The sequence below is a fragment of the Gracilibacillus lacisalsi DSM 19029 genome (assembly GCF_000377765.1).
Classification (GTDB): Bacteria; Bacillota; Bacilli; order Bacillales; family Amphibacillaceae; genus Gracilibacillus; species Gracilibacillus lacisalsi.
The window spans coordinates 1-326944 of the sequence record NZ_KB898666.1 but is presented as its reverse complement, the minus strand read 5'-3'; the positions used below and the strand labels follow the sequence as shown (position 1 = coordinate 326944).

General features: G+C 36.8%; 304 protein-coding genes, 20 tRNA genes, 2 rRNA genes, 2 pseudogenes and 4 riboswitches. Of the genes and pseudogenes, 239 read left to right on the top strand and 89 right to left on the bottom strand.

Annotation, left to right across the window (positions count from 1 at the left end; all coding sequences use genetic code 11):
- From rrf to glmS, 16 genes are all read left to right on the top strand, one after another.
- Positions 1 to 109: ribosomal RNA gene (gene rrf / locus D569_RS0110160) — 5S ribosomal RNA — on the top strand; the annotation flags it as partial.
- Between the two features lie 42 nt (positions 110 to 151).
- Positions 152 to 226: transfer RNA gene (locus D569_RS0110155), tRNA-Asn, on the top strand.
- A 3-nt stretch (positions 227 to 229) separates the two neighbouring features.
- Positions 230 to 302, top strand: a tRNA-Thr gene (locus D569_RS0110150).
- Between the two features lie 28 nt (positions 303 to 330).
- Positions 331 to 405: transfer RNA gene (locus tag D569_RS0110145), tRNA-Glu, on the top strand.
- Between the two features lie 3 nt (positions 406 to 408).
- A tRNA-Val gene (locus tag D569_RS0110140) sits at positions 409 to 484 on the top strand.
- A 6-nt stretch (positions 485 to 490) separates the two neighbouring features.
- A tRNA-Thr gene (locus D569_RS0110135) sits at positions 491 to 566 on the top strand.
- Positions 567 to 590: 24 nt separating this feature from the next.
- Positions 591 to 676: transfer RNA gene (locus D569_RS0110130), tRNA-Tyr, on the top strand.
- A 58-nt stretch (positions 677 to 734) separates the two neighbouring features.
- A tRNA-Gln gene (locus D569_RS0110125) sits at positions 735 to 809 on the top strand.
- Positions 810 to 844: 35 nt separating this feature from the next.
- Positions 845 to 920, top strand: a tRNA-Lys gene (locus D569_RS0110120).
- 7 nt (positions 921 to 927) lie between these two features.
- Positions 928 to 1003: transfer RNA gene (locus D569_RS0110115), tRNA-Ala, on the top strand.
- 343 nt (positions 1004 to 1346) lie between these two features.
- Positions 1347 to 1913: an RNA polymerase sigma factor SigW gene (gene sigW, locus D569_RS0110110; protein ID WP_018932305.1), complete on the top strand. Its 567-nt coding sequence runs from the start codon at positions 1347 to 1349 to the stop codon at positions 1911 to 1913.
- A 14-nt stretch (positions 1914 to 1927) separates the two neighbouring features.
- Entirely contained in the window at positions 1928 to 2536 is a 609-nt protein-coding gene (locus tag D569_RS0110105; protein WP_018932304.1) for an anti-sigma factor family protein, read from the top strand.
- Between the two features lie 210 nt (positions 2537 to 2746).
- Complete coding sequence (gene cdaA / locus D569_RS0110100; protein WP_018932303.1) at positions 2747 to 3568, top strand: diadenylate cyclase CdaA; 822 nt, start codon at positions 2747 to 2749, stop codon at positions 3566 to 3568.
- Positions 3561 to 4820: a CdaR family protein gene (locus D569_RS0110095; RefSeq protein WP_018932302.1), complete on the top strand. Its 1260-nt coding sequence runs from the start codon at positions 3561 to 3563 to the stop codon at positions 4818 to 4820. The genes cdaA and D569_RS0110095 overlap by 8 nt, the downstream gene beginning before the upstream one ends.
- Positions 4821 to 4874: 54 nt before the next feature.
- Positions 4875 to 6224 carry a phosphoglucosamine mutase gene (glmM, locus tag D569_RS0110090; RefSeq protein WP_018932301.1) on the top strand — a complete coding sequence of 450 codons (1350 nt, stop codon included), beginning with the start codon at positions 4875 to 4877 and terminating at the stop codon, positions 6222 to 6224.
- A gap of 789 nt (positions 6225 to 7013) precedes the next feature.
- Positions 7014 to 8816, top strand: a complete 1803-nt coding sequence (glmS, locus tag D569_RS0110080; RefSeq protein ID WP_018932299.1) for a glutamine--fructose-6-phosphate transaminase (isomerizing) — start codon at positions 7014 to 7016, stop codon at positions 8814 to 8816.
- Positions 8817 to 9218: 402 nt separating this feature from the next.
- Here glmS and D569_RS0110075 read toward each other — a convergent pair whose 3' ends face one another.
- The gene (locus tag D569_RS0110075; protein ID WP_018932298.1) at positions 9219 to 12923 is read right to left on the bottom strand and encodes a YobI family P-loop NTPase; all 3705 of its coding nucleotides are present in this window, start codon (positions 12921 to 12923) and stop codon (positions 9219 to 9221) included.
- 715 nt (positions 12924 to 13638) lie between these two features.
- A complete protein-coding gene (locus tag D569_RS0110065) occupies positions 13639 to 14256 on the bottom strand; it encodes a class I SAM-dependent methyltransferase (protein WP_018932296.1) in 618 nt (205 codons plus the stop codon).
- A gap of 111 nt (positions 14257 to 14367) precedes the next feature.
- Here D569_RS0110065 and helD point away from each other — a divergent pair, with 111 nt between their 5' ends.
- A complete protein-coding gene (gene helD / locus D569_RS0110060) occupies positions 14368 to 16659 on the top strand; it encodes an RNA polymerase recycling motor HelD (RefSeq protein ID WP_018932295.1) in 2292 nt (763 codons plus the stop codon).
- A gap of 29 nt (positions 16660 to 16688) precedes the next feature.
- On the opposite strand, the gene D569_RS0110055 is transcribed toward helD, so the two are convergent.
- From D569_RS0110055 to D569_RS22775, 5 genes are all read right to left on the bottom strand, one after another.
- Positions 16689 to 17105: a universal stress protein gene (locus D569_RS0110055; RefSeq protein ID WP_018932294.1), complete on the bottom strand. Its 417-nt coding sequence runs from the start codon at positions 17103 to 17105 to the stop codon at positions 16689 to 16691.
- Between the two features lie 21 nt (positions 17106 to 17126).
- On the bottom strand, positions 17127 to 18590 hold the full coding sequence (locus D569_RS0110050) for a SulP family inorganic anion transporter (protein WP_018932293.1): 1464 nt from the start codon (positions 18588 to 18590) through the stop codon (positions 17127 to 17129).
- A gap of 293 nt (positions 18591 to 18883) precedes the next feature.
- On the bottom strand, positions 18884 to 20152 hold the full coding sequence (locus D569_RS0110045) for an MFS transporter (RefSeq protein WP_018932292.1): 1269 nt from the start codon (positions 20150 to 20152) through the stop codon (positions 18884 to 18886).
- A gap of 291 nt (positions 20153 to 20443) precedes the next feature.
- Complete coding sequence (locus tag D569_RS0110040) at positions 20444 to 22297, bottom strand: TnsD family Tn7-like transposition protein (protein ID WP_083939029.1); 1854 nt, start codon at positions 22295 to 22297, stop codon at positions 20444 to 20446.
- A gap of 75 nt (positions 22298 to 22372) precedes the next feature.
- On the bottom strand, positions 22373 to 22570 hold the full coding sequence (locus tag D569_RS22775; RefSeq protein ID WP_018932290.1) for a helix-turn-helix domain-containing protein: 198 nt from the start codon (positions 22568 to 22570) through the stop codon (positions 22373 to 22375).
- 162 nt (positions 22571 to 22732) lie between these two features.
- Here D569_RS22775 and D569_RS0110030 point away from each other — a divergent pair, with 162 nt between their 5' ends.
- The 11 genes and pseudogenes from D569_RS0110030 to D569_RS0109970 all read left to right on the top strand — a co-directional run bounded on the left by D569_RS0110030 (position 22733) and on the right by D569_RS0109970 (position 35515).
- Entirely contained in the window at positions 22733 to 23578 is an 846-nt protein-coding gene (locus D569_RS0110030) for a heteromeric transposase endonuclease subunit TnsA (protein ID WP_018932289.1), read from the top strand.
- The gene (locus D569_RS0110025) at positions 23562 to 25697 is read left to right on the top strand and encodes a DDE-type integrase/transposase/recombinase (RefSeq protein WP_018932288.1); all 2136 of its coding nucleotides are present in this window, start codon (positions 23562 to 23564) and stop codon (positions 25695 to 25697) included. The genes D569_RS0110030 and D569_RS0110025 overlap by 17 nt, the downstream gene beginning before the upstream one ends.
- Positions 25687 to 27330, top strand: a complete 1644-nt coding sequence (locus D569_RS0110020) for an ATP-binding protein (RefSeq protein WP_018932287.1) — start codon at positions 25687 to 25689, stop codon at positions 27328 to 27330. Before D569_RS0110025 ends, D569_RS0110020 begins: the two co-directional genes overlap by 11 nt.
- An 18-nt stretch (positions 27331 to 27348) precedes the next feature.
- Entirely contained in the window at positions 27349 to 29022 is a 1674-nt protein-coding gene (locus D569_RS0110015; protein ID WP_018932286.1) for a TnsD family Tn7-like transposition protein, read from the top strand.
- Positions 29023 to 29106: 84 nt separating this feature from the next.
- On the top strand, positions 29107 to 30729 hold the full coding sequence (locus D569_RS24735) for a hypothetical protein (protein ID WP_018932285.1): 1623 nt from the start codon (positions 29107 to 29109) through the stop codon (positions 30727 to 30729).
- A 990-nt stretch (positions 30730 to 31719) separates the two neighbouring features.
- Positions 31720 to 32274 (top strand): DUF3231 family protein, encoded by a 555-nt coding sequence (locus D569_RS0110000; RefSeq protein ID WP_018932283.1) that lies wholly within the window; start codon positions 31720 to 31722, stop codon positions 32272 to 32274.
- Positions 32275 to 32601: 327 nt separating this feature from the next.
- Positions 32602 to 32829 carry an MmyB family transcriptional regulator gene (locus tag D569_RS25130; RefSeq protein WP_169336440.1) on the top strand — a complete coding sequence of 76 codons (228 nt, stop codon included), beginning with the start codon at positions 32602 to 32604 and terminating at the stop codon, positions 32827 to 32829.
- A 788-nt stretch (positions 32830 to 33617) separates the two neighbouring features.
- Complete coding sequence (locus D569_RS0109995; RefSeq protein WP_018932282.1) at positions 33618 to 33938, top strand: ArsR/SmtB family transcription factor; 321 nt, start codon at positions 33618 to 33620, stop codon at positions 33936 to 33938.
- A gap of 118 nt (positions 33939 to 34056) precedes the next feature.
- Positions 34057 to 34650, top strand: a complete 594-nt coding sequence (locus D569_RS0109985; protein WP_018932280.1) for a YdeI/OmpD-associated family protein — start codon at positions 34057 to 34059, stop codon at positions 34648 to 34650.
- An 82-nt stretch (positions 34651 to 34732) separates the two neighbouring features.
- Positions 34733 to 35098, top strand: a pseudogene (locus D569_RS25025) (SRPBCC family protein); the annotation flags it as partial.
- Between the two features lie 48 nt (positions 35099 to 35146).
- On the top strand, positions 35147 to 35515 hold the full coding sequence (locus tag D569_RS0109970; RefSeq protein ID WP_026287286.1) for an iron chaperone: 369 nt from the start codon (positions 35147 to 35149) through the stop codon (positions 35513 to 35515).
- Between the two features lie 133 nt (positions 35516 to 35648).
- Here D569_RS0109970 and D569_RS0109965 read toward each other — a convergent pair whose 3' ends face one another.
- Positions 35649 to 36725 (bottom strand): glycoside hydrolase family 11 protein, encoded by a 1077-nt coding sequence (locus D569_RS0109965; RefSeq protein WP_018932277.1) that lies wholly within the window; start codon positions 36723 to 36725, stop codon positions 35649 to 35651.
- A 328-nt stretch (positions 36726 to 37053) separates the two neighbouring features.
- On the opposite strand from D569_RS0109965, the gene D569_RS0109960 reads away from it, so the two are divergent.
- The 6 genes from D569_RS0109960 to D569_RS0109935 all read left to right on the top strand — a co-directional run bounded on the left by D569_RS0109960 (position 37054) and on the right by D569_RS0109935 (position 42753).
- Positions 37054 to 37722, top strand: coding sequence for a response regulator transcription factor (locus tag D569_RS0109960; protein WP_018932276.1), 669 nt, complete (start codon positions 37054 to 37056; stop codon positions 37720 to 37722).
- Positions 37719 to 39089 carry a sensor histidine kinase gene (locus tag D569_RS0109955; RefSeq protein WP_018932275.1) on the top strand — a complete coding sequence of 457 codons (1371 nt, stop codon included), beginning with the start codon at positions 37719 to 37721 and terminating at the stop codon, positions 39087 to 39089. Before D569_RS0109960 ends, D569_RS0109955 begins: the two co-directional genes overlap by 4 nt.
- A 129-nt stretch (positions 39090 to 39218) precedes the next feature.
- Positions 39219 to 40130 carry an ABC transporter ATP-binding protein gene (locus tag D569_RS0109950; RefSeq protein ID WP_018932274.1) on the top strand — a complete coding sequence of 304 codons (912 nt, stop codon included), beginning with the start codon at positions 39219 to 39221 and terminating at the stop codon, positions 40128 to 40130.
- Positions 40127 to 40837 (top strand): ABC transporter permease, encoded by a 711-nt coding sequence (locus D569_RS0109945; RefSeq protein ID WP_018932273.1) that lies wholly within the window; start codon positions 40127 to 40129, stop codon positions 40835 to 40837. Before D569_RS0109950 ends, D569_RS0109945 begins: the two co-directional genes overlap by 4 nt.
- The gene (locus D569_RS0109940; RefSeq protein WP_018932272.1) at positions 40838 to 41569 is read left to right on the top strand and encodes an ABC transporter permease; all 732 of its coding nucleotides are present in this window, start codon (positions 40838 to 40840) and stop codon (positions 41567 to 41569) included.
- Positions 41570 to 41799: 230 nt separating this feature from the next.
- A complete protein-coding gene (locus D569_RS0109935) occupies positions 41800 to 42753 on the top strand; it encodes a GGDEF domain-containing protein (RefSeq protein WP_018932271.1) in 954 nt (317 codons plus the stop codon).
- Between the two features lie 114 nt (positions 42754 to 42867).
- On the opposite strand, the gene D569_RS0109930 is transcribed toward D569_RS0109935, so the two are convergent.
- Positions 42868 to 43599, bottom strand: a complete 732-nt coding sequence (locus D569_RS0109930) for a GTP pyrophosphokinase (RefSeq protein WP_018932270.1) — start codon at positions 43597 to 43599, stop codon at positions 42868 to 42870.
- Positions 43600 to 43930: 331 nt separating this feature from the next.
- Between D569_RS0109930 and D569_RS0109925 the strand changes: the two genes are divergently transcribed.
- The 11 genes from D569_RS0109925 (at position 43931) to D569_RS0109875 (ending at position 54049) form a co-directional block, all read left to right on the top strand.
- Positions 43931 to 44734 (top strand): peptidoglycan-binding protein, encoded by an 804-nt coding sequence (locus tag D569_RS0109925; RefSeq protein WP_018932269.1) that lies wholly within the window; start codon positions 43931 to 43933, stop codon positions 44732 to 44734.
- A gap of 131 nt (positions 44735 to 44865) precedes the next feature.
- Complete coding sequence (locus D569_RS25020; RefSeq protein WP_018932268.1) at positions 44866 to 44997, top strand: hypothetical protein; 132 nt, start codon at positions 44866 to 44868, stop codon at positions 44995 to 44997.
- Between the two features lie 258 nt (positions 44998 to 45255).
- Positions 45256 to 46365: an N-acetylmuramoyl-L-alanine amidase family protein gene (locus D569_RS0109915; protein ID WP_018932267.1), complete on the top strand. Its 1110-nt coding sequence runs from the start codon at positions 45256 to 45258 to the stop codon at positions 46363 to 46365.
- A 156-nt stretch (positions 46366 to 46521) separates the two neighbouring features.
- Positions 46522 to 47487 carry an ABC transporter substrate-binding protein gene (locus tag D569_RS0109910; protein ID WP_018932266.1) on the top strand — a complete coding sequence of 322 codons (966 nt, stop codon included), beginning with the start codon at positions 46522 to 46524 and terminating at the stop codon, positions 47485 to 47487.
- 11 nt (positions 47488 to 47498) lie between these two features.
- Positions 47499 to 48308, top strand: a complete 810-nt coding sequence (locus D569_RS0109905; RefSeq protein ID WP_018932265.1) for an ABC transporter ATP-binding protein — start codon at positions 47499 to 47501, stop codon at positions 48306 to 48308.
- A gap of 65 nt (positions 48309 to 48373) precedes the next feature.
- Positions 48374 to 49408, top strand: a complete 1035-nt coding sequence (locus D569_RS0109900) for a FecCD family ABC transporter permease (protein ID WP_051084515.1) — start codon at positions 48374 to 48376, stop codon at positions 49406 to 49408.
- Positions 49405 to 50442: a FecCD family ABC transporter permease gene (locus tag D569_RS0109895; RefSeq protein WP_018932263.1), complete on the top strand. Its 1038-nt coding sequence runs from the start codon at positions 49405 to 49407 to the stop codon at positions 50440 to 50442. The genes D569_RS0109900 and D569_RS0109895 overlap by 4 nt, the downstream gene beginning before the upstream one ends.
- A 22-nt stretch (positions 50443 to 50464) precedes the next feature.
- Entirely contained in the window at positions 50465 to 51502 is a 1038-nt protein-coding gene (locus D569_RS0109890) for an NAD(P)/FAD-dependent oxidoreductase (protein WP_018932262.1), read from the top strand.
- Between the two features lie 34 nt (positions 51503 to 51536).
- On the top strand, positions 51537 to 52460 hold the full coding sequence (locus D569_RS0109885) for an iron-hydroxamate ABC transporter substrate-binding protein (protein WP_018932261.1): 924 nt from the start codon (positions 51537 to 51539) through the stop codon (positions 52458 to 52460).
- 238 nt (positions 52461 to 52698) lie between these two features.
- Positions 52699 to 52968, top strand: a complete 270-nt coding sequence (gene rpsN, locus D569_RS0109880) for a 30S ribosomal protein S14 (protein WP_018932260.1) — start codon at positions 52699 to 52701, stop codon at positions 52966 to 52968.
- Positions 52969 to 53083: 115 nt separating this feature from the next.
- Positions 53084 to 54049 (top strand): CobW family GTP-binding protein, encoded by a 966-nt coding sequence (locus tag D569_RS0109875; protein WP_018932259.1) that lies wholly within the window; start codon positions 53084 to 53086, stop codon positions 54047 to 54049.
- Between the two features lie 323 nt (positions 54050 to 54372).
- On the opposite strand, the gene D569_RS0109865 is transcribed toward D569_RS0109875, so the two are convergent.
- Complete coding sequence (locus D569_RS0109865) at positions 54373 to 54684, bottom strand: CHY zinc finger protein (RefSeq protein ID WP_018932257.1); 312 nt, start codon at positions 54682 to 54684, stop codon at positions 54373 to 54375.
- Between the two features lie 286 nt (positions 54685 to 54970).
- Positions 54971 to 55726, bottom strand: coding sequence for an SDR family oxidoreductase (locus D569_RS0109860; protein WP_018932256.1), 756 nt, complete (start codon positions 55724 to 55726; stop codon positions 54971 to 54973).
- 386 nt (positions 55727 to 56112) lie between these two features.
- On the opposite strand from D569_RS0109860, the gene D569_RS23620 reads away from it, so the two are divergent.
- Genes D569_RS23620 through D569_RS0109840 form a run of 5 tightly spaced genes read left to right on the top strand, consistent with a single transcriptional unit; the run spans position 56113 to position 58002 of the window.
- Entirely contained in the window at positions 56113 to 56322 is a 210-nt protein-coding gene (locus D569_RS23620; protein ID WP_018932255.1) for a sigma factor, read from the top strand.
- Positions 56319 to 56477: a hypothetical protein gene (locus D569_RS24355; RefSeq protein ID WP_018932254.1), complete on the top strand. Its 159-nt coding sequence runs from the start codon at positions 56319 to 56321 to the stop codon at positions 56475 to 56477. Before D569_RS23620 ends, D569_RS24355 begins: the two co-directional genes overlap by 4 nt.
- Positions 56470 to 56610, top strand: a complete 141-nt coding sequence (locus D569_RS25125) for a sigma factor-like helix-turn-helix DNA-binding protein (protein ID WP_169336439.1) — start codon at positions 56470 to 56472, stop codon at positions 56608 to 56610. The genes D569_RS24355 and D569_RS25125 overlap by 8 nt, the downstream gene beginning before the upstream one ends.
- Positions 56603 to 57697, top strand: a complete 1095-nt coding sequence (locus D569_RS22760) for an anti-sigma factor (protein ID WP_018932253.1) — start codon at positions 56603 to 56605, stop codon at positions 57695 to 57697. The genes D569_RS25125 and D569_RS22760 overlap by 8 nt, the downstream gene beginning before the upstream one ends.
- Complete coding sequence (locus D569_RS0109840) at positions 57685 to 58002, top strand: hypothetical protein (RefSeq protein ID WP_018932252.1); 318 nt, start codon at positions 57685 to 57687, stop codon at positions 58000 to 58002. Before D569_RS22760 ends, D569_RS0109840 begins: the two co-directional genes overlap by 13 nt.
- A gap of 70 nt (positions 58003 to 58072) precedes the next feature.
- Here the strand turns inward: D569_RS0109840 and D569_RS0109835 are convergent, their stop codons facing one another.
- Complete coding sequence (locus tag D569_RS0109835; RefSeq protein ID WP_018932251.1) at positions 58073 to 59224, bottom strand: oligogalacturonate lyase family protein; 1152 nt, start codon at positions 59222 to 59224, stop codon at positions 58073 to 58075.
- 313 nt (positions 59225 to 59537) lie between these two features.
- On the opposite strand from D569_RS0109835, the gene D569_RS0109830 reads away from it, so the two are divergent.
- The 3 genes and pseudogenes from D569_RS0109830 (at position 59538) to D569_RS0109825 (ending at position 60821) form a co-directional block, all read left to right on the top strand.
- Positions 59538 to 60179: a pyridoxamine 5'-phosphate oxidase family protein gene (locus D569_RS0109830; protein WP_018932250.1), complete on the top strand. Its 642-nt coding sequence runs from the start codon at positions 59538 to 59540 to the stop codon at positions 60177 to 60179.
- Positions 60180 to 60182: 3 nt separating this feature from the next.
- Positions 60183 to 60312, top strand: a pseudogene (locus D569_RS24830) (phosphotransferase); the annotation flags it as partial.
- Positions 60313 to 60371: 59 nt separating this feature from the next.
- Positions 60372 to 60821, top strand: coding sequence for a DUF3995 domain-containing protein (locus tag D569_RS0109825; RefSeq protein WP_018932249.1), 450 nt, complete (start codon positions 60372 to 60374; stop codon positions 60819 to 60821).
- 53 nt (positions 60822 to 60874) lie between these two features.
- Here the strand turns inward: D569_RS0109825 and D569_RS0109820 are convergent, their stop codons facing one another.
- Together D569_RS0109820 and D569_RS0109815 are read right to left on the bottom strand one after the other, a co-directional pair.
- Positions 60875 to 61432, bottom strand: a complete 558-nt coding sequence (locus D569_RS0109820) for a DEAD/DEAH box helicase family protein (RefSeq protein WP_018932248.1) — start codon at positions 61430 to 61432, stop codon at positions 60875 to 60877.
- Between the two features lie 19 nt (positions 61433 to 61451).
- Complete coding sequence (locus D569_RS0109815) at positions 61452 to 62072, bottom strand: NUDIX hydrolase (RefSeq protein WP_018932247.1); 621 nt, start codon at positions 62070 to 62072, stop codon at positions 61452 to 61454.
- Positions 62073 to 62221: 149 nt separating this feature from the next.
- Between D569_RS0109815 and D569_RS0109810 the strand changes: the two genes are divergently transcribed.
- Both D569_RS0109810 and D569_RS0109805 read left to right on the top strand, forming a co-directional pair.
- Positions 62222 to 62692 (top strand): DinB family protein, encoded by a 471-nt coding sequence (locus D569_RS0109810; RefSeq protein ID WP_018932246.1) that lies wholly within the window; start codon positions 62222 to 62224, stop codon positions 62690 to 62692.
- Positions 62693 to 62999: 307 nt separating this feature from the next.
- Entirely contained in the window at positions 63000 to 64091 is a 1092-nt protein-coding gene (locus tag D569_RS0109805; RefSeq protein WP_018932245.1) for a C40 family peptidase, read from the top strand.
- Positions 64092 to 64332: 241 nt separating this feature from the next.
- On the opposite strand, the gene D569_RS0109800 is transcribed toward D569_RS0109805, so the two are convergent.
- Positions 64333 to 64926 carry a TetR/AcrR family transcriptional regulator gene (locus D569_RS0109800; RefSeq protein WP_018932244.1) on the bottom strand — a complete coding sequence of 198 codons (594 nt, stop codon included), beginning with the start codon at positions 64924 to 64926 and terminating at the stop codon, positions 64333 to 64335.
- Between the two features lie 18 nt (positions 64927 to 64944).
- Entirely contained in the window at positions 64945 to 65406 is a 462-nt protein-coding gene (locus D569_RS0109795; protein WP_018932243.1) for a hypothetical protein, read from the bottom strand.
- A gap of 412 nt (positions 65407 to 65818) precedes the next feature.
- Between D569_RS0109795 and D569_RS0109790 the strand changes: the two genes are divergently transcribed.
- The 16 genes from D569_RS0109790 to D569_RS0109710 all read left to right on the top strand — a co-directional run bounded on the left by D569_RS0109790 (position 65819) and on the right by D569_RS0109710 (position 79139).
- Entirely contained in the window at positions 65819 to 66280 is a 462-nt protein-coding gene (locus D569_RS0109790; protein WP_018932242.1) for a hypothetical protein, read from the top strand.
- Positions 66281 to 66389: 109 nt separating this feature from the next.
- A complete protein-coding gene (locus D569_RS0109785; RefSeq protein WP_018932241.1) occupies positions 66390 to 66977 on the top strand; it encodes an LOG family protein in 588 nt (195 codons plus the stop codon).
- 75 nt (positions 66978 to 67052) lie between these two features.
- Positions 67053 to 67910 carry an aminoglycoside 6-adenylyltransferase gene (locus tag D569_RS0109780; RefSeq protein ID WP_018932240.1) on the top strand — a complete coding sequence of 286 codons (858 nt, stop codon included), beginning with the start codon at positions 67053 to 67055 and terminating at the stop codon, positions 67908 to 67910.
- Between the two features lie 6 nt (positions 67911 to 67916).
- On the top strand, positions 67917 to 68687 hold the full coding sequence (locus tag D569_RS0109775; RefSeq protein WP_018932239.1) for a GNAT family N-acetyltransferase: 771 nt from the start codon (positions 67917 to 67919) through the stop codon (positions 68685 to 68687).
- 10 nt (positions 68688 to 68697) lie between these two features.
- The gene (locus D569_RS0109770; RefSeq protein WP_018932238.1) at positions 68698 to 69018 is read left to right on the top strand and encodes a hypothetical protein; all 321 of its coding nucleotides are present in this window, start codon (positions 68698 to 68700) and stop codon (positions 69016 to 69018) included.
- Between the two features lie 30 nt (positions 69019 to 69048).
- The gene (locus D569_RS0109765; RefSeq protein ID WP_018932237.1) at positions 69049 to 69933 is read left to right on the top strand and encodes a glycerophosphodiester phosphodiesterase; all 885 of its coding nucleotides are present in this window, start codon (positions 69049 to 69051) and stop codon (positions 69931 to 69933) included.
- A gap of 175 nt (positions 69934 to 70108) precedes the next feature.
- Positions 70109 to 70582 carry a DinB family protein gene (locus D569_RS0109760; protein ID WP_018932236.1) on the top strand — a complete coding sequence of 158 codons (474 nt, stop codon included), beginning with the start codon at positions 70109 to 70111 and terminating at the stop codon, positions 70580 to 70582.
- Between the two features lie 17 nt (positions 70583 to 70599).
- Positions 70600 to 71151 carry an alpha/beta fold hydrolase gene (locus tag D569_RS0109755; RefSeq protein WP_018932235.1) on the top strand — a complete coding sequence of 184 codons (552 nt, stop codon included), beginning with the start codon at positions 70600 to 70602 and terminating at the stop codon, positions 71149 to 71151.
- A 35-nt stretch (positions 71152 to 71186) separates the two neighbouring features.
- Positions 71187 to 71795: a dihydrofolate reductase family protein gene (locus D569_RS0109750; RefSeq protein WP_018932234.1), complete on the top strand. Its 609-nt coding sequence runs from the start codon at positions 71187 to 71189 to the stop codon at positions 71793 to 71795.
- A 319-nt stretch (positions 71796 to 72114) separates the two neighbouring features.
- Positions 72115 to 72738, top strand: a complete 624-nt coding sequence (locus D569_RS0109745; protein ID WP_018932233.1) for a hypothetical protein — start codon at positions 72115 to 72117, stop codon at positions 72736 to 72738.
- A 142-nt stretch (positions 72739 to 72880) separates the two neighbouring features.
- Positions 72881 to 73519 carry a hypothetical protein gene (locus tag D569_RS0109740; RefSeq protein WP_026287283.1) on the top strand — a complete coding sequence of 213 codons (639 nt, stop codon included), beginning with the start codon at positions 72881 to 72883 and terminating at the stop codon, positions 73517 to 73519.
- A gap of 127 nt (positions 73520 to 73646) precedes the next feature.
- Positions 73647 to 74150, top strand: coding sequence for a PadR family transcriptional regulator (locus D569_RS0109730; RefSeq protein ID WP_018932230.1), 504 nt, complete (start codon positions 73647 to 73649; stop codon positions 74148 to 74150).
- Positions 74151 to 74405: 255 nt separating this feature from the next.
- On the top strand, positions 74406 to 75392 hold the full coding sequence (locus D569_RS0109725; protein WP_018932229.1) for a LacI family DNA-binding transcriptional regulator: 987 nt from the start codon (positions 74406 to 74408) through the stop codon (positions 75390 to 75392).
- A 148-nt stretch (positions 75393 to 75540) separates the two neighbouring features.
- A complete protein-coding gene (locus D569_RS0109720) occupies positions 75541 to 76875 on the top strand; it encodes an ABC transporter substrate-binding protein (RefSeq protein WP_018932228.1) in 1335 nt (444 codons plus the stop codon).
- 113 nt (positions 76876 to 76988) lie between these two features.
- The gene (locus tag D569_RS0109715; RefSeq protein ID WP_018932227.1) at positions 76989 to 78302 is read left to right on the top strand and encodes a carbohydrate ABC transporter permease; all 1314 of its coding nucleotides are present in this window, start codon (positions 76989 to 76991) and stop codon (positions 78300 to 78302) included.
- A 15-nt stretch (positions 78303 to 78317) separates the two neighbouring features.
- Entirely contained in the window at positions 78318 to 79139 is an 822-nt protein-coding gene (locus D569_RS0109710) for a carbohydrate ABC transporter permease (protein WP_018932226.1), read from the top strand.
- 16 nt (positions 79140 to 79155) lie between these two features.
- Here D569_RS0109710 and D569_RS0109705 read toward each other — a convergent pair whose 3' ends face one another.
- Positions 79156 to 80598, bottom strand: coding sequence for an amidase (locus D569_RS0109705; protein ID WP_018932225.1), 1443 nt, complete (start codon positions 80596 to 80598; stop codon positions 79156 to 79158).
- 113 nt (positions 80599 to 80711) lie between these two features.
- Between D569_RS0109705 and D569_RS0109700 the strand changes: the two genes are divergently transcribed.
- The 4 genes from D569_RS0109700 (at position 80712) to D569_RS0109685 (ending at position 83155) form a co-directional block, all read left to right on the top strand.
- Positions 80712 to 81143: a VOC family protein gene (locus tag D569_RS0109700; protein WP_018932224.1), complete on the top strand. Its 432-nt coding sequence runs from the start codon at positions 80712 to 80714 to the stop codon at positions 81141 to 81143.
- Positions 81143 to 81925, top strand: coding sequence for a DNA alkylation repair protein (locus D569_RS0109695; protein WP_018932223.1), 783 nt, complete (start codon positions 81143 to 81145; stop codon positions 81923 to 81925). Before D569_RS0109700 ends, D569_RS0109695 begins: the two co-directional genes overlap by 1 nt.
- A gap of 13 nt (positions 81926 to 81938) precedes the next feature.
- Entirely contained in the window at positions 81939 to 82523 is a 585-nt protein-coding gene (locus D569_RS0109690; protein WP_018932222.1) for a TetR/AcrR family transcriptional regulator, read from the top strand.
- 83 nt (positions 82524 to 82606) lie between these two features.
- Complete coding sequence (locus D569_RS0109685; RefSeq protein WP_018932221.1) at positions 82607 to 83155, top strand: DUF7010 family protein; 549 nt, start codon at positions 82607 to 82609, stop codon at positions 83153 to 83155.
- Between the two features lie 43 nt (positions 83156 to 83198).
- Here D569_RS0109685 and D569_RS0109680 read toward each other — a convergent pair whose 3' ends face one another.
- From D569_RS0109680 to D569_RS0109665, 4 genes are all read right to left on the bottom strand, one after another.
- Positions 83199 to 86396, bottom strand: a complete 3198-nt coding sequence (locus D569_RS0109680; protein WP_018932220.1) for a DEAD/DEAH box helicase — start codon at positions 86394 to 86396, stop codon at positions 83199 to 83201.
- A gap of 254 nt (positions 86397 to 86650) precedes the next feature.
- Positions 86651 to 87061: a VOC family protein gene (locus tag D569_RS0109675; protein WP_018932219.1), complete on the bottom strand. Its 411-nt coding sequence runs from the start codon at positions 87059 to 87061 to the stop codon at positions 86651 to 86653.
- A gap of 42 nt (positions 87062 to 87103) precedes the next feature.
- Positions 87104 to 88615: an osmoprotectant update ABC transporter permease/substrate-binding subunit OpuFB gene (gene opuFB, locus D569_RS0109670; protein WP_018932218.1), complete on the bottom strand. Its 1512-nt coding sequence runs from the start codon at positions 88613 to 88615 to the stop codon at positions 87104 to 87106.
- Complete coding sequence (locus tag D569_RS0109665; RefSeq protein WP_018932217.1) at positions 88608 to 89561, bottom strand: ABC transporter ATP-binding protein; 954 nt, start codon at positions 89559 to 89561, stop codon at positions 88608 to 88610. Before D569_RS0109665 ends, opuFB begins: the two co-directional genes overlap by 8 nt.
- A gap of 486 nt (positions 89562 to 90047) precedes the next feature.
- Here D569_RS0109665 and D569_RS0109660 point away from each other — a divergent pair, with 486 nt between their 5' ends.
- The 5 genes from D569_RS0109660 to D569_RS0109640 all read left to right on the top strand — a co-directional run bounded on the left by D569_RS0109660 (position 90048) and on the right by D569_RS0109640 (position 94784).
- Positions 90048 to 90527 (top strand): DinB family protein, encoded by a 480-nt coding sequence (locus D569_RS0109660; protein WP_018932216.1) that lies wholly within the window; start codon positions 90048 to 90050, stop codon positions 90525 to 90527.
- Positions 90528 to 90684: 157 nt separating this feature from the next.
- Positions 90685 to 91878, top strand: a complete 1194-nt coding sequence (locus D569_RS0109655) for an MFS transporter (protein ID WP_018932215.1) — start codon at positions 90685 to 90687, stop codon at positions 91876 to 91878.
- Positions 91879 to 91996: 118 nt separating this feature from the next.
- Positions 91997 to 92542 carry an NfeD family membrane protein gene (locus D569_RS0109650; RefSeq protein WP_083939023.1) on the top strand — a complete coding sequence of 182 codons (546 nt, stop codon included), beginning with the start codon at positions 91997 to 91999 and terminating at the stop codon, positions 92540 to 92542.
- A gap of 14 nt (positions 92543 to 92556) precedes the next feature.
- Entirely contained in the window at positions 92557 to 94008 is a 1452-nt protein-coding gene (locus D569_RS0109645) for a flotillin lipid rafts scaffold protein FloT (RefSeq protein ID WP_018932213.1), read from the top strand.
- A 329-nt stretch (positions 94009 to 94337) separates the two neighbouring features.
- Entirely contained in the window at positions 94338 to 94784 is a 447-nt protein-coding gene (locus D569_RS0109640; protein WP_018932212.1) for a DUF1801 domain-containing protein, read from the top strand.
- Here the strand turns inward: D569_RS0109640 and D569_RS0109635 are convergent.
- Positions 94781 to 95731: a sodium:calcium antiporter gene (locus tag D569_RS0109635; protein ID WP_018932211.1), complete on the bottom strand. Its 951-nt coding sequence runs from the start codon at positions 95729 to 95731 to the stop codon at positions 94781 to 94783. The two genes, D569_RS0109640 and D569_RS0109635, sit on opposite strands and share 4 nt — an antisense overlap.
- 144 nt (positions 95732 to 95875) lie before the next feature.
- Here D569_RS0109635 and D569_RS0109630 point away from each other — a divergent pair, with 144 nt between their 5' ends.
- Positions 95876 to 96370 (top strand): metal-dependent hydrolase, encoded by a 495-nt coding sequence (locus tag D569_RS0109630; protein ID WP_018932210.1) that lies wholly within the window; start codon positions 95876 to 95878, stop codon positions 96368 to 96370.
- On the opposite strand, the gene D569_RS0109625 is transcribed toward D569_RS0109630, so the two are convergent.
- Complete coding sequence (locus D569_RS0109625) at positions 96342 to 97061, bottom strand: MurR/RpiR family transcriptional regulator (protein WP_018932209.1); 720 nt, start codon at positions 97059 to 97061, stop codon at positions 96342 to 96344. The two genes, D569_RS0109630 and D569_RS0109625, sit on opposite strands and share 29 nt — an antisense overlap.
- A gap of 191 nt (positions 97062 to 97252) precedes the next feature.
- Between D569_RS0109625 and D569_RS0109620 the strand changes: the two genes are divergently transcribed.
- Positions 97253 to 98695, top strand: coding sequence for a glycoside hydrolase family 1 protein (locus D569_RS0109620; RefSeq protein ID WP_018932208.1), 1443 nt, complete (start codon positions 97253 to 97255; stop codon positions 98693 to 98695).
- A gap of 275 nt (positions 98696 to 98970) precedes the next feature.
- On the opposite strand, the gene D569_RS0109615 is transcribed toward D569_RS0109620, so the two are convergent.
- Entirely contained in the window at positions 98971 to 99357 is a 387-nt protein-coding gene (locus D569_RS0109615; protein WP_018932207.1) for an ACT domain-containing protein, read from the bottom strand.
- 128 nt (positions 99358 to 99485) lie between these two features.
- On the opposite strand from D569_RS0109615, the gene D569_RS0109610 reads away from it, so the two are divergent.
- Together D569_RS0109610 and D569_RS0109605 are read left to right on the top strand one after the other, a co-directional pair.
- Complete coding sequence (locus D569_RS0109610) at positions 99486 to 99830, top strand: DUF4260 domain-containing protein (protein ID WP_018932206.1); 345 nt, start codon at positions 99486 to 99488, stop codon at positions 99828 to 99830.
- 68 nt (positions 99831 to 99898) lie between these two features.
- Positions 99899 to 100717: a polysaccharide deacetylase family protein gene (locus tag D569_RS0109605; protein ID WP_018932205.1), complete on the top strand. Its 819-nt coding sequence runs from the start codon at positions 99899 to 99901 to the stop codon at positions 100715 to 100717.
- Positions 100718 to 101000: 283 nt separating this feature from the next.
- Here D569_RS0109605 and D569_RS0109595 read toward each other — a convergent pair whose 3' ends face one another.
- Together D569_RS0109595 and D569_RS0109590 are read right to left on the bottom strand one after the other, a co-directional pair.
- Positions 101001 to 101456, bottom strand: coding sequence for a DUF2188 domain-containing protein (locus tag D569_RS0109595; protein WP_018932203.1), 456 nt, complete (start codon positions 101454 to 101456; stop codon positions 101001 to 101003).
- A gap of 24 nt (positions 101457 to 101480) precedes the next feature.
- Positions 101481 to 101807: a four-helix bundle copper-binding protein gene (locus tag D569_RS0109590; RefSeq protein ID WP_018932202.1), complete on the bottom strand. Its 327-nt coding sequence runs from the start codon at positions 101805 to 101807 to the stop codon at positions 101481 to 101483.
- A gap of 145 nt (positions 101808 to 101952) precedes the next feature.
- Between D569_RS0109590 and D569_RS0109585 the strand changes: the two genes are divergently transcribed.
- Genes D569_RS0109585 through D569_RS0109575 form a run of 3 tightly spaced genes read left to right on the top strand, consistent with a single transcriptional unit; the run spans position 101953 to position 105857 of the window.
- The gene (locus tag D569_RS0109585) at positions 101953 to 102924 is read left to right on the top strand and encodes a sugar-binding protein (RefSeq protein ID WP_018932201.1); all 972 of its coding nucleotides are present in this window, start codon (positions 101953 to 101955) and stop codon (positions 102922 to 102924) included.
- Complete coding sequence (locus D569_RS0109580) at positions 102917 to 104326, top strand: sensor histidine kinase (protein WP_018932200.1); 1410 nt, start codon at positions 102917 to 102919, stop codon at positions 104324 to 104326. The genes D569_RS0109585 and D569_RS0109580 overlap by 8 nt, the downstream gene beginning before the upstream one ends.
- A gap of 4 nt (positions 104327 to 104330) precedes the next feature.
- Complete coding sequence (locus D569_RS0109575) at positions 104331 to 105857, top strand: response regulator transcription factor (protein WP_018932199.1); 1527 nt, start codon at positions 104331 to 104333, stop codon at positions 105855 to 105857.
- A 91-nt stretch (positions 105858 to 105948) separates the two neighbouring features.
- Here the strand turns inward: D569_RS0109575 and D569_RS0109570 are convergent, their stop codons facing one another.
- The gene (locus tag D569_RS0109570; RefSeq protein WP_018932198.1) at positions 105949 to 106830 is read right to left on the bottom strand and encodes a helix-turn-helix transcriptional regulator; all 882 of its coding nucleotides are present in this window, start codon (positions 106828 to 106830) and stop codon (positions 105949 to 105951) included.
- A gap of 137 nt (positions 106831 to 106967) precedes the next feature.
- On the opposite strand from D569_RS0109570, the gene D569_RS0109565 reads away from it, so the two are divergent.
- From D569_RS0109565 to D569_RS22755, 11 genes are all read left to right on the top strand, one after another.
- On the top strand, positions 106968 to 107981 hold the full coding sequence (locus tag D569_RS0109565) for a zinc-binding alcohol dehydrogenase family protein (RefSeq protein ID WP_018932197.1): 1014 nt from the start codon (positions 106968 to 106970) through the stop codon (positions 107979 to 107981).
- A 58-nt stretch (positions 107982 to 108039) separates the two neighbouring features.
- Positions 108040 to 108873 carry an amidohydrolase family protein gene (locus tag D569_RS0109560; RefSeq protein ID WP_018932196.1) on the top strand — a complete coding sequence of 278 codons (834 nt, stop codon included), beginning with the start codon at positions 108040 to 108042 and terminating at the stop codon, positions 108871 to 108873.
- A 15-nt stretch (positions 108874 to 108888) separates the two neighbouring features.
- The gene (locus D569_RS0109555) at positions 108889 to 109824 is read left to right on the top strand and encodes an aldo/keto reductase (RefSeq protein WP_018932195.1); all 936 of its coding nucleotides are present in this window, start codon (positions 108889 to 108891) and stop codon (positions 109822 to 109824) included.
- A gap of 238 nt (positions 109825 to 110062) precedes the next feature.
- On the top strand, positions 110063 to 112312 hold the full coding sequence (locus D569_RS0109550; RefSeq protein WP_018932194.1) for a glycoside hydrolase family 95 protein: 2250 nt from the start codon (positions 110063 to 110065) through the stop codon (positions 112310 to 112312).
- 49 nt (positions 112313 to 112361) lie between these two features.
- Positions 112362 to 113780 (top strand): family 43 glycosylhydrolase, encoded by a 1419-nt coding sequence (locus tag D569_RS0109545; protein WP_018932193.1) that lies wholly within the window; start codon positions 112362 to 112364, stop codon positions 113778 to 113780.
- 101 nt (positions 113781 to 113881) lie between these two features.
- Complete coding sequence (locus D569_RS0109540; protein ID WP_026287279.1) at positions 113882 to 116308, top strand: glycoside hydrolase family 31 protein; 2427 nt, start codon at positions 113882 to 113884, stop codon at positions 116306 to 116308.
- 358 nt (positions 116309 to 116666) lie between these two features.
- A complete protein-coding gene (locus D569_RS0109535; RefSeq protein WP_018932191.1) occupies positions 116667 to 118946 on the top strand; it encodes a helix-turn-helix domain-containing protein in 2280 nt (759 codons plus the stop codon).
- An 834-nt stretch (positions 118947 to 119780) separates the two neighbouring features.
- Positions 119781 to 120734, top strand: a complete 954-nt coding sequence (locus D569_RS0109530; protein WP_018932190.1) for an ABC transporter permease — start codon at positions 119781 to 119783, stop codon at positions 120732 to 120734.
- 16 nt (positions 120735 to 120750) lie between these two features.
- Entirely contained in the window at positions 120751 to 121650 is a 900-nt protein-coding gene (locus tag D569_RS0109525; protein WP_018932189.1) for a carbohydrate ABC transporter permease, read from the top strand.
- Between the two features lie 90 nt (positions 121651 to 121740).
- The gene (locus D569_RS0109520; RefSeq protein ID WP_018932188.1) at positions 121741 to 123363 is read left to right on the top strand and encodes an extracellular solute-binding protein; all 1623 of its coding nucleotides are present in this window, start codon (positions 121741 to 121743) and stop codon (positions 123361 to 123363) included.
- Between the two features lie 314 nt (positions 123364 to 123677).
- Entirely contained in the window at positions 123678 to 125081 is a 1404-nt protein-coding gene (locus tag D569_RS22755) for a sugar porter family MFS transporter (RefSeq protein ID WP_018932187.1), read from the top strand.
- Positions 125082 to 125140: 59 nt separating this feature from the next.
- Here D569_RS22755 and D569_RS0109510 read toward each other — a convergent pair whose 3' ends face one another.
- Entirely contained in the window at positions 125141 to 125938 is a 798-nt protein-coding gene (locus D569_RS0109510; protein WP_018932186.1) for a cytochrome c oxidase assembly protein, read from the bottom strand.
- A complete protein-coding gene (locus D569_RS0109505; protein ID WP_018932185.1) occupies positions 125931 to 126383 on the bottom strand; it encodes a DUF2243 domain-containing protein in 453 nt (150 codons plus the stop codon). The genes D569_RS0109510 and D569_RS0109505 overlap by 8 nt, the downstream gene beginning before the upstream one ends.
- Before the next feature lie 183 nt (positions 126384 to 126566).
- Between D569_RS0109505 and D569_RS0109500 the strand changes: the two genes are divergently transcribed.
- The 6 genes from D569_RS0109500 to D569_RS0109475 all read left to right on the top strand — a co-directional run bounded on the left by D569_RS0109500 (position 126567) and on the right by D569_RS0109475 (position 130264).
- Positions 126567 to 127049: a small multi-drug export protein gene (locus D569_RS0109500; RefSeq protein ID WP_018932184.1), complete on the top strand. Its 483-nt coding sequence runs from the start codon at positions 126567 to 126569 to the stop codon at positions 127047 to 127049.
- An 18-nt stretch (positions 127050 to 127067) separates the two neighbouring features.
- Positions 127068 to 127844, top strand: coding sequence for a hypothetical protein (locus D569_RS0109495; RefSeq protein WP_018932183.1), 777 nt, complete (start codon positions 127068 to 127070; stop codon positions 127842 to 127844).
- A 17-nt stretch (positions 127845 to 127861) separates the two neighbouring features.
- Complete coding sequence (locus D569_RS0109490) at positions 127862 to 128263, top strand: GntR family transcriptional regulator (RefSeq protein ID WP_018932182.1); 402 nt, start codon at positions 127862 to 127864, stop codon at positions 128261 to 128263.
- The gene (locus D569_RS0109485; RefSeq protein WP_018932181.1) at positions 128260 to 129135 is read left to right on the top strand and encodes an ABC transporter ATP-binding protein; all 876 of its coding nucleotides are present in this window, start codon (positions 128260 to 128262) and stop codon (positions 129133 to 129135) included. Before D569_RS0109490 ends, D569_RS0109485 begins: the two co-directional genes overlap by 4 nt.
- 130 nt (positions 129136 to 129265) lie before the next feature.
- A complete protein-coding gene (locus tag D569_RS0109480; RefSeq protein ID WP_018932180.1) occupies positions 129266 to 129592 on the top strand; it encodes a PadR family transcriptional regulator in 327 nt (108 codons plus the stop codon).
- Positions 129593 to 130264 (top strand): DUF1129 family protein, encoded by a 672-nt coding sequence (locus D569_RS0109475; protein WP_018932179.1) that lies wholly within the window; start codon positions 129593 to 129595, stop codon positions 130262 to 130264. It abuts the gene before it with no gap.
- Between the two features lie 68 nt (positions 130265 to 130332).
- Here D569_RS0109475 and D569_RS0109470 read toward each other — a convergent pair whose 3' ends face one another.
- The 4 genes from D569_RS0109470 to D569_RS0109455 form a co-directional block, all read right to left on the bottom strand.
- Positions 130333 to 131148 (bottom strand): CAP domain-containing protein, encoded by an 816-nt coding sequence (locus D569_RS0109470; protein WP_018932178.1) that lies wholly within the window; start codon positions 131146 to 131148, stop codon positions 130333 to 130335.
- Between the two features lie 415 nt (positions 131149 to 131563).
- A complete protein-coding gene (locus D569_RS25015; RefSeq protein WP_018932177.1) occupies positions 131564 to 131689 on the bottom strand; it encodes a hypothetical protein in 126 nt (41 codons plus the stop codon).
- Between the two features lie 114 nt (positions 131690 to 131803).
- A complete protein-coding gene (locus tag D569_RS0109460) occupies positions 131804 to 132976 on the bottom strand; it encodes a TraB/GumN family protein (protein WP_018932176.1) in 1173 nt (390 codons plus the stop codon).
- Between the two features lie 144 nt (positions 132977 to 133120).
- Entirely contained in the window at positions 133121 to 134005 is an 885-nt protein-coding gene (locus D569_RS0109455) for a TIGR01777 family oxidoreductase (protein WP_018932175.1), read from the bottom strand.
- A 251-nt stretch (positions 134006 to 134256) separates the two neighbouring features.
- Between D569_RS0109455 and D569_RS0109450 the strand changes: the two genes are divergently transcribed.
- The 21 genes from D569_RS0109450 (at position 134257) to D569_RS0109345 (ending at position 162830) form a co-directional block, all read left to right on the top strand.
- Entirely contained in the window at positions 134257 to 135714 is a 1458-nt protein-coding gene (locus tag D569_RS0109450; protein WP_018932174.1) for a nicotinate phosphoribosyltransferase, read from the top strand.
- A gap of 18 nt (positions 135715 to 135732) precedes the next feature.
- The gene (nadE, locus tag D569_RS0109445; RefSeq protein ID WP_018932173.1) at positions 135733 to 136563 is read left to right on the top strand and encodes an ammonia-dependent NAD(+) synthetase; all 831 of its coding nucleotides are present in this window, start codon (positions 135733 to 135735) and stop codon (positions 136561 to 136563) included.
- A gap of 318 nt (positions 136564 to 136881) precedes the next feature.
- Complete coding sequence (locus tag D569_RS0109440) at positions 136882 to 137868, top strand: ring-cleaving dioxygenase (RefSeq protein WP_018932172.1); 987 nt, start codon at positions 136882 to 136884, stop codon at positions 137866 to 137868.
- Between the two features lie 181 nt (positions 137869 to 138049).
- Positions 138050 to 139150 carry a PhnD/SsuA/transferrin family substrate-binding protein gene (locus tag D569_RS0109435; protein WP_018932171.1) on the top strand — a complete coding sequence of 367 codons (1101 nt, stop codon included), beginning with the start codon at positions 138050 to 138052 and terminating at the stop codon, positions 139148 to 139150.
- Between the two features lie 86 nt (positions 139151 to 139236).
- A complete protein-coding gene (gene phnC / locus D569_RS0109430) occupies positions 139237 to 140019 on the top strand; it encodes a phosphonate ABC transporter ATP-binding protein (protein ID WP_018932170.1) in 783 nt (260 codons plus the stop codon).
- Positions 140012 to 140827, top strand: a complete 816-nt coding sequence (phnE, locus tag D569_RS0109425; protein ID WP_018932169.1) for a phosphonate ABC transporter, permease protein PhnE — start codon at positions 140012 to 140014, stop codon at positions 140825 to 140827. The genes phnC and phnE (D569_RS0109425) overlap by 8 nt, the downstream gene beginning before the upstream one ends.
- 15 nt (positions 140828 to 140842) lie before the next feature.
- Entirely contained in the window at positions 140843 to 141649 is an 807-nt protein-coding gene (phnE, locus tag D569_RS0109420) for a phosphonate ABC transporter, permease protein PhnE (RefSeq protein ID WP_026287277.1), read from the top strand.
- Positions 141650 to 141790: 141 nt separating this feature from the next.
- Positions 141791 to 142615, top strand: a complete 825-nt coding sequence (locus tag D569_RS0109415; protein ID WP_018932167.1) for a putative RNA methyltransferase — start codon at positions 141791 to 141793, stop codon at positions 142613 to 142615.
- 170 nt (positions 142616 to 142785) lie between these two features.
- Positions 142786 to 143784 (top strand): substrate-binding domain-containing protein, encoded by a 999-nt coding sequence (locus D569_RS0109410; protein ID WP_018932166.1) that lies wholly within the window; start codon positions 142786 to 142788, stop codon positions 143782 to 143784.
- 18 nt (positions 143785 to 143802) lie between these two features.
- Positions 143803 to 145611: a cache domain-containing sensor histidine kinase gene (locus tag D569_RS0109405; protein WP_018932165.1), complete on the top strand. Its 1809-nt coding sequence runs from the start codon at positions 143803 to 143805 to the stop codon at positions 145609 to 145611.
- Between the two features lie 5 nt (positions 145612 to 145616).
- Positions 145617 to 146807: a response regulator gene (locus D569_RS0109400; protein WP_026287276.1), complete on the top strand. Its 1191-nt coding sequence runs from the start codon at positions 145617 to 145619 to the stop codon at positions 146805 to 146807.
- 215 nt (positions 146808 to 147022) lie between these two features.
- Positions 147023 to 148126: a multiple monosaccharide ABC transporter substrate-binding protein gene (chvE, locus tag D569_RS0109395; RefSeq protein WP_018932163.1), complete on the top strand. Its 1104-nt coding sequence runs from the start codon at positions 147023 to 147025 to the stop codon at positions 148124 to 148126.
- An 84-nt stretch (positions 148127 to 148210) separates the two neighbouring features.
- Positions 148211 to 149761 (top strand): multiple monosaccharide ABC transporter ATP-binding protein, encoded by a 1551-nt coding sequence (gene mmsA, locus D569_RS0109390; protein ID WP_018932162.1) that lies wholly within the window; start codon positions 148211 to 148213, stop codon positions 149759 to 149761.
- Positions 149745 to 150905, top strand: coding sequence for a multiple monosaccharide ABC transporter permease (gene mmsB / locus D569_RS0109385; RefSeq protein WP_018932161.1), 1161 nt, complete (start codon positions 149745 to 149747; stop codon positions 150903 to 150905). Before mmsA ends, mmsB begins: the two co-directional genes overlap by 17 nt.
- 935 nt (positions 150906 to 151840) lie before the next feature.
- A complete protein-coding gene (locus tag D569_RS0109375; RefSeq protein ID WP_018932159.1) occupies positions 151841 to 152806 on the top strand; it encodes an ABC transporter permease in 966 nt (321 codons plus the stop codon).
- Entirely contained in the window at positions 152807 to 153676 is an 870-nt protein-coding gene (locus D569_RS0109370) for a carbohydrate ABC transporter permease (RefSeq protein ID WP_018932158.1), read from the top strand.
- Between the two features lie 28 nt (positions 153677 to 153704).
- A complete protein-coding gene (locus tag D569_RS0109365) occupies positions 153705 to 155252 on the top strand; it encodes an extracellular solute-binding protein (RefSeq protein ID WP_018932157.1) in 1548 nt (515 codons plus the stop codon).
- Positions 155253 to 155444: 192 nt separating this feature from the next.
- Positions 155445 to 157625 (top strand): AraC family transcriptional regulator, encoded by a 2181-nt coding sequence (locus tag D569_RS0109360; RefSeq protein ID WP_018932156.1) that lies wholly within the window; start codon positions 155445 to 155447, stop codon positions 157623 to 157625.
- Positions 157626 to 157653: 28 nt separating this feature from the next.
- On the top strand, positions 157654 to 159708 hold the full coding sequence (locus D569_RS0109355) for a hypothetical protein (RefSeq protein ID WP_018932155.1): 2055 nt from the start codon (positions 157654 to 157656) through the stop codon (positions 159706 to 159708).
- Positions 159709 to 159733: 25 nt separating this feature from the next.
- Complete coding sequence (locus tag D569_RS22750; RefSeq protein WP_018932154.1) at positions 159734 to 162127, top strand: glycosyl hydrolase family 95 catalytic domain-containing protein; 2394 nt, start codon at positions 159734 to 159736, stop codon at positions 162125 to 162127.
- A 13-nt stretch (positions 162128 to 162140) separates the two neighbouring features.
- Complete coding sequence (locus D569_RS0109345; RefSeq protein ID WP_018932153.1) at positions 162141 to 162830, top strand: DUF624 domain-containing protein; 690 nt, start codon at positions 162141 to 162143, stop codon at positions 162828 to 162830.
- Positions 162831 to 162837: 7 nt separating this feature from the next.
- On the opposite strand, the gene D569_RS0109340 is transcribed toward D569_RS0109345, so the two are convergent.
- Entirely contained in the window at positions 162838 to 164409 is a 1572-nt protein-coding gene (locus D569_RS0109340; protein WP_033404850.1) for a Vga family ABC-F type ribosomal protection protein, read from the bottom strand.
- A 378-nt stretch (positions 164410 to 164787) separates the two neighbouring features.
- Between D569_RS0109340 and D569_RS0109335 the strand changes: the two genes are divergently transcribed.
- Positions 164788 to 165234, top strand: coding sequence for a hypothetical protein (locus tag D569_RS0109335; RefSeq protein ID WP_018932151.1), 447 nt, complete (start codon positions 164788 to 164790; stop codon positions 165232 to 165234).
- A 28-nt stretch (positions 165235 to 165262) separates the two neighbouring features.
- Here the strand turns inward: D569_RS0109335 and D569_RS0109330 are convergent, their stop codons facing one another.
- Entirely contained in the window at positions 165263 to 165892 is a 630-nt protein-coding gene (locus tag D569_RS0109330) for a helix-turn-helix transcriptional regulator (protein ID WP_018932150.1), read from the bottom strand.
- 179 nt (positions 165893 to 166071) lie between these two features.
- Here D569_RS0109330 and D569_RS0109325 point away from each other — a divergent pair, with 179 nt between their 5' ends.
- Entirely contained in the window at positions 166072 to 166692 is a 621-nt protein-coding gene (locus D569_RS0109325; RefSeq protein ID WP_018932149.1) for a superoxide dismutase, read from the top strand.
- A gap of 76 nt (positions 166693 to 166768) precedes the next feature.
- A complete protein-coding gene (locus D569_RS0109320) occupies positions 166769 to 167005 on the top strand; it encodes a ferredoxin family protein (RefSeq protein WP_018932148.1) in 237 nt (78 codons plus the stop codon).
- Between the two features lie 75 nt (positions 167006 to 167080).
- Here the strand turns inward: D569_RS0109320 and D569_RS0109315 are convergent, their stop codons facing one another.
- The 4 genes from D569_RS0109315 to D569_RS0109300 form a co-directional block, all read right to left on the bottom strand.
- Positions 167081 to 167719 carry an NAD(P)-dependent oxidoreductase gene (locus D569_RS0109315; RefSeq protein ID WP_018932147.1) on the bottom strand — a complete coding sequence of 213 codons (639 nt, stop codon included), beginning with the start codon at positions 167717 to 167719 and terminating at the stop codon, positions 167081 to 167083.
- A gap of 74 nt (positions 167720 to 167793) precedes the next feature.
- Positions 167794 to 168207 carry an Rrf2 family transcriptional regulator gene (locus D569_RS0109310; RefSeq protein ID WP_018932146.1) on the bottom strand — a complete coding sequence of 138 codons (414 nt, stop codon included), beginning with the start codon at positions 168205 to 168207 and terminating at the stop codon, positions 167794 to 167796.
- Positions 168208 to 168301: 94 nt separating this feature from the next.
- Positions 168302 to 169450 (bottom strand): anti-sigma factor, encoded by a 1149-nt coding sequence (locus D569_RS0109305; protein ID WP_018932145.1) that lies wholly within the window; start codon positions 169448 to 169450, stop codon positions 168302 to 168304.
- Positions 169443 to 169934, bottom strand: a complete 492-nt coding sequence (locus D569_RS0109300) for an RNA polymerase sigma factor (RefSeq protein WP_018932144.1) — start codon at positions 169932 to 169934, stop codon at positions 169443 to 169445. Before D569_RS0109300 ends, D569_RS0109305 begins: the two co-directional genes overlap by 8 nt.
- Before the next feature lie 146 nt (positions 169935 to 170080).
- Here D569_RS0109300 and D569_RS0109295 point away from each other — a divergent pair, with 146 nt between their 5' ends.
- Together D569_RS0109295 and D569_RS0109290 are read left to right on the top strand one after the other, a co-directional pair.
- Positions 170081 to 170647: an RNA polymerase sigma factor gene (locus D569_RS0109295; RefSeq protein ID WP_018932143.1), complete on the top strand. Its 567-nt coding sequence runs from the start codon at positions 170081 to 170083 to the stop codon at positions 170645 to 170647.
- A gap of 2 nt (positions 170648 to 170649) precedes the next feature.
- A complete protein-coding gene (locus tag D569_RS0109290; protein WP_018932142.1) occupies positions 170650 to 171411 on the top strand; it encodes a DUF4367 domain-containing protein in 762 nt (253 codons plus the stop codon).
- A gap of 140 nt (positions 171412 to 171551) precedes the next feature.
- Here the strand turns inward: D569_RS0109290 and D569_RS0109285 are convergent, their stop codons facing one another.
- Positions 171552 to 172007, bottom strand: coding sequence for a DUF6147 family protein (locus D569_RS0109285; RefSeq protein ID WP_018932141.1), 456 nt, complete (start codon positions 172005 to 172007; stop codon positions 171552 to 171554).
- Positions 172008 to 172095: 88 nt separating this feature from the next.
- Positions 172096 to 173682 (bottom strand): PucR family transcriptional regulator, encoded by a 1587-nt coding sequence (locus tag D569_RS0109280; RefSeq protein WP_018932140.1) that lies wholly within the window; start codon positions 173680 to 173682, stop codon positions 172096 to 172098.
- A 280-nt stretch (positions 173683 to 173962) separates the two neighbouring features.
- Between D569_RS0109280 and D569_RS0109275 the strand changes: the two genes are divergently transcribed.
- Both D569_RS0109275 and D569_RS0109270 read left to right on the top strand, forming a co-directional pair.
- Positions 173963 to 175141 carry an amidase gene (locus D569_RS0109275; protein WP_018932139.1) on the top strand — a complete coding sequence of 393 codons (1179 nt, stop codon included), beginning with the start codon at positions 173963 to 173965 and terminating at the stop codon, positions 175139 to 175141.
- 131 nt (positions 175142 to 175272) lie between these two features.
- Entirely contained in the window at positions 175273 to 175722 is a 450-nt protein-coding gene (locus tag D569_RS0109270) for an Lrp/AsnC family transcriptional regulator (protein WP_018932138.1), read from the top strand.
- 32 nt (positions 175723 to 175754) lie between these two features.
- Here D569_RS0109270 and D569_RS0109265 read toward each other — a convergent pair whose 3' ends face one another.
- Both D569_RS0109265 and D569_RS0109260 read right to left on the bottom strand, forming a co-directional pair.
- Positions 175755 to 176285: a chromate transporter gene (locus tag D569_RS0109265; protein ID WP_018932137.1), complete on the bottom strand. Its 531-nt coding sequence runs from the start codon at positions 176283 to 176285 to the stop codon at positions 175755 to 175757.
- A gap of 6 nt (positions 176286 to 176291) precedes the next feature.
- On the bottom strand, positions 176292 to 176840 hold the full coding sequence (locus D569_RS0109260; protein ID WP_018932136.1) for a chromate transporter: 549 nt from the start codon (positions 176838 to 176840) through the stop codon (positions 176292 to 176294).
- A 142-nt stretch (positions 176841 to 176982) separates the two neighbouring features.
- Between D569_RS0109260 and ggt the strand changes: the two genes are divergently transcribed.
- On the top strand, positions 176983 to 178614 hold the full coding sequence (gene ggt / locus D569_RS0109255) for a gamma-glutamyltransferase (RefSeq protein WP_018932135.1): 1632 nt from the start codon (positions 176983 to 176985) through the stop codon (positions 178612 to 178614).
- Positions 178615 to 178672: 58 nt separating this feature from the next.
- On the opposite strand, the gene D569_RS0109250 is transcribed toward ggt, so the two are convergent.
- The gene (locus D569_RS0109250) at positions 178673 to 179071 is read right to left on the bottom strand and encodes a potassium channel family protein (RefSeq protein ID WP_018932134.1); all 399 of its coding nucleotides are present in this window, start codon (positions 179069 to 179071) and stop codon (positions 178673 to 178675) included.
- Positions 179072 to 179639: 568 nt separating this feature from the next.
- Here D569_RS0109250 and yfkAB point away from each other — a divergent pair.
- A complete protein-coding gene (gene yfkAB / locus D569_RS0109245; protein WP_018932133.1) occupies positions 179640 to 180773 on the top strand; it encodes a radical SAM/CxCxxxxC motif protein YfkAB in 1134 nt (377 codons plus the stop codon).
- Positions 180774 to 180815: 42 nt separating this feature from the next.
- On the opposite strand, the gene D569_RS0109240 is transcribed toward yfkAB, so the two are convergent.
- The 4 genes from D569_RS0109240 to D569_RS0109225 all read right to left on the bottom strand — a co-directional run bounded on the left by D569_RS0109240 (position 180816) and on the right by D569_RS0109225 (position 184613).
- Positions 180816 to 181439 carry a YesL family protein gene (locus D569_RS0109240; RefSeq protein ID WP_018932132.1) on the bottom strand — a complete coding sequence of 208 codons (624 nt, stop codon included), beginning with the start codon at positions 181437 to 181439 and terminating at the stop codon, positions 180816 to 180818.
- A 15-nt stretch (positions 181440 to 181454) separates the two neighbouring features.
- A complete protein-coding gene (locus D569_RS0109235; RefSeq protein ID WP_018932131.1) occupies positions 181455 to 182291 on the bottom strand; it encodes a carbohydrate ABC transporter permease in 837 nt (278 codons plus the stop codon).
- A gap of 16 nt (positions 182292 to 182307) precedes the next feature.
- Positions 182308 to 183237 carry a carbohydrate ABC transporter permease gene (locus tag D569_RS0109230; RefSeq protein ID WP_018932130.1) on the bottom strand — a complete coding sequence of 310 codons (930 nt, stop codon included), beginning with the start codon at positions 183235 to 183237 and terminating at the stop codon, positions 182308 to 182310.
- A gap of 80 nt (positions 183238 to 183317) precedes the next feature.
- The gene (locus D569_RS0109225; protein ID WP_018932129.1) at positions 183318 to 184613 is read right to left on the bottom strand and encodes an ABC transporter substrate-binding protein; all 1296 of its coding nucleotides are present in this window, start codon (positions 184611 to 184613) and stop codon (positions 183318 to 183320) included.
- A gap of 491 nt (positions 184614 to 185104) precedes the next feature.
- Between D569_RS0109225 and desA the strand changes: the two genes are divergently transcribed.
- The 4 genes from desA to D569_RS0109205 all read left to right on the top strand — a co-directional run bounded on the left by desA (position 185105) and on the right by D569_RS0109205 (position 189657).
- Positions 185105 to 186157, top strand: coding sequence for a Delta(5) desaturase DesA (gene desA, locus D569_RS0109220; RefSeq protein WP_018932128.1), 1053 nt, complete (start codon positions 185105 to 185107; stop codon positions 186155 to 186157).
- A 181-nt stretch (positions 186158 to 186338) separates the two neighbouring features.
- Positions 186339 to 187472, top strand: a complete 1134-nt coding sequence (locus tag D569_RS0109215; RefSeq protein WP_018932127.1) for a sensor histidine kinase — start codon at positions 186339 to 186341, stop codon at positions 187470 to 187472.
- Complete coding sequence (locus D569_RS0109210) at positions 187469 to 188068, top strand: response regulator transcription factor (protein WP_018932126.1); 600 nt, start codon at positions 187469 to 187471, stop codon at positions 188066 to 188068. Before D569_RS0109215 ends, D569_RS0109210 begins: the two co-directional genes overlap by 4 nt.
- Positions 188069 to 188253: 185 nt before the next feature.
- Positions 188254 to 189657 (top strand): MDR family MFS transporter, encoded by a 1404-nt coding sequence (locus D569_RS0109205; protein WP_018932125.1) that lies wholly within the window; start codon positions 188254 to 188256, stop codon positions 189655 to 189657.
- A gap of 501 nt (positions 189658 to 190158) precedes the next feature.
- Here the strand turns inward: D569_RS0109205 and D569_RS0109200 are convergent.
- Positions 190159 to 190983, bottom strand: coding sequence for an MBL fold metallo-hydrolase (locus tag D569_RS0109200; RefSeq protein ID WP_018932124.1), 825 nt, complete (start codon positions 190981 to 190983; stop codon positions 190159 to 190161).
- 170 nt (positions 190984 to 191153) lie between these two features.
- A riboswitch (SAM riboswitch) is annotated at positions 191154 to 191259 on the top strand.
- 330 nt (positions 191260 to 191589) lie between these two features.
- On the opposite strand from D569_RS0109200, the gene D569_RS0109195 reads away from it, so the two are divergent.
- The 3 genes from D569_RS0109195 to D569_RS0109185 all read left to right on the top strand — a co-directional run bounded on the left by D569_RS0109195 (position 191590) and on the right by D569_RS0109185 (position 195052).
- Positions 191590 to 192195, top strand: coding sequence for a YpjP family protein (locus D569_RS0109195; RefSeq protein ID WP_018932123.1), 606 nt, complete (start codon positions 191590 to 191592; stop codon positions 192193 to 192195).
- Positions 192196 to 192370: 175 nt separating this feature from the next.
- Positions 192371 to 193276, top strand: a complete 906-nt coding sequence (metA, locus tag D569_RS0109190; RefSeq protein ID WP_018932122.1) for a homoserine O-acetyltransferase MetA — start codon at positions 192371 to 192373, stop codon at positions 193274 to 193276.
- 588 nt (positions 193277 to 193864) lie between these two features.
- Entirely contained in the window at positions 193865 to 195052 is a 1188-nt protein-coding gene (locus D569_RS0109185; RefSeq protein WP_018932121.1) for a hypothetical protein, read from the top strand.
- A gap of 34 nt (positions 195053 to 195086) precedes the next feature.
- Here the strand turns inward: D569_RS0109185 and D569_RS0109180 are convergent, their stop codons facing one another.
- Positions 195087 to 195455, bottom strand: a complete 369-nt coding sequence (locus tag D569_RS0109180; protein WP_018932120.1) for a carboxymuconolactone decarboxylase family protein — start codon at positions 195453 to 195455, stop codon at positions 195087 to 195089.
- 112 nt (positions 195456 to 195567) lie between these two features.
- Between D569_RS0109180 and D569_RS0109175 the strand changes: the two genes are divergently transcribed.
- From D569_RS0109175 to D569_RS0109120, 11 genes are all read left to right on the top strand, one after another.
- Positions 195568 to 195780 carry a CDGSH iron-sulfur domain-containing protein gene (locus D569_RS0109175; protein ID WP_018932119.1) on the top strand — a complete coding sequence of 71 codons (213 nt, stop codon included), beginning with the start codon at positions 195568 to 195570 and terminating at the stop codon, positions 195778 to 195780.
- Positions 195781 to 195908: 128 nt separating this feature from the next.
- A complete protein-coding gene (locus D569_RS24625; RefSeq protein ID WP_018932118.1) occupies positions 195909 to 196064 on the top strand; it encodes a hypothetical protein in 156 nt (51 codons plus the stop codon).
- Positions 196065 to 196178: 114 nt separating this feature from the next.
- Positions 196179 to 198107, top strand: coding sequence for a BglG family transcription antiterminator (locus D569_RS0109165; protein ID WP_018932117.1), 1929 nt, complete (start codon positions 196179 to 196181; stop codon positions 198105 to 198107).
- A gap of 483 nt (positions 198108 to 198590) precedes the next feature.
- The gene (locus D569_RS0109160; protein WP_018932116.1) at positions 198591 to 200516 is read left to right on the top strand and encodes a fructose-specific PTS transporter subunit EIIC; all 1926 of its coding nucleotides are present in this window, start codon (positions 198591 to 198593) and stop codon (positions 200514 to 200516) included.
- Positions 200517 to 201006: 490 nt separating this feature from the next.
- The gene (locus tag D569_RS0109150; RefSeq protein ID WP_018932114.1) at positions 201007 to 202272 is read left to right on the top strand and encodes an ammonium transporter; all 1266 of its coding nucleotides are present in this window, start codon (positions 201007 to 201009) and stop codon (positions 202270 to 202272) included.
- A 35-nt stretch (positions 202273 to 202307) separates the two neighbouring features.
- Entirely contained in the window at positions 202308 to 203270 is a 963-nt protein-coding gene (locus tag D569_RS0109145) for a DUF294 nucleotidyltransferase-like domain-containing protein (RefSeq protein ID WP_018932113.1), read from the top strand.
- Entirely contained in the window at positions 203264 to 203992 is a 729-nt protein-coding gene (locus tag D569_RS0109140; RefSeq protein ID WP_018932112.1) for an exonuclease domain-containing protein, read from the top strand. The genes D569_RS0109145 and D569_RS0109140 overlap by 7 nt, the downstream gene beginning before the upstream one ends.
- Before the next feature lie 23 nt (positions 203993 to 204015).
- Positions 204016 to 204255, top strand: coding sequence for a MerR family transcriptional regulator (locus D569_RS22745; protein WP_018932111.1), 240 nt, complete (start codon positions 204016 to 204018; stop codon positions 204253 to 204255).
- A 507-nt stretch (positions 204256 to 204762) separates the two neighbouring features.
- On the top strand, positions 204763 to 205086 hold the full coding sequence (locus D569_RS0109130) for a PadR family transcriptional regulator (protein ID WP_018932110.1): 324 nt from the start codon (positions 204763 to 204765) through the stop codon (positions 205084 to 205086).
- Positions 205079 to 205636 (top strand): HAAS signaling domain-containing protein, encoded by a 558-nt coding sequence (locus D569_RS0109125; RefSeq protein ID WP_018932109.1) that lies wholly within the window; start codon positions 205079 to 205081, stop codon positions 205634 to 205636. The genes D569_RS0109130 and D569_RS0109125 overlap by 8 nt, the downstream gene beginning before the upstream one ends.
- Positions 205633 to 206433 (top strand): DUF4097 family beta strand repeat-containing protein, encoded by an 801-nt coding sequence (locus tag D569_RS0109120; protein ID WP_018932108.1) that lies wholly within the window; start codon positions 205633 to 205635, stop codon positions 206431 to 206433. Before D569_RS0109125 ends, D569_RS0109120 begins: the two co-directional genes overlap by 4 nt.
- A gap of 184 nt (positions 206434 to 206617) precedes the next feature.
- Here the strand turns inward: D569_RS0109120 and D569_RS0109115 are convergent, their stop codons facing one another.
- Positions 206618 to 207400: a TIGR00266 family protein gene (locus D569_RS0109115; protein WP_018932107.1), complete on the bottom strand. Its 783-nt coding sequence runs from the start codon at positions 207398 to 207400 to the stop codon at positions 206618 to 206620.
- A 308-nt stretch (positions 207401 to 207708) separates the two neighbouring features.
- On the opposite strand from D569_RS0109115, the gene D569_RS24345 reads away from it, so the two are divergent.
- Positions 207709 to 207873 (top strand): hypothetical protein, encoded by a 165-nt coding sequence (locus D569_RS24345; protein WP_018932106.1) that lies wholly within the window; start codon positions 207709 to 207711, stop codon positions 207871 to 207873.
- A gap of 225 nt (positions 207874 to 208098) precedes the next feature.
- Entirely contained in the window at positions 208099 to 209622 is a 1524-nt protein-coding gene (locus tag D569_RS0109105) for an AbgT family transporter (RefSeq protein ID WP_018932105.1), read from the top strand.
- Positions 209623 to 210226: 604 nt separating this feature from the next.
- Here the strand turns inward: D569_RS0109105 and D569_RS0109100 are convergent.
- Positions 210227 to 211024 carry an RDD family protein gene (locus D569_RS0109100; RefSeq protein ID WP_018932104.1) on the bottom strand — a complete coding sequence of 266 codons (798 nt, stop codon included), beginning with the start codon at positions 211022 to 211024 and terminating at the stop codon, positions 210227 to 210229.
- A gap of 110 nt (positions 211025 to 211134) precedes the next feature.
- On the opposite strand from D569_RS0109100, the gene D569_RS0109095 reads away from it, so the two are divergent.
- A complete protein-coding gene (locus D569_RS0109095) occupies positions 211135 to 212103 on the top strand; it encodes a stage II sporulation protein M (RefSeq protein WP_018932103.1) in 969 nt (322 codons plus the stop codon).
- On the opposite strand, the gene D569_RS0109090 is transcribed toward D569_RS0109095, so the two are convergent.
- The 8 genes from D569_RS0109090 to pepT all read right to left on the bottom strand — a co-directional run bounded on the left by D569_RS0109090 (position 212083) and on the right by pepT (position 220805).
- Entirely contained in the window at positions 212083 to 213438 is a 1356-nt protein-coding gene (locus tag D569_RS0109090; RefSeq protein WP_245548496.1) for a DUF58 domain-containing protein, read from the bottom strand. The two genes, D569_RS0109095 and D569_RS0109090, sit on opposite strands and share 21 nt — an antisense overlap.
- Complete coding sequence (locus tag D569_RS0109085) at positions 213392 to 214321, bottom strand: AAA family ATPase (protein WP_018932101.1); 930 nt, start codon at positions 214319 to 214321, stop codon at positions 213392 to 213394. Before D569_RS0109085 ends, D569_RS0109090 begins: the two co-directional genes overlap by 47 nt.
- Positions 214322 to 214323: 2 nt before the next feature.
- Entirely contained in the window at positions 214324 to 215436 is a 1113-nt protein-coding gene (locus tag D569_RS22740) for a DUF4350 domain-containing protein (protein ID WP_018932100.1), read from the bottom strand.
- Entirely contained in the window at positions 215436 to 216095 is a 660-nt protein-coding gene (locus D569_RS23615) for a DUF4129 domain-containing protein (RefSeq protein WP_018932099.1), read from the bottom strand. The genes D569_RS22740 and D569_RS23615 overlap by 1 nt, the downstream gene beginning before the upstream one ends.
- 12 nt (positions 216096 to 216107) lie before the next feature.
- Positions 216108 to 217016 carry a hypothetical protein gene (locus D569_RS0109070; protein WP_018932098.1) on the bottom strand — a complete coding sequence of 303 codons (909 nt, stop codon included), beginning with the start codon at positions 217014 to 217016 and terminating at the stop codon, positions 216108 to 216110.
- Positions 217017 to 217144: 128 nt separating this feature from the next.
- The gene (locus D569_RS0109065; protein WP_018932097.1) at positions 217145 to 218632 is read right to left on the bottom strand and encodes an MDR family MFS transporter; all 1488 of its coding nucleotides are present in this window, start codon (positions 218630 to 218632) and stop codon (positions 217145 to 217147) included.
- Positions 218633 to 219448, bottom strand: coding sequence for a TetR/AcrR family transcriptional regulator (locus D569_RS0109060; protein WP_018932096.1), 816 nt, complete (start codon positions 219446 to 219448; stop codon positions 218633 to 218635). It abuts the gene before it with no gap.
- Between the two features lie 124 nt (positions 219449 to 219572).
- Positions 219573 to 220805 carry a peptidase T gene (gene pepT / locus D569_RS0109055; RefSeq protein WP_018932095.1) on the bottom strand — a complete coding sequence of 411 codons (1233 nt, stop codon included), beginning with the start codon at positions 220803 to 220805 and terminating at the stop codon, positions 219573 to 219575.
- A 143-nt stretch (positions 220806 to 220948) separates the two neighbouring features.
- On the opposite strand from pepT, the gene fni reads away from it, so the two are divergent.
- Together fni and D569_RS0109045 are read left to right on the top strand one after the other, a co-directional pair.
- The gene (gene fni / locus D569_RS0109050) at positions 220949 to 221977 is read left to right on the top strand and encodes a type 2 isopentenyl-diphosphate Delta-isomerase (RefSeq protein WP_018932094.1); all 1029 of its coding nucleotides are present in this window, start codon (positions 220949 to 220951) and stop codon (positions 221975 to 221977) included.
- Positions 221978 to 221989: 12 nt separating this feature from the next.
- Positions 221990 to 222973: an NAD(P)/FAD-dependent oxidoreductase gene (locus tag D569_RS0109045; protein ID WP_018932093.1), complete on the top strand. Its 984-nt coding sequence runs from the start codon at positions 221990 to 221992 to the stop codon at positions 222971 to 222973.
- A 10-nt stretch (positions 222974 to 222983) separates the two neighbouring features.
- Here D569_RS0109045 and D569_RS0109040 read toward each other — a convergent pair whose 3' ends face one another.
- Positions 222984 to 223511 (bottom strand): M15 family metallopeptidase, encoded by a 528-nt coding sequence (locus D569_RS0109040; protein ID WP_018932092.1) that lies wholly within the window; start codon positions 223509 to 223511, stop codon positions 222984 to 222986.
- 169 nt (positions 223512 to 223680) lie between these two features.
- Between D569_RS0109040 and ilvD the strand changes: the two genes are divergently transcribed.
- The 5 genes from ilvD (at position 223681) to D569_RS0109010 (ending at position 230186) form a co-directional block, all read left to right on the top strand.
- Entirely contained in the window at positions 223681 to 225372 is a 1692-nt protein-coding gene (gene ilvD / locus D569_RS0109035; RefSeq protein WP_018932091.1) for a dihydroxy-acid dehydratase, read from the top strand.
- Positions 225373 to 225884: 512 nt separating this feature from the next.
- Positions 225885 to 226964 (top strand): ABC transporter substrate-binding protein, encoded by a 1080-nt coding sequence (locus tag D569_RS0109025; protein ID WP_018932089.1) that lies wholly within the window; start codon positions 225885 to 225887, stop codon positions 226962 to 226964.
- A gap of 99 nt (positions 226965 to 227063) precedes the next feature.
- A complete protein-coding gene (locus D569_RS0109020) occupies positions 227064 to 228053 on the top strand; it encodes an ABC transporter permease (RefSeq protein WP_033404842.1) in 990 nt (329 codons plus the stop codon).
- Positions 228046 to 228840, top strand: a complete 795-nt coding sequence (locus D569_RS0109015) for an ABC transporter ATP-binding protein (protein WP_018932087.1) — start codon at positions 228046 to 228048, stop codon at positions 228838 to 228840. Before D569_RS0109020 ends, D569_RS0109015 begins: the two co-directional genes overlap by 8 nt.
- A 158-nt stretch (positions 228841 to 228998) precedes the next feature.
- Positions 228999 to 230186 carry an aminotransferase-like domain-containing protein gene (locus tag D569_RS0109010; RefSeq protein WP_018932086.1) on the top strand — a complete coding sequence of 396 codons (1188 nt, stop codon included), beginning with the start codon at positions 228999 to 229001 and terminating at the stop codon, positions 230184 to 230186.
- Between the two features lie 99 nt (positions 230187 to 230285).
- Here D569_RS0109010 and D569_RS0109005 read toward each other — a convergent pair whose 3' ends face one another.
- The 4 genes from D569_RS0109005 to ectA form a co-directional block, all read right to left on the bottom strand.
- The gene (locus D569_RS0109005; RefSeq protein ID WP_018932085.1) at positions 230286 to 230714 is read right to left on the bottom strand and encodes a YueI family protein; all 429 of its coding nucleotides are present in this window, start codon (positions 230712 to 230714) and stop codon (positions 230286 to 230288) included.
- A 140-nt stretch (positions 230715 to 230854) separates the two neighbouring features.
- Positions 230855 to 231241, bottom strand: a complete 387-nt coding sequence (locus D569_RS0109000; protein WP_018932084.1) for an ectoine synthase — start codon at positions 231239 to 231241, stop codon at positions 230855 to 230857.
- Between the two features lie 47 nt (positions 231242 to 231288).
- Positions 231289 to 232557 (bottom strand): diaminobutyrate--2-oxoglutarate transaminase, encoded by a 1269-nt coding sequence (gene ectB, locus D569_RS0108995; protein WP_018932083.1) that lies wholly within the window; start codon positions 232555 to 232557, stop codon positions 231289 to 231291.
- An 83-nt stretch (positions 232558 to 232640) separates the two neighbouring features.
- The gene (gene ectA / locus D569_RS0108990; protein ID WP_083939019.1) at positions 232641 to 233153 is read right to left on the bottom strand and encodes a diaminobutyrate acetyltransferase; all 513 of its coding nucleotides are present in this window, start codon (positions 233151 to 233153) and stop codon (positions 232641 to 232643) included.
- An 869-nt stretch (positions 233154 to 234022) separates the two neighbouring features.
- Here ectA and D569_RS0108985 point away from each other — a divergent pair.
- The 5 genes from D569_RS0108985 to D569_RS0108965 all read left to right on the top strand — a co-directional run bounded on the left by D569_RS0108985 (position 234023) and on the right by D569_RS0108965 (position 241584).
- Complete coding sequence (locus tag D569_RS0108985) at positions 234023 to 235705, top strand: PucR family transcriptional regulator (protein ID WP_018932081.1); 1683 nt, start codon at positions 234023 to 234025, stop codon at positions 235703 to 235705.
- An 868-nt stretch (positions 235706 to 236573) separates the two neighbouring features.
- Positions 236574 to 237782, top strand: coding sequence for a M24 family metallopeptidase (locus tag D569_RS0108980; protein ID WP_018932080.1), 1209 nt, complete (start codon positions 236574 to 236576; stop codon positions 237780 to 237782).
- 43 nt (positions 237783 to 237825) lie between these two features.
- Entirely contained in the window at positions 237826 to 239025 is a 1200-nt protein-coding gene (locus D569_RS0108975; protein WP_018932079.1) for a cystathionine gamma-synthase family protein, read from the top strand.
- 51 nt (positions 239026 to 239076) lie between these two features.
- On the top strand, positions 239077 to 240132 hold the full coding sequence (locus tag D569_RS0108970) for a homoserine dehydrogenase (RefSeq protein WP_018932078.1): 1056 nt from the start codon (positions 239077 to 239079) through the stop codon (positions 240130 to 240132).
- Positions 240133 to 240147: 15 nt separating this feature from the next.
- Positions 240148 to 241584, top strand: coding sequence for an aldehyde dehydrogenase family protein (locus tag D569_RS0108965; RefSeq protein WP_018932077.1), 1437 nt, complete (start codon positions 240148 to 240150; stop codon positions 241582 to 241584).
- Between the two features lie 60 nt (positions 241585 to 241644).
- On the opposite strand, the gene D569_RS0108960 is transcribed toward D569_RS0108965, so the two are convergent.
- The gene (locus D569_RS0108960; protein ID WP_018932076.1) at positions 241645 to 243114 is read right to left on the bottom strand and encodes a catalase; all 1470 of its coding nucleotides are present in this window, start codon (positions 243112 to 243114) and stop codon (positions 241645 to 241647) included.
- A 444-nt stretch (positions 243115 to 243558) separates the two neighbouring features.
- Here D569_RS0108960 and D569_RS0108955 point away from each other — a divergent pair, with 444 nt between their 5' ends.
- The 4 genes from D569_RS0108955 to D569_RS0108940 all read left to right on the top strand — a co-directional run bounded on the left by D569_RS0108955 (position 243559) and on the right by D569_RS0108940 (position 246800).
- Positions 243559 to 244335: an ABC transporter ATP-binding protein gene (locus tag D569_RS0108955; RefSeq protein ID WP_018932075.1), complete on the top strand. Its 777-nt coding sequence runs from the start codon at positions 243559 to 243561 to the stop codon at positions 244333 to 244335.
- A gap of 20 nt (positions 244336 to 244355) precedes the next feature.
- Positions 244356 to 245288, top strand: coding sequence for a bile acid:sodium symporter family protein (locus D569_RS0108950; RefSeq protein ID WP_018932074.1), 933 nt, complete (start codon positions 244356 to 244358; stop codon positions 245286 to 245288).
- 77 nt (positions 245289 to 245365) lie between these two features.
- Complete coding sequence (locus tag D569_RS0108945) at positions 245366 to 245746, top strand: DUF4870 domain-containing protein (RefSeq protein ID WP_018932073.1); 381 nt, start codon at positions 245366 to 245368, stop codon at positions 245744 to 245746.
- A 706-nt stretch (positions 245747 to 246452) separates the two neighbouring features.
- Positions 246453 to 246800: a DUF1360 domain-containing protein gene (locus D569_RS0108940; RefSeq protein ID WP_018932072.1), complete on the top strand. Its 348-nt coding sequence runs from the start codon at positions 246453 to 246455 to the stop codon at positions 246798 to 246800.
- A 274-nt stretch (positions 246801 to 247074) separates the two neighbouring features.
- On the opposite strand, the gene adhE is transcribed toward D569_RS0108940, so the two are convergent.
- Complete coding sequence (adhE, locus tag D569_RS0108935; RefSeq protein WP_018932071.1) at positions 247075 to 249672, bottom strand: bifunctional acetaldehyde-CoA/alcohol dehydrogenase; 2598 nt, start codon at positions 249670 to 249672, stop codon at positions 247075 to 247077.
- A gap of 44 nt (positions 249673 to 249716) precedes the next feature.
- Complete coding sequence (locus tag D569_RS0108930) at positions 249717 to 249965, bottom strand: hypothetical protein (protein WP_018932070.1); 249 nt, start codon at positions 249963 to 249965, stop codon at positions 249717 to 249719.
- A 161-nt stretch (positions 249966 to 250126) separates the two neighbouring features.
- Here D569_RS0108930 and ytzI point away from each other — a divergent pair, with 161 nt between their 5' ends.
- Positions 250127 to 250324, top strand: a complete 198-nt coding sequence (ytzI, locus tag D569_RS0108925; RefSeq protein WP_018932069.1) for a YtzI protein — start codon at positions 250127 to 250129, stop codon at positions 250322 to 250324.
- A gap of 308 nt (positions 250325 to 250632) precedes the next feature.
- Here the strand turns inward: ytzI and D569_RS0108920 are convergent, their stop codons facing one another.
- Complete coding sequence (locus tag D569_RS0108920) at positions 250633 to 251799, bottom strand: iron-containing alcohol dehydrogenase (RefSeq protein WP_018932068.1); 1167 nt, start codon at positions 251797 to 251799, stop codon at positions 250633 to 250635.
- Between the two features lie 222 nt (positions 251800 to 252021).
- Here D569_RS0108920 and pflB point away from each other — a divergent pair, with 222 nt between their 5' ends.
- From pflB to D569_RS0108905, 3 genes are all read left to right on the top strand, one after another.
- Positions 252022 to 254283 (top strand): formate C-acetyltransferase, encoded by a 2262-nt coding sequence (gene pflB, locus D569_RS0108915; RefSeq protein ID WP_018932067.1) that lies wholly within the window; start codon positions 252022 to 252024, stop codon positions 254281 to 254283.
- 27 nt (positions 254284 to 254310) lie between these two features.
- Positions 254311 to 255069, top strand: a complete 759-nt coding sequence (gene pflA, locus D569_RS22730) for a pyruvate formate-lyase-activating protein (protein WP_033404838.1) — start codon at positions 254311 to 254313, stop codon at positions 255067 to 255069.
- A gap of 98 nt (positions 255070 to 255167) precedes the next feature.
- Positions 255168 to 255587: an organic hydroperoxide resistance protein gene (locus tag D569_RS0108905; RefSeq protein WP_018932065.1), complete on the top strand. Its 420-nt coding sequence runs from the start codon at positions 255168 to 255170 to the stop codon at positions 255585 to 255587.
- A gap of 259 nt (positions 255588 to 255846) precedes the next feature.
- Here the strand turns inward: D569_RS0108905 and D569_RS0108895 are convergent, their stop codons facing one another.
- Positions 255847 to 256164: a hypothetical protein gene (locus tag D569_RS0108895; RefSeq protein WP_018932063.1), complete on the bottom strand. Its 318-nt coding sequence runs from the start codon at positions 256162 to 256164 to the stop codon at positions 255847 to 255849.
- 138 nt (positions 256165 to 256302) lie between these two features.
- Positions 256303 to 257496, bottom strand: a complete 1194-nt coding sequence (locus D569_RS0108890) for a CynX/NimT family MFS transporter (RefSeq protein ID WP_018932062.1) — start codon at positions 257494 to 257496, stop codon at positions 256303 to 256305.
- 200 nt (positions 257497 to 257696) lie between these two features.
- Here D569_RS0108890 and lepB point away from each other — a divergent pair, with 200 nt between their 5' ends.
- The 11 genes from lepB (at position 257697) to D569_RS0108835 (ending at position 266042) form a co-directional block, all read left to right on the top strand.
- Positions 257697 to 258245: a signal peptidase I gene (gene lepB / locus D569_RS0108885; RefSeq protein WP_018932061.1), complete on the top strand. Its 549-nt coding sequence runs from the start codon at positions 257697 to 257699 to the stop codon at positions 258243 to 258245.
- A 60-nt stretch (positions 258246 to 258305) separates the two neighbouring features.
- Positions 258306 to 258413, top strand: a riboswitch (TPP riboswitch).
- Between the two features lie 107 nt (positions 258414 to 258520).
- Positions 258521 to 259219: a thiaminase II gene (gene tenA / locus D569_RS0108880; protein ID WP_018932060.1), complete on the top strand. Its 699-nt coding sequence runs from the start codon at positions 258521 to 258523 to the stop codon at positions 259217 to 259219.
- Positions 259212 to 260036, top strand: coding sequence for a bifunctional hydroxymethylpyrimidine kinase/phosphomethylpyrimidine kinase (thiD, locus tag D569_RS0108875; RefSeq protein WP_018932059.1), 825 nt, complete (start codon positions 259212 to 259214; stop codon positions 260034 to 260036). The genes tenA and thiD (D569_RS0108875) overlap by 8 nt, the downstream gene beginning before the upstream one ends.
- Positions 260033 to 260818 (top strand): hydroxyethylthiazole kinase, encoded by a 786-nt coding sequence (gene thiM, locus D569_RS0108870; protein ID WP_018932058.1) that lies wholly within the window; start codon positions 260033 to 260035, stop codon positions 260816 to 260818. Before thiD (D569_RS0108875) ends, thiM begins: the two co-directional genes overlap by 4 nt.
- Positions 260819 to 261472 (top strand): thiamine phosphate synthase, encoded by a 654-nt coding sequence (gene thiE, locus D569_RS0108865; RefSeq protein WP_018932057.1) that lies wholly within the window; start codon positions 260819 to 260821, stop codon positions 261470 to 261472.
- A gap of 61 nt (positions 261473 to 261533) precedes the next feature.
- Positions 261534 to 262058 (top strand): type 1 glutamine amidotransferase domain-containing protein, encoded by a 525-nt coding sequence (locus D569_RS0108860; RefSeq protein ID WP_018932056.1) that lies wholly within the window; start codon positions 261534 to 261536, stop codon positions 262056 to 262058.
- A 104-nt stretch (positions 262059 to 262162) separates the two neighbouring features.
- A complete protein-coding gene (locus D569_RS0108855; RefSeq protein ID WP_018932055.1) occupies positions 262163 to 262639 on the top strand; it encodes a DUF456 domain-containing protein in 477 nt (158 codons plus the stop codon).
- 36 nt (positions 262640 to 262675) lie between these two features.
- Positions 262676 to 263464 carry a bifunctional hydroxymethylpyrimidine kinase/phosphomethylpyrimidine kinase gene (gene thiD / locus D569_RS0108850; protein ID WP_018932054.1) on the top strand — a complete coding sequence of 263 codons (789 nt, stop codon included), beginning with the start codon at positions 262676 to 262678 and terminating at the stop codon, positions 263462 to 263464.
- A 265-nt stretch (positions 263465 to 263729) separates the two neighbouring features.
- Positions 263730 to 264647, top strand: coding sequence for an ABC transporter ATP-binding protein (locus tag D569_RS0108845; RefSeq protein ID WP_018932053.1), 918 nt, complete (start codon positions 263730 to 263732; stop codon positions 264645 to 264647).
- A complete protein-coding gene (locus D569_RS0108840; protein WP_018932052.1) occupies positions 264640 to 265587 on the top strand; it encodes an ABC transporter permease in 948 nt (315 codons plus the stop codon). Before D569_RS0108845 ends, D569_RS0108840 begins: the two co-directional genes overlap by 8 nt.
- A 23-nt stretch (positions 265588 to 265610) precedes the next feature.
- Positions 265611 to 266042, top strand: coding sequence for a DUF4064 domain-containing protein (locus tag D569_RS0108835; protein ID WP_018932051.1), 432 nt, complete (start codon positions 265611 to 265613; stop codon positions 266040 to 266042).
- 294 nt (positions 266043 to 266336) lie between these two features.
- On the opposite strand, the gene D569_RS0108830 is transcribed toward D569_RS0108835, so the two are convergent.
- Positions 266337 to 267257 (bottom strand): DUF4349 domain-containing protein, encoded by a 921-nt coding sequence (locus tag D569_RS0108830; protein WP_018932050.1) that lies wholly within the window; start codon positions 267255 to 267257, stop codon positions 266337 to 266339.
- Positions 267258 to 267660: 403 nt separating this feature from the next.
- Here D569_RS0108830 and D569_RS0108825 point away from each other — a divergent pair, with 403 nt between their 5' ends.
- The 5 genes from D569_RS0108825 (at position 267661) to argF (ending at position 276315) form a co-directional block, all read left to right on the top strand.
- Positions 267661 to 268920: an argininosuccinate synthase gene (locus D569_RS0108825; RefSeq protein WP_018932049.1), complete on the top strand. Its 1260-nt coding sequence runs from the start codon at positions 267661 to 267663 to the stop codon at positions 268918 to 268920.
- On the top strand, positions 268917 to 270341 hold the full coding sequence (gene argH, locus D569_RS0108820) for an argininosuccinate lyase (protein ID WP_018932048.1): 1425 nt from the start codon (positions 268917 to 268919) through the stop codon (positions 270339 to 270341). Before D569_RS0108825 ends, argH begins: the two co-directional genes overlap by 4 nt.
- 718 nt (positions 270342 to 271059) lie before the next feature.
- Positions 271060 to 272154 (top strand): carbamoyl phosphate synthase small subunit, encoded by a 1095-nt coding sequence (locus D569_RS0108815; protein WP_018932047.1) that lies wholly within the window; start codon positions 271060 to 271062, stop codon positions 272152 to 272154.
- Positions 272147 to 275383 carry a carbamoyl-phosphate synthase (glutamine-hydrolyzing) large subunit gene (gene carB / locus D569_RS0108810; protein ID WP_018932046.1) on the top strand — a complete coding sequence of 1079 codons (3237 nt, stop codon included), beginning with the start codon at positions 272147 to 272149 and terminating at the stop codon, positions 275381 to 275383. Before D569_RS0108815 ends, carB begins: the two co-directional genes overlap by 8 nt.
- The gene (gene argF, locus D569_RS0108805; RefSeq protein WP_018932045.1) at positions 275380 to 276315 is read left to right on the top strand and encodes an ornithine carbamoyltransferase; all 936 of its coding nucleotides are present in this window, start codon (positions 275380 to 275382) and stop codon (positions 276313 to 276315) included. Before carB ends, argF begins: the two co-directional genes overlap by 4 nt.
- 52 nt (positions 276316 to 276367) lie before the next feature.
- On the opposite strand, the gene D569_RS0108800 is transcribed toward argF, so the two are convergent.
- The 3 genes from D569_RS0108800 to D569_RS0108790 are packed head-to-tail and all read right to left on the bottom strand — an operon-like array spanning position 276368 to position 278469.
- Positions 276368 to 277246, bottom strand: coding sequence for a glycine betaine ABC transporter substrate-binding protein (locus D569_RS0108800; protein ID WP_018932044.1), 879 nt, complete (start codon positions 277244 to 277246; stop codon positions 276368 to 276370).
- 16 nt (positions 277247 to 277262) lie between these two features.
- Positions 277263 to 277919: a cysteine hydrolase family protein gene (locus D569_RS0108795; protein WP_018932043.1), complete on the bottom strand. Its 657-nt coding sequence runs from the start codon at positions 277917 to 277919 to the stop codon at positions 277263 to 277265.
- 1 nt (position 277920) lies between these two features.
- Positions 277921 to 278469, bottom strand: a complete 549-nt coding sequence (locus tag D569_RS0108790; protein ID WP_018932042.1) for a GbsR/MarR family transcriptional regulator — start codon at positions 278467 to 278469, stop codon at positions 277921 to 277923.
- A 198-nt stretch (positions 278470 to 278667) separates the two neighbouring features.
- Here D569_RS0108790 and murB point away from each other — a divergent pair, with 198 nt between their 5' ends.
- A complete protein-coding gene (gene murB, locus D569_RS0108785) occupies positions 278668 to 279570 on the top strand; it encodes a UDP-N-acetylmuramate dehydrogenase (protein WP_018932041.1) in 903 nt (300 codons plus the stop codon).
- Positions 279571 to 279858: 288 nt separating this feature from the next.
- Here murB and D569_RS0108780 read toward each other — a convergent pair whose 3' ends face one another.
- Together D569_RS0108780 and D569_RS0108775 are read right to left on the bottom strand one after the other, a co-directional pair.
- Positions 279859 to 280764: a nuclease-related domain-containing protein gene (locus D569_RS0108780; protein ID WP_018932040.1), complete on the bottom strand. Its 906-nt coding sequence runs from the start codon at positions 280762 to 280764 to the stop codon at positions 279859 to 279861.
- A 19-nt stretch (positions 280765 to 280783) separates the two neighbouring features.
- The gene (locus D569_RS0108775; RefSeq protein WP_018932039.1) at positions 280784 to 280969 is read right to left on the bottom strand and encodes a PspC domain-containing protein; all 186 of its coding nucleotides are present in this window, start codon (positions 280967 to 280969) and stop codon (positions 280784 to 280786) included.
- Positions 280970 to 281085: 116 nt separating this feature from the next.
- A riboswitch (FMN riboswitch) is annotated at positions 281086 to 281239 on the top strand.
- Between the two features lie 158 nt (positions 281240 to 281397).
- Here D569_RS0108775 and ribD point away from each other — a divergent pair.
- The 4 genes from ribD to ribH are packed head-to-tail and all read left to right on the top strand — an operon-like array spanning position 281398 to position 284820.
- Entirely contained in the window at positions 281398 to 282486 is a 1089-nt protein-coding gene (gene ribD / locus D569_RS0108770; protein ID WP_018932038.1) for a bifunctional diaminohydroxyphosphoribosylaminopyrimidine deaminase/5-amino-6-(5-phosphoribosylamino)uracil reductase RibD, read from the top strand.
- Positions 282486 to 283118 carry a riboflavin synthase gene (gene ribE, locus D569_RS0108765; protein WP_018932037.1) on the top strand — a complete coding sequence of 211 codons (633 nt, stop codon included), beginning with the start codon at positions 282486 to 282488 and terminating at the stop codon, positions 283116 to 283118. The genes ribD and ribE overlap by 1 nt, the downstream gene beginning before the upstream one ends.
- A gap of 12 nt (positions 283119 to 283130) precedes the next feature.
- Positions 283131 to 284351 (top strand): bifunctional 3,4-dihydroxy-2-butanone-4-phosphate synthase/GTP cyclohydrolase II, encoded by a 1221-nt coding sequence (locus D569_RS0108760; protein WP_018932036.1) that lies wholly within the window; start codon positions 283131 to 283133, stop codon positions 284349 to 284351.
- 1 nt (position 284352) lies between these two features.
- Entirely contained in the window at positions 284353 to 284820 is a 468-nt protein-coding gene (ribH, locus tag D569_RS0108755; protein ID WP_018932035.1) for a 6,7-dimethyl-8-ribityllumazine synthase, read from the top strand.
- Positions 284821 to 284868: 48 nt separating this feature from the next.
- On the opposite strand, the gene amt is transcribed toward ribH, so the two are convergent.
- The 5 genes from amt to D569_RS0108730 all read right to left on the bottom strand — a co-directional run bounded on the left by amt (position 284869) and on the right by D569_RS0108730 (position 290947).
- Entirely contained in the window at positions 284869 to 287148 is a 2280-nt protein-coding gene (amt, locus tag D569_RS22725) for an ammonium transporter (RefSeq protein ID WP_018932034.1), read from the bottom strand.
- Positions 287149 to 287385: 237 nt separating this feature from the next.
- Positions 287386 to 287865, bottom strand: a complete 480-nt coding sequence (locus D569_RS0108745) for a glutathione peroxidase (protein WP_018932033.1) — start codon at positions 287863 to 287865, stop codon at positions 287386 to 287388.
- A 118-nt stretch (positions 287866 to 287983) separates the two neighbouring features.
- On the bottom strand, positions 287984 to 288964 hold the full coding sequence (trhO, locus tag D569_RS0108740) for an oxygen-dependent tRNA uridine(34) hydroxylase TrhO (RefSeq protein ID WP_018932032.1): 981 nt from the start codon (positions 288962 to 288964) through the stop codon (positions 287984 to 287986).
- A gap of 162 nt (positions 288965 to 289126) precedes the next feature.
- Positions 289127 to 289783 (bottom strand): potassium channel family protein, encoded by a 657-nt coding sequence (locus D569_RS0108735; RefSeq protein WP_018932031.1) that lies wholly within the window; start codon positions 289781 to 289783, stop codon positions 289127 to 289129.
- Between the two features lie 64 nt (positions 289784 to 289847).
- Positions 289848 to 290006, bottom strand: a riboswitch (cyclic di-AMP (ydaO/yuaA leader).
- A gap of 68 nt (positions 290007 to 290074) precedes the next feature.
- A complete protein-coding gene (locus D569_RS0108730; protein ID WP_018932030.1) occupies positions 290075 to 290947 on the bottom strand; it encodes an NAD(P)-dependent oxidoreductase in 873 nt (290 codons plus the stop codon).
- Positions 290948 to 291052: 105 nt separating this feature from the next.
- On the opposite strand from D569_RS0108730, the gene D569_RS22720 reads away from it, so the two are divergent.
- Positions 291053 to 291397 carry a TraR/DksA C4-type zinc finger protein gene (locus D569_RS22720; RefSeq protein ID WP_018932029.1) on the top strand — a complete coding sequence of 115 codons (345 nt, stop codon included), beginning with the start codon at positions 291053 to 291055 and terminating at the stop codon, positions 291395 to 291397.
- A 42-nt stretch (positions 291398 to 291439) separates the two neighbouring features.
- Here D569_RS22720 and D569_RS0108720 read toward each other — a convergent pair whose 3' ends face one another.
- Positions 291440 to 292672 carry a S1C family serine protease gene (locus D569_RS0108720; protein WP_018932028.1) on the bottom strand — a complete coding sequence of 411 codons (1233 nt, stop codon included), beginning with the start codon at positions 292670 to 292672 and terminating at the stop codon, positions 291440 to 291442.
- A gap of 195 nt (positions 292673 to 292867) precedes the next feature.
- Between D569_RS0108720 and D569_RS0108715 the strand changes: the two genes are divergently transcribed.
- The 4 genes from D569_RS0108715 to D569_RS0108700 all read left to right on the top strand — a co-directional run bounded on the left by D569_RS0108715 (position 292868) and on the right by D569_RS0108700 (position 297456).
- Positions 292868 to 293560 (top strand): response regulator transcription factor, encoded by a 693-nt coding sequence (locus D569_RS0108715; RefSeq protein WP_018932027.1) that lies wholly within the window; start codon positions 292868 to 292870, stop codon positions 293558 to 293560.
- Positions 293557 to 294915: a sensor histidine kinase gene (locus D569_RS0108710; RefSeq protein WP_018932026.1), complete on the top strand. Its 1359-nt coding sequence runs from the start codon at positions 293557 to 293559 to the stop codon at positions 294913 to 294915. The genes D569_RS0108715 and D569_RS0108710 overlap by 4 nt, the downstream gene beginning before the upstream one ends.
- A gap of 217 nt (positions 294916 to 295132) precedes the next feature.
- Positions 295133 to 296959, top strand: a complete 1827-nt coding sequence (gene typA, locus D569_RS0108705) for a translational GTPase TypA (RefSeq protein ID WP_018932025.1) — start codon at positions 295133 to 295135, stop codon at positions 296957 to 296959.
- Between the two features lie 218 nt (positions 296960 to 297177).
- Entirely contained in the window at positions 297178 to 297456 is a 279-nt protein-coding gene (locus D569_RS0108700; protein ID WP_018932024.1) for a YkvA family protein, read from the top strand.
- 4 nt (positions 297457 to 297460) lie between these two features.
- On the opposite strand, the gene D569_RS0108695 is transcribed toward D569_RS0108700, so the two are convergent.
- Both D569_RS0108695 and D569_RS0108690 read right to left on the bottom strand, forming a co-directional pair.
- Positions 297461 to 298801, bottom strand: coding sequence for an ABC transporter permease (locus D569_RS0108695; RefSeq protein WP_018932023.1), 1341 nt, complete (start codon positions 298799 to 298801; stop codon positions 297461 to 297463).
- Positions 298798 to 299490 carry an ABC transporter ATP-binding protein gene (locus D569_RS0108690; RefSeq protein WP_018932022.1) on the bottom strand — a complete coding sequence of 231 codons (693 nt, stop codon included), beginning with the start codon at positions 299488 to 299490 and terminating at the stop codon, positions 298798 to 298800. The genes D569_RS0108695 and D569_RS0108690 overlap by 4 nt, the downstream gene beginning before the upstream one ends.
- Before the next feature lie 129 nt (positions 299491 to 299619).
- Here D569_RS0108690 and D569_RS0108685 point away from each other — a divergent pair, with 129 nt between their 5' ends.
- The 9 genes from D569_RS0108685 to D569_RS0108645 all read left to right on the top strand — a co-directional run bounded on the left by D569_RS0108685 (position 299620) and on the right by D569_RS0108645 (position 306860).
- Positions 299620 to 300765, top strand: coding sequence for a CapA family protein (locus D569_RS0108685; protein ID WP_018932021.1), 1146 nt, complete (start codon positions 299620 to 299622; stop codon positions 300763 to 300765).
- A gap of 12 nt (positions 300766 to 300777) precedes the next feature.
- Entirely contained in the window at positions 300778 to 301590 is an 813-nt protein-coding gene (locus D569_RS0108680) for a DUF368 domain-containing protein (protein WP_018932020.1), read from the top strand.
- 73 nt (positions 301591 to 301663) lie between these two features.
- Positions 301664 to 301984 (top strand): thioredoxin family protein, encoded by a 321-nt coding sequence (locus tag D569_RS0108675; protein WP_018932019.1) that lies wholly within the window; start codon positions 301664 to 301666, stop codon positions 301982 to 301984.
- 648 nt (positions 301985 to 302632) lie between these two features.
- The gene (locus D569_RS0108670; protein ID WP_018932018.1) at positions 302633 to 303319 is read left to right on the top strand and encodes an ABC transporter ATP-binding protein; all 687 of its coding nucleotides are present in this window, start codon (positions 302633 to 302635) and stop codon (positions 303317 to 303319) included.
- Positions 303316 to 304737, top strand: a complete 1422-nt coding sequence (locus tag D569_RS0108665) for a hypothetical protein (protein ID WP_018932017.1) — start codon at positions 303316 to 303318, stop codon at positions 304735 to 304737. Before D569_RS0108670 ends, D569_RS0108665 begins: the two co-directional genes overlap by 4 nt.
- Before the next feature lie 58 nt (positions 304738 to 304795).
- On the top strand, positions 304796 to 305269 hold the full coding sequence (locus D569_RS0108660; RefSeq protein ID WP_018932016.1) for a MarR family winged helix-turn-helix transcriptional regulator: 474 nt from the start codon (positions 304796 to 304798) through the stop codon (positions 305267 to 305269).
- A 75-nt stretch (positions 305270 to 305344) separates the two neighbouring features.
- Positions 305345 to 305581: a glutaredoxin family protein gene (locus tag D569_RS22715; RefSeq protein ID WP_018932015.1), complete on the top strand. Its 237-nt coding sequence runs from the start codon at positions 305345 to 305347 to the stop codon at positions 305579 to 305581.
- Between the two features lie 63 nt (positions 305582 to 305644).
- Positions 305645 to 305983 (top strand): YppG family protein, encoded by a 339-nt coding sequence (locus D569_RS0108650; RefSeq protein WP_018932014.1) that lies wholly within the window; start codon positions 305645 to 305647, stop codon positions 305981 to 305983.
- A gap of 181 nt (positions 305984 to 306164) precedes the next feature.
- Positions 306165 to 306860 carry an alpha/beta hydrolase gene (locus D569_RS0108645; protein WP_018932013.1) on the top strand — a complete coding sequence of 232 codons (696 nt, stop codon included), beginning with the start codon at positions 306165 to 306167 and terminating at the stop codon, positions 306858 to 306860.
- A 98-nt stretch (positions 306861 to 306958) separates the two neighbouring features.
- On the opposite strand, the gene D569_RS0108640 is transcribed toward D569_RS0108645, so the two are convergent.
- Positions 306959 to 307864 (bottom strand): DMT family transporter, encoded by a 906-nt coding sequence (locus tag D569_RS0108640; protein WP_018932012.1) that lies wholly within the window; start codon positions 307862 to 307864, stop codon positions 306959 to 306961.
- Between the two features lie 435 nt (positions 307865 to 308299).
- Here D569_RS0108640 and cshA point away from each other — a divergent pair, with 435 nt between their 5' ends.
- Positions 308300 to 309751, top strand: a complete 1452-nt coding sequence (gene cshA / locus D569_RS0108635; RefSeq protein WP_018932011.1) for a degradosome RNA helicase CshA — start codon at positions 308300 to 308302, stop codon at positions 309749 to 309751.
- A 231-nt stretch (positions 309752 to 309982) separates the two neighbouring features.
- Here the strand turns inward: cshA and D569_RS0108630 are convergent, their stop codons facing one another.
- Together D569_RS0108630 and D569_RS0108625 are read right to left on the bottom strand one after the other, a co-directional pair.
- Complete coding sequence (locus tag D569_RS0108630; RefSeq protein ID WP_018932010.1) at positions 309983 to 310426, bottom strand: hypothetical protein; 444 nt, start codon at positions 310424 to 310426, stop codon at positions 309983 to 309985.
- Positions 310427 to 310444: 18 nt separating this feature from the next.
- Complete coding sequence (locus D569_RS0108625) at positions 310445 to 311203, bottom strand: rhomboid family intramembrane serine protease (RefSeq protein WP_018932009.1); 759 nt, start codon at positions 311201 to 311203, stop codon at positions 310445 to 310447.
- Positions 311204 to 311333: 130 nt separating this feature from the next.
- Between D569_RS0108625 and acpS the strand changes: the two genes are divergently transcribed.
- From acpS to D569_RS0108550, 15 genes are all read left to right on the top strand, one after another.
- Entirely contained in the window at positions 311334 to 311702 is a 369-nt protein-coding gene (gene acpS / locus D569_RS0108620) for a holo-ACP synthase (RefSeq protein WP_018932008.1), read from the top strand.
- Positions 311703 to 311747: 45 nt separating this feature from the next.
- Entirely contained in the window at positions 311748 to 313259 is a 1512-nt protein-coding gene (locus D569_RS0108615; protein ID WP_018932007.1) for a bifunctional ADP-dependent NAD(P)H-hydrate dehydratase/NAD(P)H-hydrate epimerase, read from the top strand.
- 55 nt (positions 313260 to 313314) lie between these two features.
- Complete coding sequence (locus tag D569_RS0108610) at positions 313315 to 314334, top strand: LolA family protein (RefSeq protein ID WP_018932006.1); 1020 nt, start codon at positions 313315 to 313317, stop codon at positions 314332 to 314334.
- 660 nt (positions 314335 to 314994) lie between these two features.
- Positions 314995 to 316113, top strand: a complete 1119-nt coding sequence (alr, locus tag D569_RS0108605) for an alanine racemase (RefSeq protein WP_018932005.1) — start codon at positions 314995 to 314997, stop codon at positions 316111 to 316113.
- Between the two features lie 173 nt (positions 316114 to 316286).
- On the top strand, positions 316287 to 316568 hold the full coding sequence (locus tag D569_RS0108600; protein ID WP_018932004.1) for a CopG family ribbon-helix-helix protein: 282 nt from the start codon (positions 316287 to 316289) through the stop codon (positions 316566 to 316568).
- A 3-nt stretch (positions 316569 to 316571) separates the two neighbouring features.
- Complete coding sequence (locus D569_RS0108595) at positions 316572 to 316922, top strand: type II toxin-antitoxin system PemK/MazF family toxin (RefSeq protein ID WP_026287269.1); 351 nt, start codon at positions 316572 to 316574, stop codon at positions 316920 to 316922.
- A 168-nt stretch (positions 316923 to 317090) separates the two neighbouring features.
- A complete protein-coding gene (locus D569_RS0108590) occupies positions 317091 to 317957 on the top strand; it encodes an RsbT co-antagonist protein RsbRA (protein WP_018932002.1) in 867 nt (288 codons plus the stop codon).
- Positions 317958 to 317970: 13 nt separating this feature from the next.
- Complete coding sequence (locus D569_RS0108585) at positions 317971 to 318327, top strand: STAS domain-containing protein (RefSeq protein WP_018932001.1); 357 nt, start codon at positions 317971 to 317973, stop codon at positions 318325 to 318327.
- 2 nt (positions 318328 to 318329) lie between these two features.
- Positions 318330 to 318731 (top strand): anti-sigma regulatory factor, encoded by a 402-nt coding sequence (locus D569_RS0108580; RefSeq protein WP_018932000.1) that lies wholly within the window; start codon positions 318330 to 318332, stop codon positions 318729 to 318731.
- Between the two features lie 105 nt (positions 318732 to 318836).
- Positions 318837 to 319841 carry a PP2C family protein-serine/threonine phosphatase gene (locus tag D569_RS0108575; protein WP_018931999.1) on the top strand — a complete coding sequence of 335 codons (1005 nt, stop codon included), beginning with the start codon at positions 318837 to 318839 and terminating at the stop codon, positions 319839 to 319841.
- A gap of 133 nt (positions 319842 to 319974) precedes the next feature.
- Entirely contained in the window at positions 319975 to 320304 is a 330-nt protein-coding gene (locus tag D569_RS0108570) for an STAS domain-containing protein (RefSeq protein WP_018931998.1), read from the top strand.
- Between the two features lies 1 nt (position 320305).
- On the top strand, positions 320306 to 320782 hold the full coding sequence (gene rsbW, locus D569_RS0108565) for an anti-sigma B factor RsbW (RefSeq protein WP_018931997.1): 477 nt from the start codon (positions 320306 to 320308) through the stop codon (positions 320780 to 320782).
- Positions 320754 to 321545 carry an RNA polymerase sigma factor SigB gene (sigB, locus tag D569_RS0108560; RefSeq protein ID WP_018931996.1) on the top strand — a complete coding sequence of 264 codons (792 nt, stop codon included), beginning with the start codon at positions 320754 to 320756 and terminating at the stop codon, positions 321543 to 321545. The genes rsbW and sigB overlap by 29 nt, the downstream gene beginning before the upstream one ends.
- Positions 321545 to 322150, top strand: a complete 606-nt coding sequence (locus tag D569_RS0108555) for a SpoIIE family protein phosphatase (RefSeq protein WP_018931995.1) — start codon at positions 321545 to 321547, stop codon at positions 322148 to 322150. The genes sigB and D569_RS0108555 overlap by 1 nt, the downstream gene beginning before the upstream one ends.
- A 165-nt stretch (positions 322151 to 322315) precedes the next feature.
- On the top strand, positions 322316 to 324481 hold the full coding sequence (locus tag D569_RS0108550) for a Tex family protein (RefSeq protein ID WP_018931994.1): 2166 nt from the start codon (positions 322316 to 322318) through the stop codon (positions 324479 to 324481).
- Between the two features lie 73 nt (positions 324482 to 324554).
- On the opposite strand, the gene cmpA is transcribed toward D569_RS0108550, so the two are convergent.
- Complete coding sequence (gene cmpA / locus D569_RS23970) at positions 324555 to 324677, bottom strand: cortex morphogenetic protein CmpA (protein WP_018931993.1); 123 nt, start codon at positions 324675 to 324677, stop codon at positions 324555 to 324557.
- A 65-nt stretch (positions 324678 to 324742) separates the two neighbouring features.
- Between cmpA and D569_RS0108540 the strand changes: the two genes are divergently transcribed.
- The 13 genes from D569_RS0108540 to D569_RS0108480 form a co-directional block, all read left to right on the top strand.
- A complete protein-coding gene (locus tag D569_RS0108540) occupies positions 324743 to 325204 on the top strand; it encodes a SprT family protein (RefSeq protein ID WP_018931992.1) in 462 nt (153 codons plus the stop codon).
- A 180-nt stretch (positions 325205 to 325384) separates the two neighbouring features.
- Positions 325385 to 325459: transfer RNA gene (locus D569_RS0108535), tRNA-Asn, on the top strand.
- A gap of 1 nt (position 325460) precedes the next feature.
- A tRNA-Ser gene (locus D569_RS0108530) sits at positions 325461 to 325551 on the top strand.
- A gap of 18 nt (positions 325552 to 325569) precedes the next feature.
- Positions 325570 to 325641 (top strand) — tRNA-Glu (locus D569_RS0108525).
- 25 nt (positions 325642 to 325666) lie between these two features.
- A tRNA-Asp gene (locus D569_RS0108520) sits at positions 325667 to 325743 on the top strand.
- A 3-nt stretch (positions 325744 to 325746) separates the two neighbouring features.
- Positions 325747 to 325821: transfer RNA gene (locus tag D569_RS0108515), tRNA-Gln, on the top strand.
- Between the two features lie 208 nt (positions 325822 to 326029).
- Positions 326030 to 326105 (top strand) — tRNA-Lys (locus D569_RS0108510).
- A gap of 28 nt (positions 326106 to 326133) precedes the next feature.
- Positions 326134 to 326217: transfer RNA gene (locus tag D569_RS0108505), tRNA-Leu, on the top strand.
- A 71-nt stretch (positions 326218 to 326288) separates the two neighbouring features.
- Positions 326289 to 326365, top strand: a tRNA-Arg gene (locus D569_RS0108500).
- A gap of 4 nt (positions 326366 to 326369) precedes the next feature.
- A tRNA-Pro gene (locus tag D569_RS0108495) sits at positions 326370 to 326446 on the top strand.
- Between the two features lie 46 nt (positions 326447 to 326492).
- Positions 326493 to 326566: transfer RNA gene (locus D569_RS0108490), tRNA-Gly, on the top strand.
- 8 nt (positions 326567 to 326574) lie between these two features.
- Positions 326575 to 326651: transfer RNA gene (locus D569_RS0108485), tRNA-Ile, on the top strand.
- Positions 326652 to 326743: 92 nt separating this feature from the next.
- Positions 326744 to 326944: ribosomal RNA gene (locus D569_RS0108480) — 16S ribosomal RNA — on the top strand; the annotation flags it as partial.

The window sequence follows — 326944 nt, the reverse complement described above, 5'->3', positions numbered from 1 at the left end:
CGATAGCGGAGAGGTCACACCTGTTCCCATGCCGAACACAGTAGTTAAGCTCTCCAGCGCCCATGGTAGTTGGGGCTCACGCCCCTGCAAGAGTAGGACGTTGCCAGGCTGAATAAAAAAACAGCTTTGAGAAGCATCAGTTGCGAAACATTCCACAGTAGCTCAGTGGTAGAGCAATCGGCTGTTAACCGATCGGTCGTAGGTTCGAATCCTACCTGTGGAGCCATTTGCTTCCATAGCTCAGTCGGTAGAGCACTTCCATGGTAAGGAAGGGGTCGCCGGTTCAAGTCCGGCTGGAAGCTCTGCTATTTTTGTGAGACTTAAAGTATTGGCCCGTTGGTCAAGTGGTTAAGACACCGCCCTTTCACGGCGGTAACACGGGTTCGAATCCCGTACGGGTCACCATTTGGAGGATTAGCTCAGCTGGGAGAGCACTTGCCTTACAAGCAAGGGGTCGCAGGTTCGAGCCCTGCATCCTCCACCATTTTGAGCCGGTCTAGCTCAATTGGTAGAGCAACTGACTTGTAATCAGTAGGTTGGGGGTTCAAGTCCTCTGGCCGGCACCAGCTAATTTCATAATATTTATGCTTGGAGGGATAGCGAAGTTGGCCAAACGCGGCGGACTGTAAATCCGCTCCCATCGGGTTCGTAGGTTCGAGTCCTACTCCCTCCACCATTGTATAAAATTTTCCTAAGTGTATATACTATTCTTTGTACACTTCATTTTATATTGTTGGGCTATAGCCAAGCGGTAAGGCAACGGTTTTTGGTACCGTCATGCGCTGGTTCGAATCCAGCTAGCCCAGCCATTTTTATGTGCAAAAAAATAAAGACAAACTCATTAGAGCCATTAGCTCAGTTGGTAGAGCATCTGACTTTTAATCAGAGGGTCGGAGGTTCGAATCCTCCATGGCTCACCAGTTTGATGGGGCCTTAGCTCAGCTGGGAGAGCGCCTGCTTTGCACGCAGGAGGTCAGCGGTTCGATCCCGCTAGGCTCCACCATCTAAAAGTATATGATTACTACAAAGCGGTTTTCCTAAAAGGTGGATACGGCTTTTTTTGTATGATAAAAAATATAAAATCGCGATCTGTCTAACTCCGAATGCTTAACAGCTAGCAAACTTCCCTTACCTCCGTAACAAAAGAAGACTTGCTGATAGACATACGTATACCTCGAGAAGACTTCTCTACATTTTTTGTGAAAAATTGTCATATATCAACAAAAATGCAACTTTTCTTGATATAATAGTGAAATAAAAAAGGATAAAAAAAATTAAAATAAATGAAACTTTTCTTTGGGGTACCTCGTAATTAAAGTAACCGCCAATGTAGCGGAGGTAATTAGATGATTGAAGAAAAAATAAAGCACAATATTAAGTTAGTAAAAAAGGGAGACCAATCAGCATTTGAAGACATTGTTGCGTATTATCAAAATAAAGTCTTTGCCATTTGTTTTCGGATGATTGGAAATAAGCAAGAAGCAGAAGATATTGCGCAGGAAGCATTTATTCGAGCATATCTTAATATCCAATCATTTGATGAAAACCGGAAATTCTCAACATGGCTGTATCGGATTGCGACAAATTTAACCATCGATAGAATCCGCAAGAAAAAGCCAGACTATTATCTTGATGCTGAAATAAAAGGAACAGATGGATTAAATTTATATGCACAATTACCGGCTGAACAAGCTCTTCCAGAAGAAGAAGTAGAGAGTTTAGAAATGCAAAGTTATATCCAAAATGAAATAATGCAACTCCCTGCGAAATATCGGAGTATAATCGCTTTACGTTTTTTAGATGAGCTATCTCTTAAGGAAATTAGTGAAATATTAGAAATACCTGTGGGGACAGTCAAGACGAGAATCCACAGAGGTAGAGAAGCTCTTAGAAAAAGGCTTCGCCATGTTTAAGGGGTGTGAGTGAAATGAAATGTAATAAAGAAATAGTTGAATTGATGCATCAGTATTTAGATGGCGATATAACGAGAGATGCCGAACAGCGGTTACGCTCCCATTTACAATCATGTGAAGCTTGTCAAAAACATTTTCAAGAATTAAAAAGAACAGTAGCATTAGTGACAGCAAATATAGAATTAAAGCCATCTAAAGACTTTACTAGTAATGTAATGGCCGGGTTACCAAAAGAGAAGAAGCGTATGACAGCAAAAAGGTGGATGAAGCTACATCCCATGTTAACAGCAGCTGCTATCTTCTTTATTTTAATGTTTAGTGGAATTTTCTCTGCATGGAATCAAGACCAGCAATTAAGCTACCCTAAAGGGCAGAATTTAATTGTAGAAAATGATACAGTTATCGTCCCAGAAGATGTGGTAATTGAAGATGACCTTGAAATTAAAAATGCTAGTGTGAAAGTAGAAGGAGAAGTTCAAGGCGATCTTATCCTCATTAATGGAGAAAACTTATCAGCTTCTGCAGGAAAAATAGCAGGAGAAATAAAAGAAGTAGATCAAGTATTTAATTGGATGTGGTATAAACTAAAAGACCTTGTTGAAAGTGTTTTTAGTTTAGATTAATAACAAAAGGTATAAGCGCGGATTGTTCGTTTGGCGGGGAAGAAAGGACAGTGATTCTTATTTGATGTATAAGAGTTACTGTCTTTACCTGTATGAGCAAATAGAAAATATTACATTTAATTAAGGGTTATAAAAATGATATGTTATAATAAACAATAACTACAATAGAGATAAGGAAGAGGATTCAGATGGACATAAGGTTGTGTTTGCATGCTTAATGGTGACTTGAACTTACTAGACATTGTCAAAATCATCGCAGATATTGCCATCGTTTGGTATGTTTTATATAAATTATTGATGCTTATTCGTGGTACAAAGGCAATCCAATTATTAAAAGGTATCTTCGTGGTTATTATCATTTATCTTGCTAGTGTTTTATTCGATCTAAGCACAGTTCGAATGATCATCTGGCAAGTGATTATGTGGGGGCCATTAGGGATTATTATTTTGTTTCAGCCAGAATTAAGGAGAGCATTAGAGCAATTAGGAAGAGGAAGCTTTTTTTCGCGTAATACAACTTCCGAGGAGGAAGAGCTTAACCAATCGATAGAAGCAATTGTTGCTTCTTGTAAATACATGGCCAAACGGCGCATTGGAGCTTTGATTACGATTGAACGTGATACAGCTATGGGTGACTATGTATCAACTGGTATTCCGATTAATGGGAATTTAACGAACCAATTGTTAACGAATATATTTATTCCAAATACGCCATTACACGACGGTGCAGTTATCATTAGTCGAGATGAAATTGTGGCCGCTGCTTGTTATTTACCATTGTCCGAAAGTCCTTTTATTTCCAAAGAGTTAGGTACACGCCATAGAGCAGCACTAGGTATTAGTGAAGTAACAGATGCAATTACCATTATTGTATCGGAGGAAACGGGTAACATATCATGTACCAAAAATGGCGAGTTACACCGTAATCTGACTGCAGAACAATTAGCAGAGATCCTCGAATCCGAGTTAGTGAAAAAATTTAAAACTTCAACGACAAAGGCATGGAATTGGAGGGGTAAAAGAAATGAATAAGTGGTTGGAAAAACCATGGGTCATAAGAGTTGTTGCCTTGATACTTTCTGTCTTGCTTTTTGTTGTCGTTGCATTTGATGAGAATGTTTATGATAATGATGATGGTTTTGAACTGCCTTTTGGTAATACAAACGAAACGCAGACATTGGAAGATGTCCCTGTTCAAACCATGATTGATCAAGACAAATATGTAGTAAGTGGAGTGCCTGAAACCGTAAAAGTTTCCTTACAGGGATCGGTTAGTTTAGTAACATCCACCTCCTTACAGCGTAATTTCGATGTGTTTGTCGACCTTGAAGATCAAGGAACAGGTACACATATCGTCCCACTCGAATATTCTGGTATTGCAGATGGACTCAATGTTTATGTTGAACCACAAGAAGTAGAAGTAACAATAGAAGAAAGAGCGAGTCAAGAATTCAATGTTACGATAGATACCGTGAATAGAGATAGAGTGGAAGCGGGATATGAAGTTGCCAATGTCTATGCTGATCCAGAGCAAGTAACCGTTACTAGTTCGAAAAGCATTGTAGATAAAATAGCGATAGTGAAAGCTTTTGTTGATGTCAGTGGCTTCAGTGAATCACAAACTATCGATAATGTTCCTGTAAAAGTTTATGATAATCAAGGGAATGAATTAAATGTAAGGATTGATCCACCAACTGTTGATGTTTCTGTAGATATGAAGAATCCGAATAAGAATGTGCCAATATCCATCGAAACGGAAGGAGAACTACCAGAAGATGTTCAAGTAACCTCGATGGAATTAGAAACAGAAGAAGTGCAAGTATTTGCTGCAGAAAGCTATTTAGAGCAATTAGAGGAGATAACCACAGAACCTCTAGATTTAAGCGAGATTTCGGAAAGTGGCACAATCGAAGTGCCTTTATCCATACCTTCAGATGTTAGAAAGGTAAGTAGTGAGACAGTCAATGTTAATGTAGAAGTAGAAACAATAGAAGAAGAAACATTAGAAGATGTCACGATCGAATACGAAGATGAAGTAGACGAGCTTTCCGTATCATTTACTGAGCCAGATACCAATAGTATGAACATCACCATGAGAGGCTTTCCATCTGAGCTATCAGAAGTAGCAGAAGAAGATCTTCAATTAACAATTGATATTGAAGATCTTGCTCCTGGTGAGCATCAGCTACCGGTTGAACTCATTACACCTGAAGATATATCGGAAGAGATAGAATTTGAATTGGAATATGAGCAAGTAACAGTAGACATCGAACAAGAAGAATAATACATAATGGCCGAAAATATGAGGATAAGTTATGTAAAAGGAGAGATTTTGAAAATGGGTAAATATTTTGGAACGGATGGTGTCCGTGGCGTTGCCAATAAAGATCTAACACCTGAATTAGCGTTCAAGCTTGGCCGATATGGCGGATATGTATTAACAAAAGAAGCTAATAAACCGAAAGTACTTATAGGTCGTGACACTCGTATTTCAGGAAATATGCTAGAAGGAGCATTAGTTGCTGGTCTGCTTTCGATTGGTGCTGAGGTAATGCGACTTGGAGTTATTTCTACACCAGGTGTTGCTTACTTGGCAAAAGTAATGAATGCTCAAGCAGGTGTCATGATCTCTGCTTCCCATAATCCAGTTGAGGATAATGGCATCAAATTTTTTGGCTCTGATGGTTTTAAATTGTCTGATGAACAAGAGGCAGAAATTGAAGACTTATTAGATATGGATACTGATGACTTGCCAAGACCAGTTGGAGAAGAAGTTGGTCAGGTGAATGATTACCTTGAAGGTGGACAGAAATACATTCAATATTTAAAAGAAACAATCGATAATGAATTTGATGGTTTACATATTGCGATAGACTGTGCACATGGTGCAACATCAGGACTGGCATCACATCTTTTTGCTGACTTAGAAGCAGACATTTCAACCATTGGCTGTTCCCCTAATGGATTAAATATTAATGACGGAGTCGGCTCTACTCATCCAGAGAAGCTACAAGGACTAGTGGTAGAGAAGAGTGCGGATATCGGTATTGCCTTTGATGGTGACGGAGACCGTTTAATTGCTGTTGACGAAAAAGGAAATATTATAGATGGCGATCAAATCATGTTTATTATCGGAAAATACTTAAATCAGCAAGGAATGTTGCGTCATTCCACTGTTGTGTCTACGGTAATGAGTAATATCGGTTTTTACAAAGCATTAGAAGCGAACGAAATGAAAAGTAATAAGACAGCCGTCGGGGACCGCTATGTAATGGAAGAAATGCGTAAAGGTGGCTATAATCTTGGTGGAGAACAATCTGGTCATATCATTTTCTTAGATTATACGACTACCGGAGATGGAATGTTATCTGCATTACAGCTTATCAATGTCATGCAAGAGACAGGTAAGCCGTTATCTGAACTAGCTGGTGAAATGGAAAAATTCCCACAGGTACTAAAGAATGTTCGTGTAGTGAAGAAGAATGAAGTAATGACAAATCCAACCGTACTTGATGCTATTGATAAAGTTGAGTCAAAGATGGGTGATCAAGGTCGTGTGTTAGTACGTCCTTCCGGAACGGAGCCGTTAGTACGTGTGATGGTGGAAGCACCAACATTAGAAGACTGTAATCATTACGTTGATGAAGTTGTAGAAGTAATCCAACAAGTAATGGGAATGGAAGAGTAAAGATAATGAGTAGAAGCTATGGCAAATCCATAGCTTCTTTTTTAGTGTAAGAAGCAGAGAATCACAATAAACGAGGACCATTTCGCAATAAAGAAGCAGAGAATCACAATAAACGAGGACCATTTCGCAATAAAGAAGCAGAGAATCGCAATAAACGAGGACCATTTCGCAATAAAGAAGCAATGATTCGCAATAAACAAGTTCTATTTTCACAATAAACAGCAGCATAATCAAAAGCTATCTTTTGAAAAGAGGTAGGTAAGCATACATCAGACTACCACAGACTAACTTGTTACGCGGAAAAGCTCTCATCTAATTGTAAAATTCCCCTGTTAATTTTGAAGCCGCTATGTTTCTAAGCGGCTGCTCTGCGCTTTTCTTATCACTAATCTTATAAAATCTGCATAGAATTGTAGTAGATCTTTTTACAATATTGATTGCTTAAAAAGATCTTTTCAAGTAAAATAAAAGAGTCGTTTTCTTTAGCGACGTAGTCAAGAATGGAAAGGAGCATAGAAACAGAAATTTAAATAAAAGCGCCTGGGCTATGACGTACGGTAAACTCATAGCTGACGAGGAGGAGGTTTATCGAGCATGATCGGCGGATGCCTCCCGGTTGCACATCTCAACCGATATGTTTTTGTTCGAAAGCAGGAAGGCAACTTCTTGTACAAGAATAAGAACAAGATGAACGTATACAAACACGAGAAAGGGGCAGATAGACGCCCCTTGTAACTATCGATTCAATGGTCGTTTGTCTGCCCCTTATTATAAGGAGGAGACAACGCTATGTGCGGTATTGTAGGTTTTATTGGAGCAAATGATGCAAAGGAAGTTTTATTAACAGGATTAGAGAAATTAGAGTATCGTGGATATGATTCTGCAGGTATTGCTTTATTAAATGATAATGGTGTAAGTGTAACAAAAGTTAAGGGAAGAATTGCAACGTTACGTGACAAGGTAGACGAAGATGTGATGGCAACAATGGGGATCGGACACACTCGTTGGGCAACACATGGTGAGCCAAGTGAAGATAACGCGCACCCTCACCAAAGTGGATCTGGCCGTTTCACATTAGTTCATAATGGAGTAATCGAGAATTACAATGAGATTCGCGGTGAGTATTTAGTTGGAGTTTCATTAAAAAGTGAAACAGATACAGAAATCGTCGTACAGTTAATTGAACAGCTTGCTAATGAAGCGAATGATGTATTAGGTGGCTTCCGTAAAGCTTTATCTGTTCTAAAAGGATCTTATGCCATTGCTTTAATTGATAATCAAAATCCTGATCTTATTTACGTTGCCAAAAACAAAAGTCCATTACTTGTCGGCTTAGGGAACGGTTTTAATGTCGTAGCAAGTGATGCGATGGCAACCTTAAAAGAAACGAATCGTTATGTGGAAATTGAAGATAAAGAAGTAGTATTGGTTCAACGTGATCGTGTCGAAATACAGAAGTTAGATGGAACAGTTGTGGAGCGTGAAGCATATGTAGCTGAAATCGATGCTTCTGATACGGAAAAAGGAACCTATCCACACTTTATGTTAAAAGAAATTGATGAACAACCATTTGTTATCCGTAAAATTATTCAAGAGTATCAAGACAAGAACGATACCATTAAATTAGATAATGATATCCGTAAAGCGATGCAGAAAGCGGATCGTATCTATATTATTGCAGCAGGAACAAGTTATCATGCTGGATTAGTTGGTAAACAATTTATTGAACGATTGGCTAATATCCCTGTCGAAGTGCATATTGCAAGTGAATTCTCTTATAATATGCCATTGTTATCTGAAAATCCATTATTTATTTTCATTTCACAAAGTGGGGAAACAGCAGATAGCCGTTCCGTTTTAGTACAAACAAAAGCTTTAGGGCACCCGGCATTGACGCTTACTAATGTGCCTGGTTCAACCCTTTCTCGTGAAGCAGATTATACCTTGCATTTACATGCAGGACCTGAAATTGCAGTAGCATCAACGAAAGCATATACAGCTCAAATTGCTGTATTAGCGATTCTGGCGGTAGATAGTGCCAGAGCAAAAGGGATTAATCTATCGTTTGATCCACTACAAGAACTAGCTATTGTATCAAGTGCGATGGAAACATTAACGGATCAAAAAGAAGAGTTCGAACGTATTGCAAAAGACATGTTTGAAACAACAAGAAATGCCTTCTTTATTGGCCGTGGCATGGATTATTTCGTTGTTCAAGAAGCGGCATTGAAGTTAAAAGAAATCTCATATATTCAAGCAGAAGGCTTCGCTGGTGGAGAATTGAAGCATGGTACGATTGCTTTAATTGAAGATGGAACACCAGTTATCGCTATTTCAACACAAGAAAATGTTAATCTATCCATTCGCGGTAACGTACAGGAAGTAGCAGCACGTGGGGCTAATACTTGTGTTGTCAGTATGAAAGGCTTTGAAAATGATAGTGACCAATTTGTTTTACCACAAGTCCATGAACTACTAACACCGTTAGTAAGTGTGATTCCAATGCAGTTACTTGCATATTACGCAGCACTTCACCGTGATTGTGATGTTGATAAGCCGAGAAATTTAGCGAAGTCTGTGACGGTTGAGTAATTAGACGCGATTTTTACTATTGTGTGTGTGTTTAAAAGTAAGTATTGAGCTTTTAAAAGTAAGTTGTTATCTTTTAAAAGTTAGTACTGATCTTTTAAAAATAGTCCTTCGCTAAGATATTGCTTAATCTTAGCGAAGAGTTTTGCTAATATGCATGTTAATTTATTCTACAATAACAAATTCAAAAGAATCGAGATGTGTTCTAATCTCGATTCTTATTTATTATTGTTTTTTATAATTTTTGATACGAGGTTGGTTGTTGCTTTAGAATGATGTTTGATTTAATTGATAAACGAACAAAAAATAGCGTGTTATGGAAAAATGATTGGACCTTTTCAAATAAAACGTCTCGATTGCTGAAGAACATAAAGAAGTAGTATAGAACTTTAGGATGATTTAAAATTATGTTTGTTTTCTTCTGCCTCTTGCTCTATAGAAATTAGAATCGTGATTATCTGTATCAAAGCTAGAAATCCAACCTTTAGTTTCTAATACTTCTAGAATCATTTTGTTTCTACTTGTCTTTTTAAACTTTGGCCATCTTCCCGAAAATACATTTAAAAAGTCTTGCATATCTAAAATTGAAAAGCTTTTTATTGCTTGCACTTGACTAAATTTATGAAGTTGTAATATCAATAATTGGATTTTGTCCTGCTTTTCAATCTCATCCGCCTTTAATAGTTCCACAAATAAATTAAATGATAAGTCCCTTTCTTCCGCTACTACTTCGTCTATATTTTCAATGCATTTGGTGATAATCAATTCTTTTAACCTTTTAATTTCATGGTCATACTCACTCATTAAATAAGGGATATCATTAGTGTCAAAGTTATACTTGAGAACTTGATATCTAATATTTGCTGAAAATGTTTTATTCTTAATAGATATTGATTCAGAGGTGTACTTCAATAATTTTAGTTTGTAGTAATCCTTAATTTCCATATCCAGCAAACTTTCTAGTTCATCGAATGAAAAATTGTCTTTATTAATAACCTGTGAAGTGTAGCGTTTTATATTACTAGATATAAAATTCAATAAATGTTTAGGGTAATGTTCTCTCATAAACCGGAGATTCACATCATTCATATACACAACTTTACATTTAATTAAAATTTCCATTTTGTTAGACGAGATATTTCTAAAAGAAAACTGTTTATATATTCTGTTCAGACTCATTAATAATGCTTCGTATTTAATTTCAGACAATTCTTCACATAAAACTATATCCTTATAAAAATTAGATGCCAATTCCTTACTAAAATCCTTTGATATTACATTATAATCAAATTTTAAATCTTCTAACCCACTATTAATAAAATCTATGAGATGGGAATCCATTTTTTTCACAGCATAATAATTAATGACATTGATTTCTGAATACAACACATTATGAGGTAATAACTCTTGCCAAATATCTTCATCAACTATGTCAACCAAATTTGCTATTACTGTTTCAAGATATTTAATATAAGTCATTCTTTGTTCATGAGTAATATTAGGACTATTTATAATTTCAAGCGCTGCTTCTTCTTCATCAGTTATTAACCCTTCACAGGAATTAAGTACTATCTCAATATACCGCTGAAAATTATTTCTTACGTAATTAGCTAAGGGCTCCTTAGTTTTTGAAATCACAAGGGTGAAATTTTTATGCTTGTAATTGTGGGTATTTGAGATTCTGTATATTTTCTCCAAAATAAGCTCGATATTTCTTATGTTCAACCTATATAGGTCCGATTTGTAAACCTCTGTGAACAGAATATTATTTGCATTATCATAATTGACTTGTTTAAACTTTACATTTAATAAAGAAAATTTTTCAATAAGCAGTTCTATACTTGGATTTTTAATATTTAAGAATTCACTATTACTAGATATATACGAGGTTAAGCAATTATCCACATTCAGTTCCAATAAATCTTTATTAGGAGAATAGTATAAAGTATCAGTAGCATATTCTTGCTTTTGATTATCAGAAAAGTGAGAATCCTTTAAAATATCTACAAAGATTCGTGGCCAATAGTGATTTATTGCTTTAATAAATGCTGATCTATCTTTATCAATAATCCAAAACTGTAATACAAACTCAAATCTTTTATTTTCTTTTAACTGGTTAATAAATCTGAATAAATTCTTATGGTTCGAGTTAATTAGGTGTGATAATAGATCAAAATTAAGAGTCTCCTCTTGATCAAAATCAACATCCCTTAGGCGAGAAACTACAAGGGCTGGATTCTTTAAAGCGTAAGAGTATTCTTTTGCATCTTCATCCGCTACACTTCGTAAAAATATCTTATCTATTCTACTAAGACTATTCTCGTAGAAATAAGTCATATAGTCTGGGTAAGTTTCATCAATATATCCATGTCTAATTAAATATTTGATTAAAGGGAAATACGGACTTAATTTTACATCTTCGTACGTGAATTCTTCACCCATTTCATTTGTATAGTTAGTCCTAAAAATGCTCTCTTTGTTTGTTCTCGTAATTATTTCATGTAACTTCTTATTTTCAAGAATGGCTCTTTCCTGTTTTAACTCCAATATTTCTTTATTAGTTTTTTCAATTCCTTCTGCTGATTTATTCTCAACAGCTTGTTTTCGTTTATTATAATCGTCGTTATTTGATAACTTATTATATTCATTATTAAAATCAAATTGAACCCATCTAGAATTTACTATATGTTCAACATTATTAGGATTTTCTTTCATAGCTTTTATAAAGGATAATCTATTTGGAAATTGGTTTTCCCTTTTCCTATTTACAGATAGAATAGGATTTAAGGGAAAATATAAAGCATCTAATTCGTCAATATGAGTACATAATTCATTTTCTGCTTTTTCAATTTGCATCTCCTTTTCCTGGATTTTTTTGTCAATTGTCTTTATCTCGTCTAGAATAAAATTAGTTTTGTTTATGAAAAGTGTGTGTACAAATCCCCTACCAAGTTGCAATTCACTAAAATCCCTAGGAAAAATATTTTTAAATGAAATGATAGCTAATAATTTATTACTATTTAACTCTGTCGATTGGATACGTTCATAGTAGATTAAATATTCATTATATATGTTTTTTAGTAAACGCATATCGTCTATATAAAGAGATAGTCCCTGCAAGAATTTTTTATCAAATTTTTCTAAAATTCCGCCTTGTTTAAAAAGATCTATAAACTGATCATATGAATTTGAACCATCAACTATGGGTACAATTGGAATTATAAAATCAAAAAATTTAGTTCTATCTTTGGATATAAATACATCATCACGGAGTAAGTAGATAAATCGAATCACTTTGGGTGACTTATTATTAACCAACTGATTTATTTCCCTTAGTTTTTCAAATATCTCATTACTGTTAAATCTATCCATATCTTCAAACACGATTACATCTGCTTGGCAATTTTCAAAGAGATATAGTACCTCATTGAGGTATTTATCGAAATAAGATTCATCTGTCTCTGAAAAAATTTCAATCTCATTGCCCTGTACTTTTAATTTATTAAGAATCAACTTGTTATATTGCAACATCTTAATCAATTCATATATTGCGTATATTAATAAAGCAATGCAAATGATTCCACCAACAATAATCGAGTAATCCTTCGTTGTAAATGCAAATACCGTTTTTACCCAAGAGTTAGAATTCTGCACAAAATTACTCCAAGTATTAAAACCTATTATGAAATTGATCAATACAATAAATAATGATATAAATAACGTAGCAAGCAACATTTTATAAGTCGGCATTCTTCTTTTAACTTTAAAATGAGTATTAGGGATGGACTTAGGTTTAATTTGATGAATGAGTTGATTAAGAATTTTACCCTCTAATGTTGAGTTATTGTAAATGTTATCATTCGATGCTTTTTTCTTTTCATCTGTTGTTGATTCAAAATGAGCTAGTGAAATGTTTAAAAATCGTTTATTCGGTTGGTTACCTTTGTACGTTTCTAAAACACTACTTTTTCCTGCACTATACGGACCAGTTATGGCTACATTCTTTAAGTCATCTTCTTGAAATACATAATTCAACGCATCCTCATAAAGTTTCAAATCAACATTGTTTATCGGAGTAAGCTTTTGAAAAATATATTTGGTTGATGTCATAGAAATTATCTCCTTTGTTTTTATTGCAATCACAATAAAGATTTATATAAATAAAGCTTATAATAATTTCGACAAAAATCTAGAATTTTTTCCAGAATAGATATATTAAGATGCAACATAGAATTTAAACTTCTTACATTTACCATTTACCTTCTGATAGCTAAGCAGATTGTTTTAACGAATTTTACATTTAAAGGAAAATGTCCAGAACCAGCTAAAGAGTTTTCTTCCACAATCTGGCCCTTTAATGGAACAACTTTAAACCACTCAATAGTTTTTTAGTCCACCTATTATTCAGATATTCTTTTTAGCCATAAAAACACCCCTTGAGACCAAAAAAAGGGGGCAGAACATCGTAACTTATATATTTATTTCGAATCCATATACTCACTTCTCTATTCCTCTAATGAAGTTCTTCTCTCTCCTTTAAAATCAAGGACATTGTCAACATCGCTCTTTTTACCAAAAATGCACTGAGTAGAAGTAATACATATGAATTGAAATTTTAGAATAGAAATATTTTAAATCATTTTTCACAGATTAACGTAACTTTGTATGATCGAAGTTACAATAGATAACTCTTCTACACTTTTAATTTTCTTTGGGAAGATTAAAAATAGAAGTAGCAAAAATATATTAATAAAGAAGATAATGAGAAAGAACTTTGATTTTATCATAGAATAACCTCTTATTTAAAATTAAATTTTCCCGTTATTTATTTTCTTGCGACTACAATTCCTAATGGATGGTGTTTTTGCACTGACGTAGAAAATGTTTCAATAAGTGGTCCATTTTGATAATAAAATTCTGTTTTTGAATAATTTTTGAATAATTCGAAAAATTCCTGAGGTGTTAGTTGGTGTACGTGAAAAGGTGACCCACACGGCTTACCTCTACCTTTTCCAAATGGAGTTGATAGTATCAACGTTCCATTTGGTTTCAATAATTGAAAGACATTAGCTAAGAATTGTTGCTCATCTTTTACGTGTTCAATTGTTTCGAAACTCAAGATTACATCAAATTGCCCTAATTTTTCTGATAACTTAGGATCTGTGACATCCTCTACTAAATACTTAGATAATGGATGATAATATCTACCTCTTGCATACTTAATTACTTCTGGATCAATATCAATACCAACAATTTCAGATACTTTCTTTTTACACTTTTTTGCTATGATATGTGTCCCATAGCCTGTACCAGTTGCAAAGTCTAAAACCCTTCCATGAACATATGGGACAGAGAAATGATACCTAGCAAGATGTTCAATTAATAACTCATTCGTAATGGCCATTTGATCCGGTATAACCCTTTCTCCTGTATCTTTTAACATTTAATCACCGCTTATTTGAAATTCCACCTTATCATATCACAATATGAATTTATTTTGTAATTACTCAATTATTTCGCTAAGATAGATATGAATGAAAGGAGAAAAGTGAAAATGGTAAAAGCAATCAAACATATCGATTATAAAGAAGAACTATATCATCTTAACTATACAAAAGATTATATGCAATCCGTATTAGATATAGCTTATTCCAGTCAGAATCAATTTCAAGAAAACATTAAAGATGCCTACATAAACCTGGATTATTTAGATAGTAGTTTAAGTTATATTAATATCCTTACAAATAGTCGACTTCTTGATATGATCCAAGGGGATTTAGAACAATTAAACAAAATGAAAAACGCTCCTTATTTTGGCCGCATTGACTTCCATCCAGATCATTCTAATCATAATGAAATCTATTATATCGGTAAGTTTTCTTTGTATAGGAAAGATAATCAAGAACCAATTATTGTTGATTGGCGATCACCTGTTGCAAACCTTTATTACGACGGCAGATTAGGCGAGGTTACTTATCATGCTGAAGAAGGAGAACGAACAGGAGTAATATCCTTAAAAAGGCAATATCAGATTGAAAATGGTAATTTAGAAGAAATCAATGATATTGATGTAACGTCTCGAGATGAATTATTGCAACAATCTCTATCAAAGAAATCGGACAAAAGATTGAATGATATTGTAGCTACTATACAAGAAGAACAAAATAGTGTAATTCGCCAAGATCTTCAAAAACCAATGATCGTACAAGGGGTTGCAGGAAGTGGAAAGACGACGATTGCTTTACACAGGCTTTCCTATTTTCTTTATCATTACCAAGATAAAATGTCACCTGATAAAGTGATGATCCTAGCACCGAACAAAATGTTTATCGACTACATCGCACAATCATTACCAGAATTAGGTGTAGATAAAATCAGGCAAAGTACATTTGTAGAATATGTTCAAGAATGTATCGGTACACAAATTCCAATAATAAACCCTAACAATAAATTAAAAGAACTGATAGAAAACCAAGATCGAAACCGTGAAAAAACAGAAAATATCTCAAAAATAAAAGGTTCCGTTGAATTTGAAAAATTAATCAAGAATTACTTAAAAGAAATAATTCGAAAGTATGTGCCTAAAGAAGATTTATATATAAGTAAATATAAATTTTTTTCTTATAAGAAAATTCAAAAGCTTTTTCTAAAAGATTACTGTTATCTAACAATCGATCAAAGAAAAGAAAAAATATCACAACTTCTAAAAAAAGAATTTAAGAAGAAAAAAGACGATTTGCTCAGTAAAATTGAGGAAAAATTCGAAGAAAAGTTTGAAAAGATACAATTTAAATATAAAGACGGAGAACAAAGAAGAAGTAAGACAGTTGCATTATTAAATAATAAAGAAAAAGTAATAAAAGAAATAAAAAGTGAAACCTTACGTAATGTCAATAAATATATGAATAAATTCCCTAAGAAGAATGCGACTGAGTACTATAAAAATTTGCTATGTAATGAAAAATTACTAAAAAAATATGCAGAGGAAATATTAAATCCTGAAGAAATAAGTTTACTATTTAATCAATCACAATTAACAATAAATAAAGGTGAATTTGAAATAGAAGATCTTGCTGCTATTCTGTTTATCCAAGCGAAACTTTTTGGTGTGAAGGACGAGCTAAAAATGAAGTATATTGTAATTGATGAAGCACAAGATTATAGTTTATTTCAATTCAGAGCATTAAGTGTTGCCAATCAGACCAAACTATTTACCATTTTAGGTGATTTAGCACAAGGTATTCATCAATATCGTGGTATTGATAACTGGAAAGATATTCAAAGTGACTTATTAACGAAATCGAATTATATCACTTTACAAAAAAGTTATCGAACGACAATAGAAATTATGGAACTTGCAAATGAAATTCTAAAAAATCAATCCGCCAAATTGCCTTTAGCTGAACCTGTTGTAAGACATGGATTAAAGCCAACACTAATCATCGAAAAAACCAAATCAATACTATTGAATAAACTAGAAAATTTGGTGAATCAATTGGTAGACGAAACACATTCGTTGATTGCTATGATAACTAAAAATGACAAAGAAGCGGAAGAACTATATCGGTTTTTCAAACAGAAGACCGATTCATCTATACAACTATTAACGGAGACGGATGCGATCAAAGAAAAAATCACCATTGTTCCAGCATCGTTAGCAAAAGGGTTAGAATTTGATGTGGTTATCTTAGTTAATATGGAGAGTAAATATCATTATAATGATTTAGAATCAAAATTATTATATGTTGCGATGACTAGAGCAATGCATCAGCTATATTTAATTGGAAATGATATCTCTGCATTTCAGTTAGAAGCGATTGACCCAAAGTATTATAGTGACAAATAAAAAAAGCTAGCATGACTGCTAGCTTTAAATTACTTGACAACCAAAACCGGACATTCTACCCGTTTGAGAATTTTGTGACTCACACTTCCTAGGATCATGGTTTGTAATTTGTTTAATCCTCTACTTCCTACAACCACAAGGTCATATTGATTGTCATTAGCAAATTCAACAATGCTAGGACCGGGTTCACCATGTAGAAAATGAGTTTCACACGAAATACCTGCTTCCTTAATTTTCGTTCTTATAGGTTTAAACTTTTCTTCTCTTTCTTTTTTTACTTCATATTTATCTATTCCATGAAGTACATCTGACTTTGACGTATTTCCATCTACTACATAGACAATATCTATCGATCCATTTTTAACTTGAGCGATTTCTATTGCATGAGACGCTGCTCGAATCGAGTGTTCTGATCCATCTGTTGCAAGTAATATCTTTTTATACAAGCCCCTTCACCTCTTCTGCCATTAATGACCCGACGCTTTAGATAGACCACCTATTTTTCTTTTTAGTAATCTACTTTCTGCGTTCAATCCTATATATTTAACCTTAACATGATTTTGCTCAAATTTCATCTCTATTTTATCTAATGCTCCAATTGCCGAGTCATCCCAGAGGTGAGCGTTTGTAAGATCAATTTCCACTTGCTTGATAGGTTCATTAAAGTTAAATTTTTCAACTAAATCATTCACTGAAGCGAAGAAAATTTGCCCATGCACTTTATAAATTTTCTTACTGTTATCTACAGATGAAATGTGAGTCACTTTAACTTTGGATATTTTTGCTGCAAAGAAAATAGCACTTAGTAAGACACCTAATAAGACACCTTTCGATAAGTCATGTGTTACTACTACGGTAATTACGGTTGCTATCATTACAATAGCATCTGTTCTAGGAATTTTATGAATGTTTCGTAAAGATGACCAATCGAATGTACTAATGGCAACCATAATCATTACACCGGCTAATGCTGCCATAGGAATTTGAACAACAATTCCTCCTAATGCAATAATTAAAAACATGAGAAAAACACCTGCAACTAATGAAGACAATCTACCATTCCCGCCTGATTTAACATTGATTACGGATTGTCCTATCATTGCACAACCAGCCATCCCGCCAAAGAAACCCGTTACGATATTAGCAATCCCTTGTCCACGACTCTCTTTATTTTTATTACTTTCTGTATCTGTCATGTCATCAACAATATTTGCTGTTAACAATGATTCTAGCAAACCAACAATTGCTAATGCCAATGAGTATGGGAAAATAATCGCTAATGTTTCGAAAGATAGTGGTATATTAGGAATCATAAAGATAGGTAATTGGGAAGAAATATTCCCTAAGTCTCCTACTGTACGAATGCCTAACCCTGCAAATACCGCTATTACAGTTACGACAACAATAGCAACTAATGTGGAGGGAATTGCTTTTGTGATTCGTGGAAAAATATAAATAATCGCTAATGTTAAAGCTACCATACTATACATGATCCAGCTTTCACCTTCAAAATGTTGAAGTTGTGAAGTGAAAATCATAATAGCAAGTGCGTTAACAAATCCAACCATCACTGAACGAGGAACAAATTTTATAATACTTGCTAACTTAAAAACCCCGAAAAGAACTTGTATGATACCGGTCAAAATAGTGGCAGCCAATAAATATTCCAATCCATGATCTGCAACTAATGTGATCATCAATAATGCCATAGCCCCTGTTGCACCTGAAATCATCCCGGGTCTCCCACCAATAAACGCGATAACAACGGCAATACAAAAGGAAGCGTAGAGTCCAACCATTGGATCAACACCTGCAATAATGGAAAACGCAATTGCTTCTGGAATTAACGCTAAAGCTACAACAATTCCAGCTAAAACGTCACCTCGTACGTTCCCAAACCATTCATATTTAATTTTTTTTGCTATGTTCATGAAGCACCTCTTTCATATTATTTTTGCTTCTCTGAGCGTTTCAGAGAAAATTCCGCCGTGAACATCATGAACTATATCACAATTCACAAAATCGTCAAAATACCATGGAAACGCGAACAATAATTGTTTTCATTAATTTGCGCAATTATACTTTAAAATACTATAAAATATCACAAACTATTAAATTGAAAATATTTTTTAATATTTTCATAAAGAATAGTTTTTTATCCATTATATGGTGTGGATATATTAAAGAAATGACTACATGCATACCATTGCATGTAGTCATTTCTTTATTCATTAGTTTTAATCGGTTTTTTCGCTAAAAGAGAACTTATGATACCTATCATCGGAAATATCAGTGTTAGTAGTATAACTAAATTATAGCTCCCAAATAAATCAAATCCTATACCAAATGGTAATGGACCTAATGAAGAACCAATAACCCCTATAGTTGCACCGACTCCATTAATACTTCCGATATGTTTTCTACCAAAGTAATTAGGCCAAATAACTCCAATAGCGATACGTTCTAAGCCGCCTGCTACCCCCCATAAGAAACCAAATAATATCGCCAAGAAGAAAGTATCTGTAATGAATAACAATAAAAGGACAAAGAATTCTATAATAAAGACTACAAGTAGTACTAAATTTGTTTTTACCTTATCCAATATTACACCTGAAATTAACGAAATAGGTATCCCTATAAGTGCCATTAAACTTAATACTAACGCTGCAACTTCAAGAGAAAGTCCATTCGTTCTAAAAATGGAAGTAATATGAAAAGTAATGCCAGTATTGACCATAGCCGGAATACCGACACAAATTAATATCGCCCAAAAAGCTCTAGTTTTCATTGCTTCCTTCAATGTCCAATCTTCTTCTGCTTCACGAATCGGCGTAACTAGTCTGCTTCCATTTTTATTTTCTTCCGCTTCTTTCTCCCCATCAGGTTGCAAACCAATAGATTCTGGATGATTCTTCACTCCAAAAAATGCAATTGGAACAAACACAAATAATAGAACGAATCCCCAAAATTGCCATGCAATTTGCCAGTTCCAAGTTTGTATTAACCAAGTGTTGATAATCGGAAATAACATTGCGCCTGCAAACCCAAAAAGGGCTTTTATACTGAAGGCTCTTCCTCTCTTTTTAATAAACCATTGTGCTACTAAGGTATTTGGAATTAAAGTCATGCTTCCTTGCCCTAGTAAACGTACCAAGAAAAACCCTAATGCAAGCATCCAAATACTAGACACAAAACTGTTATAAAAGCATGCAAATGAGAATAATGTTCCAACTATTACCATCATAGCTCTAGGGCCAAAACGATCGATAAATCGTCCAACTAAAATCATTAATAAACCTGCAACCAAGGTTGCAACAGAATATACTCCAGAAACTAGGGATCTAGACCATCCAAAATCGTTTATATACTCATCTATAAATTGTGAATTAGAAAATGTTTGTCCTGGACCAGAGAAAAAAACTCCTAAACCACCAATTATTAATACTAACCAACCATAATAGAAATTATTAAAAAATTTTAATCTATATAACATACGTATCCCCTTATTTTCAGAAATGTTTTGTGAAGAAGATGAAGTAGTTTTTTGAAGGTATTAGAGGAATATTAACAGTTAATTACTATACCACTTTTATAATACATTGCAAACGTACTAAATTAGTGTGAAATTATTCCTTTAGGAAGAAACACGAATATACATAAATTCATCGGTATTAATTTTAGTTTTTAAGAAATTAAAGTTACTTCAATATCTTTATATAGTAAAATAATTTCGCATAAAAGGCTAACATAAATTATGTATAGTTTTGTGCTTTTTTTAGATACATTAGTTGGATGTTTTCAGTCTTTCAATTGTGTCATGTAGTTTAGAATGTAAATCGATTCTATTTGGGAGTCCAGCAAACCTTTTTAGTTCCCACATTTTAATAACTTCCTGTTGATCTTTTAATTCATTAAACGCCCAGACTACTCTTCTTATCTGGAATTCTTCTACCGATTCCGTTACTTCAGCTAAGATGAAGTTGGTAATAGGTAATTTCTCTAAATGTCGTTCTAACAAAGCTTGCTTTCTAATTAATTTTCCGATTTTGTTCCTGGTAACCCTTAAAGGCTTAGAATGATTAAGTATTTGTATAACTTTTGGGATGATGATTTTTGCAATTTCTTCATCTCTATGTGACCAGTTGATTTTATTAGATGGAGGATTCAATTCTATCAATTTTGGAGAATGATTGTTTAACCATTCTTTGTCATTTCTATATAACCACATAAATAATTTTGGATTTAATTTCCTGAGATTAGTTTTGCTAAGTGTTGGGTTTTTATGTTGAAGAAAGAGCCATTCTCTCCGGTACTTAATTATAGAGATAGTGTTACCTGAAACAGATTCAGATTTTATTGAATGACTTCTTTTCTTTTTTGAATATTTAATGACAGTTTTTGTATCTACATTTAATTGTCGAGCTATTTTTCTTAAACTATACTCTTTTTTGCTTACAAGTACTTCAAGCTTTGACATCCAAACTCCCCCAAATTGTTTTATCCTACTAATACAATATCTGTTTTCGGAATTTGGATCAGGCCCTCTTCTTGTATAAATAAATCCACATTGGCAAGTGAAGGTGCCGATAGGTTTTTGTGTTTTTGAACAATGCGTGATAATTACGTTGTTAATGATATCTTTTTTGTAATGGTTAGCTGCTATATTTAAGCATGGAAAGGGGCCTTCTCCAAAGGCATTCTCTATTGGCTTCGTAGTCGTTAGGCTTTCTATAGATGTCCCTACAAAGTTCATAAAAAGTAGATGTCTTGTGGGATGGAAGACCTTCCTATGTTTTCTTGTAATAGATTTCAACCAATTTGATTCACTTTCTAACTGAATTGCAGACTGCAACAGTTCTAAAGTGTCTTCGTTGAAAAAGTGTGAAAATCTAGAAAACAGTAGTTGTTGTCTTACGTTACCTTTTGGACTTAATAATCCTTGCCTATTTAAAAGAACCTTATAATACTTCTGAATTTCTTCTGGGTCAAATTGAAAATTCCCATCAATTAATAATTGACTTTCCTTTGCCATCGTAAATAAGATTTCAAATGTTTCATGGTTAATGTTGCTAATAATTCTTCTACTATTATAGTCGGTACACAACAAGGGTCTATATTCATGTTTATTAAATCCTCTAAAAGGAATAGATGTTTCGAGTAAAATCTCACCATGATGCGGGCATACTAAACAACTAGGAAGTTGATGAATTGTATGTAGAAATGGTTCGCCGTATGAAGAAATATCTTCATTCTTGCAGACATGACAATATCGAAAATTTTTTATATCATTCACTGTACTAGCCATATGGCCAGTTAACATATGTAAAGCATGATTCGTTCCTTCCAACATACATCTCATCACCTTTTCTCTTATTTGTGAAGTGGAAAATGTTGTATAGTAATTATAAAATGTGTGTTTGAGAACCCATTCTTGTGGTGGTGAAGGACAAAAATGTCTACATTGATCATAAAGGTATAATAACCTGCAAGGTAAATCGGGAGTCGAGATATGAGAGGTAGATCCAAATAAGTCAAAAGTTGTTTGTTTAAAACTGAGATTCCCTGAATGAACGTGGTATCTCGCAAACCAGCTATATAATAATTCACCAGGATACAATGTAGGCAAGTATGTAATCATTTTATCCACCTTCTTTATTTTTCCCTAAAAAAATTATCTCCATAAAAAGCTGGAGATAATCCTTTCTATAGAAATTTATTTACCTTTTAATAGCCAATCCGTACTAATCCGGAATTGTTTACTTACTGCAATTACTGTATCGATTGATGGTTTTGATCTTCCTTTTTCAATATCACTTAAAGTACCTTGTGAAACACCAATCATATGTGAAAAATCTGTTTGTTTGAGATTATTTTTTAGCCGAAGTTCTTTAAATCTTGCTCCTATAGTCACGTGTATTCTCCCTCTCGTATTTAATGTTAATCTCTAACTTGAATTAATATCCGTATAACGATATAATCATGGCAAGTTAAAAGCCCAAGATATATTTTATCCATTTTCATTATATTAGCAAGTGTAAAAATGCTTCACAAAATAATATTAAAAGGTGAAAATATGGGAAAAAGAAAATATGGTTGGACGGAAAATAAAATAGCTAAGTACATTAAAGAAGGCAGAGGTAGTGGAGAGTTAGGCAGTTATAAACCATGGTTAACTATACATGATGTGCCTAGCCGTGGGAATAGCAGTAGAATTAAAGGTTGGAAAACCGGTAGAAACCACCACTTCTTTTCGAATATTGAAAGAAATTATTTTTATTTACTGGAGTGGAGTGAGGCTGTTTTAGATGTAAGAGAACAGTTCCCTTTAAATAGGACGAAAACATTAGAGATCGCGGAAAATAAGGGAATAAAGCATATAAAGGATAATAAGAACAATACTTTTATCCCAGTGACAACAGATGTTGTTATTACTATTAGAAGAAACAATCAAGTACAATCGGAAGCAATTTCTATTAAACCATCGGAACATCTAGAAGATAATGATGTATTAGACAAGTTGGAAATAGAGCGTGAATATTGGAAGCAACAAGAAATAAATTGGTTGATAGTAACAGAGAGAGATCTACCATCTAATTTGACTAGGAACATTCAATGGATACACCCATTTCGTATTATAGAAAAAGAACAAGTAGAACTAGCCAATACCTTTTTAAAATATCTAAACGATACATATAATAAGAATCAAATTGTTTCTATTTTTGATTTAATTACAGCATTTGAGGAAGATTATATACTCAATGCCGGAACAGGCGTGAATTATTTTAGATACTTATTAGCAAATAAAGTTGTCTCAATAAATATGAATGAAAAGCTTGATTTGCGAAAACGGACAATACATGATCTTTCTATTAACCATCAAAAAGAAGGGATCGATTATTTCAATGCTAGTAGTAAATGATGTAATTCAAAACGTTCACACTGAAGAGACTTTCCGAATTTTATGGTTGGATAGGCAATTGAAGTTGGGTTATATTATTGATACTCAAGTAGAGAAAGCTCTTCCTATCAAACTTAAACTAAATGAGGTTGAAGATGACTTAGCAAATGGGGACTCTATCTACATTGAAGACAACCTTTTGTCTAATCGATTAGTAAAGTATGATATAAAAGAACAGGACGTTCAATTTAGGAATAGAGCATGGGAATCAATTAAGGATATTGTACATAAAGAACCGGATATTTATCTTAGACAAAGACGTGGAAAATTAATCCGAGAAGTAGTTGCTCAAAAGAATGTTTCTGCCAATACTATTATGAAGTATTTACGCAAATATTGGCAACGTGGAATGGTAGTTGATAGTCTTTTGCCTGACTATGTAAACTGTGGAAATTATGGTGATTATCAATTTAAACGTAAAGCTGGTCGTCCTAGAAAAAAAGGTGGGGGAATTAATGTTTCAGAAGAGTTGAAAGAAATCTTTAAAATATGTATCAATAAATATTATTTGTCTAGAACAAAACCTTCTTTGCAATTTGCTTATGACATGATGATCAAAGATTATTTTAAGAAGGGATATGTGTATACAGAAAACAAGAGAAAATTAGTTTTGCAAGATGAAGAAAATATTCCAAGTTATTATCAATTTTATTATTGGTTTCAGAAGCTATACCAATTAGATGTAGTGGTAAAAAAGCGTGAAGGAGAAACCGCGTTTGAAAGGAACTATAGAAAATTATTAGGATCAACAGAACATGACGCACTCGGTCCAGGTTCACTATATCAAATTGATGCAACACCTGCTGATATTTTCTTGTTAAACAGATTTAATACAAACTGGATGGTGGGAAAACCAACACTTTATTTTGTCATAGATGTTTTTAGTAGGATGATTACAGGATTTTATATCAGTTTAAATAATCCTTCATGGATAAGCATGGCAACGGCTTTACAAAATGCATTTAGTGATAAAGGAGAATATTGTAATAGACTTGGAATCAGTTTTGCTGAAGGTGATTGGCCAGTAATAGGGCTTCCTAATGCAATTATTGGTGATAGAGGAGAATTAGAAAGTAAATTTGCGGATTCTTTAGTGGAAGGATTAGGTATAGAAATTCATAATAACCCCCCATATCGCCCTGATTGGAAAGGAATTGTGGAACAATTATTTCATTCTTCGCATGACCTATTGCGACCGCTACTACCAGGATATATACATAAAGATTCAGGTAAAAGGGGTTCCATAGATTTTAGACATAAAGCAACGCTAACACTAGATGATTATGTAAAAGTGATTGTTTATTTTATACTTTACTATAATCACAATCATTATATGTCAGATTATAATAGGAATGTTGATATGATTGAAGATAATGTCCGACCAATTCCAATAGAGTTATGGAATTGGGGTATAAAAATAAATGGTGGGCTTCAGAAAGCAAACAAAAACTTAGTGGACTTTCATTTACTACCAACGGATATGGCTACTGTAACAGCTCAGGGGATTCGGTATAAAATAATGTTATATTCATGTGATATCGCTATTGAAGAAGATTGGTTTGTAAAGGCTAGAAAAAAGAAGTGGAAAATGAAATTTTCCTATGATCCAAGGAATATGGATGTCATTTATTTACATGTAAAAGGAACTGAATCACCATATAAAATGTGTACCCTTCTACCCCACCAAGAAAAGTTTCTAAATAAGTCTCTTAATGAAATAGATCAATTAATGGATCACGAAGCGGAAACAAAAGATAGCTTAAAACACAATAAATTAACGAACAAACTGAATCTTTATACACAAGTAGAGGAAATAGTGAAGGAAGCCGAAACTAGAAAGAAAGCAGAACATGATTCGAACATAAGTAAAAGTAATAAAATTTCTCAATTAAAAACCAAAAGATCAAAAGAGCAGAATGAAAGGTATTTAGATGAAAAAATCGAATTGAAAAATACCAGTAAACATGTTGAATTCCCAAAAAATGAATTAGATCCAATTAATAAGAACAGCATACATAATCAATCATATTCAATAATGGACCTTTTCTCTAAACAAAGGATGAAGAAAAATGAAGAATGATGAAACTTCAGTTCAACTTCCTAACGGTAAACAAGTACCCTATGCCATTTATACGCCTCAAGAAATTCTGGACTTTAAAAATAATCCATTAATTGAGGCTTTACCCCCCATTTTATCATTCGAAGAATCCTATGAACAGTTAAGCTATCTACCTGAATACAATTCAAAAGAACGAAATTTATCGATCCATCATCGATACCATGCATTATTAAGGTTATCACGATTTTATCAGCCCACCAACAAAACAATTGAATTAGAACTTAAATTTTCTCGTTTTTTACGATATGGGTATGTTAATAGAAATCCAAATGATAAGCAGCATACGCTTGTATTGAATGAGTTAAAAGATAGACTAATTAATAAATATGATCTGGGTTTATCGCCAGATATTAGAACTACTTCATCGAGCTTTACGCTAATGGGGTTCTCTGGAATTGGGAAAACTTCTGCAGTAGAAAGAGTCTTATCTTTGTATCCACAAGTTGTTGTGCATAAATATCCATTAAGTTTATTTCAGATCACATGGTTAAAACTTAACTCTCCACATGATGGATCAATAAAAACATTATGCATGGACTTCTTTTTGAAAATTGATCAATTAATCGGAACTAACTATTTTGAAAAGTATGGAAATAAGAGAAATTCGAATAGTTCCATGGTTGTAAGGATGGGACAAGTTGCAAGGTTACATTGTATAGGTGCTTTAGTTATAGATGAAATTCAACATTTATTAGTGCATAAAAAAAGTGAATCTGATGAAGTAATGAATTTTTTTGTAACGATGATAAACGAGATAGGAATTCCAATTATGTTGATAGGGACAATGAAAGCAAAAACCATTTTACAAAAAGATTTTCGACAGGCTCGTAGAAGTAGTGGTCATGGAGATATGGTATGGGAACAAATGAAAAATGATGATAATTGGAAAGTGCTTATGACTGCTATGTGGGATTATCAATGGACTAAAGAAAACACTACATTAAATGAAGAATGGATGAATTTCTTATATAAGGAAAGTCAGGGAATAACAGATATTGCAGTTAAGTTATACTTCCTTGGTCAATCTTATGCGATTGAAGCTGGTATTGAGGAATTAACTTTTGATGTGATTCGTTATGTTAAAAAAGAACATTTGAAACTTATCATTCCGTTTTTAAAAGCACTGGAGTCGGGTAAAAAAGAGGAAATTGCAAAATATGAAGACATAACACCATTAGATTTAGAAGAATTCTTGTCTTCGAGAATGCCAGCGATAGATATGCGGGAAAAAATACAAATGGAAAAAGAAATACAAGCTAAAAAAAGAGCAAAAAAAGAAATCTCCATATTAGAAAAAGTTATTATGACGCTTCTCTCTTTAGACATTGAAGAAGAACTAGCCGAGAAAGCTGCAAAGGTAGTTATTCAACAGAATTCTAATATTAATGCAAAGAATGCGGTTTTCATAGCAATGAAAAAAATTGATGAATGGGAAGAACAAAAACAAAAGAAAGTTATGAAATTAGATAAGAGTGCGTCGACAAATAAATTACATGACATAGTGGAAAAAGGTAGAAAAAAACAACTTTCAGCTAGAGATTCGCTAATTGGAGCAGGAATTATAAAATCTGTTACAGATGATTTAATTTTATAATATTTAGGGGATGATTTAATGCTTAGTAATTTTCCTAAACCCTATCCTGGGGAATTATTCTACAGTGTTCTCTCTAGGTACTTTGCTCAATCATTAGAAACTAATGAGATGAATTTTTTGTATGATTTATTTAATACAAGAATGAGTACGCTTGGAAAATCCATTCCTTATAATTTAAAAAAGATACTTAACGAACTGGACATATTCTATTATTTATCATTGCCAGAGGTAATTAAGAAACACACTTTATTTTATTATTATAGTAATTTTCACCCTCGTTTTGAAGTAGAAAATACTTATTCAAAATTATTGTTCGGAGAAAAAAAACATAACAAAGTATTTTCTAAAGGAATGGATTTAGTAAATCGCACAGATTATTTTAAATTCTGTCCAGAGTGTATGGAAGAGGATTATGAAATGTATGGAGAGACCTATTGGAGATCTCTATTTCAAATTCCTACGGTTTTCGTCTGCCCGAAGCATAAAATCCTACTAGCTGAGAGTTCAGTATTATTAACGACGAAAGCCCTTATTGTTGCAACTGAATATAATTGTATCCGATCTTCATCTCAACATAACAAAGTAACTAAGAAGTCATTATTTTATTTGTTATTACTTGCGCAAGAAAGTAAAAAATTATCAAATGAAAATTATGATTTATATCATAAAAGTAGATTAAATATAATCATTTTATTAAAAGACATGGGACTATTAGATCGTTATGGTTCGATTAAAAAGCTGGAATTAGTAGATCGGTTTATCAGTTTTTACGGTTTAAACTTCTTACAAGTCATTGGTTTTAATCCAACCCAATTTGCTAACGAGTTATATGAGAATGTTCATCTAAACTATTTGCATTATATGGAACGCTTGCTCTTAATTATTTTTCTAGTAGGTAATATTAAGGAATTTGTGAACATGCCATTAGATAGTTTAAAACATATATCTACATGTGAAAATCATTATTGTTCGGAAAAACCACTGTTAAAGTTTTATATGTTGTCAGAGTATGGACTTAGAAGAAGGAATATTGGTACGATTTCTTATCATTGTAAATGTGGATTGCAGTTTGACGGAATTTTTGGGGATGATGATGTGATGTTGCAAGGATCAAAATATAGTTATTACAATGACAAGTTGTTGCAGTATTTATATAAACATATATATCAAAATAACATATCAATAAAATCAATAGCACAAAAGCTACAAATTGAAATTATTACTGTTGAATTTTCTCTCCACCAAAAAGTATATGGTATTATTGAAAAAACGAACGAAAGGGATTATCAATTTTATAGGGAGAAGTGGATTCAATTGATCCATAATAACCCTAAGAAACATTATTTAGAGTTAAAATATACGGCATTACCTACATATACATGGCTCTATAGAAATGATATTGAATGGCTTAAAAATACAATTTTAAATTTGGAAAATAACAAACTTGATATAAAGTTTATTCGGAAAAGGGATGCCATGTTTAAAGAATATTTGAGAAAAAAATTTTGGAGGCTATTGATTAACCAGTATAAGGGGAAAGAGATATCTTTTAGAATGAAATCTCAGTTTGCATATTTAGATTATATGAAATCTGAACTTCGTTATTACTCAAGTACAATAGAATATATAGGTAAATTTCGGAAGATACGTAAGAAATACCATTCAGAAGAAATACAAATACCTTATATGTAATTTATAGTTTAAGAGTCGGTAGAAAATTTAAAAGTGTGATAAAATTATTTATAAATTTTAAATTTAAAGTTTAGGGGGAAGATGATGCCTCGTAATGTAACTCAGTATGATCTTCTAATATCTTGTCCTTCAGATGTTATAGAGGAACTAGAAATTATAAAAGAGACAGTTAATGATTTTAATCGTATGTATGGTTCAGCTAATAATATTTCAATAGTCTCAAAACATTGGTCGAAGGATTCCTATCCGCAATCTGGAGAAAAACCGCAAAATTTATTGAACAAACAATTTGTTCTAGATTGTGATGCAGCAGTTGCGGTGTTTTGGACTAGGTTTGGAACCCCTACTGATAATTATGGGTCTGGGACTGAAGAAGAGATTGAAGAGTTAATAAACAGTGGTAAGCAAGTTTTTCTTTATTTTAGTGATCGCCAAATCAACCCTAGCAATTTTGATCCAGAACAACATAATAAAATACTGGATTTTAGAAAGCGATACGAGGATAAAGGTATTTATGCAACATATTCAGATTTGACAGAATTCAAGAAGTTCTTTCTTAATCATCTATCTCTACATTTTGTAAACATACTTACTGAAAGTAACGGAAAAACTTTTTCTAACAACAGTGAACTTTTCATTAAAGGTGTTAGGCAAGGGAAAATTTCTGAAAATCCAATACTTTATAAAACTGATTATATACATTCAAAGTTTATGGTAAATCTAGAAACGGATATTAACCAGATATTTAAACAAATAAATGAAATTGATCTTCATAACCAGAAATTTACTGAAATAAAGTCAAAGTTTCCTGTATCAAATAAAAAAACAGATGAGGTCACAGAATCGAGAGCCAAACTAGAATCAATTCGATCAGATCTACAAAATCAATTCAAAAATAGTTCAGAAATATTTACTAGTAAAAAGGTTTTTTTACAAGAAGAACTGGTAAATGAAATAAATACATATGCTGAAGAATTTAATATTCATATAAATGATGAAATGTTTTTTGATTTAGGAGAACTTAAAAAACAAGAGTCATTTCTTGGTGGTCTGCCATTTGGTACAGGTCCTTCGTATAATTTAATTGGGTCTGATGATGAAAAAGAAAAATTTTCATTGCTAAAAGAAGTATATTCTAAAATAAAAGAGTATAGACAATGGGATTATTATTTTTCTGAACTCGATTCATTGTACTATCTAGATTTATGTTTAACCAATTCAGGAAATAGTTATGATGAAGATGTAGATATAAAGTTGTTTGTAGAAGGTGGGTATTTAAGTATAGGAAGACAAGTACCATTACCAGATGATAATATCCTAGAACATGCAACTCAAATATTAGAAATATTTTTCAAACCCAAAAAGTCTCTTGCTGTAAAGGAATATGATGATTTGTCAACAGGACCTGAACATGTTACTCCACCAGACGTTTCCTTATACAATTTTAATCAATCATATGAAGAAAAGATACAATCAGATAAGGAAGATTATTGGAACTTGATTGATGATATATTTTGTTATGATTCTTTTCAAGAAGAAGGTTATGACGTCATTTGTTACAAGCAATCATATATAAAACAGAAAACAAATGTGTACTTTCCATCAATAGTCATATTTAGAGGTGTTCCTAAGGAAATACGTTATGAAATATCTTCTAAATATTACCCCGAAATTATTGAAGGGAAATTGACACCTATTCTAAAATAGCGGGAAGAATAGAAAGGGCCTAGAAGAAAATCTAAGCCCTTTTACATTTTAAATTTCATAATAAAATTAAATTAAGCTGCTCTTTAGCGCACAACTTACTTTTAAATTTTTTTAGAGCAAGTGGCCTAATTCAGCGCATAACTTACTTTTGAAATGTGAATTTTTACCATCGAGAAAATGAGGGTTTGATGAAGGTTTTAGCGCATAACTTACTTTTAAAAATACATGTGTTGTCACCCACAATTAATCTTTTTCCAGAAGTCTTAATCTCTTTCCGTGAATGGGAGAGGAAAGAGCATTTGAGAGAGACTTTTGAAGAAGGTTTGAGACAAAAATGAAGTGATAATGTAATGGTTCAGCATCGGATAAAACTTGATATATAAAGGTTTAGAGCAGAAGTTAAGGGTATCCTTTTTCTTCTGTTCTTTTTTCTATCTTCATTCAGTTTTTTCTCTGTTAAGGAAAAACAAAGTTACCGTTCGACAAATTTCGCATCTAGTGAATTGGGTCAAAATCGGCTGTTTTACGGAAAGACATTAATTTTGCACCATATTCTGTAAAAGTAGGTTGGAGTTAGGTGTGGTATGGGATTGAGGGAGGGAAAGAGATTAATCGGGGGACACCTTTTCTGTTACTTCGAAAGAACTAAGTGCAAAATACAAGAAAATAACGACACCTACCGTTATTGTAGTTAGTGAAAATGACCCATTCGGTACAATTGTACAAGCGGAGCGATTGAAGAACGATTTTCCTCATGCTATATAAGCTCATCCCAAATATTACACATGATTCCCGAACTTCATCCTTAAATGAATACAGAAAATATAAACAAGGTCTCTAACATGAATAAAAAACTATATAATTGCTTCAATTAATGGGTGGCGATTGTCCAAAAAGAATAGTCGCATCTTGTACTAAAGCGTAGGATATTTTAATAAATAATACATACCTTCTTATTTCTTGAGAAAATTAGATTAAGGAGGTGAAAAAATGCCTAACCCATTTGAGACTGTCTGGAATGTGCTAAAAACTTCAATTGACAATACGAACGAACCAAAATCTCCTCTTCATGTAATAGAAGTTGGGGATATTTGGAAGTATTTAACTTTGGTTGAAGAATTTATTCGTTATGAAGAAATTGGTTTAAATACCACTTCAGATGATGAAGTAATGGAATTACTTAATGATGTGATTAAAACATGTAAATCACACGTAAAAAGGTTGAATGAATTTATGAAAAAAGAAGGAATACCTTTACCAGATGTCGTGTCCGCTAAACCGAATTCTAATCCAGAAGCGATACCTTTAGGTGTAAAGTTATCAGATGATGAAATCACAAATGGTATTGCTTTTAAGCTAGTTACCTGTTTGAAAACATGTGCAAAAGGCCAAGCTGACGCTATTCGTAATGATGTTGGAATGATGTGGATCCAATTTTATTCCGAGTGGGTAATGCTTGGTACAACGCTAAAAACTTTAATGCGTAAACGAGGTTGGATTAAGGTTCCACCTTATTATTATCCGCCTGGTGCTCCAACACAATAAGTATATATAGATTTTTTTGAAAAAGTCTATTATTTATCGATCTTTTTTTAACTAAACTAATCTTTTTCCTGCATTGCAGTGGGAAGAGAGGTGGGAGAGAGAAATGAAATTGAATTGAATAGTTAACGAAAAAGCTGTGTGTATCAATGTTTTGAATAGAAGACCATGAGATTAAAGAGTTTCTTTTTTCTTTCGGTCTTTTTTCTGTATGAAAAAACTTAATTTTCGATTCATATATGATTAAAAAGTTTTCATACTTTACTTTCTAAAAACTGTAGGTACAATGAAACATTTTCTCTGCCAATTGAAAAACAATATGATGATTCATTGCAAGCCATGGTAGACAAGTTGCCATTTCCATCCTTCATTACTGATCAGCGGTCTAAGGTTATTTTTTGGAATCAAGAGACGGAAAGGATAATTTTTCCATTTCCCTCTTGTTCCCCCGAAGACCGGTATCTTCTGCAACTTCTTTTCTTAGAATCAGGTGTTCGGGATCGTATTCAAAACTGGAGCGAATTTTCTACCTACTCAGTAGCAGTCCTGGCGGGGTAATTATGATCGTTACCCAGAGGACCCAATTCTTAATCAACTTCTTATCAATCTAAAACGGCAAAGCAAGATGTTTCAAAACTTATGGGACCAGCACAGCATATAACAGAAGAAGGTTAGTTTCATTTCGATAAATGACGAACAAAGTCATACCAATCATTTCCGCATTCATTCTGCTTCCAATGTAGATGGAAACGAAGATCTTCATTGGTGTATGTATGTTCCTGTCTCTTGATTTCATTTTTACAGCAATTTAAGCGTTTCCTTCGATAATGGCAATTTAATGAAATAGGAAAAGATCTTTTGAGTAATCTAGAATGTAATAAACTATAAAAAACTTGTCTATATGATAATACATTTTTCATCTGATGGCGTATGGAATTTGACCAGCTCCACAGTTACCTGGCCGTCTGGCATACCTAACAATACAACTGGCAGAGATAATGGTGAGAGAAAAATGAGTAGGAATCGACAAAGTTCAACTGGAATTTACACTGAAATTAACGGAATAAAAGCAGGTAAAAACTCTATATATCGATGAAGAGCATGAGAGAAAAGCACCTTTTTCTTATGCTCTTTTTTATTTATCTTTCGAGTATTTTTCGTCTCTTAAAACCGGATCAAGATCAGGTGTCTTTTGGGCATTATAAAAAGAAGAGTAAGAGATAGATTAAAGTAAAAAATAGACACGTATTGTTTAATAAGTAAACATAGAGAAACAATTGACATGACACTATTTGGTGTCGTACAATAAAACGACACCATTTGGTAACGTATTAGGAGGTAACGTTTTGAAAAAAACAGATGAAAAACGTGATGTTTTTGTAGCCATTGCTGATCCAACAAGGCGTAAAATAATACGTTTATTGGCAGATTCAGATGAGTTACCATTACATGAATTAACTCCTCATTTTCAAATGGGGCGTACCGCGGTATCGAAACATTTGATGATTCTGAGAGAAGCAAATTTAGTAACAAACCGTAAAGCAGGCAGGGAAACAAAGTATCGACTGAATGCCGAACCTTTACAAGAGGTAAAAGATTGGCTGTCCTTTTATGAAAAGTTCTGGAATGAACGAGCAGCAATGCTCAAAGATATTTTAGAGGATTAATAGATGTTAAACGTTAGTATGAAAGTTCAATCCAAAAAGTGCAGCATGCATCAACAGATTCGGAAAAAGAAAATGGCTTTTATTGTACACAACAGATTCTTTAAGAGGGGTGTTCTTTATGGAAGGTAGTAACCTGAATCCTCAGGTTGATGAATACATAGGTAAATCCAAAAAGTGGAAAGAAGAATATGAGATATTAAGAAAAATAATACTGGAATGTGATATGAAAGAAGAAATAAAGTGGAACAAACCGTGTTATACGTTTGAGAAAAGTAATGTAGTGATCATACAAGGGTTTAAAGATTACTGTGCACTTATGTTTTTTAAAGGTGTTTTGTTAAATGATTCTCAAGGTATTCTTGTCAAACCTGGTGAAAACTCACACGCACAACGACAGCTTCGATTCACCAACACTCAAGATATTCATGCAATGGAATCTACGTTAAAAGCATATCTTCAGAAAGCGATTGAAGTGGAGAAAGCAGGCTTGGAAGTAAATTCTGTAAAAAAGACCGAATTGACAGTTCCTGAAGAATTACAAAAGAAGTTTGATGAAATGCCTGCATTGAAAAATGTATTTGAATCATTGACACCAGGAAGACAAAGAGCTTATATACTGTACTTTTCTAAAGCAAAAAAATCTCAAACACGAGTGGCGAGGATTGAAAAATATATAGAGAAAATTCTTGATGGAAAAGGGTTAAATGATTAGTGATTATCCCTATGCCGTTGATCAATTTAATGAACAAAAAATAATGGAATTGTTAAATAAAATATTAGAGGAGGAAGAATGAATGGCAGATTTATCGTTAGATTTTCAATTTGAAAGCCCCATTAACAAAGTTTGGAAAGCATTAACTAATTCCGATACACTTGCACAATGGGTGATGGAAAATAACTTTAAACCAATCGTGGGACATAAGTGTCAATTTTGGAATAAAGAAATTGATTTAGTAGTGGATTGTGAAGTGTTAGTTGTAGATGAACCGTATACTTTATCTTATACATGGGTAGGTGGACCAATTGATACGATCGTAACGTGGACATTAACTAAAGACGGTGAAACAACACATTTACATCTTGACCACACTGGATTTGAAGCAAAAGGACAAGCATATAACGGTGCAAGATATGGTTGGGCATATAAAGTAGAAGAACTTCAAAAAGTGTTAGGAGAAAAAACTTCATATGATAAAGAAAGTCATAACATAGGGGCTTTCAGTGAATTTTTACAAGAAATAGATCATGAAGCACACAGGGGAAGAACGGAACAAATATTCAACTGGATTACTGATAAATATCCACAACTAGAAACAGAAATCAAGTGGAATCAACCGATGTTTACGGATCACGGTACCTTTATCATTGGATTTAGTGTATCAAAAAAACATTTAGCAGTTGCCCCTGAACATGTGGCGCTTCAACATGTGGAAGCAGACATTAAACAAGCTGGTTATGATTATACAAAAGAGATTATTCGTATCCCGTGGAATCGTGAAGTAGATTATGAACTATTGGCAAAAATCATTGATTTTAATATTTGGGACAAAGCAAATTGTGCGACATTTTGGCGATAATTTTTGCTACTAGATGTTTTACAAAGAGTCATGCTTCTTTGATCTTTGATTAAGGATTAATATTCCATTTTAATTGAGAAAACCCCAGCGAAGAAAGTTATCACTGGGGTCTCGAATTTCTACTACTATGCTTTTAGTGTATCTCTAAATAATCAATATAAGCATCCCACGTATCGTCATCAGATGTTACAACGAGCTCAATCTCTTGATTTCCAGTTCCATGGCTGACATTATCTATTGTATAGACAGCTGGATAGCTTCCACCAAAGTAGAACGTACCCTTTGTCTCTCCACCTATTTTTAAATCGACTCTGGCCATGTTGGAATTATTGGAGGCACCACGGAGTGAGAAACTATGGGTTCCGTTGGCAAAATACTGTGTATATTTTACTGAATCATTGTTGGCATATAAAGCAACTCCGTTGAATGGTGAACTAATATTTCCGGTATACTGACCGCTTTTCGTCATATCTTCCGCTTCCACTCTTGTAGGGCTGCCATCTCCGCCATCACCACCAGAGTTTCCACCGATAGTAAGCGTATTACTATACACATCAGCATAACCACTACTTTGATAGCCTTCTACCGTCAGCGCAACTTCATACATGTTACCCATTTGCATTCCTAAGTTTTCCCATGCTTTAAAGTGTTCGCTAACAGATATCGTTCCACTTGTACGTTTCGATCTCCTAACACTCCAATATTGCTGGAATGTTGCCGTCCCTATAATCGAAGGCTGGTTAGTACGAGTAGTTTCATAGATATCATAGGTGCCACCGTCAACGGTAACGGTACCTTTGGCCGTACCTCCTGGTGGACGCCAGTCGCCCCAGCTATCGACAATGTAATATTCGACAAGCGGGTCAACCGTCCATCCATAGACCGTTAAATATGAATTGCCGTTTGGCTGATAGTCGGCTCCATAGTTTATCGAAATATTTCCGATTTCCTGGTGTGTCTGCGTTTCATCGAATTTCTTGCCTTTACGGAATAATATGTTATTAACATTATTCCACTCGGCACTGAAGGTACCACCACTATTGAGTGTCATACTTCCAGACCCACCACTGTCTTTCCAGAATTCATAATCGTAGCCATCATGGGTGCCAGTTTCATTGCTAGTGACCGCCGCATTTACATTTACTGCAGGAATCGTAAGTGCAAAACCAACCAACATGACGAAAAGAAGCTTCATACTCTTTCGTTTCATCGAATTCCTCCTTTTTTGTTAGAATGCAATTAGTCTTAACGATGATGCTGTGCAGCCCTCAAGCAGGCTACATGCTTCTTAAACAACACCTCTCTTTCTCTATTTTTGTAAGCGTTTTCTTTGTTGCATCTTGATAGTACCAAAATTTTCAAATTGTTTTAACCATAAAAACTATATAGAAAAGTTAGGAAATTAAAGATTCTCATACTTGTAACCAAATTCTATGAATGTTTGCCAAGAATCTAGTGACTTTCGTAAGGAGAGGTTCATGATTCTTTCCTATTCAATTACTAAAATATGTTAAAGTAAAATAGGAAGGGGGAGAACAATGTTCCGAGTTTTGTACATAGAGGATGAGTCAGAAATAGGTAGCTGGGTTTCAGATGTTTTACGAGAAAAAGGATATGAAGTCATATGGCTTACTTCCGGTGATAAATTGAATCAATATTTGTCGACGGTCGATATTGCGATTTTAGATATTATGTTACCAGGTTTAGATGGGTTTTCGATTGGAAAACGATTAAAACGAGAAAATGCAGATTTACCTGTCATTATGCTGTCTGCACGAACAGCGGTTGAAGATAAACTGGAAGGTTTGAGTTTTGCTGATGATTATGTAACGAAACCATTCCATCCTGAAGAATTGGTTGCACGAATAGAGGTAATGCTTAGAAGATTTCAAAAAAATCATGAAGTATTGCACATGCAGCATTTAGAAGTTTATCCAAAGGAAATGAGAATTATAGATAAGCATAAGAATGAGGAGATTCAATTAACAGGAAAGCAATTTTATTTGTTTCAATATTTTCTTCAACACGCTAATCAAATTTTAACAAAAGAACAACTCTATGAAGGCATATGGGGCGAGTCCTATATGGAAGGGGATAAAACGTTAATGGTTCATATTCGCTATTTACGGGAGAAGCTAGAAGTTAATCCCGCTAAACCGACGATTATCGAAACGATTCGTGGTATAGGGTATCGGGTGAGAGCATGAAAAAATTTTTTCGATCTTTATTGGCTAAATATATGCTTATTATTGTGTTGGCACTTTCCATTGTTCAAATTGCTTATCTGTTAATCGCTATATTAATAACAGGAGTGGCAGATAATATCGAAAGTAGTTACACATCAGATGAAATGGATTATGAACAAATTGAGGAAGATTGGCACAAAGATGCGAATAGGTTAAAAACAGAAGCGGACATTTCAAGAAATTTTGATAAGTGGAAGGATCAATACCCTGATGCATCGATGTTTTGGGTTGATCAAGGTGGAACATTGCGTGTTGCAACAGAAGAACGAAATGATCTACCAACGGAATGGACATCTTCTTTTACTGCAAAATTTATAAAAGATCGATATGGAGAAAATCCCTTTACCGTGATTGCTTTTGTTGGAGAAGATGACACGGACGGCTTTGTTGTGTTTGAAATTAATCGAGATGTTTTTCAAAAGCCCATACAAATGGCATTTAATCAATATGGTAGTTGGCTATTAATCGGAACTCTTTTTCTAGTAATCTTTTTTATCTTTATTTCTTTCCTATTCTTCCGCGGGATTCGCAAACGCTTATTACAGTTACAAGAAGCGATGGAAATCCGAGATGTTGACGAATTGCCGATTCAAATCGATGTCAAGAAACAAGATGAAATAGGACAATTAGAACAAACCTTTAATCAAATGGTGCACGAATTAAGAAAGAGTAGGGTACGTGAACAAGAGGAGGAGCAATTAAGACGTGAACTGATTGCTAATTTATCTCATGATCTAAGAACTCCTCTTACCAAAATAAATGCACAGACATATAAAATTGCGAAACAGAATGTGTCAGATGATGCTAAACAAGCGATTCATGCCTTGGAAGCATCTGTTGAAGATATTGATAAATTAATCGAGAATTTGATGTCTTATACACTACTGATGGCGAGTAAGTATAAATTGGATAGACAAGAGGTGGATATTGTCCGCTTTGCCCGAGAGAGAATAGCGACATGGTATCCAGTGTTTGAGAAGGAAGGATTCGAAATAAATGTGGAACTAGAGCCACTGCATGATAGTGTGTGGCATGTCGATCCCATTTGGCTAGGGCGTGTCATAGATAATCTATTACAGAATGTTTTACGTCATGCGAATAATGGACGATATGTAGAATTGAAAACAGCATCAATAAATAGCTATGATGCAATCGTTGTACGAGACCGAGGCAGTGGAATGAAAGACAGCTCTAATCAAAAAGGGGCAGGAATTGGTTTATCAATTGTTGACATGATGGTCAAAGGGATGCAACTAGATTGGGAGATTCAATCTAGTCATGACGGAACGACCATTCAAATTAAGAAAAATATAAAGGATGAAAAATAACATGTGAAGAGGTGATCGCTAAATGAAAAGGGATCACCTCTTTTTTCTGCCCAATTTAAACAAAATTTAAACTTCAGCTATACTTCCCTTTAACCTTCATTCGTTAAGATAGTTGGTGAGGTGATTAGAATGGAATATATTATTCAAACAAACAATCTATCAAAGAAATTTGGAAAAGAACTTGCGGTTAATGGAGTAGATATTCAAATTCCTAAAGGAGAGATATATGGCTTTCTGGGACCAAATGGTGCGGGTAAATCAACAACGATCCGAATACTGCTAGGTTTGATGAAACCAACTTTTGGTAACATCGCAATATTCGGAAAAGATTTGAAGAGCGAGCGCATCAATATTTTAAAAAAAGTAGGATCATTAGTAGAAAATCCTTCCTATTATCCGCATTTGACTGCGAAAGAAAACTTAGAAGCCATTAGAAAAATAGTTGGCGTTCCGAAAACGAGGATTGATGAAGTTTTAAAAACTGTTCGTTTGCAGGATGCGGCAAATAAGAAAGTAAAAGGTTTTTCATTAGGAATGAAGCAACGGTTAGGTATTGCATCAGCCCTATTAAATAAACCAGAACTGTTAATTTTAGATGAACCTACAAATGGATTAGATCCTTCTGGGATTATCGAAATCCGAGAATTAATTAAGAGTTTACCAGAGAAATATGGTATGACTATATTAATCTCTAGTCATCTTCTGTCAGAGATTGACCAAATTGCGACAACAGTAGGGATTATTACAAAAGGAAAAATGATTTTTCAAGATTCCATCGAAGAACTGCGTATGTTTGCACAACAGCATATTAAATTGAAAGTAAGTCAGCATGAACGAGCATGGCGAGCGCTTTTAGCCAATGGAATGAAAGCAGAGTTAGAGGATGGGCATATTCTTTTATCAGATCAAACCGATCAGCATGTAGCAGAAGCAGTTCAATTGCTCGTGCAACAAGGCATTTCCATATATCGTGTAGAAGAGGACAAAAAGTCGTTAGAAGATATCTTCCTACAAATGACGAAGGAGGAGCTTGCTGGATGATGATGCGGTTGTTAAAGGTAGATATGTTGAAAATGAAGCGAAAAGGTATGTGGTTTTTAACGATATTGGGTCCTGTCGGTGTGATTGCTTTACAGATGGTCAACTATGGTGTTAGAAAAGAGTATTTACTGGAGCAAAGTAACGATTATTGGGGATATTATCTAAAAAATATTAGTGCCTTTACACCACTTGCCATTGTATTAGGAATTGTGATACTCACTTCGTTTATGGCGAGTATTGAAAATGAGACAAATGCTTGGAAACAGCTAGTGGCATTACCGATCTCCAAAATGTCTGTGTATTTGTCGAAATTTACCGCTCTTTCGATTATGCTTTTTCTTTCATCTTGTTTACTAATGATTTTCACACTAGGATTTGGATTGTTCTTAGATTTTAATCAGGAGATTCCCTTTTTAGAAGTATCCCAATATAGTTTCTTCCCATTTTTTGCAGCATTACCAGTGCTAGCATTACAGTTATGGATTGCTACTGTCAGCAAAAATCAGGGAATTCCCATTACGGTAGGTGTAGTCGGTGTCATTTTTGCTTACTCCGCTTTCACTTTACCAGACTGGATGATTTGGAAATGGCCTTCATTAATGAACGAATGGGATGATCCGACTATCAATGTATGGTTAGGACTAGGTGTCGGAAGTTTGTTATATATTATCGGCATGTTTGATTTTAAAAGAAGGGATGTGAAATAAATGTTAGCCATTTTACAATCAGAATGGTTTAAATTGCGCAAATCAAAAATTACCTTGCTTTTATTTGTTGGTCCACTTATTGGTCTGTTTATTGGATTGACAGGGAACTCACTAAATGTTGGAGAACAAATGAATCAATGGTATGCTCCTTTATTTATGATGAATTTCACCTATGCGATCTTGTTTTTACCTTTAATAACAGGTGTTTTAGCGAGTGTTATCTGTCGTTATGAGCATCAAGAAGGTGGTTGGAAACAATTATTAGCCTTACCTGTGACAAGAGGAAAAGTTTTTCTAACAAAATATCTGCTGCTTATTTTATTAGTACTGTTTATTCAAATACTCTACTTAGGAGCCATTTATGCAGTAGGGACGATCAAAGGTTTTACAGACCCATTTCCATTAACAATCGTTTGGAAGAGTATTATAGGAGGCTGGGTAGCGACAATGCCATTAGTTGCATTACAGTTATGGCTATCGATCTTATTCAAGAGTTTTGCCGCGCCATTTGCTGTGAATGTCATTTTTACTTTGCCTACGATTTTAGTGGTGAATTCAGAACGGTTTGGCCCCTATTATCCATGGGCACAACCATTTTCGATGATGTATGTTGGGGGAAGTACTGATGATGTATTTTTCATTCCGTGGGATCAACTATTGACCGTAGTGGGAGGAGGTTTTCTTGTCTTTTTCCTTTGTGGATATATTTATTTTCAGAGAAAACCAATTTAATCATCAAATACAGTTATCAAAAGATATCTGCTGTTTGCTTTTGTTTGAAGTTATGATAAAAATTTACAAAAACATTACAACAAGGTAAAATACCTAGTGCTCACAAAGGATAACACATTCATCAAGTCTAAAAATCACTTATATAGGTCTTTCGGTTCATCTGTATATCCGTTATGATGGTAGTATAATATATTGTCATAATATGCGCTAAGCATTGTGAGGGTATCAAGATGAGAATTAATATAGGTGATATTGTTGAACACTCTATAGCCGTTCAAGCAACGATAAATAATAGTGAAATTGATCAGCTTTTTAAGGATAATTATCGAACACATGGGATTATCATTATAGAAAATAAGCAACCACTAGGTATGGTTACTCGAACAGATTTCTACCAAAAACTCGGTTCCATGTATGGCTACAATTTGTATATTAACAGACCTGTATCCCTTTTGATGAAAGAAGAAATTCTCTGTTTCGATTACCAAACGTCGATCACAGAAGTCAGTGAAAAAGCAATGGATCGTAGTGCAAATGCATTATATGATGACATTGTCGTCACGAAAGAAGGTCAATTATTCGGAAGTGTTTCGATTCGATCATTATTAATGACCCTTGCTAGTGTCCAGTCTCAAATTGCTTCATCATTGAATCCTCTTACTAAACTGCCAGGTAATCGAATGATCAATGATCACCTGAAAGAATTATTATCACATGAAAAATTCGCAGTGCTTTACGTAGATTTAGATCAGTTCAAAGCTTATAATGACATCTACGGCTTTTCAGCGGGTGACAAAGTGATTCAGGAGACAGCATCCATTTTACAAGCAAATGCTGTCAAGAATAATGGATTTGTCGGACATGTTGGTGGTGATGACTTTGTTGTCTTGCTTTATAGTTGGAATTTCGAAATTATTTGTGAACAGATTATTGCTAATTTCGATCAATCTATCCTATCCTTTTATAAGGAAGAACATCGCGAACAGGACTATGTAAAAACTGAAAATCGAAAAGGAGAAATAGAGGAAATTCCACTCGTATCTATTTCCATTGCAGTGGTCACCAACCGATTTCGACCATTTGATTCTGTTGATGGGATTGTTAATTATGCTGCAAAAATAAAAAAAGAATGTAAAACACATCGATGTAGTTGTTTTATATCTAATCAATTCGTTACATGTTAGCCTGTGCTATGATTGGTGGAATAATGTAGGGATGGAAGAGTACACAATTATTAAGTTTGAAAACTCAAAATGAGAGGCTGCTATCATTCTTTATAAAGCAGCCCTCTCTATATATTAGGATTTATTCTGGTTATCAGCTAACAATGATAGAAATTCAGGAGGAAGGATTACCGGCTTTTCCTCATTGCCATTAAGGTGGTCGGCTTCTTTAAGTTGATTTACTTCCTTATGAATTCTCTCCATTCGTTCATCTAGCTCATTTGCCGAAATTGCAGCATCTCTTAAATCATCCCGTAATGCCTTCGGAATAGATTTATTATACTTATAGTAGATTTTATGCTCCAAACTAGCCCAGAAATCCATTGCGATCGTTCTAATTTGAATTTCGGCATACACATTTTCTACCCAGTCTGACATAAAAATCGGTATTTGTACTATTAAGTGAAGACTTTTGTATCCATTTGGTTTTGGATTTTGTATATAGTCTTTTTTTTCTATTAAGGTAATATCTTTTTGTTCTGTAAGCATATCTGCTACTCGATAAATATCACTTACAAATGAACAATTGATTCTAATTCCAGCAATATCACGGATGTTCTCCTGAATGACTGGAAGATTTAAAGCCAGCTTTTTCTTTTGCACCTTTTTAAATATACTTTCGGGTGATTTAACGCGTGTTTTCACATGTTCAATTGGATTGTAATCATGAATATGTTGAAATTCCTGCTGCAATATACTTATTTTTGTATTAACTTCTTCTACAGCAAACTTATAGGCCATCATAAATCGAACCATTTCTGTTTTCCAATGCATGATATTTTTCATTTCTATTGAAGTATGTTCCATGTTGGTTGTGAAATCTCCCTTCTGATTCAACAACTTACCTATATCCATTATCATAAAGTCAGGAACCCAAGTCAAAGAAAAGAATGAGGAAAAACTGTGAAAAAACGATGGAGTTGGGTAATGATAACGAACGAAAGTAAGCTGAACCAGCAAAAATAGGTGGGGATATAGTAGAGATATACTTATCTTTTAGGCAGACCTTATAGGATGCATTATTACAAAATAATGGATGATACAGGGTCTAACGTTGTGAATCTATCTTTTACACACAAGAAATCCTTGTTCTTCTCGAATTCTCTTATGAAAGAGAAAAAACGGGGAGGATTTTTTTATGATAAAAAGATGTAGAAACCTATTTATTGTTATGGTTGCTAGTTTCCTTATGATGATCTTAGCACCAACCATTACAGAGGCTGCGATTGGGGATCGCATACTAGTTAATGGATCAGCAGGATCGGATGTAGCTGAATTACAAGATTACTTGATGACGAAAGGAGTATTCCCGTATCATACCTCAACAGGATATTACGGTAATATTACAGAAGAAGCCGTCAAGGATTTTCAGCGGAAACGCAACTTAAAAGTTGATGGAATTGCTGGTCCTGAAACAAACCATGCGGTACAAATTTTGCGAAATGGTGATATCGGTAAACAAGTTATCCACATTCAATACCAGTTGAAGGAAGCAGGTCATTACCATTCAAAAATTGATGGGATTTATGGCTCTGGTACAGTGAGTGCAGTGAAGAGTTTTCAAAAACAACAAGGTTTGGCCGTAGACGGAATTGCAGGACCAAATACAAGGTCGGCACTAGATAGTTTGAGTAAGCGTGGTTCAGCTGCCGGAAAATCATTGACAGTGGAAAGTACAGCATATACGGCAGATTGTGACGGTTGTTCAGGTGTGACAAAGATGGGACTCGATTTAAAGAAATATTCTGATGCGAAAGTGATCGCTGTTGATCCTAGTGTTATTCCACTTGGATCCATTGTTGAAGTGGAAGGATACGGAGTTGCCATTGCAGCGGATATTGGTGGTGGAATAAATGGTAATGCTATTGATGTGTTCATTCCAAATCAAGACGATGCACTCCAATGGGGACGTAAAAATGTACGTGTTGAAATAATCGAATAAAACATATAAACTGGCCTTTTCATTTTCTTGGAGACAGCTATATTTATTAATCCAGCTTGTAAAAAAAACTATGGTTTAGGATTTTTATCTTATTAATTCATACCTAATCCATTTCTTTAGCTGGTACTAACATGACCGTGCAGTTAATAGAGAACTTAAATAATCTAGTAGAGCACGAAATTGATGAGACATATTACTATATTCCAGATGAAGAAAAGGTACAAGAACTTTCCAAGGAATTGAATGAGCAGTTGGAAGAATAGTTGATTATTAGATTTTTAGAGATGTTGTGGAGTAAGATTCAAAGGAGAAATAAGAGTACTAGCTCTTATATCTCCTTTTTCTTAGCAGTCTACTTGCAATTCAATTCTAGTAAAATTATCCTCCTTCACCTCGAAATTGCTAGGTAGATATATTCTATTTTTGCTAGAGAAGCATAGAAGTATATGATTCAGGGTAATCTACCATATGAAGAAGAGGAATTTATAGCAACTTTCCTATAGGGAAAAAGGAGGATTTCAATGAATCATAGACTAATTTCTCGACTTGTCTTTATTTTTTTGTTATCGTGTCTTTCCTTTTTTTTATTACAACCTGTTGCGGCTAGTAGTTCAGAAACCTATGAAGTTAGTTCATCGATTCTCAATGTTCGAAGTGAGCCTTCTTCTAACAGTGAAATAGTCGCACAACTCGTTAAAGGGGACGAGCTAGTAGTTTTTCAGGAAAAGTTCGGATGGGTTCAAACTTACTTTGATGGTGAAGAAGTGTGGGTAGCTAAACATCATCTGATTCAACAGTCTTCTACTAGTTCAGAAGTGTCTACAACCGAAACAAGTAACACGCCCAAAAAGGTTACTGTTACATCCGAAAGCATTTTTGTCCGTAGAGGACCGGGTACTAACTATGAATCGATTGGATCGGCAGTATATGGAGATAATTTTGAAGTGACGGATCAGGCAGATGAATGGTATCAAATTAGGTTGAATGGTTCAGAGACAGGCTGGATAGCTTCTTGGTTAACGGAACAAACAACAGAAGCAGCTCAGACGTCGCAAGCTTCATCAACTAATAACACGGTTTCCTCTAACTCCAAGAGTTTAGAAGGGTATAATATTGTAGTAGACCCAGGACATGGTGGAACAGATCCCGGCGCAATAGGATTCAATGGAGTACAAGAAAAAGATGTTGTGTTACCGACATCTACAAAAGTTATTGATCATTTGCGTGATGCCGGAGCTAATGTCATTGTCACTAGGTCAGGAGATTATTATGTTTATTTAGAGGATCGTGCGCGAATTAGTAATAGCTATTATACGGATGCTTATATTAGCCTTCATTATGATGCGTCCTTTGATATATCAGCAAATGGGATCACTACCTATTTTGCTGATATGGCAGATAAGGATTTGGGTGATTCTATACAGTCAGCCATGATATCTCAAGTTGACCTTCAGGACCGAGGGGTAAGACAAGCAAACTATAAAGTGCTTATGAATACATCAGCTCCTTCAGTTTTACTTGAGTTAGGCTTTGTATCCAATCCTCATAATCTGTCTGTGGTACAAACAGCAAATTTTCAGAACGATATAGCACAAGGAATTACCAATGGATTAATCCATTATTTTGAATAAGTAAGGGAAAGCGAGCTGAATATTTATTCAGCTCGCTTTCATCATGTTATAGATAATTAATTTTAATCTAGGGTTGTATTTAACAAGGGATTAGTATATACTCTTTAATTGATAATGATTATCAATATTGATTAAAACGAGTTTGGAGGAGAAACGGTGAATAAATGGAATGATTATAGTCTCGCAATGTTGTGTTTGTTGCTTATGGTTTTACTAAGTGCATGTAGCTCGAATCAAGCAAACTCAGCTATCAATGAAGAAGATAGCAAGGATGGCAGTGTCAGGTATTACGAGAGTGAAAAAGGAAACGTGGAGATACCACTCGAACCTTCAAGAGTAGTTGTTGCAGTCAGGGATTATGTTGGCGATGTATTAGCTGCAGGAGTTAAACCTGTAGGAGTATCGGAAACAATGGTCATGGATGCACCTTATTATCAGGATCGGTTAGATGGGGTAGAGAGTGTCGGAGAGGATACAGCAATTTCGTTAGAAAAAATCACCAGTTTAAATCCAGATTTGATTATTACATATGCAGAAGATTCATACGAACAATTGTCCAAAATCGCTCCAACGGTCTTACTTCCATACGGAAAGCTTGATTATGAAGAACGCCTACTTGAAATCGGCAACATATTAAATAAGGAGCAGGAAGCAGAACAACGATTAGAACAGTTTCAGGAAAAAGTGAAGGAGAAGAAAGAACAGCTTTCCAAGATTTTAGACCAAGATGCGAAGGTAGCGATCATTGAAGTTACAGATAAAGATTTATACTTATTCGGTAAAACATACGGACGTGGAGGAGAAGTTTTATATAACCAATTAGGGTTAGCACAACCACAAAAGGTAGAAGAATTAACAGAAGCTGAGGGTTGGGCAAGTATTTCTCAAGAAACAATACCAGAGTATTTAGGTGAAGCGGATTATATTTTGATGGGTGTGCGAGAGCAGGGATCAGACAGAAAAGCAGAGGTCCAATCTAGCAAACTATGGACGGAATTACCTGCTGTTAAAGAAGGAAAGGTTTATGAGTATGACCTGGAGTCGTTCTATTTCCAAGATGTTATTGCACTGGACTATCAATTAGATTTACTGGTGGATTTCTTTCAATCTAGTGAAAAGTGAGGAGATATTACATGGATGCCTTAGAAGTCAACAAAATCAGTGTAGGTTATTCCAATGACTTAATTATTAAAGATTTAAGTGTTTCGATGCCTAAACACAAGATCACTACTATTGTCGGACCTAATGGATGTGGTAAATCTACATTGTTAAAGACCATTGTACGTGTGTTGCAAGCAAAAGAGGGAGCTGTTTTCCTTGAGGGTAAAGCGATCCACACATTAGATACGAAGGAGGTTGCCAAACGAATGGCGGTTTTACCCCAAACAGCACAAGCGCCTAGTGGACTAACCGTATTTGAACTGGTGTCTTATGGACGTTTTCCTCATCGTAAGCGGATGGGAAGATTATCCAAACATGATTATGAATATATTCATTGGGCACTGGATGTAACCGGTTTGAATGATTTACGAGACCAACCAGCTAATGCTTTATCTGGAGGACAGAGACAAAGAGTGTGGATTGCAATGGCATTGGCGCAAGGGACAGATATTCTGGTGCTTGATGAACCCACTACCTATTTAGACTTAGCGCATCAATTAGATATTTTATTATTATTACAGCGTTTAAACAAAGAAGAAGGTCGTACCATTATTATGGTTCTCCATGACTTGAATCACGCATCACGTTTTTCTGATTATATGATAGCGATGCGCGATGGAGCAATTGTAACAGAAGGAATACCAAATGAAGTGATGACTTGCGATTACTTAAGAAGAGTTTTTCAGATTGATGCAGAACTAATCTCATGTCCGCACAGTGCCAACCCGGTCTGTTTATCCTATCAGCTATGTGAACATAGTGCTGGTTGTAAAGTTAGATAGTATTAATTATTTCTCTGGGTGTGAAAGAAAGGAATTATTAATAGATGGAATGGTCAAAGGAACAAATGGACGAAAAAGAACAATTACAGAAAGTGAAAGATACGGCTCGTCCGACAGTTGGAATATTAATCCTAACTACTGGAACGGTGTTACTCATGTTTTCACTAGCACTGTCGATATCGCTAGGAGCGGCAGATATTGACTTTAATACAGTTTGGGGGACGATATTTCATTTCAACCCTAATTCAGTGGATCATCAAATTATTTGGGAGCTGAGAATACCTCGGGTTATTGGAGCAGCAATTGTTGGCAGTTGTTTTGCAGTGTCTGGTGCATTGATGCAAGGAATGACACGAAATCCATTAGCTGACTCTGGTTTGCTTGGTTTAAATGCGGGAGCCGCTTTTATGTTGGCTTTATGCTTTGCTTTTTTTCCGGGCTTATCCTATTCCTACGTCATCGTATTCTCCTTTTTAGGAGCCGCATTAGGAGCGGGAATTGTCTATGGTGTTGGTTCTTTGTCGGAAAATGGGTTAACACCCATTCGCTTAGTATTAGCAGGAGCCGCTGTTAGCGCCTTGTTAGGTGCATTAAGCGAAGGAATAGCACTCTATTTCGAAATTGGCCAGGATTTAGCTTTCTGGTATGCCGGGGGTGTATCAGGTACGACCTGGGGGCAATTAAAAGTAGTAACACCATGGTTATGTATAGCGCTACTAGGGGCAATTGCTTTATCACGGTCGATTACGATCCTTAGTCTAGGAGAAGAAGTGGCAATTGGTCTTGGTGAGAGAATGGGTCGAGTCAAGTTATTAAGTGCCGTTATTATTTTAGTTTTAGCAGGAGCGGCTGTTTCAGTAGTTGGGGCTGTTAGCTTTGTTGGATTGATTGTACCTCACCTCGCTCGTCGTTTAGTAGGGCATGATTACCGCTGGATTATTCCTGCATCAGCAATGTTAGGAGCACTACTGGTTGTATTGGCTGATTTAACAGCAAGAATCATCAATCCTCCTTATGAAACACCAATTGGTGCCTTAATCGCACTTTTAGGTGTACCTTTCTTCTTGTATTTAGCGAGAAAAGGGGGAGGAAACGTATGACGAACAAACAATGGAAAACAACGAGTCAACTAAAAAAAGAAAGACAGGTAAAATTAACTGCTTTGCTCCTTTTTATCCTGATCAGTGTCTGTTTCTTTATTAGTTTAAATACGGGTCATATCCGATTATCACCTCAAGAAACACTTATCACTCTATTCGGTCAAGGTACAGAACAGCAATCGTTAATCTTATTTGATTTTCGCTTACCGCGTATGGTTATCGCTATTTTAGTAGGCATGGGTTTGGCGGTATCCGGGGCGGTATTACAAGGGATTGTTCGCAATCCATTAGCGGAACCTGGCATCATCGGAATTAATGCAGGAGCAGGACTAGCAGTGATGCTATTCATTTCCTTTTTTGCAACTGTATCAGACGCACCGGTTTTTGTGATGCCGATCATCGCGTTTATTGGCGCTGGAGGAGCGGCACTAATCATTTACATCTTGTCCTATAAACGTCATGAAGGAATTTCTCCGATTCGTCTTGTGCTTACCGGTATCGCGATTGCGGCCGGGATTGATGCATTAATGATTGTCTTGACATTAAGACTCGATCCGGAGAACTATCAATTTTTAGCGACATGGATAGCAGGTAGTATCTGGGGTTCGAATTGGAAATTTGTCCTTGCATTATTGCCGTGGTTACTTGTATTTCTTCCATTCATCTATTCTAAATCTTCTGTTCTTAATATCCTAACGCTTGGCGATGAAACAGCGATCGGTTTAGGTGCACATATGGAGAAGGAGAGGCGGATCCTGTTAATATTAGCAGTTATTGTCGCTGCAGCTTGTGTTTCAGTAAGTGGTGGTATCGGTTTTGTTGGTTTAATAGCCCCCCATCTTACGCGAGGGTTAGTTGGGGATAAACACGAATATATTATTCCGATTTCGGCAATGGTGGGTGGCTTATTGCTGCTTGTTGCGGATACGTTAGGGCGATGGATGATGCAGCCATCCGAAATTCCAGCAGGTATTATTGTCGCCGTAATTGGAGCTCCATATTTCTTATACTTGTTGGCAAAAACGAAAGATTAAAAAAAGAGAGGTGCTATTGGTAATGGAAGATAATAAAGAGTTATATGACGTGACGATTATTGGTGGAGGCCCGGCTGGATTATTTGCCGCTTTTTATGCAGGATTACGTGAAATGAAGGTGAAGGTGATTGAAGCACAAGATAGATTAGGAGGAAAAGTTCATGTTTATCCCCAAAAAATGATTTGGGATGTCGGCGGTATGACACCTGTAACAGGTTCGAAGTTAATCGAGCAAATGATAGAACAAGGACTTACCTTTGATCCGACAGTTGAACTTGAACAGACTATAGCAAAAATGAACAAACTAGATTCTCAAATATTTGAATTAGAAACCGACCAACAAAAGAAACACTATTCCAAAACAGTGATAATGGCAGTTGGTGGAGGAATTATCGATCCAATCAAACTCGATGTTGATCATGCATCAACTTTTGAAGATAGTAACTTGTTTTATAGTGTACAGTCCCTTCAAGATTTTAAGGATAAAACCATTTTGATATCAGGTGGTGGGCCATCGGCTGTAGACTGGGCTAATGAATTAGCTCCGATAGCAAAGAAAGTTCTACTAATCTATCGAGGTGACCAATTGAAGGGACATGAGGCCGACGTTTCAAAATTAACGAAAAACAACGTTGAGTATCGGACCCATACAGAAATGACCGCACTACTAGGTGATGATAAGATTAGGGAAGTGACATTACTTCATAATCAAACAAAACAGACGGAAATTCTTTCAGTAGATGCAGTTCTTGTCAATCATGGCTATCATCGCAACCATCAATTGATGAACGAAAGTGGCCTTCAAATGGATTTGAAAGACAATTATTTTATTAAAGGCAATGTGCTGGGAGAATCGAATATTCCAGGTTTATATGGCGCTGGAGATATCCTCTCACATGATGGTAAGCTGCACCTTATTGCTGGCGCTTTCCAAGATGCTGCAAATGCTGTGAATGGTGCGAAGCGTTACCTAGATCCCGAAGCACAAAAAGTAGCACTTGTGTCTTCTCATAATGACCGCTTCAAAGAAAAAAATAAACAATATCTATATGTGAAGTAAATAATAATATCTTTTAATAGAAAGGAACATGAAAATGAAACACATTTTCTTTATAATTATCGTAATCTCTAGTATTTTCGTAATCAGTGCTTGTGGTAGTGAATCAAGTGATCAAGCGCAATCATCTACAACAAATGGAGAATCTTCAGATACGGTTACATACGAATCAGAGACAGGACCAGTCGAAATCCCTGCTGATCCACAGCGAATCGTTGCAGTAACAAATGCTCCTAATGTACATGCGCTGGACGGTAAGCTAGTTGGTGTTGATCAATGGACAAAATCCAACCCACTTTTTGCAGACGACCTAGAAGATGTCGCTACTGTTTCTGAAAATGAGCCAGAAACTATTATGGCACAAGAACCAGACCTCATCATTGCTGGATCTCACATGGAAAACCTTGAAGAATTGAAGAAAATTGCTCCAACTGTCATATATACATGGGGAAAACTTGATTATTTATCCCAGCAAGTAGAAATAGGAAAGTTGTTGAATAAAGAGGAAGAGGCACAAGAGTGGGTAGATGATTTCAAACAGCGTACAGCAAAGATTGGTGAAGAGATTAAAGCCGACTATGGTGAAGAAGTCACGGTAACAGTGTTTGAAGTGGATGCGAAAAATTTCTATGTCTTTGGTGATAATTGGGCACGAGGTACAGAAACCTTATATCAAGCTATGGATCTCAATATGCCAGAAAAAGTAAGGGAAGATGCATTGGAAGAAGGATACCACACATTGTCATTAGAAGCTCTACCAGAATACGCGGGTGATTTTATCGTCGTTAGTAAAAAAACGTCCGAGGATAACGAATTTATGGAAAGCGATACATGGAATAATATTCCGGCCGTTCAGAATAATCGAGTAATCGAAATCGACCAAGACGCGTCCACCTATAGTGATCCTATCACACTTGAATATTTAACAGATATTTTTGAAGAAGCTTTTCTAGAAGAGTAAGGCCAACAGAAACTGGATCTGCAATAAATGAGAGACTTATTGCAGATCCAGTTTTCTTATAGAAGATAGATAGGGAAACACTCCGGACTTCCTGAACGTCACAAAGCATAAATCGTAATCATTACTATTTACATTTTTTATATAATGTACTATAATGCAAAAGAAGACGTAATCATTACGATCTAAATTGATTTTGATATAGAGAATAAATGCTAATTATCGAAAGGGGTAAGCTGAAATGGCTAAAAAGTCTAAAATTGCAAAAGAGAAAAAACGCCAGAAATTGGTTGAACAATATGCAGCCTTGAGAAGAGAGTTAAAAGAGAAGGGTGATTATGAAGCACTTCGTAAATTGCCACGAGACTCTTCTCCAACCCGCTTAAAAAGTCGTTGCGAAGTTACTGGCAGACCAAGAGGTTACATGCGCAAATTTAACATGTCACGTATTGCCTTTAGAGATTATGCTCATAAAGGACAAATACCAGGCGTGAAAAAATCTAGTTGGTAAGAATAAAGGTTTCGTAACATGAAGAATTAGAATGTAACAGGGGCATCTAAAGTGTGTCCCTGTCTTATTTTTAATACAAACTGTCTTAATACATAGCAAGAGGAGGGAAAGCTCATTGTCAAAAGAACAAACCATTCCGGTAACCATATTGACTGGTTTTTTAGGTGCAGGGAAAACAACATTGCTCAATAACTTATTAAAGGACATGCAAGAGCAACAGGTTGCTGTTATCATCAATGAATTTGGTGACACATCCATTGATAGTCAATTGGTAGTATCGACGAAGGAACAAATTATTGAAATAAACAGTGGTTGTATTTGTTGTAATGTACGAGGGGATTTAATCAATATACTAAATAGTTTGATGGAACAAGATGAGGAAATTGATCGTGTTGTCATTGAAACAACAGGTATGGCTAATCCGGGTCCAGTGATTCAAACCTTTCTAATGGATGAACAAACCGCAATATCATTCGAAATAGATAGTGTCATTACGCTGGTTGATGCTAAACATATTTGGCAACATCTAAAAGAAGAAGAAGCAGGGCAACAAATTGCTTTTGCTGATGTATTACTATTAAATAAAATGGATTTGATCACAGAAGATGAGAAGGAAAAACTAGAACAACAGCTGATTAATATGAATCCACATGCAAAACGAATTTACACGACATATGGAAATGTAGACATACAATATTTAATAGGGAAAAAATCTTTTGAGCTAAGTAATATATTGAAAATGAACCCCAATATATTAGTAGAAACACACCACCATCATCATAATGATCAAGTCAGATCTTTTGTTTTTCGAGACGAACGTCCACTTGATTTAGACAAAGTGAATAAATGGTTCGCCTATTTAGTTCAGTTTAAAGGAGAAAACTTATATCGTTATAAAGGGGTGCTCCATATAAAGCAACTTGAGAAAAGAGTTGTTTTTCAAGGTGTACATATGTTATTTGCAGGTACAGAAGGCTTTAATTGGGCGACTAATGAAAAGCGGCAAAGTGAGATAGTATTTATTGGGAAGAATCTCGACTATCAGGAATTAGAGAGAGGTTTCCGATATTGTCTTGCTTAATTTTTTGCGTTGTAAATCGCAATTATTACTATTTAAGAGGTGATAATGATGAGCAGTAAAGTATATGACGTGATTGTTGTAGGAGCTGGTCCTTCCGGAATTGGTGTCGCCTCCATTTCGAAAAATTCGAAATGGAGGCTTTGACTAGGCGCTGAAGGATTATCTCTCGTAAGCGCCGCCCCTTATCGGGGTTCGGTCTATTGTAACCGTAGACGTTACGCCGTCTGCAGTTTTTATTATGCTATGCCTTTTCTAGTTATAGTATACCCGATTCGGATTTTTTACAACTAGCTTAATCATGAAGCATATTGAATATTAGTATTTCACATTTCAAAGTATTTACTGTAATGATTCGCACAATTGGGATTAAATGATGCATTACATTTACAACACTTTTGATTATGGATATATTCGTTTATTGTTAATTGATGAAAGCAATTACCACAAAGTATTGCTTTTTCGTCAAACTCCCCTTTTGCCCATATCTGTCGCTCATGGTCAGTGCTTTCATCATGGCATTTATAACAAGGATAATAGCTATTACAGCATTTAAACTTGATCGATACAATATCATTTTCCCCATGATAATGTTTACACCTTCCTGCAGCGTCAACAGGGAATCCAAGTATCTCCATCCTCACACCTCTTTTATGGCTTCTTTGTAGACTAAACAAATATTCTCATATTTTATTACTCGATGCAAAAAAGTGTTGCTTAGAACTGTCCAAGCAACACCTATTAACTTAAACAAACAAGGGTAGTGGATCCTTAAAGGAATTATTCTCTTTTTCTTCTTCGGTTACTAAACACGCATTCAATGAATTCATAAGCTTTTTGTCTTATTGAATTTAATGAAGCAATGAGAACATTATGGCTATATCAATGAGTGATCTACAACCGTTCATCGATATAGCTGTTCCATTAATCTCTAATAAACCCACCTTCAGAATTTATAACCTGTCCCGTTATCCATGCAGCTTCATCACTTGCAAGAAATCCAATGATACGTGACACATCTTCTGGTTTACCAATTCGTCCCATGGGAAACTTGGGTAAAAGTGAATTTCTTATTTCATCTGTCATCCAAGTTGAATCAGTTGGTCCTGGATTAACAGCATTAACCGTTATTCCTAGTGGTGCAAGTTCCTGTGACAACGACCTGGTAAAGCTGGAAATGGCGCCTTTAGTTGCTGCATAGGCTAATTCACCTGTCATAGGTCCAAGATCTTGGCCAGAAGTCATATTAATGATTCGTCCAGCATCTAATTTTGATTTTTCAAACAGACGAGCAAATTGGACACAAAGGAGAAAAGTTGATCGCATATTGACTACATAATGGTCATCAAGCGTTTTGGCATCTAATTGTACATAACCGTCCCTTGTTGAATGGGCCGCATTGTTTACCAATATCGATGGTAAACCAAGCTTAGCGGTAATTGTATCAAGTATTTCAATAGCTGCATTTGCATGAGATAAGTCTATTTCCAAACTTTCGCAACGCACATCCATTTCTCTGACCTCTTCTTGAAATGTTTTCTTCCAATCGGCATTTGTTTTCCAGTACGTAAAGAAAATATCGATACCTTCAGCAGCCAGCTTACGGCAGATAGCTGTACCGATATCTCTGTCGTTGCTAGCTCCTGTAATTAATGCAATTTTATTTGGACAATGATTCATTTTATATACCCCCGATTAATAGGACACTTGATAAAGGGGTAATAGAGATGTATCTTCTCATATAACAAAAGCAGACCCACATGGGATCTGCCTAGTCAATGGATATTTATACCTCCATACCACGCATCCCTGTAATGATAATTATTCAAACAAATAGACATACTTATCCCTTTAACGTTCTAGGTCAGTAGCTATTTATTCTGATAAATTATGCATTACAGAATTGGACACATGTAGAAGAATTCCCCTTTCGATACATCTCTATCTTTATCTTATATATGTTCAGGTAAAAAAACAATACAAATTCCATAGTATCAGAGAAAAAATGAAAAAAGTGCAACTTTAAAGCTTTAATATCCGTTTGTTTAGTGAAGGGGGGAGAAGAATTGGATATTCAACAACTATATAAATTATATATCCATGATGTCTATAGATATCTTCTCTCCCTTTGTAAGGAAAAGAGTCTAGCAGAGGATTTAACACAAGATACTTTTATGAAAGCATATCAAGCGCTAGATAGCAGTCCACCAAAGGCTCTTAAATACTGGCTAATAAAAATAGCTTACCATACCTTTATGACTATAAGAGGCGAATGAGAAAAATGGATTATCAACCACCAGATTATTTTATAACTTTTTCATCCGACAGTACTGTAGAAACGGAATGGCAAAAAAATGCCGATAAAGAGGAATTGTATTGGAAGCTAGAGCAATTAAAGCCGATACAGAAAAAAAGCGATAGTATTGTGTGACTTACAAGGATTTTCTTATAAAGAAGCAGCTTCAATTCTAGCTATAAAAGAAAATACATTAAAAACCCATATTTTTAGAGGAAGAGGGAAACTTAGACAGCTCTATAGGAAAGGGAGTGTCGAGAATGAGTGATGAATGGAAGAATAAATTACAAAAATATTATGAAGGAAATCTCACAGAGGAAGAAGCGGAAGAAGTCGAAAGAGATCTAGAAAAATTAAATGCCTATCAGGAAGTTATCTCAGAGGAATTAGATGCTGAAGCTGATTATCAGCCTGATGAGCTACCACCTGAAAAAGTGAATCAGATTCTTAAGAATAGCATGCGAAATGCAACGTTATCCTTAGCGGCATACGTCATTATGATTCTTTTGCTAATTTATCCGATCCTCACACTAGTTAGTTATATTTACTATGCATGGAATCAAAAGGGAGAAGACCTTATCCAAGTTCCGATTCAAACCGTTTATATAACAGAACCAAACGTCAGTTTAGAAGAAATGGATATCGAGAGAACGTTTGGGTTATTTACATTTGAAGTTACAATGGATTTATATAAAAGGGTAGGAAAAAGTGATATCAAACAAGGTGATTGGGAAGTAACTTATCAATATGATGATGCCGAATTCCCTCAGAGAAATTATATATCAGAAAATCCGCCAGAAGATATTCCTTATTATGATACGAAAAAACTCTATCATCCAGAAGCAGCCATAACCAATCGAGATATGGCTGCATGGAATAGATTAGAAAGGCTCCCGGAAGGAACAGTTGCTGAAGTATATGTATCATTGAGTGAGTTAATCCAACCTGAAAATGCCAAGGAAGTCACAGAAGGTGTTGATGTGGAATGGAGATGGTATGCTATTGACACTGGTTTAGAGGCATCAGGAAAAAGTCTTGATGGAGGCTATTTAGCTCCAATTGGCTATCCTGCCCAGCCGGATCCGGATGCATGGTCTCCATACAATGGCAGAGAGCCAAATGATGAACAATTTATGGAGAGTCTTGTGTTTCTTAAAGAATATGAAGAACAGGCAACTAACATTGCACATGCAAAATGGTTAGATCTAGATTATCGTATTGATTATATCGAAAAACATGGGCTGAATGCCTATGGAGGAGTCATTACGGGTCCTGCTAAAGAAATTTTACACTTAAGAGACAACGAATCCATTCGTACGATATCGATTGGGGAGGTTCGGTTATGGAATTGGTAAAACGAAGTAACAGCAAAAAACCAAAGCTAAGAGAGACAAGGTTAAGTATATTCTCGTTTATTTGTGCCTTATTAACCTTAGCCTATTTTAATATGATGTTAATGACGTCCATTGGTTTACCGTTGTTTTCTAATGTATTTCTGTTGATTGTTCCCGTGCTAGGGATTATTTCTGGACTATTGAGTTTTACAAGATTAAAGTATAAAAAGACATTTGCTTGGTGGTCGCTCGGCTTATTTCTATTTATCTTCGTAAGTGTGGTAGTGGTTGGCTTCATTGAATTTGCTACTTATACGAAGCCATAAATTGCTTGAATCCAAAAAAATAACAAGCATTCATTTTGGAAAATTCTTTTCAAAATGAATGCTATGTTAGTTAATGATTATTTGCATCAAAATCTGGTAAACTTTCAAAACACTCCGGCAAATCAATTAAATACAGATTCCCGTAGCCATTTTTATCACTAGTAAACAACAATTTCGTGCCATCTGGGTTAAATTGTGGATGGGCATGTACCTTTTGCACATGGAAGCTACAACGATGTTCACATAATATTTTTGGATTGGAAAACGTACCATCAACCTGTTCCCAGACAATTAACTTATCGAGCGGTGATCTACCATCTATTACAACCTTCGAAAATCCGTGAGAATGTGCATGCCAATTACGGAATGAAAACTCTACCTCTTCCATATCTGTATTGCGATAGTGAATTTTTCCGAAAAAGGCAGTTCCGTTTTCCCTGAATCCATGATACCCGATATGTTCCCCATCTGGATACCAGTATTCATGCCCAACCATCTCACGAGCTTCCTTTCTTTCACGAATCTTCCATACTTCTTTTGTTTCCAAATTAAGTCCCCATATCCGATGGTCGACAAGGTGCCACGGACCTTCATGACAGAATGTGATCAGGTTATGATGGGTGGGTGAAGTATTGATATGTGTGATGAAGTTATGATCATCAAATACTATGGTAGACTCCCCATCTTCAATCTTTATTTGAATAATTTGCGAGTAAGGCTTTGCCTCCATTAATTCACGATGACCTACATAGCCATTTTTTAAATCAATTGGAAATTTGTTTTTAAAATCTTCATGTTGACATGTAATAATATATTTCCCATCTGCAGTACAGTTAATATTACCTCCAACTAGTGCTGGATCTCCTTCATGAATCACCCTTTCTTTCAAGGTGATTAAATCAATTTCGATAATTTGATGTTCTTTTCTGAAGAAAGCGAATTGTCCATTTGGATGTAAGCAAGCGGGTAAACTACCATATGTCGTATCGTGATCGGTCAATTGTACAATCTCTCCAGTGGATACATTCACGCTAAATAAATTGGTTTTATTCTCTCGATCCGAGCAAAACAATATCTTCTTACCATTATCGTACCAACCATTTTCTGTAAAATAGAGGTGATGACTGTGACCAGTATAATCTGTTAATTGTGTAATGGTTACTCCAGAAAAGCGATCTTTATATCTTTTCCATTCTGCTGGCCATACGGTACTTTTGGACATAGAATTCCAACCCTTTCTTTTTTTAGAAATTTACTCACCTAAATGTAATCGTATTCATTTCATGGTTTAAAAAGAAGTCTTAGTCATAATTTCATTTTAAGCTATCCTTTCATTTTACTCAAAGGATTTAGTGAATAAGGTTCGAAATATAGGTAACTTCACATTTTGCTCCAATTATTGGTATTATATAGAAAAGAGGTAAGGTAATTAGAAATAACTTCCTGTATCCGATTATTAAAATCGAATGCAATCACATTTGTGGTACAGAAAAAATAGTAAGGAATGTAAACATATTAAATGTAGAGGTGTATACATGAATAACGAAGACTATGAATTTGAGCGTGTAATTGAAACAGAAGAGCAACTTGAGTCTATTATCGGTCAACCGAGTGAATTAGTAAATAATAAAGTAATTTCGATTCTTGATCAGAACTGTTCAAAGTTCATAGCTAACTCTCCGTTTTTGGTTATATCTAGTTCTGATGAATCTGGTTTTTGTGATGTATCTCCAAGAGGTGACCAAACAGGCTTTGTTGAAGTGTTAAGTGAAAAGAAGTTAATAATCCCTGAAAGACCTGGAAATAAAAGAATGGATACCATGCGTAATATTTTATCGAACCCAAGGGTGGGTCTTATCTTTTTCATACCGGGATTAGGGGAGACACTTAGAGTGAATGGAAAAGCGACGTTAGTAACTGACGAGGATTTGCTAGAGAAGATGGCGGTAAGGGGGAAAAAACCTCTTGTTGGAATCGGAGTAGAAGTGGAAGAGTGTTATATTCATTGCGCAAAAGCATTTAAACGATCAGGCTTATGGAATCCCGATTCCTGGCTGGATAAAGACTTATTGCCATCTGCCGCTAAAATGATATATGAACATGCGAAACTGCCTGGGACAAGTGTAGAATCTATTCAAGCTAGGTTAGCAAAAAGTTACGCACAGAAGTTGTATTGATCAAGAATGGCATTATGTCATACGGATCTTCATTATTGGAATCTAATGGCATTCCAGGACAAATTAATTAATAGACTGGGAAGGACTAAAACTAGCCCCAGTCGAAGCAGATTTAATGTTTTTGATCGATAAGGTCCATTAGGATATGAATCAATTTACTAAATTATCCAAAACAGAAAGGAGTTCCTTCTATTGAAAAGGAATTTTGGGTTAATATCTCTGGGAATCGTCTGGACAGTTCTTTTTGCTGGTATCAGCTTTTATTGGGCAATGGGTGGTTTGAAGGGGGTTCGATCGTTGGGAGGATCTATTTATGAGATGTCGTTAAACCCTGAACCTTCGTTTATTGTAATAGTATGGCTAACCGGCGTAATTAAACTACTTGGATTGATTTTATTGTTGATGCTGCTGATCAAGTGGAATAATCATACAATAATCAAAACCCTTTACTACATGACAAAGATTGTTGGAATAGCCTTATTTCTCTATGGCTTACTTAATTTTAGCACGATTATATTAAGCGCGATCCATGTACTAGATTTTGATCTAGATTCATATGCGACTTTCTGGAGATTAGTATTTTGGGAACCATTCTGGATGCTTGGAGGAATTTTTTATTTTTTCTCTGTCAGAAAATCATAATTCTTCTTTTCACTCAATCAGTAGGTTGTGAGAGTCATGCTGTTAAGGTCTTGCTATAAATTAAACTTCTTTTTTATTATACCTGCAACATCTTTAGCATTTAATTCCGTATTATTGATCCTAAGGTAATGTTGCTGTTTAATTTCTCCTGGCTCAGAATTCAACCGGTAGGCGTCTAAAGAACTTATTAACTCTTCTTCAGATTGCTTAGTATTTCTTTTCGTTGGCTTTTGTTCGAGTCTATTAGGGGTTTTATTACGTATTATCCTCTGATCCAGATCAGCTTCCAACTCAACGAAGTATATTTCAGCATCTTCAGATTCGAATATCTTACAAATGTCAGCCACAAATTCCCAATCCTCATCTTCATTAAAAGCCCATACATATGTGAAGATCATGCCATAGTTATCGCTTATCGCAAAGGATTTCATGATTTCCTCACGAAACAAGGTGGATAATCTCCACATCTCTGGTTCGAATCCGAAAAAAGGCTCTAGCAAATCAATTGTCATATGGTTATGTAGTAGTTTTAATTCAGTTATTTTCGTTAGTTCCTGTCCAACTGTCATTTTTCCAACTGCTTGTGGGCCGAAAATTAAGACAAATTTCATTTTTCCTCCTCGATTATCTCTAAGTATTATTTATATCAGTAATCCGTTTCACAACTTGATGGAAATATGCTTTTCGATGGGGAACAATATCTTTTAAACTTATCTTTCTGTTAACGATGGTTCTGTCGCCGAATTCATTTATTTCCCAACCATCTACTCTAATTTCCTTTTTCTGATCAAAGCACAAATTATAGAAATCATGAAACCTTGCTTTCACAATCCCAGCAACCTCTTCTTGTTGCAAGTTAAACTGATCGGTTTCTTTTACACGGTATAGAAAGACATTTGCCCATTCTCTGTCCAAAAAGCTATTTGTTTCAATGGGATCTTCGATAACGCCTAATGATAGTAAATGATTCCAATCTACATCAATCCCAAGTTCTTCTTTTATTTCTCTAATACCATCTGCAACAGTTTCCGTTGATAATAAATGGCCAGCGGCAGTTATGTCAAAAAGGTTAGGGAAATCTTTCTTATCATTGCTACGTTTTTGCAAATAAATATAATCTATGCCATCATGGTTATCAACGAACCAGCATTGAAAGGTTTCATGCCAGTATCCGTGCTTATGCACTTCATCCCTATTTGCTACACCTATTTCATTGTGATGCTCATTATAGATTGTCAATTCTTCACTCATATATCTAATCCACCCATAATATATTTTGTCTGTATATGTTAGTATAGCATAAAACACACTAAACATTACCATTAAATGGTTATTGCGCCTGTTTGTTGGACGAACTAACATTTGATCATATGCGTAAAATAAACATAGGAGTGAGTAAAATGAACACAAAGGAACTTATCTTGAACCAATTTGAAGCTAGTTATAACAGAGATACTTGGTTTGTATCATTGAAGACTGCGGTAGAGGGGATTGGTTCTTATCAAGCCTCATACAAAAGCGAAAATTCTACCCATTCGATAATGGAGATTGTGCATCACTTATACTTTTATAATTTACTAGAATTAAATCGCTTTAAGGGAATAGCTGATCATGTAAGTATCAAAGATAATAAGACAACATTTAATAATGCAGAAGAAATGAGTTGGGAACAACTATTAAACAAATTATTTAACACAATGAAAGAGTGGCTAGATGAAATAAAACGATGTGACGAGGAATATATAGAAAGGTATGTAGAAAGTCTTACTTACATAAACTTACACAATGCCTATCACATTGGACAAATTTTGCAAATTCGCAAAAGTTATGGAATGTGGGATGAGAATAAAGGGGTTAACTACACTGTATGATGATTAATAGATAGAATTATTTCAGAGTGTTGCCACATACTTAAGGAATTACATGAGTCTTTATGCTTATTTCTAGTTTTCTCCTATTTTTCGGGAAAGTTTAACAATTTTTTTAATAATTTCTCTATTTATCTATCAATTTTTTCTAAAAAAAGATATAATATCCTCAAGTAGATTTAAAATAAAGTCACGTGTGTTAGTATAAAAGTCATACTATACGTTTTGATTAAATGAATATAAGTGTGTTTTAATCGAACTTTATTTTAAATCAACGCCACAATTTATAGAAAATAGGAGGATATGGAAATTGGCAAATAAAAAAGTGGTTATGTCGGTTACCTTAGGTGCAGCGATTGCAGCAGCAATGGTAGGTGCAGATGAAGCAGAGGCTGCATCCTATAAAGTCAAAAGCGGGGATTCATTATGGAAGATAGCGCAAAAATATGATACCAATGTTCAATCATTAATCGACATCAATAAGCTCACTTCAGATGTCATTTATCCGAATCAAGTTCTACAAACTAACAAAAAATCTTCCAGTAGTAATACAAGTAGTAGTACAAAAAATAAAGACAATCAGAGTAGTCAAACAGAACAATCGAATTCTACTAAGAAGTATACCGTGAAAAGCGGAGACACGCTAAGTGCGATTGCATCCAAACATAATATTTCACTTAATGATCTAATGAAATGGAATGATTTAGATACTACATTAATTTACCCTGGAAATGTTTTTGTTGTTTCAGAGCCTGCTAATACAAGTAGCAGTTCTAAAAACAATAACACTTCCACTTCTAAGTCGAAACCTAAAGAAGAAAGTGTAGGCTCTGCTACAGGGTACGTTGTAAAATCTGGTGACACGCTCTCTCATATTGGAGCAAAGCACAGTGTGACGGTTGCTAATTTGAAGAAGTGGAATCATTTAAGTTCAGATAGAATCTATATCGGACAAAAATTAAACATCGGAGAAGCCAAAAGTAGTAACTCTTCTTCCCAGAATAATAGTTCTAATGACAAGTCAACAGCTGATGTAGAGTACAATGTCGATAAGCTTATTGAAGTAGCAACAAGTTTGGAAGGCACTGGTTATGCATGGGGTGGAGCAACGCCAAGTGGATTTGATTGTAGTGGGTACATATATTATGTTTATAAAGAAGCTGGTATGGATATTCGTCGCCTTTCCAGTTCTGGATACTATGATCGTTCCTACTATGTAAACAACCCTAAAGTAGGAGACTTAGTATTCTTTGAAGGAACTTATAAATCTGGTATTTCTCATATGGGAATCTATTTAGGAGATAACAAGTTTATTCATGCAAGTTCCAAGGGAGTTGTTGTTACTAGTCTAGATAATTCTTATTGGAAGAAGCACTTTGCAAGCTTTAAACGATTCTATTAAAAAAGAATGGCAACAAGTTTAGTTCTTCATGAATGAACTAACATAGGTGAAATTTAATGATTAAGGCTAAACGATTAGATATTGAAGCGGCTGTTACCATTATATGGGGACAGCCGCTTTGTATGCATTAAGTTAATTTCGTTTGGAGGTAAGGAGTACTTGCAGAGGTTAATGTTAAAAGAGTGGGCAAGTAACCAAAAAACGTCATATAGTGTGACTTTTTTCTTGAGAAAATGTTTAATTATTTGACCATCTTCGTCACCATGGTTATTAATTCATTTTTATATGTCTCCAAGTTAAAGTCTTCTTGATTCATAAGCATGCTTTCGGCAATAGCTCCCTGAATGATGATAGAGACATTTTTTGTATCAAAAGTACTAAATTCTTTCGTTTCTTTACCATATTGTAATATTGTTTGTAATAGTACATATAATGGATCTTCTTCATCCTCTGCAACTTTGTAGTAAGGTATATTGTCCGGTGTGCGAGCATTAAAGATAATTTCAATTAATGCTACATTGTGAGCATGATGAGTACCTTGATAAGCCAAAGAGGCATCTATAAAAGTAATAAGTTGATCATATGCAGATTTGCGCTCAGCAACTTTTTCTTTAATAAAGTCATATTGATTTGTTAATAAATAGACAAGTGTATGGTTTAACACATCTTCTTTATCAGAGAAATGATAAGAGATCAGTCCTGTACTAACCTTTGCTTTTTTGGCTATTTTGGCCAAGCTGATCTTCTTATAACCAATTTCGTCTAATGCTTCAATGGTTGCTTTGATGATTTGCTCTCTTCTCGCTTGTGTAATAAAAGACGGTTGCTTTTCCATTCTCTTTCCTCCTGCATATTACTTTTTCGATTTTTTTAGTTGATCGATAATCCACAAAACGCCAATAATAAAAAGTACGCCTAATATGATTATATCGAATTTACTTGGATAATTCTCGATAAACATTCTAATCGGTTCGGGCACACTCCCTTGAAAAATGGACTGCAGAACTATTCGGATCACTCTTAAAATAAGCAAGAAAAGCTGGAGCAATAAGAGTATGGGAATCAAAGTTAATCCACCAATGAACAATTTCCATGCTTCCTCTTTATTAAATACGAATGTGACAGCAGAAAAGAGTAACACCGTACCAATGATAGAAAATATAATGATTCGCAGCCAATGTACAAGTTCTAAATCTCCTTGTGTGTAACGATAGAAAACATAGGAAAAAGCTAATAACGACAGCACGATACTTATAAAGGGCAGCAGACGTTGAAGCCAACCAGGGAGACTTTTATATGCTTCTACATGATCCATAAAACCACTCCTTTTTTTTGATTAATCAATATTTATTTTGATCATACAATCAAATTTTATCATTACTATAAATAACTTACAAGAGAACGGATCAGAAAAAACAGAGGACAACCCCTTTTTTTTCCGTGTGCTACAGCTATACCTGAGTTAAATTAAGTTCTCCAAATATCGATTGCATATAAGTAGTTGTATCTATTATACCTACTTCCCTTTTTTTCCATAGGAGTAGTTTGTGTTAAGATCAAGATAGGACTAATAAGAAGTGAAAGACATAAAACTGTAACATTAATTTAATATGGATAAATGAAACCTTACATGTAGTGAAATCGTCTCCTTTAATATAGAAAAATAAAGATAAGGACAAGAAAATGTCTTATTTGTATATACATTCACAGGAAGGAGCAATTCAACATTGAAGAAGGTATCTTTTATACTAATCATTCTTTTTGGCCTATTATGTGCTTGTTCTACTGAGGAAAAAACGGTTCAAATAGACAATAAGGATTTTGCCGATACATTATATGTGCAGAAGGTGGAAAATAATTTTACCTCAGATAAACTAGCGAAGATGATAGAAGATTCGGAGAAGATCAAACAAGTGTTATCGAAGGTGGAAGGACTAGAAGCAGAAAAAATTGATAATGATGAGCTAATCAGGATACTAGAAAATCATGATAGTTACTATATGTTTGGCTTTTTTGAAGGTGATAGTACAAATATTCAAAAAGAAGATTACGGGTTTCAGATTTTGGAGGATGGAACAATTCTATTCAACTATGATCAAGTCGACAATTCTGATCATCCGCTTGTCACTGTGGACACACATAAAGATATTTTAGAGGATATGAAAGAAATGCTTGAAATAACTTTCTGATTTTAAGTGGAATGTTGTAATTGCTCTTTCTCTATTAGGCATAAGTAGGAATATAGATTAATATAGTAATATATGAAGTAATCAATAATGAATGAGTGAGGTAATAGTAATGAAAAGATTAGCAGTTTATTGTGGATCCAGTACGGGAACTGACCCGATTTATGTAGAAGAGGCAAAGAAGTTAGGACAACTATTAGTAGCGAACGGTATTGATCTGGTATACGGCGGTTCAAATGTTGGTTGTATGGGAGCTGTTGCCGATGGTGTTTTAGAAAATGGCGGTAATGTGATCGGTGTCATTCCAGAAAAGTTAAAAAATGTGGAGATCGCCCATGAAAAACTGACTGAACTACATGTAGTGCAAACGATGCATGAGCGAAAAGCGATGATGGCAGATTATGCGGACGGATTTATTGCATTACCAGGTGGAACAGGAACGTTAGAAGAATGGTTTGAAGTATTTACATGGGCTCAAATCGGTTACCATAAGAAACCATGTGCATTGCTTAACATCAATAATTACTATGATCCAATTATGACGCTTTTTGATCATATGATAGAGCAAGGATTTGTGAAACCTGCATATAAAGAACTGATTTTAATAGAAAATGAATCCAAAAAATTAATCAATCGAATGTTGAAATATGAGGGAACTTATATACATAAATGGGGAGCGGAACCAACAGAGAAAAGATAATGGAAATATCCCTATGCCAAACAGTAATAACTGAGCGAGACCTAAATGATACAGGAAGATGGTAGGTGGATGAGTTTGGTTAATTTGACATACAATATTATAACGGAGAGATTTCAATCATTTGCTGAAAGAGAGCAAAATATCCGAGCAGCAATAATAGTTGGTTCAAGAGCAAGGCAAGAAAAGCCAGCTGATCAATATGCAGATCTGGATCTCGTTATATTTGCGGAAAACCCCAATTCATTACTCCATCATACCAAATGGTTAGCTCAGATAGGTAAGTATTATCTTACCTTCCTTGAACAAACAGCAGTTGGTGGAGGGATAGAAAGAAGAGTTTTATTTGATGGTGGACTGGATGTCGACTTTGCTTGCTTTCCTATATCAGCAATTGCAGAGATGGAATCTCACCATCAAGTCTTAAGTGTTCTTTCCAAAGGAACAAAAGTACTACTAGATAAGGAGCATATCATACCACGCCTGAAAAACAATAATATAAAGCCAAATAATTCAGAAATGCCAGAAGAGGAAATAGAAAATATGTTGCACGATTTCTGGTATCACGCCGTTCTAGCTGCTAAAAAACTACGTAGAGTTGAGTTGTTAGAAGGGAAATCTATCGTTGATAGTTATATGAAAGACCTGTTGATATCTTTCATTCGAATACAGGCAAAATTAAAGAATGGCAATGAGTATAACACATGGCACGGATTTCGTTTTTTTGAAGAATGGGCTGATACTAAATTTGTGTCTCCATTCAAGCAAATCTATGCACATTACGATGAAGAAGATGTTTGGAAAGCACTTAAAAATACCATGAATCTGTTTCATGAAGTCTCTATAGAGGTTTTTCACTTCAAGGATCTTCCTTATCCTCATGAAAATATTCGATACGTAACCCATTTAGTGGATTCGTATTCTCAAGGGAGATAACAATAAATGAGTAGTCATATAGATATTCGAAAAATCGAAGAGCTATCCATGAATGCTTTTCCCTCACTGCAAACGCAACTTTTGGATGGATGGGTATTACGTTTTTCCAATGGCTATGCCAAAAGAACAAACTCTATTAATCCGTTATATCATTCACAAGAAGATATTAACCGAAAGATAGAGAGATGTGAAAAAGTATACCAAAGGAAAGGATTAAAAGTTATCTATAAACTAACAACTCACGTTTTCCCTGAAGAATTAGACAACATTCTAGAACGAAAAGGGTATGGCCTTGTTGGAGAAACGAGTGTTCAATTATTATCCCTAGACGAAAAAGAGACATCTTTCTCGAACAAGGCTAGTATTGATAATCAATTAAATGATAAATGGTTTTCAGAGTTTTGTGAATTAAACCATATAAAAGTTGCGGACCAGCATACCCTAAAACAGATGTTATACCATATTAATGCTGATGTTTGTTATGTTCGTTTGACTAACGAAAAGGAAGAAACGCTCGCATGTGGAATGGGTGTGTTAGAAGACGGGTGGATAGGGTTATATGATATTGTTACGAGTGAAATGCATAGAAACAAAGGCTATGGTATAGAACTCGTTTCTTCGATTCTAAGTTGGGGAAAGAAACACGGTGCAGACAAGGCTTACCTGCAAGTGATGTTACATAATACACCAGCTTTAAAGCTATACGAAAAGCTAGGCTTTACAGAAGCGTATCAATATTGGTATAGAATAAAAAGGAACGTTAATACACGACGGTGAGGTGAAGCACTTGTATACTATCCTCGCATATTCCTCCTTAACTGTAGCACTTATATTAGTGGTTTTAGCTATTAGCGGGAAACGTTATTATTACTGGATATCTGCAATTGGTATTTATATTTTTAGTTTCTTGGCGGGATTTTCTATAGGGCAGCTGACGGTGGGATTAACGTTTATACCACTCGTATTGGCTGTTGGTTATACGTTCGGTTGGATCAAAAATAAAGCTCAAATTTTAATAGTTTCAAGTATAGGTGTCCTCATAGGAATTATCATGGTATTTTGTGTGGATGATAAATGGGTGTTTTTACCTTTCTGGATCTTTAGTTAGAATCATTTTTAGAGTAGTGAAGGTGATGTTGTGAAGACAACTTGGAAATGGAGCTTCATCGTACTTTTTGTTGTGATAGTGACAATTGGAGGAACATATTTATGGAAGGCTGAGGAAAAGGTGGGGAATGTTAATAGTGTATCACCCGTTTCTTTATCTTCTGACAAAATTTTAAATATAGCCCATCGTGGAGCATCCGGCTATGCACCAGAACACACATTAATTGCTTATCAGTCTGCTCAACAGATGAATGCAGACTATTTAGAGATTGACATACATAAGACAGCTGATGGAGAGTTAGTTGCGCTTCATGATGAGGATGTTTCCCGTACGACAAATGGAAGTGGTTTAGTTGAAGATATGTCTCTTACTGAACTGAAAAAATTGGATGCTGGTACTTGGTTCAATATTGCTTATCCTGAAAAAGCAGACAATTATTATGTTGGAATAGAAGTGCCCACTTTAGAAGAGATTTTCGATACTTTCGGTTTACATAGCAATTATTATATCGAAATAAAAGACCCAGATCCTGTGATGACTGACAAATTTCTTAGCATGTTAGAGGACTACCACCTAATCGAAGAAAATAAAGTCATCATTCAATCCTTTAGTGCAGAGACATTGGAACAAATTCATGCAAAATATGAGTCAATTCCGCTTATTCAACTGTTGTATAAAGATGAAGCAAAGTCCGCTAATTACAATCAGATTCGACAATATGCATCAGGAGTAGGTGTTTCCTATCAACAGCTAGATCAAGAGCTGGTTCAAAAGATTCATCATGAAGATTTACACGTTCATACTTATACAGTCAATACGGAAGAAGATATGGTACAAATGATAAGGTGGGGAGTTGACGGCATTTTTACAGATTATCCTGATCGGTTGGCAGAAGTACTTTCAAATAATAGTTAATAAGACTAACTTTGTAAATCGCTAATGACCTCCGTTCACATATGAAAAGTGAACGGAGTTTTTTACTTATGAAATGGAGCCGAACCCTAGCAAATAATAAGAAATATGTTGTGTTATTCTTTGGTATACTCTCATTAATGTTTGATTGAATACTAAACCAAGGAGGAGAAAGCACATGACAATATTTGATCAATATAAGTTGACGAGGGGGTTGTTTATTGATTCCATCTCACCTATTGCGAAGAATTTGATTGATCTGCAACCACCTGGATTTCGTAATACGATTCATTGGCAGATCGGCCATGTATTAGTCATAGCAGAAGAAATTGCTAATTTCCCGCATCGAAGTAAGAGTAGCTTACCAGCTAATTATAAGAGATTGTTTGGTAGAGGTACCAAACCTAATGATTGGCCTCAAAATGTACCAAGCATCGAACAATTAATAGTCGATTTACAAGATCAAGTAAATCGAATTGGGAATATGTCATCTGAACAGGTGCAAGAACGTTTAACAGAACCATTTGATGGGATCGACCGTTTTGAAGAGTTTGCTAGTCTTGGATTATTCCATGAGGCGATGCATTTGGGTCAGATTCTTGCAATGCAGCGAATATTGGAGCAAGATCATTCGGATTATCATGATCTATAGTGCTGGAGGTGTAATAGGTGAAAAAGCAAATACTTTTTGTTCATAGTGCAGGGCCACAGGGTCCTCAGCAAGGAAGCAGTGATCTAATCGAATATTTACAAGTTCAACTTGGTGATACTTATCATTTGATATCTCCTAAGATGCCTAATCCAGAAAATCCTGAGTATGCCAGATGGAAAGCAGCATTAACAAACATATTCGCTAACTTGGACAATGAAGTAATACTGATTGGACATTCGCTGGGTGGGGCGGTTTTATTAAAATATCTTTCGGAAATGGATGTAAAGCCTGTTGTTTCTAGTTTGTTCTTAATTGCATCACCATATTGGGGAAAAGAGGAGGACTGGCAGGCTGAGGAGTTTACCCTAACAGAGAATTTTACATCAAACCTTCCAAACATATCCAGCATATATTTGTATCATGGCACGGATGATCAGGTAGTGCCGGTTACGCACATCCATCACTACAGAAACAAAATTCCTCAAGCTATTACTAGAGTATTGGAAAGAGAAGATCATTACTTTTCTAATGGCATACGTGATCTCGTAACAGATATAAGGGTCTCTTAGTTAGTTCTAGCACCTATTTAGAAAGGAGAAATGGAATGGGTAAAGTAATTCTAGATATTTCTATGTCACTTGATGGTTTTATCGCAGGTGTGAATGATAACCAAAAACAGCCGCTAGGAGAAGGAGGGGAATTGATTCAAAACTGGTTGTTCAGTGGTGATCAATCCAGTCGTTACAATGATTTTTTTAAGCTTTCTGCCACAAACAAGGAATTTTTGGATGGTTCAGTTCCCATGACAGGTGCAATGATTGTAGGAAGGAGAACGTTTGATATTGTTAATGGTTGGGGTGGCAGTCACCCGATTCAGGGTGTTCCTATTTTTATTGTGACACACGAAGCTCCGGAAAGTTATGTGGAAGATAAGACAAGCTTTACCTTTGTCACAAGCGGAGTTGAAGATGCTATTGTACAAGCGAAAGAAGCTGCGAACGGTAAAAATGTCAGTATTGGAACAGCAAGTATTGCTCAGCAATGTATAAAAGCCGGTATTCTTGATGAAATGCATCTGCATGTAGCGCCAATCCTAATGGGAAAAGGTATTCGTTTGTTCGATCAAATTGGCACAGAACAAATAAAGTTAGAATCTCAAGAAGTCACAGATGGTTCAAATGTTACACACTTGAAATATAAGCTGTTGTATTAGAATCTTGTTTTTTTACGGACAGTTTAGAGTCCATATGCAAAATTATGTCCGTAAAAACAGATCTTATGGACAGTATGAGGGAAATGTGAGAAATTTTGTCCATAAGAATGCGTCTTACAGACAGTTTAAAGTAAATAAGTCAAAATGTGTCCATAAGATTGATTCTTATGGACACAAAAAAATAAAAATCTGAAATCGTGTCCGTAAGAACTCCAATACTCCATCGCTTTAAAAAAACTTCCGAATAATGCTTGGAAATAATCAAGGACTATTAGTAAAAGGAGTATCATAATCGATTAGAAGGTTGGGTTGGAAAACTATGAATCTTAATAGAAAAGCTAAACTAGTAGTTTTACACGCGCACCATAGTAACATTGAATATACAGAGTCGGCACTGAAAAGTACCAACGTAGAACAAATTCACCATGTTGATCCAGGCCTTATTGATGCGATTAAAAATAAATCAACGCAACAGATTGAAAAGAGAGTACAGACACAACTAGAATGGTTGGCATCTGCTGAGCCAGACGCTATTTTAATCACATGTACCAATTATAGTCTATACATAAAGGAAACTAAGATAAATGATACTCCCATACTGAAAATAGATGAATTATTTCTCAAGTCTCTCATTGATTATCCAACTGCAACTTTATATTTTACCAATCCTGCTACGGTGGAAGGTACTATTAATCGACTTGAACAGCAACCAAACGTAAAAGCTGATTTCCAGGTGGAGGTCATTGATCATGCTTTTGAGCTACTAATGTCCAATAAGCAAGACGCATATAGTGAAGTGATTATTGACTATATCGAAAATAATCCACCTCAAGGGCAGATAGTATTTCCTCAGCTTTCCATGCACCAGGCAGCCACACACTTAAAAAATAAAGGGTTTAGCGTTATGACACCGGTTGACGCCTTGAAAGAGATAGAAATATAAAGGAGTTAAAAAATTGCCGAAAGAGTACATGTAGTACTTTTTCGGCTTTTTTACAATCGGACATAAAAACCGATTGACTTTATATACTGAATAAGTATATACTCGATATATATTTACTCAGTATATAAAAAGGGTGGGAAAATTGAATTTTATTGTCCAATACCAATGGGAAATCTTTATTGTCGCTGAAATACTATCACTTGCCTGCTTATTGTTATTTGGTGGGGTGCGTTATCTGTTTGGTAGGAGGAAACATAGCTTATTGTTCTTATTTTTGTTCCTCTTCTTACTCATTCTAGAGGCTGGATTAGCCTTCTTGATCTATAACAAAACAGGTGAAATCTCCACATTTCAAATAGTTATTACTATATTTGTTATTTACGCCTGTACGTTTGGTATTAACGATTTTAAAAAACTTGATCGCTGGATGCGAATAAAAATAGGAAAGTGGAGAGGTGTTGATTTACTAACAGAAAAAGATAAGACGATTATGAAAAAGCAACAAGATCCAAAGTATATTGCGAAAATAAATCGATATAGTGCAATAGCTCATTTGTTAATATTTGTTATCGTACAAACCGGCTTCTGGCTATATGGATTGGGGGATTTCGTCCATTTCAGCGAATATATTACCGATTTTTCCTGGATTGGAACGGAGGACTTAGAGAAAACGCCATATCCAAATGAGACACTCTATCGTATTTCGATGTTATGGGGGTTAATATTTATCGTTGATTTTATCTGGTCGATGTCTTACACGATTTTTCCAGCGAAAGGATGAAAAAGTTTGATTAAAACAATAGGTTTAACAAAGGGTTTTAAGGCAGGAAAAGAGATGGTTTCCGAGCAGAACAGCATCACATATACCAGTGAAAGAAGCGATAAACTATGAATAAGCGGGGATTACCATGTCAGTAAAACATTCTATGCTTGCATTATTATATGAAAAACCAAGACACGGCTATGAATTGAAAACAGGCTTTGAAGAACTTGTTCAAGGAATGTGGCCACTCAATGCTGGCCAAGTATATACGACTCTTGATCGGTTGGAGCGTGATGCTTTAGTAGAGTCTCCGGGAAACGATCAAAAGGATCGTAAGCTTTATACGATAACACAAGCAGGTAAAGAAGAACTGTGGAATTGGTTAGAAAAACCGGTTGGACGGTCATTGTTAAAAGACGAATTTTATTTTAAGTTTCTCTGTGCTGATCATGTAACATACGATGAGAAACAAAAAATGATCAAGAAACAAAAAGAAACGATGATAAAGGATGTCCTTCATTTAACCCATTTAAAAAAACAAATGACGCAATCAGGAAATGATACGATGAAAATGCTTATCGAAGGAGCATTACTGCATTTAGAAGCGGATATAAAATGGCTTGATATCCTTGCTGGGGACCAAAAATAAAATGGATGTTGCCAGATTTGAACCGAGAATGTATGAAAACTCATCTCGGTTCTTTATTTTAATGTCCTTTGTCCATCCTACTTGTTAAAAAATGTTGTATAACAGGTAGAGTTTGACTTTATATTTCCCTATATTATAATGTTATCAAATATGTAATGGATTACATTTTGATAGATAATCAAGGTCCGTATATGGTGAATTCTTCATTTTTAATTTATATGGTGCCCTTCATGATGTTAGAAAGGAGGTAGTATTGTGCCTACTATACAAGACGTGGCAAAAAAAGCTGGTGTTTCAGTTGCGACCGTTTCACGGGTTTTGAATACCCCGTCTGCGGTGACAGAAAAAACGAGACAAAAAGTTCAGGATGCAATGCAGGAATTAGATTATGCCCCTAGCATTTTAGGTCGAAATCTCAGGAATTCTGAAAGTAGAATGTTGCTTGTTTTGATACCGAAGATATCAAACCCTTTCTATTTGCGAATAGTTGAAGGAATAGAAGAGACTGCACTAGATCACGGGTATAATATATTAGTCTGTCAAACCCATTCTAAAACGGAAAGAGAAAGTGTCTATTTTGATCTATTAAAAAATCGGTTAGCAGATGGTGCTATAACTATGGATCCTACGATAGATAAGGATAAACTCGTACAGCTAGCTAGACAATTTCCGATTGTACAATGTAGTGAGTATGATAAAGATAAAAGTTTATCTTATATTACGATTGATAGTGAGTTGGCAGCATACCAGATGACAAAATTCCTCTTAAAACAAGGACATAAGCGAATTGTCCTAATCAATAGTGATGAAAAATTTCTTTACGCTCGTGAACGAAAGAAAGGCTTCCATAGAGCATTAAAAGAATTTGATATAGAATTTGAGGATGATTGGATTTATAAAACAAATGATGTGACGTTTGAAGCAGGTCAACAGGCGATGAGGTCACTGTTGAGTCATAAGACAGGAAAGTTTACCGCAGTTTTTGCTGTATCCGATGTATTAGCTATCGGTGCGTTAAAGGAATTAAATACGCAAGGGGTCCACGTTCCCGATGAGATGGCGATCGTTGGTTTCGATAAAATTGACTTTACCAATATGACATTCCCAAGATTAACAACGGTTGCGCAACCAATGTATAAAATGGGAAGTATAGCAGTAGATATGTTAATAAAGAAAATTCGAGGCGAGGAAATAGAAGATGTCATATTAGACCATGAATTAATTATAAGAGAATCTACCTAAAGGGTTATGAGTATCTTTTTCCACCGATTAAATTAAGATAATTTATTTATGTAAGTCATTGACTTGTATATACAGTTCATATAAAATCAAAAATGTAATCGATTTCAATTATAAATGGAATCGAAATTCTACATTAGGGGGTTCTGTTATGGAACAGGTGAAGAGGTTTTTGTTAGTAGGTATTATCTTAGTATTGGCTATATTTGTTACAGCATGTAATGGTGACAATACATCTGAAACAAATAATACAGAAGGTACATCTGATGAAGAAACAAACAGTGAAGAAAATGAAAGCGCTTCAGAAGATGAGGAAGTTACCATCGTTTATGCACGTGGTGTAGATACGACAGGAGCGATTGACTTAGTAATTGAAGCTTTCGAAGAGAAACATCCCCATATTAACGTAGAACTAAGAGAAATGCCGGCAGATACAGGGCAATCACATGATCAATATGTAACCATGTTCAGTTCACAAAGTGCTGAAGTGGATGTATTTGATGCAGATGTTATCTGGCCAGCAGAATTTGCACAAGCAAACTATGCATTAGAATTAGATCGTTTCATTGAAAGAGATAGCATTGATATGGATGCCTATTTCCCAGGTACTGTTCAAGCAGCAAACTTTAATGGCAAGCAATGGGCAATGCCAAAATTCACAGATGCTGGTATGCTTTACTATCGTACTGATATTGTAGAGGAAGCACCCGAAACTTGGGATGAATTGATAGAGCAGGCGAATGAGTTACAGGGAGAAGAAGATACAGAATTTGGCTACTTAATGCAAGCAGCACAATATGAAGGGTTAGTATGTAACTATATTGAATTTATTGCATCCTATGGTGGCCAAGTTATTGATGATGACAATAATGTAGTTGTAAACAGTCCTGAGACGGTTAAAGGGCTAGAAAAATTAACGGAAGTTGTTAATTCAGATTTCGTTCCTGACAATATTTTAAACTTTATGGAAACAGAAACAGAGAACGCTTGGATTGCTGGGGATGCAGTATTTGCTCGTAACTGGCCATATTTACAAGCATCATCCAATGACGAGGATCGTTCCTCTATTGTTGGTAATGTTGATATTGCACCTCTTCCAGCAGGTGACGAAGGTCATGCAGCCACTTTAGGAGGCTGGATGGGTATGATTAACCGTTATTCAGAACATCCAGAAGAAGCTTGGGAATTCTTAAAGTTTATGACTGGTGAGGAAGGGCAGAAAATTATTGCTGTCCATGGGGGGCGCGCACCAACTTTGGAAGCGCTTTATGACGATCCGGAAGTACAAGAAGCGGGCCCGTTATTTGCAAATCCTGAATTTGTGAATGTTTTACAATCTGCGGTTCCACGTCCTGTTTCGCCAATTTACCCAGAGATTTCAGATATCATGCAAATTGAAATATCTAAAGTATTAACTGGAGATCAATCAGCAGAGGAAGCTGCAGAAAATATGCAAACCAAAATTGAGGAAGCAATGGGAGACTAATTTGTATCAATTGGAACTAAAAAAAGCAAGATGGGCATATGTAACTCATCTTGCTTTTTCTTTCAAGTACATCTTTCGAAAGGTGTATTTGATAGAAGGGGAGGGAAGGTAAAGTGAAAAAATTTCAACTTAACGAAAAGCAGCTAGGTTATGCGATGATTTTACCATCGTTACTACTTGTTATCGTTGTCACTTTATGGCCGGTTGCACAGTCCTTTTATAACAGTCTATTTGATTACCGCTTAAATGACCCAACAAGGTCACAAAAAATGTTAAACGCTAATATTGATTTAGAGCGGTATGTTGACAATTACTTTTATATCGAGGGTCAGCTTAGTGATCTAGAAGGTAATGCAGAAGGAGATCAATTAGAAGTAGTTCAACAAGCAAGGGAAACAATTGAAGGTTATCATCAGGAATTAACAACTGATGGAGAAATTAATGCAAAGATTGAACAAATAGATGAAATGTTGATGAACTTTGAGCCTATATCAGACGCTGAGCTCAAATATACCGAGGTAGACAATGATTTTGCTTCAGATTATCGGAGTGCTCTCGAGAATATATCAGCGGAGTTCCAATCAATAGCGGAAGCTACTGACAATGAACAGTTAGCACAAAGCTTCGAACAAACTGGGTCATTGCTTGCAGGGACAAGTGACAACATTTTAGAATCGAATTTTATTGGTTTTGCGAATTATATTAAATATTTCCAAGACCAACGTATGTGGCAATCTTTATGGAACACGTTTTATTTTACTGTTGTCTCTGTTGGATTTGAACTTGTCTTAGGTTTAGCAATTGCCTTACTGATTAACCGTGCTTTTAAGGGAAGGGGAATCGTGCGAGCTTCCGTATTAATCCCATGGGCAATACCGACAGCGGTTGCCGCCATGATGTGGGGGTTCTTATATGATGGTCAAACAGGGATTGTTGCCCACTATTTTGAGAAATTAAACATGATACCGAGTGCTTCATGGCTATTAAGCACTTCTGATGGTGGTATGTTTGCCATTATATTTGCGGATGTTTGGAAAACAACACCATATATGGCGTTATTATTACTTGCTGGGTTGCAAACGATTCCAAATGCCTTGTATGAAGCTAGTAATGTCGATGGTGCAAATAAATGGCAACAATTCTTTAAGATTACACTGCCCTTACTAAAATCAGCAATTTTAGTTGCTTTGTTGTTTAGAACATTAGATGCGTTTCGAGTTTTTGACTTAATTTATGTGTTAACTGGTGGTGGACCTGCGAATGCTACAGAATCGATATCTGTTTATGCATATATCACCTTGTTCTCACAACAGAATTTTGGAGCGGGTTCCGTGCTATCTGTTATTGTATTCCTATGTGTAGCATTAATTAGCTTTATCTATGTCCGGTTAATTGGTTCCGATTTATTCGCAGGACGTACGAAATAGAAGGGGGTACGAAAGATGAGTAAACGAGCCGGTATTGGATTTTATATATTTTTAGCCATTTTTGTTTTTTTAGTGATGTTTCCATTTATATGGGTGTTTTTAACTTCGATCAAACCTGTAGGTGAAATTTTCACTTCATTCAGTTGGTTTACCAAAAGTCCGACACTATCTTCTTATGAAGCTGCATTGACGAATCGACCGTTATTGCGTTATATGTTAAACAGTTTTGTAGTTTCTAGTTTAACTACTGTATTAGCAGTCGGTTGTGCAGCGTTTGCAGCATATGCTGTTACAAGGTTGCCAATTAAAGGGAAAGGGATATTTTTAGGAGTTGTACTTGCAGCGTCAATGTTTCCGCAGATTGCGATTATATCACCCATTTTTAATTTGGTGACGGATTTAGGATTACGCAACAGCTATATCGGATTAGTCATCCCTTATATTACCATCAGTTTACCGTTATCGATCTGGGTACTTTCTACTTTTTTTCACAAGATTCCGTTCGAATTAGAAGAATCTGCAAAATTAGATGGTGCCAGTCCATTTCAAACGTTTCGTAAAATTATCTTTCCTTTAGCGACACCAGGTATATTTACGACAGCGATCTTAGTTTTTATTGCCGCTTGGAATGAGTATCTATTTGCCTTAACCATTAATAGTGATGATATATGGAGAACTGTTCCAGTAGGAATATCCATGTATCAAAGTGAATTTTCTATTCCATGGGGCGATATTTCTGCAGCAACGGTTATCGTAACGGTACCGATCGTTATCTTAGTACTACTATTCCAAAAGCGGATCGTATCTGGTTTAACTTCTGGATCTGTTAAGGAGTAAAAGTTAGGGGAGGTGGTCACCTCCCTCCTAATACGTTATCACTAATATTTTGATAGTTGTGAAACCATGGTTTTTCTTGTTCAATCTGGGAAGCAAGCTGGAGCAATAACTGATCTTCACCAAGTCTGCCAAAGAAGTGCGTGCCAACGGGTAGTCCATCATTTGTCCAATGGGTTGGGACACTCATTGCTGGTTGTCCTGTTGCATTGGCGATTGGCATAAATGGGTTGTAGTCTAACATGTTATCCATCATTTGTTGAAATCCATCTTTTGCTGGATCTGTATCTTTTCCAAGTTTTGTTGGCAATTGATTCATAGTCGGCGTCATCCATACATCTACGTCTTGGAAAAAAGCTAAGATTTTTTGGGCTTCCTTTTGGATGTATACTCGGGATTCCTCATATTCTAACGCTGATAAGTCTTGGCCATATTTTAAAATGTCATAGGTTAAAGGTTCTAGGTTTTGGTAAGAAGGTTCATGGCCGACCATTAATCCAGTATGCTTAATAATAGTAGACCCACTCCCCATCCAAATTTTAATAAAATGTTTGGCTAGTTCTGGGAAATCGATTACTGGCATTTCCTCGACTACTTCATGCCCCAACTCCTTCATAAGTTGTACGGTGTTCTCCATGTTTTTTCTAGTTTCCATATCAAAATCAATCGTCTCATCTGTTTGATATTGAACAGCAATCTTCAGTTTTCTTGGTGTATCATGGACATGTTCTAAAAAGTTGCCCTGTGGAGCAAAAGCTGGATATAGTTGATGATCTCCAGCACCATTTAGAATATCTAATAATGCTGCGCTATCTCTAACAGAACGAGTAAGAGCGTGATTGATAGAAAAATGATTCATATAAGCAGGATAAGGCATTCTTCCGCGACTTGGCTTAAAACCAAACAATCCACAGGCAGAAGCAGGAATTCGAATCGATCCACCACCATCATTAGCATGTGCAAAAGGAATTAATCCAGCTGCAACAGCTGCTGCAGAACCACCGCTTGATCCTCCAGGTGAGCGCTCTAAATCCCACGGGTTTTTGGTTGCTCCAAATAATAGAGGTTCTGTCGTAGGTAGAAAACCCAATTCAGGTGTATTTGTTTTTCCTAGAAAAATAAGTCCAGCATGTTCAAAACGATCAACGTTCACATCATTGTCTGGAGCGATAAAATCCTTTAACATTCGCGATCCGCTAGTTTGTCTAATTCCTTTTACCGCATTTAAATCTTTTATTAAAAAAGGAAGTCCTTTAACCTTACCTTTCGTTGTTGTCATTTTTTTTGCTTGCTCCCGTCCTAGCTCAAAACTTTTTGTGACTACCGCATTCAAAGTTGGATTATATGTTTCAATTCGATCGATATAAAAATCAGTTAATTCTAGGACAGATAATTCATTTTGATCGAGCAACGTCTTTTGCCCTAAGGCATCGAGTTGAAGCAAATCAGTAAAAGCATTCATACATCCATCATTCTCCTTTATCACTAACAATTATAAACAGTATAACATATTATTTAACATACGTACTGTTTGTATGTTAAAATAAATTCAAAATTAAAAGAGGAGTGAGAATCATGAAATTAAGCAGTTTTTATCCGGTGTTGATGACAGAAAAGGTAAAGGAAACAGGGGGATTTTATCAAAATTTTTTTGGTTTCTCTGTCGTGTTTGAAGCTGATTGGTACATGAGTTTGAAACAGGAGGAGACGGGTGCTGAATTGGCAATCCTTCAAGCTAGCCATGAAACAGTCCCATCTTCGTTTGGTAAGTCCGTACAAGGTTTGATCCTTAATTTTGAGGTGGTCGATGTGGATCAAGTGTATCAGAAACTGATCAAAGAACATCGACTTCCTTTACACCTTACATTACGTGATGAGGCATTTGGGCAAAGACATTTTATTACAAGTGATCCAAATGGTGTTTTAATTGATGTGATCACTGTCATTCCACTTGATGAATCGTTTCAAGATCAATATAGAGAAGAAGTATGGAAGGATGAAGTGTAATGGGCAATTATGTCCCTTTAAAATATTACTTTGATCGGGAATTGGCCCTTCGTTTAACGGAATTAATTCACCCGTTTTATCTTGGCTTTGACCAAAATGCCTTTATAGAGTTAGTAACCAAAGAGGTAGCGAATAAAGAGTTGAAAGATAGAGTGGAGGTATTCGCGGATGCGTTGAAACAAAATCTCCCATCAGACTATCCGCAAGCTATAGCTATCTTACTAAAGATTATTGGACCAGAAAATAAAACAGAAAAAGGAATGTTTACCAACGGATATTTCTTAATGCCGGTAGCCTATTTTGTTGAAAAGTATGGGCTGGAGTATTTTGATCATTCCTTCCATGCGATGTATGAAATAACAAAACGACATACAGCTGAATATGCGATCCGTCCATATCTAATAGCAGATATCAATTCTTCTATGACCTATCTACAAGATTGGATAACAGATCCGAACCCACATGTGAGGCGGTTAGTGAGTGAAGGAACACGTCCAAGACTGCCATGGGCTAAAAAGATACCGCCACTGAAGAATGATCTTGAAAACAATTTATCTTTGCTTGAAAGCTTGCTTCATGATACTTCTCCTTATGTGCAAAAATCAGTAGCCAATCATCTGAATGATTTAACGAAGGAATCTCCGGAACAAGTTTTAGTATGGTTGGATCAGCTGATGAAAGCCAATCATCATGTGAATCGAAAAATAATTAAAAATGGGTTGAGAACTCTGATAAAATTAGAACATGAGCATGCGCTAGAGTTATTGCGAAAAGTAGAGTAAGGAGCGGAACAGCATGAGAAGAACCAAATTAGAAACGGAACAGACGATAGACAACTTGATCAAAATTGCCCGATATCACTTTACAGAGTATGGCTATGCAAAAGCAGCGTTGGAAGAGATAGTTAAAGAAGCGAATTTAACTCGAGGGGCACTATACCACCATTTTCAAAATAAAAAAGGACTTTTTCTTGCTGTTTTTGAAACTGTTCAAAAGGAAGTTGGGGAACATGTAGAAGCAGAAGCGGCAAGAGCTAATGACAGCTGGGGGCAGCTAATCCGTGGTTGTCGAGCTTTTTTGGAAGGGGCAGTGCAATCCCACAATCAACGCATCCTTTTGATAGATGGACCGGCCGTTTTAGGCTGGGATATGTTTCGGAAAATGGACGAAAAATACTCGATGAGTTCTTTGAAAGAACAATTACAGTTGATGCAGGAACAAGGATTACTAAAGCCGGTTTCGATTGAGGCGATGACACATTGCTTATCAGGAGCAATGAATGAAGCGGTGTTATGGATAGCTAATCGACTGGATCAAAAAGAGGTAATAGAAGAAGCAATGGTTGTTCTGAAGCATTTGCTGGAAGGATTAAGGGAGTGAGACTTCTTTACGTGTTAGAATAATGATAATCAACGAGATTTTTATACACCACGTTTAAGTCTAAAATGGTGGAGGTTAGTAAATTGAATATACTTGAATTGAAGCAAGATGCTTCTGTTAAAGGGAAAAATGGGATTGCTTTTATTATTGCGGCAACGATTATCTGGTCTGCTATAACGATTGTTTACTTGTTAGCGCTACCGCTGGAGACGAAGAATGTGATCTTATTATTTCTGCCTGCCTGTCTTTTTCCGCTTGCACTTGCTGTTTCTGCTTTGATCAAAGCGGATTGGAAGTTAGCTGATAATCCATTAGGAATGCTTGGATTGTTTTTGAACCTTGCGCAACTTATCTATTTTCCGATGATTATCTGGGCATTTATCCAAAGTCCTGAACAAATGGTAGTCTTTTTTGCAATTATAACAGGTGCACACTTTTTCCCTTATGGCTGGTTTTATGAAGCCAAGCCTTATTATATCTTTGCTCCTATTATTTCGGTTTCAATTATGGTAGCAGGCTGGACGATACAAGTAAATCATTTATGGATCATATCGCTTATGATGGTCATTTTTCTTAGTATTCTAGCTCTCTTATTATATGGGGACTATCAACGAAAGGTGAAAAGTAACTAGAATGGAGAGGGACAAACACTATGTCCCCTCAACCCTATTCTCGCTACAATGACAATATTTCACGAATATCTTCTTCCGTTAATGTGGAAGATGCTTTTTCCTTCGAATCAATGATCTCTTCTATAAGGGATCTTTTTTGTTCTTGCAAATCATTCATTTTCTCTTCGATTGTGCCACGGGCAACAAGCTTGATGACCTGTACGGCACTCGTTTGACCGATACGATGGGCACGGTCAGCCGCTTGTTCTTCCACAGCAGGGTTCCACCAAGTGTCATATAAAATGACCGTATCAGCACCAGTCAGATTAAGACCTGTTCCGCCTGCTTTCATTGAAATGAGAAACAAATCGCATTCACCAGCATTGAACTGATTACATCGTTCAACACGTTCTTCTGACGGAGTTTGTCCATCCAAATACAAAAAGGACTTTCCCTGAATGGCTAGATCTCTACCTATCAATTCAAGCATTTTCGTGAACTGTGAGAAAATCAATACTCTTCTTCCAGCTAGCCTGGATTCCTCTAGAATCTGTTTTAGCTGTTCAAATTTAGCAGAACTCCCTTTGTACCCATCTACAAACAAGGCAGGATGACAACAGATTTGTCGTAACCGTGTCAGGCCAGCAAGGATTTTGATCCGATTTTTCCGTAATGTGTCTTTGTCTAGATGCTTTAATGTATCGTGACGAAGCTTTGCCAAATAGGCGGCATAAAGCTTTTTTTGATCTGGTAGCAGTTCAACAGATTCCCTTGATTCGATTTTTTCTGGCAGCTCGGAGAGGACATCTTCTTTTACCCTGCGAAGTAAAAAGGGTCTGCTCCTCCGAGCAATCTGTGTTCTCGTGAGATTACTATACTCCTTCAATCCTTGAAATAGTTCTGGAAAGACGACATGGAAAATCGACCATAGTTCCTCCTGATTATTCTCTACCGGTGTACCAGTTAGGGCGAAACGATTATCAGCCTGTATCTTCTTTACTGCCTGTGCTGTTTGTGTAACGGGGTTTTTAAAGGCTTGTGCCTCATCAAAGAAGACAGTGTGAAAGGTTTGTTTCTTATACCAGTCTATATCCATTCGTAACAACTGATAGGAAGTAATGACAACGTCCATTTCCAATGCACTTGTTTGTCTCTTGGCCCGCTTCGTTCTATTTCCATCAACAATAGCCACTTGAATGTCTGGTGCGAATTTCCTGATCTCACTTTGCCAGTTATACACTAAGGAAGATGGACAAACAATCAGAGTAGGGAGTTTCTTCTTACGGATAGTAGGAAGCTCAGACAAAATAAATGTGATACTTTGTAATGTTTTGCCAAGTCCCATATCATCTGCAAGAATTCCACCAAATCCGTGACTAGCAAGTGTCTTTAGCCATTTGTAGCCGAGTGTCTGATAATCTCGTAATATTGGCTCTAAACTATTTGGCAATGTAAATGACTGATTATCAGGATTTTCGATATTGTGCAGGAACTGCCGAAACGATTGTTCAAATGTGAACACCTGATCATCAGTGGAGTCTAGTAGCTGCATTCCCTTAATGACTGGTACATGTAGTCCACTTACCAAGTCGTCTTTGTCCTGACTTGGAGCAGCACTCCTTAAAAAACGTTGCAGCTCTTCAAACTCTCTTGTTTCCAATGACAATAAGGATCCGTCCCGCAAACGATAGTACTTTTGCTTTTCCTCCAAAGCCGATAATATGTCGCGTATCTCTTGGTCAGGGATGCCATCCATTTCAAATTTGAATTCCAACCAGTTGGTTCGTTCCTTTTGGATCTTTACTTTAATCTTTGGTCGCGGATTCTCTTTGAATATCCTGTTTCGCACAGCAGTTGTAGCATATACTTGTGCTATTTTTTGTATCTTCGGGAGCATATGGTATAAAAAGTCATATTCTAGAGCTTCGTTATGCAAGAAGTATCCACTATCTGTCTTGGCGAACTGACTGTCATCCATCATTTGCAGTATGGCATTTTCCTTTTCCTCATCTCTTATCAAAATCGATGCTGTTTCGATTTGTTCATCATCCAATGGATTGATCAAAATATTTCCATAATGAAACTCCACCCCAGCAAGCAGTCGATTTCTCACTCGATCCAAGTATAACTTTGTAATTAAAGGATTCTGCTTCAGTTGATTGGTGACAGCACCATGTAAGTGGACTTGACCTAATCTTTTCAATATAGGTAGTCCTTTTTCTATGAAAAATTCTGTTTGTTTTGGCGGAATCCGGATTTGATTGGTTTTAGAAGTATCTAGTATCTGAATAAGTTCAGAAAGGTAGTGAAAATCCTCCGCCTTTATCTGTATGAAATGGTCATCAAACAGTAGCGCTTGATAAGCATTTAACATAACGAGCTGATCTCGTCCTTTAACGGTGAGTAGAGAATCTTGATTGTCAGTTTTAGTAAAGGAAATCGATAATGGCAAGGTGACATGATCAGAAAAGTAGAGTTTGTCTATCCTTTTCTCCCCATTTGCTAACTTTACAACTGGTGCTTTAGTGAGTAAGGGCACAAGTCGTTGCCAGGGAGATGGTGGAATAACTAATAGCTGATCTATGTTATATGCAAATTTATCTATTAACCGATCATAACCATATGCTGTTTCGTCATTCATCACTTGAATCAGTTGTTGGATAATGTCGTCTGTATCAGTTGAAAAACAATGCAATTCTGGATTGTAAGTGAATGAACTAGTTAGCTGATAGTTACCGTGTTCTTTCACCTGCTTCAGAAAGGCGCGGATATTGGTAACTTTAGTAGTACCAACTTCAATTTCTATTCCAAACAGGAATTGTCCCTGATTATTGGTAATAAGTTTGCATGTGAAAGCTAATGGAAGTACTTGGCGGCTTTCAAATCGTGGCTGTTGGGCACTAGGACGGACTCGGCGATTTTCTAATAGAGTCATTAGTCCTTCTGAAATTTCTGAACTAGACGAAGAGCGTGATTCTCTTGGTGAATGTTCAGATATCGCCAGTAAAACAGCCGCTACATGCTGACAGTCATTTTTGACAGAAGCTAATGTAGGACAGCTACATGTTGTACTTATACGGCCACTTTCATCCTGTTCAACTGTGACATGGAAATTTTCTTTTCCGGCTACGATTGCCTCGCAACGATGAGCAGTGAAAGTCTCAAGATATACTTTATTCGAACGATAAAAGGAAAGTCCTTTTTTGAAGGAAATTTTACCACTGGCCTCTTCAATTTTTTTGTGACTCCATTTTATATTCATATGATGCGTTCTCGCCTTCTATCAAGACACATGTCATGTCCATTTAGTATTTGTTCAATATTTTAATCACTGTGCTAACCGTCTGTAAAAACCTTCACTTCAAGTTTCAAGTCTAAGTGGGGGATAACAGACGCTAACATCCACTATTAATCAGTGGAGATCAAAACCCCCACTGATCATAGTCTCACTTTATCATTATTCTAGTAACGAACGGAACATAAATGTTGGGACTAGGAGATATGTAATATCCTTGTTTAAGGATAATCACAATATTCGATAATAGTTCCTTCTGTATCAGCAGGGTTTAAGTAAATTAATCGTCTGCCGTGTTTGTTGACTCGTCTAGTGTGCTCCATCACGCGAATGTCTTCTTTCTTTAAATTCTCAATTGCTATATCTAAGTTATCCACGCGATATGCGATATGGTGAACACCTTTTCCTTTCTGCTTAATGAAACGAGCAATAGGAGAGGTTGTATTATTGGTTGGCATCAATAATTCTGTACGAGCACCCTCGATATCGATGATCGCAATTTCACTCTCAACACCAGTGGCTTCACTACGATAGCGATCAACCAATTCTCCACCTAAGACATGTATATAAAAATCGATACTGCCTTCCAGATCTCTAACTGCAATCCCAATGTGATCTAATACTTTTTTCATAACAATCACCTTTCACAACTATTTCCACCAATTGTAACATGATTATAACCCTTCTTCTTCTAAGTAAGATTTTGCTACTTCATATGCACTCTTTCCTTCGACGGCTACTTGGTAGTTCATTTCACGCATTTGATCATCGGTAATTTTCCCCGCGAGTTGGTTAAGTATTTCCTCTAGTTCAGGATAACGATCCAGTGTTTCTTGTCTTAGTAGTGGTGCCCCTTGATAAGGTGGAAAAAGCCCTTTGTCATCCTCCAACACTTGTAATTGGTATCTCCTTAATTCACTGTCCGTAGAATAAGCATCAATTAGATTGACATCACCTTCTTCGATCGCTGCATATCGAAGTTGAGGTTCCATCGTGGTAACGTTAGGGAAGTTTATTCCATAGAGTTCCTGAATTCCTAAATAGCCATCTTCTCGATCAGAGAACTCGAGCGTAAACCCTGCCTGCACCTCATTTTCTAGTCCTTGCAAATCAGAAATAGTCTCTAAATGATGTTGTTCGGCAAATTCCTCTGGTACTGCTAATGTGTATGTATTGTTATATTGCATAGGCTGTAAGAATTTTAGGTCATCCTTTTCTAATAATCCATCACGTGCTTGATGATATACCTCTTCTGCATCATTACTTGAGGCTGTCTCATTTAAAAATTGCGATAATGCTGTTCCCGTAAATTCCGGATAAATATCAATGCTTCCTGATTGCAATGCGTCAAACAAAAAGGAAGTCTTGCCTAGTCCGGGTTCTAATTCCACCTGCAGATCTGTTTCTTCTTTAATTAATATTTTGTATATATTAATTAATATTTCCGGTTCAGCCCCTAGCTTTCCACCAATGACAATGGTATCTTGATTATTTTTCATTACATTCGGCACAATGATAAATAGTAAAGAGATGATGATAATTAGAATGATCGTCACGATGGATTGTTTGAAAGAAAATTTCTCCATCTTCCTTAATAAAAAGTCAAAAACAATGGCTAAAAGTGCAGCAGGTATTGCACCTAAGATAATAAGTGATGTGTTATTGCGATCGATTCCTAGCAAAATGATATCTCCTAAACCACCTGCTCCTATTAAAGCAGCAAGTGTCGCTGTACCGACGATTAAGACCATGGCTGTTCTGATCCCAGCCATAATGACTGGCATTGCGAGGGGGAGTTCTACTTTCATCAGTCTTTTTGATGGATTCATTCCCATTGCTGTTGCAGCTTCGATTAAGGAACTATCTACTTCTTTAATACCTGTATACGTGTTGCGCAAGATTGGTAACAACGCATAAATGATTAATGCGATGATTGCCGGTACTTTGCCGATTCCGAATAAAGGGATGAAAAGGCCTAGTAAAGCTAAGGAAGGTATGGTTTGTAAAACGGCGGTAGTTCCAATGATAGCTTCTGCAATTTTTTCCTTTTTGGTCAAGTAGATACCGATAGGAATTGAAATGAATACAGCGAACAATAAGGCAATGAACGAGATTTGGATATGTTCCAATAATGCTTGCCATAATTGGCCTTGTCTACTTTGAAACACGTCATAGAAATCAGACATATTCTCCCCGCCCTTCTTTTAAAGAGGAGGATAAGTATTGTACCAATGTTTGTCGATTTACTTGTCCAACTGTTTTCCCCTTTGATGTAACGTAAATGGTTTCTTCCTTGGATAACATATCTAAAACTTCTTCAAGGGAAGCGGAGGCGTCAATTGTCATAGCCGGTTTTCCATCACTTGCAGGTTGCATCATATCGTTTAAATGAAAAGTGGAACTAATGCTGTTAGTAGAACCTATAAAGTCACGGACAAAATCATTGACAGGATTAGTCAGGATTTCTTTTGGACTACCAAGCTGCACGATTTTCCCTTCTTTCATGATGCAGATTCTGTCTGCAAGCTTAAGTGCTTCTTGGATATCATGGGTAACAAATACAATCGTTTTATTGATTTTTTGTTGTAAATCGATGATATCTTCTTGCAATTTTTCTCTGCTGATTGGATCTAATGCACTAAATGGTTCATCCATTAGGATAATATCTGGATCTGCCGCTAAGGCGCGAATAACTCCCACTCGCTGTTGCTCGCCACCTGAAAGTTCATGTGGCTGACGGTCGCGATATGTATCAGGGTCAAGGCCGACCATTTGTAATAATTCATTTGTACGTTTTTTAACGTCATCCCTGTCCCATTTTTTCATTTCTGGAACAATTGCAATATTTTCTTCGATGGTCATGTGTGGAAAAAGTGCAATTTGCTGCAAAACATAACCAATATTCCACCTTAGTTCATGGATGTTGTAATCACTGATTCTTTTATTATCAATTAAAATGGTTCCAGTGGAAAGTGGAATAAGACGATTCATCATTTTAAGCGTAGTGGTTTTTCCACAGCCGCTCGGTCCAATCAGTACAAAAAATTCCCCTTTCTCAATAGAGAAGCTCATGTTGTCTACAGCAGTCGTACCATCAGTAAATTGCTTGGTAACATTTTCAAATGTGATCATACGAATAAAACCCCTTCATTATGCTTTGTAATAATAGTATTTTGCTCTTTATTTGGATAGATGCGAAACTAATATGCTTTCTTGACTAACATTGATTCACCGAACCCTCATAACAGAAACGTTTGTTCTCCATTATATCATAATCATCATTTTGGGGTGAAATATTTCAAAAATGGCAATGGTCCGATAATGAAGGTGGCACATGCCGTCCCCTGTTCGAAGGCGATAAAATAAAAGCTGCTATTAATGAAAAGTATGCGAAACTCTAATAGAAAGAGAACAACATTAGCCAGTGTGTAATGTTGATGTGGATATTTCGGCATATATCCTATAGAATGGGGTTGAATATAATTCTTGTTTTTCTATATATTGTAAGGTGACTGGCTTTTTGGTAGATTGCTATGCTTCCTGGATACTTTGCACGGCTGTTACGGTGAAGGACAAAACCGTTACATCATAAAAAACGTAAGAAAGGTGATGAATTGGATGGATGAGCTTTTGAAACAGTTGCAATTTGCAAGAAAAAGTACCATTGATTATGTTAAACAGTTGGAAGAAAGACGGTTAGAGGTCATGCCTAAAGGATTTAATAATCATATTAAATGGAACTTGGGTCATCTCTATGTTGCTTTTGAAAACATTGTTTTTCGATTGACTGGCGAAAATGCGAAGTTTCCGATAAATTTCCCAGAATTATTTAGCCCTGGTACTTCACCAAAACAATGGACAATGGAAGCACCGGAAACAACAGAGTTAATTACTTTATTGGAGGGTCAGTTGGAAAGGCTTGCTTCATTGCAAGCAAAAAGTTTAGATGAGGCTATTCCGGAAGTGTATACCACTTCAACAGGTGCAAAATTTTTAACGGTTGGAGATTGTGTAAGCTTTATCATTTATCATGAGGGTATGCATTTTGGAATCATTAAAAGCATGAATCAAGTTTTACAAGAAGGCGAATCGAACTAGTTAAATAATAGAGTTCGCGTGATATCTCCACGTGAACTCTTTGTTCTAAGTAAAGAAAGGCTTCGATTCAACAAGGGAGGGTGAAGATTTGTTGAATAAACCAAAATAATCGACAAAACCAACTAGGATGAACAAATCTGTTACTTTGGGGGATACTATGAAGCGGTTACTATGGATTGCTTGCTTTACCTATTTGTTAATAGGACTAACACATATTATTATAGGTTCTTTGCTAACGGAAATTTTGGACTATTATAACCGGAATTATACAGATGGTGGTATTTTAATAGCCTGTCAATCAGTTGGTTTTCTGGCAGGGGTTATTTGCTCGTCTTATATATCAAAATTTTTAGGCCGAAGACGTGCTGTCATATTCGCGATTCTATCGATTGGACTGGCACAAATGGCATTCGTATCACTAATACCATGGACATGGTGGTTGATCATCGCTGTATTTTGTGGGTTAGGATTTGGGATTATCGAGCCATTGGTAGGATCGCTTATTATTGATGCGATTAAAGATAAACCAGCAGTGGCGTTTAGTAGATTAGAAGTTTTCTTTGGGATAGGCTCATTGATTATGCCGATTATATCCGGTTGGTTAGCGTCGACAGAGTTATGGCGTTATTCCTTTTTAGTGTTGGGTTTGTATGCGCTTATTATTTGTGTGATATGGATGAAGGTTTCCTTTGGGTCACTGGATGATAAGTTGATGACAAAATCGATCGAGCAAGAAGAAGATAAGCAGACAGAATCAACGACATTTTTAGGAGGGAAATATCTCCTGTTTATTGGATTTATTCTGTTTTTCCTTATTTATGTCGGAACAGAAGTCAGTATTATGAACTTTCTACCCTCTATTCTTATAAGTAAATTAAACACAGAAACTTTTGCGGCAACGCTAGCCGTCACAATCTTTTGGGGAGCGATGGTTGCAGGACGATTGGGAGCTGGTTACTTAGCAGAAAAAATGAACTATGCTCGGTATTTAATGGTTTGTTGTTTAGGAACAGTCGTTTTTGTTGCGAGTCTAGGTTTTATTTCCAGCTTGTGGCTAGGCTATGTCTTCATTGTCTTGCTCGGGTTAATGATGGCTGGGATATTTGGCATTGCCCTTGTATATGCTAACCAAATGCTTCAGGGAAGTACCGAACGAAATACTAGTATATTGATAGCAGCTGGGGGAGTTGGAGGCATTGTTCTTCCACTGGTAACAGGTAGTATTATGGATCAATTTCCAACAATGATCGTTTCGTTAGTACTTGCAGGGTTATCTCTTTTTATGTTTGCTTTTATTACGTTTACTAAAGGTCAACGATCTGAACAAGCTAGTGAACAGCTTGAAGTTTAAAATCAATAAGAAGTTATATCTGATAAAAAGTAATAAAGCTACATAACTATGTTGTTATTTACTTTTGTGCGAAAAATTGGGAACTTTTTTCCTTTTGATTCGTATATATTAATAAGAAATATCATCAGGAGGTGTACATATTGGAGTACTAGATATTTATTGGTGGATACTATGGGGGAGTTTGGCAGTTGCGATTCTTTCTTTGTTATTAGGTAATGTTTTGGATGGAATCTTAGATAGTGTATTTGATAGTTTAGGAGACTTTTTCAATCCATTACTAGTCTTTGGTACTTTATCTGTTATTGGAGGAGCAGGTGTTTTACTGACTAAATATTCTTCTTTAAACGATATTTATGTCTTACTTATTAGTATATTAATAGGAATAGGAGCATATATACTTATTTACTATTTCCTTGTGATTCCGATGTCGAATGCTGAGTCCTCTACTTCTATATCCATTCATGATCTAGAAGGGAAAGTTGGTGAGGTAATTACTACCATTCCTGCTCAAGGTATGGGAGAAGTATTCATTTCCTCTACAAGCGGTAGTCGCAATGAAACTGCCAAAAGCTTTGACCAAACGATTATTAAGCAAGGACAACAAGTTGTTGTTGTAAAGGTTGAAGATCAGATTTTATATGTTTCAGAACTAGATGAACTTTAATTAGGAGGCTAAGTATGGACTTTTTGATTGTTATAGGTGTCGTCGTTGCAGTTATCCTAGCATTTGCGATTCTATTTGCAGCTCGCTATAAAACAGTAGGCGCAGATGATGCTATGATCGTGACAGGTAGTTTTTTAGGGAGCAAGAACGTACACAGAACAGATGATGGAGGAGGCATTAAGATCGTCCGTGGTGGCGGTGCCTTTATCTTGCCGGTTTTCCAGCAGAAAGAAAACATTAGCTTACGTTCTCATAGTTTAGATATCTCTACACCGAATGTTTACACCGAGAATGGTGTACCAGTAATGGCGGATGGAACTGCGATTATCAAAGTGCAAAGTACCACAGAAGGAATTGCAACAGCAGGGGAGCAATTCCTAGGGAAAGACGATTCCGAACTTCGCAAAGAAGCGCAAGAAGTATTGGAAGGTCATTTGCGAGCAATTTTAGGAACGATGACTGTAGAGGAAATCTACAAAAACCGAGAACGTTTTGCACAAGAGGTACAAACGCAAGCGGCTGTTGATTTAAAGAAAATGGGGCTGCAAATTGTATCGTTCACCATTAAAGATGTGCAAGACGAAAATGGTTATTTGGAAGCACTAGGAAAGCCGCGTATTGCGGAAGTAAAAAGAGACGCCCAAATTGCTGAAGCAAATGCAATGAGAGATGCTCGTATTCAAAAAGCTTCAGCAGAACGCGAAAGTCAAAGTGCAGAGCTATTAAGTGAAACGCAAATTGCCGAATCCACAAAAGAGAAAGAACTCAAAGTAGCAGCTTATAAGCGTGATCAAGACACGGCTAAAGCAGAAGCGGATATGGCTTATAAATTACAAGGAGCAAAATCAGAACAACAAGTTAAACAAGAAGAAATGCAAATCCAATTGGTTGAGAAAAATAAACAAATTGAAATTGACGAAAAAGAAGTACTTCGTAAGCAACGTCAATATGAAGCGGAAATCTCCAAAAAGGCAGAGGCAGAGCGTTATGCGGCTGAACAAAAAGCAGAAGCAGACAAAGTTGCTCGCGTAAAAAATGCCGAAGCAGAAGCTGAACAAATACGCCTGGACGGGGAAGCCGAAGCAGATGCTATCCGTCAAAAAGGTTTAGCAGAGGCAGAAGCGAAAGAAAAAATTGCCGAAGCAATGGAGAAATATGGCGAGGCAGCGATCCTCGAAATGATTATCAACATGCTTCCTGAATTTGCTGGTAAAATTGCTGAACCTGTTCGTTCTATTGACAAGGTAACAGTTGTTGATAATGGAAAAGGCGATGGCGACGGTGCAACGCGAATGAGTAATTATGTAACTAAATTAATGAGCCAATTACCAGAAACATTAAAAGATGTATCTGGTGTTGACTTAAAAGGGATGTTAGATAATGTCGCATCCACTAACGAATCCAAAATCAAGGATAGTTTAGCTAAATCAAAAACAGAAAGTCCAGAAGTAACGAACGGAGAATAAACAAAAAGGGTAGGTTTAAGCCTATCCTTTTATTTATGGAAAGAAAGTATATAACCATCGATATCACAACTTTTACAGATGGAGTTGCCATTTTGAAAGCTAGCTAGTGTAAGTCAACCCGCTACGGCTGACCGTTTCGCTTTCCAAGGGGCATGCTCTTCAGCTAACTTTTGCAGGAGTATATACTCCTGCAAAAGTGGATCTTCAGATCATGCTAATCCCTTAGGAGTCGAAACGGTCGGCCTTCGCTATGTTTTTTCTACAACGAATAATAGAAGAAGCATATTGGGTCTGTGCTATAATAGAAAGAAAAATGAGGAGGAGTATTGATGTCGGAAACTATCATTCAAACATATTTAGAAGATAAAGAAGAAAAATGGCACGAACCGTTTACTAGACTTTATCATGTGATTGATGAGAATATTCCAGATGGTTTTGCACTTGAAATGCAATATGGCATGCCTTCATTCGTTGTTCCGTTGGCAACATTTCCTAAAGGATACCATGTCCAGGAAGGTACACCACTCCCTTTTATAAGTATTGCAGCACAAAAGAAACATCTGGCTGTCTATCATATGGGCATCTATGCTGATGAGGAATTGCTTGACTGGTTTCACCAGGAATATCCTAATCACATGTCTACTAAATTAAATATGGGTAAAAGCTGTATTCGATTTACAAATCCTAAAAAAGTTCCTTTCGAGTTGCTTGGTGAACTATCCACCAAAATAACAGTGGATGAATGGATCGAGATGTATAAAAGTAGGACAGATTAAAACATGATGTAGGTAGCGATAAAATATAGAACAATAGTTGTTAATGATGGTAATGCATAGATGATTACATTTTTGACTATTGGTCGCTGTAATGCATAGATAGTTAAGAAGATCATCATCAGTCCAAGTAAAGCTGTCATTACATTTGATAGGCTTGTCATATTTAAAATCGCACCTTTCTGATGGAAGATGTCTGTAATCACCAGTAGTTGCAGATTATATAGGTTACTACCTAAAATAGCACCAATAGCAAGAGAGTATTTAGCCATCTGAAATGCTGCAAGTACAGTGACTAATTCAGGTAAAGAGGTTGCCGCAGCAATTAAGAAGCTTCCGACAAAACTGGAGTTCATTCCTGTTTGATCAGCAATTTCGTCGCCGGAAATAGTTAAAGTACTACCAGCAAGAAAGACGGTAATCGCAGCTAAGATAAAACGAATGACTCCTTGTTTTAATGTTAAATCAGATGTTACTTCAATATCTTCTTCCTCATGATCGAGTTTCTTCACAACAAATAAATAAAGAATAATCAGTAGATACATCTCGAAACCAATATGAAAAAAGCTAGGAGAGTTGTCCCAAAGAATGGCAATGACTAATAAGGCGGTCATTACAAATCCGGCTTTTGCAACCGGGAGATGTGTGCTTTGTTCTACTCTATTAAATACTCGTTTTTTTCGGTAAATAAGATCAAATACCATTAAAATCAAAATGTTAAACACATTGCTACCTAACATATTTCCAACGGCAATATCGGGATTGTCAATATAGACTGCAGTTAAACTAGTTGTTAATTCAGGCAAACTTGTTGCTCCACCAATTAGAAAGGTCCCTATCATGGCCCCACTTAATGTTGATTTTTGATTAATGACGTCTCCATATTTATTTAATTGAATGGCAGCGAAAATTACTATGATAGCTGCCAGAAAAAATACAATGAATGTCATGACTATCCTCCCTAAAATGATTAAACTACTAAAGATTTTAAACGAATAGCGAACATATATTCTTGATAGAACAGAATCGATATGGTATGATAAATGCCTTCATTACATAATTTTATCCGCAACACGAAAAGGAGATATAATATTATGACAGGAAAAACACATATTATGGGTGGGATCGCAGCAACTACTGTGATGGCCACTTTTACAGATTATGATCCTGCATGGTTTATATTTGCAGGAGCTATAGGGGGATTAATACCAGACATATGTCATGGAGGAAGTAAAATTGGCCGAAAATTTCCACTCCTGTCTAAATTGATTAATACGTTATTTGGTCATCGTACTTTTACGCATAGTCTATTATTTTTACTGTTAGTTGGATTTGTATTATCACTAATAACTAGTAATAGATCATTCATTATAGGTGTCATTATTGGAATGATCAGCCACTTCCTATTAGATTCTATGACAAAGCAAGGAATAAAATTACTTTATCCAGTAAACATTACTGTAAGATTTCCATTCACAACAAAAACCGGTGGTACAGTAGAAACTCTTGTGTTATTAGGGCTGACTTTGCTGACTATTTACTTTGGAAAAGACATTGTCCTTATGGCTTCTTTATTCTCCGTGCCATAGATTCCAAAATATAAACAACAGGCACTTGTGTGGTGACATTGGAATCTTGGAACCATTCTTCTGTAACATAATACGCAAGGTTTACATCTGATATCTTTGCTATTGTAGATAATTTATGATTCGTTATGCTAATAATCTGACTGCCTTCCTGTTTGAGCTGATTAACTTGAGTTACGGTAAAAGGGTTTTCTCCCGACACCGAGAGTACAATGGTTACACTGTTATAGCGAAATTTAGCATGAATCGGATAATGAGGATCTTTGATATAGACTGAAAATTTCCCCATGCTAGAAAAATATCTAGCTCCATATTCTGCTAGAATACCGGAGCTGCCGATCCCGGTGAAAATCACACTGTCAGCTTTTGTTATTAATTTGGCTGCTTTATCCATCTGTTTCTCTAGATCACCGGTTAGTGTCCGTTCGAAGAATTCTGTAATGGAATGCTGAGAACTTTTAATAACTGTCCGTTTATTTTCTTCTAAGTGCATTTTTAGTTTCACCTTAAACTCAGAAAAGCCATCACAATGTATTTTACGACAGAAGCGTAAAATCGTTGCTGTTGATACATGTGTTTCATCCGCTAATTCACGAATTCTCATATAAGCTACTTTTTCACTGTTTTTGGATATATAGTTATACAACGTTAATTCCAATTCATTAAAGGAAGCAATTATTTCATGGGTAAACATGGAGGTAGAATCCCTTCTTCATAAATAGTCTTTCCCTTATTTTAGCATAATCATAGAAAGTGTTACAGGTTGTTACATTAGTGAAACATGTCACGAAAGTTGTTATATACAACAGAAAGATGGAATCATATTTACCTTGCTTATAATCCAAACTATAATGCAAATAGAATTGGATAACAGGAGGTTACGTCATGCCAACAAAAACGTATCAATTCCCAGAAAGTTTTCTGTGGGGTGGAGCTACTGCAGCTAACCAAATTGAAGGTGGCTTTCATGAAGGAAATAAAGGCTTAAATATAGCAGATGTTTTACCAGGTGGAAAAGGCCGGCTAAATATTTTAAAAGAACCTGGTTTTAACTTTGAAGTAAATACGGAGAAATATACGTATCCGAATCATGAGGCTATTGATTTTTACCATCGTTACAAGGAAGATATTGCGCTGTTTGCAGAAATGGGCTTTAAAGTATTTCGAATGTCAATCGCTTGGACAAGAATTTTTCCTAACGGTGATGAGACAGTACCGAACGAGGAAGGACTAGCCTTTTATGATCGGGTGTTTGATGAACTGCATAAACACAATATTGAACCGGTCGTGACTATATCTCATTATGAAATGCCGGTTAATTTAGTCAAGAATTATGGTGGTTGGCGAAGTCGAGAAGTGGTGACTTTCTTTGAGCGTTATGCCAAAACGATTTTGGAGCGTTATCAAAACAAAGTGAAATACTGGATGACATTTAACGAGATTAACAGTGGACTCATCATGCCAATTATGGGGCTTGGTTTCTCGATCCAAAAGGAAGAGGATAAATATACGCCAACATTCCAAGCATTTCACCACCAGTTTGTTGCAAGCAGTTTAGCGGTAAAAGCTTGTCATGAGATAATACCAGACGCCCAAATTGGTTGCATGATTTTATATGCACCAGTTTATCCATATGATGCTAATCCGGAAAATGTTATGCATGCGCTAGAGGAAGAGCGTCTGTTTAACTATTATTGTGCAGATGTGCAAGTCCGTGGTGAATACCCTGCGTTTATGACTCGCTACTTCAAAGAACATAATATCGAGCTAGATATCAAAGAAGGCGATTTAGAACTAATGAAAGAACATACCGTTGATTATATTGGTTTCAGCTACTATATGTCCCGTACAGAAAAGAAACAAAAAACGGGTGAAGAACAAGCGGATGGTAATATTATGTCTGGTGTAAGAAATCCTTTCTTAAAAGCAAGTGACTGGGGTTGGGAGATCGACCCAACTGGTTTGAGAATCGCTTTAAATCAATTATATGATCGTTATCGTGTACCACTTTTTGTCGTTGAAAACGGACTTGGTGCAAAAGACGTAGTAGAAGAAGACGGCTCTATCCGTGATGATCACCGCATTGAATATTTGCGTGATCACATTGTCGCTATGGGAGAAGCAATAGAGGATGGTGTTGATTTAATGGGCTATACCGCTTGGGGTTGCATTGATTTAGTGAGTGCATCTACGGGTGAAATGTCTAAGCGTTATGGTTTTATTTATGTAGACAAAGATGATGAAGGAAAAGGAACGCTAGAGCGAAGTAGAAAGAAATCATTCTACTGGTATCAAAATGTGATTAATACTAACGGGAAAGAGTTATAAAAAAATATAGCTTGTTAAGAAGAAGGGGCTAGCACCTCTTCTTCTTTTTGGTTAGCTCGCAAAGTATAAAGTGCATACATTTATCGGTTTCAAGCAACTAGCCGAATTCATAAATCGTTATTACCAGCAATACCTCTCATTCTATTGGATGGATTTCCCGGTAATGATATTTTTACCGGGAAAACTTATCATTTTTCTAGACAGGTTTCCCGGTTATATATGCATGGGTTATATATTTTTACCATTAATAGACAAGCCATGCTTTTATCAATCAATTAATTACTCACGTGATGTCCAGCCTCAGTTAGCACTGCTGTTGCCTTTTCCAGCTTTTCTTCCTTTATTAAAATATAATCTGTATTGAACGTAGATAGAGCAAAAATGCTAATGTCGTGATTAGCAAGAGTGGTCGCTATGTTGGCTAATATACCTGTAAGCGCAAAATCAAGCACTCCCTCAATTTTTAAACAACGCCATCCATCTTCACGATCGATAACGATACTCTCATCAAACGTTATGTTACTATTACAAACGATTGAACATTCCTCTTTCGTATAGGAGACGGAAACGAGCTCATCAGTTTGCATTAGGTGAGTTGGAATGCTTTCTTGTGGTGCTAATTTAATAACAGAATACTGATTGTGTAATAGCGAAAAGTTCATTTGTTTTCCCCTTTTGTTTAGAAAATAGTGACCTAGTACTATTATAAGGCAAAATTAACTTAATTTTAATCATTCTTAATCATGATTTGTAGTAGAATGGTTGTAAGATAAAAAGAAGGCGGTGTCCTGTGAATAAATTATTGTTACATTTAGAAGGAACGGCAGTTTTTGCATTAAGTCTTTATGCATATTTTTATTTCTCATTTGGCTGGATATTGCTGATACTATTGTTATTAGCTCCAGATCTCGCGATGCTTGGATATCTAATTAATAACAAGATCGGTTCCGTTATTTATAACCTTTTTCATACGTATATTCTTTCGCTTGCTGGTGTATTTATCGGATTCCTTTTTCATGATTTGTTATTGGCGATCAGTTTAATCTGGACAGCACATATTGGGATGGATCGAATGGTGGGCTATGGATTAAAGTATTCTAGTAGTTTTAAAGATACGCATTTCGATCGGGTCTAAATAGCAGATCTTTAGGTTAACATACGTTACAATAGAAATGGAAGCGGTTTAAAAAGGAGATGACTCAAATGCCAAAAGTGGTGATGACTTTTCCAAAAGGGAAATTCAAAGTATTAACGATGAGCTATGATGATGGGAAAGCGGCGGATAGACGTTTAGTCGATATCTTTAATCTTTATGGGCTTAAAGGGTCTTTTCACTTGAATTCGGGCTTACTAGGAGAAGGAGACAGAATACCAGCAGAAGAAATAGTGTCCTTATATCAGGGACATGAAGTTTCAGCACATACAGTCACACACCCTACTATTGAACGTTCTCCGAAAGAACAGCTAATAGAAGAAATACTGGAAGATCGAAAAAAGCTGGAAGACCTAGCAGGTTACCCGGTAAGAGGGCTATCCTATCCGAATGGTTCTTATAACTCTTTCATAAAAGAAGTATTGCCCTATTTAGGGATTGAATATGCAAGAACAGTAAATAGTACAGGCAACTTCAATATGCCAGATGATTTTCTCGAATGGAATCCGACGTGTCATCATAACCAAAATCTTTTACAACTGGCGAAAGAGTTTGTTTCCTTACATAAAAAACAATATTTATATATGTTTTATGTGTGGGGACATAGCTATGAATTTGATCAGGATGATAATTGGGAGTTAATCGAACAGTTCTCCGAATTTATTGGAGGTAAAGAAGATATCTGGTATGCAACCAATATGGAAATTATTGATTATATCATGGCTTTTAGGAGATTGCATTTCTCAGCAAATAGCCAGTTTGTCTACAACCCATCAGCTCAATCGGTTTGGTTAATCGTTGATGAACGGATTGTAGAAGTACCTGGTGGTAAACAAGTGGGATTGATAAAGGAAGAGAGCTGGCAATAATAAGTCCGCTAGTTACGACTATTCAAGTTCATTCATTATTAACTATCAAGGAAAAGGCTGACCAAAGTGTGTGAGATATCTCTGGTCAGCCTTCTTCTATTAATTATTATCATTTTCGCTATTTTTCTGATTGCCTTTTGCATATTTTCCTTGGCGGCCATATTCTTTGTTGGTTTTATTTGTTCTTTCTTCACCGCTTTTTCCTTGGTTGTTGGCCATGAATGATCCACCCCTTTCTCTAAGTTGTATTAATCTGATACCCGATACTAAAACGATTAAACTATTATTCTGAGAAAGTTACTTTTTCTTGAATGGAACCGTCTTTTTTATGGATTATAGCAGCGGTTCCTTTATTAGCGGCAATCTCCTTTGCTCTCTCGATAGCTTCCTGTTTATTGTCGAAAACATAAGAAGCTTGTTTGGCGTCTTGTACTTTTACAGCCCAGCCATTTTCATGCGGAATGACGTGCTCGCCTTTTTCCAATAGTTCAGGTCTACTATTTTGTGCATCTTGATCACGACTTCGAAGCTCTTCGTCACTCATTTGTTTCGCTTGTTGAATCTCTTTATCAGACGCGTTTTCATACCATTCCTTTGCCTGTTCGGTTGCAATCGGAATAGCCTGTCCTTCCTTATATCCTTCATCGATCATTGCGTTGGCGATATCAATCGCTTTTTTCCTGATGGGAGTTTCTAAGTTTTTCAATGAACTTGGATAATCGCTTGTATCCCAAGGCATAGTATCACTCCTCTCAATGGTAGGTTAGGAAACTTCTCTACAAGCTTTTGCACAATGGAAGCAAGCATCCGCACATCTTTGGCAATGATCGTGATGATGTCTGTTGCATTCCTCTCCACATGTTTGACAAATTTCTGCACAAACAGCAGCTAATTGCTTAATAAACGGGGAATTTCTTGTGATAGCTCCCTCTAAATAGCTACAAATCTCAGCACATTCACGATCAAGTTGAATGCATTTCGTCATCATGTCGACATTTTCTTGTTTTAAGCACGCATTAAAACAATGGTTACATTTCGTCATGCAAATGTGTAAAGTATCGAGTAGTTTTTGGTACTTTTGATCAATCATGAATCTAACCTCCAATCGTAGTATGGTGCTTACATAATGTACGATTCCCATATTTAGGACGACTAAACTTAGATGTAGTTGGTTTTCGTTTCAGATTTGGTGTGCTATTATAATTCGTATCATCATTGGAACACAGGAGGGTGACATGAGAAATAGTAAGTTAATGAATATTATCCTTATTTCATGCTTTGTGATAGCGGTAAGCTTTTCGATATACTTTTATATACAATCTAAAGCATTCCAATCCAAGATTACGGATGCGACTTCGAAAGAACAGGTGCCAACCTATCATTTTGCTCTAATTGGAGAAGAAATGGATCATGATTACTGGCGATTAGTTGGTGAAGGGGCAAAAGATATGGAGGAAAAATATGATGTGTTTATCGAGTATGAGGGGCCGAGACGTTCCAATCCAGAAGAACAACTGAAGCTTCTCGACATTGCGATGAAATCAAAAGTGGACGGCATTATCGTACAAGCGTTGAATGATGAATTTTTACCAGTTATTAATCAAGCAGTGGATCAGGGGATTCCAGTTATAACGATTGATACTGATGCACCGGAAAGTAAACGGTCGACTTATTTCGGAACGGATAATTATGAAGCTGGAAAACTAGCTGGTAAGGCATTGCTTGAAGACACGGGTGGTGAAGCTACTGTAGGGATCATCACAGGTAGTTTTGAAAACGCTCATCATCAATTACGTGTCGAAGGATTTAGACATGTTGTCGAACAAGAGCCAGGTATTGATATTGTTGCGGTTGAAGAGTCAAATATTACGAGAGTAGTTGCGGAAGAGAAGACGCATAATATGTTAAGTGATTATCCTGATATTACCGCGTTATATGGAACAAGTGCATTAGATGGGATTGGTATGGTTGCTGCTGCTGAATCGTTGGGAGTAGAAGATTCTCTATATATGATTGCCTTCGATGTATTACCAGCGAATATTGCACTCTTGGAAGAGGGAAAAGTGGATGTATTAATTGGGCAAAAACCATATGAAATGGGAAATCGCAGTGTGGAGTTAATGCTGGACTTGATGAATAATCAAGAAGTACAGGATGTTTACCATACGAATGCATCTGTAGTTAGAAAAGAGGATATAGATGATTAGGATTAGAACAAAACTACTCATATACTTCGCTGCTATTCTGATATTAGTGATTATTTTATTTTTCATTCGTGAACAAAGTGCGCAAAGAATTGTTGAATTACATGATGAACGTTCTGATCATTACTTTTTATTAAATGAAATAACCAATATTACAGATCAGACCTATCAATCACTGCAAATCTATGTCCATGAGCCAACAGATGAAAACCTCCAATATTATGAGGAGGATAAACAACAATTAAACGAATTACAAGAGCGGTTTGAGATAGCTGCTGAAGAAAGTATAGATAAGAAAAACTATATCCATTTATTAACAAGCTTTTTAGAATTAACCGATTTAACTGCAGAAGGTGTAGCACAAGATGATATTGAGCAATATTCCTATTATTTGAATGAAGCAGATAATAGTGCAACTTATATTCATGAGAAAACCTTAGAATTAATTAATTCAGAACTGACTGTTTATCAAAATTTAATAGAACTGGAAGACCAGCGGGTTCAATATTCGAAAAATATGGGGAATGCTATTTTTATTTCAGTGATCATCCTTAGTATTTTGTTTGCCTTATGGTTCTCTAATGGCATTACAAGGGCGATTGAACGCCTAACTGGTGCTGCCAAGGAAATTTCGCAGGGAAATTATACAGTAGAAGATGTCGTTGTGCCACAAAAGGATGAACTAAAAATTTTAACAGAAACGTTTAATCAAATGAAATGGAATATCGTCGAGGCGATTCGGGAAATGAAGGAAAAAGCCCGGATGTCTCAATTGTTAAAGGAAATGGAATTGAAGAGCTTGCAGAATCAAATTAATCCTCATTTTCTATTTAATACATTAAATACGATTTCCAAAACATCGTATATTGAGGGAGCAGAACGAACCAGTGATTTAATCTCGTCTGTTTCGGCGTTGTTACGTTATAACATCGGTAGTTTAGATAGAGAAACCCATTTGAAAGATGAAGTAGAGATCGTGAAGGAATACTTTTTCATACAAAAAACGAGGTTCGGTGACAGGGTGACATTCGATCAAGCTATCGAGGAAGAATGTTTACAAACCCCAATACCTTGCCTGACGTTACAGCCTATTATTGAGAATGCCTTCATGCATGGTATTGAGGAAATGGCAGATGGTGCAGAAATAACCCTTGCCATTTATCAAAAGGAAGAAAAAGTCTGGATTGAAATAACCGATAACGGAGTAGGGATGAATCAGGAAACGATTGGTCGTTTATTAACAGCAGATGAAAACACGGAAACGAATAGAAAAGGTCATTCAACAGGTATTGGCATGCGCAATGTAATCGATCGCCTCAAGTTATTTGATAAAGAAAGTGAAGTGTCTATTCAATCAGAGGTTGGTAAAGGAACCAAAGTAACCATTAAGTTACGAAAGGAGTGACAAAATGATAAAAGTAATGCTTGTAGATGATGAGGCAATTGAACGAGAAGGAATCCGGATGATTTTAGAACGAAACAGATCAAATGCTGAAATCATTGCAGAAGCAAAAAACGGCAAAGAAGCAGTTGAGCTTGCCACAACACATCGACCTGATATTATTTTTATGGACATTAAAATGCCAGAATTTGATGGTTTGGTAGCCATTGAACAAATTCTTCAGACAATACCGGAAACAAAATGTATCATGGTATCTGCATTTGATACGTTTCAATATGCTAAACGATCGATGAAATTTGGCATAAAAGAATACCTGTTAAAGCCGAGTAAAGTATCAGAAGTATTAGAAGCTTTCGATCGGATGGTTGCGGAGCTATCTGAAAAAAATGAGCTAAATGAACGATTAGAACAAGCAAGTGCATTGGTAGAGATGGAATTTATCTTAACGTTAATGATGGATCATGTCCATGAGTTCAACGCCGAAGATTGGACGAAATGGCTAGATGTCGAGAATACAAAAGGCTTTGCCGCGGTATTTTCTTTTCAGTCAGAGATGCTTAGACCTGACCGTGAACAGAAAAGCAACTGGTATCGCACATTAAAAGACGGATTAGCAAGGTTACCTTATGATGTTTTTGTAGGACCGCTGACAGGTTATCAAGTTCCAGTTTTCGTAAAGTATGGTGATTATCGAATGGATCAGTTTGCCAGAGATGTCATACAGGATATACAGCGTGAATTACGTGACTGTCAGCTCTGTGTTGGGGTAGGAGCAGTAATTACTGATTTACAGGACTTTTCCAGGTCCTATCAAGAAGCACTATATGCTTTAGAGCAAGTGCAAACCCACTCTGGCGCTAAATATCAAGTCTATACAGACCAAATGGCTGAAAAAAGAAAAGAACGGATCCATTTTGAGGAAGAGAAAGACTTACTAGAAGCCATTAAAAAAGGAGATACTCAGCAGGGAACGTTGTTATTTGACCGCTATTTCCAATCGGTACAACAGAATGCAAGTTATCAGGTCCAAATCATCCAAAAGACAATCGAAAACTTTTTTATTATCTTAACAAGAATGATGAAAGAGCTAGGTCTGGATCAGAATATCCAAATGAGCTTTGATCAGTTTGAAACAGGGACACAGATCAGGGAAGCTGCTAAGGTTCACTTGAAAAGAGTAATGATGCAGATAAGTGAATGGCGTTCAACTGGAGTTCAAGGTCTGTTGATGCAGGCAAAGGAATATATTGAAGCCCATTATCAAAGAAATATAACATTGGAAGAAGTAGCTGAGACAGTGGGGTTAAGCTCTTATTACTTCAGTAAATTGTTTAAAGAGCATTTTCAAATTACTTTTGTTGAGTATGTGACACAAACCAGGCTGACAAAGGCAAAAGACTTATTATTAGATGAGCGAGTATCATTAAAAGAAATTGCTTTAACGGTTGGATATAAGGATCCTAATTATTTTAGTCGAGTATTTAAGAAAGAGACCGGACTGAGCCCGAGTGAATATCGTAAGCAATATTCTTAACAGCGGTCGGAGGATAGCTTTTTTCTGAGAACATAATCTTTAGCGGGGTCGTAGGTTCGAGTTCAATCGGAAAAAAACATGATACCTTATCTTATTCATCGGTCGATTTCAACATGTATTTTTTGTTTTTTCGATAACTTGAAGGAGTAGTCCCTATATATTTTTTGAAAGTTCGATAAAAATGCGGTGTACTGTCAAACCCACTTAGCTCAGCAATATGAGAAACAGGATAGTCAGTTTTCCACAATAGCTCTTTAGCTTTATAGGTTCTTTTTTTGTTTACATACACAGTAATTCCAATACCAGTTACTTCTTTAAAAACTCTACTGAAATGAGCTGGGCTAACATGTGCTTTCTCAGCTAATAAGCTTAAGGATATATTACCTTGCAGGTTACGGTCAATAAACGCAAAAATTTCGTTCATCCAAAAGCGATTAAGGTTTTCTTCCCTAAATGTTTTATCTATTTGCTTTATGCTTAAACGAGATAAATAGAGTAATATTTGATGGGTAATTAAAATAGCAGCATGAATAGAACCCATTTGTTTTTCCCGTAATTCCTTTTCTATATCATTGAGAAATTGTTCAAAAATCTCTTGTTCCTCTTCTGAAAGAAATATTTTATAGTGTTTGTGTTTCTTAATCTTTTCAACAATAAATGTATATGAAAAGTTTTCATCAATCGGTATTGTTTGAATTAATGCAGGGCTAAAAAAAACGACAGATGAAGTAACTAAATCATCTTGATTGGGTACAGCATGATGAATAGTGTCGTTAGGGACAAAGAATACATCCCCTTGATTCATGTCATAAAGCGTGTTGTTAATAAAAAATGTTCCTGTACCTTTGTGAACATAAATAATCTCATGAAAATCATGCATATGGGTTGGTAATTCATTTTGGGGTTCCTTACTTCCTTTATAAACAAAAGAAAAAGGAAATAAGGAATCAGCATTTTTTTTAAGGGTTTTCATAAATATCACCTATTAGTAGGTTATATCAAAAAACAGTATAAATAAAGCAATAAAAGCAATTTTTATTTCAATTTATTTTTGTTAATCTATTTATACAGTATATTTATTTCAGGAAGAACACTATAGGAGGCATATAATTGAAGGCTATAGTCTGTGAAGAACCTAGAGTATTTAAGCTGATTAATCAGGAGAGACCACAATTAGAAAAGGATACTGCTCTTGTTAACATAAAACGAATAGGAGTATGTGGGACAGATTTGCATGCGTTTACAGGAAATCAACCTTTTTTTGAGTATCCCCGAATATTAGGGCATGAGCTTGCAGGGGTTATTGAATCCATAGGAAATAATCCTTATGGCTTAAAGCAAGGTGATCAAGTTTCCGTTATCCCGTATATGGAATGTGGAAAATGTATTGCCTGTAAACAAGGGTTAACAAATTGTTGTACACATATGCGAGTCATGGGGGTCCACTTTGATGGGGGTATGACTGAACAAATCTCTGTTCCCTGTGATCATCTAATTAAAACAAATGCATTAACGTTGGATCAAAGTGCTATCTTAGAGCCATTAAGTATTGGAGCCCATGCGGTGAGGCGGTCTAATTTGCAAAAAGATGACGTTACTCTTGTGATTGGTGCAGGACCGATTGGGTTAGGAGTTATGCAGGCTGCTAAGCAAAAGGGTGCTAAAGTAATTGCGATGGATATGAACGACGAACGATTAGCTTTTTCGAAACAGTGGGCAAATTTAGACTATTCTATAAATGTATTAAACGGACCAGTTGAGCAACTTATGAACATTACGAATGGAGATATGCCAAACATTGTTTATGATGCAACTGGAAACAGTAAATCCATGATGGATGCTTTTCGATATCCAGCAAATGGAGGGAAATTAGTATATGTAGGGTTAGTTAAATCGGATATTACTTTTTCTGATCCATTATTCCATTCTAAGGAACTAACATTAATGGCGAGTAGAAATGCTACTAAAGAAGATTTTAATTTTGTGATGGAATCTATTGAAAGTGGTTTCATTGATGAAAAGAGTTTTATCACGCACCGCTCGACATTTGATGATCTTCCGAATAAATTTAAAAATTGGTTAAAACCAGAGAGTGGTGTTGTGAAAGGGATGATTGAGATATAATCATCCATTAAGCATTTTGAAATTCATTTAATTGAAAAAGAGCTAAGGTGGTGAAGAGATGCGAATTGATGCACATCAGCATTATTGGAAGATAAGCAGAGATGATTATGGTTGGATTACTCCCGATATTCCTACACTATATCGTGATTTTCTCGAAAAGGATTTAGTTGAACATCTAAAGAAGTCAGGAATAGACAAAACAATTATTGTGCAAGCCGCTCCGACGATTGAGGAAACTGAATTTATTCTCTCCCTAAGTGACCAGGCAACATCGGTAATTGGTGTAGTTGGCTGGATTGATATTGACCATCCCTCCTATAAGGAGCAACTAGAGACTTTTCGAAAACATCCTAAGTTTGTTGGAATTCGCCTTATGATTCAAGATATGCCCGATGAGAATATCATTTTAAGTGATAAATTCTTGGATGCCTTCTCATATTTTGAAAAGATAGATCTCCCGGTAGATTTTTTAGTTACTTCTAATCAACTTCCAGCCGTCTGTGAATTATTAAAGCATGTGAAGGTAAGAGGAGTGATCGATCATATTGCTAAACCGGATATTGAAAAGGGGAAGTTAGAACCCTGGAAAACACAAATGGCTGAAATCGCCAGTTACTCAAATATTTATTGTAAACTATCTGGAATGGTTACCGAAGCAAATCATGATAACTGGAATACTAAGGATATGGTACCTTATGTGCATCATATTGTAGAGGTATTTGGAAATCATCGCATTATGTATGGTAGTGATTGGCCTGTCTGTTTATTAGCAGCTGGCTATAATCAGGTTTACCGATTATTGAATGACGCTCTCCCTCAAGAAGTTACCAAAGTGGATAAGGAATTGATTTTTGGTCAAAACGCAATCGATTTTTACAAATTAAATCGTTAAAGAGGAGGAATCAAGTTGAAATATAGGAAACTAGGACAAACCGGATTAGATGTTTCAGTACTTAGCTATGGAGCATCATCATTAGGGTCTGTTTTTAGGGAAATCAATGAAACGGAAGGCATTAAAACTGTACATGCAGCCATTGATCAAGGTATAAATTTAATTGACGTTTCACCATATTATGGTTTAACAAAAGCCGAAACGGTTTTAGGCAAGGCATTAGCTAATATTCCTCGTGACAAATATATCCTTTCTACAAAGGCTGGCAGATTTGGTGTAGATGATTTTGACTTCTCTAAGAAGACAATTGCTAAAAGTTTAGATGAGAGTTTACAAAGGCTAGGGACGGATTATGTAGATATCTTATATTTACATGATATAGAGTTTGGTTCATATGACCAAGTAATTGAGGAAGGTATTCCTGCTTTAGAAGAATTAAAAAAACAAGGAAAAATTCGTTTTCTGGGTGTATCTGGTTTGCCGCTTATTATTTTTGAAAAAGTACTAAAGAGGATAGATTTAGATGTTATTCTTTCCTATTGTCATTATTCTCTAAATGATACTTCTCTTCTATCGCTACTACCTTTATTAGAAAAAAGACAGGTAGGATTAGTAAATGCTTCGCCATTGTCTATGGGCTTGTTAAATTCGCGTGACGTTGCTAACTGGCATCCAGCCGATAAGGAAATACAGAAGTTATGCTTGAAAGCAGCCGAGTATTGTGAATCACATGGATACGATCTTGCTAAATTAGCGATTCAGTATTCAACTAGGAATGAATCGATTCCGACCACATTAGTCAGCACAGCAAGTGTAAAAAACATCACGAAAAATATAAAATGGACGGAAGAACCAATAGATGAGGATGTTTTAGCGGGAGTTCTAGATATTCTTCAACCTATTCATAATAAGACCTGGCAAAGTGGTAATGCAGAGTGGAATGAAAGGTAATAGGTATTTTAATAGTTTTACAATTTGCCTCCTTATTTTAGAAAGTGTGTAAGCATGTTTGCCAAATTTAACTTGACGGTGAGATGCAATAAAATTGAACCTTTTTCCGTATCATCAGGCGATGGGGAAAAGCGTCATCAAAAATTCAGTGGATTATATGATTATTGCATTCCCTTCTTGGCAACAAACACAAGATATTCAAAAGATTTTACCTATAAATGTGGAAAGGAGATGCCTCATGCTGAAAGCAAACAAACGAATTTGGTATAAACAACCAGCAAAAGAATGGAACGAAGCTTTACCAGTAGGAAATGGACGATTAGGTGGAATGATTTTTGGTGGTATTCATCAGGAACGAGTGCAATTAAATGAGGATTCTGTTTGGTACGGGGGACCAAGAGATCGAAATAATCCAGATGCACTAGCGCACTTACCTCAAATTAGAAAGTTATTAGCTGATGGAAGATTAAAAGAAGCAGAGGATTTGGCAGCACTGACTTTTACAGGAACACCAGAAACACAACGCCATTATGAACCGCTAGGTGATCTTTTAATAAATATAGAACACAAGGAAACAGCGACATCTAATTACTCTAGAGAGTTAGATTTGGATAATGCGGTTACGAAGGTGCAATATACTATAGGCGATGTCACGTTTAACCGCGAAACATTCACGAGCTATCCAGACCAAGTGATGGTGATTCGTTTCACAGCCTCTGAATTAAACTCCATCTCTTTTCGAACTCTGCTCGATCGTGGAAACGCAAGAAACTACGATGAACTTGGACCAATATCAGATAATTCGTTGATCATGAGAGGAGAAACGGGTGGTAAGGGTGGTATTGTATTCCGCAGTGCAATAAAGGCAACAGCAGAAAATGGTTCAGTCAAAACGCTTGGAAATCATTTAATTGTTGAAAATGCAGATGCGGTAACATTGATTCTCTCAGCTGCTACATCATACCGTTATGAGGATCCTGAGCAGCAATGTTTAAAAACGATTGAGAAAGCCTCAGCAAAGACCTATCAAGAGTTACTGCAAAATCATATAGAAGATTATCAGAAATTATTTAATAGAGTAACGTTGAATTTAGGTGACGATAACGGAGAGAATTCTGATTTGGCGACTGATCAACGTTTAGAGTTAGTGAAAGAAGGTAAAGAGGATTTATCATTAATCAGTACGTACTTTCAATTTGGACGTTATTTACTCATTTCTTCTAGTCGAGCTAATTCGCTACCAGCTACATTGCAGGGAATTTGGAATGAGAAAATGCTGCCTCCTTGGGATAGTAAATTTACTATCAATATCAATGCTCAGATGAATTACTGGCCAGCAGAGATCTGTAATTTATCTGAATGCCATGAGGCACTTTTTAAACATATAGAAAAAATAAAGAAAAATGGCAAAAATACTGCGAAAAGCATGTATGGATGTCGGGGCTTTACAGCCCATCATAATACTGATATATGGGGAGATACTGCACCACAAGACATCTATATGCCAGCGACGATTTGGCCAATGGGTGCGGCATGGTTATGTTTACACTTGTGGGAGCATTTTGAATTTACACGTAATGAGGAATTTTTGGAAAACTCATATGATACTTTAAAAGAAGCAGCTTTATTTTTTGTTGATTTTTTAGTCGAAAATGAAGACGGCCTGTTAATAACAACTCCATCTGTTTCACCAGAGAATACGTACATTTTACCAAATGGTGAAAAAGGAACATTGTGTGAAGGACCGTCAATGGATAGCCAAATTATATTTGCTCTTTTTACAAGCTGTATAGAAGCTAGTGAAATTTTAGAGGTGGATCAAGCGTTTCGACATCAATTACTTGAATTAAGAGAGAAATTACCAAAACCGAAAATTGGTAAACATGGTCAAATTCAAGAATGGCTAGAAGATTATGATGAAGAAGAACCAGGTCACCGTCATATTTCACACTTGTTTGCCTTATACCCAGGAAAACAAATATCACCAAGCACTACACCGAACCTAGTTAAAGCAGCAAAAGTAACACTAGAAAGGAGGCTACAGTCTGGTGGAGGCCATACTGGATGGAGTCGTGCCTGGATTATTAACATGTGGGCTCGTTTAGAAGAGGGGGAACTGGCTTATCAGCATATTCTTGAATTGCTTAAGTCTTCTACTCTACCAAACTTATTTGATAATCATCCACCGTTCCAAATCGATGGGAATTTTGGCGGCACAGCAGGTATCGCAGAATTGTTGGTTCAAAGTCATACCGGTAAGTTACACCTACTGCCAGCCTTACCTAATGAATGGACAACAGGGAAAGTCAGTGGTCTAAAAGCAAGAGGTGGGTTCGAAGTTGACTTATCTTGGGATAAGGGTGAATTAAAAGAAGCTGTTATTCATTCCCTGGAAGGAGAAAAATGTGTCGTCTTATTGAATAATCAAAGAACAGAGTTTGAAACAACGGCAGGCCACACCTATCCGATAGTATTCAACAAAGAATAATAATGAATTAAAGGGTTACCTAAAAAATAGATAGAAAAGGGGAATTAAGATGCAGACACTGAAAAAGCAAGCAGTAAATCCATATCTACCATCGTGGGAGTATATACCAGATGCAGAACCATATGTTTTCAATGATAGAGTCTATATTTATGGATCACATGACCGTTTTAATGGGCATGCTTATTGTTTAAATGATTATGTATGTTGGTCCGCACCCGTAAATGACTTAGCAGACTGGCGTTATGAAGGAGTAATATACAAAAAAACCGACGATCCGTTGAATAAGGAAGCAAATATGTGCCTTTACGCTCCAGATGTTACGGTAGGTCCCGACGGACGGTATTATTTGTACTATGTACTGGATAAAGTCCCTGTAGTATCTGTGGCAGTATGTGATACTCCTGCTGGGAAATATGAATTTTATGGTTATGTTCAGGATAAAGATGGCGGTCGTTTAGGAGAAAGAGATGGGGACGAGCCGCAATTTGATCCTGGTGTTTTGACTGAAGGAGATAAAACATATCTTTACACTGGCTTTTGTGCTATTGGTGATACATCAAGAAGTGGTACGATGGCGACAGTATTGGAAGCAGACATGCTCACCATTATGGAAGAGACGGTAACCATTACACCGAGTGAACCATTTAGTAAAGGGAGTAGCTTTGAAGGTCATGAGTTTTTTGAGGCGCCTTCCATGAGGAAGATAGGAGATACTTATTATCTAATCTATTCTTCTATTGTCATGCATGAGCTGTGTTACGCCACTAGCAAACATCCAACAAAAGGTTTTGAATACGGAGGAGTTATTGTAAGTAATAACGACATGCATATTGATTCTTATAAACCTGCGACCAAGCCTATGTACTATGGAGGGAATAATCATGGCAGCATAATTGAGATCGAGAATAAGTGGTATATTTTTTATCATCGTCATACCAATGGCTCCAATTTCAGTCGTCAAGGATGTATCGAACCAATCAAAATTCTAGCAGATGGTACGATTCCTCAGGTAGAGATGACATCATGTGGTGCTAATGACAAGTCGCTTATAGGACGTGGAGAGTATCCTGCATACATAGCATGCAATCTCTTTTGCGATGACGAGGCAATGTATACAGGTGATCTTTGGATGGACACTCAATTTCCTAAAATTACACAGGATGGAAAAGATGGAGATGAAGAAATAGGGTATATTGCCAATATGACTGAGTCTGCAACAGCTGGCTTTAAATACTTTGACTGCCAGGGTATAACAAAGGTGAAAGTCAAAGTGAGAGGATATTGTAATGGTGCTTTTGAAATAAAAACTTCTTGGGATGGACCTGCATTAGCAACATTGCCGGTTAAGTTTACCAATGTATGGACAGAATATTCATCTGACATCGAGATTCCCGATGGCATTCAAGCATTGTATGTTACCTACACAGGAAATGGTCGGGCTAATCTAGCCTCCTTTACGTTGGAATAAACATTATCCGTATTTTCTTAGCAAAATGAACGTGAAACAATAAAGAATTCTATAACAAGAAAAATAAATAGTATATTAAATCACAAAGGCAGGTAAACTTAGTGGAAGTAGAAAGATATATGCAAGAGAAAGATCATTTGCTCCTTGAAGTCAGTTCGGGTTTAATGAAAATAATTCCCTACACGGAGTCTATCGTTCGTATACGTTATACGCTAGAGAACCAATTCAGTAAAAAGAAAAGCCTCTTTGTGGAGCCAAATACTCAAAAAGACGTGGAGTTCATGGTAGAGGAAAAAGATAGTAGTATTATATTCTCCACAAGGAAGGTACGCATTCATATAAATAAAACAACCGCAGCCTTTACTTATATGGATGCTTCTGGAAATGTTTTAACAAAGGAGCCGAATCGGGGTGGTAAAACACTGGTGCCAACCGAAGTCCATAAACCTATTTATGATGCTAATACAAAGATAGAAAATTCGCAAAATGCAGATGGCGCTCGTGCTAAAGCGGTTGCCACCAAACATGTGGTAGATCGAATCGCTTATCACACCAAACTTGAATTCGAATGGGCCATTGGTGAAGCACTTTATGGATTAGGTTCACATGAAGAAGGGGTGCTCAACCTAAGGGGAACCCATCAATACTTGTATCAGCAAAATATGAAAGCTGTTGTACCTGTATTGGTCTCCACAAATGGATATGGAGTCATCGTCGACAGTTATTCGACGATGACATTCCATGATGACATACATGGTTCCTATATTTGGACAGATGTGGATAGTGACATGGATTATTATTTCGTTTATGGGCCCGAATTTGATCAGATTGTAAAAAGCTATCGGTATCTAACGGGCAAAGCACCTCTTTTACCAAAATGGGCATTTGGTTATGTACAATCGAAGGAACGGTATAAAACGCAACAGGAGTTAATATCGATCATCAAGGAATATCGGAAACGAGGGATTCCTCTAGATATGATAGTGCTGGATTGGCGATCCTGGACTGGAGATCTTTGGGGTCAAAAATCCTTCGATCCAGAACGATTTCCAAATCCAACCGAAATGATGGAGGAAATTCACAAGCTAAATGCTAAATTAATGGTCTCCATTTGGCCGATTATGAATAATGAAGGTCCAAACCATGTGGAAATGAAACAAAAAGGTTATTTGCTGGGGAACCAGGCAAACTATGATGCGTTCAATGAAGAAGCACGTGATCTGTATTGGAAGCAAGCAAATGAAGGAATATTTTCACATGGTACAGATGCCTGGTGGTGTGATTGTACAGAACCATTTGAAGCGGATTGGGTTGGAGAAGTTAAACCTGAGCCGGAAGAACGCTTTTTCATCAATACTCAAGAAGCTAAAAAATATATAGATCCGGGATATATTAATGCTTATTCGCTTCTTCATTCTAAAGGACTGTATGAAAATCAACGACAGACCACTGAAAGTAAGCGTGTAGTTAATTTGACACGATCCTCCTATGCTGGACAACAAAAGTACAGTGCCATTACCTGGTCTGGAGACATTTCTGCTAATTGGGAGAAGATGCGTAATCAAATTGCAGATGGCTTAAATATGTGTGTCACTGGTATACCTTACTGGACATTGGACATTGGTGCTTTTTTTGTAGCGAACCGAGAGCAGTGGTTTTGGAATGGTGACTACCAAGAGGGATGTGAAGATTTAGGCTATCGTGAGCTGTATGTTCGATGGTTGCAATATGGGGTATTTTTACCGATGTTCCGCTCTCATGGTGCAGATACGCCAAGGGAGGTATGGCGATTTGGTGAACCGGGTACGCCATTCTACGATACGTTGGTAAAATATATTAAACTCAGGTATCGTCTCATGCCTTATATTTATTCAGTTGGTGGTTGGGTCACGCACGAAGATTATACAATGATGCGTGCATTAGCTTTTGATTTTAGAAATGATCCGAACACTTATGATGTAAAAGACCAATATATGTTCGGCCCATCATTTCTAGTTAACCCTGTAACAGATCCGATGTATTATGAAAGTGGTTCTGTAGAATTGAAATGGGTCCCTAAAAAGCGATCGGTCTATCTCCCGGCTGGTACTGATTGGTATAATTTTTGGACAAAACAACGCTTCCCGGGTGGTCAAACCATTGAAGCAGATGCTGATCTTGAAACCATGCCACTGTATGTACGAGCTGGGTCTATAGTTCCAATTGGACCTGCTATTCAGTATACTTCTGAGGAAATGAACGCCCCTTTAGAAATACACATATATAAAGGGGGAGATGGAAGCTTTTTGTTGTATGATGATGAGGGAGATACTTACAATTATGAAAAAGGAGACTATGCTACGATACCGCTTCATTGGTACGATCAAAACAATCGTCTAGTAATACAGGATCGCCAAGGCACTTTTTCGGGTATGAAAACTTCGGTGGAATTCGTAATAACGATTATTGATGGCGATGATACCAAAAAGAGAGAACTTTGTACAAAAAGAGAAAAATATAATGGAGAACAACTAACCATTCAATTCTAGTAGTTGTAAGGAACTAAATAAATATCAATCGATAAATTTCAATTGTAACGATATCAAGGCAATTGAAATTTATCGTTTAGTCTAATAATTGTAACTTCTTGAAAATCCATTTTCTTACCCATTTATTGAAAGCGCTTCCTTGTTTTGATTATATTTACAAATTTAGTTGAAACTTCTTATACCAAACTTAAACAACTATTCTTATAATATAATAGTGAGCTGAATAAAAATATAAAATATTTTACTGTAGCTATAAAAAATAAATTCTAATAAAAATAAATTAATGAAAACGGTTATTTAATAAAATATACAAAGTCCATGTCTTTCCTAATTTTAATTTCTTTGAGGAGGTACCATAATGGAACGTCTCGCATCCTCCAAAATTTTCAGAAGGTTTTTAATTTCTTACCTTATCATTTTAATTATTCCGATGGTGACTGGTTTTATATCCTATCAAGTTTCTATAGATACAGCTGAAAAATACTCCATTATTAATAGTAAACAGGTCTTAAAGCAAAGTAAAAAGATACTCGAACAAAACTTAGATGAAGTGGATCGCTTTGTTTTACAGTTGTCGTTAGACAGGGATTTAAATAGTATACTTAATAAAAATGCTTCTGAGAAAAACAATATTGTTTCTCTTCTCAGACAATTGGATAATAAAATTTCTCCATATGCTACTACGAATGAATTTGTAGAGAATTTCTATATTCATTCAAAAAATTCTGATTTAATTATTATACCAGGGTCTGTTTATTATCGGCCTTATCATTTTTATAAAAAAAACTATTATGCAGATATGAGTCTGTCCGATTGGGAAGAAATGATACTGAATAATAAGAGACAAATTATTCCTAGTAAACCCTATATGCAAGGTGAGACATCTACCAATGTTATTACGTATATTCAGCCCTTACCAATGAATGATGTGTCAAATCATAAAGGTTCCATTATTATTCCCGTAGAAAATCAAAGGCTAAATAATTTGATTAAAGAGGTAGAGAAACAGTTTAATGGTTGGGCATTTATTTTAGATGAAAATCATCAACTCATCACTTCTAATGGCATTGATAAGACAGAAATTGATTCACTTAAAGAAAAAGTTATAAATAAGGAAGGTCCCTTATATGTGGATAACCAGACATTATTGATAACGGAGAAATCAGAAAAAAATGATTGGTTATATGTCGCCGGTATTCCGCAAAAAACGTTAATCCAAGAAGCAGCTCCAATTAAGTATATTACTTGGACAGTCACGGGTATTACTTTTGTTATTGGTCTAGTTATAGCACTATTTTTTGCTTATAGAAATAGTCGTCCAATCAACAATGTAATCAAAACATTAAAAGAATATGCAGAGCCAGATTCTAAAAATGATTATGATTTTTTACATGGCAATATATCAAAATTAATTTCTACGAATACAGATTTGCAAATGCAATTAACAGAGCAAAAACCGCTGATCAAGGATGCTTTTCTTAAACAGTTGTTATCTGGTGAGATTACAGAAAGAACTACTAATCTCCATGAATTTGCTAAACAAGCAAATGTAAACTTGTCTAGTAGTCATGGTTATGTTGCCATAATAAAAGTAGAAGGCTATGAAGATATGTCAAGCAGTGAAATTTATCAGGAGTTAAATGCAATCCGCATTGTAATCCAACAGGAATCAATGAAAATATGTGATAAGTTTTATGTAACAAATATCCATTCGGATAAATTAGTATATATTTTTTTGGAACAGGAGGTAGGAAAAGTATTTAAGGAAAAAATAGAAAATATGTTCACATCTTTGCAGAGTTTGTTACAAGAGGAGTATCGAGTTTTATTAAAGATCGGTCTTGGTCACCCATTTCATTCGTTATCTGGTATAAGTCGATCGTATAATGAGGCAAAACAAGCAATAGATTTCGCGGATTTTTCTGATGATAAGAAAGGAATGTACTGGTACGATAATGTAATGAAGGAGACAGCGGTCTTTCATTATCCATTGGAATATGAATTTCGGCTTTTAAAAAGCTTGAAGGAAGGAGAACTTATAGAAGCTGAAGAAATTATTCATGAACTTTTAGATGAAAATAATGAAAAGAGAAGTTTATCGGTTGATATGCGTGAACAATTTATTTATGAATTAAAAGGAACGTTTTATAAAGCATTAGATCAATATATTTTTCGTAATGATAACACGGGTGAAGTAATAAGACGAAAGTTGAGAGCCATAACGATTGAACAAGGTATGGATGAAATTGAAATAAGATTACTAGAAGTTCTTCAATTATACTGTGCCTTTGTTGCTAAAAATCGGAAAGAAACCAACCACTCGATTGTAAGAACGATTAAAGATTATATATTACAACATTATTCTAATGCGGAATTAACGATTTATATGATCGCTGAGCATCTTTCCCGGCCTGAAAAATACATCTCACAAATATTTAAAGAAGAAACGGGAGAATATCTATATGAATATTTAGAAAAAGTAAGAATGGAAGAAGCGATGACACTGCTGACTAATTCATCGAAAACAATCAATGATATTGCAGAAATGGTAGGTTATAATAGTGCTCATTCATTTAGAAGAGCTTTTAAACGTATTCATAATATGACACCTAATCAATTTAGAAAAACAATTGAATAAATAAAGCGAAAGAGGCTTGGACAAAAGAATTTTATAATAAGAAAAATCCAAACGATTCGAATAGACTTTTGAATCGTTTGGATTTCTATGCGTATTAGGAAGATACTACGCAATAAACTTTGTGTTAATTTTGAAATGAGTATTGTGTTTACATATCGCTCCGTCCGATTGCTTCGCTTTCCGCGGGGACGGCCTCCGCTATAAGACATGTTCTACAATGCTTGTGACAGTTAGTATTTGAACTGTTACTCCAATCAACGAATTTTTCAAATGATAGAAATACCAATCAGCTTCCTCGTGCTAGCGTTGTAGAATATCAAATTAGCGAAAGCGTCCACTTCCACTTCTACGGGATGTTTTTATCCGAAGATCCACTTTGGTAAGTGATCTTTACTTATCAAAGTTAGCTGAGGAGAAAAACCCGTGGAAAGGGAAGCGGACAAGCCGTAGCGATTGGTAAGCATTGTTATTAACTCAAAATTACTACGTAGTATCCTGTTATTGCGTAACAATACATATAGCCGTTCGTGTTTGAAGTTAAGAAAAATGGTTATGTCCCAGTATCTTTTTCTTTAGGGCTCTTTATTTCATAATTATACAGGATAGATGGCTATTGAAAATAATCCTACTTGAACAGTAGTATGTAGCGCGTTTTTTAGTAGTTTCGCGCCGTATGTACCCCGCGTCTGAATATGTACTATTTAGTTAAAATGCTAAATAATCGGCATTGTACCCTTTAAATTCAGTTGTCTGTTTGCTGGTTTATAAAATCATGATAAATTCTTTGTAAGCGTTTCCTATTTAGAAAATTTTTCAGAAGGGGGTAAAGCTGAAATGGATCAATCACTTGATCAATCTAAAGAAATAAAGAAAGTAACACAATGGCATCTCGCTAAAAGAAGTTTTCAGAGGCATTGGCAATTATATATTCTTATGATATTGCCCGTGTTGTATTTCATTATTTTTAAATACGTACCTATGTTGGGAGCAGTTATTGCATTTAAAGATTATAATGTAGTCCAAGGTATCATAGAGAGTCCTTGGGTAGGATGGAAGCATTTTGAGAATTTTTTTAACAACCCGGTTGCGTGGGATCTGATAAAAAACACATTGTTTCTAAGTCTTTATCAGTTAGCAGTAACCTTTCCACTTCCAATACTATTGGCATTAGCCTTGAATGAAATAAGAGATGGTATTTTTAAACGATCTGTACAAATGTTTACATATGCACCGTACTTTATCTCTACAGTCGTTATTGTTTCGATGATTATCTTGATACTCTCACCAAGAAGTGGAATAGTAAATACATTATTGGAAGCTATAGGACTTGACGCAGTAAATTTTCTTGGTCAAGCGAGCATGTTTCGAGACATCTTTGTTTGGTCCGATGCATGGCAAATTACCGGATATTCAGCTATTATCTATTTGGCTGCGCTTGCCGGGGTAGATAAACAGCAATATGAGGCAGCTAAAATTGACGGAGCTACCAGGTTGCAAAAAATTTGGAATGTGGATATACCGGCAATTATGCCAACTATCGTAATCATTTTAATTTTAAGTGTAGGTAATTTAATGGCGATAGGATTTGAAAAAGTATATTTATTACAAAATCCTTTAAATCTGGGAACTTCAGAGATTTTACAAACTTATGTTTACAAAATGGGTATTATCAATGCTGATTTTAGTTTTGCTACAGCTGTAGGATTGTTTAACTCCATTATTAATTTAATTTTATTGATTATCGTCAATGCAATTGCAAAGAAAGTTTCAGGTAATGGATTATGGTAGAAAGGAGTAGAACACTATGAGCAGTAAAAATGGAACAATTAAAGAATCCTCTAATGATCGAGTATTTTTAACGTTAATTTATATTTTTCTAAGTATATTAATGATCGTAATACTCTATCCACTGGTTTATATTGTGAGCGCTTCAATTAGTAGTCCGGAAGCTGTAACTTCTGGGCAGGTCTGGTTATGGCCAGTCGATTTTTCACTAGAGGGATATATTGAAGTTTTTAATAATTCAGATGTTATTAGAGGGTTTCGAAATTCTATACTTTATACGATTGGTTATACATTAATTGCGGTGTTCTTAACAGTAATTTTTGCTTATCCACTTTCTAGAAAAAACTTTTACGGAAAGACCTTCTTTATGATCTTTATATTAATTACAATGCTTTTTTATGGTGGATTAATTCCAGAATATTTAGTTGTCCAGCAATTAGGGATGTTAGATACTCCGTGGGCAATTCTTATACCGAAGGCGATGGCAGTTTGGCAAATTATTATTGCAAGAACCTTTTTCTATACAAGTATCCCAGAAGAGTTAGTGGAAGCAAGTGAAATGGATGGTTGTAGTAGTATACGGTTCCTATGGCACGTAGTATTACCTTTATCGAAGCCGATTATAGCAGTACTGGCTCTAATGTATGCTGTATTTCAATGGAACAGTTATTTTGATGCGATGATCTTTTTAAGAACAGAAGAACTATTCCCTTTACAGCTAGAATTAAGGGAAATATTGATCACCCAATCTGAATCTGGAGCCAATCAAGACATTGCTGAGCAACAAAAAAGACAGCAATTGGCAAATTTAATGCAGTACTCATTAATTGTTGTCTCAAGTATTCCAGTCTTGATTATTTATCCTTTTGCACAGAAGTACTTCGTTAAAGGGATGTTACTCGGTTCAGTTAAAGGATGATAAGCAGTTTAGTTATTTAAGGAGGTGGTGAAAGAGTAGGTTTTTTGTTTTAATATTATTTTTTATCTAACTATAAGGGAGGAAATTAGAATGAAATGGAAGGGCTATCATACTTGGTTAATTTTTCTATCACTAATGTTAGTGTTAGTGGCTTGTAATTCTGATGAGGAAACAAGTGAGGAAGAAAATTCTGATGGTGCAACGAACATGTCGGTATTTATTGCGGAAAATGGTGAGCAAGAGTTGGAAACAAACTCATTTACAAAATTTGCTGAAGAAGAATTTGATATCAAATTTGATCTTCAAAAAACGGGTTATGATTCTACAGCAGCAAAGGAGAAAAGACAAATTTCTTTAGCAAGTGGGGATTATCCGGAAGTTTTCTTTTTAGTGGATTGGGTAGATAAATTTTCACCTAGTGAAGTTTTAAAATATGGAGAACAAGGTGCTTTGATTCCTCTAAATGATCTAATAGAAGAGCACGCACCAAATATATCTAAAGTGTTAGAAGAACGTGAAGATTTTAGAAAAATTGCAACTTCACCAGATGGAAATATTTATAGTATGCCTGGTTTAGAAGAGTGTTTTCATTGTACTTGGCCAAATAAATTGTGGTTAAACACAGAGTGGCTAAATGAATTAGGTTTAGAAGCACCTAAAACACATGAAGAATTAATAGAAGTATTAACAGCATTTAAAGAACAAGATCCTAATGGAAATGGTGAGCAGGATGAAATTCCTCTAAGTGGTTCTGCAGCATCGCCTAATCACTCAGTAATTCCTATATTGATGAATGGCTTTATATATGATGATGCACAAACTAGATTATTAGTAAATGATGGAGAAGTTAGTTTTGCCGCAAATAAACCTGAGTGGAAAGAAGGACTAGAATATATTCGCTCATTATATGAAGAAGGATTGATTGACCCAGGAGCTTTCACTCAAAACCGGGATGCTTTTATTCAGTTAGGTAATAATGCTGATGCTCTCATTTTAGGTGCTGCCGCCGCTCAGCATCCATGGGAGTTTATCGATAATGAGAATCACCCTGCCTTTGATGCAATTGAACCATTGCAAGGTCCAAACCATCAATATGCAACATATAATTATCCAGTGACAAATGGTGGCACTTTTGCGATTACTAATAAAGCGAGTGAAGAGGTTCAGATTAAAGCTATTAAACTATTAGATTATATGTTTACTATCGATGGCATGATTCGTGCCCACATCGGGGTAGAGGGAGAAGATTGGGTTCAACCTGAAGAAGGCGATGTAGCAATCAATGAAGAACTTGAACCGAACTTAAAGTTGTTGCACCCTGAGGAACCAACAAACAATAATTGGTCAGCGGCAGCTCAATATTATCAACCAGGAGAATTCCGTGACGGTCAAGTACAAGCAGAAGATATCTATACAGATGAAGGATTTGAAAGACGCCTTCAAGAAGCAACTTATTTATATGAAGGCAAAGAACCAGAAGAGAAATTCCCATTTTGGGCAGCATGGTATCCTGAAGAAGTGCAAGACGAATACTCAACTTTAGAAACAAATATTTTGGATAATGTTGAGCAAAGCGCTGTTCGATTTATTACAGGAGAATTAAGTTTAGAAGATGACTGGGATGAGTATGTAGCAGGTTTAGAATCTCTCGGTGTCGATAGATATGTTGAAATTAATCAAGACGCATATGATAATTATTCAAATGAAGATTAAATAGTGAAGAAGCTGGCTTAGTTGTCAGCTTCTACTTGTATAAAACAGATTCCGAATCTTCTATGGATATTTATTTTATTGGTGTGAAGAGAAATGGATTTACCATCAGCCTAAATTTCCACCCCGTATAACAAAATAATCTAGCAAATGACAAAAAAGTGAAGATGATGACGCTCCCATGAAAGTGTATACATGATAAATTAAAAATATCTTAAAGTTATAAACCTTTATTCCACAATGAAAGCGGATCAAAAAAGGTTCTAACTTAGCTAAAAAGAAAACGATATCAAATTTATCATAATGGGGGATTTATCATGGAAAAGAAACATTCACTTTGGTATGTTATTTTAATTGCAGCATCTGCTGGTATGGCAGGTCTTTTATACGGTTTTGATACCGCTGTTATTTCCGGTGCAATCGGATATTTGCAGGAAATATATAATTTAAGTCCAGCGATGGAAGGTTGGGTTATCTCATGTGTCATGGTTGGTGGTGTCACAGGGGTTGCATTGTCCGGATTTTTAAGTGACCGTTGGGGACGTAAGAAGTTATTGATGATGTCTGCTATCTTTTTCATCATCTCAGCATTAGGTTCAGCTTTTGCGATAGATGTAACAACATTAGTTCTAGCTCGAATTTTAGGTGGTCTTGGAATCGGTTTCGCATCCGCTTTATCGGTTACCTACATCAGTGAATGTGCTCCACCAGCAATTCGTGGACGATTAGGCTCATTGTATCAGTTATTCACGATCTTCGGTATTTGTGCCACATTCTACATTAATTACTTTGTAGCAAATAGTGGTACACATGAATGGGGATTAGAACTAGGCTGGCGCTGGATGTTAGGATATGGAACAATTCCAGGAATTATTTTCTTATTCCTATTATTCTTTATTCCAGAGAGTCCAAGATATCTTATTCAAAAAGGAAAAGACAAAGAAGCATTTCATATTTTAAAACGAATTAATGGTGATGAAGTTGCCAAGAAAGAAGCAAAAGAGATCAAAGCTTCCATTGAAGTGGAACAAAGCAGTTCTGTAAAAGAACTTGTAAAACCTGGATTAAGAATGGCAATGGGTGTCGGTATTTTCCTTGCACTATTTAACCAGGTAATCGGTATGAATGCAGTAACTTACTATGGTCCGGATATTTTCCGTAGTGTCGGTTTTGAAAACAATACAGAGTTTTTAGCGACAAGCATTATTGGTAGTGTGCAAGTTGTCTTTACAATACTAGCGATCTTTTTAATAGATAAGCTTGGCAGAAAGAAATTGATGGCAATTGGCTCTAGTTTAATGGCAATTTTCATGCTCTTAATTGGAAGTGTCTTCTACTTTGAACCAGCAAGTTCAGGCGTCTTATTAATTATCTTAATTGCAGGTTTCACCGCATCCTTCTGTGTGTCGATGGGACCTATTCCGTGGATTATGATTCCAGAAATTTTCCCGAATCATTTACGTGCAAAAGCAGTAGGGATCGCAACCATCTTCTTATGGGGAGCAAACTGGGCAATTGGTCAATTTACACCAGTACTCATTAACAACATGGGTAGTTCGTTCACTTTCTGGATGTTCGCTATTATCAACGTTATCTGCTTCATCTTTGTGATGACAATCGTTCCAGAAACAAAGAACAAAACACTAGAAGAAATTGGTCAACTATGGAAATCCAAAAAACAAGTAGAGAAAGAAGAAAAAGTACAAGAAGAAATGGCGTAGTTTACAAAAAACAGCAAGCTGACTCGAGGTTAACACATACCTTTAGTCGGCTTGCTTTATTATGTATGTAGATCTCCCACCTTTGCAGATATACGTGGGCGGGTTTCTTTATACCATTGCCAACAAAGGATAATCATGATCATCATATCGACTAGATCTCCTCCGTAATACATAATTATACTTCCTATTTCTCCTTCATGGATGGATACCGTAACGGGAGGGTTTGCATAAAGATATTTAGCTAGTATACCATGACCCGCTAAAGCGAGTACTATCATAATAGAACGATAGAGATAACTCTTACGGTGTGGGGTCGGTTCAATATAGATCATCGACAAGGTAAATAGGTAACCGGCTAAAAATATGTGAAGATGGATGATTACATTCCATATTAAGCTCTCATGCATTGCTGCATATAGGTTGGTGGTATATAAAAGCCATAATCCACCAATATTAAGAATTGAAGCAATCGCAGGATCAGAGATGAATCGAATAAACCTACTTTTTAACCAATCAGTTAGCAGCTTGGCATGTTGAATAGATAGTGCTCGGAGAATCAGTGTCATCGGTGCTGCTAGAACCATCAGTAAAGGAGCAAACATTCCAAGGAATAAGTGGGTCAGCATGTGAGCGGAAAAATCGACATGAGAACGTTCAGCTAATGGACCGACAACTGCAATCATGGCAAAACTAATACCAATCATCCAATATAATGTCCGATAGATCGGCCAGGGTCTTTGTTTTTTGTGAGATATGATGATTGCTAGAAAGTAAATAATCAGCCCAGTTATAAAAGGCAAAAGTAAAATGAATGGTGAAAGGATACTAACGATTTCATGCTGGTTATGTTCATGCATGTTTATCACCTCTTTTTTTTATCATGAATAGACCAACTACTATCATGAGAAGGGCAATAATGTTCCAAACTAGATCATAAATGATCACGTTGTCTACATATCTAATTTGATGGATGCGCATCAGTTTGTGCTGGATAATCCCGTCATATAATTGAAATGCCCCACCACCTAATAAAACGCCACCCCACCATTTACTAATCATTAATTCCTTACGCCGGCGCAAATCTGCAAACCAAAATAAGCTAGCGATGGTTGCAAACCAGCTAAAAGCATGGAATAAACCGTCAGATATTAAGCCGATTTTCGTTGTGGATTTATCATAAAAGTGATGCCAGTTTAATAGCTGGTGAAAGATTGTTTCATCTATAAAGGCAACGAGGCCAAGTCCAAACAAGATGCCGGACCATAAATTGCGTTTGAAATAGTTAGTATTGTTTTTAATCATAGAAAGTCCCCTTAAGTAATCGTAATTTTATTACTTGGATACTAGTTTATCCTAAATGAATAGAAAATAATCAGAAGGATACCTGACACGTAAATTCATAAGTTAAAAATGGCCTTGACTAAAAATCAAAATTGTTATACTGTATATATTAATATAAACACTATAACAATTTGAGGTGAAAAAATGGAATTCATGGAATTGATTTGGGCGTATATTTTGGTTTTCTTATTGGCAGCGATACCTTTTGTGGAAGCTGTTTATCTTACACCGATAGCGGTAGTGGCAGGACTATCACCTGTTCCAACCTTTATATTGGCTGTATTAGGGAATCTTTTAACTGTTTATGTTGTTATTTTATTTATTAACAAAATAAAACAGTGGCGTAAGAAGAAGAATCAACAATCTAATAAAAAAGCTACGAAAGCTGAAAACATTTGGAAAAAGTATGGACTTCCAGGTTTAACCCTAATTGGTCCATTCTTGATTGGCAGTCATCTTAGTGCGTTTTTAAGTTTAGTTTTTGGAGGAACCAAGAGACAAGTAACAGTATGGATGACAATAAGTATTGTTGGTTGGAGTTTATTATTAGGGATACTAGCAGCATTAGGGTTTGAATTTATGAATGTGGAGAATCCATTTATCGAAAGATTTTTCGAAGAGCAATAAGTGAAAGGTGGATATAAGATGTGGAAAAATTCTTGGTGGATAGCGAAAAGAGAATTAAAGATGCAAATTCCTGGAATTATTTTGACTTTGCTGTTCACGATTTTTATCGGAATAATTATTACACCAACTTTTTACTTAAATATCATTAATTTATTTGAAGATGCGGGTATATATGGTAGTCGGCTAGTTTTTGAAGGTCATACTGTTTATATTGATAGTATTCTTATTGATGCAATTTTCCTTGGGTTTACCCCATGTTTGTCAGCACTTTTTATGTGGGGACCATATGTAAGTCTTCGAGCGATTAAAGAAGATCCATTTGGAAAAAGATTGGCCGTTTATCGTTCCTTACCTGTATCCACGGAGGTACTAACGCTAAGCCGAATATTATTTATGCTCGTTATATTTGTACTGTTTTCGGCAGCGTTCTATTTAACGATAACGATTAGTGTGCCAAATTCGATTTTCATTCACCTTGAGTATCATCAATTCCTAGCTTTCGTTTTATTTTGGATTGGTTATGCATTAGTAATAGGTAGTTTAAATCCGTATATTGAATCTGGTACAAATGGAAAAGTGTTATACATTTATTCATTTATCATGATGGTTTGTTTAATTCTTGTTTTATTTCTTGTCCATCAAGTCTGGAATACGAGTATTGTAAATACGACCATTTTACTTCTGACAAGAGCACCTGTAATTCCTGTGATTGTTTCCCTTACCTGTGGTATATTGGGAGTTATCACAATGGCGAAGTTATTAAATAAAAGACTCTCGGAAAGAGATTATCTGTAGATGGAAGGTGAGTGTGAATGAAGCTACCAATCGTAGTATCAGATGATAGTAAAGAACCTATTTACTATCAAATTGAACTACAAATTAAAAGGCTAATTGTTAGTGGGCAACTGCAGGCAGGTGCGGCACTACCTTCCATTCGGGCTTTATCACATGACTTATCTTGTAGTGTTATTACAACCAGAAGAGCATATCAAGATCTTGAGAACAAAGGATTTATCGAAACATTGCAAGGGAAAGGAACTTTTGTAAAGGCGTTGGGGTCGAATACCCAGGATCAAATAAAAGAAGAGATTGTCTATTCCATATTGAAGAAAGCGATCGAAGAAAGTAAATGGATGGGCTATTCACTCACACAGCTAAGAGGAATATGTGATAAAGTAATTGATGAACTTGAGAGAGGAGATGATCGTTCATGAACCTTGCAGTTGAGATTCAATCATTAGTAAAAACATATAATAATTTTAAACTGGGCCCACTTGATCTAAAAGTGGAGAAAGGTATGGTTATTGGATTACTAGGATCGAATGGATCAGGGAAAAGTACGTTATTACAGACGATCATGAAATTAAGAAACCCCGACAATGGGAGTATTCAAGTACTAGGAATGGATATAAATCAACATGAAGTTCAAGTGAAAGAGCGGATTGGATTTGCAGGCGGGGGATTATATGAGGCGTTTAAACAATTAACGATTGACGGACTGGCTGAACTTGTTGGACATTGGTATCGTAATTGGGATCAGCAATATTATACTTTGTTGACTGAACGGTATAATATTAATCGGAAAGAGAAATTCGCTCATTGTTCCATGGGGACAAAGAAAAAAGTGGAATTTGTTTTAGCAATGGCGCATCATCCCGAGCTTTTAATATTAGATGAACCAACAGCTAGTGTAGATTTGATATCCCAACAACGAATGCGCGAAGATTTATCACAGTTTATGGAGGATGGTGACCACACCATTGTCATGGCTACTCATTTGCAGGAGGAAGTCAAGCAATTGTGCGATTATATTTGTTTGTTAGATAATGGCGAGATCAAAGATATGTTTGAAAAGGATGAGCTCCAAAATCGCTGGGCAAGACTATGGTTATCCGATTTGCCGGATCATTTCAAAGATGACATTAGGGTATGGCAAATAGAAGAGAGCCCAACTCAAATTGTAACCAACCAACTTGTAGAATTAGAAAAAGAATTGCAACAACAGCAAATAGAGATTAACCAAGTTAAACGTCTAGAATTACATGAGATCTTGGAATATATTTTACAACCTTCATCAAACTCCTGAGATACTTTTCAGGAGTTTTTTCTTGCTAAAGAAACGGAAGGTATATATAATATAACTATATTGTATAACAAGATACCGAATCTTGTTCTTTTTTAACTTGAGTAACTTGCAATACAAGGTAGGTGATGAGATGGCAATCAGAAGTCAATTATTGAAAGGGATATTAGAAGGGTGTATTTTGGCTATTATTTCCAAGGAGACCGTTTATGGATATGAATTGGCCATGAAATTGCAAGACCAGGGTTTAGATGTTAGTGAAGGTTCCATTTATCCCATATTACTACGGCTGCAAAAAGAAAAGCTCATTCAAGGAGAAATGAGAAAATCACCTAGTGGGCCCAATCGTAAGTATTACACATTGACAGACGCAGGAGAAGAGTCATTAGAGACTTTTCGAAAAAATTGGGAATATCTAAAAAAACCAGTTGATCAATTATTAGACGAGGAGGATGTGTAAATGCAAAGCTTAATTGCAGAGAATAATGAAAAAAGAAAGCTGCTGAACAAAGAAAATAAGAAAATATATGAAGATATGCTGATGTATGTTCGTCTGTCTTATAAGAAGTCAGAAGCTGAAACGGAAGAGGTATTAATGGAACTGCTGGATCATTTGTTAATATTACAACATGAAGGGAAAGATGCTTCTGAGTTGTTTGGTACAGATCCAAAACAGTATGCAGATGAAATAGTTGGTGAATTGCCACAAGTCATTACGAAGAAAGTAATCATGCTCTTTTTTATGGGGGTGTTTTATTTTCTAGGTGTAGCAACATTTGTTAATGGTTTAGTTAGTTCAATTCTTTCTTATGGATTTGGCCAATTGGAATCGAATGAAACGTATTATATCGGAACCTTGTCTGTTAATACGCTATTATCATTAGGGATTGCATTTCTTGTCGTTTGTGGTGTTATCCGATATATTAGTTGGACTTGTTTTAAAAATGTATCAAAGGTCTTTGAACTCTTGGTTACGGGAATAGTCTTTGGGACTTTGCCATTTTGTATTTTTCTGGCATTGTTCTACTTTATGCCATCTTTTGGACCGTCCATAACAATCGAGTTATACTGGCTCATCCTAATCGGTATTTGCTTCTATCTGTTAGGGAATGTGTTTAAGAGAAAAGCTTAAATAGAAGAACACCTAGAGAAATACATATTCTCTAGGTGTTTGCAGATTCGGGAAAAGATCCCCGTTACTTATTTACCAATAAATTGTTGTGTCCAATGATTCCCTTGTTCTACATGTCCAACTCCGATATGAGTGAAGTTTTCATTTAAGATGTTTGCTCTGTGGCCTTCACTATTCATCCAAGCATTTACTACTTCTTCTGGTGTTTGCTGACCCTTAGCAATATTCTCACCAGCAGTGCGGTAATCGATACCTGCTTGTTGGATCATATCAAAAGGAGATCCGTAAGTCGGACTGTTATGGCTGAAGTAACCATTTGTAGCCATGTCTTCTGATTTTTGTTTAGCTACTTTGCTTAACTCAGCATCGATTTCCAATGCAGGTAATCCTTGTTTTTGACGCTCTTCATTTGTTAATGCAACAACTTCTTGTTCAAATTCGCTAATATCAGCATTTTGATTATTTTCTGTTATTTGTTCTTGCTCTTCTGTATTTTCTTGAGCATTATCTTCTTTTGCAGGTATTTCTTGTTGTGTTTCTTCTTCCTCAACCGGTACTTCTACTGGTGCTTCATTTTCGTTATTATTTTCTGGTTGTTCTTTTTCTGGTTTCTCTTCAGCAGGTGTTTGCTCTTTTTCTGGTTGTTCCACTTCTTTTTGATTCTCGTTTTGCTCTGGTTGTTTTTCTACTTCAACATCGGCATTACCGAAGCATTTCTCTATTAACTCTTGTATAGTAGATTCAGAGAATTTCTCTGTTGAAACATATTGAAAATTATTACTTTGCACATGTTGCTTAGCATACAATGTTGAATTAGATGAAAAACCTGCTGTCATTACTAGCGCTCCAATTAGTAGAAGCGTCATTGATAGTTTCTTTATCATAAAGTGATCCACTCCTTGTCTTTGTTTTACGATTACATCATAGCATGGAATTTTTGTAATATTTACGGATTATTTTACCATTAGTTAGAAGCGATACAGGAATTAGTTGATCAAGCCGTTTTATTAAAAAGGCATCAGGAAAAAAATAGCTTAAATAGAAAAATATAATCGAAAAATGCTGTTGACAAGTTTGGGGAACACGAATATTATGACATATTGTTACCGATTCATTGCATATATGACAAACTTCGCAAAAATAGAACAAGCGGCCGTTAAGAATATGGAGCGGCATTATAAAAGCTGGAAATTGTGAATAATATTCATTTACATATCATACATATTTCTTGTATAATGAAAGTAGAATATGGAGTGAGTGCGAGGAATAATCCTCACACTCGTGTGGCTTTTACTCGGATCATCGCTTGGCAGAGCGGTGATCCTTTTTCTTATGCCTTTTAAAGTTCATGATCGCCGTTACTAAATTGATACAAGCAACCATGATACCAACAGCTAACCCAATAATAGTTAGCACCACTTCCATATTCCACACCCCCTTTCTATGTAGAGGGTTGTCTATAGTATACCACAAAATCGAACATGCGTTCTAGTGATAACGAAAAAAATTGGACTTTTCGTAAAGAAAAGTCCTTTTTACCTATAAATTATTAATAAATAATCGAACAATATCTGTCCCTGCAATAATGGTTCCTAGTGTACTACCAAGGTTGGCGAAAACTATAATCAGCAATATTCTAGTAACTTTATTGTTCCAAAATCCTTTTACTGTGTGAACATCATCTGCTAAAGCTTCAAAGTCGGATACATGAGGCTTTTTCACTAGTGCTTGTACAAACCCTGCAAACCAACCGGCAGCTATTAAGGGATTGAGAGATGTAATCGGCGCAGCAATTAGTGCGGTTAAAATCGATAAAGGATGACCGAACGCCAAAGCTACACCTAATGCGGAAAAGCCTCCGTTCCAAATTAACCAACTGACTACTTGCTGCCAACCTGCTACAGGATTGGACCAAAAGGTATATGCGATTAACGCAATAATAATTAAGGGAATGGACCATCCAATAATCTTCGGTACATTCGACTTTGGAGGTAATTGCCTTAATTTTTTTAGGTCGTGGTCTTTTTGAATTTCCTTTGTAATTCCTGGAACATGGGCAGCGCCTAAAACTGCCACGATTTTCTCACCAGGTGCTTTTTTTATTTTCTGTGCTAAATATTGGTCTCGTTCATCAATTAATGGTTTTTTAAGGCGTGGAAAAGCTTCCGAAAACTCACGTAACACACTATCAATGGAGTCTTGTGTTTTCATTTTTTCCAGTTCTTCTTCCGAGATTGATTCTTTAGAGAAAACGCCAGCTAATACTTGTGTCAAAAGCATCATTTTCCCCTTCAGACCAATACTTCGCCAAATTCGCGCGAAGGTGATTTGGATATTTCGATCCGCTAACACTAGTTCTGCACCTATTTCATCGGCTGATTCGATTCCTTGAATCATCTCTTGTCCAGGATTAATACCAAATTGTTTCGCCATCCGTTTTTGAAAAGAGGATATAGCTAGATTCATCAGCAATAAAGTAGCTTTTTTTTCTTTTATTACTTGGAATATATCCATGTTACGCCAGTTACTGCCTTTGACGATGGATTGATAACGCTGTTTATCCAATTCGACACAGATGGAATCAGGCTGTTCCTGTTCAATTACTTGTTTAACCTGCTCTGCGCTTTGCTTTGATACGTGAGCAGTTCCAATTAATATGTATTCTTTTCCGTCTAATTCAATTCTCGTAATATTTTCATTATGATCCGTCATGCACGATTCCTACCTTTTAGAGTGAGACTTCCCTTAGTAGGGGATTGCCCCCAACAAGGGTTAGCGAAACTAAACGACTATTTCTAGTATAGCGGATTATCAGCAAAAAACATACTAACAATGCTGATATTTCAAAAATAACCTTTATAGTATGTCTGCTAATGTTTGTTCAATTGTTGGAAAACGGAAGGTATAACCGGCATCTAGTAATCTTTTGGGTATAACCCATCTGCTTTTTAAGATTAATTCCGTTTCTGTTCGTAGAAAAAACGAACCTAATTCTAACAAAGGAGTTGGTGCTGGTAAACCAACAGGTCGGTTCAACTGCTCCCGTAATACCTTCATTAAATGATGGTTTGGAATCGGATTAGGAGATGAGCAATTAAATACTCCTTCCAATTCTTCATGCTTGTTCAAAAATACAATAATTTGAAATAGGTCTTCAACATGAATCCAACTGAACATTTGCTTACCATTTCCTTGAATGCCACCGAGGCCAAATTTCACTAAGTTTTTATAAGGTGTAATAACACCGCCATCAGGGCCTAATACAATCGCGATTCTTAATGCTACCTGCCGTGTTTGGGGTGTGTTGCACCGGAAAAAAGTATTTTCCCATTTGGTTGCAACATCAACAGAGAAACCTGTTCCGATTTCACCATCTATTTCTGTCATCGGCCGATCTTCTGCATGCCGATAAATCGTAGCCGTACTAGCATTGACCCAAAGTCTCGGAGGGTTTTCACAAGCTGCTACGGCATCTCCTAACAATTTCGTAGTACCTGTTCGAGATTGAAGAATATCTTTTTTGTTCTGTTCATGATAACGGCAATTTACGGATTTTCCTGCTAAATTGATAACCATTTCAGCATTTTCTAAAGCATCAACCATGCTCTCATGATCATTCCATGTAATGGCAGGCGCTTTCCTTGCAATTAGGATAACTTTATATCCGAGTACTTCAAACTTCTGTTGGAAATACTGGCCGATAAACCCTGTTCCACCTGCAAGTACTACTTTACTTGTCATCCAACTCCTCCTATGTACTCATTTTCACCATCATACCAAATTGGTCAGTATTGTAAAATTCTTCTGACAACTGTTCATCGATTTGTTATAATTAACAGTTAAATAGGTTCTTTAATAAGTATTCTTTTTTACATAAGTGTATGGAAGGGTTAAACTATAGGTAAAGAAAATGATGACAACTATTGCATATAAGAGTGAAAGACTGAACATACTTGGGAAGCAAGAGTAACAGAATTTGGAGGAGAACAACAATGACGTATGAAGACGATAGTTTGATGCTACACACTGACCTGTATCAAGTCAATATGGCAGAAACTTATTGGCGTGATGGCAAAGCAAATCAAAAAGCCGTATTTGAATTGTATTTTCGCAAACTTCCTTTTGATAATGGCTATGCTGTTTTTGCCGGATTAGAACGTGTATTAGATTTTATTGAGAATTTTGGTTTTACGGAAAGTGATTTAACCTACTTAAAAGAAATTGGTGGATATGAAGAGGATTTTCTTGATTATTTACGAAATATGAAGTTTTCAGGTACGATACGGTCGATGAAAGAAGGGGAGATTGTCTTTGCCAATGAACCATTAATGCGAATCGAAGCACCTTTAGCAGAGGCGCAATTAATAGAAACTCCTTTGCTTAACATTGTGAATTACCAAACATTGATCGCAACAAAAGCTGCCCGGATTAAACATGTGGTAGGCGACAGTACCGTAATGGAATTTGGAACAAGACGTGCTCATGAGATGGATGCTGCAATTTGGGGAACAAGAGCTGCGTATATCGGTGGTTTTTCTGCTACAAGTAATGTCCGAGCTGGAAAGCTGTTCGGGATACCGATTGCCGGAACCCATGCTCATTCAATGGTGCAGGCTTATCGAGATGATTATACTGCCTTCAAAAAATATGCCAGCACACATAAAAACTGTGTCTTTCTCGTTGATACTTATGATACATTACGGTCTGGCGTCCCGAATGCCATTCGTGTTGCGAAAGAATTTGGTGATCAAATAAATTTCCAAGGTATTCGTTTAGATAGTGGGGATATGGCCTATTTATCAAAGAAAGCGAGAAAAATGTTAGATGATGCAGGATTTCCTGATGCTCAAATTATTGCATCCAACGATTTAGATGAATACACGATACTAAACCTGCAGGCGCAAGGAGCACAAATCGATATTTATGGTATTGGTACGAAGTTGATTACAGCTTATGATCAAGCAGCATTAGGTGGCGTATATAAATTAGTAGCTATTGAAGAAGATGGTGAAATGATTGATACGATTAAGATTTCTGCTAACCCGGAAAAAGTCACAACGCCAGGAAGTAAGAAGGTCTACCGGATCATTAATAATGAAAATCGCCATTCAGAAGGAGACTATATCGCATTAGAGCATGAGAATCCACAAGCAGAAGAGCGTTTGAAAATGTTCCATCCAGTGCATACCTATATTAGTAAGTTTGTAACTAATTTTACAGCTGTGGATCTACATGAGGATGTTGTTGTTGATGGCAACATTAACTATCAAAGCCCATCCTTAGAGGAAATCCAGCATTACACAGCTAGCAATATGAAACTTTTATGGGAAGAGTACAAACGAACAATGAAGCCGGAGGAGTATCCAGTTGATTTAAGTGAAGCATGTTGGGAGAATAAAATGAACTTGATACGCGATATTAAGGCAAAAGTAAAGCAGAAGGTTGAATAACGGAAAGGGGACATATATATGCATTCTTTACAAAAAGAAATTATTGAAACTTTAAAAGTGCAACCGGAGATCGATCCACAAGAGGAATTTCGTCGTAGTGTCGACTTTGTCAAAGGGTATTTAACAAAACATTCTTTTCTGAAAAGTGCTGTATTAGGGATCTCTGGTGGTCAAGACTCAACATTAACAGGATACATCTGCCAAACAGCCATTAATGAATTGAATGAAGAGCTAGGTGAAGAAAAATATGAATTTATCGCAGTCCGACTACCATACGGAGAGCAAGCTGATGAAGACGATTGTCTCGTTGCCCTTGATTTTATTAAGCCTAGTCGAACGGTCCGTGTGAATATCAAGGCGGCAGTTGATGCCAGTGAAGCAGCAGTTGAGAAGGAAATCGGCGATATTAGTGAGTTTGTCAAAGGAAATACCAAAGCACGTGAACGTATGAAGGTGCAATATGATATTGCGGCTGCATGTAATGGTGTTGTCGTTGGTACAGATCATGCTGCAGAAGCAGTTACTGGTTTCTTTACGAAATATGGTGATGGAGCAGCAGATATTTTGCCATTATATCGCTTAAATAAGCGCCAAGGAAAAGCAATTCTTAAAATGCTCGGATGTCCAGAGCGTCTATATGAGAAAACGCCTACTGCAGATTTAGAAACGGACCGTCCGCAATTACCGGATGAAGAAGCTTTAGGTGTGACGTACGACGCAATAGATGACTATTTAGAAGGAAAACAAGTGTCAGAAAAAGATGCAGAAACAATTGAAAACTGGTACCTGAAAACACGTCATAAACGGGAGGAACCTGTTACAGTATTTGATGATTGGTGGAAAAGCTAAACAGTGAATCTCTTCCAGAGCGGGAGAAGTGGACATCTGTTCCGTTATTTGTGACAAAACAGCAATTTTGAGGGGGTTCGCGGACATTTATTCCGCTATTTGGCAATATTGGCTGTAAATTCATTGCTTTTTGCCTAAATAGCGGAACAGATGTCCGAAGGCACTCCTCAAATACGTATTTCACCCAAATTAACGGAATAAATGTCCGCTCCATAGCTAAAGCTAACTGTGAAGTATTTTTAATTGATTTTCCCAATCCTCTCTGTTATATTTATCTCGAATTCGAAATAACATTCCCTAATTATAGGAGATGATAATATGAACAGCTTGAAAGGTATTCATCACGTAACAGCTATTACAAGCAGTGCAGAAGAGAATTATAAGTTTTTCACGTATGTATTAGGTATGAGATTAGTCAAAAAAACGGTTAACCAGGATGACATCCAAACTTATCACTTGTTTTTCGCAGATGATAAAGGTAGTCCAGGAACAGATATGACTTTCTTTGACTTTCCTGGTATCCCAAAAGGTTCTCATGGTACAAATGAAATCTATCGTACTGCTTTTCGCGTTCCTTCAGATGCTGCCCTTGATTACTGGGTAAAACGATTTGATAAGCTAGAGGTAAAACATGATGGCATTAAAGAACAATTCGGTAAAAAAGTAATTAATTTTGTTGATTTTGATGATCAGCAATACCAGTTAATTTCAGACGAAAATAATGAAGGAGTTGCATCTGGTACTCCATGGCAAGATGGCCCTATTCCATTAGAGTATGCGATCACTGGCTTAGGTCCGATTTTTGTTCGTATTCAAGATTATAAATATTTCAAGCAAGTCATGGAAAAAGTATTAATGTTTTCTGAAATGGATCAGGAAGGTTCTTCTCACTTATTTGAAGTGGGTGAAGGCGGAAATGGAGCACAAGTGATTGTGGAAGAGAATGTTGTCTTACCTATGGCGCGTCAAGGTTATGGAACCGTACATCATGCTGCATTCCGGATTGATGATCTTGAAACATTGCATGAATGGGATGAGCATTACCGCCGATTTGGTTTTCAAACTTCCGGATATGTCGATCGTTTCTTCTTTAAATCATTATATGCCAGGGTCGCACCACAGATATTATTCGAATTAGCTACTGATGGTCCTGGTTTTATGGGAGATGAACCATATGAAACATTAGGTGAAAAGCTATCTTTACCACCATTTTTAGAAGATAAACGGGAAGAAATTGAAGGAATGGTGCGCCACATTGATACGGTAAGAAGTACGAAACAAATAAAAAAAGAATATATGGAATGAAATCTGGCCAAGTACTCGTACTTGGTCTTTTTACATGGGAAAACGTCATTATTCTATTATATTTCCCCTTTTTTAGGGAAATTCATCATATTTTTACAATAATTTATTACTTGCTTAATATTCGTCATTTATTATTAAGAATGTAGATGTTTATTTTTTTAAAATTATTAGGGGGATATAAATGAAAAAAATATGGCTTTTCTTAGTGATGGCATTATTAGCTGCAATCCTAATGGCTTGTGGTGATTCAGAAGAAGGCTCTACAGACGGAGCAACAGAGACAGATAATGATGTGGAAGAAAATAGTGCGGAGGCAAGTGAAGATACCGAGGAAGAAGCAACCCAATCAATCGATACATTGTCCATTGGCTTTGTACCTTCACGTGATCCAGAGGAAATTGTAACAGCGACAGAACCTTTGAAAGATTTATTAAAAGAAGAAATGGCAACTTTGGGTTATGAAATAGGAGAAGTGGATATTACTGTTGGTACTAATTATGAAGCGGTAGGGGAAGCTCTTTCTGCAGGTACAACTGATATCGGTCTTATTCCTGGTGGTACATATGTGCTGTATGACGATGGAGCTGAAGTTATTTTGACCGCAACTCGCGCAGGATTGAATAATGACTCAGATGATGCAAGCGACTGGAATGAAAATAAACCAACAGAAGATAGTGATGAGCAAGTAACTTACTATCGTGCTTTGATGATTGCTGGTCCTTCTGAAAAAGGTCAGGAATTAGCGGACAAAGTAAACAACGGGGAAGAGCTTACAGCGGAAGATATGGAAAGTGCTAACTGGGCAGTGATGTCATCATCATCTCCAGCGGGTTATATTTATCCATCTTTATGGTTGAAAGATAACTTCGATCTTACAATTGCAGATCTACCAAATAAAGCAAAAGTAGATTCCTATGGTAGTGCTTTTGCAAGACTAGTTGAAGGACAAATTGATGTAATGGTAACATATGCAGATGCTAGACGAGACAATGAAGAAGCATGGCAATCAGAATTTAATAGAGAAGCAACAATTTGGGATGAAACAAATGTCATTGGTGTAACTTCTGGTATTTACAATGACACAATCAGTGTAAGTAAAAATTCCGACAAAATGGATGACGACTTAAAATCTGTAATTCAACAAGCGTTTATGAATATTGCGGAAACAGAAGAAGGAAAAGAAGTCATCTCTATTTACAACCATGAAGGTTATCAAGAAGCAAAAGATTCAGATTATGACAAAGAACGCGAAGCACAAGAAATGGTGCAGTCACTAGATTAATGTTCTACCTTTTTTAAATAATATTGAAGGAAAAATGAGGACATCATTCTTTGGTGTTCTCATTTTTCACAAGGAAGGCGATAGATATGATTGAATTTACGAATGTTGATAAAGTATATCCTAATAAAGTGAAAGCATTAGAAAATATTAATCTAAAGATCGAAAAAGGAGAATTTGTGGCGGTCATCGGTTTATCTGGTGCAGGTAAGTCTACGCTGATTCGATGTATTAATAGAATGCACGATATCACGAGTGGATCGCTTGTCGTGGATGGCACTAACGTCGGGAAATTAAAAGGAAAAGAAATTCGCAATTTCCGCAAGAAGATTGGTATGATCTTTCAATCTTTCAATTTAATTACACGTACTACTGTAATCAAAAATGTATTAGTTTCTTTTGTACCCCAGCTATCTTTTTGGCGAAAAATGACTGGGATATTTAGTAAAGAGCATAAACTACAAGCATTGACTGCCTTAGATCAGGTTGGCATTTTAGAGAAGGCCTATATTCGTGTTGATCAGTTGTCCGGGGGACAGCAGCAACGGGTGGCATTAGCAAGAACGTTGGCACAAAATCCAACCATCCTACTTGCTGATGAACCGATTGCATCATTAGATCCGGTTACATCTAAACAAGTAATGGATGATTTCAAGCGTATTAATCAAGAGATGGACATGACCGTACTTTTGAATATTCACCATGTAGAAGTGGCACTCGAATATGCAGATCGAATTATCGGTGTAAGGGAAGGACAAATTGTTTACGATGGTTCTGCTAATGAGGTAACAGATGAAGTATTAGACTATATTTATAAAGGTAAGATAGGCGAAGTGAAACAGGAAATGTATAAGGAAGGTGCCTATGTTTGATAAGATTTTTCCACCCAAGCAAGTAGTATTACCTAATGGTAAGACTGTTTCGGAAAAAAGATCACGTACTCCTTTGATTTTTGTTACGGTTCTCATTGCAGTCTATTTATCGATAAGGTTTACTAACTTTGAGTTTAGTTTATTAGCAAAACGAGGTCATGAGTTTTTCGCTATTATAAATGAAATGATTCCTCCTAAGTGGGAATACCTTCCTCATCTATGGCAGCCTTTATTGGATACTATTATGATGTCTATTCTTGGTTCTGTGTTAGGTTCACTTGTTGCTGTACCTATCGCTTATCTAGCAGCCTCCAATATTGTCAAGAACAAGGTAATCGTTATGGTTGCACGAATATTTTTAAGTATATTAAGGACAATGCCTACTTTAGTCTCTGCTTTAATTGCAACATTCATTTTCGGTTTAGGAACATTAGCTGGTACGATTGCTATTTTTCTATTTACGTTAGCATATGTAGGGAAGCTATTGTATGAGCAAATTGAGAATGCTAGTATGGGTGCTTTTGAGGCGATGGAATCGATCGGAATTACGAGAATACAAGCATTTCGTTATGCGATTTTTCCTCAAGTATTGCCTAACTACTTATCCACTTCCTTGTTTTGTTTTGAAGGAAATGTACGTTATGCGGCAATTTTAGGCTATGTAGGTGCTGGCGGAATCGGTTTACTCTTGGATGAGGGTCTAGGCTGGCGCGATTATGCAAGTGTCGGAATGATATTACTGATGCTAGCTATTACGGTGTTTTTGATCGAGACGGTTAGTGAATATTTTAGAAAAAAGTTGATATGAAAGGCTTGACTTGTGATGAATGCTATTGAAAAACAATTATATGCAAAGCCGAGCAAGAACAGTTATATCTATGTTATTTCCGCTGTTTTACTAGGTTTAATGATTTGGTCATTATTTGTTATTGATTTTGGAAGTATGGAGGAAAGTGGTTGGGCGATTGCTAAAAACATTCTTTTGGGAATTGTCACGCCAGATTTAGATTTCTTGTTGGATTTTACCACACAGGGTGTCATGTATTTATTGGTGGAAACGATCGCTATAGCTTTTTTAGGAACAATCCTTGGTGCAATGTTAGCAATTCCGTTTGCCTTTTTATCTGCATCTAATGTGGTTCCAAAGCCTGTGGCATTTATAACAAGGTTATTATTGATTTTCATTCGTACAGTTCCTTCGTTGGTTTATGGTTTAATGTTTGTTCGGGTAGCGGGGCAAGGCCCTTTTACTGGTGTATTGACAATTGCGTTAATTTCGATCGGTATGCTTGCAAAGCTTTTTGTCGATGCAATAGAAGACTTAGATACGAGTATCTTTGAGTCGATGACGTCGATAGGTTGTACGACATTTGAAAAAATCAGATTTGGTATTGTTCCACAGTTAATCGCAATCTTTTTATCTATAGGGATTTACCGATTTGATATGAACTTACGGGAAGCATCGATTCTTGGACTTGTTGGTGCAGGTGGTATCGGTGCACCGTTAATTTTTGCGATGAATGCGTACAGGTGGAATGAGGTTGGTTCGATATTAATTGGACTTGTCATATTAATTCTGATTGTAGAACTTTGGTCTAACTATATGCGGAATAAATTAGTTCGTGGATAAGAGGTTTAGTAGGGTTTGGATTTCGGTCCAAGCTCTTTTTTTATAAGGAAACCATTTACAAGGCTATTCCCTGACTTTATAAAGGTAATTTGCAATCACTGACTGCTCAAGATATGATAAAAGAAAAAACGGAGTACGGCTATGAAGAAAATCGAGCAAGCAGCACAACTGATAGAACAAAATAAATCACTTTTTCGTTGCCCCATCTGTCAGGAAGAAATCCGAGTGGAGAACACCTCAGTTATTTGCAATTCACATCATCAATTTGATTTAGCGAAAAAGGGCTATATCAACTTTTATAGCAAAGCATCTCCCAGGGATTATGATAGGAAATTGTTCGAAGCTAGATATCAGGTGATTCAGAGCGGTATGTATGATCTGTTACATCAAAAAATTACCGAAATAATCAAAGGGCTAGATTATCAAGTAGCGAACATTCTGGATCTAGGCTGTGGCGAAGGCTCACATTTGCAAAAGATCACCCAGCAATTGGATATCACTTTTGTCGGTATTGGTATGGATATAGCTAAGGATGGGATTATAACAGCTGCTAAATACCATCAAGGACTGATCTGGACAGTTGCCGACTTAGCACAAAGTCCATATCCATCTAGCCAATTTGATATTCTATTAAATATATTGACTCCAGCAAATTATCAAGAATTTAAGAGGTTGTTACATACAGATGGCCGTTTAATTAAAGTCATACCTAGAAGTGGTTACTTACAAGAGATAAGAGAACAGGTGATGGGCGAGAAGCAGCAAACTTATGTAAATGATGAAATAATGGCTCATTTTAAAAAACATTTTGACAACGTGGAAATACATACTGTTCAATATCAATGGGAAGTACCTGCCGATCTTCTTGAAGACATTTGGTATATGACGCCTTTAACATGGAGAAAAGAAATAGAGCAATCGATAGAGTGGGTTACTATTGACCTTGATATTATCATCGGCTATTAATAAGGTTACATAAACGAGTGTAGCTTTATTAATGTATAAAATTGTTATTGAAGAATAGATTGAAATCCTATACAATTTTAGTACAATCGATATAGGAAAAAAGTTCATCCGTTTAGATCCTTTAGTAGGAAATAAATACCCTATGCTTTATATTGAAAGGGGTTACAAAAGTGAAAAAGTTATTGTTCGTTTATATAGTCTTAATTGGATTATTTGTCCTGTACGTATATCAATATCAAACAAGTGAAACGACAAATAACGATTGGTCTGAACATGAGTTGAGGGGTACGATTGATGAAACCTATGTGATGGTGACGTTTCAGGCTGGTATTGATTACTGGAAGAGGCCGTTAAAGGGGTTTGAGGATGCGGCAGAGGCTCTTAATGTATCTGTTGAATATCGTGGAGCGACACAATATGATGTAAATGAAGAAATTACGGTGTTAGAACAAGTTATTGCCAAAAATCCTTCGGGTATTGCTATTTCTACAATGGATCCCGAAGCATTAAACCCTGTCATTAATAAAGCAGTAGATTCTGGAATTCCTGTTGTCATGTTTGATGCAGATGCACCAGATAGTCAGGCGTATGCATTCTTAGGAACGAATAACCATTATGCTGGTGTTACAGCAGCACACAAAATGGCAGAATTACTAAACGAATCTGGTGAAGTTGGTGTAGTGACACATCCCAATCAACTAAACCATCTGGAACGGACACAAGGTTTCCGAGAGACTATTGAGAATGAATACCCGGAGATGAGAGTGGTTGATGTGAAAAATGGTCGTGGGGACCAGATGATCTCGAAAGAAGTTTCAGAAGAACTAATGAGGGAACATCCAGATATTAAAGGCATTTTTGCTTCAGAGGCTAATGGTGGCGTTGGCGTAGGTAAGGCAGTATTAGACCAACAAAGAAAAGGTGACCTCCATATTATAAGCTTTGATACAGATAAAGGTACCCTAGATATGATTGAAGAAGGGGTGATTTCTGCAACGTTGGCGCAAGGGACGTGGGAAATGGGGTATTGGTCCCTGCAGTTTCTTTTTCACCTTCAACATGATTTAGCAGGTGATTTAAATGGAGAAACGAACCTGCCACGTTATGTTGATACAGGTATAACAGTTGTAACAAAAGACAATGTTAGTGATTACTATCCTGTTGATTAAAGAATGGATGGATGCTCTGTGAAGCGCTGGATACAAATTAATAATATTCCAATTCGCTATAAATTAATATCACACTTTTTATTAATTAGTATATTGCCGATTTTCTGTTTAGCTTTATTAATCAGTTGGACGGTTGAGCGTGTAATGGAAGAACAAGTTAATGACAATACCATGCAACTAATTGGTAAAGTAAACGAATCTTTCGAGTTTTACATCAGTAATCTACAAAGTTATACCTATATGATTGCGAATAACGAAGATGTCGAGCAATTTCTAGGTCAAGGTGAAGAGGCCGCTTTTTCTGATAATAAATATGAAATACAACGATACTTGCGAAATTTTACAACGGTATCATCAGAGGTAGCTGGAATAATGGTAATAAACGATAAAGGAGAATATGTTAGTAACGAATTATATGCTCCATCTACCATGGACTTAACAGAAGCATCCTGGTATCAAGCAGCTGTTAACAATAATGGTATTTTTAAGATTATTGGTCGACCTGATGGCAGAAGGCTGAATTCTATCGTTGATTATACAAATGATGATGTGGTGACGGTTGTAAGAGCGGTAATAGACCCATTTACTGAGCAAGTTCATGGTGTAGTATTAATAGACTTAAAACGAAGAGCCATTGCGGAAACGGTAAAAGATGTAACATTAGGAAAAAGCGGATATTTAATGGTGGTTGATGACAACGGCCAAAATATCTATCAACCTAATCAACCGATTGTCAGTCATATACCTTTTAATTGGATAAGTGAACAGCAATCAGGGGATTTCTCTAAAACGATCAAAGGGGAGAAGATTCAATTTATTTATCAGCGCTCTCCTTTTGCCAATTGGGTTACGGTTGGTGTATTCCCTACGGAAGAAACCATCTTTGGTTTGCGTGAAATTAATTTTTATTTAGTAATGTTTATTTTTATCATTATGTTTTTCGGTATTCCGGTATCTTATTTTCTGTCACATTCGATCTCGAAACCGATTGTGCAGCTCGTATCTTTTATGAAGAAGGCAGAAGATGGAGATTTGAAGGTGAGGTATAAAGAGAAAAGGTTTGATGAGATTGGTCTATTAGGTAGAAGTTTCAATACAATGCTAACGAAGCTTAATGGTTTAATGCATCTGACAGAAAGACAAGAAAGGCAAAAAAGAGATGCAGAGTTTCGTAGTTTACAAGCGAATATCAATCCGCATTTTCTCTATAACACACTGGATACCATTCAATGGATGGCAAGAAAACAAAAGGCAGATGATGTGGCAGAAGTAGTAGAATCACTAGCTAAGCTATTTCGAATCGGTTTGAGTAAGGGTCGCGATATTATTACATTGGCTGAAGAAATCGATCATATCGAAAGCTATTTAAAAATACAAAAAACAAGATATCGTGAAAAGTTAAATTATGATATTAAAGTAGAGGAATCTATAAAAAATAAAGCAATATTAAAATTTATTCTGCAACCAATTATTGAAAATGCAATCTATCACGGAATTAAAGAACGACGAGGAGCGGGACATATCAATATTGAAGCCAAATCTTCGGATGAAAATTTACTTATTAAGATAAGTGACGATGGAAAAGGAATGACCCCGAAACAATTGAGCGATCTGAGAGAAGCGTTGGCTGAAGCGATTACCCAAACTGAAAATCCAGAAGAGACAAGGAATAAAAAAGGATACGGCATGCTAAATGTGCAAGCAAGAATTCAATTAACACACGGCCCTAATTATGGTCTGACAATAGAAAGTCAAGAAGATGTCGGAACAACTATTACGATCTTATTGCCAATTATGAATAATAGTGTTGAGGAGAGGGAGAAGTGATCAAGATGGAATATTGGAAAGTGTTAATAGCGGATGATGAATTTATCATCCGTGATGGAATAATGTCTTCCGTTAATTGGGGTGATTTTAACATGGAAGTTGTAGCAGAAGCAGAAGATGGTGAAGAGGCAGTCGACTTAGCTATCCGACATGAAATTGATGTGTTATTAATCGATTTGAATATGCCAATTATGAATGGCATTACGGCAATGAAGAAAATTAAAAATCAATTACATGATTGTCGGATGGTAGTGATTTCTGGATATGATGATTTTCAATATGCTCAAGAAGCGATTCGCCTGCAAGTAGAGGATTATTTATTGAAGCCGGTAAATCCTAATCAATTAGCTGGTATTCTAGGAGAGGTAAAACAACAATTAGATCAGCAAAGGCAAGAAGAAAACTATTTACAGCAGGCTTCTACACAAGTGAAAAAGAATCATAAGCAGTTAAGAAACCGCTTTTTTCTAGAGTGGATGTCAGAAAACTTAGGGGAAGAAGAGGTGAAAAATCAATTGCAATTTTTAGAACTCCCTCGATCAGCCCCTCAATCATTGATTGTTATGAAATGGCTCGATGGCGAAGTTGAACATCATTTTTTTAGTGAACAGGAGCGAAAGCAACAATTAAAGGCAATAGAAGAGCTATTGGAAGAGGACATGAGCATGTATGGACATGCCATCTTTTTAGAAGATACTCATTGGATTTCTATTCTTATCTGGGAACAAACACCAGCAGACTTAGTGTTACATCTAGAAGAGTTCATAAAAAAAGAACTTGCGCAACATGTTTATGCTAAGCAAATAGATGTGGAATTTTCAAATATTCCTTCTAAGTATGCGGAAGTTAAGCAAGAATTAAATACATATATGCAACTTTCCCCACTGGTTAAACAATCGATCCAATATATTCGCAAACACTACCGTGACTCACACTTAACATTAGAGAGTATTGCTGAATCGCTTCATGTTTCAACGGTTTACCTTAGTAAAATGATTAAACAAGATTTAGGGGTATCTTATGTAAAATTAGTAACGCAAATGCGTTTACAAGCGGCAAAAGATTTATTGAAAACAACTGATCTCAGCATCCGGGAAATTGCCGAACGAGTAGGGTATGATTCACAACACTATTTCAGCACTGCATTTAGAAAATCGATTGGTATGACACCAAAGCAGTACAAGCATCAATTGTAACGGAGGGTAATGACTGCCTCAAAGTTAAACTTTGAGTGCAGTCATTACCCCAAAGTTGCGAGAAGCCCCCCATAATATAAGGAAATAGATCTCATATTACATGCACATTAAATTTTTATAAAAACTGTTTAAAATTATGTAAAGGCTTACAAGTTAGTTTGTGATACATTTATAACCAAGCAAGATAAAAAACATATTTGAAAGGGGTTACAATTATGAAGAAGTTTAGTTTCTTAGCAATTTTCTTTAGTCTTATTTTATTTTTAGCTGCCTGTGGTAGCGATGATACATCAGGTGGAAATTCAGATGATGGTGGAGAGTCTGCAGATGGTGGTTTAATTGGTGTAGCAATGCCGACAAAGTCCTCTCAGCGTTGGGTTGATGATGGGAATAACATGGTAGAGCAATTGGAAGCGCTAGGTTATGAAACAGATCTACAATATGCAGAAGACGATGTAGACAAACAAATCGAACAAATTGAAAATATGATCGTAAAAGGTGCAGATGCACTTGTTATTGCATCAATTGATGGTACTGCACTTACGAATGTATTAGAAAAGGCTAATGACCAAGGTATTCAAGTGGTGTCTTATGACCGTTTGATTATGGAATCGCCACACGTAACATACTATGCAACATTTGATAACTTTCAGGTAGGTGTATTGCAAGCCTCATACATCGAAGAAGCACTTGATTTAGAAAACGAAGAAGGACCATTCAATATTGAATTATTCGGTGGTTCCCCAGATGATAATAATGCTTATTTCTTCTGGGATGGTGCAATGAGTGTACTTCAACCGTATATTGATGAGGGTAAATTAGTTATTCAAAGTGAACAAACAGAATTTGAACAAGCAGCAACCATGCGTTGGGATGGTAACACTGCAAAATCCCGTATGGAGAATATCCTTAGCAGTTCTTATTCAGGAGATGAAACAGTAGATGCAGTATTATCTCCTTATGATGGTATTAGTCGTGGTGTGATTCAAGCTCTTAAAGGTGTAGGTTACGGTTCTGATGACCTTCCATTACCAGTTATTTCTGGTCAAGATGCAGAATTAGCCTCTATTAAATCAATCATTGCTGGTGAGCAGACACAAACTGTATTTAAAGATACGCGAGATTTAGCTGCCGTAGCAGTTGATATGACAGAGGCTATTCTAAACGGTGAAGAGGCAGAAGTGAATGACACAGAAACTTATGATAATAACGAAAAAGTCGTTCCTACGTATCTTGTAGAGCCTGTCTCTGTAGATATTGATAATTACCAAGAAGTTGTCATTGATAGTGGCTACTATTCTGAAGACGAGTTAGAATAAGCCAGATCATAAAGAAATGAATTAGTGGTGGTCTGAGGTCACCACTAATTCAATGTTATAGAGCGATTAAAGGTGGTGGAGCTAATGTCTGATTATATACTAGAAATGCGTGAAATTACGAAAACATTCCCCGGTGTAAAAGCTTTAGATAATGTTAATTTGCAAGTGGAACAGGGAGAAATACATGCATTAGTCGGTGAGAATGGCGCTGGGAAATCTACATTAATGAAAGTTCTTAGTGGTGTTTATCCATATGGAACCTATGATGGATCTATTTATTTTGAAGGACAGGAATGCCAATTTAAAAATATTAAGCAAAGTGAGAATTTAGGGATTGTTATTATCCACCAAGAATTAGCGTTAAGTCCTTATCTATCTATTGCTGAAAATATTTTCCTTGGTAATGAACGTCAATCTAACAAAATTATGAAATGGAAAGATACGTTCTCAGAGTCTAAAAAATTATTAGAACGCGTTGGGCTGAAAGATTCTCCAGAAACACTCGTCATGGATATCGGTGTAGGGAAGCAACAACTGGTGGAAATTGCTAAAGCCTTATCGAAAAACGTGAAACTGCTAATCCTAGATGAGCCTACCGCAGCGTTGAACGAAACTGATAGTGAGAATTTACTGAAATTACTATTAGAGTTAAAACAGCAAGGAGTATCCTCGATATTAATCTCTCATAAATTAAATGAAGTATCCTATGTATCTGATTCTATTACGGTATTACGTGATGGGAAGACAATTGAAACATTAAATGCAAAGGAAGAAGAGATATCAGAAGAAAGAATTATCAAGGGGATGGTTGGCCGGGAGTTAACAAGTAGGTTCCCTGAACATCATCCTAATATTGGTAAGACTATATTTGAAGTAAAGAAGTGGAATGTATATCATCCACAACAACAAGATCGTAAAATCATCGATAACGTCAGTTTTCATGTTAAAAAAGGTGAAATTGTAGGTATTGCTGGATTAATGGGAGCTGGTCGAACAGAGCTGGCAATGAGTATTTTTGGAAAATCATATGGTAAGAAAATCAGTGGTGAATTATATAAGGATGGAAAACAAATTGAAGCCAATACCGTAAGTAAGGCGATCGAAAAGGGTATTGCCTATGTTTCAGAAGATCGTAAGACATATGGCTTGAATTTAATTGATGATATAAAACGTAATATTACATTATCCAATTTACAGAGAATCTCCAAATCAAGTGTGATCGATGAAAATAAAGAAGTCATCGAATCACAATCCTTAAGAGAGCGATTAAACATTAAGACTCCGACACTTGAACAACTGGCAGGTAATTTGAGTGGGGGTAACCAGCAAAAAGTAGTCCTCAGTAAATGGATTTTTACAGAACCCGATATTCTGATTTTGGATGAACCAACACGAGGTATTGATGTTGGGGCAAAATTTGAAATCTATACACAGATTAACGAGTTAGCCAAGCAAGGCTTAGCAGTTATTGTTATTTCTTCGGAATTGCCAGAGGTACTAGGGCTATCTGACAGAATTTATGTAATGAATGAAGGGCGCTTGACAGGTGAATTGAATAAAGACGAAGCAGATCAAGAGAGTGTCATGCGTTATATGACTGGAACAGGGGGGACTCGCAATGCAGACGTTAATTAATTTATTTAAAAATAATCTAAGAGAATACGGAATGATTATAGCACTTGTATTGATCACGGGACTATTTTGGTTTTTAACAGATGGGGTTAATTTTACACCCTTAAACTTAACCAACCTAATTTTACAAAATGGCTTTATTCTTGTATTAGCGGTTGGGATGGTTCTAGTAATTATTACTGGTAACATTGATCTATCAGTAGGTTCAGTTGTTGCGTTTATCGGAGCCGTTGCTGGTGTACTTATCATTAATATGAATGTTCCAGTTTGGCTTGCAGTAATTATTGCAATTATAGCAGGAGCTTTGATTGGTGTATGGCAAGGTTTTTGGATCTCATATGTTGGGATACCATCCTTTATTGTAACTTTGGCAGGAATGCTCGTATTTAGAGGTCTAACATTATGGTTATTAGATGGGCAATCTTTAGCACCGTTTCCTGACTCGTTTCAAAGTATAAGTAGTGGATTTATTCCTGATTTATTTGGTGGAGCGAATCTACACATTTTCACCATTGTATTGTCCGTAATTTTATCGCTAGTATTGGTCTACTTAGAATTTAATAAAAGAAGAACGCAATTGCAATACAATTTCGAAGTTGCCCCTTTATGGACCACTATTGTAAAATTGGCATTATTATTACTTGCAATTAATTGGTTTGCCTATCAATTAGCACAAAATAAAGGGATCCCAACGGTACTTGTCATTGTAATTGTTCTTATTGTACTTTATACCTTTATTATGAAGAACACTGTAATGGGTCGTCACATTTATGCTACTGGTGGTAATAAAAAGGCAGCAGACTTATCCGGAATAAAAACAAAGCGAGTTGTATTTTGGGTATTTGTAAACAATGGTGTACTTGCTGCTTTAGCAGGTTTAATGTTTGCCGCTCGACTAAATTCAGCAACCCCGGCAGCTGGTAACATGCTCGAACTTGATGCGATTGCAGCGGTATTTATCGGTGGTGCATCTATGGCCGGTGGTGTTGGTACTGTCATCGGTGCGATTGTCGGTGGTCTTGTAATGGGTGTAATGAACAACGGTATGTCATTAATCGGTATCGGTATCGACTGGCAGCAATTTATTAAAGGTTTAGTATTACTAATTGCAGTCGGTTTTGATGTGTATAATAAAAATAAAGGTTAATGGTAATAAAAAAATGCTCGCCTTAACGGTGGGCATTTTTATTATGTCTATTAATCAAAAATGTAGGCTTTTTATATCAAACTGGTTTAAAAATGTAACCTGTTTATTGGTAGAATAGAGACAATCCATCAGTCAAAAAGAATTGATTGATGGATTTTTTTCATAATATAGAAAGTATATAATCATCGGTATCAACGCATTTGTAAGCAGAGTAGCCATTTTGAAATAGCTTGTACAGGAAACCATCGCTGCGGCTGTCCACTTCCCTTTCCACGGGATTTTCGCCTAAGCTAACTTTGGTAAGCAAAGAGCGCTTACCAAAGTTAGCTTAGGCGAAAATCATCCCGTAGGAGTGGAAGTGGACGGCCTCCGCTATGAAACTGTTCTACAACGTTTGTGACTGCTAACTTCTCGAGCTTTCTTAAACTGTGTAATAAAATTGGAATGTCAGCGAGAACATTCATTGTAGAGCATGAATTAGCGTAGGCGTCCACTTCGCCTCCTGTGGGATCAGCGTGATCTGAAGATCCACTTTTGTAAAGCGATCTTCTTTACAAAAGTTAGCTGAAGACACGCCCCACGGAAAGCGAAGTGGGCAAGCCGTAGCGGTTGTTACGCCCAATATCCATCTCAAAATAACTACTTTATAACATCGATATATTATTTTGGTCAATGAAAAGGACCGGGTGAGCTTTCCCAGTTGTTCTTATTAGGAAAGAAAGTATAAAATTGGGGGGCTGTCTAGCTCCAAGCACCCAGAATCTAGGCGGGCGCATTGCGCTTTTCTTATTAGAACAAACAAAAGCCACATAACCTAAACAATTTATAGATTTTGCCTTCTGATAAGAATTGAATAGTTATTGTGGAAATGGCTAATTGTTTATTTAATGGGATTCACGATATGATTTTATTGAAAAAAAGAAAGGGGGGAGTGCATGGATGGACATATAAAAAATGAACAAGTAATAACACAGAGAACTGGATTTTGGTATCGCTTACTTCAAAATGGTCTTATCAAAAATGTGCGAAGACATTGGATGTTATACTTGATGATTTTGCCGGGGATTATTTATTACATTGTCTTTAAGTATATCCCGCTTATGGGGAGTGTAATAGCCTTTCAAGATTTTCAAATTTTTAAAGGCATATTTGCAAGTCCTTGGGTTGGTCTGGAGAACTTCAAGACTTTGCTACACTATCAAGATTTTCATGAAGTATTAAGAAATACAGCATTAATAGCTTTGTATCAATTGATATTTCAGTTTCCGGCACCGATTATTTTAGCATTATTATTTAATGAAATAAGATTATTAATAGTTAAGAAGACAGTGCAAAGTTTATTCTATCTGCCACACTTCTTATCTTGGGTTGTAGTCGGTGGAATTGTCTTTGAGTTATTAGCAAATCAGGGGATAGTTAATGCGATTAGAGAGATGTTAGGATTTGAACCAATTCTGTTCATGCAAGAAGAAGCATATTTTAGAACAATCGTTATTATTTCAGGGATTTGGAAGGAAGTTGGTTGGGGGACCATTATTTACTTGGCTGCAATAACGGCGATTAATCCAAGCCTTTATGAAGCAGCGGTAATCGATGGAGCCAGTCGATTTAAACAAACTATTTACATTACACTCCCTTTACTGTTACCTACTATTTCTGTACTGTTTTTATTAAATATCGGTAACTTCTTGGAGTTAGGTTTTGACCAAATCTTTAACTTGTTAACGCCAATGACGTATTCTGTGGGAGATATTATTGAAACTTATGTATATCGAGCAGGGGTTCTCCAAGGGCAATATAGCTTAACAACGGCAATTGGTCTGTTTCAGTCTGTCATAGGTTTTGCTCTGTTGTGGATATTCAATAGGCTTGCAAGAAAATCAGAACAGGGGTTGTGGTAAATGAAACAATCTGTTGGAGAAAGATTATTTCAACTATTTAATTATACGTTATTAATCGTATTAGCGTCGACGATGATTGCTCCATTGTTGCAATTACTGGCAGTTTCATTTAGTTCGCCGATTGCTGCCGATTCAAAACAAGTTTTTTTAATACCTGTTGATTTTACATTAGCGACATGGGAACATATTCTCCAAAATGAAGTGCTATGGAGAGCTTTTGGTGTAACAGTATTTATTACGATAGTCGGGACTTTTCTTAGTATGCTTTTCACAGTTTTGACAGCGTTTCCATTATCGCGGAAAGACTTTCTTCTGCGTAAACCGATTATGTTAATGATGGTCATTACGATGATTTTTAATGCACCGATGATTCCTTTCTTTTTAACCGTAAGAGAGGTAGGACTGATGGATTCGATCTGGGCTTTAATTATTCCAGGCTTAATAAGCACATTTAATATGGTTATTGTGCGAACGTTCTTTTTGGGGATTCCTTCAGACCTTGATGATGCGGCCAGGATTGACGGCTGTAATGAATTTCGTTTATTGTTTCAGATTTATTTGCAGTTATCAAAACCCGTGCTAGCCACCATTAGTCTTTTCTATGCTGTAGGTTACTGGAACACCTTTAAGACAGCGGTGCTATTTTTGCGGGACCCGACTCTTTGGCCTTTACAAATGCGTTTACGGGCATTTTTTACATCGGAAGAAGAGCTTGCAGCAGTAGATTTAATAATGGGTGACTTTGATTTCAACACAACCACCTTAAAAGCTGCCACCATTATTTTTGCTACGGTTCCAATTGTGTTAGTTTATCCATATTTACAAAAGTACTTTGTGAAAGGAGCAGTACTAGGTTCTTTAAAAGAATAGTTAATTAAAAATGGGGAGGTAAGACAGGATGAGAAAACGTTTTTATCATTTTTTATTATTTTCTGTAGCGTTGTTGATTATGGTTTTGGTAACAGCATGTTCCAATAGTGAAGATACAGCTAACCAAGATGAAGAAAATGATGAATTAGAAACAGAAGAAAGGGAGGAAACGGCAACTGTTAGCGTGTTTAAAAGTCATTTGGGCAAGGGTACGATCCCTGACAGTGATGATCCACATGTGCAATATATTAAAGAAAAAACTGGCGTGGAGTATGAGTTACAGTCAACACCACCAGGTTCAGAACCAGCTGAGTACATTAATCTTATGATTGCTTCAGAGGATTTTCCTGATATTTTGAGACCGATTGGAGGAGTGGAACAAACCCTGATCGACCAAGGAGGCGCTTTGCCATTAGATGACTTGCTACCGGAATATGCACCAAATGTATGGGAAAGAATCCCTGAGGAAGCATGGAATATTGTTAGATCTGCATCTCCAGATGGAAAAATATATTATGTTCCTAAAGTGTATTTAGTCCCAGAACGTGCAGCTTTATTGAGACAGGATTGGCTAGATAAAGTTGGTATGGATATGCCTGAAACACTAGACGAGTATAAAGAGATGTTAATAGCATTCCGTGATCAGGATCCAAATGGAAATGGCGAGCAGGATGAGCTGCCTACAACTGGTAGGGAGTTTGGCAGATGGATGGATCATTTATTCGCTATGTTTGGTGTAGCAATGTGGGAAGGTTACCCGGAATGGGATATTTATGAGGGTGAAATTAATTATGCGGGTACTTCAGAGAATATGAAAGCAGCTATTGCATTCATTAGAGAGCTTTATGAAGAAGAATTATTAGATAATGAGACGTTTTTAAACAAGGGAGATGTTTGGACAGCTAAAATTAATAATAATTTAGTCGGTAGCTGGTATCACCTCCCAGCTAATTTACATGAGCGGTACTTGGCAATGAAAGAAGGGGCACCAGATGCCTATGTCGTAGGAATGCCTCTTCCAGAAGTGGATGGTTTTGAAGGGTATATTACACAAAAAAGCATGGGTGAGCCGGAGTGGATGATCCCTGTAGCGTCAGAAGATAACGCTGCTAATGCATTAAAATTATTGGATTTTTTCTATGATCCTGAAAATGCAGATTTCGTTCAATATGGTATCGAGGGTGTCCAACATGAAGTAGTAGATGGGGAAAAGCAATTATTACCTTCATCAGACGATAAGCCAATTGCCTTAGGAATGCTTAATTTAACAACAGAAGAATCAATGGACATTAGAATTGATAACTCATTCCCTGAAGATGAGCAGCAAATGGTAAGGGATATTTTTGAAGTAAGTAAAGCAGATGCAAGGAGAATTGCTGGGGATGGATTACCGAGTACGGTTTATGATGGCTATCCAGATATTCAGTCCCATAAGTTATTCCAAGAATATTTAACCAAAATTGTAATAGGGGAATGGTCAATCGACAAATTTGATGAATTTGTTGAAAAATGGAATCAATCTGGAGGCGAGGAAGTAACACAGCGCGTTCAGGAATGGTACGAAACAGCTAAATAACATGAGCTACTCCTCCTCTTCTAGCTGGGGGGGGAGTAGAGTTATGTTCATGATAGAAGTTTCATATAATGAAGAGAAAAAGCTCAGACATAGAAAGCGGGTGGGTTCATGTCAAAGTTTCTCCCTGTTAAGATACAGAGGATCCTTCGAAGAAATCTTTCTAATACTCAAGTAAGGTTGCTACTTATCTTAATGGTACCTATTATTTTTATTATACTAACAGTAGGATTTTCTTCTTATCATACTTCCAAAGAAATATTACAACAGGAACTAAATGAACCACAGCACCAAATGCTAAAAATAAACATGAATTATATTGATGAATATTTAATTGAATCTGATCAAATCGCTGTTAAATTAGCATTAGATAATAATGTATATCGTTTTTTGATGGACCAATCACAAAACTCCTATGAAAATATTAAGGAGGTTTATGATAAGCTAGCTACCATTACCAAAAACTCTTCTTTTATTCAAAGTATTTATATTTATAATGTGAACAGTGATAGCTTTGTTGCCATCCCGCAAGGCTTCAGCTCTAGCAGTTCGACTTTTAACGATGCAGAGTGGACTAGTGTGATCGATGAATTTAATGCAGATACAGCTAGAATTGTTAAATATCGTAATTTGCCAGAAGGCGCGAAGTATAAAGGGTCCAACATTTCCTTATTTCGTAAGATAAGTTTGCAGGGGGAAACAATGGGAATTGTTGCGATTAACCTTAATCAGTCGGAATTATTTTCGAAATTAAGGTCATCTAATGAGCCACCATCTAACAGCATGCAATATATTTTAGATCAAAATAATAAGATTCTACATACAACGAAAAATCATACGTTTGATATAGAAACTGTATCATATGTTAATGAAGAAATAAGCAAAGGAAATTTAAATGACATTACGTATAATGATAAGATACTACTTGCAAATCAAATGGAATCAGAATTCACCGGATGGAAATATGTGTCGGTTGTCTCGCAGGAGAGTATACTGGCTAAGTCAAAAACAGTGCGTGATGTGGTATTTATCGTATCTTTAATTGCACTTGTCATTGGCGGAATCGCTATATTCTTTATCAATTCTGTTGAATTAAAACCTATAAGACGAATGAAAGAACTGTTTTCAGTTGATGATGACCCGCTTTATAGACGAGACTTACTACATTTAGAAGATATCATAGATGACTTGGTTAGTGATCATGCACAATTATCCCAATTGATTAAAAAAGTGAAGTACGAAGCGAAATCAAAATTTTTATATGACATATATATTGGCAGATTAACGAACAGAACCGAGCAGAAAGATAAGTGGCAAGCTTATTTTAAAGAATGGCAAGAAGATAATATTCAATTATTAGTCGTATCGATCGATAATTATCCTGCTTGGAAAGACAGTGTAGCTGGAAATTATCGTTCTGTGGTCAAGTCAGGGATGGCAAATATTCTTACGGAAGTATTATCGAGTCACTTTGCCGTAGAGGCAGTGGATATTGGCAATGATAAGATGATTATCATTATCCAGCATTTAGAGGGAAAAGTTGATGTTTTAAACCATTTAAAGATAGCGCTTACACATATACAAAACATCTTAGGATTTTCTGTTTCTGTAGGGCTGAATCAGACAGGTGTTCCGTTTCAAGAACTAAAAAGTGCCATGAATGAAGCGGAGGAGGCACTGCAATACCGTCTGTTTGATGGATATGGAAACATTTATACAAAAGTGGATCAAAGCCAAGAAGATAAAGAAACAAATATAGAAAAAATTGACCGTCTAGTGAAATCCATTACACTCGAGAACCCAATGCAATCGATTGATGACGTGTCTACATTATCTCAGTTATTTCATGAAAGTAACATTAGTCCAGAGCTAGCCTTTTATTTTATTGAGCAAGTAAGAAAAGTTATTTTTACCGAAAACAAAGATATTTCACATGCTACTTTTCGTACTGCAGAGGAAATTCGTACCATGAATCTAGCAGATGTTGCTAACTTATTTAAGGAACGAATATCAGAGAGAATTGAAAATATTCAAAAACTAAATGATTCGAAAAGGTATGTGATGTGTCGAAAAATGATTCAGTATATGAATGTACATTTAGGCGAACCAATTGGTATTCCAGAGATTGCTGAATCTGTTGGTGTCAGTGTAAGTCTTGCTAGTCAATGGTTTAAAGAGGAGATGGATGATACGATATATGGCTACTTTACTAAACTAAGGATGGAGCGTGCGCAAGAGTTATTAATTAAAACAAATAAGAAAATAGCGGATATTGCGTTAGAGGTAGGTTATCAGCATGAAAATAGTTTCATAAGAAAGTTCCGTGAATACAAGGAGATGACTCCAGGGAAGTATAGAAAGTTAAACGCAGAATGACTAGCTTAAATAAACGGAGGTAACAAATATGAATAGGAAAACGGTTGTTCAAAAACATAATCCAAGTATACATCAAATTGAACCTTTATCACCATTATCGCTTGGAAATAGCGAGTTTGGTTTTAGTGTCGATTTTACGGGTTTGCAAACTTTCCCCCAATTATATGAAACACCTTTAGGAACCCAGTCGAATTGGGCATGGCATTATAGTAGAGGGAAAGATTTATATAATGAGAGGGATATCGAATACCAACTGTTTAAGCATTACGATCGAGAAGTTCCTTATCCAATGAAGCCAGGCAATCAAGAAGAGGCTTATTATTGGTTAAGGCAAAACCCTCATCGAGTTCAATTAGGGCAAACTTCATTTCGATTTCTTGATGGAAATCAAAATGAAGTAGGCATAGACGCTATTACGGATATTAACCAAGAATTAGATCTTTGGTCAGGAATTATAACTAGTCGATATCTCGTCAATGATCAAGAAGTGTTGGTCAAGACGGTTTGCGACCCTAAGACTGATTCAATCGGCGTTCATATCACATCATCTTTAATCGCAGATGGAAAACTACAAATCATTCAGTCATTTTCATCGCCAGATATAAGCGATAATAGTTGGGTAAAAGCAACTAACTTGAATTGGGATCACCCTGACAGGCATCAAACTACGGAAATAGATAATAACGATCATGTCGTACATTTGAAACGAGTAATGGATGAGGATAGTTATTATGTGCGATGGGAGACAAATGGTGCGAGTTTCTCACAACTACGTACACATCAATTTCAACTAGTTCCACCTAGTAATCAAGAGCAATATAGCTTTGTTGTAACATTTTACCCGGATGAAGAGATCGAAGTGAGTGAAGCAACAGAAATGATGAAGGCTTCTGAACAATATTGGGGAGATTTTTGGGAACAGGGGGCATTTGTTAGTTTCGAGGGAAGCACTGATGCCAGAGCAGATGAATTAGAGCGCAGGGTTATTTTATCTCAGTATTTAACTGCTATTCACAGTAGTGGCGCGATTCCTTCACAAGAAACGGGTCTGATGTATAATAGTTGGTTTGGTAAAGCCCATTTAGAAATGCATTGGTGGCACAGTGCACATTTTCCGTTATGGGGAAGAGCTGATAAATTAACTAAAAGTCTACAATGGTATGAAACTATTTTACCTATTGCTCGAAAAATAGCCCGTCAACAAGGGTATCAAGGTGCTAGATGGCCCAAGATGGTAGGGATAGATGGTAAGCAAAGCCCCTCACCGGTAGCACCTGGACTGATCTGGCAACAGCCACACCCGATCATGTTAGCCGAGTTAATTTACCGTGATGATAACGCTATAGCAGTACTAAATCAATATAAAGAGATAGTATATGCTTCTGCGGATTTCATGGCTGATTTTGCCAGCTGGAATGATAAAGAAGAAGTGTATGTTTTAGGGCCACCTTTAATTCCGGCACAAGAATGTCACCGAATGGAGGAATCTAAAAATCCTCCTTATGAACTTGAATATTGGAAATATGGTCTGGAAACGGCACTGAAATGGGCGAAAAGATTAGGGGATCCCCAAAATGAGAAATGGCAGCATGTTGTAGATCATTTAAAACAACCTCGAGACAAGGATGGCGTATATCTAGCACATGAAAATTGTGACCGTACCTTTATGGAAAAAAATCATGATCATCCTTCGATGGTGGCAGCGTTCGGTATTTTACCAGGAACACTGATAGACAACGATATAATGAAAAGTACTTTATTTAAGGTGAAAGATGAGTGGCAATGGGATACTGCCTGGGGATGGGATTTTCCAATGTGTGCAATGACAGCTGCGCGGTTAGGTGAAGCAGAACTTGCTATCGACTTTTTATTAATGGATGCTGTAAAAAATACACATTTACCTAATGGACATAATTATCAACGACCAGGGCTGTCAGCATACTTGCCTGGTAATGGTGGCTTGTTAATTGCAATTGCAATGATGATAGCCGGTTGGGACGATCATAATGGGGAAAGCTATCCGGGATTTCCTAAAGACGGTAAGTGGACCATTCAAGCAGAAGGTTTTCAAACCTACATTTAAGTACTGGTCAAAGGGGGACAATCAATTGTTTGATAATGTGTCTGATCGAAACAAGCTTGTCTTACAATATCCTGCTTCATGGTGGAGAAACATGTGGCGGGAGGCTTTACCAGCTGGGAACGGTGAACTAGGAGCAGCAGTATATGGGGCGATCAAGAAAGAGACCATCTTAATTAATCATTCTCAATTATGGCATATGGGTGTGAAAGGAGAGTTGCCTGACATTAGTCACACTTTAACAGAGACACGAGCTTTGATGAAGGAGGGAGAATATCAAGAAGCGAATTGGCACTTAACAAATGAAGTGAAAAAACAAGGTTATCACTCAAAGTTAGCATGTCCGTTACCCCTTGTAGATTTGCAACTGGAGATGCCGTGTGACCAAGGATTTAGCCATTATAGGAGAGGCATTAACATGGAAACTGGTGAAGTCCGTGTTACATGGTCTGAACATGATACAACATTTACGAGGGATTTGTTTGTTTCCCGTTCTGATAATTTGATCGTTTATCGAGTTAGCTCCAATAAAGCTAATGCTATTGATGCCGTGTTAAACTTTGACTTACATCCAACTACTTCACTAAATATGAAGAAAAGATACCAAGAACTAGCAGATACAGTGGAATGGAATACGGAGGACAATTATCTATTCTATAAAGCTACGAATGAGGATGATACAGAGTTTGGGGCAGTTGCTAGAGTAATTGCAGAAGACGGGGAAGTGATCACAGATCAACAGAAATTACGCTGTATAAATGTTAATAGTTTATTAATCCTTGTAAAAGTGTTTGTTCAATCAAGTAGTTCATTGCAATGGCCAGTATTAAAAGGAGAGCTCGCTAATGTGACAGCAACATATCAGCAATTATTAGACAATCATGTACAAGTTTATCAGCCACTATATTTTTCCTCCAAGTTACAACTAACAGATGACCAAGAGGAATGGTCAAATGAAGTGTTACTTTTAGACGCTTATAGTAGTGGAGAAGCTAAAGAGAGACTCTATGAAAAATTATGGTCATTTGGCCGATATTTATTTATTTCAGGTACTAAAATAGGTGGTCAACCGTTTTCGATGTATGGGTTGTGGCATGGTGATTACCGTTTAATGTGGAGTCATCGGATGGCTAATGAGAACATTCAAATGATGTACTGGCATACTTCAATAGGTGGTTTAGCAGAATTCAGTCTTGCGTTAATGGAGTATTATCAGTCTTTGATGGCTGATTTCCGCGATAATGCAAGAAAGTTATTTGGTTGTCGAGGGATTTATATACCTGCAGGGACAACACCAGGTATTGGGAAACCAAATCAATTAGTACCTGTTATTATGAATTGGACTGCTGCAGCTGGATGGTTAGCCCAGCATTTTTATCAATATTATCAATTTACAGGAGATCATGAATATTTGAAGCAACATGCTTTACCTTTTATGAAAGAAGTGGCGGATTTCTATCAAGATTTTTTAGAAGTTGGCGAGGATGGTTATTACCTGTATTATCCTTCTGTATCACCAGAGAATACACCGGTAAATTTCATGCCTAAAAGTAGTGAGCCAGTTGCCCATCCAATGCCAACAGCGATAAATGCTACGATGGATTTTGCTGTGATGAAGGAATTACTTACTAATTTAATAGAAGGTAGTTCAATTGTTTCGATCTACCAACAGGAACGACCTATTTGGGAGAAAATGCTTGAACTAATTCCGCCCTATCGAGTAAATAAAGATGGCGCCATTAAGGAATGGCTGAGCGATCCATTTGAAGATAATAATGAACATCGGCATCTCTCCCATATTTATCCGATTTTCCCTGGTCAAGAATTAATCAAAGAGAAAGAAGAACCGCTATTTGAGGCATTTCGAAAAGCGGTACAACAAAGAAAATTAGGAGCACAAACAAGCTGGTCCTATGCTCATATGGCAAGTATTTATGCGAGGTTACAAGATGCCACTAAAGCAAGTACTTGTCTCGAAAACCTTTCAAGGTCTTGTTTGTTAAATAACTTTTATACAGTCCATAATGATTGGCGTAATATGGGGCTGACAATGGAAATCGACTATGCACCAGTGCAAATGGATGCTAATTTAGGTATCGTAAACGCTATTCAGGAAATGTTGATTTATGTGTCACCAACATTGGTGAAGCTTTTGCCAGCTTTACCTGATGATTGGAACTCAGGGCAAGTTGATACATTTCACTTCTGTACGGGTACGATAAGCTTTCGTTGGGATTTATTAAAAGGTACATTTTCTACCGTCTTAAAAGCAGAGCGTGAAACAATTATTACATTAGGATTACCTTCTGATCTAAAATACGAATGGGAAGGAGACGGAAAAGTCTTACCATCTGAGTTAGGAGAATCCTATTATCAGATACAATTGTCGGCACCACAAAGTTTGCGTTTCTTTTCTAAATAGAAAGGTGATGAACATGCAAAATACGGGGATAATGGGTAGATTTTATGTGATTGCTGATTGGGTTTATAAATTTTCGTTTGCTAATATTATTTGGACGGTGTGTAATCTACCGATTTTCTTTATTGTGTTGAATTTGTTAATGGCAGATGAGATAGGGGTGATAGTAGTATTATTTGGGCTACTAATAATGTTATCACCTTTTGTGTTCTTTCCAACTACTATGGCATTATTTTCGATTGTACACCAATTTATTCAAAAGGAAGATGTTAAGCTCTTTGCTGATTTCTGGCAATATACTAGGCTGAATTATAAGAAAGGCATGAAAATAGGCGTGATATCTACCATTTTTTGGACTGTTTTATTAATTGACTTTTTCTATGTAATGGGGACAGGAAACATCACCTATACTTATGTATTTATTGTTCTTGGTTTTTTCGCGCTTATTTATAATTTACATCTACTCTCAGGCGCGGTAACGATCGATAGCAAAGTGCACCAGTTATTAAAACAAGTGGGAATTATCATGTTTGGCCATCCGCTATTGTCGATGTCACTAGGGATGCTTAGTTTAACCTTTGTGTATGTGATGACACAATGGCTACCCTTTCTCATCCCATTCTTTTCTGGTTCTATATTGGTGTTTTTAGCATTGCTTGTTTTCATAAAAATTCATACAAGTTCGATTAAACTAGAAAAGCACTGATCATAGATCAGTGCTTTTTTGCTAATCGTTGCTTTTCTTTCAATAATTGTTGGAATTCTTTTTCAAGTGCTTCTGATGGTTCGATACTTAATCTGCTTAAAACATCTGTTATTTTTGTTTCGATGATTAGTAATTGTTCATCATGGTCATCTTTAACAGGTGTCTGTTCCCGGTTTTTAAACTGCTGGTAGTTTCCGTCAAAATAGGTAACCTGTTGTTCTTCGATGGTGACCAATTTTGTTGCTATTTTTTCAACAAACCGTCGATCATGAGAAACGAAAATGACGGTCCCCTCATATTCTGTAAGCAATTTTTCCAATGCCTCCATCGCTTCTAAATCGAGAAAGTTGGTAGGTTCGTCTAAGATCAATGTATTGCAGTTGCTAAGGAACAGTTTTGCAAGTGTTACTTTAACTCGTTCGCCGCCACTTAATACAGCAACTTTCTTATGAACCTGATCACGATAAAAATGGAGTCTAGCAAGTACTGTTCGGATTAATGTTTCATGGTGAATCGAACCATCTTGTGCATTTTCAAGAATCGAACGGTTTGGATCTAAAATCGATAAGTCTTGTTTAAAATAAGCTATTTTACAGGCAGAAGAAAGGTGAACACCTTCTTCACCATAAAGTATCTTCCTAATTAAAGTTGTTTTACCACTTCCGTTTGCTCCAATAATAGCGAGTTTATTTCCGCCTTTAATCAGGAAATTGGCTTGTTTCCATAGCAGTTGATTGCCTACTTTACCATTTAGATTCTCCACTCGAATAAGTACCTTTCCAGCCAATTTTTCTTGATTTGGTAAATCCATTTTAATCGGTGTTTCTTCGAAAGGTTTTTCTGCTTTTTCAAGCTTCTCCAGTCGGGTTTCAATCGCTTTGGCTGTTTGTTGGAGTTTCTTTTGTTTTTTGGCAAAATAGGGTTTTGCCCCTGTTATTTTTGCTTCAGACGCACTTGTATTTTTCGGTTTCTTAGTAGCTCTTTCCGCTTTTTCTGATTTTAGTGTTAAAGCTCTTTCTAGTTGTTGCTTCTTGGTTTGATATTTTTCATATTCCTGTTGATGCTGACGTAGGACCTGTTCTTTTTGGGCTTTGAATTGTTGGTAATTACCCTTATATTCATTGAGCTTCCCCTGATCAATTTCCCATATTTTCGTACAAGTGGCGTCTAAAAATGCACGGTCGTGTGAGACGATAACATAAGCCCCTTGCCAATGTTTTAACGTATTTTCTACCCATTCGATATGGTTCGTGTCTAAGTGGGTAGTCGGTTCATCGGCTAAAAGGATACTACTTTGATTGGAAAAAGCTCTTTGAATATAGTTTTGGGTAATTTCTCCACCACTTTTATAACCATCAGCTGCTTTTAATTGAGGCAGAAGATCAACTGTTCCATAATGTGTGACAATTCCATGCTCAGGTGTTAACTTTCCAGCTAGTGTGTGCAATAAGGTTGTTTTACCGGTCCCATTTTTCCCAACGAGGCCAATTCGGTCGCCTTCAAATATTTCCAATGCGTCAATCTCTAGTAGCGTTCTTGCTTCTACAGTGATAATAAGATTCTTGGCTTGTAGTAACATAACATTCGCTCCATTCCGATTCGGAGACAACAAAAAGCCTCCTTATTCACATTCAGAATAGGAGGCAATACCGTATGAAAGGCAAATATCTATAAGGATATTGATGGCAGTATCCTCATATCTGAGCCGGTCAATGAGTATCAATCCTATCCTAAATATTCTGCATAAAGACATACGTATCCCATGTGTGGAATGACGTTCTTTATGAAAATATTATGAGAGAATAGGATTATAACTTCATTGGCCCAAGGCTCCCCCTTTCGCATTTAGTTAACCAAAGTTTACAAAAATAGGGGGGAGAAGTCAATAGATAAAAGTTACGATGAAACCTTTTAATAATTAAAAGCGACTAATAGTAAAAGAAAGGAGGATTAGCAGATGCCACGATTTATTGTCTTTTCGTTCTTACTGATCATTACTGGTTGTGGCTTTAATAATAACGATTCCGTAAATAACTTGAGACACCCTCCATCTATGTATGCAATTATTGATAAGCAAAAATATTCATTGGAAACTGGTTCCTTTAGCTGGGAAATGAAGAACGGTGGAACAACGAAAGCGATTCAAACTGATGCTCCTTCTCCAAATCAGATAGCTAAAAAGCTCGATCCAATAAAAGTTGAAGATAACAGTGACATAGAATTCACGGCTGATTACAATCCTGAGATTGTTGTTTATTTATGGGATGAAGAAAAGAGAATGGAAGAAATACCTTTAAAGAATAATCAAATCCAGGCTCCTGATAAAGGGAAAGTAATTTACGAAGTGATTGGGGAATGGCCTAATGGAGAGGCACATTATACGTTTGTGGTGGAAGTGAAATAAAATAAGACCTAACAGATGCAGGTCTTTATTATTCAAATTCCACCTTAAACCGACAATGATTATTCCCCTCCGTTTTACATTGCACTCTTTCTACATTCTCTGTTCCCAATACTTTCTTAAACATGCTTGTTTCACATCGGCAAGCGATATGAAATTCCTTTGCCACTGCAAATATAGGACAATTATATTCAACAATCTCAAACTGATCATCATCATGTTGAGATAATTCCGCCATATAGCCTTTCTCGTTTTGGATATGGACGATATCTCGCATTTTTTCCAGGTTTGAGGATTGATCGACAAGATCGGCATATTGCTTTGTTAGTCGCTCTTCACGATTTTCAAAAAGTTGTTCAATTGAGTCTTTTCCATGTATTGCTTGAATATCTTTTAAGAACTCAACACTGATCGATTCATAATTATTAGGAAATAGACGTTTGCCCTTTGTCGTTAAAAAGAATTTTTGGATTGGTCGACCGATATCCTTTTTCTCATGGTGACTAGAAACAAGCCCATCTTTCTCTAATGTAGTTAAATGTTTGCGTATAGCCATATGCGTGATATCTAAATGGTCGATAAGTTCATTGACAGATAAGGAAACTTCTTTCTTTAATAATTCTAATATTCTATCTTTTGTCGTTTTTGTTATTGGTGTCATGGGATTCCTCCTACATTGGCTTCCCCTTGATTAAATTCCATTATACAATATAATTTGTCCAAACAGAAATTATTGGAAATTTTGAAGCAAATGTATTGATTAATTGATAATAATAGTATAACATATAATTATACTTTTTATACTAAAAGGTATAATAAATATTATTGGAGGTTTTACATATGGCAAACTTTACTTTACCTGAGTTAGGTTATGCGTTTGACGCTTTGGAACCACACATTGATCAAAAAACGATGGAAATTCACCACGGAAAACACCATCAAACATACGTTACAAAATTAAATGCAGCACTTGAAGGACAGGATGCCTTAGCTAATAAAAGTCTTGAGGAACTTCTAGCTGACTTAGACAGTGTACCTGAGAATATCCGCACTGCAGTAAGAAACAATGGTGGTGGACACTTCAACCATACTTTATTCTGGGAAGTGATCGCTCCAGGGTCTAAAGCAGATAAACCTGAAGGGGAATTAGCAAAAGCAATTGATGAGGCATTTGGTAGCTTTGATCAATTTAAAGAACAATTCTCTAACGCTGCTGCTACCCGATTCGGTTCAGGTTGGGCTTGGTTAGTTGTAAATGCGGATGGGAAATTAGAAGTAACAAGCACACCAAACCAAGATAATCCAATTTCTGAAGGGAAAACAGCTATTCTTGGCATCGATGTTTGGGAGCATGCTTATTACTTAAACTATCAAAACAGACGTCCTGATTACATTGCTAGTTTCTACAATGTTATTAATTGGGATGTTGTCGCAGAAAAATTCCAAGCGGCTGTGAAATAAATAATTGTTCGTTTCGGATGAGTGGAAGGATGGAAGGCATCTTTCCACTTATTTTTATGGAGAGGAGATGGTTAGTTTGGCATTTGTCATAACAGCACCTTGTGAAACAGAAAAAGCCGGGGAATGTGCAACAGTATGCCCGGTAGATTGCATCGAAGAAGGAAAAGACCAATTTTATATAGACCCAGATATCTGCATTGATTGTGGTGCATGTGTAGCGGTGTGTCCAGTTGATGCGATCGTGGAAGAATATGAATTGACTGTAGATCAAGAGCCATATTTAGAAAAGGCAGAAGCATTTTTTGGGAATTAACTTAGACGAAAATAGCCCTAGTAATGTATCACATTACTAGGGCTTTTTCTCTTCATTCAATACAATAATGATCCTTTATTCTTTTTCTCCCACAACAGTAAAGCGTTCTTCTATATGTTCGGGATTTTCAATCTCATCTAGTAGAGCGATAGCGTAATCTGCATAGCTGATATAGCTTTCTCCTGCTTTATTAGTGATGACATTTTCTTTTCCTTTTTGATAGGAGCCAGTACGTTTCCCTTCTGGATCGAACATTGCTGCAGGACTTAAGTGTGTCCATTTGACATCTTCTGTTTGTTTTAATTCGTCTAATGCTTTACCCATGTTGGAAGCTAATGGATATACGAAATCAGGAAAGTCAGGTGTGTCGTATAAATGTGTTGTTTGTTCTTCATCAACATATAGACTACCTGCGCCACCAACAACGATAAGACGTGTATCAGTTCCTTGGAAAGCATGGATTAATACACGATGAGCTTCGATATGTAGATGCTCTTCACCTTGTGGGGAATTATAAGCATTGACAACAACATCAAAGTCTTTAATATCCTCGGTCTTCATATCAAATATATCTTTTTTCACGATATCGACGTCTTTATTGTCCACTTTTTCCGGACTACGTACAATTGCAGTAACTTCGTGTCCTCTATGAAGTGCTTCTTGTGTAATCAGTTTACCAGATTTCCCAGTTGCCCCGATAATTCCAATTTTCATTGTCAATTCCTCCTTTGGATTAATTGTAACAATTATAGTTACAATTTGTGTTGAAGTCAATAAAAAACATCTCCTTATTGTATAGAGAGATGTTGAATAATATCAGCTAGTGTTTGCTTGTTTAATTCATTTTCCATAGCTTGTTGTGCACGGGTTAAAGAAATGTCCAGTGTGGCTTGAATATTTCTGCCAACGTCGCAATTCGGATTAGGGTGATCGTGCACTGCAAATAATTCCCCCTCTGACGTTACAGCTCGATATATATCTAGTAAGGTAATTTCTGAAGGTTCTGTTACGATAGAATAGCCGGCTACACCAGGTCCACCTTTTAACAGGTTCGCTTTTTTTAATAAAGAACCAATACGGCGAATGACGACAGGGTTTGTGTTAACACTTTTTGCTATGAAATCTGATGTAACACCTTTATCATTTTGCGTTGCAACAAGTGTAAGGATATGTATTGCTACTGAAAAGCGAGTGTTTATCATTCTCGTTCACCACCATTGTTATTATTCTAGTTGTAAGTAGTTTGGTTGTCAATGTAGCATGACACTAGACAAAAAGAGAGCAACAACTTTTCTGCTACTCTCTACTCATCCAATTCCAAAGTCTTGCTTCATCGATTTGTAATACAGCAATAGCATTAATTTCTTCCAAAGATAAAATTTCTTTTGTCGGTCCTGTAATAACAACACCATAATGTTTGATTCCTTCTTCTTCTAAGTAGCTGATCTTATTCTCGAGTTCTAGATCACCAGTGATTACTTTAGAGGCTATATTTTCATGTCCTTGCAAAAACTTTAGTGTCTTGATGAATTGTTGATGTAAAACATCATAATCGCCTTCCTGATATGAAGGTGAACTGTAGCTTTCGGATATAGTCGAGCTGCCAAAAGATCCTTTTTCTTCTTTACGATCATGAAGGATCATATCGTCGTCATGCCAAATTGGAAAACTTGGAAAGCCGATTGTCTCAAAGATTGCACCCTCGGCTTGTTTATCCACATTTTCTGCTCCTAAGTCGACTGCAAGCCAGAGTAAGTCAATGTTCTTTCCGGAAAAAAGCTTCATTACTTCCTCTGTCTCCATCAAGTTGGAAAAAGATACGTATGCTGAAGTCACTGTTCCTTCTGGTAGTTTTTCAAGCTGGTTCCAGTCTGAGATAACAGTAGTGCCTGAATCGGGATAGAAGAAGGACGGAATTGTAGTTGAGTTGGCCCTGTAACGTTCTTCTTCCTGTCGGCGTAGTAAAGAAAAAAAGAAATGAGACTGATCCTCCCCTACTTCAAAAATTTCGTCTCCAACTTGCTTTTTTATTGGAGTAGATAATTCCATGTTAAAGTATAGGCCTCCTCTATTCATATTGACGCCGCTAAGATATCCATAAGGTTCGGTAATAGTTAAGGTATGCTCAACAACATTTCGTAACACTTCAGCACGATCAGGATTACCCCAAGCATAATAAACGCTTGTTAATATACTAGAAATGAAGGTAAAACCGATAAATAGTAAAAAGACAAAAAATGTAGTTTGAATTCTAGCTCTCCATTTGCCCTTTCTTATTATTTGTTTTTCCTTTTGATCTAAAAATATATTATCCGTGTCATCCTTCTCTAAAAAAGTTTGTAATGTTTCTAATTTCTTTAGTTCGTGTTCAAATTCTTCTAAATCTTTCCCTGATAACTCACCATTTTCATAAGCTTCTAGTTTCTTTTGGAATGAATCATTCATCTTTTTCCTTCCTTTCTCTGATAGCTTGCCTGCCACGAAAGAGTAAAACCTTATAATGACTAAGTTTTATATTCATTACAGTAGCTGCTTCCTTGTAAGGTAATCCATGGAGATCGTGTAGTATAATCGCGTGTTGTTGTTTCATGGGTAATTCCCTGATCCATACTAAAACTTGTTTCGCCTCTTCATTCAAAAGAAATTGTTCATAAAGGGTTAAACCTGGATCTTTGATGCGATGAAAGAAGGCCCCCTCTTTGGAAACGGATTTTTTTTGTTTGCGATAATGATCAATAAAAGTACGATAGGCTACGGTGAATAGCCATGTTTTTACGTTCTCGTTATCATAAAATTCTAAATATAAGTAGGCTCTTAGGAATGTTTCTTGAACAATATCCTCCGCTGTATAGTGATCATGGCTAAGAGAAAGGAGAAAGCGATAAATATCTTGAAAATATTTTTGATATATTTGATCAATTGATCCCATTTGCTCCTCCTTTCTATTCTAACTATATCACGCAGCATTATGAAAAAAGTTACAAAAAATGATCAAAAAAAGAGATTTATAAATGGTTTAATCTTTTGAAGAAAATGTTATAATTTGTATGATTGATGGAAGAAGGTGTAAACAGGATGCTGAAAAAAATATTTAAAAAATCGGAACCTACACATGAGGAATTCCGTCTAGTATATGATATGTTTTATTCGAGAGTTTACCGTGATGTCTATTTTATTACAAAAGATAGCCATTTAGCTCAAGATGCTTTACAAGAAACTTTTGTGAAAGCTTATAAACATATGCACCGCTTGGAAGATAGAGAACGGATGGGTGCCTGGCTTTCCACTATTGCTACAAGAACTGCCATTGATGTATTAAGGAAACGAAAAGGAGCACGCGAAGTGCTAACAGAAGATATAACGGTACAAGAAAGAAATATGAAAGAAAAAGGTTTGGACACCTCACATATTGTAGAGAATAATTTAGTAAAAGAAGAACTGTTGGAATCATTAAAGGAGATAAAAGCAGAATACCGAGAAATCATTTTGTTAAGATATATCCATGACTTATCCATTAAGGAAATTGCAGATTCATTACATATAAATGAATCTACTGTAAAAACAAGACTTCATCGTGCAAGGAATAAGGTAAAAGAGAAAGTACAACGTGATCCAAAACGGCAATGGATTGGTGGTGAATAAAGATGAATGAAGAACAGAACTGGAAGGAATGGCTTAACGAGGATTACCAGCAAGTAGAAGATGCTCCACATTCCAAGGATGAAAATTGGGAGACAATCATAAGTGAAATATCGCAAACTAATCAACATCAGAAGAAGATCTCGAAGAAAAGTTTGTTGGCGGTAGCGATGATTACAGTTATCGTGATTGGCTCTGCTTTTGTTCAAACTAATCAAATGCAAGCTTTTGATTGGTTTGTCAACATGTTTGTCACAACAGAAGGCGATAAGACACAAATAACCCAAACAACAAATGAAAAGGAACCATCAACGGATGCTCTTCCTGATTTTGATAACATAACAACAAACGCAGTCCCAGAAGAAAGTAAGGAGATGACATTCGAAGAGGCGCAAGACGAAACAGATTTTAATATTTTTGCTCCCTCTTATTTACCTGACAGTTATCAATTAGAATCAGTTACTGTGTTTTATGAAGAGGTGTCAGCTAAAAAGGTTCAGCTTGAATATGTAAATAATCTGAACGATAACGATGTCATAACGCTATATCAAACGTATCAACCTGATGATTTCTCTGCTTCTAAAGTAGTTGATAATGAGGACACAGAAATTAACACAATCGAACTAGATGGTGGAGAGGCACGTTTGATAGAATTTATGGATGGCCATATACAAATCATATGGAGCACGCCAAAAACGAACTGGCTCCTAGAAGGCTCGGAAAATAAACAACAACTTATTAAAGTTGCCGAATCTATAGATTATTGAACTCCCGCCACTTACAAAAGTACCTGTTGAAGTGGCAGTTTTCTTGTCTGAAGAAAGTTAAAAAGAGTTTCGTATCAAAATATACGAAACTCTTTTTTTGTCTCTAAATCAAAAATCAGTTTGTCATACTAATTACTTTTTTAAAATTTTAATCCCGGTGTTATGGAGATTAAGCTTTCATAGCTACTATTATGCGTAATGGAGTGGACGGTGCGAATGCGATATTCATAGCCCTTCACGATTGTAAAATGGACACTCCCGCTAACATAGGAACTGGAATTGTCAACAAATCTTTTACTATTCCCGGTATTTACCCATTGCCCCGTTGATTTATTTTTGACTTGTAGGTTAATCGTGCAAGTAATCTTCTGAACAGATGAATAGCTAGATGTATCACAATTGCTCCCTATTCTTTTCGAATCTAATTTTCTTATGGAAGAATTTCCTTCTTTGATGTAGTTAGTTGATTGGACACTAATAATATCCTCTTTGATTTGAGGAGTAGTTTGCTCTGAAGCATCGACGTCTGAAGTAAAAAGAAAAAATCCAATAATGAGAACACATGATGTTAGTAAAGCTTTACCCAACATTTGCATCAAAACCATTCCTTTCCAAGGATTTTTTTGTTACAAATGTTAGACGTTAGTAGTAGTGAAAAGGTTGCAGTAAAATAACGATAAATACTTAGGAGATATGCTGTCTGATGTTCTTAATTTGTAAAAAGGTAAAGGCCATTTTAATTCGTAGCAGGTCATCGATGTTTTTCAAGTTAATTTTAAGAAGGGCACTAACTTTGTCTAGTCGGTATATCACAGTATTACGGTGAACAAATAGTCTGTGCGCTACTTCTTTGATATTGCCGTTACATTCTAAATATGCTTCTAGTGTCACCAACATATCTTTTTTAAAATTCGTACTATCATGCAGAAATATTTCAAATATTCGTTTGTAGAAGGTCTCCATTAATGGATCTGGAATATGCCGATATAGGCTAAAGAAATCCAAATCCTCAGCAATAATTACATGGTTGTTATACTGCAAATCTTTGGCTAATTCTTTTGCGTAGAGACATTCATTTATTGCTGTTGAAAAACTGTTTAAGTGATTGTGCTGTTTACTAACAACTAACTTTATGTTTTGTTTGATACTGATTCTTTTAAGTATTTCATCGAATACGGGTAAGAATAAATTAGTTTTTTGAAATACTCTACTTTCAGAAGCACTATCAAAAATAATGGAAACTAGATATTCATTCCAGGTTAAGTGCTTAATTTTATATGGTTTAAAATGAGGATGGACTTCTAACTCCGTTCGATAAGATGCAATGTCTCTTGGACTAAGTTCAGCGTGATGATCGATTAATATTATCCAATATGGCATTTGTAATAGTTTGTTTTCTTCTTGGGACAAGTGTGACTTTAAATATTCAGTAGTAATTTCATCGTCTAAATAACGTTTTAACAATATACTTGATGTCTGTTCTTGTATTGATTCTGGATGAGAAGTGTATACCTTGGATAAATAGTCAGTCAATATTTCTCCAATTTGCCCAAAAAGTATGACGTCTTCTTCTATAATATCTTCTCCGTTTTCATTTATGATAATTAAGTCCCCATACTTCATCTCACTATGCTTCAATTCAATATGATTGATTTGCTGATTAACTTTTTGTTGATGGTTGTGTGCAAACCAATTTTTAAAGATTTCGTTGGCTGATAGGTTCGTTTTATTATAGAGAATTTCTGAATCAGTTGTAAAAATAACAAAAGGGTACTTGATAAATATTGCTACAATCATTAAGTATTGATCAATATCTTTATAATGATATTGAAGCATGAGTAATTCTTTTTGACTTAATAATTTTTTTCTTAACGACATCTCCTTTTGTTGATCTGCTTTATTGTATAGGGCTTTTATTTGGTCTGAAAAGGTATAGGAATATGGTAACTCAAATATAGGAAAGTCTAATTGGTTAGCAGTATCGATAATGGTTTGAGGGATTTCTTTCCAATACCTTCCTAATTTAATTGCCAAACCGGCACACCGTTTCTTATCTAGTTGTTTGATCAATTGGATGGCCTTTTCCATATTATCTTGTAAAATATAGGCTGTTGTTAGCAACAATTCTCCTTCTTTTACCCAATTTTGTATATCAGGAGCATCTATGATGTTTACCGCTTTTATCGACCGTTGTGTTATATTTTCTCCTGCTACTAATCGAGATTGAGAAAATGGGTAAGCAGTTAAAGCTTCTTTGATTGTTAAATGCAATGGTTATCCCACCTTCGTTCTTGTTTTTCTTTTGACTCAATTAATGGTAGTCATTCCTTATTATACAAAATACATCTCTAACATGATTCTTATTTGTAAGAATATATTACGTATTTCGTGAGTATAACAACTGATTTTGCATTTCACCCCTTTTTTGGTTATGAATTTTTCTGAAATACATGTGATTTTTTGTGAAAAATTACAATTAACGTTAACTATATTGACATGTGGTTTGATGAAAAGATATAGTAAAGCAAATAATTGAAATGGGGGGACAGAAATGGAGGATAAATGGAATGCTTTGATCGATGCAAATTGTAAACTACCTCCAATCCATAAAGGGAAATTGAATTCCTATACCTATGCTGTTAAAGATGTTTTTGAAATAGAAGGACATATAGCTAGTGCAGGTAATCCTGATTGGAAAAGAACTCATTTGCCTGCTCATTCGACTGCTACTGTTGTAAAAAAATTACTGCTAAATGGTGCGGAATTAATAGGGAAAACTCATACAGATGAATTAATGTATAGCTTGGACGGAAAAAACTATTTTTATGGTACACCAGTTAATCCTCGTGCAGTTGAAAGAATTCCAGGTGGGTCTTCTAGTGGATCAGCTGTAGCAGTAGCTGCTGGATTAGTAGACTTTTCAATAGGAACTGATACTGGTGGTAGTGTTCGAATTCCAGCGAGCTATTGTGGAATATACGGTTTTCGACCTTCTCATAATGCAATATCCATTAATGGTGTTATACCACTTGCTGAGAGTTTTGACACAGTTGGGGTTATGGCTAACGATATTGAGATCATTTCGGATGTAGCTGAAGTTTTACTTGAGCAACCTAGTCATCACTCAGAAAATTTTACAACAATGATATTCCCGAGGGAAGTATGGGATATGGTAGAAATACCGATACAAGAGTCAAAAGAAAAGGTTGATCTACCACATTTAAGCAGGGAGGAATTGTTAATATCTGATGAAGGGTTACAGGCTTGGATGGAAACTTTTCGAATCTTACAAGGATTTGAGATTTGGAGGAATCATGGAGACTGGATTCGTGATGTTCAACCACAATTCGGTCCAGGAATTTATGAAAGATTCCAATGGGCAAAAACAATTACAAAAGAACAAGTAGAAGAGGCTAAACAATATAAAGAAAAGATAAATAAAAATATAAAAGAGAAATTAGGAAAAGATTCCATTATGGTGATACCGACATCACCAAATGTGGCACCATTGCTAAAAACAGCTGATGAAGCTTTACTAACGCACAGGCAAAAACTATTGATGATGACAAGTATTGCTGGGTTAAATGGACTCCCGCAAATTAGTACTCCTTGGTTAGAGGTGGGAAATGCTCCTGTTGGTTTATCTTTTTTGGCAGCTAAAGGACAAGATAAACGATTAATAAGGTTTGTGAAGCAATTTTTTCAAGAACTAAGCGGTCGGAAAGTGTAGAAAAAAGCTATGATTCTCATAAGCTCCTTTAGCATATTTTTTTCGTTTCGAAAGAAAAATCACCTTTTCTTGACATTTTGTTAACCAAATAGCATGCTATACCTATATAGTTGTGCGAAAGGGTGCTCAAGGTGAAAATGGATAAAAAGGATCAGAAAATCTTAGAATTATTAATGGGAAATGGCCGTATGTCTTATGTAGATATCGGTAAAGAGTTAGGGTTGTCCAGAGTAGCGGTCCGCGAAAGGGTAAATCAATTAATTGAGGAAGGGGTTATCGAAGGATTCAGTGCTGTCATTAATTCTGAAAAAGTAGGTAAACAAGTGTCTGCTTTTTTTGAAGTGGATTGCGAGCCGTCTTCCTTAGTAGAGGTAGCCCAAAATCTGGCAGATAACCCAAGTGTTGCCAGTTGTTATCAAATGACGGGACCGAGTACATTGCATATGCATGTGTTGGTAGAGGATTTCAAAAAGTTGGAGTCATTTATTAATGAAGAATTATATAGTTTAGAAGGTATCACTAGAGTGGAAAGTCATATTCTATTACGTCGGTTTAAGAATAGAAAAGGCATGAAATTATAAGAAAGCGCCCTTTAAAATGGGCGCTTAATCTGTCATGCTAAAAAAATTGCGCCATATCCCAATGCTCCGATGATCACAAATGCGGGATGGACTTTGAATTGAACTAAGAAAAGCCAGCTAAGTCCGATTAATAATATGGTTTGTAATGTTCCCTCGTTCTCATAAGATTGGAAAAAGAATTGAAAGGTTAAAATACCTAGTAGAACTGCAATTGTAGGGCGGATAACCATTGTCATTCTTTTTACTTTAGGTGAGCTTTTAAACTTATATAAAATACTAAGTAAAATAATCATTAAAATAAGAGAAGGTGCTACTGTTGCGAAAATCCCAACACTTGCGCCGAGTATGCCTGCTTGTTCATAACCGATATATCCGGCCATCTTCGTAGCTATTGGACCTGGAAGCGCATTTCCAATAGCAAGTACCTCCCCAAATTCGGAAAGGCTTAACCATTGATAGCGATTAACTACTTCATTTTGAACTAAAGGAATACTTGCGGGACCTCCGCCATAACCAACGATTCCAGGTATGAAGAAGGCAATAAAAATTTCCCAATAAATCATTGTTATTTATTCCTTCCCTTCTTGTTTTGGTGTTGTCGTAAGAGCAATTATCAATAATACTAGGATAATAATTGCTGGGTGAAAGTTAAGTAATTGTAGCAACACAGTACTTCCGATAATCAAGGCTACATTTAACTTCCAACCTAAATCTTTTGTTCCTTTTTTGACAAAATCCCAAGTCAGTATAGCGAGCATGACACCGACAACAGGTACAATTGCGTGTGTCATGCCGATCACCCAAGGTAATTCACTAAAACTGCTTAATGAAACGAGTAAAACGATCATAGCGATAATGGTTGGTATAATCGTTGATAATACAGCATTTATTGCACCTAACCATCCAGCGACACGGTACCCGATATACCCAGCCATTTTTGTTGCGATCGGTCCCGGGAGTGTGTTGCCGATTGCGAGTATATCAGAAAACTCTTCATCATCCATCCATTTATAGGAATCGACCACTTCTTTATGAACAAGTGGTATGGAAGAGGGGCCGCCACCATAGCCTAAAATACCCACTTTAAAAAATGCCCAAAAAATATGGAAGTGTTTCATCGTTGTGCTGTCTCCTTCTTCTTTATGTTTGTTGTTATCTTAACACATTAATGTTACTATTGTTAAGTATAATTATTTGTTTATTTAACAAAAGAAAATAATATTTTTGTTAATACTACTAAAGTTAATTAGAGGTGATCATATGAAGGCTTATCGGCCAACGGTAATGGCTACAAATGGGGCAGTTACTACCCCGCATTACTTAGCTTCCCAAGCAGGTATGAAAATATTGCAAAAAGGTGGTAATGCAATACATGCTGCTATTTCGATTGCTGCTACGCTAGGGGTTGTCTATCCTCATATGAATGGCTTGGGTGGGGATAATTTTTGGTTGCTTTATAATGCTAAAACGAAAGAGTTAAAAGGGATAAACGCCAGTGGGCGCTCAGGGGAAATGGCTGATATAGTCTACTATCACCAGTTAGGTTATGACACTATCCCGGAACGTGGATATTTAGCGGCGAATACTGTTCCTGGAGCATTATCAGGTTGGCTGAAAGCTTATGAATATGCTGAATCAGATATGGAACAGACGATGAATTGGTCAGAGTTGTTAGAAGATGCTATCGAGTATGCTGAAAATGGTTTTCCGATTACTGATAGCCAAATAAAAATGGCAGAAAGCTTTTTGGCTAAAGAAGCTAGTATCGAAGAACGAACAAATAATGACTTTTATTGTATCTTTATTGAGCCTTTATTGCATTGCAAAGGAGCTGGCCAGCTTTTTTACCAAAAGGATTTAGCAAATACTTTGAGAACTATTGCAATGGATAAAGGGCACTCGTTTTACCATGGGGATATTGCTGCTAAGATGGTGGAAATGTGTCAAAGTCAACATGGTGTTCTTACCAAACAGGATCTAGCGAATCATACCGCAGATTGGATGGAACCAATCGCTGTTGATTACCGTGGATATAAAGCTTATAATTTGCCACCGAATACACAAGGGATTGCTTCACTATCTATTTTAAATATGATAAACCAATTTGAATTATCAGCAATCAAAGAAGATTCCTTCTACTATCACCTGATCGTAGAAGCAACAAAGCTAGCGTTTGAGGACAGAGATCAGTGGGTGACGGACCCGGAGTATACAACGCCACCTATTGATCAATTGTTATCGAAACAGTATGGCCAACAATTAGCTGAAATAATCGAGAACAAAGAAGAAGCGGGAGCATTTACCGCATTATTAGATCCAAGAGGAGACACGGTGTGGTTTGGTGTAGTAGATAAATGGGGAAATGCTGTATCGATGATTCAAAGCATTTATCATGAATATGGTGCTGCGGTGGTGCCTTCAGAGACTGGAATTTTGCTGCAAAATAGGGGGAGCTTTTTCTCACTGGATGAGGAAGCGATCAATCGATTAGAACCTAAAAAACGGACCTTTCATACGCTTAATCCAGCAATGCTGTTTAAAAACAATCGGCCATACCTTGTATATGGAACGATGGGGGGCGAAGGTCAACCACAGACCCAAGCAGCCCTAGTAACTAGAATAATCGATTACAAATATGCTGTACAAGAAGCTATTGAAGCTCCTAGATGGTTATACGGCAGAACATGGGGAGTTAGTTCTAATACACTGAAATTAGAAAATAGAATCGATCCATCAGTTCAAGCAGCGTTAAGAAAAAAAGGCCACAATATTGAGTTAGTAGAAAGCTACAGTGATATAATGGGGCATGCCGGAGCGATCTTAATAGATGATGAAAATATCAAACTTGCCGGAAGTGACCCAAGGAGTGATGGCGTAGCACTAGGTTATTAATGGTGGAAAAAGCGGCAGTCATTTGTAGGGGTGGAGCTTTTTACAAGTTTAGCATCTATTATTCGTCTCTAGATTGATCTAATACCTTTATAAAATAAGCAGTAGGCAACAATACACCAATCGCTGCTTGCAATAAAGCAAAGAACCTGGCAGTATTAACGGGAATCATGTCTCCATAACCAATAGAAAGTATGGTGACACCGCTAAAATACAGTAGATTGCTAAAGCTGTGCTCAACAGGAGTTTCTGCCGATAAGTCTTGCACAATTACTGTTTCCTCAAAAGATAAAGCGTAATAAAGCAGAGCAAAGCCAAATGTAACGCCACACAATACAAAAAATAGTTTCATAAAGAGTGCGGTACTAAAATAACTTTGCTTATAGGTCTTATTTTGGAAAAAATACACTAAATGAATGATGATAAAAAGAATGGCTGCGATTAATAAGAATTGAGACATGGTGATACCCCCTTTACTCCATATATTTAACTATTGAACTGTAAATTAAACTTCCTTTGTTCTTAGGCAAGAAAGTATAAAATTTTGATATTTGTCTACGCAAGCGCCCAGAAACTAGGCGACTTCACGAATTGCTCTACGATAAGTCATCGTCGGTTGTAAACTCACTGTGATTCGCCGCTACGTTTCTAATCGGACGGGGCGCTCTGCGTTTTTTTATAAGTAAAGAAAGTATATAACCCGCGGTATCAACGCATTTGTAAGCAGAGTAGCCATTTTGAAATAGCTTGTACAGGTAACCATCGCTACGGCTGTCCACTTCCCTTTCCACGGGATTTTCGCCTAAGCTAACTTTGGTAAGCAAAGAGCGCTTGCCAAAGTGGATCTTAGTCGAAAATCATCCCGTAGGAGTGGAAGTGGACGGCCGCAGCGGTTGTTACGCCTATTATTCAATAACTATTTTGGACAGGAACGATGGGGTTGCCGGTTTTTCTTATTAGCCTAAAGAAAAAAGTCTATATATTTGTTACAATGATCATGAAGGTTAGTAGAAAGGAAGTTTACGATTATGACGTTTGTAAATGAAGTGAAGCGTCCGATAACTCCAGATTATGATCCATGGGAAGCATACATGGACGTTGAACAATATGGGGAGATGACGTTAACCAATATAGAATTTACCACCACACATTTGTGTAATATGCGGTGTGCACACTGTGCTGTAGGATACACGTTGCGCGATAAAGATCCAGATGCATTGCCTTTTTCTTTATTAAAGCAACGGTTAGATGAAATCCCTCACTTACGCACATTAAGTATTACTGGCGGAGAACCAATGATGTCTAAAAAATCAGTGCGAGAATATGTGGTGCCGTTGCTTCGTTATGCACATGAGCGTGGTGTTCGAACACAAATAAATTCAAATTTAACATTGCCTTATTCCCGGTATGAAGCAATTATCCCTTATTTAGATGTACTACATATATCACATAATTGGGGAACACCCGAGGAATTTGCGGAAACAGGCTTTGCGAATATGGAGCGGAAGCCAAGTGAGGACAATCGCAGAAAGTATTTTGAACGAATGGTTGAAAATTCCCAAAGACTTGCTGCAGAAGGTGTAATGGTATCAGCGGAGACAATGTTGAACAAACGAACGTTTCCTTATTTAGAATCGATTCACGATCATGTTGTGGAAATGGGGTGTGCTCGTCATGAGATTCATCCGATGTACCCAGTAGATTTTGCTAGTAACTTGGAAACACTCAATTTAAGAGAGATGCAAGAAGGGATTGAGCGGCTTCTCGATCATCGAGACGATTCAATCTGGATGTTATTTGGAACATTGCCATTCTATCCATGTAACAGCAATGAAGAAGAGCTTGCTTTGTTAAAACGATTATACAAGGAGAAAAACGTAACGGTACGGAATGATCCGGACGGGAGATCTCGTCTTAATGTTAATATTTTTTCTGGAGAAGTGATTGTGACCGATTTTGGAGATGACGAGGAACCCTCGCTCGGTAATATTCAAAACACCCCGTTACAAACTTCTTATGAGCGTTGGATGGAATCGAAAACAGCAAAATCATTGAACTGCCATTGTCCGGCTGTTAAATGCTTAGGCCCAAATATTTTGGTTAAAAATACGTATTACCAAGATGTTGATTTTACGAGAAGATCAGCAAATTTCACCCTTTAGAAAAATACCCCTGTTTCTTTCACGGAAACAGGGGTATTACGTTCATGAAGGAATATAGCTGCTTTCCTTATTACTAGTTGTTCGATTAAAAACAAATAGACAAATATACTGCTGTATCAATGCTAACATCGGTACAAAGGTAAAAATACTAATCTGGACAAACTGAAATGCCAGAAAATAAAGGATAATCATGAGGAGAAATTGTAATACAGTGTGTGATAAGTTGCTCAAGCCAACCATGCCAGCTATGTAAAAATACTCGAATGTTCCAGCTTTAAAATGAGTAATGGTTGGTAGTATATATATCCAGCAAATAATCAGGGTTAGTGTAAAAGTAGTTAAAACACCGTATAACGGAATTTTAACAATCGTATTAGGCACTTGGGGAAGATAATACCAATTGAAATAAACTAGTACACTAAAGGTGGATAGTAGCCATCCTGTTAGATTAGCAACCTTAAAATTATCCTTGTAGTATTTTTTCATCGATTGTTTAAGAGGTTGATAACTGTTGTGAATGTAAAGCTGCCGAATACAAGCATAAGTAGCAGTGATCGCAGGGAATAGCCCTAGTACCACTCCTCCGCGAAGGATATACAAATAACAATAGCATTGAATTTTAATTATTTCCCATAACCATACTACCAACCAATTTAATTTCTCCAATGCTCATTCCTCCCCTTAACTCTTTACCGCACCTTCCGTTATACCTGCTATAAATTGCTTATTAAAAATCAAGAAGACTATTAAAATAGGAATCGTCGCGAGAAACGTACCCGCTAAAATCATCGGATAATCCGTTGTATAAGCATCGTTCAATGTTCTAAGTGCAATTTGTATTGTATGTGAACTTTTATCCTTTAATACTACAAGTGGCCACAAGAAATCATTCCAAGAGTTCATATACGTAATAATACCAAGTGTTGCGAATGCGGGTTTAATAGCGGGAACAACGATATTCCAGTAAATACGGAAGTTACCGCAACCGTCTATTTTAGCTGCCTCCATTAAATCATTCGGAATCGAGCTGGCAATATATTGACGCATGAAGAATACGCCAAATGCGTTTACCATACCTGGTACAATAACTGCTTGTAGTTGATCCACCCATCCTAGGGCACTAATAATCATAAAAGATGGAATTAACCCAAGTTGTGGTGGCACCATCATGGTAGCTAATAGAAAGATGAAAAAGAAATTTTTATATTTAAAATCTATTTTTGCAAATGCAAATCCTGCTAGTGAACAGAAGAACAGAACGGCAATCGTGATGGTTGTAGATATGATGAAGGAATTTAACAGTGAGCCAAAGAAATCAATTCGTTCAAATACCTTTTGCATGTTTTCTACAAAATTCGGGCCTGGCAATAATGCTGGAGGTATTTTATTTACTTCTGAATTCGTATTAGAGCCGATGACGAACATCCAGTAAAAAGGAAAGATAGAGATAATGGATGCAAAGGTTAAAAAAATGTATAAGAAAAACTTAGGTACTTTCTTTTCTCCTACTTCTCTCAATTGGAATCCCCTCCTTCTAAGACTTGATCCGTTGTGTTAAGAACATGTTAAATAATGAGAATAAAATGATGATGACAAATAAAACCCAAGCGATAGCAGCACCGTATCCAAAGGAAAAGCGAGTAAATGCTTCTTCATATAAATATAGCGTCATGGTTAATCCTTGATTACTGGCACCACGCCCAAATAATAGTGGCTCAGCAAAGATCTGCATACCACCAATTGTTGATAAAATAACGGTAAATAGGATAATCGGTCGCATTAACGGAATGGTTAAATAAAGAAATTGCTGTGTTTTACTGGCACCATCAATAGTGGCCGCTTCATATAAATCTTTGGAGATTCCTTGAAGTCCTGCTAAGTAGATAATCGTGTTGTATCCAACCCAGCGCCACATAACCATAGCTGATATTGCCAGTTGTGTTCCGAGATATGACCCTTTCCAATCATAAGGCTCCAATCCAAATAAGGTTAAGCCATAATTGATGACACCATAGTTAGTTCCAAACATAGCGGAGAAAATAATAGCAACAGCAACAACGGACGTAATATTAGGCATGAAGACAGCTAGTCGAAAGATGCCTTTTGCTTTTAAGAAGGCTTGATTTAAAATAAATGCTAATATTAATGCGAGAATTAATTGAGGAACGGTAGAAATAACCCATATACTAAACGTATTACCTACTGATTTCCAAAATAAAGGATCATTGGTAAGCAGAGCTTGATAATTGGATACCCCAATAAATTCTCTTTCACCGAGCACGTTCCATTTGTGAAGGGATAAGTATGCCGTAAAAATTAATGGATAAACACCAAAAATTGCAAAAAGGATAAAGAAGGGTGATATAAACAGGTATCCTGATAGGGCATCATGTATTTTAGGACGATACTTTTTCTTAGTTTTATTATCGACAGCTTCGGAGTGTACGGTATTATGCTCAACCATTTTTTGACCTCCTTTGTTTATCAACTAGTAAGGGAAGGATAAGAAGCGAATTGCCAGCTTCTTATCCTTCTATATGAATGCTAACGTGAAATTTGCCTGTCAATTTCTTCTAAGGCATTATTCCACGCCTCTTCTGGAGATGCCGAACCATCATGTATTGATGTAAGAGCATCATCGATAATTGTGTTAACAGTTGAAGTGTCTGGTGAGCGGTAAACATATTCAACACGTTCAGCAGCTTCACCGAACATTACCCCTAAATCATCACGGGTAAAGAATGGATCATTATAGTTTTGCACTTCTTCATGATCATACAATTCTGGTGTAGATGGAAAGTTTCCATAGCTTTTGAAAATTTCCAATTGTTGCTCTGGAGCCATTAGCCAGGAAATAAAGTCATATGCTTCTTGTGGGTGATCACTTTGGGCAGGAATTGTCAGCAATGAGCCACCCCAGTTTCCGGAAGCCTCAGGAATTTGAGCGACATTCCATAACCCTTCTGTGTCTGGGGCATCATCTTTAATGCGTTGCAGCATCCACGGTGGTAAGAAGACGGTAGCAAAATCGCCTCGAGCTAACGCAGCACCATATTCAGTGGATTCCCTTTCGATCCCTGGTTGGATGTCAATTGCTTCAACAGCTAATTCCCATGCCTTAGCAATTTGTTCGCTTTCTTCAATAATCAAATTGTTCTCTTCATCAAAATATTGCTCTTCTCCTTGATCGCGAATAACACCGTAAATTTCAGCGATATGATTAAACATATATCCACCGGTAGCATCTTGTATCTGTCTACCAGCCTCAATATAATCTTCCCATGTGCTTAATTGACTGGATACCTCATCGGGATCGGTTGGTAAACCAGCTTCTTCAAAAATATCCATTCGATACGCCATTGCCATCGGACCAACATCTGTTGGAATTCCTAAAACGAACGAGCCATCAGGAGAAGATGCTTCACGCCATCTCCATTCTAGGAAATCATCTTTAATATCTTCTGCACCGTAGTCATTTAAATTATGGAATTGATCAGGATTGACTTTAAATTGTTCTATATAAGCTGATTCAACAACTGCAACATCTGGGGCACCTGAACCGGCACCTAGAGCTGTTAGCAAGTTTTGATGGTGATCGGCATACTCTGCTTCTTGGATATTAATCGTGACATTTTCGTTTTCTTCCTGGTATCGTTCGATTTGTTCATCGATTCCCATTCCCGGGAAAACCCACATTGTTAACTCTACATTTTCACCGGAACCACCAGATCCACCAGAGCCATTATCACCTGATCCACTGGATTCGTCGTCTTCTGAACATGCGGCTAAACAAATAAAAAGGACGAAAAACAACAATGAAAGCGCATACTTTTTTAGCATTACTTATTAACCCTCCTATAATTCTTTATTATATTAATTAGCTTTTGATGGCTAACCAATACTGGATAACATAACTTAGTTAGTTTTAAGGATGAACAAAGTTGAGATACCATAATTTACTTGAGAGTAATACCAGTTGTGAAAAGTTCAGGTTACATTCGCATTGAAGTCAATTTTGGAGTTTTTGTGGAGTACTTGAAGCTATATTATGTGAAAGATTGTTAAGATATTACCATATACACGTTATTTTTGTCAACGTTTACATTTATCTTTGTGCTGAGATTTGTGCAATATTCTTACGAAGTAAACCTATATGCTATGTAAAGCAGTAAGTCAGTTTGCTAATAGCAGAATAGAGTATTTCCAATCATGGAAAAATGTTACTTCATACATGACAAATGTCATTTTAAATTGCTGACAATTGCGTCTTATAAAATAGCTGAAATTGGAGTAAACTGCATATATAGTAAGCTTCGAAAGTAGGGATGATGATGAGCAAACAAAAACAAGCGAAATTAAGAAAAGATGTCATGCCGTATGCAACATCGAAAACAAAAACAAGCATGATTCAATTATTCAACACGATACCACCATTCTTTATATTGTGGTACTTGGCATATCAAAGTTTATCGGTCTCCATTTTCTTGAGTCTTGCATTCTCAGTTGTTGCGGCAGGATTTATGGTACGAACATTCATTATTTTTCATGATTGTGCCCACCAATCCTTTTTCAAAAATAAGAAGTGGAACCGTGTGATTGGAACGTTGACAGGTGTTCTTACTCATTTTGCTTTTGAAAAATGGAAAAGAGAGCATTCTATACACCATGCAACAAGTGGAAACTTAGATCAACGTGGTACTGGTGATATTTGGATTATGACAGTTAATGAATATGAACAAGCTAGTAAATGGCAAAGGTTACAATATCGTTTATACCGTAATCCTTTTGTGATGTTCGGTTTAGGTCCATTTTCATTATTCTTGTATGAAAATCGCTTTAATCGGAAAGATGCTCGTAAGAAAGAGCGCTGGAATACGTATTTAATCAACTTTATGTTAGTTGCAATCTATGCGATTATCGTGCTGACGTTAGGATGGCAGGCAATTTTACTTGTCCAACTACCGATTGCATATGTAGCAGGTGTTCTTGGTATTTGGTTGTTTTATGTTCAACATCAATTCGAGGATTCCTACTTTGAGAATGAATCGGAATGGGATTATGTGAAGGCCGCTGTGGACGGAAGCTCTTATTATAAGTTACCAAAATGGTTGGAATGGATGACAGGGAATATTGGTTATCACCATGTTCATCATCTAGCACCAAGAGTGCCGAATTACCATTTGGAGAAGGCGCACCAAGAAACACCGCCATTACAAAAGGCAACGACAATTACCTTGAAGACAAGCTTGGAATCAATTCGCTTTCGACTATATGATGAAGAGCAAAAGACCTTTATTAGTTTTAAGGAAATGAAACAGCGAAGTAAAAAGAAATCAAATATTTCGTTACCTTCGACCAAAGGTACGCAGACAATTCGTTCCTGATAATTCCCCCTGTCCCATTGTTCCAATTCTTTTTGGTACAATGGTGATGGGGGTTATTTATATCTGAAAGTGAAGTGATGAGATTCAGTAAGTATTTGTGAAAAAAGCAGAGATCATACGACAAATTTCAAAATATAGATAAACAATAATGTACTTGTTTGTCCTTCGTGAGGTGATTTCAATGAGGCATTGGTATGATATTTTCCCTCGGAACACGGGGTTAAGTTTATATATTTGGATCATTTTTTGTGTGTTGCCATTTTATTTTATTTTCCATTCCACTACCCTTTGGGAGATTGCGGCAGGAATAGCCGCAACCATGTTGTTTTTTGGTGTGTATTGGATGACCTTTAATTCGCACGGTCCATTAGTATACATAGGATTAAGTATTGAATTTGTGATTAATATCATGATGACGATGTTATTTGGATATGTTTACTTTGCATTGTTCATTGCTTTTTATATAGGAAATATTCGCAGTAAAGCAGGGTTTATTACGATGTATGTTATCCACCTCGTCACAACTGTTGGAGCGATGACAGCAGGGTTTTTACTAAATTATTCCTTGTTTTTAAGTCAAATTCCCTTTTTAATTATGACTATTTTAGGGGTTATATTAATCCCGATAAATCGCTATAATCGATTTAAACAGGAGAAATTGGAAGGACAGTTGGAAGATGCAAATAGAAAAATATCACAATTAGCGATTATAGAAGAACGGCATCGGATTGCGAGAGATTTACATGATACATTGGGGCAAAAGTTATCGATGATTGGATTAAAAAGTGAATTATCTGCCAAACTGGTCGAAAAAGATCCTAAAGCTGTAAAAAAAGAGCTGCAAGATGTGCAGGACACGGCTCGTCAAGCATTGAAAGAAGTTCGCGAAATGGTTTCCAATATGAGAAGTATTCGATTGAGTGAAGAAGTGGAACATGCCAAGCAGTTACTAGATGCAGCAGAAATAGAGGCAGAAATTATATTTGAAGCTGATGGCGATCATCTCCCGCTTTTTTTAGAAAACGTGTTAAGTATGTGTTTAAAAGAAGCAGTAACCAATGTAGTGAAGCATAGCCATGCTTCTTCCTGTTTGATTAATATTATCGAAACAAAGCAAGCTATACAACTGGAAGTGGTTGATAATGGTATCGGCAATGCAAGTAATAAGAGCTATGGAAATGGTTTAAAAGGAATGAAAGAGCGGCTGGAATTTGTCAATGGGACATTAGCTATCAAGAGAAAAAAGAATGGTTTTGAAGTGTATATATCTGTTCCGAAAGTTTTGAAACAGATAGAAGAGGAGGAAGAGCTGTGATCCGGATTGTGCTAGCTGAAGATCAACAGTTGTTATTAGGAGCGCTAGGTGCTTTGTTGGATTTAGAGGAAGATATGGAAGTGGTCGGAAAAGCCAATAATGGGGAAGAAGTATTGGAATTAGTTAAAGAAGAAATGCCAGATATTTGCTTAATGGATATCGAAATGCCGGTAATGACAGGACTAGATGCAGCAGAACAGTTACGAAACCACGCTTGTAAAGTAGTTATCCTCACGACATTCGCAAGACCAGGATATTTCGAAAGAGCAAGAAATGCCGGTGTTAGTGGCTATTTATTAAAGGATAGTCCTAGTGAGGATTTGGCACAGTCCATTCGCCAAATTATGAGAGGAAAACGGATTTATTCGCCGGAATTAATAGATATCGCCTTTTCGGAAGAGAACCCTCTAACAAGAAGAGAGATCGAAGTAATGAAATTGTTAGCGGAAGGGAAAACGACAAAAACTATTGCAAAAGAACTTTTTTTATCCAATGGAACGGTTCGGAATTATATATCTATTATTCTAGATAAATTAGAGGTGGATAATCGTATTGAGGCGATTGCAAAAGTGAATGAAAAGGGCTGGTTAAAATAGAAACTGTTTTTCGGTTTCTATTTTTTGCATTTTGATGTAAAAGGGCATACAATAACTTTCGTGACTAGAAGTAATTTATATAAGATGATGTTCAAGAAGTCACCAAATGATAAGCGGCGAAGCTCTTCGTTGGCTTGTTTCGCATTCGGCAACTTTTTGAACACACGCTATAAGGGAGTGAGAGAATGACTACAACCGTTCAAAAGCGAGGAACTATCGTTGCATTGTTACTGGCAGGATCTTTTATCGCGATATTAAATCAAACGTTAATGATTACAGCAATTCCTCCGATTATGAATGAAATGGGAATTACTGCTAACTCAGCACAGTGGTTAACGACGATTTTTATGCTAGTAAATGGAATAATGATTCCGGTTAGTGCGTTTCTGATAGATCGATTTACAACGAGGCAATTATTTATTACTGCAATGACTGTATTTACTTTCGGTACGTTGGTAGCAGCATTAGCACCTAATTTTGCTGTATTATTAGCTGGACGGGTCATCCAGTCCGCTGGTGCAGGTGTGATGTTACCATTAATGCAAACTGTATTTCTTATGATATTCCCGGTTAATAAACGGGGATCAATTATGGGGTTAGTAGGGTTAGTTATTTCTTTTGCTCCAGCAATTGGTCCATCTTTATCAGGTTGGATTACCGAACATTATTCATGGCGCGTTTTATTCTACATAATATTACCTATCGCTATTATTGATATCGTCATCGCCTATTTTGTAATGAAAAATGTAACCGAGATTTCGAAACCGAAGCTAGATATTCCATCCATTATCCTGTCTTCTTTAGGATTTGGTGGTTTGTTATATGGCTTTACAAGTGCAGGGAATAACGGTTGGGGCTCCCCGATTACAATTGTTGTTTTAATAATAGGGGTTATTTCACTGATCTGGTTTATTTTAAGGCAATTGAAATTACGACACCCAATGTTAGAGTTTAGAGTCTTTACTTATTCGATTTTTCCATTAACAGTAACGCTTGGTATGATAGCATTTATGGGGTTAATTGCAGTGGAAACTCTTGTGCCGTTGTACATGCAGGAAGCTAGGGATTTTACGGCCGTACAATCAGGACTGGTTATTTTACCAGGTGCACTAATTACCGGTTTTATGTCTCCGATAACAGGACGGATATTTGATAAAATTGGTGCAAGATGGCTTGCGATTGTAGGCTTTTCATTAATGACGATTGGCTCATTCTTATTTGCGATTTTAGATGATAAAACATCGATTACGTATTTGACAATCGTGTTTGCAATTAGAATGCTAGGTATTTCTATGGTAATGATGCCTGCAGCGACTGCTGGTTTAAATCAATTACCGAAAAAACTAATTGCCCATGGTGCAGCAATGGATAATACATTACGTAATGTGTCAGCATCTGTTGGTACGGCAATTATCGTAACCGTATTAACACAGGCAGAATCAATTGCTGAACAAAGCGGTGATCAATACCCAGGGATAACTGGCGCGAATACAGCCTTCTTAGTCCTTTCGATTATCACCTTAATAGGATTAATTCTATCCTTTTTTATTAAAAACAGTAAGCCGTATGATGAAGAAGAATCAGAGTAGTGAAATAGTAAGTAGTCTACTTTGAAGGAGAAAAATAGAACGAGGCTAAACATGAACATCCATTGGTGTTCATGTTTTTTCTTTATCAAAAAAGGATAAAATCGATGCAATGACAGTGTTAAGCGAAGTAGTTATTTTGAAAAGTATTATGTATCAGGTAAGAAAATTTTGAGATTTGTCTAGCTCCAAGCACTCAGAAACTAGGCGACTTCACGACTATTTAGAGTAAAAACAACCGTGTTACCTCATGTGAGCGTTGTTGAGTAGATCTTAACGAAGGCCGGCCATTTCCACTCCTTAGGGAATTGTTTGATCTGAAGATCCACTTTATCGAGCGGTTTTTGCTCGAAAAAGTTAGCTGAAGGGCAACCCCCACGGAAAGGGAAATGGGCAGCCGGAGTGGTGGTCAAGCAGTTGATATTATTCACGATAGCCATTAGAGGAGGCGACTGAGCGAATTGCTTATTTTCTCTTATATATAATAATGAAGTAGCTATTTCATCACTGTCGCTTATGTTTGGGAATTGCCTGTTCAATAAAGCTATCTGCCAGTTTCTTTAGTTCTTTTTTCATTGTCTCGCCTTCCATCGGCAAACCGTGACCGGCGATTATCATGTCGGGGTCTAGATCAGCTAGCTTTTTGACAGTCTCCTCTGCGCTAATCCAGTCTTCAGTAAAATAAGCAGGTGGTCCGTAAACGTGCTGTAAAGGGAAAAACACTGCCCAGGATGACTCCGGTTTTTCAGTTGAAATTGCATCACCTGCAATTAATACACGATCCTTTTCACGAAACAAACTGATGTGACCGGGGGTGTGACCGGGTGTTTCGACATACTGCCAATCCTCGAGAAAAGGAACAGAACCATCATTTGGCAATGCCGTTACAAGACCTTCCAAGTGTTCTGGCTTGGTAGGGAATATTGTTGATAATAATGAAATCATTCCGCCACCAACAGTTGGATCCCCTGGAGGGTATTCCTTCTTGCCTGTGACAAAATCCATTTCGTTTTCGTGGATATATATTGGTACGTTCCAGTATTCTGCCAATTTTTTCGCGGAACCGATATGATCAAAGTGACCATGGGTTAGTATAATTGCCTGTGGTGGTTTATTGCCATAACGGTGTTCGCAAGCGTGAAGAATCCGGTCATGATATTTGCGTGTGCCACTATCGATTAACACCCAATCTTCATTTGGGGCACCGATCATGATGACGTTAACAACAAGAGTTCGGTAATAAGCGATATCTGGAAGGACTTCTTCCGGAATGGCATGGTCTAAATCATGTTCAAGGTCTTTCCACTTATCTATATGTTCTTGATCCATTGTTTGTCCCACCTTATTTGTGCATAAACTATCATCCTTATTTTGGTGTAAAATGAACAGATTTATACTATTATCTGAAAATTAAAAAAGCGCTTGTTGTTTTTAAAGTAGTATGATATGATTTGTAGCAAACCAAGTGATGTATTTACAATTTAATAAAACGCAAGATTTTCTTATCCAGAGAGGTAGAGGGACTGACCCTGCGAAGCCTCGGCAACCAGTACGCATGTACCCGGTGCCAATTTCAGAGAATCAATTTTGATTCGAAGATGAGAAGATTCGACGGCGATTGATTTTTGTTGGAGCGTAATGCAATTAATCGTAGAATCCTTCTCTATCTTTATAGGGAAGGATTTTTTTTTCAAAATAAGGTGAGGAGAATGTACAAATGATTTGGATTTGAAAAAAGCTGATTCTGTTGTTACATTAAGTAGCTCCCTTTAATAGTGAAGTGATTGGTGCAGAACAACCAGGAAATCTAAGACAAAGCTTAGCACAAACATAAGTAAAATTTATGTAAAAAATGAAAAGACCCTTTACATGTATGGACAAATTAGTAAAACATGATAAAATTTTAGTAAGTCGATGTGAGGGAGTTCGATCGAGATGAAAATGTGGATGAAAAAATTAACCGTTTTATTAGTGACGATATTAACACTTGGGTTATATGTTCCCCCTATCTACATTAATGCTGATGTAGACTTAGGCAAAAAGGACATTGAGCCAAGTGAAGATCAGCCGAAACAAGTAGACGAAGAGGAAATAGAAGATTCGATAACAGAAGAAAACCTAATTCTTGAAGACTCGAATCAACTTTATCTCGAGGAATTAAATCATCTTGCAAAAGAACAAGTGCAAGCAAAGTTAGGTACCAAAATTTCTTCAAAAGTCAATGGAGATCTTAATCGAACTGTCTTACCAAATATTGAAACGGTATTAGATGAATTATATAAAGAAATTGGTGATGAAGAAAGCCAATACTTAATGATTGCCGATGAGCCCTCAGGCGGATATGGAGAACGTATCTTTAACCTATACCATATAAAAGATAAAGAAAATGTTGCAAAGTTTCATGTCAATCGGTTAAGAAGACCACAAGACGGTTATTATTTTCAATTCCACTATCATTTGCGAATCGATCAATTCGAAGAGCATTTCCCGATAGCAGAAGTTTATTGGGGAAAAGATACACCACCAAAATGGATGGCGTAATAGATAGGATGCCTTACGTATAGGAGGCATCCTTTTTAACCATAACATCAGAAGTATAATATGTCAGAATTTTTTAAAAACATTTCCCTTTATTTTAAACCGAAATATCGATAAAATAGATTTTATCGTGAATTTTTTTATTTTAGGGAATTTATTAACAAAGGAGTCACAAAAAATGCCTATCAAAGTGCCGGATCTATTACCAGCTAAAAGTAAGTTACAAGAAGAGAATATTTTTGTTATGGATGAAAGCAGGGCATTTAAACAAGACATTCGGCCACTTAAAATATTAATATTAAATTTAATGCCATTAAAACAGCAAACCGAAACCCATTTATTGCGTTTATTAGGAAACAGCCCGTTACAATTAGAGGTAGGATTGTTGCATACGAGTACACATACTTCTAGGAATACATCGGTAGAACATTTAAAGCAATTTTATAAATCGATTGATGATGTAAAGGCTAATAGATATGATGGACTAATCATTACTGGTGCACCAATTGAAAAACTAGCTTACGAAGAAGTGAATTACTGGGAAGAACTGTCTGAAATTATGGAGTGGAGTAAAACGAACGTCACCTCCACCCTGCATATTTGTTGGGGTGCAATGGCAGGTCTTTACTATCATTATGGGGTAGATAAGTATATGATGCCGGAAAAATTATCAGGCATTTATACACATACGCTCAATGATCCACGGGAGAAGTTAGTCAGTGGTTTTGATGAGGAGTTTTTAGTGCCCCATTCACGCCATGCTGATATACGCAAAGAAGATATCGAGAAGGTCCCAAGTTTGAAGATATTAAGTGAATCGGAGCAAGCGGGGGTATATATGGTCGCCTCAACAGATGGTAAACAAATCTTTGTTACAGGCCACCCAGAATATGATGCTTTAACATTAAAGAAAGAGTTTGATCGGGATATGGCAGCTGGACTAAACCCGATCATACCAGAAAATTATTATCCGAATGATGATCCGAATCAAACACCAAAACTACGCTGGCGCACACATTCTAATATTTTAATCTCTAATTGGCTGAATTATTATGTTTATCAGGAAACGCCTTATGAATTGTAAACAAAGCTTGGAACCTATTAAGTAAATGGAATAGGTTTTAAGCTTTTTTTGTTTATAAGGAAAGCATATAATACGCGGCATGATAGTGTTTTTGTATCATAGGTGGTCATTTGGAAATGATATGTAGACGAAAGCATCGCTCCAGCTGCCCACTTCCCTTTCCGTATCAATACTTCTGAATTACTATGATTAAGGAAAAATCGGCAAAGCCCACCCCGTTCCTGTCCAAAGTAGTTATTTTGACATGAATAATAGGCGTACAACCGCTACGGCTTGCCCACTTCGCTTTCCGTGGGGCGTGTCTTCAGCTAACTTTTGTAAAGAAGATCGCTTTACAAAAGTGGATCTTCAGATCACGCTGATCCCACAGGAGTCGAAGTGGGCGCCTGCGCTAAATAACGTTCTACATTTTTTTAACGTACGGATATTACATCTTTTATTTTACATTGTATCAAACCTCAAAAAGTTAGCTGAAGGTAGAACCCCTAATTAGTATAACGCTTCCTTATTTAGAATGAATAACTATAAAATGGTTTAAATCACAAACTTTGTGTAAAACATTAGTAAATGGTTTGTATGAGGTGAGTGATGTTGAGCAGTTCTAATAAAAAAATAAAAATTATAACAGCTCCAGGATTTGCAAATGATGTCATTAATGAAATGAAAAGTGATTTGCCTTCCTTGTTGGAGTATTATGTTGATGAAACAGTAAAATGGGAATTTGAACACGAAATAGATCCTTTAACAGGATCGACAGAGAATGCAAGGGAAATTTTAGAATCAAAATTAGAAAATGCAAAAGAACATGATAATGCCTTTTTGGTTTGCTTAACAGATTTACCGTTATTCCATAATAGTAAGGTTGTGGTTGCTGAAGCATATGAAAAAAAGAATATAGCATTACTTAGTTTGCCTGCTCTTGGATCTACCCCAATGGTCAAACGAATTAGAGCATCTATTATCCAATTAGTCAATGAAATGTATAGAGGAGTTACTGATGAAGGCCAACAAAAATTGAGAGATAAGATAGAGGAAGCAGCTAAAGACGGTCTAAGAATTGTTAATGGTTATATATTAGTTAGCAAGAAAGGGCTTGAGAGGTTCTCTCCAGTTAGAAGAGAAACACCGCAGAATGGTGAGAAAAATATAGATGTTCGTTTTACTATTCCTTCAAGATACTTAGGTGGCTTGCGAATTTTACCTGGTATGGTACGGGCGAACCGTCCTTGTAGAATGTTTCCATCTTTCATAAAAGTAATGGTTGTTGCATTTACCACAGGAACTTATGCCTTGATTTTTCCGACTTCATGGATGTTAGCGAGTGCATATGAGACGTGGCGTATGATTATATTAAGTGTTGTGTCGATTATTGCGATGGTAACTTGGATTATCGTCGCTCATAAATTATGGGAATCTCCAAGAATTGAAACAAATAACCTAAAAAGAATGTTATACAATATAACCACGGTTTGTACCTTGGTGATTTCAGTTACATTATTCTATTTAAACTTATATCTTCTGTTCTTAATTGCTGTTTTTTTATTCATTCCTATTGGTATGTTAGAATCGCAAGTAAGTTCTCACGTTAACTACAGTAATTACTTTTACATAGCGTGGATTATCACCAGCTTTGCAACAATCATCGGTGCTTTAGGATCTGCCTTAGAAAGTGAAGAAACAATACTTTCTGCAACTTATGGATATCGACAAAAACAGCGATATGAGCAGTTAAAAAGAAAAGAAAAAGAAACAACAACCTTCGAAATAAGCTCTTAATGAAAAACCGGGCTCAAGATTGGCCCGGTTATACTTAATGTAGTTTTTGTTGATAGTGCGCATAGGAGTCTGTGGCGAGGGTTACGGCCTGGGCGAATGCTGCACCTCCGCCTAGTGCTGCGCTAACAGCAATTGTTTCCATTAGTTCCTCCTGGCTAGCACCGTTTTCGACAGCACCTTTTGAATGATAAATAATACAATACTCGTCCTGGGCATAAATACTAATCGCTAGCGCCATGAGTTGCTTTTCTTTTTTAGCAATTGTTCCATCCTTAAATGCCTCTTCGGTAAACTCGAAATATCCTCTCGTCATTTCCGGTAAGTATTCTTCCATTCTTCTAGTACCACGTTTGAAATCTGCTATTGATTGATCAAAATAGTTTACATGTTCATGATTTTCCATCTTTTTATCCCGCCTTTCATTTTAATGTGTGAAAAAGCATAATATTTTATACAAGTGATGATAGACAGAAGCGAAGAAACTCAGTTAAAATTTGTAGAGGGGGTAATAAAAGATGAGTGAGACTAACAATAAAGTACAATTAAAAGTAAGGGACAATGGATCGATTTTGGTAACAGGAGATGTTGAATTAGTGGATGCAGAGGGAAATCCATTCGAAACAAAAACAAAATTTTCCTTATGCCGATGTGGTGCATCCAAAAACAAACCGTTCTGTGATGGATCACACAAAGAAATTGGTTTTCAGGACCAAATCAGAGCGAAATAAGTTTGACAAGCACACAAAGAATTTTGTGTGCTAATGCTTTTTTTCTAATTTGAAAGTATGTTGTTTTAAACTCTCGTTAAGTGGTATTACATCAGTAACGCTACTAAAAGAGAGGAGCATGATTATTTATGACACAACACAGAGATATCGAAGTCGAAAGAAAAGAGAAGAAATCAGACTCTAGTAAGGTTGGCGTTGCTGCAATTAAATATATAACCTATTTAATTATTTTCTTTGGGATTTTGTGGTTTCTCATCACCTACGTCTTTGGTAGATTGTTATAATTGAAATAGTAAAGCAGAAGGCACAACCAGTTCGGTTAGTGCCTTTTCCTTTTGATTGACATTGCGGTTGCATGTGACTTGTAGTATTGTTGTGTTGGAGATGGAGGTGATTTCATGAAGGAGAGGCAGCGGATTCTCTTTAAAAAATTATTGCTAGAAGATGGACAAGTAGCTTTAGTGCAGCATTTAGCCGAAGAGTTAAATTGTTCAGAGAAAACAATTCGTAATGATTTGCAAATAGTGGAATCGTTTTTAAAAGAACAAAGTAATGGGCAATTGATTAGAAAGCCTGGTGTCGGTGTATCGATTGAAATATCTGATGACGAAAAGCAGGAGATATTATCATTCATACAGTCTGAAAATAGGGAGAAAAGAAGTGTTTTGGACGTTGTAGAACAAAAAGAAATATTATTTCAGCTTCTTATTCATGAAAATATCTCCATTCAACAGTTAACAGATCGCTACTTTGTGTCACACTCTACCATAAAAAAAGTGATCGAAGAGATGGAAACATGGTTGAAAACTAAAAATGTACAGATAAAGACGAAGCAAAAAGTTGGTATTGTAGTCGAAGCAATAGAAAAGGATATTCGAATAGCAATCCAGCATCTTGATTTTTATAAAGAAGAGAAAGACTCACGAGATTTTTCTTTTGTGTATCAACAAGTGCAAGAACATGAACGACAAGCACTGGATCAATCTTTTTTAACCTTTATTCGCCATTATCAAATACCACTAACAGATGAAAGTATAAAGAATTTAAAAATCTATATCATTGTAATGATGAAAAGATTGAAATCAAATCATATGGTAGATATAAATAAAGAACATATAACTTTTATAACAAAGAAACAAGAATTTCAATGGATGGAGAAATTAGTGCAGGACTTAGAGCGTATCTTTGTTATTAAAGTCCTAGAACAGGAAAAGGTATACTTAACGATGCAATTTCTAGGTGCAAAGTTTCAGGAAAGGCATGGTGATGTGTCTCACTTCGATGCGGATGTTGATCGACAAGCAGAATGGCTGACAGAAGTGCTGACCAAACGGCTGAGTGTTTTAGCATTAATGCCTTTTGGTCAGGATGAAACATTAAAAGATGGATTAAAGGTGCATCTTTATTCAGTTATCAATCGATTGAAATATGAACTCCCTGTTCAAAATCCGTTGGCAGCGGATATTAAACAGATGTATCCATTTATGTTTGATGCTTTAATTACAGCATTGCAGGATATGGAAGAGGAATTGCCATTTAAAATTCCAGAAGATGAAGTGGCATTTTTAACCTTACATTATCAAGCTTCAGTGGAACGAATAAGAGGGGAACGACAGTTTAACAAGAAAATAGTAATTGTGTGTCATATGGGTATTGGCGTATCAGAAATATTACGTTCGAAAATTGCTGCATCGTTTCATGAAATCGATATTATTGCAACACTTCCACAAAATAAATTGGAACTGTTTTTAAAAGAACAGTCAGTAGACCTAATTGTTTCAACCATGCCCATAGAGAGTGAAACTATTCCATACGTGATGATTACCCCTCTTTTTAACGAGCATGACAAGAATAAGCTGCGTAATGCCTTGCTTGGAAAGAGCCAAGGTAATCGTGATTCTGTATTAAGAGGTTATTTAAAAGACGATTATGTATTTTTAGATTTAGCTATAGAACATCGCTTTGAATTAATAGAGAAATTATCAGAGAGATTAGTTCATGATGGCTTGGTAGAAGAGGATTATGGTCATCAAGCGCTAATTCGTGAACGAGCAGCAGCTACAGCAATCGGTGGTGGTATTGCCATTCCTCATGGGGACCCAAATTTAGTAAAAGAGTCTGCCATAATAGTAGCAACGTTAAAAGAACCGATTACATGGGGAACGGAAATAGTCTCTTTAGTATTTTTTCTCGTTTTAAAACAGGAGCCTTCCGATAAAAGAAGAAAGTTATTCCACCAGTTATCTAGGTTAGCAGGCAATCCTGAGAAGGTTGCCAAACTGACCGCTGTAACAGATGTGGATAATTTTTTAGCTATAATAGATTAAAAATCCTTTCAGTTCTGAGAATTGTAAGGATTTCTTATTGTCTAGCCTACAATGTCAAATACTTTTTTCAAGTTTTTGAGTAACTCTAATACACCTACCGCAATTTGATCCTGAAGTCGCTACGTTTTTAAGCGGTCGCTCTGCGCTTTTGTTCTCAGATAGGAAAGAATATAATCCGCGGCATGATCGTTTTTTTGTATCATAGGTGGTCAATTTGAAATGATATGTAGATGGAAAACGAAGTGGGCAAGCCGCAGCGGTTGTTACGCCTTATTCATGTCAAAATAACTACTTTGGACAGGACCAGGTGGGCTTTCCCGGTTTTGAAACAGTTTTTCTCATGATAATAAATGGGGCGATTTTCCCTGTTCATCTGAACAAAAAAATCATTTTTGCCGGAAGTAGTGGTAAGTTTCTTTTATTTTGACAAGCCAATTTAGGGGTATACTATGGGTAATTACAACAAGGGAAGGTGTGTTACAAATGACAAAAATATTAGCGATTACATCTTGTCCTAATGGGATTGCGCATACGTATATGGCTGCTGAGAATTTGGAAAAAGCAGCAGAAGAGATGAATATAGATATTAAAGTGGAAACGCAAGGCTCAATTGGGGCAGAAAATGAATTAACTGCTGTTGAAATTGAAGAAGCAGACGCGATCATTATTGCGGCAGATAAAACGGTTAATAAATCCCGTTTCGTTGGTAAAAAATTAGTAGCTGCAGGAGTGCAGGAAGGGATCCGAAATCCTAAGGATTTAATTAAACAAGCGTTAAGTGATGATGCTCCAGTCCATAAAGGGGAAGGAAGTAGTAAAAAAGAAAAAATGCCGACTGCTTCAGAAGGAACGAAGCAAAATCCAATTTACCGTCACTTAATGAATGGTGTTTCTTTTATGGTGCCATTTATCGTTGTTGGTGGTTTACTAATTGCCATTGCTTTAACTATAGGTGGTAATCCTGGAGAAGGTGGTATTGCAATACCGGAGGATTCCTTTTGGAAAACGATAGAATCGATTGGTGCTGCAGCATTTAGCTTTATGGTACCAATCCTTGCTGGTTATATTGCTTACAGTATAGCAGATCGTCCTGGTCTTGCACCAGGTATGATTGGCGGTTATATTGCAGCAAATGGTAGTTTTTACGGTAGCGAAGCAAGTGCTGGTTTCCTTGGTGGTATTATTGCAGGTTTCTTAGCGGGTTATGTGGCGTTATGGATTAAGAAAATTAAAGTGCCAAAGATGGTACAACCCATTATGCCAATCATTATTATTCCAGTAATATCTTCTTTAGTAGTAGGTCTTCTTTTTGTATTGTTAATCGGTGCTCCAGTAGCACAAATTTTTGAATCACTCACAGGTTGGCTTGCAGGTATGCAAGGAACAAGCTCGATTTTATTAGCACTTATTTTAGGTGCGATGATCTCATTTGATATGGGTGGACCGGTTAATAAAGTAGCCTTTTTATTTGGTGCTGCCATGATTGGGGAAGGTAACTATGAAATTATGGGCCCCATTGCAGTTGCGATTGCGGTGCCACCAATTGGTTTAGGTTTGGCTACATTAATGTTCAAAAATAAATTTGAACAAGCCCAGCAAGAAACTGGTAAAGCATCTTTAACAATGGGATTCTTTGGTATTACGGAGGGTGCGATTCCATTTGCGGCACAGGATCCTTTGCGTGTGATCCCGAGTATTATGGTCGGATCGATGACAGGTTCAGTTATTGCGATGTTAAGTAACGTTGGAGATAGTGTAGCACACGGTGGTCCAATTGTTGGGGTATTAGGTGCGGTTGACAATGTATTGATGTTCTTCGTTGCCATTATTATCGGTTCGGTTGTGACAGCGTTCATGATCAAGTTATTGAAAAAAGATGTAGATAAACCAGTATTGGAAGAAGCTGAGGAAGAAATAAATGATGAACCTGCCACTCAATCAGTGGAACAAATCGATAAACTAACAGATATTACAAATGTTAACTTAATCGATACAGAGATAAAAGCAAATGACAGAGATGAAGTTATTGATGAAATGATTGCAAAATTAGATGCAAATGATGTGTTAACTTCTAAAGAGGACTTCAGAAAAGCAATATTAGATCGTGAAGCAGAAAGCTCTACAGGTATCGGTATGAATGTTGCTATTCCTCATGGTAAGTCAGATGCAGTAAAAGCACCACGCGTTGTGTTCGGCCTTCAAAAAGATGGAGTAGATTGGCATAGTGCTGATGATTCTCTAGCGAAATTAATCTTTATGATTGCCGTACCGAAGCATGCAGAAGGAGATGCACATTTGAAGATTCTGCAGATGCTTTCCAGAAAATTAATGGATGATCAATTTAGAGAGCAATTGTTAAATGTAAAATCTGCAGAAGAAGCGTATCAATTGTTAGACCAAATACAATAACAGTAATCCCCCTTCTCCAGTTAGCTTGGAGAAAGGGGTTTTTTTATTGTCAAACAAGAAAGTATAAAACCGTGCAATCACCGTGTTAAATGAAGTAGTTATTTTGAAATGTTTTATGTGTATTTACCAATGGTTCCGACTAATTATTTCGCTTTTCGCGGGTAGGGTCTCAACTATCTTTGCAAAGTGGATTTTCGGCTCGGGAAAGTTAGCTAACGGGCAAACCCGCGGAGAGAAATGGGTAGCCGGAGTGGTCGTCAAGCTGCTCATATATTCCATCATTACTACCCAAGTAATCGACATACAAATAGCATTTAATAATGGACCAGCGATGGTTGCCCAGTTTCGCTTATGCAAATCTGATCCAAATTACCCTCTACGAAAAACCTTGTTAGATTACCTTACATAAAAATTGTGGAGCACTAGATTTCAGCTTACACTGTATTTAACAGTTGATGTTAATATTATTTACAAGGAGAGGGAAAAGATTATGGATACTGTACTTATGGATAATTTATGGGTCATTATTGGTACTTTTTTAGTTTTATTAATGATTGGTGGATTTATTTTACTTGAGGCTGGTTCTACTCGAATGAAGAACGCCGGCCACATTGCCGGAAAAACCATTTTTACAATTGGGATCGGCTCAATCGTATTCTGGGCTGTTGGTTGGGGCTTCATTTATGGTGATGGTAATATGTTTATTGGTTTATCTGATTTCTTCTATGGTGATACATCATTTAGTGAGGATGGGTTATCCCCAGCAGTTGACTTTATGTTTCAAATGATGTTTGCACTCATTGCCTTAACCATTGCATTCGGTGGTTTCGCGGAACGTGCAAAATTATCAGCATATGTTATATTTGCCGTTTTATTCTCGGCACTGGTTTATCCGGTTGTTGCTCACTGGATTTGGGGTGCAGGCTGGTTAGCGGATCATGGTAAGCAAGACTTCGCTGGTTCTACAGTTGTACACTTAACAGGTGCGATGGCAGCATTAGCAGCAACGGTTATTTTAAAACCTCGTATTGGTAAATACAATAAAGATGGTTCTTCTAATGAATTAGCAGGACACAACCAAGTATATACAGCATTAGCAGTATTATTACTTTGGGTAGGTTGGTTTGGTTTCAACGGTGCAAGTACATTTGGAGTGGAAGATGCATTCTTTGGTTATGTTATTTTAAACACACAATTAGGAGCGGCAGCTGGTGCAATTGCAGCAATGTTACTCGTTTGGGCAGTAACAGGGAAAGCAGATGTTCCAACGACATTAAATGGTGCATTAGCTGGTCTGGTAGCCATTACAGCATCTTGTGGTTTCGTTGAACCATGGGCAGCAGTAGTGATTGGTGCGATTGGTGGTCTGATCGTTTACGCAAGTATGAGATTCTTTGATCGTGCTCGAATTGACGATCCAATCTTTGCATTATCTGTTCACGGTACTGTCGGTGTTTGGGGTACAATTTCAACTGGTTTCTTCGCTACACATGAATTGTCAGTCGGCATGGATTGGGGTCAACCCGGTTTATTCTACGGTGGTGGATTCGAGCAATTAGGTGTTCAAATCTTAGGTGTTGTAGCATCTGGTGCTTATGCATTTGTTGTATCATTCATTATCCTTAAGGTTATGGATAAAGTAATGGGTGGACTAAGAGTTTCTGAAGAAGAGGAAATCATTGGCCTTGACATGAGTGAGCATGGTAGCTATGGTTATCCTGAGAACATTCCACACCCGAATGAACAAGCAAAATAATGCATCGTTCTTCGATAAAGGAGATGACCTCCGTCATGAGTTACGAAGACATAAGGAAATGGCGTGAACAGCAGATTCACCTACAAATGGACCATGAACAATTAAACGATTTTCACGATGATTTAATGCTAAAAACCGTACAATTAGCACTGGAGAAAGTTAAGGTAGAGCAGGGTGAAGTCCCTGCTCCCTTCGCTTTTTTTCTGATGGGTAGTGCCGGTAGAAGGGAACAATCCATTTGGAGTGATCAGGATCATGGTATTATTTTTAATGGTTCTGAACAACATCAAGCCTATTTTCAAAAGTTAGGTACAGAGATTGTCGATGGTTTGGAAATAGTCGGTTATGAGCGGTGTGAAGGTAAAGTGATGGCATCGGAATCACGATGGACAAAATCAATCGAAGATTGGAAGCGGCAAGTCAGCGACTGGCTTGATGAAGAAAGCTGGCAATCATTACGCCATTTCTCCACTTTTTTTGATTCACGTGTCTTATTAGGGGAAGGAAAATTACTGGAGGATGTTAAACAAGTAACATTTTCATATATTCAAAGTCACCCAGAAATTATGAATAGACTGGTGGATAATGTAGGGTTTATACAAAAAGGCGTAGGAGTATTTGGTCAGTTATTGCCGCAACAATCAGGAAAAAGAACAGGTCAGATTAATATTAAAACGACCGCATTGTTTCCATATGTTAATGCACTACGACTATTAGTTTTATGTAACCATATTATGAAAGCACCAACTCTTGTAAGGTTTGCAGCTCTTAAGGAGAAATACTCCTTTTTATCTGAGTATCACAGACTGTTTGAAAGTTTGCTAGCTTTTAAGTTTCAGTTCACCAAAGATGTAACTGAATATGAAGAAGTACATTATATTCCTTTAAAGAAATTATCAAAAAAAGACAAACAGGAGTTGAAGGAATACATGAAAAAAGGTGCGGAACTATTTCAGCAGGCAAAAAATACGATAGAAAAAGAGTGTTCTAAATGGTAATGAATCAAATGCTTCAATTTATTAAGCAGATGTCAGGGAAAATGAATGATATGAATCCTGTAACAAGTCAAACAGATGCTAGAAAGATTGCCTATATGCGTAATTTGCAAAGAGAATTGAAGCAAAAAGATGTGTTGAATACGCCTTTTAAAGACTTAGCTGTAGTAGTGTTTGATATCGAAACAACTGGCTTTTACCCTTACAATGGAGATCGTATTCTCTCGATAGGTGCAGTGAAAATGAAAGGATCAGAAGTCTTAAGAGACCAGTTATTTTATAAAACGGTTTATAGTGAATTACCTCCTTCAGAAGAAATTGCAGCTTTAACCGGGATCACTGAAGCAGAACTAAGTCAAGCAGCACCATTGCCGGAAGTGTTAAGGCAATTCTTCCAATTTGTTCGTAGTGATACTTTGATTGCCCATCATTCGAGTCATGAAAAGCAATTTATGAAACATGCAAGCTGGACAGCTTTGAAAACAAGTTTTCAGCATCGGATTATAGATACTTCTTTTTTAACGAAGGTTGTGTCTCCAGATGTTTCATTCGTGACATTAGATGAATGGTGTGATCACTACGGAGTAGATATTGGCCGTAGGCATCATGCGTTATATGATGCTGCAGCAACTGCTAAATTATGGTCAGAAAATGTAAAGAAAGTAGAAGAAATGGGCTTCACTAATTTAAAAGATATTTATACGCATATTGCTAGTTTGCCTTAATTCTGAAAGGAGAGGAAAAGAACGTGAATCATGATATACCAGATCATATGGCCACCTTTCCAATTAGTGTCGTAAAAGAGCTAACCAAATTAAGTGGAAGGCAAATTCGTTACTATGAAGAACAAGGCTTAATCTCTCCAGCTAGAAATGAAGGTAACCGGAGAATGTTTTCTTTACAGGATATCGAACGATTAAAGAGAATAAAAGAATTGATTGACCAAGGAATTAACATCGCTGGTATCAAGGCAATGTTAAAAGATTAATAATCCCCCGTTTTGTAATGAAACAAAAAGGGGGTTTTTTAATGCCTAAACGTTATGCACAGTAGTATACGTATACTGCGAAGTAATGTAGATATGGAAAAGAGATATCCCCGGAACAGCAAAGGATATCCTCGGAAGCGTCATTCTGTTCCGAGGAAAAGATCCTCTCTTCCGGGGATAAACGACTATATCCAGGGAAGAGAAGGAGATATCCCTGGAACAGCAAAGGATATCCTCGGAAGCGTCATTCTGTTCCGAGGAAAAGATCCTCTCTTCCGGGGATAAACGACTATATCCAGGGAAGGGAAGGAGATATCCCCGAAAGCCATTTTGTAACTATATAAAATTTTCACTATTTCGCAGTTTGTATCTTTCTCCTTCACTTATAAGAAAAATAGTACCTTGCATTATACAGTAGTTGGTGGTATAGTTTAATTACAGAGTACTAATTGTATGCCAGTACTGTTTAATGTATAGTAGTGGCGAGAAAATCGGAGGTAAGCGAACATGAATATCCAATTTAAAAAAGGAGCGCTAGAATTATGTGTACTTGCTTTGTTAAATAAGCAGGATCATTATGGTTATGAGCTAGTCAAAAAAATATCAGATCGAATAGCTATATCGGAAGGTTCTGTTTATCCTTTATTAAGGAGATTGAAAAAGGAGGAGTACTTTACGACTTATTTGCAGGAATCAGTGGAAGGACCATCTCGTAAATATTACAAATTGACGGATAAAGGAAGAGATTATTTGTATGAATTACTCAAAGAATGGCAGCAATTCTCTGAAGGGGTAAATCATATAATTAAGGAAGGTGTTAGTAATGAATAAAAAGGAATTTTTAACGAGTCTAGAATCGAGACTAGAAAAGCTTTCTAAAGAAGAAAGACAAGATATTTTGCAAGATTTCAATGAGCACTTCGAGGTTGGTAAAGAGGAAGGGAAGACAGAAGAAGAAATCGCTCATTCGTTAGGTTCACCAAGCCAAATTGAGAAAGAAATATTAGCAAGCTATTATGTTGAAAAAGTGGAGTCAACTTCATCGGCAAGCAATATATTTAAAGCTGTTTGGGCTGTCATTGGATTAAGTTTCTTTAATTTAGTAATTGTACTCGGTCCTTTTATCGCTATCGTCAGCTTGATTGCAGCAGGCTGGATAACAGGAGCAGCATTCGTATTGTCTCCGCTATTATTTCTAATTAATGTAGCTGTTTTTCCTGATTCCTTTGAATTCTTTGATATGTTTTTTTCCTTAACACTATGTGGACTGGGGTTATTAGTTCTGATTGGAATGCTGTATCTCACCCGATTTGGTATAAAAGGACTGATCAAATATTTGAATTATAATGTAAATCTTGTCAAAGGTGGAATGAAATCATGATCAATGTAAAGAGAATCATTACAATTGCCTGTGCGCTATTAATCGTGGGGATAATAGGTAGTATAGTTTTTTATCGTATATACGAACCAGCTCCCCTTGCTGTAACGAAGGAAGTTGAAAATGCCGAAATTAGCACTATTGAAATCGATGCGAACAATGAAAAAGTAGAGATCATACCTACAACAGATCCTACCCCAAAGGTTGAAATGACGGGAACCGAGAGTAGTCATGCTAAAACGGAGTTAGTTGTAGAAGAAAATAATCATTCATTGTCGGTTCATACAGAACACGAGATGAGAAAATGGTTCAGTTTTAATTTCTTTAATAGTACACGTACGATAACAGTCTATTTACCTGAACAAGAATATCAGCAGTTAGCAGTCGATATAAGTAATGGCAGTATCCATGCTAGAAATTTAGCGGTACATGATATAAATGTAGAAACGAAAAATGGAAAAGTAGAGCTTAGTGAAATTGTAGCGGATACCTATCAATTAAGAACGTACAATGGCAAAATTGATCTTACAAACGTGGAGGGAGAATTGGCAGCAAGGGCAAATAACGGTACAATTTCTCTAGTAACAGCTGATTTGGATCGCAATATCAACTTTGAAACAGATAATGGAAGAATTAAGATTCAGAGTGAAAAGGAACCTACTAATGCGGTACTTGATACAAAAGTAAACAACGGAAGCGTAAATTTGTTTGGTAATTCGAATTATAATACGGTAATTGGAGATGGAGATAATCTCGTTAAATTAACGACGAAAAATGGCAGTATTACGGTAACTCAATAAAATAATTAAGGAGTGACCAGTGATGGCTCACTCCTTTAATATTTATAGCATGTTAAGTATAAACTTTGATTTATGACCGGTACTATTCGCCCCTAAAACCCCTACTGTCGGAAAACTCACTTTATAAGTCATACCATTAACTTATAATCGTATGGTAATTATGAATGCTTTGTTATTGCCGAGGTTACTTATTAAATAAGTCAAATACCCCACCAATACCACCTTCACCTTTATTTCCACCTTTCTCAGGTAGTGCAGCAAATACTTTACTGGCAAGACGGCTGAATGGTAATGATTGCACCCATACAGTTCCTGGTCCTGATAGAGTTGCAAAGAAAATCCCTTCTCCACCAAATAGTGCTGTTTTGATACCACCAACATATTCAATGTTATAATCCACATCACCAGTCATAGCAACCAAACATCCAGTATCGACACGTAGCTTTTCGCCTGGTTGTAACTCACGCTTATGAATGGTACCTCCAGCATGAACAAATGCCATGCCATCTCCTTCTAACTTTTGCATGATAAAACCTTCTCCACCAAAGAATCCAGTCCCCATTTTGCGCTGAAATTCAACACCTACAGCTACTCCTTTAGCAGCAGCTAAGAAAGCATCTTTCTGGCATATAATTTTCCCGTTTAATTCACTTAAATCCATTGGTACGATTTTCCCTGGATAAGGGGAAGCAAAGGAGACATGTTTTTTATCGGAACCCTGATTCGTAAATGTTGTCATAAATAAACTTTCACCTGTAATAACTCGCTTTCCAGCACCAAGCAATTTACCAACCAGTCCTCCTTGATTGGAAGACCCGTCCCCGAAAATCGTTTCCATTGAGATGTCACTATCCATCATCATTAAACTCCCAGCTTCAGCAACCACTGTTTCCTGTGGATCTAACTCGACTTCGACAAACTGCATATCGTCTCCGTATAATTGAAAGTCAATTTCATGATTGTTCATTTCCATTCAACTCCTTTGTGTTAGGTTATTTGTATATACGTATCTTAGCACAGATAAGATTCAAGTTGTCAGAAAATTCTAAAACAGGTGAATAAATATTCAATTATTTTATAAAAATGTTGATATTAGCGCATTTCTATTGATTAAAGATGAATAGCAAATTTAGAGCATATGAGGAAAATGCGGAGAATGAAAAAGAATTTAAAAGAATTTCGCAAAATATGTTTACAAATAGATAATATATGGTACTATATACTTGAATTCATTAATAAATGAAGCAATTTTTTTAGGAAAGGGGATAGTTGACTATGGTAACTTCTTTATACATGGTTTCTCTAACTATTCTGCTTACTTTTCTAGTTTTATCTGCAATTGAAAAAGTTACGTCACGCAGAAAAAAACTAAAAGTAGATATGAATTTAGAAACAAACACGCAAGCACAACCGGTAATTGCTGGTAAAGAGATGAGATAAGCAACTAGTTATTTGATGAAAACTAGCTGAGATAGAGCCTCCTAATTATTAGTAGGAGGTTTTTTTGTTTTTCAAAAAGATTGTTTTGAAAATTATTAAAATTAGAACTTTTTTTAATCCTCTTTGAAATTGCACCAATTCCCCTTATAATGTAGTTTGTCTTTTTGGAAAATAGCTTCAATTTTCTGAAAATTATTATTGTTTAACTATGGAGGTGGATGGATAATGGGAGAAAAGAAAAGAGTAGGCTTATTCCAACGAAGCCTTAATCGAATCGAATATATAGGCAATAAATTACCACACCCTGTGACACTTTTTGTCATTTTAGCATTTATCGTGTTGATAGCATCAGCAGTTGTGTCAAGTTTAGGTGTTTCTGTAGAACATCCGGGTAATCCAGATGAGCAAATAACGGTTAAAAATCTATTGAATACAGAAGGAATCACTTATATCTTTACAAGTATGGTAGATAATTTCATTAACTTTGCTCCACTCGGGGTTGTTCTTGTCACGATGCTTGGGATTGGTTTAGCAGAACGTACTGGATTAATTAGTGCTGGGTTGCGTGCATTTGTTTTAGCATTACCGAAGCCATTAATTACAGCAGGTTTAGTGTTTGCGGGGATTATGTCTAGCATGGCGACAGATGCAGGATATGTTGTCTTGCCTCCGCTAGGTGCAGTACTTTTTGCTGCGTTAGGTCGTCATCCACTAGCAGGTCTTGCTGCTGCCTTTGCTGGTGTGTCAGCAGGTTTCAGTGCCAACCTTGTCCCAACTGCATTGGAGCCATTACTAGGTGAAATGACGATAGCGGCAACAACAGATGAGGCTTATGCTGAAACCATGAATATTTTAATGAATTATTACTTTACAATTGTATCAGTATTTCTGCTAACATTAGTAGGTACATTTGTAACTGAAAAGCTAGTAGAGCCAAGGCTAGGTGCTTATACAGGTTCCTATAAAGAAGAAGCAACTGACTTAACAAAGGTTGAGAAAAAAGGTTTAGCATATGCTGCATTATCATTATTAATTAGCTTAATCGCCGTATCCTTTTTAATTGTTCCTGAAAATGCGCCATTACGCGGTGAAGATGGAGCTATTATCATTTCACCATTTATGAGTTCATTGGTGCCGATTATTTTTATTCTGTTTTTTATACCAGGTGTTGTATACGGGATTGTAACGAAGAATGTTAAAAATGATAAAGATGTTGCTAACCACCTATCAGATTCAATGGGAACAATGGGACTGTTCATTGTTCTGTCCTTTGCAGCTGGTCAGTTTGTGGCATTTTTCGATGAATCTAACTTAGGCATGTTAATTGGTGTGTATGGTGCAGAATTTTTAGACAGTATTAGTTTAACTGGTATTCCATTATTGATTGTTTTCATCATTATTGCTGGTATTATCAATATTTTTATTGGAAGTGCGACAGCAAAATGGGCAATGATGGCACCTATATTTGTTCCAATTATGATGCAGTTCGGCTATTCTCCGGAATTGACACAGATGGCATATCGTATTGCGGACTCGTCAACAAATATTATTTCGCCATTAATGACATACTTTGCTTTAATTATCGCTTATGCACAAAAATATGATAAGAAAATGGGAATGGGTACCCTCATTTCAACCATGTTCCCGTATTCCATCTTTTTCTTTGTCATTTGGACGTTAATGTTAATCGCGTGGATACTATTAGGAATAGACCTAGGACCAGGATCCCCGGTCCATTATAATAATTAAGAAAAAGGATAAAAACCTTATCACGGGTTTTTATCCTTTTTTATTTATAAGGAAAGTATATAATACGCGTCATGATAGTGTTTTGTATCATAGGTGGTCATTTTGAAATGATATGTAGACGGAAAGCATTGCTCCGGCTGCCCGCTTCCCTTTCCGTGGGGTTTTACCTTCAGCTAACTTTTCCAAGCAAAAACCGCTTGAAAAAGTGGATCTTCAGGTAAAACAGTTCCCACAGGAGTTGAAGCGGACGGCCTCCGCTATAAAGCAGCTCTACAACGTATGTGACAGTTAACTTTTTAAGGTTTTATACAATGTGAAATAAAAGACGTAATGTCCATACGTTAAAACAATGTAGACCGTTGTTTAGCGTAGGCGTCCACTTCGACTCCTGTGGGATCAGCGTGATCTGAAGATCCACTTTTGTAAAGCGATCTTCTTTACAAAAGTTAGCTGAAGACACGCCCCACGGAAAGCGAAGTGGGCAAGCCGCAGCGGTTGTTATGCCTATTATTCATGTCAAAATAACTACTTTGGACAGGACCGTGTGGGCTTTCCCGGTTTTTCTTATGAATAGGAAGAGCGTGTCTCATGGAGTGGGGAATTTCTATAAAACGTATTCCCACTCATCTTTTAGATGTAAATAAAGTAGTAATAACCATTCTTCGTTACTTTTGGTACTGTTTTGCATCTGATCTTCAATTTTTGGCAAGAGAATTTCACTGACTTTCGTTGTTAGCGTTCTTTTTTCTTGTATACCCATATGAAGAATTCGATGTACGTAGGTCTGTAAAAGCTGCCAATCCTTCTGATTAAATTGCTTCAAATGATAAGGTTCTAATTGTAAATCTTCTTTTCGAATCCCTTGTTGCTGGATATATTTTTCAAGTGGCGATTGTTTAAGTGACTTTTTCCGTCGTTCATGTACAACAATCGTCCCTGCTGTTAAATCTCCTAACCGCTTATGTTTAGAATGAAAAAAAATCATGATTATACCAACTAGATACGCACTTGGCATCATATCTATCAGTCGGACAAAGTTGCGAATGATACTCGAAAGAAAAGTAATATTATGTCCGTTTTCCTGAATAACACGGATACCTAACATTCTTTTGCCAATTGTTCGTCCTCCCCAGTAGTATTCAAGGAAAATGAAGTAAGCAAAGTGAAATAAATAAATAATAATGATAAGAATAACTAACAGAATACTATCGAGATGACCTAAAAATAAATCACTGAAACTATTATTAAACGCTAGTATTAAAAGAAAGATCGTTAATAATTGTGTTAAAAAAATAAGGGTGAAGTCAATGATCTGGGCAGCAGCTCTCGATCCTAAACCAGCTAATTGAAATTGTAAGGAAACATATTCGGGTGTTTTTACTTTTAACTGTTCTTGTTCCATGTTTAACCTCTTTCCTGTCACTTTTTCAGAAGAACAGTAGCTTTCTATACTGTTCATTAAGTCTATTTTCTATTATAATAAAGTAAAATGCTAGAAAAAAAGGTGATTATATGCAATTAAATCAATTCATCAAACAGCATCGCCAAGACTGGGAACGGTTAGAAAAACTGATAAACCAATTACCAAAGCAAAAGTCCAGCAAGATTATCGAAGAGTTTCAACATACATACCAGAAAGTTTCCAGACAGTTATCTTATAGTCAGACATTTTTCCCAAATGAAGATGTAACAAATTACTTAAATGAACTAGTCGGAAAAGCACACAACATATTATACCAATCCCAGCATTCTTCATGGAAACAAGCCTATCATTTCATTTCCAGCAAATTTGTAGGTTTATTAGTGGAACAATGGAAGGCAATTATGATTGCCATGCTTTTGTTCTGTTTTGGTGGTATTGCGAGTTTTTTCGCTGTAGTCGAAAATCCAGCTCATTTATATGGTATCCTACCGGAAAATATGGCACAGTCATTTGATCCTGAATCGCTCGGCGAAGATCCGGCAGCTGTTGATGCACCTGTTATGTCGACAGAAATTATGATTAACAATATTCGAGTCGGTATTCTAGCCTTTGCCGGTGGCATCACATTCGGACTATTGACGGTATATGTATTAATTTATAACGGTATTATTGTTGGCGCAATTGCAGGACTATTTTTCAACTATAGCAATTCATATGTGTTTTGGGCTTATATTGTCCCACATGGCATCATTGAGTTAGTTGCTATTTTTATCGCAGGTGGTGCAGGTCTTTTAATGGGATACAAATTGTTTGTACCTGGTAAGCATTCGAGAGGGTACCAGTTAAAGACCCAAACAATAAGGTCCGTTCAACTGATGCTAGGAACGATCCCGTTATTTGTAATCGCTGGTACCATCGAAGGGTTTATCACTCCTGCTGATATTTCGTTAGAGATGAAATATGCTGTAGCAGTTACGACCGCTATTGGTCTGATTGCTTACATGATCATTGGTCATTTTCTTTTACGCAAAAGAGCTCTACAACAATCCACGGTTTAATGTTTCAATATAATGGGAAACAGAAGTGACTGCTAACCGTTCAGCAGGTGCTTCGAGCATGGGTAATCCATGCTTTTCCCATTTCCTCATCACTTGTTTTTGGTTGATGTACTGTTTTTGTGCCATGCTTTTTTCCATTGCCGCAATAGTGTCTTCTGGCTTCATCTTTATTTGTGCTTGTAATAGTCGATCTTCAATGCCTAGCATGACAAAAAGGTGTTTCTTTCTTATTTTTTTCATATAAAATAGTTGATAATCTTCATTCACAAATGTTTGCACATCACTGAAGAGCACAATCATACTACGTTTTCGTTGGATCGACTGGGCATGCTGGATAGCAAGCGCATAGTTGGATTCTTGTGCATCTACTTCTAGGGCATATATCGTTTGTAAAATGGTATCTAAATGTTCTAATCCCTTTCCACTAGGCACAACTGCTTTAATTTCTTTTGAAAATGCGATCACAGATACTTGATCACCGTTTTGCAACGCTGCTGTTGCGAGCGTAATTGCCGCTTCAATCGATTTTTCCAACCGGTTTCCTTCTTCTAACTCAACGCCCATCATGCGACCACAATCAAGTAAGATTGTAACACTTTTTCCATGCTCCGGTTCATATTCATTAGTCATCATCTCTTGTAATTTGGCAGATTGACGCCAATTTATTTTACGAGGGTCGTCACCAACAACATAGCTCCTAACCTTTGAGAATTCCCCAACACCACTACGAACTTTTCGAATTTTGATGCCTTCGTGCAATAAATATTTCTGAGCACTTGCTAAATATTTTTTGGTCTCTGATAAATTAGGTATAACCTTTACTTCATCAGACAGGTGATATGTAATTTGTTTCTCCCAGAGTCCCATTTTTGTTTTTAAACGTATATATAACGTATCAATTTGATATTTTCCTCTTATTTGAGGAAAGATCTCATACGAAATAGCAACCGATTTTCCGCTTGGAATCAACTGGTTGGTTGGAAAAATAGTTTGAAATGACTCAGGTATTCCATCTATTAACCGAACGGTATATGTGTCGTTTGTGCGATTGTGAAAATGAATGGTTACCATTTGTTTCGCATAACGCTCCATTTCGTCAGCTATTGTCCGAGCTACCTCTATGTCTTCTTTTTTAGGTAGTAGGAATGCATCTATGATTAATAGACTGATCATTAGTAGCGTGGCTATTCCTAGAAACAGCCACGAAAATTGCCAGATTGATAGAACAAACATAGCTAAGGTGAAAAGGGCGTAATAGGTAATCAGTTTGTATGTAGGAATGATCCCTTTATCTCGGAACAGCAACCGATCCCACAAGCTCTTGAATCGTTTCATCGATATCAGATCCCTCCAATTCTGCATATGGAGATAGTTGAACACGATGACGTAAACTAGGAATAGCTACTGTTTTGACGTCATCCGGTGTTATATAGTCACGTTCATCAAGATAGGCCCAAGCTTGTGCTGTTTTTGCTATTGCGATCGCGGCACGAGTACTTGCTCCATATTGAATATGTTCCAGTTCACGTGTTTTACGAACAATTTTCGTAATATAATCAGCTATTTCGTTACTAATGTTTACTTCTTGAACTTTTTGTTGAATTTCTAGTAATGAATCATTGGAGAACATCGCTCGAATCTCCAAGGGGTTGGATTGTTTCTCGATTACCATTTGTAAGACAGAAATTTCTTCTTCCAAGCTAGGGAAGTGGACCTTGAGTTTGAAGAAAAAGCGATCTTGCTGTGCTTCAGGTAATGGGTACGTTCCTTCAAATTCAATAGGATTTTGTGTTGCGGCAACAAAAAAGAAATCTGGTAATCGATAAGTATCTCCTTGAATGGTAACTTGTTTTTCTTCCATGGCTTCCAATAGGGATGCTTGCGTCTTAGCAGGTGTACGGTTGATTTCATCTGCTAGCAAAACATTTGTAAATATCGGGCCTTTTAAAGTTTGAAAGTCATGTTCTTTCATATTATAGATAGCACTTCCTGTGATATCACTCGGTAATAAATCGGGGGTGAACTGTACACGTTTGAAGTCACTATCAAGTAACTTAGCTAATGTTTTTACCATTTGTGTTTTACCTGTCCCCGGTACCCCTTCTATTAATACATGACCACCAGCTAAAGCAGCCGCTAATAATAATCGTAAATTTTTCTGTTGACCAAGAATATGTTGTTCATAGTTTTCTAATAATGACGAAATCTTTGAAGTCATCGTTACTCCACCTCTTCTCGTATTTTGTCTATTTTTGCAGACCAAGAAAGATACTCTTGTTTATTTAACGATTTTCTGGCTAAAATGGTTTCAATTCCTTGAGCAATATAATCTAATTCTTTGGTGGAAATAGCATCTGTTTTGCCTGCTATCCCAGCTAATCTTTCCGTCCAATTTTGCTGATAAGGTATACCATATCTTTCTCGAATAACTTCTTTTAGATAGTCAAGCTGGTATTCGAGCGATGCGTAATAATTTTTACCTTTTGCTTGCCAAATTGCGATCGCTCTTAACCGTTCATTACTTAAACGGACTGTTTCTTCTCGAACAGGGTAAATCGGTCCGAAGCGTTTACCTTGATTCCATAGGATAAAAATCGCCATGATGATACCTTGAATCAATAATACATAAGCCCAGCCTGGATATAATTCAAAATGAGATACAAGGCCACCTGTCTTCGTTAAACTATATTCATCAAAAATAACTGGTCCTGATTCTTTGAATGGGATCAGGTTAAATACTGCAGACGTGTGATCATGCTTGGTAATTTGATCATTTGTAAGCCAGGTTGGCTCTAAAAGTACAATTAAGGAACCTTCGCCAATATGCCGTTCGATCGCAAGTGCACCAGCATCATCCTCTAGCAGCACGTTGTCATCCTCGTTTGCCGCCAAACGGACAAAGCTGTTTTGGAGCACTTCCAGCTTTTCACCTTGATAGTCAGCTTCTGTTGTTTCTGACTCTGATCCGGTTAATGCATATTCTGTTTTCAGATTAAAGAGTCCATCCGGATTTTCTTTGGCGAGCACGATAGTATTACCCTGTCTTACATAATCGAGATAGTGATTTTCGGTTTGTTGATCTGTAAACACTGGTGGATTAACTAATACCCTTAATGTTTCTTTTGTCATCGTGGGAAGTGCTTCTTCTTGGGTAACATCATGCCCATTTTGTTCTAAATATGTATAAAGCGCCTTAAGTCCTGTTGGGGATGGCGACTCGACCAGATAAGGCGGATACTCTTCTGGTGTATTACTAGTCGAGAATACACTGACTACGATAAGCAAAAGAAAAAATAAGATTCCAAAGATCCAGCTTCTTTTTTTTCCAAACATTATCGTTCACCTATTTCTTTTGGGTCTGATTGCCGCAAAATGGAATCTATCCATTTACTCGTTTCGGCCTTGTACTTTCGATAATCATCTTCCGTGATGGATTGTTCACCATAGGTGACTTTCTCGAATAATAAGGCTAAATTGTAAAAGTCTACTGCTAGTGTTTTATTGCTTCGCTTCAGTTCATCGTAATAGTCCCAATTGGTTTTCCACTGATTTGCTTGTAAATAACCATACTCATCAAAGATTAACAACAACGCTAGAAATTGATGCCTTGTGGCACGGCGAAAATCAGCTTGTGTTTCAAAATCTTGGGCAGCGTGCAAATGTTCGTGATAGCTCCAAGCTAATTCATCATGCTTTACAACTGGCTGCTGATTGGATAGTTTTCTTTTTCTCACTGTGAACATGACCAAAGCGATCACACCAAATATCACTACAGATGAAACAATCAGTATAATGAGGATAATAATCAGGTTACCAGTTGTCGCAGAAGGTTCAAAGGAATCAAATAATAGAGCGAGAATGTCGCCGATCCAGTCTGATATACGATCCCATATTCTTTCTAAAAAACTGCGATTATCCTCATAATAGACTTGATATTCTTGCTTACTTAAAATGTCGTTTAACTGATCTTGCTCCGTTCGAAAAGATGACATTGCCGATCTCCTTTACGATTCTTCTGTCACTTCGTATTCTTTAATCATTTCCTGTAAGTCGGTACCTTCTTGCCTAACAGTAGCGTCAAAATACATAACAGCATAACCAACGGTAAACACGATTGAAGATATTAAGGAAATGATGTTGGTTAATAAATGTGCTAACACACTGTTTCCTAAAAAGATAAGTGGTAGTTGTAATATCCCGCTAATAATGGTTGTAATAATCAGAAGCACAATAAATAAGCCAAAGAATTTCCATGTTTGTTTCTTTGTCAGGCGCCAACTCTTCGATAATCCTGGTGCGACGTTGTTAAAGAGTACAGCGGGTAAGTATAAGCTCCACTTTGTTAAGAGTAAACCTACACCTATAAAGATACCTAAAGAAGAAAGCATTACAAACCCAAAAGTCAAAATAGGGTGTATGAACGAGAGAAAAACACTTATAAAACCAATTACAAAAAAACAAGGTAAGAGTATACCAAATGTGATAAGACCAAAAAGCATGGTGCTTCCCAGAAGCGGCCCATATCGTGGCAACGTTTTACTGATCATTTCTTTCGCAAATATGTCTTTCCCTTCTCTGGCGTTTTTGACTGCCCAAGTAATGGCACCTGCAAGAACCGGGATGGCAAACACCATTAGCAGATCTACGAACATGGAAATAAAGTCTTCTTGTAGGGTGGTGTTGACAACAGAGTCAGCACCTGTAACCAGTTGATCAACGAGACTTTGCCCTGGGTCACCGCTAATAATAAAATCACGTCCGCTTAACGCTAAAATAAAAGCTTGTAGCGCAAACAACGGTACCATTACTAAAAAGGTAATAGTAAATAAAGATTTAAAATTGGATTTGATAATACGAAACGTTTGATCTAAAATTTCGCCAAATCCTAATGGTTTTGTTATGTTGTCTTTCATTTCCAGTTATTCCTCCCTATATGTAATCATACATAGCCTATTTTAACATGATTTCCAATTGATGGGGGATAATTTAGAAAGGATTTGTAAAAAATAGGAGGATGAACCAATGTCATCCCCCCAAATCTTTAAGCTGCTTCCTTATTTGCTTGTTCTGTTTGTGTTTTTGTCTTTAAGAATAGTGATAAGCAGAGACCGATAATCGATAAGATCGTTGCGATCCAGAAAGCGGTATTGTAACCACTGATTGCTGCATTACTAGCAATTTGGTTCATTGCTTCTGCTTCTGATAAACCTTGTAATGCCGCTTGATCCGGCTGATAGTTGGTTGCAGCAGAAGTCATGACGGTAATCAATATTGCTGTTCCAATGGAAGCAGAAACTTGCTGCATCGTGTTTGCCATTGCTGTCCCGTGTGGATGCCATTCTGGTGGTAGCTGGTTTAACCCTGCAGTCATGACAGGCATCATCACTAATGAAAGGCCAAACATACGAATGGCATAGATCGTAACAAGGAAGCTATAGGCTGTATCCATTTCTAGACTCGTAAATAAGAAAGTCGTAATTGTTACAATGGTCATACCAATTGCTGCTAACCATTTCGCGCCAAACTTATCAAATAACATACCGGTTATAGGAGACATAACTCCCATTACAATCGCACCTGGGAATAGCATTAGTCCAGATTCTAAAGCGGTAAAACCTCTTGTGTTTTGCATGTATAAAGGCAACATGGTTTCAGCTCCAATGAGTGCCATCAGTACAATCATTGTAATGATTAAGGACAAGGAGAAAATCGAGTATTTAAATACACGAAATTCAAGCATTGGATGTTTTAATTTCATTTGACGGATAATAAACAAGGTAATGATTATTGCACCAGCTATAATAATTGCTACCGCTTGACCGTTAATTTGAGCACTGGCTTCACCACCTCCATGACCGCCACTGATGCTACTAAATCCATATAACAGACCACCGAATCCAAATGATGATAACAGAATTGAAAGAATATCAATCTTTGGATAGGTTTGTTCTGTTACATTTTTAACAAATATCGTAGCGATGATAATGGCAATAATTACAATTGGTAATACGACATAAAATAATCCTCTCCAAGAGAAATATTCGAGTAACCAACCAGAAAGTGTTGGTCCGATTGCAGGTGCAAAGGAAATAACAATCCCAGCCATCCCCATTGCAGCTCCACGTTTCTCTGGTGGGAATATTTTCAACATAACCGTCATCATTAGCGGTAACATGATACCGGATCCGGCAGCCTGAATGACCCTCGCTACTAATAGTAATTCAAATGCATGAGAAATCGATGCAATAAATGTACCTAATGCAAAGATACTCAAAGCGGTTATGAATAACTGTCTAGTCGTAAATCGTTCAATTAAGAAAGCCGATATTGGTATCATGACGCCATTGGTTAATAAGAAGGCAGTCGTTAACCATTGTACTTGGTTTTCTGCGATACCAAAATCCTCCATAATGCTTGGTAATGCAGTTGCTAGTAGAGTTTCATTTAATATCCCTACGAAAGCACCAACGAGCATTACAGCGACGATGGGTATCCTTTTTATTTCTGTTGAATTTACTTCTTGATTCATTTAATTACCCCCTTGTTTGCACAAAGGCTCTAGTCTTAATACGTTTGTATGAATCGTTTCTTCGCCTTTTAAATAGTGTAGTGATACTTCAGCGGTGATAGAATATGGTGAATGGTTATCGATTTCCTGTTCTATCTTTTTCACTACTTCTAAGAGTTTATCTTGATTAGGAAGCTTTTTTTGCTTAATTGCTGCTTTTAAATCTTTTAACACACTTTCAAATGTCTCGTTTTGCGTTTCGTGTAAAAAAGGATCCATGTCATGAAGGTTGTTAACAATACTGTCGATGTGATGACATATCCAATTACTTAATTGTTGGACGTCAAATTGGGTTTGTTGGATAAACATATATAACAAATACTCTTTCAGCATACCTTCTAAAATGACAACCATATCGGTAAGAAATGGTTTTATTTTATCTCCATAACACAGATAGAATATCTCTTTATGTTTCTGTGTTAGCGTAACATGTAGCTCATCCATTTTTTTATTTATTTGTGGATCCTTTTTTGGTTGAAACTCATTCAACATCACATGTATAAAAGGCTGGTGTTCCATCCATGCTGTCATCTCGTGTTGTATATACGCAGCTAAATTGTGATTTGTTTCATCTATTTGATGGGTACTGTTAATAATTTTGCTGTGATGTTCATCAATCATTTCCAGCATTAAATCCCGTTTAGAAGAAAAATAATTATAAAAACCGCCTTTAGAAATACCTGCCTTTTGTGCTATTTGCTGGACAGATGTTTCATTAAACCCATGATCTGAGAACAGTATTAAAGCTGTATTCATGATGTGCTGTTTAGTATCCAATTGATCACCTTCTGACTAAATGGTCACCATAATGACTTTTCGGTCACGAAAGCTATTGTATTAAATATCAAGTCTAGTGTCAACGTATAAAAATTAAATTTACAATAAAAAAACAATGCTATCATTAGCATTGTTTCGTGAATCGTTCAGCAATTTGTATAATCGTTTCGGTAGCCTTAACCATGTTATCGACGGAAATATATTCGTATTTTCCATGGAAGTTTTCACCACCGGTAAATATATTAGGAGTTGGTAATCCCATGAAGGAAAGTTGTGAACCATCTGTTCCACCACGAATTGGCTGGATTAAAGGATCGACATCGACATCTTTCATAGCTTCTGCTGCTATATCTACAATATATTTCACAGGTTCGATTTTTTCTGCCATATTATAGTACTGATCCTTCATTTCTAGCTGGATACAATCTTCACCATACTGACTTTGTAAATCCTTAACTATCGAAGTAACCCATTGTTTTTTCTTATTAAATTTATTTCGGTCATGATCGCGGATAATATAATATAACTTAGCTGTTTCTACATCCCCCTCGAATGAAAGTAGATGAAAAAAACCTTCATATCCTTCTGTATACTCTGGGGCTTGTTCCGCTGGTAATTGTGCTTGAATTTCCATTGCTATTTTGGTTGCATGAACCATCTTCCCTTTTGCTGTTCCCGGATGAACATTATTACCTTGCACAGTAATTTTTGCAGCGGCAGCATTAAAACTTTCGTATTGTAGTTCACCTAATGGGCCACCATCAATCGTATAAGCAAACTGAGCACCAAATCGATCTACATCAAATTTATGAGGACCACGCCCTATTTCCTCATCTGGCGTAAAAGCGACTCTGATTGTACCATGTGGAATGTCCGGGTTTGTTATAAGATATTCTAATGCGGTTATGATTTCGGCAATACCTGCTTTGTTGTCAGCGCCAAGCAATGTAGTACCATCTGTTGTTATTAAAGTGTGTCCACTGTAGTTCGCCAATGAAGGATATTCATCTGGTGACAGGACAATATTTTTCTCTTTGTTTAATAGAATATCTTTGCCATTATACTGTTCGACTACTTGAGGTTTTACTTCTTTACCGGTAAAGTCTGTTGCTGTATCAACATGGGCAAGAAAGCCGATTACTGGTACGTCTTTATCAACGTTACTCGGAAGTGTCGCCATCACATAACCATTTTTATCAACTGTTACATCATGCATGCCAATAGCTTTTAATTCTTCTACTAGCAAATGTGCCAGTTCCCATTGGCCATCTGTTGAGGGGCAGTCCGGGTTACTTTCATCTGATTGTGTATCGATTTGTACATATGTACTTAATCTTTCTATAAGTTGCTGTTTCATGTTAAGTCCTCCATTTCAGTTGCGATATGTATAGTTTTACCATTAATCATATCATACTAATGGTGAAAGAGTATCAACGAGAGATTTTAAATAGATTTATGTATACTAGTATTAATAATTATTTATATAAAGGGAGTCAGTATATGTCTGATAAAATCCACAAACGGAAAAGTGAGCATATAGCATTAAGTTTGAAAGAAGAGGCATTAGGAGAAGGAATAACAAATGGCTTCGATCTATATCGTTTTCAGCACAACGCATTACCTGAAATCGATTTTGAAGCGATTGATATCTCATCGACATTTTTTGATCAACACTTACGGACGCCTTTTTTGATTAGTTCGATGACTGGTGGAGCAGAAATGGCCGAGAAGATTAATCGAAATCTTGCGATCGCGGCAGAACAACAAGGTTGGGTCTTTGCTTTAGGCTCAACAAGGGTGATGTTAGAAAGCGAAAAGTTCCGTCAATCTTTTCAAGTTAGAGAATATGCACCGAATACACCGATTATAGCAAATCTAGGAGCAGTACAGCTGAATTATGGTGTGACAGTTGATCAGGTTAAACAGATTGTGGAGTGGACAGATGCCAATGCGTTGGTCCTTCATTTAAATACAATTCAAGAAGTGATTCAATCCGGAGGCGATACGAATTTCAGTAATTTGTTGCCTAAAATCGAGAACTTAATTCAGTCGTTAGCTGTTCCGGTAGGGGTAAAAGAAGTAGGATTTGGGATTGATGGAAAAACAGCAAAACGATTAATCGATATCGGTGCTTCCTTTATTGATGTCGCTGGAGCAGGTGGTACATCTTGGAGTCAAGTAGAGAAATTGCGTTCTAAAGAAAAATTTAAGAAACAGGCGGCAGAAGCTTTTGCAAGCTGGGGAAATTCCACTGCAGTTTGTTTAGAAGAGGTTTCCGGTATAATGCCGGAAAAAAACATCATTGCCAGTGGTGGTATTCGTAACGGTCTCCATGCCGCTAAAGCGATTGCATTAGGTGCCGATTATGTAGGTTTCGCTAGGTCAATTTTAAAAGAAGCGGTTGATTCTGCTGAGAATGTGATAGAATGGATGCAAGTTCGCGAGTTAGAATTGCAGATGGTCATGTTTGGTGTAGGTGCTGTAAACTTAACGGCATTACAATCTACTGACCGATTATATAAAAGATAGAGGTGTATAGCGATGGGGGATGATGAATTGTTTGATATCACCATTATTGGTGGTGGCACAACAGGTCTTTTTGCTACGTATTATGCGACCATGCGTAATATGAAAGTTAAATTGTTAGAGTCACAATCTCAATTTGGCGGCAAAGTAATGCAATTTTTTCCGGAAAAATTAATCTATGATGTCGGTGGATATCCTGATATATCAGGCGAAGATTTAGTGAAGCAAATGATTGCTCAAGCTAACCGGCATCAACCTGAGATGTTAAGCAATAGATGGGTCGAGTCTATCGAGCAAAAATCGGATCATTTTATCTTAAATACGAGTGACGGAGAGCAACATTTTACGAAAGTGGTGTTGCTTGCAACAGGCTCCGGAACATTCCATACAAAAATGCCAGATAATTGGGATGCGTTACCTTTTCCCGAATTTCGCAAGCATGTGGCTACTAACTTGATGAACCGGGAAAAGTACCATCAAAAAAATGTCGTTATTACTGCTAATAATAAGGTAGGAGTAGGCTGGGCATTGTATCTTAAGGATCATGCGAAATCTGTCACGGTAGTGAATCCAGATTCCAAATTCCATCAAGTAAAAGAAGAAGATGTAGAGCAATTACGAAATAGTTCCATTCCAATTCATATGGAATCCCACATAACGAATTTTGATGTGAAGGAAAATCAACTGCAATCCGTGGAGATCAATGAAACTATTACCGTTGAAACTGACGCGTTGCTTACTTATCACGGTCTTGAATTACAGGCAACTCCGCTTGATAACTGGGGAGTTGCGACATATAAAGGGCGTATTTTGGTTAAAGGTGACATGGCAACTAATATACCCGGCATTTTTGCCGCAGGTGATATTGTCCAATATGAAGGGAAAACAAATTTGATTGCATCGGGCTATTCGGAAGCAATTACGGCTGTGAATAAAGCACATCTATTTATCGATCCACGTGCTACTGAACAATTGTATAGTACGGTTATTTACCGTTGATAGAAGGGGGCTAATCGATCACATCTTCAGGTCGTTTCCCCCATTTTAATTCCCTGATGCTTAGACCAAAGTCCATTTGCAAGTGAGGATAATCTTTAAAACGGGTAAAATCACCACCCCAGGAAAAACCTAATTCTTTAGCGATTTCGACCACCTCGTTCCAATCGCTTTTTCCATTTTGGTTGCCGTCATATTCTAAATCCCAAATAACATTATCATCATTTGTTAGCAAGGCAAAATCGATCGCAAGTCCATAATTATGATAGGATTCCCCTCCTTTAGCATAGGTAACAATGTTTCCATCTGTTTCCCTTCCTTGCTGATAGATTGCATCCTGTTCTTCGACAGAGCGAAAACCGTCCGTAATGATAACGCTAATCCCGATTTCCTCTGCTTGCTTTACCAGTTCTTCCTTCTTTTCTTCCACGATTGGATGTAGTTCTGTCGGGATTGGTCGATTGCTGTATTTCTGAAACAGAAAAATGAAGTAACCAATGCCAATAATAAACAAAAAGACTAAAATTGTGCGAATTTTCATTTTTTTCTCCTCTATTTTAAAGTCCGAATTATTCCGTATTTCATAAATATATGATACTATATCATTATTGAGATGTAGAGACACCAATTCTCAAACTAAAGTTTACAGAAAATTATAAATTGAAAGAATTCTAGTATTTCTAGAAAATATAGTGGGGAGGCATTTTGGAATGGGGAAGGACTTACGTATCAAAAGTAATGTATTTGATGATGCAAAACGTGCTCCGAACCGTGCGATGTTACGTGCTGTTGGGGTAACAGATGAAGATTTTAAAAAGCCAATGATTGGTGTAGCAAGTACATGGAGTGAGGTAACACCATGTAATATCCACTTAGATGACTTAGCGATCCAGGCTAAGGATGGCGCTCGCGAAGCTGGTGGTGTTCCGTTAATTTTTAATACAATCACAGTATCTGATGGTATTTCGATGGGTACGTCGGGAATGCGTTATTCCCTTCCAAGTCGTGATGTAATTGCAGACTCGATTGAAACAGTAGTAGGAGCAGAGAACCTAGATGGTTACGTGGCAATTGGTGGTTGTGATAAGAACATCCCTGGTTGTTTAATTTCGATTGCTCGTTCTGATGTACCAGCTGTTTTTGTTTATGGTGGAACGATTGCGCCAGGATACCGTAAAGGGGAAAAGTTAGATATTGTGTCTGTTTTTGAAGGGGTAGGTAAACACAATAACGGTGATATTGATGATGAAGAATTGCGAGGAATTGAATGTCATGCATGCCCAGGTGCAGGTTCTTGTGGTGGTATGTATACAGCAAATACTATGGCGACGGCTGTAGAAGCACTAGGTATGAGTTTACCTGGAAGCTCTTCTAACCCAGCGGAATCTCCTGAGAAATTTGAAGATTGTCGTAAAGCAGGAGAAGCTGTTTACCATTTGTTAGAGAAAGGTATTTATCCGAAAGATATTTTAACGAAGAAAGCATTCGAAAATGCAATCACTGCTGTTATGGCTTTAGGTGGATCTACTAACGCGATCCTTCACTTATTAGCGATTGCTAATGCAGCAGAAGTAGATCTGAAAATTGATGACTTTAATCGTATCCAAGAAAAAGTACCACACTTAGCAGACTTGAAGCCAAGTGGTAAATATGTAATGGAAGACTTACATAAAATTGGTGGAGTTCCGGCTGTAATGCGTCTATTATTAGATAATGGATTCTTACATGGCGACTGTTTAACTGTTACTGGTAAGACGATCGCAGAAAATTATGCGGATGCACCAATTCTATCTGATGACCAAGATATTATTCATCCATTAAGTGATCCATATCGTGCAGATGGACCATTAATCGTATTAAAAGGTAATCTTTCACCGAGCGGTGCGGTTGCAAAGGTATCTGGTGTAAAAGTAAAACGTCACACAGGTCCTGCACGTGTGTTTAATAATGAAGACGAAGCAACAAACGCAGTAATGAATAACGAGATCAAAGAAGGAGATGTTCTAGTTATTCGTTATGTAGGGCCAAAAGGTGGACCAGGTATGCCGGAAATGCTTTCTATTTCTGCAATCTTAGTTGGCAAAGGCTTAGGCCAAAAAGTAGCGTTATTAACAGATGGTCGATTCTCTGGTGGTACACATGGTCTCGTAGTAGGACATATTGCACCGGAAGCACAATCAGGTGGACCAATTGCTTTCTTAGAAGAAGGAGATATGGTTACCATTGATTCAGAACAAAAAGAAATTTCAATGGATGTTTCGGACGAAGAATTAGCGAAACGTCGTGCAAACTGGAAAGCACCAGAGCTATACAAACGAGGTGTGTTAGGAAAGTACGCGCACAACGTTTCCTGCTCATCACAAGGTGCCGTAACAGACTTTATCAATCGTACAGATCAATAAGGAAGATAGTGGTCAAAACACGCGTTTCATCATGGATGAGACGCGTGTTTTTTAGTGTCTTTTTGAATGAAGGGCAAAAAAGCACCTGAGTTGGAAAAAGTGTCCATCATAAGTGAGATGAAGGACAAAAAAAGAGGGAGATACAAGAAAAGTGTCCATCATAAGCTTGATGAAGGACAAAAAAGAGGGAGATACAAGAAAAGTGTCCATCATATGCGTAATGAAGGACAAAGAAATTGTGTTTAATCAATCTATCACTAGAGAAACATAGAGTACATATAGATGTTTGTCTACTCTATTTCACAAATTAGGAGATTTAATGGGGACTTTCACTAGTAATGATGCTTTTAAAAAGAAAGTAGCTAATCTATCGACTCGAAGTTGCACACAAGCACAACGCCAGTAATAGATTAATTGTAAATATGCTATACCTAAGCTGTCGAATCTGTGCTATAATGTATCTTAAAAGTTTGAAAATTCTAAATTCAAAGAAAATGGGGGAAAAGGGGATCATGAAGAAAAACTTGCTTTTATTATTAATTATTGCTTTCTTCAGTGTTCTTGTTCTTGCAGCATGTGGTACGAGTAACGAAACGGATAACACAAATGGTGGGTCTGGATCAGATGCTGAAGAAACTGAGGAAAATACAGAAGAAACAGAAGGGGAAGAGGAAGAGGCAGCTTCTGACGATGAAGTATATCAAATTGGTGCAACACAAATTGTAGAGCATCCATCATTAGATGCGGCATATGAAGGTTTTCAAGATGCGATTGCAGATGCTGGTTTAGAAGTAGAATACGACTTTCAATCAGCACAAAATGATCAAAATAATGCAACAACAATTGCAAATAACTTTGTAGCGGATGGTGTAGATTTAATATTTGCCAATTCTACTCCGAGTGCGCAAAGTGCGTTACAAGCGACAAGTGATATTCCGATTTTATTCACGTCGGTAACAGACGCTGTAGAAAGTGGTCTTGTAGAATCTTTAGACCAACCAGGGGATAATATAACGGGTGTGCTAGACTTACATCCAGATTCTGTTACAAGAACGGTAGAATTTATTGATAATTATTTTGAAGGAGCTACAATTGGGCTTGTTTATAGTGCAGGAGAAGCAAATTCTGTTGCTCAAATTGAAGCTGTAAATGAGGCGGTAGAAGGAACAAGCTTATCTACAACTGAAGCTACTGTCGGTAATTCATCTGAAGTACAGCAAGCAACCAATTCCTTAGTTGGTGATGCAGATGTATTCTTCATTATTACGGACAATACAGTTGTCTCCGCATTAGAAACGGTTGTGGCAGTAGCAGAAGAACAAGATATTCCATTAATTGTAGGTGAACCTGATTCTGTACAGCGTGGTGGTTTTGCAACGTTTGGTATTGATTACCACACAATTGGCTACCGCACCGGTGAAATGGCGGTAGAAGTGTTAACCGGTGACAAAACAACAGCAGATATCCCTGTAGAAGTACCACCAAGCATGCAGCTGTTTATTAACAAAGAAGCAGCAGAAGCACAAGGTGTGGAATGGAACGAAGACTGGGATGAAGATGCAGAATTTTTAGAAACGACAGAAGAAGAATAAATATCTGAAGGAAACCTCGACATTGCTGATGAATGATAGGTGTCGAGGTTTTCTATCAAGTTTGGCAGAAGGATAGAAAGGAAGAGTAGTATGGATGGCATCTTAATTTCCTTATTCAGCGCAGTAGAATCTGGTACGATTTATGCGTTGATGGCATTGGGCGTTTATCTTTCATTTCGTATTTTAGATTTCCCGGATTTAACAGTGGATGGCAGTTTTGTAACAGGTGGAGCGGTTGCAGCGATTTCGATTGTTAATGGTGTGCCGCCCGTATTAGCAACATTTTATGCCGCTATTGCTGGATTTTTGGCAGGAGTTATCACAGGAATTTTAAATACGAAAGGGAAGATTAACCCTTTATTATCCGGTATCTTAATGATGATTGCCTTGTATTCTATTAATCTTAGAATCATGGATAAACCGAATGTCGCTTTACTAAATGAACCGACAATGTTTAATCAAATTGAAGGTTTTTGGGCATCTTTAGGTATTGACAACTTTTTAAATGGTATATTTACCTTGGCTGGTTCGGAGCGTGTACCAGGCACTTGGGCAATACTCATTATTATGGTTATTATTACATTAATCATAAAATTTTTAACCGATTATTTCTTAAAAACAGAAGTAGGACTCGCTTTACGTGCAACTGGTGATAATGAAAGAATGATCAGAAGTTTTTCTGCAAACACTGATATTCTAACAATTGTTGGTTTAGGTATTTCTAATGCATTAGTTGCGTTATCTGGTGCTTTTATTGCACAATATGGTGGTTTTTCAGATGTTAATATGGGAATTGGGATGATCGTCATCGGTCTTGCATCTGTTATTATAGGGGAAGCATTATTTGGAACAAAAACAATCGCCCGTACAACACTAGCGGTTATTGGTGGGGCCATTGCATATCGAATAGTGCTGACCTTCGCTTTAAAGTTTAAATTTTTAGAAACGGGTGATGCGAAATTAATTACGGCAGTTATTGTTATTGTTGCACTTGTCGCACCAAAGATTATCGCCACCCAAAAAGAAGCAAAACGAAAACGAAAAAAAAGGGCAATGCTAGCCAGTGGAGAGGGGGCTAACAATGCTTAGCATGCAAGATATTGCGATTACTTTTAATGAAGGTACATTGGATGAAAAGAAAGCTCTACAAGATATTAACCTTGAGATGAAAAAGGGTGATTTTGTTACCGTCATCGGGAGTAATGGGGCCGGAAAATCAACATTAATGAACATGATTTCCGGATCATTAAAGCCAGACATCGGGACGGTAAAAATTAATGATAAAAATGTAACCATGCTTCCTGAATATAAACGCTCCCAGTTTATAGGGCGAGTTTTTCAAGACCCGATGGCAGGAACGGCACCTACGATGACAATTGAAGAGAACCTTGCGATGGCTTATGCGAGAAACAAAAAACGAACTTTGAAAATTGGAGTCAGCAAAAAACGAAAGGCTTTATTTAAAGAGTATTTAGAAACTCTTCACCTAGGGCTTGAAAGTCGATTGAACGCCAAAGTCGGAATGCTTTCTGGTGGAGAGCGCCAGGCACTTTCGTTATTAATGGCAACTTTTACAGAGCCGAATATATTGCTGTTAGATGAGCATACTGCAGCATTAGATCCATCAAGAGCTGAATTGATTACTAATCTGACTGGTGAGGTAGTGGAACAGTTTGGCTTAACCACTTTAATGGTTACCCATAATATGCAGCAAGCGTTAGATTTAGGCAACCGTCTGATTATGATGGATAAGGGACAAATTATTTTAGAAGTATCTGGTGAAGAGAAACAAAAACTTACCATCGAAAAATTACTACACGAATTCCAACGAATCCGCGGTACACAAATGGAGAATGACCGAGCTATATTAGGTTAAAGTAAGGACAGTTACTTTTAGTAGAGAGTAGCTGTCTTTTCTAACACGCTAAGAAAGTATAAAATGAAAATGTACAAAGTATACGAAATAAATTGCATAACAGACACACTTTGATTTAAAATGAAAACTCCTTATATGATAGAAAGAAGGGATCATGAATGAAATATGGTTTTTCAGACCGAGTAAAATATTTGAAATCATCAGCAGTGCGAGATATCTTAAAGGTTATTAATCAAGGGAATATTATCTCGTTTGCAGGAGGATTACCGGAAGAAGATTTATTCCCGGTAAAAGCTGTTGACGAGGCTTTTCATAAAGCAATTACGACAAATAAAAAAGCATTACAATATGGTGAAACAGAAGGAGTACCACAGTTAAGGGAACTATTAGCAGATCGTATGAAGCAGAAAGGGCTACACCGATCAGCTGATAATATTTTGATTACTTCAGGTAGTCAACAGGCAATTGATTTGTTTTCACGAGTAATGTTCAATAAAGGGGATGTCATCTTAACAGAAAATCCAACATATTTAGCTGCATTGCAAGTATTCGAATCGTATGAAACAAAAGTGGTGGCAGTTGATTCAGATGATGACGGCATGGTTTTAGCTGATCTAGAGGAGAAAATTAATCAGTATAAACCAAAATGCATCTATGTCGTACCAACCTATTCCAATCCTACTGGAAAAGTATGGTCACTAAAAAGACGAGAAAGACTGCTGGAACTGGCTAATAAATATCATGTTGTTATTTTTGAAGATGATCCTTATGGAGAATTACAATTTGATGAAAGTGAAACACCTCCATCTATCGCTTCATTAGATGAGAATGGACTAGTATTATACACGAGTACTTTTTCTAAAACGGTTGTCCCTGCTGTTCGTATTGGTTGGATTGTTGGCCCACACCAAATTATTCGAATTATGGCCCAAGCTAAGCAGGCAACAGATCTTCATACCAATTCTATTGGTCAGCATGCATTAGTACATTTATTACAAGACTTTGATATTGATGAGCACATTCAAACGATTAGAAAAACTTATTATGAACGAATGTTAGTGATGAAACGGCTATTAGAGAAAGCCAACATTGAAGGGCTTGAATATATTGTTCCGAAAGGTGGTATGTTTTTCTGGGTGAAGCTGCCGAAAGAACTGAACACAACAGCGTTATTAGAGGAAGCAGTAAAAGAAGGAGTAGCATTTGTGCCTGGAGCACCTTTCTATGTATCAGATCCAGAACAAAATACACTACGATTAAATTTCACAAACTCAGAACCAGCACTAATAGAAGAAGGCATGAAACGTTTTGTGAAAGTATTAGAATCAACTTATATCAATAAGTAAATATGTATCAGAGGAAAGGTGCGAGTTTTTAAGTGTCTTTCCTCTGCATTAAATAAAGGGATATTTAAATCAGTAGGGCAATTTACCGACTTTTTATCATTATAGGCCAAGGAGCCGCTGCCACCAAGATTTCTTCTCGATTTCTTTCTCCGCTTGTTCTTCCTCAGTTAATAAAATCTCTTCCTTATCTACAGCAGTCTTAGCTGCTAATATGAGGCCATAATCACTGTCAGCTTCCCGGTTTGATACATAAGTATGAGGAATACCAAGTTTCTCAGCCAGTTCACGGTAAGGTTTAAAGAAACGTAAGCTCATATTATTATTCATCAACAGTGTAGTACCAGGAAATTGACGGATTTGTTCCTCCAATTGAGAAAGTCCTTTTTCGCCACGAACTTGTGCCTTGGATAACGCTAATACTACCCTTTCACGGTAAGTCCCTAAATATTTTCTTTTTTCATCAGGGTTAATTTCCTTTGCGCCATAAATTCCTTCTTGTAAATAATCTTCTATTTCTTTTTTTCCCATTTTCAACACCTCATCTATAGTATATACAAAAAAGTAAAAGCTCCCCAAGGAAAAGGGGAGCTTTTGGATAAGAAAAATTTGAACTATAGGAATGTCTTAACAACTGTTAGAAAAGAGGGATAGTTTTTCTAGCAGATTAATTAATCTTCGTCTACTGGATATACGCCGTTTTCGTCGTGTACTTCTTTTCCTGATAGCGGTGGGTTGAATACACAAACCATGCGCATATCTGTTTTGGCACGAAGTAAATGTTCGTCATTTTCATCAAGTGCATATAGTGTATCTTTTTTAATTGGCCATACTTTATTATCACTTAATGTTACCACTTCGCCTTCACCTTCAATACAGTAAACAGATTCAAGGTGATTTTTGTACCAAATATGAGTTTCTGTACCTGCTTTAATGATGGTATCATTGACAGAATAACCCATTCCGTCTTTTTTCATAATGAGACGACGGCTAACCCAGTTACCTCCGTCAACATCATATTCAGTTCCTAGTATGTCTTCTAGCTTTACTACTTTCATAAAATATATTGCCTCCTGTATTGTCTGTTATATTTGAAAACCGTAACTTAGTTAGTAACGGGATCCTTAACTAAACCTTTTACACTTTGCTCAATAATATCTAGACCTTTTTGTAGCTCATCTTTTGGAATATTTAATGGTGGGAACAGCTTGAATACTTCATCATTTGGTCCCGCTGTTTCCATAATTAAACCTAATTCAAAGCAACGAGCTGTTACTTTCTCAGCAAGTCCTTCCACTTCTGAAGCAATCCCTACCATAAATCCACGGCCACGAACTTCCCCTTTAATTTCAGGATAGTCTGAAACTATTTTTTCTAGGAAATTGTAGATTATTTCAGATTTTTCGTGGATTTCTTTTTCAAATGAATCATCTTTCCAATAGTCAAGTGCTGCTGTCGCCGTTACAAATGCATGGTTATTACCACGGAAAGTACCGTTGTGTTCACCTGGTTTCCAAATATCCAATTCAGGCTTGATCAACGTTACAGCAAGTGGTAAACCATAACCACTTAATGATTTAGATAAACAGATAATATCTGGTTTAATACCGGCAGCTTCGAAACTGAAGAATGAACCGGTACGACCGATACCTGCTTGCACATCATCAATGATTAGTAAAATGCCCCAACGACGGCATATTTCTTCAATTTGTTTTAACCATTCAAAGCGTGCAGCGTTAATACCACCTTCACCTTGAACCGTTTCCACGATCATTGCGGCTGGAATTGCAACTCCACTACCGCTATCTTCTAAGAATCTTTCTAAATAAACGACAGTATCATGATCAACATAGTTATCATAAGCCATCGTTACAGTGTTTTGTAGTGGAATACCTGCACCTTGGCGTTTCATAGAGTTACCAGTTACAGATAGGGAACCGATCGTCATACCGTGGAATCCACCTGTAAAGCTGATAATATCGGTACGACCTGTTACTTTACGCGCTAATTTCAAGGCGCTTTCAACTGTGTTTGTTCCTGTTGGTCCAGGGAACATTACTTTATAATCAAGATCACGTGGTTTCAAAATCACGTCATCAAACTTCTGTAGAAAATCAGCTTTTGCTGTAGAAGCCATATCTAAAGAGTGAGTAATCCCATCACTTGTGATGTATTCGATTAATTTTTCTTTCATATGATCATCATTATGTCCATAGTTAAGTGCACCTGCACCGGAGAAGAAATCTAGATACTCTTTTCCATCCTCGTCCCACATTTTGTGCTTCTTCGCCTTTGTAAATACAGTTGGGAAGTTACGAACATAACTACGTACTACTGACTCATGATGATTGATAATATCAATATTTTTACTCATCTTTTAAGTTCCTCCTAAATGGTTTTATATATCGAATATTTCCGTACTTTCTAATTCTGAAAATACGAAATATTACGACAATATTACTTGTTAATTGGCCCGACAATAAACTTTAATTCTTCGTCGTGTTCATCACCAGGGAAAACATCCTCGGTAAAAAACTCGCTTGAAGTTATTTCTGTATTAAAGTCACGAGCTAGTTTCTGGAATAGAGATTGCGATGCCTTATTATCTGGTGTAATAGTTGCTTCGACAAACTTGACTGTTTCACATGCCTCACTTGTTAATAAGTAATGCAACATCCTCGATGCAATACCCTTACCTCGTTGTGATGCATCAACACCGATTTGCCAAACAAATATAGCATCTGGTTTTTTTGGAGGGATAAATGCGGTAATAAAGCCAACCACTTGGTTATTTTCTTTTGCTACGACACAAGTATCACTAAAATACTCACTCATTAAAAGGTATTTGTAGGGAGAATTTGTGTCTAATGTAGATTTTGATACTAATTCCCACATAGATGCTCCATCATTTTTTGTTGGTTTGGAGAATACAACGTCTAGTGTTGGAGCTTGATTCTGTAAGTTATTAATAACAATTTACTCCTTTCTTATTTGGCAATCATTTATTTACGCAAAATGATACATTCAATATAATAAAGGGAATTGGAATATTCCGCAAATCGCTTATAGCTTGATTAAACTTTATAAATCTTCTTTTATTAACTTGAGCTTCATTCAATTGGAATAACTTTATAAATCCTCCAATATTGTCATCTATTCTTACAAATGAGCAAAATTTGATTAAAGTATCAAAGTTTTCTGTTTATTTATTCCCGCTTTTTTTAAAACCAAACATAATTTTTATGAAATTTTGCTCAATAGACTATACCTAAACATTTTGATCTTTTTATCCAAAAATACCAGACGTGAATGTAGCTTCATATTCCTTCAGAGCAGTGAATGAAAAGGCATATTGTACGTAGCGTAAGCGTAAAATTATATATCAGCTTCTTTACCCCTTTTATTTTGAGAACTCATCATAACTACTATCCTTTATCACGAGTTTCCGTCTAAATAGCTAATTTAATGACGCAGATAGAGATTCATATTCTGGCCATTGTAGTGACTGGCTACAATTTCGCCAAAGTCGCTCCAATTGGTATTTGATTCGTCACGTTTCCCCGCTGTACGTTCATAGATCCGATCTGCTATATTAGTCATAAAGAAAGTACGAGGTCGCAACCTGTAGCGCAAGGTTCAGTCAGAAAATGAACAGGTGGATCGAAGCGAGTGAGCTTCATAAACGTACGAACGGATAAGTCTCTGAGCTCGTCCTAGACAAATTTCTATATCCGTGGTGGCTAAGCTAGACAGCTTCAACTTTAAGGTGAAAATGTCTCTTTTTTAAGCACTCATGTTTAGGTGATGATGAACTTTTGATGCAAAAAGAGGTGAGTGATATGAGTTTAACGGTAAATACTATTATGCAATTGCCGGTGATGGAAGGTTGTGAAGTAAAGGCAGGTAAGCATGCTTTAGAGCAAAAGCAGATTGAATGGGTTTCGGTTATTGAGCTTCCTGTTGAAAACTTTGTCAGAAAGAATGAGTTTGTTTTAAGTACCGGTATAGGATGCGAAGATAATCCTAATTTATTAGAATCTTTTGTGCAAGATGTCATTCAATCAAGGGCATCTGTTTTAGGTTTTGCTACAGGACGATATATTTATAGTATCCCTGATCGAATTTTGAAAAAGGCTAATCAAAATGATTTAATCATTATTGATGTTCCTTGGGAAGTTCGTTTTACGGATATTTGGCAATCTGTGATGGATAAAATTACAGAAGTAAAACAAAAAGAACTTCAAAAGGTGGAAGATGCCAGACAAGAATTAATTAATTGTGTCCTAAAAGATAAAGGATTAGAAGATATTGCACACACTTTATATAAGCATATTAAAATTCCTGTTGCCATCACAGATGCTGAAAAAAGGTGGAGAGCATATAAATTTTTTAATAAAGATATATTAGAAAGCTATCGCCTCGAAGTTCAAGAAAGTCATTTACAACCAATACCACTATCTGATATTAAATTTCAAGAACATCCACTATATTATCATATGAAAGAATACAGGTTTTATAAAGAACGTTTTTTTCAGTTGCAAATTCTCAACAACCATAAAGTCCAAGGGTACATTGTATTTCAACCGCGCGATAATAAAGAGCTAACTTGGTCTGTAATGAATGTGTTAGAGCATGCTGTAACAGCCTGTGCGCTATACTTTGTGAAAGAGAATGCCATTGAGTTAACCGAAATACGATTAAAGGATAATTTTGTGTTAAATTTAGCTAAAAATAAAATGCAAGTAGATCATCAATTATTAACAAAAGCACATTTATTAAACTATGATCTAAATCTTCCTTATGTTTGTATTGTCGGAGAAATTAGCCATAAAGAGTTAGGATCAGATAAGCATGATACTTTAGATAATCCGTATCATTCATCATTAAGAAGCTTTAATTATTATATTCAGAAGGAAATCACCTATGCAGGTCAACTATTTGAGCGTAAAACAATGACTACCTTTGAAAAAGGGGAAGTAATTCTATATTTGCAAGCGGAGGATTCATCTTACCATGATGTAGCCAACCAGTTTTTAGATACGATTGAACGACGATTAAGCCAATTACTTTCGGATATTGATATTTCTTGGGGAATTGCACTTCAAAAAGAAAGTACGTACCCCTTTTATGAAAGCTATGAAAAGGCAAAAACGGCTCTAGAAATCGGACTGCTGCATGATGGTCCTGGTAATAGAACTTTTTATAGTGATACAAGAATTAATCGGCTGTTAATGACAATATCTCAAGAAGAAAATATTCGCGAGATTGTAAAAGATACATTGAAGCCATTGTTAGAATACGATAAAAAGAGACAGACAGACCTGATTTTTACCTTTAAGACATACAACAAATATAAAGGGAATGTTAGTCAAACTGCTAGAGAATTAAATTTACATCGTCAATCGTTATTGCATCGGTTGCGAAAAATAGAGTCTCTGACGCACTTATCCTTAATTGATGCTGATGATTCCTTTTTATTAGAGTTAAGTGTCCGCTTATGGATGCTGAATAAAATAAAATGATGGGATGATGAGTCTGAGCCATAACAACTATTACCCGATTAAGGGAAGCTCTAACTTTGTCTTAATTTTGAAATGAATAGAGTGCTAAACTGTCGCTTCGGCTGACCGTTTCGCTTTCCGGGGAGCATGCTCTTCAGCTAACTTTGAAAAGAAAGGCACTTTTCAAAGTGGATCTTCAGATCATGCTAATCCCCCAGGAGTCGAAAACGGTCGGCCTTCGCTAGTTTCATATGTTACAACGAGAGTAAGAGATAGCATGATGATCTTATCTTCCAGTAGAAAGTTTTGCTTTCATCAGAATAAGAAACAATATATTAACTGTTACAAACATTGTAGGGTGTTCCTTTAGCAAACGCCGTCCGCTTCAACTCCTGCGGGATGTTTTTCCTCGAAGATCCACTTTGGTAAGCGATCTTTGCTTACCGAAGTTAGCTGAGGGGAAAAACCCGTGGAAAGGGAAGCGGACAGCCGGAGCGAGTGTTAAGCAGAACATTCATGTCAAAATGACCATTAAGCAAGTTACTGAGCACTACCATTTACAACATTGTTAAACGTCTGTAAAACCCCACTTCAAGCTTCAAGTAACCCGTAGTTTCACTTTTTAATGGCAAAGATTCCGAACGAATAGACGAATTCTGTGATCAGAATTTGTTATCGTTCGGAATTTATTGTTTTTAACCACTTTAGCCTCAGCGGCTCTTTTTTTATGTGAAAATTGGACATTATATCTTATAATTCGGGTGTTTATGCATGTTGTATGACAGAAATGGAAAAACTTCATACAATCTGAACATTACATTTCAACTAGCTGTTTAATAAGATAAAGGTAAGAAACGAAAGAATATTTTTAGGGTGGAGGGGGGATTCGATGTTAGCCTTTGATATTTTAGAATATCAAAAACGTTTAACGAAAACAAAACAACGGATGGCTGAAAACGACATGGAAGTACTACTTGTAACAGACCCCGCTAATATGAATTATTTATCAGGCTATGATGCTTGGTCATTCTATGTTCACCAAATGTTAATTATCATTATTGATGAGCCTCAGCCAATTTGGATTGGTCGTTATCAAGATGCAAATGGCGCGAAAATTACCACATGGATCTACAACGAAAATATTATTCCATTCCCAGATTATTATGTACAATCATCGATTTATCACCCAATGGATTTCATTGCAGAAATTTTAAAACAGATCGGGCAAGGAAATAGAAAAATAGGTGTTGAGATGGATAATTACTATTTCACTGCCAAGGCTTACGAAAGGTTAAAGCACGGACTGCCAAATGCTACATTCAAAAATGCGGATTTATTAGTGAATTATGTAAGGATTATCAAATCAGAGCAAGAAATTGAATATATGAAGCGGGCAGCAGAAATTGCTGATCAAGCGATGTATAAAGCAATAGAAAGTGTACGCGTAGGGAATCGAGAGTGTGACACAGCAGCAGCTATCTATCACCAAATGATTTCTGGTACTGATGAATATGGTGGGGATTATCCAGCTATCGTTCCATTGCTTCCCTCTGGATATAACACAGGCGCACCACATCTAACTTGGTCGGAGAGAAAATATCAAGAAGGAGAGTCTGTTGTTATTGAACTCGCAGGCTGTTACAAAAGGTATCATGTACCAGTTGCTAGAACGGTTTCGATAGGTAAACCTTCTATACAGCTTGAGAAACTGGCTCCGATTGTCGTAGAAGGATTAAATGCCGTTTTAGATGCGGTAAAGCCTGGAGTTACTTGTGGAGAACTGGAAAGCTATTGGTATAACTGTCTAAAGAAATATGGAATTGAAAAAGAGGCAAGACTAGGATATTCCGTAGGTTTAGGTTACCCGCCAGATTGGGGCGAACATACAGCAAGCATCCGAACAGAGGATTCCACCGTTTTACAGCCAAATATGACTTTCCACCTTATTCCGGCCTTGTGGTTCGACAACTATGGAATTGAGATCAGTGAATCATTTCGAGTAACAAAAACTGGCGGGGAAACGTTCACCAATATTCCAAGAGAATTAATTGTGCAAGATCCCTTTCCGTTTCCAGAACAAGGTGGAATCATCAGCTAGCTTTTAGGATGATTAGATAGATATTAGATGAGGAGGGAATAGTATGAGAGATGTAAAAATGAGTACAAAAGCAGTTTGGGCAGGGGAAAAAGAGCAATTAGCTTTTGGAGCCACTCAAGTTCCAGTTGTACACAGTGTATCTTTTGGGTATGACGATATGGATGAATGGTATGAAGTAGCTATCGGTAATAAAGAAGGTCATATTTACGGTCGTAATACTAATCCAACTGTTGAAGCATTTGAAGAAAAAATAAGAATATTAGAAGGAGCAGAATCTGCTACTAGTTTTTCGACTGGAATGGCAGCGATTAGTAATACACTCGGAACTCTATTGTTCCCAGGGGATCGAATTGTTTCCATAAAAGACACCTATGGCGGAACCAATAAAATATTCACCGAATTTCTGCCCAAGCAAAACGTGGACGTCGTTTTATGTGATACGGGGGATCATGAAGCAATTGAAAAAGAGGTAGCAAAAGGGTGTAAAGTGCTCTATTTAGAAAGCCCAACAAACCCAACGGTAAAAATCACAGATATTGAACGAATGGCGCAGGCCGGAAAACAAGCTGGAGCTATAGTCATTGTTGATAACACTTTTGCCACTCCAGTTAACCAAAATCCACTCGAATTGGGAGCAGACCTGGTGATTCATAGTGCCACAAAATTTTTAGGGGGGCATGCAGATGCGTTAGGTGGTTCTGTTTGTGGCTCTAAAAAATTGGTAGAAAGTATTTATCATTATCGAGAAATTAATGGAGCAACACTTGACCCGATGTCAGCCTATTTATTACTACGGGGCATGAAAACGCTTCAATTAAGAATTGAAAAACAAAGTGAAAATGCAATGGCAGTTGCTCGTTATTTACAATCAGTTGATGCCGTCGAATCAGTATTTTATCCAGGATTAGAGGACCATCCAGGCCATGAGATTGCAAAAAAACAAATGAACGGGTTTGGCAGCATGTTAAGTTTCTCGGTGAAAGGTGGGGTGGATACACTCAGACATCTGCTTCCAAAGCTTAAATATGCGAATCGAGCAGCACACCTGGGCTCTGTTGAAACAATTGTAGGACCTTCTCGCACAACAAGTCATGTAGAATGTACACCAGAGGAAAGAGCAGCAATGGGGATACCGGAAGGATTAATACGATATTCAGCAGGACTAGAAGATAAAGATGACTTAATTCATGATTTAGAGCAAGCCTTTCAATCATTGCCAGAAAGTCTATTTGTAAACAAATAAAACATACCTTTTAACTAAAACGAAATTAAAAAAATAATGGAGGTGATGAGATTGACGATGAAGGTCGCTTTTATTGGGTTTGGTGGTGTCGGGCAGGCATTGGCAGAGATTTTCTTGAAACAACAAAAGGGAGAAAAGCCATCATATGGTTTTGAGCCTGAGGTTGTCGCTGTATCCGATATTATGAAAGGATCTGTGTATCATCCGGATGGTTTAAACATTAAAGAGTTGTTATCTGCTGCTAGGGATTCTGGAAGTTTAGCTGCTTATCCAGATAAAGAAGGATTAATTAGAGGCTGGGATAGCATGGAAACAATCAAGAATACGAATGCAGATATGATTGTCGAGGTAACATTCACAGATGTGAAGACAGGTCAACCAGCTATTGATCATTGTCGAACAGCTTTTGAACATAAAAAAAGTGTGGTAACGACTAATAAAGGACCAGTTGCTTTAGCTTATGATGAATTATCACAATTAGCAGAAAAGAATGGTGTGTTCTGGGGATTTGAAGGTACAGTGATGAGCGGAACACCAGCTCTCAGATTGCCTGTCATGACATTAGCAGGAAATGAAATAACAGAAATTAAAGGTATCTTAAATGGGACGACGAACTATATGATAACCGAAATGGAAAAAGGCGAGACATACCAGGAAGCATTAGCAAAAGCGCAAAGATTAGGCTATGCAGAAGCGGATCCAACTAGTGATGTGGAAGGGTATGATGCCAGATATAAGACAGCAATATTAGCGAACTATTTACTGGGTGAAAAAATAGCTTCTGAAGATATTTACTGTAGAGGAATTAACGATTTAACGTTAGAGATGGTGAAAGAAGCGCTAGCTAAAAAACAGAAATGGCGTCTGCTCTCGCGTTTAACTAAAAGGGAAGATGGTTCACTCGAAGCTTCTGTTCAACCAGAATTAATTGATGGTAACGATCCATTAGCTGGTGTGAATGGCCCGACAAATGCGATCGTTTATGAATGTGACTTATCTGGTCCTATCATGTTAACAGGTGCAGGGGCAGGATTAATCGAAACAGGTTATTCACTTTTTATTGATATCATTCACTATCATAGACAAAGCGCCCTAACCAAACTTTAATAGGGGGTGATTTCCATGCAACTAAAAGTAAAACAAGAGAAAATGTTGATTGCAGGACAATGGATAGCTGCTGAGCAAACATTTGATGTCTATGACCCGCAGGATAATCGATTAATTGCCAAAGTACCATTAGCTACAGAAAATGATATGCTGATGGCTATTGAAAAAGCAGAGGAGGCATATTTAAGTAATAAACCTTGGCCAACTCATGAAAGGATGGCCGTACTTCAACGAGTAGCCTCTTATATAGAAGAAAATAAAGAGCGTTATGCAGAAACAATTGCATTAGAAGGAAGCAAAACGATTCACGAAGCTCGCATGGAAGTAAAGCGAGCGATCCAAACGATTCAAATTAGTGCAGAAGAAGCTCGAAGGATAAATGGAGAAACGATTAATTTTGATCAAAGTGAGAGTGGAGAAAACAGGGTTGGCTATTATTACCGTTTTCCAGTAGGTGTGATTGGAGCGATCACCCCTTTTAATGATCCTTTAAATCTAGTAGCTCATAAGGTCGGTCCAGCGATTGCCTCGGGCAACGCGATCATTGTCAAACCAGCATCTGATACGCCATTGAGTGCATTGCTTTTGGCAGAAGCTTTTACACAATCGGGATTGCCAGCAGGTATGTTGTCTGTTGTGACCGGATCAGGTCGAGATGTAGGTGATGTACTTGTCACGCATCCTTCTATTACGATGATTACATTTACAGGAGGAGTAGATGTTGGGAAGAAAATCGCGCATAAAGCTGGAATCAAGAAGATCGGAATGGAGCTCGGTTCTAATTCCCCGGTTATTGTGTTAAAAGATGCAGATGTTGAAAAAGCAGTGGCATCTTGTGTATCAGGTGCTTTTACAGCTGCCGGTCAAAATTGTATTGGTGTCCAGAGAATTTATGTAGAGAAAGAAGTATATCATCAATTCTTAGAGTTATATAAACAAAGAACTTCAGAGCTGCAGTTGGGAGATAAATTGGATCCATTAACAGACGTTGGTCCGATGATAAATGAGCGAGAAGCAAAAAGGGTTGAAACGTGGGTAAATCAAGCCGTAGCAGAAGGGGCAAAAATTCAAATGGGCGGAAAAAGAGAGAGAGCCTTTTATTATCCGACTATTCTAACAGATGTCCCCATCCATGCGGTGATTGCCCAAGAAGAAATATTTGGTCCTGTCGTGCTTGTCTATTCAGTAGAGGATGTGTATCAAGCGATTGCTCAGTCAAACGCTGTTGATTACGGGCTACAAGCAGGGATATTCACAAAAGACGTGGAAAATGCGTTTTTAACAATACAGAAGTTAGAAGTCGGTGGCATCATGGTCAATGATAGTAGTGATTATCGTATTGATGCAATGCCTTTTGGAGGGGTGAAACAATCGGGGTTAGGTAGAGAAGGGATCAAGTCCTCGATTGAAGCCATGACAGAGCAAAAGGTAGTGAGCTTTAAACTAAGCTAATATCTTTCGAAATAACAATCAAAAAAAGAGACCGCTCTGGGTCTCTTTTTTTGATTGTGCTTATTCTTTTACACTTGCTGGTACTTCTACGCCTAATTTAGCAGCAACACCTTCTGCTAATTCAGGAGCTACTTTGTAGAAGTTTTCTAATTGACGGTCCACAATACCTTCGCGAGTTACAGCACTCATGTGGTCAGCGAAGTTTTGAATTAAACGCTCGCGCTCTTCATCATTCATTACATCACGGAATAATGCACGAGGCTGAGAGTAGTGATCATCTTGATCATATGGAACACTATCAGCAAATCCAGAAACTTCATATGGACTAATTTTGTTTTCAGGTGTTTCTTTTGGTGCATCACTAAAGCTATTAGGTTCATAGTTAGGTGCGCTGCCACCATTACCATCATGGCTCATAAACCCATCACGTTGATAGTTATTAACCGGTGATTTAGCACGGTTAATTGGTAATGACTCATGGTTTGCTCCAATACGGTAACGATGTGCATCAGAATAGGCAAACAAACGACCTTGAAGCATTTTATCTGGAGATGCTTCAATTCCAGGAACAAAGTGTCCAGGAGAAAATGCAGCTTGCTCTACTTCTGCAAAATAGTTCTCAGGATTACGATCTAATACCATTTTACCAACTTCAACTAATGGATAGTCTTCATGTGGCCATACTTTTGTTACATCAAATGGATCGTAACGGTAGTTTTGCGCGTCCGCTTCAGGCATGATTTGAACTTTTAATGTCCAAGAAGGATAGTTACCTTCTTCAATAGCATTAAATAGATCTTCAGTATGATAGTCAGGATTTGTACCTGCAAGTTCATCTGCCACTTTAGGATCTAGGTTTTTAATGCCTTGATCTGTTTTGAAGTGATATTTCACATAGAATGCTTCTCCATCTTTATTTACCCATTTAAATGTGTGGCTTCCGTAGCCATTTTGATGACGAAGAGTCGCAGGGATACCACGGTCAGAGTGTAAAATAGTAATTTGGTGAAGTGACTCTGGTGATAATGACCAGAAATCCCAAACCGCATTTTTATCTTTTAAGTGTGTTTGCGGGTTACGTTTTTGTGTATGAATAAAGTCTGGGAATTTAATCGCATCACGGATAAAGAATACTGGCGTGTTATTCCCAACTAAATCATAGTTCCCTTCATCTGTATAAAATTTAACAGCGAAACCACGCGGGTCACGTACTGTATCGGCAGAACCTAATTCGCCAGCTACAGTGGAGAAGCGGATGAACATAGGTGTTTTTTTGCCTACTTCAGATAAGAAGTCTGCTTTTGTATATTTAGAAACGTCATTTGTTACTTCAAAATAGCCGTGTGCTCCTGCACCTTTAGCGTGTACAACTCTTTCTGGAACTCTTTCACGATTAAAATGAGCTAGTTTTTCTAGTAAATGAACGTCTTGAATTAATGTTGGTCCTCTATGGCCTGCAGTAATGGAGTTTTGATTATCTCCTACTGGCGCACCAGAAGCAGTCGTTAAGTATTTTTTTTCTTGACTCATATAATGTAACACCTCTCCTTTATTCTTTATATTACATCTTTTATTATAATACAAATCTTATGAAAATCAATATTTATTTATAATAATTTTAAATAAATTTTGTGTAAAATCTATGTCTTCTTCCATTTGTCAAGGTGTTAAACCATAGTTTCACTTCATATTTCTTTACCCGATAAAAATATTAACTAAACAAAAAATAGAGCAGCTATTTATTAGCTACTCTAATGGAATGGGAAACATCCTTGAACTTTTGTTGATTGGGGGTAACAAAAGATATGTGTAAAGGGAATGTTTCATCACTCTATGTGATTAAATATATTATAACGATAATGAGAATCATTTTCAATAGGAAAGTTCAATTTTTTTAAAATTTTTCTACAAACTAAACACAAGAAATTTCAAGCTTACCGGTGTATACTAAATAGATGAAGGAAGTGATATAGAATGGTGTTGAATTTACAAAAAGTAGGACTAAAAAAAGAAGGAAATTGGATACTAAAAGATATCAATTGGAAAATAGAGAAAGGAGAGCACTGGACATTATTAGGATTGAATGGTGCAGGAAAAACAGCGCTTTTACATATGTTATGTTCCTATTATTTTCCAACAGAAGGTCAAGTTAATGTGATTGGAAGGCAATTTGGTAAAGATGTACTCGGAGAGCAGTTAAGACAACAAATCGGTATTGTATCATCCATCTTAAAACAACGAATTTATGGTACGGATAGTGCATACCAAGTTGTATTAAGCGGTGCGTTTGCTTCGATTGGTTTATATGAAACCCCTACAGACGAGATGCGTGCCAAAGCACAACAGCTATTGAAGGATCTTGATTGCTTCTCTTATGCTAATCGTGCCTACCGAACATTATCTCAAGGGGAACAACAACGTGTATTAATCGGACGAGCACTCATGAACGACCCCAAATTATTAATTTTAGACGAGCCGACAAATGGATTAGATTTTATCGCAAGAGAGAAATTACTAGAGTCGATTGAGCATATTAGTCAAGGGGAAAATGCAGCTTCGATTATATATGTCACACATCATGTGGAGGAAATAATACCAACTTTTTCGAAAACTTTGTTATTAAAGGACGGACGTGTATTTAATCAAGGCCTAACAAATGCTATGATCAATTCGGAAAATTTAACAGAATTTTTTGGTGTACCAGTAGAGGTAGATTGGACAGAACGACGTCCAAGGTTAAGGAAGAAATAACATCTTAGGAGTAGACTTAAATGTTAAATCATTTGAACCAAATACTACAACGAATTATGCCCTTTATCGCGCCAGCGAGTGTAATTATTGGAGTATTATTTGCAGATTTTTTTATTCAATTTGATCATTGGGTTATCTGGATTTTTGCATTTATGACATTTGCAGGGAGTTTGAGCCTGAATTTTGTTGCTCTATATCGAGTGGTAGCTCACCCTTTATCGATATTGATAGCACTTGTTATCTTACATATTTTAATGCCTTTATGGGCGTTTCTAATCGGAACACTCACCTTTAGCAATGATCATTTAACGGTTATTGGTTTTGTATTAGCAATGATTATCCCTACAGGGATTACAAGTTTTATTTGGGTTTCTATGAATAAAGGAAATGTCGCCTTAACATTATCCATTATTTTAATCGATACGATCTTATCCCCTTTTATTGTCCCGTTATCGCTATCATTATTTATCGGAGCATCCGTTGATTTAGAAGTGTGGGCGATGATGAAAGGTCTGTTTATCATGATCGTTATTCCGTCTATATTAGGTATGATTTTACATGAAACAACTCGTGGAGGAATTCATGAGAAATGGAGTCCTCGCTTAGCTCCTTTTTCGAAAATAGCATTAGCATTAGTCATTATGATCAATAGCTCAGAAGTTGCAGATTATTTATTGAATGTTGATTTTCATCTGATTAAAGTAGCTATAACGATGTTTTTTGTTGCTGCTAGTGGCTATTACTTAGCTTGGTTGTTGTCGAAGTGGTTAAAACGGGCTAGTCAAGATGTCATTTCTTTAACGTTTAGTAGTGGAATGAGAAATATTAGCGCCGGAGCCGTTATCGCAGTTCAGTATTTTCCTGGACCAGTGGCTGTTCCGGTTGTTGTCGGCATGTTATTTCAACAAGTTTTGGCTTCTTTATATAGTAAATTTCTGCAAAGAAGAAAATAAATATTAATATTGAGAATATTCTGAAAAATGGTAGAATTAACTATTGAAGTATACGTTTAAACGAAAGGAGGACAAAAATGACGGAGGAACAATTACCGAAAGATAATGAAGAGCAAAAGGCAGAGCAACAGTCAAAAACATCAACAGGATTAGATCAGAATGTCGCAGGTTTATTATCGTATTTAGTAGGGTTTGTTACTGGTATTATTTTTTTATTGTTAGAGAAAGAAAATCGCTTTGTCCGTTTTCATGCAATGCAGTCGATTTTTACATTTGTACTTTTGATGGTGATTAATACGATTCTTGGTATGATACCTTTATTAGGATGGCTTGTAAGTATTTTAATCGCACCTTTAACACTAGTTTTATGGATTGTCTTAATGGTAAAGGCCTATCAAGGGCAATATTTCAAGCTACCTTGGATTGGTGATATGGTTGAACAACAATTAGATAAATAATGATATAATCCTGATCTGATGTTCACATCAGGTCTTTTTTTTAATAGTAAAGAAAGCATAAAATCAGCGCAATGACCGTGTTTAGCGAATTAAATGTTTGATGTATATTGGCAATGTTTCCACTCATTACTTCGCTCTCAACGGGCACTCCCTCAACTAACTTTGCAAAGTGGATTCTCGGCTCGTCTTATTCCGGCAGGAGTCTCCACTATGAGAAGGTGCAACAATTCTTGTCATAAGTAATAGTTGACTTATTGCAATGGACAAAGTGACAATGGCTATCCGTAAGTATAAAAGCAACTGTGTTACTTCATGCTAGCGTTGTAGTGCATGATAATAGCGTAGGCCGCCCACTTTCACTCCTGTGGAAATTGTTTGACCTGAAGATCCACTTTTTCGAGCGGGTTTTGCTCGAAAAAAGTTAGCTGAAGGTCAAACCCACGGAAAGAGAAGTGGGCAGCCGGAGTGGTGGTCAAACAGTTGATATAATTTCATATTGGCCACTAAAGGAAGCGTAAATCTTTAACACCTAGTGGAAAAACTGAGAGGTTTTTCTCGGCACAGAAAGTAGAAAAATTGTTTGCAAAAAAACGTACAAAACGAAGGGTTTGCCAAAAGAGATTTTGGTAAACCCTCGTTTTTATTCATGAATCAGGCACCTACTTAATAATATGAAAGTAAAGAAGAAAAGAAAGAAGGTGCCCTTATGATTACATGGTTATCTTTTGTTTTATTATCACTTGCAACATTTCGTTTAACAAGATTGATCGTTTATGATAAAATCACAGGCTTTATTCGAGCACCTTTTTTTGAAGTAGAAGAAAAATGGTTGCCCGATGGTAGCATAGAAGAGACGGTGATGTTTAAAGGAAATGGTTGGAAAAGATGGATTGGTGAATTATTACGGTGTCACTGGTGTACGGGCATTTGGTCATCTTTAATTTTATTTTTAGGGTTTCATTTTTACTCTACTATATTTATCCCAATTATTATTGTATTGGCGGTTGCAGGAGTAGCATCGATTATTGAGGTAATTATTTCTTACTTTATTTAAACATTCATGTATCTTTATTCCTGCTTCTTCCTTTTATAGCCACTGCAGCTACATGACTTTTTCCTTCGTCCTTTTTTTCGTCTGCTAACAGACCGTTGTGTAATGTTGGACATGATCAAAACTCCTTCATCATACTAGATTATGAAACATTCCTATATTATTTTATGAGGTCGCTATAAAAGCGTTCGGGAGTTACATAAAAACGGTGAAAAAGTCTAATTTCTTCTACAAATAAGCCGAGGAAGGAGATTTCTTTTCCTCGGCCTATATAAGGTTACATACCTTTAAAAGCGTCTAAATAGATCTGTTTTAATTCAGTAACAAGTGGTAATTTTGGATTTGCAGTAGTACATTGATCCTCGAAAGCTTTGTCGGCTAAGTGATCCACTTGTTTCATAAATGCTTCTTTTTCCACACCATTTGCTTCGATGCTCATTGGAATATCCAGTTGCTTAGCCAGTTCACCTACTGCTTTAACTAAGCTTTTTACACCTTCTTCTGTAGTACGTGCAGGCAGTCCTAGTATTTTTGCTATCTCTGCATATCGCTGATCCGCAACAAAATGTTCATACTTTGGAAAAGAAACAAATTTAGTTGGCTTTTTCGCATTATAGTGAATCACGTGTGGTAAGAGAATCGCATTTGCTCGCCCGTGTGCGATTTGGAATGCTGCTCCCAGCTTATGGGCCAAGCTATGATTAATCCCCAAAAACGCATTAGCAAAAGCCATTCCTGCAATACTAGAAGCATTGTGCATTTTTTCCCTTGCTTTTTCATTATTGCCATCTTTATAAGCAATAGGTAAATATTCAAAAACTAATTGTATGGCCTTTATTGCCAATCCATCTGTATAATCATTTGCCATGTTGGATACATAAGATTCAATCGCATGTGTCAGTACATCCATACCAGTATCTGCTGTGACTACTGGTGGTACCGTCATGACAAACTGTGGATCAATGATCGCAACATCCGGTGTTAAGGCATAATCAGCTAATGGATATTTGATGTTGTTTTGTTTATCCGTAATAACGGAGAAAGGTGTTACTTCGGATCCTGTTCCAGACGTCGTTGGAATTCCTACAAATTGTGCTTGTGTTCCGAGCTCTGGGTATTTATAGACACGTTTACGAATGTCTAAGAATTTTTGTTTGATTCCATTAAAGTCGGTCTCTGGATGCTCATAGAATAACCACATACCTTTAGCTGCATCCATGGCAGATCCACCACCAATAGCGATAATGACATCAGGTTTGAATTTACTCATTTCTTCTGTCCCGCGCATCACAGTTTCAATTGATGGATCGGGTTCAACATCAGAGAATATTTCGCAATGTACATAGTCCGCTCGTTTACGTAAATGATATAGTACTTTATCTACATACCCTAATTGTCTCATAATTGGATCAGTGACAATAAAGGCTCTTGAGATATTCGGCATTTTTGCTAAGTATTGTACAGCATTTTTTTCAAAATAAATTTTAGCTGGTACTTTAAACCATTGCATATTGACGTTTCTATTTGCTATTTTTTTGGTATTGGTAAGGTGGATTGCTCCGACATTAGTTGAAACAGAGTTACCGCCATATGATCCACAGCCCAATGTTAGGGATGGCAGGTAGGCATTGTAAATATCACCAATCGCTCCTTGAGAAGAAGGGGCATTAACAATGATTCGACCTGCTTTCATTCGCTTACCGAATGCTTCAATAATCTCTTGATCATTAGAATGGATAACAGCAGAGTGACCAAGACCTCCGAACTCAAGCATTTCTTCACAACGCTTGAATCCTTCTTGATAATTTTTAACTTGATAGCATGCAAGGATTGGACTTAATTTTTCGCGAGAAAGTGGTTCATCTGGTCCAACTGTTTTTAATTCTGCAACAAGCATTTTAGTATCTGCAGGAACATTAATTCCAGCTTTTTTAGCAATTTCTACAGGGCTTTTTCCAACGATATCAGCGTTTACTGCACACGTCTTTTCATTTATCGCAAGTTTCTCCAGCTTTTTCTTTTCCTCTTGGTTTAAGAAATAACAATGATTGTTAAGCATTTCCTGTTGTACTTTTTGATAGATGGCTTGATCAATGATCACTGCCTGTTCTGATGCACAAATCATTCCGTTATCAAAAGTTTTAGAAAGAATTAAGTCATTGACAGCTCGTTTGATATCGGTTGTTTTCTCAAAATAACATGGTACATTACCAGGTCCTACCCCAAGGGCTGGTTTTCCAGAACTGTAAGCTGATTTAACCATTCCAGCCCCACCTGTAGCTAGAATAAGTGCGATATCTTCATGTGTCATTAACTCTTGTGTCGCTTCTATACTAGGTTGTTCAATCCATTGGATGCAATGTTTTGGTGCACCAGCTTTCATTGCAGCCTGATACAATATATTAGCTGCTTCTGCACTACTTTTTTGAGCAGAAGGATGAAAAGCAAAAATAATGGGATTAGCCGTTTTTATCGCTATCAAGATTTTGAACATTGTAGTAGAGGTTGGATTGGTAACGGGTGTGACACCGGCTATAACACCAATTGGTTCTGCTATTTCCACGACACCGTCATGTTGATTTTCATTCGTGATTCCAACTGTTTTATCATATTTAATATTATGGTAGATATATTCTGTAGCAAATATATTTTTAATAATTTTATCCTCGTAAACACCTCTATTTGTTTCTTCTACTGCCATTTTTGCTAGAGTCATATGTGCGTCTAAACCGGCAAGTGCCATTTCCTTAACAATGTGGTTGATCTCTTCTTGATTTAATTGTTTTAATTTTGACAATGCTGCTGTACCTTGTTTTACTTTTTGATCAATGGTTTGCTGAACATTACGTTGTTTTTCGAGCGCTGATGTACTCATCATTTACTCCTCCTCACATTTTGTGAAATACTGAGCATTCAAACTTAAAAAAAATGAATTTCTGATAGTTCTTGGGTGGGATTGCGTGCAATTTTAATAAAGGTAAGATCTTGATACAATCGTGTTGTGTTTTTCAATAAGATGACGTAGTGCTTTGTCCAGATCATGCTAGGATACGCCTTGTTGTGCTCTAAGAGAAGAGCTTCGAACTGGTCACCGATCCTTTCTTCGAATGTCGCTTGGTTGTAAAAATCGGTGTCTGTACTGAAATCAATCCATTCATAGGAAATCATTATTTCTCCTCCTTTTTATAACCTCCTTTATCTGTTCTGAATTAATCATATCATTAGAAAACGCATACAAAACGCCTGATTTTTGTCGGTTTTGTGAAATGTTTCACAATTTAGAGTGTGTTATAATTGATTTATTTAAAAGAAAGGGAAGGGTACAGTACATGTGGGTTGTTATTATTGTTTGTATTATTGTCGTGATTGCAGTATTAGCACTGTCCATTATGACATTAAATAAAGGGTATGGGTATCAGCATACAATCGATCCGTTACCAAGCGAGCAGGAAAGTAGTGAAGAAACCGAAGCAAGAACAGATCAATCAGAGAAAAATACGAATGAAAATAAAAACAGTGACCGATAAAAACTCAAACGGTCACTGTTTGCTCGTTCTGCAATAGTATATTCGAGGGAGAATGCGGACATTTGTTCCGCTATTTGTGACAAAAGTGCCATTTTTAGGGTGCATGCGGACATCTATTCCGCTATTCGACGAAAATACAGCTAACTTTGATCTTAAAAAGCTAAATAAGGGATTAAATGTCCGCAAAACCCAAAAAACGGGTGTTATTCTGTTAAATAACGTACTCAATGTCCGCTCAATAAATGTTAACACTAAGTAACTTTCACTAGTTTGAATTAGTTATTACGGGGTGCGTTATCCCTACCTTATTATAAAGAAGCTTTATAGATGGCGATCGCATCATCACGGTTCAGTTTTTTGAAGCTACCGAATTCAGGTCTAGCGATCACTGTTTTATCAGCCATTTCCTCGATACTGTCTTCGCCAATATCATAATCAGCCAAGCGAGAAGGAGCTTCGATACTATTCCAGAATGCACGAAGTTTAGCAATCCCTTCTAAGCCAACTTCTTTATCTGATTTACCACTTGGATCAACATCAAATACACGGACAGCTAATTGTTTAAAACGACTTACGTTTTCATCGATTGCATATTCCATCCAATGTGGGAAGAGAATTGCCAGGCCACCACCGTGTGGAATGTCATGTACAGCTGAAACAGCATGTTCTAGGTTATGTGTTGCCCAGTCTCCATGATAACCCATATTTACCATGCCATTTAATGCCATCGTACCATTATATAAAATTGTTGCGCGGAGCTCTTCATTTTCAAGATCTTCTAATAATTTTGGAGCTGTTTCTACCATCGTTTGTAGAATTCCTTCAACCATACGATCTTGTAACAATGTATTTTCTTCATGATGGAAATAATGTTCGAGCGCGTGTGACATAATATCGACCATGCCATAGATTGTTTGGTCTTTCGGTACTGTTTTAGTGAAATCAGGATCTAAAATCGAGAAAGTAGGGTAAGTATATGGGCTTCCCCAACCATGTTTTTCATTTGTTTCCCAATTTGTAATGACAGATCCTGCATTCATTTCCGATCCGGTTGCTGCCAGTGTTAAAACCGTACCAAATGGAAGTGCACCAGTAGGAGTTGCTTTCTTAGTTACAATATCCCAAATATCATCTTCAGATTTAGCACCTGCAGCGATTGCTTTCGTACAGTCAATTGTACTTCCGCCACCAACAGCAAGGATGAAATCTATTTTTTCATCTTTACAAACTTCGATTCCTTTACGTGCAGTAGTGACACGAGGATTTGGTTCGACACCACTTAATTCAAATACATTTTTATTTTCTTTCTTCAATATATCGATTACTTGGTCGTATAAGCCATTGCGTTTAATGCTTCCGCCACCGTAGACGAGCAGAATATTATCACCATAATGTTGTACTTCAGTTTGTAAGTTCTCTAATTGCCCTTGACCGAAATATAATTTTGTCGGGTTGTGAAACATAAAGTTTTGCATTTGTTTGCCTCCTTCTAAATCAACATACACCATTAAATATTGCAATAATTTTAGTATGTGTAAAGTATTATGCTTCATGTTTCCAATTGTGAACAAATTCTGACAGCTAATAAGAAAAGTGTAATTTTGTTCACTATTTCACATGACAAACTTTAAGGAAAGGAATATACTAGTAATATAAACATGCTCAATGTTGAACAATGAGAAGAGGAGGAACATAAAATGAAGGTAGAAGAACGAGTAGATCAAACGAAGGTAGCTTGGCAAGGTTTTACTCCAGGTCGTTGGCAGGAAGAAATTGATGTGCGAGACTTCATTATCAAAAACTTCACTTTGTATGATGGTGATGAATTATTTTTAGAGGATGCAACAGAGAATACGCTTAAATTGTGGGAACAAGTGATGGAATTGACGAAACAAGAGCAAGAGAACGGTGGTGTTTACGACTTAGATACTGAGATTGTTTCGACCATTACTTCACACGGCGCAGGTTATCTAGATAGAACGAAAGAAAAAATAGTAGGTGTACAGACAGATCAACCATTTAAACGTTCCTTACAGCCATTTGGAGGTATTCGTATGGCGGTAGCGGCCGCACAGTCTTATGGTTATCAAGTTGACGAAAATATTGTGAAAACATTCACAGATTACAGAAAGACACATAACCAAGGTGTTTTTGATGCATATACGAAAGAGATGTTGTTGGCTCGAAAAGCTGGCATTGTAACAGGGCTACCAGATGCTTATGGGCGCGGTAGAATTATCGGTGATTATCGTCGGGTTGCATTATATGGCGTGGATCGACTAATAGCAGAAAAGCAAGCGCAATTAGATATCATTGGTGGCAATGGTCAGATGACGGAAGAGGTGATTAGAGACCGCGAGGAAATGACGGAACAAATTCGAGCGTTACAAGAGTTAAAGCAATTAGGGGAAATATATGGTTTCGATTTATCCCGTCCGGCGAACGATGCCCAAGAAGCGGTGCAGTGGTTATATTTAGCATATTTAGCTGCTATCAAGGAGCAAAATGGAGCAGCGATGAGTTTAGGCAGAGTATCCACTTTCTTGGATGTTTATCTTGAAAGAGATTTAGCAGAAGGATATTTGACAGAGCAACAAGCACAAGAGTTAATTGATCATTTTGTCATGAAACTTCGTCTTGTTAAATTTGCAAGAACACCGGAATACAATGAATTATTTAGTGGTGACCCAACTTGGGTGACAGAGTCGCTTGGTGGTATAGCATTAGATGGACGTCCGTTAGTTACAAAAAGTTCATTCCGCTTTTTACACACATTAACTAATTTGGGACCGGCACCTGAACCAAATTTGACCGTACTATGGTCCACACGTTTGCCTGAAGCGTTTAAAAAATATTGTGCCAAGATGTCAATTGACACAAGTTCAATTCAATATGAGAATGATGACCTCATGCGAGAACAATATGGTGATGATTATGGCATCGCATGTTGCGTATCTGCAATGCGGATTGGCAAACAGATGCAATTTTTCGGTGCTAGAGCAAACCTTGCAAAAGCATTACTATATACGATAAATGGTGGGGTAGATGAAAAATTAAAAATCCAAGTAGGACCTGCCTATGCTCCCATTACTTCTGAATACTTAGAGTATGATGAGGTAGCGGAAAAATATGATCGAATGCTAGAATGGCTTGCAGGTCTTTACGTAAATGCATTAAATGTTATTCACTATATGCATGATAAATACAGTTATGAACGATTAGAGATGGCCTTGCATGATCGGGAAGTATTTCGAACGATGGCATGCGGAATTGCAGGATTATCTGTTGTTACGGATTCGTTAAGTGCAATCAAGTATGCCAAAGTTAAAACAATTCGAGATGAGCATGGCTTGGTAGTTGATTACGAAATCGAAGGAGATTTTCCAAAGTACGGCAATAATGATGACAGGGTAGATCAGATTGCCAAAGATCTCGTGAAGAAATTCATGAATAAAATAGAGAAACATAAAACATACCGTGGAGCAACACCAACTCAATCGATTCTTACTATTACATCCAATGTTGTATATGGTAAGAAAACTGGCAATACACCAGACGGTAGAAAAGCGGGAGAACCATTCGCGCCTGGAGCAAATCCGTTACATGGTCGTGATACGAGAGGGTCATTGGCATCTCTTAGTTCTGTAGCGAAATTACCATATGAATATGCTTTAGATGGCATTTCTAATACATTTTCGATAGTACCAAGAGCGCTTGGAAAAGAAGAACAAACAAGAATAAGTAATTTAGCAGGTATGTTAGATGGTTATGCAATAAAACGAGGACATCACTTAAATGTAAATGTCTTTGAGAGAGAAACACTGATGGATGCCATGGAACATCCTGAAAAATATCCGCAACTTACCATCCGTGTCTCAGGATATGCGGTCAATTTTACTAAATTAACACGGGAACAACAAATTGACGTGATTAATCGGACGTTCCATGAAAGTATGTAAGCTTAAATAAAAAGAGAGGTGAGTATGATGATTGGAAGAATTCATTCTGTTGAAACTTGTGGAACAGTCGATGGACCTGGTTTACGCTATGTAATATTTATGCAAGGCTGTTTATTAAGATGTCAATATTGCCACAATCCAGATACTTGGACGAGAGGTGATGGAAAGAATATAACGGTAGAAGAATTAGTTGCAGATATTCAATCATACTTACCTTTCTTTCAATCCTCAGGGGGAGGAGTTACCGTTAGTGGTGGCGAGCCTTTGTTGCAAGTGGACTTTTTGACAGCTCTTTTTACTGAATTAAAGAAAATCGGAGTTCATACAACCATTGATAGTTGTGGAGGGTGCTTCTCCACTTCACCATACTTTCTTGAAAAGCTTGATAAGTTAATTCAAGTAACAGATCTAGTTCTATTAGACTTAAAACATATTGATTTGGTAAAGCATCAAGCATTAACAGGTATGTCCAATCAGCATATTTTGCGATTCGCACAATACCTTGATCAAAGGAGTATGCCTGTTTGGATCAGACATGTATTAGTCCCGACAATAAGTGATGATGATGAAGCATTGAAAAGGTTGGCAGCATTTATCGGGACGTTGTCCAATGTCGATAAGATTGAAGTGTTGCCTTATCATAAATTAGGTATATACAAATGGAAAGAGCTAGGGTTGGATTATCCACTTCAAGGAATAGAGCCACCATCACAAGAAAGAGTAGTGAATGCAGAAAAAATATTAAAGACAGCTTTACAAACAGAAAAATTTCTCCATTCCAGTTAAATAGAATGTTTAATAATTGAAGGAAAAGGAATAGTATTGGTAGAATAAATAATATAGAACAAGCAAACGTTCTAATTTAATCTAAAGGAGTGGATAGAGTGAGTAACAAATTATTTACATCCAAAGCAACTGCACAAGGTGGCCGTGATGGTCATGTCAAATCAGATGACGGTTTAATTGACTTAAACCTGGTAAATCCAGCGGGTGATGGTGATGGAACAGGCTCTAATCCAGAACAATTATTTGCTGCAGGTTATGCTGCATGCTACGATGGTGCCTTGAACCTAATGGCATCCAAACAAAAGAAGGATATTGAATCTGCTATTACGGCAGAAGTTAGCTTAATAAAAGATGAAGCTGACGGTGGATTCAAAATTGGTGTAGTACTTAATGTAGAAATTAAAGGTGTATCACAAGAAGAAGCAGAAGAACTTGCTAAACAAGCACACGACTTCTGCCCATACTCTAAAGCTACAAGAGGAAATATTGACGTAGAATTAAATACAAAAGCTGTATAATAAGAAAAGCGCAGAGCGCCGGCCTAGTTTCTGGGCGCTTTGAGTGAACAAATAGCCAAATATTATACTTTCTTTTCGTAATATAGAAAGAGCACGGTGTTATTGGTACACCGTGCTCCTTTTATTACGAACGATTTTTAAAGTAATCTGAGAAAGCCTGGAAAAACTCGATTCCTTGATACAACCAAACACTCACTGCTGCAAAGGAAAATAGGCCAATCATAAAGAATCTGAACCACATGTTCATACCTCCTTCAATTTATTTTGGTGGAAGGGGTACAAATGTGATCAGATAGTTAGATTGATAAAATACCGCATGTAGATAATGTCGAGATACAAATGCTTGTTGAAGAGAGTAAAAGATCGTAAATAGTAGTAATGCTCCAATCATTACTTGCTCTTCATTTAAAATACCTTTGTCTGCTGTAGAATCATGATGATCTGCATCATAATAATAAGCAGCATGTAGTTCATCGTTTAATTCGATGTTGAATGTTAGATCAGCTTGATAATTTGATAATGAGATTAAGTGAGAAATGGTTAACATCATCATGACAAGAATGAGGGATTTTCTCATATACTCAACCATCTCCCTTTTTCTATTCATTTATTCAGTATATACCTGATCAACAGACCAGTAAAGTGACTTTCCTCATAATTTACAATTCTTTTAATATCGGACAAAAACGTTTGTAATGAAAATCTCACAAATAGATTATAATACTTTCTTATTTCTGCTGGCCCCTAAACCAAAAACAGTCATGATTAATGTAACAATTAGTATCGTCATAATAGAAGGCTGCCAATGGTTGGCAATGTCAAAAATAAGTCCAATGACTATCGGTCCAATCGATGCTAACAAGTAACCAAAAGATTGTGCCATTCCTGATAATTCAGCAGCTTGTCTTGCGTTAGTGGTCCTTAGACCGAGCAAGGCTAATGCTAAGCTTATACTTGCTCCTAACATCATGCCAATTAGTGTAATGGCAATAGTAGTCCCTATCATACCAGGTTCAAAATATAGCATGCTATAACCGATAATGCCTGACATTCCAAAAACGGCAACGACAGGTTGTTGGTTTTTCAGTTTGCCTGCAATAACAGGAGTAAAGAAAGTAGCAGGCAAACTGATGAATTGCATGTATGCTACATACCATCCAGCAACTGACCCTGAAAAATCATTGTAAATCAATATTTCAGCTAACCATGAAATCGTTACATAAAATAAAAAAGATTGTAATCCCATAAAAAGCGTGACTTGCCAGGCAACAGGAGAACGCAATAATTGAACAGTGCTCGGTTCATATAGTTCCTTATCTTCTTTAAGGGGTGCTTTGTTCATCGCGATAAGCCAGACAACAATACCGATAATCACGAGTAAACTCCAGCTAGCTAATGACCATTGCCATTCAAGTCCAGCAGTTGTTGTAAGTGGAACACTGAAACCTGAGGCTAATGCGGCGAAAATGGACATCGATGTGGTATAAACACCTGTCATTAAACCGATTTTCTCAGGGAAATTACTTTTAATGAGACTTGGTAAAATAACATTAATGATCGCAATACCGACACCGATTAATATGGTGCCGACAAATAATAATGTAATGGATGCTGTGGAGCGAATCCAAATACCAATCAATAATGTAATAAGTCCATATAGTAATGCTTTTTCATTAGTAGTCCGATTGGCAATCCTCGGTGCTATGGGTGACATAAAGGCAAAGGCGATGAGCGGCAAGCTGGTTAAAAAGCCTGCACTCCAATTGCTGATCGATAATTCTTCACGGATGATGCCAATGATAGGACCAACTGAAGTGATTGCGGGTCTTAAATTAAAGGCTAACAGAATAATGCCAATGATAAAAAGAATCGTATAATGCTTATTTGTTAAGTGTGGTCCTTTTTCCATTTTTTCACCTTGTTTCTATGTTTTTATTAACAAATGTCATACAAAATATGCTAAAATAAGTAAGAAACTATTAGTAAAATTCGCATTATAATAGAATAACATACATAAAGTAAGACTTCCATTAATGGGGGTCTTATGGATGATCTCACCTTGGATCAATCACAAGTGGAAGAGTTAACTATGATGAAAGAAGGTCTACAATGGAGAATAAGCTCGTTAAAGAATTACTATCATGGTTGAAGGCGTTGTTGGTTGCTGTTATTATTGTGCTTCTGTGTCGGCACTTTTTGATTACTCCTTCCGTTGTGAAAGGCGAATCGATGATGCCGAATTTAGAAAATGGCGACCGGATTATTTTGAGTAAGATCAGTAGTATCGATCGTTTTGATGAAATTGCCTTCAAAGCACCGGATTCAAATGATAATTATGTTAAGAGAATAATAGGCTTTCCCGGTGATACGATCGAAATGAAAGATGACAACCTATATATTAATGGGAAGCTCTATGAAGAGACGTATCTTGATGACTCCAAAGCAGCACTGTCTGATGGCCAAAAGCTGACAAATGATTTTACACTGAAAGAATTAACTGGTAAGGAACAAGTTCCTGAAGGGAAAATATTTGTTTTAGGTGATAATCGGAGAGTTAGTAAAGATAGTCGTGAATTTGGCTTTGTAGATGAAGATGCTGTTATTGGAGATGTTAAAATGCGTATATGGCCAATTGAATCATTTGGAATCATTAAATAGGTACGGCTAAACTTGACAATTTAGCGTATCCGTGTTTTATTGGTAATAACTTCATAATAGAAATTCCGCTAGGGGTGCTGCAGGAGCAGCTGAGATAAGAATGTATTTCTTGATCCCTTTGAACCTGAACTGGTTAACACCAGCGTAGGAAAGTGGAGTCGGATGGTGTGTGAACGACATACACCTCATTTTTGATATGGACTATTCAAAAGCCGCTCCGCTACCCGCGAGCGGCTTTTTATTATGAAAATATATATTTTCTGGAGGCAGGAGAAATGACATTTAGTCAAGAATTGCGTGTAGCAGCAGATGATATTTACCAAGGTATTTTTGAACACCCTTTTGTAGTTGGAATTGGAGAAGGAAATTTGCACAAAGAAGCGATCATTCATTATGTGAAAGCAGATTTTGAATATCTCAATGCATTTATGAACATCTATGGTATCGCCATCGCCAAAAGCAAAACTAGAGAAGACATGACATATTTCTATGAAAAGATCGGTTTTATCTTGAATAGTGAAATTCATCCACATCATAATTTATGTCAGGTCGCAGGCGTTGGTTACGATGAGTTGCAAGGATACCCTTTGCCACCGACAGCAAATCATTATGTAGCCCACATGAAAAGTGTCGCACAACAAGGAAGTATCGGGGAATTAATCGCAGCATTGTTACCTTGCCCCTGGACATATTTAGAGATCGGACATTACTTAAAAGAAAAGTATCAACCAACGGAAGACCATCCTTTTTATGAGTGGATTACATTTTACGCCAAGGAAGATACAGCATCAGTGACAACGGAACTTTGTGAGCGTTTAGATAAATGGGCAGAACAAGTGGGAGAAGAAGAGAAACAGCAAGCTAAATTAGCTTTTATTAAAAGCTGTCAGCTAGAGTATTTATTCTGGGAAATGGCTTATCAGGTGGAAGAATGGCCGTTTTCATTAGCTGGAAAGGGGAAGCAACATGCATAAAGTAGCGTCAGCACTCACAATAGCTGGAACTGATCCCTCAGGTGGTGCAGGAATTCAAGCGGATTTAAAAGTGTTTCAGGAACAGGAAGTTTACGGAATGAGTGTGATTACTTCCGTCGTAGCGCAAAACACGCTAGGTGTTCAGGATGTACAGCATTTAAGTATTGATTTTATTGAAAAACAATTAGATGCCGTCTTAACGGATATTCCACCACAAGCAATGAAGACAGGGATGATCGCTACTGTTGATATGATGGAATTAATAGCTAAAAAATTAGCAAATACGGATATTCCTTACGTGATTGATCCTGTTATGGTGGCCAAAAGTGGTGATTCATTAATGGATGAGAAATCAAGACAGGTCATTCGCAATACGTTGATTCCGCATGCTACAGTGGTCACGCCAAATGTACCAGAAGCAGAAATTCTAGTAGGTTTCGAAATTCATGATAATCAAGATGCAGAAAAAGCGGCGAAAGTAATTGTTAATGATCTTGGTGCGAAGGCTGCGGTTGTCAAAGGTGGTCATTTAGAAGGAGCAGCAGTAGATGTTCTATATGATGGTGAAGATTTCTACTATCTAAAAGCTGACCGTTTTGAAACGAAGCATACACATGGTACAGGTTGTACCTTTTCGGCTGCGATAACTGCCGAATTGGCAAAAGGTAAGCAGATAAAAGACGCGGTAGTTATTGGTAAGGACTTTATTACCGATGCTATTCAATATCCTCTCGAATTAGGTAATGGGCATGGTCCGACTAACCATTGGGGCTACAGGCTAAAAAGTTTACCTGGACAAAGGGAGGTATCTAAGTGAGTCATTTAATTGAAAAAGTGAGAAAGCAGCAACCATTGATTCATAATATCACCAATCAAGTCGTCATGAACTTTACAGCAAATGGATTATATGCTGTCGGTGCAGCACCAGTGATGGCTCATGCTAAAGAAGAAGTAGAAGAAATGGCGCAAATGGCAAGTAGCCTTGTTTTAAATATTGGTACATTGACTAAGGAACAAATTGATGCGATGATTTTGGCCGGCAAAGCTGCCAATCAAGCAGGGGTTCCAGTTGTATTAGACCCGGTTGGTGTAGGTGCGACTACTTTCCGTACAAATTCAGCTAAACGTATCTTGCAAGAAGTCAACGTAACATGTATTAGGGGTAATGCTGGAGAGATTGCCAACTTAGCGGGAGTAGAGACCGAAGTTCGAGGTGTCGATGGTTCAAGTGATACTGATATTCAACAGTTAGCCAACCTGGCTTTTAAGACATTACAGGTCCCCTTAGTGATTACAGGGGAAGAAGACGTGGTTGTTGATTGGGATACGCAAATTAGTGTTTCTAACGGACATCCCCTCCTAACTAAAGTTACCGGAGCAGGATGTCTGTTATCAGCTGTTATTGCGGCCTTCTTAGCGGTTAGTGATAATGTTGTGGAGGCAGCAACAGATGCGCTTAGCTATTATGGAGTGGCTGCAGAAAATGCCGCAGATCGGCAGGAATTTCCGGGCAGTTTTCAAATAGCGTTTCTGGATCAATTGTCTGCAGTGGATGGAGAAACAGTCAACAAGAAAAAACAAATAACTAGGAGTTCCTAAATGATGAAACGTGATTTATTGCAAGTATATTTTATTCTTGGAAGTAATAATATGGAACAAGATCCTTTATATGTATTGGAAGAAGCATTAAAAGGCGGTATCACCCTTTTCCAATTTCGTGAAAAAGGATATGGTGCGTTAACAGGGCAAGACAAAAAGCAATTAGCCATAGAGATGAAAAAGCTTTGTCATCAATACGATATCCCTTTTTTAGTAAATGATGATGTTGATTTAGCGTTGGAAATAGAAGCTGATGGTGTTCATGTTGGTCAAGAGGATATGTCGATACAGGAAGTGAGAAAAATAGTGCCTTCAGATTGGCTCGTTGGTGTGTCATCAACAAATGTTCAGGAAGCAGTACAGGCAAAAAATGATGGTGCTGACTATATTGGTGTAGGTCCTATTTTTAGCACCAATACCAAAAATGATGCTAAAAAACCAATCGGAGCAGAAGGATTACGAGAAATCAGGGATAACGTAGGAGATCTGCCAATTGTGGCGATTGGTGGTATTCAATTAGGGCATGTGATCGAGCTGATGCGGGCTGGAGCTGATGGCGTTTCGGTCATATCAGCAATTAGTCAATCCCCTAATCCCGAGAGCGCTACAGCAACTTTCTACAAACATACGAATTATTATTCTAAAGAGCAATAATTCGATAATGTAGGGTTAGATTTGATACACTAATATTATCACACTAAAAGGAGGTAGTATTGTGCGTCTTGAAAATAAGAAAGTTATTGCTCTAGTGGACGAGGATTTTGAAGATCTGGAATTATGGTATCCTGTCCTACGTTTGCGTGAAGAAGGTGCAACAGTGCATCTTGTAGGGAAAGAGGCTAACCAAAAATATATTGGGAAGTATGGTGTTCCAGCAGAGTCTGAATATGCCTTTTCTGATATTAATGCAGAAGATTATGACGGTATCCTTGTGCCAGGTGGATGGGCACCAGATAAATTAAGAAGATTTCCGGAAGTATTAGAGATGGTCCGTTCTATGGATCAAGCCAAAAAACCGATTGGTCAAATTTGCCATGCAGGCTGGGTGCTGATTTCTGCGGGTATTTTACGTGGTAAGAAGGTAACAAGCACACCAGGCATCAAAGATGATATGACCAATGCAGGTGGATTATGGAGTGATGAACCGGTTGTAACAGATGGACACCTTATCTCTAGCCGCCGTCCACCAGATTTACCTCCATATGTGAAAGCATACGCTGACTATTTAGCTAATCAGTAATCAAACTTGATCTTACAGGGATTTCCTTGTAAGATTTTTTTGTAGTATAGGTTTTATATAGATAATGATTGTATTGCTATAAAGTTGAATAGGAGATTTGATGCATGGATATTGTATGGTGGATATTAATTATCGTTATGTTTGTGTTGGCATTTGTGGGGATTGTTTTCCCGATTATACCGTCCGTATTGGTAATTTGGATTGGTTTCTTGATATATCAATTTGCGCTCACGGCTGAGAATATTGGTTGGATCTTTTGGGTGGCAATGGCTGTTTTGACATTACTGTTGATATTTTCCGATATCATTGCCAATAGCTATTTTGTGAAGAAATTTGGTGGCAGCAAAGCAGGTGAACGGTTGGCTGCTCTTGGGGTGATTGTTGGCTCATTTATTATCCCACCATTTGGTATTATTATTGTTCCGTTTATATTAGTTGTCATAACGGAAATGATTCAGAAAAAAACGACACAAGATGCCTTCAGGGCTGCACTTGGCTCGCTGATTGGCTTTCTTAGTGGAACCTTTGCCAAAATTGTGATTCAGTTGATCATGATTATCTGGTTTTTCATCGTAAAATAATGCAAAGTTAAAGGATCAGACATCGAGGTGTTACAAGTGAAGAGAGTATTAACAATAGCTGGGGCAGCTGCACAGGGAAGTGCTGGTATTCAAGCGGACTTAAAGACATTCCAGGAACGGGATGTATACGGAATGTCCGTCATTACCGCAACAGTTGCCAATAATTCCAGAACAAATCAAGGGATTTTTATTCGAGATATAGAAGAGATTGAAGCACAGTTTTATGCTGCAACAGAAATGGTTGGTGTAGATGCTATTAAAACAGGGATGCTTTTTTCGACAAAAATTATAGAAAGAGTAAGTAGTTTGCTTAAGGAGCTACCTGTTCCAAATAAAGTAATAGATCCAGTGATGATTGGTAAAATGGGGTCACAACTGTTAGCAGATGATGCGATTGAAGCATTAAAGAAACAATTAATTCCGCAAGCGACAGTGATCACTCCTAACCGGTTAGAAGCAGAAAAGTTATTAGGTCGAGAAATTCCATCTGATCTTCATGCTTTAAAAGAAGCAGCGAAGGAATTATATGAACTCAAACCTCAAGCTGTTTTATTGAAGGGTGGAAATATAGACGGACAGGCAGTTGATATTTATTATGATGGTCAAACAGTGGAGGTGTTTCGTATGCCATTGATTGATACGATACATACCAGTGGAGCGGGTTGTACATATGCCGCTTGTTTAACTGCCGAGTTAGCCAAAAATGTACCGGTGAAGCAAGCTATTCAAACGAGTAAACAATTTGTACTCGCTGCAATTGAACATGCTTTATCATTTGGGACTGGTATCGGGTCCGTTAGACACGGTGCAGCCAGGCAGGAATAAGCGGAGTGGTATGATGAGAATCTAAAAAAGGGCAGTCGCTTGATTGCAACTGCCAAGAAAAAGATAGAACAAATAAGATATGATAACAACTTGTCAAAAGAAGTAGTTTATGCGAACTGCTTCTTTTTGCATTAGATGTCACATTATATAACATCAGTTGTTATATAAAGTATCATAATAGAAAGTTATCAAAAAATCAAGTGAATAATGAAACGAAATACTTTGTTGTTACGTATAGAATATGGAAATAAAAAGGAGGTGCGAAATGACTGCATCAATGGAATTACAAGATGTACATAAATCGATAGGTAATAAACAAATAATCAAAGGGTTGAATTTCTCGATAAAACGCGGTGAAGTATTTGGCTTTTTAGGTCCCAATGGTGCTGGTAAAACAACCACTATTCGCATGATGGTAGGTTTAATGAAAATTACATCAGGGGATATCAAAATCAATGGATTAAGTATAAAACATAACTTCAAAGAAGCGATTCAGCATGTAGGTGCGATCGTCGAAAATCCGGAAATGTACCCATTCATGTCGGGATGGAACAACCTTAAACACTACGCCCGTATGATACCTGGCATTACTGATGAAAGAATAAAAGAAGTGATTAGATTAGTAGGATTGGAAAAAGCGATTCATGAGAAGGTAGGTAAATATTCATTAGGTATGAGGCAAAGGATGGGGATTGCCCAAGCATTACTGCATAAGCCATCTATTTTAATATTAGATGAACCAACTAATGGTTTAGATCCAGCGGGTATACGTGAAATAAGGACCTACATAAGAAATCTAGCCGAACAAGAACAAGTATCGGTTATCGTATCCAGTCACTTATTATCTGAAATAGAATTAATGTGCGATCGAATTGGTATTATTAAGAATGGTGAGCTAATCACGGTAGAAGAAGTGCAGGATACAAATACTGAGAATGACCATGTTACTGTAAAGCTAGACGTGGATGATAACGAAAAAGTGAAGTCTATTCTCCAAGATCAACTTGAACTTGAAGCCAAAATCGTTCAAGATCGTGTGGTGGCAAATCTTCCAAAAAGGATTGTACCGCAATTGGTGAGAAAATTAGTGGAAGAAGATATAGCAATCTATGAAGTAGCAGTAGAACGTAGTAGATTGGAAGATAAATTTTTCGAGTTGATTGGAGAGAATACGATTGCTTAATTTTATATCATTATTAAAAAATGAACAAATGAAGCTTTATTCGCGTTTTGCTACTTGGTCGATGTATATCATTCTGGCTGTTATACTATTTGCTGGTGCCCTTATAGTATTTGTTTTTGATAATATAGATGAACAAACCTATAATGATAATTGGAAAGAACAGCTTGCTCAAGAAAATGAAGAATTACTGGAAGTAAATGAAGAAGTTGAATATTTTGGATTTGATTCTGAAATAGCTATAAATGAATATCATATAGAGAATGATGTCAAGCCTCTGCCATATGATGCGTGGCAATTTACGCTTGAGAACGCTGGGTTGTCCATGATCATTAGTTTGTTTACAATTATTGTGGCAGCAGGTATTATTTCAAATGAGTATCGATGGGGAACGATCAAATTATTATTAATTCGTCCGATTTCCAGAACTAAAATTTTATTTTCAAAGTTTGTATCAGTTTTATTATTTTCTATAACCATGCTTGCTTTTCTATTTATTATCAGTTTAGTTATAGGTGCAATTTTCTTTGGTATCAATGGCTGGAATCCTAGTTTAGTTCAAATGGGTACAGACGGAGTGGAAGAAGTCTCTATTTTTGCAGAAATATTTACACAATACGGCTTAAATATGGTAAATTTAGTGATGATGGCAACATTTGCTTTTATGATTTCAACATTATTTAGAAGTAGTGCGATGGCGATAGGTTTAGCAATATTCTTAATGTTTACAGGAAACTCTATTATTGGTTTTGTTGCCGAGTATGATTGGGCAAAATATATCTTATTTGCTAATACCAATTTGAACCAATATTTTGGAAGTGGAAGTCCGGTTATGGATGGCATGACACTAGGATTTTCGATTACTGTCTTAGTGGTGTACTTTGTATTGTTTTTACTAGTTTCATGGTTTACATTTACAAAGCGTGATATTGCAGGAAATTAAGAGATAAGGGGAGAGTAGAAGAAATGAAAAGAACAGTAGAGGTAGTATTATCGATTATTGGAGCATTTGTCTATGGATTAGGGGCATTATTTGGTGGCTTGTTCCGCATGTTAGATGGAGATAATGAATTAGTTCGAGAAATGTTACAAGAAGATCCGACTGTTACACAAAGTGATATCGATGACATGATGCCATTTCTAGATATGATCGGGTCAATAGGGACGGTAATGATTGTAGGAGCGATTATTTCTATTGTAGCGGGTATTGTGGCAATGTTCTTCTTTAAAGGAAACAGTAGACCAAAAACTGCAAGTATCATTTTACTTGTTGTCGGTGGTGTAACAACTATCATTACCTTTGGTGGTGCTATCTTCGCCGGTATTTTCTATATCATAGCCGGTATTATGGGACTTGTCCGTAAACCTAAGCAAGAAATAAATATGGAGCAATATTAAAGATGTAGTAAAAAGCTTAAATCCCTTTTCATCAAAATCGAAGGGATTTAAGCTTTTTTTATATGTTCTAGAAAATTATAAAATTTTCCCATGTGATAAAAGTGAGCGTGGAGCGGTGTTCGCGAATTGCCATATCAGAGAATAACTTCGGTCGATTTATTATCTGGAAAACCTCTCATTTTATTTGATAATTTCCCGGTTAATTCCATTTCACCGGGAAATCTCATCGTTTCATTTAGCAGTTTTCCTGGTTAACTACTTTTCATGCTTAATGTATTATGGTTGTCATATAAACTAATCCCTGCTTTTGGTTGTGTTTCTAATAATAAAATAGACGGTGAATCCGATAATTAAGAAGAGAATAATAATCGGAGCATTGCCGACTAGAAATACAAACAGTCCAGATGCGATTGACAGAATTGCCTGGATACTTTTCAAAAATTGATCCTTTGTTTTTTCCCATGTACTTAGTGACTCATCTTGAACAGAAGGCATATCAACTCTTCGTTCGGTCAATTCTATATCAATGGTTGCATAGTCAGACTGATTTTCTAAATAATTGATTTTCCCTGTTAATTGTTCAATGTCTTCTTGTACATCTGCTAAATCATCGGAGATCTTTAATAAATCCTCCGTTTTTTCAGCTTCTTCTATAAAAGCAAGTAATCGTTCTTCAACAACTTTTTTTGATTTTAATCTGGAGGTTAAGTCAACATATTGTTCGGTGACATCTTCTCCGCTAACAGATTTATTCAAAATTTTTAAATCTCCATTTTCCACGATTGCGATAAAATCCTGAAAATGATCGTCTGGTATTCGGACGGTCATTCTGCCGAATCGTTCTGCTTCCTCACCGTGATTGGAATAATTGGAATTGACAACATATCCATCATAATTAGCTGTTTCTGTCTCTAAAAAATCAATCGTTTCATCAAATGTTTCTGTTTCTAAATGTAACTGAGCATTATGGATAATTTTTCTGTCCTCTATATTTTCCAAGCTTTCCTCATTATCTTCACTTGCAGGTTTTTCCTCTGCTTGTTCCATTTCAACTTTATTTTCCGCTAGACTATCATTTGTACTCATACCCGACTGGCTCGATTCTTCACTAGTCGCTATATCACTGTCTGCCGATTCATAGCTGCTATCATCCGCGTCGTTGGAGCAAGCAGAGAGAAACACAATCAACACCAATATAGATACTATCTTTTTCAAATTGACCCCTCCTTTTGTTGGATTAGACGTAGCAAATTCAGATAGGTTACAAGGAATCAGTTAATTTATATTTATTCATTTTTATGCATGTCTTCGTCTAATGTGGTTCACTTTATGTAAAAGTAAATGAAAAACGATATGTGCTTTTTATTTAATCGCCTGTAAAGCACCAATTTTCCAAGATTCGCGTAATTCAAAAAAGCTAAAATGGAGAATCCCCCCTGATATGTATAGCTAACCTCATCAGCAGGTGACAAAAGCCCTTTTAGGGAAATCCCAATTTTTCTAATAAAAAAATAAAAAAATTTCAAGATTACTATTGAATTAATATACTAAATGGTGCATAATAATACATAATTAATCATTCGAACATTTTGACAATCACTTAAGGAGAGATTATTTCATGAACAAAGAAAAAGTAGTTTTAGCATATTCCGGAGGACTTGATACATCAGTTGCGATTAAATGGTTACAGGATAAATATAATTATGATGTAATTGCGGTGGGTTTAGATGTAGGCGAAGGAAAAGATTTAGAATTTGTAAAGAATAAAGCGATTGACGTAGGAGCAATTAAATCCTATTCCGTTGATGCAAAACAGCTTTTTGCAGAGGATTTTGTTCTACCTGCATTACAAGCAAATGTCATGTATGAAGATAAATATCCATTAGTATCAGCACTTTCTCGTCCGTTAATTGCAAAAGTATTAGTTGATATCGCAGAAAAAGAAGGTGCGGTGGCCGTAGCGCACGGTTGTACTGGTAAAGGTAATGACCAGGTTCGTTTCGATGTTGCTTTTACATCTCTCAATCCAGAGTTAAAGATTGAGGCGCCAGTACGTGAATGGGGCATGACAAGAGATGAAGAAATTGCATATGCGAAAGAACATGGGATTCCGATTCCAATTGATTTGGATAGTCCATATAGTGTAGACCAAAACTTATGGGGGCGTGCAAATGAGTGTGGTATTTTAGAAGATCCATGGGCTGAAGCTCCTGAAGATGCATTTGAATTAACAGAAAACCCAGTTAATGCTCCAGATGAGCCAGAAATGATTGAAATCGAATTTAAACAAGGGAAGCCAGTAGCCTTAAATGGTAAGGAATACCCTTTACATGAATTGATTTTAGAATTGAATCAAATTGCTGGTAAACATGGTATTGGAAGAATTGATCACGTGGAAAATCGTCTTGTTGGGATTAAATCACGTGAGATCTATGAAGCACCAGCAGCTATAACATTAATTCAAGCACATAGAGAAATTGAAACTATTACACTTCCAAGAGAAGTAACTAAATTTAAACCAGTTGTAGAGCAACAATTAGAACAAGCGATTTACGATGGTCTATGGTTTACACAATTAACAGATGCCTTAAAAGCATTTATTAGCGAAACTCAAAAATATGTGAATGGTGTAGCAAGAGTGAAGTTATACAAAGGTCAAGCATTTGTAGTAGGTAGAAAATCAGACAACTCATTATATGACTTAAACCTTGCAACATATAGTAAAGGTGATGAATTTGACCATGAGGCAGCACTAGGCTTTATTAAACTTTGGGGCTTACCGACAAAAGTGCACTCTACAGTAAATAATGTTCATGCTGATAAAGCGAAAATTATGGAAAAAACGAAAATTGATATGAAGGAATCAGTGAAGTTATGAAATTATGGGGCGGACGATTTACAAAACCAACAAATGAATTAGTCGATGAGTATACAGCATCGATCAGCTTTGATAAGAAATTAGCACAATACGATATTCAAGGAAGCCTGGCACACGTAGAAATGCTTGCGAAATGTGAGATTATCCCGTCAGAAGATGCTGAAACGATAAAAAAAGGTTTGAAGGTTGTAGCGGAAAAAATTAAAGCTGGAGAAGCGGAGTTGACAGAAGCCAACGAGGATATTCATATGAATGTCGAAAAACTGCTTATTGATGAAGTCGGTGCTGTTGGTGGTAAATTACACACTGGACGAAGTAGAAATGATCAGGTAGCACTGGATATGCGTTTGTATTTACGCGATTCACTTGTAACATTAGTTGAATTACTGAAGAATTTGCAAGAGGCACTAGTAAAGCAAGCCAAAGCGAATTTGGATACTATTTTGCCAGGATATACGCATTTGCAACGAGCGCAGCCAGTGTTGTTCGCCCATCATATGATGGCATATGTATCGATGTTTGAACGTGATGTGGAAAGGTTATCTGACAGCTTCAAAAGAGTGAATCGTTCACCACTTGGTGCAGGAGCATTAGCCGGAACAACATTTCCGATTGATCGTCATTATGTTGCAGAGAAATTGAATTTTGACGGTGTAGTGGAGAACAGCTTAGACGCAGTTAGTGATCGTGACTTTGTCGTTGAATTTTTATCTAATGCTTCGTTAGCGATTATGCACTTATCCCGTTTGAGTGAAGAATTAGTACAATGGTCAAGTGCTGAGTTCAATTTCATTGAATTAGATGATGCTTTTTGTACTGGAAGTAGTATGATGCCTCAGAAGAAAAACCCTGATGTCGCTGAATTAGTAAGAGGAAAAACAGGACGTGTCTATGGAAACTTAATGGGAATGCTTACTACTTTGAAGGGTTTACCAATTGCATATAATAAGGATATGCAAGAGGATAAGGAAGGCATGTTTGATACGATGGAAACCTTAAAAGGAGCGCTTGCTCTTTTCGCACCAATGATCGAGACAATGGAAGTGAAAAAGGAAAATATGTATGCGGCAGTTGCAGAGGATTTTTCTAATGCAACGGATTTAGCGGATTACTTGGTGAATAAAGATTTACCATTCCGCGAAGCCCATGCGGTTGTCGGGCAAGTTGTGTTGCATTGCATTCAGGAAAATAAATATTTGCTTGATTTAAGCTTAGCAGATTTCCAAAGTTTTTCTGAGCTAATCAATGAAGATATTTACGACGTACTATCACCGAAGTCAGTTGTCAATGCCCGCGATGTTGTCGGCGGAACAGCGAAAAACCGTGTTAAGGACCAAATTGAACAAGCAGAAAATCGCCTCACAGAAACAGAAGCATGGATCGAAATCCATGAAGAAAAGGTAAATGTTCTTAAAAAATAAAAGAAGAAACGTAGCTGATCCTTTTCAGTTACGTTTTTTCTTAATGGAAAGAAATCAACGCAATGACTGCGTTAAGCAGAGTAGCCATTTTGAAATAGCATGTACAGGAAACCATTGCTGCGGCTGTCCACTTCCCTTTCCACGGGATTTTCGCCTAAGCTAACTTTGATAAGCAAAGAGCACTTACCAAAGTGGATCTTAGTCGAAAATCATCCCGTAGGAGTGGAAGTGGACGGCCTCCGCTATGAAACTGTTCTACAACGTTTGTGACTGCTCACTTCTCGAGCTTTCTTAACCTGTGTAATAAAATTGGAATGTCAGCGAGTACATTCATGGTAGAGCATGAATTAGCGTAGGCGTCCACTTCGACTCCTGTGGGATCAGCGTGATCTGAAGATCCACTTTTGTAAAGCGATCTTCTTTACAATAGTTAGCTGAAGACACGCCCCACGGAAAGCGAAGTGGGCAAGCCGTAGCGGTAGTTACGTTCAATATCCATCTCAAAATAACTACTTTATACAATCGATATATTAATTTGGCCAATGAAAAGGAACAGGTGGGCTTTCCTGGTTCTTCTTAACAAAGATAAAATGATCTTCAAAAATTTCAAAAAATTAATGCATAAATATAAATTATATAGTATAATTATAAATAACTAAAGATGAGAAGCTAATGGGAAATGAGATCATATATTGCTAGATATTGGAGGAGGAGCACAATGTCAGAAACTACAGGTTATCTTGTTTTAAATACGGGGGATGTTTTAGAAGGTAAGTGGCTTGGAACACATAAGGAAGTAGAAGGGGAACTTGTATTTAATACAGCGATGACTGGTTATCAGGAAGTGATGACAGACCCATCATATGCAGGTCAAATCGTTACCATGACCTATCCGTTAATCGGAAACTACGGCTGGAACGAAATCGATTATGAAAGTATTAAACCATCTTTGAAAGGTTTTATCATCTCAACACCTAGTCATAACCCAGAACACTATGAATCTAAAAATACACTAATGGAAATGTTGGAGGAGCACGATATTCCAGCACTTTCTCATATTGATACAAGAGCACTGACACGTATTATCCGTGAACATGGAGAAGTGTATGGCAAGATAACCCAGAATCCTAACGAAAAGCCTGTCGATACTATCGTTAATTCAAATATTGTTTCAACGGTATCAGTTAAGGAAAAAAAGAGTTACAGCACAGAAACTTCGATTAGTCATCCAGCACCACATGTGGTCTTGATGGATTTTGGCTATAAGCATTCCATCGCTAAATCATTATTAGAATTGGGGTGTGACGTTACTGTTGTGCCTTATGATACCACTTTTATCGAGGTTCAATCATTGGATCCAGATGGCGTATTATTATCCAATGGCCCTGGTGACCCACAAGCATTGGCACATTTATCGGAAAACATTAAACAAATATCGGAAAGCTTTCCGACACTGGGTATTTGTCTCGGGCACCAGCTAATTGCACTGGCACATGGCGCAACAACTAAACGTTTACCATATGGACACAGAGGCAGTAATCATCCAGTGAAAGACTTACAAACTGGTAAAGTAATGATTACATCGCAAAATCATGGCTATGTAGTTGACTATGACTCTGTAAATATGAAGAATTGGTACGTTTCACACGTAAATGTTAATGATAAGTCAGTTGAAGGTTTAAAACATAAAAAGAAGCCTTTAATGACCGTACAATTTCACCCTGAGGCGCACCCTGGTCCGATCGACACGCATCATTTATTCGTAGATTTTATTCAGCAGTTTATTACTAAGGGAGAGAAACAGCATGCCTAAGAAAGACGACATAAAGAAAGTACTCGTAATCGGCTCCGGTCCAATCGTGATTGGGCAGGCGGCCGAATTTGATTACGCCGGTACCCAAGCATGTCTTGCTTTACAAGAAGATGGCGTAGAAGTAATTTTGGTTAATAACAATCCTGCTACAATTATGACGGACGAAAATATAGCAGATAAAGTATATTTGGAACCATTAACCTGTGAGTCGATCACAAAAATTATTGAAAAAGAAAGACCTGATGGTATTTTGCCTACTTTAGGTGGCCAGACAGGTCTTAACATGGCTGTTTTATTAGATGAAGCGGGTGTGTTGGAAAAATACGATGTTACGTTATTGGGAACACCGCTCGAAACGATTCAAAAAGGGGAAGACCGTGAGATCTTTAAATCGATGATGAAAGATATTGACGAACCAATTGCCGAGAGTCTTTCCACTTCTTCTGTTGACGAAGCTGTTCGCTTTGCTGATAAAGTTGGCTATCCGATGATTGTACGTCCTGCATACACATTAGGTGGCGCTGGTGGAGGTATTGTCAATAATGAAGCAGAATTACGTACTATCGTAAAAAACGGGCTTCACTATAGTCCAATCAGTCAAGTGCTGATTGAGCAAAGTGTGAAAGGCTGGAAGGAAATTGAGTATGAGGTAATGCGTGATTCAAATGATACATGCATCATCGTATGTAACATGGAAAACTTTGATCCAGTCGGAGTCCATACCGGAGACAGTATTGTTGTCGCACCATCTCAAACGTTAACAGATCGTCAATATCAAATGCTTCGTACCTCATCAGTAAGGGTTATCCGCGAGTTAGGTGTTATTGGTGGATGTAATATCCAATTTGCCCTGAACCCGGAGAATGATGATTATATCATTATTGAAGTAAACCCGCGAGTAAGTCGTTCCAGCGCGTTAGCGTCGAAAGCAACTGGATATCCGATTGCACGAATTGCGGCAAAAGTAGCGCTAGGTTACTACTTGGATGAGGTGATTAACCCGATTACAGGAGATACGTATGCAAGCTTTGAGCCAGCGATTGACTACATTGCAGCCAAAATCCCACGCTGGCCATTCGATAAATTTACTGGAGCCGACCGTCTCTTAGGTACGCAAATGAAGGCGACAGGTGAAGTGATGGCACTGGCACGTAATTTTCCAATGGCAATCAATAAGGCGATTCGCTCACTAGAAATTGGACTCGATTCATTACATTTACCTGGTATGGAAAAGTTGTCTGAAAAGGAACTACATACCGCGCTAGATAAAGCGACAGATGAGCGGTTATTTGTGGTTGCAGAAGGTTTACGCAGGGGAATGACAGTGAAGGAGATCCACGACATTACAGCGATTAATAATTACTTTTTGTATGAACTAGAAGCAATGATTGCAAAGGAAAAAGAAATAGCAGCGAAAGACTGGGAGTCGATAACGAAACAAGACTTAAAAGATGCGAAAGCTTTTGGTATTTCTGACCTTACGTTAGCTAAGCTGCTACATGTCGACGTAGCAAAGATTCAACAGAAAATAAAAGCAGAAAAACTGGCACCTTCCTATAAAATGGTTGATACCTGTGCTGCTGAATTTTCGGCAGAAACACCGTACTTCTACAGCTCCTGGAATGAATGGGATGAGGTAGAATCGTTGGATGGAGATAAACGGATGGTTGTGCTAGGCTCTGGTCCAATTCGCATTGGTCAAGGGGTGGAATTCGACTATTGCTCTGTTCATGCTGCTAAGTCTCTGCAAGGTCAAGGTATTGATGCGGTTGTTATTAATAACAATCCTGAAACCGTAAGTACCGACTTTAACACGGCAGACCACCTTTATTTTGAGCCATTAACTGTTGAAGATGTGTTACATGTCATTGAAAAGGAAAATGCTCAAAGTGTCTTGGTTCAATTCGGAGGTCAAACCGCAATTAATCTAGCGGACGGTTTAGAAAAAGCAGGCGTTAAGATTGCTGGTACCGCACTGGAAGCTATTGAAGCTGTAGAAGATCGTGACTTATTTTATCAACTGTTACAACGGTTAAATATTCCTCATATTCCAGGTGACACTGTAATGGCAGTAGAGGATGCCAAAGCAGTCGCAAAAGAAATCGGCTATCCAATTTTAATGCGTCCATCCTATGTTATTGGTGGTCAGGACATGGTGATTTTGCATAATGAAAATCAACTTGTAGAATATTTAGCTGATTTACAGGCGAAAGCACATGATAATCGGATTTTTCCATTATTAATTGATCGTTACATTGAAGGATATGAAGTAGAAATTGATGCAATTTGTGATGGATCAGATGTATTAATTCCGGGTATTTTTGAACATGTGGAAAAAGCAGGGGTGCACTCTGGTGATAGTGTGGCTATTTTCCCGGCACCGAATTTGACCGAAGAGCATAAACAAACGATTGAATTATACGCACAAAAAATTTCTCGAGAACTAAATGTCAAAGGGATTATGAATATCCAATTTGTTTTAAGTGAAGACCGAAAAACGATTTATGTATTGGAAGTGAACCCACGTGCTTCGCGGACCGTGCCAATTGCAAGCAAGGTTACGGGGGTTCCAATGGTGGATTTGGCGACTCGTGTACAAATGGGAGAACCATTGAGCGATCAAGAATGGAAGCTTGGTCTCCATCAAGAAGTACCTTATTATGCAGTGAAAATGCCGATATTCTCTAATAACAAGTTACCAGGATTGGACCCGATTCTAGGACCCGAAATGAAATCAACCGGTGAAGCGATCGGACTTGGTTCAACGGTGGAGCAGGCAATGGCAAAAGCGTTTGGCTGGAAAGAAGATTGTCTGAAAGCATTACATGAACAAGATACCATTTTCTTATCGCTTGCTAAAATAGATGGAAAACTTCAGGAACAATTGACTGCTATAAAAGCAGCTATTGAAGCTGATGAGGAAACCGCAGCACTATTAACGGAACATGGTATCCAAGTTAATACGATCACAAAACTTGAAGAAGCAGAACAAAAATGTATAGACGAGAAGTATGCTTTTATTGCCGATACACACCGTACTGGTGAAAAGGATCAGCATGTTTCATTACGCGAGGCAGCATTACGTTCCGATACATTGCATTTTACTGCGAATGACACGTTAAGTGCTTATATCGCAGCAACTAGAACAGAACTTGAATCGCCGAAATCTATCCAGAATCACCGTAGCAATAAACTCGACTTAAACAAAAAGGAGCGTGCGATGCCGTGAGTATAAAAGAACAATTAAAGGGGAAAGATCTCCTGACACTTGCAGATTATTCCAAAGCTGAAATAGCATATATATTAGAGTTGGCAGTACAGATCAAAGAAAAACAGAAAAACGGTGAGTTGTATCAACCGTTAAAAGGAAAAACACTAGGGATGATTTTTGAGAAATCATCCACTCGTACCCGTGTATCATTTGAAACAGGGATTTATCAGCTAGGTGGAATGGGTTTATTTTTAAGTTCTAATGATATCCAATTAGGTAGAGGCGAGCCGATTTCCGATACGGCTAAAGTATTGTCCGGCTATTTAGATGGGATAATGATTCGAACCTTTTCGCAACAAGACGTTGTAGATTTAGCAAAGAATGCCTCCATTCCTGTGATAAATGGCTTAACGGATGATTATCACCCTTGCCAAGTATTAGCTGATTTGCAAACTATTAAAGAGGAAAAGGGGAAATTGGAAGGCTTAAAGCTTGCTTATATTGGTGATGGCAACAATATGGCTCATTCTTTAATGATCGGTTGTGCAAAAATGGGCTTGGACGTTGCTGTTGCGGCACCGAAGGGCTATCAGCCCCATGATGAGATAGTGGAGCAAGCACAGTCTTTTGCAGATGGTAGTGAAGTACTGGTAACCGAAGATGCTGTAGAAGCTGTGAAGGATGCTGATGTAATATACTCCGATGTATGGGCAAGCATGGGTCAAGAAGCAGAACAAAAGGAACGTGAGAAAGCTTTTACCCATTATCAAGTCAATAAGAAATTGTTCTCCCATGCCAAACAGGATGCCATTTTTATGCATTGCTTACCTGCTCACAGAGAAGAAGAAGTAACTGCAGAAATTATTGATGGACCACAATCGGTTGTTTTTCAAGAAGCGGAAAACAGATTACATGCACAAAAAGCATTAATGGTTGCATTGATGGGCTAAAGAGAAAGATCCCCGCTCTCATTCATATGAGAAACGGGGATCTTGTTCTGACTTATTGTTCAACCATTTCATCTACTTGATCTTGGTTTTCTTCTATCCATTGTGATGCTAGCTCTTCGAAAGAAGTTCCATTCTCTTCATTTTCCAATATCATTGCTTCGATATCATCGATAGGGATGCTCCAGTTCGATAGAATATCATATGCTTCTGGGTACTTTTCTTCAATCCCATTATAAGATAAAACATAGACGTTATCTGCTTTAAAGTAGTCTTCTTGGCCTTCCAAGAATTTTAAGTCATGACGTGCAAATATGGAATGAGGTCGCCAAGCAGTAAATACAACAGGTTCTTGACTACTAATTTTTTCTTCTACTACGGAAATCATCGCTCCTTCACTAGATGTAGCGAGATCAAATCCTGCTTCCTCAAAGTTAAAACCTTCCATCAATTCTTTGGAAATCGTGACAATTCCTGCACCTTCAGCAATGGTCACGATTTGTCCGTCATATTTTTCTACTTGATCAAGTAATTCTTCAACATTATCCTCTTCTACATAAGAAGGAACAACCCAACCAAGCTTGGCATTTTCGTAGCTTGTTGCTACTTTAACAAGATCATCCTCAAATTCTTCCCATCTCGCTGCTTCTGTATATGGTAACCAAGCATCCATAAAGAAGTCGATCTCTTCGCTTTGCATACCTTCCCATATTACAGGCTGTGATGTTTTCTTTATTTCTATTTCATAACCTTGCTCTTCTAAAATTTGTTTAGCGATTTGAGTAGGTGGGGCAGTACTTGACCACGGTGTTTGTCCAAGTGTAATAGTTCCCTTCTCTTCATTTTCTGCATTATTATCAGTTTCGTTATTACCACAAGCAGTCGTCACTAGCAAAATAATCGCCGTTAAAAATAATAGTAATATTTTTTTCATTCGTTATCTCCTCCTGTTATTCAATGTTGTGAAAAACTTCCCTCATGTTTTCAGGAGTAAAGTGTAAAGAATCCACTTTATCTGATTCCCAAGCGTTATACGCTTCTCCGTTGATTCGTTTCAACATATTATCTGTATCATATATTTTCAAGTTGTATACCCAATTAGCTAAAATCATTAATGATGACATGTGGGCACCTTCATTGGATGCTGCACAAATATCTTTGACAAGGTGGATATCATAGTCTCGAAAATAAGCGTCATATACAGAGGTAAACAAACAGCCATCCGTAACGACACCGCCAATTACTATATGTTCTACTTGTAAACTTTGGAGCATAAGGTCTAAGCTTGTCTGATAGAAGGCACTCCAACGATATTTATCAATGATGATGTCTCCATCTTCTGGCTTGATTTCGTCGATAATTTCCACGTTATCGTTATCGGAATTGTAAAAATAAGGAGTTCCATCCTCATTTAACGGTTCCCCTAAAGAAAGCCCGACGCCATCTGCTCGATTGACCTGACGAGTATAAATAATTGGAATATTCTTTGTTCTGAAACCATCAATTAACGTTTTAGCATTTTGAATAACCTGCTCCATTTGCTGAAGATCAAAATTACTTTCCTTTTGGAGGTCAATCAGTACTAAAGCGGTTTTGTCTAGATTCATGTTATTCCTCCTTTTTTTCTGGATTCTTAGGGATGAAATTGAATATTTCACCTGATTCCATGGCGTTTGCAAGTTGCATCGTCCATTCGAAATAGGAATAAGACTCCTTGATTAGGTCAAGGTCTTTCCTTGCCTCTTCTTTCAATTGTTTATCCTCTGAATTGGTAGCAATCTTTTCTAAATTAGGTTGTGCTTGTTCGGTAGCTTTTATTATCAAATTTCGTTCATGGCGGATTTTTTTGATAAAGAAGGAAAGAAAATTTTTAAGAAAATCTTTCTCAGCAACATAATGATCTTTTCGATCTCCTTTTTTCCAAACTTTAATGACCATTTCTGTCTCTAATAGCTCTCTCATTCCATTGCTAACACTAGCTTTACTCATTGCTACCTGTGTTTTAATATCATCCAAACTCATGGGTTCGGTGGAAAAGTAAAGCACGCCATATATCCGTCCAACAGATGGGGTCACTCCATAGATAACCATCGTTTGAGCGATTGCACTAATCATCATGTCTCTTGAGTGCGCCAATATTTCTTCTTCATTTTTCATACTAGTCACAACCTTTTGTTCAAATTGTTCAATTTATACTATACATATTAAATAAAATAATTAAAAAATGCAACCTTCTATAACAAACCATTTGACTATTCCATTATTTTTCATGTTTGCAGTTCATATTTTGTTATTGCTATAATAAAGATTAATTGTGTGGCATTACACAATAGAAAATTAAAGGATTGATCGCACATGAGTATCTTAAAAGAGTTACGAAATATTATAAATCCAGAACATATTTTGATAGATGAAGAATTAAAGAATCATACCTATACGAAGTTAGGTGGAAAAGCTGACTTCTTTGTAACACCTTCTACCGTCGAAGAAGTTCAGGAAATCATCCGCTATGCTAATAAAACAGAGGTCCCTTTTACATTGTTGGGCAATGGTTCCAATGTAATCGTGAGAGATGGTGGAATACGAGGACTTGTCTTAAGTTTAAAAAAATTTACAGGTATTAAAAGAGAAGGGAATAAAGTGATTGCAGAGAGTGGAGCCCGTATAATCGATGCATCACAATTTGCTTTGAGAGAACATTTAACCGGATTAGAGTTTGCCTGCGGAATTCCTGGAACAGTAGGCGGTGCATTATATATGAATGCCGGTGCCTATGGTGGAGAGGTGAAAGATTGCTTAGAAAGCGCCCTTGTTGTTGATTCTGCCGGAGACGTACATCGCTTATCGGCTGACGCTTTTGACTTAGCATACCGTACGAGTAATATTGCTGAAAAAGGCTATATTGTATTAGAAGCGACCTTTAGCTTAGAAATCGGTGATTACCATGAAATCAAAGCAGTGATGGACGATTTAACCTACAAACGAGAATCCAAGCAACCGTTAGAATACCCATCTTGCGGCAGTGTATTCAAGCGACCACCAGGATACTTTGCAGGAAAGCTGATTCAAGACAGTGAATTACAAGGAAAAGGTGTCGGCGGAGCAGAAGTATCCACTAAACATGCAGGATTCATTGTAAACAAAAACAATGCGACAGCTACTGACTATATCTCTGTAATCGAAATGATCCAACGCGAAGTAAAAGAAAAATTCGGTGTGGATCTAGAGCGGGAAGTTAGGATATTGGGGGAAGACTGAATTAGAGTTTTAACCTTTGATCTTACGGACAAAAAATAAAATGTTCCATAAGAAATGTCCATAAGAATCAATCTTACAGACAAAATTGTTATACAATCAACAAAAGTGTCCGTGAGAATCATTCTTATAGACAAAAAATACAAAATCTTCTAGGAAGTGTCCGTAAGAATCAATCTTACGGTCAAAAAAATTAAAAAAAGCAAAAAAGTGTCCATAAGAATTAATCTTATGGACACAATAGTTGAATTTTCTACAAAGTTGTCTACAATAATTTGTGTTTACCCGTAATCATACATAATAAACCCATTTATGATTCCCAACACTTTTAAAATATCTTTCCAAAAAGCGTTTGATACTTTTTTTAGAATAACCCTTACCACACCACTCATATACAAGGTTAGTAGTTATTTTCTGGTCTGGAAATAGTAAACATAGTTCTTTAATGTTTCGTAAGAGAGCATCAGCAACTGATTCTTCATGTTCACACTTGGAACAGAAGCAATTTCTCCCATTAATATTAATGGAGATATCATTACAATTAACGCAGCGCAAGCCCTTTTTTAACTCTTTATATGCGAATGTTGGTATTCTGGGATAAGGATAATCTCCAATATCTCTAGTGATCAGATGTTGTGCTAACTTGTGTTGTTGTGATGTTACAGGAGGCTTGTGATTCATGTTGTCGATGAATTTGCGAACTTGTGTAGGAAAAATAAAGTGCTGATTCAATGGAGCTTGGTAGAGGGTGAACTCGGGGTTGATAAAAACATCAAAACATTCCATTGGTAAATCAATATGAAGCTCTAGCAAGACTTGTGGCATCAATGTTTCATTACGTTTCAGTTGAAGCAAAGGGTTACTGACTTCCTTACCCGGTAGCTTATACAACCGTTTATCTAAATATTGATAGTCGCCAGGAAAGTTTTTAACGTCGAAGAAGTAAAGAGTGGTACCTGATAGTATGATAGAATCAATTTGAAATGTGGTTGTGCCTATTTCAAATCTTAAATCACTGAGCACTAGCAAGTGGTCATCTAAATCTTTTTTCAATATTTGCTCGAATCGCTGTTCCCCTTGATAACCTTGTTTCAGATTGTGACAGTATTTAAGCTCTTTGCTCGAAAACGTAATCCTGGATTCTAAAGCTTCAAAAACTTTTAGTTCAAATGGTTTTTTCAATGCTCGTACAATCATATTCTACTCCTTTCAGATATTACAAAGTTTTCGGCGAATCTGGGAGAATATTTGATAAAATGATATAAATAATAAAACCCGCTGGCATTACAAAAAGAAAAAGAAGACGGACCAAGAAGGATGATATACCAAAATATTCAGCAATACCACCACATACACCATGAACAGATCGATCACTACCTGACTTTCTCAGTCTTCGTCTCATGTCATCACCTCCTATCCTTTACATATTAACACATTTTTCCACAAACTAACAAAACAGATACTTTGCATTCAAAAGAAAAATTCTATATACTATTTACATAATAAAATAAGCGATTAAGATTCCTTTGGGGCAGGGTGTAATTCCCGACCGACGGTGATAAAAGCAAAGATGCTTTTTTAGTCCGTGACCCGGATCATTTGAAAAAATGTGAAGGTGGATTTGGTGAAAATCCAAAGCCGACAGTAATAGTCTGGATGGGAAAAGGAATTGGTGACGTAGTGACTTTTCTATGGGGAAAAGTAGTTTTTTTGTGTCCCTATAGCGATGTAACCACAAAACCAAGTTCTTTACTGTGAATTAAAATACACAAGCCCTAGGTATATTTCCTAGGGCTTTTTTAGATTTTATCGACAAAAGGTGATGATCAAGTGAGAACGAATGAAGAATGGATGGACCTTGCGCTCAATCTTGCAGAAGCTACTATAGGTCAAACAAGTCCGAATCCTTCAGTTGGAGCGGTAGTCGTGAAAAATGGCGAATTGCTCGGTGTCGGTACCCATTTAAAAGCTGGTGAAGCACATGCAGAAGTTCACGCCATTGCTCAAGCAGGTGAGAAGTCAAAAGGAGCGGATGTCTATGTTACGCTGGAACCTTGTGCTCACTACGGTAAAACACCGCCATGTGCAGAACTCTTAGTGAAAAGCGAAGTAAATAAAGTCTATATTGCATGCCTTGATCCAAACCCTAAAGTAGCAGGAAAAGGTGTAGAAATTTTACAAAATGCTGGTATCGAAGTAGAAATAGGTATTCAAGAACAGCGTGCCTTAAGAATAAACCAACACTTTTTTCATTACTTAGAAAAACAGCGTCCCTTCGTTACCTTGAAAGCAGCGACAACATTGGATGGTAAAACTGCTACTGCTACAGGTGATAGTAAATGGATCACGTCGACAGAAGCAAGAGAAGATGTTCATAAAGAACGGCATAAACATGATGCGATTCTAGTGGGACGACAAACGGTTGAAAAAGATAATCCCAGTTTAACAACGCGTCTGCCCCAAGGCGGAAAAAGTCCGATTCGCATTATTTTAGATACCAATTTATCACTGACAGGCGATCTTCAAATATTTAAAACTGATTCACCAACTTGGATGGTATGTGGTAATCAAGCAGATAAAGCACACTTTACAACAAAGTATCCACATATCAAGGTGATTCAACTGCCTACTGAAAAGGTAAGACTAACCGATTTAATGGAATTGTTAGCAGAAGAGAAGGTACAATCCCTTTATGTAGAAGGTGGTGCTACTATACACCAAGCTTTTCTAAGAGAAAGATTATTTGATGAATGCCATTGGTATATTGCACCAAAGCTATTAGGAGGGCAGGATGCACAGTCCGTAATCGGTGGTGCATCACCGATAGCGATGAAAGAAGCGCAACAACTAAAATTTATTGATATCAAACAAATTGGTCCGGACCTTAAGCTTATCGCAAAACCGAAGGAGGAGTCCTAATGTTTACTGGTATTGTAGAAGAAAAGGGAAAAATAGTGTCGATAAAGCAGAATAATCAAGCTTTACAATTAAAAATACATGGAAAAAAGGTCACAGAAGATATCTCGATAGGCGATAGTATTTCTGTCAACGGTGTTTGCTTGACCGTAACTGAATTTGCATCTGATTGGTTTACCGTTGATGTCATTCCAGAAACATTCCGTGGTTCATCACTATCTAAATTATCTTCACAATCTGAAGTTAATTTAGAACGTGCCATGCATGCCAATGGGAGATTTGGTGGCCATTTTGTCTCCGGTCATGTTGATGCAGTTGGAACGATTGAACGCACATGGCAGGAAGATAACGCTAAGTATTATTACATTTCCGTACCTGAAACGCGTTATATTACGCTGAAGGGTTCAGTTGCCGTAGATGGAACTTCACTTACTGTTTTTGGGGTGGATGAGAAAGGATTTACCATTTCACTTATCCCAGAAACACAAACAGCAACTGTCCTTGGTGCAAAAAATCAAGGGGATATCGTCAATGTTGAATTTGATATGTTAGCAAAATATATGGAACGTCTCCTGCAAACATCTAATCAAACAACAGGTATTACGGAAGAGAAATTACAGCAATACGGATTTTAAGGAGGTGCAGCGATGAAGCACTCAGTAGAAGCAGCTATAGAAGCATTAAGAAAAGGGGAAATCGTCATCGTTGTGGATGATGAAGATCGCGAAAATGAAGGGGATTTTATTGCCCTAGCTGAACATACGACTTCAGAAGTGATTAATTTTATGGCTAAGGAAGGCCGTGGATTGATCTGTGCACCGATGACAAAAAGCTATGCTGATCGTTTTCAGTTAGGGGAAATGGTGACAAGAAATACCGATGATCACGGTACTAACTTTACTGTCAGTATCGATTATCATACGACACATACGGGAATTAGTGCACAGGAACGCGCATTAACGATTCAGAAATTAGTCGACGATACGACGACAGCACAGGATTTTAACCGGCCAGGTCATGTTTTTCCATTAATCGCAAGAACAGCAGGAGTGCTGGAACGAACAGGTCACACCGAAGCGGCGATCGACTTGGCGCGTTTAGCAGGTTCGAAGCCAGTAGCGGTTATTTGTGAAATTATGAATGAAGATGGCACCATGGCACGCCAGCCAGATTTAGAGAAACTGGCAGACAAACATAACATGCCAATGATCACGATTCAGGAACTAATTCAATACCGCAAACGTTATGACCAACTAATTGTGAAAGAAACAGAAATTAATTTACCAACTGCATATGGTGATTTTAAACTTGTTGCCTATACAGAAAAATACACTGGTCAGGAGCATGTCGCACTATATAAAGGTGAATTAAACCCTGAAGAGCCGACATTGGTTCGAGTACATTCTGAATGTTTAACCGGTGATGTCTTCGGCTCAGAGCGTTGTGATTGTGGACCACAATTAGAGAAAGCATTAGAAGAAATCCAAAAGACAGGGCGAGGTGTACTCGTCTATATGCGTCAAGAAGGCCGTGGTATTGGCTTAATTAACAAAATGAAAGCATATAAACTGCAGGAGGAAGGCTATGATACGGTGGAAGCTAATCACCAGTTGGGCTTTCCAGACGATTTAAGAGACTATGCGATCAGTGTTCAAATATTAAGAGATTTAGGAGTTGGAAAGCTGCATTTACTTACGAACAATCCTCGTAAGCTTTCAAGTATTCAAGAGTATGGACTCGAATTAGTAGGAAGAAAAGCAATTGAGATTCCGGCCAATGAAAATAACGAGAGATATTTACAAACAAAAGTAGAAAAATTAGATCATTTATTACATGTAAAAGGTAATCAAGATGGAGGAGGAATTTAATATGGCAAAAACATTTGAAGGTAATTTAGTAGGTACAGGTTTAAAAGTAGGGATTGTTGTAGGAAGATTTAATGAATTTATTACAGGTAAACTGTTAAGTGGCGCAGAAGATGCTTTTCGTCGTCACGGTGTTGCAGAAGACGATGTAGATGTAGCATGGGTGCCAGGAGCGTTTGAAATCCCGTTAGTAGCGAAAAAAATGGCCGAATCAGGAAAATATGATGCGGTTGTAACATTAGGTACTGTTATTCGTGGTTCTACACCACACTTTGATTATGTTAGCAATGAAGTATCAAAAGGTGTAGCAGGTGTTTCTATGGATGCTGGTATTCCGGTTATTTTCGGTGTGTTAACAACAGATACGATCGAGCAAGCAATTGAGCGTGCTGGTACTAAAGCAGGAAACAAAGGAGCAGAAGCGGCTATTTCTGCAATCGAAATGGCCAATTTATTAAAAGATATTGGATAACATAACAAGTGGCGGTTAAAATTGAAAACCGCCACTTTTTTAGATGTTTTAACTTGTTTTAAACTTCTTAACGGTATTCGATAGTGAAAGACTTTGCTCCTTCATCGTTGAAATCCGTTGAGCAATATCCCCGATAGATGCATCACTTTCTTTCATCTGTTGATTAATGATCGCCAATTTACTACGCATCATTTGAAAACTATGCTTTTGTTCTTGTTTACTTGCCAGCATTTCTGAGGTATCTTTGCTCATTACTTCCAGATTATCTGTAAAATGATCCATCACATGATAAATTTCATTAACTTCACTATTAATACGATTGAATTTTTCTGGTATATAGGCTAACTCTGCTAATAAATCATGTAATTTAGCCGAAAAGGTGGAAAATTCACTTTGACCTTGTTGTATCGTATCAACTGTTCCAGTGAGGATGGATTGAATTTCAACGGTGGATTGTTTGGATTGCTCTGCCAGCTTTCTTATTTCATCGGCAACGACAGCAAATCCTTTTCCATATTCTCCGGCATGAGCTGCTTCGATTCCCGCATTTAGAGCTAATAAGTTTATTTGTTCTGCGATATCCTTAATTACTTTCATTACAGAACTACTTTGATTTGAAAAATGTTGAATTTGTTCATTTTGCTCTTGATACCTTTGCATGGTGTCGTTGACTTCTTGATTCATTCCAGTGATATCACTCACTGTCGATTGTACAGATGTCATTTCTTCAGTTAGGGTCGCAACATTTTCACTTACTTGTTCAACAGAAGAGAAAAACTGTTGAATCGTGGCAATTACTTCATTTTCCCTCTCCAATTCCATTTCCAGTCGTTGATCCGACTCTACAAATACTTGGTGGGTATCTTCGATAGTATCAACTTGCTCTTTACTGTCTTCTCGCAAACGCTCTGTCACTTGGATTAAATCCTCTGCGGAATGCTCAACATAGCTTGAAGCATCTTTTACCTGCTTAACTAGTTGATCAAGTTTCTTAATCACCTGATTAAAAGCGACATTTAATTCATATGTATCTTCACCAGGTTCTACTTTTATCGTACTCGTTAAGTCTCCAGCTGAGTTAGCAATTTCCTTCATTGAATGGATTGTATCAACCATTGCAATAGAAGCCCCATGTTCACTAACATTCAGTCCGGCAAGCTCTTCTTCTTTCTCTGGGCGAATCTTCATAAATAATCCAATGCCTTTATAAATAAGATAGCCAAGGGCAAAGGCCCATATAAAGGCAACTGCTACTCCAATAAATTGGATGAAAATTTGTTCTAAGCGTGTTTCTGCAGGTAGTAACGACATAGTACCAAGTAAACCTACTGCTAGGGTTCCCCAAGCACCACACACACCATGAACAGAAACCGCCCCAATAGCGTCATCTATCTTACAAACTTTTTCGATAAAAACTAAAGAAAATACAACGATAATCCCCCCGATTGCACCAGCTAACAGCGCCATAAGCGGTGTGAAGACGGCAACTCCTGCAGTTACCGATACTAACCCGGCTAAGACACCGTTTAAAATATCTTCTACCTTAGGTTGTGAGGAGATTATCCAACTTGTGATCATCGCAAGAAATCCACCTGCAGCAGCTGCTAAATGAGTATTAAGGGCAATTAATGCAATAGAAGTATCACCTGTTGTGGTGGAACCGGCATTAAAACCAAACCAGCCTAACCATAAAATAAACACACCAATGGCTGCGAGTACAACATTAGAGGGCTTTAAACTGTAGACTTTTCCATCTTTATATTTTCCGATTCGTGGACCTACTACTAATGCAGCAGCTAGTGCCACCCAGCCTCCAATGGAATGGACCACGGTAGATCCTGCAAAATCAACAAAGCCGATATTTTCTAACCAACCAGCTTGATCAGGGTTGAGTAGACTCCCCCATGCCCAATGACCAAAGATTGGATAAATAATTAATACAATGAAAAAAGTGCCGGCTAAGTACACACCGAATTTTACTCTTTCCGCAATAGCGCCAGAGACAATCGTAGCTGCTGTTCCAGCAAATACAATTTGGAAGAATAAAAAGGCAAAATTCCATGGATCATCTGCTAATCCTTGAAAGAAAAAGAGGCTTGAACCAATCCAGCCATTTGCAGAATCGCCAAACATGATGGCGAATCCGAATAAAGAAAATACCATAGTTGCAATTAATAAATCACTTACATTTTTTATCGCAACGTTTATTGAGTTTTTGGCACGGACAAGACCTGCTTCTAAGGCAGTAAACCCAGCCTGCATAAAAAATACTAGAATAGAAGCTAAAACAATCCAAACAAAATCAAGGTGAAGCTGAATCGTATCCATATGTGTCATCCTTTTCTATAATGGTTACTAGATATAAGCTGCATATTTTCATTGGTGTATAATAAACATAGGTAAATGATACTATTTGAATAGAAACAATGTCATGTTCACGGTTAGATAATCTTACAAACATTATAATTATCTCACATAAAAAATGAGGTGTGTGAGGATTTATCGCGATGAAAAGTCGTATAAAACAAAGAAAAAGTGACAGTTTAAATAAACTGTCACTTCTCCTTACGAATAAAGTAGTTCTTTTATATCATTCTCGATTTCTTTCGGTTCAGTCTTCGGTGCATAGCGTTTTACGACAGTTCCATTCTCATCAATCAAGAATTTCGTGAAATTCCATTTGATTTGATCTGAGATTATTCCAGGTGCTTCTTTAGTGAGATGCTGAAAAAGAGGGTGCGCATTTTTGCCTCTCACATCTATTTTGGCAAACATCGGGAAACTGACTCCATAATTAAGGCGACAATATTCTTCCGCTTCTTCACTTGAGCCAGGCTCTTGATTCATAAACTGATTACAAGGAAATCCTAAAATTTCTAATCCGTCATCCTTATATTTATCATACAATTCTTGTAGCCCATCAAACTGGGGAGTAAAGCCACATTTACTAGCGGTATTTACAACAATCATCGCTTTTGCCTTATAATCGTTAACTGTTTTTTCTTCACCATTAACTGTTTCAATTGTAAAATCAAACAATGCCAATTAGATCGCCTCCTACATAAAAGGATAGCATATTAAGCTGGTAACTACGAGGAACAGCTTGTTACAAAGACGAAAAAAGTATAATAAAAAATCACGAGGATTAGACCTCGTGATTTGATTAAGATTCTTGCATTACGCCGTCTTCTTCAGCGATGCGATCCAATCTTGCTTGGATTTCTTCTTCAGAAAGATTGTTTTCTGCTATATATAGGTTGCGAGGGTGAACACGGCATTCGTGTGTACATCCGCGCATATATTTATGCTCATTCTCTTCGGAGCATAAAATTTGTTTATTACAGTCAGGGTTAGCGCAATTTACATAGCGTTCGCAAGGTTCACCATCAAAGTAATCATTTCCAACTACAACATGTTCTTTGCGGTTTACTGGAACTGAAATTCGTTCATCAAACACATAAAGTTGACCGTCCCATAAGTCACCTTGTACTTCAGGGTCTTTTCCGTAAGTGACAATTCCACCATGAAGTTGTCCGACATCATCAAATCCTTTTTCTTTCATCCAACCACCGAATTTCTCACAGCGAATTCCGCCAGTACAATACATAAGTATTTTCTTACCTTCTAATTTTTCACGGTTATTCTCAATCCATTCAGGTAAGTCACGGAAAGTCTCAATATCAGGATTAATCGCACCACGGAAATGACCTAGTTCATATTCATAATCATTTCTTGTATCTAAAATAACAGTGTTTTCATCTTGCATTGCTTCATAAAACTCTTTAGGATCCAAAAAGTCAGCATTTTTTTCGCGTGGGTCAACATCTTCTTCACCTAAGCGAAGTGTTACTAACTCTGGACGATGACGACAATGCATTTTCTTAAAGGCATGTCCATCCGCCTCATCAACTTTGAACATCATGTCACTGAATTTTGGATCATTATGCATTGCTTCCATATACTTATTAGTTTGTTCCACAGTTCCAGAAACGGTACCATTAATACCTTCTTCAGCTACAAGAATGCGACCTTTTAATCCTAAGTCTTTACAGAATTTTAAGTGTTCTTGTGCAAATGTTTCGGGGTCTTCAATTGTGACAAACTTATAATACAACAATACTTGATACTTCTCTTTGTTCTCCATTTTTTTTACCACCTATCAATTCATATTTGCAAGATATAAATGTTTTTAGGTTGGTTTGTACTTTTATAATCTTGCAAGACAATATTCTAACATGTTTTTCTTGACTTCACAATCCATTTTAGTTCTAGTATATGTTCAGATTTTAACACCATTCATTAAGCCTTATACTCCTTCTTTTTCAAAACGATAAATTTCGGAGTTACGCCCCATCACAATTAAAAGATCATCTTTTAATACTTTTTCTTCAGCTTTTGGTCTTACGATCATTTCTTTATCTCTGTGTATACCGACAATCGTACATCCAAATCTTTCTCTTACACTCAATTCAGCCAAAGACTTGTTATGTAATTTGTTAGTGGCGACTACTTCTACCATACTGTAATCTTCAGATAACTCTACATAGTCAATAACATTATCAGATACGGTATGATGAGCAATACGTCTTGCCATTTCTCGTTCTGGCTGGATAACCCTATCGACCCCAATTTTACTTAACACTTTATGATGATAGTCATTTTGTGCTTTCGACCATACCCTTGGAACTCCAAGATCTTTTAACAATAAGGATGTTAAGATACTGGCTTCAATATTTTCTCCGAAAGAGACAAAAGCATGGTCAAAATTTCTAATTCCAATTTCTTTCAAGGAAGCTTCATCAACGCCATTTGCTTGAACCGCATGTGTTGCAATTTTGGAATATTTTTTTACTTTGCTTGGATTTGTATCAATTGCCAATACATCTTCGCCTAACTCAGCAAATGATTTAACTAAATTTCCACCAAATTGACCTAGTCCAAATACTGCGTACTGTTTTTTCATTATTGTATCTCCTTTTTTAAACAGAAAGAGACCACCCTTAATAAGATGGCCAATGATCTCATTAACCCTTTCGCACAAATGCTGACGAGATTAGCTGTCGGATTAGAGAATGAGGTATCCCTTCTTAACTAAGTATGTTAAGATTCATCCCAAGATAAACATGTAGTTTATCAAAAAAATGATTTCCTCGCTCATATGGTAATGCTTAAAGGGTAGTTTTATAAAAATGATAACTATACAATACTCTTGTAGATTTGGCTAGTCAATAGTAAGTTTGTGATAAAAAGTTTGTTATAGATTTCCTTCAAACCACTTAATCAATGCTTGCGTTCCGCGGTCTTCCAACCCTTTTTCGGCTAACTCTTCATATAATTCTAATGACAAAGCCAGTCCAGGTGTTTGTAATCCCATTTTCTTCGCATTTGCTAGGGCAATCTTCATGTCCTTAATAAAATGTTTGATATAAAAACCAGGATCGCTGTCGCCTTTGATCATTCGTGGTGCCAAATTAGACAGAGACCAACTGCCTGCTGCACCAGTTGAGATGCTTTTTAAGACACGTACTGGATCAAGTCCAGCTTTTTTGGCATACATAATTGCTTCTGATACACCAATCATATTGGAAGCTATTGTAATTTGATTTGCCATTTTCGTATGCTGCCCTGCCCCTGCAGGTCCTTGTAAGACTATATTTTCACCCAATTTTTCAAAGATGGGACGCATTGCTGCAAAATCCTTTTCTTTGCCACCAGCCATGATGGTCAGTTTGCCGTTTTTAGCACCGATATCACCACCGGATACAGGTGCATCCAAACTGTGCAGATCCTTCTTTTCAGCTGCTTGAGAGATTGTTTCGGCAAGAACAGGATCAGAGGTAGTCATATCGATTAAATAGGTTCCAGGTTGTGCATGTGCAATAATGCCATCTTCACCAAGGTAAATGGCTTCCACATCGTGAGGATAGCCTACGATAGAAATGATGACGTTTACCTTTTGGGCTAGAGAAGCAATCGATTCTTCCCAGACTGCTCCGGCATCCAGAAGTTCTTGAGCTTTAGCTTTCGTTCGTGTAAAAAGGTGAACCTCATACCCAGCGTCAATTAAATGTGTTGCCATACTTTTCCCCATTACACCAGTACCGATAAACCCGATTGTTGTTGTCATATTTCTCCTCCTTTTTCTTTTACTTTACCAAAAAATAGCCGGTTTCCCAATGGTTGTTTTTAAAGACGAGATAATGGGAATAGTTGCATTAAGGGGAGGGTGAATATGAATCAAAAAGTATTAGATCATTGTAAACAACTCCTGGAGAAAAGAAAAGAAGAGTTGCATCGTGAACAATTAAGTAAAGATAATTCATTAGATGAAGCAGTAGGGGAGCTGTCAACATTTGATGATAACCATCCTGCAGACATGGGAACAGAGCTTTTTGAAAGAGAAAAAGATATAAGCATCGATTATCACTTGCAGGAAGAGTTAGCAGAGATAGAACATGCTTTAGAAGCAATTGTCAACGAAACCTATCCATTTTGTGAGAAGTGCGGAAAACCTATTGATGAGGAGCGTTTGTTGGCTATTCCAACTACGAGATATTGTATGGAACATGGAAAATAGAGAAAACCCCAAGTATTCAAATGCTTGGGGTTCTCATCTTTATTACATATCATTTTGTTCATTTAAAACTAACGTTGCAGTTTGCAGATTACCTTCACGATAGAAGGTTACTGTTACTTCTTCACCAACTTCTGTTTCACTGTACAGATATTTCTTTAGATCTAACATGGATTCAATATCTTTGTCGTTAAGTTTTGTCACGACATCATATTGTTGTAGACCGGCTTCTTCCGCTGGTGAATTTGCCTCAACTTGTGCGATGACAACACCTTTTTCTACACTTTCATCTAATTGCAATGTTTCCTGAATATGACGTTGAGGAACAGTTGAAAGATCAACAGCACTGATTCCGATAAATGGACGTTTGACCTCATTGCCTGTTTCAAGCTGTTCAACAATTGGTTTCGCATCATTAATCGGAATTGCAAAGCCAATTCCTTCCACGGTAGATTGGGCAATTTTCATGGAGTTAATACCAATCACTTGCCCATTTGTATTAATTAAGGCTCCACCACTGTTACCAGGGTTAATTGCTGCATCTGTTTGAATAACGTTTGTGGTCCAGTCTGGTTGTCCGTCACTATTTAAGTCGACATCAACTGAACGATCCAAACCACTGATAATACCTTGTGTTACAGATCCAGCAAATTCTTGTCCGAGCGGGTTACCGATCGCAATTGCAGTATCACCTACAGTTAAATCATCGGAAGATCCCAATTCTGCAACTGTCGAAACTTGCTCACTAGGGATACGAAGGACAGCTAAATCGGTTAACGCATCTGTTCCCATTACGTTAGCTGCAACATGTTCACCATTTGTGAGAATCACTTCTACTTCTTGAGCACCCTCCACAACGTGATTGTTCGTAACGACGTAAGCATATTCGTCATCCTTTTTATAAATCACACCTGATCCTGTGCCTGCTGCATCAGATTCTTCCCACAGGCTGATTTGTTGAATGTTGGAGACACCAACTACTGCATCAGATACTTTTTCTACGGCACTGCCAATCGAGTTAGAGGATTGATTGGCAAGATTAGTTGTTGGCACAGCTTCCTCTGTTGAAGCTTGTTCAGTTTGCTCATCATTTTGATTGTTGTCTTCAGAAGAGGTAGCTTGTTCATCATTGATCATATTAAGGAAAATACCACCGGTAAACAGTGCAGCAATCACACCACCTGCAACTCCGCTCATTAACATAGCTAATGTGTTTTTCTCTTTTTTGCCTTTTTTATTTTGCTCTGTTGTTTGTTCTTGATTGAATTCTTCACTCATTTATAATCACCCTTTCGCAGGAAATTTAATGTAACTTCTATTATTATCATACCCGTTATATACGGCATGTTAATGGGATAATTGTATAAAAAATGTGTAAAAGGAATATTTTATCGCTCGTTGCTTAATTTTTCTTTGTAAATATGCGAAAATAAGAGCAAGTAAATAGGGGTACAATAGGAGAGGTGAACCAATATGAATCAACACATCTATATTGTAGAAGATGATGCAAATATTAGAGATATCGTAAAAGCTTATTTAATAAAGGAAGGCTTTCAAGTAACCCTTTTGGAGAATGCGGAAGATGCATGGCAGCGTGCTCAGAGTGGTCAACCTGATATGTGGATTCTTGATATTATGTTACCAGGAATGGATGGCTATGAATTATGCAAAAAAATCCGGCAAGTTAGTGAAGTGCCAATTATTATCATATCGGCAAAGGATGAGGAAGTCGATAAAATTCTCGGTTTGGAACTTGGTAGTGATGATTATTTAACGAAGCCATTTAGCCCGCGGGAATTAGTAGCGAGAGTGAAACGGTTGTTCAAAAGAGCAGAAGCACTGCCAATCCAGCAATCTAATTCAACAGCTGTTATTGAATTGGGAGAATTGGAGATCGATAAAGCAGCACGAATTGTAAATTGGAAGAAAGAGGAAATTGACGTAACATCTAAAGAATTTTCGATGTTAGAAATCTTTGCACAAAAACCAAACCGAGCTTTTTCTAGAGAAGAATTACTTACATTGGTTTGGGGTGATGATTACTTCGGGAGTGATCGGGCAGTGGATGATTTAGTGAAAAGACTAAGAAAAAAACTGGATAGTTTACCGATTGAAACCGTTTGGGGATATGGGTACCGCCTAGAATATGATGAGGGCAACCAATGAAACTGCAATATCAATTAACTATCGCTTTTACAACATTACTAGTGGTGATCATGACTGTTACTGGTATTATGATTTACTCGCAAATGCTCCAAATGTTAATTAAGGACGAGCAACGCCAGTTAGAGGACAAAGGGGAATTGATCGTCAATTTCATATTGTCGGAAGATCTTAATAATACGACAAATGTGCAACGATTATTGCAAATGCTAGAGCAATATAATTTGCAAGTTTTTGCGTATGATGAAGCAAGTGAAAGGATCGTTTTTTCCTCGATTCCTAATATGAATACGATTGAATCATGGATCCAGGAATATGATCTTGACAGTAGGACACAGCCTTTATGGCAGGGAAAAGATGATAATTATGTGGTATCAATAATTCCGATCTTGTCTCCGTTGTCCACTCAACATTTAGTATTACTTACACCGTTAGATGATTTGCAGGGCGTACAGAGAAGCCTGATGAACCGATTGTTTTTGATTTTCCTGATTGGAATTGCGGTAGCTGTTTTGCTTAGTCATTATTTGACAACTAAACTTGTTACACCATTAACGAAACTCAAACATCAATTAAAGAAAATCGAAAAACGCAAATTTGATGAGATGGAAGAAGTAAAAGCAACTGGAGAAATCAAAGAGGTCGAGCAAAGTGTTGTTGAAATGGCAAATGAGTTAAATAGTTTTATTCAGTCACAGCACCACTTTTTCCAGAATGCCAGTCATGAACTGAAAACGCCGTTAATGACAATTCAAGGTTATGCAGAGGGGATTCGTGATGGAATATTTGAGGGAGAAGAAGCTAGACGCGGTCTGCAAGTGATGGTAGCAGAAATTAAACGTCTGAAAAAAATAATTAACGAAATTATTTTACTCGCTAAACTCGATAGTGAAGCAGATATCTATCGACCAGAAAGGGTAAATAGCAAAATATTTATGGAACAAATTATGGAAAGAGCAATTCCGATCGCAAACGAAAAACAGATTCAAGTTAAACAAAACCAAGTCGATGAAGTGGAAGTTATGTTTGATGGAGAAAAAATGTTACAAGCAGTGATGAATATCATTACAAATGCGATTCGTCATGCGGATACCCAAGTGGAAGTGACGGCGTTTACCGAGAATAAACAATTTCAAATCCAAATTACGGATGATGGTGAAGGAATAGATGAAGAACTATTGAAAAAGTTATTTCACCGTTTTGTCAAAGGTGAGAGTGGAGAGACAGGTCTTGGCTTAGCGATTGCACGGGCAATTGTCGAGCGGTCAGGAGGATCAATTAAAGCAGAAAATGCGCCGTATGGAGGAGCAAGATTTACGATTATATTTACCGAATTTGAAAAAAATAACGATTATTGATAACAATTCCTGACTATTATGATATACTAGGTAAGTTGTCACGGTGCTAATCGTCCGTAAAACCCCACTTTAAGGTTGAAATAAATCGAAGAAGCTAAGTGGGGATCAGATAAGCTAACAACCTGATAAGTTTCGCTTAGCATCAGTGGGGTCGCTTCCGCAGATGGAAGTCTCACTTTATAATATGATGAACGCATCTTTAAGAGGAGAGAATAAAATGACGCAATTGAGAGAAGAACTTCGCAACATTGCGATTATTGCCCATGTTGACCATGGCAAAACGACGTTAGTTGACCAGTTACTCCGTTACTCAGGAACATTTCGTGAAAATGAGCAAGTGGAAGAGCGTGCAATGGATTCCAACGATATTGAAAAAGAACGTGGAATCACGATTTTAGCGAAAAATACTGCGATTAATTATAATGATACACGCATTAATATATTGGATACACCAGGACACGCTGACTTCGGTGGAGAAGTAGAGCGGATTATGAAAATGGTGGACGGGGTATTGCTTGTGGTGGATGCTTATGAAGGATGTATGCCACAGACCCGTTTTGTACTAAAAAAAGCATTGGAACAAAAATTGCAGCCAGTTGTTGTACTAAACAAAATCGATAGACCTAATGCGCGTCCAGATGAAGTTGTTGATGAAGTATTAGATTTATTTATTGAACTTGGTGCTGATGATGATCAATTAGAATTCCCGGTTGTTTATGCTTCTGCGTTAAATGGTACATCCAGTTATCCAGATGAAGAGCAACAGGAAACAATGGAGCCAATTTTTGAAACGATCCTAGAAAAAATTCCTGCACCTGTTAATAATGCGGATGAGCCTCTGCAATTCCAGATTACCATGCTTGATTACAATGACTACTTAGGACGTATCGGTGTCGGCCGTGTGTTCCGTGGATCGATTAAAGTAGGACAGCAAGTATCACTGATGAAGACTGATGGTTCGGTGAAAAACTTCCGTGTAACTAAATTATTTGGATTTATCGGTTTGAAACGAATCGAAATTGAAGAAGCAACTGCGGGAGATATTATTGCGGTTGCCGGTATGGAAGATATTAACGTAGGTGAAACGGTTTGTCCGACTGAACATCAGGAAGCATTACCGATTTTACGCATCGACGAACCGACATTACAAATGACGTTTGTCGTGAATAACAGTCCTTTTGCTGGTAGAGAAGGTAAATATATTACCTCCCGTCAAATCGAAGAACGTCTATTGTCACAATTAGAAACAGATGTAAGTTTACGTGTTGACCCAACTGATTCACCAGATGCATGGACCGTATCAGGGCGTGGTGAACTACACTTGTCTATATTAGTTGAGAATATGCGTCGTGAAGGTTATGAACTGCAGCTTTCTAAACCGCAAGTTATCATTAAAGAAATCGACGGTCAGCAATGTGAACCAGTTGAACGTGTCCAAATCGACGTACCAGAAGATTATACAGGTCCGGTTATGGAATCTCTTGGTGCACGTAAAGGTGAAATGCTCGATATGGTGAATCATGGAACTGGACAAGTTCGTATGGAATTTAAAGTGCCATCTCGTGGATTAATCGGTTATGCCACAGAATTTATGACACAGACCCGTGGTTACGGAATTATCAACCATACATTCGAAGAATATGCTCCACTTGTTAAAGGGCAGGTAGGTGGCCGTCGCGAAGGTGTGCTAGTAGCGCTAGAAAACGGTAAAGCATCTACGTACGGTATCATGAACCTAGAAGACCGTGGTGTCATTTTTGTTGAGCCAGGTACAGAAGTATACGCAGGAATGATAGTTGGTGAACATAATCGCGAGAATGACCTAACGGTAAATATCACCAAAGAAAAACACTTAACCAACGTACGTTCTGCAACGAAAGATCAAACTGCAACGATTCGTAAAACACGTAAAATGTCATTAGAAGAAGCAATTCAATACTTGAATGACGATGAATATTGTGAGGTTACTCCCGAAACTGTTCGTTTACGTAAGAAGATCTTAAACAAAAATGAACGTGAAAAAGCAGCAAAGAAAAAAGGTTAATGCATAATATGAAAAACCCGTTTTGATAGCCAAAGTTTATCAAAACGGGTTTTCGTTTATATCAAAAGTCCTCTCTTCCGCGGATAAACGATTATATCCAAGGAAGGGAAGGAAATATCCCCGGAAGCGCCATTCATTCGCATCTATTGTGATAGGTTTTTTAACTAAGATATCGGGGTATATTTTAGGTAATGGAATCAAAGAAAAGAGGGGATATCATGCGTTTTTTTAGACGGTTCAAATTTCTATTCAAATTCCGTAAATCGTTTCCTTTCTTTAAGGAATTCTACTTATCCAAAGAAGTAAAACTGACTGCAAAGTTAGCATCACTTATTCTCATCATCGGATATATCATTTTCCCATTTGATGTAATACCCGATTATTTGTTAGTGCTCGGTTTATTTGATGATGTTATGGTTGCGACATTGATTCTTCAGCAAATGGTCAAGATGGCGCCTGATAGTTTACGTAAAAAATACGATATAGAGAGTAAATAACTCTCTATATCTCTCTTCTCATCGCTTTTAATACATCAATTTGTGTAGCTCGTTTAGCAGGCTTTAAGCCAGAAAGAACCGTTACAATTAAACAGATCACAGCTGCAATAACAATCAAAGAAGGAGGAATACTGGAAAATTGGAATCCTTCAGGTAATTCCTGCTCAAAGGCAGATTCAATGATCAATGGTAATCCAATGTTTAAGAGAATGCTAATGACAAAAGCTACTACGGTACCGATAAATGCCCCAAGTAAACCGATATAACTACTTTCAAGCAAAAAGATCTGCTTAATTTTTTTCGGGTGGGCACCAATTGCTTTCATAATGCCAATATCGGAAGTTCTCTCGGTAACAGCCATTGTCATCGTATTATATATACCAATCGATGCAATTATGATAGCAATCGTTCCAATAAAAATCAGGCCGGCTTTTGCGATCGTAAAAAAGGTATTTAAATGGTCTAGTTCGCTCGCTGCAGAATATACTAAGTAATTCTCTTCGGTTAAATACTCCGAAATCTCTTGTACTTCTTCCAACGAATTAGCATATCCATAGACATAATTATAACCAGTAACTTCTTGTTCAGCTTCAGGATAGTTAGGATCAACTATCGCTCCTCTAGATGTTTCCGTGAATGATTCTACTTCAGTTAAAACATCATCCGATATATATACTTGTCTATCTTGCATCCAATCTCTAGCAGGTGGTTCAACGATACCAGTAATGATTAAAGAAATCTCATGTTCTTTCGTTTCACCATCTACATTTTGCTCGACTACCATTTCAATTTCCTGACCAATAAGTGATTCGCCATATTTAAATTCCTCTTTCAACATACCTTCTTCGTCATAAATCTCTTCATCTGCTGGGAGATCTTCAGGATAAAGGTTTTCGATAAAATGGGGACCAACTACTACTTCGTATGGGTCTTCTGGTAAATCACCTTCTTTTAGCTCCATACCTGCTTTTAGTTCTGATGGGAAGTGGGTGACGACTGTTTCTACTCTTCCATTGTAATCCTCCATGTTAAATTGAGGTGTTTGACGTAATGAAAGTTGTCTGGTGACAGCTTTCATGTTGTCTACCTTTTCTAGTTCTGTTATTTCCTCATCTGTAATTGGGGCAATATCATTCTCTTTTTCGATTCCAGATATTTGAATTTTAGTCACAGATCGATCGCTGATGATATCGTCGATAAAGGTTGTGTGTAAACCAAAACCAACAGAAGCTAAAACAATTAAAAACGCGACCCCCATCGCAGTTGCCAATACCGTCATAAATATTCTGGACTTACTCCGTTTCATATTATTGCGGACAAACCGCCATTGATCTTTAAAAGTCATGCACTAACTTCCTCCTTTACAATTTCACCGTCATGAATATGGATTTGTTTCGAAGCAATTCGAGCAACCTCTTCGTCGTGTGTAATCATTAAAAAGGTAATGCCTATGTTCCTATTTAATCCGGTAATCAAATCTAAGATTTCTTGTTCCGTTTCACTGTCTAAACTACCTGTCGGTTCATCAGCAAGAATGATGGGTGGTTCTATTACGAGTGTACGTGCGATACTTACCCGTTGCTGCTGACCACCAGACAATTCGCTAGGATAATGATGATGGTAATCGGAGAGACCGACTTGTTCTAAGGTTTGTTCGGTCTTCTTTTTTCTCTCTTTCTCTGACAGCCCTTTTAACACTAAAGGGAGTTCTATATTTTCAAAGGCAGTCATACTTGGGATCAATTGAAAGTTTTGAAAGATAAAACCAATATTATCTAAACGAAAATCTGCATATTCTCCTTCGTTTAAATTGGTTACATTCATGTCCTTAATCCATACCGATCCGCTAGTTGGTTTCATAAATCCGCCGATAATGTTGAGTAAGGTCGATTTACCAGACCCACTTTTTCCTGTTATCGCCAGAATCTCCCCCTTATCTACAGAAAATGAAATATTTTTTAACACTGGAAGTGCGGTTTCATTCTGTTTTTTTCCTAATAAAAATGTATGGTTGATGTCTTTTACATCTATCATTTTTCATCCTCCTTTTTTTCCTTTCACTAGTAACTGACGAATGAAAATCTTTCATTACTTCATTTTTTTGGCAATCAATATTATTTTTTTATGTTAAAATAAGGTGAGTCTTCTTGAAGGAGTTTTCGTATGAAGCATGCTAGTACCATTTGTTTGCTGTTGCTATTATTGGTTACAGGTTGTACAGGACACCAAGAATATCAGGGACACTTTCACCATATGGATAAAAAAGAAAGATCTTTCAAAGAATCCGATATCCGTTTTGCTACAAATGAAATAGATATCGTTGCGATTGGAGATTTGCTAATTCATGAACGAGTTTATAATGATGCGTGGAATGGTGAAAAATATGATTTTCTGTCGATGATCAAACCTGTACAGGACTTTTTAAAGACACCGGACATTACAATGGCTAACCAGGAAACAATTATGGGTGGAGAAGAAATTGGCTTATCCGACTATCCACAATTTAACAGCCCTTTTGATTTAGGAGATGATTTGCAAGAAGCCGGTGTTGATATCGTAACGATGGCCAATAATCATACGCTAGATAGAGGGGAAGAAGCGATTCGTAATGCGATTGCATATTACGAGGAGATTGATATGCCTTATACCGGAAGCTTCAAAACTGAGGAAGACCAACAAACAATACGAGTTTTAGAAACAGAAGAAGGTATTTCGGTAGCTTTCTTAAGTTATACATACGGTACGAATGGCATACCGATTCCAGATGGGAAGGAATATTTAGTAAATTTAATAGATCGTGAGCAAATAAAAAAAGATGTTTCCGAAGCTGAGAAGTTAGCGGATGTTACGATCGTGAGTTATCATTTTGGCCAAGAATATCAGCGTCTGCCAAATCAGGAACAAAAGGATCTAGCGCAATTTGCTGCTGATCTTGGTGTCGATGTCGTGATTGGTCATCATCCACATGTCCTGCAGCCGATCGATTGGTTAGAAGGTAAAGAAGGTAACAAAACGTTGGTCGCTTATTCATTAGGAAATTTCCTTTCAGGTCAATACGAGCTATACAGGAAGATCGGTGGGCTTTTCCAATTTTCCATTTCAAAAGATGGATCAAATGTAAAGGTGCATTCTCCGTCTTTTTTACCGACTTTTGTTCAGTTTGACCTTATTGATGATACGATCACAGATTTGCAAGTATTACCGTTAAAGGATGTCTCAGACCAACAATTACCTGATGCATCAGATCATTTATCAGAGATAAAAGAGCATCTCTCACAATATATAGAGAATCTTGAGTTTATAGAATAAGGAGAATGAGGAATGGAATGGCGAAATATTTATCGTGGTATGTTAATGGGAGCAAGTGATGTTGTTCCAGGTGTTAGTGGTGGTACAATTGCTGTTGTATTAGGTATTTATGACCGATTAATCGAAGCAGTGAATGGATTTTTTAGTAAAGAATTCAAGAAACACCTTATGTTTTTAATCCCACTCGGTATAGGTATCTTGACAGCTGTTTTTTTATTGGCTGGATTAATTGAGTGGTTGTTTGAACACTATCCCAAACAAACGCAATTTGCCTTTTTAGGGTTAATCATAGGTGTATTACCCTTTTTGTTTCAAAAATCGAATGCCAAAAAAAACTTTAAAGGAAACCATATTTTTTTGGTATTCGTTGGTGCTTGTATCGTTGGTTCTATGGCTTTTTTTCAAACAGGCGAGCCAGAGGTAGTTACCCACTTTGAACCTTCTACTTATATTTGGTTGTTTGGTTCGGGATTTATAGCGAGCGCGGCTATGATCTTACCAGGGATAAGTGGTTCCTTTCTTTTATACGTAATCGGCTCCTATACAACGATTATCAGTGCGATAAAAAATCTAGATATCGTTGTTATTTTTACAGTCGGTGTCGGAATTTTATTAGGAATTGTACTGATGAGTAAAGTCATTCATTACTTTTTAGCGTCATTTCCGATTGCTACTTACGCTTTTGTGATTGGTATGGTGATTGGATCTGTATTTGTTATTTTCCCAGGATGGCCAGCTAGCGTTGGAGCAACAGTTATGTGTATCGTTACTTTTGCAGGTGGCTTACTTTTTGCTTATTTATTAGGCAGAGTCGAATATCGCTAAACAGAATAGTTGCTTTCAAACCTTGTTCATGCTAGGTTTTACTAAAGTACCACTTGAAAAAGGAGAATGCATAATGGAAGCTATTAAAACAGAAGAACAGTTTAATGAAATTATCGCTTCAGAAGATCCAGTTATTATTAAATTTTATGCGGACTGGTGTCCTGACTGTAAGCGTATGGATATGTTTATTGGAGATATTTTAGAACAGTACAATAACTATGATTGGTATGAAATAAATAGTGATGAAGTACAAGGATTGGCTGAAAAGTATGAAGTAATGGGTATCCCAAGCTTACTTATTTTTCAAAACGGAGAAAAACTAGCACATCGCCACAGTGCCTACACCAAAACACCAGACGATGTATTAGAGTTCTTACAAGAAGAGTTAGCCTAAGAGACAGTCTCAGCACTGTCTCTTTTTATATATCGTAATATAGTCCATAAACTGGGGAGTAACGTGCATGGTTTTACTCTCCTCCGTTCGATTCTAGTTAAGTGCTAAGTCGCCGCTGCGGAAAAAATACTCGCTTTCCGTGGGGAACGCTTCAGTCTCCTCAACAAGCAAAATTCGCTTGTCTGCGGGGCCTTCAGACTGTTCCTTTCCCACAGGAGTCTCGCATTTTTTCCGCAGCTTAGAGTAGTATTCTGATAAAAAGACAAGAAATCCAAAGAATAGAGTTCCTTAGGTTCTGTTCTTACTATAATCAGAACACTAAAATTAGCGCAGGAAGAATATCGAGACTCCTGTGGGACTCACGAGAGCTGAAGATTCACTTTGCAAAGTGGTTTTCTTTGTAAAGTTGGCTAAAAACCGCCCACGTAAAGCGCGGTATTCTGTCGGAGCGTTTTAAAGCACTCATCTTTAGTCAGAATAGAAGAAAGTTACACCAAGACAAATTTTCACAATTCACAGCAGTTTTTATCTATTACGATTCTGATAAGAAGAGCAGCACTATTTTTATTTTGGTTTATTTGTATAAAATGACAAGTTCGGAAACCTTTTGACAACATTTTTCGTATATAGGAGAAGGGGGGCGTTTATGTGTTAGAAGTGAAGCAGCTAAAAGTCGAAATTGGGAAAGAAATGATCCTTGAAGACGTAGGATTTTCTGTCGAAAAAGGAAGCATTGTAGGTTTAATCGGTCATAATGGGGCAGGGAAATCAACCGTTATGAAAACAATCATGGGGTGGCAAGACAAAAAAGAAGGCACTATTATTTTGAATCAAGTGGATCAAGACCAATCATTTATCACCTTCAAAAAACAACTTGCTTATATCCCAGAAGAGCCATTTTTATTACCGGAACTTACAACGATGCAACATTTTCAACTATATGGTCAAAGCTATCAGCTTGATGAAAAAACATTTACAAGACGTGCACAACAACTTTCAGCGCAATTTGAAATAGCAGATAAACTAAATGAATACCCCGAATCACTTTCGAAAGGTATGCGTCAAAAAGTGCAAACCATCTGCGCATTATTACCAGACGTTCCATTATTATTAATTGACGAACCTTTCATGGGTCTAGATATACATGCAGCTCATGACCTGCAAGAAATGTTGAAGAAAAAGGCGGAAAATGGTACAAGCATTCTACTTACCTCCCATCAATTAGAGAGAATGGAAGAGTTAGCAGATACATACATTATGCTGCATCAAGGACGTGTAGCAGAACATGGCTTGATGGAAGATTTTCACTCACTATCAAGGAGAGGGAAAGAATGAAAGCTACCGTTCAAATGATGCGATTTCTTAAAAAGAGTCGCCGACGTAAAAAGCAAAAATTATACAAATTAGCCTTTGGTGTGGCATTTGATTGGACAACAACAATCTATACTGGTTTATTTGCGATCATGTTTTTATTTATTGCATATGATACCTTCAAAAGCATGGAAGCTGTCTTTATGAACTATCAGGCAAATATCGAATTATTTTTTCCGCTAATAGTACTGGGCTTGATATTCAGCGCGGTTGTGCTTTCCTTTCATCATCCATCACTGCTGATTACAAGTGCAGAATGGAAGTTGACGTCGCTTCCTTTTTCGATAAAAAATATATGGTTATATGCTTTATGGACCGTGATTAGAAAACGGTTCGTTGCCTTAACATTAATGTTGTTGCTACTCGTGCTGATTACGCCTTTTTCTACATTAGTTCTCGTAAAATGGTATGCTGCTATTTTAATAGTATTGTTATTAACCGTCATACCTCAATGGTACTTTTTTCAGATAGAAGGTTTTAAAAAAATCGGACTCTATCTGTTGGCTGTTTTGGTTATTGGTGTAATTCGGTTGACTTTTGTATTATTAGAGTTAAACGCGGAATCTGTCTGGATGCTTATCATCTTTCTATTTGCCCTTAACGTATGGATATGGCCACGTCGGTTGACAAAAGTCAATTGGATGAAAGTGATTGAGAAAAGTGATGACAAAGAATGGAACATGTTTTTTGTTAAACAAATGAGTAGAATGGATCAAGTAAAGCAACAACGAAGAAATTATTTCTTGAAAACACTTTTCACATCCAAAAAGGCAAAACTTCCTTTTCCTAATCAGCAGCCGGCTAAACTAATGCGAAAATTATGGAGGCGAAGTATCAATCAGGAAATCAGTATTATCTATACGATGCTGTTTTCGATATTAATAATGATGATTTTGCTTTCCTTAAGAGGAGGCCCACTATTACAAGGGATTGCCATTATATTGTCGTTGTTTATTTTCGTTAAGGTTATAGCAAGTTTTTTCAATGCGATTTTTAAAGACAAATTACTTCACAGTATTCCTTGGAATATCGCAGTAATAACAACTGCTTTTTGGCAAATATCATCTTTACTAAGTATCTTAGTGATGGTGATTGTTTCAGTGGTTGTCTTACTTATGAATACATGGAGTTGGTGGTTAATAGCTCAGCTTTTATATGCTTTTATAGCACTATTCTTTTTGTTAGATTGTGAGATAGAGAGAAAAGTAAAAGCATTAAATAAAAAATGGTATAGCCCATCTTTTGTTGATCAAGTGCTGGAAATATTCACTTATGTGACAATAGCGTTTAGTGTATTATATCCTGTTACGATTAGTTATTTATTAATAATCTTAGTATACTGGATAGTGAAGAAACATTATTTCCCATTAAAAATTGACTAGTTCTAGTTGTTTGCCTATAATACCATTCATATATAGATAATGAGAGAGGATGAGAGGGATGGATCAAAAGAGAAACGAATATTTAAAAAAGAAGCAAGACCCTTCCCTGAAATTATTTGTTGTGTTGTCGAAGGCTTATCGAGCAGTTGCCGATCAAGTTGCGAAAGATATTAGAAGCCACGGCTTAAATACAACTGATTTTGGTGTATTAGAACTACTATATCATCAGGGAGAACAACCGTTACAAAAAATAGGAGATAAGATTTTATTAGCTAGTGGAAGTATTACATACGTGGTAGATAAATTAGAGAAAAAAGGGTTAGTCAAGCGAACACCATGTCCTAGTGACCGGAGAATTACCTATGCATCTATTACAGAAAAGGGGCAACAGTTGCTTAATGATATATTTCCAGAACATTGGAAACAAATTGAAGTAATAACCGCTGGATTAGATGAAGAGGAGAAAGTAGAAGCGATTAGACTGTTGAAGAAGCTGGGAATGTATGCAGATCATTTTTCTGAAAAACAATAGAAAATGATAAGTTTATATGTTGTTTGTAGTGGGTAATTATTACTATAGGAGGTTATAGTTAAGGGGGTTACCTACATGAAGGAACAACAGATAGACGTATACGTCAGTGATAATTGTACAGAATGTGATCAACTTGTACAGTACTTAACACAACGGAATATTCCATTTCAGATAAAAAATACAACAGTAAATAAAGAGAATTTACGGCAATTACAGCAAGAGAACATTTATATCACTCCTACGATTATTATTGATAATGATTATCGAATTATCGGTTTTCAGGAAAGTAAGTTAAAGCAATTACTTAGCTAGTAGCGAACCAATTTCCCTTTATCTGCATAAGCTAATACTAAATTAGCAGATGGAGGGGAGAAAATGGATTACAGATATAGTGGCTTTTCTAATTATCAAAACCCTTATCAGCAGGGGATGCATCCTTATCAGCCGCCAACATATACATCACCAATGCCGATGACACCATTTCAATATTATCAAAAGCCGATGGTACCAAATCCATATGATGGGTTCGACACTCCTTCGCCTTCCTTTTTCGGAAAGCCAAATAATCCGATGCTGCAGTATTTTCAAAATAAAAATGGTGAAATGGATTTGGATAAAGTGTTTAATACCGTGAATCAAGTGGCGAACACTTATCAACAGGTATCACCTTTATTCAAAAATTTCGGTAATATTTTAAAATCCTTTCAGAAATAATGTAAAATGATCCTTGTCGATTATGGCAAGGATTTCTGTTGTGATAGCTATTTTATCACGGTGCTAAACGTCTGTAAGTTCTCTTGCCTCAAGTAACTGAGTGGGAGCTAACAGACGCTAACATCCAGATCAGTTTCGTTAATGGTCAGTGGGAATTCGTCTTTGGGGAGGTAGACAACTAATGACTGCATGTCTTATTATTCATGGGTTTACGGGTGGTCCATATGAAGTAGAACCACTTGCTTTTTACATAGAGAAACATACAGATTGGCATGTAGTAACACCCAATTTACCTGGACATGGCTTAGGTGAGGGAAGGGATTTAGATCTTTTACAGGTATCCTATAAAGATTGGATACATGAAGCAGAACGAGCCTATTTGGAATTGAAGGAAGATCATGATGACATTTATTTGATAGGTTTTTCGATGGGAGGAATGATAGCAGCTTACTTAGCAGCAAAGTATACGTGTAAGAAGTTAGTCTTGCTATCTACATCAAGAAGATATATTAGTATTCCACGGATAAGTGTTGATTTAATGAATTTTGCTCAAAAAGCAGTGAGGCGAAAGTTGGAAGAGGATGCCTTGTATAATCACTACCGAACAAAATATGGATCTGTTCCGATAAGGGCAATTCGAGAGTTTTTGAAATGTATGAAATTTACCAAACCATACTTGAAAGAGATTCACTGTCCAGTTTTTATTGCACAAGGAATGCAGGATGGAATGGTGCCATACAAAACAGTACATTATCTGGACAAAGAAATACCAGTTGATGCGGAGATTATTTATTTCCATGATTCAAAGCATCTAATTTGTCTGGGTGAGGATAAAGATGTCGTCATTAATGCTGTCTATCAATTTTTGTTAAAGTAAGACTGCGGTTAACGAGCGCGTGCTCTCGAAGACAAAGTAAAGTGAAAATAAGAAAAAGTGTTTTCGAGAACAAAAGACAGAGGCTAGGTCACCTCTGTCTAATTGTGTTCAATCGTGATTTTCATTTTACGTTTTCTTCGGGTGCTGGCGATGAAAAGGAGCAGGCCGAAGATGACAATTGTTCCTCCCAGCCACTGGGACCAGGTGATCAGTTCGTTTAGTATGATATAGGCTAATAAGGAGGCGCCGATTGGTTCAAATAGGATTCCCATTGAAATAACGGATGTGCTCACCCATTTTAGTGCCCAGTTAAGCAAATTGAGTCCTAGAATCGTTGGAACGATGGCTAGAGTAAGGAAGATCACCCATTCATTTGGCTCATAACCTGTTAAAGGGTTCGAGACAGAGAGGTTATAGGCAATAATCGTTAATGCTCCGATACTGTACGCTATGAACGTATAGCTCATCACGGAAAGTTTTGTCCGCACACCTTGACCAAGTAAAAAGTAAATCGTAATAAACATAGCTCCTAGCAATGCTAGAAAATCTCCATAAAGGGCTTCACCCGCTATCTGGAAATCCCCCCACGCAATAATAACACTGCCAAAAATGGCAATCAGCATACTAATCACTGTACCGGCAGAAAAACGTTCATGAAAGAACAGATAGGTGCCGATAAAGGCGAAGATAGGTTGTAAGGTCACGATTACAGTAGAACTGGCCACAGATGTATACTGAAAGGATTCGAACCAGACGATATAATGAATCGCTAAGCTAATACCAGCAACAATCGTGAGTATCCATTCTCTTTTGGCTAATTTTCTTAATTCATCTCTTCTTTTGAAAAGAATATATGGTAACAATAAAATTGCTGCGAATAACAAGCGGTAATTGGCTGTTACTGCCGAAGGGACTTCTGCGGCTAATTTTACAAGTACCGCAGCTGTAGAAACGGAGATTACACCGATGATAATCGCTATATATGGAATGAATTGCTTATTCACAACATCACCTACAATATTAAAAAATCAATCTTTTTCTTAAGTATAACAATTATTTTAAGAAATCCTAATAATATCTATCCAGTATAAACGCAATTGTTTGAAACGATACGAAATATTATATAGAATTAAAATGAAGAGTGTGTTATGATGTAATAATCCATTGAGTGGTCATTTATAAGCCTCTTCCAAATGTGGAGGAAGGCTTTTTTCATTGTTATTCGTATGTATCTTAGTCAAAGTCAAGATTTATTACGATAACGGCATTTATAAAGTGAAACCTATCAGGGTGTTAGCACCTGAAAAAGGGTAGCTTATCCTACTTTTTTGCAACTTTTTTTAATGTAGATAGTATAACTTGGATACACTGATAATAACGACGAAAAAATGATAATAAAGATGAGATTTATATAGTGAAAAAAGGAGTAGAAATTAATAGTGACAAATTTTAATCAATTAGGTATTTCAGCGTCAATTATGAAAGCATTAGAGAAAATGGGTTTTGAAGAGGCAACACCAATTCAAGCTCAAACGATTCCATTAGGGATGGAAGGTAAAGACGTTATTGGCCAGGCGCAAACGGGTACTGGTAAAACGGCTGCCTTCGGTATTCCGATGATCGAAAAAATTGACCCTAACGAACGTAAAATTCAAGGGTTGATTGTAGCACCTACAAGAGAATTAGCGATACAGGTGTCAGAAGAAATGCATAAACTTGCAAAGTTTAAAGGTGTTCGTACATTACCTGTCTATGGTGGTCAACATATGGAACGTCAAATTAAAGCGTTAAAGGATCGTCCACATATTGTAGTAGCCACTCCAGGCCGGTTATTAGACCACTTACGTCGTCGTACTATTCGTGTTGATCAAGTACACACTGCTGTGCTTGATGAAGCGGATGAAATGTTGAACATGGGCTTTATCGATGATATTCGTGATATCTTAAAGGCGATTCCGGAAGAGAGACAAACTTTATTGTTCTCAGCAACTATGCCAAAAGAAATTCGTGATATTGCAGCAACATTGATGAAGCAACCAGAAGAGGTAAAAGTAAAATCAAAGGAAATGACGGTTTCGAATATCGATCAATTCTTTGTAGAAGTACATGAGAAACAGAAATTCGATACTTTGACAAACTTGTTAGATATTCATGTTCCAGAATTAGCGATTATTTTTGGGCGTACCAAAAAACGTGTCGATGAGTTGACGGAAGGTTTGCAAGCACGTGGTTTTCGTGCAGAAGGAATCCATGGTGATCTAACCCAAGGTAAACGGACATCCGTTTTGAAAAAGTTTAAATTCGGTCGTATTGAAATTCTCGTAGCAACCGACGTAGCTGCACGTGGATTAGACATTTCTGGGGTAACCCATGTATATAATTTTGATATTCCACAGGATCCAGAAAGCTATGTGCACCGTATCGGACGTACAGGTCGTGCTGGTAAGATGGGTGAGGCTATTTCGTTTATTACACCAAGAGAAATGCCACACTTGCATTTAATTGAAAAAGTTACAAAAAGTAAAATGAAGCGTATGACAGCACCTAGTTATGATGAAGCAAAACGAGGTCAACAACAGCTGACAGTACAAAAATTAATCAAAACAATTGAAAAGAAAGAACTTCAAGATTATCGTGAGACAGCTAGCGAAATTCTAGACGAATACGATTCTGCAACAGTTGTCGCAGCGGCATTAAAAATGCTAACCAAAGAAAGAAGACAAACACCAGTTACCTTAACATCTGTTCAACCGGTAAGTGTTAAAAAAGGAAACAATAAAGGTAATAACAAAAAATTCAGAAATGATAAACGCGGATTTGGTCGTAAAGGCAAACAGGGAGGCGGCCGTAACCGCAAGTTCCAAAACAAACGTAATAATAATAAAAGATAAGAAAAGCGCAGAGCGCCCGCTTAAAAACGTAGCGGCTGGAGCTAATCAACTGAGATAAAGGAATCACTGAGAAAAGCGAACCGATGATGACTTATCGTAGGGTGATTCGTGAAGTCGCCTAGTTTTTGGGCGCTCGGAGCTAGACATCTGCGCAAATTTTATACTTTCCTTAGATAAAAAAAGTCCGTTGCAAACCATGCAACGGACTTTTGCTATACACTCAATTCCACACTACACTAAAAATATCGCAACGATTGCTAAAATAGGAATACCTAACACTGTCATATAGCCAATAAAGGAAAGTGATTTTACATAACTGAGTTCTTCTGTGTTTAAGTTGGATGCTACTTCCATCACTTCTGCTTTGGTTTTTTGAATTTGAAGCAGACTGAAAATGATGACAGCTAAAATAATGAGTAAAGGTAATAGTAAGCTAGCGGTGGATAAGTTTTCCTCTCCCATAAACATAAATCCTACAATAATTAGAAATATCGGAACTGCTTCAATTAAACCAACTTGAATAAAAAAGCGAATTTGATCTTTTTGCAAACCCTTAAAGTGAAATTCATTTCGTTTAATCCGATAAGATAATCCTTTCATTAATCGCTTAAAGGCAAATAAAATACCTAATCCAGCGATAACGGATGATATTGTAAACAACCAAACTGCTGTCAAAATACATTCTCCTTTCGGTTAAAATAGAGTGGAAATGAATCCGAGTAAAACTAATACGATCAATATACCGAATAAAACTGGCTTCAAATAACGCTTGTAACGATAACGTTTTTTGTTCCAACGATTAGGATCAAATCCGATATCGTCATTCTTTACTTTTCGTCTATTTTTCCATGGAGAGAATGGTTGTGCATTTCTCAAGATAACAGGACCGAGTGCAAACCCGGCAATAAATCCGAATAGATGACCTGCGACATTAATGTTTGCTCGGAAAAAGGTCATCACTAATCCGATTACAGAAATGATTAAAATTAGTCGGGCATTTTGGGGATCAATTAACCTTTTTTCAAAAAAGACCATGAATAAATATAACCCGAATAACCCGAAAATTGCACCTGAAGCTCCAACATGTGTGTACATAGGATTCGGTTCAACAATATAAGTAAGAATATTTGCAGCAATACCGGCAGTAAAATAAACGATTAAAAACTTTACTTTTCCAAGCATTTGTTCTAATGCTGGCGCAAATAAAATCAGTGAAAAGGAATTAAATAGGATATGACCGAAACCAGCATGCAGAAATATCGGTGTAACTAATCGCCAATATTCACCTTGGCTAATCTTAAAATTCCAACCGATGCCCGTTGAATAAATCCATTCTCCTAAACCAGGCACTATCCCAACGACAAGCCAAATAATGACTTGAAACGCGATAATCGCTGAAACAACCGGATAAAATTGTAGAAAATCTCGAAAGCTTTCCGTACGTAAAAACATAGCATTCTCCCTTTTATGGTTAATTGCTTATATTTTAGCACAACTGTAAATGATATGGACAGTAGAATTAACCGTTTTAATTGTCACCATTTTTAAGCTATACTTACCATATAAAATGGAGTTGATCTAAATGATAAAAGGAATCGGAATTGATATTATAGAGTTGCGACGAATAAAAGAAATAGTAGAACGTCAACCGAAAATGTTGGATCGAATATTAACCAAGGCAGAAAAGGAATCGTTAGAGTATCTTCAATCGGATAAAAGAAAAATAGAATTTATCGCTGGAAGATTTGCAGCGAAGGAAGCTTTTTCAAAAGCAAGAGGAACAGGGATTGGACCATTAAGTTTCTTAGATATTGAAATAATCAATCAAAAAAATGGAGCACCTATTTTGCAATCAAAAGTTTTAAATGCTGAGACATGCTTCGTATCAATCTCTCACAGCGATGATTATGCAGTGGCACAAGTAATAATTGAAAGTGAATCTGCATATTAAGAGAGTTTGTCTCATACTATTTTAGTGCGGGTAGGAGGGAACAAGATGTACATCGTAACCGCGGAAGAAATGTACGAAATAGATCGTTATGCGATTGAAAAAGGGGGAATCGAGGGCAAGGTTCTAATGGAAAATGCCGGATCACAAGTAGCCCAGCAAATCATTCAAAGCTATGATAACAATCAGAAGGTGGCAATCGTAGTTGGCAGTGGAAATAATGGCGGTGATGGTTTTGTTATTGCCCGTTACTTAGCGGAATATAGTTATGATGTCTCTGTTTTTCAATTAGTAGCAGATCATAAAATTAAAGGTGATGCAGCCTTTCATAAAGCGTTGTGGTTAAACACGTCAGACAAGCTGGTCCATGTGGCAGACTCACATCAATTAAAGCAAAGATTAGTAGATTGTGATATCGTTATTGATGCGATTCTGGGGATAGGTGTTTCTGGAGCAATTCGTGAGCCAATCCGGAGTATGATCGACGTCATTAATCATTTACCTGTCGAGAAAATTTCGGTTGACATTCCGAGTGGTTTGCCGGCAAATGATGGGATAGAGGTTGATCTTGCAATTCATGCAGATCAAACATATATCATTGAAGCTCCAAAAGAAACGGCTTTTTGTGAAGAGGCTAGTATTTACTATGGCGTATGGAAAACGGTAAAAATCGGTATACCACAGATTGCTTATGCCAAACATGCATCGAAACAAAGATGGTGCATAAAAAATGTCCGTGCTACTTTTCCGAAACGTGAAAAGTATGCTCACAAAGGATCTAATGGCAGGGGATTGGTGATTGGTGGTCAGCAAACGATGCCGGGAGCAATTGTGTTAGCTGCCAGAGCAGCACTCCGATCAGGTGCAGGGCTGGTAACTGTTGCTACAATCAAGGAGAATCTCCCGATCGTATCGAGTAGTTGTATCGAAGCAACGTATCACCTTTTGCCAAACTTAACGGACCGATTGACAGACCGTGATCTCGAAGCCTTTGAAAAAATAGATGCTATTACATTTGGCATGGGGATCGGACGTGATGACTCTCAGCTGCTATCTGATTTGATTGAAAAACTAGACAAGCCACTACTAATTGATGCAGATGGTCTGTATCATGCAAAGCCATTATTGGAAACACTGTTGCAGCACAAGGCGCCAATTGTGGTTACACCACATTATGGAGAAATGGCTATGCTGACAAATAAAACTGTTCCAGAAGTAAAACGGTCGCCTTTTTCTATCTCTCGGCAGTTTGCTGAAAAGTATCAAGTCTATGTCGTGTTAAAAGGTAAGCACACTATTATTACAGCACCGAATGGTGAGCAAATTGTCAGCGACCAAGGGAATGCCGGCTTAGCAAAGGGTGGAACAGGAGATGTTTTGTCAGGGATTTTACTCACCATGATTATGCAGCATGAAGAATTGCTGCCTGCTCTTGCAAATGGCTGTTATCTCCATGGTACATCAGCAGATTATCTGGTGGAAGATAACCACACAGAGAGGGATTTATTAGCTACCGATGTGATCGAAGGACTATCGCAAGTATTTCGTACATTATCTTAACGTGTGATCGTGTTCCCTTTGTCCACTTGAGATGAGACAAAGGAGAGATGTCGCGATGAAAAAATATAAAAGTCTGGTAATTGGTATATTATTGCTTATTGTGTTAACAGCATGTGGAGAAAAGTCTAAGGACGATGTTGTAGAGAAACTGGAAGATATCGTGGAGAATATGAGTGCTTATCAATCACAGGCAATGATGACATTGGATACAGGAAAAGAAAAACAGGCATACCGGGTTGAAGTTTCCCATAAGAAAAAAGATTACTATCGTGTACTGTTAAAGAATGAAAATGATGAGGAAAGCAGCCAAATTATTTTACGTAATGACGATGGGGTGTTTGTATTAACGCCAGCATTAAACAAAAGCTTTAAATTTCAAAGTGAATGGCCGGAAAACAATAGCCAGCCATATCTCTTCCAATCATTAATACAAGACTTAGTCGATGACAGTGATGCTACTTTTACGGTGACAGACAGTTATTTTGTCTTTGAAACGAAAACAAGCTATGAAAGCAATAGTAACCTCCCATATCAAACTATTTATTTTGACAAGAAGACTTACGAACCTGTGTTAGTCAAGGTATTGGACCATGATAAAAATCCGTTAGTTGAAGTAGAGTTTACAAACTTTGAGATAGATCCAGATTTACCGGAAAATACATTTGATATGGAAACAAATATGACGAGCAGTATTTTCGGAGTACCTGTAATGGCACAAGAAGATCTGCCATCACAATTAACGGTGCTTTATCCTTCTGAAAATTTAGGTTCAGAGCTGGTCGAAGAGGATCAAATGGACGTCGAAAACGGTAAACGTGTAATGTTATCTTATGAAGGAGATAAAAATTTCACGATTATTCAAGAGACAGTAGACGTGCTTCCAACAAGTACAGCAGTACCAGAAGTAGTAAACGGAGAACCAATTGATCTAGGTTTTACCGTTGGAGCACTTTCTGAGAATTCATTACAATGGCATTACCAAGGGGTTAATTATTATGTCGCAAGTGAACAATTAACCAAAGAGGAAATGAAAGAAGTAGCAAGATCCATGTCAACAGAAGACGCGATGAAATAAGTGAAAGGCAGACTTTTCAAGAAGTCTGCTTTTTTCTGTATCAGCATAGGAATCTTCAGAGAATCCATAAACTACGAAGTAAAGTTGCTCTCTTCCATTCTTCCCTTTTAGAGTGCTGACACATCGCTCCGGCAGAATACTGCGCTTTCCGTGGGCTCGGCTTCAGCTAACTTTGCAAAGAAAATCACTTTGCAAAGTGGATCTTCAGCTCTCACTGTCCCACAGGAGTCTCCGTATTCTGCCTCCGCTAAGGGAACTGAACTATCTTTTGAAAGTGGTAGTCCATAAAGATTCATTCCCAAGGATTCAATCTTTCAATATTCAGAACACTACGCAAAGCGGAGGCAAGATACGTAGACTCCTACGGGAACAGCACGAGCCGAAGACCCCGCAGGAAAGCGAACTTTGCTTTCCGAGGAGGCTAAGGCCGTGCCCGTGGAAAGCGAAGTATCTTGCCGGAGCGTATGTAAGCACTCAGTAAATATCAGAGTGGAGGAAAACTTCACTCCACAAATTTTCACAACTTCGAAGTATGTATCGAGTGAGCGTTGATGAAGAATATACCGTGTGTAATTTGGTCTGTTTTAATTTATACCCTTTTTGCTTTAAATGGTTTATAATGGATTGCGTTAGACTCAATCGAAATGAAGGGGTATCAACATGGAACAAAAATTTTACCGTGATTCTTGGGTAGAAGTGAATTTGGATCATATTATATATAATATACAGCAATTAAAGAATAAATTAGCAGATAAAACGAAAATCTATGCAGTAGTGAAAGCAAACGCATATGGGCATGGGGATATGGAAGTGGCCAAAGCAGCACTTGATGGAGGAGCAACAAGACTCGCTGTCGCTATTCTAGATGAAGCATTGCGCCTGCGACAAGGAGGTATTACAGCTCCTATTTTAGTTATGGGATGGATCCGTCCTGAAGATGCCGAAATTGCCGCGAAACATGATATTACCGTTACTTGTTATCAGAAAGAATGGCTAGAGGAAGTACAAAAGCTCACCCTTCCAAAACAGCTCACAGTTCATCTTAAATGGGACACTGGGATGGGGCGTATTGGTATTCGAACAGAACAGGAATTATTAGAAATCATCCCCCTTCTTCAACATGAAAATATTTATCTAGAGGCAATCTTCACCCATTTTGCCACTGCTGATGAAGAAAAACTAGAGCACTTTGAAAAGCAATTAAACCAGTTCGATAAACTATGGACTATCTTTCAAAACAATTGGAGACACCATAAGGTGATGGTGCATACGGGAAATAGTGCAGCAAGCATGCGTTTCCCAGAAAAAATGGTTGACTTTGTCCGTTTTGGTATCAGCATGTATGGACTGTATCCCTCACCAGTTGTCAAATCAGAAAAGCCGATTGAGCTAAAGTCAGCACTTGCATTACACAGCCGCTTAATCCATGTAAAAAAAGTAGACAAAGGAACACCGATTAGTTATGGAGCGACATATTTAGCGAACGAGGAGGAGTGGATTGGCACGGTCCCACTTGGTTATGCGGATGGTATTCGTCGTGCTTTACAAGGTGCACAAGTTTTAGTTAATGGTGAACGATGTACCATTGTCGGCCGGATTTGTATGGATCAATTAATGGTTCGCTTAACCAAACCTGCTAAAGCAGGAGATAAAGTCACTTTAATAGGTTCACAAGGTGGAGAACGTATCGAGATGGACGAATGGGCAGCACATTTGGACACGATTAATTATGAAATTGCTTGTATGATTAGTTATCGAGTTCCAAGAATATATTCATAATAATTAAAAAAATAGTCGGTAAGACAAGATAATTCTTCAATCTTCTGGTAATACTGAAGATATATTGTAGAAAAAAACGAAAAATTATCAAAAACCCCTTTGCAATGCCTGTTTCGGAATGGTATGATTATAGTGGATTATCATTTTAGGCTTGTCAATGTTGGTGGAGGTGTATGGTTTTGTCTGAAGACTTACAAGAAGTTGCTGTGAGATTACCTAAAAACCTGCTGAATGAGGTGGATGGCTTGATGAAAAGTGAAGATAGCAATTTAAGTGATTTTATTTGCCAGGCAACGAAGACGTATTTACGCGAAACGAAGAAACGCCATATCCAAGAATCGATGCAACGAGGTTATATGGAAATGGCAAAAATCAATTTGAATATTGCTTCAGAAGCTTTTCAAGCGGAAGAGGAGGCAGAAAACACCCTAGAGCGCTTAGTGAGCGGGGTGTAGGTCTTGATTGTAAAAAGAGGCGACGTATACTTCGCCGATCTCTCCCCTGTTGTGGGATCTGAACAGGGCGGTGTGCGTCCTGTATTAGTTTTGCAAAATGATATTGGAAACCGTTTCAGTCCCACTGTTATTGTTGCGGCCATCACAGCTCAGATTCAAAAGGCGAAATTGCCAACACATGTCGAAATTGATGCTGAAAAATATGGCTTTGAACGGAATTCAGTTATTTTATTAGAACAGATTCGTACGATCGACAAACAACGATTGACAGATAAAATAACTCAATTGGACAATAACATGATGGAACGTATAGATAGAGGATTAGAAATTAGTTTAGGCTTAACTGATTTCTAATCCTCTATCTTCAAAACACCCTTGCTACTATAAAAGCAAGGGTGTTTTTGGCAAATAATAGCAAAAAATGACTGTTTGTGTAATCGCGTAAATGATATTAATCGAAAATTAAACTATTTTATTGTAAACTGTTATATACAAAAGAAGAAAATAGTGGAGGTTGGAACAATGCCAGAAACATTACGAAGAATCGTAATAGAGAACAGTGATGTAATTTCTAAAAATTGGTTAGATGATATAACAGAAAAACGCAAATCCGACTACACTTCAACTATATCGGATAGCCTATACCACACTACCAATCAAGAATTCATCAATGTTATTTTTTCTAGTATTAACCGTCAAGGCGATACAGGGGAAATGGATGATTTTGCTGAACGACTCATAAATCTCGGCTGGCCATTAAGTTATATTACAGATGGTCTGCAAACATTTAGAAGAGTTACAATAGATTTTATTCTAAGTCAATCTGAACAAGTAGATACAGAAGAATTTTCGCGTATTCTGAGTATTGTCGAAAATTGGGTTGAACCAATTATCAATCAGTTGGTGAACCAATATTCAGGAAGTTGGGAACACACTGTTTCATTGCAGAGAATGGCGCTGCAGGAATTGTCTGCTCCACTTATTCCTGTTATGGACAACATTACCGTCATGCCGTTAATTGGAACGATCGACACAGAGCGTGCCAAATTAATTATGGAGAACCTTTTAGAAGGTGTAATGAAACATAATTCTGAAGTTGTATTGATCGATATTACAGGTGTACCAGTTGTTGATACAATGGTAGCACACCATATCATTCAAGCAGCAGAAGCTGTGCGTTTAATTGGAGCAACTTGTATATTAGTAGGTATCCGACCGGAAATCGCTCAAACTATCGTCAATTTAGGTATTGATTTAAGTAAATTTCCGACAAAGAGTTCCTTAAAGAAAGGGTTTAATACAGCATTAAAATTGACTAACCGTGAGATAGTTGATTTAGGTAATTCTAAAGAAGAAGATATAACTAAAATCATTGACTCAATTAAATAGGGAGGTGCTTAATATGAGAATACCAATTTTAAAGCTACAAAATTATTTATTGGTATCCATCCAAATCGATCTTGATGATCAAACGGCAATTGACTTTCAAGAAGATCTGCTTAGTAAAATACATAAAAGTGGCGCATCGGGTGTGGTCATCGATTTAACCTCTGTTGATATAATCGATTCATTTATTGCAAAAGTATTAGGTGACGTTGTATCTATGTCAGACCTAATGGGCGCAAAAGTAGTGTTAACCGGTATTCAGCCGGCGGTTGCGATGACTTTAATCGATTTAGGAATTCATTTGCAAAACGTTCCTACAGCACTTGATTTAGAACAGGGGCTGATTAAACTTCGCCAGGAACTGGAGGAGTAGTTATGATAACAAAATCAAGTGTACAAATAAATAAAGAATGGGATATTGTAGGAGCAAGACAGATGGGAAGAGAACTAGCAAAGGATCTTGGATTCGGCACAGTAGACCAAGCTAGGATCGCTACTGCAATTTCAGAATTAGCTCGTAATATTTATCTATATGCTGAGAAAGGCAAAATAGCCTATGAAACAGTGGAAGATATGAATAAGAAAGGGCTGAAAATCATCGCTTCTGATCAAGGGCCTGGTATTAATGATTTAAGCAAGGTAATGGAAGACGGTTTTTCTACTTCTGGGGGGCTCGGTGCCGGGTTGCCAGGTGTAAAAAGATTAATGGATTATTTTGATGTTGTGTCTGAGCCGGGTAAGGGAACGACCATAACTACGATCAAATGGGTTCGGTAAGCTAGGCTACTAGTGAAACTGATTAATAGAAGATTCAATTTACCCCTATACCAAAATGACAATGAAGTAAAAAGTTTGTACTAATCGTAGTTAGGAGGTAATGAGATGGAGCCCTATAAGTTCGATGTCAACAATTATCGGAATTTGTTGAAAAAATATATCTCGTCACAAGATGAAAAGTCACTATATCAAGCAGAACAATTTAGTAAGTTATCGATGCAACATAATATATCTCCTGAGGAAATTATTAATGTGCATATACAAGCATTAAAAGAATTATATCCTGATTTACCAACGGAGATAGACTCTTCTATGAACTTCCTTTTAGAAACAATGATTTCTTATGGGTTAGCTTACCAGGAGTTTCAGTCCTTAAGAGAAAAACAAGGAGAGCTAGAGTCGGAAATCTCAATTGCTGCTAATATGCAACAGACTCTACTTTCAACAACGAAACCGGATATAAAAGGCATGGATATAGGTGCGATTAGTGTACCTTCTCATCAAATGAATGGTGATTACTATCATTTTGTAACGGACGAATCTAATAATCTCGGTATTGCAATTGCTGATGTTATTGGTAAAGGGATACCTGCAGCATTAGCGATGTCAATGATCAAATATTCCTTGGATAGTTTCCCGGAAACAATGAGAAACCCTAGTGTGATATTGGAAAATTTAAACCGTGTGGTAGAGCGTAATGTGGACACTAGCATGTTTATCACGATGTTTTATGGATTATTTAATCATGAAACAGGTTCCTTGCAGTTTTCTTCGGCTGGTCACGAGCCAGGGTTTTATTACTGCGCAGCTAAAGATCAATTTCATGAAATCACAACAAAAGGCCTAGTGTTAGGTGTTTCTGATCAGGCAACCTATGAAGAGTTAGAGATTACCATGGAGCCTGATGATATGGTTGTATTGTTAACAGACGGTGTAACGGAATGCCGGATCGGCGAACGATTTATTGAAACAGAAGAAGTGCTTGAAGTGATTCGTCAATATATGCATCTCCCTGCGCAAGAAGCAGTCGAGTCAGTATATCGTCATTTTGAACGTTTACAGGATTTTCAGTTAAGAGATGATTTTACACTTATCTTCTTAAAAAAATAGTTTATCGTGAAAAGAAACAGGGAATGGTGAACCGTAAGCCAAAAACCAACATTATGACATGTCTTAACTATCATTCAATAGATGACAAATATGTATGACGAAAACTTACCAGAATGACGAGGAGGTAACCGTTTTGAACTTAAATATTGATCGAAATGATAATGGTGATACACAAGAGTTAAAATTAGCAGGGGAGATTGATGCTTATACCGCTCCTCAACTAAAGGAAGCTCTTTTACCATTAACCAAGGCGGAAGGAACGATGGTTGTTGTTGATTTAGAGGGTGTTAATTATATGGATAGTACGGGACTAGGAGTATTCATCAGTGCACTGAAGTCAACCAAAGAATATAATAGTGACTTACGATTAGTTGCCTTACAAGATCGTGTTAGACGATTATTTGACATTACTGGATTAGACAGCATTATTAATATTGACTCAACGGTACGAGGTGGGAAATAATATGGAATCCTTTGACTTCATTGAAATGAAAGTGCCAGCAAGGGCAGAATATGTAGGAGTAGTGAGGCTAAGTACATCAGGTATTGCCAATCGAATGGGTTTTAGCTACGAAGAGATTGAAGACTTAAAAGTAGCTATTTCAGAAGCATTGTCAAATGCTACCGAACATGCATATAAAACGGAAGATGATGGGGAGGTAACCATTGGTTTCGGTGTTTATCAAGATCGTTTAGAAGTGATGGTCGCTGACCGTGGAGGTAGTTTTGATCTGCAAAAAATCAAAAAAGATATAGGACCATATGAAAATAATCAATCCATTGAAGATTTGCGAGAAGGAGGCTTTGGCCTATTTCTTATTGAAGCTCTAATGGACAAGGTAGAGATCAAAAATGATTATGGTGTGATTGTTTTAATGACCAAATACCTCCATGAAAATGAGGTGGATATCAATGACGACCAAATCTCGACCACACAATAATCGTGAGGACGAAATATACCAGTGGATTCGTGCCTTTCAAGAAAACCCTGAGGATCAAGCGATACAAGAGAAAATTGTCTTAACATATGAAAAACTTGTAAAATCTCTGGCTCGAAAATATGCCAAAAATGAAACAATTTATGAGGATCTCGAGCAGGTTGGGATGTTAGGGCTATTAGCAGCTATTAGAAGATACGATCCAGATGTAGGTAAATCTTTTGAATCGTTTGCTATCCCTACGATTATTGGAGAAATTAAACGTTTTATTCGTGATAAAACATGGAGTGTACATGTTCCCAGAAGAATTAAAGAGTTAGGACCAAAGATCAAAAAAGCAACGGAAGCCTTAACAACTGACAATCAAAAATCACCTTCCATTAAAGAAATCGCTGAATATATAGAAGTAACAGAAGAAGAAGTGCTCGAAACGATGGAAATGAGCCAAAGTTACAACGCATTATCGGTTGATCGAAAAATTGAGGCGGATGCAGATGGTAGTGAAGTATCGATATTGGATTTAGTCGGCAACCAAGAGTCTGGATATGAAGATGTGGATCGTCAATTGTTGCTTGAAAAAATAATGCCTATTTTAAATGAACGAGAACAGGAAATTCTTCGATATACTTATTTTGAGAATAAAAGTCAGAAAGAAACTGGAGAATTATTAGGAATATCACAAATGCATGTATCAAGAATTCAACGTCATGCATTGAAAAAACTGCGTGAAGCACTACAAGCTGAGAATATGGAGGCCATTCGTTAATGCAAAGTAGTCATCAAGTAGAAGTGTCTGTTTTTCAAAAAGCTAAAAAAGGTAATTATTATTGTGGAGACAGCTATTTCTACCATGAGTCTGACGATAAGTTTATCTGTGCGCTAGCTGATGGTCTTGGCAGTGGTGAATTCGCAAAAGAATCATCGCAAATTGTGATGGAAGTGATTCGTGATAATAAAGATGATTCTGTTGCATCAATAATGAGAAAAAGTAATGAAAAGTTAGTGGGAAAACGCGGTGTCGTCTTAGGAATTCTACAAATTGACTTGCAATCGAAACATTATGCCTATTCTTCGATCGGAAACATAGGTTTAATGACGATAACTACTAATTCGATTAAAAAAAGAAATATTCCGCAGGCTGGCTACTTAAGTGGTTATGAAAGACCGTTCAAAGTGATGACAGACAAGCTAGAACAAGGGATGATTTTTGTCATGTTCTCTGATGGTATAACATCTAAAGAAATATCCAACTCGTATTTTCTTCACAAAGAAGTAGATCATATAACAGACACCTTTGCTTATCTATATCAACAAAAGCTAGATGATGATACTACCCTGATTGCCATGAAATACAATGAGGAATCCCGTTAAATAACGGGGTTCCTTTTTAGTTTATATAAATTATTTAATGGTGCAATATCATTCTTTTGGGGTGTAAAATCGGTGTTGCGGAGAAATGCTCTTTTCAGGTTTTATGTGAACTAACCAATTCTTTTTGTTAAAATAAAGTAGGATTAGTATGAAGGAGGAAACGCTTTGGTAAATAGTGAAGATTATATCCAATTAATTAATGCAGTTACGGATAGGACAAAAATTAATCAAAAAGCAGTAAAAAGTGTTATTCAATTATTAGAGGAAGGTAATACCGTCCCATTTATTGCGCGTTATCGAAAAGAGATGACAGGCTCCCTAGATGAAGTGCAAATTAAAGATATTCAAGATGCATGGAATTACGTCAATACATTAGCTGATCGTAAACAAGAGGTGATCAGACTAATCGATGAACAAGGAAAACTAACAGAAGACTTACAAAAGGAAATCGAACAAGCAACACAATTACAGAAAGTAGAAGACTTGTATCGTCCATATAAACAGAAGCGCCGGACAAGAGCAACGGTCGCCAAAGAAAAGGGCTTAGAGCCAGTAGCTGAAACTATCTATAACCAACAAAATATCGATTTGGCCCGAGCTTCTGACTTTTTATCAGAAGAACATGAATTACATACGATTGAAGATGTTCTTGCGGGTGTTCAAGATATCATTGCCGAATGGATAGCAGATGAACCGAAATACCGTGAACACATTCGTAAGCTAACACACCAAAAAGGACTCATTACTTCCAAAGCGAAGAAGCCAGAGTTGGATGAGAAAAAAATCTTTGAAATGTACTACGAGTATAGTGAAGCAGTTAGTAAAATTGTTTCACACCGAATCTTAGCACTTAATCGTGGTGAAAAAGAAGATGTGCTAAAGGTATCGATTGAACCGCCAATAGATGGTGTGCTTGAGTACCTTCAAAAACAAGTAATTCAAAAAGATGCAACTGCACAGATAAAAGAATTTATCATTCAAGTAATAGAAGATAGCTATAAGCGGTTAACACAACCATCAGTTGAAAGAGAAATTCGATCTGCTTTATCAGATGGAGCTGAAGAACAAGCAATCGATATTTTCTCTAAAAACTTGAAGAACTTATTATTACAACCGCCATTAAAAGGTAAATATGTTTTAGGAGTTGACCCGGCATTCCGAACAGGGTGTAAATTAGCGGTTGTTGATGATACAGGAAAGGTAAAAGCAATTGATGTGATGTACCCGACAGCACCAAAAAATGATACGGTAGGTGCAGAGAAAAAGGTTATCAAATTTTTAAAGGAATTCCCAGTGGAGTTAATTGCGATTGGTAATGGAACAGCGTCAAGAGAAACAGAACAGTTTATCGCAGGTGTGATTGATAAACATCAGTTGGACATTGCGTATATCATAGTTAATGAAGCGGGAGCAAGTGTATATTCCGCCTCCAAATTAGCACGTGAAGAATTTCCTGATTTACAGGTGGAAGAAAGAAGTGCAGTATCAATTGCCAGACGTATTCAAGATCCTTTGGCAGAGTTAGTAAAAATAGAACCGAAAGCAATCGGTGTTGGACAATATCAACATGATGTCAGTCAAAAAAGGCTAACAGAATCATTAACATTTGTTGTTGAAACTGCAGTTAACCAAGTTGGAGTCAATGTAAATACTGCTTCTTCATCTTTATTACAATATGTATCAGGATTAAATAAGACGGTGGCAAATAATATTGTGAAATATCGTGATGAACATGGAAAATTCACTAATCGAAAACAATTAAAAGACATACCTAGGCTAGGGAACAAAACATATGAACAAAGTATCGGATTCTTACGAGTAGTAGATGGCGAAGAACCATTAGATCGTACCCCGATTCACCCGGAATCATATGCAGCAGCAAAACAGATTCTTACAGAAGTTAATTGTTCGGTTAAAGACTTAGGTACAGAACAATTGAAGGAATTAGTTAATAGGTTAGACAAAAAAGCGTTAGCTAATTCATTAGAAATCGGCCTACCAACTTTAGAAGATATTTTGAAGGCACTAGCGAGTCCAAATCGAGATCCTCGTGATGATTTACCAAAACCACTATTAAAGAAAAATGTATTATCGATGGAAGATCTTCAAAGTGGTATGGAACTTCAAGGTACTGTCCGAAATGTAGTCGATTTTGGTGTGTTTGTCGATATCGGAGTAAAGCAAGATGGATTAGTTCATATTTCGAAAATGTCCAATGAGTTTGTAAAGCATCCCATGGACATTGCCTCTGTAGGAGATGTGATCACAGTATGGGTAGATCAAGTCGATCATGAAAAGCAACGGATTGCCCTAACTATGATTCCATCTTAAAGAAAATATGCTAACCATTTATATTTTCCTGGTGCCGTAAAAAAGAGAGTAAAGGGTACTTTTCCAGTGCCTTTTACTCCACTTTATTTTGCTCTTTGTCACAGTAGAAAAACCAGCATTGATTTAACAAACGAATTTGATACTTATTCTTATGAAGGAATGCGCCTGTTAATTGTCTTTTTAACCAATTAGGCATGTTTATCATCCTTTTATTAATGATGTTGTTTTATGTTATGTAATATGATAGATAGGTGTGAACGCATGGAAATGATGACACAAAATGAATTAGAGAAGCTTACAAAAGATATATCTAATGAAGTATTTAACAAACCATTTATTGATGAGGTACGTTTTAATAATCGATTAAGAACAACGGGTGGTCGTTATATACCAGCTAAACGAGTAATTGAATTAAACCCTAAGTATTATCAGGAATTAGGATATGATGAGTTTGTTGGTATTATTAAACATGAATTATGTCATTACCATCTTCATATAGAAGGAAAAGGATATCAACACCGTGATCCTGAGTTTAAACAACTTTTAAAAGTAACGAATTCTCCAAGACATTGTAATCCCTTGCCGTCTATGAATAATGATTTTAAATATCAATATCAATGTTCCTCTTGTTACCATGTATATAAACGACGAAAAAGAATCAATGTAAGAAGGTATCGTTGTGGGAAGTGTAGAGGTAAATTATCATTGCTTCAAAATAAATAAAAAAAATTGATAATTCTATTGACTAAGATGCAAACAATATGATAAATTATATTGGCGTCACTTTGAAAGGCGCTTGTCTTTGTTTCGTGACAGCAACTGAAAAAATAATAAAAAACAGTTGACAATTTGATGTGATTATTATATTATATTTAACGTCGTCAACATGAAGTGACTCATTATTCCACAGTAGCTCAGTGGTAGAGCAATCGGCTGTTAACCGATCGGTCGTAGGTTCGAATCCTACCTGTGGAGCCATGGAGAAGTACTCAAGTGGCTGAAGAGGCGCCCCTGCTAAGGGTGTAGGTCGCGTAAGCGGCGCGAGGGTTCAAATCCCTCCTTCTCCGCCATTAACACTTCAAATTAATGGCCCGTTGGTCAAGTGGTTAAGACACCGCCCTTTCACGGCGGTAACACGGGTTCGAATCCCGTACGGGTCATCCCATTTATATTAAAAAATTAATAGGTCCGGTAGTTCAGTTGGTTAGAATGCCTGCCTGTCACGCAGGAGGTCGCGGGTTCGAGTCCCGTCCGGACCGCCATGTTGGGCTATAGCCAAGCGGTAAGGCAACGGTTTTTGGTACCGTCATGCGCTGGTTCGAATCCAGCTAGCCCAGCCATTTTTTTGACTAAAAATAACTTTAATTATTCGTCACTATGACGAATATACTATTCCAACCACTTGATCGATTCTTCACAAAGTGGATCGGAATAAAATCAAATGAAGTAGATGTAGTTGAGGATGCTTCTACTGTTTCTCTGATTCTACTATATATGTAGTTTTTGAGGCAGAAAGTGAGCTACCCGTCGTGATTAGCATTGCATCAAGAGCCATTAGCTCAGTTGGTAGAGCATCTGACTTTTAATCAGAGGGTCGGAGGTTCGAATCCTCCATGGCTCACCATCTATATATTGAATTGCATGGATAACAAGCGGTCGTGGCGGAATGGCAGACGCGCTAGGTTGAGGGCCTAGTGGGAGGTAATCCCGTGGAGGTTCAAGTCCTCTCGACCGCATCAAAAAATAAATAAAAACTATTGACTTGGTCAAACGCATTGTGTTATATTAATAGATGTCGCTTTGATAAGCGCCCGTAGCTCAATTGGATAGAGCGTTTGACTACGGATCAAAAGGTTAGGGGTTCGACTCCTCTCGGGCGCGCCATGACCGGGAAGTAGCTCAGCTTGGTAGAGCACTTGGTTTGGGACCAAGGGGTCGCAGGTTCAAATCCTGTCTTCCCGACCAGTCGATCACATTATTAGATACTTCTTGATATAATACTTTATACCATGCGGGTGTAGTTTAGTGGTAAAACCTCAGCCTTCCAAGCTGATGTCGAGGGTTCGATTCCCTTCACCCGCTCCATCGTAAATGGGCCTGTAGCTCAGCTGGTTAGAGCGCACGCCTGATAAGCGTGAGGTCGGTGGTTCGAGTCCACTCAGGCCCACCATTTATAGCATTGATCTTTGAAAACTGAACAAAACAACCAGTATGATTTTAAACATGAAACAAGCTAGCTTATAGAAGCGAGCGCAAGTCAACTTTATTGAGAGTTTGATCTTGGCTCAGGACGAACGCTGGCGGCGTGCCTAATACATGCAAGTCGAGCGCGGGAAGCTTGTCTGATCCCTTCGGGGTGACGTGAGTGGAACGAGCGGCGGACGGGTGAGTAACACGTGGGCAACCTGCCTGTAAGACTGGGATAACTCCGGGAAACCGGGGCTAATACCGGATAATACATTG

Coding starts and splice junctions, on each gene's coding strand:
- D569_RS0109665 (WP_018932217.1), bottom strand. CDS start 89,561: ATGATCACATTTGAAAATGTTACCAAGCAATTTACTGATGGTACGACT.
- D569_RS0109095 (WP_018932103.1), top strand. CDS start 211,135: ATGCAATTAAATCAATTCATCAAACAGCATCGCCAAGACTGGGAACGG.
- D569_RS0109065 (WP_018932097.1), bottom strand. CDS start 218,632: ATGAATCAAGAAGTAAATTCAACAGAAATAAAAAGGATACCCATCGTC.
- D569_RS0108690 (WP_018932022.1), bottom strand. CDS start 299,490: ATGATAGATGTAAAAGACATCAACCATACATTTTTATTAGGAAAAAAA.
- typA (WP_018932025.1), top strand. CDS start 295,133: ATGACGCAATTGAGAGAAGAACTTCGCAACATTGCGATTATTGCCCAT.
- D569_RS0108965 (WP_018932077.1), top strand. CDS start 240,148: ATGCAACTAAAAGTAAAACAAGAGAAAATGTTGATTGCAGGACAATGG.
- tenA (WP_018932060.1), top strand. CDS start 258,521: ATGACATTTAGTCAAGAATTGCGTGTAGCAGCAGATGATATTTACCAA.
- D569_RS0110075 (WP_018932298.1), bottom strand. CDS start 12,923: ATGACATCAACCAAATATATTTTTCAAAAGCTTACTCCGATAAACAAT.
- D569_RS0109230 (WP_018932130.1), bottom strand. CDS start 183,237: ATGGTTGAGCATAATACCGTACACTCCGAAGCTGTCGATAATAAAACT.
- D569_RS0109145 (WP_018932113.1), top strand. CDS start 202,308: ATGAGTTACGAAGACATAAGGAAATGGCGTGAACAGCAGATTCACCTA.
- D569_RS0109475 (WP_018932179.1), top strand. CDS start 129,593: ATGCAAAGCTTAATTGCAGAGAATAATGAAAAAAGAAAGCTGCTGAAC.
- D569_RS0109070 (WP_018932098.1), bottom strand. CDS start 217,016: ATGAAAGACAACATAACAAAACCATTAGGATTTGGCGAAATTTTAGAT.
- D569_RS0110045 (WP_018932292.1), bottom strand. CDS start 20,152: ATGTTATATAGATTAAAATTTTTTAATAATTTCTATTATGGTTGGTTA.
- desA (WP_018932128.1), top strand. CDS start 185,105: ATGAGCAAACAAAAACAAGCGAAATTAAGAAAAGATGTCATGCCGTAT.
- glmM (WP_018932301.1), top strand. CDS start 4,875: ATGGGTAAATATTTTGGAACGGATGGTGTCCGTGGCGTTGCCAATAAA.
- phnE (WP_018932169.1), top strand. CDS start 140,012: ATGTTTGATAAGATTTTTCCACCCAAGCAAGTAGTATTACCTAATGGT.
- D569_RS24625 (WP_018932118.1), top strand. CDS start 195,909: ATGACACAACACAGAGATATCGAAGTCGAAAGAAAAGAGAAGAAATCA.
- D569_RS0109525 (WP_018932189.1), top strand. CDS start 120,751: ATGAGCAGTAAAAATGGAACAATTAAAGAATCCTCTAATGATCGAGTA.
- D569_RS0109535 (WP_018932191.1), top strand. CDS start 116,667: ATGGAACGTCTCGCATCCTCCAAAATTTTCAGAAGGTTTTTAATTTCT.
- D569_RS0108590 (WP_018932002.1), top strand. CDS start 317,091: ATGCCAGAAACATTACGAAGAATCGTAATAGAGAACAGTGATGTAATT.
- D569_RS0109265 (WP_018932137.1), bottom strand. CDS start 176,285: ATGATTTATTGGGAAATTTTTATTGCCTTCTTCATACCTGGAATCGTT.
- D569_RS0109930 (WP_018932270.1), bottom strand. CDS start 43,599: ATGGAACATACTTCAATAGAAATGAAAAATATCATGCATTGGAAAACA.
- D569_RS0108600 (WP_018932004.1), top strand. CDS start 316,287: ATGGTTTTGTCTGAAGACTTACAAGAAGTTGCTGTGAGATTACCTAAA.
- D569_RS0108895 (WP_018932063.1), bottom strand. CDS start 256,164: ATGAGAAAATCCCTCATTCTTGTCATGATGATGTTAACCATTTCTCAC.
- alr (WP_018932005.1), top strand. CDS start 314,995: ATGGAACAAAAATTTTACCGTGATTCTTGGGTAGAAGTGAATTTGGAT.
- D569_RS0109225 (WP_018932129.1), bottom strand. CDS start 184,613: ATGCTAAAAAAGTATGCGCTTTCATTGTTGTTTTTCGTCCTTTTTATT.
- D569_RS0109345 (WP_018932153.1), top strand. CDS start 162,141: ATGCAAAATACGGGGATAATGGGTAGATTTTATGTGATTGCTGATTGG.
- D569_RS0108735 (WP_018932031.1), bottom strand. CDS start 289,783: ATGAAAAAACAGTACGCAGTATTTGGACTAGGTCAATTTGGTGGAAAT.
- thiD (WP_018932059.1), top strand. CDS start 259,212: ATGCATAAAGTAGCGTCAGCACTCACAATAGCTGGAACTGATCCCTCA.
- D569_RS0109580 (WP_018932200.1), top strand. CDS start 102,917: ATGATTAGGATTAGAACAAAACTACTCATATACTTCGCTGCTATTCTG.
- D569_RS0109025 (WP_018932089.1), top strand. CDS start 225,885: ATGAAGAAAAACTTGCTTTTATTATTAATTATTGCTTTCTTCAGTGTT.
- D569_RS0109625 (WP_018932209.1), bottom strand. CDS start 97,061: ATGTTTACCCATGAAATAATTGCTTCCTTTAATGAATTGGAATTAACG.
- D569_RS0108710 (WP_018932026.1), top strand. CDS start 293,557: ATGAAACTGCAATATCAATTAACTATCGCTTTTACAACATTACTAGTG.
- helD (WP_018932295.1), top strand. CDS start 14,368: ATGGTAAAAGCAATCAAACATATCGATTATAAAGAAGAACTATATCAT.
- D569_RS0109000 (WP_018932084.1), bottom strand. CDS start 231,241: ATGAAAGTAGTAAAGCTAGAAGACATACTAGGAACTGAATATGATGTT.
- D569_RS0108700 (WP_018932024.1), top strand. CDS start 297,178: ATGCGTTTTTTTAGACGGTTCAAATTTCTATTCAAATTCCGTAAATCG.
- chvE (WP_018932163.1), top strand. CDS start 147,023: ATGAAGAAGTTTAGTTTCTTAGCAATTTTCTTTAGTCTTATTTTATTT.
- D569_RS0109365 (WP_018932157.1), top strand. CDS start 153,705: ATGAGAAAACGTTTTTATCATTTTTTATTATTTTCTGTAGCGTTGTTG.
- D569_RS0109415 (WP_018932167.1), top strand. CDS start 141,791: ATGAAGAAAATCGAGCAAGCAGCACAACTGATAGAACAAAATAAATCA.
- D569_RS0109330 (WP_018932150.1), bottom strand. CDS start 165,892: ATGACACCAATAACAAAAACGACAAAAGATAGAATATTAGAATTATTA.
- D569_RS0109175 (WP_018932119.1), top strand. CDS start 195,568: ATGAGTGAGACTAACAATAAAGTACAATTAAAAGTAAGGGACAATGGA.
- D569_RS24735 (WP_018932285.1), top strand. CDS start 29,107: ATGCCTCGTAATGTAACTCAGTATGATCTTCTAATATCTTGTCCTTCA.
- D569_RS0109750 (WP_018932234.1), top strand. CDS start 71,187: ATGGGTAAAGTAATTCTAGATATTTCTATGTCACTTGATGGTTTTATC.
- D569_RS0109250 (WP_018932134.1), bottom strand. CDS start 179,071: ATGTCTCAATTCTTATTAATCGCAGCCATTCTTTTTATCATCATTCAT.
- D569_RS0108940 (WP_018932072.1), top strand. CDS start 246,453: ATGATTACATGGTTATCTTTTGTTTTATTATCACTTGCAACATTTCGT.
- D569_RS0109315 (WP_018932147.1), bottom strand. CDS start 167,719: ATGAAAATTGGAATTATCGGGGCAACTGGGAAATCTGGTAAACTGATT.
- D569_RS0108815 (WP_018932047.1), top strand. CDS start 271,060: ATGTCAGAAACTACAGGTTATCTTGTTTTAAATACGGGGGATGTTTTA.
- carB (WP_018932046.1), top strand. CDS start 272,147: ATGCCTAAGAAAGACGACATAAAGAAAGTACTCGTAATCGGCTCCGGT.
- D569_RS0108855 (WP_018932055.1), top strand. CDS start 262,163: ATGGATATTGTATGGTGGATATTAATTATCGTTATGTTTGTGTTGGCA.
- D569_RS22755 (WP_018932187.1), top strand. CDS start 123,678: ATGGAAAAGAAACATTCACTTTGGTATGTTATTTTAATTGCAGCATCT.
- phnC (WP_018932170.1), top strand. CDS start 139,237: ATGATTGAATTTACGAATGTTGATAAAGTATATCCTAATAAAGTGAAA.
- D569_RS0109530 (WP_018932190.1), top strand. CDS start 119,781: ATGGATCAATCACTTGATCAATCTAAAGAAATAAAGAAAGTAACACAA.
- D569_RS0109165 (WP_018932117.1), top strand. CDS start 196,179: ATGAAGGAGAGGCAGCGGATTCTCTTTAAAAAATTATTGCTAGAAGAT.
- D569_RS0109640 (WP_018932212.1), top strand. CDS start 94,338: ATGTCGGAAACTATCATTCAAACATATTTAGAAGATAAAGAAGAAAAA.
- D569_RS0109775 (WP_018932239.1), top strand. CDS start 67,917: ATGAGTAGTCATATAGATATTCGAAAAATCGAAGAGCTATCCATGAAT.
- D569_RS0109205 (WP_018932125.1), top strand. CDS start 188,254: ATGACTACAACCGTTCAAAAGCGAGGAACTATCGTTGCATTGTTACTG.
- D569_RS0109150 (WP_018932114.1), top strand. CDS start 201,007: ATGGATACTGTACTTATGGATAATTTATGGGTCATTATTGGTACTTTT.
- D569_RS0109335 (WP_018932151.1), top strand. CDS start 164,788: ATGCCACGATTTATTGTCTTTTCGTTCTTACTGATCATTACTGGTTGT.
- D569_RS0109285 (WP_018932141.1), bottom strand. CDS start 172,007: ATGCAAATGTTGGGTAAAGCTTTACTAACATCATGTGTTCTCATTATT.
- D569_RS0109675 (WP_018932219.1), bottom strand. CDS start 87,061: ATGAAAAAAGTATTAGATCACATTGGGATTGCAGTTAGAGATCTGGAA.
- D569_RS0109520 (WP_018932188.1), top strand. CDS start 121,741: ATGAAATGGAAGGGCTATCATACTTGGTTAATTTTTCTATCACTAATG.
- D569_RS0108775 (WP_018932039.1), bottom strand. CDS start 280,969: ATGAGACGAAGACTGAGAAAGTCAGGTAGTGATCGATCTGTTCATGGT.
- D569_RS0109925 (WP_018932269.1), top strand. CDS start 43,931: ATGATAAAAAGATGTAGAAACCTATTTATTGTTATGGTTGCTAGTTTC.
- D569_RS0109585 (WP_018932201.1), top strand. CDS start 101,953: ATGAGAAATAGTAAGTTAATGAATATTATCCTTATTTCATGCTTTGTG.
- cmpA (WP_018931993.1), bottom strand. CDS start 324,677: ATGCCTAATTGGTTAAAAAGACAATTAACAGGCGCATTCCTTCATAAG.
- D569_RS0108615 (WP_018932007.1), top strand. CDS start 311,748: ATGTACATCGTAACCGCGGAAGAAATGTACGAAATAGATCGTTATGCG.
- D569_RS0109325 (WP_018932149.1), top strand. CDS start 166,072: ATGGCAAACTTTACTTTACCTGAGTTAGGTTATGCGTTTGACGCTTTG.
- D569_RS0109620 (WP_018932208.1), top strand. CDS start 97,253: ATGCCAACAAAAACGTATCAATTCCCAGAAAGTTTTCTGTGGGGTGGA.
- D569_RS0109480 (WP_018932180.1), top strand. CDS start 129,266: ATGGCAATCAGAAGTCAATTATTGAAAGGGATATTAGAAGGGTGTATT.
- D569_RS0108685 (WP_018932021.1), top strand. CDS start 299,620: ATGAAGCATGCTAGTACCATTTGTTTGCTGTTGCTATTATTGGTTACA.
- D569_RS0109955 (WP_018932275.1), top strand. CDS start 37,719: ATGAAAAAATTTTTTCGATCTTTATTGGCTAAATATATGCTTATTATT.
- rsbW (WP_018931997.1), top strand. CDS start 320,306: ATGGAATCCTTTGACTTCATTGAAATGAAAGTGCCAGCAAGGGCAGAA.
- D569_RS0108790 (WP_018932042.1), bottom strand. CDS start 278,469: ATGAAAAATGAAGAAGAAATATTGGCGCACTCAAGAGACATGATGATT.
- D569_RS0109040 (WP_018932092.1), bottom strand. CDS start 223,511: ATGAAAATTCGCACAATTTTAGTCTTTTTGTTTATTATTGGCATTGGT.
- D569_RS0109045 (WP_018932093.1), top strand. CDS start 221,990: ATGGGGGATGATGAATTGTTTGATATCACCATTATTGGTGGTGGCACA.
- D569_RS0109945 (WP_018932273.1), top strand. CDS start 40,127: ATGATGATGCGGTTGTTAAAGGTAGATATGTTGAAAATGAAGCGAAAA.
- D569_RS0109645 (WP_018932213.1), top strand. CDS start 92,557: ATGGACTTTTTGATTGTTATAGGTGTCGTCGTTGCAGTTATCCTAGCA.
- phnE (WP_026287277.1), top strand. CDS start 140,843: ATGAATGCTATTGAAAAACAATTATATGCAAAGCCGAGCAAGAACAGT.
- D569_RS0108645 (WP_018932013.1), top strand. CDS start 306,165: ATGACTGCATGTCTTATTATTCATGGGTTTACGGGTGGTCCATATGAA.
- D569_RS0109695 (WP_018932223.1), top strand. CDS start 81,143: ATGGGCAATTATGTCCCTTTAAAATATTACTTTGATCGGGAATTGGCC.
- D569_RS0109885 (WP_018932261.1), top strand. CDS start 51,537: ATGAAACACATTTTCTTTATAATTATCGTAATCTCTAGTATTTTCGTA.
- D569_RS0109115 (WP_018932107.1), bottom strand. CDS start 207,400: ATGAACAATCATGAAATTGACTTTCAATTATACGGAGACGATATGCAG.
- D569_RS25015 (WP_018932177.1), bottom strand. CDS start 131,689: ATGGAAGTGGTGCTAACTATTATTGGGTTAGCTGTTGGTATCATGGTT.
- D569_RS0109260 (WP_018932136.1), bottom strand. CDS start 176,840: ATGAAACACTTCCATATTTTTTGGGCATTTTTTAAAGTGGGTATTTTA.
- D569_RS0109195 (WP_018932123.1), top strand. CDS start 191,590: ATGAAAATGTGGATGAAAAAATTAACCGTTTTATTAGTGACGATATTA.
- D569_RS0109015 (WP_018932087.1), top strand. CDS start 228,046: ATGCTTAGCATGCAAGATATTGCGATTACTTTTAATGAAGGTACATTG.
- murB (WP_018932041.1), top strand. CDS start 278,668: ATGAGTATCTTAAAAGAGTTACGAAATATTATAAATCCAGAACATATT.
- D569_RS0110030 (WP_018932289.1), top strand. CDS start 22,733: ATGGGAAAAAGAAAATATGGTTGGACGGAAAATAAAATAGCTAAGTAC.
- nadE (WP_018932173.1), top strand. CDS start 135,733: ATGCATTCTTTACAAAAAGAAATTATTGAAACTTTAAAAGTGCAACCG.
- glmS (WP_018932299.1), top strand. CDS start 7,014: ATGTGCGGTATTGTAGGTTTTATTGGAGCAAATGATGCAAAGGAAGTT.
- D569_RS0108800 (WP_018932044.1), bottom strand. CDS start 277,246: ATGAAAAAAATATTACTATTATTTTTAACGGCGATTATTTTGCTAGTG.
- D569_RS0109960 (WP_018932276.1), top strand. CDS start 37,054: ATGTTCCGAGTTTTGTACATAGAGGATGAGTCAGAAATAGGTAGCTGG.
- D569_RS0110105 (WP_018932304.1), top strand. CDS start 1,928: ATGAAATGTAATAAAGAAATAGTTGAATTGATGCATCAGTATTTAGAT.
- D569_RS0108650 (WP_018932014.1), top strand. CDS start 305,645: ATGGATTACAGATATAGTGGCTTTTCTAATTATCAAAACCCTTATCAG.
- D569_RS0108950 (WP_018932074.1), top strand. CDS start 244,356: ATGTTAAATCATTTGAACCAAATACTACAACGAATTATGCCCTTTATC.
- D569_RS0108610 (WP_018932006.1), top strand. CDS start 313,315: ATGAAAAAATATAAAAGTCTGGTAATTGGTATATTATTGCTTATTGTG.
- amt (WP_018932034.1), bottom strand. CDS start 287,148: ATGGATACGATTCAGCTTCACCTTGATTTTGTTTGGATTGTTTTAGCT.
- D569_RS0108695 (WP_018932023.1), bottom strand. CDS start 298,801: ATGACTTTTAAAGATCAATGGCGGTTTGTCCGCAATAATATGAAACGG.
- D569_RS0109835 (WP_018932251.1), bottom strand. CDS start 59,224: ATGTCCAAAAGTACCGTATGGCCAGCAGAATGGAAAAGATATAAAGAT.
- D569_RS0109360 (WP_018932156.1), top strand. CDS start 155,445: ATGGTACCTATTATTTTTATTATACTAACAGTAGGATTTTCTTCTTAT.
- D569_RS0108890 (WP_018932062.1), bottom strand. CDS start 257,496: ATGGAAAAAGGACCACACTTAACAAATAAGCATTATACGATTCTTTTT.
- D569_RS0109200 (WP_018932124.1), bottom strand. CDS start 190,983: ATGGATCAAGAACATATAGATAAGTGGAAAGACCTTGAACATGATTTA.
- D569_RS0109290 (WP_018932142.1), top strand. CDS start 170,650: ATGAATGAAGAACAGAACTGGAAGGAATGGCTTAACGAGGATTACCAG.
- D569_RS0109595 (WP_018932203.1), bottom strand. CDS start 101,456: ATGCCTTGGGATACAAGCGATTATCCAAGTTCATTGAAAAACTTAGAA.
- D569_RS0108720 (WP_018932028.1), bottom strand. CDS start 292,672: ATGAGTGAAGAATTCAATCAAGAACAAACAACAGAGCAAAATAAAAAA.
- D569_RS0110000 (WP_018932283.1), top strand. CDS start 31,720: ATGCCTAACCCATTTGAGACTGTCTGGAATGTGCTAAAAACTTCAATT.
- D569_RS0109310 (WP_018932146.1), bottom strand. CDS start 168,207: ATGATAAACACTCGCTTTTCAGTAGCAATACATATCCTTACACTTGTT.
- D569_RS0108715 (WP_018932027.1), top strand. CDS start 292,868: ATGAATCAACACATCTATATTGTAGAAGATGATGCAAATATTAGAGAT.
- D569_RS0109905 (WP_018932265.1), top strand. CDS start 47,499: ATGGATGCCTTAGAAGTCAACAAAATCAGTGTAGGTTATTCCAATGAC.
- D569_RS0109180 (WP_018932120.1), bottom strand. CDS start 195,455: ATGGAAAATCATGAACATGTAAACTATTTTGATCAATCAATAGCAGAT.
- D569_RS0110015 (WP_018932286.1), top strand. CDS start 27,349: ATGCTTAGTAATTTTCCTAAACCCTATCCTGGGGAATTATTCTACAGT.
- D569_RS23615 (WP_018932099.1), bottom strand. CDS start 216,095: ATGTCATCTTTTCGAACGGAGCAAGATCAGTTAAACGACATTTTAAGT.
- D569_RS0109460 (WP_018932176.1), bottom strand. CDS start 132,976: ATGACGGATCATAATGAAAATATTACGAGAATTGAATTAGACGGAAAA.
- D569_RS0108930 (WP_018932070.1), bottom strand. CDS start 249,965: ATGATTTCCTATGAATGGATTGATTTCAGTACAGACACCGATTTTTAC.
- D569_RS0110050 (WP_018932293.1), bottom strand. CDS start 18,590: ATGAACATAGCAAAAAAAATTAAATATGAATGGTTTGGGAACGTACGA.
- D569_RS0108835 (WP_018932051.1), top strand. CDS start 265,611: ATGAAAAGAACAGTAGAGGTAGTATTATCGATTATTGGAGCATTTGTC.
- D569_RS0108730 (WP_018932030.1), bottom strand. CDS start 290,947: ATGACAACAACAATCGGGTTTATCGGTACTGGTGTAATGGGGAAAAGT.
- D569_RS0108585 (WP_018932001.1), top strand. CDS start 317,971: ATGAGAATACCAATTTTAAAGCTACAAAATTATTTATTGGTATCCATC.
- ectB (WP_018932083.1), bottom strand. CDS start 232,557: ATGAGTAAAAATATTGATATTATCAATCATCATGAGTCAGTAGTACGT.
- D569_RS24345 (WP_018932106.1), top strand. CDS start 207,709: ATGGTAACTTCTTTATACATGGTTTCTCTAACTATTCTGCTTACTTTT.
- D569_RS0109105 (WP_018932105.1), top strand. CDS start 208,099: ATGGGAGAAAAGAAAAGAGTAGGCTTATTCCAACGAAGCCTTAATCGA.
- D569_RS0109965 (WP_018932277.1), bottom strand. CDS start 36,725: ATGAAACGAAAGAGTATGAAGCTTCTTTTCGTCATGTTGGTTGGTTTT.
- D569_RS0108985 (WP_018932081.1), top strand. CDS start 234,023: ATGAGTTTAACGGTAAATACTATTATGCAATTGCCGGTGATGGAAGGT.
- D569_RS0108625 (WP_018932009.1), bottom strand. CDS start 311,203: ATGTTTTTACGTACGGAAAGCTTTCGAGATTTTCTACAATTTTATCCG.
- adhE (WP_018932071.1), bottom strand. CDS start 249,672: ATGAGTACATCAGCGCTCGAAAAACAACGTAATGTTCAGCAAACCATT.
- D569_RS0108660 (WP_018932016.1), top strand. CDS start 304,796: ATGGATCAAAAGAGAAACGAATATTTAAAAAAGAAGCAAGACCCTTCC.
- D569_RS0109140 (WP_018932112.1), top strand. CDS start 203,264: ATGGTAATGAATCAAATGCTTCAATTTATTAAGCAGATGTCAGGGAAA.
- D569_RS0109900 (WP_051084515.1), top strand. CDS start 48,374: ATGGACGAAAAAGAACAATTACAGAAAGTGAAAGATACGGCTCGTCCG.
- D569_RS0108975 (WP_018932079.1), top strand. CDS start 237,826: ATGAGAGATGTAAAAATGAGTACAAAAGCAGTTTGGGCAGGGGAAAAA.
- D569_RS0109590 (WP_018932202.1), bottom strand. CDS start 101,807: ATGATTGATCAAAAGTACCAAAAACTACTCGATACTTTACACATTTGC.
- D569_RS0109400 (WP_026287276.1), top strand. CDS start 145,617: ATGGAATATTGGAAAGTGTTAATAGCGGATGATGAATTTATCATCCGT.
- pepT (WP_018932095.1), bottom strand. CDS start 220,805: ATGAAACAGCAACTTATAGAAAGATTAAGTACATATGTACAAATCGAT.
- D569_RS22720 (WP_018932029.1), top strand. CDS start 291,053: ATGAATCAAAAAGTATTAGATCATTGTAAACAACTCCTGGAGAAAAGA.
- D569_RS22740 (WP_018932100.1), bottom strand. CDS start 215,436: ATGTTTGGAAAAAAAAGAAGCTGGATCTTTGGAATCTTATTTTTTCTT.
- D569_RS0109120 (WP_018932108.1), top strand. CDS start 205,633: ATGATCAATGTAAAGAGAATCATTACAATTGCCTGTGCGCTATTAATC.
- D569_RS0109720 (WP_018932228.1), top strand. CDS start 75,541: ATGGAACAGGTGAAGAGGTTTTTGTTAGTAGGTATTATCTTAGTATTG.
- D569_RS0110020 (WP_018932287.1), top strand. CDS start 25,687: ATGAAGAATGATGAAACTTCAGTTCAACTTCCTAACGGTAAACAAGTA.
- ribH (WP_018932035.1), top strand. CDS start 284,353: ATGGCAAAAACATTTGAAGGTAATTTAGTAGGTACAGGTTTAAAAGTA.
- D569_RS0109500 (WP_018932184.1), top strand. CDS start 126,567: ATGGAATTCATGGAATTGATTTGGGCGTATATTTTGGTTTTCTTATTG.
- D569_RS0109470 (WP_018932178.1), bottom strand. CDS start 131,148: ATGATAAAGAAACTATCAATGACGCTTCTACTAATTGGAGCGCTAGTA.
- D569_RS0109950 (WP_018932274.1), top strand. CDS start 39,219: ATGGAATATATTATTCAAACAAACAATCTATCAAAGAAATTTGGAAAA.
- D569_RS0109550 (WP_018932194.1), top strand. CDS start 110,063: ATGCTGAAAGCAAACAAACGAATTTGGTATAAACAACCAGCAAAAGAA.
- opuFB (WP_018932218.1), bottom strand. CDS start 88,615: ATGTCTGATTTCTATGACGTGTTTCAAAGTAGACAAGGCCAATTATGG.
- D569_RS0110065 (WP_018932296.1), bottom strand. CDS start 14,256: ATGTTAAAAGATACAGGAGAAAGGGTTATACCGGATCAAATGGCCATT.
- pflA (WP_033404838.1), top strand. CDS start 254,311: ATGATTGGAAGAATTCATTCTGTTGAAACTTGTGGAACAGTCGATGGA.
- D569_RS0109800 (WP_018932244.1), bottom strand. CDS start 64,926: ATGGAAAAGCAACCGTCTTTTATTACACAAGCGAGAAGAGAGCAAATC.
- D569_RS0109690 (WP_018932222.1), top strand. CDS start 81,939: ATGAGAAGAACCAAATTAGAAACGGAACAGACGATAGACAACTTGATC.
- D569_RS0108845 (WP_018932053.1), top strand. CDS start 263,730: ATGACTGCATCAATGGAATTACAAGATGTACATAAATCGATAGGTAAT.
- D569_RS0109490 (WP_018932182.1), top strand. CDS start 127,862: ATGAAGCTACCAATCGTAGTATCAGATGATAGTAAAGAACCTATTTAC.
- D569_RS0108945 (WP_018932073.1), top strand. CDS start 245,366: ATGACGGAGGAACAATTACCGAAAGATAATGAAGAGCAAAAGGCAGAG.
- D569_RS0108665 (WP_018932017.1), top strand. CDS start 303,316: ATGAAAGCTACCGTTCAAATGATGCGATTTCTTAAAAAGAGTCGCCGA.
- sigW (WP_018932305.1), top strand. CDS start 1,347: ATGATTGAAGAAAAAATAAAGCACAATATTAAGTTAGTAAAAAAGGGA.
- argH (WP_018932048.1), top strand. CDS start 268,917: ATGAAATTATGGGGCGGACGATTTACAAAACCAACAAATGAATTAGTC.
- D569_RS0109940 (WP_018932272.1), top strand. CDS start 40,838: ATGTTAGCCATTTTACAATCAGAATGGTTTAAATTGCGCAAATCAAAA.
- D569_RS0108555 (WP_018931995.1), top strand. CDS start 321,545: ATGCAAAGTAGTCATCAAGTAGAAGTGTCTGTTTTTCAAAAAGCTAAA.
- D569_RS0109370 (WP_018932158.1), top strand. CDS start 152,807: ATGAAACAATCTGTTGGAGAAAGATTATTTCAACTATTTAATTATACG.
- D569_RS0108980 (WP_018932080.1), top strand. CDS start 236,574: ATGTTAGCCTTTGATATTTTAGAATATCAAAAACGTTTAACGAAAACA.
- D569_RS0108675 (WP_018932019.1), top strand. CDS start 301,664: ATGGAAGCTATTAAAACAGAAGAACAGTTTAATGAAATTATCGCTTCA.
- D569_RS0109570 (WP_018932198.1), bottom strand. CDS start 106,830: ATGAAAACCCTTAAAAAAAATGCTGATTCCTTATTTCCTTTTTCTTTT.
- D569_RS0109505 (WP_018932185.1), bottom strand. CDS start 126,383: ATGATTAAAAACAATACTAACTATTTCAAACGCAATTTATGGTCCGGC.
- D569_RS0109700 (WP_018932224.1), top strand. CDS start 80,712: ATGAAATTAAGCAGTTTTTATCCGGTGTTGATGACAGAAAAGGTAAAG.
- D569_RS0109820 (WP_018932248.1), bottom strand. CDS start 61,432: ATGAAATTTGTCTTAATTTTCGGCCCACAAGCAGTTGGAAAAATGACA.
- D569_RS0108580 (WP_018932000.1), top strand. CDS start 318,330: ATGATAACAAAATCAAGTGTACAAATAAATAAAGAATGGGATATTGTA.
- D569_RS0109915 (WP_018932267.1), top strand. CDS start 45,256: ATGAATCATAGACTAATTTCTCGACTTGTCTTTATTTTTTTGTTATCG.
- D569_RS0109100 (WP_018932104.1), bottom strand. CDS start 211,024: ATGGAACAAGAACAGTTAAAAGTAAAAACACCCGAATATGTTTCCTTA.
- D569_RS0108795 (WP_018932043.1), bottom strand. CDS start 277,919: ATGAATCTAGACAAAACCGCTTTAGTACTGATTGACCTCCAAAAGGAA.
- lepB (WP_018932061.1), top strand. CDS start 257,697: ATGGAGAATAAGCTCGTTAAAGAATTACTATCATGGTTGAAGGCGTTG.
- D569_RS0109865 (WP_018932257.1), bottom strand. CDS start 54,684: ATGGAGATACTTGGATTCCCTGTTGACGCTGCAGGAAGGTGTAAACAT.
- D569_RS0109895 (WP_018932263.1), top strand. CDS start 49,405: ATGACGAACAAACAATGGAAAACAACGAGTCAACTAAAAAAAGAAAGA.
- D569_RS0109375 (WP_018932159.1), top strand. CDS start 151,841: ATGGATGGACATATAAAAAATGAACAAGTAATAACACAGAGAACTGGA.
- ilvD (WP_018932091.1), top strand. CDS start 223,681: ATGGGGAAGGACTTACGTATCAAAAGTAATGTATTTGATGATGCAAAA.
- D569_RS0109935 (WP_018932271.1), top strand. CDS start 41,800: ATGAGAATTAATATAGGTGATATTGTTGAACACTCTATAGCCGTTCAA.
- ytzI (WP_018932069.1), top strand. CDS start 250,127: ATGTGGGTTGTTATTATTGTTTGTATTATTGTCGTGATTGCAGTATTA.
- D569_RS0109185 (WP_018932121.1), top strand. CDS start 193,865: ATGTTGAGCAGTTCTAATAAAAAAATAAAAATTATAACAGCTCCAGGA.
- D569_RS0109215 (WP_018932127.1), top strand. CDS start 186,339: ATGAGGCATTGGTATGATATTTTCCCTCGGAACACGGGGTTAAGTTTA.
- D569_RS0109005 (WP_018932085.1), bottom strand. CDS start 230,714: ATGGGAAAAAAAGAAATAGAAGATTATTTACAAGAAGGAATTTATGGC.
- D569_RS0108680 (WP_018932020.1), top strand. CDS start 300,778: ATGGAATGGCGAAATATTTATCGTGGTATGTTAATGGGAGCAAGTGAT.
- ribE (WP_018932037.1), top strand. CDS start 282,486: ATGTTTACTGGTATTGTAGAAGAAAAGGGAAAAATAGTGTCGATAAAG.
- D569_RS0109440 (WP_018932172.1), top strand. CDS start 136,882: ATGAACAGCTTGAAAGGTATTCATCACGTAACAGCTATTACAAGCAGT.
- D569_RS0109795 (WP_018932243.1), bottom strand. CDS start 65,406: ATGGATCATGTAGAAGCATATAAAAGTCTCCCTGGTTGGCTTCAACGT.
- D569_RS0109510 (WP_018932186.1), bottom strand. CDS start 125,938: ATGCATGAACATAACCAGCATGAAATCGTTAGTATCCTTTCACCATTC.
- D569_RS0109840 (WP_018932252.1), top strand. CDS start 57,685: ATGGAATTGGTAAAACGAAGTAACAGCAAAAAACCAAAGCTAAGAGAG.
- mmsB (WP_018932161.1), top strand. CDS start 149,745: ATGCAGACGTTAATTAATTTATTTAAAAATAATCTAAGAGAATACGGA.
- D569_RS0109630 (WP_018932210.1), top strand. CDS start 95,876: ATGACAGGAAAAACACATATTATGGGTGGGATCGCAGCAACTACTGTG.
- D569_RS0109085 (WP_018932101.1), bottom strand. CDS start 214,321: ATGACTTCAAAGATTTCGTCATTATTAGAAAACTATGAACAACATATT.
- D569_RS0110040 (WP_083939029.1), bottom strand. CDS start 22,297: ATGATTACATACTTGCCTACATTGTATCCTGGTGAATTATTATATAGC.
- D569_RS0109830 (WP_018932250.1), top strand. CDS start 59,538: ATGAATAACGAAGACTATGAATTTGAGCGTGTAATTGAAACAGAAGAG.
- D569_RS0109655 (WP_018932215.1), top strand. CDS start 90,685: ATGAAGCGGTTACTATGGATTGCTTGCTTTACCTATTTGTTAATAGGA.
- D569_RS0109810 (WP_018932246.1), top strand. CDS start 62,222: ATGAACACAAAGGAACTTATCTTGAACCAATTTGAAGCTAGTTATAAC.
- D569_RS0109575 (WP_018932199.1), top strand. CDS start 104,331: ATGATAAAAGTAATGCTTGTAGATGATGAGGCAATTGAACGAGAAGGA.
- D569_RS25020 (WP_018932268.1), top strand. CDS start 44,866: ATGACCGTGCAGTTAATAGAGAACTTAAATAATCTAGTAGAGCACGAA.
- D569_RS0109090 (WP_245548496.1), bottom strand. CDS start 213,438: ATGAAACGATTCAAGAGCTTGTGGGATCGGTTGCTGTTCCGAGATAAA.
- D569_RS0109545 (WP_018932193.1), top strand. CDS start 112,362: ATGCAGACACTGAAAAAGCAAGCAGTAAATCCATATCTACCATCGTGG.
- D569_RS0109300 (WP_018932144.1), bottom strand. CDS start 169,934: ATGGGATCAATTGATCAAATATATCAAAAATATTTTCAAGATATTTAT.
- D569_RS0108960 (WP_018932076.1), bottom strand. CDS start 243,114: ATGAGTCAAGAAAAAAAATACTTAACGACTGCTTCTGGTGCGCCAGTA.
- D569_RS0108575 (WP_018931999.1), top strand. CDS start 318,837: ATGGAGCCCTATAAGTTCGATGTCAACAATTATCGGAATTTGTTGAAA.
- D569_RS0109295 (WP_018932143.1), top strand. CDS start 170,081: ATGCTGAAAAAAATATTTAAAAAATCGGAACCTACACATGAGGAATTC.
- D569_RS0110025 (WP_018932288.1), top strand. CDS start 23,562: ATGCTAGTAGTAAATGATGTAATTCAAAACGTTCACACTGAAGAGACT.
- trhO (WP_018932032.1), bottom strand. CDS start 288,964: ATGGAGAACAAAGAGAAGTATCAAGTATTGTTGTATTATAAGTTTGTC.
- D569_RS0109635 (WP_018932211.1), bottom strand. CDS start 95,731: ATGACATTCATTGTATTTTTTCTGGCAGCTATCATAGTAATTTTCGCT.
- D569_RS0109890 (WP_018932262.1), top strand. CDS start 50,465: ATGGAAGATAATAAAGAGTTATATGACGTGACGATTATTGGTGGAGGC.
- yfkAB (WP_018932133.1), top strand. CDS start 179,640: ATGACGTTTGTAAATGAAGTGAAGCGTCCGATAACTCCAGATTATGAT.
- D569_RS0109130 (WP_018932110.1), top strand. CDS start 204,763: ATGAATATCCAATTTAAAAAAGGAGCGCTAGAATTATGTGTACTTGCT.
- D569_RS0109495 (WP_018932183.1), top strand. CDS start 127,068: ATGTGGAAAAATTCTTGGTGGATAGCGAAAAGAGAATTAAAGATGCAA.
- D569_RS0109355 (WP_018932155.1), top strand. CDS start 157,654: ATGAATAGGAAAACGGTTGTTCAAAAACATAATCCAAGTATACATCAA.
- D569_RS0108780 (WP_018932040.1), bottom strand. CDS start 280,764: ATGATTGTACGAGCATTGAAAAAACCATTTGAACTAAAAGTTTTTGAA.
- D569_RS0109605 (WP_018932205.1), top strand. CDS start 99,899: ATGCCAAAAGTGGTGATGACTTTTCCAAAAGGGAAATTCAAAGTATTA.
- D569_RS0110095 (WP_018932302.1), top strand. CDS start 3,561: ATGAATAAGTGGTTGGAAAAACCATGGGTCATAAGAGTTGTTGCCTTG.
- D569_RS0108955 (WP_018932075.1), top strand. CDS start 243,559: ATGGTGTTGAATTTACAAAAAGTAGGACTAAAAAAAGAAGGAAATTGG.
- D569_RS0109615 (WP_018932207.1), bottom strand. CDS start 99,357: ATGAACTTTTCGCTATTACACAATCAGTATTCTGTTATTAAATTAGCA.
- D569_RS0109450 (WP_018932174.1), top strand. CDS start 134,257: ATGACGTATGAAGACGATAGTTTGATGCTACACACTGACCTGTATCAA.
- D569_RS0109340 (WP_033404850.1), bottom strand. CDS start 164,409: ATGTTACTACAAGCCAAGAATCTTATTATCACTGTAGAAGCAAGAACG.
- D569_RS0109125 (WP_018932109.1), top strand. CDS start 205,079: ATGAATAAAAAGGAATTTTTAACGAGTCTAGAATCGAGACTAGAAAAG.
- rpsN (WP_018932260.1), top strand. CDS start 52,699: ATGGCTAAAAAGTCTAAAATTGCAAAAGAGAAAAAACGCCAGAAATTG.
- fni (WP_018932094.1), top strand. CDS start 220,949: ATGTCTGATAAAATCCACAAACGGAAAAGTGAGCATATAGCATTAAGT.
- ggt (WP_018932135.1), top strand. CDS start 176,983: ATGAAGGCTTATCGGCCAACGGTAATGGCTACAAATGGGGCAGTTACT.
- sigB (WP_018931996.1), top strand. CDS start 320,754: ATGACGACCAAATCTCGACCACACAATAATCGTGAGGACGAAATATAC.
- D569_RS0109680 (WP_018932220.1), bottom strand. CDS start 86,396: ATGAATATAAAATGGAGTCACAAAAAAATTGAAGAGGCCAGTGGTAAA.
- D569_RS0109455 (WP_018932175.1), bottom strand. CDS start 134,005: ATGACAAGTAAAGTAGTACTTGCAGGTGGAACAGGGTTTATCGGCCAG.
- D569_RS0109785 (WP_018932241.1), top strand. CDS start 66,390: ATGAAAAGATTAGCAGTTTATTGTGGATCCAGTACGGGAACTGACCCG.
- D569_RS0109860 (WP_018932256.1), bottom strand. CDS start 55,726: ATGAATCATTGTCCAAATAAAATTGCATTAATTACAGGAGCTAGCAAC.
- D569_RS0109710 (WP_018932226.1), top strand. CDS start 78,318: ATGAGTAAACGAGCCGGTATTGGATTTTATATATTTTTAGCCATTTTT.
- D569_RS0109730 (WP_018932230.1), top strand. CDS start 73,647: ATGTCAGTAAAACATTCTATGCTTGCATTATTATATGAAAAACCAAGA.
- cdaA (WP_018932303.1), top strand. CDS start 2,747: ATGCTTAATGGTGACTTGAACTTACTAGACATTGTCAAAATCATCGCA.
- D569_RS24355 (WP_018932254.1), top strand. CDS start 56,319: ATGAGAAAAATGGATTATCAACCACCAGATTATTTTATAACTTTTTCA.
- D569_RS0108920 (WP_018932068.1), bottom strand. CDS start 251,799: ATGCAAAACTTTATGTTTCACAACCCGACAAAATTATATTTCGGTCAA.
- D569_RS22760 (WP_018932253.1), top strand. CDS start 56,603: ATGAGTGATGAATGGAAGAATAAATTACAAAAATATTATGAAGGAAAT.
- D569_RS0109305 (WP_018932145.1), bottom strand. CDS start 169,450: ATGAATGATTCATTCCAAAAGAAACTAGAAGCTTATGAAAATGGTGAG.
- D569_RS0108825 (WP_018932049.1), top strand. CDS start 267,661: ATGAACAAAGAAAAAGTAGTTTTAGCATATTCCGGAGGACTTGATACA.
- acpS (WP_018932008.1), top strand. CDS start 311,334: ATGATAAAAGGAATCGGAATTGATATTATAGAGTTGCGACGAATAAAA.
- D569_RS0109160 (WP_018932116.1), top strand. CDS start 198,591: ATGACAAAAATATTAGCGATTACATCTTGTCCTAATGGGATTGCGCAT.
- D569_RS0109010 (WP_018932086.1), top strand. CDS start 228,999: ATGAAATATGGTTTTTCAGACCGAGTAAAATATTTGAAATCATCAGCA.
- pflB (WP_018932067.1), top strand. CDS start 252,022: ATGAAGGTAGAAGAACGAGTAGATCAAACGAAGGTAGCTTGGCAAGGT.
- D569_RS0109705 (WP_018932225.1), bottom strand. CDS start 80,598: ATGAATGCTTTTACTGATTTGCTTCAACTCGATGCCTTAGGGCAAAAG.
- D569_RS0109435 (WP_018932171.1), top strand. CDS start 138,050: ATGAAAAAAATATGGCTTTTCTTAGTGATGGCATTATTAGCTGCAATC.
- D569_RS0109485 (WP_018932181.1), top strand. CDS start 128,260: ATGAACCTTGCAGTTGAGATTCAATCATTAGTAAAAACATATAATAAT.
- D569_RS0109660 (WP_018932216.1), top strand. CDS start 90,048: ATGGATGAGCTTTTGAAACAGTTGCAATTTGCAAGAAAAAGTACCATT.
- D569_RS0109275 (WP_018932139.1), top strand. CDS start 173,963: ATGGAGGATAAATGGAATGCTTTGATCGATGCAAATTGTAAACTACCT.
- D569_RS0108760 (WP_018932036.1), top strand. CDS start 283,131: ATGAAGCACTCAGTAGAAGCAGCTATAGAAGCATTAAGAAAAGGGGAA.
- D569_RS0109560 (WP_018932196.1), top strand. CDS start 108,040: ATGCGAATTGATGCACATCAGCATTATTGGAAGATAAGCAGAGATGAT.
- thiE (WP_018932057.1), top strand. CDS start 260,819: ATGATGAAACGTGATTTATTGCAAGTATATTTTATTCTTGGAAGTAAT.
- D569_RS0108540 (WP_018931992.1), top strand. CDS start 324,743: ATGGAAATGATGACACAAAATGAATTAGAGAAGCTTACAAAAGATATA.
- mmsA (WP_018932162.1), top strand. CDS start 148,211: ATGTCTGATTATATACTAGAAATGCGTGAAATTACGAAAACATTCCCC.
- D569_RS0109985 (WP_018932280.1), top strand. CDS start 34,057: ATGGAAGGTAGTAACCTGAATCCTCAGGTTGATGAATACATAGGTAAA.
- D569_RS0109815 (WP_018932247.1), bottom strand. CDS start 62,072: ATGAGTGAAGAATTGACAATCTATAATGAGCATCACAATGAAATAGGT.
- D569_RS0109745 (WP_018932233.1), top strand. CDS start 72,115: ATGAATCTTAATAGAAAAGCTAAACTAGTAGTTTTACACGCGCACCAT.
- D569_RS0109760 (WP_018932236.1), top strand. CDS start 70,109: ATGACAATATTTGATCAATATAAGTTGACGAGGGGGTTGTTTATTGAT.
- metA (WP_018932122.1), top strand. CDS start 192,371: ATGCCTATCAAAGTGCCGGATCTATTACCAGCTAAAAGTAAGTTACAA.
- D569_RS22715 (WP_018932015.1), top strand. CDS start 305,345: ATGAAGGAACAACAGATAGACGTATACGTCAGTGATAATTGTACAGAA.